General features: G+C 43.9%; 397 protein-coding genes, 6 tRNA genes, 1 other RNA gene and 1 riboswitch (1 of these 405 cut by a window edge). Of the genes, 109 read left to right on the top strand and 295 right to left on the bottom strand.

What is annotated here, in order from left to right; all coding sequences use genetic code 11:
• Window positions 1–169: 169 nt before the first annotated feature.
• A complete protein-coding gene (locus NST34_RS10560; protein ID WP_076283115.1) occupies window positions 170–358 on the bottom strand; it encodes a YqzE family protein in 189 nt (62 codons plus the stop codon).
• A gap of 183 nt (window positions 359–541) precedes the next feature.
• On the opposite strand from NST34_RS10560, the gene NST34_RS10555 reads away from it, so the two are divergent.
• Window positions 542–1,294 (top strand): N-acetylmuramoyl-L-alanine amidase, encoded by a 753-nt coding sequence (locus tag NST34_RS10555; protein ID WP_256721567.1) that lies wholly within the window; start codon window positions 542–544, stop codon window positions 1,292–1,294.
• Here NST34_RS10555 and NST34_RS10550 read toward each other — a convergent pair.
• The 11 genes from NST34_RS10550 to NST34_RS10500 form a co-directional block, all read right to left on the bottom strand.
• A complete protein-coding gene (locus tag NST34_RS10550) occupies window positions 1,281–2,141 on the bottom strand; it encodes a divergent polysaccharide deacetylase family protein (RefSeq protein WP_081382741.1) in 861 nt (286 codons plus the stop codon). The genes NST34_RS10555 and NST34_RS10550 overlap by 14 nt on opposite strands.
• A 105-nt stretch (window positions 2,142–2,246) precedes the next feature.
• A complete protein-coding gene (locus NST34_RS10545; protein WP_341127712.1) occupies window positions 2,247–3,332 on the bottom strand; it encodes a glycerol dehydrogenase in 1,086 nt (361 codons plus the stop codon).
• Between the two features lie 130 nt (window positions 3,333–3,462).
• Entirely contained in the window at window positions 3,463–4,701 is a 1,239-nt protein-coding gene (locus tag NST34_RS10540; RefSeq protein WP_341127711.1) for an ABC transporter permease subunit, read from the bottom strand.
• Between the two features lie 12 nt (window positions 4,702–4,713).
• On the bottom strand, window positions 4,714–5,952 hold the full coding sequence (locus NST34_RS10535) for an ABC transporter permease (RefSeq protein ID WP_339247014.1): 1,239 nt from the start codon (window positions 5,950–5,952) through the stop codon (window positions 4,714–4,716).
• Between the two features lie 12 nt (window positions 5,953–5,964).
• The gene (locus NST34_RS10530) at window positions 5,965–6,855 is read right to left on the bottom strand and encodes an ABC transporter ATP-binding protein (protein WP_341127710.1); all 891 of its coding nucleotides are present in this window, start codon (window positions 6,853–6,855) and stop codon (window positions 5,965–5,967) included.
• Between the two features lie 51 nt (window positions 6,856–6,906).
• A complete protein-coding gene (locus tag NST34_RS10525) occupies window positions 6,907–7,692 on the bottom strand; it encodes a hypothetical protein (RefSeq protein WP_341127709.1) in 786 nt (261 codons plus the stop codon).
• Entirely contained in the window at window positions 7,628–8,224 is a 597-nt protein-coding gene (locus NST34_RS10520; protein ID WP_341127708.1) for an RNA polymerase sigma factor, read from the bottom strand. Before NST34_RS10520 ends, NST34_RS10525 begins: the two co-directional genes overlap by 65 nt.
• A gap of 53 nt (window positions 8,225–8,277) precedes the next feature.
• Entirely contained in the window at window positions 8,278–10,113 is a 1,836-nt protein-coding gene (locus tag NST34_RS10515; RefSeq protein WP_341127707.1) for an ABC transporter ATP-binding protein, read from the bottom strand.
• 14 nt (window positions 10,114–10,127) lie between these two features.
• Window positions 10,128–11,381: an insulinase family protein gene (locus NST34_RS10510; RefSeq protein ID WP_341127706.1), complete on the bottom strand. Its 1,254-nt coding sequence runs from the start codon at window positions 11,379–11,381 to the stop codon at window positions 10,128–10,130.
• Between the two features lie 96 nt (window positions 11,382–11,477).
• A complete protein-coding gene (locus NST34_RS10505; protein WP_283911281.1) occupies window positions 11,478–11,693 on the bottom strand; it encodes a hypothetical protein in 216 nt (71 codons plus the stop codon).
• A gap of 66 nt (window positions 11,694–11,759) precedes the next feature.
• Complete coding sequence (locus NST34_RS10500) at window positions 11,760–13,310, bottom strand: radical SAM/SPASM domain-containing protein (protein WP_339247000.1); 1,551 nt, start codon at window positions 13,308–13,310, stop codon at window positions 11,760–11,762.
• 470 nt (window positions 13,311–13,780) lie between these two features.
• Here NST34_RS10500 and NST34_RS10495 point away from each other — a divergent pair, with 470 nt between their 5' ends.
• Complete coding sequence (locus tag NST34_RS10495; RefSeq protein ID WP_341127705.1) at window positions 13,781–14,509, top strand: LytR/AlgR family response regulator transcription factor; 729 nt, start codon at window positions 13,781–13,783, stop codon at window positions 14,507–14,509.
• A gap of 890 nt (window positions 14,510–15,399) precedes the next feature.
• On the opposite strand, the gene NST34_RS10490 is transcribed toward NST34_RS10495, so the two are convergent.
• From NST34_RS10490 to NST34_RS10435, 12 genes are all read right to left on the bottom strand, one after another.
• A complete protein-coding gene (locus tag NST34_RS10490) occupies window positions 15,400–16,143 on the bottom strand; it encodes an SDR family oxidoreductase (protein WP_341127704.1) in 744 nt (247 codons plus the stop codon).
• 188 nt (window positions 16,144–16,331) lie between these two features.
• Complete coding sequence (locus NST34_RS10485) at window positions 16,332–16,922, bottom strand: TetR family transcriptional regulator (RefSeq protein ID WP_341127703.1); 591 nt, start codon at window positions 16,920–16,922, stop codon at window positions 16,332–16,334.
• Between the two features lie 243 nt (window positions 16,923–17,165).
• Window positions 17,166–18,077 (bottom strand): alpha/beta hydrolase, encoded by a 912-nt coding sequence (locus NST34_RS10480; protein ID WP_341127702.1) that lies wholly within the window; start codon window positions 18,075–18,077, stop codon window positions 17,166–17,168.
• A gap of 68 nt (window positions 18,078–18,145) precedes the next feature.
• Window positions 18,146–18,553 (bottom strand): MerR family transcriptional regulator, encoded by a 408-nt coding sequence (locus NST34_RS10475; RefSeq protein ID WP_341127701.1) that lies wholly within the window; start codon window positions 18,551–18,553, stop codon window positions 18,146–18,148.
• A 146-nt stretch (window positions 18,554–18,699) separates the two neighbouring features.
• A complete protein-coding gene (locus NST34_RS10470; RefSeq protein WP_341127700.1) occupies window positions 18,700–19,140 on the bottom strand; it encodes a DinB family protein in 441 nt (146 codons plus the stop codon).
• A 3-nt stretch (window positions 19,141–19,143) separates the two neighbouring features.
• A complete protein-coding gene (locus NST34_RS10465) occupies window positions 19,144–19,671 on the bottom strand; it encodes a HugZ family pyridoxamine 5'-phosphate oxidase (protein WP_341127699.1) in 528 nt (175 codons plus the stop codon).
• 40 nt (window positions 19,672–19,711) lie between these two features.
• Window positions 19,712–20,491, bottom strand: coding sequence for an ABC transporter ATP-binding protein (locus tag NST34_RS10460; protein WP_341127698.1), 780 nt, complete (start codon window positions 20,489–20,491; stop codon window positions 19,712–19,714).
• Between the two features lies 1 nt (window position 20,492).
• Window positions 20,493–21,482, bottom strand: a complete 990-nt coding sequence (locus NST34_RS10455; protein WP_341127697.1) for a FecCD family ABC transporter permease — start codon at window positions 21,480–21,482, stop codon at window positions 20,493–20,495.
• Window positions 21,483–21,498: 16 nt separating this feature from the next.
• Complete coding sequence (locus tag NST34_RS10450; RefSeq protein WP_081382743.1) at window positions 21,499–22,536, bottom strand: ABC transporter substrate-binding protein; 1,038 nt, start codon at window positions 22,534–22,536, stop codon at window positions 21,499–21,501.
• 312 nt (window positions 22,537–22,848) lie between these two features.
• A complete protein-coding gene (locus tag NST34_RS10445; RefSeq protein ID WP_341127696.1) occupies window positions 22,849–23,523 on the bottom strand; it encodes a DUF6320 domain-containing protein in 675 nt (224 codons plus the stop codon).
• Window positions 23,520–24,791, bottom strand: a complete 1,272-nt coding sequence (locus NST34_RS10440) for an alcohol acetyltransferase (RefSeq protein ID WP_341127695.1) — start codon at window positions 24,789–24,791, stop codon at window positions 23,520–23,522. Before NST34_RS10440 ends, NST34_RS10445 begins: the two co-directional genes overlap by 4 nt.
• Window positions 24,792–24,921: 130 nt before the next feature.
• Window positions 24,922–25,320 carry an MATE family efflux transporter gene (locus NST34_RS10435; protein WP_341127694.1) on the bottom strand — a complete coding sequence of 133 codons (399 nt, stop codon included), beginning with the start codon at window positions 25,318–25,320 and terminating at the stop codon, window positions 24,922–24,924.
• Window positions 25,321–25,332: 12 nt separating this feature from the next.
• Here NST34_RS10435 and NST34_RS10430 point away from each other — a divergent pair, with 12 nt between their 5' ends.
• A complete protein-coding gene (locus NST34_RS10430) occupies window positions 25,333–25,605 on the top strand; it encodes a hypothetical protein (RefSeq protein WP_341127693.1) in 273 nt (90 codons plus the stop codon).
• Between the two features lie 88 nt (window positions 25,606–25,693).
• Here NST34_RS10430 and NST34_RS10425 read toward each other — a convergent pair whose 3' ends face one another.
• Window positions 25,694–26,068 (bottom strand): hypothetical protein, encoded by a 375-nt coding sequence (locus NST34_RS10425; protein WP_076298521.1) that lies wholly within the window; start codon window positions 26,066–26,068, stop codon window positions 25,694–25,696.
• Between the two features lie 406 nt (window positions 26,069–26,474).
• Between NST34_RS10425 and NST34_RS10420 the strand changes: the two genes are divergently transcribed.
• On the top strand, window positions 26,475–27,485 hold the full coding sequence (locus NST34_RS10420) for a S8 family peptidase (protein ID WP_179085714.1): 1,011 nt from the start codon (window positions 26,475–26,477) through the stop codon (window positions 27,483–27,485).
• On the opposite strand, the gene NST34_RS10415 is transcribed toward NST34_RS10420, so the two are convergent.
• Window positions 27,477–28,286: a class I SAM-dependent methyltransferase gene (locus NST34_RS10415; RefSeq protein WP_341062018.1), complete on the bottom strand. Its 810-nt coding sequence runs from the start codon at window positions 28,284–28,286 to the stop codon at window positions 27,477–27,479. The genes NST34_RS10420 and NST34_RS10415 overlap by 9 nt on opposite strands.
• Before the next feature lie 233 nt (window positions 28,287–28,519).
• Here NST34_RS10415 and NST34_RS10410 point away from each other — a divergent pair, with 233 nt between their 5' ends.
• Genes NST34_RS10410 through NST34_RS10395 form a run of 4 tightly spaced genes read left to right on the top strand, consistent with a single transcriptional unit; the run spans window position 28,520 to window position 31,034 of the window.
• Entirely contained in the window at window positions 28,520–28,891 is a 372-nt protein-coding gene (locus NST34_RS10410) for a GntR family transcriptional regulator (protein ID WP_042186911.1), read from the top strand.
• A complete protein-coding gene (locus NST34_RS10405; RefSeq protein ID WP_076283131.1) occupies window positions 28,888–29,781 on the top strand; it encodes an ABC transporter ATP-binding protein in 894 nt (297 codons plus the stop codon). The genes NST34_RS10410 and NST34_RS10405 overlap by 4 nt, the downstream gene beginning before the upstream one ends.
• On the top strand, window positions 29,778–30,461 hold the full coding sequence (locus NST34_RS10400; protein ID WP_042186907.1) for a hypothetical protein: 684 nt from the start codon (window positions 29,778–29,780) through the stop codon (window positions 30,459–30,461). Before NST34_RS10405 ends, NST34_RS10400 begins: the two co-directional genes overlap by 4 nt.
• Window positions 30,462–30,503: 42 nt before the next feature.
• Window positions 30,504–31,034, top strand: coding sequence for a hypothetical protein (locus NST34_RS10395; protein WP_149643984.1), 531 nt, complete (start codon window positions 30,504–30,506; stop codon window positions 31,032–31,034).
• A gap of 81 nt (window positions 31,035–31,115) precedes the next feature.
• Here the strand turns inward: NST34_RS10395 and NST34_RS10390 are convergent.
• Window positions 31,116–31,199: transfer RNA gene (locus tag NST34_RS10390), tRNA-Leu, on the bottom strand.
• Window positions 31,200–31,386: 187 nt separating this feature from the next.
• On the opposite strand from NST34_RS10390, the gene NST34_RS10385 reads away from it, so the two are divergent.
• A complete protein-coding gene (locus tag NST34_RS10385) occupies window positions 31,387–31,833 on the top strand; it encodes a hypothetical protein (RefSeq protein WP_042186902.1) in 447 nt (148 codons plus the stop codon).
• 74 nt (window positions 31,834–31,907) lie between these two features.
• Here NST34_RS10385 and NST34_RS10380 read toward each other — a convergent pair whose 3' ends face one another.
• The 3 genes from NST34_RS10380 to NST34_RS10370 form a co-directional block, all read right to left on the bottom strand.
• Window positions 31,908–32,126, bottom strand: coding sequence for a hypothetical protein (locus tag NST34_RS10380; RefSeq protein WP_042186900.1), 219 nt, complete (start codon window positions 32,124–32,126; stop codon window positions 31,908–31,910).
• Window positions 32,127–32,243: 117 nt separating this feature from the next.
• A complete protein-coding gene (locus tag NST34_RS10375) occupies window positions 32,244–32,561 on the bottom strand; it encodes a hypothetical protein (RefSeq protein ID WP_036689410.1) in 318 nt (105 codons plus the stop codon).
• A 101-nt stretch (window positions 32,562–32,662) separates the two neighbouring features.
• Window positions 32,663–33,235: a xanthine phosphoribosyltransferase gene (locus NST34_RS10370; protein WP_076283133.1), complete on the bottom strand. Its 573-nt coding sequence runs from the start codon at window positions 33,233–33,235 to the stop codon at window positions 32,663–32,665.
• Between the two features lie 174 nt (window positions 33,236–33,409).
• On the opposite strand from NST34_RS10370, the gene NST34_RS10365 reads away from it, so the two are divergent.
• On the top strand, window positions 33,410–34,522 hold the full coding sequence (locus tag NST34_RS10365; RefSeq protein ID WP_042186895.1) for a YkvI family membrane protein: 1,113 nt from the start codon (window positions 33,410–33,412) through the stop codon (window positions 34,520–34,522).
• Here NST34_RS10365 and NST34_RS10360 read toward each other — a convergent pair.
• Genes NST34_RS10360 through NST34_RS10350 form a run of 3 tightly spaced genes read right to left on the bottom strand, consistent with a single transcriptional unit; the run spans window position 34,509 to window position 40,197 of the window.
• Window positions 34,509–37,754, bottom strand: a complete 3,246-nt coding sequence (locus tag NST34_RS10360) for an AAA family ATPase (protein WP_341127692.1) — start codon at window positions 37,752–37,754, stop codon at window positions 34,509–34,511. The two genes, NST34_RS10365 and NST34_RS10360, sit on opposite strands and share 14 nt — an antisense overlap.
• On the bottom strand, window positions 37,744–39,054 hold the full coding sequence (locus NST34_RS10355; RefSeq protein ID WP_341127691.1) for a metallophosphoesterase family protein: 1,311 nt from the start codon (window positions 39,052–39,054) through the stop codon (window positions 37,744–37,746). Before NST34_RS10355 ends, NST34_RS10360 begins: the two co-directional genes overlap by 11 nt.
• A gap of 6 nt (window positions 39,055–39,060) precedes the next feature.
• Window positions 39,061–40,197, bottom strand: a complete 1,137-nt coding sequence (locus NST34_RS10350; protein ID WP_042186889.1) for a glycosyltransferase family 4 protein — start codon at window positions 40,195–40,197, stop codon at window positions 39,061–39,063.
• Window positions 40,198–40,354: 157 nt separating this feature from the next.
• On the opposite strand from NST34_RS10350, the gene NST34_RS10345 reads away from it, so the two are divergent.
• Both NST34_RS10345 and NST34_RS10340 read left to right on the top strand, forming a co-directional pair.
• Window positions 40,355–41,758 (top strand): RsmB/NOP family class I SAM-dependent RNA methyltransferase, encoded by a 1,404-nt coding sequence (locus tag NST34_RS10345; protein ID WP_076283138.1) that lies wholly within the window; start codon window positions 40,355–40,357, stop codon window positions 41,756–41,758.
• Between the two features lie 112 nt (window positions 41,759–41,870).
• Window positions 41,871–41,966, top strand: a complete 96-nt coding sequence (locus tag NST34_RS10340; RefSeq protein WP_197069771.1) for a sporulation protein YjcZ — start codon at window positions 41,871–41,873, stop codon at window positions 41,964–41,966.
• 70 nt (window positions 41,967–42,036) lie between these two features.
• Here NST34_RS10340 and NST34_RS10335 read toward each other — a convergent pair whose 3' ends face one another.
• Genes NST34_RS10335 through NST34_RS10325 form a run of 3 tightly spaced genes read right to left on the bottom strand, consistent with a single transcriptional unit; the run spans window position 42,037 to window position 44,244 of the window.
• Entirely contained in the window at window positions 42,037–42,627 is a 591-nt protein-coding gene (locus NST34_RS10335) for a class I SAM-dependent methyltransferase (protein ID WP_076283139.1), read from the bottom strand.
• A gap of 15 nt (window positions 42,628–42,642) precedes the next feature.
• Complete coding sequence (locus NST34_RS10330) at window positions 42,643–43,284, bottom strand: histidine phosphatase family protein (RefSeq protein ID WP_341127690.1); 642 nt, start codon at window positions 43,282–43,284, stop codon at window positions 42,643–42,645.
• Between the two features lie 24 nt (window positions 43,285–43,308).
• On the bottom strand, window positions 43,309–44,244 hold the full coding sequence (locus NST34_RS10325) for a ketopantoate reductase family protein (protein WP_341127689.1): 936 nt from the start codon (window positions 44,242–44,244) through the stop codon (window positions 43,309–43,311).
• Window positions 44,245–44,407: 163 nt separating this feature from the next.
• On the opposite strand from NST34_RS10325, the gene NST34_RS10320 reads away from it, so the two are divergent.
• Window positions 44,408–44,977 carry a TetR/AcrR family transcriptional regulator gene (locus tag NST34_RS10320; protein WP_076283142.1) on the top strand — a complete coding sequence of 190 codons (570 nt, stop codon included), beginning with the start codon at window positions 44,408–44,410 and terminating at the stop codon, window positions 44,975–44,977.
• A gap of 5 nt (window positions 44,978–44,982) precedes the next feature.
• Here the strand turns inward: NST34_RS10320 and NST34_RS10315 are convergent, their stop codons facing one another.
• The 17 genes from NST34_RS10315 to NST34_RS10235 form a co-directional block, all read right to left on the bottom strand.
• Window positions 44,983–45,966 carry an ABC transporter ATP-binding protein gene (locus NST34_RS10315; protein ID WP_231573419.1) on the bottom strand — a complete coding sequence of 328 codons (984 nt, stop codon included), beginning with the start codon at window positions 45,964–45,966 and terminating at the stop codon, window positions 44,983–44,985.
• Window positions 45,967–45,988: 22 nt separating this feature from the next.
• Complete coding sequence (locus NST34_RS10310) at window positions 45,989–46,738, bottom strand: ABC transporter permease (RefSeq protein WP_339802457.1); 750 nt, start codon at window positions 46,736–46,738, stop codon at window positions 45,989–45,991.
• Between the two features lie 29 nt (window positions 46,739–46,767).
• Entirely contained in the window at window positions 46,768–47,589 is an 822-nt protein-coding gene (locus tag NST34_RS10305) for an ABC transporter permease (protein WP_149643976.1), read from the bottom strand.
• 49 nt (window positions 47,590–47,638) lie between these two features.
• Window positions 47,639–48,814 carry a serine hydrolase domain-containing protein gene (locus NST34_RS10300; protein ID WP_341127688.1) on the bottom strand — a complete coding sequence of 392 codons (1,176 nt, stop codon included), beginning with the start codon at window positions 48,812–48,814 and terminating at the stop codon, window positions 47,639–47,641.
• A gap of 230 nt (window positions 48,815–49,044) precedes the next feature.
• Window positions 49,045–50,601: an extracellular solute-binding protein gene (locus NST34_RS10295; RefSeq protein WP_076283146.1), complete on the bottom strand. Its 1,557-nt coding sequence runs from the start codon at window positions 50,599–50,601 to the stop codon at window positions 49,045–49,047.
• A 57-nt stretch (window positions 50,602–50,658) separates the two neighbouring features.
• Window positions 50,659–52,953 carry a DUF4962 domain-containing protein gene (locus NST34_RS10290; protein WP_341127687.1) on the bottom strand — a complete coding sequence of 765 codons (2,295 nt, stop codon included), beginning with the start codon at window positions 52,951–52,953 and terminating at the stop codon, window positions 50,659–50,661.
• Window positions 52,954–52,955: 2 nt separating this feature from the next.
• Window positions 52,956–55,034: a heparinase II/III domain-containing protein gene (locus tag NST34_RS10285; protein ID WP_341127686.1), complete on the bottom strand. Its 2,079-nt coding sequence runs from the start codon at window positions 55,032–55,034 to the stop codon at window positions 52,956–52,958.
• The gene (locus NST34_RS10280) at window positions 55,031–55,792 is read right to left on the bottom strand and encodes an SDR family NAD(P)-dependent oxidoreductase (protein ID WP_076283149.1); all 762 of its coding nucleotides are present in this window, start codon (window positions 55,790–55,792) and stop codon (window positions 55,031–55,033) included. The genes NST34_RS10285 and NST34_RS10280 overlap by 4 nt, the downstream gene beginning before the upstream one ends.
• A 47-nt stretch (window positions 55,793–55,839) precedes the next feature.
• Window positions 55,840–57,636 (bottom strand): sensor histidine kinase, encoded by a 1,797-nt coding sequence (locus NST34_RS10275; protein ID WP_076283150.1) that lies wholly within the window; start codon window positions 57,634–57,636, stop codon window positions 55,840–55,842.
• The gene (locus NST34_RS10270; RefSeq protein ID WP_076283151.1) at window positions 57,636–58,667 is read right to left on the bottom strand and encodes a response regulator transcription factor; all 1,032 of its coding nucleotides are present in this window, start codon (window positions 58,665–58,667) and stop codon (window positions 57,636–57,638) included. The genes NST34_RS10275 and NST34_RS10270 overlap by 1 nt, the downstream gene beginning before the upstream one ends.
• Window positions 58,668–58,731: 64 nt before the next feature.
• Entirely contained in the window at window positions 58,732–59,616 is an 885-nt protein-coding gene (locus tag NST34_RS10265) for a carbohydrate ABC transporter permease (protein WP_143759319.1), read from the bottom strand.
• Window positions 59,617–59,637: 21 nt separating this feature from the next.
• A complete protein-coding gene (locus NST34_RS10260; protein ID WP_076298530.1) occupies window positions 59,638–60,594 on the bottom strand; it encodes an ABC transporter permease in 957 nt (318 codons plus the stop codon).
• A complete protein-coding gene (locus tag NST34_RS10255) occupies window positions 60,584–60,790 on the bottom strand; it encodes a tautomerase family protein (protein ID WP_060624355.1) in 207 nt (68 codons plus the stop codon). Before NST34_RS10255 ends, NST34_RS10260 begins: the two co-directional genes overlap by 11 nt.
• 223 nt (window positions 60,791–61,013) lie before the next feature.
• Entirely contained in the window at window positions 61,014–61,724 is a 711-nt protein-coding gene (locus NST34_RS10250; RefSeq protein ID WP_341127685.1) for a Crp/Fnr family transcriptional regulator, read from the bottom strand.
• Between the two features lie 47 nt (window positions 61,725–61,771).
• On the bottom strand, window positions 61,772–61,954 hold the full coding sequence (gene rd / locus NST34_RS10245) for a rubredoxin (protein ID WP_076130123.1): 183 nt from the start codon (window positions 61,952–61,954) through the stop codon (window positions 61,772–61,774).
• Between the two features lie 28 nt (window positions 61,955–61,982).
• Complete coding sequence (locus NST34_RS10240) at window positions 61,983–63,197, bottom strand: NAD(P)/FAD-dependent oxidoreductase (protein WP_341127684.1); 1,215 nt, start codon at window positions 63,195–63,197, stop codon at window positions 61,983–61,985.
• A 16-nt stretch (window positions 63,198–63,213) separates the two neighbouring features.
• Window positions 63,214–64,452, bottom strand: a complete 1,239-nt coding sequence (locus tag NST34_RS10235; RefSeq protein WP_341127683.1) for an FprA family A-type flavoprotein — start codon at window positions 64,450–64,452, stop codon at window positions 63,214–63,216.
• A 269-nt stretch (window positions 64,453–64,721) separates the two neighbouring features.
• Between NST34_RS10235 and NST34_RS10230 the strand changes: the two genes are divergently transcribed.
• Window positions 64,722–65,738 carry a CapA family protein gene (locus NST34_RS10230; RefSeq protein WP_341127682.1) on the top strand — a complete coding sequence of 339 codons (1,017 nt, stop codon included), beginning with the start codon at window positions 64,722–64,724 and terminating at the stop codon, window positions 65,736–65,738.
• 81 nt (window positions 65,739–65,819) lie between these two features.
• Here the strand turns inward: NST34_RS10230 and NST34_RS10225 are convergent, their stop codons facing one another.
• Window positions 65,820–66,668, bottom strand: a complete 849-nt coding sequence (locus tag NST34_RS10225) for a DUF6612 family protein (protein WP_341127681.1) — start codon at window positions 66,666–66,668, stop codon at window positions 65,820–65,822.
• Between the two features lie 117 nt (window positions 66,669–66,785).
• Window positions 66,786–66,877: riboswitch (cyclic di-GMP riboswitch) on the bottom strand.
• 204 nt (window positions 66,878–67,081) lie between these two features.
• Here NST34_RS10225 and NST34_RS10220 point away from each other — a divergent pair.
• Both NST34_RS10220 and NST34_RS10215 read left to right on the top strand, forming a co-directional pair.
• Window positions 67,082–67,600, top strand: coding sequence for an RNA polymerase sigma factor (locus NST34_RS10220; RefSeq protein WP_076298534.1), 519 nt, complete (start codon window positions 67,082–67,084; stop codon window positions 67,598–67,600).
• A complete protein-coding gene (locus NST34_RS10215; protein ID WP_341061994.1) occupies window positions 67,584–69,197 on the top strand; it encodes a DUF4179 domain-containing protein in 1,614 nt (537 codons plus the stop codon). The genes NST34_RS10220 and NST34_RS10215 overlap by 17 nt, the downstream gene beginning before the upstream one ends.
• Window positions 69,198–69,350: 153 nt before the next feature.
• Here the strand turns inward: NST34_RS10215 and NST34_RS10210 are convergent, their stop codons facing one another.
• The 6 genes from NST34_RS10210 to NST34_RS10185 all read right to left on the bottom strand — a co-directional run bounded on the left by NST34_RS10210 (window position 69,351) and on the right by NST34_RS10185 (window position 75,200).
• Window positions 69,351–70,151 carry a Cof-type HAD-IIB family hydrolase gene (locus NST34_RS10210; protein ID WP_341127680.1) on the bottom strand — a complete coding sequence of 267 codons (801 nt, stop codon included), beginning with the start codon at window positions 70,149–70,151 and terminating at the stop codon, window positions 69,351–69,353.
• A gap of 273 nt (window positions 70,152–70,424) precedes the next feature.
• The gene (locus NST34_RS10205) at window positions 70,425–71,189 is read right to left on the bottom strand and encodes a pseudouridine synthase (RefSeq protein ID WP_341127679.1); all 765 of its coding nucleotides are present in this window, start codon (window positions 71,187–71,189) and stop codon (window positions 70,425–70,427) included.
• A 2-nt stretch (window positions 71,190–71,191) separates the two neighbouring features.
• Window positions 71,192–72,718 carry an RsmB/NOP family class I SAM-dependent RNA methyltransferase gene (locus tag NST34_RS10200; protein WP_341127678.1) on the bottom strand — a complete coding sequence of 509 codons (1,527 nt, stop codon included), beginning with the start codon at window positions 72,716–72,718 and terminating at the stop codon, window positions 71,192–71,194.
• 102 nt (window positions 72,719–72,820) lie between these two features.
• Complete coding sequence (locus NST34_RS10195) at window positions 72,821–73,273, bottom strand: DUF309 domain-containing protein (RefSeq protein ID WP_076283163.1); 453 nt, start codon at window positions 73,271–73,273, stop codon at window positions 72,821–72,823.
• Window positions 73,263–74,075, bottom strand: a complete 813-nt coding sequence (locus tag NST34_RS10190) for a GTP pyrophosphokinase (protein ID WP_042126350.1) — start codon at window positions 74,073–74,075, stop codon at window positions 73,263–73,265. Before NST34_RS10190 ends, NST34_RS10195 begins: the two co-directional genes overlap by 11 nt.
• 30 nt (window positions 74,076–74,105) lie before the next feature.
• A complete protein-coding gene (locus NST34_RS10185) occupies window positions 74,106–75,200 on the bottom strand; it encodes a quinone-dependent dihydroorotate dehydrogenase (protein WP_076298537.1) in 1,095 nt (364 codons plus the stop codon).
• Between the two features lie 210 nt (window positions 75,201–75,410).
• On the opposite strand from NST34_RS10185, the gene NST34_RS10180 reads away from it, so the two are divergent.
• The gene (locus tag NST34_RS10180; protein ID WP_167348489.1) at window positions 75,411–75,548 is read left to right on the top strand and encodes a hypothetical protein; all 138 of its coding nucleotides are present in this window, start codon (window positions 75,411–75,413) and stop codon (window positions 75,546–75,548) included.
• On the opposite strand, the gene NST34_RS10175 is transcribed toward NST34_RS10180, so the two are convergent.
• The 3 genes from NST34_RS10175 to NST34_RS10165 all read right to left on the bottom strand — a co-directional run bounded on the left by NST34_RS10175 (window position 75,545) and on the right by NST34_RS10165 (window position 78,837).
• Window positions 75,545–76,978, bottom strand: a complete 1,434-nt coding sequence (locus NST34_RS10175; protein WP_076298538.1) for a L,D-transpeptidase family protein — start codon at window positions 76,976–76,978, stop codon at window positions 75,545–75,547. The two genes, NST34_RS10180 and NST34_RS10175, sit on opposite strands and share 4 nt — an antisense overlap.
• 134 nt (window positions 76,979–77,112) lie before the next feature.
• Window positions 77,113–77,355, bottom strand: coding sequence for a ferredoxin (locus NST34_RS10170; RefSeq protein ID WP_042186857.1), 243 nt, complete (start codon window positions 77,353–77,355; stop codon window positions 77,113–77,115).
• Between the two features lie 150 nt (window positions 77,356–77,505).
• Entirely contained in the window at window positions 77,506–78,837 is a 1,332-nt protein-coding gene (locus NST34_RS10165; RefSeq protein ID WP_371915713.1) for a DNA polymerase IV, read from the bottom strand.
• 179 nt (window positions 78,838–79,016) lie between these two features.
• Between NST34_RS10165 and cimA the strand changes: the two genes are divergently transcribed.
• Window positions 79,017–80,636, top strand: coding sequence for a citramalate synthase (gene cimA / locus NST34_RS10160; protein WP_341127677.1), 1,620 nt, complete (start codon window positions 79,017–79,019; stop codon window positions 80,634–80,636).
• Between the two features lie 96 nt (window positions 80,637–80,732).
• On the opposite strand, the gene NST34_RS10155 is transcribed toward cimA, so the two are convergent.
• Window positions 80,733–81,296: a TlpA family protein disulfide reductase gene (locus NST34_RS10155; protein ID WP_076283167.1), complete on the bottom strand. Its 564-nt coding sequence runs from the start codon at window positions 81,294–81,296 to the stop codon at window positions 80,733–80,735.
• Window positions 81,297–81,446: 150 nt separating this feature from the next.
• Between NST34_RS10155 and NST34_RS10150 the strand changes: the two genes are divergently transcribed.
• Window positions 81,447–81,923, top strand: coding sequence for a Mov34/MPN/PAD-1 family protein (locus tag NST34_RS10150; protein ID WP_076298540.1), 477 nt, complete (start codon window positions 81,447–81,449; stop codon window positions 81,921–81,923).
• On the opposite strand, the gene NST34_RS10145 is transcribed toward NST34_RS10150, so the two are convergent.
• From NST34_RS10145 to NST34_RS10135, 3 genes are read right to left on the bottom strand one after another with little or no spacing between them, the layout of a single operon-like run.
• Complete coding sequence (locus tag NST34_RS10145; protein ID WP_340968695.1) at window positions 81,905–82,654, bottom strand: exonuclease domain-containing protein; 750 nt, start codon at window positions 82,652–82,654, stop codon at window positions 81,905–81,907. The two genes, NST34_RS10150 and NST34_RS10145, sit on opposite strands and share 19 nt — an antisense overlap.
• Complete coding sequence (locus tag NST34_RS10140; protein WP_341129530.1) at window positions 82,651–83,724, bottom strand: DUF294 nucleotidyltransferase-like domain-containing protein; 1,074 nt, start codon at window positions 83,722–83,724, stop codon at window positions 82,651–82,653. The genes NST34_RS10145 and NST34_RS10140 overlap by 4 nt, the downstream gene beginning before the upstream one ends.
• A gap of 39 nt (window positions 83,725–83,763) precedes the next feature.
• On the bottom strand, window positions 83,764–85,158 hold the full coding sequence (locus tag NST34_RS10135) for an ammonium transporter (RefSeq protein WP_042186849.1): 1,395 nt from the start codon (window positions 85,156–85,158) through the stop codon (window positions 83,764–83,766).
• Window positions 85,159–85,704: 546 nt separating this feature from the next.
• On the opposite strand from NST34_RS10135, the gene NST34_RS10130 reads away from it, so the two are divergent.
• Both NST34_RS10130 and NST34_RS10125 read left to right on the top strand, forming a co-directional pair.
• On the top strand, window positions 85,705–86,139 hold the full coding sequence (locus NST34_RS10130; RefSeq protein WP_042186848.1) for a MerR family transcriptional regulator: 435 nt from the start codon (window positions 85,705–85,707) through the stop codon (window positions 86,137–86,139).
• A gap of 35 nt (window positions 86,140–86,174) precedes the next feature.
• Window positions 86,175–86,846 (top strand): zinc metallopeptidase, encoded by a 672-nt coding sequence (locus NST34_RS10125; RefSeq protein WP_042186846.1) that lies wholly within the window; start codon window positions 86,175–86,177, stop codon window positions 86,844–86,846.
• A gap of 35 nt (window positions 86,847–86,881) precedes the next feature.
• Here the strand turns inward: NST34_RS10125 and NST34_RS10120 are convergent, their stop codons facing one another.
• Together NST34_RS10120 and NST34_RS10115 are read right to left on the bottom strand one after the other, a co-directional pair.
• Window positions 86,882–87,796 carry a LysR family transcriptional regulator gene (locus NST34_RS10120; protein WP_042186843.1) on the bottom strand — a complete coding sequence of 305 codons (915 nt, stop codon included), beginning with the start codon at window positions 87,794–87,796 and terminating at the stop codon, window positions 86,882–86,884.
• Between the two features lie 4 nt (window positions 87,797–87,800).
• On the bottom strand, window positions 87,801–88,436 hold the full coding sequence (locus NST34_RS10115; RefSeq protein ID WP_339246907.1) for a rhomboid family intramembrane serine protease: 636 nt from the start codon (window positions 88,434–88,436) through the stop codon (window positions 87,801–87,803).
• Window positions 88,437–88,552: 116 nt separating this feature from the next.
• Between NST34_RS10115 and tpx the strand changes: the two genes are divergently transcribed.
• Window positions 88,553–89,071 (top strand): thiol peroxidase, encoded by a 519-nt coding sequence (gene tpx / locus NST34_RS10110; RefSeq protein WP_042186841.1) that lies wholly within the window; start codon window positions 88,553–88,555, stop codon window positions 89,069–89,071.
• 298 nt (window positions 89,072–89,369) lie between these two features.
• Here tpx and NST34_RS10105 read toward each other — a convergent pair whose 3' ends face one another.
• From NST34_RS10105 to NST34_RS10095, 3 genes are all read right to left on the bottom strand, one after another.
• Complete coding sequence (locus NST34_RS10105) at window positions 89,370–89,759, bottom strand: DUF1499 domain-containing protein (RefSeq protein ID WP_042186839.1); 390 nt, start codon at window positions 89,757–89,759, stop codon at window positions 89,370–89,372.
• A gap of 159 nt (window positions 89,760–89,918) precedes the next feature.
• Window positions 89,919–90,110, bottom strand: a non-coding RNA gene (ssrS, locus tag NST34_RS10100) — 6S RNA.
• Between the two features lie 103 nt (window positions 90,111–90,213).
• Window positions 90,214–91,038 carry a YesL family protein gene (locus NST34_RS10095; protein WP_076283170.1) on the bottom strand — a complete coding sequence of 275 codons (825 nt, stop codon included), beginning with the start codon at window positions 91,036–91,038 and terminating at the stop codon, window positions 90,214–90,216.
• Window positions 91,039–91,224: 186 nt separating this feature from the next.
• On the opposite strand from NST34_RS10095, the gene NST34_RS10090 reads away from it, so the two are divergent.
• The gene (locus NST34_RS10090; protein WP_042186834.1) at window positions 91,225–91,320 is read left to right on the top strand and encodes a hypothetical protein; all 96 of its coding nucleotides are present in this window, start codon (window positions 91,225–91,227) and stop codon (window positions 91,318–91,320) included.
• Between the two features lie 119 nt (window positions 91,321–91,439).
• On the opposite strand, the gene NST34_RS10085 is transcribed toward NST34_RS10090, so the two are convergent.
• On the bottom strand, window positions 91,440–93,086 hold the full coding sequence (locus tag NST34_RS10085) for a DEAD/DEAH box helicase (protein ID WP_076283171.1): 1,647 nt from the start codon (window positions 93,084–93,086) through the stop codon (window positions 91,440–91,442).
• Window positions 93,087–93,418: 332 nt separating this feature from the next.
• Between NST34_RS10085 and NST34_RS10080 the strand changes: the two genes are divergently transcribed.
• The 4 genes from NST34_RS10080 (at window position 93,419) to NST34_RS10065 (ending at window position 97,577) form a co-directional block, all read left to right on the top strand.
• Entirely contained in the window at window positions 93,419–94,240 is an 822-nt protein-coding gene (locus NST34_RS10080; protein WP_076283172.1) for a YitT family protein, read from the top strand.
• A gap of 192 nt (window positions 94,241–94,432) precedes the next feature.
• Window positions 94,433–94,621, top strand: coding sequence for a hypothetical protein (locus NST34_RS10075; protein WP_036689649.1), 189 nt, complete (start codon window positions 94,433–94,435; stop codon window positions 94,619–94,621).
• 230 nt (window positions 94,622–94,851) lie between these two features.
• Entirely contained in the window at window positions 94,852–96,060 is a 1,209-nt protein-coding gene (locus NST34_RS10070) for a putative glycoside hydrolase (RefSeq protein WP_341127676.1), read from the top strand.
• A gap of 143 nt (window positions 96,061–96,203) precedes the next feature.
• A complete protein-coding gene (locus NST34_RS10065) occupies window positions 96,204–97,577 on the top strand; it encodes an MATE family efflux transporter (protein WP_341127675.1) in 1,374 nt (457 codons plus the stop codon).
• A gap of 64 nt (window positions 97,578–97,641) precedes the next feature.
• Here NST34_RS10065 and pfkA read toward each other — a convergent pair whose 3' ends face one another.
• Together pfkA and NST34_RS10055 are read right to left on the bottom strand one after the other, a co-directional pair.
• Window positions 97,642–98,613: a 6-phosphofructokinase gene (pfkA, locus tag NST34_RS10060; RefSeq protein WP_042126307.1), complete on the bottom strand. Its 972-nt coding sequence runs from the start codon at window positions 98,611–98,613 to the stop codon at window positions 97,642–97,644.
• 66 nt (window positions 98,614–98,679) lie between these two features.
• Window positions 98,680–99,762 carry a tetraprenyl-beta-curcumene synthase family protein gene (locus NST34_RS10055; protein ID WP_042193615.1) on the bottom strand — a complete coding sequence of 361 codons (1,083 nt, stop codon included), beginning with the start codon at window positions 99,760–99,762 and terminating at the stop codon, window positions 98,680–98,682.
• A 201-nt stretch (window positions 99,763–99,963) separates the two neighbouring features.
• Here NST34_RS10055 and NST34_RS10050 point away from each other — a divergent pair, with 201 nt between their 5' ends.
• Complete coding sequence (locus NST34_RS10050; RefSeq protein WP_076283175.1) at window positions 99,964–101,211, top strand: MFS transporter; 1,248 nt, start codon at window positions 99,964–99,966, stop codon at window positions 101,209–101,211.
• 212 nt (window positions 101,212–101,423) lie between these two features.
• Here NST34_RS10050 and NST34_RS10045 read toward each other — a convergent pair whose 3' ends face one another.
• On the bottom strand, window positions 101,424–101,621 hold the full coding sequence (locus NST34_RS10045; RefSeq protein WP_042126303.1) for a cold shock domain-containing protein: 198 nt from the start codon (window positions 101,619–101,621) through the stop codon (window positions 101,424–101,426).
• Window positions 101,622–101,795: 174 nt separating this feature from the next.
• Here NST34_RS10045 and NST34_RS10040 point away from each other — a divergent pair, with 174 nt between their 5' ends.
• From NST34_RS10040 to NST34_RS10015, 6 genes are all read left to right on the top strand, one after another.
• Window positions 101,796–102,029, top strand: a complete 234-nt coding sequence (locus NST34_RS10040) for a hypothetical protein (protein ID WP_036689271.1) — start codon at window positions 101,796–101,798, stop codon at window positions 102,027–102,029.
• A gap of 6 nt (window positions 102,030–102,035) precedes the next feature.
• Window positions 102,036–102,206 carry a hypothetical protein gene (locus NST34_RS10035; protein ID WP_167348490.1) on the top strand — a complete coding sequence of 57 codons (171 nt, stop codon included), beginning with the start codon at window positions 102,036–102,038 and terminating at the stop codon, window positions 102,204–102,206.
• A gap of 220 nt (window positions 102,207–102,426) precedes the next feature.
• On the top strand, window positions 102,427–104,217 hold the full coding sequence (gene pepF / locus NST34_RS10030) for an oligoendopeptidase F (protein ID WP_042186822.1): 1,791 nt from the start codon (window positions 102,427–102,429) through the stop codon (window positions 104,215–104,217).
• Between the two features lie 87 nt (window positions 104,218–104,304).
• On the top strand, window positions 104,305–104,616 hold the full coding sequence (locus tag NST34_RS10025; protein ID WP_042186819.1) for a LapA family protein: 312 nt from the start codon (window positions 104,305–104,307) through the stop codon (window positions 104,614–104,616).
• Window positions 104,617–104,618: 2 nt separating this feature from the next.
• Window positions 104,619–105,659 carry a M42 family metallopeptidase gene (locus tag NST34_RS10020; RefSeq protein WP_042193612.1) on the top strand — a complete coding sequence of 347 codons (1,041 nt, stop codon included), beginning with the start codon at window positions 104,619–104,621 and terminating at the stop codon, window positions 105,657–105,659.
• A complete protein-coding gene (locus NST34_RS10015) occupies window positions 105,643–106,473 on the top strand; it encodes a hypothetical protein (protein WP_341127674.1) in 831 nt (276 codons plus the stop codon). The genes NST34_RS10020 and NST34_RS10015 overlap by 17 nt, the downstream gene beginning before the upstream one ends.
• 61 nt (window positions 106,474–106,534) lie before the next feature.
• On the opposite strand, the gene NST34_RS10010 is transcribed toward NST34_RS10015, so the two are convergent.
• The 11 genes from NST34_RS10010 to hemE all read right to left on the bottom strand — a co-directional run bounded on the left by NST34_RS10010 (window position 106,535) and on the right by hemE (window position 118,214).
• Window positions 106,535–107,682 (bottom strand): IS3 family transposase gene (locus NST34_RS10010; RefSeq protein WP_445667654.1). Its coding sequence is split into 2 segments (ribosomal slippage): window positions 106,535–107,424 and window positions 107,424–107,682, totalling 1,149 coding nucleotides; the frame shifts between segments, so codons are not numbered across the junction.
• A 120-nt stretch (window positions 107,683–107,802) separates the two neighbouring features.
• Window positions 107,803–108,315 (bottom strand): tetratricopeptide repeat protein, encoded by a 513-nt coding sequence (locus tag NST34_RS10005; protein ID WP_076283177.1) that lies wholly within the window; start codon window positions 108,313–108,315, stop codon window positions 107,803–107,805.
• Window positions 108,316–108,327: 12 nt separating this feature from the next.
• Complete coding sequence (locus tag NST34_RS10000; RefSeq protein ID WP_341127673.1) at window positions 108,328–110,265, bottom strand: ABC-F family ATP-binding cassette domain-containing protein; 1,938 nt, start codon at window positions 110,263–110,265, stop codon at window positions 108,328–108,330.
• A 54-nt stretch (window positions 110,266–110,319) separates the two neighbouring features.
• Window positions 110,320–110,922, bottom strand: coding sequence for a TetR/AcrR family transcriptional regulator (locus NST34_RS09995; protein ID WP_076283179.1), 603 nt, complete (start codon window positions 110,920–110,922; stop codon window positions 110,320–110,322).
• Between the two features lie 11 nt (window positions 110,923–110,933).
• Window positions 110,934–111,737: a DUF92 domain-containing protein gene (locus NST34_RS09990; RefSeq protein WP_076298545.1), complete on the bottom strand. Its 804-nt coding sequence runs from the start codon at window positions 111,735–111,737 to the stop codon at window positions 110,934–110,936.
• Window positions 111,738–111,760: 23 nt separating this feature from the next.
• A complete protein-coding gene (locus NST34_RS09985; protein WP_042186808.1) occupies window positions 111,761–112,384 on the bottom strand; it encodes a fumarylacetoacetate hydrolase family protein in 624 nt (207 codons plus the stop codon).
• Between the two features lie 36 nt (window positions 112,385–112,420).
• Window positions 112,421–113,152, bottom strand: a complete 732-nt coding sequence (locus tag NST34_RS09980; RefSeq protein ID WP_405176714.1) for a glycerophosphodiester phosphodiesterase — start codon at window positions 113,150–113,152, stop codon at window positions 112,421–112,423.
• Between the two features lie 21 nt (window positions 113,153–113,173).
• Window positions 113,174–114,589: a CapA family protein gene (locus tag NST34_RS09975; RefSeq protein ID WP_341127672.1), complete on the bottom strand. Its 1,416-nt coding sequence runs from the start codon at window positions 114,587–114,589 to the stop codon at window positions 113,174–113,176.
• Between the two features lie 153 nt (window positions 114,590–114,742).
• Window positions 114,743–116,164, bottom strand: coding sequence for a protoporphyrinogen oxidase (gene hemG / locus NST34_RS09970; protein ID WP_341127671.1), 1,422 nt, complete (start codon window positions 116,162–116,164; stop codon window positions 114,743–114,745).
• Entirely contained in the window at window positions 116,161–117,117 is a 957-nt protein-coding gene (gene hemH, locus NST34_RS09965; protein ID WP_139328657.1) for a ferrochelatase, read from the bottom strand. The genes hemG and hemH overlap by 4 nt, the downstream gene beginning before the upstream one ends.
• 35 nt (window positions 117,118–117,152) lie before the next feature.
• Entirely contained in the window at window positions 117,153–118,214 is a 1,062-nt protein-coding gene (gene hemE, locus NST34_RS09960) for a uroporphyrinogen decarboxylase (protein ID WP_042186799.1), read from the bottom strand.
• A gap of 278 nt (window positions 118,215–118,492) precedes the next feature.
• Between hemE and NST34_RS09955 the strand changes: the two genes are divergently transcribed.
• Window positions 118,493–119,713, top strand: a complete 1,221-nt coding sequence (locus NST34_RS09955; RefSeq protein WP_042126273.1) for an MFS transporter — start codon at window positions 118,493–118,495, stop codon at window positions 119,711–119,713.
• Window positions 119,714–119,720: 7 nt separating this feature from the next.
• On the opposite strand, the gene NST34_RS09950 is transcribed toward NST34_RS09955, so the two are convergent.
• The gene (locus NST34_RS09950; RefSeq protein WP_341127670.1) at window positions 119,721–120,350 is read right to left on the bottom strand and encodes an O-methyltransferase; all 630 of its coding nucleotides are present in this window, start codon (window positions 120,348–120,350) and stop codon (window positions 119,721–119,723) included.
• Window positions 120,351–120,548: 198 nt separating this feature from the next.
• On the opposite strand from NST34_RS09950, the gene NST34_RS09945 reads away from it, so the two are divergent.
• Window positions 120,549–121,688 (top strand): THUMP domain-containing class I SAM-dependent RNA methyltransferase, encoded by a 1,140-nt coding sequence (locus NST34_RS09945; RefSeq protein WP_042186795.1) that lies wholly within the window; start codon window positions 120,549–120,551, stop codon window positions 121,686–121,688.
• Window positions 121,689–121,891: 203 nt separating this feature from the next.
• Window positions 121,892–123,862, top strand: coding sequence for an LTA synthase family protein (locus tag NST34_RS09940; RefSeq protein WP_341129529.1), 1,971 nt, complete (start codon window positions 121,892–121,894; stop codon window positions 123,860–123,862).
• 86 nt (window positions 123,863–123,948) lie between these two features.
• Here the strand turns inward: NST34_RS09940 and NST34_RS09935 are convergent, their stop codons facing one another.
• From NST34_RS09935 to NST34_RS09895, 9 genes are all read right to left on the bottom strand, one after another.
• Window positions 123,949–124,188 carry a DUF1450 domain-containing protein gene (locus NST34_RS09935; RefSeq protein ID WP_042126265.1) on the bottom strand — a complete coding sequence of 80 codons (240 nt, stop codon included), beginning with the start codon at window positions 124,186–124,188 and terminating at the stop codon, window positions 123,949–123,951.
• A 41-nt stretch (window positions 124,189–124,229) separates the two neighbouring features.
• Entirely contained in the window at window positions 124,230–124,532 is a 303-nt protein-coding gene (locus NST34_RS09930) for a HesB/IscA family protein (RefSeq protein ID WP_042126263.1), read from the bottom strand.
• A gap of 125 nt (window positions 124,533–124,657) precedes the next feature.
• On the bottom strand, window positions 124,658–124,909 hold the full coding sequence (locus NST34_RS09925) for a hypothetical protein (RefSeq protein WP_341127669.1): 252 nt from the start codon (window positions 124,907–124,909) through the stop codon (window positions 124,658–124,660).
• A gap of 110 nt (window positions 124,910–125,019) precedes the next feature.
• Entirely contained in the window at window positions 125,020–126,228 is a 1,209-nt protein-coding gene (locus NST34_RS09920) for a M14 family metallopeptidase (protein ID WP_341127668.1), read from the bottom strand.
• A 207-nt stretch (window positions 126,229–126,435) separates the two neighbouring features.
• The gene (gene racE, locus NST34_RS09915) at window positions 126,436–127,242 is read right to left on the bottom strand and encodes a glutamate racemase (protein WP_341129528.1); all 807 of its coding nucleotides are present in this window, start codon (window positions 127,240–127,242) and stop codon (window positions 126,436–126,438) included.
• A gap of 254 nt (window positions 127,243–127,496) precedes the next feature.
• A complete protein-coding gene (locus NST34_RS09910) occupies window positions 127,497–127,949 on the bottom strand; it encodes a YtxH domain-containing protein (RefSeq protein WP_341127667.1) in 453 nt (150 codons plus the stop codon).
• Between the two features lie 100 nt (window positions 127,950–128,049).
• Entirely contained in the window at window positions 128,050–128,715 is a 666-nt protein-coding gene (locus tag NST34_RS09905) for a helix-turn-helix transcriptional regulator (protein ID WP_042186789.1), read from the bottom strand.
• A gap of 59 nt (window positions 128,716–128,774) precedes the next feature.
• Window positions 128,775–129,215: a DUF86 domain-containing protein gene (locus NST34_RS09900; RefSeq protein WP_042186787.1), complete on the bottom strand. Its 441-nt coding sequence runs from the start codon at window positions 129,213–129,215 to the stop codon at window positions 128,775–128,777.
• 210 nt (window positions 129,216–129,425) lie between these two features.
• Window positions 129,426–129,713, bottom strand: a complete 288-nt coding sequence (locus tag NST34_RS09895; protein ID WP_042126253.1) for a Dabb family protein — start codon at window positions 129,711–129,713, stop codon at window positions 129,426–129,428.
• Between the two features lie 164 nt (window positions 129,714–129,877).
• On the opposite strand from NST34_RS09895, the gene NST34_RS09890 reads away from it, so the two are divergent.
• Together NST34_RS09890 and NST34_RS09885 are read left to right on the top strand one after the other, a co-directional pair.
• On the top strand, window positions 129,878–130,462 hold the full coding sequence (locus NST34_RS09890; RefSeq protein WP_076283191.1) for a helix-turn-helix domain-containing protein: 585 nt from the start codon (window positions 129,878–129,880) through the stop codon (window positions 130,460–130,462).
• A 147-nt stretch (window positions 130,463–130,609) separates the two neighbouring features.
• The gene (locus NST34_RS09885; protein ID WP_042186783.1) at window positions 130,610–131,413 is read left to right on the top strand and encodes an MBL fold metallo-hydrolase; all 804 of its coding nucleotides are present in this window, start codon (window positions 130,610–130,612) and stop codon (window positions 131,411–131,413) included.
• A gap of 58 nt (window positions 131,414–131,471) precedes the next feature.
• On the opposite strand, the gene NST34_RS09880 is transcribed toward NST34_RS09885, so the two are convergent.
• The 4 genes from NST34_RS09880 to rpmG all read right to left on the bottom strand — a co-directional run bounded on the left by NST34_RS09880 (window position 131,472) and on the right by rpmG (window position 134,197).
• The gene (locus NST34_RS09880) at window positions 131,472–132,212 is read right to left on the bottom strand and encodes a GNAT family N-acetyltransferase (RefSeq protein ID WP_341061983.1); all 741 of its coding nucleotides are present in this window, start codon (window positions 132,210–132,212) and stop codon (window positions 131,472–131,474) included.
• A 15-nt stretch (window positions 132,213–132,227) separates the two neighbouring features.
• The gene (locus NST34_RS09875; RefSeq protein WP_341127666.1) at window positions 132,228–132,653 is read right to left on the bottom strand and encodes a DUF6157 family protein; all 426 of its coding nucleotides are present in this window, start codon (window positions 132,651–132,653) and stop codon (window positions 132,228–132,230) included.
• A gap of 132 nt (window positions 132,654–132,785) precedes the next feature.
• Window positions 132,786–133,997 carry a GTP-binding protein gene (locus NST34_RS09870; protein ID WP_341127665.1) on the bottom strand — a complete coding sequence of 404 codons (1,212 nt, stop codon included), beginning with the start codon at window positions 133,995–133,997 and terminating at the stop codon, window positions 132,786–132,788.
• A 50-nt stretch (window positions 133,998–134,047) separates the two neighbouring features.
• Window positions 134,048–134,197 carry a 50S ribosomal protein L33 gene (rpmG, locus tag NST34_RS09865; RefSeq protein WP_076283195.1) on the bottom strand — a complete coding sequence of 50 codons (150 nt, stop codon included), beginning with the start codon at window positions 134,195–134,197 and terminating at the stop codon, window positions 134,048–134,050.
• 199 nt (window positions 134,198–134,396) lie between these two features.
• On the opposite strand from rpmG, the gene NST34_RS09860 reads away from it, so the two are divergent.
• Genes NST34_RS09860 through NST34_RS09850 form a run of 3 tightly spaced genes read left to right on the top strand, consistent with a single transcriptional unit; the run spans window position 134,397 to window position 137,335 of the window.
• Window positions 134,397–135,425 carry a CobW family GTP-binding protein gene (locus tag NST34_RS09860; RefSeq protein WP_341127664.1) on the top strand — a complete coding sequence of 343 codons (1,029 nt, stop codon included), beginning with the start codon at window positions 134,397–134,399 and terminating at the stop codon, window positions 135,423–135,425.
• Window positions 135,422–136,411 carry a permease gene (locus NST34_RS09855; protein ID WP_076283197.1) on the top strand — a complete coding sequence of 330 codons (990 nt, stop codon included), beginning with the start codon at window positions 135,422–135,424 and terminating at the stop codon, window positions 136,409–136,411. Before NST34_RS09860 ends, NST34_RS09855 begins: the two co-directional genes overlap by 4 nt.
• 48 nt (window positions 136,412–136,459) lie before the next feature.
• On the top strand, window positions 136,460–137,335 hold the full coding sequence (locus NST34_RS09850; RefSeq protein WP_149643932.1) for a TIGR03943 family putative permease subunit: 876 nt from the start codon (window positions 136,460–136,462) through the stop codon (window positions 137,333–137,335).
• Here the strand turns inward: NST34_RS09850 and NST34_RS09845 are convergent.
• From NST34_RS09845 to NST34_RS09825, 5 genes are all read right to left on the bottom strand, one after another.
• On the bottom strand, window positions 137,328–137,723 hold the full coding sequence (locus NST34_RS09845; protein ID WP_341129527.1) for a NusG domain II-containing protein: 396 nt from the start codon (window positions 137,721–137,723) through the stop codon (window positions 137,328–137,330). The two genes, NST34_RS09850 and NST34_RS09845, sit on opposite strands and share 8 nt — an antisense overlap.
• A 101-nt stretch (window positions 137,724–137,824) precedes the next feature.
• Complete coding sequence (locus tag NST34_RS09840) at window positions 137,825–140,914, bottom strand: PAS domain S-box protein (protein WP_341127663.1); 3,090 nt, start codon at window positions 140,912–140,914, stop codon at window positions 137,825–137,827.
• A gap of 221 nt (window positions 140,915–141,135) precedes the next feature.
• Entirely contained in the window at window positions 141,136–141,693 is a 558-nt protein-coding gene (locus NST34_RS09835; RefSeq protein WP_076283200.1) for a DUF2812 domain-containing protein, read from the bottom strand.
• Window positions 141,690–142,019, bottom strand: coding sequence for a PadR family transcriptional regulator (locus NST34_RS09830; protein WP_042186765.1), 330 nt, complete (start codon window positions 142,017–142,019; stop codon window positions 141,690–141,692). Before NST34_RS09830 ends, NST34_RS09835 begins: the two co-directional genes overlap by 4 nt.
• Before the next feature lie 338 nt (window positions 142,020–142,357).
• Window positions 142,358–142,441 (bottom strand) — tRNA-Leu (locus tag NST34_RS09825).
• A gap of 271 nt (window positions 142,442–142,712) precedes the next feature.
• On the opposite strand from NST34_RS09825, the gene NST34_RS09820 reads away from it, so the two are divergent.
• Entirely contained in the window at window positions 142,713–143,474 is a 762-nt protein-coding gene (locus tag NST34_RS09820; protein WP_341061978.1) for a class I SAM-dependent methyltransferase, read from the top strand.
• A gap of 86 nt (window positions 143,475–143,560) precedes the next feature.
• On the opposite strand, the gene NST34_RS09815 is transcribed toward NST34_RS09820, so the two are convergent.
• Window positions 143,561–144,784: a CynX/NimT family MFS transporter gene (locus NST34_RS09815; RefSeq protein ID WP_076283203.1), complete on the bottom strand. Its 1,224-nt coding sequence runs from the start codon at window positions 144,782–144,784 to the stop codon at window positions 143,561–143,563.
• Window positions 144,785–145,052: 268 nt separating this feature from the next.
• On the opposite strand from NST34_RS09815, the gene NST34_RS09810 reads away from it, so the two are divergent.
• Window positions 145,053–146,768, top strand: coding sequence for an ABC transporter ATP-binding protein (locus tag NST34_RS09810; RefSeq protein WP_340968657.1), 1,716 nt, complete (start codon window positions 145,053–145,055; stop codon window positions 146,766–146,768).
• Between the two features lie 698 nt (window positions 146,769–147,466).
• Here the strand turns inward: NST34_RS09810 and NST34_RS09805 are convergent.
• From NST34_RS09805 to NST34_RS09785, 5 genes are all read right to left on the bottom strand, one after another.
• The gene (locus NST34_RS09805) at window positions 147,467–147,901 is read right to left on the bottom strand and encodes a MarR family winged helix-turn-helix transcriptional regulator (protein ID WP_341061977.1); all 435 of its coding nucleotides are present in this window, start codon (window positions 147,899–147,901) and stop codon (window positions 147,467–147,469) included.
• A gap of 6 nt (window positions 147,902–147,907) precedes the next feature.
• Window positions 147,908–148,864, bottom strand: coding sequence for a quinone oxidoreductase family protein (locus tag NST34_RS09800; RefSeq protein ID WP_341127662.1), 957 nt, complete (start codon window positions 148,862–148,864; stop codon window positions 147,908–147,910).
• A gap of 202 nt (window positions 148,865–149,066) precedes the next feature.
• Window positions 149,067–149,306 carry a hypothetical protein gene (locus tag NST34_RS09795; protein WP_341127661.1) on the bottom strand — a complete coding sequence of 80 codons (240 nt, stop codon included), beginning with the start codon at window positions 149,304–149,306 and terminating at the stop codon, window positions 149,067–149,069.
• A gap of 50 nt (window positions 149,307–149,356) precedes the next feature.
• Window positions 149,357–149,761 carry a VOC family protein gene (locus NST34_RS09790; protein WP_076283207.1) on the bottom strand — a complete coding sequence of 135 codons (405 nt, stop codon included), beginning with the start codon at window positions 149,759–149,761 and terminating at the stop codon, window positions 149,357–149,359.
• A 73-nt stretch (window positions 149,762–149,834) separates the two neighbouring features.
• Complete coding sequence (locus tag NST34_RS09785) at window positions 149,835–150,119, bottom strand: WYL domain-containing protein (RefSeq protein ID WP_445667656.1); 285 nt, start codon at window positions 150,117–150,119, stop codon at window positions 149,835–149,837.
• A gap of 208 nt (window positions 150,120–150,327) precedes the next feature.
• On the opposite strand from NST34_RS09785, the gene NST34_RS09780 reads away from it, so the two are divergent.
• Window positions 150,328–150,744, top strand: coding sequence for a hypothetical protein (locus tag NST34_RS09780; RefSeq protein WP_341127660.1), 417 nt, complete (start codon window positions 150,328–150,330; stop codon window positions 150,742–150,744).
• A gap of 151 nt (window positions 150,745–150,895) precedes the next feature.
• Here NST34_RS09780 and NST34_RS09775 read toward each other — a convergent pair whose 3' ends face one another.
• From NST34_RS09775 to NST34_RS09755, 5 genes are all read right to left on the bottom strand, one after another.
• Window positions 150,896–152,449, bottom strand: a complete 1,554-nt coding sequence (locus tag NST34_RS09775) for a stalk domain-containing protein (RefSeq protein ID WP_341127659.1) — start codon at window positions 152,447–152,449, stop codon at window positions 150,896–150,898.
• Window position 152,450: 1 nt separating this feature from the next.
• Window positions 152,451–152,618: a hypothetical protein gene (locus NST34_RS09770; RefSeq protein WP_179086649.1), complete on the bottom strand. Its 168-nt coding sequence runs from the start codon at window positions 152,616–152,618 to the stop codon at window positions 152,451–152,453.
• A gap of 272 nt (window positions 152,619–152,890) precedes the next feature.
• Complete coding sequence (locus NST34_RS09765; protein ID WP_339802331.1) at window positions 152,891–153,118, bottom strand: hypothetical protein; 228 nt, start codon at window positions 153,116–153,118, stop codon at window positions 152,891–152,893.
• Window positions 153,115–153,243 carry a hypothetical protein gene (locus NST34_RS09760; RefSeq protein WP_339270188.1) on the bottom strand — a complete coding sequence of 43 codons (129 nt, stop codon included), beginning with the start codon at window positions 153,241–153,243 and terminating at the stop codon, window positions 153,115–153,117. Before NST34_RS09760 ends, NST34_RS09765 begins: the two co-directional genes overlap by 4 nt.
• 22 nt (window positions 153,244–153,265) lie before the next feature.
• A complete protein-coding gene (locus tag NST34_RS09755; protein ID WP_341127658.1) occupies window positions 153,266–153,589 on the bottom strand; it encodes a DUF2834 domain-containing protein in 324 nt (107 codons plus the stop codon).
• A gap of 459 nt (window positions 153,590–154,048) precedes the next feature.
• On the opposite strand from NST34_RS09755, the gene NST34_RS09750 reads away from it, so the two are divergent.
• Together NST34_RS09750 and NST34_RS09745 are read left to right on the top strand one after the other, a co-directional pair.
• Window positions 154,049–154,135 (top strand) — tRNA-OTHER (locus tag NST34_RS09750).
• A 387-nt stretch (window positions 154,136–154,522) separates the two neighbouring features.
• The gene (locus tag NST34_RS09745; RefSeq protein ID WP_341127657.1) at window positions 154,523–160,468 is read left to right on the top strand and encodes an endo-beta-N-acetylglucosaminidase; all 5,946 of its coding nucleotides are present in this window, start codon (window positions 154,523–154,525) and stop codon (window positions 160,466–160,468) included.
• 262 nt (window positions 160,469–160,730) lie between these two features.
• Here NST34_RS09745 and NST34_RS09740 read toward each other — a convergent pair whose 3' ends face one another.
• The 7 genes from NST34_RS09740 to NST34_RS09710 all read right to left on the bottom strand — a co-directional run bounded on the left by NST34_RS09740 (window position 160,731) and on the right by NST34_RS09710 (window position 166,751).
• Window positions 160,731–161,171 (bottom strand): GNAT family N-acetyltransferase, encoded by a 441-nt coding sequence (locus tag NST34_RS09740; protein WP_076298564.1) that lies wholly within the window; start codon window positions 161,169–161,171, stop codon window positions 160,731–160,733.
• Between the two features lie 489 nt (window positions 161,172–161,660).
• Entirely contained in the window at window positions 161,661–162,155 is a 495-nt protein-coding gene (locus NST34_RS09735) for a hypothetical protein (RefSeq protein ID WP_341127656.1), read from the bottom strand.
• Between the two features lie 525 nt (window positions 162,156–162,680).
• Window positions 162,681–163,121 (bottom strand): hypothetical protein, encoded by a 441-nt coding sequence (locus NST34_RS09730; protein ID WP_341127655.1) that lies wholly within the window; start codon window positions 163,119–163,121, stop codon window positions 162,681–162,683.
• Window positions 163,121–163,408, bottom strand: a complete 288-nt coding sequence (locus tag NST34_RS09725) for a hypothetical protein (protein ID WP_076298566.1) — start codon at window positions 163,406–163,408, stop codon at window positions 163,121–163,123. Before NST34_RS09725 ends, NST34_RS09730 begins: the two co-directional genes overlap by 1 nt.
• Before the next feature lie 5 nt (window positions 163,409–163,413).
• On the bottom strand, window positions 163,414–163,839 hold the full coding sequence (locus NST34_RS09720) for a glycoside hydrolase family 73 protein (protein WP_256721575.1): 426 nt from the start codon (window positions 163,837–163,839) through the stop codon (window positions 163,414–163,416).
• Between the two features lie 727 nt (window positions 163,840–164,566).
• Window positions 164,567–166,012 carry a DEAD/DEAH box helicase gene (locus NST34_RS09715; protein WP_341127654.1) on the bottom strand — a complete coding sequence of 482 codons (1,446 nt, stop codon included), beginning with the start codon at window positions 166,010–166,012 and terminating at the stop codon, window positions 164,567–164,569.
• 85 nt (window positions 166,013–166,097) lie between these two features.
• On the bottom strand, window positions 166,098–166,751 hold the full coding sequence (locus NST34_RS09710; RefSeq protein WP_341127653.1) for an HD domain-containing protein: 654 nt from the start codon (window positions 166,749–166,751) through the stop codon (window positions 166,098–166,100).
• A 353-nt stretch (window positions 166,752–167,104) separates the two neighbouring features.
• Here NST34_RS09710 and NST34_RS09705 point away from each other — a divergent pair, with 353 nt between their 5' ends.
• Window positions 167,105–168,385 carry a histidine--tRNA ligase gene (locus NST34_RS09705; protein ID WP_341127652.1) on the top strand — a complete coding sequence of 427 codons (1,281 nt, stop codon included), beginning with the start codon at window positions 167,105–167,107 and terminating at the stop codon, window positions 168,383–168,385.
• A gap of 151 nt (window positions 168,386–168,536) precedes the next feature.
• Here the strand turns inward: NST34_RS09705 and NST34_RS09700 are convergent, their stop codons facing one another.
• The 4 genes from NST34_RS09700 to NST34_RS09685 form a co-directional block, all read right to left on the bottom strand.
• Window positions 168,537–170,570 carry a methyl-accepting chemotaxis protein gene (locus NST34_RS09700; protein ID WP_076283221.1) on the bottom strand — a complete coding sequence of 678 codons (2,034 nt, stop codon included), beginning with the start codon at window positions 170,568–170,570 and terminating at the stop codon, window positions 168,537–168,539.
• A 215-nt stretch (window positions 170,571–170,785) separates the two neighbouring features.
• Window positions 170,786–171,820 (bottom strand): bile acid:sodium symporter family protein, encoded by a 1,035-nt coding sequence (locus NST34_RS09695; protein ID WP_341127651.1) that lies wholly within the window; start codon window positions 171,818–171,820, stop codon window positions 170,786–170,788.
• Between the two features lie 166 nt (window positions 171,821–171,986).
• Window positions 171,987–172,934: a radical SAM protein gene (locus NST34_RS09690; protein WP_341127650.1), complete on the bottom strand. Its 948-nt coding sequence runs from the start codon at window positions 172,932–172,934 to the stop codon at window positions 171,987–171,989.
• A 98-nt stretch (window positions 172,935–173,032) separates the two neighbouring features.
• Window positions 173,033–173,452 (bottom strand): hypothetical protein, encoded by a 420-nt coding sequence (locus NST34_RS09685; RefSeq protein ID WP_179085716.1) that lies wholly within the window; start codon window positions 173,450–173,452, stop codon window positions 173,033–173,035.
• Between the two features lie 129 nt (window positions 173,453–173,581).
• On the opposite strand from NST34_RS09685, the gene NST34_RS09680 reads away from it, so the two are divergent.
• Window positions 173,582–174,130, top strand: coding sequence for a hypothetical protein (locus tag NST34_RS09680; protein ID WP_076283225.1), 549 nt, complete (start codon window positions 173,582–173,584; stop codon window positions 174,128–174,130).
• Window positions 174,131–174,184: 54 nt separating this feature from the next.
• Here the strand turns inward: NST34_RS09680 and NST34_RS09675 are convergent, their stop codons facing one another.
• The 26 genes from NST34_RS09675 to NST34_RS09550 form a co-directional block, all read right to left on the bottom strand.
• Window positions 174,185–175,438: a stalk domain-containing protein gene (locus NST34_RS09675; RefSeq protein ID WP_149643910.1), complete on the bottom strand. Its 1,254-nt coding sequence runs from the start codon at window positions 175,436–175,438 to the stop codon at window positions 174,185–174,187.
• A 158-nt stretch (window positions 175,439–175,596) separates the two neighbouring features.
• Entirely contained in the window at window positions 175,597–176,547 is a 951-nt protein-coding gene (locus NST34_RS09670; RefSeq protein WP_341127649.1) for a nucleoside hydrolase, read from the bottom strand.
• A 42-nt stretch (window positions 176,548–176,589) separates the two neighbouring features.
• Window positions 176,590–176,898 carry a hypothetical protein gene (locus NST34_RS09665; RefSeq protein ID WP_076283228.1) on the bottom strand — a complete coding sequence of 103 codons (309 nt, stop codon included), beginning with the start codon at window positions 176,896–176,898 and terminating at the stop codon, window positions 176,590–176,592.
• Window positions 176,899–177,015: 117 nt separating this feature from the next.
• Window positions 177,016–178,197 carry a MalY/PatB family protein gene (locus tag NST34_RS09660; protein ID WP_341127648.1) on the bottom strand — a complete coding sequence of 394 codons (1,182 nt, stop codon included), beginning with the start codon at window positions 178,195–178,197 and terminating at the stop codon, window positions 177,016–177,018.
• 126 nt (window positions 178,198–178,323) lie between these two features.
• Complete coding sequence (locus NST34_RS09655) at window positions 178,324–179,394, bottom strand: dihydrodipicolinate synthase family protein (RefSeq protein WP_341127647.1); 1,071 nt, start codon at window positions 179,392–179,394, stop codon at window positions 178,324–178,326.
• Window positions 179,394–180,410, bottom strand: a complete 1,017-nt coding sequence (locus tag NST34_RS09650; protein WP_341129526.1) for an NAD-dependent epimerase/dehydratase family protein — start codon at window positions 180,408–180,410, stop codon at window positions 179,394–179,396. Before NST34_RS09650 ends, NST34_RS09655 begins: the two co-directional genes overlap by 1 nt.
• A gap of 986 nt (window positions 180,411–181,396) precedes the next feature.
• A complete protein-coding gene (locus NST34_RS09645) occupies window positions 181,397–183,166 on the bottom strand; it encodes an IlvD/Edd family dehydratase (RefSeq protein WP_341127646.1) in 1,770 nt (589 codons plus the stop codon).
• 50 nt (window positions 183,167–183,216) lie between these two features.
• Window positions 183,217–184,056 carry an amidohydrolase family protein gene (locus tag NST34_RS09640; protein WP_341127645.1) on the bottom strand — a complete coding sequence of 280 codons (840 nt, stop codon included), beginning with the start codon at window positions 184,054–184,056 and terminating at the stop codon, window positions 183,217–183,219.
• A 12-nt stretch (window positions 184,057–184,068) separates the two neighbouring features.
• Window positions 184,069–184,968 carry a fumarylacetoacetate hydrolase family protein gene (locus tag NST34_RS09635; protein ID WP_341127644.1) on the bottom strand — a complete coding sequence of 300 codons (900 nt, stop codon included), beginning with the start codon at window positions 184,966–184,968 and terminating at the stop codon, window positions 184,069–184,071.
• Window positions 184,969–184,988: 20 nt separating this feature from the next.
• Entirely contained in the window at window positions 184,989–185,759 is a 771-nt protein-coding gene (locus NST34_RS09630; protein WP_076283235.1) for an SDR family NAD(P)-dependent oxidoreductase, read from the bottom strand.
• Between the two features lie 17 nt (window positions 185,760–185,776).
• The gene (locus tag NST34_RS09625) at window positions 185,777–186,670 is read right to left on the bottom strand and encodes an SMP-30/gluconolactonase/LRE family protein (protein WP_081392981.1); all 894 of its coding nucleotides are present in this window, start codon (window positions 186,668–186,670) and stop codon (window positions 185,777–185,779) included.
• A gap of 21 nt (window positions 186,671–186,691) precedes the next feature.
• Complete coding sequence (locus tag NST34_RS09620; RefSeq protein WP_341127643.1) at window positions 186,692–187,453, bottom strand: SDR family NAD(P)-dependent oxidoreductase; 762 nt, start codon at window positions 187,451–187,453, stop codon at window positions 186,692–186,694.
• Between the two features lie 24 nt (window positions 187,454–187,477).
• Window positions 187,478–188,134 (bottom strand): RraA family protein, encoded by a 657-nt coding sequence (locus NST34_RS09615; RefSeq protein ID WP_052404229.1) that lies wholly within the window; start codon window positions 188,132–188,134, stop codon window positions 187,478–187,480.
• 42 nt (window positions 188,135–188,176) lie between these two features.
• Window positions 188,177–189,181 (bottom strand): Gfo/Idh/MocA family protein, encoded by a 1,005-nt coding sequence (locus NST34_RS09610; protein ID WP_341127642.1) that lies wholly within the window; start codon window positions 189,179–189,181, stop codon window positions 188,177–188,179.
• Window positions 189,181–190,179 (bottom strand): Gfo/Idh/MocA family protein, encoded by a 999-nt coding sequence (locus NST34_RS09605; RefSeq protein WP_341127641.1) that lies wholly within the window; start codon window positions 190,177–190,179, stop codon window positions 189,181–189,183. The genes NST34_RS09610 and NST34_RS09605 overlap by 1 nt, the downstream gene beginning before the upstream one ends.
• Window positions 190,180–190,211: 32 nt before the next feature.
• Window positions 190,212–191,117, bottom strand: coding sequence for a Gfo/Idh/MocA family protein (locus NST34_RS09600; protein ID WP_340968613.1), 906 nt, complete (start codon window positions 191,115–191,117; stop codon window positions 190,212–190,214).
• A gap of 47 nt (window positions 191,118–191,164) precedes the next feature.
• Complete coding sequence (locus NST34_RS09595) at window positions 191,165–192,232, bottom strand: glycosyltransferase family 4 protein (protein WP_341127640.1); 1,068 nt, start codon at window positions 192,230–192,232, stop codon at window positions 191,165–191,167.
• Between the two features lie 31 nt (window positions 192,233–192,263).
• Window positions 192,264–194,132: a WD40 repeat domain-containing protein gene (locus NST34_RS09590; protein ID WP_341127639.1), complete on the bottom strand. Its 1,869-nt coding sequence runs from the start codon at window positions 194,130–194,132 to the stop codon at window positions 192,264–192,266.
• Window positions 194,129–195,193, bottom strand: coding sequence for a zinc-dependent alcohol dehydrogenase (locus tag NST34_RS09585; protein WP_076283241.1), 1,065 nt, complete (start codon window positions 195,191–195,193; stop codon window positions 194,129–194,131). The genes NST34_RS09590 and NST34_RS09585 overlap by 4 nt, the downstream gene beginning before the upstream one ends.
• Before the next feature lie 64 nt (window positions 195,194–195,257).
• A complete protein-coding gene (locus NST34_RS09580; protein WP_042126182.1) occupies window positions 195,258–196,136 on the bottom strand; it encodes a carbohydrate ABC transporter permease in 879 nt (292 codons plus the stop codon).
• Between the two features lie 77 nt (window positions 196,137–196,213).
• On the bottom strand, window positions 196,214–197,179 hold the full coding sequence (locus NST34_RS09575) for an ABC transporter permease (RefSeq protein WP_081951079.1): 966 nt from the start codon (window positions 197,177–197,179) through the stop codon (window positions 196,214–196,216).
• 109 nt (window positions 197,180–197,288) lie between these two features.
• Complete coding sequence (locus NST34_RS09570; protein WP_341127638.1) at window positions 197,289–198,947, bottom strand: extracellular solute-binding protein; 1,659 nt, start codon at window positions 198,945–198,947, stop codon at window positions 197,289–197,291.
• 568 nt (window positions 198,948–199,515) lie between these two features.
• Complete coding sequence (locus NST34_RS09565; RefSeq protein ID WP_341127637.1) at window positions 199,516–200,928, bottom strand: extracellular solute-binding protein; 1,413 nt, start codon at window positions 200,926–200,928, stop codon at window positions 199,516–199,518.
• 158 nt (window positions 200,929–201,086) lie between these two features.
• Window positions 201,087–202,388: a collagen-like protein gene (locus tag NST34_RS09560; protein WP_341129525.1), complete on the bottom strand. Its 1,302-nt coding sequence runs from the start codon at window positions 202,386–202,388 to the stop codon at window positions 201,087–201,089.
• Window positions 202,389–202,722: 334 nt separating this feature from the next.
• Complete coding sequence (locus NST34_RS09555) at window positions 202,723–203,376, bottom strand: deoxynucleoside kinase (protein ID WP_042186705.1); 654 nt, start codon at window positions 203,374–203,376, stop codon at window positions 202,723–202,725.
• Complete coding sequence (locus NST34_RS09550; RefSeq protein WP_076283243.1) at window positions 203,373–203,996, bottom strand: deoxynucleoside kinase; 624 nt, start codon at window positions 203,994–203,996, stop codon at window positions 203,373–203,375. The genes NST34_RS09555 and NST34_RS09550 overlap by 4 nt, the downstream gene beginning before the upstream one ends.
• Window positions 203,997–204,292: 296 nt before the next feature.
• Between NST34_RS09550 and NST34_RS09545 the strand changes: the two genes are divergently transcribed.
• On the top strand, window positions 204,293–205,816 hold the full coding sequence (locus NST34_RS09545; RefSeq protein ID WP_341061692.1) for a stalk domain-containing protein: 1,524 nt from the start codon (window positions 204,293–204,295) through the stop codon (window positions 205,814–205,816).
• Window positions 205,817–205,866: 50 nt separating this feature from the next.
• On the opposite strand, the gene nspC is transcribed toward NST34_RS09545, so the two are convergent.
• Both nspC and NST34_RS09535 read right to left on the bottom strand, forming a co-directional pair.
• Window positions 205,867–207,003, bottom strand: coding sequence for a carboxynorspermidine decarboxylase (gene nspC / locus NST34_RS09540; RefSeq protein WP_042186699.1), 1,137 nt, complete (start codon window positions 207,001–207,003; stop codon window positions 205,867–205,869).
• 9 nt (window positions 207,004–207,012) lie between these two features.
• Window positions 207,013–208,212, bottom strand: a complete 1,200-nt coding sequence (locus NST34_RS09535; RefSeq protein ID WP_042126167.1) for a saccharopine dehydrogenase family protein — start codon at window positions 208,210–208,212, stop codon at window positions 207,013–207,015.
• 272 nt (window positions 208,213–208,484) lie between these two features.
• Here NST34_RS09535 and NST34_RS09530 point away from each other — a divergent pair, with 272 nt between their 5' ends.
• The gene (locus tag NST34_RS09530; RefSeq protein WP_341127636.1) at window positions 208,485–208,679 is read left to right on the top strand and encodes a hypothetical protein; all 195 of its coding nucleotides are present in this window, start codon (window positions 208,485–208,487) and stop codon (window positions 208,677–208,679) included.
• Window positions 208,680–208,754: 75 nt separating this feature from the next.
• Here NST34_RS09530 and NST34_RS09525 read toward each other — a convergent pair whose 3' ends face one another.
• Window positions 208,755–210,245: a stalk domain-containing protein gene (locus NST34_RS09525; protein ID WP_341127635.1), complete on the bottom strand. Its 1,491-nt coding sequence runs from the start codon at window positions 210,243–210,245 to the stop codon at window positions 208,755–208,757.
• A 352-nt stretch (window positions 210,246–210,597) separates the two neighbouring features.
• On the opposite strand from NST34_RS09525, the gene NST34_RS09520 reads away from it, so the two are divergent.
• Window positions 210,598–212,484 (top strand): LTA synthase family protein, encoded by a 1,887-nt coding sequence (locus NST34_RS09520; protein ID WP_341127634.1) that lies wholly within the window; start codon window positions 210,598–210,600, stop codon window positions 212,482–212,484.
• Between the two features lie 68 nt (window positions 212,485–212,552).
• Here the strand turns inward: NST34_RS09520 and NST34_RS09515 are convergent, their stop codons facing one another.
• Complete coding sequence (locus NST34_RS09515; RefSeq protein ID WP_341127633.1) at window positions 212,553–214,274, bottom strand: glycoside hydrolase family 13 protein; 1,722 nt, start codon at window positions 214,272–214,274, stop codon at window positions 212,553–212,555.
• A gap of 260 nt (window positions 214,275–214,534) precedes the next feature.
• Here NST34_RS09515 and NST34_RS09510 point away from each other — a divergent pair, with 260 nt between their 5' ends.
• Window positions 214,535–215,542: a substrate-binding domain-containing protein gene (locus tag NST34_RS09510; RefSeq protein ID WP_076298593.1), complete on the top strand. Its 1,008-nt coding sequence runs from the start codon at window positions 214,535–214,537 to the stop codon at window positions 215,540–215,542.
• Window positions 215,543–215,581: 39 nt separating this feature from the next.
• Here the strand turns inward: NST34_RS09510 and NST34_RS09505 are convergent, their stop codons facing one another.
• Both NST34_RS09505 and clpP read right to left on the bottom strand, forming a co-directional pair.
• A complete protein-coding gene (locus NST34_RS09505; protein ID WP_231573413.1) occupies window positions 215,582–215,791 on the bottom strand; it encodes a hypothetical protein in 210 nt (69 codons plus the stop codon).
• Window positions 215,792–215,809: 18 nt separating this feature from the next.
• Complete coding sequence (gene clpP, locus NST34_RS09500) at window positions 215,810–216,391, bottom strand: ATP-dependent Clp endopeptidase proteolytic subunit ClpP (RefSeq protein WP_042186692.1); 582 nt, start codon at window positions 216,389–216,391, stop codon at window positions 215,810–215,812.
• Between the two features lie 116 nt (window positions 216,392–216,507).
• Between clpP and NST34_RS09495 the strand changes: the two genes are divergently transcribed.
• Window positions 216,508–217,464 (top strand): RNA polymerase sigma factor, encoded by a 957-nt coding sequence (locus NST34_RS09495; protein WP_341127632.1) that lies wholly within the window; start codon window positions 216,508–216,510, stop codon window positions 217,462–217,464.
• Between the two features lie 420 nt (window positions 217,465–217,884).
• Window positions 217,885–218,772, top strand: coding sequence for an NAD-dependent epimerase/dehydratase family protein (locus NST34_RS09490; RefSeq protein ID WP_341127631.1), 888 nt, complete (start codon window positions 217,885–217,887; stop codon window positions 218,770–218,772).
• A 416-nt stretch (window positions 218,773–219,188) separates the two neighbouring features.
• On the opposite strand, the gene NST34_RS09485 is transcribed toward NST34_RS09490, so the two are convergent.
• Window positions 219,189–220,970, bottom strand: a complete 1,782-nt coding sequence (locus NST34_RS09485) for a methyl-accepting chemotaxis protein (protein ID WP_341127630.1) — start codon at window positions 220,968–220,970, stop codon at window positions 219,189–219,191.
• 247 nt (window positions 220,971–221,217) lie between these two features.
• On the opposite strand from NST34_RS09485, the gene NST34_RS09480 reads away from it, so the two are divergent.
• A complete protein-coding gene (locus NST34_RS09480; RefSeq protein ID WP_341061684.1) occupies window positions 221,218–222,147 on the top strand; it encodes a MerR family transcriptional regulator in 930 nt (309 codons plus the stop codon).
• A 73-nt stretch (window positions 222,148–222,220) separates the two neighbouring features.
• On the opposite strand, the gene NST34_RS09475 is transcribed toward NST34_RS09480, so the two are convergent.
• A complete protein-coding gene (locus NST34_RS09475) occupies window positions 222,221–226,312 on the bottom strand; it encodes a choice-of-anchor I family protein (RefSeq protein ID WP_341127629.1) in 4,092 nt (1,363 codons plus the stop codon).
• A 92-nt stretch (window positions 226,313–226,404) separates the two neighbouring features.
• On the bottom strand, window positions 226,405–226,863 hold the full coding sequence (locus NST34_RS09470; RefSeq protein ID WP_076298598.1) for a DUF2798 domain-containing protein: 459 nt from the start codon (window positions 226,861–226,863) through the stop codon (window positions 226,405–226,407).
• A gap of 137 nt (window positions 226,864–227,000) precedes the next feature.
• Here NST34_RS09470 and NST34_RS09465 point away from each other — a divergent pair, with 137 nt between their 5' ends.
• Window positions 227,001–227,417: a MarR family winged helix-turn-helix transcriptional regulator gene (locus NST34_RS09465; RefSeq protein WP_149643875.1), complete on the top strand. Its 417-nt coding sequence runs from the start codon at window positions 227,001–227,003 to the stop codon at window positions 227,415–227,417.
• Between the two features lie 73 nt (window positions 227,418–227,490).
• Here NST34_RS09465 and NST34_RS09460 read toward each other — a convergent pair whose 3' ends face one another.
• The 5 genes from NST34_RS09460 to NST34_RS09440 all read right to left on the bottom strand — a co-directional run bounded on the left by NST34_RS09460 (window position 227,491) and on the right by NST34_RS09440 (window position 234,758).
• Entirely contained in the window at window positions 227,491–229,428 is a 1,938-nt protein-coding gene (locus NST34_RS09460; protein WP_341127628.1) for an FAD-binding protein, read from the bottom strand.
• A gap of 203 nt (window positions 229,429–229,631) precedes the next feature.
• Entirely contained in the window at window positions 229,632–230,444 is an 813-nt protein-coding gene (locus NST34_RS09455) for a MerR family transcriptional regulator (RefSeq protein ID WP_341061679.1), read from the bottom strand.
• A gap of 113 nt (window positions 230,445–230,557) precedes the next feature.
• Window positions 230,558–231,601 carry a YeiH family protein gene (locus NST34_RS09450; RefSeq protein WP_341127627.1) on the bottom strand — a complete coding sequence of 348 codons (1,044 nt, stop codon included), beginning with the start codon at window positions 231,599–231,601 and terminating at the stop codon, window positions 230,558–230,560.
• Between the two features lie 233 nt (window positions 231,602–231,834).
• Window positions 231,835–233,814, bottom strand: coding sequence for an ATP-dependent DNA helicase (locus NST34_RS09445; RefSeq protein ID WP_076283257.1), 1,980 nt, complete (start codon window positions 233,812–233,814; stop codon window positions 231,835–231,837).
• A gap of 92 nt (window positions 233,815–233,906) precedes the next feature.
• Window positions 233,907–234,758 carry an aldo/keto reductase gene (locus NST34_RS09440; RefSeq protein WP_341127626.1) on the bottom strand — a complete coding sequence of 284 codons (852 nt, stop codon included), beginning with the start codon at window positions 234,756–234,758 and terminating at the stop codon, window positions 233,907–233,909.
• A 197-nt stretch (window positions 234,759–234,955) separates the two neighbouring features.
• Here NST34_RS09440 and NST34_RS09435 point away from each other — a divergent pair, with 197 nt between their 5' ends.
• Window positions 234,956–235,849 (top strand): AraC family transcriptional regulator, encoded by an 894-nt coding sequence (locus NST34_RS09435; protein ID WP_341127625.1) that lies wholly within the window; start codon window positions 234,956–234,958, stop codon window positions 235,847–235,849.
• 431 nt (window positions 235,850–236,280) lie between these two features.
• Here NST34_RS09435 and NST34_RS09430 read toward each other — a convergent pair whose 3' ends face one another.
• Together NST34_RS09430 and NST34_RS09425 are read right to left on the bottom strand one after the other, a co-directional pair.
• Complete coding sequence (locus NST34_RS09430) at window positions 236,281–237,786, bottom strand: alpha/beta hydrolase family protein (RefSeq protein WP_341127624.1); 1,506 nt, start codon at window positions 237,784–237,786, stop codon at window positions 236,281–236,283.
• A 220-nt stretch (window positions 237,787–238,006) separates the two neighbouring features.
• Complete coding sequence (locus tag NST34_RS09425) at window positions 238,007–238,930, bottom strand: ketopantoate reductase family protein (RefSeq protein WP_341127623.1); 924 nt, start codon at window positions 238,928–238,930, stop codon at window positions 238,007–238,009.
• A gap of 347 nt (window positions 238,931–239,277) precedes the next feature.
• Between NST34_RS09425 and NST34_RS09420 the strand changes: the two genes are divergently transcribed.
• Entirely contained in the window at window positions 239,278–239,625 is a 348-nt protein-coding gene (locus tag NST34_RS09420; RefSeq protein WP_341127622.1) for a hypothetical protein, read from the top strand.
• 422 nt (window positions 239,626–240,047) lie between these two features.
• Here the strand turns inward: NST34_RS09420 and NST34_RS09415 are convergent, their stop codons facing one another.
• Window positions 240,048–242,558, bottom strand: a complete 2,511-nt coding sequence (locus tag NST34_RS09415) for a DUF4855 domain-containing protein (RefSeq protein ID WP_341127621.1) — start codon at window positions 242,556–242,558, stop codon at window positions 240,048–240,050.
• A 497-nt stretch (window positions 242,559–243,055) separates the two neighbouring features.
• Between NST34_RS09415 and NST34_RS09410 the strand changes: the two genes are divergently transcribed.
• The gene (locus NST34_RS09410; RefSeq protein ID WP_223178916.1) at window positions 243,056–243,202 is read left to right on the top strand and encodes a hypothetical protein; all 147 of its coding nucleotides are present in this window, start codon (window positions 243,056–243,058) and stop codon (window positions 243,200–243,202) included.
• Between the two features lie 315 nt (window positions 243,203–243,517).
• Here the strand turns inward: NST34_RS09410 and NST34_RS09405 are convergent, their stop codons facing one another.
• The 9 genes from NST34_RS09405 to NST34_RS09365 all read right to left on the bottom strand — a co-directional run bounded on the left by NST34_RS09405 (window position 243,518) and on the right by NST34_RS09365 (window position 254,392).
• Entirely contained in the window at window positions 243,518–244,474 is a 957-nt protein-coding gene (locus NST34_RS09405) for a pectinesterase family protein (protein ID WP_341127620.1), read from the bottom strand.
• Window positions 244,475–244,501: 27 nt separating this feature from the next.
• Window positions 244,502–245,392: a dienelactone hydrolase family protein gene (locus NST34_RS09400; RefSeq protein WP_341127619.1), complete on the bottom strand. Its 891-nt coding sequence runs from the start codon at window positions 245,390–245,392 to the stop codon at window positions 244,502–244,504.
• Between the two features lie 11 nt (window positions 245,393–245,403).
• A complete protein-coding gene (locus NST34_RS09395) occupies window positions 245,404–246,765 on the bottom strand; it encodes a glycoside hydrolase family 28 protein (RefSeq protein ID WP_341127618.1) in 1,362 nt (453 codons plus the stop codon).
• A 22-nt stretch (window positions 246,766–246,787) separates the two neighbouring features.
• Entirely contained in the window at window positions 246,788–247,909 is a 1,122-nt protein-coding gene (locus NST34_RS09390) for a glycoside hydrolase family 88/105 protein (RefSeq protein ID WP_341061669.1), read from the bottom strand.
• 110 nt (window positions 247,910–248,019) lie between these two features.
• The gene (locus tag NST34_RS09385) at window positions 248,020–249,123 is read right to left on the bottom strand and encodes a glycoside hydrolase family 88/105 protein (RefSeq protein ID WP_341127617.1); all 1,104 of its coding nucleotides are present in this window, start codon (window positions 249,121–249,123) and stop codon (window positions 248,020–248,022) included.
• A gap of 41 nt (window positions 249,124–249,164) precedes the next feature.
• Window positions 249,165–250,040, bottom strand: coding sequence for a carbohydrate ABC transporter permease (locus NST34_RS09380; protein WP_042186649.1), 876 nt, complete (start codon window positions 250,038–250,040; stop codon window positions 249,165–249,167).
• 21 nt (window positions 250,041–250,061) lie between these two features.
• The gene (locus NST34_RS09375) at window positions 250,062–251,030 is read right to left on the bottom strand and encodes an ABC transporter permease (RefSeq protein ID WP_341127616.1); all 969 of its coding nucleotides are present in this window, start codon (window positions 251,028–251,030) and stop codon (window positions 250,062–250,064) included.
• A 104-nt stretch (window positions 251,031–251,134) separates the two neighbouring features.
• Window positions 251,135–252,697 (bottom strand): extracellular solute-binding protein, encoded by a 1,563-nt coding sequence (locus tag NST34_RS09370; RefSeq protein ID WP_042186645.1) that lies wholly within the window; start codon window positions 252,695–252,697, stop codon window positions 251,135–251,137.
• Window positions 252,698–252,874: 177 nt separating this feature from the next.
• Entirely contained in the window at window positions 252,875–254,392 is a 1,518-nt protein-coding gene (locus tag NST34_RS09365) for an extracellular solute-binding protein (protein ID WP_341127615.1), read from the bottom strand.
• 179 nt (window positions 254,393–254,571) lie between these two features.
• Here NST34_RS09365 and NST34_RS09360 point away from each other — a divergent pair, with 179 nt between their 5' ends.
• From NST34_RS09360 to NST34_RS09335, 6 genes are all read left to right on the top strand, one after another.
• The gene (locus NST34_RS09360) at window positions 254,572–256,917 is read left to right on the top strand and encodes a helix-turn-helix domain-containing protein (RefSeq protein WP_341127614.1); all 2,346 of its coding nucleotides are present in this window, start codon (window positions 254,572–254,574) and stop codon (window positions 256,915–256,917) included.
• A 118-nt stretch (window positions 256,918–257,035) separates the two neighbouring features.
• Window positions 257,036–257,254, top strand: coding sequence for a hypothetical protein (locus NST34_RS09355; RefSeq protein WP_341127613.1), 219 nt, complete (start codon window positions 257,036–257,038; stop codon window positions 257,252–257,254).
• Window positions 257,255–257,346: 92 nt separating this feature from the next.
• Window positions 257,347–258,063: a rhamnogalacturonan acetylesterase gene (locus tag NST34_RS09350; RefSeq protein WP_076300820.1), complete on the top strand. Its 717-nt coding sequence runs from the start codon at window positions 257,347–257,349 to the stop codon at window positions 258,061–258,063.
• Complete coding sequence (locus NST34_RS09345) at window positions 258,050–259,150, top strand: mandelate racemase/muconate lactonizing enzyme family protein (protein WP_341127612.1); 1,101 nt, start codon at window positions 258,050–258,052, stop codon at window positions 259,148–259,150. The genes NST34_RS09350 and NST34_RS09345 overlap by 14 nt, the downstream gene beginning before the upstream one ends.
• Window positions 259,151–259,167: 17 nt before the next feature.
• A complete protein-coding gene (locus NST34_RS09340; protein WP_340968548.1) occupies window positions 259,168–260,010 on the top strand; it encodes a sugar phosphate isomerase/epimerase family protein in 843 nt (280 codons plus the stop codon).
• Window positions 260,011–260,154: 144 nt separating this feature from the next.
• On the top strand, window positions 260,155–261,315 hold the full coding sequence (locus NST34_RS09335) for a glycosyltransferase family 4 protein (RefSeq protein WP_340968547.1): 1,161 nt from the start codon (window positions 260,155–260,157) through the stop codon (window positions 261,313–261,315).
• Here the strand turns inward: NST34_RS09335 and NST34_RS09330 are convergent.
• From NST34_RS09330 to NST34_RS09310, 5 genes are all read right to left on the bottom strand, one after another.
• On the bottom strand, window positions 261,287–261,751 hold the full coding sequence (locus NST34_RS09330; RefSeq protein WP_042186633.1) for a DUF2269 family protein: 465 nt from the start codon (window positions 261,749–261,751) through the stop codon (window positions 261,287–261,289). The genes NST34_RS09335 and NST34_RS09330 overlap by 29 nt on opposite strands.
• A gap of 148 nt (window positions 261,752–261,899) precedes the next feature.
• Window positions 261,900–268,088: a rhamnogalacturonan lyase family protein gene (locus NST34_RS09325; protein WP_341127611.1), complete on the bottom strand. Its 6,189-nt coding sequence runs from the start codon at window positions 268,086–268,088 to the stop codon at window positions 261,900–261,902.
• 418 nt (window positions 268,089–268,506) lie between these two features.
• Window positions 268,507–270,339 carry a UbiD family decarboxylase gene (locus NST34_RS09320; protein ID WP_341127610.1) on the bottom strand — a complete coding sequence of 611 codons (1,833 nt, stop codon included), beginning with the start codon at window positions 270,337–270,339 and terminating at the stop codon, window positions 268,507–268,509.
• Window positions 270,340–270,448: 109 nt separating this feature from the next.
• The gene (locus NST34_RS09315; protein ID WP_042186629.1) at window positions 270,449–270,970 is read right to left on the bottom strand and encodes a serine O-acetyltransferase; all 522 of its coding nucleotides are present in this window, start codon (window positions 270,968–270,970) and stop codon (window positions 270,449–270,451) included.
• A 359-nt stretch (window positions 270,971–271,329) separates the two neighbouring features.
• Window positions 271,330–275,088, bottom strand: a complete 3,759-nt coding sequence (locus NST34_RS09310; protein WP_341127609.1) for an alpha-L-arabinofuranosidase C-terminal domain-containing protein — start codon at window positions 275,086–275,088, stop codon at window positions 271,330–271,332.
• 258 nt (window positions 275,089–275,346) lie between these two features.
• Here NST34_RS09310 and NST34_RS09305 point away from each other — a divergent pair, with 258 nt between their 5' ends.
• Window positions 275,347–275,931 (top strand): GNAT family N-acetyltransferase, encoded by a 585-nt coding sequence (locus NST34_RS09305; protein WP_076300816.1) that lies wholly within the window; start codon window positions 275,347–275,349, stop codon window positions 275,929–275,931.
• 122 nt (window positions 275,932–276,053) lie between these two features.
• Here NST34_RS09305 and NST34_RS09300 read toward each other — a convergent pair whose 3' ends face one another.
• Both NST34_RS09300 and NST34_RS09295 read right to left on the bottom strand, forming a co-directional pair.
• Complete coding sequence (locus NST34_RS09300) at window positions 276,054–276,491, bottom strand: MarR family winged helix-turn-helix transcriptional regulator (RefSeq protein WP_081383065.1); 438 nt, start codon at window positions 276,489–276,491, stop codon at window positions 276,054–276,056.
• 163 nt (window positions 276,492–276,654) lie between these two features.
• The gene (locus tag NST34_RS09295; RefSeq protein ID WP_042186618.1) at window positions 276,655–277,692 is read right to left on the bottom strand and encodes an NADH:flavin oxidoreductase/NADH oxidase; all 1,038 of its coding nucleotides are present in this window, start codon (window positions 277,690–277,692) and stop codon (window positions 276,655–276,657) included.
• A 221-nt stretch (window positions 277,693–277,913) separates the two neighbouring features.
• On the opposite strand from NST34_RS09295, the gene NST34_RS09290 reads away from it, so the two are divergent.
• Window positions 277,914–278,294: a VOC family protein gene (locus NST34_RS09290; RefSeq protein ID WP_042186616.1), complete on the top strand. Its 381-nt coding sequence runs from the start codon at window positions 277,914–277,916 to the stop codon at window positions 278,292–278,294.
• 31 nt (window positions 278,295–278,325) lie between these two features.
• Here NST34_RS09290 and NST34_RS09285 read toward each other — a convergent pair whose 3' ends face one another.
• The gene (locus tag NST34_RS09285) at window positions 278,326–278,976 is read right to left on the bottom strand and encodes a suppressor of fused domain protein (protein ID WP_076300815.1); all 651 of its coding nucleotides are present in this window, start codon (window positions 278,974–278,976) and stop codon (window positions 278,326–278,328) included.
• Between the two features lie 59 nt (window positions 278,977–279,035).
• Window positions 279,036–280,139: an alpha/beta hydrolase family protein gene (locus NST34_RS09280; RefSeq protein ID WP_341127608.1), complete on the bottom strand. Its 1,104-nt coding sequence runs from the start codon at window positions 280,137–280,139 to the stop codon at window positions 279,036–279,038.
• A gap of 152 nt (window positions 280,140–280,291) precedes the next feature.
• Between NST34_RS09280 and coaA the strand changes: the two genes are divergently transcribed.
• Both coaA and NST34_RS09270 read left to right on the top strand, forming a co-directional pair.
• Complete coding sequence (coaA, locus tag NST34_RS09275; protein ID WP_076283280.1) at window positions 280,292–281,227, top strand: type I pantothenate kinase; 936 nt, start codon at window positions 280,292–280,294, stop codon at window positions 281,225–281,227.
• Window positions 281,228–281,389: 162 nt separating this feature from the next.
• Complete coding sequence (locus NST34_RS09270; RefSeq protein WP_341127607.1) at window positions 281,390–282,415, top strand: glycosyltransferase family 8 protein; 1,026 nt, start codon at window positions 281,390–281,392, stop codon at window positions 282,413–282,415.
• Between the two features lie 111 nt (window positions 282,416–282,526).
• Here NST34_RS09270 and NST34_RS09265 read toward each other — a convergent pair whose 3' ends face one another.
• The 7 genes from NST34_RS09265 to NST34_RS09235 form a co-directional block, all read right to left on the bottom strand.
• Entirely contained in the window at window positions 282,527–283,768 is a 1,242-nt protein-coding gene (locus tag NST34_RS09265) for an RICIN domain-containing protein (RefSeq protein ID WP_371915714.1), read from the bottom strand.
• Window positions 283,769–284,029: 261 nt separating this feature from the next.
• Window positions 284,030–284,839, bottom strand: coding sequence for an acyltransferase domain-containing protein (locus NST34_RS09260; RefSeq protein WP_341127606.1), 810 nt, complete (start codon window positions 284,837–284,839; stop codon window positions 284,030–284,032).
• A 404-nt stretch (window positions 284,840–285,243) separates the two neighbouring features.
• On the bottom strand, window positions 285,244–285,891 hold the full coding sequence (locus tag NST34_RS09255) for a hypothetical protein (protein ID WP_042186601.1): 648 nt from the start codon (window positions 285,889–285,891) through the stop codon (window positions 285,244–285,246).
• 134 nt (window positions 285,892–286,025) lie between these two features.
• Window positions 286,026–286,547, bottom strand: coding sequence for a flavodoxin family protein (locus NST34_RS09250; protein WP_076283284.1), 522 nt, complete (start codon window positions 286,545–286,547; stop codon window positions 286,026–286,028).
• Between the two features lie 20 nt (window positions 286,548–286,567).
• Window positions 286,568–286,990 carry an FMN-binding protein gene (locus tag NST34_RS09245; RefSeq protein ID WP_218640832.1) on the bottom strand — a complete coding sequence of 141 codons (423 nt, stop codon included), beginning with the start codon at window positions 286,988–286,990 and terminating at the stop codon, window positions 286,568–286,570.
• Between the two features lie 118 nt (window positions 286,991–287,108).
• Window positions 287,109–287,690 carry a TetR/AcrR family transcriptional regulator gene (locus NST34_RS09240; protein ID WP_076283286.1) on the bottom strand — a complete coding sequence of 194 codons (582 nt, stop codon included), beginning with the start codon at window positions 287,688–287,690 and terminating at the stop codon, window positions 287,109–287,111.
• 181 nt (window positions 287,691–287,871) lie between these two features.
• Window positions 287,872–289,956, bottom strand: a complete 2,085-nt coding sequence (locus NST34_RS09235; protein ID WP_341127605.1) for an alpha/beta hydrolase fold domain-containing protein — start codon at window positions 289,954–289,956, stop codon at window positions 287,872–287,874.
• Between the two features lie 204 nt (window positions 289,957–290,160).
• Here NST34_RS09235 and NST34_RS09230 point away from each other — a divergent pair, with 204 nt between their 5' ends.
• On the top strand, window positions 290,161–290,526 hold the full coding sequence (locus NST34_RS09230; RefSeq protein ID WP_341127604.1) for a VOC family protein: 366 nt from the start codon (window positions 290,161–290,163) through the stop codon (window positions 290,524–290,526).
• A gap of 116 nt (window positions 290,527–290,642) precedes the next feature.
• On the opposite strand, the gene NST34_RS09225 is transcribed toward NST34_RS09230, so the two are convergent.
• The 13 genes from NST34_RS09225 to NST34_RS09165 form a co-directional block, all read right to left on the bottom strand.
• Window positions 290,643–294,764, bottom strand: a complete 4,122-nt coding sequence (locus NST34_RS09225; protein ID WP_341127603.1) for a beta-N-acetylglucosaminidase domain-containing protein — start codon at window positions 294,762–294,764, stop codon at window positions 290,643–290,645.
• Between the two features lie 19 nt (window positions 294,765–294,783).
• On the bottom strand, window positions 294,784–295,650 hold the full coding sequence (locus tag NST34_RS09220; protein ID WP_339246646.1) for a carbohydrate ABC transporter permease: 867 nt from the start codon (window positions 295,648–295,650) through the stop codon (window positions 294,784–294,786).
• Window positions 295,651–295,663: 13 nt separating this feature from the next.
• Window positions 295,664–296,560, bottom strand: a complete 897-nt coding sequence (locus tag NST34_RS09215; RefSeq protein ID WP_042186594.1) for a carbohydrate ABC transporter permease — start codon at window positions 296,558–296,560, stop codon at window positions 295,664–295,666.
• Between the two features lie 86 nt (window positions 296,561–296,646).
• A complete protein-coding gene (locus tag NST34_RS09210) occupies window positions 296,647–298,020 on the bottom strand; it encodes an extracellular solute-binding protein (RefSeq protein WP_341127602.1) in 1,374 nt (457 codons plus the stop codon).
• Window positions 298,021–298,231: 211 nt separating this feature from the next.
• A complete protein-coding gene (locus NST34_RS09205; protein ID WP_341127601.1) occupies window positions 298,232–302,143 on the bottom strand; it encodes a glycosyl hydrolase family 95 catalytic domain-containing protein in 3,912 nt (1,303 codons plus the stop codon).
• A gap of 54 nt (window positions 302,144–302,197) precedes the next feature.
• On the bottom strand, window positions 302,198–302,917 hold the full coding sequence (locus NST34_RS09200) for a cohesin domain-containing protein (protein ID WP_341127600.1): 720 nt from the start codon (window positions 302,915–302,917) through the stop codon (window positions 302,198–302,200).
• 49 nt (window positions 302,918–302,966) lie between these two features.
• Window positions 302,967–307,847 carry a discoidin domain-containing protein gene (locus NST34_RS09195; protein ID WP_341127599.1) on the bottom strand — a complete coding sequence of 1,627 codons (4,881 nt, stop codon included), beginning with the start codon at window positions 307,845–307,847 and terminating at the stop codon, window positions 302,967–302,969.
• 96 nt (window positions 307,848–307,943) lie between these two features.
• Window positions 307,944–311,909, bottom strand: coding sequence for a family 20 glycosylhydrolase (locus tag NST34_RS09190; protein WP_341127598.1), 3,966 nt, complete (start codon window positions 311,907–311,909; stop codon window positions 307,944–307,946).
• A gap of 94 nt (window positions 311,910–312,003) precedes the next feature.
• Window positions 312,004–317,160 carry an endo-alpha-N-acetylgalactosaminidase family protein gene (locus tag NST34_RS09185; RefSeq protein ID WP_341127597.1) on the bottom strand — a complete coding sequence of 1,719 codons (5,157 nt, stop codon included), beginning with the start codon at window positions 317,158–317,160 and terminating at the stop codon, window positions 312,004–312,006.
• Between the two features lie 143 nt (window positions 317,161–317,303).
• Window positions 317,304–318,317, bottom strand: a complete 1,014-nt coding sequence (locus NST34_RS09180; protein ID WP_340968507.1) for an S-layer homology domain-containing protein — start codon at window positions 318,315–318,317, stop codon at window positions 317,304–317,306.
• Between the two features lie 99 nt (window positions 318,318–318,416).
• Window positions 318,417–320,048 (bottom strand): response regulator transcription factor, encoded by a 1,632-nt coding sequence (locus NST34_RS09175; RefSeq protein ID WP_341061648.1) that lies wholly within the window; start codon window positions 320,046–320,048, stop codon window positions 318,417–318,419.
• A gap of 27 nt (window positions 320,049–320,075) precedes the next feature.
• Window positions 320,076–321,371: an ABC transporter substrate-binding protein gene (locus NST34_RS09170; RefSeq protein ID WP_143759572.1), complete on the bottom strand. Its 1,296-nt coding sequence runs from the start codon at window positions 321,369–321,371 to the stop codon at window positions 320,076–320,078.
• A 119-nt stretch (window positions 321,372–321,490) separates the two neighbouring features.
• Window positions 321,491–323,290 carry a cache domain-containing sensor histidine kinase gene (locus tag NST34_RS09165; RefSeq protein ID WP_341061646.1) on the bottom strand — a complete coding sequence of 600 codons (1,800 nt, stop codon included), beginning with the start codon at window positions 323,288–323,290 and terminating at the stop codon, window positions 321,491–321,493.
• A gap of 352 nt (window positions 323,291–323,642) precedes the next feature.
• On the opposite strand from NST34_RS09165, the gene NST34_RS09160 reads away from it, so the two are divergent.
• On the top strand, window positions 323,643–324,224 hold the full coding sequence (locus tag NST34_RS09160; protein ID WP_094871492.1) for a TetR/AcrR family transcriptional regulator: 582 nt from the start codon (window positions 323,643–323,645) through the stop codon (window positions 324,222–324,224).
• Between the two features lie 24 nt (window positions 324,225–324,248).
• On the top strand, window positions 324,249–325,451 hold the full coding sequence (locus NST34_RS09155) for an MFS transporter (protein ID WP_339270022.1): 1,203 nt from the start codon (window positions 324,249–324,251) through the stop codon (window positions 325,449–325,451).
• 250 nt (window positions 325,452–325,701) lie between these two features.
• On the opposite strand, the gene NST34_RS09150 is transcribed toward NST34_RS09155, so the two are convergent.
• From NST34_RS09150 to NST34_RS09120, 7 genes are all read right to left on the bottom strand, one after another.
• Window positions 325,702–327,612 carry a beta-N-acetylhexosaminidase gene (locus tag NST34_RS09150; protein WP_341061730.1) on the bottom strand — a complete coding sequence of 637 codons (1,911 nt, stop codon included), beginning with the start codon at window positions 327,610–327,612 and terminating at the stop codon, window positions 325,702–325,704.
• A gap of 62 nt (window positions 327,613–327,674) precedes the next feature.
• The gene (locus tag NST34_RS09145; protein WP_256716411.1) at window positions 327,675–328,535 is read right to left on the bottom strand and encodes a carbohydrate ABC transporter permease; all 861 of its coding nucleotides are present in this window, start codon (window positions 328,533–328,535) and stop codon (window positions 327,675–327,677) included.
• Between the two features lie 56 nt (window positions 328,536–328,591).
• Entirely contained in the window at window positions 328,592–329,464 is an 873-nt protein-coding gene (locus NST34_RS09140; protein ID WP_042186574.1) for a carbohydrate ABC transporter permease, read from the bottom strand.
• A gap of 32 nt (window positions 329,465–329,496) precedes the next feature.
• A complete protein-coding gene (locus tag NST34_RS09135; protein WP_076283303.1) occupies window positions 329,497–330,828 on the bottom strand; it encodes an extracellular solute-binding protein in 1,332 nt (443 codons plus the stop codon).
• A 105-nt stretch (window positions 330,829–330,933) separates the two neighbouring features.
• Complete coding sequence (locus NST34_RS09130; RefSeq protein WP_341127596.1) at window positions 330,934–332,478, bottom strand: response regulator transcription factor; 1,545 nt, start codon at window positions 332,476–332,478, stop codon at window positions 330,934–330,936.
• A 36-nt stretch (window positions 332,479–332,514) separates the two neighbouring features.
• Window positions 332,515–334,296, bottom strand: coding sequence for a sensor histidine kinase (locus tag NST34_RS09125; protein ID WP_341127595.1), 1,782 nt, complete (start codon window positions 334,294–334,296; stop codon window positions 332,515–332,517).
• Window positions 334,297–334,705: 409 nt separating this feature from the next.
• Window positions 334,706–334,778 (bottom strand) — tRNA-Lys (locus tag NST34_RS09120).
• Between the two features lie 159 nt (window positions 334,779–334,937).
• Here NST34_RS09120 and NST34_RS09115 point away from each other — a divergent pair.
• Complete coding sequence (locus NST34_RS09115) at window positions 334,938–335,252, top strand: hypothetical protein (RefSeq protein ID WP_341127594.1); 315 nt, start codon at window positions 334,938–334,940, stop codon at window positions 335,250–335,252.
• 32 nt (window positions 335,253–335,284) lie between these two features.
• Here the strand turns inward: NST34_RS09115 and NST34_RS09110 are convergent, their stop codons facing one another.
• From NST34_RS09110 to NST34_RS09100, 3 genes are read right to left on the bottom strand one after another with little or no spacing between them, the layout of a single operon-like run.
• Window positions 335,285–339,400: a DUF4855 domain-containing protein gene (locus NST34_RS09110; RefSeq protein ID WP_341127593.1), complete on the bottom strand. Its 4,116-nt coding sequence runs from the start codon at window positions 339,398–339,400 to the stop codon at window positions 335,285–335,287.
• Window positions 339,401–339,447: 47 nt separating this feature from the next.
• Window positions 339,448–342,471, bottom strand: a complete 3,024-nt coding sequence (locus NST34_RS09105) for an S-layer homology domain-containing protein (protein WP_341127592.1) — start codon at window positions 342,469–342,471, stop codon at window positions 339,448–339,450.
• 20 nt (window positions 342,472–342,491) lie between these two features.
• Window positions 342,492–343,751, bottom strand: a complete 1,260-nt coding sequence (locus NST34_RS09100; RefSeq protein WP_341127591.1) for a glycoside hydrolase family 20 zincin-like fold domain-containing protein — start codon at window positions 343,749–343,751, stop codon at window positions 342,492–342,494.
• Between the two features lie 535 nt (window positions 343,752–344,286).
• Here NST34_RS09100 and NST34_RS09095 point away from each other — a divergent pair.
• Window positions 344,287–345,117 carry a hypothetical protein gene (locus NST34_RS09095; RefSeq protein ID WP_341127590.1) on the top strand — a complete coding sequence of 277 codons (831 nt, stop codon included), beginning with the start codon at window positions 344,287–344,289 and terminating at the stop codon, window positions 345,115–345,117.
• A gap of 183 nt (window positions 345,118–345,300) precedes the next feature.
• Window positions 345,301–345,522: a hypothetical protein gene (locus NST34_RS09090; RefSeq protein WP_231573411.1), complete on the top strand. Its 222-nt coding sequence runs from the start codon at window positions 345,301–345,303 to the stop codon at window positions 345,520–345,522.
• Between the two features lie 516 nt (window positions 345,523–346,038).
• On the opposite strand, the gene NST34_RS09085 is transcribed toward NST34_RS09090, so the two are convergent.
• The 3 genes from NST34_RS09085 to nrdR form a co-directional block, all read right to left on the bottom strand.
• A tRNA-Lys gene (locus NST34_RS09085) sits at window positions 346,039–346,111 on the bottom strand.
• 10 nt (window positions 346,112–346,121) lie between these two features.
• Window positions 346,122–346,197, bottom strand: a tRNA-Ala gene (locus tag NST34_RS09080).
• A gap of 159 nt (window positions 346,198–346,356) precedes the next feature.
• Window positions 346,357–346,833: a transcriptional regulator NrdR gene (nrdR, locus tag NST34_RS09075; protein WP_042126015.1), complete on the bottom strand. Its 477-nt coding sequence runs from the start codon at window positions 346,831–346,833 to the stop codon at window positions 346,357–346,359.
• 164 nt (window positions 346,834–346,997) lie between these two features.
• Here nrdR and NST34_RS09070 point away from each other — a divergent pair, with 164 nt between their 5' ends.
• Window positions 346,998–347,216 (top strand): alpha/beta-type small acid-soluble spore protein, encoded by a 219-nt coding sequence (locus NST34_RS09070; RefSeq protein ID WP_042126012.1) that lies wholly within the window; start codon window positions 346,998–347,000, stop codon window positions 347,214–347,216.
• A gap of 79 nt (window positions 347,217–347,295) precedes the next feature.
• Here NST34_RS09070 and NST34_RS09065 read toward each other — a convergent pair whose 3' ends face one another.
• From NST34_RS09065 to NST34_RS09015, 11 genes are all read right to left on the bottom strand, one after another.
• On the bottom strand, window positions 347,296–347,859 hold the full coding sequence (locus NST34_RS09065; RefSeq protein WP_076283312.1) for a lytic transglycosylase domain-containing protein: 564 nt from the start codon (window positions 347,857–347,859) through the stop codon (window positions 347,296–347,298).
• On the bottom strand, window positions 347,856–348,452 hold the full coding sequence (gene coaE / locus NST34_RS09060; RefSeq protein WP_076300911.1) for a dephospho-CoA kinase: 597 nt from the start codon (window positions 348,450–348,452) through the stop codon (window positions 347,856–347,858). The genes NST34_RS09065 and coaE overlap by 4 nt, the downstream gene beginning before the upstream one ends.
• Before the next feature lie 9 nt (window positions 348,453–348,461).
• Complete coding sequence (locus tag NST34_RS09055) at window positions 348,462–349,208, bottom strand: MntP/YtaF family protein (RefSeq protein ID WP_076283314.1); 747 nt, start codon at window positions 349,206–349,208, stop codon at window positions 348,462–348,464.
• Window positions 349,209–349,335: 127 nt separating this feature from the next.
• Window positions 349,336–350,172, bottom strand: a complete 837-nt coding sequence (gene mutM / locus NST34_RS09050; RefSeq protein ID WP_042186551.1) for a DNA-formamidopyrimidine glycosylase — start codon at window positions 350,170–350,172, stop codon at window positions 349,336–349,338.
• A 52-nt stretch (window positions 350,173–350,224) separates the two neighbouring features.
• Window positions 350,225–352,894, bottom strand: a complete 2,670-nt coding sequence (gene polA / locus NST34_RS09045; protein ID WP_341127589.1) for a DNA polymerase I — start codon at window positions 352,892–352,894, stop codon at window positions 350,225–350,227.
• Window positions 352,895–353,203: 309 nt separating this feature from the next.
• Entirely contained in the window at window positions 353,204–353,863 is a 660-nt protein-coding gene (phoU, locus tag NST34_RS09040) for a phosphate signaling complex protein PhoU (RefSeq protein ID WP_042186547.1), read from the bottom strand.
• Between the two features lie 73 nt (window positions 353,864–353,936).
• On the bottom strand, window positions 353,937–354,692 hold the full coding sequence (gene pstB / locus NST34_RS09035) for a phosphate ABC transporter ATP-binding protein PstB (RefSeq protein ID WP_042186541.1): 756 nt from the start codon (window positions 354,690–354,692) through the stop codon (window positions 353,937–353,939).
• Between the two features lie 199 nt (window positions 354,693–354,891).
• Window positions 354,892–355,620: a response regulator transcription factor gene (locus NST34_RS09030; RefSeq protein ID WP_042125998.1), complete on the bottom strand. Its 729-nt coding sequence runs from the start codon at window positions 355,618–355,620 to the stop codon at window positions 354,892–354,894.
• 109 nt (window positions 355,621–355,729) lie between these two features.
• Window positions 355,730–357,526, bottom strand: coding sequence for a two-component system histidine kinase PnpS (gene pnpS / locus NST34_RS09025; protein WP_076300910.1), 1,797 nt, complete (start codon window positions 357,524–357,526; stop codon window positions 355,730–355,732).
• 180 nt (window positions 357,527–357,706) lie between these two features.
• The gene (locus NST34_RS09020) at window positions 357,707–358,093 is read right to left on the bottom strand and encodes a VOC family protein (protein WP_339269977.1); all 387 of its coding nucleotides are present in this window, start codon (window positions 358,091–358,093) and stop codon (window positions 357,707–357,709) included.
• Window positions 358,094–358,288: 195 nt separating this feature from the next.
• On the bottom strand, window positions 358,289–359,851 hold the full coding sequence (locus NST34_RS09015; RefSeq protein WP_042193545.1) for a fumarate hydratase: 1,563 nt from the start codon (window positions 359,849–359,851) through the stop codon (window positions 358,289–358,291).
• Window positions 359,852–359,953: 102 nt separating this feature from the next.
• On the opposite strand from NST34_RS09015, the gene yfbR reads away from it, so the two are divergent.
• Window positions 359,954–360,559 carry a 5'-deoxynucleotidase gene (yfbR, locus tag NST34_RS09010; RefSeq protein WP_143764010.1) on the top strand — a complete coding sequence of 202 codons (606 nt, stop codon included), beginning with the start codon at window positions 359,954–359,956 and terminating at the stop codon, window positions 360,557–360,559.
• A gap of 87 nt (window positions 360,560–360,646) precedes the next feature.
• Here the strand turns inward: yfbR and NST34_RS09005 are convergent, their stop codons facing one another.
• The 6 genes from NST34_RS09005 to NST34_RS08980 form a co-directional block, all read right to left on the bottom strand.
• Window positions 360,647–361,516, bottom strand: coding sequence for an SDR family oxidoreductase (locus NST34_RS09005; RefSeq protein WP_042186532.1), 870 nt, complete (start codon window positions 361,514–361,516; stop codon window positions 360,647–360,649).
• Window positions 361,517–361,746: 230 nt separating this feature from the next.
• The gene (locus NST34_RS09000; RefSeq protein WP_341127588.1) at window positions 361,747–363,942 is read right to left on the bottom strand and encodes an S-layer homology domain-containing protein; all 2,196 of its coding nucleotides are present in this window, start codon (window positions 363,940–363,942) and stop codon (window positions 361,747–361,749) included.
• Window positions 363,943–364,132: 190 nt separating this feature from the next.
• The gene (locus NST34_RS08995; protein WP_341127587.1) at window positions 364,133–364,561 is read right to left on the bottom strand and encodes a hypothetical protein; all 429 of its coding nucleotides are present in this window, start codon (window positions 364,559–364,561) and stop codon (window positions 364,133–364,135) included.
• A gap of 173 nt (window positions 364,562–364,734) precedes the next feature.
• Window positions 364,735–365,676 (bottom strand): malate dehydrogenase, encoded by a 942-nt coding sequence (gene mdh, locus NST34_RS08990; RefSeq protein ID WP_042186530.1) that lies wholly within the window; start codon window positions 365,674–365,676, stop codon window positions 364,735–364,737.
• A 56-nt stretch (window positions 365,677–365,732) separates the two neighbouring features.
• Window positions 365,733–367,028, bottom strand: coding sequence for an NADP-dependent isocitrate dehydrogenase (gene icd / locus NST34_RS08985; RefSeq protein ID WP_042125986.1), 1,296 nt, complete (start codon window positions 367,026–367,028; stop codon window positions 365,733–365,735).
• A 251-nt stretch (window positions 367,029–367,279) separates the two neighbouring features.
• Complete coding sequence (locus tag NST34_RS08980) at window positions 367,280–368,392, bottom strand: citrate/2-methylcitrate synthase (protein ID WP_341127586.1); 1,113 nt, start codon at window positions 368,390–368,392, stop codon at window positions 367,280–367,282.
• Window positions 368,393–368,787: 395 nt separating this feature from the next.
• Between NST34_RS08980 and ytvI the strand changes: the two genes are divergently transcribed.
• Entirely contained in the window at window positions 368,788–369,903 is a 1,116-nt protein-coding gene (gene ytvI / locus NST34_RS08975) for a sporulation integral membrane protein YtvI (protein WP_076283318.1), read from the top strand.
• A gap of 91 nt (window positions 369,904–369,994) precedes the next feature.
• Here the strand turns inward: ytvI and NST34_RS08970 are convergent, their stop codons facing one another.
• From NST34_RS08970 to NST34_RS08960, 3 genes are read right to left on the bottom strand one after another with little or no spacing between them, the layout of a single operon-like run.
• A complete protein-coding gene (locus NST34_RS08970; protein WP_042186523.1) occupies window positions 369,995–370,393 on the bottom strand; it encodes an FxsA family protein in 399 nt (132 codons plus the stop codon).
• Window positions 370,390–370,917, bottom strand: a complete 528-nt coding sequence (locus NST34_RS08965) for an acyl-CoA thioesterase (RefSeq protein WP_341127585.1) — start codon at window positions 370,915–370,917, stop codon at window positions 370,390–370,392. The genes NST34_RS08970 and NST34_RS08965 overlap by 4 nt, the downstream gene beginning before the upstream one ends.
• Before the next feature lie 37 nt (window positions 370,918–370,954).
• On the bottom strand, window positions 370,955–372,136 hold the full coding sequence (locus tag NST34_RS08960) for an MFS transporter (RefSeq protein ID WP_076283320.1): 1,182 nt from the start codon (window positions 372,134–372,136) through the stop codon (window positions 370,955–370,957).
• Between the two features lie 133 nt (window positions 372,137–372,269).
• On the opposite strand from NST34_RS08960, the gene NST34_RS08955 reads away from it, so the two are divergent.
• Window positions 372,270–372,941, top strand: coding sequence for a G1 family glutamic endopeptidase (locus tag NST34_RS08955; RefSeq protein ID WP_076300919.1), 672 nt, complete (start codon window positions 372,270–372,272; stop codon window positions 372,939–372,941).
• Between the two features lie 119 nt (window positions 372,942–373,060).
• Here the strand turns inward: NST34_RS08955 and pyk are convergent, their stop codons facing one another.
• From pyk to NST34_RS08925, 6 genes are all read right to left on the bottom strand, one after another.
• The gene (gene pyk / locus NST34_RS08950) at window positions 373,061–374,479 is read right to left on the bottom strand and encodes a pyruvate kinase (RefSeq protein WP_042186514.1); all 1,419 of its coding nucleotides are present in this window, start codon (window positions 374,477–374,479) and stop codon (window positions 373,061–373,063) included.
• Window positions 374,480–374,811: 332 nt separating this feature from the next.
• Window positions 374,812–375,813: an acetyl-CoA carboxylase carboxyltransferase subunit alpha gene (locus tag NST34_RS08945; protein ID WP_076283321.1), complete on the bottom strand. Its 1,002-nt coding sequence runs from the start codon at window positions 375,811–375,813 to the stop codon at window positions 374,812–374,814.
• A gap of 1 nt (window position 375,814) precedes the next feature.
• Window positions 375,815–376,708, bottom strand: coding sequence for an acetyl-CoA carboxylase, carboxyltransferase subunit beta (gene accD / locus NST34_RS08940; RefSeq protein WP_042186509.1), 894 nt, complete (start codon window positions 376,706–376,708; stop codon window positions 375,815–375,817).
• 72 nt (window positions 376,709–376,780) lie between these two features.
• Window positions 376,781–376,969 carry a hypothetical protein gene (locus NST34_RS08935; RefSeq protein WP_042125966.1) on the bottom strand — a complete coding sequence of 63 codons (189 nt, stop codon included), beginning with the start codon at window positions 376,967–376,969 and terminating at the stop codon, window positions 376,781–376,783.
• A 146-nt stretch (window positions 376,970–377,115) separates the two neighbouring features.
• Window positions 377,116–377,616, bottom strand: coding sequence for a phosphatidylglycerophosphatase A family protein (locus NST34_RS08930; RefSeq protein WP_042186505.1), 501 nt, complete (start codon window positions 377,614–377,616; stop codon window positions 377,116–377,118).
• A 74-nt stretch (window positions 377,617–377,690) separates the two neighbouring features.
• Window positions 377,691–381,329, bottom strand: coding sequence for a DNA polymerase III subunit alpha (locus NST34_RS08925; RefSeq protein WP_341127584.1), 3,639 nt, complete (start codon window positions 381,327–381,329; stop codon window positions 377,691–377,693).
• Between the two features lie 324 nt (window positions 381,330–381,653).
• Between NST34_RS08925 and NST34_RS08920 the strand changes: the two genes are divergently transcribed.
• The 3 genes from NST34_RS08920 to NST34_RS08910 all read left to right on the top strand — a co-directional run bounded on the left by NST34_RS08920 (window position 381,654) and on the right by NST34_RS08910 (window position 382,896).
• Window positions 381,654–381,977, top strand: a complete 324-nt coding sequence (locus tag NST34_RS08920; protein ID WP_042186502.1) for a YtrH family sporulation protein — start codon at window positions 381,654–381,656, stop codon at window positions 381,975–381,977.
• A gap of 5 nt (window positions 381,978–381,982) precedes the next feature.
• Window positions 381,983–382,489, top strand: coding sequence for a DUF4044 domain-containing protein (locus NST34_RS08915; protein WP_076283323.1), 507 nt, complete (start codon window positions 381,983–381,985; stop codon window positions 382,487–382,489).
• Between the two features lie 86 nt (window positions 382,490–382,575).
• Entirely contained in the window at window positions 382,576–382,896 is a 321-nt protein-coding gene (locus tag NST34_RS08910) for a YtpI family protein (RefSeq protein ID WP_076283324.1), read from the top strand.
• A gap of 95 nt (window positions 382,897–382,991) precedes the next feature.
• Here the strand turns inward: NST34_RS08910 and NST34_RS08905 are convergent, their stop codons facing one another.
• Window positions 382,992–384,326 carry a DRTGG domain-containing protein gene (locus NST34_RS08905; protein ID WP_076283325.1) on the bottom strand — a complete coding sequence of 445 codons (1,335 nt, stop codon included), beginning with the start codon at window positions 384,324–384,326 and terminating at the stop codon, window positions 382,992–382,994.
• A 177-nt stretch (window positions 384,327–384,503) separates the two neighbouring features.
• On the opposite strand from NST34_RS08905, the gene NST34_RS08900 reads away from it, so the two are divergent.
• Together NST34_RS08900 and NST34_RS08895 are read left to right on the top strand one after the other, a co-directional pair.
• Entirely contained in the window at window positions 384,504–385,337 is an 834-nt protein-coding gene (locus tag NST34_RS08900) for a hypothetical protein (protein ID WP_341127583.1), read from the top strand.
• 104 nt (window positions 385,338–385,441) lie between these two features.
• The gene (locus tag NST34_RS08895) at window positions 385,442–385,582 is read left to right on the top strand and encodes a hypothetical protein (protein WP_179085720.1); all 141 of its coding nucleotides are present in this window, start codon (window positions 385,442–385,444) and stop codon (window positions 385,580–385,582) included.
• Between the two features lie 513 nt (window positions 385,583–386,095).
• Here the strand turns inward: NST34_RS08895 and NST34_RS08890 are convergent.
• Window positions 386,096–386,380 (bottom strand): hypothetical protein, encoded by a 285-nt coding sequence (locus NST34_RS08890; protein WP_042186490.1) that lies wholly within the window; start codon window positions 386,378–386,380, stop codon window positions 386,096–386,098.
• Window positions 386,381–386,572: 192 nt separating this feature from the next.
• Between NST34_RS08890 and NST34_RS08885 the strand changes: the two genes are divergently transcribed.
• Window positions 386,573–387,148, top strand: coding sequence for a hypothetical protein (locus NST34_RS08885; RefSeq protein WP_042186488.1), 576 nt, complete (start codon window positions 386,573–386,575; stop codon window positions 387,146–387,148).
• 126 nt (window positions 387,149–387,274) lie between these two features.
• Here the strand turns inward: NST34_RS08885 and NST34_RS08880 are convergent, their stop codons facing one another.
• Window positions 387,275–387,613, bottom strand: a complete 339-nt coding sequence (locus tag NST34_RS08880) for a YlbF family regulator (RefSeq protein ID WP_042186485.1) — start codon at window positions 387,611–387,613, stop codon at window positions 387,275–387,277.
• Window positions 387,614–387,944: 331 nt separating this feature from the next.
• On the opposite strand from NST34_RS08880, the gene NST34_RS08875 reads away from it, so the two are divergent.
• The 6 genes from NST34_RS08875 to NST34_RS08850 are packed head-to-tail and all read left to right on the top strand — an operon-like array spanning window position 387,945 to window position 394,640.
• Window positions 387,945–389,312, top strand: coding sequence for a YheC/YheD family endospore coat-associated protein (locus NST34_RS08875; protein ID WP_076283327.1), 1,368 nt, complete (start codon window positions 387,945–387,947; stop codon window positions 389,310–389,312).
• Between the two features lie 10 nt (window positions 389,313–389,322).
• Window positions 389,323–390,501, top strand: a complete 1,179-nt coding sequence (locus NST34_RS08870) for a YheC/YheD family endospore coat-associated protein (protein ID WP_052404216.1) — start codon at window positions 389,323–389,325, stop codon at window positions 390,499–390,501.
• Window positions 390,502–391,875, top strand: a complete 1,374-nt coding sequence (locus tag NST34_RS08865; RefSeq protein ID WP_076283328.1) for a YheC/YheD family endospore coat-associated protein — start codon at window positions 390,502–390,504, stop codon at window positions 391,873–391,875.
• On the top strand, window positions 391,872–392,984 hold the full coding sequence (locus NST34_RS08860) for a YheC/YheD family endospore coat-associated protein (RefSeq protein WP_042186475.1): 1,113 nt from the start codon (window positions 391,872–391,874) through the stop codon (window positions 392,982–392,984). Before NST34_RS08865 ends, NST34_RS08860 begins: the two co-directional genes overlap by 4 nt.
• Before the next feature lie 25 nt (window positions 392,985–393,009).
• Window positions 393,010–393,528 carry a GNAT family N-acetyltransferase gene (locus NST34_RS08855; RefSeq protein ID WP_076283330.1) on the top strand — a complete coding sequence of 173 codons (519 nt, stop codon included), beginning with the start codon at window positions 393,010–393,012 and terminating at the stop codon, window positions 393,526–393,528.
• Window positions 393,510–394,640 (top strand): YheC/YheD family endospore coat-associated protein, encoded by a 1,131-nt coding sequence (locus NST34_RS08850; protein WP_076283331.1) that lies wholly within the window; start codon window positions 393,510–393,512, stop codon window positions 394,638–394,640. Before NST34_RS08855 ends, NST34_RS08850 begins: the two co-directional genes overlap by 19 nt.
• A gap of 121 nt (window positions 394,641–394,761) precedes the next feature.
• On the opposite strand, the gene NST34_RS08845 is transcribed toward NST34_RS08850, so the two are convergent.
• Both NST34_RS08845 and NST34_RS08840 read right to left on the bottom strand, forming a co-directional pair.
• A complete protein-coding gene (locus tag NST34_RS08845) occupies window positions 394,762–395,037 on the bottom strand; it encodes a hypothetical protein (RefSeq protein ID WP_042186467.1) in 276 nt (91 codons plus the stop codon).
• 217 nt (window positions 395,038–395,254) lie between these two features.
• Entirely contained in the window at window positions 395,255–395,980 is a 726-nt protein-coding gene (locus NST34_RS08840) for an HAD family hydrolase (RefSeq protein WP_076283333.1), read from the bottom strand.
• Between the two features lie 194 nt (window positions 395,981–396,174).
• Between NST34_RS08840 and NST34_RS08835 the strand changes: the two genes are divergently transcribed.
• On the top strand, window positions 396,175–397,338 hold the full coding sequence (locus NST34_RS08835; RefSeq protein WP_341127582.1) for a YhgE/Pip domain-containing protein: 1,164 nt from the start codon (window positions 396,175–396,177) through the stop codon (window positions 397,336–397,338).
• Between the two features lie 96 nt (window positions 397,339–397,434).
• Complete coding sequence (locus NST34_RS08830; protein ID WP_042186461.1) at window positions 397,435–397,944, top strand: PadR family transcriptional regulator; 510 nt, start codon at window positions 397,435–397,437, stop codon at window positions 397,942–397,944.
• Between the two features lie 143 nt (window positions 397,945–398,087).
• On the opposite strand, the gene NST34_RS08825 is transcribed toward NST34_RS08830, so the two are convergent.
• The 6 genes from NST34_RS08825 to NST34_RS08800 form a co-directional block, all read right to left on the bottom strand.
• On the bottom strand, window positions 398,088–398,345 hold the full coding sequence (locus NST34_RS08825; RefSeq protein ID WP_042125931.1) for an AbrB/MazE/SpoVT family DNA-binding domain-containing protein: 258 nt from the start codon (window positions 398,343–398,345) through the stop codon (window positions 398,088–398,090).
• Window positions 398,346–398,885: 540 nt separating this feature from the next.
• Window positions 398,886–399,908: a CapA family protein gene (locus NST34_RS08820; protein WP_445667192.1), complete on the bottom strand. Its 1,023-nt coding sequence runs from the start codon at window positions 399,906–399,908 to the stop codon at window positions 398,886–398,888.
• A 124-nt stretch (window positions 399,909–400,032) separates the two neighbouring features.
• Window positions 400,033–400,692 carry a class I SAM-dependent methyltransferase gene (locus NST34_RS08815; protein WP_076283335.1) on the bottom strand — a complete coding sequence of 220 codons (660 nt, stop codon included), beginning with the start codon at window positions 400,690–400,692 and terminating at the stop codon, window positions 400,033–400,035.
• Window positions 400,693–400,845: 153 nt separating this feature from the next.
• Window positions 400,846–401,868: an SDR family oxidoreductase gene (locus NST34_RS08810; protein ID WP_341127580.1), complete on the bottom strand. Its 1,023-nt coding sequence runs from the start codon at window positions 401,866–401,868 to the stop codon at window positions 400,846–400,848.
• An 82-nt stretch (window positions 401,869–401,950) separates the two neighbouring features.
• Window positions 401,951–402,799, bottom strand: a complete 849-nt coding sequence (locus NST34_RS08805) for an NAD-dependent epimerase/dehydratase family protein (protein ID WP_341127579.1) — start codon at window positions 402,797–402,799, stop codon at window positions 401,951–401,953.
• A 30-nt stretch (window positions 402,800–402,829) separates the two neighbouring features.
• Window positions 402,830–403,762 carry an aldo/keto reductase family protein gene (locus tag NST34_RS08800; protein ID WP_149645917.1) on the bottom strand — a complete coding sequence of 311 codons (933 nt, stop codon included), beginning with the start codon at window positions 403,760–403,762 and terminating at the stop codon, window positions 402,830–402,832.
• Between the two features lie 174 nt (window positions 403,763–403,936).
• Here NST34_RS08800 and NST34_RS08795 point away from each other — a divergent pair, with 174 nt between their 5' ends.
• Window positions 403,937–404,281: a winged helix-turn-helix transcriptional regulator gene (locus tag NST34_RS08795; RefSeq protein WP_042186450.1), complete on the top strand. Its 345-nt coding sequence runs from the start codon at window positions 403,937–403,939 to the stop codon at window positions 404,279–404,281.
• A gap of 76 nt (window positions 404,282–404,357) precedes the next feature.
• Here the strand turns inward: NST34_RS08795 and NST34_RS08790 are convergent, their stop codons facing one another.
• From NST34_RS08790 to NST34_RS08765, 6 genes are all read right to left on the bottom strand, one after another.
• The gene (locus NST34_RS08790) at window positions 404,358–405,359 is read right to left on the bottom strand and encodes an anti sigma factor C-terminal domain-containing protein (RefSeq protein ID WP_341127578.1); all 1,002 of its coding nucleotides are present in this window, start codon (window positions 405,357–405,359) and stop codon (window positions 404,358–404,360) included.
• Window positions 405,356–405,847 (bottom strand): RNA polymerase sigma factor, encoded by a 492-nt coding sequence (locus NST34_RS08785; protein ID WP_341127577.1) that lies wholly within the window; start codon window positions 405,845–405,847, stop codon window positions 405,356–405,358. The genes NST34_RS08790 and NST34_RS08785 overlap by 4 nt, the downstream gene beginning before the upstream one ends.
• 180 nt (window positions 405,848–406,027) lie before the next feature.
• Window positions 406,028–413,269 carry an Ig-like domain-containing protein gene (locus NST34_RS08780; RefSeq protein WP_341127576.1) on the bottom strand — a complete coding sequence of 2,414 codons (7,242 nt, stop codon included), beginning with the start codon at window positions 413,267–413,269 and terminating at the stop codon, window positions 406,028–406,030.
• Window positions 413,270–413,522: 253 nt separating this feature from the next.
• Window positions 413,523–414,635 carry a response regulator gene (locus NST34_RS08775; protein WP_341127575.1) on the bottom strand — a complete coding sequence of 371 codons (1,113 nt, stop codon included), beginning with the start codon at window positions 414,633–414,635 and terminating at the stop codon, window positions 413,523–413,525.
• Entirely contained in the window at window positions 414,632–417,718 is a 3,087-nt protein-coding gene (locus tag NST34_RS08770) for a hybrid sensor histidine kinase/response regulator (RefSeq protein WP_341129524.1), read from the bottom strand. The genes NST34_RS08775 and NST34_RS08770 overlap by 4 nt, the downstream gene beginning before the upstream one ends.
• A 110-nt stretch (window positions 417,719–417,828) precedes the next feature.
• On the bottom strand, window positions 417,829–418,686 hold the full coding sequence (locus tag NST34_RS08765; RefSeq protein ID WP_341127574.1) for a LysR family transcriptional regulator: 858 nt from the start codon (window positions 418,684–418,686) through the stop codon (window positions 417,829–417,831).
• Between the two features lie 124 nt (window positions 418,687–418,810).
• Between NST34_RS08765 and NST34_RS08760 the strand changes: the two genes are divergently transcribed.
• From NST34_RS08760 to NST34_RS08745, 4 genes are all read left to right on the top strand, one after another.
• Window positions 418,811–419,320, top strand: coding sequence for a GNAT family N-acetyltransferase (locus tag NST34_RS08760; RefSeq protein ID WP_341127573.1), 510 nt, complete (start codon window positions 418,811–418,813; stop codon window positions 419,318–419,320).
• 364 nt (window positions 419,321–419,684) lie between these two features.
• The gene (locus NST34_RS08755; protein ID WP_341129523.1) at window positions 419,685–420,641 is read left to right on the top strand and encodes an ROK family protein; all 957 of its coding nucleotides are present in this window, start codon (window positions 419,685–419,687) and stop codon (window positions 420,639–420,641) included.
• A 74-nt stretch (window positions 420,642–420,715) separates the two neighbouring features.
• Window positions 420,716–421,333 (top strand): sugar O-acetyltransferase, encoded by a 618-nt coding sequence (locus tag NST34_RS08750; protein WP_076283349.1) that lies wholly within the window; start codon window positions 420,716–420,718, stop codon window positions 421,331–421,333.
• 66 nt (window positions 421,334–421,399) lie between these two features.
• The gene (locus tag NST34_RS08745; RefSeq protein WP_076283420.1) at window positions 421,400–422,599 is read left to right on the top strand and encodes an MFS transporter; all 1,200 of its coding nucleotides are present in this window, start codon (window positions 421,400–421,402) and stop codon (window positions 422,597–422,599) included.
• A 156-nt stretch (window positions 422,600–422,755) separates the two neighbouring features.
• Here the strand turns inward: NST34_RS08745 and NST34_RS08740 are convergent, their stop codons facing one another.
• Entirely contained in the window at window positions 422,756–423,508 is a 753-nt protein-coding gene (locus NST34_RS08740; RefSeq protein ID WP_445667688.1) for an HAD-IIB family hydrolase, read from the bottom strand.
• An 80-nt stretch (window positions 423,509–423,588) separates the two neighbouring features.
• Here NST34_RS08740 and NST34_RS08735 point away from each other — a divergent pair, with 80 nt between their 5' ends.
• On the top strand, window positions 423,589–424,278 hold the full coding sequence (locus tag NST34_RS08735) for a Crp/Fnr family transcriptional regulator (RefSeq protein ID WP_341127571.1): 690 nt from the start codon (window positions 423,589–423,591) through the stop codon (window positions 424,276–424,278).
• A gap of 16 nt (window positions 424,279–424,294) precedes the next feature.
• Here the strand turns inward: NST34_RS08735 and NST34_RS08730 are convergent, their stop codons facing one another.
• The 3 genes from NST34_RS08730 to NST34_RS08720 all read right to left on the bottom strand — a co-directional run bounded on the left by NST34_RS08730 (window position 424,295) and on the right by NST34_RS08720 (window position 425,893).
• On the bottom strand, window positions 424,295–424,633 hold the full coding sequence (locus NST34_RS08730; protein ID WP_341127570.1) for a hypothetical protein: 339 nt from the start codon (window positions 424,631–424,633) through the stop codon (window positions 424,295–424,297).
• Window positions 424,634–424,945, bottom strand: coding sequence for a cupin domain-containing protein (locus NST34_RS08725; protein WP_341129522.1), 312 nt, complete (start codon window positions 424,943–424,945; stop codon window positions 424,634–424,636).
• 198 nt (window positions 424,946–425,143) lie between these two features.
• Entirely contained in the window at window positions 425,144–425,893 is a 750-nt protein-coding gene (locus tag NST34_RS08720) for an AraC family transcriptional regulator (protein WP_076284169.1), read from the bottom strand.
• A 110-nt stretch (window positions 425,894–426,003) separates the two neighbouring features.
• On the opposite strand from NST34_RS08720, the gene NST34_RS08715 reads away from it, so the two are divergent.
• Together NST34_RS08715 and pgmB are read left to right on the top strand one after the other, a co-directional pair.
• Window positions 426,004–428,292: a glycoside hydrolase family 65 protein gene (locus NST34_RS08715; RefSeq protein ID WP_341127569.1), complete on the top strand. Its 2,289-nt coding sequence runs from the start codon at window positions 426,004–426,006 to the stop codon at window positions 428,290–428,292.
• Window positions 428,293–428,312: 20 nt separating this feature from the next.
• The gene (gene pgmB / locus NST34_RS08710) at window positions 428,313–429,005 is read left to right on the top strand and encodes a beta-phosphoglucomutase (RefSeq protein WP_341127568.1); all 693 of its coding nucleotides are present in this window, start codon (window positions 428,313–428,315) and stop codon (window positions 429,003–429,005) included.
• A gap of 128 nt (window positions 429,006–429,133) precedes the next feature.
• Here pgmB and NST34_RS08705 read toward each other — a convergent pair whose 3' ends face one another.
• Window positions 429,134–430,513 carry an MATE family efflux transporter gene (locus tag NST34_RS08705; RefSeq protein WP_341127567.1) on the bottom strand — a complete coding sequence of 460 codons (1,380 nt, stop codon included), beginning with the start codon at window positions 430,511–430,513 and terminating at the stop codon, window positions 429,134–429,136.
• Window positions 430,510–430,872 (bottom strand): MmcQ/YjbR family DNA-binding protein, encoded by a 363-nt coding sequence (locus tag NST34_RS08700; protein WP_042193530.1) that lies wholly within the window; start codon window positions 430,870–430,872, stop codon window positions 430,510–430,512. The genes NST34_RS08705 and NST34_RS08700 overlap by 4 nt, the downstream gene beginning before the upstream one ends.
• Before the next feature lie 175 nt (window positions 430,873–431,047).
• On the opposite strand from NST34_RS08700, the gene NST34_RS08695 reads away from it, so the two are divergent.
• Together NST34_RS08695 and NST34_RS08690 are read left to right on the top strand one after the other, a co-directional pair.
• Complete coding sequence (locus NST34_RS08695; RefSeq protein ID WP_076284173.1) at window positions 431,048–431,563, top strand: DUF3231 family protein; 516 nt, start codon at window positions 431,048–431,050, stop codon at window positions 431,561–431,563.
• A 235-nt stretch (window positions 431,564–431,798) separates the two neighbouring features.
• Window positions 431,799–432,431: a LysE family transporter gene (locus tag NST34_RS08690; protein WP_076284174.1), complete on the top strand. Its 633-nt coding sequence runs from the start codon at window positions 431,799–431,801 to the stop codon at window positions 432,429–432,431.
• On the opposite strand, the gene NST34_RS08685 is transcribed toward NST34_RS08690, so the two are convergent.
• The 14 genes from NST34_RS08685 to NST34_RS08620 form a co-directional block, all read right to left on the bottom strand.
• Window positions 432,428–433,867: an amino acid permease gene (locus NST34_RS08685; RefSeq protein WP_341127566.1), complete on the bottom strand. Its 1,440-nt coding sequence runs from the start codon at window positions 433,865–433,867 to the stop codon at window positions 432,428–432,430. The two genes, NST34_RS08690 and NST34_RS08685, sit on opposite strands and share 4 nt — an antisense overlap.
• A 154-nt stretch (window positions 433,868–434,021) precedes the next feature.
• Window positions 434,022–434,591 carry a manganese catalase family protein gene (locus NST34_RS08680; RefSeq protein WP_076284176.1) on the bottom strand — a complete coding sequence of 190 codons (570 nt, stop codon included), beginning with the start codon at window positions 434,589–434,591 and terminating at the stop codon, window positions 434,022–434,024.
• A 50-nt stretch (window positions 434,592–434,641) separates the two neighbouring features.
• Entirely contained in the window at window positions 434,642–434,908 is a 267-nt protein-coding gene (locus NST34_RS08675) for a spore coat protein CotJB (protein WP_042186389.1), read from the bottom strand.
• Window positions 434,909–434,911: 3 nt separating this feature from the next.
• Complete coding sequence (locus NST34_RS08670; RefSeq protein ID WP_042186387.1) at window positions 434,912–435,130, bottom strand: spore coat associated protein CotJA; 219 nt, start codon at window positions 435,128–435,130, stop codon at window positions 434,912–434,914.
• Between the two features lie 201 nt (window positions 435,131–435,331).
• Entirely contained in the window at window positions 435,332–436,348 is a 1,017-nt protein-coding gene (locus NST34_RS08665) for an AI-2E family transporter (RefSeq protein WP_042186385.1), read from the bottom strand.
• A 48-nt stretch (window positions 436,349–436,396) separates the two neighbouring features.
• Entirely contained in the window at window positions 436,397–436,891 is a 495-nt protein-coding gene (locus NST34_RS08660) for a DedA family protein (RefSeq protein ID WP_341127565.1), read from the bottom strand.
• A 7-nt stretch (window positions 436,892–436,898) separates the two neighbouring features.
• On the bottom strand, window positions 436,899–437,423 hold the full coding sequence (gene pssA, locus NST34_RS08655; RefSeq protein ID WP_149645893.1) for a CDP-diacylglycerol--serine O-phosphatidyltransferase: 525 nt from the start codon (window positions 437,421–437,423) through the stop codon (window positions 436,899–436,901).
• A 41-nt stretch (window positions 437,424–437,464) separates the two neighbouring features.
• On the bottom strand, window positions 437,465–439,219 hold the full coding sequence (locus NST34_RS08650; protein ID WP_341127564.1) for a sensor histidine kinase: 1,755 nt from the start codon (window positions 439,217–439,219) through the stop codon (window positions 437,465–437,467).
• The gene (locus tag NST34_RS08645) at window positions 439,216–439,896 is read right to left on the bottom strand and encodes a response regulator transcription factor (protein WP_060624606.1); all 681 of its coding nucleotides are present in this window, start codon (window positions 439,894–439,896) and stop codon (window positions 439,216–439,218) included. The genes NST34_RS08650 and NST34_RS08645 overlap by 4 nt, the downstream gene beginning before the upstream one ends.
• Before the next feature lie 165 nt (window positions 439,897–440,061).
• The gene (locus NST34_RS08640) at window positions 440,062–441,390 is read right to left on the bottom strand and encodes a hemolysin family protein (RefSeq protein ID WP_042193528.1); all 1,329 of its coding nucleotides are present in this window, start codon (window positions 441,388–441,390) and stop codon (window positions 440,062–440,064) included.
• A 51-nt stretch (window positions 441,391–441,441) separates the two neighbouring features.
• A complete protein-coding gene (gene yfkAB / locus NST34_RS08635; RefSeq protein WP_076284179.1) occupies window positions 441,442–442,578 on the bottom strand; it encodes a radical SAM/CxCxxxxC motif protein YfkAB in 1,137 nt (378 codons plus the stop codon).
• A gap of 232 nt (window positions 442,579–442,810) precedes the next feature.
• Entirely contained in the window at window positions 442,811–443,914 is a 1,104-nt protein-coding gene (locus tag NST34_RS08630) for an HD-GYP domain-containing protein (protein WP_076284180.1), read from the bottom strand.
• A gap of 145 nt (window positions 443,915–444,059) precedes the next feature.
• The gene (locus tag NST34_RS08625) at window positions 444,060–444,887 is read right to left on the bottom strand and encodes an undecaprenyl-diphosphate phosphatase (RefSeq protein ID WP_042186371.1); all 828 of its coding nucleotides are present in this window, start codon (window positions 444,885–444,887) and stop codon (window positions 444,060–444,062) included.
• Window positions 444,888–444,959: 72 nt separating this feature from the next.
• A complete protein-coding gene (locus NST34_RS08620; RefSeq protein ID WP_339269890.1) occupies window positions 444,960–446,399 on the bottom strand; it encodes a bifunctional metallophosphatase/5'-nucleotidase in 1,440 nt (479 codons plus the stop codon).
• 136 nt (window positions 446,400–446,535) lie between these two features.
• On the opposite strand from NST34_RS08620, the gene NST34_RS08615 reads away from it, so the two are divergent.
• The 3 genes from NST34_RS08615 (at window position 446,536) to NST34_RS08605 (ending at window position 449,089) form a co-directional block, all read left to right on the top strand.
• Entirely contained in the window at window positions 446,536–447,249 is a 714-nt protein-coding gene (locus tag NST34_RS08615; protein WP_042186367.1) for a molybdenum cofactor biosynthesis protein, read from the top strand.
• A gap of 77 nt (window positions 447,250–447,326) precedes the next feature.
• On the top strand, window positions 447,327–448,367 hold the full coding sequence (locus NST34_RS08610; RefSeq protein ID WP_076284183.1) for an HD-GYP domain-containing protein: 1,041 nt from the start codon (window positions 447,327–447,329) through the stop codon (window positions 448,365–448,367).
• Window positions 448,368–448,840: 473 nt separating this feature from the next.
• Window positions 448,841–449,089, top strand: coding sequence for a DUF7667 family protein (locus NST34_RS08605; protein ID WP_042186363.1), 249 nt, complete (start codon window positions 448,841–448,843; stop codon window positions 449,087–449,089).
• A 69-nt stretch (window positions 449,090–449,158) separates the two neighbouring features.
• Here NST34_RS08605 and NST34_RS08600 read toward each other — a convergent pair whose 3' ends face one another.
• From NST34_RS08600 to NST34_RS08560, 9 genes are all read right to left on the bottom strand, one after another.
• Window positions 449,159–451,018 carry an ABC transporter ATP-binding protein gene (locus tag NST34_RS08600; protein ID WP_341127563.1) on the bottom strand — a complete coding sequence of 620 codons (1,860 nt, stop codon included), beginning with the start codon at window positions 451,016–451,018 and terminating at the stop codon, window positions 449,159–449,161.
• Window positions 451,019–451,023: 5 nt separating this feature from the next.
• Complete coding sequence (locus NST34_RS08595) at window positions 451,024–452,784, bottom strand: ABC transporter ATP-binding protein (RefSeq protein WP_042186359.1); 1,761 nt, start codon at window positions 452,782–452,784, stop codon at window positions 451,024–451,026.
• 471 nt (window positions 452,785–453,255) lie between these two features.
• Window positions 453,256–454,653 (bottom strand): Fe-S cluster assembly protein SufB, encoded by a 1,398-nt coding sequence (gene sufB / locus NST34_RS08590; protein ID WP_042186357.1) that lies wholly within the window; start codon window positions 454,651–454,653, stop codon window positions 453,256–453,258.
• Between the two features lie 24 nt (window positions 454,654–454,677).
• The gene (gene sufU, locus NST34_RS08585; RefSeq protein WP_036684339.1) at window positions 454,678–455,109 is read right to left on the bottom strand and encodes a Fe-S cluster assembly sulfur transfer protein SufU; all 432 of its coding nucleotides are present in this window, start codon (window positions 455,107–455,109) and stop codon (window positions 454,678–454,680) included.
• Complete coding sequence (locus tag NST34_RS08580; protein ID WP_076284184.1) at window positions 455,096–456,322, bottom strand: cysteine desulfurase; 1,227 nt, start codon at window positions 456,320–456,322, stop codon at window positions 455,096–455,098. Before NST34_RS08580 ends, sufU begins: the two co-directional genes overlap by 14 nt.
• Window positions 456,319–457,620 (bottom strand): Fe-S cluster assembly protein SufD, encoded by a 1,302-nt coding sequence (gene sufD / locus NST34_RS08575; RefSeq protein ID WP_341127562.1) that lies wholly within the window; start codon window positions 457,618–457,620, stop codon window positions 456,319–456,321. The genes NST34_RS08580 and sufD overlap by 4 nt, the downstream gene beginning before the upstream one ends.
• A gap of 27 nt (window positions 457,621–457,647) precedes the next feature.
• On the bottom strand, window positions 457,648–458,430 hold the full coding sequence (gene sufC / locus NST34_RS08570; RefSeq protein ID WP_042186351.1) for a Fe-S cluster assembly ATPase SufC: 783 nt from the start codon (window positions 458,428–458,430) through the stop codon (window positions 457,648–457,650).
• A 286-nt stretch (window positions 458,431–458,716) separates the two neighbouring features.
• Complete coding sequence (locus tag NST34_RS08565) at window positions 458,717–459,178, bottom strand: Dps family protein (RefSeq protein ID WP_042125852.1); 462 nt, start codon at window positions 459,176–459,178, stop codon at window positions 458,717–458,719.
• A 243-nt stretch (window positions 459,179–459,421) separates the two neighbouring features.
• Complete coding sequence (locus tag NST34_RS08560) at window positions 459,422–459,724, bottom strand: YunC family protein (protein ID WP_042186349.1); 303 nt, start codon at window positions 459,722–459,724, stop codon at window positions 459,422–459,424.
• A gap of 215 nt (window positions 459,725–459,939) precedes the next feature.
• On the opposite strand from NST34_RS08560, the gene NST34_RS08555 reads away from it, so the two are divergent.
• Window positions 459,940–460,467, top strand: a complete 528-nt coding sequence (locus NST34_RS08555; RefSeq protein ID WP_076301029.1) for a hypothetical protein — start codon at window positions 459,940–459,942, stop codon at window positions 460,465–460,467.
• A 79-nt stretch (window positions 460,468–460,546) separates the two neighbouring features.
• Here NST34_RS08555 and NST34_RS08550 read toward each other — a convergent pair whose 3' ends face one another.
• The gene (locus NST34_RS08550; protein WP_076284185.1) at window positions 460,547–460,933 is read right to left on the bottom strand and encodes a DUF423 domain-containing protein; all 387 of its coding nucleotides are present in this window, start codon (window positions 460,931–460,933) and stop codon (window positions 460,547–460,549) included.
• Between the two features lie 169 nt (window positions 460,934–461,102).
• On the opposite strand from NST34_RS08550, the gene NST34_RS08545 reads away from it, so the two are divergent.
• Window positions 461,103–461,373 carry the 5' portion of a hypothetical protein gene (locus NST34_RS08545; RefSeq protein WP_052404212.1) on the top strand. The gene runs 191 nt beyond the window's last position, so the window shows 271 of its 462 coding nt (coding positions 1–271); its start codon is at window positions 461,103–461,105; its stop codon lies off the right edge, out of view.

Below are 461,373 nucleotides of genomic sequence, written 5' to 3'. Positions count from 1 at the left end.
AAGCATAAACGCCTTCGGCGTCCTTATGAGGACGGTAAGTGTTTATGCGAGAAATAGAAGGATAATTTATAACGTAAGCATATAAATTCTTATATTTAAACAAATGCAAATAACCTTCCACTGCCACCCATGAATAATGGCACTGGAAGGTTATTTGCTATTTATACCTTTATTCTTTTTTGCCATGACTCCACTTGCTTCGCCAGATAGACCACCCAAGCGGGAGCATGCCAAACCATTTCTGTGACCACGGCTGCTTCGTAGCCGCTCTACGAGCATGAATGGCACGCGGATCCTCGATATATACGACTACCTTCTCCGTTATATACTTTACAAGCTCATCGCCACCGGAAGCCATTTTAACACCTCCTAAAAATGTAAGTGAATTCAGATTATCAGCATCCGTTCCATGGTCTTAGTGTGCACCACTCCACTTGGATCTAAACTACAGACTTCTGATTTGTCGAATAGGTTTACCTATTAAAGCACAATCTAACAAAGAATCCAGAAGACGTTATTCACTTGCAAGGAGGCGTTTCACTTGAACAACTGGAGAAAACAACCCTTTCCCAGTACAGCAGCTGTTCTATGCGGCTTTCGAATCACTCTAACTACCCTAGGACTACTAATGTTGTTTATGGGCAGCTCCTTAGCCTCCGCGACACCAGAGAAACCCGTGATGAAGGATGACCGTCAGCATTTATTAGGTCACGGACACCGTATGATCCTAATTGATGCGGGACATGGAGGCATCGACGGTGGAACTTCCTATGGTAATATTCTTGAAAAAGATATCACCTTAGATATCTCACGTCGATTATTTCTACTTCTGGGTAGCGATGGTTTTGATGTTGCTTTAAATCGCAATGGAGATTATGCCCCTAGTGATGAAAACCGCTGGCTGCGTAGTAAATCTCGACATCTGCGGGATCTTGCACAGCGTAAAGAGCTTGCTGAGACATTACCTGCTACTGTAGTGGTAAGTATCCATATTAACTGGGCGCCTTCCCCTTCCAAACATGGTCCACTTGTATTGTACCGTCAAGAGGGTCGTAGCTTCATGCTTGCTAAGTCCATTCAGCATCAGCTAAACAATCTTTACGATGTCGAAGCTCATCCAAGACCAGGCAAGCCCTTTTATTTACTCAATAAAATAACCGCCACAACTGTTATCGTTGAGGCGGGTTTTGTAAGCAGTCCGACTGACCGCGCAAAGTTATGCACCCCTAAAGGGCAGCAACAAATCGCTGAAGCCATCGCTGATGGTATTGTAGCTTATCTTATGGAAGTTTAAGTTGGGAGCTCCATTTCATCTCGTTTTTAACCAGATCAGAAATCCCTATAAACTCAACATTGTCTTTCATCTGTTCAATACCGCTGCGTATTCCTGCGGCGGTCTCTTTCCCAAATACACCAACATGACCAATCGTTACACAAAATCGTTGATCCTTCGCCATGTCTTTGACGAGACCCATTTGTTTCAGAACATGACTTGCTGTATGTGTGTCATCTAAAAAGATATGGTTCTCTACGCGTGGCAATCCCATCCGATAAGCCATATTGCCAGCAACGGAACGGTAGTTGGTCTTGCTGTCTACAAAAAATAATCCTCGTTCTTTGCATACAGATAAGATCACTGCCATAATCCGCTCATCTCCGGTAATTTTCGAACCCATATGGTTATTTATCCCGATCGCATAAGGAACATTATCGAGTGCTGCCTCAACCTTTTGTCGCACTTCCTCATCGGACATTTTGGCCAATATGGCTCCTGGTCCAAGCCATTTAGGATTACCTTGGCGCGGCTCCATCGGCAAATGAACCAGAACATCATCTCCGCGTTCATGTGCGCGGGTGGCATCCTTTACGGATGTAGGTAAAAAAGGCATGACGGCTACAGTAAGCTTTATCGGTAACGAGAACATTTCATCTGTCCCCTTCATGCCATTGCCGAAATCGTCAATAATGATAGCGACCTTATCACGTTTGGGTGCACTCTCTTCAAGCTGTGTATTTGTAGCGTTGTCTTTAGACGTGGCAGCAGAGACAGCCGGCGTAGCCGGAACAATTGTGGTAATCAATACTGCAGCAACAGCAAGCCAATTCAGTAAGTAACGTTTAACCTTTCGACTGTCCTTCATCAAGAGGAACGCCTCCTTCGTCTTAAACAATTGTTCTCATTGTTTGGTTCACGAAGGTTTAATATGTACGGGGAGGGTTCGCAAAAATTTACAATCGAGCTGTTGCTAATGCCCGCGCTTGTCTGTGGCAAGGATTGCTTCCAGCACATCCACAGATTGAACTTCAAATGGCATATTCTTCATTGGGCTATCCTGGGAGCAGCTAGCTTCTGCCACCACCATTAATTTATCCATATCGCTACTGGTAATCCCAAGCTCCTTAAGTGTAACGGGAAGGCCGACTTTTTTACAGAAAGCACTGACCTGAGCGACCTCATCTTCTGAAGCCTTCTCCAAGACCAACTGCACGATCGTAGCAAAGGCAACCTTCTCACCATGTAGCACATTCCTGCATTCCTCATACAGGGTCAGTCCGTTATGAATAGCATGGGCTGCAGCAAGCCCACCGCTCTCAAACCCAACGCCGCTCAAGTAAATATTAGCTTCAACAATATGTTCCACTGCAGAAGAGGTGATCCCCTGTTTTACATCCAGGAGTGCGGATTCACCTTCAGCAAGAAGTGTGTCCAGACAAGCACGTGCTAAAGAGAACGCTGCGATTGTGCTAGTCCCGCCTGCATGAGTAACCGCTCCTGATTGACGGCAAGCTCTTGCTTCGTAATAGGTGGACAAAGCATCACCCATTCCAGCCACCAGTAATCTTGCAGGGGCTTTAGCGATGATATCGATATCTGCGATCACCATATCAGGATTTCTTTTTAATGGAAGGTAACAGTCGAAGTCACCTTCGTCCGTATACAACACTGATAAAGCGCTGCAAGGTGCATCCGTCGAGGCCACTGTGGGTACAATAACTACCGGGAGATCCGCCATGTGGCTTACTGCTTTTGCCGTATCTAGGGTCTTGCCGCCACCGATTCCTAAGATAACTTCAACGTCCTTCAGACCAAGTTCTAGCACTATCTCATCCACCTGATTACGGCTGCACTCACCCTTGAATTCGCGCATCATAAGGGGAATATCGTTCACTTCAAAGCTGTGTAAGATATCCTCCTTGTACATGGAAAAAATAAAAGGATCTATAATCGCAAAAGCTCTGTTCGATCCTAGCTGCAAACAATAATCTCCCAGCTTACGAATCTCGCCATACCCCTGAATATATTTAGTCGGTGAACATAAGATCTGCGTCATGGTTTCACTCCTCTTTTTGTATATTCTTTTATTCTAAGGAGTGTTGCTTCAGACTGGCTATAAAAAAAGATCTATCGCGAAAAATCATCTATGAGTATAAATAGTAAACCATTTCAAAATATTCTCAAATTCAGGCCACTTGATGTTTCTTAAATGCCCTATAAGTAAGAGGCAGTAGTAGCACTATAACAACAAGAGCGAAGCCTGCCATGACCTTATATTCTGGAATTAATACACCAAACAGATTAAACAATTCATATGAGGTTATTTTTTTAAAACCGTCAAACATATTACCTGGCAGCAAATCTATCAGATGATTAAACAGTCGGCTGCTCTTGCTGGCAGGAATGAACAGTGGACCAATAACCAATATTCCTATGACAATGATAACAGAAAAGGGACTACTCATAAGGCTGGACAGCCACAGAGTCAATGCTCCCACCATCAGGCAGGCTAGACTACCGATGAGGATCGCCCACAGATACGCTTGGAAGACTGTGAAGGAAACGGGAGCCAAAAGGTCAATCATCTGCACATTTGCTTTCGCACCCTCAAATCCAAATATTCCGAGCAGCAAAAGCGTGTATGCCACGAGCGCTAACAATAGTAGTGCTATAGATAGAATAAAGCCAGCCTTTAATTTGGCGGTGATGACCTTATTGCGACCATAACGAGAAGACAAAATGATCGCATCCGTACCCCGCTGATATTCGTCGGCGAACATGGGAGCGAGGCATATTCCAATGGCCAAAGATATAATTAAAAAGAGGTTTTGAAGATTTTGGAATACTTTTTCCCATCCAGTAACATAGTCCATCTGAAATGGAACACGAAGCTGCTCGTTCATTGTATTAAAGAATGCTTTCTCCTTGACTGAATAATTACCATAAGAATAATCGTAATTTAAATAACCGTTAACTTTTTCAATCCGTTTCTCATAAAACATTTTAGCATCATCTGGTTGCAATCTATCCATTACAGAATAATCATAATTGCTCAAAGGAGAAAATGCGTAACGAATTAAAGTATTGATCTGTTCATCCGGGACTTCATATTTAGCATAAGCTTCATTCTTTAAATTCCCTTTATCATCAATATTGTTCGGATCGAGATGAGCCTTTTTGTGTCGTTCAATCGAATTTTCCAATTTTTCCGTCGTTAAGGGACCGGCAAGCTGACGTCCGTATTCTCTTTGGAGGGAAATTGCAGCCAATCCTTTTAATTCCTCACCATCCTTACCCGTTATGTATGCCCCTGTGACCCTCATGTTAGCTAAAAGTAGGGCTACTGCTATTACAATCGCAATTACGACGTAAAACAACTTGCTCCTTATTATTTTCCGCAGTTCAAACCGCGTCAGCGTGTCCATGATTTATGCCTCCTATATAACCTGATGCTTTTTGAATGCCCGATAACTTAAAGGCAGCAATAGTGTTATAGTTATTACCGAGAATCCAACCATTATCTTATACTCAGGAATCAACTGCCACCCAAGTTGGAATACTTCATAACCTGTTATTTTACTAAAGCTGTCAAACATACTACCTGGCAGCAATTCTATAAGATGATTAAATAGACGACTATTTTTATTTTCAGGAATAAACTGGGTACCTACAAGAAGAATTCCAACGGCTATAATAACGGAAAATGAGTTGCCCATCCGACTGGAGAGCCAAAGTGTCAGCGCTCCCACCAATAGACAAGCAAGGCTACCGATAAGTACCGCCCACATATAGGTTTGCATCACCGTGTAGGGAACAGGAGCCAAAAATTTAATCATCTGCACGCTGGCATTCGCTCCATCGAATCCAAATACCCCTAGAATTAAGAATGTATAAACCCCAATTGCTAACACAATAAGTCCTACAGATATGATAAAGCTTGCTTTCAATTTGGCAGCGATGGCTTTGCTGCGACCATAACGAGTAGATAACACAATGGAGTCTGTTCCTTTCTGATATTCCCCTGCAAATACGGGAGCGAGACAGACCGCAATGACAAATGCAATAATTAGTAAGAGACTCGGCAAATTCTCAAATACATTTTTCCAACCAGTAACATAGTTCATTTGAAAAGGCACCGGAATTTCCTCATTCATTTTGGTGAAAAAAGCTTTCTCTTTGACTGTGTAATTGCTACCTGAGTCATTACTTTTTAAAAATCCTTGGACTTTTTCCATCCGTTTCTGGTAAAATTCCTTAACGTCTTCAGGATTTATTTTGTTTATAAGGTAAAAATCATATCCGCTTGCAGGAGAAAATGCATCTGTAATCAAAAATTGAATTTGATTATCCTTAACGTCATATTTGGCATTTGCTTCGACGGTCATCTCACCTTTTTCATCAAGGTTCTCAGGGTCACGAAGTAATTTTTGATGTCTTTTAACCGCTGCTTCCATCTTTTCTATGGTCAACGGACCGGCAAGCTGCCGATTGTACTCTCTTTCTAATTGGATAGCTGCCACTCCATTCAAGAACTTACCATCTTTTCCTGTGGTTTGTATATTTGCGACTAATATAATGGATAAGAATAACGCCGCCACTATCAAGATTACAATTCCTGCATAAAATGATTTTCGGCGCATGATCTTTCGCAGCTCGAAACGGGTCAATATATCCATAAGTCATGCCCCCTATTTTTCAATAGCCGTAATATCTTCTTCCTCCTGAAAATGGTATAAATAGAAGTCCTCCAGCGTTGGCACGACCGATGTCGCCTGCTCAATAGGTTTCTCTGCGGACACAATTCTCAGTTCCACCTGATCCCCTTCATGCCGCAAATTGCTTACACAATAACGGGCATTCCATTCCTCAGCCTCCCGGACTGGGATACGACATGACCATACGAAGCTCTTCATCGTTGCCGTCAGCTGATCCACCGTGCCGGCTGTCAGCAAACTACCTTTCTTCATTACAAGAATCTGATCAGCAATATATTCCACATCGGATACAATATGTGTCGAAAGAATAACAATCTTGTCCCTACCCAAATCGGCGATAAGGTTGCGGAAGCGGACCCGTTCTTTAGGATCAAGTCCAGCAGTCGGCTCGTCCAGTACCAACAAGCGGGGATCATTAAGTAGTGCCTGTGCGATACCCAGCCGCTGTTTCATCCCTCCGGAAAAAGTACGGATTTTTTTCCGAGCCACATCATCCAGAGCCACAGTGCCGAGTAGTTCTCGAGCTTTCCCTTTTGATGCCGCCAGCGTCAATCCTTTTAGCGAACCTATGTACCACAGAAATTCCTCTGCACTGAAATCAGGATAATATCCGAAGTCCTGAGGTAGATAACCAAGCAAATCGCGATAGCGTTCCCCCATACGACCAATTTCCTCATTGTTCATCTGTATCGTTCCCGAATTAGGGTTTAGGATACCGCAGATCATCCGAAGCAATGTTGTTTTTCCAGCGCCGTTTGCCCCCAGTAAACCGTAGACACCATTGGTAAGTCGGATTGAGATTCCGTTTACCGCCTTTTTGGCGGAAAAATGCTTACTCACCTGATTTAAAGTCAGTTCGAGCATTCCAGACTTCCTCCTTTTATTCTCTATTGTTTTGACTTGTCTCACACAATCTTAAAATTGTATTCTTGAGGCCGTTTCCAGGCTTCTGCATGTCCTGCATACCCCTCGAGTCTCGTAAACAATTCCAACCGTAGAAAGCACCAGTAATACCTGCCATAATCCAGTTACTGATGATAAAAACAGTGAGAAGGAATAATTAAATGTAAATATAATCTGCACAATTACCAACAGAGCACAGTAAAGGAGACAATAATATCCACAATTTGATGTACGAATCCGGTTCAATAACCAAAGGGAACCAAGACAAGCAATATTGAAGGGCACCAGCAGATACAGTAGGAGGCTCAAAATCCCCGTCTGTATCCAAACATTCAATAGAACGGCCAGCAAGGTCAAGCCGATAAGATCCGCTATTCCAAGCAAACTCATACGCACCAGCGTCAGTTTCTCTAGTACATGCCGAGTACTTAATTCAATCTCCAGCATATGAAAGGTTAAAGATCGAGTCAGTGTCTGTAGCCCCGTGATCACCAGTAATGGAGCTGAAATAGATGCTAGCATGACAATTTGGATATTTCCGTGAGGATGATTAATGAAGTTATGCAGAAGTAACCCCATTCCAGCAACAATTAACAGCTGTAATGCCCATACCTTCCAACTGATGAAGCGAAGTTGAGCCTTATAGAACTCTGTAAATGAGGTTCTCTGTGTAGCCTGTGCTTGGCGCAGTTCTATAGCTGCCTCATGAATGGTCTCCTCTAACCGCCCCCGATCAACGGGAAACGAAGGGTAGTTTCTTAGTGTAGTTACTATGGAATGTCGCTGCTTCTTCTTCAACGAATTCACTCCTCTCCAAATAGCTTCTTAAAACAATTAGCCCACGCTTCACTCGATATTGAACCATGCATACATTTACTCCCGTAACACGAGCTATGTCGCGGAAGGTCATATCCAGACAAAACCGCATAAAAACCATTTCCCGCTGCTCTTCAGGCAGAAGTAGAAGCAGCTCATGAACCAGATGCTCTCCTTCTACTTGTTCTTCAATGGAGCCGTTTGGCTGTGAAAACGGTTTTTCTGCTTCCTCCACATGCACACAGCACAACGGATACCGTTTTTGCAGATAATCATTGCACAGGTGACGAGCGATTGTGTATAAGTATGCGAGGCATTTTCCTGCATTCTTATATCTGTCAATATATCTGCAAAATCGATAGAAAGTTTCTTGGGTCAGATCCTTCGATTCTTCCTCACTTCGAACCCTGTAGTAGCAATACTTCTGGATTCCGGGGTAATACCTTTCGATCAGCGGTGTTAAGTACTGCGTCTCCCCCTCATGTATTCGCCGGATCCACTCCACTTCATCCACTACGTCCCTCCTCTCTATTATGTTTAACTGATTTATACAGAAAAAAAATGAAGTTACATTGTGACTTTTTCGTGAAATTCTTCAGACGCTTCCTTTTCGTACGAATCTGCTTGCATCCTGTACAGACTCGCATACACTCCTTTTTTCTGGATCAGTTCGGCGTGCGTGCCTAATTCTCTTATCTCTCCCGACTGAAGAACAATGATGTTATTCACATCTCTGGTATTAACAAATCGATGAGTTACCATTATGCATAATCTACTGAATTTCATTTCCTGAAAACGCATGAAAATTTCATGTTCTGAGATCACATCCAATGATGCAGTTGGCTCATCCAGAATTAGTATAGCGGAGGGCTTCATTAACGCCCGCGTAATGGCCAGCTTCTGCCATTGTCCCAGCGATAAATCGACACTGCCGGACCATTCCTTTTTTAGTCTGGTCTCATATTTCTCAGGAAGTTGGGCAATAAATTCATCTGCTCCCGAGTTTTTTGCCGCGTCAATTATTTTGTCCAGATTGTTTACCTCTTCCAAATTTCCCAAACCGATATTAGTTTTTATATCAAAAGGATACTGTATAAAGTCCTGAAATACCGCGGCGACATTCAGAAACAAGCTCGAACGATTAAATTCACTAATATTTATACCATCTACAAATATTTCTCCTTCAGTTGGCTGGTATAAATTCAGCAGCAACTTAATAAACGTTGTTTTTCCGGATCCATTCAATCCCACAAGTGCGTAGGAATGTTCTGCTTCAAGCACCACATTGATATTCTTAAGTACATAATGATGCGTACCAGGATACCTAAAGGAAACTTGCCTAAATTCTATACGCTCAAATGGAGAAGGGAATTCCCTTTTGCCATCCTGATACTCTTCTGGGATCTCCAGCAAATGAAATATACTCTGCATATACAGACAATTCTCATAAGCCATCGATAATAACGAGAGAATATTAGATACAGCATTTTTTAGATTATCTACTGCGGTTACATACATTGTTAAAGATCCAATTGTTAACCTGCTGTTCACACAAATAATAATTACCAAAATCTTAATGATATACATTATCGCATTATCTATGATATCAACCAAGGATGTCTCTATTAAAAAACGCTTTCTAATTTTTGTATCCTCATGTATGTATTTCTCCAATATTTCAAGAATAGTCTTGGTGAGATATTGATCTGAGCGGGAAATTTTTAGTTCCTTGACATAATTATTTGTGATTAATATTGTTTTCAAATGCTTGATAAATCGATTTTGTTCAAACCGTTCGTTGAACACACCAAACCATTTGTTAAGAATTCTGATACTGATATAAAACATCGGGACTGCTGAAATAAGACATAGTAACACGATGGAAGATTTTAAAAACACAAGAATTCCTATAACACCAAAAAGAGTCGTAATATTATTTATAAAACTTACAATTGTTTGCAATATACTTATACTTCGATTCAACGACTGGTCACTAGACTTTTGAATTTGATTGTAAGTGTCGGAGTCATCAAAATCTTTCATATCCAAAGCCATTGTTTTATGCAAAATATTATCTGTTATAGCTTTATTCAATCGCGCTGAAAATAAATTCTGCACAAAATTTGACACTTTACCCAAGACGGAGCCTAGCAGTACAAGAAGAAAATTTACGGCCAACCATAAAAACATCTTTTTGAAAGAGGTAAAAGGAACAGACAAAATTTCAGTCGCCGCATCTATGAACTCTTTCCATGCCCATAACTTCCCTGGAACTGTCAATCCGATAAGTGTATCTATAAAAAGAATTGACAGAAAAGTAGCTGGACTTGTCTTCCAAAGAAGAACAATGGTTTTTGAAAAAACCATTAAATTTCGCTTCAATAGTTTTGCTTTTTTAATCAAGCTCATCATCACCTTTAGGTAGAGATTACTATTTTGCAAGGAGCATTCAAAATCCAGTTCTTGTAACTCATTAAATCGCTTACCTCTATTTTATCTAGCAATTCCTTTAACTGATTGTAATGTTCACACGTAATATGAATAGGTTCACCATGAAAAAAATGCGAGGATATATTTTGGAATAATTCAACTCTGCTAGGCTTTTCTGGTTCACACAAAAATGGAGAAATACTTTCTTTCGATGCTTTCAGTTTCTCTTCTGTGATCAATAATCGTTTCAAATAGTAAGCAACGTCTTCTGCAAAAGTAGATATTGTGTCATCTATGGAAATAAAGGTTAGTGTAAATACAGCATAATAAAAATAAGCTGACACATGCTTATCCTTTACTGAAACGTCCGAGCATCTATTAGCATAAGGGGATACAGACACATATTCATCAATACTTATCTTTGTAATGATTTCAAATAACATCCTTGTCAATTTTTCTTTGAGATTCACTGATTGATAGGTTTGTTGATAGTAGAAATCTACGACTTTTAAATTAGTAGGATGCTCCAGTCTACAAATTGACAAGTTAAACTTTTGCTGTTCTACTCCGTAACTGATGCCTAACTCATGATGATTTAATGAATTAGGAGTTACAGTATCTACACATGGTATTGTTTGATTTAGATTTGATATAATTTCAGGCACCTGAAGTCCGGTAAAATATATTAGTGCTAAATTATCGTTAGTGTAGTTGTTTTGAATAAATGTGACCGCATCCTTCATCTGTAATTGCACAATCTCATCAACCTTACCTACCGGAAGCTCGTTGATCTGGCTATTAGTAATAAAAGAAATGAGTTCCTGTTGCCAGTACCACTGAGATCCTTTCTGTTTACATTCAGCCAATAGCTCTAATTTTGATATCTCAAAAGTCTTGTTAGTTATAATAGCATTACTAAGAATTATCATTAAAATCTGGTGGAACATATTGATATTATCCATGTGAGATGGAAAAGAGAACATTAGGACTGTTTGACCATAGTTAGTAAATCCTGATGAACGAATCTCATTAAAAATAAGGGAACTATTGCATGATGAAGGAATATACTTACGGTATGAAAGACATATATGTTCAACTAGATGAGCTATGCCATTTTTACCCGATGGCTCCTGACCACATCCAGCTTTAATACACACTATTACCAGTGTCTCTTCACATTCATCGTTAACAAAATATATATTTTTTTCTTGTTGAAAAGATAAAGATAATTTAGGTTTCATTCCTATTCCTATCTCCTTAATAAGAGAATATAAATATATTAAATTAAAAGGTGAGCTAACATAAAGTTAGATCACCTTTTTCAAAATTCAATTCATTTATGATCCATTACTTGCTGTAGAGGTATTACGTTCTTTATTATCAGTAATATTGCTGTTGCATCCGCAGCCACAATCCGGAACACCCCACCACCATGCTCTGTCTCCAGTATTATCATGTTGATTAGGAGTGTCCACATTACATATACAGTTACACTTATGTGCAGCTGTCACAGCATCATCTTGATTACGAAACAAGGGATTGATTACTAACATGATCTATTCACCTCCTTTATTGTTAATTCATTTATATTGATCCTCATAATATGAGGAAAAATATCATCAATAAATTTCAGTATGTTCCAAGAATTCTAACTTTTCAGGTGAATTTTCCCGTAGTGTATGATAAAGGACCAAATCCTTGAGATGGACACTTCTGCGCAAATTACATTTTCTATTTTTTTCAACAGAATCAAATTTTTCTTCTGTATAGTTATGGGCATAACACACAGAGCACAATCTAATCGCCCAACAGTCTTGGCATTGCTCTATCGAACCTTCGGAATAGTCTTCAACATAATATTTTTTCAGACGATCAAAATCAATGCCCTCCACGATATTTCCTATGGAAGGAGAAGCGCCTACTCGTTCACAAACATATAGTTCGCCATTAGTAGTGATATAAAGTCTACGTGCACCAGGAGTACAGCAGCCATTAAACGGATAAAATTCACCGGGGGAATCCGTAAGATAACGCTTTTCTATGCTGATTAACGAGCTTTCAATACCAGACGAAGAAATGTCATTAATATCACCCCTAATGTCAGGACGAATCAAAGCACGTTCTTCCAACCACGACCACAAAGGATCCATGACCTGCGGATTAACATTATGATTGTTCTTCAGTTTTATTTCTGCATTAGGAAGACTACCTTCCGCAACATAACCAATGTTAATGTCTACGTTGGGAGGCAAGAAATCCAAATCTGCAAAAAAAGAGTTAATATCATTCAACTTGTCATGCGAATATGGGGGCGCAAATACAGCGTTAATGGAAAGTGCATTTTCACTTTTTGAAAACGAATCACTCATCAGCTTCAGGCCACGAATAGCCCGTGAGTAGCTGCCTTCACCATTAGCATATTTTCTATATGAATTCTGTACATATTCCGGCCCATCCAGACTACAAACAACCCCCATTCCTGGAACGAATGCCAAGTAATCCGCAATTTCTTTAGTCACCAAAGTCAGATTCGTAGTCAATGAAAAGGTTATTTTTTTTCCCTTTAGGGTTTCCAATGAATACTCGACTGCCCATTTCAATAAATCAAACTTCAGTAGCGGTTCTCCGCCATAAAAAGTAACGGCTATTTTCTCTCCAGAATGCTTTGCCGCATAATCAATACTTGCCTTCGCAATTTCCAGGCTCATATCACTATTGTTAAAATCTCTGTTCAAGTCGCAGTCTTCATTGTAAATGCAATATCCACAGCGCAAATTGCAACGACCGGTTAATTCTAGAATCACTTGAGATAACTCATTGTTAACCCGCTCCTCTAAAAGCTCGTTATGGCCAGGAGTATACAAACGGTCGGGCTTAAATGCTCGAAACAGATGTTCATCGACTACCGTTTGGCAAAAATCATTGATCGCTGAGATCGATATCCCTTGTACTCTCATCAATTCATTGACATTATTAACATCAGGTAATTCAAAGAGGGACTGCATGATCTTTAAGGCATCATCATCCAACTGCAGCACCTTTCCCGTTCCGGTGTCATAATAGTAGATATTCTGCCCCGTTGAGAAGAGCTTACCCAAACGATGAATCCCACTATAATGTTTTATTCCAAACAAACGCTCGATTTCCTCATGACACTTTAATGTACTCATTTTCCCACCTCTTTCTTAGAATCAATCTATATATTTCTAATCTCTCTACTACCATTTCATTTTCCAAATCATGTCATGTTCAAAATAAATACAGATAGCTGTGAAAAGACTTCTAGTTTCTCAGTTACGGCTGTAGTCCATAGTACTAGGAATTTCGTACTCAATACTGGTAATTTACTTTTAAATCAAAGATTCATGGGATTTTTTTCACAAAGTATTCTAGCAATATTGCCTCTTCCAAAATCAATATAACATATAAACTAATAAAATGGAAGCAATTGGATATAATTCCATTTCAAAGATATGAACAGCGTGTTTTTGATTTAATTTACATTTTTTGGATGAATTATCAGACATGAAACCGTTATCAATCAGTTTTTTGTTTAAACTAGTAAATTGCATTTAAGATAATCATTCTGGTATAATGACCACTAATTGGATTATTTCTCATATTAAAGGAGTTGATTTTGTTGTTGCATATAGCAGTATGCGATGATGACGAAAAAACGCTTCAGCAGTTCAAGAAATTTTTTTCAGAATTTTCAAAAAATTCTTCATCTATCTTTTATGTACAATATTTTCCGTCGGGAGAGGAATTATTATATTATTATAGTCTTCCCGGTCGATATACCTTCCACTTAATCCTTATAGATATCGAAATGTCCGGCATCAGCGGGATAGACACTATACTCAAAATTCGCGCTGAACCAGACTATAACGTCCAGATCATTTTTCTAGCTGATTCTCCGGAATATATGATCGATAGTTTTAATGTACAACCATTTTATTATCAGTTAAAACCCTTGGTTTACGAAACGTTCCAAGTATTATTGCAAAGAGCATTCGTATATATAAATACCGCCATCTACCCTCACATTAAGCTAAAAACAACGGATGGAGAGGTAATTCTACAAACATTTGAAATTATATCATTGGTCAAAGTAGATAAACTACATGTTAAAATAACCACCCTGGATCAGGTATTATATTCTGCGATAACATTGACTCAGCTCTCAGAAAGACTCGATATGAATTTCTATCAGATACATAAATCTGCCATTGTTAACCTGAAGCATATTCAAAAATTCACCTCCAGTAAAGTAGTAATGACAAACAAGGACATACTTCCTTTGGGTCGATTGTATAAGAAGGATGTGATAGAAGTTCATACGAGCACTCTTTGCGAACATACTTTTTAAAGAGTATAGTAATGATGTGAATACAAAGATCGGTCATTAGAATTCTCTTTTTCAAGTTATATTGGATCAGCATTTTTTCAACCACTTTAATTCAGCAAACAATCTTATACTTCCCCCTCAGAGACAGGCACATAATAAGAACGACAGTCTTTATTAAATTTCGGCTATCGAATTCTTATAATAGAAGTTGAAAATTACAAATTAAAAGCCAGAATATCATTAGGTACAATATTAGAAAAGAGACGTTGACTGTTTATATTGTTCACAGTGATGGATTTAAAGCCATCATGAACCATTCGTGATTATGCTTACAGCGATGAGAACCAATGGTCTCGTCGCTTCTCACTCCATTTGATTGATTTTGCACAGCACAAAGAGCCTATTGAGACGCTGCCAGCGACTTTAGACTTTAGTTGTGAGTATTCGAATTTCATCACCTTCAAGCACGTCCTCCTTATGTTATTTTTCAAGAGGGCTGAAGTTTCATTCTTGCTTTATCTTCATGATATATTAAATGGTCTCTAACATGTGTAATCCTGTCCTAAACAAAATTACTTTTACTCTTATATTTACTCAACACAATAACCGCCACAGTACTTAGTGTCGAGGCGGAAGTTCCATTTGATTTTCTTTTGTGCTAGATTGAATATGCCAATGGTATCAACACTATTCTTAGTTTGTTCGACACCGCTGCAGAAAAACACAGCGGTCTCTTTTCCAAATTCGCAGACATGACCGATGATTATACATTGATTATTTGCTACGTCTTTAACGATTCGATTTATAAGACATTACTCTTTGTATGTAAAGGGATGAGATAGGTATGGTTCTCCAAGTGTAAACACCCATCCGATAAGCCATTTTACACATAAATAAAACTTTCTAACCTCTCAAATAAATCCGCCGTTCACACGAATCGTCTGGCCCGTAACCCACTGTGATTCCTTACTGGCTAGAAACAGCACTACACTCGAGATATCCTCAGGCTCACCCAAGCGTCCAAAAGAATTCATACTCCCAACATTCGCAATCTCTTCAGCTGACTTCCCAACTGTGAAAAGTTCCGTATTAACAGGACCTGGCGAAACCGCATTAATCGTGATTCCTTTTCGTCCAAATTCTTTAGCTAGCTGACGAGTGAATTGTTCCACTGCTCCCTTTGTTCCCGCATAAACGCTGTAGGTTGGGAACATCTGGCCTGTAACCGATGTCGAGAAATTAATGATCCGTCCGTTCTCACTCATATGTTTAGCCGCTTGCTGGCAAGCAAAAAAGGTACCCTTCACATTGATAGCGAACTGTTTGTCGAAGTCTTCTTCCGTCATACTCGCAATCGGCTTTGTGATCATAATGCCTGCGTTGTTAACGAGAATATCGATTTGTCCATAAGCTTCCAATGTGGCTTGGAATAATTGTTCTAGCTCTGCCACTTGGCTGATATCCGCTCGGATAGCGATAGCTTCTCCACCCTTTTGCTTAATTTCGTTCACAACTTCCTCTGCCTTGCTTGGACTGCTTGCATAATTAACAACAACCTTCGCACCATGTAACGCCAAGTTCTCCGCAATTTCCCGTCCCATACCTCTTGAAGCTCCAGTCACTAATGCAACTTTTCCAACCAAATTCTGATCCATCTTTTATTCCTCCTATTCGTTTACCTTTCTTGTTGGTCTGATTATAAATCGAACACTCGCAAATAACAAGTGACAATTATTATTTTTTGTCATTCGATATAATTGTTCTCCAGACGCAAAAAAACCTTCCGATCTTCATCAAAAGGTTTAGTCCATCATTTTTCTATTATGAAATATGCTATAACAATTTATGACGAAATTCCGGAAAGCATCAAATCCCAAACAGAGGCAAACTCCTGATCAATCGAACCCGACTGCCACTCTTTCGCGTGAGCAGGATGATGAAATCGTGATGTTGCATTAAAAATAGCTCTTGCCGTAACCTCTGATTCCAATGCTTTAAACTCCCCGGTTTGTATACCTTTTTCAAGAATGCGTGCGAGTTGCCCAATTAATTGATCTACGTGTTGGGTAATCATATCTACGGTTTCTAAAGTTACGGAGGCGTACATAGCAAACATTTCGGAATCATCTACAGCATAGCTCCGTTTACTGTGAATTAGAGTATCTAACCACAGACGTAGCTGCTCTTTGGCATTCCCATCAAATTGCTCAGTAACGTCCTTCAATGGGGCTAAAATATTTTGATGCAACCATCTTTCGGTTACCGATTCGCGCAAAGCTGCTTTACTGGAAAAATGTCTATATAGCGTACCATGACTAACCTTCAGTACCCTCGCTACATCAACAACTGAAGTCTTATCCGGGCCAAAACGCCGGAGTACTTGTTCAGCCGCATCCAAAATGTTTTCTTTAGATAATGGAAGATCATTCGACATTGCTATTTCCCCTCGCTCTAATTCTGATGGTACTTATCATAGCATATATTATTCAAAAACGAACTGACAATAATCTTACTTTGTCATTTGTAGAATCACTATCAGTATATACGTGCACTAATTTATTAAACTTAGGTCCACGTTTGGTATCCAATTCTCATCAGCCGCTGAGTACCTACCATACCCCAACAACAGAAAACCTCCTTGATTTCTCAAGAAGGTTCCTTACTTTCATCTACTTACTCACTCGTCCAGCTTCGCCCTAGCAAACTTACCAATCTTCGAAATCGCCTGCTCTGCTTCTGGGAGCATATACGCTAAGAAATGAAAAACACTCCACATATTATCCCATATTTCCAGTTCCACATGAACACCCGCTCCACTCGCCCGTTCAGTCAACCTCGTTGAATCGCTTAATAGCACCTCATGGTTGCCTACTTGAACAAGTAAATCAGGCAATCCCTGCAAATTCATTCTTAACGGCGATAATATTGAAGCCCACTCGGTTCGAGTACCTACATATGCTTCAAGTATCCGTTTATTCCCTTCCAAGCTACCTGTCGGATCAAGCTCCGCACGACTCTGATACGATTCACCATCCAAATGAACAAGATCTGTATGCGGCGAGATAAAAAAAGCACCTGCTGGTAAGTCGCTCCCCTCATCCCTCAAAGTAATCAGTGTCATCAGCGCAAGGCTGGCTCCAACAGAGTCTCCTCCAAACACGATATCACTGGCAGAATATCCATTTGCAAGCAACCACCGGTAAGCCCCTATACAATCTTCATTAGCGGCGGGATAGATATACTCGGGTGCAAGGCGATATTCAATGATTAGCACTTTCATGCCACTCGCCTTTGCAATTCGTGCTGCTAGATCCCGATAAAATTCACAGGTTCCTGAAACAAAACCACCACCATGAAAATAAAGAATCACTTTATCATCAGGTGGAGCTGCTTCCACAGGAATGATCCACTCTCCGCTTAATGGCCCAACCCTGACCCGCTCGACTGTAACATCCGTATGACTAGGCATATTCGCAGCCGCCTCAACCATTTCTTGCCGGATATGCTCTATAGACTTACTTTCAAACCGATTGTTTTGTTTCAGGTAATCTTTGATTGCTGCAAGCTGTTCTATACTCGTCTTTTCCATATCGATAATCCCTCCTACAGGTCTTTTCAACTCAAAGTATAAAGCCTGTAGGTGACTACAAGGTCAAGTTAAGATTCCATTTTTAGGATTTCTAGCGTTGACTGTACTCCAGGATGTTTATCCGTGGCTAATAAATTTTTTCTCAAGTCTGCGAGAGAAGCAAGCTTTATCTCCTGCTTTGCAATTTCATTGCGGACTCGATCCATTTTTTTATCTACAACTTTCACAAAATCATCTATGCTAATGCCACTGCTTTCCGATTTTAACAATGCCTTTTTAATTTCCTTTAGGGTGAATCCACATTGCTTAGCATTATGTATAAACGTAAGTCGACTTAGCGCTTCTTCAGAATAAAGACGGTAGCCGGCTTCCGATCGTAAAGGTGTACTAATTAGACCCAGTTCCTCATAATACCTCAGTGTTTCCATATTCACATTTGCCATCTTGGCCATTTGACCTCGCAAGTACTCCGACATGATCTACGCCCCCTTGGAATTACCTATATTATACCAAAATCCAGATAATACAGAGGGTATCAAAATAGAGCCAATAATTAATCGGGATCAATTTAAAACTCCTTATTTACACACAAAAAAACGGCATTTCTGCCGTTTCCCCATGTCTACTCTTCTACCGACAACACTTCACTTCGAATCGCATTTTTCTGTATTAGAGAAATCTGTCCGGCATGAATACCTGTGTGATACATAAGTCTTCCTACCGCTTCAAGCGGAGTAGATGTGCCAAAAGACGACTCTACGCTTACATGCCAAGCATCTTCCGGAAGCTCCCGCATCGCTGCAATCAGATTCTCGTTGGAAGCAGACAGCAGATTCACCAGTTCACTTAATGTAGTATATGCTGCATCATCGGCTTGAGGTTTAGGTCTACCAAAGAACCACTCTGCAAACATAAACTCTACCTCGGCATTATGAGAAATCAATCCTCCGATGGATGAATTTCCTAATTTAAGATTTAAATCTTCTTCCGGCAATGCCTTCACCATTTTATGAAATCGCTCTTGAACCGCTTGCCAGATGGGCAGTACTGAAGTAATAGTCATCGGCTATTTGCTCCCTTGTACAGCTGCTTCTTCGTCTTTCTTCTTATCAATAACAACGTGATTAAATACATTCGCATCTACATCAATATCGAACGCCAACCCAAAACCTACAACATAACGCCCCTTCAACGGAGTTAGTTCGAACAGTGAAAAATCCAGTCCGCGCAGCAATTTCAGCATGGCCTCACCATGGTCAGTATTGAACAATTCAAAGATATCCTCATATCCATCATTTCCGATATTGCTTGAAGTACAACTCCAGCGCACACGCTCAGTTGCAAATTTATTGTTTGTTTCAGACTCATCCGCAATTAGAAAGGCGTCCACATAATCATTATTTTCCATATAGCCATAGTGCTCTGCGATTTTACTAATATAGATATACAGCTTGCCGTCTTTCTTTACGAAAGGCGCATAACTAATAAAGGGCTTACCTTCATCATCAATCAAACTCAAAATCAGGTTCTTACGTTTATTAATAAATTGCAAGTAGTTTTCTTTATTTTTCTCCACATCTACAGGCTTCTTCATTTAAAATCCCTCCATGAATAGGTTGTGTCACACTATGAATCTATCGAACAGTACTCAACAAATGAATACGAGGTTTCTTCTCTGTGGGCACATACTGGACTTCCGCGTCCATCCGGTATATATCCCTTATCATATCGGTTGTCATGACTTCATTCGGTGTGCCATACATCGCCTTCTCACCCGCCTGCACTACAACGATACTATCGCTATAAGAAGAAGCTTGATTGAGATCATGCAGCACCATCACTATGGTCATGCCCATGTCTTGATTTAACTCGCGAACAAGCTCAAGCACTTCATGCTGATGCGAAATATCCAAGTACGTGGTTGGTTCGTCAAGCAACATGATGAGTGGACGCTGCGCTAATGCCATTGCAATCCAGGCACGCTGTGATTCACCACCTGACAATGAAGCTACGGCTCGGTCCTTATACTCCATCAAATGTGTCTTTTCAAGGGCCCAATGAACAATGTCCATATCCTCTTGGTTCAATCTTTCAAACCACTTTTTATGTGGATATCTGCCATACGAGACCAGATCGATCACAGTCATATCACTCGGTGCTTGATTCTTCTGGCTCAGCATGCACATTTTTCGTGCGACTTGTTTGGCGCTCATGGTCTTCAGATCCGTACCATCGAGTATGACCGTACCCGTGTGATAAGGAATTAGCCGTGATACTGCTTTGAGCAAAGTGGATTTACCGGAGCCGTTCGGTCCTATGATGGAGACGATCTCACCTTTTTTTACGGAAAAAGAGAAGTTGTTAATCACGCTTTTCTGCTCATACCGAATCGAAATGGAATCGACAGTAAACATGTTAGAACGCCTTCTTTCTCATCAGGTATAGAAAATATGGTCCGCCAATCACAGCCATAAGGATACCCGCAGGGATATCTAGGGGTGCAAACAGGGTACGTCCACCTGTATCCGCAATTAACAGAACCAACGCACCAAGAGCCATACTCATCGGCAAAAGATATTTGTAATCTGAACCCACGAGTAATCTCGCCATATGAGGTACAACTAGACCGACAAATCCGATCATTCCAATGGCTGCTACAGAAATAGCCGCTAGAAATACTGCCAGCAAGGAGAGCAGGATACGAATTCGGTTCACATTTTCACCCAGATTCGAAGCCACCTGATCACCCAGACGAATGATATTTGCCTTACGAATGGCAAAGAACGATAAGATCCAACCTGCAATCGCATATGGGAAGACCATCATTAACGCATTATTCCCTTTTGCCGCAAGACTGCCGTTAAGCCATTGAACCGCTGCAGGGAGTCTATCGCTGTACATGATTGTTAATAGTCCAATGAGTCCTCCGCAAAGCGCATTCACAGCAACACCAGATAAAATAATAGTAATCGGTGAAATACCGGTTCGTCTCCACGCTAATGCATATACAATACCAGCAGCAATTAGCCCTCCAACAAAAGCGGCAATCGGAATGAACTCAGTATACTGTGGTGCAGCAAGCATTATGACAAGAACACATGCAGCCGCGCCACTAGTTACACCCGTCAATCCAGGATCAGCAAGTGGGTTACCCATCACAGCTTGCAGCAGTGCGCCCGAGATCGCTATATTCGCTCCGATGATCATCGCCAGTAACACACGTGGCAATCGAATATCCCATATGATGGTGGCATTCACCGCCTTTGACGATGAACCAAAGATCGTGCTTAGTATGTCTGATACCGGAATGAAAACAGAGCCTAATCCGATGGCAATAATCGCGGCAACGAGCGCTAATAGAAGCGTTACAATAACAACTATTCTGCTACGAGATGTATTTATCACTTGCTGTCTCCTTTAATTATTCATAGAAGTATTTTGCGATTTCAGTTAGAGCTGTCTCTGCGTTAATGATCGAGGTTACGCCGAACACACTGTAATCCAAAATCTGGATTTTGTCGTTTTTATAAGCAGAGAGCTTCGTCCAAGTTTCATTTTTCTCGATTTCTTTTTTAAATTTGTCCTTTGTCGCTCCGTGGTCACCTGAAGCCAATACGAGAATGACGTCAGGATCAGCGGCTACGACGTTCTCCATATTAATAGGAGAGTAAGTATCTGTAACTTTAAGTACAGAAGTAGCGATGTTATCAGCGCCAAGCTTTTTCACCAAGCTACCTAGATAAGATTTCTCACTCATAACCATGAAGGAATCAGAGGTTCCAATAACGAGCATCACGCTCGGCAGTTCTTTTCCTTCGGCTAATTTACTTAACTCATTTTCTTTATCCAAAATCTTACTCAAAGCCGCATTCATCTCATCTTTTTTATTAAAATAAGTACCTAATACTTTAAGGCTAAGCTTTAAATCCTCGAAGGATTCTGTGCGTAGATATGCTTTTTGCAAATCCATGCCTTCCAGTGTCTTATCCAGCGTGCTTCGAAGCGATTCTGCTCCCAGCAGCAAGTCTGGCTCAAGCTTTGTTACTACTTCAAGATCCGGTGCCATTGGCGAACCAATTTTATCTATCGATTCAAAATCAGCAGGAATTGGATTGGTGGAGGTTGGCACCCCAACTGGTGTGATTCCAAGCAAATAGAGCATTTCTGTTAATGGTACAGATGTAGTTACAATTCGCTGTGGAACTGTGGCTGGAAACTGGCTTAATGCTTCATTGAACAATGCTTCATCTACACCATCATTCTCCAGACTGTATTCCTTTCCAGCATCCGCTGTTTTCGCTGCTTCTGTTGTATTCGCTGCATTTGCTTCTTTCGTTTCATTAGCAGCTGTATTCGTTACGGCTTCATTCTTGGTTTGATTGTCCGCTGTATTGGTGGACGAACATGCAGTCATTGCAGTAAGCGCTGCAACAACCAGAAGTACTAATAATTTCTTCAAATTCTATCCCTCCGAGTATGTATAATTATACGTTCCAAGTAGTGATAATGATTTTCATTTTCATCTACCATTCCTATGATAATGGTTATCATTAGGAAGTGTCAAGAATTTTATTTTAATTTTAAACTAGCCAAAATGCCTTAAACATCCCATTAAAAAGGACAACCTTTCTTGTAGAAAAATAGGAATCTGGTGTCGTATGAACCCTTCACTTTCTTAAATCCACAAAAAAACCACATCCAAAGGACGTGGTTAATATGCATAATAAACCTAAATATTTAATTATAGATTGGAATAAATCTATCTCGATTATTAATAATGGAATCTTCTTCTGATTTCGCTTATAAATTTCCGGTCAGAAAAAATTATCATTCCAATAATGGTTAGGAGTGAGTATACGATAGAGAAAACACTGGTCCAAATGACATGAGACAAATTAAATACAAACAGAAGCATAGGACATAAATTAATAAAGAACATCGCTAAAATATAGCCTATATCATGACGCCATAATGATTTTTGAACAATTGCGAGCACAGTCATAATAAATGTAGCTGCCACTCCAAACAGTGGGATTGCATAGTTGGTAGACCATCCCTTAAAACCAACAAATATATCGATCACCAAAAGGAAAATGGACAACATGACATAGTGATATAAAATTTTCCTGCCAATATGTTTATTAGATAAAATGGTGTCTTTAACAACGATCCACGCATAGATAAGACCTGTACTTACGATAATTGACCATATTCTCGGATTGATATGATAGGTCAACGCATTAATTGTAATCGAAAGCACGATCGCAGATATAGTCAAAAAGAGGAACAATTTAGCTACCGTAAATGGTTTGGTTTCCTGATAGATCTCTTTATAGGACGGGTATTCTGTCGTGCTCTCTCCCCTGATCTTAAGTGGCTTGGAGCATAGTGGACAACGATAATGTTGATTATCAACCGTCACGTTGCAACGAATACATTTGGTCATTCGCTAATCCCCCAATCGTTTGAGTAGATCTTAACTTCAAGTCCAGCCTCACCCGCTAAGGTCGAAAAGAAATATTGCAATATATCGGATTCCACTATATTTCTGGTAAACGTGATCACCAGCTTATCATTGACTGAGCTGATCCCACAGTTCATAGGGCTTTTATTGGATGGATAGACTAATGCCTCGATTAGCTCTACGTGCTTGTACATTTGCTGTGGCAACATAATATTGCCGATATTGGACAAGGTCAGTGTTCTTTTACTTTCCCCTAGCATATGAAACCCTAAATTCACGAACCAGTTCTTCAAAAATAACGGGACAAACAACGTAGCTTTGTTCCGTTCAAGCGCCACATTATTGTAAATGATATTTTGCAAATTTTCTTTCCCCGTCTTATACTTCAGCATCTCATTCATTCTAAAAATTAATTCATCCAGTGTGGTATCTTCCGTGATTCGCGCGCCAAGATTAACTACGCCAAAGAAGTTACGAAGAGTACGTGAAGGGAATGCTTTGCGCAAATTGACAGGCACTGCGATAACCACGGGAGCGTTACTTTTGCTATATTTGATTCTTGTTTGATAAATAGAATAACTCAGTAATGCAGATAAATAAGCAGTGATCGTACTACCTTTTTGCTTAGCGAGGGCATTCAATTGGGAGGCACTTACGACCCCGTGTACCACGTTATTTCCGAACTGTTCGAAAGCTGTACCTTTAATGTGGTACGCTCGGCTGTTTCTAACCGATTCAACATAACAATCCTTGTAGTATCTGCGAAAAGCATCCTCCATATCATGGATATCCACTCCTGAATCAGCGAGTAAAATCCGGTCCTCAGTGTCAATTTCATGTCCCATATACATTAGATAATAGTACAGCAGTGATTTTAAAAACTCGACAGCCCCATTACCATCCGTAAGCGCATGGAACACTTCAACAGAGACTCTATTTTTGTAGTATAAAACCTTAAATAAATATCCATTGTTTGTAGTTGGATCAATGTTGCGACAAGGATACTGCTGATCCTCAGCGATCACAATTTTATCCGTGCTAGACTCTAAATAATTCCAAAACACACCCCTGCGAAGCTTCACAGTGAACATCGGAAATCTGTCGAATACCGTATCGGCGGCTTGCTGTAACGCATCCACATCTATAGGATTTGTCAGAACAGCTGAGATCCGATAAACGGAAGTGTTTTTTGTGTTTGTAACGGATGGAAATAGTTTTGCTGCGTTATCAAGTTTGTACCACTTTTTCACTTCAAAACTCCTCTATTATTCTGCTGTTGACTAGTTGATACTCCACTTCTGCATTGTCTTCCTCAAACAAACATAGCTTACCACGACACAGATTATCTCTGCCACTACAAAGGAAAGCCATAAGCCGATGTTACCAAACATTAAAGGAAGGATAAAGAAATTCCCCATCAACAAGACATACCGTAAAATCGCCAAAATCGGATGCCAAAGCAGCACCGGTAATCCCCATATCGAAAACGCAGATAAAAACCAAATCTAAGATGATATTCAAGACTACACTCAGTAAATTACCAACCATAGGAAAAAGCACTGAATTTGCTCCAACTATTCTAGCCAGTACATGAGGAAAAAAAACTACCATTATGAAAATAACTACGGCTATCATGAGCAGTGTGTTAAAAGCATTATTGAAGTAGTGGTTGGCTTTCCCCTTGTTCTGCTCTCCCAGACTAATAGCGGTTAATGTATTTCCTCCAATAGCAATTAAGATCCCTTTACAGGAAATAATATTAAAAATCGGTGAAGCCATATTCACAATATTATGACTACTTTAGAGCCTAGTGAGAATCCATCTGTCTTTTTTGTAGTTTGTGAGAAGTACCCTGAACAGGCCGACTGTATTTCAATATTACCTAAAGGAATTTATCTCTATGGTTATTGCTCGGAGGAGCAGAGAATGGAAACGATGCAGAATATCGCTGCACATGCTAAAGCCGAATATAATACGGAGATTCCATTCATCATCCAGACAGTCATTTTCACCGGAATGTTTCAGTGGGTTTATGAGATTCAAGTATGGTTAAAATCTGCATAATCTAAAATAAGACAAATAAAACAGCACGCGGCGAAATAGGATCGACACGTGCTGTTGTTAACTTGAGTATAACTAAGCTAGTCCAAATTTAGAACCTAGCTACATAGAATTCTCGATCTGACGGTACATTAAAGCTTTTTATAGCATTTCCGTTCTCATCTCTTAATGTGAGAAGATACGGCACCGTTGTTAGTGTGCTAACTGTTGGGAATCTAGCTACACCAAATTCATCGAAATCAGCAACTATAGCTGGATTTCCAGTTCTCAATAATGAAGCGGTCCACCCTGTAGTGTCTTTAGGTGTTCCAGTTGCATTTGTACCAATAGCGAGAACAATAAATCTGTCCAATGTCTGTCTGATTCTCCGTTTCTTCCGGGTTGCAGCTGCTTTCACTCTTTTTGCCGCGAGGGCTTTGGCCGCCATAACGGCTTGCTTATTGACTGGCTTCTTAATCATTGCCATTTTCCTTCACCACTTTCTTTTTAGGATACGATATTAGATGCAAGATTTGGAATGCTTGACCTCACTTTTACCTACTATTCTAGAAATGTACTTTATTCCTAGATTCATAGATTCGTACCCACTGGATCAGTGGTGCATATAATGCACTTGTGAGGTGATCCATTAATAAATGAGCCGACAATTGTGGCTAGAGCAATATAGTTCAAGAATCCATAGGGCGCTAAGAAAAAGAATTCAACACTCCCAAGTCAGTCGCGGTACATCCGCTAAAATTCCTATCATTATCAAATTCAAACAAAAAATGACCCCAGCACAGCTGAAGTCATTACAAAAACATCTAGAATCACACGACTTTCCTATCAAACATCATCTCCCCATACTAAATTCTGTATCATCACGAGTTTCGATGAACTGTCTGAAACAGATGTGCAGTTGGCATGGAATCGATAAAATCTATGTTGACGGAATTAAAAAAACATCACTTTATATAGCGACACCATCCATCGGTTCTACATCCGTCCAAAAGAAACAGGGACTTACCGGAAAAGGAATCAACATTGCCATTCTTGACACAGGAGTGTATAGGCACCCTGATCTGATTCAGCCCTGTAACCGTATCGTAGCTTTTAAAGATTTTATCAATCACAGAAAACTTCCCTACGACGATAACGGCCATGGGACTCATATCGCAGGGGACGCGGCAGGCAACGGATGGATGAGTAAAGGAAAATACAAAAGCCCTGCTCCAAAGGCAGGGATCGTCGGTGTTAAAGTACTCGATAAAAATGGCGACGGATATGACTCCACGATTATTAAAGGAATTGAGTGGTGTATTGCGAATCGAAAGCGACTAAAACTACGTATCCTTTCGATGTCATTAGGGGGTACGGTAAATTCACCTTGTGCTGATGACCCGCTGTGCCAAGCCGTAGAAAAAGCAATAAAGGCTGGACTCACTGTTGTGATTGCAGCTGGAAATAGCGGCCCTGGACGCAGGACGATAGAATCTCCTGGTATTAGTCCTTCTGCAATTACCGTAGGTGCAGTGGATGACCGTCGCACGCTCACACAAAAGGACGACCGGATTACCTCGTATTCAAGCCGCGGACCTGCACCGGGAGGGCGAAAGAAACCAGACCTCGTAGCCCCTGGCGAAACCATTATCTCTCTTCGTGCGCCTCATTCCAAGCTAGATCGCGAGCTTCCTTACTTGCGAATCGCTAAAAATTACTTTGTGCTGTCCGGTACCAGTGTCTCAACACCTATAGTCTCTGGTGTTATTGCTCAATTGCTACAGAGAAATCCCTCACTAACTCCTAAGCAAGTGAAATCCATACTAAAAAAGAACACATTCTCTCTGAAACTCCCCCCTAACACAGCGGGCTCTGGTGAGATCAATGCAAGATTTTTATTGTGATTTTGCTTCCTTCTTTAAAGCTGTGATAACAGAAACTGATAACACTTCAGTAAATTTACCCGTAGGCTCAATTTCTAATAAAGAAGATTTCAAATCCGCTTCAAATCGTTCCAAGTGATCTCCAAATAAGCGCTTTGAAGCATAGGAAGTGGAATACAAATTGCCAAGAATCGAATCCACCGTCCATGTCACTGAATAACTCGGTAAAATCAATCTTTCCACATCCTTAAAGCTAGATCGCGCAACAATATCCTCATGTCTTTCTTTAGGATGAGTATAGATGCTGTCTCCTGCGATTCTTTCGTTACCTAACCAGCGTTTCACTACTTCATTTACCTTAAGCTGCCAAGATAATGGCTCTTGCCCTACATTAAAAGTATCAATAATTGCTAGACCGCCATTATTGTCCGAACTGTGGTATAGGATTTCAAGAATAGACGATCTATCCATCCAGTGAAACGCTTTGGCTAGGATGGTAAGACGGAAGGAACCCCAGACGTTCTGCAACTCTTCTGCTCTACCAAGCATCCAACTAACGTTATCAACCCTATGGATTTTTGATAGACGATTAGCCTCTTCCAACATTCCACTTTCCGTATCTACACCTATCATTTCTTCAAACCAATCACTAAATCTTAGTCCCAGCTGACCCGTACCACACCCTAAATCAAGCAGACGGCCTTCTCCGTTAAGCGAAAACTTCTGAATTAAGAACCGAATAAGGGATGAAGGATACTGCGGTCGATATTTTGAATAGTACACTGCCGTACCTTTAAATAAATCCGGACCATATTCATTCATAGTTTCACCCTTCTCTTGTTTTCTAATAGGACAAAATCATAGCAGACATCCAAATAAAATAAAAGGCAGTTCGGTGTGAATCCGAACTGCCTTTTTATTTATGCTGATACGCCAATTCACTGGATTTGGGCTCAAAGGATCAAAAAATCCACATAGTAATGATTGACAAATAGGTCTGTTGCATGTATGGTTAATTACATAACTAACTAACCAATGAACATGGCGGTGAATACATGGGAAGCTTAATGGATGATACTCGACCGATATTTATGCAGATCGCCGAACGCATAGAAAATGACATCATCGAAGAAACACTCTTGGAGGAATCACAGGTTCCTTCAACAAATCAATTTGCTGTTTTTTACCAGATCAATCCGGCGACGGCTGCGAAAGGTGTGAATTTGCTTGTCGACCAAGGAATTTTATACAAAAAGCGAGGTATCGGCATGTTTGTAGCTTCTGGAGCGCGCACAGTATTGATGGAAAAGAGAAAAGAGCAATTTTATGAGCAATATGTTGTAACTATGATCCGTGAAGCAGAGAAATTAGGAATTACGTTGGATCAATTAACGAAGATGATTCAGAGGGGAGATAATCGATCATGAATGAAGTCGTTGAGATCAAGGGACTGACCAAGTCGTATGGAAAGGTAACCGTCATCCAAGACATTAGTTTTTCTTTAGAAAAGAATAAAATCTATGGCCTGCTTGGTAGAAATGGTGCAGGAAAAACAACGATCATGCACATGATCACAGCACAGTTATTTGCTACAAGCGGTGATTTGAAGGTGTTCGGGGAACATCCCTACGAGAATAACCGCGTACTCAATCAGATTTGCTTTATTAAGGAAAGCCAAAAGTATCCGGATACGTACCGTATTATCGATGTTCTAGAGGTATCCGAGTTATTCTTCCCTAACTTTGATCGGGACTACGCCCACTCCTTAATCAAGGACTTTAATCTCCCCTTAAAAAGAAGAATAAAGAAGCTGTCCAGAGGAATGCTCTCGGCGGTGGGCATTGTAGTAGGCTTGGCGAGCCGCGCTCCGCTGACTATTTTTGACGAACCTTATTTAGGTCTCGATGCTGTAGCAAGAAGCCTGTTTTACGATCGACTAATTGAGGATTATTCAGAATATCCGCGAACAGTTGTCTTGTCTACACACTTAATTGACGAGGTAAGCCAGCTATTAGAGCATGTCATTGTTATCGACAACGGTAAGCTGATTATCAATGAGGATGCTGAAGCTCTTCGCGGGCGGGCTGCTAAAGTTATCGGTGCGGCTGCGAAGGTCGAAGATTTAATCACCGGTAAAGAGATCATCTCTCGTGAATCCTTTGGCGGATTACTTTCTGCCACTGTTATTGGCTTAAACTCAACAGATCTATCACGTGCTGAGATGCTTGGTCTGGAGATCTCCCCGATATCTTTACAACAGTTAATTGTTCATCTTACAAACAGAAAATCCCAAGAGAAGGGAGTTGCAGTGCAATGAACCAAATGACAGGGATATTAAAAATGCACTATAAGGATAAATGGTTTTGGTTGTTTATGCCTTGGATTATATTATTGTCCAGCTTTTTGGTTAATCTTGTCATAGCTTTTTTCCTGCAAGAACCAATGTATACCGGCGGCCTAGTCTCAATCTTTATTTATATGTTTGTCATAGGTATCATCATTTTAGTACAGACTTTCCCCTTTGCCTTGGGCTTAAGCCTACGGAGGATAGATTATTTCTTCGGCACATCATTGATGGCCGTTATAACAAGTGCCGGCTTCTCACTACTTCTGTTCCTGCTATCTATTATAGAAACCAAATTAACATCTGGATGGGGTGTGCAGCTACATTATTTTCACCTACCATACTTGAATGATGGTACCGTCCTAGAGCAGCTGTGGATCTATTTCATGATCTTGTTGCATATGTTTTATTGGGGATTTGTTATATCCAGCATCTTCCGTAGATTTGGTAGAAGCGGCCTATTCATTTTCGCGGCAGTCATGTTTATTCTGTACAGTGTCGCTGGATTGTTAATGACATATTATCAGTGGTGGGTAGATGTATTTAATTGGTTGGCTAGCCATACCGCATTTGAACTTGCCTTGTGGAGTATGCCCTTGACGGTCTTGTATGCACTCTTATCGTTCTGGATGCTTCGGAAGTCTACAGTATAAGACTCTGCCTGGAATATTGTTAATATTTATAGGGGGTATTGTATGGATTATGTGAGGGATTACGCCATGTATGCTTCTATATTCGGTATGTTTAGTTTTAGTTGGTTTGGTTGGGCACAAGAAAACCCCAGATCCAGCTGGCGAAAATATATTGGCATAGCTTCTGGTGTATCCCTTCTCGTCTGCTTGATTGGTGTCTATTTAAGTGTGACGAACTGGGATGCTCCCTCCGTATTAAATGACAAGACCTCTTTTGATAATTATCTAATTTCTGTCTATATTGAATTATTGTTGGCTGGTGCTGGAGCTTCTATATTGATGAAATGTAAGTATAATGATTATGTTGCTCCTTGGATTGCCTTTATAGTAGGGATTCATTTTATTGGCTTAAAAAGTGTGTTTAACGATTTCAGTTTATACCTTTTAGCAGCACTTCTGGTTGCAATCTCTATCGTATCACTGTTCATATCTAAAAAACTTAAGGTCGCAAACAGTGCAATTACAGGCATTGGTGCTGGAACAGTTTTGCTCGCCTTCGCTCTATTAGGGTTAATTCGATATTTATCGATCTAGATACGAGTATGCTAAAGTTACCTTCGATTAATTATATTCACAAAAAAAACTCCCTTGATTTCTCAAGGGAGTTTCTTGTGATGCGGTCGAGAGGACTCGAACCTCCACGATATTGCTACCACACGGACCTGAACCGTGCGCGTCTGCCAATTCCGCCACGACCGCACATCATAATGACTACATATCAAACTTGCGGTCACAAGATAGATCATACCATGCTGAGATTAAAGCGTCAATATATTTTCCAGCTTTTCTTATCGATCATTATTTTATGGATAATTATTGCTTTTAATTCCGAATATAAGGTATAATGAGAACAAAAGTTCGCATAATATAAATGAGGTGATTTATAATGGCGACTACGAAGTTGAAGACATCCATTGTTGATGAAGATGTTACTAAAGAAGAACTGTCCCTTGTCAGAAGCTATTTGCTGCTAACGTTTATTCATAAAGTTTTCGAGCGTGACTGCCGTGTAATCAGCAAGAGTGGTCTATTTAAGACCCCTCAGCTTTATATGGAGCTCTTGTCTGGTGCCACTAAGAAAACCTCACTAATGCTTCAAGAGGTTACGCGTGAATTGAGCTCACATGATCTGAAGATCACAACCGTTCGCCAAGATCAACGAGGAGTCGAGGCCTTGTACTCCTGTAGAGGATATCAAGGTGAGATGAATATATTATGGCCAGGATTCCGTAGAGAGATGATGCTGCGAATGCGTGCGTATCTCGGACTGTCCACAGAGCTCTCCATACTCTCCAGAGAAGAAAGTGACTCCCAGCTAGCTTTAAGTATTTAATCCGTCAGAGGCTTATATGTAAGCAGAACAGCTCCCCACCCGATTTGGGTAAGGAGCTGTTTTTGCTGCGGAAACTATATATTATCAGGTTCTTTCCTTGGTTCGCTGAAGGGTTGGAATAAATAATTCCGATCTAGCTTTACTACTCGTCTATTCTGACGACGTATCATCACCTGCGAATCATCCCAAGCCAGAACAATCCCTTTTACATCATTACTTTCTATGCCGTCCCGCACCACACGAATTTTCTCGCCGGAAATTCGGTATGCATCCAATTGTTCATCGCTAATCATCATGAATTCCTCCCTCTGTATAGCTTATCCTATTTTCATCCAGAAAAAAGACCCAAATGAAAAATCATCTGGGTCTCGTATAAGTAATTGACCAATTGCATGTCTACTAAAGCATTCTTATATCAGCGCTTCATTCTTCTCGAACCAGAAATCAAGAACTTTAGCGGACATCACACGTTGCTCCAGATACTCCACTTGGTTTGTTGTGAATTTCTCCCTCCAAGGGAAGGAAAGTTCCTCACATAAACCTTTGATTGTCAAAAGTTCTGACCAAGCTACATAGCGTTTGTACCAAAAAAACTGAGGATGTTCAATCATATAGGGATACAGATCGTCGAATTCCGTGTGTTTGCAATCCAGCGCACGCTCGAAGTGATCCTTGGCCTCGGTTAATTTATCAATAAAAAATTGCTCAGTCACCGGTTCTTTCCCCATTGTGACGCCTCCTCCCTATGTCTGATTTTATTATAAAGGAAAATCTATAGGGTGAAAAGCAGTTGTTTGAAAAATAGGCCTGTTCTTATCTCAAAAACGGGTTATTCCCCAAATTCAATGGTGCCTCCACTAAGAGAAGTAATTCTTACGAGTGACTCCAGTCGGATGCCTTGTTCTTTGATCGTCCGGGCTCCTGCCTGAAAGCTTTTTTCCACTACAACGCCAAGACCTACCAGCTCAGCGCCAGAGCGCTCGATGATCTTAATCAATCCACGTGCTGCATCACCATTAGCAATAATATCATCGATAAAGAGGATTTTATCTTCTGGAGAGATGAATTGGCGAGACAACATAATGTCGGTAACAATACCTTTCGTAAAAGAAGGAACTCTTTCACAAAGTGCGTCCGGATCTGCTAACAGTGTTTTTTTGCGACGTGCAAAAACTAACGGCACCTTTAACTCATATGCGGTGGCAAATGCCACGGCAATGCCCGAGGATTCCACGGTCACAATACGTGTAATTCCGCAGTCCGCAAACCTCCCGGCAAACTCCCGTCCCATTTCCATCGTAAGCTGCGGATCTACCTGATGATTCAACAGTGCATCAAGCTTCAGCACTTCATCCGAAACGACGACACCTTCCTCCAAAATCCGCTGTTTCAACACTTCCATGACTTTGAACCTCCAATACCCTTTATAATCGCAGACGTTCCGTACAAATGAATCACGGAAGTCATGTCCTACTGATCCTCATCATAACCTGTACTATACAGAGTGCACAAGGCAATCCTGCATAGCACGCATTATGATTTTTCTTTTGTTCTTAAAACTATTAGGAGGGGAGCCATGAAATCACATGTCCGAACATTACAGATCGCATTCACTTACATTGGCACCATTGTAGGAGCCGGATTCGCCACCGGACAAGAAATATTAAAATTCTTCACTCGTTACGGACACTGGGCAGTCCTGACCATCCTGCTCTCTACTATACTGTTTATATGGCTGGGTACGAAAATGATGGTCATCGCTCGGCGCATAGAAGCAGAGTCTTATGAAGACTTTAACCGACACCTCTTCGGCGACCAAGTCGGAAGCACCATCAGTTTGTTCACGATGGTCATCTTAATCGGTGTCAATAGTATTATGCTTGCAGGCGCGGGCGCTATTTTTCAAGAGCATCTTGGATTTCATTATCAAACAGGGCTAATACTCACGCTGGTTGGTTCTTATTTTCTGCTTAAACGGGGAATTTCCGGTATTCTGCAAATGAACAGTCTGATCGTCCCATTAATGCTTACGCTGTCACTCATCATTATTTTTAATACCTTTCAAATTCCAGGAGCTCAGCGGTTCTTATTCCTAGAAACGGATCGGACAATCTTTGGCGCTTGGATGTCGCCGTTGCTCTACACCGCCTTCAATCTAGGTATGGCTCAAGCCGTATTAGTTCCCATGGCTCGACATACTGATGAAGAAAAATCTCTTGTCTGGGGCGGTATTATTGGTGGTGCCGGAATCGGCTTTATGTTGATCGCCGCACATTTCGCGATGAGCTCCCAGATGCCTGATATTCTCCAATTTGAAATCCCTATGGGCAACATCGCCATCCGGTTGGGTACTGTAGTACAAACTATATATTTGTTGCTGATCTTTTTGGAGATCTTTAGCACTTTTGTCGCCGACATTTATGGTGTCACCATGCAGCTTAAACAACGAATTCCAGTTAAACCCGCATTGATTACGCCGATTCTGATGTTGGTCTGTTATTTACTGAGCCAATTTGGCTTTAGCTCTCTACTCTCCGTGTTCTACCCGATCTTCGGAGCTTTGTCGATGGTCTGGGCTGTCATGCTACTACGTACGCCATGGTCTACTCCACCACGTAGCGATTCTTCATCGGGTTCGAGTGGAAAAGGGAACAGCCTTGTATCCATAAAACCAGTTACACGGAAATAACTGCTGCTGTTGGAATGATTCGTGCTGCCGCTTCCGCCACATGCTTGTGACAGGTCATCATCACAATCTGGCGGGAGACCGACAGTTCACCAAGCAGTGAAAGCGCAGCATGAAGACGAGCCTCGTCAAAATTGACGAATAGATCATCGAACAGCAGTGGCAGCGATACTTGCCGAGACATCGTCTCTGCAAGTGCCAAGCGGATGGAAAGGTACAACTGTTCTGCCGTCCCACGGCTGAGCAGACCGCTGTCCAGCAGTCCAGCATCTTTGTGTTCCGCTTTTAGTTCTTTATGACCTAGAGTCATAACTACTCTTTTGTATTCCCCTTCGGTCAGCTTGGAGAAATAGTCAGATGCAAGCAAAAGTACCTGCGGTTGCTTCTCCTGTTCATAAATACGGCGGGTTCTTCCGATTAATTCAGCAGTTAATGCTGCTACCGCATACTTATCAGCCACGATTCGCAGAGCAGCTCTCTGCTCTTCCAATTGCTGAATAACAGAGTCCTCCATACAACGCTCTTTCAAATACTCCCTTTCCTGAAGCAGCTTTCCTCGTTGCTCCAGCAGGGTGTTCCACAGTTCTTCTTCCCGTTCAGCTAGGTCTTCAGCTGCCGTACGTTCCTTCTGGAGTGCAGAAGCATCATGATGATCTAATAATAACTGCAAGGCGTTAACTCGCTCATCCTCCCAGCCTCCAAACATGGCTAGCTCCCACTGGCGAATGAATTTATTCAGCTCACTACGCCGCTGTACAGCAGCCGATCTCCTTAAGAAATCCTCCCCGCCTGTTGCTCCGCCTTCGTGCAACAGGTGTTCACGCTGTTCTCTTAACTCACTTAATACCCTATGGCTCTCCTTAAGCTCTTCCAGAAGCTCTTGTAACCGTGACTGAATACCTTCCCGGCGAACCAGGTCCTTTTTCAGTTCATCCCAGGCTCTTTTTCGAAGTTCCAGCCAGCTTAGTAAAGTTAGTGCAGATCGTCGCTGTCCATCGTGCGGATCCATATCAAAGCTAGTTGCCGCTACGCCAGACTCGTCTAAAGGGTCAGTACCTGATTCATAAATGAGAGCAAGCAGCTCCTCCTCGAACACGTGACACTCATCTTCCAGCTCTTTCAGACGTACAGAGAGCTTATTCTCTTGGCGCAGCAGTTCGTTCCCCTGCTCCACCATAGCGAAGATATCCGGCAGCCCTTCCGGAGACAACCCTTCGGGCAATCTGCGCTCACGCAGCCATTCTTCATAGTGCTCAGCAGTTTGCGTAAAAGCCGTCTCTGCCAGGCTCATTTCTTCCGCGAGCAGCTTCTCTTGGCCTGCCAGCGTCTCCAGCTCCGTGCGGCAGGCATCCCGCTCGGCGGCATAGCGTTCAATGCGCTGCCGCCAAGCGGACCAAGCCTCCATGAGCCTGCGAAGCTCCCTCATGGAGGCTTCCAGCCCGCCTGCGTCAGGGCTGGACCCCGGGGCGGCCGATCGCCGCCCCGGCATGGCGCTCTCCGGCTCCGCCCCGGAGAGCAGCTGCCCCCGCAGCCGCAGCATCTCGGCTGCGGCTGTGCCCACGTCCCCGCCATGCACTGGCGGGGACGCTTCCGGCCGGCGCGCTCCGCTGAGGCCGGCCCAAAGGGCCAGATCGGCCGCGCCAAGCAGGCCGATCGCGAGCACTGCACTGACCGGCGGAGCACCGGTCAGCCACAGCGCTGTGGGCAGCAGCACGGTTAGTGCTGCCCCAGCCCACAGCAGGCGCCGGTAGAGCGCGGCCATGCGCTGCGCGCTAGGGACATCACTTCCGGCGCCGGGGCCGCGCTGCGGCCCTTCGCTGAGCTGTGCTTCGCGCCAGCGCTCGGCCGCCTGCTGCAGCTCGTCCCACAGCTGCAGCACTTCTCGGGCGCTGCGCGGAGCCAGCTGCGCAAAAGATTCGGCGCCGGTTGCGTGTTCACGCGCCAGCGCCCGTTCTGCTGCCTGCAGCGAAGCTGAGGCAGCGGCCAAGCGGGAGCGCAGCGTCTGCCGCGCTGCGCCCTCCGCTTCCATGCGGCGATCATAACTTGCGAACGCCGCCGCAAACCTCCGTGCAGCTTCACGATCCGCCGCTGCACCCGAAAATGCAGTCAGCTCTGCCGCGCTCCAGCTGACATCAATGCCTCGCAGAATTCGCTGCAAATGCTCATTCAGCGCGGTCAATTCACCTTCTAGCCGCTGTCTTTCCACTCGCAGGTTTTCATAGCTGCTCCGATGGCGATCCAGCCGCTCCAGGGCAGGCCCTTGCGCTGTTAACAACGCATTCGGCGGATTCTGCTCCAGCTCAGCCGTAAGCTCACTTTGCAGACGTTCATAACGAGTTACTGCTCCCTGAGCATTCCGAATTTCACCTTCAAGTGCCTGATAGCGAATCGCTCCATCTTCAGGAAAGGTTGTAATCGCTGGCAGGTCCTGCAGCTCGAGCTGCGCATCGCTCCATTTTAACCACAATTCACGAACATCCTGAGCTTTGCGAAGCATCACGAGCTTGTCTCCAGTAAGCTTACGTTGTTGTTCCAGTTGATCTAGCTCAGATTCCGTAACCTTTAATGCTGCTATATTACCGTTATAACGTGGAAGATAAGAGCGGCTCTCCGCCATCTGACGCTCTAGTTTCTCAATAGCCTGAACGATTTTAGCAGCTTCCTGTAGCTTGCCCCGAGGTTTATACAGCTTCTCAGCTTCCTGTACCAATCGGCGTTCCGCACGCATGATCGTTCCACCACCGCCCATACCCGCGTGAAAGAGAAAGCTGCCCATCTCTTCTGATTGAAGCGCAGCAAGCTCCTGCAGTTCATCGAGAGAGACCGCGAACAATTGATGGAACATGCTCCGAGAGATACCACCAAGCAAAAGACGCTCCATTTCAGCTTGCCCTAGCTCTTGCGTTGTTCCATTCGGATGGTTAACCGTGATGTTCAGTTTCTCATTTCTTCCTGAGCCTTCACCACCAGTTGTATGGCGACGAATGGTCCACAGGGCACCATTACTATCACGTGCCTTCAGTATTCCCCCATGTAATCCGCCTTGCATAGGTTCATACCTCTCCGTAGGGTTACCACGACTTGGAATTCCAAACAGCATGGAGCGAATAAACTGTAACGTCGTGCTTTTTCCTGCTTCATTACGTCCATAGAGTATAGTAACTCCTTCCGATAGTTCAATCTCTCGGTTATGCAAACGTCCGAAGCCATGGATCTGCAAATGTTCAATTCTCATCTTCTGGAGCACCCTCCATTCCACCGAGCATGGTGATTCCCTGTTCCGCTGCACTACGAAGCCAACTTAACTTCTCCTCTTGACTTGTCACCGAGAGTAGCTGTCGCAGCTCCTGATTCTCCATGAGCGGCTTAAGCGCACTATTTATTAATTCTTCAAGCGCTTCTGCTGAATGTTCCGTACGCTCTGTAATTCGCAGCATTTCTCCAAGAAAGCTATCCTCCTCTAATAACCGTTCACGGTCAATAGCTAACCCGGATTCTACAGCGAATCCTTCCACCCAGACAAGTCCCTTATAATCTTTTCGCTCAGCCCGAACCGCCTCACGGCGCTGGAGTTCAGACAGCAGATCCTCTACCGCTCCTTTTTCAGCTAATACTTTATGTACGTCCCCGCGTCCGATCAGACGAAATCTGACCACTGACATCAGCTCCGGGAGTTCCTCCCTGATATCGTCAATCACCTGCTCCACCCTTTGTATCCATTCCGCTTCATTACTCAATCCCTCAATGGACAGATCCCGTACCTGCCAGCGAACATAATCAAGCTCATGAAACTGGGGCGTGGCACTTCCAGCCTCATCAACATCCACAACATAACAACCCTTTGGTCCGGTTTCCTTAATGCTACGTCCTTGTATATTGCCCGGGTATATAATCGCCGGTTTTTCATGCAATACACTACGTTTATGGATATGTCCAAGTGCCCAATAATCAAAACCCCGTTCGATTAGGTCCCTGCGACTGCAAGGAGAATACGTCTCGTGCAGCAAATCACCGTCTACATTCCCATGCAGCATAGCAATATGAAACAGACTGCTGCCAGGCTTTCGAGAAAAGGTCACTGCAGTGTTGTCCGTAACTTTCGCAGTCGGATAGGAGATTCCACTAACAATAGCTACTTCTTGACCATCTTTGCGACGGTAAGCCGTGGCGAGATCTGGCTTCTCTCCTCCAAACACGGTAACATGCCTGGGCATTTCTGTAGTCAGACGCAATCCGTCAAGTGGATCATGGTTGCCATGGATCAGAAACACATGTATTCCTTGCTGACCCAGTTCCTTGAGTGCTTCCTGAAATCGCAGTTGACCCTGTAAGGAAGCGTCAGAAACATCGTATACATCTCCACTGATGACGATAAAATCAACATTCTCTTGGATGGCAACGCGGACAAGCCGCCCAAGGGCGGCGAAGGTCGACTCACGTAAATAAGAACGAATGGCTGGCGAAATATGCGCCAGCCCAGCAAAACGGCTATCCAGATGTAAGTCAGCAGCATGTAGAAATCGAAATGGAATCATAGCTGCTCACCCCTTCGTTCCTGAGGGATACTGTAAGTATGTCTTTTTAAGTTCATTAGCGACACGAGTCAGCGAATACAAGCTTTTCGCTTTATCCCAAGCTGAACGAGAAAGCTCATAACGATAAGCCGGATCAGATATCACCTTCTCTAAAGCGTCAGCAAGAGCAATCTCATCATCAGGACTGACGAGCAGGCCATTCACACCATCTTCAATCTGCTCTGGTATCCCGCCTACATTCGTCCCAACTAAAGCCAAGCAGCTAAGCGCTGCTTCTGCAAATACCGATCCGAAGGCCTCCGCCCGAGAAGGCAGCACGAAAATATCAAAGAAAGGCATGAATTCTTCCGGATGGAGCGTATATCCATAAAAAATCGTTTCATTATAAATCCCTAATTGCTTAGCCATGTTTTCCAAATCCGCACGGGAAGGTCCATCTCCAATAATATGCAGTACATATTCATGGCCGCGATTTTTAAGCTCAGCACAGGCCTTGAGTAAAGTATCAATTCCTTTGGCTGGAACTAGACGTGTCACAGTCACTAACTGTGGTACAGCGTTGTCATGCGGGACTGGCTTAAACCTTTTCTCATCAAAACCATTCGGTATTACTCCTATATTAGAAGGATCTAGAATATAAGGCGCCACATACTCTGCAAAAGCTTGCGACACAGTCATTAACCGATCACTAACATGCTCAAGTTCGCGGTATAGCGAAACTAGAAACTGATGTTCCAGCCCACCTTCAGAAATAGCTCCATTCAGAATCAGCTCTCGCTCATAACTGGAATGTAAGGTTTGAATTAACGGAGTATTTGGAAATACTTTTTTCATTGCTAGACCAGCAATTGGATGATGGGAATGGATAAGATCATATGTCTTGCTCATTCGTAGTTTAGTCCACCATAGATAATCACGGTAGGTCTGAATATATTTCTGAACGATCTGACTTTCCCCAAACTGGGTCCAATCAAAGGTCTCGAATATGACTTCTTCATGTCCCTTGTTGCGAATCCGCTTAGGTAACCAAAACAAATCCATCTCCCAGCGGCTTGAACGGAACCTTTCCTGAAGATAAGGGATCATGGACGATACACCACCGGGTTGCTCCGGCGGGAAGAAGAGCGCTTGCAGCAAATTCATATGGTACATCCCCTTTACAATTGCCTTACGTACAGTAAGACTTGGCAATTATGATATAGTTGTGTATATGTAGAATTTCAGGTACGATTACGTTCCCCATACCTTGATTTTATCGGTATAAACATGAAACAGCAACTAAGAAAAAGGAGAATGATCTATGAAGGAAGAACAGCTGCCTGCCTCTTACACCGCATATATACAAGAAATGCTGGGGCAAGAGGCAAATGCTTTTCTAGAAAGTTATTCAGCTCCACGAACGCAGGGACTTCGCTTTAATCCATTGAAAAGTATCTCAGATTCAGGTCAAGTCGCAGTAGAACGCACAGTCTCACAGTTTGATCTGAAACCTATCCCATGGTGCCCTGATGGTTATTATTATGAAGAGCCCGCTCGACCAGGCAGGCACCCTTACCATGCTGCTGGACTATATTATATTCAGGAGCCTTCCGCAATGTCCGCAGCTGAACTGCTGGCACCTAAACCCGGTGAAACCGTCCTCGACCTTGCAGCAGCTCCAGGGGGTAAAACTACGCATATCGCTGGTTTAATGCAAGGACAAGGCCTCTTAATTTCTAATGAAATCCATCCAGAGCGCGCAAAAATTCTTGCAGAGAACGTAGAACGTTTAGGCATTAAGAATACCCTCGTAACCTGTGCAACGCCAGAGCAGCTGTCTTCGCGCTTTCCACTTGCTTTTGACCGAATTATGCTGGATGCTCCTTGCTCAGGAGAAGGCATGTTTCGAAAAGATCCAAATGCCGTTCAAGAGTGGTCTCCTGACCATGTGGTTATGTGTGCGGCGAGACAATGGGACATCCTGCAAGACGCCTACCTTATGCTTAAGCCTGGGGGGACTCTAGCCTACTCTACTTGCACCTTTAACCGTCAAGAGAATGAGGAGATCATTGCCCGATTGACGGATCGTTACCCCGATATGGAGTTACTTACCCACAAGCGCCTTTGGCCACATTTAGAAAAAGGCGAAGGCCACTTTGTTGCACTCCTACGTAAGCACAGTGTTACCGAAAACGACGTTAACGATGACGTCAAACGCAGCACCAAAAAGCGTCGAAGCAAAAGCAACCCAAAAATAAATTCTTCCGTTCGCGATGCATACCAGTTATTCCAAGACTGGGCTTCGTTAGAGCTTCCTGGTTTCTCATATCAAGGCGTCCCTCTGCTGTTCGGAGAATCCCTATATTTACTGCCTGAATCCTTTAATGGCAACCTCCATATTGGGCTGCTGGATGGTTTGCGTATTCCTCGTGCCGGGCTACATATTGCCCATTTGAAGAAAAATCGGATTGAACCCGCTCACGCCCTAGCGATGGCGATTCAGCACACACAAGTAACACGTAGTTTTGATCTCAGTAGTGGGGGGCTGGAAATACATGCTTGGCTCCGGGGAGAAAGCTTACCAGTGCCGGTGGAATTACATGGATGGACACTTGTAACTTTAGATGGATTGCCGATAAGTTGGGGCAAAGCAAGTGCAGGCCAACTTAAGAATCATCTTCCTAAAGGACTTCGCATCTTAAAAGCCCATATTGACGAGCAATAGGCCATAGACCAGTACATCCAGTCCACTTTGGCATATGATGTCATTATCTCAGAAAGCTGCGACACCCGCCGCAGCACTTGAGAACAAAGACATATGGTAAGGAGGAATTAACATGGGTGAATTTCATGGAGGAGCCTTCACTTCGACTGGAGCGATCTTGGTACTTTTTATCTTGCTCGTAATCATTTCCCGTTCGTTGTTCGTTTAATACCAATCCGGCTAATTAGACGGTGAAATTAAAGCGGCTGTGTCGTCCTTTGTAGGGCGGTGCGGCCGCTTTATTTCTTTCCAGCATAACATCTCCATTTGTTGTTCTCGTGAATATTTACCGTTTGAAAGCCAACTTTCCGAAATAACTGATCTATCTCTTCGTTTTTTGTGTATTGTTTCATGTGATAATTGATTTTATAGACCTCAGAAATAATAACAAACGTTCCGCCTGTCTTCAGCACCCTAAACACTTCACTTATATTTTGTTCAAGATCTGGCCAGAAATAATGCGTCTGAATAGCCGTGATCGTCCCGAAAAATCCATCATTGAACGGTAAAGCCGATACGTCTCCCTGACTAATCTTCACCTTACCTGCGGCAACAGCCTTATTGTTTTTTTGATTGGATGTCTCCACAGCTTGCTGAGAATAATCTATGCCGTAGATTTCCTGATATTTATTATGTTTTGCAAGCATATGTATAGTTTGACCGCCACCACAGCCTATGTCCAAAATAGGTGCGTTGTTCATCACTTCTATTTTTTTAAGCCCCCACGTTGTTATGCTGGAATGTGCCCGGTTCATGATCTTGATCATGATATTCCCCACGAATCCTCTCGGGTTCTTGGCTTGATCGATCAGTGCATTCAATAATCCCATATTTGTACCTCCCAATCAATTGGACAAACCAGCAGCCTGATCACTTGATATATGTTCCGTAAGATTTTCAGCTGTAACTACCCACTTATCTACTTGATATTCTATTTTATGAATACTTGTATATGAAGTCGGGAAATGGGCATTCTTATTGGTCCACGTTAGCCCTTTTAAAATATGATAAATAATATTAATTACGCCACCATGCGTAACCACAAATACATTTTCTTTTGGATCAGTACTCTCCAGTTCATTACATAGTTTTGAGAAACTTGTATTAATTCGCGTAAAAAAATCCTGTGGGTTCTCTCCTCCTGGAAATCTCTCATCCATTCTTAATTCTGAGAAATAGAGACCCGGGTATCGTTCATTTGCAATTTCATGGGGCATTCCAGCGATTACACCATTGTTCGTTTCTCTCCAAGACTGACTGCTTTCAACAGGCAAGCTTAGCGCTCTGGCGATCTCATTTGCTGTATCTAACGCACGCTGCAAATCACTGCTAAGGATACGAGTGATGTTAAAGCTAGACTGATTTTCCTTAAGATAACAACCAAGTCGTTCGGCTTGTCTATAGCCCTCTACTACAAGTCCACGTTGACTCCAACCCCCACGATAGCCTTCATCATCTATTCCATGCCGTATAAAATATATAGTCATCGATTGTACACCTCCCAAAAAAGATTATTTTGCATTATACTTCGAGATCGCTTGTTTTTGAAGTTGATCCCACTGGGGCGTCGCAATGTTTGCTTGTTGTTTCAACTTATCAAACGAATTAAACAAAGCTGCAATTTCGCTGAAAGAACCATCTACAAATTTCATAAAGGGTAATTTATGAATTATTTTCAGACCATAGTATACACCCTGTTTATGTTTTCGAATAAAGTCAACTTGACCTGCTGGAGTGATCGTATAGTCTAGCTTCTCCATCATTTGAAACCCTTCGTCCATTACTGAAATGGCTTGTTTTAATAGCTTCTTATCTTTAGATACCTTTTTCAAATCCCCGTCATGAAGATAATTAAGGGAGTTCAAAGCCACTATAGGCACGATATGACTTTTGAGCCAAGCATCCATATCCTCATGATAAGTTAGCTTATACTTAGCGTTCTCAAACGCTTTTTCCAGTAAGAGTTTTATTGGGATCTCACCGTCAAGACTGCCAAGTACCATTTGCCCACCTGCATGTATTTTGATAACTCGACCGCTCGCTTCACGAATTCCTGCGCTAAGCTGAAATCCAAAGAGTATATTTTTTCTTACATCGCTCATTTCCTGAAGATCCTTTTGCATTTCGTGAGCATCGCCATTATTACCCACAAGAATTATATTCTGACTCTGATTTTTAGCTAAAATAGGTAATACGGCCGGAAAATCATTGTATTTCATAACAACAAAAATAAGATCATAGTGATCATCCGGTTGAAGCTCTGAGATGACTTTTACAGAATCCATAGTGTTTTTACATTGAAAATAATGGCGAAGTACAAGACCGTCTTTCGTCAATTGCTCTGCACGCTTCCCTCTGGCAAGCACTGTGACATCGTTTCCCCCACGCACCAGGACATGTGCAAGATAGCTGCCTAAAACTCCCGCTCCGAAAACTAATATTCTCATATCTAACTCCTCTATCCCTTTTTAGACATTTGTTGAATTTCGATCATCTGTTCGATAAAATCAGATTATCACATCTCCGGTAGGGTTCAATCGTTAGTTTGATCGGTTTTGTTGATTTTTCAACAAAATACAATACATTGTTTAATAAAAAGGGAGTATTACCATGGATAGAAGAATTAAAAAAAACCAAACAGCCATCATGAATGCATTAATTCAACTAATGGCTGAAAAAGATTTTGAAAAAATAACGATTAACGAAATCGCAGAGCGCGCTGATGTAAACCGCGGAACGATTTATTCCCATTATGCGGATAAATATGATCTGATGGATAAATGCCTGGCGGCTCAGCTCCAGCAACTAATCGAAAGCTGCTCCGCAGTGGAGGATGAAACCGACCCCAATCCCTCTAAGACATCATTACTCCGCACACTGGAACAATTGGAGGAGAATGCTCTCTTTTATAAGACTTTATTAAGAAACAAAGCTTTGCTCTCCTTTAGAAACCAATTACAAGATATGATAAATAATCAAATCAAAACACAATTCTTAGAAAACAATTTAAACCTAGATAAGTTAAGTAAGGATATATCCGTACAATTTTTGAGTTCGGCGACTGTCGGAGTGATTGAATGGTGGTTTACCCATAGTAATCCTTGTTCTGCAAAAGAAATTACTGAAAAGTTATGGTCAATGCTAGATCTGAATCTGCAAATGATCCGTTCTCAAGCTTGAAAATATTATCCCATATCCATCTCATAAATGGAGCTGATGATCTTTTCAATTTGGATCTCCTTAATGGATATATCAAGAATCTCTACCTTTTCACTAAGAATATGAAGAAACTCACCCATTTTACACTGCTCGGTATCGATCTCTAATTCCACTTCGTAATCCGATATTCTTTCTGATATCAGAGTCCCAGGCAGGTCAATATCTCCAATCGTTGTAGCTGCAGAAAGCCTGACCACTTTTTTAGCGCCTAAATGAAGTCGAAGTTCGGAGAACTTATCGTCATATACTTTTTTACCTTGATGAATAATTAGTACTCTTTGCACCAAACGCTCCACATCTTCCAAGTCATGTGTCGTTAGAATAAATGTGGTGCCTTCCTGATTCATTTGCTTAATGAATTCTCTGATTCTTTGTTTAGCTATAACATCCAGCCCGATCGTCGGCTCATCCAAAAAAACCACTGGCGGAGAATGAAGCATTGCCATAATAAACTCGCATTTCATTCGTTCTCCCAGTGAAAGGGTGCGCGTAGGCTTAGTGATAATATCACCAATCTCAAACATGCTAACAAATCGGTCTAGTCTTGTACGAAAGTCATTCGTAGGAATATCATAAATTTCCTTATTCATATAAAAGCTATCCAAAGGAGGAATGTCCCATATTAACTGAGATTTCTGTCCGAACAACACTCCGATTTGCTTTACATATTGATTTTTCTGCTTATGAGGGTTGTATCCTAGAACATTTATTTCTCCTGATGTAGGATAGAGAACGCCTGTCAGCATTTTAATAGTCGTAGATTTACCTGCACCGTTTGGCCCCAGAATGCCAATGATCTCTCCTTTTCCAACACTGAACGAAAGATCTTCTACAGAGGTGATAATCGATTTTTCACGGTGAAACAGACTTTTAAATACGCTTTTTGCATCTTGTCCACGGTGATACGTTTCATATTGCTTAGTTAAATTCTTGACGGTAATAATGTCCAATGTAATTCTCCTTCATACAAATTCATCCTCCGGCACTTTTGTAACTACGAAGCATGTACGTATAGAGCCAAATTCCGAAGGCCGCAAATAACACACAAGGGATAATCGCTATAAAAAAATAAGCTTCCCATCGTCCAAGCAGTGTAGATGCAGGAAAGTAAGCAATCATGGAAACCGGAAAAAGAAAAGAACTCACGGCTACGACTGCTTTAGGGAAAATCGTCCCTGGATAGCGTCCAAAAGACTTAATGCTCTCAAACATCTCCGGCAGGCGGGAATTCGCCACCCATTTGAAGGAAATCGCTGCAACAATGAGCGCCACGCCAAACATGACAAGCAGCCCTGCTCCAAACAATAACAGGAACAATAACCAAGAGCTGAAGGTCATCCCATCGATTCCGCTAAGTGCGTAAACGAACATGACTACTCCTCCACCTAAAAGCCCGATACTTTCGAACTCAAAAGATCTGGCCAACAGCAGAAAAAGGCTCGAGGTTGGTTTAATTAATACCACTTCCAGCGTTCCTTCCACTACATGGGACATCGTATTCCACATGATTCCGTTAAAAAAAATCCCGGCACAAGCCGTAGACAAAATGAAAACGGATTGAATTAATAGTGCCTCTTTAAAGGTCCATCCTTCAAATGAAGCATTCGAATTATAGATGAACACCGTTACTAGGGGAAACAATACATTCCCTATGAGCATGATAAGGCTATTAAGAATAAAATTAACGCGATAGGTGATCGCAGAAGCAATATTCGCCTTCATACAAGTTTTGTATATTAGATACATACGTTTCATGCGCCCACCCCCGTAAAATGCTTAAGCGATACCGCATACAACACCCGGCAGACTATTCCGGCAATAATAACGGCTACAAGCTGCAACAACAAAACTTGGGGAATAGGTAAGGTTATATCAGCTAAAGTATAGCTACCTGTATAGACCATTGCAGGCAGAAAGGTCGTATATTGAAACGGTAAGAAAAAGGAAGCCATCTGTAAGGACTTTGGAAAAAAGACTAATGGAATCAGTGATCCTGAGAATATCCCCTCACAAAGACTAAAAAAGTTACGAATACTGGAGGATTGCACCATCCAAAAGGCCACCATTCCAATACTATAGTGGATGAAAAAATTCATCATGAACGCCATAGCTATCGATAGCATTGCGTATAGTAAATTTGCGGGTAAAACATCAATATGAAAAATAAAGAAGAAGATCATAAAGCAGGGTATAAATTCAAATAGAAGCCCAAGTACCCTATGCCCTGCCTTCTGAGACAATGCATAGAACATATGATTCATTGGTCTTAAAGAGAACGTAATGAATTTCCCGGTGCGAATGAGCATTTGCAAGTTCCAATCGGCAAAATCCATGGTCAAGTAGTTGATCAACATCGTAGCGCAAAAATAAGAGAGCATCTGAGAGAGCGACATCCCGTTAATAGAGGATTCTCCGCTATAAACAGCGCTCCATATATAATACTGCACTAAAAAATATACCGGGCCTACAAAAATAGAAACCATCGAATGCGTTCTGTACGCACTCCATTCCTTATAAGTAACAAAAGCAACCGCTCTCATAACGCGAAAGCGGTGCTTTATCTTCTCAAACATAAGTCACATCCTGCCTATCTTTGATATCTCACAACATATAATCTTATTCTTATTCGAGTCCGGACCAGATCACATTGTTTGTACCGAAAATCCCTCTACCGTCCCATATATTTTTATGAAAAGGGATATACCAAACGGCAATCAGCTTTTCTACCGGATCAACGACCAAAGAACAAGACCCCCATCCTTCGTGAAAAAAAGTGCCTTCAGAATAAGATGTACTTTCATTATATCGAAGGTCTGGCCCAAGACCATATGGTCTATCCGCTCCTCCATCTCCCCATGCGTAGTTTGGAAGTTTTTCAGAATTGAACCGCTTGGTCATTCTCTGAACAGCCATCCGACTTAAGATATGACCACCTTCGTATTCCCCATGGTTAAGCAGCATGATTCCGAACTTTTGTAGATCATTAACGGTTGAATACAGTCCCCCACCAGTTCCGGGAGTCTTGATTTCTTCCTCAGACCTTTGTTCTTCATCCGTAATTTCCCCGTTTTGCAGCTTCAGAAGATATTCCTTGGCTTCTTCCGAACGAATAGCGATCCTACCAGCTTTCTCAGGCGGTATATCAAAGAAAGTATCTGTCATGCCTAACGGTTTTACAATGTTGTCCATTATGTAATCTTCTGCAAAAACACCTGTTATTTTCTCAATAATTGCACCAAGAACCACGTATCCGAACGATGAATACATCCATTGAGTCCCTACCGGAAAACGAATGCCATAGGAAAGTCCAGCTTTAATCCAGTTTTCTTTTCCAAGCTCTGATTCATAAATATACCACCATGCACTTTTATAGTAGGTATCACTTATAGTGCCATGATCAGGTGCGATGCCGGAGGTATGAGTCAGTAAATGAGCAATTGTAATCGGCTTAAAAGGATCGGCATCAAACTCCGGAAGAATAGAACTAACTGGTTGTCCCATAAAAATTTTGCCATCATCTGCCAGCTGCCAGATCGCTATTGCCGTAAACAGCTTGGTAATAGAAGCGATTCGAAAAATTGTATCCGTTTTTAATTCTTGGTCGCTATCTTCTTCGTAACTGAAGCGTCCCCCCGCTCCATTAGCAAATATTTTTCCATAACGACTAAGAGAATAAATATAGCCATCTGCTACTTTCTTATTACAGAGATCCTCATAAAAATGATTAAGTGCCTCTAAACGGTCCTCCCTATAATTCGCTTCGTGCAGCTTGCTAAGCTCTGTAGTTGATAACATCATTCACACTCCTCTAGTATTCTATGAAAAGCCATGTCAATTCTCAAAAATGTAATATATTGCTTATTAATAATACCTTTTCAGTACTATTGTTACAACAAAATCTAACGAACTGGAAGGTCAACTTTATATTTAACTATTCTATACTGATCTCACTTCAATATGTATGGTTTGCGTCTTCTATAACCTTAAGAGGAGCCCGGTTTAACCGTCAGCTCCTCAGGAAGGTAAATTTATCTGCGTGGCATGGTAACGCCTACTTTGTTATTATACTTTTCTGTAGCTTCTTTGATGACATCGTTGCCGCCTTTGGAAAGCCACTCTTCTACAACCTTCGGCCAGTCGCTGATAGGCTCCTTCCCATATACCATCTTTACCATATGCGTCAGCAGCACCGGAGGAGCAGTGTCCGAGTTAGGTGCAATGTCTGGATTCTTCACCAAGGCATCAAGCCGCGGGTCGAATTGAATTCCATCACGGCCTTCATTAGCCAGAATAGTATCATATACATTGATCAAGCTTCTGCCTTCTTCTGTCGTATTAAGGGCACCCTTGTTATACGTAGTATCCTGCACCAACCAGAGGAAAGACTGACGGTAACGCTCCTCATCTACAGCAACGGAATCCGTAGGAGAAGTGTATACGATTTTGCCGTTCTCTTCCTTATAGGTTTCATCCTTGATCCCAAAGGTAAAGAAGGTTTCTGCCTCTTCACTCAGCATCCAGTCAAAAAATTTCACAATATCCGCAGCATTCTTCGTCCCCTCTTTGATAAAGTAGGTGCGCGTAGCGGAGCCGTACAAATAGGAACCCCCTTTTCCGTCAGGTCCAACTGGCGAAGCAATAATCTCCAGCTTGGCGGATGGCGTTGAAGCCTTCAATTGCTGCTCCCATTGTAGAAGTTCGTTTGCATTCATCGTCCACATACCGGCTTTGCCTGAGAGGATCGCATTTTTGTAGTTGGTCGGGTTAATGGTGGCAAATTCCTTGTTGATCAAACCCTCTGTATACATGGTGTTGTAGGTTTGTAACGCCTTCATCATATTTTCGCTATCCATAAACTTCGGCTGAACCTGGCCGTTTACTTCCTCGAACATAGTCAGATACGGAAAAACATCATAAGCGCCAAAGAAAGCATCCGCATATTTGAAGTCTTGACGGCCCATGTACGGGTTCTCTATCCCCAGCTTTTTGAAGGCACGCAACACAGTCAAGTACTCATCGACCGTTTTTGGAACCTGCAAGCCGGTTTGATCCAGCAGGTCCTTGCGAATCCAAGTCGCCCGGCGGGAAGGATTGGACAGAAACTCCGGTATTGCATAAATTTTTCCTTGATAGGTGACGTTCTCCCAAGCTTCCTTTGGGATTACTTTCAAAAGGTTCTGGCCGTTTTGCTGCAGCAGATCATCCAAGGGCATGAACACACCAGCTTCAACAGAACCAGCCATCTCCTTGCCATTTACGCCGCCCGAGCCTTGAACGACATCCGGTATATCATTAGTAGCGAACATCTGCACCATTTTCTGCTCGAACTCTTTATGAGGAACCAACACAATATCCAAGTCTGTGTTTGTCATCTCCTCCAGCTTTTTCACCCATTTGTCCTTATTCAAGTCGGGTGATTTCTCAACATAGTTAAAAGCCAGCGTCCGCATCGAGATCGAGAATTCAGTTTTCTGCGGCGTATTTGATGCGCCTCCGGCAGTCTCTTCTTTGTCCTTGTTCGAGCAACCTGCAATAACGGTAGCACCCATTACGATAGCCAGACAGATGCCAATCCATTTTTTCATAATATAACCCTCTCCTTGTACAATGGGGTGTATACGTAAAATGAAGATATGTTAAGACTAATAAGCTTTTGGGATCTCAACCCGGTGGGTAATTCCCTGATTCGTAAAGTAGACATGAACCCCATGGTCCTGATCGTCCATAAAGTACGATACGTAATCCCGGCTTCCTGATTTTTGTGGAATCAGAAGAGTGACGATCCGATGACTTACAGCCTCTTGGGTAGAGGCAGTCAAATGCCAATGCTCGGGCAGCCCTTCCCATTCTTTCGGATCTACATCTGTAAATTGATTGCTTTGACTAAGTGCCATTTCTCCCGAGGAACTATAGACAAATCTGCCCTCCATTTGAGCTTTTTTACCATTTACTTTAAAGGATTGATCCTTCAACTTCATGGGATACAGCGTATGAAATAGCCAATCCAATTTTCCCGGACGTTCCAGCTCGACACTATCTGTGATAACAAAGTAAGCGCTATCAAAGAAGAATATTTCCCGCACATACCGCTTGATATAGGGTACATTCTCGCGGTAGGCTTCGGTGGCATCCATTTGCGTGTAGTTGATTCCGGGCGTACTGTACGCCTTCAACACCTTGCCGTAGGCTGCCATGTTCTTCGACTTGTCCGTGCCAGCATATTGGCCTTTGCCGTCAATAAGAATTGCGTTCTTGGAGTGGGTCTGCCTGCGCCACTGCATATGCATCGTACTGTTGAATGCAACGTAATAACCGCTTTCAATAGCCAAGGGCTCGCCGAAGGCATGCAGCAGGAAGGCGTTTTGATCCCCATGGCTATGGCTCACAGAGCCGTAACGGCTGCTCTTGGTCAACAGCATGATATGTTCCTGCGGATCCTCCATCCGATGATGCATAGCCACCCATCCCACATCCTGAAACCACTTCAGAGGTTCTGCAGCCACCGGTGGCTCTGAAGAAATCTGCGGATAATCCGTGCGATAAACCATCTCATCGAACCGGAAATCCCACCAGCCGTAGTTATAGAAGATCATCTGGGTATCAGGGTTCAGTTCCTTAGTTTGCTCAAAATACCACTGGTACTGCCTATTTCCGGTTAAACCGGCAAATTGGCGGATATTGAAGCCCGTCTTGAGATTGACCGGATCTCCCAGCGACGATTGATCGCCGAAGCTGGCCCTCACGGTATCAGGACTGAAGCAATAGAGCGGAAAATCACCGGTTTTGCGAAAGAAAGGACGGTCATAGAAATTGATTGCCATGTATTTGCGAATTAAATTGAGCGCCTCCGTAACGAACGCCATCTGAGTGGTCCAATACATCGGACCTTCCGCCCACCCGCCGTCTTTGCCACCCCATGGGGTATACATGGCGGAGAAGTACTCCAGCGTATAATCAAGCCATTCCTGCGCCTTCTCCTCCTCACCCAACATGGAAATACAACAGGGGACGAGTACAGAGGATAAAGAGCGGATCGCATGGCTGTCATAAGGAACTTGATGGATTCGGGAACGTTCGATGACATGGAATGCGATCTGCCCGGTTCTTCGCAGTAGCGCCTGCCTTACCTTAAGGCGTTCTTCTTCCGTAAGAGAGCCGTGAAGCCAATCATAGCCCCATGCCAACGCTCCGGCTATGCGAAAGGAGCATTCATCATTGTAATCCCGGCTGGTGGTACCATCCGTGTTCCAGCTAGCAGCATGAAGCAGCCACTCTTTAGCTTTGGCGATAAGCGACTCGTCTTCCAACACAACTCCAGCTATAGCAAGATGCCGGACAGCATAGAAAACTTCCTGGCAGTCCATATACATCTGCCGCCATAGTTTGGCGACACGCTTATTATCTGGATACGGTGCAGGTTCTGGAATAAGATCGCGCTCTGTCCAGGGTAGAACGGAATGCTTCAGGAAGTCATCCCAGCCAGTTGAAATGGAGTCTTGGCGGACAACTTCCCGGTAAGACGGAAGTTGCTCCGCTTGAAGCCAAAGCCGCGGATGGTTGGCGGAAGCAGTTGAATATCGTTCTGTTCGGGAAGGCAGTGGCGTTAGCGGCAATTCATCCTCCACCACAAAAGCTCTTACTTTACTCCACTCGGATCTGATATCATTCTCCCCGATAAGACTGTATCGCCAATAATACGAGCCGGGCGCCAACGGCTTATCCGGGGTAAACAAATTATAGGGAATTCTACTGTAGGTCAACGTACCTTCAGACTCAAATCCAGTGTTTGAGGAGATCTGCAGCTCATACATACTCTCTTCCAGACATGCAGGCATCCAAGTAAACCGTGGAGGATTCTCTCCAACATCTGTATTTTCATCTGGCCCATATGACAGGTCGAGTACGCCGCTGGTAGGTTGAAATAAAGGTTCTAACATCTCTACTCCTCCGTATTCCGGGACTCTTCCAGAATCAGTCCCTCTTTAGGGTCAAGGCAATAGACCACTACTTGCCCAGTTGTTGCTATCTGGATTCGGGGCGGTTCGCCCACCTGACTCACTAGCTTCAGTACAGCAGGTTCGTGACCGTCCCGATAAACCGTAATAAATTCAACCGACGGACCTTTGTGCCGAAGCATAATGCCTCTTAGCAATCTACTCGGATCTTCGGCATTACCCGGTGTGCGGATTTCATACATAGTGGAGCTGGGCGCCAGTAGAGTACTCGTGGATAGTTCATACTCCCGGCCGGTGCTCACTCCATCATAACGGATATTCCACTCCGTATTTAACGTACATTCCGTCTCATTTTTCATTGCGGACAGTACTTCTACTGAGCCATAACCCGCTTCCAGTCCAAGGACTGTCGGAGAATCCTTCTGGACACGGTGAGGGTCGAACGGTAACAGCAAATGTCCCGTCGGATGAAACCATAAGTCTACTTCCTGACTCCGCTCCGTCACCTGCTCAACATGAAACCAATCCAGCAGCCAACCGTCGGCCAAAACAAGATGCCGGTCTAGAACAGCTCCTTCATAGGCGCCGTCTGAGCGAATCCATAAGTACGTAGCGTTGCCTTCCTGGCGGAATTGACAGCAGCTTCCGGTATGTGGAGCTTGGGAGCAGCCTCCGATGGTGACCGTGTTATGGCTCGCGGTTTCGGAATACCATTCCTTGCGCAAAACAGATCCATAAGGAACCATACCCAGCTCGGGAGCAACCTCCCCCCATCGGTGCATAATCGTGATATGAAGCTTGTCAAAATGCCCATGTGATCCGCCATGCTCTCCGAAATCCGCCAGAACGGACAGTGGATTGTCCGGGTGGCGGAGCATGGCGAAGCCAGAATCCGGCAGTAGGACAGAGTCCCTCACCGTATAAGTGGATTGAAGCTCCCTACTCTCACCTACTCCGTACAGCACCGCCTCCAGACCAATTCGTTCTCTCTGCCCGTATAGATATCTATAAGCATTCGCCAGTATTGGCTGGAGGTTAAGCTCTGTGTATACCCCACTTCCTATTTCAAATACTTCAGCAATTTCTCGGGCGAAAGGAACGCGCGCATAAGGACCATCATGCACGGCTGGAAGCTCCCCGTTATCGCCGCTAAGCTCTACCAGCAACTGAAACATGCCACGGATGGATTGTCCCTGATCTCCTTTGGCAGCATAGAGGTCAACCCCGAAGCGCCCGTACATCTCGGCTGCTATGAGATAAGCCCGCAATACAAAAATATGGTAGTACGTGCTGCCTTCAAATTCAAAACCATCTGGCTTCACGCCAATGGACAGATGATGATAAAATCCGCCTTCTCCCTCCAGCAAAGAAGCAAGCTTTTCTCTGGTACCTTTGGCGGCATATACACAAGCCAGGCTAGCGTTCAGCCATGCGGTATAATTGTTCTCTGCATTCTTATTCTCGTAAATGAGGATGTGGCGGTATTGCTCCATACTCTCCTCCAGCATCGAGAAGAACACTTGCAGCTTTACCTCTTCCTCCCCAGTGAACGTTACTCCATGATCCACAAGCAGCAGATAGGCCCGAATAAGCGTGGTGGACCAGATAGCCTCTGTCAGCGCCTGATGAAAGGCACGGCCACTGAGCATCCAGGGTTGAGCATCGGGATGTACTGGATACAAGGGGAACTGCTCTGCATATCCGACAAGAATCTTCTGGGCTAAGCCGCTATAGAAGTCTTCCCCGTCTGCGGCGAATACCGCGGCAGCATGCAGTGCATATCGCGCCATCGCCTGATGCCGGTATACCAACCATGCTCCCCGGTAGGGTTCACCTTCCAGCTTGCAGCCCTTCGGACAAGCAAAGACAACCGCATTGCGCTCCATAGCATCGAAGATTAGCTCAGTATGATGCTGGGGACACACATATTGGTGCCACCAACCACCGGGTTCTGTCGGGAGCAGAATCTCTTCTTTCCAGAAGGGTTCCAGCTCCATTTTCAATTTATCCACCTCGAGACCAACCCAGGAAAAAGTATCTGCTTTCTCCTTAAGGTTCATCATCGCATGAACAAGCCTCCATTAATTTCAATAATTTCGCCTGTCAGATAATCCGACAGCTCTGAAGCGAGGAAGAGTGCCACATTGCCCACATCCTGTGGGACACCTTCCCGGCCCAGCGGAATCTTCGCAATCGTCGCCTGTCTTGCCGCATCCGCGGTAAAGGTGGCATGGAAAGCGGTCTGACCGATAAATCCGGGAGAGATAGCGTTTACATTAATTCCGTGAGGACTCAGCTCTTTGGCAAGTCCCTTGGTATAAGACCATACTGCAGCTTTACCTGCTGCATAAACGGAAGCCCCCGGTCCGCCGCCGTCATGAGCCGCGAGGGAAGATACATTAATGATTTTTCCGCTTTTCTTGGCAATCATTCCCGCTGCTACAGCTTTGCAGGCAAACACGCATGATTTAAAATTGACGTCCATTACCTTATTGTAATGTTCTTCGTTCATTTCAGTATTGGGGACCCGATTGATCATACCGCCCGCATTGTTGACGAGGATATCGATGGTTCCGCCAAAATGCTCCTCTATTTCCTTCACCATATTGTCCAGTTGGGCTGGACTTGTTGCGTCTGCCTGAAAAGCATAAGCTTCTCCTCCGGCCTGACGGATTCCTTCGACCGTCTCCTCCGCAGAACCAAGCAAATAGTTTACAACTACTTTTGCGCCGGAAGCAGCCAAGGTCTGCAAGATTTGCCGGCCTATCCCTGCATTGGACCCTGTAACAAGCGCAATTTTACCCGTTAAGTCAATTTTCATTGCTAATTTCCTCCTAGTAATAGTCTTGTCTGAACACATCTATTTTCTCACTCCGCAGGCATGGATAAGATCAACCGAGTACCTTCATTCTCCACGCTTTCGACGCTTAATCCGTATTGTTCACCGAACACCATTTGAATTCTCCGGTGCACATTCATGAGCCCGATCCCACCGGTATGATAGAGGGAGTCTCCTTCCGTATCCGCCAGCTGATTCAGATTCAGCTTCTCACGAAGTTTAACAAGCCGCTCATGGGACATCCCTGCTCCGTTATCCTCTATGAAAACTAGAAACCGATCTCCCTCAATTCTGGCGTCAATTCGAATATAATGCCTGTCTTCAATTCCCTCAGGAAACGCATGCTGAAAAATATTTTCGATCAAGGGCTGAAGTGTCAGCCTGACCATCTTAGCCAGTAGCAGCGTCGGTGGAATCACAACGTCGATTTCGAACTCCCTGCCGATCCGGTGTTTGAGAATCGTCATGTAGCTCAGAACATGATTAAGCTCATTGGCAATCCTGATCTCCTCAAGGTTGGTTTGGATAGAGTAGCGCAGCATAAATGCCATAGCTTCCACTATTTCTGTAATTTCATCCGAATCCTGAACGACCGCGTAGCATTTAATAGTCTCTAAAGTGTTATATAGATAGTGTGGATTAATCTGCAGCTGGAGTGCTTGGAATTCAGCCTGATGACGCTCCAGAGCCTCCTTCTGGGTGGTAAGCTCCGCTTCGTATACCCGCTCAATCATTTCAGACAACCGGGTCACCATGAGATTGTAGCTGCGCATCAATCCCCCCAACTCATCCTGACGGCCGTTCATCTCAAGCCTGCGCCACCTGCCTTTTTCCGTCTCCCTCATCCCTTCCTTAAGAATCAGGATCGGCTTCGTGATGGATCGTCCGAACCAGATGGCAAGCAATAGTGTGCCAACAAGCGTAAGAGCTCCCACCACCAGTGTGGTCGTTCGAATGGTAGAAATAGGCTTGCGTAGCTCGCCAACCGGTATGGATACTACAAGCTGCCAATTGGAATAATCGGATTTTCTCGACACGAACAAATACTCTTTCCCGTCTACCTTTTCCACGACAGAATCATTTGGGTGTTGAAATACGTTCTGAATGTGCTCAGCAGATAACTCAGAATAGTTTTTGTTTCCTTCTGCCCGATATAGGAGCTTGCCGAATTCGTCCATGATAAAATAGGACCCGCCCTGTCCCAGATCAAGAGGCTCCCATATGCGGGCCAGATCCTCTGCCTTAAATTCAATGGCTACTATACCTTTCGGGCGATAGGAAGCGAGTCCTCTGATCCGGCGGACCATCGTAATAATGTTCTTATCCCCTTCATTCATCACATTCGTGTTGAGAATGGTGATGCGGCCGCTCTCCGGCGTATGCTCGCTTAAGAAGCGGTAACGTTCCTGCGGATGAAACTTCAGGCTATGCGCTTGATTTGAGTTATCATCGCTAATGGCCTTGCCATGTTCACCGATAACGTATATCAGATTAATCTGGGGATACAGAATAAACAAAGACCGAAACAAATACTTCTGAATATCATTCGTATATTGATAGTAGGAGTAGCTATTCTCCGGGTCCATATCCAGGAACTCTTTGACTTGATTGTAAGACAGGATGGAGTCGCTAGCCTTTTCATAATTTTGCAAATACAAATCCGTTTGATAGGACGCGCTTCGGATGACTTGGGCAATGGACTTCTCTGAAGATTTATCCAGCTCAGCCGAAGCCTGAAAATAGGAGATAAATCCAACCATGGACAAGGAAAGAAGAATAACGGTCAAAAAGGAGGCAAACAACTTGTTCGACAGACTTTTTCTCATCAATCTATCCCCAGCTGGTTGCGATACTCAGAAGGAGCCAGCCCGGTAAACTTCTTAAATGTCTTCGTAAAATGGGGATGGTCTGCATACCCGACCTCATAGGAAATATCGGTTATCCGAAAGCTTGCATCGGCAAGCAACCTTTTGGCCTTCTCCATCCTACGTTTGATGCGGTAATGTACAAAGGTCTCTCCCGTCGAGTGTTTAAACATCTGGCTGAAGTAAGAGGCATTTAGACCAAGTACTTCCGCCACCTCCTCGAGCGATACTTCCTGGGCGAGATGCTTTTCGATGAATGCTTTAGCTTCCTCTATCGGATCCTTCGCTTTGCCCTTGCGCTTTCTACGGAGTTCTTCCAATATAGTTGCTGACGCTTCTGCGAAGCAGTGGAATAACTGTTCAGGTCCAGCTGCTGCGGACAAGTCTAACACGCTTTTACCGGGTATGACCGAATTGACAAGGAGCTTCTTCACGAGCAAGGCGTAGCCCTCTTCCAAAAGCTCTTTTTGCTGACTTCGGCTCATCTTGCGCTGGAGGAAGTCAGTTTCCCATTCCTGAAGTACAAGGTACAACCTCTCTTTATCCAAGGTCCAGATGGCATCATCCATACGCATGACCCATTCATCAATCTTAGCGACAGAAACAAAACTCTCCAGCTTCTTTCTATACGCTTCCAGTTTGGCGATCACATTTTGAAGGTTCACTTTGCTCACGGGCTTCAGGAGATATTCTTTCACTCCATAAGACACACATTGGCGGGCGTATTCAAAATCACCGTAACCTGAGATAACAACGGTTTGAATATCCGTTTCCATCTCCGACAACCGCCGGCATAACTCCAGTCCGTCGACTTTGGGCATGCGGATATCTGTAAAAAGAAAATCCGGCTGTTCCTCCATAATGAGCTGAATTGCCTCTTCGCCATTCTGAGCAAGTTTGATATTATACGGATGCTCGCTGCATTGCTGGATCATGATAGACAGTCCCTTTCGAATCATGGGCTCGTCGTCTACGATTAATACACATCTCATCCATGGATACCACCTTCCGATTCGTCTCGCTTAACGCGTTCCTATTCTACCACACTATATTAGATCAGGATTTGACGGATCCGACCATCATTCCTTTAACAAAATGGCGTTGAAGAAACGGATAAATCATGATAATCGGAATAGTAGCGACAATGATAACAGCCATTTTAATGCCCTCAGGTGAGGTGTGGGCCAAAGAACTATAAACTGAGGAAGCCGGATCAATGCTGATATCGTCCGTCTCGAAGAGCTTCTTCAACATCACCTGCAGAGGCCATAAAGAAGGCTTGTTGATATAATACAGAGCGCTCATGTACGTATTCCAGTGCCCTACGGCGTAGAAAATCCCCAATGAGGCCATTACCGGTTTGGATAATGGCAGTACCATATTGACAATGATCCGCAGCTCACCACACCCATCGATTCTGGAGGAATCTATCAGCTCCTGAGGTAGCTGCATGAAGAAACTTCTCATCACGAAAAAGTTAAAAGCGCTGATGGCGCCCGGAATCATAAGTGCCCAAAGGGAGTTCATAAGACCCAAATTTTTGATCAGGATAAAGTTTGGAATAAGAGGGGCACTGAATACCATAGTGAACAATACCATCATGACAATATATTTGCGTCCTACGAATTCCGGCCGTGACACCGGATAAGCGAGAGACGCTGTCGCAATCAGATTGATAGCGGTGCCCAGCACCGTAATATAGACGGAGACACCGAACGCCCGCCAAATGGAATGATCGCTGAAAACGTACTGATAATTGATCGCCGTAAAGTCCTTTGGCAGCAAGCCTACCCTGCCATTAATAATTGCTTCAGAGCTGCTAAAGGACTGGGCAATCACATTCAGAAACGGCAGAAACATAGCCAAAGCGAGAGCGGTTAGAAACAATAGATTGAACACATTAAATAGATTCTGGCCGCGAGTATAGCGTACTCTCATCATCCCTACCTCCATAAAGAGCGATTAATACAGCGATTCACCGGTTGTTTTTTTGCTCAAAATGTTGCCGATGAGCACCAGAATGAGTCCAACTACCGACTTGAATAGCCCCACTGCTGTTGTATAACTGTATTGCTGAGACAGCAGCCCCGCCTTATAGATATAAGTGTCCAGAATCTCCCCGTTCCCAGTATTAAGCGCGTTCAGGAATACCCATACCCGCTCGAAGCCAAGATCAAGAAATCTCCCGATATGGAGAAGGAACAAAATCATAATCGTCGGTATCAGTGATGGAAGTGTAATGGCTAAGGTTTGTTTCCAGCGCCCGGCTCCGTCCACTTCAGCAGCCTCATACAGATCTGGATTTATTCCTGCCAGCGCGGCCAGATAAATGATCGTACCGTACCCGGAATCCCTCCAAATGCCGGAACTGATCAAAATCGTGCGAATATATGAATTTTCACCAAGAAAATAAATCGGTTCGAAGCCGAAGGCTTGTAAAACCTGATTCACAATCCCTGTTCCTGGGGAGAGGATACCCAAGGCGATACCGCTCACAATTACCCAGGACAGGAAATGGGGCATATAAACCACCGTTTGCAAAAACCGTTTGTAAAACACAAGACGGATTTCATTCAGCAGAAGCGCAAGCAATATTGGAGCCGGGAAGGCAAATATGAGATCATACAAGCCTAGCAGAATCGTATTGCTTAAGATTCTTCCGAAATCCTGGTATTGAAACATCGTCCTAAAGTGCTCAAGCCCTACCCATTCACTACCTGTAAAGCCTTTAAAAATGTTGTAGTTCTGAAACGCAATCACTGAACCGGCCAACGGCAAGTACTTGAAAATGATAAAATACAAGATCCCGGGAATCGCGATCACATAGAGTGCTCTGAATTTCCACATGTTTGAGAGCAGTGACCTTCTCGTGTCGGCTTTGTAGTTAATAAGGTCAATCCCGGTTAACTTAGCCTTCATAACCGTTTCCTATAGGTCCTTTTTTCAGCAGGTTCGCTGGAGCATTCTCATCTAAGGGAATTTCTTGAAATTCGACGGTAATAAACCGTTCCTCCCGTTCAATAATTCGGGATAACTCCCGTGTGAATACAGTAACGATCTCCTCCTTCTGCTCACTCGTTCGGCCTTCGTACATCCTAATCTCAATATGTGGCATCAGCTTTCCTCCATTTCCTCGAATAGTGATTGAATCTAACCTCATTCTACCTGCAATAAAGCGCTTGCAATATGGATTTTCTATGAGTAAGCTTGTGTTTTCTTTAGGGTATATCCAGTAATAATCGAGCTGGAATTCAAGCGAGCCCCTAAAAAAAGCAGCATCTCTACCGTAATCTATGGTAGAAATGCCGCTTTATCATTTTAGATTTTTAATTACTATTTTAATACCCCATATAACTTTCCAAACCCGCTGGATCTATAATGAGCATTTGCTTGTTTCCGATTAGCTCAATAAGACCTGAATCTTCAAACCTTGAGAATTTTCTGCTAATAGTTTCGCGGGTGACCCCAACATAACTGGCCAGCTCTTCACGAGACAACGGAAGGTCAATATGAATATGAGTGCCACGCTGCTTACCATATTTGTCGCTGAGTTCCATGATCATATAAGCAATTCGTATTTCGGGATCTTTGGTCGCCAGGCTTTGCGCCAGATTTTCCGTATGGGCTAGTCTTTTGGTCACACTCTTCAGTAGTCTGAGCGAAATATCCGGATTATCCCTCATCAGCTGCTCCATATCCGTTCGGGTCAGCATGCAAATGTTAGTGTATTTCAGAGCATAAGCACTGAAGTTACTCAGCTCATCGCTGTTAAAAATGCTCAGTTCCCCGAAAAAGTCTCCATTCGTCAAGATGTGCAAAATTTGTTCCTTGCCCTCAGGAGTTGTTTTGGATAATTTAACATGCCCTCGCTGAATAATGTACAGCGTATCTGACGGCGCCCCTTCCAGAATTAAAGGTTGACCTTTAGTAAACTTACGATGCTTGATCATAGTGCTGATCCGGGAGAGATCGTCATCGCTTAACGCAGCAAAAATAGGCACCTTGCGGGTACAAGGTTCAGCAGCGTATTGGCAAGAATACTCCTTCATAACTGTCCCCCCTGTTGTTCATTTTTTTGTACAACTCCTACTTTCCTTTAGGATACAGAAGTTTTTTTATCTTCAACCGGCGCAAAATGACTGGTATCTTCACCGCATACCGGACAGACCCAATCTTCAGGCAAATCTTCAAATGCAGTGCCTGCAACAACATCCTCATCGGGATCGCCTAATGCCGGATCATAGATATAACCACAGGGTAGACAAATGTATTTTTTCATCTTTATCATCTCCTAAAAAGTTAATAGTTTAGTTCAACCTGGTTTGTACTTCAGCCATGATCTCCTCGATGCTACTCCCGTTAACATCGATCCCCTCAAGGGAGATGCCATACTCTACAGCGGTTTTATACCCAAGAGAAGCAGCTGCACCTTGCCAGGATATCGCACCGATCATTGTGTTATCTTTCACATAGATACGCGTATACGCCCCATTGTCATCTCCGCTTACCGCCGTACCGCAACACTGTTCATCCACGTTGCCTATCGAAAATAAAGAGATACCAAAGGCGGTAAACAAGGTAACCGGAACAGCTCTACGATACGCCGTCAGATTGGCGACCATATTACTGCCGGCAATCCTGCCCTGCTCAATCGCTCCGCCCCACAGTCCTTCCACATGCCCGTTAATTTCAGCCACATCTCCGGCTGCATACACATGCGGATCATTTGTTTGCATTTGTTCATTTACGATAATGCCCTGCCGGACTTGAATATTCGAGCCACTTACCAGTTTCGTATTCGGTACAATACCAATAGAGTAGACTACATGGTCACAGGAAAAATGAGATTGGTCGTGCAGCGTAATTCCGGTAACATACTCAGTTCCTGTTATAGACGCTACATCAGCTCGAAGAATAACCTTCACACCTGCTTGTTCAAGGTTCTCTTTAAGGAGCTGTGAGGATTTCTCATCAAGCTGCCTGCCCATCAACCGGTGAAAAGCTTCGATCACCGTTACCTGATATCCAGCTTCATGCAGCGCCCAAGCGGTTTCGATTCCCTGCACTCCCCCACCGATTACGGCTACATGGCTGCCATCCTGCAGGTTTTCTTTCAATCTGTCCGCGTCGTTCATATCCCGGAGGGTATGAACATTGTTCAGGGCGAAGCCCTCAAGGGAGAGTGCACGATTCTTCGCTCCCATACACAATAAAAGCTTATGATAAGAAACACTCTGCCCATCTTCTGTCACAACTATTTGCCGGTCCGGGTGGACAGAACGGATTCGGGTCGAGGTTTTTACGGAGATACGGTTATCGCGGTACCATTTTTCCTTTTTAATCAGCACCTTCTCACTGTGCAGGTCGGTAAACAGCCCTTTGGTCAGCTTAATCCGGTTATAGGGCAGTTGACTTTCCTCCCCGAGGATCGAAATTTCCGATTCTGCGTCTTGATCACGGATGGCTTTGGCGGCATGGACGGCGGCTACTCCTCCGCCAACAATAACGTAATGTTTTGTCATCCTATGTTCCTCCTCCCTAAAATGAACTCAGCAGCAAATCCGAAACAAATTCAGCCGCATTTTTAATTTTTTGAACTTTCTCAGGCTCTTTCGGGGAAAATCTGATTCGTACAGGGAACTCTACATGTGTCATCCCCGTGGTTTTAATAACCTCAGATGTGCTTTGCACCGTCATGTTTGTTCCATTCAGATAATCCTGAATGACTTCAATGGCTTCACCACTCCAGCCGTAGGAGCCAAAGGCTGCAGCAAGTTTACCTTCCAGATTCATATTGTGCAATTCTTTCAAAATGTTCTCCAGGTTCCCAATCATGTCCGCGTATTTAGTGGAGCTGCCAATAAAGACCGCGTCCGCTGACGTTATGCTGTTCAGAATATCAGTGGCACTACTTTTATCTGCATCCCAGACCTCTGTCTCTATATTATTTTCCTGCAAGCAATCCTGTATGATTTTGGCCATCTTCTTGGTACTGTTTTTGATGGTGGTATATACGATGGTTGCCTTTTTTCCTTGCGTCGTTTCACGGCTCAATGTGGCGTACATCCCGATATATTTACGTATGTCCTTCCGGATCACAAACCCATGGGAAGGAGCGATCATCCGGATCTCAAGATCCTTAACAGCCTCTAACAGGGTTCTTACATATCTTCTGTGAGGATGAATAATTGCTGCGTAATAGCCCTGGAAATCTTCCGTAATATCAAACCCGGCTTCATCGCTGAATAGATTCTCCACCGCAACATGCGTGCTGAAAATATCACAAGGAAATAAGATTTGATCTTCGATACAATAGGTGATCATCGTTTCTGCGGTATGGAGATACGGTGTTTCTTTAAACAGCAGCGTTTTCCCGCCAATATCCAGCTTATCTCCGTCTTTAACCACCAGGAAGTTCCGGCTATGAAGCTTGTACATTTCCTGCAATTCGGGAACAGCAATCTCGGTGCATACGATCGTGGCATTTGCAGCCTTGGCAGCGAGAGCTGCCAGTCCACCAGAGTGATCAGGCTCTGTATGATTAATTACAATGTAATGGATATCTAGAAGATCAATCATTTCACCCAGACACTCGGCATATTCACGTCCGAATTCCATATCTACGGTATCAATGACAGTTGGTTTACCTGTTTTTAATAAATAAGAATTATAGGTAGTTCCTTTTGCCAGAATCAGGCGATGAAAAGGAACATGACGGTTATCAATTTTGCCTATCCAGTAAATATCCTCGGCGATTTTCTTGAATTGTGTACTCATTTCTATAACCTCCAATGTTTGATTGATAATGTTTATCAACAACCATATTTTATTATGGCTGCCAAACAAAAAAGAGGATTTGAATCAAATTATGAAAGTTTGAAAAAAATGAATACCTTTAATTTAGACGATCTAAATAAAGTGATTATGCGTTGGGTCACATTTTAAATAAAAAGCCACACAAATGTTTGCACTTCGCCTTAAAGAAAGAATAACCCATAACAACTTTATGCCATATCCTAATGAAAATAATAAAAAGGTGGATATCCATGACTGAAATACAAATAGCTGCTGTGGGAGATCTAATGGTCAAACGTTATATTATTTCGGATGCTAAACAGCCTGATGGAACCTATTCGTTCAGCCCCCTGTTTGCAAAAGTAGCTCCTTATCTGAAACAGGCTGATTTGACGATTGGCAATCTCGAAACCACCTTTGCTGGAAGTGGCCCCGAATGCCGGAAAAGCCCACGATCAGGCGGTCCGATATTCAAATGTCCAGACGAACTGGCCCCTGCACTTAAGGAAGCCGGATTCGACGTATTAGTAACGGCCAACAATCATTGCATGGATTATGGTGCCCCGGGTCTGGTTCGGACGTTACGAGTTCTGGACCGTAATGGAATCGACCACACGGGAACAGCTAAATCATTAGAAGAATCCAAGAGAACGCTTATTAAAAACGTCAAAGGAATTACGATTGGCATCCTCTCCTACACAGCAGGAACCAACCGAATTCCTATACCAGTGAGTAAGCCATGGCTGGTTAACCGGATATCTACGCCCAAGATCATTCGGGAGATTCGAGATTTAAAAAAGAAAGTCGATCTAGTCTTGCTTTATCTGCATTTCGGAAGCGAATATCGTTACACTCCAAACAAGAGGCAAAAAGAGCTGGTCAATCTCTTCTTTAAAAATGGCGCCGACATCATACTGGGGTCTCACCCACATGTTCTTCAACCGTTAGCGCTTCGTGGAAAAAAACAATTCGTTATTTACTCATTGGGGAATTTTGTTTCTACTAAATTAATGAATATTCCTTATACACAAAGCGGTATCATACTTACGCTTAAAATAAAGAAGGATGAAAAAGGAAACACGAGTATAACTAACGTAGGTTACATCCCGACTTGTGTAGATCGAAGAATAAAAAGCGGCAGGAAAATTACAGAGATCATCCCCATCCGCGACGCATTAAAGAGAAGCGCCACCGACATAAAAACAGAGCGGCGAAATCTCATGAATCGAATGTTGAAACATACGACAACAATCTTAAAGAAGGAATAGAAACGTTATTAAAATAGAGAATACAGCAAAAAGCGCTGTTCTACAGAACAGCGCTTTTTGCTCAATATGAAATCGACCTTATTATTCTAGTTCGGCCGGTTTTACAATGGTTGTACCTTTGTTATTCTTGGAATATTTAGCTTCGATTTTCGTGTTGTATGTATCTTTTTCTCCGTCACTTGTCAGTACATAACTCAGATCGACTGTCAGCTTTTCCGTTTGCCAGGTCTTAGTATTGACGAATAATTTCCAAGTTACGCTTTTAGGTTGAACAGTCTCTCCATCCCAGAGGTTCTCCTGGTCATAGAGTTTGATTATTCCCTTAGCTGCTGTCGGATCAGTTACCGTGAACTGCAGGACAGTCTGTGCGCCAGCAGTGCTGACTTTCATAGATTTTTTATAATTTTTAACCGAATCAAGCATGGAAACAGGATCGTATTGACCTTTGGAGTAAAAAGAATCCCACTCCATCTTCTCCAGTGCAATCCAATACTGTGCATCGGGATCGATTGGCTCGCCGTCATCGTCGTAACCTTCATCTTCAGATTCATCGATCAGTTCACTTCCGTCTACAAGATAGTAAAACTCCTTGTCATTGGCATATAGACTGTACGATGTTTCTAAAAGACTACTATCAACGGTGCCAGCTGCAGCAAAATTCGGCAGTCGATTAATATCCAGCTTCAGTGTGTTAGTGTTGCTGATACGTACCCCACCGCTCTGAATATCCTGTTTTTTGATCACATCTAAGTGAAAATTCTTTATTGCTTTAGAGGCCGCCGTTACTTTGCTAATCATTTGATCCGCGGTTACTGCTGTTGTGGTAGCTGCAGACACGACTTCAGGATTAGACATCCATCCGATCGTTCCGGACAGCAATAAAGCACCTACTGCCAAACTAGTGCCTATTGTTTTGAAAAAACTGTTCATGTACTTCCCCTTTCGGCCCCTTGCGATAATGTAACGCCGTATAGGTCGAAATAATAAAAGAGCTCAAAATAGACTACATATTCTTAGAGCTATCCTTTATGCTTCATAAGACATCCCTATGGCGGCCTGGCGATCATTTCCTTCTGTAGAAAGGCTTTAGACCCATGGCTTTGTGTCATCATCTTTCGATGATTTTACCTTTAACGCGGACATTCAATTAGTTTTAATTAGCTTACGGACGCATGTCCCACCGCTAATTTTATCATGGTTATAATTACCTGTAAACGACTTATCTTCCATTCAAATTCGCTATGATGCTCAGAAGAAATACTTCACTCAAAATGAAAAATGAACGATTACATACGCTTATAAGTCTTATTAATGAGAACAGCAAAGACAGGGGGTGCAGCAAAATGTGTGACCGAGAAATTTTCGAGCTCTATAAAGAACAAGTATATTATTTTTGTTACTACTTAATGAAAAATCAGGCAGATGCAGAGGATATTTGCCAAGAGGTATTTGTAAAGGTTATCTTAGCGGATAAGTCTAAGGTAAGAAACTTGAAATCTTGGATTTTACGAATTGCTTCGAATGAGTGCCACAGTGTGATTAAAAGGCGTAAGACGGGGTGGATGAAAGAAGTACGTAATTATTTACTATCCAGGTCTGAGGAATCAAACCCTGTAGAAAAACGGTTGGATCGACAGGAAACTAAAAAAGAATTACAAGGGTTATACAGTCAGCTTCCCGACAAAATCAGAATGGTAGTAGTCCTTCGTTTTATAAACGAATTGACTGTACCCGAGATCTCTAAAGTTATGAGCATACCCGAAGGAACTGTAAAATCCAGACTGAACAAGGGACTTAAAATACTAAATAGAATGGGTGGAACTCAACTAAAGGAGCTGAGTAGTAATGAATCTGTATATTGAAAAAGATAGACATATTCCCCGACCGGATTATGATTTGATGTGGACTACCATTGAACAAGAAGCATATAAACGTCAAAGAAATCTGAATGCCTCCCAGAATACTCCTAGGCCTAATAAAAAGGTTGTTCCTATCAGCATCGTCTTCTCTTGCCTCTTACTTGTCGCCATTCCTGTATTCGCTAGTATGACGATTAATTGGGATAAAATTGGTGGGCGAAGTGTGAGCAATGCATTAAATAACGGCATCGGTCAACAGTATAATCTTCAAGCTTCCAGTTCAGGAGTAACAATGAATTTGAACGGTGTTGTAACTGACGGAGAAAAAATGAAAATGCTGTTATCACTTGATACTAAATCTGATCTATCCCAATATACTGGATTTGCTACAGAGGAAAACACCATGACTAGTGAATCCGGTGCCAAGGCAAAGGTATACGGTTATTTAGAATACGATCCTGAAAGCCAGAAACTCATTGGAGTATATGAGACACCTGATACATTAAAGGATGATAAAAAGGACTACAAGTTTGAAGCACGGAATCTCATTTTTTACCGTAATCAGAATATTCCCTTACAATCTAATCATCAAGCAGGGGATACAATCGATACTGGAGTTAAGCAATATCCAAGCATTCAAATCGAATCCGTTCGACATGTTTCCAATCAAACCATTATCCGTTACAAAGTCGCTGCATCACCATCTGACTTAGGACGGGGTAACCCACATTTGGTAGTTAGTACTGCAGGTCAAGAGAATGAGGCAATTCCAACCATCATGCCTAACGAAGGATCGGATTTATTTATTGAACAGGTTTTCAATATAACTGAATCAGATTGGAAGGAAGCTAGTCTTCATTTTAGTTACATTGAAGAAGCGAAACGTATTTCAGGTACATGGAAGTTCGATTTTAAAGCAGATGGACAAAAAGCAAGTGAGGCGATTTACACTAAGAAACTGTATAACAGTCCTGAATTTCAAGAAAAGACCGGTATAACCTTAGATCAGCTAGTGGTTACCCCTTTGGATATCCAAATTCTAATAGATGAAAATGATTCGCTTAAAAAAGGAATTGTCCACTATAATACCGCTCAGTTGGTTATAGGTGATAAAACAATCACTGGGGGTTGGAATTTGAAAGGAGATCATTCCGAAAGCTACCAGCATTTATTTCAATTTGAATCTCCGGAATGGTATAACAACTGGTCCGATGTTCCAATGAAACTTATATTAAAGGATGCTGTCATTGAGAAACGTGATACCAGTAAGAATTGGATCACAATAAACAAACCTAAAGAAGAAAAACAGTTCACTTCACTTGATGTCGATGGATTAGACATTGAATTCACGTACTATACTGAAGGCGAAAATTTGATTGTTGAATCATCATCCAAATCTCCTCACTTCAAAAGCGTTAACCAAACTACGTTACGGATTAATGGCAAAGAAGTGGTGCCTGAAATTACACCTAAGGGCATGATATCTACAGGAACTAATATTGATAGCTACAAAGATATTCCTTTCGACGAAAAAATCGAACTGAACCCTGGTATCTATAAATATAGCGCTCCTAGCCGGAACGAGGAAATTAAACTTTAATACAGGAAGTTAATCTATTGTCCCGCCCTTTTTAGTTAATCCTAAGGGCGGGTTATTTTTTGGATAGAATCAATTCTGTTATGTATCTCTTTTATTTCCTTCATAACAAAAAAAGCATAGAACGGACTCAAGTCCGCCTTATGCTTTCCATTATTAGGATAAACAATATTTAACGAGCGCATCACGCACACCATGCTCATTGTTCGAACCCGTAACAGCATTCGCTGCCGCTTTTACCTCTACAGGAGAATTATCCATCGCCACGCCCATCCCCGCATAGGTAAGCATAGAAATATCATTAAAATAATTACCGATTGAGAGGACTTCTTCTTGCGGAATTCCCAACTTCACAGCGAGATTTCTTAATGCGTTTCCCTTAGAAGATTCGGGATGCATCAAATCAACGAAAAATTCACCACTCCGCAAAATATTGTACTCAGGAGCCCAAGTACGCCATTTACGTTCAGCTTCGTCAAGGATTTCTGGCTGTGTAAATACAGTAAACTTAACAACCGGTTCACGGAAATCTTCCCATGCGGGCAGCGTCGCTGGCACAATACGGAAGTGCTCATACATATAATTAGCTTCTTTAGTCAGATTCTCTACATTATCAACATACATATCAAAAGCAGTATTCACATCATAATGAATATTGTGCTTACGGCAATAGTCAATATAGGGGTCAAGACCACGTGCATCCATACCATATTGGTGCAGCACTTCTCGATCTTCCACTCGTACCGTCGCTGCTCCATTGTGACCAAGCACGTAACCAGTCAGCCCCATTTCCTCCATGAAAGGAATCGAGTTCTGTGGACTGCGTCCCGTACACAATACGATTTGACCGCCAAGACGTGTAACCTCAGCAATAGCTTCCTTATTCTCAGAGCTTAAGTGGTGATCATCATTTAATAGCGTACCGTCCACATCTAGTGCAATCAGTTTGTATCTCATACTCCACCATCCTTGTCTTTCTTTTTCTATATATAATTGAACTTGAGGCTTTTTGTGTTAAGTGTCAGTCGCAACTATGGTGAATGTTTGGACTTCCAGCCGCTGTTGTTTCCAGATTTCTTAATTTATACCGTTTAAAAGCGGATGAAATCCGGAAACAAAGGCGGTCGCTATCGCTCTTACAGTTCCAAAATTCCCCTCCGTCTCTCCCTTCTCTTATCCCAAGTTTCCAAATTCAATATATATATATCAATTTATATATCATTTTCTCTACTATCCTTCTGACCCATCTGCGCCTAAGAGTGCCAGTTCCTCTAACGTCAGTTCCCGACAAGCTCCAAGCGGCAGACTTTCATCCAGCTTCAATTCTCCCATAGATACACGTTTCAGAAAAGTGACTTTTTTGCCTACCGCCTGAAACATACGCTTCACCTGATGAAATTTCCCCTCAGTGATGATAAGTGAAATATGGGAAATCACTTTGCTGCCGCGCTCTCTTCCAAGAATGGTTAAGTGTGCAGGTAAAGTAACGTAGCCATCTTCCAGCTCCACCCCTGCTGCAAAAGCCGCGACATCATCCGCGTCTACATCGCCCTCGATGGTTGCCTCGTACGTTTTCGGGACATGCTTACGTGGCGACAGCAATTCATGGGCAAGCTTTCCATCATTAGTGATCAGCAGCAGTCCCACAGTATCCTTATCTAGCCTTCCTACAGGAAACGGTTCAAACTGTGCATATTCGTGCTTTAAAAGATCCAAAACCGTCCGATCCCACTTGTCCTCCGTAGCTGACAGGACACCCGGGGGTTTGTTCATCATAAGATATATGAATTCACGGTAGGTAACACCCTCTCCCCCTACCTCTATTTTATCGGCATAAGGATCCACATGGAACCCACTATCTTTTACCACGGTCCCGTTCACCAATATTAAGCCTTGTTTAGCTTGTTTACGGATATCACTGCGCGACCCCACTCCAATATGGGACAACACTTTATCTAATCGTTGTTTTTTGGCGGGCTTACCTGATTGGCTCATTGCTACATCCACCTCCAGCCTGCGGGATATTCGTTCTTGAGTATGCCATCCTGCCACTTACCCCAGCCTGCGCTGTAGCCATCAATGCAGACCAGAACGTATCCCTTTTGGGCACTTCCTATTCTAATAGAGAGACGTTCTTGAGAAATCGACAACGTCTCTCCTTTAAGATAGGAAATAGCTTCATTATTCGTACTGGAGAGTGAGACACTCCGGCAGCTTTCTTCCGGATGCAAAGCTGTAGCCATTGGATGCCCTGGAATAAATCTTCCGTTACGGATTTGTCCTACATACCATCCCGGGCGGATCGTCTTTAATCCATTTAGTCTTTCCTTAGGAAGTGGAGAAATGTACAGATGGTCACCGAACAGAACCGGATATCCTTGCGGTTCCCAACCAAGCTGATCTCGCACAAAATTTCCATACGCAGTCAAAGCTTGCTCGTCACCTGAAACTTGCCGACCACGGTCAGCGCCACCAGTAGGTTTGTGAGAGGGTTTCCCTTCTTTCCCCCGTCTTCCTTCTGATTTATTGGATGATTTAACGTGTGCTGCACTTTTTGGAGTAGTAGTTCTTGCTCTTGCAGATTCGTTTAACTTGACCTCTAAGTGATCACGTTCCTCCATTGAGCGCTTAGTTCCCCCATGTTGCAATACAGCCATGAAATGTCCTTCGCCTTTCACCTTATGCGGCCACAGTCTTGCTGTACCTGAGAGTTCTCCGAAGCCAGGAGCGAATGAGCCTGTACCTCCTACCGCTACCACTGAGAACTGTGGATGTTCAGAAATAAACTCCGCTATAATTTCCTCATTTTCTTCTGTAGCAAAGGTACAGGTGGAATAGACAAGTGTACCTCCCGGTGCCAATGCTGTTGCAGCAGAACGTAAAATATCCCGCTGCATGGAAGCATATTTGGCAGGTGTACCTGAATCCCACTGCTTCACCATGTCTTCATCTTTACGGAACATCCCTTCACCAGAGCAGGGAGCATCAATCAAGATCTTGTCAAAAAAAAGCGGGAATGCAGCCGCGATATGATCTGGACTTTCGTTCAAAACAATACCATTACGAACCCCATACAGCTCCAGATTTTTAGCTAGAGCTTTAGTCCGTTCTGGATGAAGATCATTACTAACCAGCAATCCTTCACCTAACAGCTTGGCTGAAATCTGCGTAGATTTCCCCCCAGGGGCGGCACATAAATCAAGTACACGATCACCTGGTTCAATATTAAGCAATTCCACAGGTGCCATCGCACTCGGCTCTTGAATGTAATACAAACCTGCGTGGTAGTGAGGATGTTTACCAGGTCTAGCCCCATTCTCTGTATAAAATCCTGTCGGACACCAAGGAATGGGTTCCAGTCCTAAAGTAGAAAGAGCCTTTAAGCTCTCCACGGAAATCTTCAAGGTGTTAACACGGACGCCTCCGTATGGGGTTTCCTTATAAGAATCCGCAAATTGATTATAATCTGTTCCCAGCATGTCCATCATACGCTCGCTGAAAGAACTGGGCAATTGTGCCGCCATGATGCCGTCCTCCTGATAGTATTGCAAAAATTTAGGTGTTTAAAGATTCAAGGAACACCCCTACGGGTGTCCCTTATACAATACTCATATATAGAGGATCTTTTACTTACGATGAAAGGATGTCGGTCTCTGAGGACCACGTCGTTGAGGGTTATTCGGTGTGATAGCTACAGCTGCATTCTCCACTTGGTCCGCTAGACTCGGATCAACAATCTCTATGGTCAGATCGTAATAAGAAAATGGCCGCTCATCATATGATGCTAAGCGCCGAACATAATCTTTCACTTCCTCCACGAGTTTCGCCAGATTAATGCCGAGTGTCGCTGCTGGATATTCCTCCAGTTTGGCAGAAGCACCACTCAGCATAATAGCTGCACCGCGCACATTCTGATTGCGAAAATGGTATAACCCTACCGCTACTTGGAGAAGTGCTTTGTACAAAGGATTTCGTTCCTGGGCAAGCCACAGTTCTTCGAGTACCTCGTGACATTCGAAATAATCCCTGTCACGATTAAAGTACACTAGGTATTCCAAGTACAATGGTTCATAAGCCATCCGGCAAACTATCCTTTTTAGCTGCGGAAAGAAGTCCCCGCACATGATCTAGAAGTTCCTTCATCGCTTCCATATCCTGAACCTGCCATATTTCGTTAAAGCGAGCCTGCGTATCTATAGCCTCATTCACCAAGTGATAGAAATACAATTGATGAATGGCCTTGAGAATCTGAGTGGTCATATTCGAGTTTTCCTCGAATGTCTTCTGTGCTTCCAGAATCTCTTCCCGAATACTGGACATTTCACTGTCGAGGATCGATGCTGCTTCAGCTGCCGTCTTTAGTCGAACACGCATTTCATCGGGTAGACTCTCCCGATATTTATAGTTCAGGGAATGCTCTATGGTAGCCCAGAAATTCATAGCTAGCGTACGAATTTGGATCTCCGCGAGCACAATTTTCTGGCCAAGCGCTGTTTGCACAGGATATTTAATAATCATATGGAAGCTGCGGTAGCCGCTCTCTTTATAATTAGTGATGTAATCCTTCTCATAGAGTACTTCAAGATCCTTACGGGCCCGGATATATTCGGCCACTCTGCGGATATCCTCCACGAATTGGCACATGATCCGAATTCCTGCAATGTCTTCAATCCCCGTCTCCAGATCTTCCATCTTCACATTCAGCCGTTTAGCCTTTTCCAGAATGCTTGACAGCCGCTTTACACGCCCCGTTACGAATTCTATCGGCGTGTATTCCTCTCTTTTCTTCAACTCCGAACGCATTGTTTTGAATTTAACTTTCAATTCTTCCACAGTCTGTTCATATGGAAGCAAAAAAGTTCCCCAGTCCCTGCCGTCCATCGCCTTCGTCCTCCTGTCCTTTCGTCTCCTTCAGTGATGATCAGCGCCCACTGCTTCAGAGATATGACTGAATCCATCCCGCCGTAATAGCTGCCGTAATCCGGCATGCAATTTGCGGTTAACCTCCGGTCCTTCGTAGATGAGAGCTGTATAAATTTCGACCAGACTCGCACCTGCTCTTATCTTGTCATACGCATCCTGACTGGTGAAAATGCCGCCTGATCCTATGATCGGCATCTTTCCTTCCGTCTGGCGATAAATACTGCGAATGATCTCCGTTGAGCGGTCCCGCAGCGGTTTGCCGCTTAAGCCCCCCGTCTCATTAGCCTTTTCATGACTAAGTCCATCACGGTTCAATGTAGTATTCGTAGCAATAATACCATCCATACCAGCTTCTGTCAGTGTCTGAACCATAAACTCCAGCTCTTCATCACTTACGTCTGGTGCTATCTTAACCAACAAGCTTTTGGTAATCCCGGTCGCTTTACGCTGAATCTCCATTTCTTCCTTCACTTGAGCCAGCAGGAACGATAATTCACTGCCATGCTGGAGATTGCGAAGACCAGGTGTATTCGGCGAGCTAATATTGACCACAAAAAAATCACCGTACGGATAAAGCGTACGGATGCACTGACGATAGTCTTCATGAGCCGCTTCATTACTAGTTATCTTATTCCGGCCAATATTAACTGCTATAGGAATTCTCCGATTCTTTATTTTCTTCAGACGCTGTGCCATAGCATCAGCCCCTTCATTATTGAAGCCCATTCGATTAATCAGCGCTTCATCCGAAGGAAGACGGAACAAACGAGGGCTATCATTACCTGGTTGACCCTTAGGGGTAACCGTGCCCACTTCCATAAATCCAAACCCGATCGAAGAGAATCCGACTACCGCATCGGCATTTTTATCTAAACCTGCAGCAAGTCCAACTGGCGTCGGGAAATGCGTGCCAAACAGATCAACCGCTAAATCCGCCGTTTCAGGAACTCCGTACATTAAACGTAGCGCCGCGCTTCCACCTGGCACTGATGACGATTTATCCAATCCACCTATGACGAGATGGTGAGCCTTCTCGGGATCAATCTTGAAAAAAATTGGTTTACCAAAATTACGATACAACACCGTTCTCGCTCCTTAAGGGGTACTTCACTAATCCACGTGTCTACCCGTTTCTGTAGGTTTCTTCTTAATTTTAGCCTTTTCTTGAACAAAAGAAAAGTATTTTACAGTGCGAGTATATTGAGTACATAACGCAGAGTATAGTAATTTTGTTGTAAACGCATTACAATATAGGTGTAATCAGCGATTAAGAGAGAAAGAAGGTATCCCAGTATGTCTACTAAACGTAAACCACCAACTTTGCAGCAAAAGAAAGAAGAAGTTAACCGTAAAGCGCTAATGTGGATTGGCGTCAGTTTAACTTTACTAATTCTTCTAATCATCGTTCTGTTTATCGTTGCAGGAAACTAATTCAGCCAGTGGTATACTTTGTGGGGGTTGGTCTGATCATGCTTAGCAGTAGAGCTGAAGCGTTTAGCCGGCACAAGCTGCTTTTCAGGCAGAACCCCTTTACTAATCACTACTGTTGTACCTTTAGGAATCAGCGCGAAGAGCTCCTCCACATCTTCTCGGCCCATTCGAATACATCCAAGGGATTCATCCTTACCAACACTGTCAGGCTCATTCGTACCATGAATAGCATAATTACTGTCCGAAAGCTGAAGCCCTCTGCTGCCGAAATCCCCATCATCTCGACCATTTGGATTGACGACTTTATCTGTAATCACGAAATTCCCCTCTGGTGTTTTATCTCCACCAAGTCCTACCGCATAATTTCGTAGAATAATAGAACCGCTGACTAACGCCAACCGATGATTTTGTTTATCCACAACGACCCTCAGCGGCTGATCAAAAAAAGGAACGTCACTCGCAACACTTCCACTCACACTTAATGCTGTCGGTATAGTCCTCACACCATCGTTAGATGAGCTTGAAGGCTCCGCTATGTCTTCTGTTCCCGGTGCCATCTTGTTCTTAGCCACCGCTTTAAGAGGGCTGAATTCCCGCTTCATGACGGTTGTCGTCCCACCTATCCAGTTCTCAGGAAAAGATCCCGTCAAATCCGCTAATGTATCTGGAAGCTTCCCTTTAGCATCTTGATAAGCCCGAATTGCACTCCATAGTGTGGCAAGCTCCTCTTGGTCACCCTGCCATTCTGCTCCATCCTTGGCGAGTTGCCCTTGCTCTGGCGGTTCACATGCACATTCCTTAGGATCGTAAGACTGATATACCAGCCGTCCCTTTCCATTCTTTTGCAGTGTGAAATTTAGCGGAAGCTTTTCTTTCCAGAGCAGCCATTTCCCCTCTCGCTCCATCCCTAACGCAGCAGCTTCAAAAGGTTCTTTACGCATTAGCATTTTCGCCATTAACTTTCCTTGCGAAGCCTCAGTTGCATTTTCTTGCGCTGTATACATCACTTTTTTCGCCTCAATAACTGGCTCTTGGACGGAGTCTTTTGGATCTGGCAGATCTTTGACTTCTGGAGCTGCCGTGTCTTGAAGGACTTCTTGTTCTTCAGTAACACCAATACCCGGAGCCACTGCTGAAGGTACCATTAACAGTATAAGAAGCATTAGCGCCAGTGATATGTATCTCAATCTTTGTTGGCCGCGCTCACGCTGGCGACTCGCTTGCAGCAATCCATCTTCGTATTCGCGCAGCATTTCAGCAGGTACTTTACTATGCTCGAAAGCCTCATACACTTCACCAGCCTGATTGAAGCAATAATTAGCTTTTCCATGTTGACCGTTCTTATAGTATTCCTTCCCCAGCAAGTACCATGCCATTTTGTTATCAGGGTGCATCTGTACATATGCTTTGAGGTGCTGTGAGTTCTTCATCGGAACCTCCGAGAGTTTATAATTCCTACTTTATTAATATCGGTCAGACACAGCAAAAAAGACATCCCTAACCGAACAAAATGTTCGCAGAAGATGTCTTTATCTGGTGTCGCACGTTACTCTTTATCGAGTAATTAACCTTCTTTGTTAAAAGGTTCGTCCGCAATTTTAATGGAGTCGGTTGGGCAACCATCACAGGAATCTTGGAGATCATCAAACAAATCGTCCGGAATCGCTGTCACACCGCAGTTTCTGTCATTTTCGTAAATAACTTCTGCCAAACCTTCATCATCGTAATCAAAAATATCAGGAGCCGTTGCGCCACATGCACCACAAGCGATACAAGTGTCTTTTTCGACCCAAGTGTACTTAGCCATTTTTTTCTCTGCCTCCCGTTAAGCAATGCTGCGCTGTTGAACCAGCGTCTTATTTTTCTCATATTAATATAAAAAGAATACAATTTCAATTGATTTTCAATACGTTTGCATTTCTGACGCATTCTATAGTATCAATTTCGACACGTTTTATCAATCTTTATCTGACTCAACAGACAACAGATTATCCTTTTGCAGTGAGGTGCCTCGTTCCTTATGATTACGGAGCCTTGCAGAATGGGTGTCACTTAACATCCCAGCGGTCAAAACTGCATTTTCACCAAACTTATTGCGAAGCATATCCATGGCCTTGGTCAGTGACTCTTTCTTAGGCTGCTGTTCGTAATCGAACAAATCCAGCTGAATTGCAGAATCCTCTTTAGCGATCAATCCTTGCAAGGTCACACCAAGCAGTCGAACGGGCTTCTCACCATTCCAATGTCGAACATAAAGATCACAGACAGACTTGTAGATATCTTCTCCACTCTCTGAAGGCGCCTCAAGCTGCCGCGAACGTGTAATGGTCTTCATATCCGGTGTCCGAATGGTAAGCTGCACACCTGAAGCCACAAGCCCTTGCTTTCGCAAGCGCCGCGCTACCTGATCACTTAGATTCAGCAAAATGGGGCGTACCTCAGCAAGGCCAATAACATCCCGCGGCAGTGTAGTGGTGTGTCCGATCGACTTACTTTGCTCTCGCTCAGGATTTACTATCCCATGATCGATGCCGTTCCCTGCACGCTTTAGCCATGAGCCCATAACTCCAAAATTCTCAACCAGCATTTTTTCATCAGACGCCGCTAATTGACCAATGCTGTAAATTCCCAGCTTACGGAGCTTCTCTGCCGTTTTTCCACCGATACCGAACATTTCATTACATGGCTTATCCCATAAAATCTTAGGTACATCCCGCAGTCGCAGCACCGAAATACCATTTGGCTTTTTTAAATCCGAAGCCATCTTCGCCAGGAGCTTATTTGGAGCAATACCAATGGAGCATGGCAAGCCCAATTCTTCCATTATACGGCGCTGAATAGTTTCCGCAATTTCCATAGGCGTACCGAATTGTCGAGAGCCAGTTATATCTAAGTAACATTCATCTATCGATACTGCTTCCAGTAATGGTGTATAGCTATAAGCAATCTGCATAAACGCATTAGAATATTTGCGGTATAAATGGAAGTCCGGCTTAATAACGATAAGCGATGGACAAATACGAAGCGCCTTCTGAACCTGCATACCCGTCGAGATCCCCAATCTGCGGGCGACATACGAACAAGTAACAATAATCCCTTTCCGTAATTCAACGCTACCCGCAACCGCAGTAGCCTTACCTCTGAATTGGTCAGGATCCTCTGCCTCATGTACCGAGCAATAAAAAGCATTCATATCCACATGCAGGATAACCCTGCCACTCGTTGGATAATACTGATCAACATTCTGCACAATATCTACCTTCTTATCCTCAGGGTCTCTATTGTCCAATTTAGAATACCTCTCCGCTGCGGTTAGGTCAACTTAAGAGGCTGTAAAGTTCTTTGTTACATTCCCGCGTAAAAATGCTATAATGTATAAATTCATTTCCCTTGCCAATGCTTCCGATGTGAGTTTTGCACGAAGTGAATCCGGAAGACGAAGCTTACAAAACTTTTAGGAGGACACTCATGTCTAAGTCCATCTCCATCTTCGATACTACATTACGCGACGGCACCCAAGGTGAAGGCATCAGTCTGTCGGCTGACGACAAGCTGAAGATTGCCAAGAAGCTCGATGATCTGGGTGTGCACTATATTGAAGGTGGCATCCCGGGAAGCAACAATAAAGACATTGAATTTTTTAAAAGAGTCAAGGAGCTTCATCTGAACGCCAAAATCACAGCGTTCGGCAGCACACGGCGGAAGAATTCCTTGGCCGAAAACGATGACAATTTAAAACGTATGATTGATGCAGGAGTTCCTGCTGCTACACTCGTCGGAAAGTCTTGGGATTTTCATGTACACACTGCATTACAGACTACGCTTGAGGAGAATCTCGCCATGATTGGCGACTCCATATCCTACTTGAAACGCAAAGGCCTTGAAGTGATTTTTGATGCCGAGCATTTCTTTGATGGATACAAGAACAATCCTGAATATGCAGCAGCCGTTCTGTCCAAAGCCCGGGAAGCCGGAGCAGATTGGCTTGTAATGTGCGATACCAACGGTGGAACATTGCCTTTTGAAATTCATGAGATTGTTGCCACTCTGGCTGGACAGCTACCTGGAGCAAATCTCGGAATTCACACTCACAATGACTGTGAGCTGGCGGTAGCTAATACACTTAGCGCCATTGGTGCTGGAGCACGGCAAGTTCAAGGTACCATTAATGGTTACGGTGAACGATGCGGCAATGCCAACCTATGTTCCATCATCCCTACCCTTCAGCTCAAAATGGGATACCACTGTATTCCTGGTGATTCTTTACCGCAGCTTACGAACACAGCACGCTATATTAGTGAAGTTGCCAATGTTAATCTGCCGGTAAATCAACCTTATGTCGGAAATGCAGCTTTCGCTCACAAAGGTGGAATCCATGTCTCCGCCATCATGCGTGATTCACGGACCTATGAGCACATCGCTCCTGAGCTTGTCGGGAATAAACAACGTGTGCTGGTCTCTGAACTGGCTGGACAGAGCAATGTGCTCTCCAAGGCGCAAGATATGGGTTTGAATTTGGATCCAAGCAGTGAGCAAGCTCGCCGGGTGATCGAGAAGATCAAAACGATGGAACATCAGGGGTATCAATTCGAAGGTGCCGATGCCTCGCTGGAGCTATTGCTTCGGGAAGCTACTGGCGAGATGAACGAAACCTTTACCTTTGAATCCTTCAAGATGTTAGTCGAAAAAACCGCAGAGCATCCAGTTGTATCTGAAGCCTTCGTTAAACTGAAGGTTGGCAATGAGAACCTTTATACCGCTGCTGAAGGTAACGGTCCGGTCAATGCACTCGACAACGCTCTTCGTAAAGCGCTGCAGACCTACTTCCCGCAATTGAAGGAAATGCATCTATCCGACTATAAAGTCCGTGTTATAGATGAACAGGATCAGACTGCTGCGAAAGTACGGGTATTGATTGAATCCAAGAACTTCACAGACACTTGGAGTACGGTAGGCGTCTCCAGTAACGTTATTGAAGCCAGCTGGGAAGCGCTTGTTGACAGTATGCGCTACGCACTTCTGAATCAACTCTCGCTGGAAAATAAACAGTCTGGAAGTACTGAACCTAGAGGCCTGGTAAATCATTAATTCATACCTTTCATAAGCATTCATATGACGAAGAACCCCCTTCAACAGTTTAACTGTAATGAAGGGGGCCTTTTATAATTCTTTGGTGTAGATCCTTTATGATTCGGTAAGCTTGATAATTTTTTTCTCCAGCTCTTCCGGACTAAGAATGCCCAGAATAATCTCTGAGATCACTCCATTCTTGTCAATAAGCACGTTGGTAGGAAATACTGCCCCGTTATATTTGCTGTACACCTCATCTTTCACATCAAACATAACCGGGAACACAAGACCGTATTTCTTAATAAAACGTTCCGCATTGGGTTTATAATCCTGACTACTCACATTAATACCGTAAATATCTAGAACATCCTTATACTTAGTGGCCATGGTGTTAAGCTCCGGAGCTTCCTCCTTGCAGGGATCACACCATGAAGCCCAGAAATTAACGAGGACTGCCTTCTCTCGTGGTCCGTCAACTACATATGTCGTCCCATCCGTTCCTTGGAGTGAAAATGAGGGAGCGAGCAGTCCAGCCTTAGGTCCTATTTTCATTGGCGGCTCATCTTGTTGTCCAAAAACAGCGGTAGCCTTCGGCTCACGATTATGCCACACCGCAAACACAGCTACACATACAATAAGAATCACTATCGTGATATTCAATTTATTTACTGCTTTCATAGGGATCTGTTCCTTTTCGAATGGAATAGTTTTCTACTATTGTACCCTCATTAACTTCAATTTCAAACCATCCATTTTTTAGACAAAAAGAAAAATAAAAAGAGGGTATCGTCAGCGACGAAACCCTAATGAAGAGAGAGGGGTGAACAAATGGCAGCATTACAGGGAAATGTCCAGCCTATAAGACTGAAATATTCCGTACAGCAAGCGCTGGGGAAGCACTTGCTGTCCAGTTACCCGCATGAAGCATGCGGAGTCCTGCTGGGTGCTGCCGCAGCGGGTGGCATGCTCATCGATACTTACGTACCTATGCGCAACGTAGCGCCAGACCCGCTGCACACATTTACTCCCCACCCTGAAGAGTGGATTCATGTTCTTTACAATGAGCCGACACTCATCGGTTTATTTCATTCCCACCCAAATTCAGAACCTATACCTTCGGTTGCCGATTATAAAGGATTAACAGCACTTGGACCTGAATTTAAGGTCTACCTTATTGGTTCTCCCAGAACTGAAGATGGCTGCTCTCCATTTCTGAATGGATTTTATATTGAGCGGTATTCAAATGAACAAGGAACAGCTTTCCCTGAACTCTCTCATGCCCCGCTTCACGTTCTACTTAAATAAGCATATAAATCGCCTAAGGTATCTACTTGGCCCCGCTCCGAAATTTCGCGAAGATAAGCCACCCACAGCCGGGCTGTCATTTTGGCATCCTCTAATGCATTGTGACGTCCATGAATCGGAATTTCATGGACAAATAACAGTTCATCGAGTGTATAGTTATTTCGCTGCGGCTCGAGCCAACGTGCAAGCATCATCGTGTCCAGCACCCGGTGTGTAAGCTGAACTTTAGAAGTTCTCCATAGCGCGGCATTGAGAAAAGCTTTATCATGCGAGCTTGCATGTGCCACTAGCACATTTTGCCCCACAAAGGACATGAAATTATGAAGGCCATCAATTAAGGATGGGGCGGATTGTGTCATTTCTTCCGTTATCCCTGTTAACCTCGTAATATCTTCTGGAATTGCCGTCTGACAATTCACCAAGGTGTAAAAGCATTCATCTTCCTTAATTTCCTCTCCAACAACCTTAATTGCACCAAACGACATAATTTCATCTCCATGCTGATGAGAAAATCCCGTCGTCTCTAAATCAAATATAACCGTCTCCAGTTCAGACAGCGGAGTACGCAGCACCTCAGGACGACGCTTCTCACGCATGAGAGATCGGATGTAGGCCATTTGCTGCGCAGTCTGATGAGCAGTTTCTCCCCCTCTCATCGAAGCGATTGCCGACGGCATTCCACCTTGTCTCAGGTTGTTCCAGAATCCTCCATTCTTGCTTGGCTCCCTCATGTTCGCCACCTTTCCGCTGAGCGGAGCTGACGCTGCAACGCCCGATGAAGGCGTCTAACAAGCAGCAGACTTTCACGCAGCTCAGACAACAGCTGCTTATTCTTCAGTTCACTCTCAGCAATATAATCACTGCTGATTAACAAGCCATTCTGGACACTAAATGGCGTGTTCACTCGCATCCGCATCGCCAATAAGAAAGCTCGCCGAATATCATCCAGATGTTGATATTTGTGAAGTCTTTCAAGCTCTTCAATTCGCTCTAAGGTCGAGCTAGCTCTAATATGATGCAATAACGATAAGCGTCTAACAATGTTCACTACCGGGATATAGACTCCATACTTAATGTCAAATCCACCTGCATAATCCCCAAAGCGCTCTGTTAACACCTGTCCCAGCAGATTTAAAGTCGCTTTATGGCGGACTGTATTGCGAAGAACAGCCACAGACAACTCCTCATTGTCAATAAAACCCTCATAGAATGCCTCTTGCCACAATGCTGATAACTCCGTACTTCCCGCAACATGACGCATATCTGAAGAAATGATAAGATACCGAATTGGCTCCCATTCCAACTGGGTTCTCCATTCCTTCAGCTGCTCCTTCCATTCCGATAACGTCTTCCTCCACATCCCTTGGGAGCACATTACCTTGCCTGCACATTTCTCATATCCCACTTCTTCAAGCAGATCGGATAACATCATTCCAAAAAACTCAAAGTATCTATTCTTCTCCCCATCCGGTTCACCCTCAACGATCAAACCATTATCCTGATCGCTCCACAGTGTAGCTTCTTGCCTTCCACTACTGCCAAACACAATAAATGAATAAGCACAGGGAGGCGGGCCATAGCCCGCCTCTTTCATCTGCGCCTCACATATTAGTACTGCAGTCTCTGCAATAAGATCATGCATTGTATTCACACGAAACATCCATTCCTCAATCGGAATTACATTCAACTGTTCCAGTAGAATACTTTGGCAGGCAATTCGCCTCTCCCTAAGTTCCTGTGGCGAACCGGCTAAAACGATGGTACTAAAGCTTTCTTCATCATACCCGTCTGTTAACTCCATCGAAGCCACACGGTCCGCCTCCCTATCTGAGGATTCATATTATTGTTTAAGGGTTTTGGATTCCGATTCTGCAATTAATTTCATTTGTTCAGGGTATCCGTAAGTACCATGCTCACTTATATCCAGACCCATCAATTCTTCTTCTTCCGTAACACGAAGTCCTGTTGTTACCTTCATTACATATAAGATAATGAATGAAAGCACGGCTACGAAAGCAAATGTTCCTACTACCCCAAGCACTTGAACACCCAGTTGGTGGAAACCTCCACCGTAGAACAATCCGGCTTCCCCTACCAAAGCACCTTTAGTAATAAGATCCGGTGCAGCGAATAGACCCGTGGAAACCGCGCCCCACATTCCCGCAATACCGTGTACCGAGAAAGCATAGATTGGATCATCAAGTCCTGCACGTTCCAGCCATTGGGAAGTCATGAATGTGAACGCACCCGCTACTAAACCAATAATGATTGCTGCCCATGGTTCAACGTAAGCACATGCACCAGTGATCGCAACCAATGCAGCTAGAACACCATTCAGCATTGCTGGAATATCAGATTTACCAAAATACAACCAAGAAGCAATTAATGCCGCCAAACCGCCTGCTGCTGCTGCGATATTCGTGGTTAATGCTACGTGACCGAAGAAACCTCCCATTGGGGACAAAGCACTACCTGGATTGAATCCGAACCAACCAAACCAGAGGATAATCACACCGAGTACAGTAAATACTTGGTTATGACCTGGAATAATAACAGGTTTACCTTCTTTATTAAACTTACCAAGTCGTGGCTTAAGCAATATGGTTGCTACTACCGCTGCAGTGGCACCTGTAAGATGGACAACCGTAGAACCTGCATAATCTTGCATTCCCAGCTCAGCCAACCAGCCGCCGCCCCATACCCAGTGTGCTACGACAGGATAAATTACAATTGAGAATAAAATTCCGAATATAATGTACACACTGATCTTTGCACGTTCTGCCATGCCTCCAGATACGATAGCTAAGGAAACTGCTGCAAACGCCATTTGGAACAAGAATTTAACATTTAAAGTAACATCAGAAAATGCAAGTGATTCAAATGAAGATGCTGTTGAATCTCCGCCATACAAGAAGCCTGTAGTACCGAAGAAGCCGTTACCGTTACCGAAGCCAAGTCCAAAGCCAACGGCCCAGAAACATACACTCGCAATGGCTAGTGTCAGCACCGTCTTACCGGCTACGTGACCTGCATTCTTCATTCGAACTGATCCTGCTTCAAGCATCGCGAACCCTGCTTGCATAAAGAAAACTAAGATGAATGCCAGGAAGGTAAACGCGGTATCCAATCCGACCTGCAAATCTGCATTTGTTGGACCGTCCGCCGCAAAAGCACTTACCGGATAAACCATCAGCGTAATCATGGCCAGTAACATCATCAACCATTTCTTTTTCATTTTTACCCCACTCCCCAATGTTATATTTTCTAACAAAGCGTGAAACTCTTAATGTCATTATAATCAGAAGTCAGGTAAATTGACAAGACTATTTTTGGGAATGTTTTTATTTTATTTTCACTAAACTCACAAATTCTCCATAGTACACTTGGACTATCTCAGTATTCTAGGCCCATACAGCTATGAATTCATTGAAATAACTACGTGAAGATCCGCTCTAATATTACTTTTTTACCGAATTATCCTTATTGATTCTCCAATAAACATAACATTAAATGTAATGTTTATAGTTAGGATTTATTAATGAGCATAATCGTTTCAAATTTGATATCACATGGAGTTTGAGTGTATTGTATATAAACAACGCATTTCATTTCATGAATTAACCTCTCTTTAATGCATATACTTTATGAAAGTATGACGTTTGACTGTATGGTTTCCAGTTTGTTATCATTACAGATAGCATAATAGAAACCACCAATATAGGAGACGACTATCCTTTATGGACAGTCGAATTCGATTAGTGAGGCGAGGTAGCATGGGGATATGATTCTATATCGAATTGGAGAATTAGCTAAGGCTGCTCACATCAGTGAGCGCACCATTGATTATTACACGAAATTGGGGTTAATCTCCCCAGAGTCAAGAAGCACCAAAAATTACCGACTTTACAGTCATGAAACCTTGGTCGACTTAGAACGTATTAATCAATTAAAGCATGACAAGTATTCATTGGAAGAAATCAAATCCATGATGAGCAAATGGAGCGAGGCTACTCCTGAAACTGACGTATCCGATAAATTAGTCGAGCTTGAGCAGCATATGCAACGACTAGAACGTGAAGTAAAGGCACTTGAACCCATTATAAGCGGTCTGAAGCCGGGACAGGCCAGACGCGCGCTCTCTAACTTACTCCCACAAGGAGTGGCCTGCATGGAGGCGATTCGGCTTCTATTGCTTACGCAAGGACCGCCAATGTAAATACCATATTTACAATACAGTGGAGGAATGCAGCTATGGGAATGTATCTATTAGTAATTATCGCTTTTATTTTTTCATTATGGGCCCAGTTCAGAGTTAAAGGGACATTCAGCAAATGGTCCAAGGTCGCCAACTTAAACGGTCTGACAGGATATGAAGCAGCTAGACGCATGCTCGACGCAAATGGACTTCACGATGTTCCGATTGAGCCAGTAAGAGGTACGCTTTCTGACCACTATGATCCGATCCACAGAGTTGTACGCTTATCAGAGCCTGTTTATTATGAGAGTTCTATCGCAGCAGTCTCAGTCGCTTGTCACGAAGTGGGTCACGCCATTCAGCATAAAGTAAGTTATCCTATGTTAACACTACGTCACCGGATGTTCCCAGTAGTTAATTTTGCATCAGGTATAGCACCATTCATGCTTATGGCAGGATTTATATTCGGTTACTTTAATCTTGTAGGCCTTGGTATCATTTTCTTCTCGGCCGCCGTTGCCTTCCAGCTTGTGACACTCCCAGTTGAGTTCAATGCCAGCAACCGGGCACGTCAAGTCATGGTAGAGCAAGGCTACATTCGTAACGAAGAGGAACGCGGAGTAGCCAAAGTCCTAAACGCAGCTGCATTAACGTACGTTGCCGCGGCGCTAGTCTCCTTACTCGAACTGCTTCGTTTGATTACCGTCTTTTTAGGTAACCGCGACTAATACAAAAATACAGCACAAAAAGAAACCCCGGAAGGCTAAGAGCCAACCGGGGTATTATTTTGCCTCGCTTTAAAATAGGATATCAAAAAAGTCCGAAACGAACGTGCAACCAGCGGCAACTTACTATCTGTTCGGTAAATCAAACCAACCGTCCTCGTCACAGCAGGCTCCACAACCCTTACCTGAGCTGGCTGGAGAGGATTCGTCTGATAGAACGCCATCTCCGGCAGAAGGCTTACACCCATCCCTGCCGCCACTAAACCACGTATGGTATCAGTCTCCCCACCTTCGAATGCAATCTGTGGTTGAAATCCCGCCTGCAAGCACGCTTGCCAAACGATCGGTCTCAAAGAATAACCTTGACTGAATAGAACAAACTTTTCATTTTGAAGCTGTTCCAGTCGGATCTCAGATTCTCCTGCCAGCTGATGATTCTGAGGAAGTATTGCAAATAACTCTTCAGTCATAACAATATCTCCAGAGACATGCTCATCATTTTCCGGAAAAGGCGAAATAAACGTTAAATCCACCTCTCCAGATAATACGTCCTTTATCAGCGAAGGGTAAGAGCCCTGCTTAAAGCGAAACTTAACATGGGGATAGTGCTGGCGGAATTCTGCAACGATAGTCGGGATAAGATGCGTTCCAAGACTGTGAGGAAACCCTATACGAATCTCTCCACGTTCCGGATCTAGAAATTCATGCACTTCATTTACCGAATGTTCCAATTCCTTAAGAATACTATCCACCCGCTTGCAAAAGAGCTGTCCAACCGGCGTAAGCTGCAAATTACGCCCTTTTTGCATGAACAAGTCAACCCCAAGCTCTTGCTCCAATTGATGAATCTGACGGCTTACCGCAGACTGCGCTACATGAAGTTCCTCCGCCGCTCTTGTTACATGTTCTTTTTGGGCTACCTTTAGAAAATATTGCAGCTGTCTTAGCTCCACTCCATCATCGCCCCTGTCTTAGGCTTTTTTTAAATATACGAATAATAAGTCCATATAGGAAAAAGCCAGAAACCAAGCCTCCGATATGCGCAACCCAATTCACATTTGGTGTTGCAAACGACATAATGATCCCGATTACAAGCAAACCGTATAACGTCTTTCGCGAGCCTTCGTCCATCATCGCCCGTTGAATAACAGCAATGTATAAAAATGCGCCATAGACGGCGTAGATTGCTCCAGAAGCACCTACCGAGACCGTACCTACCTCTAATACTGAGCGACTGCTGATTGCAATCGTTAGAAAATTCGCAAGAACTCCACCTACCACATAAAGAATTGCATATCGCCACCAGCCAAGCAGGCGCTCCAGAGGCGGTGCAAATACCAGTAGAGCGAAGCTATTAAAGAATAGATGGGAAAACCCATTATGTAAAAAAATAGCCGCCACATAACGCCACAGTTCCTCTTTATACGGGCTAACATCAACTATAGCACCAAAATCAACAAGTGTTTGTATATTGGTGGATCCACCATTGAACGCCATGAGCATAAACATAATCACATTAGCTACAATGAGAAGACATGTTACCGGGTAATACCGGAGATAACTTTTCCAATTTTCATACCGAATAAATATCATTACACCCATCCCTTTACATTTATATCTTGCTCTGTTGGACATCTCCCTGTAAATAAGATTATAATTTATTGTGGCAGTAAGAGCCAATATTACAATTCGAGGAGGAAAACAAGGATATGACGCAAGAAAGAACAGGCGTAGCTACTTTCAAAAGCAGCCCCATCACTCTCGTAGGACCCAAGCTTACAGCTGGTGATCCCGCTCCTGATTTTGTTCTAAGTAAGAATCTACTGGAAGAAGTGTCTCTTAGTGATTATGCCGGTAAAATCAAGCTGATCAGTGTTGTACCTTCTCTAGATACTGGTGTATGTGATGCACAGACCCGCCGGTTCAATAGCGAAGCTGCAGAGCTAGGTGACGATGTAGTTATCCTCACGGTAAGTATGGACCTACCATTTGCTCAAGCCCGCTGGTGTGGCGCTGCAGGGATCGATCGCGTAATCACTCTATCCGATCACAAAGCAGCCTCATTCGGACAAGCTTATGGCGTACTAATCAAAGAATTCCGGTTAGATATGCGTTCTATTTTTGTACTAGACAAGAACAACACACTCACCTATGTTGAATATTTGAGTGAAATGACTGAGCACCCTAATTACGAAGATGCTATAGCTGCTGTGAAGAGCTTGCTCTAATTCTCTAGAACAGCAAGTTAGCGGCCATTTTCGACAATACTTACTTATCACTGCAAGCATAAATGCCTTTGTCGTCCTTACAAGGGCGACAAAGTGTTTATGCGAGAAATATAAGACATAAAGTATAGGTGTAGAACTTATACTTTCTTATATTTTGAAAAAAGCGGAAGAAGGTCCATCCTTCTCCCGCTTTTTTTGTAATAGAAAGATTTATCGATAATATCCAGAGCAGTCAACATTTGCGTAAACGCATTCAAACAATCCCTAAGTAAGAAGGTTTAGTAAGAATCTCTGAAAATTAGTCTGCTTTGTATTTTCCTAATTTTTTGTCCAAGGACGCATATAACCGCTGAATGACACGGTAATTAGCACCCAAATCACCTAGCGAACCTCTTGATGCAGAGTACATATCTACGCCACAACGTACAGGTGTGGTATTGAGCACAGAGACAGTAATGTCCAGTGTACGGCCGAATGCCGTTCTCTTCTCCAGAGTGATCTCACCTACTGACTCCACTTCATGAAGCACCTTGAATCCAGGAATCTTCTTAAGCGTTGATGAAACTTCCTCCCAAGCTTTGTCTTTCGTTAGATTGTAATAACGCGTTTTTAATGTCGGATCTTTTGCGCGGTCGCTTGTTCCATCATGACTACGGAATAAACCGACCAAGGTTCTTTTTAACGACAAAATTCTTCCCCCTCTACAAATCCCAAGTTCATTATTCTAAGTGTAACACTCTTGTCTCAGGAACAAAAGGGTATTACTCACTTTCTCCTTGTTCCAGACACACAAAAAAGCGCCCGTTCCCAACTTTCACGGGATACAGGGCGCTTTGGCCTAAACAATAGAAAACCCGCTTATGCCGTCCGGCTACAGTGTCTTCTGAACCTGCTAGAGCAGGTGGGTGATCGCAGAAAACGTTTTTGAATTCCCCAAGTCATATAGACAGGGCTGTTCAGCTGCGCTTCGTGTAGATCTCCCAAGACATTATCATTGGTTCAAAACAACGAGCAACCGTAACGAACATCGCAGGATTTGTTATTATTATATTGCGTTTTAACGAAAAAGTAAACCTGTATGCGCTTTATTTTACACTGGAATTAAATTACTGACGATTTCCAATGCTTAATACTCGTCTTTGTTAAATACGTTTTACATCTTTATCCTCAACATCGTCTTCAAAATCATCATCGTCATCGTCGTCATCCTCTTGATTGTTCAAAGCAGCTTCTCGCTCTTCTTCCTCTTTCAGTTTCTTCTGCTCCACCTGCAATTGCAGTTTATTATAGGTAGCATAGAAGTTAAAGAAAGCAGCCATCGCAATCAACGTTGGAATACAGATGAAATACAGTGCTGGATATCTAAGACCAATATAAGCTAGCACTGCAGCTGCAATCAAAGTTGAGAACACGCGAATTGGACGTGCTATAGTCAGCAATATTGAGTTAGTCATCACTTGTTTAAAGCTCATTTGATAATGAACGACAATAGAAAAGAAGTTAAACATGGACACCGATAAAATAATCATGAGCACTAACATCAAAATACCAACAATTCTGAAGTTAGGCATTTGTGTCATGTAAACCGTTACATCGACGTACATAATAACGAACATCAATGTGTAGATAATTCCACCGAGCATACTTTTTAAATAATTCTCTTTATACCCCTGAAAAAACGTACGAAAAGTTCCTACATCCGTGTTCCCCATAACCCATTTGCGCACAACGGTAAATAAAGCCGCCGAAGCAGGAAATACTGTAAATGGCGCCAGAATCCCCATAGCCCAGTTCAATGTGAGCTGCTCATTTACTCCACCTGAGCTTGTCCCAAGCATCATCAATTTCATCAATCCAAAAAATAAAAACGGGGCGGAACATAGTGCCCATAAGATATTACTAGCTGCGATACGTGTAATCCATTCTGTGATGCGGTATAAACCACCCATTGCTCCTTTAAACTCCAATTCCCTTCCTCCTCTGTCTCTTGCATACTGCTTATCTTAACTATACCTCATTTGACCTACTCTTTTCCATAGCCCAACTTTCTGAATTCTAGGTCATCGTCTATACATTAAGTCTATAAAGTCCATATATTGGGATTGTGACCATAAGAATTTCCAAAATCACCACATTCTAAAGGAGGTTATTGTATGTCCTCACCTGTTGGCTACGGCGGCTGGACTTCCACTGGTACGATCCTCGTATTGTTTATCCTGCTCGTTATCATCACTCGTACTTTCATTTAAATAAGCTGCTAATTCAATAAACACCCTTTTATTTCAGCAAAAAGAAGACGAGAACCGCTATTCGGCATCTCGTCTTCTTATATTTTGATAAATCATACCCCGCGGGTTCTGATCAAGTATTAATTATCGAAATCTTCGCGTTTTGCTGGACGTGTGCTTGTGCTGCTTGGGCGAGTAGATGGTTTGCGGTCCGCACTGCGGTTCGCTCCACCATCACGGCTAGCTGCGCCATCACGGTTGCCTTTATAGCCACCGCCATAACCGCCACTGCCACTACCATAGTTACTGCCACCGCTGCTGTAGCCACCACGACTTCCGCCACCGTTGTTGTCACGGTTTCCACGGTATCCGCCAGTGCTGCCACCGGAAGTACCACGGTTACCACCATAACCACCATTAGGTTTGCGGCCACTGCGAATGTCGTTCTTACCGCCACGACGTTTAGCACGGATTGGATCTTCAGGAGTCAATTCAATTGCAGAATCCTTCTTATCACCAGTCAGAAGCTTCATTGCAGCTGACAGCAATTGAACGGAATCATATTGCTCAAGCAATTGAATAGAAATACCTTTGTACTCATTCAATTCACCGTTCTCAACCATTTCAAGCAAACGTTCTGCTGTTACGCGTTGTTTTCCTTCAATAGCCTCAGCCATAGTTGGCAATGGTTTACGAGTAATACGGTGACGAGTAACGCGTTCGATCAAATGCAGGTGATCCATTTCGCGTGGAGTAACGAAAGACCAAGCTGTACCTTCTTTACCAGCGCGACCAGTACGACCGATACGGTGTACATAGCTTTCTGGATCTTGCGGCAAGTCAAAGTTAATTACATGAGTAACGCCGGATACGTCCAAACCACGAGCCGCTACGTCAGTAGCTACCAGCACATCAATGCTGCCATCACGGAATTTACGCATTACAGCATCACGTTGGTTCTGAGACAGGTCACCATGTAATCCATCAGCAGAGTATCCACGTTTTTGCAAAGCTTCTGCAAGCTCATCAACCCGGCGCTTCGTGCGTCCGAACACGATTGCAAGCTCAGGTGATTCCATATCAATCAAACGACTAAGCGCTTCGAACTTTTGACGTTCAGGTACTTCAACATATGCTTGATCAATCAGCGGAGCACTGATTTGTTTCGGAATAACGGAGACGTGTTGCGGGTTGTTCAGGAATTGCTGTGCAAGACGTTGAATGTTTGGAGGCATTGTAGCCGAGAACAACATAGTTTGACGTTCTTCAGGAACGAGCTTGAGGATTGTCTGAATATCTTCCATAAAGCCCATATCCAGCATTTCATCTGCTTCATCCAATACAACAGTTTGAACATCATCCAAACGAATGGTTTTACGGTTGATATGGTCAAGCAAACGTCCAGGTGTACCAATAATAATTTGTGGTTTCTTCTTAAGACCACGGATTTGGCGACCAATATCTTGTCCGCCATAAATTGCCAACGAACGAAGACCTTTAAAACGGCTTAGCTTACCGATTTCTTCTGATACTTGAATGGCCAACTCACGAGTTGGTGCCATGATAAGTGCCAGAATTTTTTCGTCTTCGCGATTAATCTTCGAAATGAGGGGGATACCAAAAGCAGCAGTCTTACCTGTACCAGTCTGTGCTTGACCGATCAGATCCGACCCAGTCAATGCCAATGGGATTGACTGCTCCTGTATCGGTGTTGCCTCCTCAAATCCTAACTCTGTGATTGCTTGTAGCACTTTTGGCTCCAAGCCAAATTCTGCGAATGTTTTCAAATTATTCATGCTCCTTCTATACAGTGGACATTCCACATGCTTGTCTGTATTCTTAAGTAGCGGTAAACACATTTATATGCTGTCCAATCATGCTCTTTTTTCTGCATGATATAGCGCTTTTGGGACGAAAAGCCTCCCTTTCATCAGGTACTTCATTGTACCTGAGCAACTGTAGCTTTACATCCGATGCAATGCAAAAATACCATTGTAACGTCCTACTCAAGAATATCCTGTACATTATATCACAACTCTAAGTAGGAATACCAGTGGGTTCCTTTCTTTTCATTGCATACATGGTTTATTTTTAAATTTATTTATAGAGGTGGATTTGCTTGTTAAGACAGATTTGGAATTGTATTGCAGTTATTTTTGGGGCAGCGTTGATCGCCAGTGGATTTAATCTTTTTCTAATCCCTCATCGCTTACTCAGCGGAGGAGTATCCGGGCTTTCGATGTTAGTGGGTTACTTTACACCACTAAACATAAGCCTCTTGTACTTTCTCTTTAATATTCCATTGCTTGTAGCTGGTTGGTTCCAGCTAGGCCGGAGATTTATTATGCTAAGCATGTTATCCGTTGTGGCAACAACCTGGTTCTTGACGATCATTCCCGAATATTTGGTAGCTACTGATATGCTGCTTTCTTCTGTATTTGGTGGCGTGCTGGTTGGTATTGGCTGTGGCTTCAGCTTCCGTGCAGGTGGTTCATCCGGAGGTTTTGATATCCTGGGATCCATCATCACTAAATTCCGCGATTTCCCAGTTGGAAACGTGGTGGTTAGCTTAAACGGACTCGTTATTCTTGCCGCGGCATATTTTGATAACAACTGGAACTTGGCTCTTGCATCAATGGTATCTATATATGTAACTGGTAAGGTACTGGACATGATTCACATCAGCCATTTAAAGGTAACCGTATATATAGTAACAAATCGTACAGATGAGCTCCTTCAGCATCTAATGGGGCTTCAACGCGGTGTCACAAAGATTAAAACAGAAGGCGCTTATTCTCATGTTGAAAAGGACATGCTAATGACAGTAACAACCCGCTACGAACTTGCTGAACTGCAACGTATTATCCGCACGACAGATCCTCAAGCATTTGTAAATATTGTCGAGACAGTTGGTGTTATGGGCTCCTTCCGAAAAAGATAAAAACCGGCAATGAAAAGTATTAATTTGGAAAATGCACCAATCACAGAATTGTGATATATTATAATCACGCAGAACCCTAACAATTTCATAAAGATTGAGATTTACCCCTCTTTTTTCCAAGCACTTCGTTTTCCGATGATTACTGAATTCCATTCAGACCTATCGAAAAAGGAAAGGGTGATTTTTGTGGAAATGGAAACGGTAAAGCTGTCAGCAATCGTCATGAGGTGGTATCCTGATATGATGCCGTTTCTCAAACAGGACGAATTAAATTCCGTAATCGTTCTGCGTGACGGGCTTAGTATTCTGGAACCTGCAGATGCCATGGATATCATCCATTACAGTATCTGTGAACATCAGAATTCTGCGTATCTTCAATGAGTAAGCCGCAAGAGAAGTCTTGATAGTTGCCGCCTTAAGTTCGGCCATGTTGCCGTTTTGAGGCGGCATTTACTTTTTAACAATACGTTTAGAATCTGTGCGTCCCGGTTATATACATCAAGGATGGATTTTCAGACCCGATCTGAGCCAACATTATTACAACACTGTTCTTTTTAGAAGCAACCGTTCCTATATAATTTAGGAAATGTACATAAAGGGAGAGAATACGAATGAACATCACCTGGGCTCTACTGATGATGGCCTTGGGAAGTGTAGGCGTGCAACAGAATCAACATGACGCTGAAGTGGCAATTGCATTGAAGTCCGCCATGAATCCCCCCATCATCGCTGCGCAAAATAATAATTCAAATGGTTCAACTCCAGCTCCAAATGCTACACCAGAGACAAACGACTCACAAAGTATGCTACACGCAGATCCTCAGCCGGATGCGCCAAAAGTAAAAGGCATCTATGTTACCGCATACAGTGCCGGTGGAGAACGAATGGAAAAGCTTCTTTCTTTACTTGATCAGACGGAACTAAATTCTATGGTCATCGACATTAAGGATGATGCAGGTTACATCACGTACAAAACCGATAATCCTGAACTTCAGAAACTCGGTAATCCGCAGCCATTTATTGGCGACATCAATAAACTGATGGAAAGATTGAATAAACATGATGTATATCCTATCGCTCGAATTGTTGTCTTTAAGGACTCTATACTTGCCAAAAAGAACCCGCAATTATCCTTTGTAAATGCAGACGGCACAGTATGGAAGAATAAAGGCGGCGATAGCTTTGTTAATCCTTATAATGAAGATGTCTGGAAGTACAATGTCGATATCGCCAAAGAAGCTGTCAAACTCGGCTTTAAAGAAATTCAATTCGACTATGTGCGCTTTCCTGAAGGATTCGAAAAACGTGCAGACACACTTAAATACACCAAAACCAGCGATTCTCGCGTAGATATCATTTCTAATTTTGTGAAATACGCAAAAGCAGAGCTTGCTCCACTTGGTGTTCGTGTATCCGTAGATATTTTTGGATATGCCGCATCTGCTCCTGCTGAGGGCATAGGACAAGACTTCGTTAAAATATCCAAGAATGTGGATGTCATCAGCCCGATGATTTATCCGAGTCATTATTCAACGGGATGGTTTGGAGTGAAAGAGCCTGACTTAGATCCGTATGCTACCATTAAAGGCTCCATGGTTGATACCCATAAGAAGCTTGATCCTCTAGGCAGCTACAAACCTGTTATTCGTCCTTGGATTCAAGATTTTACAGCAAGCTGGCTCGGAAAAGGTCATTATATTAAATACGGTAAAAAACAGGTGGAGGATCAAATCCGCGCTTTAAAAGATGAAAATGTAGAGGAGTTTCTGCTCTGGAACGCCAATAACCGATATACCTCCGATGTCGATTATGAGAAATGATGTATATAGCCCTTATTATGTATAATTGAAATCAGGTATGATATATAAAGATAAAGACCCGGCATTTGCCGGGTCTTTTAATGGAGAAAAAGGGAACTTTTACTGTAATCTTTAAAAACCAACAAAGAATGAGGCAAAGAACGATGATACAAACCACCTCTTTAAAACAAAAAGCAATACAATTCTTTCATATTTTATTTCCAATTCTGGTTACACAGATTGCTTTGTCAGCGATAACCTTCTTTGATACAAACATGTCAGGTAAGTTTGGTACAGCCGATCTGGCAGGTGTGGCGATAGGAACCAGTCTCTGGATTCCAATTCAAACGGGCTTAAGTGGAATCCTTATGGGAATTACCCCCATCGTCTCTCAGCTCATCGGAAGCAAAAAAGAAAAGGATGTAGCCTATCAAGTCACACAGGGAATCTGGTTATCACTGATCGTCTCTGTAATTGTCTTACTAATCGGGAGCTTCGCCTTGTCACCTATCCTTAATTTTATGAATCTGGAGCCGACTGTAAGAGATGTTGCATTTCGTTTCCTAAGTGCGATCTCCTTTGGAATTATCCCGCTGTTTGGATATACAGTTCTCCGTAGTTGTATAGACGCTCTGGGACAAACACGAGTGTCCATGTTGATCACACTCATAGCCCTACCCGTGAATGTTGGTTTGAACTACTTACTAATCTTCGGAAAATTCGGGTTTCCTCGACTTGGTGGTATTGGAGCTGGAGTGGCATCAGCTATCACCTACTGGGTAATTTTTTCGGTTGCCCTGCTGTTCATTTATCGAGTAGAACCCTTTGCAAGCCTTAGAATCTTCCGAAAGTTCTACTTTATATCGCTAAAAAGCTTCAAAGATCTACTGAAGATCGGTGTACCTATTGGCTTCTCGATTTTTTTTGAAACCGCAGTGTTCTCCGCTGTAACCTTGTTGATGAGTCGGTTCGATACTGTAACGATTGCAGCTCATCAAGCAGCCATTAATTTTGCAACTACGTTATATATGATTCCGCTCAGTATCTGTATGAGCCTTACCATTCTCGTCGGCTTCGAGACTGGATCCGGCAGGCAAAAGGATGCCCGTCAATATGCTATTATGGGAATTGGACTTGCGGCTATCCTCTCCCTGGCAACTGCACTCCTGCTCTTATTTGCCGGCCATCATGTAGCTGGTTTATACACTGATGAACCTGATGTCATTTCATTAATTCAGCATTTCTTAATCTATGCGATCTTTTTCCAGATTTCCGATGCGATTGCAACACCTACACAAGGAGCACTTCGTGGCTATAAGGATGTTAATCCAGCCTTCATTATTTGCTTTATAGCTTATTGGGTTATAGGGCTTCCTACAGGCTATGTACTTGCTACTTATACGGATCTAGGAGCTTATGGTTATTGGATCGGCTTGATCACCGGCCTTGCGATTGGGGCTACATTACTCTTGACTCGGCTTGTTAAAGTTCAACGCCGTTATGCCACACAATATGCAGACGCTCAAGCACATCACTAATAATCAAAAGAATACAAAAAAGGAACAGTGCGAAATTCGCAGCTGTTCCTTTTTTGTGTGTTAATTATTGTGAAAGACGGGATGCAAGCTCGTACAACTCCACGTCAAAGTCTTTCTTCGTATTCACTACAAGATCGATATCTGTAAGGGTTAGTTCTCCCTTGATGATACCGCAACCTTTATCAGACTCACCTTCAATTAGTTTACGAACGGCAAAGTCACCAAGACGGCTAGCAAGGTTCCGGTCTCCAGGTGTTGGTGTTCCTCCCCGCTGAATATGTCCAAGTACAGTAACCCGTGCATCCAGAGAAGCATGACGATCTTTCAACGCTTGGGCCACATCTTCGCCTTTACCCACACCTTCTGCAACGATGACGATACTGTGACGTTTACCTCTGACAAAGTTGTCGCGCATACGATCCGCAACTTCATTCAAGTCATATGGCATTTCTGGCACGAGAATTGTTTCTGCTCCAGAAGCCAGACCTGCATGTAGCGCGATATCTCCACAATGACGTCCCATAACTTCTACAATGGAAGAACGCTCATGGGAGGACATCGTGTCACGCAGCTTGTTAATAGCATCTACAACGACACCAACTGCTGTATCAAACCCAATGGTGTAATCCGTGTAGGAAATATCATTATCAATTGTTCCCGGTAATGCCATCGTCTTAATACCGAGTTTACTTAGTTTATTAGCACCTTTATAAGAACCATCTCCACCTATAACCACTAGGCCATCGATGCCCATTTCATTAAGAATATCTGCACCCTTTTGCTGACCTTCTGGTTTTGTGAACTCCAGACATCTTGCAGATTGCAGAATGGTTCCCCCACGTTGAATAATGTCACCAACACTGCGAAGATCCATAGGGAAGATATCGCGATTCAGAAGACCTTGATATCCACGTTGAACTCCAAAAACTTCAATGCCATAATAAAGTGCGCTTCTTACAACCGCACGAACAGCGGCGTTCATACCTTGTGAATCTCCACCACTAGTCAGTACTGCAATTTTTTTGATTTTTGACATTCTGTTGTTCCTCCTTAAAGTTGTGCAATGCCCCATCTGTTGTATAGATGAAGCTTCGCAGCCTTGTTACAAAAAACGATTGCGTATCCAGCGGCTATTAGCGAAGAAGAACAGCCTTGTAAGCGGACTTCCTCTCATCAGGCTTTTAGACACAGTGCGAACTTCCCGCTGTTCGCTAACTTTCGGATCAGATAAATAAAGTGCCAGCAATCCCTCAATCACCATACGATGCATAGATGATTCCGGAAGTTCACGTACATCCTTACGGGCCCACTCAACCATGGAAGCGATCCGACTTAACATGGTATCCGTGTCGTCATAATAATTGCAGAAATTAAGATCGCCGCCTGCTCGGTCCTCTTCCTGATCAATCAAATAATCCAGCATAATGTGCAATCCACAAACATGTGGAAAATATGCAGCTCGAATCGATTCCGAAGAAGACTTACTTAGCTTCGGATCACATGCAGATAGAAAAAGCATGAATACGCCTAAAGTAGAGCCCGTTGCAGCTGCAAACTCGTTCCAATGCAGATGCGGAGCACGGCTACCCTGCTGCTCCCACCATTCCTTCAGGGCTGTTTCCCTGAGTTCCGGGCGGATATGCTTATATACCTGCAAATCTGTATACAGCACAGCCAAATCACGAATCTCCGCTGCAGCAGCGGAATAACCTGGCAGCAAAGAGATCATCTCCTGGCATTTTCGAACTAGCCTATACAAGTACCCGCCGTCATTCTGTTCATCGCGAAGCGCATAATAATTGACAGGTTCAGCGTTTGGATCAATGGCATCCAGCATAGATTGATGCAGCAGCCTGAAATCTGCAGGATCAAGCGAAGTACTGCGATCACATAAGTTATCTAGATAATCACTGATAGTTTGATAAGCAACAATAAGCGGAATAAGTATATGTCTCATCGATAAATTGCCGGCGGCATAAATACCTCCACCTATGCAGTGAAACTCCTTTGTTTCAATGCTGGCAAGTGCTTGCTTCCGGAGCTCGGGATCGGGAATCCCATTCGCATCTTGGCGCCAGAAGTCCAGACTTTCTCTCACTTCTGGCAGCACGTACTTATAGACCCTGTTCATAAGCCCAATAGGGCCACGCGGGCTAAGGTAACGGCCTTGCTCTAATTCACTCAATGATAGTGCCTCCACATTGTTGTCTCCTTATCCAAATCACCACTTATTATAATATGATCAGACGTATTTGTACAAACAACAAAATCACTTTCGTAAAATTATGAAAGATTCAGAAATAACGCAATTCAAGAATAAAACACATAACCCTCCATTGCTTTATGCTATACTAGCCATATTTCAATCTCAGAGGAGTGCACTTTCATGTTTTCAAAACGGACCGGAAGCCCTTACAGTGATCAGAATTGGCTTCGTTCCTTTCTTTTTACGATTTATGGCACTAGCGTTCTTGTAGTATCCTACTTTCCTTTATTCTACACACATTTAGGGTTTAGCAGTTCTCAGGTGGGCTACTTGTATTCTCTCGGTCCCCTCATCTCCATCCTATCCAATCTCTTCTGGAGTATGATGAGCGATAAGCTAGGTACCATTCGAAAAATCATGTTTATTTTACTCGCGGGGCAATTAGTTACCGGACTTCTATTAGCCAGAGCGACCGAATTTTCTTCCGTTATGCTTATTTTGTCCTTTTTCTACTTCTTCTATTACCCAGTTTTTCCGCTTGCTGATACAATGGCCATCAAAATTGCGGAGCGACACGGACGAAACTTCATTACAATTCGTGTATTTGGCTCATTAGGCTATTCTTTCTTTGCTTTAACTGTCGGTTATGCGCTTAGAGCTTTAGGTGCTACTTGGAGTCTTACCTTATGTATTATTATCATTATAATCGCACTTCTAATTACAATTGGCCTAAAGGATGTCAAAAAAACTGTTCCAGAGCTCCCCAATCAGAAAGCTGTTACTACCAAACCAGGCAAGAAAGAGCATGGGCTTAAAGATATTCTTTTGCGAAAAGAAGTGCTGTGGTTCTTCGGATGTGTCTTTGTACTCGCACTGGGCCATAGAATGAACGAAGCTTTTCTCACCATCAGTTTAAAGAACCTGGGCGCTGGTGAGGAAGTGATCGGTTGGGCATTACTTGCCTCGGCACTAAGTGAAATCCCTGTATTATTTATACTCGGCAAATACGGCGACAAATTTAAAGAACTGCCCTTATTAATTTTAGCCAGTCTCATGTATGCCCTTCGCTTTCTACTAATGGCGCTCGCCGATCACCCAGGCTCTATAATCGCGATTCAAGCCTTGCATAGCCTGACATTTGGCGTCTTTTTTGTAACATGTGTCCGTTATATCACTCGGATTATTCCTGATCGTCTCCGAGCAACCGGTCTTGCAATCTACACAGTTGTTTGGTCAAGTGCAGCTGGACTTCTAAGTGGTACATTTGGTGGAATGATCTATCAGGAAGCTGGACGCTTCACCTTCTATATGGTAGCGGTTGGCTTCAGCCTTCTTGCTTTTGTAGGCTTTTTAGGACAGCATTTATTGGATACCCATCGAGATTCAATGCGCTATTTCAAGAATAAGAACAAAAAAGCTTCCCTATAATAGAACACTTCTGATACTCAAAAATATTAAAAGGTCTTTGCTATCCCTTCACTTGGGAATGCAAAGACCTTTCATTTAAATTGATGTCTATTAGACGTAAAAAAACACAGTTCCCGAAAGAACTGTGTTCTATAGTTGGTAACCACTCTTGCAAGGGCTTGCCAAGTAAATTATATATTTATAGCAGACAGCTTAACTGTCTTTGCCGTTTCTTATAATTTTACTACGTTTTCAGCTTGCGGTCCACGATTACCATCAGTGATATCGAATTCTACTTCTTGACCTTCGTCCAAAGTTTTGAATCCTTCACCTTGAATTGCTGAGAAGTGTACGAATACATCTTCGCCGCCTTCTACTTGAAGAAAACCATAACCTTTTTCTGCGTTAAACCATTTTACTGTACCTTTCAATTGAACAACCTCCTAAAAATAACCGCCATATATGGCGTATAACTATATTATACTGCAATCTTCTACTCAAATCAATCTATCTGGATCTTTAAATATGTGATTTAATTTGCTTTTCCCTTGACCAGTGCGTTATCATTGAGCCAAAAGCCAAAAATCGCCAGGGTGGTAATGATAATGATCAAAAAACATGAAATATACAAAACAGACAAATGGAATATGATGACGGTAGAAGTTCAAGGACGTTATATCGTACTTCGCGAAATCTCCGATCAATGGGGAGAAGAAACACATACTTTCCTTAGTCGTCCAGCTATGATGCAGTGGGTGAACAACCGATTCAACAAAGAATCTTATAAAGATAATGAAGAAGAGTATAAAAATATCATCGCAGCCTTCAAACAGGTATAACAGAACATGAACACAGAAAATATCGCGATTTATGTTGTCCTAGTCTTATGTCTAGGCGCAGTTCTAATTATGACCAAGGATCGTGTCCCGCCGCAGTTTAAGCGGGGCATGGCCTTAACTGCAGTCATTATGATTCTGTTCGCCTTCATCTTTGTTATTTATAGCTTATTGGCATAACTTATACTTTCATATATTTAAAGAAGACTAAATATTAATAATCAGGACTTAATAGGGCATAATAAGCCGACTCTACTTTCAAGAGGAGGATGTTATGCCTATTTCACCCAAGTCCATCCCTCTTCTACTTGTGCTCAGCTTGCTACCGGGTGATTTATCATCTACAGTATTGCCGAGGGAGATTATGCCTACTACATCTCATCATTCTAGGAGGGTTTCTATGGAAAAATTATTGAAAAGAAGCGAAGTACCTGCTGAGAATCGTTGGAAGCTTGAAGATGTGTTTGCTTCTCAGAAGGATTGGGATGCAGAATTTGCTGAAGCTAAATCCTTAATCAAAAAAGCTGCGGATTTTCAGGGTACACTAGATTCCGCGGATGCTCTAAAAAAATGTTTTGAAATGGATGACAAGCTGTCCATCCTAACTGAACGACTCTTCGTGTATGCACATATGCGTCAAGATGAAGACACAGCTAATCCTGACTCTCAAGCTTTGTCCTCCAAAGCGAAAAAGCTTGGTATTGAAGCAGGTGAAGCTTTATCTTTTGTAACCCCAGAAATTCTGGCGTTGCCAGTTGAGAAGTTGGACCAGTTCATCGCTGATCCGAACCTATCCGCTTATAAATTCACCTTAACTGAAATGAAACGTGAAAAAGCCCATGTGCTTTCTAAGGCTGAAGAAGCACTGCTAGCTCAGGTCGGAAATTTAGCTCAAGCACCTCAGAATATTTTCAGTATGCTGAACAATGCGGATCTGAAATTCCCTAAGATCAAAGATGAGGATGGCAAAGAAGTTGAGCTGACTCATGGCAACTATATCAAGTTTCTCGAAAGTAACGACCGTGAGGTTCGCCGAAATGCTTTTAAGGCAGTCTACGATACCTACCGGAAGCAGAAGAACACTATCGCAGCAACGCTTAGCGCGAATGTGAATAAAAATGTGTTCTACTCACGAATTCGCAAATATCCTTCTGTAATGGAAATGTCACTCTATGGTGATAACATTCCTAAAGAGGTTTACACCAACTTGATTGATACGATTCACGAAAGCCTTCCATTGATGCACCGTTATATGAAACTGCGTCAGAAGCTGCTGGGTGTCGATGAGTTACATATGTATGATCTGTTTGCACCGCTTGTTGATGAATATAAATTAGATATCACCTATGAAGAAGCCAAGAAAATCACTAAAGAGGGTCTCAAACCGCTCGGTGAAGATTATCTGAATGTGCTGCAAAAAGGCTACGACAACGGATGGATCGATGTGTATGAGAACGAGAATAAACGGTCCGGGGCTTACAGCTGGGGGCCATACGGTACGCATCCTTTCGTACTGCTGAACCATAATGATAATTTAAACAGTATGTTTACACTGGCACATGAGATGGGCCATGCATTACACTCGTATTTTTCGGATAACGCTCTGAATTATCGGGATGCGCAATATACGATTTTCCTAGCAGAGGTTGCTTCTACTACTAACGAGGCGCTGCTAATGGATTATTTACTCAAAAAGTCTACAGATCCTAAAGAAAAAATGTATTTGCTCACCTACTATGCTGATCAGTTCCGGACAACGATTTTCCGGCAGACGATGTTCGCTGAGTTCGAGAAAATCATTCATCAGCGTGTTGAAGAAGGTGAATCGCTTACTCCACAAGATCTTTCGAGCATCTACTATGACCTGAATGTTAAATACTATGGTAAAGAAATGGTTGTAGATCAGGATATCGAGATGGAATGGGCGCGGATTCCGCATTTCTATAACAGCTTCTATGTTTATAAATACGCAACCGGCTTCTCAGCAGCGACTAGCTTTGCCAAACAAATTCTTGAAGAAGGTAAACCTGCGGTAGATCGTTACCTCGGCTTCCTGAAGAGTGGCGGCAGTGACTACTCCATTAATATTCTGTCTAAAGCTGGTGTTGATATGTCTTCTCCTGAGCCGATTCGCGAAGCGATGAGTGTCTTCGAAGATGTTATCGCTCAAATGGAACAGTTGACCAAATAAGGCAGAGAGCTTAGTATTGCATTAATCCCTTGCCCTATTTGGGCAAGGGATTTTATTCTGTTATATCCCCTGAGGAGGAAGAATTCAATGAGAATTCAATGGTCTTTAATTGCAGGTCTAATCTTTGCGCTGCTAACAGCCATATTTGCAGTCATCAACGTGGATCCCGTTCAAGTCAATTTCGGTTTTGATGTAGTTAATATACCGCTGATCCTAGTTATTCTGGGCTGCGCGTTAATTGGTGGAATCATCGTGGGTTCTTACGGTATTTTTCGCCAGTACAAACTACAAAAACAAATTAAAAGCTTAAATGCTGAGCTAACCAAACTTCGTGATGCCGACACTTCTTTAGATTCTTTTAACACAGACAATGATGGCCTGACAGGAGGACTTAACTAATGATTACTATTCAACCAAACGAAGATTACATACTCTCAATCCTAAAAAAATTGCTGGATACACCGAGCCCCAGCGGCTTCACAGCACAAGTAATGAACCTTGTTGCCGAAGAAGCGGCAGCATTAAATGTACCGCTAAGCTGGAATGAAAAAGGCGGCGTAATTCTAACCGTCCCAGGCCTAGATCCTTCCCGTACTATCGGCATCAGCGCTCACGTGGATACACTTGGAGGCATGGTTCGCTCTATTAAATCTGATGGTACACTGCGACTGACCTCTGTTGGTGGCTTCACTATGCACAGCATCGAGAATGAATACTGTGTGATCCATACCCGCAGCGGCAGAACCTATACTGGAACCATCTTAACCAGCCATCCATCTGTTCACGTATATCCAGATGCTCGTGATTTCAAACGTTCAGAGGAGAACATGGAAGTACGGATTGATGAGCTAGTATCTAACAAAGAAGATGTACTTAAGCTAGGCATCTCCGTTGGTGATTTCATTTCCTTCGATGCACGTGCGGTGATTACACCTAGCGGGTATATTAAATCCCGACATCTGGATGACAAAGCGAGCGTTGCTGCCCTTCTTGGCCTGCTGGAAAGCATGAAGCGCGAAGGTTGGAAACCGCTCCACAACCTTTCTTTCCTCATCTCCAACTATGAGGAAGTGGGACATGGCACAGCTTGGATTCCTGGCGAGATTAATGAAATGATCGCAGTCGATATGGGCGCCATGGGCGACGATCTTAGCTGTAAAGAAACCGATGTGTCCATCTGTGCAAAAGATTCTTCCGGCCCTTATGATTATGTTATGACTGGCCGTTTGATTGAACTGGCAGAAGCACTTGCTATTCCTTATGCCGTTGATATCTATCCAATGTACGGCTCCGATGCTTCCGCTGCCCTTCGAGGCGGCAATAATATTCGTGCCGCACTGATCGGCCCAGGCGTACACGCCTCCCACTCCATGGAACGTACACATAAGCAAGCTGTAGTAAACACTGCTAAGCTTCTCGCTGCTTATGTGGGCACTAACTGAGGCAAGTACTGGCAAGTTAAAGCAGCTCTGGAGACGTAGACAATGGCTGATAGTCTCACTTCTGCTGCTCATGATAGCAGCATCAGCAATCTCGATGTTCCTGTTTTCCAGAAGCCACAAGGAAAATCCCTTTGATGGTCTTCAACACGCTTACACTTATTTAGAGACCGTGAGTCCAGAAAATGTTCAACTCTATATGATGTCACTTTCACCCGAAGATATTAAACTCAGAGCCGCTGGTGCACCCCTTCAGCAGGTGATTGCTTATGGGATTAATGGAGGCTTCTTCTATGGAGATGCACTTCTATCCATTGCTATCATGAATGATATCCCCACTAACGGTGTTAAAAAGGCGTATGGATCCGGCTGGTTTAACGCTAAATATGCGCGCGGAACCCTGGTCTGGGATGGTGCCAGTCGTAGCTTTTCCGTACAGGTCGTCTCATCGGGAGAAGAATTGAACGTTACGGATCGCCAGCATTATTTTGCGCAAGGCGGCATTAGTATGAATCTGCAGGATGAGGATCTCTGGGAAGATGTGATAGCGAAAGAACATCTTCCTTATTCGGATGAGAAACGAATGCGCTCAGGCATGCTGTATGACGATAATGGCAAGCTGTGGCTGATTGTTACGCCAACACTCTCGACGGCGGCAGAGTTCCGTTCAGCCATCCTACAGAGCGTGCCTGCTGAAGGTCTCGAAGGTATTTTTCTAGATGGTGATGGCTCCTCACAGATGAATGCTGATGAAATCATCTTACCTGGTGACTCTCGTGCCGTGGTGCAAATGATCGCGGTGGACGGAACGAAATAAAGCAAAAAGAAGCGATACTCTGGTCATAGCCCCGTCAAGTAGACAGTAAAAAAGAAGCCTTTTAAGCGGCGATCTGGTTCCGGTACTCTTCCGGAGACAGGTCGCCGAGTTTTTTCTGGAAGCGTTCCTTGTTGTAATAAAGGATGTACTCCTTAACCAAATGTTCAGCATCTTCAAGATTCTTAGGTTTCTCCAAATACAATTTTTCGGTCTTTAGGTGAGAGAAGAATGACTCTATACAAGCATTGTCGTAGCAATTCCCCCGCCGGGAGTGGCTACCGACCAAACCCTTGTCCTCTAAAACCTGGGCATACGTCCGAGTAGTGTACTGAAAGCCCTGGTCTGAGTGCAGGAGAGCCTTTGAGTCTTGGAGAGATTTCACAGTATCTACCACTAGCTTCAAGTCATTACGGACAGAGATTCTCCAAGCCACAACCTCGTTGTTGTACAGATCCATCACTACAGATAAGTAGACAAACTCGTGGCCTGTACGGATATAGGTAATATCCGTGACTAGCTTTTGCTGAAGAGCGTGGGCTGTGAATTTCTGGTTGAGTACGTTTGGAAATAAGACAGAAGGCTTACGCCCGGCAAACGGGCGTTTCTTGCGAATCACTGATTGGATGCCTAGCTCTCTCATCAACCTGCGAACTTTCTTATGGTTTACGGGAAATCCCTCTTTACGAAGCGCTGTACGCATTCGCTTATAGCCATAGGCAGGACGTAGCCGATGAATGGCTAAGATATGTTCCTTAAGGTTCGTATCCTTCTCTTGGCGTGCTTCCCGCAGGTCAGAGGTCTTTTTCCATTTGTAGTATGCAGCCCGGGACAATTCAGCCAGTTTGCACAGCCAAACAATTGGGTATCGCTCGCTCATTTCTTGAATGGATTGGCACCGGGTATTTGTATCCAACTTCCCTCCCCATGTAGATTGGGATTGAGCTTTTTTAAGTATTCGACCTGTGCCTTCAAATACGCGATTTCTTCGTCTTTACTGTCAAAATGCTTCCTTCCACCTTTTCCGCGTCGGTCCTCAAAGGTCTCCCCACTTTTAAATTTACGTATCCACCTCACCAACTGAGCATCGCTCTTGATGTCGAGTTTTTCTAGAATTTGTGAATAGCTCATATGCTCCTCTAAGTGAAGTCGAACCGCCTCGTTCTTCAATTCTTCTGAATACTTCGTAAACGTCTGCCCCTTTTTAGCCATGAAAAATCCCCTCCGTTCGACTGTGTTAAACACATGATACCATGTGCTCTTTTTTCACTGTCAACCATGAGGGGATAATACCACTCTGCTATTAGAGATCGCTTCTTTTTGTGATTTTATTCAATCCCAGACTTGCTCCAGCTTATCTGAGTAATATGAAATGGCCTTACTATAACTTCTTATTCCTTCATCCGCTGAGGTTTCAGCCAGCAATTTAAGTAACATCCCCATAGCCAGACTATGATCTCCGAGATTGTGCAAGGTCATTGCAAGGAACACCGGAAATTCCTTATTCTCTGGGTACTCTTGAATGGCCTGCTCCAATATTGCTTTGGAATTCTCATATTCTCCGAGTGTTCGGTAGGTGCTGCCCAGTCCCAATAGAGCGCCGACTCTCTGCTCCGTAGATAAGCCTAGTGTTAAGCTTTTCTCATAATAGGGTACTGCCTCGCGTTCCAGACCGAGCACATCATGCGTCCACGCTAATTGATACAGAAGTTCTGCATCATTACTATTCTGCTCATATAGCTCTAACAGCATCACTCTGGCTTCTTCAGCTTTACCTTCGTTTCGCAGGGCTACAGCTTCCACAAGTTGATTCTCCAAACTGAGCCCTCCCTTATTGTCACACATGGACAATCCGTTTTATGCTTTACCAGCGATTTTCTCTGCAAGCTCATTCAGATAGGTCCAGCGCTCCATTAGACGCTCCAGCTCGGCTTCGGCAAGCCGCTGCTCTTCCACTAACTCCTGCAGTCTCCCAGAGTCAGCAAACGCTGCTTCCATCTCCGCACTAATATCAGTCAAGCGCTGTTCTGCAAGCTCGATCTGCTCGTCAATTCCTTCATATTCACGCTGTTCCTTAAAACTGAATTTGAGTTTGGTCTTGGAAGCTGATGATGCCGCTGTGTTACTGACTGTTTCTGTAGTCTCTTTACGCTTTGCATTACCGTCATCTTTGTTCGATTCTGCATTGCGTGAAGGAACATTTTGGGCCAGCCATTCTTCATATTCCGTATAATCGCCAACATGAATCCGGATATCACCATTTTCAAAAGCAATCAGCTTATCTATAGTACGATCCAGAAAATAACGGTCATGGGAAACTGTAAAGACGACGCCCGGGAATTCATCCAGATAGTCTTCTAAAACAGCCAACGTGCCAATATCCAAGTCGTTCGTAGGCTCATCCAACAGCAATACGTTTGGTGCTCCCATCAATACACGAAGCAGATACAGGCGTCTTTTTTCGCCACCAGACAGTTTGGAAATCGGCGTCCATTGCATCGCAGGAGGGAACAAGAAGCGTTCGAGCATTTGGCCTGCGGTAATGACGCTACCATCAGCTGTACGTATGACTTCCGCTTCTTCCTTCACATATTCAATAGCTCGCATGCTGTCATCCATATCCTGATGTTCTTGCGTAAAGTAACCCAACTTAACCGTCGCACCAAGCTGAACCTCTCCCTTATCCGGCTGCAGCTTACCTGCAATCAGATTCAGAAGTGTTGATTTACCGCTACCATTTGGACCTACAATACCTACGCGATCTTGTGGTACAGCAATATAGGTCAGATCTTTAATCAACTGACGACCATCCAGCGATTTCGACAGTTCATTGATTTCAATGATTTTGCGACCCAAACGTGTGGATGCCACCGAAATATCCAGCGAACCGTTCGAACTGCTTCCTGTACTTTCTTTCAGCTTCTCAAAACGGTCGATTCTTGCCTTTTGTTTCGTTGATCGTGCTTTAGCTCCACGACGAATCCAAGCAAGCTCCGTACGAAGCAGGTTCTTACGCTTTTGCTCCGCAGAGGCTTCACGCTCTTCACGGTCGGCTTTTAGCTCTAGAAAACGGGAATAGTTGGCCTCATAACGGTATAACTTTCCTCCGTCCAGCTCTAGCATGACACTTGCGACACGCTCCAGGAAGTAACGATCATGCGTTACCATTAAGAGAGCGCCGCGCCGTTTCTGTAAATATTGCTCTAGCCAAGCCACGGAGTCCGTATCAATATGGTTCGTAGGCTCATCCAGAATAAGAAGCTCAGATGGAGTAATCAGGGCAGCCGCAAGTGCTACACGTTTCCGTTGACCACCAGACAGCGTATCCATCAGCGCATCGAATTTCACTATACCCAGCTTAGTAAGTACGCTCTTAGCTTCACTCTCCAAATGCCAAGTACCTGCTGCATCGATAGCCTGCCCAATCCGCACCAGTTTGCCTTCCAGTTCTGCATTACCTGGCTCTTTTTCAAGGCGAGACATGATCTCCATATACTCACGCATGATGGCAAGATCTGGATCATCTCCGGCGAAGACCTGTTGCAGTACTGTATTTGTCGGCTCATAAGGAGGGTTCTGTGCTAAGTACTGCACTCGAACATTATTTCCGATCGCAATTTGCCCACCATCCGGGGTATCCAGACCGGCAATAATACGTAAAAACGTTGATTTACCCGTTCCATTCACACCGATCAAACCAATTTTATCCCGATCGTCCATACCAAATGAAGCATCACTAAAAAGTACTTTCTCTCCATAACTTTTGGAAAGATGTTCCACGGTCATAATATTCATGCTATTTCCTCGCTTGCCTTATATTTTCATAAAACCGGTCGCAGCATGAAGCTGCTATTCCACCGGTCTATCATCCTGACCTAAATTCAAGTAATCCATAGCCCCTTTAATAAAAAGACCCGCAGCGAAACCAGCGCGTTTATACGCATCTTCTTCCTTAAAAGATGGATCGAACAAAATATCCATCTTCAGTCGATCCAACATCCCTATGTAGGACTGCGCCATAAGCTCAGGCTCAGACACTCCGCCCTCCAGCAATACCTTCACAACTGCCTGCATATATTCTTCCATAAAAAGTGTCATATACGCCACAAGCTCTGGGTTATTGTTCGGTGCGCGGAAAAAGAGCTTCGTGTGTCGCTTACGCTCATAATAATAGTAAAGATGATGTTTGGCGATAATTGACAGTTTACCTGCCAAAGTATCACTAGCCTTCAGCTTTTCCTGTAATTGCTGAAGGAATCCCTCACAATCCCGGCGCGTTACCGCCATGAACAATTCTTCTTTACTCTTGAAGTATAAATAAACGGTGCCCTTAGCAATTCCGGCCTGAACCGCAATTTCCGACATCTTCGTTTCGTAAAATCCACCTGAACCGAAGAGCTCATATGCGGCATCCAGAATGGCAGTATGTTTATGATTGGACGTGCTGCTCATCGGTTCCTCCTTTAAAACATCATCCCACACAATAAGGCAATAGCCCCTCCGACGATAGAGCTAATAGCATTGACTGCATCATTAGTCATCCACTTCCAGCCACGTGCGTATTCAACCTTTTTACCGCAGTGATGTGTACTTTCCACTTCGCGTCCGCAAACGGTGCAACGATTCATCAGCTGAACGGTTGCCCCTAGAATAGAATCCGTGAACGCACCCGCAAGTCCACCTGTGAGTCCTGCCAATGTAAGCAACAAGAAGGATTGATCTGGCATGCCAGATATCATCCGTAGCAGCCATGAAGATGCACCGATAAGTGCACCTCCTGCGGCGGCGGCCAGCGTACCCAGGCTTGATACGCCACCTGAGGCACCGGCAGGAAGTATTTTACCTGTCAGGACAGACCGAGGCAGCTTCTTGCTGAGTGTACCAATCTCCGTAGCCCATGTATCAGAGGTTACCGTTGCCATAACGCCGATAAATAAAAATTCCCAATGTTCCATCGGAACAATCGCATTCAATAGAACGAAAACCATCCCAAGCCCACCATTAGCAAAGACCTGCCCAGCATCTCGGCGACCTGTCTTGGCATAAGTCAGCTCAAGCTCTGCCTTATTATCATGATGAAGCTTAGACAACAGGCTTGAAGAGATGAAAAAAACCAACAATATTCCAAACCAAAAGGCATTTCCAGCACCAAAATAAATGGTCCCCATGGCTACCGCGGCAAGCATGCCGGAAAGGCTTAAGGATTGTTTCCTATAAGCCGCCCCCGCAACTAACAAAGCGCCAAGGGCGCCGATAATCCATAACATAGATTCATCTCCAACAGATGTTTTTAGCCGATCAGGCAAGTCCCCATCAGCTTGTCACCCCAGTACAATTCAAACGAATCTCCTGATACGGTAGAGCCTACACCTTCTGGTGTTCCTGTGAATATCACATCATCTTTACCCAGCCCGTAACGCGCAGCGATAAAATCGACAATTTTTTGGAGCGAAAAAATCATATTTTTAACATTACCTCGCTGAACTTCAACACCATTTTTTAAAACCGTGAAATCCGTTCCTTCCAGCTCTTCCTTGTCAGGAAACGCAATGTAAGGTGTGAGTGGAGCAGCGTTCTTAAAGCCTTTAGCCGGAGTCCAAGGCAGACCTTTCTTCTGCAGATCATTATGCACATCACGCAGTGTGAAATCCAGTCCCAGAGCCATAACATCCACCAAATCCTCCACGCTCATACCCGGTACATAATCACGCGCGATCCGTAGCACAAGTTCTCCTTCATAATGAACCTGACCTGAATCCTTTGGAAGCTGAATGACTGCTTTATCGAGGGAAACCGCCGCATGTGAGGGCTTCAAAAAAATGAGTGGCTCTACGGGGACATTATTTCCTAATTCCTCCGCATGTAGCTTGTAGTTCCGTCCAACACAATACAAATTATTAACAGCAGCGCACACAGACAATCAGCTCTCTTTCCCATCGAATTGGATTATTTATACTTTTAGAAATGTATCGCCCCAGATATCCGGACGGTTTGTACAAATCATTATATCAGAATGCATATCTGCTAAGCGACGCATCTCTTTCCCTTTGTTCACGGTCCAAGCCATAATCTTCACACCTTGCTCCGCCAAAACCTTAGCCAATCTAGGATTTAAACGCGAGAAGCTAATCGACAAAAGAGAACACTCCAGTTCATGCAGCCTTCGAGCAGGATTACCAAACCTTGAATCAAAAATTAAGCCTGTACGAAAGCGGGGGTCTATTTCCTTGATTTTTTTCAACACATCTGTGTCAAAAGAGGTCAAAATCACGTCGTCCCGCATGCCTTTAGAGGAAATAAGATCCGTCACCTTCTGTTCGATGCCAGGATACATATTGCCCACTGTTTTCAGTTCAATATTGAGACGAAGTCTACCGGAGGCTAATGAGAGCACTTCTTCCAAGGAAGGCACCCGCTCTCCCCGAAAAGAACGCCCTTTCCAGCTACCCGCATCGAGACGCCGGATATGTTCCCAATCCATATTTTTCACCTTACCATGACCATTGGTTGTACGGTCCAGTGTAAAGTCATGAATGACAACAGGAACACCGTCCTTCGAGAGCTGGACATCCAATTCCATCCAGTGTACAAAAGGCATGGCAATGGCCATCCGGATCGCTGCTAATGTATTCTCCGGAGCTTTACCGGAAAATCCCCGATGGGCAACACATAAATTGTTCATCATAAGGACCTCCCAGGAACCCTATTTTGTAACTTGAGTCACTTTGCCGTCACTGTTGATCTTAACTCGACCAGCAGATAAAGACTCTATTTTTTTCAGCAAAAGCTGTCCGTTCACCTGATTCATGGGCACGGGCTGAGCTAGCTCAGCAGTCATAGGCTTCAGCTGTAATGAACATTGACCTTTTTTACTACATTCCGCCTGAAATACAGCAGTTTCCCAAGTGGCAGGTACCGTTGATCTCGTAAAAATAAAATTACCAGTGCTGTAGGCGATCCACTTGCCTTTGTACGGCTCCACACCTTGCAATACATGTGGGTGACCACCAATGACAAGATCAGCTCCCGCATCGACAAAGCTACGTCCAAGGGTCTGCTGAGTATTATCGAACTGCTCTACCCGTTCTTTACCCCAATGGACAACTACGACAACCAAATCAGCTTTTTGTTTAGCTGCAGCAATCGCTTTAAGTCCTTCTCTACTATCATATACTGAAGCAAGCCCGGGTTTATTTTTTCCCGCCATCCAATCAGATGCAGGAATCACCCGTGTGAACCCCAGCAAGGCGATCTTAATCCCTTTACGCTCAAAATATTGCGCTGAGAATGCTTCTTTACTATTGAGTCCAGCACCAACATAAGGAATGCCTCTTTCCGAGAGATGACTCAGCGTGTCTCTCAGGCCTTCCTCCCCTTGATCAAGCGTGTGATTGTTCGCCATATTTACTGCATCCACTCCGGCTGCTTTAAGAGCATCTAGTGCTTTGGGCGAGCCTTTGAATACGTATTGCTTATTAGCGGCGCCAACCCCACCCGTGGTCACAGGAGTCTCCAGATTCACAATCGTAAGATCATCCTTCTTGAACATTCCATCGAGCGCGGCATACGAATAGTCGTAACCTTTCTTTTCGAGCAATTCCCCGGCTTTCCCCGAAAAAATAACATCTCCACCAAAATTCAAGGTCACTGTATTGCCAGAAGCCTGGTCATCTGATGGAAGTCCAGACACAGAACCACCATCTGCGACTTGGGAGCTACCTTCATCTGGCGAAGGGGTCTCAGTTGGTACAGGCGCCTGTGTTTCAACATTTTCTTCTCTCTTTGGCTCTGGTGTAGGTGTAGCTTCCGGGGTTACCGTTGGAGAAGGGATGGGAGACTCCGTGGCTTCAGGCGTTGCAGTCACTATAGGTGCTGTCTCCTGAGCAGTACTATCCGGCGTAGGCGAAGCCGTCATTTGCGCCACTGGAGGTGGCTCAGAACTTCCCTTGAATCTGTCATCCATAAAACTATAGCTGAGCGCCACAATAATCAACAGAAGTAGACCTGCATTGACCCACATCCAGGCCGTTCTGCGCTTACGTTTGCTCTTATGTTTGTTCTTCTGTCTAGAACGCGATCGCGGCGGATACATTGTTTCTATGATCTCCTCTACTCTCAAATTGGTTCTATTATAGCATACCTAGCACCTGTCCCTCCAAATACGAGAGTCCATTAAAATAGTATAATCTAATTTTCAAACAAAAACGGTGAAGCAAAAAAATCTTCGCTTCACCGTTCATTATATAATTCTAACTCTCCCGTAAATGAACAATTAATTCGATATACGCTTTGCAGCGCTTTGTGCTGTAAGCTTAGCCTGCTTAACACAATCGGGCATTGCCACTCCATCATATCCAGTTCCAAAGACATATATCCCAGGAAGTGTGGTCTCAAGCTCCCTATGGAATTTAGAAAGATTGTCAAGATGTCCAACAGGATACTGTGGCATCGAATGTTCCGAACGAGTAATTTCCGTGAATATAGGTTTCGCTGTAATGCCCATGATCTCTCGTAAATCCTTACTCACTAGCTCCGTAAGAGCCTCATCTGGAAGTTGAACATTCTGCTCATCTCCGGAACGGCCTACATGACAGCGCATAAGTACTTTATCATCTGGACTCGTATGCGGCCACTTCGTTGACGTCCATGTACAGGCAGTAATATTGCGCCCTTCCTTACGTGGCACAAGAAAACCTGCTCCAGCATCATCAATTTCGATATCCTTCTTGTCGAAGGCCATGACTAAGTTCGCAACCGATACATAATTTACCGCATCGAGTGCTGAAACATCCACATGTGGACGCAAAAGTTCGGCAGCAAAAGAATTTGGTGTGGTGATATATATTTCATCCGCAAGCAGCCGTTCGCCACTTTCCAGTTCTAGCTCATAACGAGAAGCATTAGTTCCTGTAGCATGTATAGAGACCACCGCAGCTTCAGTTCGCTGTTCTACATCATGCAGTTCATGAATCAAGCCATGCACGAGACTTTGTAGTCCTTTTCGAAATGTCAGAAAAGTGCTGTTCTTTGTGCTCGTATTTGTCTTGGAGGAATTCTGTTCTTTAATGATTCCACGAATAAGACCACCATACTGCCGCTCTACTTCTCCAAATTGCGGAAAGGTAGCCTGTAGGCTGACTTTGCGTAAATCCCCAGCATACATACCGGCTAATAGCGGTTCGGTCAAATTCTCCATCACTTCAGTACCTAAACGTCGCTCAATCAGCTGTCCGAGGGATTCATCGTCATTACTCCGCTTAGGAGGAAGGATCAAGTCCATCAGCGCGCGTATTTTGCCACCGAATGAAACCAGAGCACTTGATAGAAATGGCTTTAGTTCAGTAGGAATTCCAAGCACAAGACCGGAAGGCATAGGATGAAGCTTGTCACGCTGTAGTATATAGGTCTTCTCTGCCTTTGGATTTGTGTTCACCAGCTCGTGATCTAGCTCTAATTCCTTAGCCAATTCAATCATCTCTGTTTTGCTAGCTAAAAAAGAATCCGGACCTTTCTCAATCACAAATCCATCCCGGTGCAATGTTTCGATCTTCCCACCAAGAGTCTTGTCTTTCTCTAGCAGTACAATATCAGGTTTCATACCAGCTTCTTTGTAAAACTTACGAATGTAAAAGGCGGCGCTGAGTCCACTCAGCCCACCGCCTATGATAACAATTCGCCTAGAGGGACCAGTCATGACTGACCGGCCGACATTTGATTCAGTCTTGTACGAACAACATCGCTCAATACGGACATGTACGCAGGATCGCTGTTTAATGATTCAATCCGCATAAGACGCATATCCAGCTCTGAAGCTACGGCTGTTGCCTCGATATCAAGGTCATACAGCACTTCTAAATGATCGGATACGAACCCGATCGGTGCCACTAGAACATACTCTACCTGTTCCTTGCTAAGCTGCTGAAGTGTATCCAGAATATCTGGTCCAAGCCATGGTTCAGCAGTCCGTCCTGCACTTTGCCACGTAAACTGCCAATTGGTTATCCCCGCTTGATCTGCAATAGCCTTTGAGGTCTCCAATAGTTGATCTTTATAAGGATCCCCCATAGCTAGAATACGCTCTGGAAGACTATGCGCGCTAAATAATACCCTTATCTCATCGCGAGTAGCGCCTGCTTCGATATATTGATCTATTTTCGCAGTTACTCTCCGGCTTAGAACATCGATCAATACTGGGTGCATATGGTAACTCTCCACAAAACCCATGTTGATTTTACATGCATCAGCCTTTTCCTGAGCACGTTTGATGTAGCCACCCACGCTCATGCTTGAATAGTGAGGGGCAAGCACAACACCAACCGCTTGGGTAATGCCGTCCTTCGCCATAGCCTCGACGCCGTCCTCAATAAACGGATAGGCATGCTTCAAACCCTGATAGCAGACAAATTCAACATCCGCCCCAGCTTTATCCGCGTTTAGTGCTGCCTGTAATGCAGCTACTTGACGGTCTGTGTTCTCCCGCAGCGGGAATACACCCCCGACGATCGCTTCATAGCGATCTGTTAATTCTTTAAGCTGCTCCGCTGTCGGCGGATTACCTCGCCGAATATGAGTGTAATATGCTTCAACGTCTTCTAAGCTTTTAGGAGTGCCATACGACATGACGAGAACACCTATTTTTGCTGTCACGGATTCCATCCCCTTATAGATTTAATAGGCTATTTTTAAGAACGCAGTTTGGCTGATTCTTTCAATACTTCCTGTGAATATTCGTGAATATATTCCGTTAATTCTCTAAGCTTCTCTAAAGAAGCCTCCGGGAATAAGCCGTGACCCAGATTGAAGATATATCCCGGCTCTTGTACCCCTTCATCAATTAACGCTTTCGCGTGCTCCTTCAAGACGTCCATCGGCGCTGTAAGTAAATACGGATCCAGGTTGCCTTGAATCGCAAATTTCCCACCGGTTCTGCGTCGACCTTCGGACAAGCTCACACGCCAGTCCACCCCGATTACATCCGCTTGAAGCTTCGTAAGACTCGGTAGCAATTCGCCAGAGCTTACGCCAGGAAAGTATATTTTCGGTACATCAAGATCGGATAATTCGGAAAAAATACGAGAAACCGTCGGTAACACATACTTTTCAAAATCGCGAGGCGCAAGGGCACCGACCCAGCTGTCGAACAATTGAAACGCTTTTCCACCACTACGCACGTGACTGCGGAGGTAAGCGATAATCATATCGCCGAGCTTGTCCATTAGCATTTCCCAGACACGGGGTTCACTGTACATTAGCTCTTTAGTCCGAATATATCCTTTGGAAGGTCTGCCTTCGATCAGATAGCTGGCAATTGTAAACGGTGCGCCTGCGAAAGTAATCAAGGGCACGTCCAGCTCCTTATCCAGAATTGCAATCGTCTCCAAAATATGTCCGAGATCGCCTTCAACATCAATGGGCTTCAGTCTCTCGACATCTGCTGCAGAGCGAATCGGATTCTCGATCACAGGGCCAATATCTTTGACGATATCAAATTTCACACCGATAGAAGCGACCGGATTCATAATGTCTGAATACAAAATGGCCGCGTCCACACCTAGCTTGCGCACAGGCATCAAGGTTACTTCAGCCGCCAACTCGGGCTGTTTGCAGATTTCAAGCAATGAGTACTTTTCCTTGATTTTACGGTACTCGGGATCATAACGGCCGGCCTGCCGCATGTACCATACGGGAACGTGCTCCGTATCCTGCTTTCTGCAGGCGCGGATAAAAGTGTCGTTGTAGGTCATGATAAGATCTCCATTATATTTTATAAGATTTTTTAAAATAAACGCTTACCGTCCTAATAAGGACGCCGATGGCGTTTATGCTTGATCGGCATACTTACTATTATGCCCTTTTTAAAAGGTTGTAACAAGCAAAACGAAGATCGTGGAATGACAATCCTATGACATTACTATGACATGTATTGCACTTTTGAAGCTAAAAAAATGATATACTGATAAAATGTCTATTTTTCTGTGAATCATGTATTTTCTGAAATTCTTTGAAAGGAAGTGAAAGCACTTTGAAGAAATGGGAGACATGGAAGGTCAACCTCTTAGTGCTTTGGTTCGGACAATTCTTGGTAAATGCCGGAATGACGATGATTACACCGTTCCTGACCTTGTATCTTGCTAAGGATCTTGGAGTTCAGGGTGAGCATGAAATTGGAATTTGGGCGGGCCTTATTTTTGCCGCAAACTTTTTAACTTCTTTCATTTTCCAGCCACTATGGGGAAAACTTGCTGACAAATATGGACGTAAAATCATGCTCCTGCGCTCCAGCTTTGGCATGGCTATCGTTATGGTGTTGATGGGCTTCGCACAATCCCCTATGCAGCTGCTTTTACTGCGACTGCTAAACGGTACAATCTCCGGCTTCAATCCCGCTTCCATCGCACTCGTTTCGGGTACTACTCCGAAAGCACGTATGGGATTTTCGATGGGGCTGATGCAGTCGGGTTCTGTTGCAGGTACCATCCTTGGACCACTTATTGGTGGTTTTCTTGCTGATTTAATCGGATTTCGTCCGATCTTTTATGTCGTTGGCGCCTTGCTCTTCATCGCCTCTCTGCTGGCATTATTTCTCGTTAAAGAGAAATTTGATCGTGCAGAAGCCGCACAGGAGCCACAGGTGTCAGTAATGGAGGGCTTGAAGGAATTGATCAAAATCCCTCAGCTCCCGGCGCTGTTTGGTGTAACCTTTTTGCTGCAATTTGCAATGATCAGCCCCATGGCCTTGCTGCCACTGTATGTTGAAAAGTTAAATGGGCCTGCTGAGAATATAGCCTTTTTAGCCGGAATGGTCAGCGCAGTTACAGGGATCTCCAACATGCTGGCTTCCCCCTTGCTCGGCAAGCTGAGTGATAAAGTCGGCGCACACCGCATTCTGACCTACGCGTTAATCGGGGCCTCGCTATTCCTGATTCCGCAAGCATTCGTTACTAGCGTGTGGCAGCTAATTATTGTCCGTTTTCTCATGGGAATTTTTATGGGCGGCCTATTGCCCAGCGTTAATGCGCTTATCCGGTCTTATACCCCTGACGGGAAAGAAAGCCGCGCATTCGGCTTCAACGGCAGCACATTGTCACTGGGCAATATGCTGGGAGCTATCATAGGCGGCTTTCTATCTGGTTATATTGGTATTGAGGGACTGTTTATCATCTCCGGAAGCTTGTTGCTGTTAAACACCGTATGGGTCCGGGTTAAGCTATACAAAGCTACTCCGCCACGGCTATTTCGCTAATTTTCTGCTATTTCACCATTGCCAACGCCAGTCCATCATAGGCTGGCAGACAAGTGCTGATCAGACGGTCATCGGTGGCGATCATTTCATTGAAATGCCGTACAGCCAGAATGGCAGGTCCATTTCGATCTGTATTTAGCGTCCGTCCGCGGAGAAAGATATTATCACCAGCAATAATCGCGCCTGGATTAGCCATCTTGATGGCATATTCCAAGTAATTGGTATAGTTAATCTTGTCTGCGTCGATAAAGAAGAAATCGAACTTAGCTCCCTCTTCGTCCAGTGCCTTCAGGCTGTCCATCGCGGGTCCTATTCTATATTCCGTAGAATCACCGAATCCGGCCAGTTCTAAATTACGGCGAGCAAGCTCGGCATAATCGGCCCTCAGCTCTAGCGAAGTCAGCGTGCCACCTTCAGTGAAGCCGCGAGATAAGCAAATCCCGCTGTAGCCGCCAAGTGCGCCAATCTCCAAAATACGCGTGGAGCGGGACAGTCTAACAAGCATAGTGAGCAGTCTTCCGTACCCCGGCTCGACAGATACCTCCGGCATCCCCGCTTGGACGATAGCTTCTTTTACCTGAAGCAGGATTTCGTCCTCGGTATAAAGTTGTTCACTGTATTCTTCTTGGGTAAGCATAAAGATTCTCCTTTGATGATCCCCCGTTTTCTCGAATGAAGGGATGACGGGGAAGATTTTATGGTTTATGGAATGCCGGGCATTGTGAAGTGTCCCGCATTCCCCTATACTTGTATGGATGCTTTTCTTATGGTATTGGCTTTTCTTATTGTACTGGTTTTTTGTATTTATCTACAAGTTAAACGGAGTTGAGAGTATTTGAGCAAATTACAATTAATCGCTACTGCCCCTATGGGATTAGAAGCTGTAGTAGCGCGCGAATTAAACGAACTGGGTTATGAGACCACGGTCGAGAATGGTCGTGTATTGTTCAGTGGTGATTATATCGACATCTGTCGCTGTAATTTATGGCTGCGTACATCCGACCGCGTATTAGTAAAAATGGGTCAATTCCCCGCTAAAACCTTCGATGAGTTATTTGAGGGTGTTAAAGCGCTGCCTTGGGAAGACTGGATTCCCGAGAATGGAGAATTTCCGGTTGAAGGACGATCCCATAAATCACAACTAACGAGTGTACCCGCTTCCCAAGGGATTGTCAAAAAAGCTATCGTCGAGAAGCTGAAGCTCTCCTATCATACGGACTGGTTCCCAGAGAACGGACCTCGATATGTGATCGAAGTGATTCTGTTAAACGATATCGCGCTTATCACGCTAGACACCACCGGACCTGCTCTTCACAAACGCGGATACCGCAGGCAGGCTACAGAAGCGCCACTGAAGGAAACGATGGCCGCAGCTTTAATCCAGCTTAGCCGCTGGAATGGCCACCGTCCGTTATATGATCCATGTTGTGGTTCGGGAACATTATTGATCGAAGCCGCGATGATCGCTTGGAATATCGCACCGGGACTACGCCGTTCCTTCCCTTCAGAACATTGGCCAGTCATTCCTAAGCATCTGTGGGAAGAAGCTCGCGAAGAAGCTTTCGATGCCGTACGAGACGATTATCCATTGCAGCTAACCGGCACGGATATCGATCCTGCTGCTATAGAAATTGCTGAAGCCGCTGCTAAAAGCGCCGGCCTGTCCGGAGAAATAACCTTCACCGTGATGGCTGCCGCCAAAGCAAGACCCCAAGGCGAATACGGCTGTATCATTACCAACCCGCCATATGGTGAACGGATCAGTAATGATAAAGAGGTGGAGAAGCTGACTCGCCAGTTTGGTGAAATGATGTTGTATCTACCGACTTGGTCATTCTTTGCAATTAGTCCTTATAAGGAATTCGAACAATATTACGGACGTAAAGCGGACAAACGTCGCAAGTTGTATAACGGACGTATTGAGTGTCAATATTATCAATACTTGGGTCCACTTCCACCTAGAAATCCGAAATAATTCGGAAGACAATTACGCCAAGCATAAACGCCTTCGGCGTCCTTAAAAGGACGGTAAACGTTTATGCGAGAAATATAAGAACGGACATCTACCTCGATTGAGGACGGTGTCCGTTTCTTCTTACATACTCAACTTCTGCGCTAGGAGGCTTTAACGTGTCACGAGATCCATTTAGTAGGAGCAGCTCATCCATAACGGATAGAATGATCACTATTGTCCGCTCCCGTTATATTGGTTATATCCTTTTTCTTGTCCTTATGCTCGCTAAGCTAATGTTTCTTCACAGCGGCCTGCATGCTCCTAATATTGATATGAACCGTCTCGACAAGCTCATTGCTCTCGGTTCAGTTATGCTGTTATCCTTTTGGGTGTTATGGCTCCCCCGACGTGGACAAACCATAGCCCTGATAATCATAAACGTGCTCCTGACATTACTTATTTATTCTGATATTGTCTACTATCGCTACTTTCAGGATTTCATCACCGTTCCCGTTCTTTTTCAAGCCGGACAGATGGATGCACTTGGCGGAAGTATCTTTGCACTACTCCGTCCCTCTGATCTCTACTTGTTCGCGGATTGGCTGATATTTCTGGTTTACACCATTTGGGTAGTGTTATTCCGTCGGAACACGCCTGCCTATAATAATGGACAGCCTTCCTATTATGCTCGCACAAGGCATTTTCGTCCCTCTTCACGCTTAATGAGAGGACTAAGACGGAGCGTTAACGGGGTCGTTGCATTGGTATTAGGCTGTATTCTGACCTTTGGCCCTATCCACTCTTACGCCACTACGTGGGCCAAGGGTTTATTCACTGGTAACTGGTGGAGCTTGGCGATGTATAACGTTACTGGACTAATTGGATTTCACGGTTATGATATTTACTTGTATGCCAAAGATCATTTAGGCCCGCAGCCTGAGCTTTCACAAAAGGAAGCCAGCTCCATGAAGCTCTGGTTCAATGAACACAATGCTGAGCAAAGTGCTCTTAACGACAGCTTTGGAAAATACAGCGGAAGCAACATCGTTGTTATTCAGGCCGAAGCTTTTATGAATTTTGTAGTGGGACGATCGATCAATGGACAAGAGGTCACACCTAATTTGAACGCTCTAATCAAAGAGAATACCTACTTCAGTAATTACTATCATCAGACCTCACAAGGACGAACCTCCGATGCGGATTTCGCCTCGAATGGTTCACTGTATCCGCTGGTCTCCGGCTCAGTATTTGTCCGTTACCCGGATCATCAATTTGACACGTTACCTGCCATTTTGAAGTCCAAGGGCTATAGCAGCAATGCCTTCCATGCGTATGAAGGAAGCTTCTGGAATCGGCAGATTATGTATAAAGCGATGGGGTATGACAATTTTTATAGCAAAAAAGACTTTAAGATCGACGAGCCCCTAGGCTGGTCATTGGGAGATAAATCATTCCTGCGGCAGTCCCTAAATATTATGGATTCTGTAGAATCGATCCAGAAGCCCTTTTACTCTTTTTTGACTACACTATCTAGTCATCACCCATATTCTCTCCCTGCGGCTAAGCAAGGGCTTGATACCGGGGAGTTTAAAGGTACCATCTTCGGAGATTATTTGCAGGCTGTTCATTATACAGATGAAGCTCTAGGTGAATTGGTGAGTGATATGAAGCAGCGTGGGTTGTGGGATAACACGATCCTTGCCTTTTATGGTGATCATGATAACTCGATCCAAGAAACCTCTTATTACGAACAATTTCTTGGTAAAAGCTTAAGTAAGCTCGACATGCATCAAATCATGCATCAAGTTCCATTACTCATTCATCTGCCGGGTAATAACACCTCGGTGATTGATTCTAATCCGGCTGGTCAATTGGATCTCACACCTTCCTTACTCCATCTGCTTGGGATCTCACAAGATCCTTATTATCTCATGGGTAATAATCTGTTCAGTGGCAAAGAGCGACTTGTGACACTGCGAACCGGTGCCTTTGCCGATGCGAAGCGCTCCTATCTTCCAAGTGAAAATGGACAATTCAACAGTGGCACCTGTTATAGCCTCGACAGCCGCGAAGCCATTGACGTTGCGGGGTGCAGCACCGGGTTCGAGACAAGTAAGCAACGACTGCAAATCTCAGACGATATCATGAAATACGATGGCATCAAGATGCTCCGAAAGGAAGAATCTGCACCATAAAAATTTCATTTATAAAACAAAAAGCCCTAAACTCCGTCATCAACACGGGTTTAGGGCTTTTTAAGTTGATGGATAAGACCTCTGCATTATTTCTGAACGGCCGGTTGCTTGATAAAAGCTTCTACCTTCTTCAACACTTCTTCCTCTGTTGGAGCACTCACATAACGACCATTAACATATACAAAGGCCCGTTTGCCACATGGACCACAGTACGACTTACAGCCGACCTTGATCTCTGCATCAGGCGCCATCTTTTGCAGTTTGGGTATGATACTCTTCAATTTCATAAAATTACATTCATCGCACACTTGTATATCGTTAGCCATGGAGCAACCCTTCTTTATGTCCCAAATTTAAGGCGAAACGTTTAGTGATCGCCGTGATTACCTTTAGACGGATTAGTAATAACAAAACCTTCTTCAGGAAGATATAAATAATCAACGACCACACCATCAAGGAGCGGTTGATTCGGATCTAGAATAACATCGATTTCTTTATCTGTCGAGACTACAACATCATTCTCATTAGGCGTGTCCAAATCCAGTCCGTAGTGAGCATGATCACCGTGAGCATGCGTAATCGCTACGCGAAGTTTCAACTCGCTGTTTCCTTCAAGTTCCATTTGTTTCTTTATCACTTTAGCCGCATTGCGGGTAATTTTGACCTTCATCTATCATCCATCTCCTAGTACTTAAATTAAATACTCAATTACCTATTTTAAAGGTAAATGATATCTAAAAGCAACTATATTAACAAATTAGATACACAATCCAAGGTAGATCTCACTTCACTGCCTCATTTTACGGCCTGAAGTGCCGGGTATTTTCGTCCCATCCGTGACACGAACCAGCCCATAAGAAGCATCGTCACACCAATATCATCGATCGGTAAAAAAGGCATAAAATCCGGCAACACCCAATAGAGCAGAACTGGGATTGTGAATAAAAGCTTGTCCCCTATTGCGACTTTAGGGGAGATCACATATCGCCAGGAACTACTGAAGATAGTAGACCATTGTTTCAGTGACAGCAGTTTTTTCAGTTTCATAGTGACCCTCCTCCCAAGTAAAAAGGATACAGCCGCGGATAACGTGTAGTGACGACAGCGGCCATACCCTATGGTTTATGTTACGCAAGTTTACTGTAATTGTTTCATAATTATTTCACATTGGATAGTATCGTTCCCAAAATTAGACCCGTTTCTAGCGCCATATCCTCAAAATCTGCCAGTGGCAACGGATTTTTGCCGATCCCCAGCTCTACTGTAAATCCTGGTTTACGAAAGGTCTGGATGAACCAATCCTTATACCCGGCATCGCTGCCAGTTAATTCGACTGCACGATAGCTGCTCGCTGCGGCCAACCGTGTTGCTAATTCGCGGCTTTCGGGAGGTTCATATCCCCGGTAATTCCAGTAGATCTCTCCTCCTTGGCTATGCAAAGACACTGCAGCTTCTCCGGGCGCGTTCTCAGTAAGTACCGCTAGAGCGGCTGCCTCAGGTTCACTTAGCGCCTCAGGACCACTGTAATCACGCGGAGAGGGCAGGATTACACCACGGCGTTCCCGTTCCTCTTCCCAATGAGCAGGGAACTGATCCCCGAGATCCACACCGCGTATATTGGCCTTCCAATGGCGAAAACTCCGCCGTCCCCCGTTCCATTTCATAAGGTCCTCATAATAAGGGTGGCCTGGTAAAACGCCCTCCTGCACTAACTCCACGCCGTCAGGGTTAGCCATGGGTACAGCCCATAGGGTCCAATTATTGTACCATTCCTCTGGACGATGACCATTCCATGCCAAACCTTTAGCATAAGCTGCTGCATACTCTTCTATGAACGACATCAGGCAAGGCGAGGTCAGCCATTCATTAGCATGTAGAGCCGCATTAACATGCAAATGGCGGGTTCCATTGCCTATTTTAAGCACATGAATTGGCTTGCCGAGCACACTGTTGCCAATTGGATATGCTTGTATAAAAGGATATTGTGCAATCAGACTGCTGATATCGTTCTCAACATCAACCGGACCGTACTCTCCACGTAAGAATACCACTCGCTCTGGAATCGGAGGCGGAATGACGAGCACTTTTCCCGGTGTACAAAAGCGCCCTGAGGACACACCTGGATTAAGCTTCTCCAAATCATCTAAACTCACATTGAATAATGAGGTTATGCGTTCAAGATCGTCCCCTTCCTGCACCGCATACCTTTTACGTGGCGAAGACGGCAGAAATAAAACCTGGCCCGGATATAAATAAGACTGTCTCCCAACCCATGGATTGCCTTGAATGACATGCTCAGGGGTTAATCCATGCAGGGCGGCAATTCGGCTTACGGTATCTCCCCTGCTTGCAATATATTGTCGCATTAGGTCTCATCCTCTCGGCCTTAAATTGCTGATACGGTGGATACAAAAATAGCAGCAAACAGCACTTAACTCTATTGTATGCAAGAGCCACTACCCTGCATGAAGGAGAAATGAATCACAAGAAAATAGGCTGGGAATTATGCTTCCCAGCCTATTTTATCTTACACTCCGTAGAGTTTGTCCCTATTCAATTCAACATTGCTCTGCTTATAACGTGGATACTTGCCATACTACTGGGGTACGTTTAATTTGTTCTCCAAGCCAGTCTCGGGCAATTCGCTGAAACATTTCAGCATCACCACTGCAGAAGAACTGATGAATTGGACTTTCATCCCCGATGGACAGCTTGCCTTTATCGTATAAAATCGTGCTGATCTCACGAGCTGTCTCATCTGCGGAACTGATCAGTTTGACTCCCGGTCCCATGGTCTCTCCAATAGGCTCAACAAGAAATGGATAATGAGTGCATCCTAAAATTAAAGTATCGATGTTATTATCTTTAATGCCTTCCAATGCATGCTCTACAATTTCATAACTTATCTCAGAGCGGAACATGCCTTGCTCAACGAGTGGGACAAGTGCTGGGCAGGCTTGACTTACAACCTCAACAAAAGGAGACAGCTGCTTTAGTGCGTTAGTATAAGCCCCACTGCCGATGGTTCCTATTGTACCGATCACGCCGACATGTCCGCTTTTGGTCGCGCTAATTGCAGCACGGGCTCCGGGATGAATCACCCCAATGACAGGGATAGAGACCTTGGCTGAGATATAATCGAGTGCCGCAGCTGTTGCGGTATTACAAGCGATAACAATCATTTTAGGATTAAACTGGATCAAATAATCTACAATTTGTTCTGTAAACAATGTTACTTCCTCGGTCGAACGGGGTCCGTACGGAGCTCGGGCCGTATCTCCGAAATAAATGATTTTCTCCCGCGGGAGCTGCCTCATCACTTCTTTGACAACTGTTAGCCCTCCCACACCTGAGTCTAATATTGCAATAGCTTGCTGCACGAACACACCGCTTCCTTCTACTTGTTTTGTGTAGCTTATGTAAGCCGAAAACAAAATGTACCTGACTTTCAGCCCCAATTGCAGATATTACTCCTTTTGGACTCTTAGTTCAAGCCAATACTTTTTCCATCATTTAACAGGTCTATGAGAATGAAATAAAAAAGCCACCTTCCGCCCAATGCGAAAAAGCGGCTCTATTAAAAGAGAATAAGTACTTTTTGACCGTAAAACCAAACACTCCATCCACTGTTTCATTATGCGATTTCGTTATTGTCCTTGTCATCTAGCTGTGCTTCTTCAAGACTAGCTTCTTCACTGCTTACTTCTTCATTTACAGGCGATACCTCTAACTCCGTTACCTCTTCCAAAGTTGCCGCTGCCTCTTGAATCGTTTCTTCCGTAGCAGTTCCACTTACTGCTACAGTAGCAGTATCTTCTTCTACAGCATTCGAACATGATTTGCTCCATTCGCGAACCTCATGGACTACATGACCTATAGAATCCTTAGCTTTGTCATACAGCTCAACGCTCTTGTCTCCAGCCTGCACGGCAATTCCCTGTACCTTTTCAATGCCAGCAGCTGTTCCTTCCGCAATATCCTTGCGCAGCTCTTTACCTGGCTTAGGCGCGAACAGAAGTGCTGTCACTGATCCAACCACACTTCCGACTAAAGCTCCCCATAACAAACCTTTTGTGTCCTTTTTCATCGTTTCATCTCTCCTTTAAATTCATTGCTCCCCGCTCTACCGGGCTAATGCCTATATCTGCTATATCATAAGCAGCAGGAGTTTGTCTTGTGACTAATTATTACGACTTTTCAGAAGTTTTGTCTGTTACATTTTTGGGTGCAATTGCGTATCGGCAGCATTGTCCGCCTTCTGCCATACATTCACTTCGTGTAACCTTAGCATCCAGCAATTCCTCAAATAGGCTATGCTCGCATTGACAAGCTTTACGATACTGAGTAGCCACCTGGCGAATCGGGCAGTTGTATTCTTTTATGACATACGAACCATCCTCTTCTCGGTTCCACTCCGCCATATATCCACCAGCGTTTTGGATCGACGATAACTCAGCTACTCGCTCTTCCAAATTCCGGCGTTCCATCATCGGTGCATACTGGGTGAGCATCCGGCGACGGCGTCCCTCAAACAATGTATTAACAGCTTCCAACCCACTGCCATAATCCAATTCACGCAAAAGCTCCAAAGCCAGATTGTGATAGCTTTTTGGAAAATACTCTTCGGACTTCTCCGTTAAAGAATACATATGTAAAGGCCGCCCCATCGCTTGCCGAACCACTTTTGTCTTAGCAAGTCCCTCCTGCTCCAGCTGAAGCACATGACGACGGACACCCATCTCTGTAATTCCCAATTCTTCTGCCAGCGCGCCGATGGTCAGTGGTCCTTTCGTCTTCAGGAGCGTCATAATCAAGTGCCTTGTCGATCCATTTTCCTGCCCCATCTTCATCATAAAGGAACCCCCTCTCTTTCACGGCTACCGCCTATTTTATATGATTCTATCTTATGCTATTATAGCGTTACACCGGACCCAAGTTCCTGATCCAAATAATTCCCTACTTCAACAGCAAACTTCTCTAGCACCTCTGAAAGGATTGGTGTGAGCGGGTGTAGTGCTTCTCTTTCCCAGGCAAAATAATCCTGCACGAGCGGCTTACGAAGTGCGACAAGCTCTATCAATCGCTCGTAGATCTCACTTTTACCTAGTACTTTTTCTTCATGTATAATTGAAATGATATCCTCATAACTTCCGGCATCACGCATAATAAAACCGTCAATCAGACAACTACCAACGTCCGTAACCACCTCTATCGCCAGATGAAGGCAGCGTTCTTGTATTAGTCCGGTTAAAGTATTGCCATCCCATGAAGCTGTTACAGTCCGAAGACCTGTAGTTATATCTGGGATTTGAGCAAGAATGGTTTCGATTTGTTTGCGGTTGACATAATACACAGCAATACCCCCATGTCAAAAATAGTTAGAGAAATCTGCATTATCCCTACTTACCGCGTTTGCCGCGGCGTTTCAGCCAAAAGAACATAATGAAACATGCCGCAAGAAAAACGACCAAATAAGTTAACGCTTCCATCGGATACTCGAGCTCACGCATTCCTGTCACCGCTTCCGGTATAAAATGATGATGCTTGTTAATCAGTAGATCGCTTAAATTACGTAATCCACAGCAATTGAAAGTTCTTTAACTTCATTAATATGAGCTATAACTTCCTTATGCGCCGGATGAACCTGATAAGCCTGTAAATCATCTAGAGAAGCTACCACCGTAACTAAAGCAATATCAAAGGATCGATCAGAATGAATGATATCAGCACCCACTTCAATCGAAAGGAGCTGCGGGATTTTACCTTCCATATTTCGCAGTACGGCTACCGTTGCCGCAACGCTTTCTTCGGACCGGTCCTTCAATTTAAAAAACACAATATGCTTGATCATTCTATCTCGCTCCCTGTTGTAATATTGTAATTAGATATTAAAAATATATCATAAGCGTACGCGTTCTGGAAGAAACTTAAAAAGTGATGTCAGAAATAGCAGCATTAACCATTGCCGATGTATATGAAAGTGTTGTAGTATATTTTTAAAAAATCGGAGGAATTATGCCTAGTAACCAACAAGAAACTCATAATATCCAGGCGTGGTCTCTGATCAACCGCAAATATCTTGGACAAGGCGTTCGTGTAAAAAGATTCCGCCGTCCAAAGCGCAGCCAGATTAGAAACCGTGTGTTACTTGCTGTATTGATGGCTAAGGATATCAAACTTTCACGACTCGCAGAAGATCTTGGTATATCCTCTCGCAGCGTAAGCGCCTGGGTATACGAAGGTCGTATCCCTTCCAACAATAACATTGACAAGACCTGCCGCCTACTCGGGTACCCGCCCCACATTTTGTTCAATGAAGCACTGATTCGTCAGAGTCCAATTGTATGTCAACCAACTCCTTCACGATTTATGAAAAGAAGTATTACCAGTTCGCCCCGCAGCAATGTGATTCTAACCGGCCTCTGTATGGTTTACGATTTTTCCGTAACCGATGTAAGTATTTGGATAGGTGTTCATCCCGGGACGTTTCGAAAATGGTTGCACAGCAGCCATCTGCCTACCCCTGCTCTGCAGGAAAAAGCCGAAACCTTCTTCCGAATTCCACGACATATTCTATTTGCAGACTGCGGAACGCTCTAATGTGATCCTATCGCTTAATAAGTTCAAGGCCAGCCCTTCTTCCTTAATTAGGAGAAGGGTTTTTTGCCATATTTTTTTCTTAAAAAAGGGTCATACTACTGTTTAGGTACATTGTTCAGTACTAAAGAACGGAACAGGAGGCGTAAGATGAGACTTGACGGAATACTATCTGAAGGCTACACCGATACTTGGGACGTGGCCCCCGGTGTCATCGGACTACGAACCATGTTCGTAAATTGCGCATTCATCGGCCAGCCCAATTCGGACTGGATCATTGTAGATACGGGACTTAGCTCTTACACAAACAGAATTATAGATTATGCTAAGGAGAAGTATGAGAAGCCACCGGTGGCAATTATCCTGACTCATGGGCATTTTGACCATATCGGAGGTGTGAAAAAGCTTATTGAGGAATGGAATGTACCCGTGTATGCTCACCCACTAGAGCTTCCTTATCTAACAGGTAAAGCGGATTATCCTCCAGCCGATCCGGCCGTAGGCGGCGGGCTGATGAGTATGGTGTCCTCATTATTTTCACATCATGGCATCGACCTTGGATCAGCTATACATCCATTACCCGAAGACAGAACCGTCCCCGGAGCAAAGGGCTGGAAATGGATCCATACACCTGGACATAGTCCCGGACATATTTCACTATTCAGACCAGAAGATAAGGTACTGATTGCTGGTGACACCTTTCTTACAGTCAAACAAGAGTCCGTATTCGCAGTAGCTACCCAGCATCAGGTGGTGCACGGCCCACCCTCTTATTTCACGACGGACTGGGAAGACGCGGAAAAGTCGGTCCGCACACTTGCGTTGCTAGATCCTCATATCGTTCTCTCTGGACATGGGGTGCCTATGGAGGGTGAAAAATTATCTACTCAGCTTGCTCATTTATGCAAGAATTTCAAGGAAATGGCGTTGCCGGGTCAAGGGAAGTTCGTGTGATTTCCTTACGGGGTCCCATTTTGCTGAAATAGCCAATGCGCCCCCGCATCATTCAAGACTACACTCTATACCAATATTGATATATCTCCTTAAATCCGAGCTTGTCGTACAAAGCCGAAGCTCCAGTATTAGCTTGTACAACCTGCAAAAAAGCGGTTGTTGCACCCTGCGTCTTGCCCCAGTGTAGTAATGCAAGCAGCAGTTGTTCCGCCATACCTTGTCTACGCTGATCGGAAGCAGTGATAATATCAAAGAGACCTATGTAGCCGTTCTGAATAACACCCAGACCACAAGCGGTAGGAACGCCATTGTTAATCAACAGAATATAGCCCTGCTGCAAAAGACAAGCGGATAACATTCTAGTTAAGGTGCTCCGATTGTCTTTTGAGAGCGCAGAGAGCTTTGTAAATGCATTTAACCACTCTTCAGTTAAGCTCTCCTGAACTTGTATCTCATATCGAAGATCAGGAGTAGCTAATCCCTCCAGTTCTAATAGCCTAACAGATGATGGCTCGACAACTGTGTAACCACGCTCCGCTAGCGCCTCATCCAGGTTCGCAGGCTGGATATACGGCGTTATTTTAAATACTGGCTTTAATCCAGCATCCTTATAGTACTGCTCAGCAAGCTTAATTTGGTTTGTAAGATCCGCAAGAGAGCTTTTTTCTCCGTATAACGGATTGACCGAATTAGCTCTTTTCGTATATCCAGCTGCTGTGCGCAGAACCCAGCCATTCAGGAGAACACTCTGCTCCGCTGGCCAAGTATTAAGTGTGATTTCTTCAATTGCTTTATACAAGTTATCTCCTCCTTATTAGCCATGTTCCCGCTTATTACGCATCGCTGGTAGCAGCTTCACTGCTTCATCAGCATACGAAATATAATAGTCATATTCGGGAGACTCCTTACCATAAATGGCTATTTTCCCCTCATGGTTGTAATGTACAGCCCAGCCGAATCGCTTCGGAAGTAGAGAGGCTCGCAGGCATGGATGGTTTCTAGAGAATAGCTCCTTCCATATTTCTTCCCTACGGGTCACACGATCTTCTAGCGGAATTTGTTTATGGCGTACATGAACCTCAAACAGAAGCTCTTCATGATTGTATTTGTAAGGCTCATTAATAAGCAGCTCATATTGAATCACATGCGCAGGCGGGAGTGTACGGCAAGACATCGGCGGGATTCCCGTTTCCTCAGGACAATCCTCTGCTACACGTATGAAAGTGTTTGTATAACTCATGGGCATCACCTCTATTTTTAATTGAAATATATTCCTTCTATGATAATTCATAGTCACTATAATTGCACAGCAAAAATCCGGAACCTCTACCTCCTGGATTCCGGATTTTCATCTGCTATTTCATCTGAATTTCTATTCCTCAGCCGCTGCCGCAAGGAGTTCTTCAACAGGCCACGGAAGCGGATTATTAAACGTTGTCCAATCCTGCTTCAACTCATCTTTCGTCAACAAACATCGATCCAATCTCGCTTCGATTTGTGCTGAGTCCATACTAACACCGATAAACACGATTTCATTCATTCGATCGCCCCACAGCTCGTCCCACTTGGCTTTCATTTCAGGTTCGCTTTCCAATACCTCCTGCTGCTGATCCTCAGGCATTGTAGCTAGCCAGTAGCCGGCAGGTCCGAACTGAATCGAGGGTCCAGCCTGGCTGATACTCGCTGCAAGATCACCCTCTGCGGCAACCCATACAATCCCTTTCGCTCTGACAACTTCCTCCGGCCAATGACTAAAGAAAAAGCTTAACCTTTGCGGATGAAAGGGGGTTCTCCGGCGATAGACAAAAGAAGATATTCCGTATTCCTCCGTCTCAGGCGTATGTGTCTCCTTGTTAAGCTCCGTAATCCAACCGGAGGACAAGCTTGTTTTTTCAAAATCAAATAATCCAGTATTAAGAATCTCCTTCGGATCTACCACTCCGTTAACCGTACGGATCAGCTTGGCTGTCGGCTGAAGTTTGCGAAGCACAGCTTCAAGCTTGTTAAGCTCTTCTTCTTCTAGCAGATCACACTTATTAAGCAATAACACATCACAAGTCTCGATCTGATCAATGAGCAAATCCACAATATCGCGATAATCGTCTTCACCAGCCGTTTGATTACGATCGATCAGACTATCACCAGAAGAGAAGTCATGCCAGAATCGGCCAGCATCCACAACGGTCACCATCGTGTCCAATTGTGCGAGTGAAGTCAAATCAATATCCAGTTCTGGGTTCGCATAAGTAAAAGTCTGTGCCACCGGAACAGGCTCGCTAATGCCAGATGATTCAATGAGGATATAATCAAAACGGCCTTCAGCTGCCAGCTTTTCTACTTCGACAATCAAATCGTCGCGGAGTGTACAGCAGATACAACCATTAGACATTTCCACTAATTTCTCTTCCGTTCTAGAAAGCACATTACCTGACTTCACCAGGTTGGCGTCCACATTCACTTCACTCATATCGTTAACGATAACAGCAACTTTCAAGCCTTCACGGTTGTGCAAGACATGATTTAGCAGTGTTGTTTTTCCTGAGCCTAAGTAGCCACTTAGCACCGTAACGGGGATTTTTTTCATTCCGATCACTCCTATCATTGATTAGCATTTATGTTTGGCATTTATAGCTCTTACCGGGTTTCGCGGTGTAATGTAACTCTTTTCAGTCGTGGACAATATTTCTTCATTTCCATACGTTCTGGGTGATTTCGCTTATTCTTGGTAGTGGTATAGTTACGATCTCCTGTCTCCGTGCATGCCAAAGTAATGATTACTCTCATTGTTCCATCTCCTTTTTTAAATCGTAATAATTACGATTAACATATCGTACACGTTTTATTCACAATCTGTCAACTATGATCTTGTAAAAATTCCAACTCTCTTAATTTTGTGGTCTTTCTTGCGAACAAATCACGTATAGATGGAAATATAAAAATATGATTCTTGTATTTCCAAGAGAATCAGGCAGGAGTGGAGATCATGAAGATACCAGTAATTATTTTGAGCGGGTTTCTGGGGAGCGGGAAGACAACTCTGCTGTTGTCCCTGCTGAAAGAGAGCAAGGTAAGGGGTCTGAACCCTGGCGTAGTTATGAATGAGCTGGGAAAGAGAGATGTAGATGGGTATATTCTGCAGGAGCATACGGGTACAACCGTGACTAAGCTACTGGATGGATGTGTATGCTGTAGCCGTAAAGAGGATTTGGCAGACAGCCTGCTGGTACTGCTAAGAGGACGTCCCGATGCTATTTATATCGAGCTTACTGGCGTCGCGAATCCGGAAGAAATCGCCAAAACATTACAAGAAGCCGCACTACAAGAAAGGGTCGAATTGCATTTTACGATCACCTTATTGGATGCAGAAAACGCCTTGGAATATAACAGCAGACTCTCCTCTGACAAACAGCTGGTTCGTACCCTTCGCAAGCAGCTGTCCACCGCCGATCTCATTGTTGTTAATAAGAGCGATCTTGTAGAGCCTGAAATCTTATGGCGAATTGAAAAGGGAGTCCGAAAACAAAATACAGAGGCTGAAATCGTATATACCCATTACAGCGAGATCAACCTTTCTCCGATATTATCAGGAATCATCCCACGTAAAATCATCGCTCCCGCGCCACAACGAGCACCTCAAACCTTTAAAGGCGCAACACTTAAACAAATGAATTCAGAACAGGGAGCTACAGCTGTAAAAGAACGACAAGAAGAGCCCCACGCTTCTTTTTCCCAAGTGACCGCGATCACGTTAACCATTCCACAAGCAGGGACTACAATGCCTTCCAAAGAACAGCTAGAGGCATTCTTTCAAGAATGGGGTGACAACCTGCTCCGTGCCAAAGGGCATATCCTTTTGTCCGAACAGGAACCGGTTCAACTTGTCCAATATGCGGGAATGCGTACAAGCTGGGAGGCATCACGTTACCCTGGAATGCCTTATGTGGTATTCATCGGGATAAATTTAGATGAGGAACTGCTGGCAGATCGGTGGTCCACCTTATTCGAACCTTGACTACCCTTTCCCCTTTAAAACTACTGCCGCTGCTTCTACCGATCTCATTCCTGATTATCATTGGTTTTATATGGGTGCCAAATCAACTGGAGCTACTAGATAACGCGTACATTGACACGTTCAAAACCGGCTTTATCGGGATTTTGCTAGAAGCCTTGCCGTTTGTTTTAGCAGGAGCTTTATTATCCTCGCTGCTTCGCGTCTTTATCCCAGATGAAATGATCTCCCGCTGGATTCCACGGCAGGCGCTTCCAGCCATTTTATTCGCTTGCCTGCTCGGAATTATTTTTCCAGTATGCGAATGTGGAATGATCCCTCTCGTCCGCCGACTAATCCATAAGGGGATGCCTGTCTACGTGGCGATCGTGTTTATTTTATCCGGACCCATCCTAAATCCAGTCGTCTACGGAGCAACACTGACGGCATTTCGCAACCACTCAGAACTGGCCTATGCCCGGATGGGTCTAGCTTTTGTAGTCGCCTGTATTATAGGTTTGATTATCTATGCAACGGTGAAAAAGTCCCCGATACGCCTTAGCGTTCAGCGCGAAACCGATAACACACATCATAATAATTCTCGTGGAGGAAAGTTAGCCGCCGTCTTCGTGCATACCTCGGATGAGTTTTTCGAGATGGGAAAATACTTAATCATTGGCTGCCTATTGACCGCTGGCATTCAGACGTTTATGGTTCAGGACAGTTTGGCTGCGATCGGAGATAAGCCGCTCGGGTCTTATTTTTTCATGATGGGACTGGCATTTGTGCTTTCGCTCTGTTCCACCTCAGATGCCTTTGTAGCTTCCACCTTCGTACATTCTTTTCCAGCAGGAGCACTGCTCGCTTTTATGGTATTTGGGCCGATGTTAGATTTCAAAAATTCATTGATGCTACTCTCGCTGTTTAAGACCAAATTCGCTCTTTATTTGTTCTTTCTTATCTTTTCGAGCGTATTTATCGGAGCCGTACTCATGTCCTTATGGCTGTAATCATAGAGGTGGCAAGCAGATGCTTACCCCATTGTTAGGAGGAAGCGCATGAATGACTCTCGAAGCATCCGATTTCACTATTTGTTAAGGGCGGTCATTCTGCTCGCCTTTGCTCTCTATATTGGGCATTTAGTGCAGCAGGACGCTTTGCATTATTATGTAGCGCCTAAGCTAGCACGCTGGGTTCAGTTATGTCCGATTCCTCTGACACTAATGGCGCTCAGCTTGGCCATTCAAGCCTTATTTGGTAAGGGAAGTGTGCTATGTGACTGCGAGCATCGCCTCCCACATTCCATATTTAAAAGTACAGCGCTTTATGGATTATTCCTGTTTCCACTGCTGCTTGGATTTGCACTTCCTGATCGTGCCTTGGGAAGTATGGCCGCTAGTAAAAAGGGGATTTCGTTCTCCTCTTTACCATCAGAGACTACCAACGCTGTTAGATTCGAATCGATTGATCCTTATCATGAGGAGCTCACCGAGCTAGCTAAGATCTTATATGCTCAGCCTACTATCCCTGTGTATTCTGATATTTTTTCTGAAACACTAGGCGCTATTGACATGTATAAACAACAATTTGAAGGCAAAGAAATTTCCGTTTCCGGTTTTCTATATCGCGATGACAGTGAAACGCCAGAGAATGCTTTTGCCATTGGCAGATTTCTGGTTCAGTGCTGTACCGCCGATGCTACTCCGTTTGGGATGTTGGTTGATTCCGGCAAATTAAAAAGCTTGCCCACCGATACCTGGATAGAGGTTCGGGGCAAGCTTCAAATTGTGCAATACAAAGGCCAAGAAATGATGCAAATACGCGCAGAAGCAATTACACCTATCGCGCAACCAACAACACCCTACATTTACACGAGTGCTGACTCCATAACCGCATGGAAAGCTTTGACGAATACGGCCAAATCTACTAAATAATTGGGTCCAGCTCATCCTCATCATTCACAGATCGGTTAGGGTTAAATACTTCAACCATAATACGGGCGGGTATACAGATGATTTGCTGCTTTGGCCTAGAAATAAACCCCATTTCCAAAGCGATTCGCAAAGGAGCGTCAGAATATGTCATTTGGATCCCGTAATCAAATACCTTTAAGGTATTGTGACCAAACTTCGATTGAATATCTATAATTTGCACTTCTTTAGTCAAAGAAACGGTCTTGTATTCCTTACCATCAACCGTAATTATAGCTTTCAAATCGCCTTGTTGATACTGTTCATTATGGGTGTCCCACCACTTGATTCCGTAAATCAAACCCGCTGCGAATAGAGCTAAAAAAATGATTACAAAATCGCCACGCTTCATCTTTAACAAGGTATGGATCCTTTAATTGACAATATATTCGTAATAATTACGATTACAAATATATTAATCTTACGCCCTTTTGTCAATGACACTCCTCATCCTTAACGAATCCGAGTAGACCAATCTTTTAATACCCTGTCAAGCTCCTTTATGGAGATAGGCTTGGAGATGAAATCCTGCATTCCTGCACTCAGACACATGTCTTTATCTTCATTTCTGGCAAAAGCTGTGGCCGCAATAATAATGGGAGACAGCCCAAGCTTCTCACGTATGATTCCTGTTGCTTCTATCCCATCCATAATAGGCATCTGGATATCCATAAAGACGAGATCATAATCCTTGGACAGCACAGCTCGAACTGCTTCCTCGCCATTTGATGCAATGTCAGGGAAGTATCCCCTCTTCTTCATATAAGCCAGCATCAGTTGCTGATTCACAGGATGATCTTCAGCGATGAGAATAGACATCGGTCCATATTCTCCCTTATCAGACGCTTTGGCGTTAGGTTTATTGCTTTTGTCTGTATCCACTGAAGGGCGGAGCGTAACCTTCTGATTCCATTCCTCTTTTGGCAAAGAGACCTCCACGGTGAAAAAGAACTCTGAGCCATGTTCCTCACAGCTCCTCACACCAATCGCTCCTCCGAGCAGCTCCACCAGCTTTTTGCTAATCGCCAGTCCAAGTCCTGTTCCGCCATATTTTCGATTAATGGAAGGATGCAATTGCGAGAACGATTGAAACAATAACCCTTGACTGGCAACCGGGATCCCCAAGCCCGTATCTTTAACCATGAATTTAACGATAATATTTCCTGACTTTCGAGAAGCTTCCAGACTGGCAGCAATACTAATTTCACCTGTCTCCGTAAATTTCACCGCATTTCCCACTAAGTTCACGAGAATTTGGCGCAATCTCGCCTCATCCGTCACAACGACAAATGGAAGATCAGGTGCAATATTGATAGTTAATAACAACCCTTTTTCTTTGACCTTCGGATAGAATAGCTCACTAACGTTCTGTATCACTTCACGCAAATCTACCATTTGCAGTTCAAGTGTCATCATGCCTGCTTCAATTTTGCTGAAATCCAGCACTTCATTCAAAATATGAAGCAATGCTTCTCCGCTACTTGTAATGATTTGTGTGTAGTAGCTCTGCTCTTCATTTAGCTCTGTCCCTGAGAGCAAGTCTGCCATTCCTATAATACCGTTCATAGGCGTACGCAGCTCATGGCTCATGATCGCTAGAAACTCCGATTTCGCCCGATCCGCTTCCTCTGCAGACTCCTTCGCTCGCACAATCTCCTTCTCTTCTGTGATATCTCGGAAAACCACTACAGCCCCGATCCGCTCTTCTCCATCAAAAAGAGGAGTCATGTGATATCTGACCAAAAAGCTGGAACCATCTTGCCTCCAAAACACACCCTCTTTCTCATCAAAAGAGCGATTATTGAAGTGCGAGGGAATCAGCGTCTTCTGAATGCCCAAGAATGGCTCATTATCCAGCCAAGTCTGATGAATCGTATGGAATTTGCTGTTCAACCATTCCGTTGGATCGTATCCTAGCATAGTAATCGCCGCTGGATTGATGAACATCGTATCCCCTTCAAGATTCATACCAAATATGCCTTCAGATACCGAATTCAATATTAGAGCATGCTCGTTACTTAACTTCTCTATTTCTTCAAAATGCCGCGCCCGTTCCGCAATGTCCCGGGTTACACACACAAGCTCCCGTCCTCCAAAGGTCTCCGAGTAAATATAGCGAAGTGTTGTTTCCGTCCAAATGTACGTTCCATCTTTGCATAGAAACCGAAAGGTCACAGGGTCGAGCTTCTTCCCTTCCATACAGTTGCTAAGATAGGACACCACTTTCTCCTTGTCTTCAGGATGTATGTAATCAATACCTCTCGTTTCGTACATTTCTTCCGGTGTATAGCCGAACATCGTCTGGCAAATGGGTGATGCATATAGATAGATGAGGTCTCCGTCCGCTGTATTACGTGAAATGAAATCCATTGAATTTTCCGACAGGAGTCGGTAATTCTGCTCACTATCACGCATCTGTTCCTCCATACGATGACGTTCAGTCACATCCTGGGCAATCCCACTGATCTGTAGCACTCTTCCTTCCTCATCTTTAGTCACTTCCCAGTGTGCATCCAGAAACTTCAATTTTCCATCCGCACTTTTAATTCGAACCATAACTTCGCCATTCGTCCCATTCGCTAAAGACTGGTGAACCAGCTTTTGAAGTCTAGTAAAATCATCTGGATCAATACAGGAAAGCACTCGTTTGTAATCAAAATAGGAATGATTGCTGTCGTCCAATGAAAAGCCAAAAATGTTACGCATCTCTCTAGAAACCGTCAACCGCGTTTTCGTCGCATCCCATTCCCACGATCCCATTTTCGCAAGATATTGGGCTTGCGCCAGCATATCCTCATATTTCTTACGCTGCGTAATATCACGGCCGATCGTTAATATCTGCTTGATTTCCCCCTGCTCATCACGTACCACCTGTGAGCTGCTCTCAATCCACAAATAATGTCCGTCTTTATGCCGGGCCCTGCGTGTATACACATCCGTATCAGAATAGAGCTTTCCGTGTTTTGTCATTTCAAGGGCATCTTCTGCGTGATAATACTCAGGTCTTTTCGTACCGATCATTTCATCTGGAGGATATCCTAGCAACAACTCCACTGAAGGAGAAACGTAGTGCAGTGTACCGTCTGGTCCGCCAAAAGAAATCATATCTGGCGTATTTTGTGTGATCAAATTATATAAATGCTGATCTTCCTGAATCTTATCTTCCGCAAGCTTTCGGTCTGTGATATCCGTAAGTTCTGAGATCAAGACAAGGGGTTCACTAGAGTTCTCCTGAAGAATCAGAAATATATGTTGAGCTACCCAGATTATCTCGCCACCCTTACATAAGAACCGTCTTTCTAACTCTATTGCGGTCCCAGGATCTGCTAAGAGATTGTTCAGGATAACGTAATGATCATCATCAGCTACATCGTCTGGATAAATAAGATCTAGATAGTGCATATTTAAAAGCTCTTCTTCAGAATAACCAAGCATACGGCAAAGTGCTGGATTAGATTGAATCAAGGTTCCTTCCTTGGGAGAGACTACAGCAACCCCTATAGAAGACCGTAAGTATAGTTGCTTAAAAAGAAATTCAGACACCTGAGTAGCCTCCTCTTTTGAGATGGGGACAAACTTTATTACAATCTCGTAATCTATTCCAGTATACCTTTTTTTCGGTAATTAAGCTTGATAGCTGAGTCCTAAATGATAGGCGGGTATAAATCAAAGAGATTGCGCGTTATCCTCACAGACAAAAAATAAACAGCAAGCCCCCAACACTCGGGAAGCTTGCTGTTAGTACATATCACAACTTCAAATGACTATTCTCTTATTAAATTCTCTTGCTGAAGCTTCTTAATTTTCTTACGGATAGGTGCGCCTGCTCTTAAAAAAACAAGTCCTAAAAGGATTAAAAGCCCGCCTAGAACAACGTTTATCAAACTAATTCTGCTGGATGAATTGAAATAATTCGTTACCCCAATGAGAATGTTGGCCAAACCAACAACGAACTCTAACCACATGACAGAATTCCATAGTGTGTTGATTCGCTTAAAGTGTTTTATTTTGGATTCCAGATCTGTGTAAATATCAAACGCACCTTCGGATGACTTCTTTCTAAGATAAATCCAGCGAACATAGCTGCTAACACACTCTACTCCATTTTCTTCTAGAAACTTGAGGTATGCCATGCTTTCCGGATGAGTAGGCACATTATCTAAAAGCTCAATTCTATACGTATACTCATTCTGAGGCGAGTCAGTAAACACATATTTACACCAGGAGTAGCTTGAAAGGGCTAACCCTTTGGCAGACATTTCATTAAGCCACTGTTCTTCCTTCTCAAAATCCCAAAACAGCTTGCGAACCACATGTTTCATTTGGACTCACCTCCAGCTATTCTCTTCCCATTGGCAATCAGTTCTTCCAACCGAATAAGCTCCCCCTGAATCACTGTCTTCCCTAATTCAGTAATTTCGTATTCCTTTCTTCGGGAGCCTTCTTCCCCTTCTATAGCTCTTATCCAGTTTTTCTCAAGCAAGGTGTTGATAGCTCCATATAAAGTGCCCGCTCCAAGTTCCACTCGACCATGACTTAAATCCTTCACATTCTGCATAATCGCGTATCCGTGCATTGCGGTGTATAAAGACAATAAAATGTAAAATACAGCTTCCGTTAAGGCTCCTCTTTCTGAGCTTTCAGGCATGATTCCATCTCCATTCTATTACTGTTAGCGATATATCGGTTACCGTAATAACATTATTACGGAAGCCGATATAATTGTCAATACAAAAATACCTATTTTTAGTAAACCTAACCGATCTTAACCACGAAAAAAAGCCTACAGTACATGCCTACAGACGGTTCATGATCGCAATCCCCTCAACTTGGATCTACCCCATCTAATTAAATCTATTCCTTCCACTACGCATGGGGTGTATCGGACTTAGAAGCCACTAGAATTGGACCACCATCACTTTCTTCAGACATAAAAAATAGGCTTATACAACTGCCCAAGAGCAATTGTATAAGCCTATTTGATGATGCGGTCGAGAGGACTCGAACCTCCACGATATTGCTACCACACGGACCTGAACCGTGCGCGTCTGCCAATTCCGCCACGACCGCACATTATGTACACCAATGAAATAATCACTGTACATAAGAATATACTCTTTTTTCGGATAAATAGCAACATATTTTTGAATCGATGTACAGATAAATCTAACAACAGCGATATAAGCGATATAACATATTCAAATACCCATAGGCATAACCAATCACAGTTATTCAGTTTATATATTTCACTTATAAGAGGCTGGTATGATACAACATAATTAAAAGAATGTGCTGCATCAGAAGTATCACTGTAATTCCAAACCAGAAAGGACGAATACGTATGAACCAGCAGTGGAATACCGGAACCTATGATACTGATATGGCCTTTGTGTCTCAGTTTGGAGAGTCATTGATTGAACTTCTTCGCCCCCAGCCTGGCGAACAAATTGTTGATTGGGGCTGCGGAACTGGTGATTTGGCAGCAGCCATCGCTGCTAGTGGTGCCACTGTAACAGGTATTGATGCTTCAGCCGAAATGATTCAGACTGCCCGTGACAAGCATCCCCAGCTAAACTTCATCTTAGCAGATGGGCAAAACTATGTGGCGGAACAGCCAGTCGATGCCGTGTTCAGCAACGCTGCTCTACACTGGTTGACCGACGCGAACGGAGCAGCTGCTTCTATCACAGCTAGCCTACGAACAGGCGGGCGTTTTGTTGCTGAGTTCGGTGGGCTGGGCAATATCGCTTCTATCATTACTGAGCTTCCAAATGCTTTTACCGCTATAGGGTGTAGTGATAAGCTTCAATTACCTTGGTACTTCCCAAGCATCGGACAATATACAACACTACTAGAACAACATGGACTGACTGTTGACCTCGCCCTTTGTTTCGACCGTCCAACCCCACTAGAGGCTGGAGAGCAAGGGTTCCAGTCCTGGCTGAACACTTTTGCTAATGGAATCTTAAGTGTCCTAACACCATCTGAACGAGAAGAAGTCCTCTCTTATATGGAACAGAAACTTAGACCGACATTATTTCAGGATGGCCGCTGGGTGATGGATTATCGAAGAATCCGGGTCGTCGCTTACAAACGCGTCTAACAATGAAGGGCGTGGCTTCTTCCTATGCAACAAAAAAAAGAGTGTACTGTCGCGTGTCCGCACCAGTACACTCTTTTTATGACCATCTATCTTCTATCTCCCACATATCGATCGCTACCAGCACCAAGTCCGACAACCAGCAGCAATACGCTTGCACCCAGCAATAAAACAAGCGGCATCGTCCAGCTATTCGTTACATCATGAAGCCATCCGAATAATGCCGGGCCCATTGCTGCAAGCACGTAACCTACGGATTGGGCCATTCCCGACAGTTCCGCTGCTTCTTGAGTGCTTCTGGTCCGTAGACTGAAGAACATCATCACAAGTCCGAAGGCAAATCCTCCGGCAATCCCAAAACAGATCGCCCAGACAGCCATTAAAGCACTGCTTCCCAACCATATGCCACCGATTCCGATGAAATACAAAATAGCCGTGATGATTACTAGAATACGTTGGTTCTTCATCCGACCTGCCCACAACGGCACGAAGAAAGTAAACGGCAGCTGGGCCATTTGCATTAGTGATAGTAACCAACCTGCATGGCTTGATGACATCCCTCGCTCACCAAGGAGAACAGAGAACCAAGCTATGAAGACATAATAGAGCAACGACTGTAAGCCCATAAAAATCGTTACCTTCCAAGCAAGCGAAGAACGCCACATATTTCCACTAGAGATCGACCCCTTGGCCCCAGTCCCTTGATCGAGCTTGCGCATTTGCGGAATCCAGAACAGGGTTGCTAGCGCAGCGATCATAAACCAAATCGCCAAAGTCCCTCTCCAGCCAAATCCAGCATGACTAGCTAGCGGTACACTAATACCTGAAGCGACGGCTGCACATAAATTCATTGAGACGGTGTAGACACCTGTCATTAACCCAATTTTGTGAGGAAACTTCCCTTTAATCAGACCCGGAAGCAATACATTACATACTGCAATAGAAAGCCCGAGTATCGCCGTACCTGTGAACAACAGTCCCGTTCCAGATCCCGACCGGATTAGAATCCCCATAGCAAGCATAACCATTGCAATTAATAACACATTAGCCAAGCCGAAACGGCGAGCTAGCTTTGGAGCAAACGGGGACAAAATGGCAAAAGCCAACAATGGTAGAGTAGTTATAGCTCCTGCTAAAGTGTTCGATAAGCCTAGATCATCCTGAATCATTTGTACCAGTGGACCGACGGATGTGAAAGGCGCTCTAAGTGCCGCTGCGATAAACACAATCCCCAACACTAGCAGCCAGCGATCATATTTGGTATCCGTTAAACCTCTATTCTGAATGTTTCCTTCTCGTTGCGATGCTTTCATCATGTATCCTCCTAAATTGCAACAAGCATAAACGCCTTTGACATTCCTGTAAGGACGGTGAGCGATTACGCCAGAAATATAAAAATGTTTATTACATGGCATTAAGACCTATCATCCACTATTATTATAAAAGTTACAAGCCTTAAGTAATTTTATAACCCTATTATTGACAAAATCGAATGACATCTTTAGTATCCATATAATCAAGACAATTGAGAATCAATTTCATTCGATCTCCTACATATTCCTATAGAAAAGAGTGAACAGAATGCTTCGAAGGTTTTTTTCCTACTATCGTCCGTATAAAAAACTATTTATATTGGACTTCTCCTGCGCTGTTTTTGCAGGTCTTCTAGAACTAGCTTTTCCGGTAGCTGTCAATAAATTTATTGATGATTTGCTTCCGGGTCAAGATTGGCCGCTAATTCTTATTGCGTGTGTCGCGCTCCTAGCTATTTACGCCTTGAATACAGTTATGCAGTATATCGTTACATACTGGGGGCATATGCTTGGCATTAATATCGAGACCGATATGCGTAAAAAAATGTTCGATCACATCCAGAAACTGTCCTTCCGATTCTTCGATAACAATAAAACAGGTCACCTCATCGGGCGAATCACCAACGATTTAAATGATATCGGCGAGGTGGCGCATCACGGTCCTGAGGATATATTTATCGCCATCATGACACTTGTCGGTGCTTTCCTCCTTATGGCTGATATTAATCTGAAGCTGGCCATTATTACTTTTATTATCGTTCCAATTATGGCTTGGGTGATCATCTACTTCGGACGCAACATGACTTCCACCTACCGCCAGCTTTTTGGAAATGTAGGTAGTTTCAATGCCCGTATCGAAGATAATGTCGGTGGTATCCGGGTTGTTCAATCTTTTGCCAATGAGCAGCATGAACAAGAGCTATTCGCAGTAGATAACCAAATGTTCCGTAAAACTAAGCTTCTCGCTTATAAAATCATGGCCAAAAGCTTATCCGTCAGCTATATGATGACACGCCTCATTACGATCCTTGTGATGATCAGCGGCGCTTGGTTCTTCATCAATGGCGAGTTGCAAATCGGTGAGTTTGTGGCATTTATTCTGTTGTCCAATATCTTTTTCCGTCCGATCGAGAAGATCAATGCCGTTATCGAGAGTTATCCAAAAGGAATTGCCGGCTTTAAACGTTATCTAGAAATTATTGATACGGAGCCAGATATCAGCGATAAGCCGGATGCCGTAGAGGTAAGTACTTTACACGGTGATATTACCTTCCAGAATGTCTTTTTCGGATACGACGAAGACCGTCCGGTTCTACAAAATATCAGCCTAAAAGTTAAGGCTGGCGAAACGATTGCCTTTGTTGGACCTTCTGGCGCAGGCAAAACAACTATTTGCAGCCTGCTCCCTCGTTTCTATGATGTCACAGGCGGGGCTATCACCATAGATGGCATCGATATCCGTGACATGAAGCTGGAGTCGTTACGTAAGCAGATCGGGATCGTACAGCAGGATGTGTTCCTATTCTCCGGTACGATTCGTGAAAACATCGCCTACGGAAAGCTGGATGCGAAGCTGCCCGAAATCTGGGAAGCTGCTCGGCGTGCCCATCTGGAAGATCTCATTCAGAATCTTCCAGATGGCATGGATACGGTGATCGGCGAGCGCGGTGTGAAGCTGTCCGGTGGACAGAAGCAGCGCCTAGCGATCGCCCGCATGTTCCTGAAGAATCCACCGATCCTGATTCTGGATGAAGCTACTTCAGCACTGGATACAGAAACGGAAGCAGCGATTCAGCAATCGCTTGCGGATCTGTCCGTGGGTAGAACCACACTCGTCATCGCCCACCGATTGACGACGATAAAGAATGCCGACCGGATCATGGTCGTGAACGAAGAAGGCATCGCCGAGCAAGGCCGCCATGAAGAGTTAGTCCATGCCGGTGGCATATACAGCCGGCTGCATCAGGCACAATATAACGCTTAGGGACGTTATCTGGAGCTTCTGTAGAATGATTGATTCAGCTGCTGAGATTTTCAAGAATAACAAGCCTAGTCTCCACGTTATTGGCGACTAGGCTTGTTTTTTCGTGCTTCTCATCTATTTCCAGCATGAGAGGCTGCACACCACATGAGTCGGGTCCAGTGACCTAGGTACCTACTATCATTTTTAACATCGCTGCTTCTACATTGACGTTCTTTCATGACCACGACCAAAATGTACATGCTCTAATGAGTGAAGTATCTGTGTCCCAATAATTATTATACACTCTATAAAAAAGTTCACCCGGATGTAGAATGAGCTTTTTTTAGTTTCAGGAGAGCTGAATATACGAATCTTCAAAACCCAACAAGACTTCATTACGCTGCCCCCAGCTAGCCTCTTCCCTTCCCAACTCCGAGACGTAACCGTACAGGCAATCGTCTCTTTGTACTAGACAGATACGGCCACTAGGCTTGCTGTAAACACAGGCTCCTGTGAGTTTTTCTTCAAAAAACTTGCCTCTACTTGTGATACGGTTCACCGTAACAGGGCTAACGGCGAAAAATGCGAAAGGAGCTGCCGTGGCAGCTCCTTTCTTGGTCGTAGAGAAACGTCTATTGAACTTATGAGTTTGGATGATTAAACAACACAACACAAGAGTCGCATTCGAACATGGAGAGAAAAAGTTGCAACAACAGTACTCAGTCGAACTTTTGCAACGATTCGAATAAACGCTTTAAATTATTTAATAATGCGTTTTTTTCATCCCAAGTCCAATCAGCTAAAGCTTCATGCATATTGCGCTCACGGGCGAGGTTAATCATTGTATTGATTTCCTCCCCGTATTTTGTCAATTCAGACACACGAATTCGAGAGTCTGAACTTGATGGATAAGTATAAACCAACCCGGCGGTCTCTAACTTATCGATTTGCCGACTAACACTCGAATAGTTTTTCCCCATCATAGCAGCCAAATCACCAACACTAGTCGGTTGGAGATGCTCGATACCAACAAAGACGCGAAAGGCTGCTGCCTCCAAATTTACACCAGCATCAGCAATCATTTTCTTATCACGGTCTGGCCGATTGATAATGGAAACTAAATCAATTAGCGCTTTAAAAATTTCATTCTCCATTTCTTTTTATCGCACCTTTACTACTGGACGTGGTGTAAGCGGAGCATTCCAAGCCTCTTCGATATTTTCTAGAGCAAACTCTGTTGTGTCAATCTTTATCTTCCCCTCGGCGGCCATCTCAAAAACACCTTGAACAGCGGATAACATATCAGCTTTAGAAACACTCTTATCTCCACTACCTACCAGTTCAATTGTTGATGAGCGTAAAATAGATGAAGGTAAATTTATGTTTTCTTGTCCAGATGAAGTTCCAATGCTTACAAAGCGGGTTACACGATCCGTATTATTCTTAGAAAGAGCTGCCATGATGGCGAATGCGCTATCACCCCAAAGGTAATCCAATATAACATCAACACCTTCAGCAATAACTGGCATTAGGCCGTTTTCAAACATTTTTTGTCCGTAGTCAGCTGTCATATCAAATGCAATGGCCTCATCGGCTCCAAGTGAATGTAGCTTCGATTCATTGCGTCCCGTTACAATGATTTTCTTGGCCCCAAGGCCCTTAGCAATCTGAACTGCTAAGCTACCGGATGCCCCAGTAGCGCCGTTAATCAAAACCGTTTGGCCGGATTTGAAGCCAGCCCGAAATACCAATGCAGCCCATGACGACATAGCTGGGTTGGCAATAGCGGCAGCAGTGAGATCATCAATACCATCTGGTAAACGAACAACTAGCTTCTCGTTGACAACGGTTTGCTCAGCCAAACTACCATACGGTGCCGTTGGCAGTGCAAAGTAAACTCGAGACCCATCTTCCAAAGTTCCAACACCGTCAATACCAGCTACAATTGGAAAATTAACTTCTGATGAGTAGTGCTTACCCATTGAACGGAACTTGCTAACTCGACTCAAGGCTGTTGCCGAAACGTTAATTATAACTTGCCCACCTGTCGCAACAGGGGAATCAAAATGACCCATTACGGGAATGGTCCCCTTCTTCTTCACTGTTGCTGCCTTCATAGTTATTACACCCAGCTCTCATTCGAAATTATGTGCATCGCACAAATTATGTGCACAATGCACATTTTATTTCGAACCATTCCTTGATGAATATACTGAGGTCAAAGGGTTAGCTAAATTCGTGCTTCACCGTCGCCAATTGGACACGGTCTTTCAGCTGGACTATCCATATGCAAGGCAGGTCGGTCTTTCTGCATCCAGACTAATTAAGCAATAACTTGCCGTTACTTATGATACGGTTCACCGCGGCCGTCCAGTCGTTCCCTGTTGAACTGATTATGGAGGCAAAATCATGGAAGACAATCTCGTACACAACAGGTTGACCGTCAATGGCTGGAGCAGGTGCTGCGGCAGCAGAGCAAGTCTGTCTCCGATGTGTTCTATGCTGTGAGAGGTACGCAAAATTAGTTATATTTTGACTACTATCAGGACCACATGACAAACCTATTAATTAGCTACGACCTCGACATGACCCTCATGAAGATCAGTTAATCAATGCCTGCCACTAAACCGTTTAATCGCTTCCTCGGTCACCGGCTCGAAGAGGTTTACAAGGTTGCCGTCGGGATCACGGAACAGCATAGAACGGTTTCCCCACGGCATCGTGGTCGGTTCTTTTACCCAATCATAGACAATTGGCTTCAAGCGTGCATATTCGGCTTCGACATCGTCGACGCGGAACTCGATGATGACAGTGTGATTGCTCGCTGCCACTACGGAACCAGCGCCGAATAGCTGCGCCGTTTGGGAGTGGCCGATTGCCAGGGTACATGCTGGCATAACGAGTTCGGCAAAAACAGGCGCGGGGTGCACCGCCGAAACACCCAGAACTTTTTCATAGAACTCGACGAGACGATTCACATCGTCGGTAATGATGCGTACAGAAGCAAAATTCACAAAATACCATCCTTTCTATACTCCTTTATGTTTACATACCCGATAATAAAACAACGCTACTGACAGCGTTATGTCAGTAGCGTTCTGAAATTTTTCGGGCTTCCTCACGAATCTTACTCCGGAATGATTCAGGCTCCAATACGATTACACCCGCTCCCCAGCCGAGCACCCATTGCAGTAATTCATCCAGTTGGCGTACGCGTAAAACCACATCTAATCCAGCTTGATGCTCTTTCATTTCTTCAATGTAATGATAGTTGGATTCCTTCACCTTATCTGCGAGATCATGATTAAATCGAAGATGAACTCGCAAGTGGCGATCATCCGGAGGGATATACTCTCTTAAGTCAAAATGCACAGGAAGCTCGAATCGCGATTACGCCTGTTTCTTCATTTGAAACAAACGAGGGATAACGAAGCTGATTGACAAGCGGAAGGGGCTTTTCCTTTGTCAGAGAAAGCCCCGAAATTGAATCACAGGCTTACCTTCGTCATTTGATGTAATAAGCTACCCATATATTTCCGATACAATTTATATCTGAATATGAAAGGTTGGGTTGTTTTATATGACGAACGGATCAAATGAAATAAAAACACTTGATGTTACACAAGTTCTTGACCTAGCTAGTAATAAACATATTATCGACGCATTTGTAACTGATGAGAACAATGAGCAAGAAGTGGTTGTAGCAATAGTTGCTAGGATACGGATTGCTGATATTAAAAACAAGCAAGGTTGGAATGCAACTGTTGTAGATGCAAAAAGAAGTCGCTTTTATGACAGTGTAGAAATTAATACAGAACCTACAAACCGCGTGGCATCAAACGCTGTAAATCTACACACATCTTCAGGAATTTTCTATGGTTCCTATAAAGGATATAATGTTAGAAAGCAACGAGACTATGTCAAGAAGAATGGTAAGAAATTGTTGGAACGATATCAACAGTTCTACTCTGAACCAGTCACCCCTAAAGATCAATAATTTGTTGTAGACAGTTGCTTAACTATCCTCGTTAAAGAGTCCTATTCAAAAATAGAGCCAGACATTCTCCCAAAGAGAATGGCCCGACTCTATATCTGTTAAGATGTGTTTCTATTACCAAAGGTTCAACTTCACCTCATGCAACCTTGTATTAGGATAGCCGATGAATCGACCATACTATATCCGTACTGAAACCAAGGGTTAGACCGTCAGCTTCGTAATATAATCCAACTTCCTCACCTGCTTGCAGCTCTACATCACCGGATAGCGTCACCGTCGCACTACTTAGTACGGTCCTTATAGTTAAAATTAACGCTATATTAACGTCCAAGATAGGCATATAACCTTTTATTAAATCAGTGCTGCCATTCTTCTTTACGGTAAAAAATGGATCAATGCCACTTCCTAAGCTTATACTAACTGGAACGTTAGTCTTATAGTTAACAGTTGCATGTATAGCATACTTGCCAGTGGCCGGTGCCGTAAATATCCCTGTAGCAGGATTAAATGCAGGGCTTGCGTAATAAGGGGACGCCTCACTCCAATTCGTAAATAGCGTGCTACTAGCGATTGAGTATGTCGTACCCGTAACAGAAAATCCTTCCGAGGTAAAAGAAGTCCCCGCTGGCCCTGGATCTCCTTGTGCTCCCGCCGGTCCTGCTGGGCCTTGTGCTCCCGCTGGCCCTGGATCTCCTTGTGGTCCCGCCGGTCCTGCTGGGCCTTGTGCTCCCGCTGGCCCTGAATCTCCTTGTGGTCCCGCCGGTCCTGATGGGCCTTGTGCTCCCGCTGGCCCTGGATCTCCTTGTGGTCCCGCCGGTCCTGCTGGGCCTTGTGCTCCCGCTGGCCCTGGATCTCCTTGTGGTCCCGCCGGTCCTGATGGGCCTTGTGCTCCCGCTGGCCCTGGATCTCCTTGTGGTCCCGCCGGTCCTGATGGGCCTTGTGCTCCCGCTGGCCCCGGATCTCCTTGTGGTCCCGCCGGTCCTGATGGGCCTTGTGCTCCCGCTGGCCCCGGATCTCCTTGTGATCCCGCCGGTCCTGCTGGGCCTTGTGCTCCCGCTGACCCTGGACCTCCTTGTGATCCCGCCGGTCCTGCTGGGCCTTGTGCTCCCGCTGACCCTGGATCTCCTTGTGATCCCGCCGGTCCTGCTGGGCCTTGTGCTCCCGCTGGCCCAGTCGCTCCGGTATCGCCTTTATCACCCTTGACTCCATTGCCTTTAGAATTCTGCGATTCTTGGTCAACCGATGGCTGAGTACTGATGGTGATGGTTTTCATGGTGGAATTCCATACTACTTTTGCACCGAATAATTCGGCAATAAAACGTACCGGTACCATAACCCGGTTCTGAATGATCTTAGCAGGTTGATCGAGCGTGACCTTCTCCTCTACATCACCGACTTTAATGCTGGCGGTCGGGTCGCCTATAATCAGCGTACCCGATGCATCTCCTTTAAAAACCGCTATTGTTTGTGTAGAACTGTTCCAGTTAAGAGACACGCCGAGCGAGTCTTCAAGGACCCTCAAAGGCATAAGCGCGGTTCCTTTATGGACAACGGGTTCGACGTCACTCGGGATTACGCTATCATTAACGATAATAGAAATCTCGGCCACTTGGCCGACCGGAGCCGCCTGAGCAACAGGGACCACAAACAACGTCATTACAAGCACAAGTACAATAGATAACTGCAGTCTTTTTATTTTTATCACTTTACTTTCCCCCATATTTAGTCAATTCGAAGTAGATACCAGCACCTAAATAATTACGAACAGCATTCAATTGTTCGGCGGTTGCAATCTGATAGGGATCACCTTCAAGTCCCGTTCCTCCAGCAAAGCTCACTGCCGCATATGCCTTACCTTCATCTGTCGCGAACAATCCGGGTATACCACTTAGCACCACTAGCTAGATCTATTATAATGGAACTAATTGTATTTAATAGTGACCGCTGTCATCAGTATTGTCACATGACAAATTAATTTAGTAGTCATTTACCGAAGCCGACAACGGAGATTGTGCGAAGATTCATACTCAAAAGCATAATAATTCGCCCTACTTATGATAAGGTTCTCCGCTCAGTCTGTACCGGCAAGCTTTCATACTAAAACAGATTATAGTGGACAACCCTTCAATTCATTTGCAGGAAGTCTTTAGCCTGGTACCGCTGGTACGTCAACTTCAACATCAGGCCCATCGTTTACGATGTACACTACTAAAGAACCATTAAGTTCTATTGTCGGACGTTTCGTTTCCCAATCTTCTAAACGCAGCTTTAATTCTGTTGATGACTCTGAAAAAAGAGTAAGGGGAGATGCCTCAATCTGAGCAAGCAAACGCCCCACGCTATCTGTTTCAATAATGAATTGAAAGGTGATCATGTGTTGGAGAACGTTTTGAAGTCTACGATCCATGCCTCTGCATCCGAGATTACATTCTTTGCTGCGTCGATGGAAGTATGACGTTCAAGAAATGCCGAACATTTTAAACTGATTCGTTTAACCATGTTTCCGTTCCCATCTTTGATACTATTTTAGAATGTTTTTCTCCAAGTGTAATTGTCGAAGAAACAAAAACAAGGGAAGACCCAGTGAAGGACCTACCAGTAGCGTACCTGCAATCGGCAGCCATAAATATTTCATTTTCTTTCTGGTGCCTTCTAACAGAATAAATCCCATAAGCACGATCGCGGTAACTAAAACATCCATCCATGCAAAAGCTCCGATACGCGTACTGGTTATGGCTTCAAATAGGAGAGACAAATCGAGGCCGTTGCGCACGACCCAAGGGATGAATTGCGAATAGGGCAAGACGAGTCCCAAAAAAGATAATACTCCGTAAAAGCACTTCATTTATAACCCTCCATTATTTTGTAATTTGCAACTCCAAAAAACTCGCAAAAGTCCGTTTGCTCCATCTTCGCTGCTGCGCGTGACCGCTCTTCAACCCATGTCCTTCAAGGCTCCATTCCAAGCCTCAGCGCGATTTTTCAAAAAAACTTGCCCCTACTTATGGTACGGTTCACCGTGCTGTCTGTAACGGCAAGTTTTAGGGCCATTACTCTGGCAACCAGCGCAACTGACTTAGAGACGTATAAGCGAAAGAACTATTGAAAACTTTGGTCAACCCTATAGTTTTTTGACTACTTTCTATTGTTTGTACAGTAGTCTTAAAATCCACGTATTTGCTAGAATGTAACTAATGAATTTTTGAAACCGCTTTCATTTGGCGTGATGGGCAAGATGTATGTGCAATGGTTTAGTGCCTTCAGTTGCTCTCGCGAGTTCAAATCTTGTTTTGTCCTCCATTATGGGTGAAGTGGCAGAGTGGTTGATTGCAGAGGGGAATCCCTTGTGGTACGGCAGTATCACCGAGAGTTCGAATCTCTCCTTTACCCAACTTAATAAGGTAAGGTGACAGAGTGGTCTAGAGTACTTGCTTGGAACGCATCTGTGGCTGTGAAGAGCCGCTTGAGGATTCGAACCTCTCGCCCTTCACCATAGCTTACTAGTTTGGTTCAGAGACCGAATGATTTGCTTATGTACAGATATTCTAAGGTTTATTGCACTCGAAGCCCACTAGATAATATCTCATAAAGGGGTTGATACAAACACTCAGAAGGCGGTACTAGGTAAGATGTTGGGATATGAATACGTCCCACGAAGTCTAGTCATTTGCTTTGATTAGCGTATAGGATGAAGAATTAAATAGTGTCTCTCAACTCCTAATAGGAGTAAATAGCAGCACGAAATCTTCAAAAAATACACAAAGTAGGAGATAATCAGATGAAAAAACCTCTTATTAAGAAAGCGTTGAGCTGTGTTCTTGTTGGCTCCACTCTTTCTACTGTTTTGATTACAGGGCAACCAGTACAAGCTGCCTTGGGGTATTGGCCTGAACCATTGCCGATATCAAATGAGTACTATTTGCATAATGAAACATTGCAGCCTTATGGGGCAGCATTCCAAATCGACGAATTGAAAAATTGGACTCCTGATAATGACCCCGATGCCCGATATAATCGGAGTGCTGTTCCTCTGGCAAAAAGGTGGATGGGACCATCCGTCAATCCTAATGCATCACGCGATGCAAGAATAATCCCTCTTAGTGGTACAAGTGCACGTGCAAGCCAATCACCGTCACAGGGTGGCGATGGCGCTTACACATATGCAATGACAAATTTCCAATACGTTGATATCAACAATTATTGGGGAGGCTCGTCAGCTGAGGGGCCAATTGCTATACCGACACCAGAGCATATAGACTCTGCACATAGAAACGGTGTAAAGGCAACTGGAACTATTTTCATCCCTTGGGGTGACAGTGCATATGGTGGTAAGTTTATTGATCAGTTGGTGGAACAGGACGCTAAAGGTAATTTTGTTGCTGCCGATAAATTAGTTGAAATTGCTCAGTATTATGGATTTGATGGTTTTACCATTAATCAAGAATCAAGTTCAAGTCCAGAGAGCATGGCAAAACTTAAAGAGATGCTCGCATATATTCAGGAGAAGAAGCCAGATAACTTTACTATGGCTTGGTATAACGGGAAAGGTCAATTAGGTGAATCTGACGTTAAAAATTGGATGCAAGATGGGGATACACGCTTAAATAACGACTGGTGGCTTGACATGAGCTGGAGAAATATTAATGCTTCAATTAAGTCAGTCGTAGACGCTGGTAGAAGCCCTTTTGATATCCATGCGACATGGGAGAACTTCCCTTATACCGACAAAGGTGCTGATGTTACTAATCTAATTGGTCCCGATGGGAAATTAAAAACATCTCTCGGTATTCTAGGGCCTAACGCAACACTCATTAGCTCTAAGAGTATCGATGATTTTATGAACCATGAAGAACTACGTTTGTGGACAGGTCCAGCATTCGATCCTAGAGATAAAACACGTACTCTCGGTGTTTTTCCTGGATTTTCAAATCTTGTTGCAGACCAAACACCAATTATAGGAAATGAATTTGCAACAAATTTCACAGTTGGTAACGGTAAGAAATTCTATGAAGACGGTATTGTTACTGGTAAGGAAAAGGGTTGGTATAACCGTTCACTAACGGATATAACACCAACTTGGCGTTGGATTGTTGATAGTAAAGGTTCTAAGCTAGCTCCTAATTTTGATTATGAAGATGCTTGGTGGGGAGGATCATCGTTAAAGTTATCAGGTAATCTAGACGCAAATCAAGCAAATCACATAAAGCTATACAGCTCACAGTTAGAGATCACTGATAATAGTAAGATAAGCATCACATATAAAACACCTGCTTCAGATGTCGATGTGTATGTTGGTTTATGCTTTGGCGATACTTATGACGATAGTAATTTCGAATTCTACCCTGTTCCAGCTGGTACAGAGAAGAATGGTTGGACAACCTCTACTATCGACCTATCAAAACACGATAAAAAAGCAATTGCGATATCATTGAAAATAAATGCAAATGAGGATGTTAAGGACTATTCTATAAATATCGGAAGACTTGCATTTACAACAAATGAAGCTGCTCCTGCAGCAACATCTGCAATTACACTTGATGATTCAATATATGTAAATGATACAACAGCAGAAGCAAGAATATATTGGGATAAATCTGCCAATGCGTCACTATACACCATCCATCGCGTATACGCTGATGGGACAAAAGAATTCATTGGCGCAACACCAAGTGATGCTTTTTATTTAGGTAGATTTGTAAGAGACAATGAAGAAGCACAGACTACTTTCGAAATTACATCATACAGCGCTAATGGAACAGTTGGCGGGGTAAAAACATTCAATTTCAACTGGCCAGCTGTTACGGGTGGTTTCGAAGTAGCGCAAGTAGAAGGTACTAATATTGCGTTGAACGTCCCGGTCGTTGATGATGGCTCTTTTGACCCTGGGGGCAAGGTTGACAAAATTAACGATGGTGTTATTCCAAACAGTAAATGGGCTTCAGGTAAAACAATTGCATCTGCTTACTTCGACTTGGGCAAAGATATGGATATTAGCCGTTGGGTTGTTAAGCATGCTAACGTTGCCGGTGCAGGTGAGGGCGTAGATTTTAATACCGACACGTTTGATTTACAGTATGCGAAAGATGATAGACAACCTATTTTAGATCCTAATGACCCTACTAGTAAGCAGAGAGTTATAAAATTAAATTACACAAAAGTCGATGAGGTAATCGGAAACCGTCAAGACGTTACCGACCGTGTACTTGATACTCCTATTACAGCACGTTATATTAGGCTTCACGTTACAAAAAGTGATAACTGTCCTTGGCATGCAATTCGTATCTATGAATTTGAATTGTATGAGAATCCTTATGTCCCTCATTCCACAGCCTTGCTAGACCGCAATGTAACAGTGAAAAATAATGTTGGAGCAACTGATTCTGTAGTTTTAGACAATGTTGCAATGCCTATCGGATCAGGGGGAACGGTTGCAGATGATACAGGTATCGTGAAAATCTATGACAGCCTGAAGTCTGACCAACCAATTGCAGAGGTAAAAGCTACACAACCAAACAATAAATACAAGCAGCTTAATCGTGGAGTGGCTTCTTTTGAGAATTTAACATTAATTCCTGAAGGCGGCAGATTGTATTACACAACTAATGTAAATGGAGTGGTGAGCTTACGTTCTAGTATTGAATATGCGCCTGAAGTTGGAACGGAAATTAAGCTACCAACATCAATTAAGCTGGAGCATTCTTTAATGGGTAACCAAACACGTAGTAAGTACGGTGTGTTTACCTTAGAAGGATTAGATGTTGGGACTTCTATGAAGATTTATGAAACTGCTGATTCACAATCACCTATTTTACATTCACAGCAAGTAGAAGAAGGCCAAGATTTCATTAGGCAGGCAAGAGTTCCGTTGTCCAAAGATGGTGGCACGCTGTATTATGAACTGAAACAATATGGGAAACCTAACTCAGGACGACTAGAATATACTTATGATCCTACTAATGAGCTTTATGTTGACCAAGCTTCTTTGAAGGATTTAGTCAATCGTTATAGTAATTTGCATGAAGCCAATTATGTTCCCGCTACATGGGGGCCATTCTCAATAGCTTTAAACGCTATTAAAGCAGCACTATCAACAGCAGTTACAGCGAGTGACGCAGAAGGATATAGAGCTGCATTAGAAGAATCGGCCTTAGCACTTCGTAGTATTGGAAATATTCAAAGACTTAAAGAAGTCTGTAACGAATATGAAAAAACATACACTGAAGATCAATATACAGCTGATAGCTTTAAACTCTTTAGTGATGTTTTAGAAAAAACTAAAGGTATTATCAGTGGAGTAGAATCTTCTACAATAGCTGTAACAAAGACTGAACTTGAAAAGTTAAGGTTTGATCTTGATAATGTGGTAAGTCGTTTGGTAGAGGGTGGAGACCACGTAGTTGATTCTGTAACCATAACCCCTAACGATGTGGATGGAAAGATCGGAACTACACTAACATTTAAAGCTAAAGTCGCAGGTAATGCTGGTGATACCGTTATTTGGGATGTGTACGGTAACTCAAGTCAATATACTACCATCAGTGACGGGGTACTCCGTGTTGCTGCTGACGAAGAAATTGGTGGTGTACTGACAGTTAAAGCAACTTCAACGTTTGATACAACAAAATCAGGAATAGCACAAGTGTTAGTAGTAAATGAACTACTTCCAAAAGTAATCAGTGTTACAATCCCTGACCAAGTTGACTTCGTTGAGGCTGGTAAGATTCAGCAATTCACTGCTAATGTGGCAGTAAAAAATGACGCATCAACATCCGTTACATGGGCTGTTTATGGTGCTGAAAATGTCGATACTAAAATTTTCAACGGATTGCTGATGGTTAACGAAAATGAAACAGCAGATCAGCTTACAATTAGAGCAACATCTGAAGTTGATTCGACGAAGTTTGCTGATAAAACGATTAGAGTAGTAAAAGATACAGATGAACCTTACACGATTACAGTTGGTGTTATGACTAATGGTTCAGTAACATCAGATCTATCGACAGCAAAACCAAGTCAAACTGTAAAATTGACAGTAACACCTGATGCTGGATATCAACTAAAAACAGGTTCTCTGAAAGTAAATGGCAATGTGATACTCGAAGATACATTTACAATGCCAGCTCAAGATGTAATAATTACTGCTGAATTTGAGAAGATTCCTGGAATAGAGCTTGTAAGCATTCAAGCACCGACAGCGATAACCGGATTGCCTAACGGAACTCTAAAGACAATCGCTGATCTTAAGCTACCTGCTACCGTTGTATTAGTAACTAATAACGGAAAAATGAATGCAGTTGTAGCTTGGGATGTGAATTCTGCTGATTACGATCCTTCAGTCAAGACAGAACAAACGTTTACAGTAAATGGCGAAGTAATATTGCCTTCTGACTTGGTAAATACCAATAGTATTTCATTGAAAGTAAGTATCGGAGTTACCGTATTAAAGAAACAAGTGGTTTCACCTCCAGTTGTCCAACCTCCATCAGGTGGTGGTGAAGTTACAACAAAGCCCGTTCCCGTTTATGAGACAACTGTTTCTCAAGGCAAGGTAACAACTGTAACTTCTGTGAAAACTACAGATGAAAATGGAATAGCAGTTACTACAGTACCTGGCAAACTGATTGATGATGCTATCACAACAGCTGTATCAAAAGCTGCTGATCAAGGTGTAAATACTGAAGTAGCAATTAAACTGGATGTGGACGCTCCATCAAATGCTAAAGCAGTCAAAGTTACATTATCAAATGAATCCTTGATGAAATTCACATCTAATACGGCGGTTACCTTAACAATATCTACGCCAATCGGAACAATGACATTTGGTCGAAATGCGATATCAAGCATCTCCGATCAAGCAACAGGAACTGTTACCATTACTGCTACGAAGATGGAACCATCAACATTAGATGCTGATTATCAGCACAAAGTTGGAGATAGACCCGTTGTGAATTTCGATATTACTAGCGGTGACAAGACGATATCGGAGTTTAGTGGAAACATAACAGTAACAATACCTTATGCACTTAAGTCCGATGAGAAGCCAATTGCAGTTGTAGCTTACCATATCAATACTGCTGGCCAACTTAATGTGGTGAAAAATGGTGTGTATGATGTGACAACCCAAACACTAACATTCAGTGTACCTCATTTCTCGCAATATGCTGTAGGGTACAACAATATTGAATTTACCGATGTTGCAGCCAACGCTTGGTACAATGATGCCGTAAGCTATTTAGCAGCAAGAGACATAACCAATGGATTAGGTAATGGGAACTTTGGTCCTGAAACAAAAGTTTCCCGCGCACAATCTCTGGTAATGATAATGAAAGCTTTTGGTATCAATCCAGATCAAAACTCTGAAAACAACTTCGGTGACGCTGGAAACACGTACTATACTGGGTATCTAGCAGCGGCAAAGCGGTTGGGTATAACAGATGGTGCGGGCAATAACATGTTTGCACCTGAAAAAGAAGTTACACGACAGGAAATGTTTGTATTGACATATAATACGCTTAAGAGCATTAATGCATTGCCGACCGGAACTACTCCAAATGAACTGAAAGACTTTAAAGATAGTGATACAGTATCTGCTTATGCAACTGCTGCCATGACATACTTTGTGAATAATGGAGTTATATCTGGATTAAACGGTAACCTCTTACCAGTAGATAAAGCAACCAGAGCGGAATTTGCTCAGACACTCTACAATATTATGACAAAGTAAATTGCAATGACTAACAGAATAGACTAATACAAGCTATGACAAGCACACCTAATCTTAATTGTGAAGGTGTGCTTGTTTTCGTTTGCTAGTACTTGACGCTAACGTATATACGGGGTCTCTCTCTAAAACCTTATGTAATCTCTTAATTACTAGCTTTTTCATAAATTTCGACATTACTTGTGATAGGGTTCTCCGCGCTAGCTGAAACTGCAAGTTTTAGGGCCATCCCTTGCGGAATGGCCCTTTGCTAGATAGCAGCACGTTACGCCAAGTGCATAAAAATAGTCTCCATTGCCCCCCAAGGTGCCTCTTTCTCATCTACCTTCTTGAAACCATATTTTTCGTACAAATTAACATGATCACTGACAAGGTATACTTTATCGAATTCAAGTTCCTTAGCGTATGCCAAGGCAGATAAAATCAACTTTTCACTTAATCGATCGCCTCTGTACTGCTCTCCCACAAACACAAACCCGATATAAGGTGTATAGGAAACATCAGGTATGCAGTCTGTTTTTGCTAAAGTGCAATAGCCAGCAATACGATCACCATCTAATGCTGCAAAAACTCTTTCCCAGTCTGAAAAATGGAATTCTTTCATTTGTTTAGCTAAAGTAGTTCCTGCTTTCCATGAACAATTCAGCGCATACTCAGCAACGACTTGCCATAACTTATCGCTAGAATTAAGCGATTCTATTTGCATAAATACTCCCTTTCTTATAGGCAACTAGTCGCTAAATTACCTTTTTTCTTTTATTTTACTAGTCGCTCTCCGTTATCCAAACAAGCGTTCCGTTCTTATTCATAACTGTACAGTATAACACTTGATATGAACTAACATGGTAAAATATGATTATATTTAAACACAACTTCCTGTAAGCCTAAAACTGATTCAAGCAAACTTTAATACATATAGGGAGCCAGATGACTCATCCTTCTGTGAACCAAAAAAGCTCTCAACAGCCTGTTGTTTCCGACTTGCCTAATACGTAGCCAATCCCAAACCCATACCCTGCAAAGCGCCCTACCAAGCCTACTTCCAGATTTCCCGATAAAACTTGCAGTCACTTATGGTACGGTTCACCCTGATTTATCTTCACCGCGGTACATCTGTTCCAAGCTCTAAGTGAATGAACCATAACATAATTCACATCAGTTGTATGGTTGTTATTAAGCAGATTGCGGGGACCATTTATACAGCACGTTCTCTCATACACTTTCGTCCTGCATAATAACCATAAATAAATATCATTACAAAGACGAGGATGCCTCTGAACCATGCGTCAGTAAAAACCATCAATGATGGCATCCCAAGTGCAAATATTAACAATAAAATCCAGTTTATATAGGAGCGTTGGAATCGTCTTTTAAGAAAATCTTCAGAAATAATATTATATAGAACCATAAGGTAGGACAATGAAGCGAAAATCAAGGAAATCAAGAAAATTTGTTCCGTTACTGTCGCGGCGCTATCAATTAAAGCGATGAGCAGTATAAGTAATAACAAAAATACAAAATTAAAGTAGGTATAAATAAAAGGAATTCCAAAAGGTGCAATCTTCGTTTTTATGTAGTATTCAACACTTGCGGCTATATTTTTATCACTCTTGAATGTTACTGGATCAACTTGTTTAAATTTCAAACTATAGATTTCCTTTTCTATATCTTTATGTAATTCAAGCAACATCTCCCTTTTTAAAGACTCATTAGTTGTCTCTTTAAACTTAATGAATAATTTTAGTAAATCATAAGGAAGGAGCGAAGAGGCTTTAGATATCTTTTCAGCTACTGTAAAAAGGTCACTTTTTTCATTGAGGTATTTATATATTTCAAATTCAATGTCAGAGTAGATATCAAGAGCCTTATCTACCCGTTATTGATTAGATTTACTGTTTTCACGAAAGTTGCTTCTTAGCTCCTTATACATCCAAAAAACTAATACTGTACTATAATTGATATTGCAGCGGGTGTTGAATCAGGAAATAAGGTTCTTAAAAACTCGATAAAATAACTCATTAAATCACTCCTTTTATTTACAATCACGCTTGATATATCATTTAGTTCCGTTGATACCATACCGACTAAAAGAGCGTATTTTAATATTCCACTATTTTATTGAAAGGTATCGACTAACAAAAAAAGCCTTCTTTCGAAGGCGGTGTAATTAAATTCTTTCTGCTATTAGGATTAAACGCTATTTCAAATTGCTACACTACGCGGAAGCGGAACTGCCCCACTTCACATCAAACAGATGATGTAGCGTAGGATATAACGGTGTATCAGCTTGACGGTCTTCCTGCAAGAGTAAGTAAAGGTCCAGCTTCGTATTATCTTCACCATTAAGTGTGCGGCTGTTCATCATGCGAAGCAATAACTGATGCACGCTGTTCATTGTTGCTGGATGTTCCGGATCCGTCCAGTTGCGATTGGTTTGAAAGAAAACATCCTCGTATCTGTGTAGGATAATCCAGCACAACTCGGTCTGTTGGTCCGAATCTAATGATTCTGGGAATAACAAAGCTCGAAAAAGGGATGCATCATCCATGTTGTGGCCGGCCATAGACAACCAGGATTGAATTTCTTGGAAAGTAATCTCGAAATTGACCATGAGGTAAGTATCACTGAACTGCAGATTAACCAATTGTGTATTCATTAATAGGTCCCCTTTATATAGTCTACGTTCATCACATAAAATTCTCGTTCATTGGGTGCATAAATGGTTACTCTAATTGCTTCTGGGATGTCTTTTATCTCAATGATTGGAGCTTGCGCTTCAGATGAGAGTACCACACGATCGTAATTTTCAAAATTAATTATTGGGTTTCCGGTTGTGGGATCGTTTATGGTTTCATAAACGGTATAATACTTACCGTCCATACGTTTTTCTTGATGGGTTTTAACTGCCGGCCCACCATAATATTGACTAATCCCAAAGGTCACAGTAATTAAACTACCAGCCCCACCGTCCCCACTGCCTCCTCCAACAAACCCGATATCAGTAAAGGGTTGGCCGTTGCGGGGTCAATCCCTTGATTCATATCTAGCGAAGCTAAGTTTTGTTTTCGGATAATCGATTTCAGTTTGTTGGCATACTGACTATCCGTCGCATAACCAGCTCTTTGGAGTTCGTTAGCAAACTCATAAGGATTTTCTTTGGATAATGCGAAACGATAACGGCTGTTTTTAAGTAGGAAATCCGAATGGTCAGCAAAAGATCCTGCTACGCTAGAGTAGCTCCGGAATTTTGAAGTCGTGGGCACACGTACGCCATCCACTTCTTCATGTGTTCTTGCCAAGCAATAATCACCTTTATATGATTTATTCGCTTTAATACCAAACAAATTATAATTGCATACTGCGTTTTTTCCTATGGATTCGTGGGAATGAAATTTAGGGAAATCCTCCCCAATTTCATCGATATTACGGTCCTGATTTCAACAATTAGGGAATTTCTCCCTTTAAATTCACCTAATTAGCTCATAACAGCCGATTTCAGGCGATTTATAGGGAGGTTTTCCCTATCAACATTAAAAATATTAAAATTAGTTGGATACCCAAGTAACTAACAGGAAATAGATAAATAAGCTCTATCTGAGGAATATCAAATTCAACGAAACCAGGATTTGCAGATTTTTTCCCTTGATATTCTTTTAAGTAAAATAGAATTCTCATGCTAGGTAAAGTACTGATAACTAATCATGCAATATTTTACCTTAGCTTCCTCGTCTTTAAAGCCCTCATGCAAGAAATATATGTAAGAAATATTGGTGCTGAATACATTAAGAACATCTGGTTTACTATTTCTTCATCCCAATCTTCAGTTTTCAGCTTCAAAAAATAGATAGTTATAAAATGCAAAAATACAACAATTAGAACTTGCAGAATCGCTTTAATCCTAATGTTCTTAAATTCACTTTTCACTATACCACCTCTTTATTTAGTAACAGTTCTGAATACCGATAGATTAATCCTCTATTTTCAATCTGTAAAAAACAAATAAAAAAGGAGCCGCGTAAAGAACACGACTCCCTCTTAATTAAACCGCATCAATAGCGGCACTTATGAATGGTGATTAGCGATAAACTGCTGTTCACGTACTTATTTCTTCGCAATATGCACTTTAAGCTGCTTGCCCTTCACCGTCGTCTCTCTCATCGCTTGCAGTACCATTGCACCTTTACCGTTCAAAATATCCACGTAGGTCACATTGTCCTGAATCGAGATAATACCGATATCTTCTGCAGATATACCCTCAAGCTTTGCGATTGTGCCGACAAAGTCCACGGCTCTTAGCTTCTTTTTCTTGCCGCCGTTGAAGTACAGCTTCATGATCTCTTTGTTCAAGCTTTCGCTTTTGTCCTTCTTGCGGACAGGCTGCTTGTTAATTTTCTGCTCGAACGCTTCCTTCGCGTAAGTAACAGCATCGTCCGAAGGAGCTTTCATAGGTGGGATACTGAAGCCAATATAACCTTCGATCTCCTTGACCCACTTTTGCTCATTTGGAGTGACAAAAGTGATCGCTTTGCCTGTCTTACCTGCACGAGCGGTTCTGCCTGTACGGTGCACGTAGCTTTCTTTTTCCAGCGGAATATCGTAATTAATCACGTGAGTGATGTTCTCGATATCAATGCCTCTTGCCGCTACATCGGTAGCGATTAGATAACGGAACTGCCCTCTTTTAAAAGCATTCATGACCTCAAAGCGCTCGTCCTGCTCCATTCCCCCGTGGATCTTATCACAGGGATATTCCAAATCAGCCAGCCCTCTAAATACCGCATTCACCTGTTCTTGTGTACGGCAAAAGATAATACAGCTATCCGGATTCTCCACCGTAATAATATCGCTCAGTAGCGAGAACTTGGCAGCTTGTCTCACTTCGATCAACGCATGTTCAATTGTAGCGGTTGTAATTCCACTTGCTTGTATCTCAATTTCCGTTGGATCGCTCATATATTTCCGGCACAAATTCTTAATCACTTCCGGTAATGTAGCGGAGAAAACACAAGTCACTCGTTCTTTTGGCAGCTGCTTAATGATCTTTTCGATCTGCTCAATGAACCCCATGCTCAGCATTTCGTCTGCTTCATCGATAATCAAATACTTGATCCGATTTAGCGGAAGCGTACCTCTTTCAATATGGTCGAACACACGTCCAGGCGTACCTACGACAACATGTGTTTTTTGAGTAAGTTCAATTTTTTGTGGAGCAAAAGGCTGCTTACCGAAAAGAGCCACGGCCTTAACCCGTTTAAATCGTCCAATGTTGGTGATATCCTCTTTCACTTGCATGGCAAGCTCCCGAGTAGGCGTAAGAATCAAAGCCTGCGGCTTATTCTCCACCCAATCCACCAAATCACAGACGGGGATTCCGTAAGCTGCCGTCTTTCCGCTACCCGTTTGCGATTTAACGATCAGATCCTTTTGCTGAAGAGCTACAGGGATCACTTTGCTTTGAACTTCTGTTGGCGTCTCATATTTCAGGACATCCAGCGCTTTAATAATGTCTTCGTTTAACTCATAATCTCTAAATTGCAATTCACTCATCGTTCAACCTCTTCTATGCCGATTGTTCTGGTTAAAGCGGAAACTCCGCGATCCTTCATCTTATGCATACTTATCATTATAACAGCTATTGGCTCCCTTGATTCCATTCCTTATAGAACTGGTCCAGATAATTAAGCATAAAATCATGCCGTTCTTCTGCTAACTTGCGTCCATAGGTTGTATTCATCAGGAATTTTAATTTTAATAACTTCTCATAAAAATGATTGATAGCCGTTCCTTTGCTGTAATCCCTGTACTCCTTTTGAAGCGATTCATCTCTTGGAGACACTTCTGGATCATAAGCTGGACGACCTTTCGCCCCTGAGAAAATAAAGGTTCTGGCAATGCCAATCGCACCAAGCGCATCAAGTCGATCGGCATCTTGAACCACTTGGCCTTCAAGCGTCTGCATCGGTTCTCCCCCGCCACCACTAAAGGACATCGTCTCAATAATCATCATAATATGATTAATTTGTTGCTCATCTGTAAGGTTTGAAGAAAGCCAGGTACGTACTTTAAGCAAACCTTCTTCTTTAGACGGATTAAGCTTCTCGTCAGCAACATCATGCAGCAAGGCGGCCATCGTGCAAACAAATACATCTGCGCTCTCGATCTTGGCAATTTCAGCGGCGGTGTTGCGCACTCTATCGCAATGCCACCAGTCATGACCCGTAGTATCTTGTCCAAGTTGTTCTTTAACAAAATCTTCGGTTCGAACTATAATTAAAGATTCATTCATCGTAGAAAAACTCCCTTTCCTTAAGGAATATCGAAGCCCTATTATAGCTGATAACTTGTCCATTCGCCCACAAGAAATCGAACCAATTATAAATTCTTGCTTGCACGACTCCAAATGATCCGCTATAATCGGCAGTAATCAAAATTTCGAAGGGAATTGGTTCTGATGAATACAAATACAATCATGCTGAATCAACTTCATTATTATCACAAACAGCGTTAGCACTCCTGAATATTTTCAGGGAGGCTAACGCTACTCGCGTTGGCCTCCCTGCGGCATAGATCACGCGCAGGACCAAGAGGTCCTGCGCGTTTTTTTATTTTCTAAACTATGCCAATTCAAAGGAGCTACTAATGATGCAAAACATTAAAGGAACTTATGATTACTTCGGTCAAGAGCAAGCGCTCAGAAAGAACATTCAAAATACGCTGCAGGACTTGTTCGAGCTCTATGATTTTGAATCGATGGATACGACATTATTAAATGAATTGGAGTTATTAACCTCAAAATATGCAGGCGGGGACGAAATTCTCAAGGAAATGTACCAACTCACGGATCAGGGCAACCGCAAATTGGGATTGCGTTATGATCTGACGATTCCTTTTGCCAAAGTGATCGCTTTAAATCCAGGGATAGAGTTCCCCTTCAAGCGGTATGAGATCGGAAAAGTGTTCCGAGATGGACCCGTAAAACGTGGGCGTCTGCGTGAATTCCTGCAATGTGATGTCGATGTGGTCGGCATTTCCGGCCCTGAGGCTGAAGCTGAGCTAATGCAACTGGCTACCGAAGCGTTCCGCAAGCTGGATATTCCTATCATTCTAAAATGGAACAATCGACGTTTTCTCGGTGAGATTCTAGAATCCATCGGCGTACCTGCGGAAGAGCAACTATCCGTTATGCTTACCCTTGATAAACTTGAGAAAATCAACATTAGTGGAGTGGAGAACGAGTTCATTAGCAAGGGGCTAGAACGTGCAACCATCGCAGCGATTCTAGCGCTTATCGAAATGGACAATCCAAGCTTTGAGCAGTTATGCGACAAATACAATCTCACAACACAACCGGGTGCGTCAGAGGTTCTCATCCTACAAAATCTAATCCAAGACATTGGACTACAGGAGACTTGCCGCTTCGATCCTTTCTTATCCCGAGGTCTTTCATTCTACACAGGAACAGTTTACGAGATCTTTGATGCATCTGGTTCCTTTGCCTCAAGCTTGGGTGGCGGAGGCAGATACGACGCGATTATCGGACAGCTAGTGGGCAGAGAAGATATTCAATATCCTACGGTGGGGTTGTCTTTTGGTATGGAGTCAATCATGGCACTCCTAGCAGAACGACCTATCCAAGAAAATAAAGCAGCAAATGTTATGGTCATTCCCATTGGTGAGACACTACCACAAGCTTTGATTGCAGCAGCCGAGCTGCGTGCCTGTTCTATAAGAACGACTCTCGTATCCGGTAAAAGAAAATTAAAAAAGCAGCTCGCCACAGCTTCATCCAAAAACATCCGTTACGTTATACTGATCGGTGAAAGCGAATCAAGTGTTGATAAGGTACGTTTGAAAGATATGGTGGAACAAACAGAGGTTATCGTTCCGCTGGATGAAGCTATTTACCTCATCACTGGCTAAGCTGGTATTCGCTTAAAAAGATTCACATAAAAAAAAGACCCCGCCGACGACCGGCGGGGCAAAGTTTATATTTAAGGGAGCTTATATATGTACTATAACCTTGCAAGCTTAATATTTTATGAATGACGGATAAAGATTCCCTTAATCCTACTTAGATCTTAAACCGATCTACCAGCCCTTGTAGCTCCTTGGCACTTTGGGTATTCTCGTCAGCCACCGTAACTTCATGGAATGTCTTCTCAACGATATCAGCCGTCTTCACCGCAATATCCTGAATCCCAATAGCCCCCTCATTTACTGTAGCAGCCACTTCATTGACCGCTATAGAAATACTAGAAACGGCCATACTTAGATGATCAGCCGCGGTCTCAAATTGATTCATCAGCAAATTCACTGTTGTAGCATCTCTGTTATATTGCTGACTTACCTCCGTTAACCGCTCATAGTCTCCAAGAACATTCTGGTCAATAAAAGCTAGTAACGCCTCTGAATTTTCCTTCATTAGTTCAACAGAAGCATAAACTCCTGAAACGACTCCTTGAATCCCAGCCGCAGTCTCTGACGATTTCTCAGCCAACTTGCGGATTTCACCAGCTACAACAGCAAATCCTCTACCTGCCTCACCTGCTCTAGCCGCTTCGATCGCTGCATTCAAAGCAAGCAGATTGGTCTGACTAGTAATCGATAGAATCGTATCCGCCAGTACATTAATCTCTGAGATCGCATTCGACTGTTCAATTGCTTTTTCCATATCGATACGAACAGATTCATACACTCGCTTCGCATTATCCGTAGACTCTATCGCCTCATCTTGTAACACCATCGCCCGCTCACTGATCTGCTTGGAAACTTCAGCGCCTTCCTTCACATTACTGGAGATCTCGGACACATTAATATCAATTTCAGTTATCGCTGCCGTCATCTCTTGTGTTGAAGCTGCTGTCTCCTCCATCCCTGCCGATAGCTGCTGTGTTGTTGCCGAATTATCATGAGCATTCTCCCGTACATCTATAGACAGCTTTTCAAGAGTCTCCGCATTATCAAGCACCTTGGTCGAGATCATGATTAGACTACCCGCCATATCACGAAGAATAACCCGTGTTCGGAGCATCGCTATGGCTATCGTACCTGTTTCATCTTTGTTTTTCGTCAGATACTCGTACTGGGAGTCATACGTCAGATTCAGCTCTGCCGTTCTATTTATCAACTCTGTCAGTTTAGCAATCGGTGAAGAGATTTTTTGGGCAAAATATAAAGCAATCAACAATGCAATAATCAAACTTCCTGCACCCAGAAACAGATTAAAGCTTCTCATCTCATTCACAGGTTTTACAATTTCATCTAAATTTGCGGTTATCCCAAGCAACCAGTGGGTCTCAGGCATAACGGTATAGGCTGATTTTTTATCCACATCATTATATGTATAGCTAAGCAGGCTATCTTCTACTTTTTCACCAGATTTCACACGCTTTACCACAGCCATGATCTGATCATTGGCAACAGGTTGTCCTACTTGCTTCTTATCCGGATGATACAGTGTATTCCCATTCTCATCGAGAAGATAAGCATACGAAGTCGTTGTATTTACTACTTTTGCATCTGCTAAATACTTAATCATACTATCTGCGGAAACCGCTGAAGCTACATATCCAATCATCTTCCCGTTACTCTTAACCGGATGTACAAATCCTACCACATAAGCCCCAGTAGATTTCGATTTCAGTGTTTCGCTAATTACCGGCGCCGCAGTCTCCATAACTTTCTTCGTATAATTTCTATCACTGAAATCCGTACCTATAAGCTTAATATCACTGTCAGCCACAGCGATGCCATTCATATCACTGACAAAAGCATGTTCGAGGTTCCCAGCATCCTTCACAATTCCCTGAAGGCTGATATTTACCTCATTCTGTAGCTTACTCCCCTTGGCGACGCCACCATTCCCTGCTTGGAGTAATAATTCGACAATTTCTGACCTTCCTGCAATAAGTTCAATACTTCTCTGCTCCTTCGAAATCATAGCCGATATGGTCTGAGCTTTATTCGTATTGACCTGCTTCATAGAATTCTCAGTAAGGCTCACAATGGCCTGAGTTGACCTTAAATATGTAAAAACCCCCATTACTGCAATACATAATAGGGTCACACCTATCATCATAAGTGATAGTTTAAGACGAATCTTCATTTTCCCTCATCCTTCCGACTACTGTTCATTAGAGAACAATGCAATTGTAAATAATACAACTACTATCGGATATGATGATAAATTAGTGAATATTGACGAAGCGAAAATACGGAAAATATCAAAAAATGTCGAATTTTTGCATATAAATGCAGAAAAAACTAGTTCTACTAGTTCGGTCATCTTCTTTATACTAGTTATTAAGACCTGTTTTATTTCTAAGATGAAATAGGCGGTTCTGACTGGGATGCTGAGGAAACTTGCGTAATTGCACCATCTGTTAAAGGGTGTTTAGTTCTGCTACGTAAAAACAGACCAGACATTGCAGCGAGAATTTGCTGGAATAACATTCCTGAAATCACAGGGAGTGCAACAGCCGGAGGAAAATATTTTACTGCGAGCACAGCTCCCGCGCTTAAATTACGCATGCCGGAATTAAATTGTACGGCCACAGAATCTTCGTAGCTAAAGCGGAAACGGCGCGATACCAATGCTCCGATTACATATCCGAGAACTACGGTTACGAAGGTTACGCCAATAATAATCGCTAATTTACTATCCGGGTGTTTCAGATAACGGGCAATGCTAGCACCATTAATAGAAACAACCATGAACAACCCAACCTTTACAAATGGGGAAAGCGGAGGTCCACATACCGTATTCACCTTGCCTTTTGTCCATTGATTCAGAAGCATCCCGACTACCGAAGGAATGACAACCATCCATAGGAGTCCTTTCATCATTTCCCCAAGCTGAATCTCCACACTCGCTCCCATGAGCAAATACAAGGTACCCGGAACGACAATCGGTGACAAGAGCGTATCGATTAGAATAAGTGCCAAAGTTAGTGCAATGTTCCCGCCGTATATGGATACCCACACCACGCTAACGACACCCGTTGGGATCGCAAACAACAGTACAAATCCTGTCACTGTGTAAGGATCTCCCGGAAAAACAGCACTTGCAACGAGCCAGCCAATGAGCGGCATCACGATATGAAGAATAATCATCAACACGATCAACTTCTGTGGTTTCAGCAGTACGCCCAGCAGATCTTTGAGATTGGATTTCAAGCTTCCGATCAATGTCATAAAAGCGAATATCCATGGGACGAGACCTGTGAATGGTAGCAGTCTGCTTTCATTAAGCACACCAACCACGATGGCAGTAGGTGTTAATAGTGGCATGATTTTTTCGAGAACAACATTGGATTTGATGAGTCCATTTCTTATATTCGTAAGCATGTGTCGCATACCTTATGTATGGATGTCATACATTCCTTATCCGCAAATTTAAGTTATAGCAGTCTCTATAAGCTTACAGAAATCATACAGGACTTTCCATTAATCTACTACACAAAAAAGGAACCAATTCATTAAATTGGCTCCATGTCGTAATTTTATAGCAATGCTTAACGATTTAAACCCCTTGCGGAAACAATGCGTCCAGTGCTGGGCATGGCAGTTTATCCAGGAACTGAGCCAAAGGCGCTGGCATGTTACTATATAAGTCCTTCAGTGAGGTTCCCTGATAAATGTTGCCAATAATAACGGGATGACATAATTCAGAGATCAGGATGTCTCCATTGCCATGTAGATGAAGCTGTTTCTTGCCCTCTATGCAGTGTGGAAAATAAACGCCCGGTTGCTCCTCGAACCCAAGCGCATCCATAAACCGGTCCATGCAAGTGAAATACAGGGTCGTATCCTCTTTCTTCATAGCGATCAGTTCACTCACAGCATTCTTTAATTGTTCACGGGCAGCTATAGACTTCCAACCCGTATGATCCATGATAATACTGTTCTGAATCTCATGTGTTCTGACACCCATCGCATATACGTGATCACTAATTTCCTTCATATTATCCTGAGTTTCGCTGAACAACAGCGTTTCCAGCACCGTATCTACACTAGTTGCCGCGAACATAGTAATGTTCTCTCTAATTTTCTCGTAGATGCTTGGATGAATATTATAATAACGAGAGAATGCGTCCGCTGTAGTAAAATTGAAGGAAATATGTATCGTCGTTAATCCTGCCGCGACCAATTGATCAATCCGTTCAGCATTTAAAAGACTGCCGTTCGAATTGAGCTGTGTCTGAATCCCTCTGGATGAGCAGTAGTTTACAATCTCCACACAGTCATCGAACTTTAATGTGACCTCGCCACCTGACAAGCGTACTCTTTTCAGACCAGGAAGCTCTTCAAGAATTCGGATAACCTCTTTAGCCTTGATGCTTTGTCCATCATTTCTATTATACGCACAACAATAATCGCAGCGAAAATTACAGTTCGAGGTAACTCCTATTTCTAAGCCTTCCAGCTCATAAGTAAGCGGTTTGTCTAGTTCCAATGCTTTATATATCATTCTCTAAAGTCCTCCTGAAAAATAATGATTTGATTCAAGGGTTCAATCTTAGAGATTATAAAGGTTTATGGCTTAGGTTAATGTGAGGTATATAACAGTTATTTTTCATAATGTTTCCCTAAATCAGAGGAGTTACCACCTGATGGTACCCAAACGCTCTGGTGAATTTTCTTCTCATTTACTACTGAATAAATATAAATCCAACCTTCTTCGTTTTTAAATCTAACTTGTAAATGATATGGATTATATTGTCTACCTACTTGTCGACTAATTTCCCATTCTTGATTAGGGTATTTCTCCTCCAAATAGTGATTGAGTTGTTCTGTTTTTCGGGATACTTGATAATCAATCCAGTAGGGGCGAATAGCGAAGGATAAAAGCAAAAGTACAGTTATTGAAGATACTATAATTAAACCAGACCTCCTAATCTTACGGGGTAAAAACAAGGCTACTCCAAATATAATGAGGACAAAAACAACCAAAAATATGATTTCTATTGCTGTAATTGGATGCAACATAACCCTCCTCTGAATCAGGCTTCTTTCGAATTCCATGACCCATTTACTGGTCTGAACCATTAATTTCCAGTATAATGCTTTATTGTAAGCAAACACAACTCATGTAGAACTCTTGAAAGGAGCCAAAAGATGAGGAAAATCATCCTAAACTCACTCATAATACTAATATTCATATTTGTTACAGGCTGTACATCTAATGCCGATACGGTTGATACACCGCTGTACTCAGGGAAAAGCTTATTTATAGGTGTTGTTGGCGCGGTCCCTAAAATAAGAGAAGAACATGTGCACTTCACAAGTATTTCTTTTGAGGAGTTAGAAGAATATTCAAAGCTCTCCTCCCAATATGATGCTGTAGTTATTACGAAAGAGCATCTGAAAGAAGCGGACGACAACAAGTATGTTAAAGTATACACAAATGCAGGTGTTCCTTTCTTCTTTATTGGAGCTACGAAATCATTTATGCCGTTTGTTCTTGAAGACGTATCGTATGAGCACTATTCTTTAATAAATTTTAATAATGATATGTATGTCACAGGCTATTTCCATAATGGTGAAAAATTTAGATCTTGGGAATACGGGCTTTACAACGGCAAAGTAAACGAACCCAACATTAAAAATGTATACTCAGGGATGTTCACTACTATCGAGTCCATCAAGAATGGTACATATGAATAAAAAAAGGCTGCCAAATGGCAGCCCTTTTCTTTTGATAACGTATCATAATCCCGCCTACAACTCCACCGACTTGCCCATCTCATTCCAGACAGGCTGTCCAATCAAGCCCACACGCCAGATTGCAATCCCTTTAAGACCGTAACGTTTTGCAAGTCCAACCTTGGAATTTACTGATGTTTCATTCTCACTGTATACGGAAATACCGAGAATCAGCTTATCCTTACTCACTTGCTGAAGTGCAAGCCGGATGCCTTCATCAACTAAACTCATCGGCTCTGGAATTTTTTTCTCTTGCAAATAATCATAAGCCATAATGACCAAATCGTCTGCGAGGCTTCCCAGCGTCTTGTAATCATAACCTTTATAAGAGCTGTTTAATGGATGAAGAATAACCGTGAGCTTAAGACCTGCTGCATGTGCTTTTTGAGACAAATTCTTCACAAAAGCATTGTAATCGGCTTGCACCTTTGCTTTATCTCCCGTTAGACCCAGTCCTTCGAGATCCAGTGTGATACCTTGGAATCCCTTTTGTGTAGCCAGATCAACGATTCCTGTAATCGTCTGCTCTTGAAGCGCTTTATCTTCCAGATTCTTCGTGAGCTCCGCTGCAGTGTCACCAGAAAAGACCATCAGATAAGGCGCTGTGCCACCTGCTGCTGCATTCGAGATAATAGACTCTGGGGTTACATCCCCAGCTGCTTGAGGCCATCTAAAGTCAGTGCCTGTCGTGGTGAATTGTCCACTTTTATCAATCCCGCTCCACCCAAAAGCTACAGCATCGAAGCTAGGAAGTAACGAAATTTCACTGTATGAGCTAAGCGCATAAAAGCCCAGCTTATACATATCCGTCTTTGGTGAAGTGATCGATACCGTTTTGGTTGCTTGATCCCAAGCTACGCCCGCACCAAACTGCTGGCCGAAAAAGCTGAGTGGAATCATCGTGTTATTACGGATCGTTTGCGGGGCAACCCCTAGCTTCACAACTTCGCCGTTTACGCCTGCATTTTTACTACCAAGGGTCAACGTTACCACTTTAGTACCCGCTGTATCCGTCTTGGTCGCGGTAATTTTCTTAAGCGCTTGATTCCACTCTACGTTGATCCCCAGCGCTTCTGATATCGCCCGGAATGGAACCATCGTTGTTCCGTTCATCACAACAGGCTCTACTGGAAACGGCAGTGCATAACCATCCAGCACAATACTAACTCCACCTGCGGGGGCTGCTTGTGTAGTGTTTTGGAATAATGCCGTGGTGCCGCCTAGCGAAATCGCCAGACATAAAACCAATTTGCCAATCCGTTTGTTCATGACTGTTAAGTCTCCCATCTTCCATAATATGAAGTGTAATCTCTTAAACTCTTTATATGTCTTCTACCATTTTACCAAAGATTATCCAATTGTAAAATTAATAGATTGTCATCTATGAGCTTCGAAATTATTTTTCATATTAGTAGAGGTCGACAAAATTACATAAACACGCTCAAAAAGGTTCCCACTGCTCGTTCAACATCTACATCCACAGCAACTTGTATGGGTTTACCCACTTTTGGCTGAGCCCGCAAATCCGCTACGACCATTCCCGATGTAAACTCACCTTTGTGCTCCACACGAACATTCATTTCTTTATAGGTTACTAGATCTGGTTGCAGCGCAACCATAAGCGCGAGTGGATCATGCAGCGGTGCACTGTTAATCAAAAAGTTCGCTTCACGATAGAAATTAAAATAATGAGTGAGCGATTGTTCCATAAACGAAATGATCGCTTTATTCTCTTCACGTCCAAAACGGTTTAACAAATCGATATGCTCTTGGGTAATCCGCGTCTTAAGCGTAACGTCTAAGCCCACCATCATAACGGGAAGTCCAGATGTAAATACATGATCTGCAGCTTCAGGGTCTCCAGCAATATTCGCTTCTGCAACCGGTGTTCTATTGCCAGGATTGAAGATCGTACCGCCCATCACCACTACTTTTTTCAAAGTATTCTTAATACCAGAGTCCATATCAAGCGCCATCGAAAGGTTGGTTAGATGTGCCAGTGTAACTAATACAATTTCTCCGGGATTCTCATTAGCCATCCGGACAATAAACTCTGATGCAGTTTCGCTAATGGGACGCTGGCTGGATGGAGCAATTTCCACATTACCAATACCGTTCTCACCATGCACATGAGTGGCGTAGCCTGAGTGCTCACGAACAAGTGCCTTCGATGCTCCGATAGCTACAGGAATCTCATAACCAGGCTTAGCAAGCTCAATCAGTCGCAGTGAATTGTCCGCCGCCTTGTCGACATCAATATTTCCAAAAACGGTTGTAATTCCTTCTACAATTACGTTTGGAGCGCGTAATGCATATAGAATTGCCAGTGCGTCATCAATACCTGTGTCTGCATCAATAATAATTCGTGTTATGCTCATTTATGTTCTCTCCCACCCAATAATATCGTATGGATTATCATATCACGGCCTACCAGTACGCTCAATTTTATTCATTTGCTGTTCTTTAAAAGTATGAATAAAGCTTTCAGGATCACACTCTACCAAATAAGTATATACACCCTTACTCGTGTACAGATAGAACATCCCCTCTGAACCTCCCATTGAGCGATAGGACATATCTAAAATATCTTTTATTGGAAATTCACGATGACGAGTCACGACTCTATCTTTGTACAAATACATTAAGCGATTGCATGTAATACTTCGTTGTTCTCCATCCTTAATTTCTCGCTGTATCTTATAATACGGAAGCTGAGCTACCCATTTCATTTGAAGTCCTCCTGCTTGACGTAATGGACTCCATTTTATTATTCTTTTTACCTTTTTGCAAAATAAAGAAGCTCGACGATCCCCTTAGAAGGAATCATCAAGCTTCAGGAATACCTTTTATTTCGCAGTATAAGCTACAGCTGCTCGGCAAAAGCGTTCTAACGCTTCAACTAGAATAGATCTAGGACAAGCCAAATTGATCCGCAGATGACCTTGTCCCTCAGTTCCAAAGACAGAGCCTTCATTAAAAGCAACTTTAGCCTCTTTGTACATCAGCTGTTTAAGTCCATCTATATCCAGATTCAGACTGCGGCAGTCAACCCATAGCAGGTATGTGCCTTGCGGATGCATCACTTGGACCTGCGGCAAATGCTCCGACAGATAGCTAATCGCATAGTCCACATTGCCTGACACGTACTCTAAAAGCTCATCCAACCATTCTTCACCATCATTATAGGCAGCTTCTACTGCACCTTGGGCGAAGTAGCTAGCCATATGTAAACTCAAGGCTTTCATTTTTCGATCAAATTTAAGCTTCAATTCCGGATTGGAAGACACGATAAAAGAAGATTGTAACCCCGGTAGATTGAAGGTTTTGGTCGCGGCAAGTGTGGTTAGTGTAATATTCGCAATTTCCTCAGATAAGGATGCAAAAGGGATATGCTCATAACCTGGAAGCGCCAAGTCACAATGAATCTCATCAGAGATTACGGTCACTCCATAACGCAGACAGAGCTCACCAAGCTTCAGCAGCTCTTCTCTTTCCCATACTCTACCACCCGGATTATGCGGACTGCATAAAAGCAGCAGCTTGGCTCCACCTTGCATCAGCCCTTCCAATTGCTCATAATCCATCTCGAAGCGTCCATTACGAATAACAAGCGGATTCTTGGCGACCTTGCGATCATTCATTTGGATGACGTCATAGAAGGGATAATAGACTGGCGACTGTAAAATAACCTCGTCCCCTGGCTCGGTAAACAGCTCTACAGCAAAACTTAAGGAGGTTACGATTCCGGGAGAATCCGAAATCCATTCCGGTTTAATTTCCCAATCATGCCGTCTTCTGAACCACGACGTGATAGCTTCTTTATAAGAGTCACTAGGTACACTGTATCCGTAAACCCCTTGTTCTGCGCGGCGCAGAATCGCTTCCTTCACTGCAGGAGGACTTTCAAAATCCATGTCTGCCACCCAAAGTGGCATAATATCCTTCTCACCAAACAACTTCTCGGACTGGTCCCACTTGTAAGAACGTGTATTACGGCGGTCAATTACGCGATCGAAATCATACTTCAATTAAAGTCACCTCATCCTTATAAACTTGTCCCTTATTGTATCATGAGGCGGAGGATATCGCACTCTGGATAAGAAAGAACGCACTTGTCGAAAGTGCGCCCTCCTTAACTCTTATACAACTACGTGTTATTGCAGCCACACTTCCAAATGCGATGCCACAAATCCATCATCCACCAGATGGGGATAGTCTCTGCGCACTCTGTTGATTTCCTCCACTTGCCCCGGGGATAATCGTTCCTCCGGATTTAGACACCATAAGCCTTCAAGCAATCCTTGTTGGCGAAGCACTTCATGAATACCCGGGATACAGCCATGAAAATGATGCGCGGGATCAAATATCGCCGCATTGCTGTCCGTCACTTCAGCCCCAAGCGTCAACCAATTGGATGCCAACGAGGGTTCATTTCTGACCTTTTTAATCTCATTAAGCAGCTGGACTGCTTTGCTCGTCCAGACTGCCCAGTGACCGAGTAGGCCGCCGACTATTTTTTTCTCAACGGGCTTGCCGTTCACCATAAATCGGAAGGTCGTGAGCAGATCGCTGACAATATTATCATCATTTCCGGTGTACAGAGCAATTTCTTCGCTACGGCTGGATTCAAGCACAGCTCTGACTACATCCAGCGTCTGATAACGATTGAACGGCGCCATTTTGATGGCGATTACGCCTTCTATTTCAGCGAATGCCTTCCAAAAATCAAAGCTTAAAATCCGTCCTCCCACCGACGGCTGAAGGTAGAAACCAAACACCGGAATCACATCTGCCACTCTGCGTGTTCGTTCTAGCAGTTCTTCCTCACTCAAGGTTTGCAGGCCTCCCATGCTAAGCAGTCCCGCTTCATACCCAAAGCTTGCGGCAAGGCGCGCTTCAAGAACAGCCTGCTCCGTCCCACCGCAAATACCCGCTACTTTCATGAATGGCCGATTTAGCTGGGCAAGCTCCACCTCTTCCGCAGCTAGACGTAACACAGGTTCCAGCAGCCCTACTTCTGGATCCCTGATCTCGAATTGAGTGGAATGCACGGCAACCGCGACTCCACCCGCCCCAGAAGCAACATAATATCGGGTAAGTGCCCGTTGACGCCGCTCATCCAGCTTGCGCTCTTTAGTTAAGGCGAGAGGATGTGCGGGAATAGCCAACCCATCATGAAGCGCGGCATGTAATTCCGAAGTCAAAGGTACTCTTGTCAGTGTCATTAATATTTGCCCTCCCGCTCCTGAAAATGCGTGGGTTTATTCCAGGTTTCTCCGCCTTGCCCTACCCAATCGCCAATCCAGTCGATCATTTCGGCCAGCGATACCCGCGGATAGCCAAAGGTGGCAGCGGCTTTCGCTGCATTACTTAGCAGTGCAGTAGGTGCTTCTGCACCTGTAAAAATCGGCTCAATGCCTAACTTTCGGCCGAATTCATTCGCAGCCCAGCGCAGGGACAATGTCTCAGGCCCAGTAATGTTCATGACATTAGGCGGCGAACTGCAACGCAGCAGTGCTCGCAATGCGATTTCATTCGCATCCCCTTGCCAGATCACATTGGCATGACCCATTGTGATATCAATGGGAAGTCCCTCCCTAACCGATCGAGCAAGCTCCAGTAACACACCATACCGCAGATCAATGGCGTAATTCAGCCGATAAATGAACATCGGCGTTCCATTTTTATGAGAGAAATGTTCAAATATACGCTCCCGGCCCAGACAGGATTGCCCATACTCCCCGTTCGCGTTCGGAGAAGTTCTTTCCGTTGCGCCTCCTTGGCTGACCGGAGTAAAAGGGTAAACGTTGCCTGTCGAGAATACAACCATTCGTGAATTACGGAAACGTTCCGCAACGCGGCCCGGCAGATAGGCATTCATCATCCAAGTGAAATGCTCATTCCCGGTCGTGCCGAATTTATTCCCGGCCATATAGAGAATATTTTGGGTTTCAGGGAGTGAATGTAGCGCCTTATCGTCAGACAAATCGGCGGAGATAATCTTGACCCCGGCCTCTTCAAGCTCACGTCTCAGCTCTTTATTCGAGAAACGGGATACGCCGATCACTTCCTTGTTTAGCCCCGCTTGGCGAATTGCATTCACCGCTAGCCTTGCGAGACTGGGTCCCATCTTGCCCCCCACGCCTAGTAGCATAATATCTCCATCGAGCTGGCTAAGTTCCTCAATCAGTGCTGCCGATGGACTTGCCAAGCGCTCCTCCAACTCTTGAACGGTTCGCATCATTGAACTCTCCTCTCTATTGACTCAAGTTTGTTGCTTTTACCACAAATGACCTCAAAGCTTGGTGTAATCGGACACGATGCTAGTTGTAATTGGGAACCAGGCTAGCTGAGATTAGAAACTAGCTTGTTGTGATCGGAAACCAAGCTAACTACAATCGAAAGCTAACTAGCTACATTCACAAACCAGCTTGCTACAATCGAAAACTAACTCCCTGATTGCAGAATGTGCAATAGAATTTCCAAATTCATCGCTAAAAAATGAATCTATTGCACTTCATACATCAGATTCCCGCTATAAGCTCGTTTAGTGGTGATTATCTGAAATTTCATTGCACAAAATGCAATAGAATCAAAGTCCAGCCTCTCTAGAGCGGAATCTATTGCATAAAATGCAATCACTCAAAGCAAAGCAATCATCACATTCAAATCATTCAAATCATTCAAAGCAATAAACCAAATTCAGTCCAGCCTATCCAGTTCAGTCAAACAATCTAGTAAACTCATACTAACTTTTGTCTTAGTGTAGCTTAGGCGCTTACCTTGTAATCCGACGCTTGGTCTCATTCTCTTCCAACACCTACAGCCCTAAGCGCCTCGCGGAAATATCCAACTCAATTTCGTCGCCATCCTGCACAAGGGTCGCAATTCCTCCGATAGCCACTTCCGGAGCCGCAAATACGTACGATTCGTGCAATGCGTGCGATACGTGCGATACGTGCGATACGTACAATTCGTACAATTCGTACAATTAGTGCGATATAAGTGTATTTCGTACACTTATATCAACTCCTGTTCCCGTAGATGACAATTTAGTTGTACTATCTGCAATTAAAAATCCAAAATGAGCCTACAAACAGCGATTTGATAAGATTTAACTGTATGAAGTGCAGTTAAAGTCCACATGAGACGATTACGATATACTGTAGTTGTATAAAGTGCAGCTATTTTATCTTCACAAGCATTTGATTATTTCAGTCTCGGCTATTATTTCGAGTGCACCGATTCCCTCTCGCTCAGCAACTCTTCTCTAAGCTCAACAGGGAGAAGAAAGTCAAAGTCACAACCAAGGTTCGCCTGAAGCACCCGCTCATGAAACAGCAAGCCATACCCCCTGTCGTAGTGCGGCTTGGGCGCTTGCCATGAGACCCTACGTCGTGCCAATTCTTCATCCGACACCTTCAGCTCCAAGCGCCTCGCGGAAATATCCAGCTCAATTTCGTCGCCATCCTGCACAAGCGCCAGCGTACCACCAACAGCAGCTTCCGGCGCCGCATGTACAATTAATGCGCCATAGGAAGTACCGCTAATCCGCGCGTCAGAGATGCGGACCATGTCGCGTATGCCCTGCTTCAGCAGCTTTTGCGGAATCGGGATTTGCCCGATCTCCGGCATCGCTGGAGCACCCTTCGGACCTGCGTTTTTAAGCACTAGCACACTGTTCTCATCCACGACCAGATCAGGATCATCGATCCGCTTATTTAGATCGGCCGGGCTCTCGAACACTACTGCGCGTCCGATATGCTTTTTGAGATGAGCGGATACAGCGGTTTGCTTGATCAGCGCCCCATCCGGCGCCAGATTCCCGCGCAACACAGCAATTCCACCTTGGCTGTCGAGTGGCTCCTCCAAGGTACGAATCACATCTCCGTCAAGTGTTGCCGCCTGAACCAGATTTTCTGTAACCGTTCTGCCTGTTACAGTCAAACAATCCCCATGCAGCAGCGGCTCCAGCTCCTTCATCAGCGCGGGTACACCACCTGCCTCGAAATACTCCTCCATCTGATATTTGCCCGAAGGACGCAGGTTCAAAATAAACGGGGTCTGACTACTGATCCGGTCAAATGTCTCTAAAGGCAGCTTCATCCCCAGCCGCTGGGAGATCGCTATAAGATGGATGATAGCGTTCGTCGATCCGCCGCTCGCCATCGTAACTGTGATCGCATTCTCTATCGCCGCCGCAGTCATGATTTCGCGGGGACGAATGCCCTGGCGAACCAGCTCTACGATCTGCTTGCCCGTTCGCTCGGACATATGCCTGCGTCTGCTGTCCGGCGCCGGAATAGCCGCACAGCCCGGTAACGCCATGCCGATCGCTTCGGCGATCGAGGCCATCGTGCTTGCTGTGCCCATCACCATGCAGTGACCGTCACTACGGCAAATTGCATTCTCTGCAACAGCCAGCTCTTCGTCACTTATATTTCCGGCTTTATGCTCCAGCGTAAAGCCATAACAATCCGTGCACGCTCCAAGGCTACGGCCGCCCAGTCGACCGTTTAGCATAGGGCCACCTGTCAGCACAATGGCTGGAATATTGGCACTAGCGGCTGCCATCAGCTGAGCGGGTACCGTTTTATCGCAACCCCCAAGCAGCACTACCCCGTCAATGGGATGCCCCTTCATCATTTCTTCCGTATCCATCGCCATCAAATTACGCAACAGCATCGTTGTAGGCTTCACATAAGGCTCACCAATCGAGATCGTCGGGAATTCCATCGGCACTCCCCCTGCCTGCCAAACACCACGCTTCACATAATCCACCAATTCATTAAAATGGGAATGGCATTTATTCAGCTCACTGAACGTGTTGCAAATGCCGATCACTGGCTTGCGGAGATCTTCTTCGGTGTACCCCATAGACTTCGTGAAGGAACGATGGATAAATCCCCATAAATCTTTTTCCTGAAAATAGGCCTCGCTCTTCAACTTATCACCGGATTCAGCCACACTCTCCTCGCTGTCCCTGCACTCCGCCATGACCCCATCTCCTTTTAACAACCTCGCTTATAGACCAAGCACTTAATCCCTCAGATAAAACCAAGAATTTCCGGTGTTAGACGATGTATTATGTCCTCGATATATTTTTGCGGTATTTGTGGCAGCTTCGTTCCCTCCGCTAGATCATTGATATGGTACAGAGCCTCTAGCATCTTCTGTGTCCCAAAGAACGGATAATCCGACCCAAACAATATTTTATCTTGAACCCCATATTCCATCGCAGACACCAGTGCATTGTAAAATTGCCAAGGTCTACTTCCTAAAGCAGAAACATCCATATATAGATTAGGATGCTTGCGCACCAATGAAATACATTCATCAATCCAGGGATGACCCATATGCGCTACAATCATCTTTAGCTTCGGAAAAGCACGGGCAATCGGGTCCAGCATCGCCGGCCTTGATGCATCCAGATAACCCTCCGGTACAAAAGAGGTTCCTTGATGCCAAAGAATAGGTACATCTAGCTGTTCTGCTTTGGCATAGAGGGCATAATACCGGGGATCATCAGGATAAAAGTTCTGATAGATAGGCGCAAGCTTCAGCCCTTTTAATCCCATCTCACGGATCGCAGTCTCAAATTCAGCAACACAATCCAGATGATTGGGATCTACGCTCGCAAAACCGAATAACCGATTTGGATCCGTACGACAGTAATCTGCGACATACGCATTCGGTACAACCAGTCCTGTTGCATGCGCTGCCATGGCCAATACGATAGCACCAGAGAATCCTTCCAAATTACTACGATGTTGCTCGGGGGTTGCTTCGATATTCATATTCGGTCCCCAAGCCCGTTTGATCGCCTCATCCGTAGGTCCTGAAACCATTCCCGGTCCAAACAAATGGGTATGACAATCGAAGATCATCCCTACTCCCTCCTATTCACTAACCATTGTATTTGTAATGGCACCAAGCTTCTCAATCTGCACCGTGACCACATCACCAGCTTGCAAATAGACCTGATCCTCTGGAGGGTAACCCATCACTACGCCTTCTGGGGTTCCAGTCAGGATAATATCCCCCAGCGAAAGCGTCATACACTGGGATACATAGCTGACAATCTGCTTGCAATTAAAAATCATGTCCGAAGTGTTGGAGTTCTGACGCAGTTCACCATTCACCGTGCACTGAATATCGAGCTGATTGGGATCGCCTACTTCATCCGCAGTGACTAAGTAAGGCCCAATGGGTGAAAATTTATCGCAAGACTTTCCCGCTAGCCATTGACTCGTCCGCATCTGTAAATCTCGCGCCGACAAATCATTAGCCGTACAATACCCGAAGACATAATCCAGTGCATCTTCCTCCGTCACATATTTCGCGGTTCGTCCGATGACGATGCCAAGCTCTGCCTCGTAGTCTACCTTCTGGCTGTTCCTCGGAAGCGGAACTTCTGAGCCATGTCCTGTTAGTGTATTGTTAAATTTATTGAACAGGATGGGAAATTCGGGAATGGCCATCCCAGTCTCTTCCGCATGCCGGCGATAATTAAGGCCAATACAGATGATTTTTCCAGGATCAGTAACACAGGGACCGAATACTAATTCATCTTCCTGCTTCAGCCAGGATGGATTCACTTCTCCTTCAGGCAACTCATTCACAAAAATCCTCAGTTGGTTAAGTGCATCCTCCCCACCATCAAGCAATTGCTTAACCGTTACCGGAACCTCCGTCCGAGTGGATAATGCAGTCTGTGCCGCCTCAATATCCACCACACCATGGTCGGTTAGAACGCCCATATGATCATCTTCTTTTTGCAAAAAGGTAACTAGCCTCATCTATTACACTCTCCTTCACTTTATGCATTTTTTCCGAAGACAAGGCCACCATCCACATATAGCGGCGAACCCATTACAAACCCGGACTCATCGGAAGCTAGAAATAGTGCAGCTCGTGCCACATCCTCAGGTTTGCCAAGCTCACCGCTAAGCTGTCTACGCTTAATGGCCGCAACCGAAGCCTCTGGATCCAGAGAAGTCTTCAAATAACCTTCTACAAACGGGGTCATAATCGTACCTGGTAGCAGCGCATTTACACGAATGCCGTAAGGTGCATAATCAACCTGCATTGCTTTAGTTAAAGATAGAACAGCTCCCTTAGAAGCACTGTAGGAAGCTCGCTCTGCGACTCCGATTTCGGCGATGCCAGAGGACATATTAATGATAGAACCCTTCTTGGTCTTCATCATATAAGGGAGGACAGCCTTGCAGGTTAAGAACACACCCGTCACATTAACCCGCATGACCCTCTCCCATACTTCCTCGGAAACCTCATGTACCGCACCCACGCCACTGATTCCTGCATTATTAAAGAGCACATCGATACGTCCAAAAGTATTAAAGACTTGATCAGCCATCACGGTAGTACTGCTAGCATCGGTTACATCACAGGGTATGAACATCGCATTTCCACCCGTCGCCTCTATTTCAGTGACAGCGGCTTTTCCTGAATCCTCTTGGACATCGGCAATGATTACTGTCGCTCCTTCTGAAGCGAATAAAGCAGCCGTGCTTTTTCCAATTCCCGAGCCAGCTCCGGTTATTATGATGATCTTATCTTTGAGTCGCATCGCTTTGCCTCCTCTTCCTACTCCTTAGCCTGAAAGTTTCCCGGCAACAAGCCAGTCATCCCGGGCTTAGCCATAAACAAACCGCCTGCAAACGGATAATCACGTAACTCTTTCTCGTGCATCCCTATCCTTGCAGTTGTAATGTAGAGTTCCGTTAGATCACTGCCTCCAAAAGTACACGAGGTCACCAGTGGTGCTGGAACTCGAATGAGTCCAAGCTGCTCACCCGTCTCCGGGTTCCATCGTGATACACAGCCGCCGCCCCAGTGGGCGACCCAAAGCATGCCTTCACTATCTATTGTCATTCCGTCCGGATAGCCAGTTGTTGTAGGAATTCGGAACGCTACTCTTCGGTTACTTATCCTTCCAGACTTTTCCTCGTAATCAAATACATCCACCTGCCTAGTCGGCGTATCAATGTAATACATCTTGCTCCGGGAATAGTCCCAAGCCATTCCGTTCGAGCAGCCGATGCCGGATAACAATTGGTGTGTGAAACCATCAGGCTCCACGACGTAGAAACCTCCGGAATCCGGCGCATCATTGTTCAAGCTTATCGTTCCCACCCACAGTCGGCCTTGTCGATCGCATTTGGCATCATTTAATCGGTTGAGTGGTAGCTCTGCTTCTATCGAAGTCAATAAGACAGGAGAATTCTCAGCTTGAGAGAGATAGACCCCATCCTCCATGGCCAATGCAAGTCCTCCCACAGTGGTTGGAATCACTGCGCTGATCATCCGGTCGAAGGAGCGGACTACTTCATTACCCGTGATCCGGTTGTATATTCTAAGCTTCCTTCTCGTAACATCCACCCAGTACAACTGTTTGGATTCGGCATCCCAATGCGGCCCTTCACCAAGCTCAGCCTGAGCATCAATCATCAACTCTGCCTGAATTTCTGTAATTTCCAAAACGTTCACTCCTTCTTCTATTTACAGCTCACTACCATTAGCCAAATGTCCACCATCCACACGAATGGTTTCTCCCGTTACATAGGAGGCTTCATCAGAAGCCAGAAAAAGAAATACATTGGCAGCTTCCCTTATCGTTGCCGCCCGCTTCATCGGTGTATGCTCCGAATAAGCCGGGAGCTTCGAAGCTTCGCGCAGCTTGCGGTCGAGGGGTGTATCCACAAATCCCGGTGCTACTGCGTTTACCCGGATCCCATAAGCCGCCAGCTCCACTGCCATCGATTCGGTTAGCAGTATAACAGCAGCCTTAGAAGCATTGTAATGCGCGAGCTCCGAGCTTGCTGATAGACCATTTTTGGAACTCATATTTATAATGGCGCCTCCGCCACCCTGAGAAATCATTTGTCTCGCTGCAAGCTGACCTATTAAATAAACCGCCCTTACGTTGATATCAAATACTGCATCCCAATGCTCAACCGAGATGTCAAGAAAGTGTTCACGAAAGGCGATTCCGGCATTGTTCACTACAATATCTATCCCACCGAACCTTTCAAAGGCTTGGGCAACAGATTGTTCTAACTGTGAGACATCGCGAAGATCACATATCTCTACTGCAGCTTTTTCACCATAATCCTTCAAGGTTTCAAGTGCAATAAGAAGCTCACCCTCACTTCGGTCCAGCAACACCACCTGAGCGCCTTCTTCCAGAAATCGATGGGCGATTCCAAGTCCAATCCCTCTTGCTGCACCTGTGACCAATGCTCTTTTGCCAGCCAGCCTCATGTATATCACTCCCTCGGACCTTGTTCAGAGCACACCATATTTATCGTAGACCTGCCGCAAGGTATATCCTTCGAGCAGTTCATCCCGTGTATGATTCTCGCGAGTCACCTTATCCATGGCTAATTGGAACACTTCATCGATGATGGCGCCCGGAATCACAACGATACCATCACGATCACCAAAGATTACATCTCCGGGATGGACCATTACGCCACCGCATAGCACCGGAATGTCATAGTCGATAACAATTCCACGCCCTTGAGAATCAACAGGTTTGGTCCCGGTAGCAAAGACAGGAAAACCAAGCTCCAGAATTTTAGCAGTATCACGGATTAGTCCATCTACAATGGCTCCGCGGCCACCTCTCATTTTGGAAGCCGTAGACAATAGCTCTCCCCACAGTCCGTTCTGCCGCGATTCATTCGTACAGCCGATGACAATCTCACCGGGCTTAACGCTGTCCACCGCCTCAATCTCCTTCGTGTACGGATCTTCCGGCAAATGATGAATATCCACAGACAGAATGGTCTTTGCTCTTCCGGCAACGATCCAGGTAGGATCTATCGGGTTAATATTTTCACGCATCACCTGATTACGATAGCCCAATTGATCCAACGTATCAGAGATTACCGCAGAGTAGAGCTTTTCACACATACTATCGAACAATTCCTGATCCTTCATAGGCGATTCCATCCTCCTCAAAGTTTTGTGCTTACAGCATCCTCATTTATTTAAACGCACCGGTTGGCCTGCATGAGCAGATTGATAAGCGGTAAGTGCAACCTCTGTGGATCGGAGCCCATCTATTCCCGAAATCGGTACCTCCACCCCTTCTAGAAGCGCCTGTACAAAAGCCTTCAGCATCAGTTCATTCATGTCATCTCCCCAGAAGGACCAGTTCCCTTTGCCAGATGCTCTTCCGTATACATTGTTTTTTTGGTTAAAAGCATCTATGGAGATAACACCTTTAGTTCCAATGATTTCCAGGGTTACATCCCCCCATGTGGGGAAGCCGGGATTGCGTGACCAGCTAGGATCCAGCACTCCGAACACACCATTTTCAAAAGTTACATGCACCATTCCAGCATCATCGATCGTCCGCTTGCGCTCTGAATCAAATAAGGTATCCGCATAGGCATACACCTGTTCTACAGAAGAACCGGAGAACCAGTTCATCAGATCCATCACATGCACAGTGTGATCTAGAACTGCACCGCCTCCCGATAGGGCTTCATTAGAGAACCATCTAGGTCCCGGAAAAGAACCTCTGTTAGTTCCTTTAAAAGCGATAATTTCACCAATATCGCCGCGATCTAGTGATTCCTTAGCCCGCACAACCGGAGTGAGGAAGCGGCAAGGAAAGGCTGTCATAAGCTGTACTCCCTCTTCAGAACAGACCGAAATCATGCGTTGCATTTCTTCTACTGACAGACCTAGCGGCTTCTCGCACAGTACATGCTTGCCCGCTCGGGCTGAAGCGATGGTTAGCTCAGCATGATAGACATTTTCCGAGCAAATAATTACGGCATCTATATTCGCATCTTCCAGAAGTTCCTTGTAGTTAGCATAATAGGGAATTGAATGACGTTCTGCGAGCGCCTGTGTGCGCTCCGGCACCTCATCAGCAATTCCACTGACCGTCACTTCAGACATGTGCAGTAAACTTGCCAAATAGTCAAAAGCATGCGCATGCGCGAAACTGATCATGCCAATATTCAAACGGCTCATTAAATATCCCCCTTCACTTCAAGCTTCACCGGTTGATGGGTCATTGCTGATTGCTGAGCGGCTTCAGCCCAGCGTACAGCTTCCAGCGCATCCTGCGCAGTGACTATCGGTTCTTCCCCACTTGTTAGACAGCTTAGAAAATGCTCCAGTTCCAAATAATACGGATCCTTCAGCAGCACACTCGAAGGCGTCTCCACAAATCCCGATGTAGAGCCCGTCGTTATCGACTTGCGAATATGCAGACTTTCGCCATCCCCGGTCCCGCCTGAGATGATTCCTTCCGCATCCGCATATTCAAAAGAGGAATGGAACGGCCCTGGATACCCCCAAAATGCTTCAAGTTGTGCAATGGTTCCATTCTTGAACCGGAAAGTGGCTGAAGCATAATTTATGTCTTCCGACTGGTGCTGGAACGCATATACTTCACGGGCTTCACCAAAAGCCCCACGAATGTAGTCAATGTCGTGAATCATTAAATCCATAATGACGCCACCGCTAAGAAATGGATCCCGAAACCACGCTTGCACGTTTCCGGGATGTGAACCCGCCCGTTTAGCATGGTATATTCCGCCTTGAACACTGCCAAGCTGCATTATTCCCTCCGCAAGCTGTCTATAAGAAGGAAAGAAACGAACGACATGGCCCACAAACAAACGTACACCGCGCTCGTTACAGTAACTAATTGCTTCTTCTGCTTCTTGCGAAGTGAGTGCGAGCGGCTTCTCACAGATCACATGTGCACCATGGTCAGCCGCAATCCGTACCAGTTCTACATGCAAATAAGTTGGCACAGCAATACTGACCACCTCTGGCTTTACCTGCTCGAGCATTTCTTGTACAGATGTAAAATAGCTAACACCCACTAAAGTTCCTAGCACCTCAGCGGCTTTTTCAACGATGTCACATACGGCGACAAGCTCAGCTTCGGGCATGGACTTGTAGCGATCCGCATGAACAGTCCCCATGCCACCGCATCCAATCACTGCTGTCCTAATCAATACACTACACTCCTTTCAGATTGTGCTTTCCTTTACAGACGAACATCAGCACCGCTTACCCGGCTTTCGTTGGCCGCTTCGATGAAGCGAATCAACTCTAGTGTTAGGGAAGTTCGTACCGGTGGAGAGTCCCCTCGCGCCATAGCTATAAATTTCTTCAGTAATTGCTGATGTCCTGCGTTGTAATTTGCTCCGAGCGCGTTAATTCCGTTACTCCCCCGTTCACGGTGCAATACGATATAGAAATCAGAGCCGCCTGTACGGTTTCCGCGGATCGTCCCGATTCGCCCGTCCTTCCACTGGCCGACTACCCATTCTTGCGCATCGTTACTGACGGCACGTACCGAATGGCAACCTTCTCCAAGAGCGGCATATAACATCTCAGCAGCGTGTATACCATACCAGAATAACCCCGGTTGTGTCGGCTGAAGATCGAGTGGTCCAGTGCAATCCGCACCTAGAATAGCACCTGCACTTTCATCCTCTAAGAGGGCTGCCAGCGGTCCACCGAAACGTAGCATAGAGCTGGAGAAAAATGGCGTTCCATACCTCTCCGCCAATTCCACAATCACCTTCGCATCTTCAGAAGAAACCGCTAACGGCTTGTCAATGAATACCGGCTTTCCGTAAGGAGCCAGCACCGCAAATTGTTCCTTGTGCACTCTCCCATCTACAGAAGTCAATAGAATCGCATGGGATCTCTCCGCAACTTCTTCTATAGAATCGAGCAATTCAACCCCATAGCGCTCCTGCAATTCCCTGCTAATCGGTCTCACACGTGAATAGCTTAGCTCGAAATCAAGAGAACCCCCCGGATAACCGCAGTGTAACCTGCCACCCGGAATATATAGCGGATGAGATTCATCATTTAGCAGCGCCGCGAAAATCCTGCTATGTGAAGTGTCCATTCCTACCATACCGATCTGCAGCTCTTCCATTTCAACAACACCTCTTATTCGGTTGACAGCCCCATGGAGTGATCCACTTATTTAAGAATTAAACGTTCTTCCCTGAAACGTTCAAGTAGTTCCATGTATTCTTTTCCCACTTGTTCGATGCTGTAAGCAGTTCTAGCTTTCTGTTCTCCCAATGACTTCAAACCTTCCCTCAGACTATTCTGCTCCAGCAGTGCGCTCAATCTGTCCACACACTCCTCTTCATTGCCTGATTCGTATAGGGAAACACTTAACGGACCATCCAATAATTCCGGCAACGCCCCTACACTCGGAACCACTACCGGACACCTGCAGGCCATCGCCTCCAGTACGGTCATCCCAAAAGATTCATTGGTCGTGGTACTAATATATAACCCACCATTCTGCGCAACCGATGAATAATAGCGATGCATCTCATCGTAATCCACTTTGGGAATCCACTTGAAATGCTTAATCCCCTGCTGTTCTACCTTTACCATCAGCTGTTTCTTGATCTCGTCGGGAGCAGTATATCCCCCAACAAGCATAAATTGCAGCTCTGGCATCTTGGCATTCAGCTTTCCAGCAATGTTCAAATAGGACGACCAGTTCTTGTGATCATCCAGTTTACCCACCCACAAAATAGTGGCAGGCTCCTGCTCAATACCCGCTTCATATCGGAACAAATCGGTATCCAGGCAATTATTAATATGATAAGCACCCGCTATGCCGATACCGTCCAAATAATTCTTCATGTAAGCGGAGGGAGTGATCACATAGTGAAAAGGCAAACTATCTTTCGTTGCGGCCAACTTCTGCAGGGGTTCGGAATAGGTGGTATGTACCTCATGAATAATAACCTTCCCCTCTTGTACAGGCCCAAGCGCTTCATACAGCTCGTAAGTATCAATAGTAATAATGACATCGAAATCATAGACTTCCATGTAGCTCTTAATCTCTTCAACCGTCCCCAGAATTCGGACATGCTCGTATCCATCAAAAGCGCTTGCCCCGCCGTAATCTTCCAAAAAAGCAAAATGCACTTCCGAGTGGTGCCGCAAAAATTTAAGTCTATTTGCAAGTTGAGTGGTTACCCCACCTAGAATACAGAATTTATAAAAATATAAGATTCTCATCATCCCTCACCCTTCGCCAAGGATAGTGCAGACCTTACTTGTGCATCCGATACAATGCTGTAGTTCTTGCAAAAAATAGATCACCCTCACGGTCCATTGCCAGCAGCCGCGCATCGTCATCCAACACCTCAAGCTCCTCATTCCGCATATTAAACTTGAACAAGCGATTCATCGACACGCCGTACAACATGCCTTCCTTATAAAGCAGTTCATTACCACTGCGCCAAAAATGAGTCACTACATTCCAGTCCATGGGGAACAATGAGTAAGTCTTTATAGTTTGCTTCAGCTGTGGATCGAACCGAAATAACAGTCCCGCCGTCAAACCCCAAAGATGCCCTGCATCATCTAGAACCAAAGCAGAAATAGCCCTTTCCCCTTGCACCGGTACACCTTCCCATACTTTGCAGCGCTTCTCTAGATCCCAAATCATTATAGACGCATCTGCACGCTGAGGAGCAATTCCAAGTCCACCCCAAACGGACCCTCCAGCGAACAAGAACTGATCACTACTGACAAGGGACACTACACTCTGCTGCGGCAAAAGATTTCTAAACACCTCACGCACACCGCTCGCAGGATTGTACAGTGTCAACGCTCCTCCATGCCGACCATAGGAAGGAACCGTTCCAATTGCCAGCTCTTCTCCTGTCCAAGCCCAAGCAAAAGGGCGGTCCTGCTCCTCTTCCTGCAAGGAAAATAGCAGCTCTGGATTCTCTCCCGGCTTCCAGTCTTCGTCTGGATCATACTTAAAAATATTCGCCCGCGGATAAACGCCTAGATATAAACAACCACTTCCAGCTATCATACCTTCCGTCTGACCAATCCCACGATAAGAAATGATCTCGTCGGTTACCTTATCGAATCTGGCCAGCCCACCTGCGAAATACCCTCCGATGTAGAGAGCATCATCAGGTCCGTAGGTCATGGACTGCAAATGAACCGATTGACCTTGCAGACCGAAGTCCATCACCATATGTCGATCCGTCGTTGGATCGTAAATCCAACAACTCCCGTCCCTGTATACACCAGTTAAGCAGCGTGTTTTCGGATTTAGAGCATGGTTATTCAGCCAGCCATAATCACCTGCCGGCTCCGGCATTGCTAGTGAAGTAACGAACAGACTTCCAGTTCGGATATCATAACGCTGCAAATAGTCATCTTTAATGAAATACACATTTCCCAGCTCATCCGGCGGCGAAACACTAAGGCCACTCACATGATCCAGAGTGTCGCCCCATTCCTGCAGTCCCAGATCATAAATATACAACCGTGCAGAAGGTGTGATTCGAGCAAAAAGCTTGCCCTGAACGATGTTCAAGTCATAAACCAGTTGCTCGCTTTTACATTCATCTGGCAGCCTGATTTCCGAGCGTTCTCCTGTCTCCGTATCTAGTACAACAATATGCGGGGTTTGTGTTCCAACACCCACGTAGAGCTTACCGTTCCATGCTTCCATAGAACGCGCATACTGTTCTCCTGCAACCATAGCACCGTAATCCCTAAACACTGCTGTCGCTGGGTCATATTGGAACACTTTCCCCCCAGGATAACACCCCCCATAGATCCTGCCTTGCGTATCTGCTGCCAACCGCCACGTATAGAATTCACCGGGAATCATCTCACCCAGGTTCTCCACACCATTCTCATGAGTGTACCTGTACAAAATGCCACTTCCCCCGATATACACTCCGCTGGTTGTTAAGACTACACCCCAGCAATGATCCGAGCCTTCCAGCGCATACCGTTCCACCGCTTGTTCACCGCTCGGGTCTAGAACAAATAAGATACAAGGACTTCCGGAAGAAACAGCGTAGATCCGGTCTGCCCCTTGCCATGTTCCATAAGCTGAGGCCCAAACCGCCAGACCATTCAGTGGTTCACCGATCCGCAGCGCCTTCATCTGCTCCCGCCTTCTTTCGTCAGCTGTTCCTTCACCTTCGTTTCACATCCAGAGACTGCTGCAGGATAAGCTAAGACCGCTCCCAACAGATCCACGGGGTCCTCTGCATAACGCCGAAAGGCTTCTTCACAGCGTTCAACCGGGAATATCGCGCTAATCAACGGCTTCACCTGAATGTCCCCTTCAGAGATTAACCGAATATATTCAGCCATATTACGACCTTCCGTCCATCGCACGTAGCCGTAAGGATAGTCGATCCCCTTCCGCTCATAGATAGGATCATATCGTCCGGGACCTCCGGCTCTAGAAATCAGCACTTGGGCTTCCTTACCGAACATCAGATCACGAGAGAAATCAGGCTTAACATCTCCAACCAACAGTACCTTGCCGCGATCCCGTACCCACTCTAGCGCTTGATCAATAAGGTCTCCGGTTTTACCGCCGGCGCATACAATGACTGCATCTGCTCCCATGCCCTCCGTCAGGTTAGCAAGATGTTCCTTAACCTTCTCCGGGCTAGTAGCAATATGTCTAATTCCAAGGCGCTCAGCCATCTCACAGCGCTCTGTAAGCAAATCATAGACGATCACCCGGCATCCTGCCGCCTTAGCAATCTGAGCAATCAACTGCCCAAGAATTCCGGCACCGATCAGCACAAGTGTCTCCCCAAACTGTGGTGCAACCTGCCTTACTGCATGTACTGCAATGGCTCCAAGTCCTACTGTTGATGCTTCCTCCGAACTAACATGGTCAGGAATGGGCACCATCAGATGCTGAGGCATTAGCAGCCATTCTGCATGCTTTGCATAAGGTCCGCCGTAACAAGCTACACGAAGACCCTCTGGCCAGTGTTCCATTCCTTTCCCACGTGTTCGGATTACACCCGCTGCACTGTATCCAAGTACAATTTGTTGCGTACGGTGCAGGCCATTCATCATTATTTCCGTTCCGGGGCTAATCGCCGAATATTCAGTCTGGACTAGTACAAATCCATCTTCAATGACTGGTGTTAGAACATCCGACATGCGAATCTGTCCTTCCTGAGATATTACCGCCTTCATATGTCTTCTCCTCCCGATTGCTTCAGAAACGATTCCGTCACATGCAGCATCTTCTCTATGGCTGTTACTCCTTCAACGCACCGATCATTACGCCTTTTACAAAATATTTCTGCAAAAATGGATAGATCATTAGAATGGGAACGGTAGCAATGATAATCGTAGCGAATTTAATAGATTCACTAATACGAAACACCTCATCTTGGGTAACGCCGGCCAGCATATTTTGCGCAGAGGATTGAATCAGGATTTCCCTCAATATCAATTGAAGCGGGAACAAATTCCGATCCTGTAAATAAATCATGGCCGAGAACCAACTGTTCCAGTGGCCTACCGCATAGAAGAGGGTCATCACCGCCAGAACCGGCATGGAGAGCGGAAGTACGATCCGCAGTAAAATTCTGAAATCGTGGGCGCCGTCTATCTTGGCAGACTCTATCAAACTATCAGGGATAGACTGAAAAAAGGTCCGCATCACTATCAAATTGAAGGCACTAACCGCACCAGGCAACAGCAGCGCCCACCGTGTATCATACAAGCCAAGCTCACGGACATTCAGATACGCAGGAATTAGACCACCACTGAAAAACATCGTGAACACTATGAAAGCCATAATGACATTTCTCCCCTCCAGATTCTTTCTGGACAGAGGATAAGCACCAAGTGTAGTTAGCACCAGATTAATCAACGTACCGACAATGACATAAAAGAAAGTATTTCCGTAAGCCGTCCATACCCGCGTATCCTCAAATACCAGCTTGTAAGCATCCAGATTAAAGCCGATTGGAAAGAAGCTTACCTTCCCCGCAGCAATAGCATGAGCATCGCTGAATGAGGAGACCAGCACGTACCACATCGGGTACAGGAACAGGAAAGAACACAAGATCAGAAACAGCACATTGCAGCTGTCGAAAATGATTTCACCCATACTGCGTTTCACAACCATTGTCTACCCTCCTAAAAGTTTTGTAAGCAATGCTTCATTGAATTTACTTCGTACAAAACTCGTATCGGAAGCTATGCTCACCATAGGCTGCTTTCAGTTGTTTTCCGGCTGATACGGTTGGCTAGAACGAGTAATGTGAAGTTAATTATGGAATTGAATAATCCTACCGCGGCAGAAAAACTGTAATTCGCCTCCATCACACCTCGTCTATAAACAAATGTTGAAATAACATCCGCAGTGACGTACGTTCCAGGATTGTAAAGCAATATAATTTTGTCCCAGCCCACATTCAGCAGGGTACCCACATTCAGAATCAAGAGGATTAACACCGTAGGCAAAATCCCAGGCAGCGTTATATTCGTTAGCTGCTTCCATCGCCCTGCACCATCTACAACTGCAGCCTCGTACAGGCTCGGATTGATGCCAGATAACGCAGCTAAATAGATAATTGAGTTCCAGCCCAGGCTCTGCCACATGCCAGAACCTACATAGATCGTTCGAAACCATTCCGGCAGAATCAGGAACTGAATAGGCTCCGAGATCAGGCCGATGCCAAGCAACAGGCTGTTAATAATGCCTCCGGGCTTGGTGAAATCAATAATCATCCCGCAGATAACGATCAGCGAAATAAAATGCGGCAAATAAGACACGGTCTGCAGAAAGGACTTCAGCTTTTTGAGCCGCAGCTCATTGAGCAGCAGTGCAAAAGCAAGTGAAGCAGGAAAAATGAAGATGAGTGAGTAGAAACTCATTAAGAAGGTATTTTTAAGCAGTCTGAGAAAATAATAGCTTTCGAAAAACTTTTCGAAATTCTTGAAGCCCACCCAAGGACTATCCGTGATCCCCAAGTAGGGGTTGAAATTCTTAAAGGCAATGATCGCCCCATACATCGGCTTGTATTCAAAAATCAGAAAATACAAAACCGTAGGAAGGAGCATGAGATAAAGATAGCGATTGGAGGCTATCCGCTTCCAGGGAATCGGACTCCTCTTGACCGGAAGCTTCCTGCTTTCAACTTTAGCGACTTTTACAGGTACAGCCATATAGTTCTCCTCTCCCGGACACTGGCGTTAGTCATAGCTGTCATGTGGCGAGCGGTCACAAAGCACTCTCTGAACCGCTCGACCCACGACAACCTCCTCACAAGCTGAATCATTTCCCTTTAAATCGCTCGTATGCAACCCGATACTCTTTTAACACATCGTTAATTCCCATCTTCTCAAGTTGCTTCATTACTTTGTCATAGTCCTCAATCTTTTGGCGCCCCATGATCATGGCATTGATTGTTTCGGCTACATAGGTCTGAATATCGGCCATCAAAGGAACAACTACATCGTTTTCCTCTGTTGTGAATTGGACTGGAGGCAACTTGCTATCAAAATCGATATAGTCACTATATAACTCGAGCGGATTCTCCGTTTGCCCGTTAGCTTCTCGGATTTGTTCAGCATATCTGGTATCCGCTACCGTAGCCCAGCTTCCGCCCCCGATCGTATGGTTCAGCAGTTCTTGCGTATTCGTGAGGCCATTGGTCGGATGAGTTACTTCTTTCTTATAAATCGGTTCTCCGTTTACCAGATCATATGACTTGCCTTCAACCCCAAAGTTGTTCAGCAGAATGCCTTCTTCTGAGTATTGATAATCCAGCCATTTCATCACTTCCTCAGGATGTTCCGTCCGCGAGGAAACCGCTAATCCGTGTGCTGCTGCCTGCCAGCGGAAGGAGACATGACGTTGATCACCGTTCGGTCCTTTAGGTGGAATGGCTGGTGCAATTTTGAAGGTTGGATGTTTGCCCTCCATTAGGGTAGTAAAGTTCCCCATGTAGGAGCCAGACCAACCAAACCATGCCCCTGCCACATCGGTAGTCACCTTCTCAGTCAGCGTCTGGAATGTGGTATCTACCAGATAGTTCGGGTCAAGCAATTGTTCATCGTAAAGACGGTGCAGATAGGTTACGACATCCTTGAATTTAGGATCATTCGGTCCATATTTTACTTGGCCATTATCCACGAAGAATCCGTAGTCGACGCCAAAGGCAGGCGCGAATAACATCATGATATTTTCCAAGTTGACTGTGACTAGTGGAATTTCATCCTTTTTGCCATTTCCGTTGGCATCCTGCTCCCTAAAAGCCTTGAGCATGTTATACCAATCTTCGGTAGTTTCCGGCATAGACAGACCCAACTTATCGATCCAGTCTTTCCGTACTTGCGGGAACATTTGAGTGAGATCCTGTGAATCAAGAACGAGATTAGGCAGGTAAAAAATGTGGCCTTCAGGCGAAGTAATTTGTCCCCGGATATCCGGGTTGTCGTCGAGGATTTTCTTGAAGTTTGGCGCGTTTTTCTCAATTAAATCTTCCAGAGGAAGCAGCGCGCCTTGTGTACCATATTTTCCGGAATCCGTGCCCCATAGATCATTGTAGATAATGTCCGGCAGCTTACCAGATGACATCAATAGGCTAAAGGCTTCCGCACTGGCTTCCGTACTATGCTGAAAGTCAATATGAATGTTAGTGTTCTCTTCCATTTGCTGAAAGGATAATTTCTCATTAAAATTAGTTCCTCTGAAATTGCCGCCGCTGGGTGACCAAAGTGACAGTTCAAGCTTATCTGAAACAATCGGGAGCTGCAGACCACCTACTGTTTTACCTTCCTTAGCGGGAGCTTGCGTAGCCTTCTGAACTTCCGCAGTAGGATCTGCGGTATTGCCCGTCTTAGTATTCGAACCGCCGCAAGCAGATACGAGTGTAACTAATGACAACAGGACAGGCAGCAGCAGAACTAATTTCCTTTTAGCAACATTCATAATTCAACCCCCTATTAATAACTAAAAAATAAGATAATCATTATGATATATTCACTAACATCAATCAGAAGGAATCAACGATACATCAATAAATTTTTAAATGAGTCATCACTCTGAAAATTACCTTTTATAGGGGATATCCTCCTTTCAACTGCCTCTTTTCTACTTTAATTAGACGAAAACATCTGTTCTGACTTCTTTTTGATTTACATTTCAGAGTATCAGATCTATTATTTCACTAATCTGATATATATCTGATGTATTTCATTATATTTTCCAGCCTACATGATGTCAATATAATAATAAGAAATATCTCTAATAAGTGTGATCTTATATAACATGTACCTGTCGCAAAATGTTGAAATCCCTCAAATTTAATAGAAAACGCTTACAAAATTACTCGTATTTCACTGCTTTAAATAAGCCATCTCTGATCTCATACAGATTAGGCACAATATACAACTTTTGCTTGCTTTTATTTAAAAAAATGCGTAATAATGGCCCACCAGCACCATTATCACGCTTTACTGATATTCTAAAGAGAACAGCCTTCGCAGAAGAACACCTTTTAGACCTTCTGATCGGCAGCAGCATCCTGTTCCGAGATTAAGAGACTCAATTCCTCATGAAGCGTTTCCTCATCAATCATCTTAGACCAATAAGCGTTCAACAATTTACGAAAGCTTTTTAGAACGGCTATAGGAAGTCCTAAATCTTTAAGGTAGGAGAAGGTTGGAAATAGCTCTCTGTACATCAGATATCTCGAAGGACGATTCAAATGATCCGCCGTACTCATCTCAGCGATCCGCTTTCGAGCTGGAATACTTACTGTGCGTTCCCGAATAATTTTCTGTGCTTCTACGGAAGCAAGGAAGTTAACGAATTGACGAGCCGCTTCCTTTTGTCGTGAATTTCCGACCACAGCCGCTCCGATCGTGACCAGTAATGTCTTCTGCGGATCTTTTGTTTTCAGCCTAGGTAACGGAGCAAGATCATAGTTCAGCGTTAAGGCCTTGAATTCATTTAAATTAAAAAAGGTCGTCAGAATCATAGAAACTTGTTCTTGGACAAACAAAGAAATCGTCTCATCTTCATGATTACCAGCAAGATATTTAGGGAAAATCTGATGGTTGTTCACGAGCCGGCTATACACACTGAGACTATTTGCCGTCTCCGGACTAAGTGTACGGTGTTCGGTCCCGTCTGCCACGGTTTGAATCCCGCTCTGCAGCAGGAATACAGAATAACGGTTCTCGGAAGCAGGCACAAAATAAATAGCATGGCGTCCACGTTTCTCTGCCAACTGACGAGCCGCCTCAATTAAGTCATCCCAGGTCCAATAGCTATCCGGCTCAGGAAGATCCGCTTCCCGAAAATGAGCCTTGTTGTAGCACAGCACCACGGGGGAGAAGGAAATCGGATAAGCATACAACTGTTCTTCATGATAGAAAGCTTCTGTCGCGATTGGATATAATTCAGGATCAGGATCAAGCGATTCCAGCAGCTCAGCCGAGCCATTTTCAGCCATTTCCTGAAATTGCGTGCTATTCAGAGATACGGCATCAAGCATCCCATTATTGATCATCTCTACGGCAGAATTCACATGGTCAAAATCATTCAGCGCCAGCGGAAGAATATGAATACCGGGATGCAGTCGATGAAATTCACCAATTAGATCATCCAGCAGAAAGTCCTTGGACAGCGAGGCACTGCAGCCAAAATGAATACGGATTCTCTCCTGCACGGACTCCATAACCTTGCTTCCGACACGGTCGATTTTGACGATAAGGCCTTCTTGGACTAATACATCCAGCCCTCTTCTGACAGATTTATTGCTTAACTCAAACTGCTTGGCTAGCATACTCTCTGCTGGCAGATACGCACCTGGTTGTAGCACTCCACTTAGGATATCCGTACGAATCTTACCCACCATATGATCCAGTCGCTCTCGGAAGGAATGACGACCTGATTTATTATTCATGTACAATTCTCCCCGAAAAATTCAAATTTACATCATCTCCCTCTTATTTTGCGTCAACTCTGAATTGAAGTCAAATGGAAATTCCAGCAAATGCCATAAGAAAAGCCACCTGATTAGAGGTGGCAAACTTCCAAATTATCTATACGTAAGAGATTTCGCTATGCTAATTGTGTAATAACGAGATGTGCTGAAACAGATCTTGTTCCTCCAGCAAGAGGAGTAATAGTAAGTGCGGTGGAATTGCCAGCAGGATTCCGAACTGTCAGTATGGTGTTAATGACCGTTGTTTGCACTATAGCCATTTCTACGATTTCTGATGTACCTGTCGCACGTCCAACTACCGTATAGGCCAGATCTGCGCCATTAAGAGTCAAGATGAGTTGGCCTGCTTCGGTTACACTAACCTGAAACAACACCTGATAAGTCCCTATTGCCGCTAAATTAAAAGAACTAGGGCCCGTTCGTGCAATCGTCGTCCCGCTGGTAGGGCCATTTTGAGGAAAACTCACGTCTGTGCCCGGTGCTACAGTTGCTGCATTATCAGGGGGCATCAGGGCAAAAAAATCAGCAAAACCTAATACTCCTCCTGCTGCTCCGGTCGCTCCGGTTGCTCCTGCGACTCCTGTCGCACCGGTTGCTCCGGCCGCTCCTGGTGCCCCGGTTGCTCCTGCTGCCCCTGCTGCTCCTGGTGCTCCGGTTGCTCCTGCTGCTCCTGGTGCCCCGGTTGCTCCGGTTGCTCCTGCTGGTCCGGCTGCTCCTGGCGCCCCAGTTGCTCCTGCTGCTCCGGCCGTTCCTGGTGCTCCGGTTGCTCCTGCTGCTCCTGGTGCTCCGGTTGCTCCCGCGACCCCTGTCGCTCCTGCTGCTCCCGGCGCTCCTGGTGCTCCTGTTGCTCCTGCTGGTCCGGCTGCTCCTGCCGCTCCGGGTGCTCCTGGTGCTCCCGGTACCCCAGGTGCTCCAGCCGCTCCAGTCGATCCGGTTGCTCCCACAAAACCTTGTGGTCCTATTGCTCCTGCAGGACCAGGTAAACCTTGCGGTCCCTGAGGACCTACGGCTCCTTGTGCACCCGGCACTCCTTGCGCACCCTGAGGACCAACGGGTCCCGCTACACCCTGTGGACCTATTGCTCCCGCTGGACCAGGTTGACCTTGCGGTCCTTGGGGTCCTGGGGGCCCACCGGCGGGACCTTGAGGTCCTTCTGCTCCTTGGATTCCTCGTGCTCCTTGGGGTCCTGGTACTCCTTGGGCCCCTTGTACTCCTTGGATTCCTTGTGCTCCTTGAGGTCCTGTAGCACCAACGACTGTTGGAGTGGTAACATTTACTTCGGGCGGAGGACATGTGACTTTTACAATCTTCTTAATAACTTTTCGACGATGTTCTTTTCTTTTTCTTTTCGAAGGAAATACAGTGGCGATTTTTTTCTTATGACACTTTTTATCATCTGGACAACTCAATACGTACACCTCCCTATAAAGATAGTTCAGTGTACGCATCTTATTAATTTTGGACATGGACCAATAACTAGTTTCTATTAGACTGGAACCTATTTCTATAAAAAAGGGCTATAAAAATAGGGGCTGGCCCTTGAGTAGATTACAATGTCCACACCAATTTGTATTGTTTTTCGTATTTTATCACTAGGACAACTGACATTTCCCTATTAGACCCATATCTATGATTTGGGTCTTTTTTTATTTTTACAAATCATCCCTCAAACTCAGTTTATATCGCTTAATTCGCTTTCTGATTTCATAAAAAAACAGCCCCCAAATCCCGGGGGCTTCTAACCATTAATTATTATATTTTATCAGCAGGCTTACGAATCGCATTGCCCACCTTCACAAGAATATCAGACATCGAAGTCTCATCATTTACATCATAATCATCAATGTTCAAACGAAGCACTGGACAAGCTGTAAACTCGTTGATCCATTTCGAATATCTGCCATGCATATGTTCCCAGTAGGAAACATCCGTTTGAATTTCCATCTCGCGGCCACGTTCATTAATTCGGGTCAGGATGGAAGGCAGGCTGCCTTCAATATAAATCAGCACATCAGGATGCGGGAAGTACGGCGTCATAACCATAGCTTCATACAGGCTGGTGTAGGTTTCATAGTCCGTTTTGGACATCGTACCTTGATCTGCATGCATTTTCGCAAAAATACCGGTATCTTCATAGATGGAACGATCCTGAACAAAACCACCGCCAAGTTCGAACATCTTCTTCTGCTCTTTGAAACGTTCAGCAAGAAAATAGATTTGCAAGTGAAAGCTCCATCTCTCAAAATCATGATAGAACTTTTCGAGATAAGGATTGTGATCGACCTGCTCTAACGAGGTTTGAAAATTAAGTCTTTTGGCCAAGGCGCCTGTTAAAGTGGATTTCCCCACCCCGACAGTTCCAGCCACGGTAATTATGGCATTTTCCGGGATATGATATGAATTCATTTCATTAGCTCCTTTATATAAGAGACAATTTCAGTGAAGTGTTCTGGATTCTCCACGAAATCGACTGCATTTCCATCAATGGTAATAATAACGGTCGAAGGCTCCTGAATGGCAAGAGCGGCCATCGCGTCATCATAATCTTTAATTAATTGCTCCAAATACGCAGTATCCATCCCCTCTTCAAAGGGCCGCCCACGTTTTTCAATTCTGTTTAATAACGTATCTAAATTGGCCTTAATATAGAGGATAATATTTGGCTTTGGCAGGTCATCCGTAAGCACATGATAAATTTGCCGATACTTTTCACGTTTCGTTCCATTCAGCGTTCGTTCTCCAAAGATCAGGTTCTTATAAATATGGTAATCCGAAATGACCGGGATCCCTTTATCTATGTATTGTGTAACGGTATCTTCAAGCTGTTTATACCGATTACAGAGAAAAAACATCTCCAGTTGAAAGCTCCAATCGTCCATGTTCTCATAAAATTTAGCTAGAAACGGATTCTCATCGACAATCTCTTTAATGATCGGTAAATTTAACTCCTCTGCTAGCATAGACGCTAATGTTGTTTTTCCAGCCCCGATTGGGCCTTCCACTGCAATAAACGGTGCATGTCTCATTGACGCTGACTTCCTCCTCAGATACGAACCTTTCAATAGCTAATCAAGCATAAACGCCTTCGGCGTCTTTATAAGGACGGTACGTGTGTATGCGTGAAATATAAGGATAAAGTATAGTGTGAAACTTATACTTTCTTTATTTAAAACAGACTAAATTATTGTATCACATGAGACCTTTCTTGTGAGCGGGTAAATATGAAGAAACTTTTCCAGTAGTTCTAGCGTCTAAATGTAAGATAATGGATTATATCGTGAACATATCAAATTTATCTAATAAGAAAAAGAGAGGTATTCCTATGAAAAAAAAATGGATCAGCATGGTTAGTGCTCTTCTAGTATTAAGCCTCGCCTGTAACGTAAGCGCAGCTGCAGCTGCAGAGAACACAACCACGACATCCAACCTCACTTCGTATGGCGCGGATTATCTGACGAAAACAGATGGTTCCTTCTGGGTATGGGGAGGTAATCGCTCCGTCCCTACGCAAATCCATGACCTGAATGAGGTACAAGCATACTTTGGTTCCCAATATGTAATGAAGAAAGACCTTTCGGTCTGGCAATGGAGAACATCGGCATACTCTGAAGCTGTTAAAGTGACCCCCGTTCAAGAGCTAGACAATCTGGTCGATATGTTCATGACGGGAAATAGAACGATAGCCCTTAAGGAAGACGGGACGATTCTAAGCGCCCCCCTTTCGTCCGATGGACTCACTACCTCCGCGTTCACACCCGTTTCCGGCGTCGATAACGTGACTGCTGTGGGCGGTTACTATGAGTCTGATCTTCATAAGAGCTGGACACGTTACGTGTTCTTAAAGAAAGATGGAACTATTTCTACTACACGCGATGACTTCGAAAGCTTCGAAACCATCCAGAATTTAACGGATATTATTCAAATCAAAAACAATCTTGCACTTAAGAAGGACGGCTCCATATGGAGTTGGCCAGTCCAAGATTATTACAAGAACCAAGGAGCTCCAATAGATCTATCTGCGACCCTTCTCAAGGGAATCAGTAATATTAAAAGTTTAAAAGGAAATCAGAACAGCCTATTAGCCATTGATGGGGCCTCTCAACTATGGTTCTGGGGTGCTACCATTACAGGTTCTTCAGACGGAACAACCTATCATGAACAACCACCGATTCTTCTAAAAGGGATCAAGAATGTAGTTGATGCTTACATCGTAGAGCGCTCTATTGTTGCATTAACCGGGGAAGGAAACGTCTATCAAACTTCTATTGAAAACGAAATGATGCCCGCAGATTCAAAATTTACACTTCTCGAAAAAGAAGTAAGTAGCCTAAAGAAAGGTGGACGACATATCATCATGCAAAAGAAAGACGGCTCACTCTGGGGCTGGGGCGTCAATAAGGACGCACAGCTGGGCTATGGCGACTATGAATTCAGCCATGCCGGGCCCGTTCCAGTGCAAAAGCCTATTTCGATCTCCTTAAACGGAGAATCTATCCCACTCTCAAATGGAGTTATTACTCGAAACGGACAAAATTTCGTCCCGCTTCGATCGCTGTTCGAAAAATTAGGAGCCACAATTACCTATAAAGAGAACATTACAGCTGCGAAAACAATAGATAAACAAATTATGATCACACGAACCACTACAGATAAACCGGCTCTCGCCATCAGTATTAACGGTGTAACTGGAGCGACAATGGTGAACAATAAATCCGTGAATCTTCCTACACTACCCTTCATCGTAAACGGTTCGATGTATCTGCCACTTCGCTTTATAAGTGAGCAGCTCGGAGCAAATGTCGAGTGGCTCCCACAGGAGGAGCGCATCGCCATCACGATGCAATAAGGAGTAATCAAAAAAAAGGTGTCCCATCACGGGACACCTTTTTATTAATCTTAAGATAAACGTTCGCTGAAATCTTCGAAAGCGAACTGTTTGATTACTTTGATTCCCTCTTCTTCATTGTAACTAACAATAGAAGGCAGATTCACACCGTTAAACATATGATTCTTCACCATGGAATAATGGGCCATATCAAGGAATACGAGTCTGTCGCCGTATTTCAAAGGCTCCTTGAAGGAATAATCTCCGATAACGTCTCCCGCAAGGCAAGTCATTCCACCTAATCTGTACGTATAAGGAAATTCCCCAGGTTGTCCAGCATCGATAATGTTCGGACGGTACGGCATAGCCAGTACGTCCGGCATGTGGCACTCTGCTGAGGTATCGAGAATCGCAATGTCCATTCCGTTATGCATCACATCAAGAACGGTAGCTACCAGATATCCGGTATTGAGAGCTACTGCCTCTCCCGGCTCCAGATAGATTTCCACACCGTAAGTCTCTTTCATGTGTAGAATACACTTGACCAGGGTCTCCAGATCATAATCAGGTCGTGTAATATGGTGACCGCCACCGAAATTAAGCCATTTCATTCCTTTGAGATAAGGTCCGAACTTCTCTTCGACTACTTTGAGCGTACGCTCAAGTGTATCCGAATTCTGTTCGCACATTGTATGGAAGTGTAGTCCATCAATGCCCTCAAGCTCTTCCGGTCTGAAGTTAGGGAGAGTTACTCCCATTCTGGAATAATTGTAGCACGGATCATACAACGGAACTTCGATCTCGGAATATTCCGGATTCACTCGAATGCCGCAGCTGATGTGCTTCGGTGCATTCTTAACGCGATCCTTGAATCGATTCCACTGGTCAAAAGAATTGAACACAATGTGATCGGAGTATCCAAGGAGCTCATCAAACTCACTATCTATATAAGCTGGTGCGTACACATGAACCTCTTTGCCCATCTTTTCATAGCCAAGTCTGGCTTCGAACAAGGAGCTTGAGGTTACACCATGCAAGTACTTCCCAACTAACGGATACAAGGAATGCATGGAGAAGCCTTTTTGCGCGAGCAAAATCTTTGCTCCAGTGCGTTCCTGTACAGAATTCATAATCTCAAGATTACGTGTAAGCAATCTTTCATCTACAAGGTAACATGGTGACGGGACCGCGCTGATATCTATATCCATTATCGCGCCTTAGTCTAACAGCGTTGGCGAGAAATCTTCTTGCCAAGGCAGACCATGTTTATTTAAAGCTTCCATGAATGGATCTGGATCGAACTCTTCAACGTTGAATACGCCCGGCTTCTTCCAGATACCTTTTATAATTAACATCGCTCCGATCATTGCAGGAACGCCTGTAGTGTAGGAAATGGCTTGGGAGCCAACCTCTGCATAGCACTCTTCATGATCGCAAACATTGTATACATAATAAGTTTTTGGCTTTCCGTCTTTAGTTCCTTGGATGATACATCCAATGTTCGTTTTGCCTTTTGTTCTTGGTCCCAAGGAAGCGGGGTCCGGTAAAATCGCCTTCAAGAACTGCAGAGGTACGATCTCTTTTCCTTCATACATGATAGGCTCGATAGAAGTCATGCCCACATTCTCAAGCACTTTCAAGTGAGTCAGGTAATTCTGCGAGAAGGTCATCCAGAAACGGATCTTCTTTACACCCTTGATGTTAACGGCCAAAGACTCTAATTCTTCATGATACAAAAGATAAATATCTTTTGGTCCAATTTCCGGAAGATCGTATACTTTTTTCTCGGAAAGCGGTGCAGTTTCAATCCACTCGCCATTCTCGAAATAGCGGCCATTGGCTGTAATTTCACGAATATTGATTTCAGGATTAAAGTTTGTTGCAAATGGATATCCGTGATCACCAGCATTGGCGTCTACAATATCAATGGTATGAATCTCATCAAAATAGTGCTTTTGAGCGTAAGCTGTGAACACGCCCGTTACACCTGGATCAAATCCACTACCAAGCAACGCGGTAAGGCCTGCTTTTTCGAATCTTTCTTTGTAAGCCCACTGCCAAGAGTATTCAAATTTCGCTGTATCTTGTGGTTCATAATTGGCAGTATCCACATAGTGCACTCCTGTTGCCAGGCACGCATCCATGATTGTCAGGTCCTGATATGGGAGAGCGACATTAATAACGACATCCGGCTCAAAGCTCTTGATCAGTTCAATGACTTCGTCCGTATTATCTGCATCGACCTGAGCAGTAGAAATCTTCGTGCGGCCTCCGGCTAATTTATCTTTCAGAGCGTCACATTTCGCGACAGTTCTGCTAGCTATGCAGATCTCTTCAAATACATCCGGGTTCTGGCAGCATTTGTGAACAACAACACTGGAAACACCGCCAGCGCCAATAATTAACGCTTTTCCCAAAATAAAAACCTCCTAAAATTCCATTTGCAAAATCAACAAGGCTGATTATACATAATATTTTTGAATAAATCAATAAAAACCGACAAAAATTGATGTTTATTGTGTAAAATCTTCAAGGATTCTTGTTAATACTCTTGAATGCTCATATTTCCTCGATTATCCACCTATATATCTAATGAAAATCGCTGGAATGGAGTAAATTTCCGGAAACTTGGACAACTAGATTATTCTATCACAAGAGGGGGCTACTTCATACGTTTATTTTAAACTCAATGAGAAACCTCACCACCCTTTCAACTCCGCGTAGAGACGTTCAGTTTCAGTGGCATCCTGAACGGCCATTCACCAGTTCCGATCAACAGCACTGCAATGAATATAAAGAGGCCGTAATGTATACTCTTACCCGTTTTTGTCCCAATATTACCGTTGTTCCTATGCCCATCCGTTTCAAGACCCTAATTGAATGATCGTTGGGGTTATTATACGTTGTCCCATTGATCCTATATTCATCAGCATCATGATTAAGAATTTCGAGCTGTTTTTTATTGGTTTGAATGGATTTGAACAGCATAAGCTTCGGCATCCCATTCTACCTTAGCGCCTAACATTTCACTCACCAGTCTTAAAGGTACATATACACTATCATTAATAAAGACTGGCTTTTGATCTGTGGCTATTACTTTTCCATTCACTGTCGTTTGTCCATTAACCGAATTTAAGATCAGCGTAGTAGATGTAGATTCCTTCACGGCAATAACTGATCTCGATGGAACGTCCCAACGTACATCCACTCCCATATGCTGAAATATTCCTCTTAAAGGAACGTAAGTAGAATTGTTGAGCAGTAAAGGAGGCATGGTCAGATCCATTTCACTATTGTTCAACAGGACCTGTATCGATTTCTTCACGGGCTGAGGCATGTCAATCATAAAATCTCTAACCCCCAACCCAGTCTGTCCAAATTCATTCGTTCCCCATGCAAGAACATGACCGTCTTTTAAGAGCACATAATGATTTCTGTTCCCGCTGGTAATCGAAACTGCATTTTGAATACCACTAATCTGTTTAACATCCATCTTATTTTTATCGCCAACTGTCCACTGCCATACGGTTCCATCGGCTTTTACTGCTGAGTCCGTTGTCATCGATACGACATCAGTGAGTCCTGGAATCTGAATCGGCTGTAAAGTTCCACCCGGATTCATATCTGTGTAATTATTCCATAACCAAACGGTACCATCCCATCTCAAAGCTACTCCATTCCACCCATCAGTATCAACAGCTCTATACTCCCCGCCGCCTTTAAGTAGGGTAGGCTTTAGAACCGCATCCTTTTTAATGCCTCTAGTTTTAGATGAGCCCCATACCCACACCTCTCCGCCGTTCCCAAGTGCCACTGAATTATTCGATCCTGCAGCTATAGCTAAAATGGAGGGTAGTCCTTTCACCTGCACCGGTGTTAGCCCGTTTTTCCCCGAATTATCACCGAGTTCTCCTTGCTCATTGCCTCCCCACGCCCATACCGTTCCGTCTTTGCGAAGCGCTATGCTAAATGTGTCTCCTGCTGAAACAGAAATCACATCCGTTAGCCCCTTCACTTGAACCGGCTCTAGAAGGACTGTCGAGGACTGCGCTCCAGTGCCAAGTTGTCCATGTTCGTTCCCCCCTACTGCCCACACTGTTCCATCATCTTTCAACATCAAATTATGACGGTAGCCACCTGAAACTTGCTTAACATGATCGATGCGCATTTTGACTGGAGTATACGCTGGTGTGGTTGCCCCATTACCAATAGAGCCGTATCCACCACCCCAAGCCCAGGCTGTTCCATCCGCAGTGATGGCATAAGCGCTTCTATCCCCCGCATCCAGTCCTGTGATGCCAGACAATAACTTCTTTTCATCCGGGAAATTCACAACACTTTCCGCTCTTACGAATAATGGTGAGGCTGTAGCTAGGATAATAGCTGCCCCAACAACTACAATACCTATTCGTCTTATCTGAATTTTAATGCTTGAAATTTGTCTTCCCACTTAAGATCACTCCTTTTAGAATCGGTAGGGTCAAACTGTTGATCTGCAACAATAGAGACCCCCACTGTATTCAATCTTCTTATATAGACTGTGGAATATTATGTAAAGTTGCGAGAAACTGTAATTTTTCAAATCAATTTATACGCTTTAACCTGTAGTTTAGGATTGAAGCTGATTTTAACTGTTTATATGGCATAAATCGCTTGTTGCTGCGCTCTAGGTCTCTCGTCCGTCTTTTGACACACAAAAACTTCAAGAGCATAATAAGCATCGGCATATTGCAACGGATTCCCACAACATACAGAGTTATGCAGGATTTTAGTGTGTTTTGCACCAGAGAGGATGATAACGAATGAAAAAAGATTTTCAAATAAAAAACAAGCCCTTTCTAATTTTTAGCTTCATCCTGCTCTTAAAATGCGCAGTGGCCTGGTTCGTGGTATTTAGTGACGGCCCTAATTGGAGCATGCTGCTCACAGAGATTCCGTTCTTCTTTATCGTCTTTGGACTCATTGAGTGGATGGCTTCCAAACGGAAGTTTCTGTATTACATGATTGCGAACTTATTAATTTCAGTAATTTATTTTGCCGTCCTGATGTATTACAAATATTACGGCGTAATTGCCACTTACCATGCTTTGCAACAGGCAGATAAGGTAACCAAGGTCGGAGAAAGCACATACTCCTTGCTGGATCCTTACTATTTGTTCATTTTTGTGGATATTGTAGTCTTCATGTTCTTTATGTTCCGTCCAAAGTATATTGCGATCTGGAAAGAAAGAGGCATGAACCGGCGTATGAACCGAACCGCCTTGCTTGGGATCATCAGTGTTTCACTTGCGATCTGTGTCTTTAATATTTGGCCGAATCATGCCAGTATGAACGAGAACAAAAAGGCAGAGCGTATGGGGATTCTCAATTACGAGGTATATACCATTTTTGCCGACACCACAGAAAAGAAAGAAATGATCGACAGCAAAGAAATTACGCAGCAGTCTGTGGACGCTACAAAGGGGATTACGGAGCCCGTCTCTCCGAAGCATTGGGCAGCGGCTCAAGGTAAAAATCTCATTGTAGTGCAGATGGAATCTTTTCAGAATTTCCTGCTTGGCTTAAGCATTGACGGACAGGAAGTAACTCCCAATCTAAATAAACTTATTTCAAGCGAACATTATTTCAATAACTTCTATACAAATGCGGGGCAAGGAACAACATCGGATGCTGAGTTTGTAGTGAACACCTCTCTCTATGTTCCTCATCACGAAGTAGCCACTTCATCCAACTATATGACTAAGGAACTTCCAAGTCTGCCCAAGCTGATGAAAGCTAATGGATATAACACGTCCACCTTTCACACCAATAGCGTAGAATTCTGGAACCGCAAAACCTTATACAAGGTGCTAGGCTTTGATAAATACTACGATCAGTCCTTCTATGGAGATGATGATCATATTGCATTCGGATCTTCCGATGAGGTGCTGTATGCCAAGACTGTTCCTGAATTAGTCAAAATGGATGCGAAAGACGATCCTTTTTACGCGATGGTCATTTCTATGAGCGCTCATCACCCTTATAAAATGCCAGAATCTAAACTTAAAATGACGTTGCCTAAACGGTATGAAGGGACCTTAGTCGGCGACTATATTTTAGCCCAAAATTATGCGGATTACGCCATGGGACAATTTCTAGACGAACTGAAGTCCAGCGGGTTATGGGACGATAGCGTGATTGTCTTCTACGGAGATCATCAAGGTGTATCCCTGTATTCCCTTAACGGCAATGAGAAATCATTAATGGAGGAAATGGTCGGACACGAGTATGGATATACCGATATGTTCAACGTTCCTTTCATAATTCATGCCCCCGGCATAGACCAACCTACTGTGTATACCCAAACTGGCGGTCAGATTGACATCTTACCAACTGTAGCTAATCTGTTAGGGATTTCTATGAAGGACCAGCTCCACTTCGGAGAAGATCTGATGAATCAACAGACCAATCTGCTACCTGTTAGACATTTTCTTCCTACTGGTTCTTTTATTAATGACACAAGCTTGTACTTGACTGGTGTCGATTACGATGATGGAAATAACTATGACCTAATCGACGGATCTGAAACTGAGGGCGGTTCGACACAAGCGCAATTTGATGCCGTTCAGCGGCTCCTGAATATGTCTAATAGTTATATTCTGCAACGGCCGGATTTATCTTCTACGGATGATGGCGAACAGAGCAAATAATTGATATTCAATAAAAAGAATGCCCCTTAGCCATTGGCCGAGGGGCATTCTTGCGTTTATTAAAATAATTAAACCGTTGTTGCAGGCACACTCTTAAGAATTACCTCTTGCTCTACAGGCGCGTTAACCAGCATATACACACGAGATTCGTAAGGGCGTAATGCCACTGTCTCGATCTTCTCGGCAGGGTCAACTTCATAGTTATTCAACAGCAACTCACTGGAGTCAAATTCCAAATCAAACGGAAGGTCGAACAGCGCTTCCTCTGAAGTCAGGTTTGACATGACCAGCAATTTCTCATTGCCAAGTGTACGAGTATAAGCGTAGATTCGTTCATCTTCAGGCAGGATCAAATCATAGGTTCCATAAACGGTAATAGGATTAGCGGCCCGAAGTGCGATTAGCTTTTTATAATGATGATAGATGGAATCAGGGTCCTGCTTCGCACGTTCCACATTGATCTCCGTGAAATTAGGATTGACCTTCATCCAAGGCTTGCCGCTACTGAAACCAGCGTTCTCAGAGTCATCCCATTGCATTGGCGTTCTAGAATTGTCGCGGCCGTTCTTCCAGATAACCTCCATGACTTCTTCATGTGATTTTCCGGCTTCTGTCTCTAAACGATACAGGTTCTTCATCGCCACATCATCATAATCATCCATGGAATCAAATCGTACATTAGTCATCCCAATTTCTTGACCTTGATAAATAAACGGTGTTCCTTGCATTAGGAAATACATCGTAGCCAGCGATTTGGCCGATGCCTTCCAATACTCACCATCATTTCCCCAAGTGGAAACTGAACGCGGTTGGTCGTGATTCTCGATAAATAATGCATTCCAGCCTCTACCCTCAAGACCTTTTTGCCAACGGGAAAGTGCTGATTTCAGCTGCAGAACATCCAAGCCACCCGTAACACTCTTATTCCAAAGTGCTAAATGCTCGAATTGAAAAATCATATTGAATTTGCCCTGCTCCTCGCCTACCCACATTTCCGCTTGATCGACACTAACACCACTCGCTTCACCAACGGTCATAATGTCATAACGATCAAATGTTTCCTGTTTCAGTTCCTGAAGAAAATCGTGAATTCCTTCCCGATTCATATGACCTGCACCGGACGAAACGAACGGAAGACTATCTGGATTTGGCAGATCAGGTAGACCTGGGATTTTCTTAATATGTGAAATAGCATCCACTCGGAAACCGTCGATCCCTTTATCCAGCCACCAATTAACCATGCCGTATAATTCCTGACGTACTTCAGGATTCTCCCAGTTGAGATCAGGCTGTCTTTTGGAGAACACATGCATGAAATATTGCTCTGTAGCAGGGTCGAACTCCCAGATCGAACCGCTAAAAATACTCTCCCAGTTATTCGGTTCCTTACCGTCCTTAGGATCTCTCCAAATATAATAATCGCGTTTCGCATTGTCCTTACTGGAACGTGCTTCTACAAACCAAGGATGTTCGTCAGAAGTATGGTTAATGACAAGATCCAGAATCAGCTTCATGCCCCGTGCATGAACCTCGCTTAATAGCTGATCGAAATCAGCCATACTGCCGAACTCCGCCATAATATCCTGGTAATCTGAAATATCATATCCATTATCATCGTTCGGGGATTTATAAATAGGACAGATCCAAATGACATTGATGCCAAGGTCCTGTAAGTAATCAAGTTTTGAGATGACTCCCTGCAGATCTCCAACACCATCGCCATTGCTGTCCATAAAGCTCCGTGGGTAAATTTGATACGCTGTGGCTTCTTTCCACCATGTTCTGTTCAATGTATGCAGCTCCTTCGTATTCATATACCCTCTCAGGAAAATATTTTCCTATTTAATTCACGAATTAGTGATTTTCATAATAAAACTTAAGATTATCGACTAAAAAACTATCTATTTAGGGTTTATTCAAGGAAATTATTTTCCTATGCGATCATTATAGGATCTTTTATTTTCCCGGTCAATAACAATCTTTTGGATTCTTGAAGCTATCCGTGATATGCTTGCGATATATTCTAGAACGAATACAAGATTGGAAAGTTATGGTGATATTCTTGAAGGTAAAAATTAAAGATATAGCCAAAATGGCTGACGTTTCAATAGCTACCGTTTCAAGGGTTGTCAATAACAGCAAACCAGTAAACGAGGAAGTTCGTAAGCGTGTATTGGAAGCCATGAAACAAATGAATTACCGCCCTAATGTCATCGGTTCAGATGCAGGTAGATCGGATACACCTCTGATTGGTGTCATTATTCCGCAGAACAGTAATACCGTGCTTGATGATTTCAATATTGGCATACGTGATCTCGCCGAGCTATATGGTTATGATGTTTTGGTCGGGTTAACAGACGGAAGTGTTAATAGTGAACTTCATTATTTGAACTTATTCCACCATATGGGGACTGAGGGTTATATATATGTAGGCTCGGTTCCGAGTAAGGAGCATTTGGAGATTATCCAGAAATCCGGGTCACCTTGCGTGTTAGTTGGAGAACAATCTCAGATTGATTCGATCCCTTCTGTCCATCTGGATAATGTTACCGCCTCCTATGAAGCCGTTACTTATCTGATTCAAAAAGGACATAGAAGCATCGGCATGATCCGGGTATCTGGAGATAATGCAGTGGGTGGCGATCGATATCGCGGCTATCAACAAGCACTTATGGATGCAGGCATTACCTTAAGAGAAGAATGGGTAGTAGAAAGTGGAATGGCCGTAGAAGATGGAAGTGACGCTATGCGCCGGATTAAGGATAGCGGGGAACTACCTACTGCGGTTTTTTGCTCCACAGATTGGATAGCTGTAGGGGCTATGAATTTTCTGATCGATAACGGTATTCGGGTGCCAGAGGATGTTGCGGTGTTCGGATTCGATAATAGCTTTATCGCTTCTGTCGTTCGTCCCAAGCTGTCCTCGGTGGAATACTCCGGAACGGAGATTGGAATGACTGCTACCCGAACTTTAATCAAGCTGATTAAAGGGGAGACTGGTATTCAGCATCATGCAAATGTAGCTCATTATTTGGCAATTCGTGAAAGTACGGGTTAGGGAAAGCTTCCCTAACCCTATTTTTAAATCTGATAATGGTTATTGTGTAAATCCTACACGGGCGCGTTCCCGTCCTTTAGTATCTAGTGTAATGGAACAGACGGAAGTCATGGGAATATAAAGCTCCTCAAATTCTGTCCGATATTTGATAAACTTCTCAGTTACCGTTTCCAAAATGCCTTTTCTAGCGTTAGAGCCATCTACAAAATAAATGGTTACCTCTTTGCCCTGCAAAGCTTCCAGCATCATTCACTTCACTCCTTCGACTTACAGATTTGTGATAACTTTGTCGATAATCCCGTACTCCACTGCTTCCTCGGCTGACATGAAATAATCCCGATCCATGTCTTGTTGTACCTTCTCCACCGTCTGTCCGGTTCGGTCCGCTGTAATCTGGACAAGCACTTCCCGTAGCTTCAAAATACGTTTGGCTCTAATCGCAATATCACTGGCCTGCCCCTGCGCACCACCATGTGGCTGGTGAATCATAATCTCACTATTCGGCAGCGCATAACGTTTACCTTTAGCCCCAGCTAACAATAGAAGTGAACCAAAGGAAGCCGCCATACCTGTGCAGATCGTATTTACTTGCGGTTTAATGAGCTGCATTGTGTCATAAATACTTAATCCCGCTGTTACGGAGCCCCCTGGACTATTGATATACATGTGTATATCTTTATCTGGATCCTCAGCTGATAAGAACAGCAATTGGGCAACAACACTATTCGCTAATTGATCCTCAATCTCCGCCCCTACAAACACAATTCGGTCCTTTAAGAGCCGCGAATAAATATCGTAGGATCTTTCCCCTTGATTCGTTTGTTCAATGACATAAGGAATGTACGCCATGCGTATGCGACCTCCATCCGTTTATTTTATTTGAAATCTACCTTGTAAACGGATTAGTCTATGGATAGGATACGTTAAGCGGGCAAAATATTATTTTTATTATTGCGTATCTTAATTTGGAGCTCATTCGTTTATTATTAGAAGTAACCGAAAGCACTTTACCGGAAAAGGGGTTATGCAGAGTGATCAGCCTTGAGAAGCTTAGCGCCGGCCATGAACCGGATGAGAATCATACCACGTCTTTGCAAATGGCCCTGAAGCGGTATTGCCTTGCACTGACACAATCCCCGTGGGAAGCCGAAGATTTGGCTCAGGATACGTGGGTCAAAGCACTGGGCTATATGAAGACTTCCAAACATTCGAAGGAAATGAATGAACACAACCAAATGAACGATACAGGCAAAATGAACAATACAGGTCAACTGAACAATTCAGATCATATGAACAAGTCAAATCTTACTAGTAGTACAAATTCCACAACACTAACGAATCACCCCAATCCCGAAGCACTCCTCCTGCGGATTGCCAGAAATACCTGGACAGATATTATGCGGCGAAAAGCCACGTTGTCACGAGTGCTGGAAATGGATCAACCACGGACAGAGGAAGCAGCAGAGTATGGTTTATTTGAGATTGAGGCTGCTTTTCAAGCCTTACAGAAGCATCTGTCTCCACTGCAGCAAGCAGTGTTCCTGCTCCGCGATGTATTCGAGCACTCCGGAAGCGAAGCTGCCGAAATCCTCGACACCACAGAAGGAGCCATCAAAGCTGCTCTGCATCGAGCCCGCCAAGCCCTCCCTGCAGTCAGACAAGAACTTCTTCAATCTAACGGCCCCTCCATACTGCAGGAGACGGAACTACAGATTGCCTTGAATCGTCTTGCATCCGCCTATGAACAAGGACAAATCGCCGAGTTGATTGAGCTTGTCCTTGCAGATGAAAGTCAAGAAACTGTAATGGCCGTGTCCAGCCAAAACTTCCAGAGCTTCCAAAGCGTTCAACCTTTCCAATCTGGCGGATTCAGCTCTATGGGCTGGAACTATTCCGAGCCAGGAATGCGGATGGTGGCTTAGTCTTTCGTGACGCTATTTCGTAATACTGGAGTAAGCTTAGCCAAATGAAGCACATTACGTTACGTTATAACCGAACAAATATTAGTTTTGAAAAGTGTGAGTTTGATGAGATAGGTATGTTTTGTGAGTTAGGTCAAAAACGAATCTACTGCACTATCTGCAATAGATTCTTAATAAAAGTGACTTTTAAGTCGATTTCTCATCTTTTGATTGTATAAAGTGCAATAGAATCAAATTATGTCCTATATAGTTTAAATTCTATTGCACAAAGTACAATCACACTAATGAAATCTCCTCACATATCTTTATGCTTCATTCATCACCACTCATCACTCTTTAAGGTACAATTCCCCTGCTTTCTATGGAAACCTTTAATTAGACTTATAAATAAACATTAATGTTAGTTAGGAGTGATATCTAATGAGGAAAATTCTTATCTTAGGCGGCACGCGCTTTTTTGGAAAAAGGTTAGTTGAACGATTGCTACAAGATTCCGTAAACGACGTAACAATACTTACACGCGGGGAAACTAGCGATTCCTTTGGAGATCACGTTCACCGGATCCATGCGGACCGTTTCCAAGCAAACGAGCTCGCTCAGGCGGTAGGAGATACACTATGGGATGTCGTGTTCGATAATATTTGTTATTCACCGGACGAAGCGGATCAGGCACGCCGGATTTTTGATGGTAAAACGAAACGGTATATCCTCACCTCAAGTTTATCCGTTTATGATTTCAGTGAAGAAGCGCTGACCGAGGACATTTTCGATCCTGAAACTTACCCTATCCGCCACGGAGGGCGAAATGATTTCACCTATCAAGAAGGAAAAAGACAGGCGGAAGCCGTCTTCATGCAGCAGGCTAGCTTTCCAGTCGCCACGGTTCGCTTTCCAATTGTGCTGGGCATAGATGATTATACGCGAAGACTTCATTTTCATATTGAGCATGTCCGTAATGAGTTGCCTATGGGTATACCGAATCCCGAAGCACATATCTCCTTTATCCGTTCGGATGAAGCTGCTGATTTCCTATATTGGCTCGGCTGTAGCTCAACTATGACAGGACCGTTCAACGCTTGCTCAGACGGTACGGTTAGAATTAAGGATATTCTCACAATGATTGAAGAAGAAACAGAGAAACACGCCCTCATCCAGAAGCAAACCGCAGACGAGCATATGTCACCCTTCGGAATTGAACAATCCTGGTTTATGAATACGACAAAAGCCCAGTCGGCGGGATACAAGTTTCTCAATCTAAAGAACTGGCTCCCAGAGCTAGTTAGCTCTCTGAACAAAACCTACGAGTAATATACGCCCTCATCCTCCCTCATTTATCTAAACGACAAAAAAGCTGCTCCAAAGTAGAGTTCATCTACGATAGAGCAGCTTTTTCATTGTACAAAACCTCTGCGAATATTTAAATAATTGCACTCTATACAACTAAATCAGGCCAATCAGGCTTAGGTTCAACTTTAGTTGTATTCTGTGCAATTAAAATCTAGCTAAACACCACTAACAGCCAATTCTCGTAGAAATAATTGCACTAAGTGCAATTAAACACTCATAGCAGAAAACACAAACTTTAATAGCTGCATTAAATACAACTAACCACAAAAAAGGCAACCAGAAGTCTCCCTCTTAGCTACCTTTTAACATTACAGAACTAGCAAATCAAGTCACTCCCTATATGTGTGCATCCGATCAAGAAGCAAACCTCTCCCTACCTATGCGGAGATTGTCAAATAAGAGCGCTCCTCAGGCGTTTCAGCGCCAGGTGAGTCACTGTCATCCCCAGCGATAATCTCGTCTACTATGTCCGAATTAATCTTGAAGACGTTGATTTCCTTGAATAATTTTTGCGAAATCTCATTAATCTCAACAGCTTGGCGGGCAATGTCGTGGATCGCGTTGTCCTGTTGTACGCTAGAGGCATTCACTTCCTGAACCCCTGCCGCAGTTTCCTCAGCAATGGCAGCCACGTTGTGAACAGACTCTGCGAGTCTACGATTCATAGTCTGTGTCATATCTACCTTGTCATGGATTTGCCCAATCTGCTTACTAATCTCAACGATCGACTGATCTATCGCTTCAAAAGACGACAACGTTTCTGCCACTTTTTGATCCTGTTCTTCAAGATTTCCTTTGGTCTCCAGCATATATTGCTGAAATTCATCCATCCCTGCTTGCAGCTCGTTAATAATCTGACTGATATGTACGGAGGACTCTTTGGTCTGATCAGATAATTGTCTCACTTCATCTGCTATGACAGCAAAGCCCTTCCCATAAACTCCCGCCCGCGCTGCTTCAATCGCTGCATTTAGTGAGAGAATGTTGGTCTGGTTTGAAATGTTTGTGATCGATTTGGTAATTCTGGAGATATCCTTCGATTGGTCGTTCAATTTAGTTAAAGCAAGATATACTTTATTCACAGACTCACGTGAGTGCTCTGATACCTCGCGCAAAGCGATGACGGACTCAGAACCTTTTCGAGTATTGTGATTAGCCGTTTGACTTGTCGAGAGCATAACCTCGGTATATTCCGTAATTTCATGAACTTCCCGTTCCAATTCCTGAATCAAGCTTGCGCTCTGTTCCGATTGTCCGGCTTGCTGCTCAGCGCCTACAGAGATTTCCTGTATTGTGCTTACGATTTCTTGGTTCGTATGAGCGGTGATCGATGAAGATTGTTGAAAAGAGTGCGAATAAGTCGCGAGCGAAGAAGCTACCGATTGGGTCTGCTGAAGCATCTCTCGAACCCGCAACACCATATGGTCGAAATGATGACTCAGACTTCCTAGCTCATCATTATATGGCGAATTAATCTGCTGCCGCAAATCTCCCTCAGCAATTTTACGTAGAGCTACTTGCAGCTTATTTATAGGGTTCAGGAAGGAACGAATAAGCATAACAGCAATAATAAGTGTGAAAATGAATACTAGTATTGCTGCATAAGCCCCCATAGAACTAGTCAGATTTAACAAATCAAAAGAATAGTCTTGAGCCTTCTCTGCGTTCTCTGCTGCAGCGGTATATAGTTTCTCATTGGTCTCCAGCATAGCTTTATTCATAGCTAGCGCCTTCGTATGTAATTCATCTATTCGTTCCAGAACGGCCATGGGATCAAGTTGCTCGTCCTTTATGGTATTCACTAATCCGTCAAAATAGCCTGTATATCCTCCAACTTGATTATGTAATTGTTCTAACTCCTTAGACGCTGGCGAATCTGCTTCAAACTTCACTTTGCCCAATTCTTCCATTAACTTTGTCTGTTTGTCTTTAAAAGGCTGAGTAAACTCTAAATCGCTAGAACCCGCTAGAGAGGTCTCCACACTGTTCATTTCTTGAAGCAGTTGAGTAATGGTGGATACTGTAATTCTTTTTTCCATCTCCATTTTTTGTGTTTCCATAGAGATTTTTACTTGATTGATTTTATAGTTTTGGTATAGCGCTACCCCTAGAAAGAATAGAACCACGGCAGAAAAACTCAAGATCAACTTCCACTTCATTGATAGATGCATAGACCTAGCCTTCAACAATATCATCCTCCGTATAAAGCCTCATATGGCAATAGGTACTTTTTACTAATATCTAAATTGTAGAAGCTGTACATTAAATACCGGACACAGTTTTGTATGAGAAATGTAAATTTTGTCGAGTACACGTTCACAACTGTCCTATTGCAATTGACGTAACGTTAAGTGCTAAAATACTTCTCATAGGGCGCCTTATCAATCTATAGAACGGGAGTTGTCTATGAGTGGATTTGTGACCATTGATAAGCTTTCTACGCAAATCGGACTGACGAGTCGGACGTTGCGTCACTGGGAAGCACAAGGATTATTTGAAAGTCACCGTGAGGCTAGCTCGGGTTGGCGAATTTATGATGAGCACGCAATCCTTGCCATTCAAATCACTGCATTATTAAGAAAGCTTGATATTAGTATTAAAGATATCGGAACCGTTCTAAAGAACATGTCCGTACAGTCCTTGTATGAAACACTTCTTCAGCAATCCGCTTCAATTCATAATGAGAAATCCAAGCTAACACAAAAAGATCGCGAAATCCGCTTCTTATTACAATTAATATCCGCACGTACGGAGGAGTCCATAACTAACCATTTGTTATTAGAGCTGAATGAAGAATCATGCAATACATTGGATGATTTGAATGAGAATGAGGAGGTTCTATCTATGACAAAAATTAAACACTCTCCACCTATCCATGTAAGATTCATTACACTTCCAACTATGAGATTTGCTTATAACATTGCAGTCAGTACATCCCCAGAGGATGAAGCTATGCTACCTGTCTTGGAATGGTTGGAAGTTAAACACCTCTTGGGGACGGCACGTTTATTTGGCGGGAATACAAATCCGCATCCTAGTGGTGAGAATAACCCTTATGGCTATGGATTCTGTGCCTCCATTCCTGAAAATGTAGAAATACCAAGCCACCTTAAAGAGATGCGGTTCGACGGCGGTCTCTATGCGATGACGGAAAGCAGTGATGATATCTACGGCTCATGGCAAGCACTGATGAGTTTTTTGGATAATAACCTTGATTATCAAGCTGACCACGATTCAAGATTATGTCTTGAGGAGCATATCCGTAACGATAGTCCCAAAGGCAGCGGAAATGAGTATGTATTAAATCTGCTCGAACCTGTAAAAAAGAGAGCATAAAACAAAACGCTCTCCTTTGCCCATCATGGCATTGGAGAGCGTTTTTATTATCATCAAAAAATATGATGATCGCTTATGATTGACTCAGCTTTAACAGCTTCGCTAACATTTGAGCTATTTCTTCACGAGTCGCTGTATCTTTTGGAGCAAAGTTAAGCCCCGTACTTTCTGCAACAGGCTTGCCTGAAATAATTCCTGCCTGCTGAGCAGCTGCGGCTGCTTCAAGAGCATAAGAGCTTATCGACTTCTGATCCGCAAAAGCTGAACTGTCGCCACTTACAGGCAATGTCCAGTTCATAGCTTTCGCTAATCGCACGATCATGACAGAGAGCTGCTCACGAGTTACATTTGCCCGAGGATTGAACTGTCCATCACTTACTCCGGTAACAATTTCCTTGCGATTAGCCCACGCTACCGCTGCCGCATAATAATCGTCAGCCTTAACATCTGTGAAGTTTCCTGCTCCTTCTGCGCCCAAATTAACACCAGCTAATCGTGCTAGGAGCAAGGTAACATCTGCTCTGGTTAGTTGACTCTTAGCTCCGAACTTACCTTCACCAATGCCGGTAATTACATCACGAGCTGCCAAATACGTAATAGAATCTTTAGCAAAGCTGCTGCCAATATCAGAGAAGCTCACTTTGTTGTACCCTACTGCATACGTGGAGAATTGTGAAGTTTGGAAATTCAGTTGTCCCTTTGCTGCGTTATAGCTACTGCCTGCTAGTACAACCGCTTGCCCCGCATTCGTCAAATCATAAGCTACGACTGCATTAGCATCTTCATTTGCTCCTAGTGTATACGGCACTGTTATTGTCGCAAAACCAGCACCTAGGTTAGAGAGACGCTGACTGCCAGCTGAAATCGCAAGGTTTATTACTGGACGACTGCCAACCACAGCTTGAGCTTTGCCTTTCCCATCCGTGTCCGTACTGCCGATGGACAGCTTAATGTCCTCACCCTTTGCTGCTGCGTGCACAGCCGAGAGTGCATTACGATCCAATGTTATCGTACTAGCTCCTGCTTCAACTACAACTGACTTTGCAGTACTACCTGTCAGTGCCGCAAAAGCACTCGACGGGAAGTTAAGTAGAACTTCACCTGAAGCTGCATCAACCTTAGAGCGGAATATCAACTGACCATTAGCATTATTCGCCAGAGACTTAAGTCCCTCTGTAACCATATCCAAAGTAACGGAGGCAACTAACTTACCTTCTGCATCCGCTGAAGCCTTAACCTCTACGATAATCTTATTACCTTCTGTGGTTACAGCTGGTGTTGTCGCCTGTTTAACTGGATCTTTAGTCGTTACCGTTGTACCAGGTCCCGGATTTGAAATCACCGGATCTGCTGCGGATACGGTCACAGTAGATTCAGCTACGCCATAACCATCTGCGCTATAGGCGGAGATAACCGCTGTTCCCTTTGCCAAGGGCGTGACCTTTCCGTTGTTATCAACGGAAGCAACACTTGGATTCGAAGAACTCCAAGTTACCACATTCGATCCACCCTCAGCAGGAACTACGCTAGCCTCAAGCGTTGCTGAAGCCTCGCCAACCTTCAATGACAAAGAAGTCCGATTCAGTGTTACCTTCGATACATTCAATTGATAAATGGCCACAGTACCACCAACTTCATTCGCTACGAGTACTAATGGCAATCCAGTCGGGCTTGATGTTGCCGAAATAAATTCGATACCTTCTGGACCAGTGTCCGTTTCAATGGTGTTCGCAGGTGTGAATTGACGTGTATTAATATAGTTCACAAAATTCGGTTTCTCTGGATTCGTCACATCATAAGTCATCAGACCACCGATTCGCTCAAGACCAATAAAGGCCAGCGCTTTTTGTCCAACCTTGCCTACCTTGACATACTCAGGCTCCGGTCCTTTTTTGGTACTACGGTTATCCATGGTCGTGTTACTGTTGCTTGCATTGAAATATTCTGGCAGGCGTTCTCCGGTAATCTTTTCAAAGTCGCTGCCACTATCGTAGACCTGTTCCATAGAATCTGCTTCCCAAATGGAAAATGAACGGCCACCGTACAAGTAAATTCCATCATTGCCCATGTCAGACATAACTTCTACACTATCATATTTATCTTTATTTTTATTCAGAAACTTAGCCGCATCTGATTCCGGATCTAATGAGCCCTTCATTTTTTTGACTGAGCTCACGTTCACTTTACTATCCCATTCCGTTGCGTCACCTTCGTTGGCCGTGAACAGATAAGTTTTACCTCCGACCGTGTACTGATCTATACCATCAGGCATATACGTACCGAAGAATGGAACATTTTCTAAATTCACTTTATTATCTTTTACCAGGTCCAGAGCATTGTTAGGAAGGCTTAAATCCTTGAAACCTAATCCTTTAACCCATAGAACCTGCTTGGAGGCAATATCGATGGCAGCAATAGCATTATTCTCTTGAAGCGCTACATAGGCAATGGTCTGGTCATCAGAAAGCACCACAAACTCCGGCTCCAGATCACGTATCGCATCCTTTTTTTCACCTTTGCCCGTAATCTGTTTAGTTACCGGATCAGCTACTCCACGAATATGGACAAGATCGTCAATTACATCAGGGTTATCGAACTTCACCTGAATCGAAGTGTCCTTGAGCGTATCAATGATCGTTACACTACCTTCAGGATCACCGACAGTCGTGCGTGGTTCAGCTTCGTCCGCTGTCAAAATGTAACGGCCATCATCGGTATACTTCACCATGTCCGGTTGTACTCCAGCTTCATAAGAAGCCAACATTTTACCATCATAATCGAGTACAAGAACCTTACCGTTCTTCATAGCATCTTCTTCTTGAATGGCTACAGCGATTCGTTTAGTAGCGGTGTTGATATCTACACTCGTCAGGTCTCCGTATGTAAATCCATCCACTTCGGATAGCTGTTCTACATTAATACTATATTCTTTTTGCGGATTAGAAGGGTCCTTGAGATTCACAATATCGACTGTTGCAGGGTGAGATGAACCATTAACGAGGTAGAACTTGCCGTTATCACGGTTAAACTTCACGATCTCCGCCACGCCGCCATCTTTATTGGTCACGCCTACAGCATATCCGCCGATCTTAGTTACACTAAGTAGATCTGGAGTCAAAGGTGCTGCGGCTTCCGCCACATTCAGTGGTACTATAGCTTCTGTCTTCTTCCGGGGTGTCGAACTGTCATACACTGCGATACTTACGGTGGCCGCCCCTACTTTCGTCGGAGTTCCACTAATATTCCCAGATGCTGCATCCAGTGATAGTCCGTCCGGTAAACCCGTAGCTTCAAAAGAATAAGGCTGTACTCCCCCATAAACGGACAATGTTACCGAATAAGGCGATCCGAGCTTTGCTTCTGAAAGATTCTGAGTTGCGATGCCAAAATCGCCTACATTTATTCCCCATTGTCCATCTGCGCTGTTATGTGGCTTTGCCAAGGCCAAAGCTGAAGCATCTAAGGCATCAAAGCTAATCTGTTTGAAATCTGCTTTATTGTTGTCTGAATCTACGAAATCAACGCGTCGAACGGACTTTTGTTTAGAAGTACCTTCCGCTTTCCCCGTAGGATAGTCCGTCTCGTATCCATCTATCTTAGCATTATCATCATTTGCTGCTACACCAATCATGTCCACGTAACTACTTGACATTGTTTGAAATGGATTCACAACCTGCAGCAAGTCTGTACTGCTTAGTAGAACAACCTTCATGCCTTTGTTATTAAAATACATCCCTGGCCAGGACTGATCGCCTTTGGCACTGATATCGTTTTTGTGATCCTTGTTGTTGGCATCATCGGTGATGAGATAAGAAGAATGAGCTTTAATGGTTCCGTTCAAATCCAACTTGCTCCATTGCCCAGCGAGCTTAGGATCCGAATATTGTACAGACCAACCTACTAAACTCACATCGGAATCGGTTGGGTTATATAATTCAATGTAACCTTTCGAGAAAAATCCACCTGATGCATCGGCAGTGTTACCCCCACCATAAACTTGATTAACAATAATATGAGGAATCTTCACATTGTATTGACCGTCTGCCGTATAAGGCGTACCTGATTGAACGGATGCAGCCACTGCTGGACCTGCCATCCAAGCGGAACCTAACAACATCTCAGCTGTAAGCATAAGAGAAACAATAGCTTTACCTGTGGGTTTCAAGTAGATTTTCACTCCTATTGATAGTTTCTATCAATATAGATTAATAGTATTACCTAACCTGCAGATTTACGTAATGGTGATGTAAACATTCTCTATGCAGTAGCAGGAGTAATTTTCACAAATATAAATCGTGTAAGAGGCCCGACTAATAGAATTTGCAGTGGAAGTGCAACAATGAAATTCTTACCTATCGCAGACAGATAAGCCATCGGTAGTTCTGAGGTGAACCCTACATGAAGAACTGCGCCATAGAAGGACATAAACAGCACCATTCCGGTCACCATAAAAAAGGAGATGAACATGATTTTTTTGATCATCGGATCATTCTCTTTTACCAGCTTATGTGCGATCCCTTTCGCAACTTTCCCTACAACAAAGACATCCAGGATAAATGCAACTACAAACGCAGGTATGTAGCCGATGATCACATCTTTAACTAACGTACCTGACCAGCCCTCCATCAGCGCTACATTGTAAATGCTCATACCCAGCACCATCAAAGCACACATGATGAATGTAAATAATAATGCTTCTTTTTTGTTTCTTCCCATCTTCAAGCTCCTTTTATCTTTCAGTATTGTCAACCTGGATTACAATATCACAGCCATTCCAACTAAGTCAACCAAGTTGACAATAAATACAAATGACTTATACTTGGATTAATGAGCGATGATTTAGGAGTGTTCACATGGATAACCATCTGCAAGAAATGAATCTTATTGATTTACTTAGTGAGAAACATCTAGCCCTACGTAAAATAGTGACTGACCAAGACCCGGACCAAATTAATAAGACTGAATCCCATATCCTAGCAGTTCTTGAAACACATGAAATGCTCACGATCTCAGAAATCAGTAGAATTATTCATATTTCAAGACAGGGTACGCATAAAAGTATTCAAGGACTGTTATCCCGCAACTATGTAGAAGCCGTGGAGGTCAAAGGAAATCAACGTGACAAAAACATCATCCTTACCCAGAAGGGTATCGAATGCAATCAAAGAATGATGATCACCAAAATCGAATTAGAGCAAAGAATCGCTAACAAGCTTGGGGCAGCTAACGTAGAGCATCTCAAATCTTTGTTAAAAGAAGAATGGCTCTAAGCTCAAGCAAAAAAGACGCAGGGCTCCACCCTGCGTCTTTAAAAATCTTCAATTATTTTCCGGGAAATTGTCGTTAATTAGCTTTCAAAGCACTGTTTGCCGCGCTCTCCCCGCCAAGACGACCTGAGGTAAAGGAGTACCCAATACCAACGCCGTTTCCAACATAAGTATCGTTAAACAACACGCCTTCAGATTCAAGACCCACAGCAAACAATCCTTTCACTGGCGTCCGTTTATCATTCAGAACTTGGAACTTTGTATTTACTAGCAAGCCCCCAACAGAACCCAAGTTATTGATTTCAGCAATGATTGCATAATATGGACCTTCTTCACCCATAGGTTCTAAATACTCAGCAGCTTTACCAAATTCAGAGTCAACACCAGTTTTTGTCGCTTCTTTATAACTATTGTGATTTTCTACAAACACGTCAACATCCATTCCTGCATTCGTAGCTAATTCTTCAATCGTATTTCCTTTGAAGCCATCTCCGTTCTCCACCATCGAATCAAATACTTTCCCGACATTTGCCCAAGGGTTCTCAAGTGTAAATTGATCCGCAAATTCAGCATAGAATTCCGGTGGCATTCCTGGAAGACTTGGTGCATGAACACCGTTCATTCCTTTGGTCTGAAGTGCATCCAATTGGGATTTCGAGACAATAACCATATGATAGGGTCCATTAAATGCACTTGTGTTCGCTGCTGCAACCGAAGTTAGAGTCGCTGCTTCATCTCTGAATCTTGCGCCAGAAGTACCTACATTCATGAAATTCGGAAGATAAGTCAACATTAGTGGATAACTTGCTTCAAAAGGCTCATATTGTGCTTTTAGACCTTGTGTTGCTCTAGCTAATGTTTGGTGAAGCATTTGTCCACCGAAGTTGTCCGGTACCTTAGCTCCAGCTTCCCATGCCATTTCGAGACCTTCCCCTACGTTTTGTCCTAATCCACCGTTAACCCCTTCGAAACCAAAAGCCTCTTTAACCATCTCTTTATTTGCAGCATAACCACCCGTTGCCATTATGACACTCTTCGCTGAGATTTCTAGCGTTGTACCGTCTGCTTTCTCAGCGACTACTCCCGTAACTTCTCCAGCTTCATTCGTAATCAGCTTCTTGGCAGTCGTTTCTGTGATCACTTGTCCGCCATGTTGTTCAACCGATTCGGACAACATTTTCCGAAGGGTCTCTTCACGGGTTTCATAAGCCGGCAGCACATGTAGTTGTTCACCGAAGAAGTTCAGGAAGCTAGTTTTATATCCTTTTTCGGCTAACCAATCGTAAGTTTCACCGGATTTAGTAACATATTGTCTAATCGCTGCTGCATCCACTCTCCAGTGATTGTTGACAATCCAATCCGCAATTTCTTTTTCCACATTTACTTTTAGATTATTACTAGTAGCAGCAGAGGAGTTGTAGAACTTACCTGCCCAAGACAGATTACTTGCTCCCCCGATGACACCAGTTTTTTCTATAATAATAACCTTCGCACCTTTATCAGCTGCTGTAACCGCTGCAGATACACCGGATGCTCCAGCGCCCACTACAACAACGTCGGTTTCCAGTTTTTCTGTTTTCCCTTCACCGGCTTTTTTGACACCTCCAGCTTTGAGGACTTCTAGATTACCTCCACCTTTGGTTACAGCATCCTCTACAGCGGCAAGCATGGCTTCACTGGAAAGACTGGCACCACTAACAGCATCAACTGCCAAGGTTTGCCCTTCTAGAATTTGTTCTTTCATTTTTTCAAGTGCGCTATCGCCTAGGCCCCCTGTTTCCGACTGGCTTACAATCTTAATATCTTTAATTTTATCGGGCTCATCCATAGTTACTTCTACCTTAATAATTCCCTCTTTACCTTCCGCTTCCCCAGTGAACGTACCCGCTTTAAAGGACGATGACGACGAATTAGCCGACTCCCCATTTCCCGTACATCCGCTCAGCATGGAAACGATCAGCACCATACAAAAAGATAACAAGAGCATTTTCTTGACGAAATTTCTGTTACGCATTCTGTTCTCCCCCAGTGTCTAAATTCTTATAACCTGAAACCGTTAACGTGATATTTTTCACAAACTTAATGATTAATCAACAACGTAATCCGACAGGCTATATACCGAAGTGTAAACCTTGGTGCTGCACCAAGGTCAATGTATACTTTTTGTCCAACTAGAAAAAAACATCTACTCAAAGAGCAGATGTTTAATAAGAGAAGCTATTGGATTGGGATATTCACTTCCAAATAAGATCTATTCTGGCCTTCGATTTTCTCAGTAAGCAATAATTTCCCGACCACATCTCCCGTTATGGCATAATGATTAGCCTCAATATAGTCGATCATGAACTGCAAAGAGTTCTTCGTGATATATTTTTCATCCGGACATAATATGGTAGCTGAGATACAATGACTTGGGCTAATATACTCTGCATATTCTTCGCTATCCATTTCGAATTTTTGCGCTTCTTCCTCTAGTAAGGTAAGGCCCCAGCTGTAATCAAAATTTTTGTTTTCGCTGACAAAGTTATCTGTATCTTCAATTCTAAAAGAATAAAATGCATAAGGAAGTAAATCCATCCAAGTGTTGACCAAACTTTTAACCATATCATTTTTTATTAATGCATTCTTATCCGTTTGCTTTAGTCTGTACATACCTGGCAGTTGTTTAAGTTTACACGTATATAAAGAGGACTCTAATCCCCTGAGTTCTTTATGAATTTCATTCATCTTATTAAGCAGCATCGTCTTCTGCTTGATCTCTTCTTCTAAATTCAACGCTGTTTCTTGCATCCTACCCATAACTTGCTTTAAAGAAGACTCCTTCATGAGGTTTGCCACTTCCGGTAATGGAATTCCCATACTTCTGTACCATCTACTCATAAGCAAATCTCTTGCATCTAAATCATTAAAATATCTGTAATTATTGCTGTTATCTTTAGTGGGTCTAACAATATCATGTTTCTCGTATAACCTCAGCGTATCCGCAGTCACACCGAGAATGGAAGCAAATTCCCCTATGCAATATTTCAACTGATGTCCCTCCATCCATATCATGCATACCCAGCCACATGAAATGATACACAGAAGGACCATTTTTAGATATGAAGTAGTTCATTTCTTACGATTCTAATGTATGCAAAAGATCACGCCAGACCAAACCAGTGAACTAATGTAAATCCAACTAAGGACAACAAGACCGAACCTATAAGCCCTGCTGCAAAAGACTTCATCCCCAGTCGTCTAAATGCCGCCAAGTCAACGTTTAAACCAAGTCCAGCCATCGCCATAGCGATTAGCATATAAGCTATCGTTACAATTCCATTTGCCACTGATGCTGATACGATCCCTAATGAATTCACACCACTGACGAGTAAGAAGCCTAGAATAAACCAAGGAATAGGAATGCTTTTCCATGAGGCTTTAGACTGTCCACCTTGCACTTTTCTTTCTGCACGATTGGTCCAAACCCCAATTAAGATAGCGACAGGAACGAGTAAGGCCACCCGAGTCAATTTGACGATAACCGCCATATCTACTGCTGCACTCCCACCTGCATCTGCTGCTGCAATGACGTGAGCAATTTCATGTAAGGTCGCTCCAGAGAAAACCCCATAGCCTAGATGCGATAAGCCTAGTAAAGGATACAAAAATGTGTATAGCAACGTGAATATTGTACCTAAAATTGCAACTATCGCTGCGCCAATCGCAGTTTCGTCGTCTTTGGCTTTGATTTGTGGAGCAATCGCCACCACCGCTGCCGCACCGCAGATCGCTGTTCCACAGGCTGTTAAGATACTGAGTCGCTTATCAACCTTGAATAGTCGGGCAAGTCCGTATACAACAGAGATCGTAAATACGATCACAATCACAGCCAGTAGAAATACCCGTGGACCTGCAGCAACAATATCCATTAAATTCAACCGCATACCGAGCAGGATAATCCCTAGACGTAGCAGCTTTTTGCTGGAAAAATCAGTGCCATGGGTGATCGTACCCGGCACTCCAACTGTTGCCCGCCAAATAATTCCGATTAAGATAGCAATGACCAATTGGCCCATAATAGAGAGAAAAGGAAAGCCTGCTAAATATTTTGCGACTAATGCAATGATTAAGGTTAACCCAATGCCAAGTGCAAAACCAACTTGTTTCTTATTGTTCGATTGGTATAATCCCTGTGAATCCCCCATGTCGTGTACACCCCTTGTATGAATCTCTAGATGACGGAGGTATGTATTTCCCTTCCCCCATGAATCAACAATAATACGCCATGGCTCGAAAGTTAAATACCAATATACTATCCGTAAGATTAGTATTCCTTATGCTTGAATCCATGCAAAAAAAAACTCCTTCGAGAAGGAGAATACCGAAGCATCCACCTCTCCAAAAGAGCAATTGTGTTCCTATATTAATTTTTTTAAATTTACACTTCAAGCTTCTGGAGCTTAGTTCCCTTCGGGAGTACAGAAGTTATATACTCGTGAACGGGATGTTGGCCTTCAGCTTCCGCAAGTACCGTCACAATTCCTTGATCCGTACCCGTTCTGATCAGACGTCCCATTCCTTGTTTAAGTCTTAGCAGCATGTAAGGTAAATCCACATCTTCAAAAGGATTGGAAGTCTCCGCACGTTTTGCCATAAATACAGGGTCAAGCGGAGGATAAGGTAGCGACCAAATGATCACATTAGATAGTGAAGGTCCTGGTATATCTAATCCTTCCCACAGCGTCACCGCACAAAGCACACTATGCTCATCCCGCTGAAAAGCTGAGATCAGATAGCTGATCTCCTGATCCCCTTCATAGAGGAAAGAATACTTGCTGGATTCTGCTCTCTGCGAGCTGAGCTGCTTGAACTGCAGAAGTTCTTCTCGAGTACGGAATAACAACAGGGCTCTTCCTTCTGTCTGCTGGATAAGCTTCAGGGAGATCTTCATTTTCTCAGCAAAATCACCGCTCTGAAGCTCAGGTACATAGATATTCATCTGGTGCTCATAATCATAAGGTGAGTCTACAGAGAAAGACAGGAAGTCGTGTATCCCAAGACTATCCTTCAAGTATTGGAATGATTTATCCACGGATAATGTAGCCGAAGAGAATACGATTGGCATTTTTTGCGTGAATAAGCTGTCTTGAAGTACTTCTTTAACATTACGCGGCATGACCGACAGCGTTAAGCCATCGCTATCTTCTGTCGCCCAGCAGATTAATGCACCTGAATCCTCAAACAACCTCAATGCGATCTCTATGGTCTCCAAACGTTCTTCCACAATCCGCAATTGATATTCATCAATCGTGTACAGTCCACTTTCGAATACTAATTCTTCTTCAATAGCGGCAATTACACTACGCATGCGATGCACCTCACGGATTAGCGATGCATTTAGCTCAATGCTTTTTCGATCCGATCCAGGAATGGTGCGGCATTGACGACGAATGTGTTTAAACATTTGCTCACTTTGCATAATCGCTTCATCGATAAGAACAGCAAGCGTTTCACGAATCTCATTCTGTAACAGACGAGAGATTAGTTCTTCAAAGACAACATGCTTCATTTTATAGCCTAACGCCTTCATGGCGGCAGATTCTAACAAATGCCCTTCGTCAAACACAACTGCACAATGCTCTGGAAGCAGAGGAATTTGACCCTCTCGTTTACGCGCTTCATAAGTCCAGACATGCTCCATGTAATAATCGTGGGAACAAATGATCAGGTCGCTTGATTTCCGGTAATGATCACGGGACAACGTTTGTCCACAGCGATGACGCATATCACAAGTAAAACAATCCTGAAACGTATCCCAGTTGATCTTATTCCATTGTTCATCATTCAGATCTGGATAATCCCTACGGTCGCCATAGGCATGGAACTGCTGCATCGGTGCATGAGAATGTACAAAATCAGGTAAAGTACCATATAAACTCTCCAGCGGCAAGCTCCCATCATCATTGTTGCGAGCATGATCCAGCTTTTTCAGACACATATATTTATCTGGAGATTTCGCTAGTCTGGCATCAATATTCATATTCAGATGCTTCGCAAGCTTGGCAATATCACCCTCTGGCTTCACCAACTGCTCAATCAAGGACTCGTCCGCACAAGCGATAATCGCAGGTTTACCCATATACCGCGCATAACAAATGCTATATAACAAATACACTAAAGTCTTACCCGTACCGACCCCTGCCTCAGCAAAAATCGTCTTCTTCTCAGCAAAAGCTCGCTCCACCTGAAACGCCATGTAAATCTGTTCATCACGAACTTCAAATCCTGCCTCAGGAAGAATTTCATAGAATACATCGCCGACCCATTCCCCTACTTGCTCCATAAAAGGTCTGGTCCGATCATATTCAAAAGGATACTGTGTCGCCAACAAGCCTACCTCCAATATTTGATCAGGCATATCACGTTATGCCATGAAAAATAGAATCAACGGAAAAACTCTATTATCTCATAAGATTGGAGTAATTACAAAGTAGTTCATTCGAAAATATGTTAGATATCGAGTTTACGAGTACCAATCCATTTCACCATTTCAGGATCCCGATGTGAAAAGAACAAACTCTGATTCGTATCTAACGTAGCAATGGATGCCATATCCTCTTGGCTTAATTCAAAATCAAAGATATTGAAGTTTTCGATAATTCTTTCTTTACGAACTGACTTCGGAATCACAACGATTTCTCTTTGTGTGAGCCACCGTAAAATCACCTGAGCCACGGATTTATTATACTTTTCAGCTATGGATACCAGTAACTCATTCTGGAACAAATTATTTTTCCCTTCAGCAAAAGGTGCCCATGACTCGATTTGAACATTATTTTCAGCCATAAATTCCGCATTTTCGATTTGCTGGTTGAAAGGATGCGTTTCAACCTGATTTACAGCTGGGACTACTTCATTATGAAGAATTAAATCAATCAAACGATCCTCATGAAAATTACTAACGCCGATAGCACGGATCTTGCCCTCACGATATAATTCCTCCATAGCTCGCCATGAGCCAAACACATCGCCAAATGGCTGATGAATTAAATACAAGTCCAAATAATCAAGCTGTAATCGGTTCAGTGATTGTTGAAATGCTTTCTTTGTGCGTTCATAACCCGTATCTTGAACCCAAAGCTTTGTAGTGATAAATAATTCCTCTCTTGCCACGCCACTCCGTTTAATCGCCCTGCCAACTGCTTCTTCATTTAGATAAGAGGCGGCAGTATCAATCAGGCGATAACCTGCCATAATAGCGTCATAAACGCTTTGCTCACATTCATTTGCATCTTGAATCTGATAAACACCAAAACCGAGTATAGGCATTTCAACATTATTGTTCAAAACTACTTTTTGCATAATATTACCCTCCAAGTTTTCAATGATTAAGTGTAAATCCTCTTTCTGTTTGCATATCCTTATTATGTACCTGATGACAAAGCGACCGTTATCCCATTCTTGCCAAATGTTTGCCTAATCCTCTCACTAACACTTATGTAAGGGATGAATATAGACTATAATCAGACTATAAAGAGATAACGAAATGAGAGGATCAAATGCCTGAAATAATCACTAAACAGCAGAATGAACTCGTAAAAATCATTGACCATTACACAGAAAAAGATGGTGTTCACCAAACGGCTATTCCCTCTTTATTTTTCATGCGTGACTCGAATGCGTCCATACCAAAGCATGGAGTTTACAAACCTTCCTTATGTTTGGTGGTACAAGGGGCTAAGGAGGTATGGCTGGCACAGGAGCGTTTTAGATACACCCCCTCCGATTACCTCATTGCATCCGTTCACCTGCCAGTTACCGCCCAAGTCACTGAAGCCACTTCCGATGTTCCATACTTAGGGTTCAAGCTTGAATTTACACCAAGTCAAATTTTAGAGGTTTTACAGGAATCTGAAGTTCGAGTTTACGCTAAAGAAAATCCTAAGCGAGCTATGTTTGTTAGCCAGATGGAGTCTTCCTTAATGGATGCGGTCCTACGGTTAGCTCGTTTGTTAGATCAGCCTAAAGACATTCCAGTGTTAGCTCCATTATTTACAAAAGAGATTCTTTATCGGGTGCTACAAGGGCAAAATGGGATTGCATTGGAGCATATTGTAATGGAAGGAAGCTCAACTCATCTAATCAAAGATGTTATTGAACATATCATGAATAACTATGCTAGTTCTTTTAAGATTGAGGAGCTTGCCGAAATAGCGAATATAAGTGTTTCTTCGTTTCATCGGTACTTTAAAGAAGTAACTGCAATGAGCCCTATTCAGTTCCAAAAACATCTGAGACTTCAGGAAGCCCGCCGGTTATTACTAACCGAGTCAGCAGATGCCACCGATGTGGCATTTCGAGTAGGCTATGAAAGTCCTTCGCAATTTAGCCGTGAGTATTCCCGCATGTTTGGTTTTCCTCCTAAACAGGATGTAAAGCGTCTGAAGGCATAACACGTTTAGATAAAACCTAATCTTAAATAGTAACTGACCCAAATAAGGGCGAGCATAGCTAACTGTAAGAAACGATAACTTAGTAAGACTAGTAGGCAGCCGGTCATCACGACAGCCAGATGCCGCAAGCTTGCAGGTCGATCAATACCTCGTAGGGTGCCAATAACGGAACTTCCGTCGTTGCGACTCTGAAATTCTGCGGTCCAAAGACTCTAATTTGTTTCATATACCCTCCGTTCAATAGCAACAAGCTTGACGAGTCTGTGAGTCGGATCTTCAAGCAAATTAGGATTAACAGAACACTGCTTAAAACGAATGGGAACATCATTCTTCTTAGACAAAATAAAAACTCCCCTTCAAGTAACGGTTATTAATTAAACCCCTGTCTACTTGAAGAAGAGCTTATCAAAATCGGTAGCCTGTTACGTAATTTATAATAGTGAGGTTACGAACTTCACCTCCGGAAAGCCGCTATTCGGTCCTTTCATTAAGATTCCGCCTTTATTTTTCAGATACATATCGAAGAAATCAAGCATATAGGCATTAATAACGGAGTTTGCTCTTTCGGGAGCAATCTTTCCGGTAACGCCCAGTATTTTGAATATCGGAGTAATGAACTGTACGTCGGTGAAATTCAAATGCTCCGTATTTTCGATATAGAGAACCTGTCCCCCTTCGTCGACTGTCTGGCGCATCCGTTCAAGTTCTAACTTTTTATCTTCCGTTACTTTATCCTCCCACTCTCTTGTTGAGCCCATACGGTTAAGCTCTGAATCCGTGTAGACCCGGTTATCCATCACCATTTTTAATTTTTCAAATTCGCTTTCCGAGTGGATGAACAAAAACGGCTTACGCAGACCCTCTCTTTCACGCAAACGATAAAGCCCTCCATCAAAGTCTATTCCAGCCGCGATTCGCGGATCGTAAGAGGCGTCATAGGCCGTCGCTCCGCCGATGGAATGACCGAATACACCGACATTACCGAGATTAATTCTCCCTTTTAGATGACTTGGAATCTTCCCCGATTGGATGAGCTCGAATTGGTCCAGCACAAACGCCACATCGTCGGTTAAAACTTTACCCAACTTGTCGCGATTACCTCTTTCCGTCTGGTAATCATGGTCAGGCGAGAATAAATCGTTAGTTGTGCTGGTCGTGATTCGACCGTCTGGAAACTTGGTTGCAAATGTATTGTAGGTGTGGTCAATCACTGCCACGATATATCCGTGACTCGCGAGATATTCAGCTTGCGCCGTGTGGAGGAACCTGGAAGAGCCGAAGCCGGAATTCGCAAGGATCAGTGGGTATGAAGTCTGTGCAGAAGAGATTTCAGCCTCCGAATAAGCATGACTGGATACGTACTTTAGGTGTTGTAAAGTAAACCCGGGAAGGCCATAGTTCATAGCCATATAACGTAAAATCTGGGTATCTGGAATAAAGGGAGCGTACTTGCCGGTGCCATCTTGAGCCGGATACCATACCTGAACCATCAACTCTCTCTTGCCTGTCGCGGTTTTGCTAAATGTTTCCTCCCGGTTTTGGTCTATGAAATGAAAGATTTTCGTGCCTACCTGCAACTCGCCGGTTGGCGCCGGAAAGTCGAATACAGGAAACACATATAGGAAGCACCCCGTTACGATTAGCCCAATCACGATAAAAAGGCGGCCCAGCACCCTACGAATTCGCGAGGCAGTCCGAGCGACTTTCCGCTTTATGAAAACGTCTATAAGCGAAAGCATAAGCATCAGGATCGTAAATCCGTATAAAAATACAAGCTGAACCCTGTATCCTTCGACAAGCAAATGTATCACTAAAAAAATGGAGCCTGCTCCGCTTGTCAGGAGCAAAGCAGATCTTCGAATACGTTGATTTAAAATGAACAGGAGTGCCAAAAAACTAACATTTGAAAAGAATAACAGCATTTCAAAAAACCTCACGACCAACTCCCCCTTAAAAATAATCCTATCAATGGGTTAGTATAGAGGAGCTGCTAGGTTGATGCCATTGATCTAGATGACAATTCATTGATCTAGATGACATTTACCTAACACTTTTGTAAGGTTTCGTGACGATGGCGCAGTGCAATATGCTGTTATGTAGGGGAAAGAAAAGCCCCCTCCGCCGCATGTCATGCCCAAGGGATATTGACAAATTTAATTACTGAACATGTATTTCTGATTTGATATCATGTTGACTTAAAAATTTCATTAAATCATTACTCAGCTGCACAATCTCATTGTTAGCATTATTCGCATAATCCGGCAACATCATATCCCTAACCATTTTAGTTCGTAGCCATCTCATAAAGAAAAGGTCCAAAAATAAGTTTGGAAATTTAAGCACCATTTTAAGCATTGGAGGATCAATTGAAACGCCAGCTTTTTGTATTGCCCTTAGATACGCTTTTAAAGTGAATGTTATTTTACGTGCCGTCTTTCTAGTTCTGGCTGTTTTTTTGTCAATGATCTTATTCTCAGAATGCAAAAAGCTCAACATGGCAATGTCTGATACGGAATGTGTGATTAGATACGCTTGCATATCTTTTTTAATAACGTAGGGAAGCTTTGCATTTTTAAATAATATTGCAAGGTTTTCTATGCGTTCTGTCACTACACCATTAATTTCTCCAAATGCAGTTGCCGCTATAAACTTTGGTAGAAATCGAGCATGCAATACTCCATCTTTAATCTGTCCGCCGAAGCCGGGAAAAGCTGGTAAAAGTCTATCCCCTACGATATCCAGCCACGAAGAAAATCCAATTGAATTACTAGTCATCGTAACTATATTTTTGCTTTGATTATCTTTTAGCGCTAACAACGCTGCTTCGGACCGATCATAACGAACGGTAACGAAAATAAAATCGTATACATCGTCATTTTCGAGCGTATCAATGACATTCACTTGTATCGATCTAACTGTACCTTTTTCTGTATACTGCAGGCCATTTTCTCTTAATGATTTATATCTATTCGAATGTGCAAACAAGCTAACGTCAAACCCAGCTTCAAGAAGCTTAATTGCGTACATGCTCCCGATGACACCTGCACCAAAAATTAAAATTCTATCTTGTTTTGCTGACATATTAACCACCCCTACTTATTAATGTTCCCTTTTGATTATCCGACAACATGTTGTATGATGTGATTATAAATCTTCATTATTCCTTGATCAACCATCAGTTTTTTATGATTTGTCGGATGATATTCTTATTCGCTAGTAGGAGGGAAACATGAAAAAGCAACCCCAAATAACGGAGAAAACAAAAGTTTGTAGAAGTTTTTTGTGAGTTATATAGCCAAAAGCCGATTGAGAAAATTTCGATTCAGGAAATTTCGAATAAGTCAGGATATAACCGCAGCACCTTTTATCAATACTTTACTGACATTTACGAATTGTTAGACTCTGTTGAAAATGACCTATTGAATGAAATGAAAAAAGAATTGGCAAATAAAGAGCTATCGTTGGATACGGTTCAAGACACGCTCTATTGTCTGGATAAAAAAGAACATCTCCTGGTTCTTAATGCCCTTTTGGGTGATTATGGAAGTGCCCGTTTTTTAAAACGCTTAAAAAAAGAAATCACTATGGATCAATTAGAATTAAACGTACCGCAAAACCATTCCTTAACGCCATACTTCATTGAGTTTTACCTGACAATTTCCCTTTCTTTATTTCGTCTTTGGCTCCAGCGTCAAAAGGATTTATCGTCAGAAGAATTTTTCGAGTTAGTGGAGAACCTATATTTAAGAGGGATTACGCCCTATTTTAAAGAGTGAGTCTGTCATTCAAAATAAATCCATATGTTGTATAACAATAAAAAAGCGCGCATAGGCTTGTTTACACAATATACTCCATAAAGACTGACCTACTCTTAATGGTCCGCATTCTGTAAATACAGACTTCTGCAAGTTTTTCTTCAGAGAAATTGCCTCTATTTGTGATACGGTTCACCGCGCTGTCTGTAACGGCAAGTTTTTGAGCCATCCTTTGCGGGAGTGTCATATTTTTCCAAATACGCAGTCCCGCCGACACGTGCCCACCAGCAAATCCGGTCAACTAATAGCCGAGATATTGGATATATTCCGCCTGACATGTGATGGGGTCCAAGCTAAACAAGCCCGGCACAGTGTTTCGTGCATGGGCTTGTTTTGTTATTTGGGATGAGAACCCCATATTAGGCTTTACGTATGCTAATGGATCAGCTGCCATAAACTTCGAACTCATAAAGAGAATACCAGTCGCCTGTGCCTCGATCTGTCGCATGCATCCTTATATACCTTGCATTTACCGTTTCAAAGTAGATATCGTCTATACCACCGTCTCCATTCGTTGTCATGTATATATCCGTCCAGTTGGTTGCATCGTTCGACACCTGAATCTTATAGCCCTTAGCATGAGCATACTCCCAGTTGAGTTTGACATTGTTGACGCGGGTTTCCTGTCCGAGGTCTACATAGATCCATTGCGGATTTGAATACAGGCTGGCCCATCTTGTCGTTACATTACCATCCACCGCTTTATCGGCCGTTAATGTGGATGTCTCGTTGGAAGAGGATGTTGCCGATTTGTTTAACGCTAGATTCGGTTTGCCATAAACCTGGAATTCATATAAGGAATAGCCATAGAAGGAGTAAGCTCTTTGGGTTCCGTACATTCTTACATACCTTGCATTTACGGCAGTAAAGAATATATCGTCAATCCCCCCGTCTCCATTCGTTGTCGTATACACATCCATCCAGTTGACAGTGTCATTCGATACTTGAATCTTGTAGCCTTTGCCATAGGCAAGCTCCCAATTCAATATAACTCGATTTATGTTATAAGCCTGCCCAAGGTCGATCGTAATCCATTGCGGGTCTGCAAACTGACTGGCCCATCTTGTCGTCACGTTACCGTCAACCGCATTATTCGGAGAAAGAGCTGCCTCTTGATTGGAAGATGACGTAGCTGTATTATTTAACGCCAAATTTGTTGTAGTAGCGGATCCGACGCTGTCTCCATATACTTGAAACTCATAAATAGAGTAACCATAGCTCGTGCCCCTCTCTGTTGCGTGCATTCTCACGTATCTTGCCGTTGTAGGCACAAAGCCTATATCGTCTACACCTCCGTTGCCTGTCGTTGTCGAATACACATCGGTCCAATTGACCGCATCATTCGATACTTGAATTTTGTAGCTCTTGCCGTAAGCATACTCCCAGTTAAGTTTAACGCGTTTGATGTTATTAGCTTGCCCGAGATCGACGTAAATCCACTCTGTACTTGAATACTGTTGGCTTGACCACCGTGTACCCGGCAAATTGTCAACAGCTTTAGCAGCGGATAGAGAAGAACTTTGGTTGGATGAGGCTACTGCCGATTTACCGCTTGCAAGATTAACTGGAATGGTATACGTTCCTTTAACAAATTCGTAGATATCTTCATACATCTGTCTCCCGTCATAAACTCCGTTTACACCGTTGTTATTCTTGTTTTTATACAAGTTGTATATCCCAAAAATATCTTGATACCAACCCTTGACCGCTCCCGTCATGTATCCGTATTCTACGCCGGCCTTTAAGTAATTATCGAATCTGTTTTTAAAATCGGGGTCGAACATCGCTCTTTCGTCAAACTCCATTTCGATGCCCTTATTATATGTTTGAGCTTGGGTCGATACATTCGTCATTCTCGAATAATCAGTCTCCGGAACGAAATAGTGATTGGGCTGCTGGATGCTAAAATCGATTGCATAATTATTCCGGTTGTTGCTTTGTCCGGCACCAAAGTATGGAATCCAGGCAAGTTTCAGACCAAGCGTATGAAGATAGTTACCAGAGTTATTAATTGCATCTACTTCACCCGGATTGCCGGGATCAATATCTTCATGGAACCAGTAGAAGCCTTTTAATTCAAGGTTGCTGTATTGGGCTTGATTCCATCTGCTTAATACGGTGTCGATATACCATTTGGTTACCTTCGTCATATTGCTAGGCATCGAATTCAGATTTTCGTTGATTCCGTCGTTATCGACATCTCCGAAATTGGTGATTTCGCTATTAGGATAAGGCAGCATAATATATACTTTGGATTTGTAATTTGTTAGGTTTAGTGTGGTTGCAACTTGCTGGGTTGCTTGGTTGAGGGCATCGAGCTGTTGATTAGAGGTGAAAATGCGGTTTATATACCATTCCCAATCCGCCTTATAGGTCCACTTGGCAGGGTCCGCTGTATCACCAAAATCTCTATAGTCAGATGTGTTGATTCCTAGAAATAGAAATGAATCGAAAAAGGTGTCATCCATCACATTATTACTGTTGTAGTGCGCAACATAGGGCAAAAGCGTATTCTTGTCATACGTGCCGATTTCTCTTCCCTCGTATGTCGTTCGTCCACCGTAATATCCAGTATAAAGCAAGGCCATGTTCTTCACATTCCCAGATGCCGCGGTATTTGGTGGGAAATATCCTGTTGCAGCAGCAGCGGTAAGCGGCTGTTCTAAGTTAGACTGGGGTTGTTGCTCGAGATCAGGATCGGACTTTTCTTGTTGTCCCTGCTGATTAGGAACTTCAAGTAAAGGCTGTTGATCCTCCTGCCCCTGCGAAATCTTCGGCGACCTATCCCCTTCTCCCTTCACTACTGATGGTTGAACAGAAAAAACAATCGATAAGATTAACACAAATGATAACAGCAAGGAACTTCGTCTTGGATACCTCTGACTTCGCTTCATCTTTCATCCCCATTTCTTAGGTTTAAATGATTTTAACAAGTCTGGTACATGGTCTTGATCCGAGTGTCCATTTTATCCAAGCTCCAAACGGCCCCTTTACGACTAATTCTATGAGGCAATTTTATGCTTGAAAATAGATATCTGTTTACTTTCATATACACCTTTTTACAAATCAAAAAATGAACCGATGCACCTTTCTCTTGTTTCTTCGAAATGTGACCTACGCACATATATTCAAACCCATACGCCGCAAGGAATTCCAAAAAAAACTTGCCCTTATTTGTGGTACGGTTCTCCGAGATTGATCTTAAACCTCCTACCCATTAGCTTAATGAACCACTCCATTTATTAACAATTATATTGCATATTCCACAAAGAAAAATCTAATGCCATTTTTTTGCGCTATTTTAATCAAATCGGAGCTAACTTTAGAAGAATTAAATAATTTTTATTCAAAGTATCGCGAGAATGAGTGGAGCTACGTAGTTGAAAAGCAAGTGAGTAATAACATTACCTTTATTGAACATCGTGATTTGAAATTCAAAGCATTGAAAGCAGAGGAACAACTAATCAGCTATTATATTGTTTATACTTGGGGCAGTAGTGACTATCCATTAAGTGATCTTGATATACGAGGGCATTAACACTTAAAGCAACAAGATATTTTTTTAGTATTAAGTAAAAGGGCGGAGAAGAAATGCATTGGAAAAAGTATTTTATTCTATTGCTACCAACGATAATAATTGGGCTATTTTTATTTTACATTCTTCCAGCAATCCAAAGGCCTTATGTTTTAATAGTTCCTATGGTATTTTGGTTGATCTATTACTTTTGGAGATATATTGAAAGAAAACAAAAGAATAAATGATAAAGCGCTCATTCATTAAAAAACGGCAGCCTAGGACTTTGTTTCACTCGTCCAGGGCTGCCTCTTTTTTTAGACAAGTCAATTACAGTACCTACTTCCAAAAATCCGACCCAGCAAAAACAAACTTTTTATCCAGCGCTTCTCCCCCATCCTCAAAGCAATCTGCCCAAGGAACACGCTTCTTACTTAGGAGCGCAGCATCCTTCACATCATATTCCTGATATCTTACAGTTTGCTCATTCGCTGAGTTATTCCAGTTGTCCCAGCCCAAAGGATGAATATGCGAACCCATCTGACAACCCACAAATACAGTCTTAGCGTACTCACGCCAAGGACGTCCTAGATACACCGGAGCAATATCAGGGTCGGCTGTTAAGAAGCAATTTTTAAAAATAAAACCATGTGACTGTCTCTCGGGTGTGGAGGCAGCTGTTATATACCCTGTATTGTTTTCATAATGACGTAAACTGCGGATTTCACATTGATCAAAATAAGCCGTTGCACCGCCAAAAATAAAATCAATCGTTCCTTCTATATAGCAATGCTGATAAAACTGATGATACTGGGCATGATGTTCTCTCAGCGGAACGCCTCCGAATGCCCCTCGCTCTCGTGGAGTAGGTGGCAAAGGCCCTGTGAACAACGTGTCTTGATGCCCTTTAAAGGTACAATGTCTGAACACAGTTCGGTCACAATGCGCATAAACGGCTACCGCCTGACCAATATGTTCTCCCTGCCCAGCACTATTAGAAATCACCAGGTTCTCTAAGACCAGGTCGGTACCTCCCAGAAATAACGTTGGTGTAGCAAACGTATTGATTTCTTCACCCGCTTCATCACGCTCTTTGGCATAATGATTCATGGTTATTTCCACGAGGCCAATCCCTATAATCGTTAAATAAGAGCGATAAATCCTAACTGTCTCATTATAGATGCCTGACAAAATATAAAGCGTATCTGCTTGGCCCGATGGCTCGCACTCTAGCGAATCTATCGCCTCTTGAATCGTGTGATAGTCACAAAAGGATTCTTTGCCTACTACTAGCATCGTTGGTTCAGTTCCCTTCTATGGATTTTAGAGATGCTTCGTCAAAAATTGCTGCCATAAAGTCCGCATTTCTACAGTCTCCATATGCCCACCACTAGAAATGACAGGTTGCCAATGTTCTGATTTCCCTGCCGTTTGATAAGCTTCGGACAGCCCCCTATCCAAGAGTTCTACTCCTTCAGTGGGACATAGCCGATCATTTCTGCCTACCAGGCTCATTCGCGGGCGGGGAACGATCCGCTTTTGAATATCGAGCGTTGTGAAATGCTTCAATAACCCGGGCACATAAGAATAGTAACCATGGTGATCTAGTCCTCTTACAGCAATTAAGGTATGCGCATCTACTTGACCACAAATATCGACAATCACCCCGACTCGTTCGTCTAATGCAGCCAGCCACCAGGCCATCAAACCACCCATGGACATACCGATTGTTGCGATTCGTGACGTATCAATATCCTCACGTTGGCACATGTAATCTAGCATACGAATATTGTCATATAGCATCATGCCCCACATGACCTGCCCCTGCCACAGCATTTCCTTCACTAACTCACTCTCAGTTCTGCCACCACGCTCATTAAATCCCCACATGTCGATACAGCAAGCAGCGTAACCCATCTCTGTTAAGACTTTAGCAAAAGAGGGCTGTTGCAAATAGGAACTACTCCGAACAAACTCGTTACGTCCATTCGCGTAATTCCCTCCATGAGAATGATTAAAGACAACTAGTGGAAACGGCCCTTCCTTATCCAAAGGGATTGCCACATAAGCCGGTACCTGTTCAATTCCATTAAGATCCAGTAAAAGAGATTCCAGAATATATCCGTCCCACTCCTCTTGGTTCATCACAGTTACGGCAATCGGCTTATCCAACGGAAGATCGCCCAACAGTTCCTTCAGTTTATCAGGCTCCATGGTTCCCTCCCTTACCGACACACATTCTGTTCTGTAGGCGAAACTGTAACTTGTTCTACTAGTTTTTCTGGCTTGCTCGTGTTCTTCGAATGACAATTCATGATCTCTATCGCTTCACCATTTTCAATATAAAAAGCAGGCCCTTCATGATTCTCGATGCTCACCTGATGAAATTGCACATCCCTTGCATTGCCCAGAAAAAATCCGCGATTGTTCATGTTCTCGATCCCTGTCATCATATCCGGATGCCCGGGAACTGCATTGCGTGCCATTGAGATATCAATATTTGTAAAAGTAATCTCCGATACATACTGCTCTGCAAGTCCATATAAGAATCCCGCAGATGCATGTACATTACGTGCGGTAATATTGGCGAAATGAATTCGTCTAAAGCATGGCGTTTCATCTGTAATCGGATAAGGGTTTTTGTCCCACACATACTTCTCTTTCCCGCGAGGTCCACAGAAATAGTATAGATTTAGTGTGAACGGACAAATGACGTCTTCCATTACAATATTACTGATCCGAATATCTTCAATCGTCCCTCCTCGTCCACGTCTTGATTTCATTCGTATGCCACGATCGGTTTGTTTGAATACACAGTTACTAATGGTTACATTACGAATATCTCCGCTCATTTCACTTCCGAGTACAACTCCCCCATGTCCATGAACCATGGTACAATTGGTGATCGTAATATTCTCGCATGGAATGCGCTCTTTCGTATCTTCAGTTCCCGCTTTGATAGCAATGCAGTCATCACCTACATCAATATTACAGTTACTAATCCGAACATTCGTACAAGATTCTGGATTAATACCATCTGTATTCGGAGAATCAGCCGGGTTATTAATGGACAGATTATCAATCGTCACATTGTAGCAGCCCACAGGATTAACGGTCCAGCTTGGAGAATTCACTAGCGAGACATCCTTAATCGTTACCCGCTGACAGCTATCAAATCCAATCAAAGTCGGACGGGGGTACTTGAGCTCTTCCCGACGATTCCGAAATACATCCCACCATGCTTTGCCATTACCATTAATAGTTCCGCTTCCGGTAATCGATATATTGACTAAACCTTTGCCATGAATACAAGGCGTATGAACCTGCTGCTTCACCCCTTCCCATCTGCATTCCACCGCAGGGTAATTCACCGGATTCGTACTGAATGAAAGGATCGCTCCTGGATTTAAATTTAATTCAATATTGCTTTTCATAACAATCGCACCCGTAAAGTAAGTACCCGCTGGCACATAAACGGTTCCTCCACCAGCCTCACTTGCCGCTTCAATCGCACGCGAAATCGCTTCTGTCGCTAACATCCCGCTATTCTTAAGCGCTCCAAAATCCTCAATATTATATACGGACATTTTATAGCACTCCTATTCTATATCAGATCCAGCCTCTTAATTGTTCGTACTCCACACAGGCTTGCAAGAAAGCACCGACACCCTTTTGGTCGTTAGTAACAATAGGCTCACTAATGTAATAAGCGAACGTGCCGTCGCGTTGATCTGCTCCACCTAACCCTGCTACTTGGCAATTTTTATTTAGATTGACCCATCCTTCTTTGGTCTCAAGAACAAACTCTGAGATAAGTCCTTGGAAGGCGAGATCTAACGATTCGTACCAACTAGCCTCTAATACGCCTAATCGAATACCTTTTGCCATAGCATACACAATCATGCTAGAAGCAGAAGCCTCTAAGTAATTCCCTTTGCGTTGTCCCAGATTCACTACTTGATACCAGACGCCAGATTCAGGATCCTGATATTTCTTCACAGCTGATAAAGTATCGTTTAGAATACGCACCAGCTCTGGATAATCGGAATGCTCACTCGGCAATAACTCTAGAACATCTACTAAAGCCATAAGATACCAGCCAAGTGAACGCGCCCAAAAGTTTGGAGAGCATCCTGTCTTGCGGTCACACCAAGGTTGAAGACGCTGTTCATCCCATGCATGATATAGCAGACCAGTTTCCGAATCCTTCGTATGCTTCTCACACAAGATAAATTGTTTCGTAACATCTTCAAGCCCCTGCCCTTCTTCAAAAGCTAGCAAGTAGGCTAAATAGAAAGGCGCGCCCATATAAAGACCATCTAACCAGATTTGATAGGGATAAATATTTTTATGCCAAAAAGCACCTTCCGAGGTTCGCGGATGTGTCTCAAGCTGCTTTCTAAATAAGGTAGCCGCTTGTTTATATTTTTCCTGCTTGGTTTCTTTATATAGCGTAAATAATAATTTCCCGTTGTTAATGTGATCGATATTGTATTCATCTATGCGATAACCCTTAACGCTGCCATCCTCCTGAATAAAGTTATCCATCTGATCTTGAATGAATTGCAGATACTTCGCATCACCAGTTTGCTTCCAAAGCCATTCAAATCCATTCAATACGACACCATAGTCATACGTCCAGCTTCCGTTGTAGCCTTTATCTTCATAGAGCTTTGGTGTCCTCGCCATGATTGAGTCTGCTGTGCGGATTGCCCAATGTGATCTCTTCATCCCAACCCCCTGATTATCATTAAATTTAAGAATAACTTTCCCACAAAATAATAGGACTTGATTCTCAGTCCCAGAGAATCAAGTCATTGTCTAGTAAGAATTCAATCGAATCACCCTTGGATTAAGCTCTCCATCTCAACACAAGCCATCACCAACGCGCCTACGCCATGTAAATCATTTTTAACTTTAGGTCTAGTGACGTAACTCTCGTAATCTCCAGCCGAAGTACCGATACAGATGTCCGGCAAAATCAACCTATCCTGCTCATCCCACTGAATGATTTGGATTAACCCTTCATACCCTTTTCTAGCCGAGGCTGTAGCGACTTCCACATCGCTTACAATGCCATGCTTCACTGCTTTGGCAATCGTGTAGACAAATAAACATGAACCTGAGGTCTCCAGCCAATTATCCGGCTCATGACCCTTATCTACGACCTGATACCAAAGTCCACTTACCGGATCTTGATAACGAATAAGGGCATCAACAAAATCACGTAAAGTAGAAGATAATTCAGCTCGGGCTGGGTCTTGGACGGCCAACAGATCAAGAAATTGCGACAATGCGAGACCATACCAGCCCAGCGATCTGCTCCAAAATTCCGGTGAGCACCCTGTCTCCGGGTTTGACCATGGCATCCGGCGGCTCTCGTCCCAAGCATGATACAATAACCCGGTTGTCTCATCTTTCATATACTTACGCATTAACATCTCTTGATGGAGAACTGTATCACGCAAGCTAGGATCGCCATAGACATTAGCATATTTTAACGAGAATACGCCTGCCATATAAAGCCCATCTAACCACATTTGGTTAGCATATTTATCCTTATGCCAATACCCACCTTCAGAGGTTTTGTTTAACGAAAGCAATAAATTCCTCAGCTTCTCCGCAGCAATGCGATACTTGAGTTTACCTGTCCGTTTATGAAGATTAAACAGTAGTTGTCCAGCTTGAACAGCATCCAGCTCATCGCGGGCGAAATAAAAGTTACCATATTCATCTACCAAATCATCCACGTATTCCTGAATATAGTTAATATAGCGGTCTTCTTGATAAGCACTCCACAAAAGCTCCATCCCACACAGAAATACACCTTGATGGTAATGCCAACGATGTGCTGGAGGAAGCTCTCCCGCTCTATAAGTATCCATTAAAGAATCGCATGCCTTTTTTGCCCAATCCATTGGTGTTGTTGGTATCCTGCCAGTCATCTCCAAGCTCCTTCCAAAGAATAATCTCTCTCTTCCTCTTATTAGCCCTTCATAGAACCTAACATGGCACCTTTGGCAAAATGCTTCTGTATGAATGGATATACACAAACTATTGGTAAAGTAGCAACAACGATAACAGCCATTTTAATTGTTTGGTCTGGCGGTGGAACAGTTGTATCCAGTGTAGAGCTGTGATCCATACCGCTGGCAAGGACAACAATTTGTCTGAGCAGAACCTGTATTGGCCACTTCGAACTATCATCCAAATACAGAATCGCATTCATGTAAGTATTCCAATACGTAACCGCATAGAACAATCCGATAGTCGCTAACGCAGGTAAGGATAATGGCAATACAATTCGAAATAATATTCCGAAGTCGTTGCAACCATCAATTTTGGCCGACTCCTCCAGACCTTCAGGTATATTTTGGAAAAAATTTCTCAAAATGATCATGTTAAACGCACTAATTGCTGAAGGAAGAATAAGCGCTGCATAACTGTCTATTAGTCCCAATTCCTTTACCACGAGGAAGGTTGGGATCATTCCACCATGAAAGAGCATCGTGAACACAACCATAAAGTTAACCACTTTACGTCCGTCCAGATCTCTTCTGGTAAGAGCGTAGGCCATCAAAGAAGTTATAAACAAACTAAGGAAAGTACCGACTGCCGTAACACCAATGGAAACACCCATGGCTTTAAATATTGTATTCGTTGAAAAGATGAACTTGTATGCTTCCAGACTCCATACCTTTGGGATCAGTACAAACTTACTAGAAGCTAGTTCTGCACTCGTTGTGAAAGAGCCTGCTACAACGTGAACAAGGGGGAGCACAGTTATTAAAGCAATGATCGCAAGCAGCGTGAAGTTTATAGCAGAAAAAATTCTGCCACTGATTGTTTTATCTTCTACCATTTCTATTCCTCCCACAACATATCAATAAACGCCTTCTTCTCCCATTTTCTTAGATGCTTTATTCACCAATATAACCATGATCAGGCCGACAATTGATTTGAAGAATCCAATGGCTGTACTGTAACTAAACTGCCCCTGTCTCAGACCAGCAGTATATACATACGTATCGATAATTTCCGCAACTTCTCGATTCATGGAGTTAAGCAGCAGAAACACATGTTCAAATCCAAGATCCAGAACGGAACCAATTTTCAGAATAAATAATGTGATAATTACGCCTCTAATCGCTGGAAGTGTAATATGCCAGACTTGTCTGAGTCGTCCAGCTCCATCCATACGTGATGCTTCGTAAAGTCCTGGATCAATGGCAGCTATGGAAGCTAAATAAATAATCGTTCCCCAGCCTGCTTCTCTCCAAATCACCTGAATAATATACATGGGCCTGAACCATCCAGGATTCAGCAGGAAATTAATTTTTTCAAATCCGAAATAGGAAAGTAGCTCGTTGATAATTCCTCCATCCATCGTAACCATTACAAAAGAAATGGAGACGATGATAACCAACGACAGAAAATGGGGCAAATAGAAGATCGTCTGAAAGGTTCTTTTGAAAAAGCTGCCTTGAAGTTCATTTAACATCAGGGCAAGAATAATCGGCATTGGGAAATAGATAAGAATGTTTAATCCGAAAAGCACAAGTGTGTTCACTAAAATATTTAAGAAATCCGGCTCTGTGAACAACCTGCTGAAATGCTTCATTCCTACCCAGTTACTGCCTGTTATTCCTTGATAAGGTTTGTAATCTTGAAAGGCGATAATTAGTCCGTACATAGGAAAATATTTAAAAATAATAAAATATAGCACTCCCGGTGTTAGCATGACGTAGAGCCATTTATTTCTCCACAGACGCTTTTTAAGTTCACTGCTGCTCTTGTAAGTCTCACGCTTTATTTGTGGAGCTGGACTGGGCTGTGCGGTGAGTTCCTGCATGATTCTCTTCCTTTCTCCTTCTTTATTCAAACTCTTTATTTCTCCATGTGACTATGAAGAGAAAAGGTTGTTGAAACAAAATCAACAACCTTTTCAGCTAGGTTTTATTTCTTATACAATGCGTTGTACTCATCAATAATCTTAGCTCCGCCACGGTTCTTCCAGTTCTCAACTTCTTTTTCGAACCCTGCTTTGTCGATCTGTCCATAGATATATTTATAAGTTGCATCGGTAATAATCTGTTGAAGCTCAACACCTTTTTCTGTGTACGTAGCCGAATCCATCGCAGCTGTTGGATCTGGTACCCCCACCTTGACATTCTCAAGAACCAATTGATCCGCATGAATTCTTCCTGGCAGCGTGTTATAGTTCTCGTACATTCCATTGGTTTCAGCTTCGCCGATAACGCTGTCCTTATATCCTTTTACTTCACGTTCAATCAATTCTTTGTCATCTGTAGCTTTTGCTTTACCGTCTTCAACGGTATAGTGAGTACCCTCGATTCCCCAATACATCAAATTAGCTACTTCTGGGGTCATCATTTGATCAAAGAAAGCAAGAATCTTCTTGAGTTCTGCCTCATCTTTTACAGCAGATTTTGGGAACAAGACAACATTGTTATAGCCTGGAATCATCCATTGAGCATACTTTCCATCTGGACTTGCAACCATACTATGCGCATCCAAAACAGCATCAGGGTTATTCTTAATAGTATCTTTATTGAGGGAATCAATATCTTGCATGGAGCCCCCAATATAGAGTCCACCCTTTCCAGCCTTAAACATATTTACAGCATCTGTTTTACTGGTAGCAGCGAAATCTTGATTAATGTATCCGCCATCACGAGCTTTTTTGAAGAAGTCCATCGTGTCGAAATATTCATCGAATGTAAATTCAGGCGCTAATTTTCCATCCTTCTCTCCCCAGGTGTTCGGTGTTCCGAACCAAGAAGAGACAGTTTTGAAAGCTCCATAGGTCAACTCATTACGGTCAATAATACCTGTAGTATCTTTCTGTCCATTACCGTCTGGATCTTGTTCCGTGAAGGCCTTAGCCATTTCGAATAATTCATCTACATTTGCTGGTGCAGCAAGTCCTAATTTATCAGCCCAGTCTTTTCTGTAAATGATACCTTGACGTGCTAGAGGGCGGCCGATATATAAGGTGTACAGCTTGCCGTCCACTTTCGTGTTATTCAGAATTTCTGGTTTCAATTTACTCAAATTAGGAAACTCGCTTAATAGCGGACCTATTTCCCAGAATTGTCCGTCTTTTATCGCTTCTTTCATCTGAATGAAGGTTGTCTGATTCTTCAAGTACGTCACTTGCGGCAGTGAGCCGGTTGCAAAAGATGAATTAAGTTTTTCTTCATAAGTATCAGCCGGGAAAAATTGATAGGTCAGCTTCGTGTTGGTCAATTTTTCAAGTTCAAGCTTAATCGTATCAGGCGGGGTCTCTGGAATATTTAACGGAAGCATAATCTTAATTTCTGTTGGTCCTGCTTTCACTTCTTCTTTAGGTGCTTCTGTCTCAACCGGCTTAGCAGTGCTCTCACCACTTGCAGTTTCAGAACTTGCTTGATTGTTGTTGTTACCACCACATCCAGCTAACAATGTGCTGAACGCTAACAGTGCCGTCAACAACATGGTGAAGGATTTCTTCTTCATACCATTTTGACCTCCATAATTTGTATTGGTTACGAGTTCCACGTTACATCGTCGGCAAGGTTACGAAAACAATCATTTCCCCATAAAGCCCCGTTCTTAAAGGGATCTGAGCAAATGATTATGGTGATAACACAAAAAAATCCACCGCGTCATCCGCAGTGGATCAAACTAACCTATTTACTTTTCTATCCCAAGCTCAGCCTCACCATATTCTTTAATAATCAGATCTCCTCCGCTAGCTCTCCATTTCTCAACTTCCTTCTGGAATCCCTCAGCGGTTATATTGCCTAATATGTAATTGTACGTAGCGTCCACAATGATTGTAGACAATTCCACATTTTTCTCATCATAGGTGGATGAGCTTAAAGACACGGTCGGATCGTCGACCAGAAAAGATTCATTATCTTTACTTAGCTGATCCGCAAGTGAGGTCAATTGCTCCTTCTGAGCCACCTCCATAATGTTCTTATTACTAATATCTGCAATCATCAAAGAATATAACGGATTTACTTCTTGCACCCGCAGTTCTGAGGTTTCCTCGGGAAGAATGATTTTTCCTCCCTCAAGCTTATAATGGCGCCCTTCAAACCCATACATCATTATATTCGCTACATCTTTATCCATGGTTCGATCAAAGAATTCGAGTACCTCGCGGAGTTCATCCTCCGTAGCAATGGCTTTTTTGGAGAAGAGATAGAGTCCATTATAATTGGGTATCGACCACACCTTATATCCTACTGGCCCTTCGATCCGATTGATTAACGTAAGTTCTGCCTTTGGATTCAAATTCTGAGCTTCAATAGACAGCCGCTTTACATCTGTCATACTGCCAATAAATACACCAGCAATACCATTAATGAACTTATCACGTTGTACTTCTTTGCTCGTTAAGGCGAAATCCTGATTAATAATTTTCTCATCATATAATTTCTTCATGAAATTCATGGTGTTCATATACTCAGCGGTCACAAATTCAGGAACGAATTGATGATTCTCTAGTTTCCAATTATTCGGGGTGCCAAAATACGAACTTAATGTCTTGAATACCCCATACACAAGATCATTTCGATCAACTAATCCGAAGGTATCCTGTTTGCCATTCTGATCTGGATCGTTGTATGTAAATTGCCTCATAACTTCATACAGTTCATCCAGTGTTTGTGGATTACTTAAATGGAGATTGTCGAGCCAATCCTTACGAATAATCACCCCCTGTCTGGAAGAGGGGCGTTCCGTATATAGGCCATAGATCTTACTATCTACAGAAGTCTGCTTAAGAATAGCGGGGTTCAGTTGTTTTAGATTGGAGAACTCCTGAAGATAGGGGCCGATCTCCCAAAAGGCATCCGAACGAATAGCATTTTTCACCAGATTGTAGTCTGAGAATTTTACAAATGTGACCTTTCCCAGGGAATTGGTCGTAAGCGCCGTGTTCATCTTATCCGTGTAGACCCCCTCTGGAACCCACCTTATATCGAGCTTCACACCTGTCAGTTTTTCGATCTCTGCCATAATCTCTTTCGAAGGCTGTTGTGGAAAATGAAGGGGTGCCAAAATTGAGATGCTAGGGGAAGATACTACTGGGCCGGCTTCGGCAGATTCCTTATCGTTGCAAGCGCTTAAAAAAGAGAAGACGAGCATGGTAAATAAGCAGAAATACAGCGTTGCCCTTTTACCCATAGATACTTTAAACATTTCTGTGGCCTCCTAGGTATTGTAAGGATTATCACTCTATATCTTGAAAATTTTACAATTTATAAGCATAATTAGAGCTAATGATTATCACAGAACGAGATGATTATTGTTATTTCATACCAAGTTACATACACTTAGATCAAGTGTCTACTTCTACATAAGTAAAGGTGCTGAGTCCCGTGAGACCATTAAGCTTTCTAAGTAAGCTAACGATGTTTGCCTTTGTAATTAGCACGCTGCCTGTATTGTTCATCGGTTCTTTTTCATATTTCACATCTTCAAAAGAAATTCAAAAAAACGTTAACAACAGCAAAATGGAATTAATCTTACAAATCACCTCAAATGTAGAACATAAGTTAACAACTGTCAATCAAACATTAAACCAAGTGATCAATTCTAGTGTATTAAAAAAAGCACTAAACAACCCTTTAAATGAAACCGATTTCATTTTATACAATGATTTAAGAAACGAAATTCGCAATATGCAGTCCTTCGATACGAAGCTGGAAGATGTCATCTTATTAAATCAGCAGCAAAATTGGATGATCAAAAATTCTGGTGTTTATCGCTTAAATGAGTACAAGGACCATGCGCAGCTCACCAACCTGATGAATATTGCCGAAGATACCTCGTGGATCCTGAACCCGTCCTCCATATTTTACAGTGAGGAAAGCATTAACGTCACAGGCTGTAACTACAGCATTAGTCTTATCAAGAAACTCCCAACCAATAAGCTGCAAAAATATGGGCTTGCCTTAGCTAATATTCCTGTCTGCAGTCTTCAGGATTTCATTAACTCGGATGTACAGCCACTCGATGATATTATCGTTCTGGATAAGACAGGTCGATTCCTGCTCCATCCGGACCGCAACTTGATCGGGAAACCAATGAAAGAAGGCGGATTTACAGAAGATTCTTTCATTACTAATCCATCTAAACTTTCAGGTCAGTTTAAGACCAGGATCCACAAGAAGGATTACTCCGTCACTTACATGCGCTCTCAGATGAATGGCTGGGTCTATCTTTCGGTCACATCCATGGAAAGTTTAACGAAAGAATCCAAAAAAATTAGCCTGTTTACGATATTCGTGTGTAGCTTTATGCTTCTATTGTCTATTCTCTTGGCATGGATCGGTTCAAGACGGATGTACACTCCCATTGAAAGACTACTCAATCAAATGGGCCAACGCAAACCGGACATTAAATCCAGACACACGAATGAATTTCAGATTATTGGAGAACAAGTTCATCTTTTATTCCAATCCAAATCACAGCTTGAAAAAGAAGTCCGTCAGCATATCCAACAGGTGCGTACCTTCTTCCTAATCAATGCTTTCCATGGCAACGTTAAGAAGCGCGATCTGCATGAAGAGCTGGAACAATTCGGCTACCATAAGCAGCTCGAAGAATGGAAGACGATGGCTGTGATTACGTTGTCGATTGATTTTGCCGATGATTCCAGCTATGAGAAAAAAGATCTTAATCTCTTATTATTCGCTGCCCACAATATAATCGAAGAGTTAGTCTGCCCTGAACAACGACTGGCACCTGTAATTATGGATCATGCAGTAGTCGTCTTATTGGGGAGTCCAGACAGTGATACCGAGTCTTTTCACAAGACATTATATTCATTAACGGAGAAGCTGCAGCAGGAAATAAACAACTACCTAAAGCTTCAGGTGAGCATTGGTCTGAGCCTTCCCTTCAACACCTTCGATAAATTATCCACGGCTTACAGAGAGGGACTCGAAGCACTGAAGCATCGGATCAAACTTGGTAAAGGTGTCATTATCCAGTATGAAAATATTAACTCTGGCAAGCACTATCTGAATTTGAACTACCCTACTCATAAAGAAAATGACTTACTGGACGCTATCAAATTAGCTGAAACAGATAAAGCAAAGGAACTCATTCATTTGCTCTTCAAATCTATCTTTGCTCATGAGCTTTCACCACAGGAATACCAGATCCCGTTGACGCGCTTACTCAATAATTTACTCATTATGATGCAGGAATCCGGTATTAGCTTAAATCAAATTTATCATGCTAATGGTTCCATATTTGAGGAGCTGCATGACCTCCATACTGTAACGGAGATTGAAGATTGGTTCTGGAGCATGGTCATTTATCCGATGATCAAGATTTTTAACAGCAGACAAAATGCTCAATACCACAACATCTCAGAGAAGATCATCGATTTAATACAACATGATTACGATACAGATCTGACTTTAGAAGAATGTGCTTCACGTCTGCATTATAATGCCAACTATATCAGCAGCGTCTTCCGTAAGGAGACCCAGTACTATTTCAGCGAATATTTAACGATGTACCGATTTAAAATGGCGAAAAAATGGCTGAAGGAAACTGATATGCCCATTAAAGATATTGCAGCCAAATTAAGATATAACAACTCTCAGAACTTCATTCGCTCTTTCCGTAAGCAGGAGGGCATGACACCCGGACAATACCGGGATCACAACGCTGGCACAAAACTTAAATCCACCTTTGACGAATCAATGTAAAAAGAGAGAACTATTGTTCAGGTGGAATCAAAAAAAAGAGTCTCTCTTTTTTTCTGAAATATGTTAACGTGTGCATATCGCCTTTTAAGGAGGAATTGGAACATAATGTTGAGCTTTCGTGTACATTCCAACCATGCAGAACAAACCGAGCTCTCTCTGGAAATCTCACTACTCACCCTTTATCCTCTTGCAACGCCTGGGAGACCGCCCAACACAAGCTGAGCTTCACGCCTACTCCTCAGAATCACAGATGACTTCTCTAACACCTCCAACTTTTATATGGACTACAGTAAATGATGCCAGCGTTCTTGTGGAGAAGAAGGACGGCATGGTTTAGGGCTTGCTAAAGAACATCCTCATTGCCAGCAATGGCTTTCCCTTTCTGAGAAATGGCTAAGTAAACACCACTACATTCAAGGAGAAGATCCTATGACACCCACATTATTTATCGCGGGAGATTCCACTGCGGCTATCAAAGGCGCTGGAGAAAAACCTATGACAGGCTGGGGAGAATACCTGCAAGGTTATTTTGGGATTTCTGTTCGAATCGAGAATCGCGCCATTAATGGTCGCAGTACCAAATCCTTTATAACTGACGGCCGTTTGGAGGACATCCTTAAAGACTTCAAGGCCGGTGACTACCTCTTCATTCAATTTGGACATAACGATGAGAAAAAAGAAGATCCTTTGCGTTACACTGATCCCGACACTGAATATCGCCGCAACCTAATTCAATATATTGAAGCTGCTCGGCAGTTAGGCGGGACTCCGGTTCTATTAACCTCTGTAAGTCGCCGCCGCTTCAACTCCGATGGAGAGCTTGACCCGCTTGCTGTAGGCGCTTATCCCGAGGCTATGAAGCAGGTAGCTGAAGAAACGCAAACACCACTGCTTGATATTTTCGCAGCTTCGCAAGTGCTCTATCGTTCGTTAGGTGTTGAAGAATCCAAAAATTTATTCATGCATTTGCCTGAAAAAGCACATCCGAATTACCCAAATGGAGTTATGGATGATACTCATTTCTCTGATCAAGGTGCTCAGCACATCGCCAGACTTGTGGTTCAGGCTATTGAACAATCTACTGCCTTACCATTAACAGACTTACAACAACTACTACAAGGAGTGATCACAGATGTCTCTAATTAAAGAAGTTATTACAGAGTACTATCGTATCCCTTTGCCGGAAATCATGGAGGACGCTAAACACGGACTGCACACTCACTTTGAAGTTCCCATTGTCAAAATTAGAACCGATGACGGTCGTGAAGGGGTAGGTTATACCTATACTGGCGGATTTGGCGGCAAAGCGATCTGCTCACTAATTGCGAATGAATTAACTCAGATCTTAATCGGTAAGGATGCTAGCTGTGTGGAAAGTATCTGGGAGCAGATGAACTGGGGAATACATTATGTTGCTCGCGGGGGTCTGGCTAGCTTCGCCATTGCAGCATGTGACATCGCTTTATGGGATTTACGTGCGAAGAAAGCAGATGAACCGCTTTACAAACTTCTGGGTGGCGCAAGCAATGAGGTCAAATGTTATGGCGGAGCGATTGATTTGAATTTCCCATTAGAAAAGCTCCTCCTCAACAATCAAAAATACTTAGATATGGGCCTGCAGGCTGTCAAAATTAAACTAGGCCAAAAAACATTAGCTGAAGATGTGGAACGAGTGGCTGCGGTGCGCCAATTAATCGGTCCAGATGTGGCCTTTATGGTCGATGCGAATATGAGCTGGAGTGTAGAAAAAGCGATTAAAGCCGCTCGTGAATTTTTGAAATACGATATCCTCTTCTTAGAAGAACCAACGATTCCGGAAGATTATGCCGGCTATGCGCGTATTGCAGAAGAATCAGGCATTGCTGTTGCAGGCGGAGAAAACCTTCGGACCTTAACCGAATTCCATCACATGCTGCAATATGGCCATGTAGATTTCCCTCAACCGGATGCTTCCAATATAGGCGGAATTACGGGCTGGTTAAAGGTAGCTCACTTAACACAAGCCTATAACCTTTCCGTTTCCACACATGGGATGCAGGAATTACACGTTAGTTTATTAGCAGCTATGCCAAATGCAGGTTATCTCGAAATGCATAGCTTCCCTATCGATCAATACACTACACGTCCGCTAGTGATTAACAAAGACAATGGGATGGCAGTTGCGCCTGAAGTAACAGGCACTGGGGTTACCTTTTACTGGGATAAATTAGCGCCACACAAACAACAATACTAATGGGAGCGATCGATCATATGAGTATTCCCCTGCACCTAGGTGTTCGAGCACATGATTTCACACAAGTTCCATTGAAGGATTTAATTGAAAAGATTCAGTTTTATAATTTCGCTCATATTCAGTTTGCACTTAAGAAATCTTTTCCTGACAGCACTCCGAGTCTGACTGCTATAAGCCCTGGAACAGCTAGTTATTACAGAAATGCCTTTAGACAGGCTGGTATTCAGATTGCGGTGCTTGGCTGTTACGTTAATATTGTAGACACCGATCCATACAAACGGGCACAAGCGTTAGCCGAGTTCAATACCCATCTTCGCTTGGCCAGAGATTTCGGCGCCAGTCTAGTAGGTACGGAAACCGGAAGTATGGGACTTGGGTATACCACAGATAATTTTACAGAAGAAGCTTTTCAACAGGTCGTTACTTCGGTAAAGCTAATGGTCGCAGAGGCCGAACGTTTTGGTGTGACGGTAGGTATTGAAGCAGGACTTCATCATCCGCTGTATTCCGCTTCCTTAACTCGCCGACTGCTGGATGAGATTCCTTCTAATAATCTTCAGATCATATTGGATTGCGCAAATCTAATGTCACCTACAAATTACTTGCATCAGGAAGCAATTATTATGGAAGCTTTGAAGCTCTTAGGAAATCGAATTGCCATCATTCATTTAAAAGATTTTATCGTGCAAGATGGAGCGATCAAAATTGTTCCTGTAGGTCAGGGCTGGCTTGAGTTTGAGCCGATTCTCCGTTATATGAAATACGAGCGTCCGCATATTCAGGGCATTTTAGAGAGTACTCCTGAATCGCATCTAAGAGAAAGCATCGCTTTTTTACAGCAGATATATGAAGAAGCGTAAATATAAGATCACATACAAAAAAATCCACTGTACACCTCATTACCGTGTGCAGTGGATTTTTATATTCTGTTTAACATCCGTTTGACCTCCATGAAATAATGGGCTGTTATGATCAAGACATCAAGAGTACCTGGGAGGGGTTCTATGCGTCTTGCTTTATTTACAGACACATTTCTTCCGCAAACGAATGGTGTCTCACTTACGCTTCAGCGCCTAACCACTCATTTGAACTGGCGAGGTATCGAGCATCTGCTATTTTCGCCGAAATCTGCTCCTGAAGACAGTTATGCCGATCCCATACGTCCCATTACCAGTATCCCCTTTTTCTTATACCCGGAATGTAGACTCGCGCTGCCGAATATGTCCTCCATCCAGTCAGAGCTAAAAGCGTTTCGACCCGATCTGCTTCATTTGGCTACTCCGTTCAATATCGGTCTATGCGGCCTTCGCTATGCGCGAAAGCTTGGCCTGCCTCATGTCGCCTCCTACCATACCCATTTTGATCGCTATCTTGAATATTATCGAATGAAAAAAATTGTTCCTCTTTATTGGAAGTACATGAAGTGGTTTCATCGGTCCTGCGATGCTACCTTCGCGCCCTCCAATGAAACACTCGATTCCCTACAAGCTCAAGGTTTTCAACGTTTGAAGCTTTGGTCTAGAGGCATCGACTGCAATCTCTACACTCCGAAAAAACGCAGCCATCAGGTCCGTGATCGTTACGGAATTACCGCACCGATATTACTTCTGTACGTGGGAAGGATTGCTCCTGAAAAAGATATCAACACCCTTGCTCTCGCCATGCAGCAATTGCCCGAGTCTATGCAAGCTCAGGTACATTGGTTAGTTGTTGGAGACGGTCCCTTATTATCAGAGATGCGGGCGCAGGCGCCGCAAAATGTCACGTTTACGGGCTACAAACACGGTGAAGAGCTTGCCCAATTGTATGCCTCAGCTGATCTATTCGTCTTCCCTTCCAGTACGGAAACCTTCGGTAATGTTGTCCTTGAAGCCATGGCCTCTGGACTGCCTGTCCTCGCCGTAAATGAAGGCGGGGTGAAGGATCTGGTTACACCCGGTCGCACCGGAATAATCGCCCCACCTCGTTCCCCGGATGCTTTTATTCGTGAAATTTGTGCATGTATAGAGCAACCCCAAAAGCTGGCTGCTATGGGTTATGAGGGGCGACAGCTGGCGCTCGGCCGCTCGTGGGAGAGCATTTTTGATGGACTCATTCGCGAATATGAAGAGATCATTGAGAATAGACGCTTCGATCTTATACCGGCTTTACTACCATTAATATAATAATGACGATAGTGAGCACATGTACAGCTGCTTCTAACGGAGCGATCTTGTTCATAGCGGCGTTGTAGCCTACAGGGATTTCGTCGCCTTCACTCGCCATCACGAGCTGGGTCAGCTTTTTCAATCGAGGCTCAACAAATCCAATAATAATGACTTCTATCACGATAAAAAATAATAACGAAAGATTGATCCATAATACCGACAAGCCCATTTTATCAATGATCATTAACAAAATGCCTGTAACGATCAGGGTAATTCCACCCGTTTTAGGGAATCTGTTGATTGTCTTCATCATGCCAAATACAAAACGAAGCTGGCTGCCTGTCTTGGCAGAGCTTGTCAGTATTGGCAGCACAAAAGCTGGTCCAATTCCCACTATGGCCGCTATAACATGTATGACTACCACAATCTTAGAGATAATATCCGTCAATTCCATGATTACAATCCTCCCTATCATTCGTTGTTTAGATTCATATGACGATGATAGTGGAAATAGTCTTGCAGAATCCTTTAAATCTTAGATAATCTCAAAAAGCGCCTAGCCGGATATTACCGACGTAGGCGCTTTTTTAACTATTGCTTAATTATTTTACCGAGACTTTCATAACTGTACTTTCACTAACGCCTTGATCATTCATCAGTTCTACACGGTATTCATAAACACCCGGAGATCGATTCGTGATCGAAGTAGAAGCCGTTTGGGCATTCGGAGTATTTGCTGTTAAAGTCTGTGTATCGATCAGCACTCCATTCTCATACAAGCGATACATTTTGCCGTTCATCCCCCACCATAGATTCATGGTCACTTTATACTCTCCATCACCATCCCAGTTGTCATTAGATAACACTGGCTTACCTGGTGCAGCATCCTTCACGATAACCACATGAGCAGCAGACACCGTTGTGCCAAAAGAATTGGTCAGCTCAGCCGTATAGGTGTAGGTACCGTTTTCTTTTCCAGTAACACTAGTCACTGCGGTCTGTGCGGTTGGGGAGTCGTCACGTAAGGTTTGCGTGTCTATTAAGGTACCGTTCTCATATAGCTTGTAGATCGTACCATTATTACCCCACCACATGTTCATTGTGATTTGGTAATCACCATCCAAGAGTCCTGTATCCTGCCCATTGTTATTGGATAGAACCGGTTGCCCCGGAATTCCTGTAGCCTTCTGAGGCCCGTTTACGACTATAATTACTTGTTCTGTCGTCGAGAGTCCAGCGTTATTCACAGCTGTTGCGATGAACGTATGTGATCCCGTAAGTCCTGTTAGTGGAATCTCATCACCATAGACAACTTCTTTTCCATCAAAGGTGATATCCAGACTACGAACACCCGATTCAGGATCTTCTGCTACGACCTGTACTTTCAAAACATCCGATTCACTCATTTGAGTAGAAGGTAAACCCGTGATTGCAGGTGGTGTAGTATCTTCTGTTTCCCCCGGTGAACCTACATATTGAATTTTTGGCGCCGCTGGTTGTTCCATGCCTTCGCCAAGAAAAAATCCAGGATGCGGAGGTTGATTATAACCCACGTTCTGCCAAGCCACTCCCAGTCGGTAGATCGGGTCATGCATCAAAGTGCGGATACGATAATCTGTCATATCCGTTGTTGTATAGATTCGTAATTCAGAACTGTCCGTTGCTCGCCAGATCACTTCTTCACGCCAATCCCCGAACAGATCCGCCTGCAAGCTTGGATTCGCCTTGGTGCCATTATTAGAAGAGGCCCCAGTTGCCGTCAACAAATTAGCTGTTGTCTGGTTAGTGTAATCCCACTTATCCACTCGATTAGAATCCAGCAATTCCCGCAAAAGATCGCCATCCCACCAAATGCCGAAATTCGTTGAGGAAGGCAGCTTATTCGTGATTAGCTCTCCCTGTGCACTGTATACGCCTGTAACAGGGATCTGCACTTCATTGGTGATCGTTGCAGCCCATACCTCTTCCCCAGCATAACGCGGGTCAATATCTGCTGACATTCCGCGTCCAGTATCAATTCCTGTGAACACACCCCATATGGTTTCCCCTGTAGCTGCATCACGCATTTCAATACCATACTTGGAATCGGTATGCTCATGTACATCAAAGACCTCCAACCCCGGTCTGGTAGGATCAAGATCTCCGAAATGGATCGCATCCCCATGACCAAGCTTTGTATTATACAGTGGCAATCCATCATCATCGATCGCCATCGCGCCGAAGGTTATTTCGTCCTTGCCGTCACCATCTACATCTCCTACTGAAAGGTTATGGTTTCCTTGCCCTGCGTAATCGCCATACCCTTCTTCATTACTATCAAATCGCCATACCTTCTCTAGCTTACCTCCGCGATAGTTATACGCTGCAAGTACAGTTCTAGTGTAATATCCACGACTGAAAATCACGCTTGGCTGTTCACCATCTAAGTAAGCTACGGCGGCTAAAAAGCGGTCCACCCGATTACCATAGGCATCGCCCCAAGCACCTACGTCACCACGCGGTGGATCATAACTAACCGTATCCACAGCCCGGCCTGTTGCCCCTTCGAACACTGTTAAATACTCATTGCCGAGGAGCACATAACCCGAACTGTTGCGATAGTCTGCACTAGCATCACCGATCACAGTACCTTGACCATCAACCGTACCATCTGCTGTCTTCAGCATAATCTCAGCACGCCCGTCACTGTCCAAATCGTAAACCATGAATGGTGAATAATGCGCGCCCGCACGAATATTAGGCCCTAAATTAATCCGCCATAAACGTGTGCCATCTAGCTTATAAGCATCCATATAGACTAGTCCTGTATAACCTGCCTGAGAGTTATCTTTGCTGTTCGAAGGCGACCATAACATAATGATTTCGTAGACCCCATCACCATCCACATCCCCTACACTTGCATCCCCTGCACTATACGTATAAGGCTGACCGTCTTTGGTGTAATCATCTGCTGGTTTTTGCAAGGGGATAGATAGGTATTGCTTCTGCCATATGCTGAATTCTTCCGAAGCCGCTTTTTCGACTCCATTGATTACTGATGTAATTCTATATTTGGCGTCAGCTGTACCGGAAGTGTCAAGATAGTTCGTGCTATGAGTAATCAACGAATCATTTAGCTTCTCTTCCCCACGATACAGATTGAATCCAATCGATTCTGGATCCAGACCTAACATCCGCCAGCTGATATAAACACCCGCATCTGTCTTAACCGCTACAGGCGCACGATCCAGCGCCTCCATCTTCCGGTATAGTGTTGTCACCGCTGAGGTTTCCAGCGAAGCGGAAAGATCAGAGATACCGCCTGCATTTACCGAGGCAACTTTGTAATAGTAAGGAATTGTACTTAAAATGGTCGTGTCTGTGTATGAAGCTTCGAATGATTTGCCGATTAGAATGAACTCACCATCCGCGGATTTCGCACGATAAATGTTGAACATCCTTGCATCTGATACCTCATTCCACGTAAAGGTCACATCATTTTTGTTCGTAGATTGTACTGCTAGACCACTAGGTACGGCTGCTTTTGCTACAGCTGGATCAATCATAGACACCTTTAAGGCATTAGATGTTACGGATTCCAGTCCCGTGCTGTCCACCGAAGTTACCGTATAGATGTATTCCATACCGATATCCGCAGTGGTATCTGTGTAAAGCGGCTCTGTTGTATCGCCCAGCAGCTCTGAACTATTCGCAACCGTTGCCTGACGATACACTCGGTATTTTAGCGCACCATCCATACCATCCCAAGAAAGATTAGCTGTGATAGGCTCATTGTTTAAGTCCAGACTACCCAGTTTCAGATTCGTTGGGGCTAATAATAGCGGTGTGATTTCCAGTCCATTGAGATGAGCCGTTGTGCCACTAAAAACAAGATTCATCTGACCGTCTTTGACAGCGATCTGGTTATACAGCTTCTCAGCAATATTTTCCTTACCTGAAGAGACTGTTCCATAATCTTTGCCTTCAATCGCTACATTCGTCTTGGTAGAACCAATCCAATCTCCGGTATAGGTCTTAACGGAATAATAACCATTCGGTAAATCAACTTTAAATTCATACGAGCCTCCAAAATAGATCACGAAATCTCTACGAAGGGCATCAGTTGCACTACCGCGATCTCGATCACTCATACCTTCACTTGAGGACAAGCCATAACCACGTTCTGTTGTATAAAGTACATTACGATTCACTTCCGTATAACCGGCGGCAACGGGTGAGCCAACAGGTCCAAAATCATAACGATATTGAGCGGACTTCGTAGTCAGCTTAACTTCATCTGAAGGCTCAGACTCTCCTAACCCATTTACTGCAGTCACTCGAACGGAGTAGCTGTTACCTTCCGCCATTCCGCTTAATGTTAAAGTTGGAACAGTGGCAGTTCCCGCCAATGCGTAAGCAGTTTCAGCTTCTGACGCTAGCTTACTATAGATTTTATAAATATCAGCACCCTCTACTTTATCCCATTTCAGTACTGCACCTGCATTATTGATACTTCCCGCCACAAGACCTTTTGGCTTGGCAGGCACTGTTTCTGGCTGCTTAATGTCCTGTACAAAGCTGGAAAGCGGAATGTTTAATTGCTCTATTCCTTTGGCCAGCAGACGAGCCATTTGAATCGCTCCGTACTCTTGAAAGTGAGTATCGTCTGCCGACCCATTCGGGAAAGCACCATATATCCCTGCATCGAGGTGAAGGAATACAGAGCGTGTAGCTGCAAAACCGATCGAATTGTAATAAGCGACACTTAGCGCGCTAAGATCAACCAATTCCATATGCAGCTCATTGGCTACCTCTTTCATCGCCTGCACATATTCAGGGAAACTCACATTAAATTTTTCCGTGGCAGCATTATAATCTCTGCGGCCCATCGGGGTCACCAGAATCGGAGTCGCTCCTCTTTGTCTGGCACCCTCGACATACGTTTTTAAATAATTTTTGTAATCTGCTGGAGAGGCATACCGATCAGGAACACTGATCGTTGCGTCATTGTGGCCAAATTGGATAAGGAAATAATCACCTGGCTGTATCTTTCGCAGTACTTCATCCAGCCGCCCCTCTACAATAAATGACTTAGAGCTGCGGCCTCCGATAGCGTGATTCTTAAACGTTACTTCCTCACTAAAGAAATCAGGAATCATTTGTCCCCAGCCAGCCTGTGGTATCCAGTAAGGATCGTAAGTCTGCACAGTGGAATCACCCGCAATATAAACTGTAGGCAATTCATTAGCAGGACGATCTGGCTGCTTAGTAATCACCAGTGCATTGATATTAGGCTTCATGCCAGAGAACACCAAGTTCATTTGTCCATCCACCAAAGCGATGTCAAAGCTCATTTCCAAATACTGACCAGCTGTTTTACTTGTCTGCTGAACTTTTTGAATGGATTCTACTTTGATGCCAATGTCCGTGTCTCCGACGCTATCTCCAGCGATAAGTGACACAGTATAGTCACCATTCGGTAAATCTACATTAAAGGTAGTATCCTTAGGGACTACCAAATCCGATCGCAAAGGATCAGTGGTTCCCCGGTCTACACCAGTTACCTTTGATATATCCGTAAATCCATATTTAACCGCAGAGGAATAAGATACCCCTGCATCGACCTTAAGATAACCTTCCGCCGCAGCACCTGGGCCAAAATCAAAGGAATATACATTTCCTTCTGGCAATGTTACAGGTGGCGTGTATACCATACTTTCAACTTTGTTAGATAACTGGGATTCTCCTTGGGCATTAGCAGCTTTTACCCCATAATATTGGCGTTTAGAGGTATCCACTGCTACATCCGTAAATGTCGCCGTCTCCGACTGGCCAATCTCCTGGAAGGATCCATCTGCTGAATCAGACCTTAAGATTGTATAACGGGTAGCTCCCGCCACGTTGTTCCAACTTAGCTGAACAGAACTCGCACCCACGCTGACAATCGAAAGGCCCGTTGGTACTGCCGGAACCTCTGCCCCCGGAATTTCATCTACCGTCACAGGTGCACTCAAAGCAGACTCCTCACCGCTGCCTTTAACAGCAGACACATTATAAATGTAGCCACTGCCTTCATTTACGTCTGAATCCACGTAGTTGTTCGCAGCAACTTGATCTATCGATTGAATGGTCCCGCTAGGAAGCTCTGTCCGATATATATTGTAATAGACTGCTTCTGTCACGCTGCTCCACCCGAGGGAGACCGCAGTGGGCGAGAGATTCGTAACCGCTAAGCCCTCGGGAGCCTGCAGTGGACCCGGCACGATTTGCTGAATCATAAGTCCATTTAAATACCCGCCAACCCCTGTACCCGTGATGCCAACGGTTAGTTGACCGTCTTGGACAGTCGTGCGGTAAGTGGCTTGATTTACAGCCTGCTTGCTGCTTATTGAACCCGCCGTAACACCTTCTAAGGTAATCGTAGTTTTAGTTGTACTTGTGCCTGCCAATAAATCTCCTGAGAATACAGTCACATCGTAATCCCCATTAGGAAGATCCACTAGAAAGGCGTAGGACAATCCCAGTACAAAATCATTAGTCAGTTCATCTCCGCCCGAGCGATTTCTTGAGGCAACCGCCTGATCTAAACCATATCCTAGCTCCTTCGTATACAACTTTGATTCATGCACAGCTGTATAACCACTCATTACAGGACTTGTTGCCGTTCCAAAATCATATCGCAAAGTTATTGGACCTGAATCCGCACTGGCTGGTTGCACTCCAAATGTTGTAGAGGGAACTAGAGATGAACAAATGAAGACCCACGACAATAACACAATAAGTATTTTATTCCCCATTTTATTTCTCTTCATCTTCCGTGCTTCACCCGCTTTCTTATGATTGAAAGAACTTAGTACGCATCTGGCCCTTTTGTAGTAAACGCTTACAATAAGCTTCATTGTCATTCGTTCTTCAAATATAAGTTCACTTCGTGCGCGTATCCCCTCCTCCTTGCTCAGACACTTTTCTGGATAATTATTTCCAGATGCACTCATATCCAACACGATACTACCACCTAAGTTTCACTATGAACATTTAAAAAACAGAGTTTATCATACACTAAACCGTTCAATTCACTCGCCTCTAGTTATAAAATCCTACGATTTTGTGACAAGCTGGGACATAAAACCCAGAATACACCTATACATTTTTAATTTCATATGAGTAAAATCATTTCAAAAAACAGCAAAAAGACCTCCTTGGTTTCCCAAGAAGGTCTTTGAGTTATGGTTAAATCTTACCGTTTAAGCTCCCACCTGGAGCAAATAATCGTTCGATATGCTTTTGAACCGCTGGATCCGGAATTAATGGTGGCGCTTGATGAGGTTTTACACGCGCATCAATAATCACGTTATCACATGACCAATGCTTATACTCCGTTGAACTGTTCACGCCATATATATCATGAGAAGGATTGCTGCGTGTGAACGTCGCCCATAGGAAATTCTCAATTCTATCACTTAAGAACTCGCTATCATCACACACAATAATCATCGGACAAGATGGGAGTGCTCCCTGTACTTGAATCGCTTCGCTAAGCTTGTTCATTTCCTGCGCTGCTTCAGCGTAAGTAGTGAATTTAGAGCCTTGAAGCGCCACGAGACCCGGCATCACCATCTTTGCATGTCCAAATCCCTGTAGTTCTTCAAGTATGTCAGGAACCTCTGTACATAGCTCTCTTTTCTTCTCCCCAACCGCAGCGAAAATCACCTTACTTCCGCTGTTTAGTCCTGTACCAGAATAATCAAGGGTATCAATCGTTGTATTCGTATAGAAATGAATATCTCTGCGAAGATTAATTCGCTCTAAAATATACGTCAAGAAATCCTCAACATCATGTGTGCTGATAGGTTGTTTCTCTTCGGCTGTAATAAACAAGAATTTAGCTAAACTAAGCTGACCTGTGCCTAATATCCGATTCGCGATCGTAAGAATCTCCGCTGGCTGCTTCACTTGTTGATAAGGTGTATAACGTTCACTGCCAATCGCAAACAAAAGGGGATGAACACCTGCAGCATCTACTGCATGAACTTCTTTGACACCCGGGATTTCTTGTCGGATAGCTCCGCCCGTCAACTCGTGAATTAACTCACCAAAAGCGGTATCCTCTTGTGGGGGTCTGCCGACAACCGTAAATGGAAAGATTGCATTCTTTTTAGCGTACACTTTATGTACTTTCATAACTGGAAAAGGATGCACCAAGCTATAATAGCCTAAATGATCGCCAAATGGCCCTTCTGGCTTCGTCTCACCAGGATGAATTTCCCCTGTGATCACAAAGTCCGCATCATTGCTGATACAATATCCATCTACATAGCTGTAGCTAAAATGACGTCCCGAAAGTAAACCGGCAACGATCATCTCACTCATACCCTCTGGCAATGGCATTACAGCCGATAACGTATGCGCAGGAGGTCCGCCGATAAAACAGCTCACTTTAAGCGGCTCTCCTTTTCGATTAGCTCTCTCTTGATGCACGCCGATACCCCGATGAATTTGATAATGAATGCCAACCTCTTTGTTGAGCTCATAATCATTACCATTCAACTGCACACGGTACATCCCCAGATTGGAGTTCATAATGCCTGGCTTGTCTGGATCTTCAGAATACACTTGCGGCAATGTGACAAAAGCGCCACCATCCTCTGGCCAATGTGTGATCAGCGGAAGATCAGAAATACTGATTTCCTGAAAACCACTTGGTAAACCCCCTGGCTTTTTGATAGGCAATGCTTTTCTCGCAGATAGTCCTGTCCCTACATATTTAAAAGGATTCTTAAGTGCCTTCATAGGATCGTTACGAAGTGCAATTACGTTATGTGTGGAGTTCCAAGTACGCCGAAAAATAAACTTACTGCGCTCTAGCGTTCCAAAAAGGTTAGATACGGCACGAAATTTCGAGCCTTTTACATTTTCAAATAATAATGCAGGGCCACCAGCTTCATAAACCTTCAAGTGAATCGCGGCCATCTCCAGATAAGGGTCCACTTCTTCACGAATACGAACCAAATGTCCATGTTTCTCTAAATCATTAACACACTCTTCTAAATTGCTATATTTCATTTCATTACTCCGATCTCTAGAAGGTTATTACAAGATTTCTTGGATGCTTTAATTATACCCTGTAACTTTTTAAAATAAAGCGAACCCTATGTAATAGAACATCCCGCCGTTATCTTGTATTCTCAGGTTTGGGTTCATCTCGCAAAATATTTCTGGCAGGAATCCCTACTGCTGAAGCATTATCCGGCACATCCTTAACCACAACAGACATAGCTCCGATATTAACATCGTTCCCCAGCGTAACCGGGCCTAGTATCTTAGAACCTACTCCGATAAATGCTCTATCACCAATCACGGGTTCCCCTAAGTTATTTCTCCCCCCAATGGTCACTTGGTGAAAAATAGTAGCGTTGTTGCCAATCACCGCTTTAGGACTAATGATAATGCCATTTAACCCATGAGGTAAATGAAGTGCATCACCAATTTGAGCCTCTGCATGAAGCTCTCCACTTGCAACAATTCGAACAAATAGCACATCCATTATTCGATATAGGAGCCACAAAGGTTTGCGGATCAGGCCACTTTTCACCCGATAATACACCCAATTTCCAAAACGATAAGTAAACAAAGCCATAATCGTTTGTGGATTTTTTAGATTTGCCTTCCAGTCCGTTTTGAATAATTTCATCATTGTATCATCCTCCTATTGGGGCAAGATATGAACTATATTCTCGTGAAATGAAAGCATTAGTGTGGCAAGCATAAACGCCTTCGGCGTCCTTACAAGGACGGTAAGCGTTTAAGCGAGAAATAGAAGGATGATGTATAGCGTGAAACTTATACTTTCTTATATTTTGAAAAAATATTCTGGGAGGATCGCAGGATGGAGAGTCATTCGGGTGATTGTGCTTTCACCAGTGTATGTTAGATTCAGAGATTCATCAAGAAGTGGACAGTTCTCCCTATATAAACATCAACCGATTACAAGCCTTCCTAAACAACAACACGCGCCGAAGTATTATCGGCGCGCGCTGAATGCTATCTTTTCTATTAAATAAGATCCAGAACAATCACGTTCACAGAATGGGCAGCTAGATTTACAATTGCAGTGTCTTTATCAAACCTGATTTCCGTTTCAACTGGAGTAACCTTCTCATCATTTTTTCTGTTCACATTAGGTGTGTGAACTAGCGAAGCATCGCCCGTTAAAGTAATCCATTTACCGGTAGTAGCTACGTTTAAGCCTTTTAGATCAAGCTTCGTTGCTTTCTCTACACGATCCGCGTTCACAAGCTTCACATAGAGATGCTTATCATCTTTAGTAACGGAATTGTATACTTCTCTGTTATACGCTTCGAGCTTATAATCAAGCACTTTGCTTGTTGTCTTGCCATCTGTGTAAGAGCAAATCAAATGCTTGCCATCTGCTCCACCATAATTAACAGTGATGGTATATTCCGTATGATCCGCTAGTTCTTCATAGCAACTAGCTCTTAGGTTACCCGCTGCTGTACTAGAAGAATAATCGCCGAGTGTATAAGCTTCAATCCCTTGCTTGTACACCTTGACTCCTGTGGCATCGCCATTATAGCCAATCGCATATTCGATAGCATCTTTATTTTCCGGTGAAATGTCTGTCAGACCTGCACCTACATAGAAGCCATCTTCGCCGGAAGCTTTTTCAAGAACGACCTCTACTTTATAATTAGTCCACGCGTCATTGAGAATATACAATCCATTCAGCCCGCTGTTCTGTGCCTTCAAGACTAGACCTTTGGAAGGATCAATCGTATATCCGGCAGAACCAGGAATGACTTTCCAAGCTTCATGCAGCGGCTGTGTAAAATCTTGCTCTAGCATAACGCTGCCATCCGTATTCGAAGTAACCTTCACCCGCTTCACAACTACAGATGATTTCCCGGCAGCCACTTCAATTCCTCCGTGAGGAATGAGGTCTACCTTTTCCCCGTTGCGATATGTCGAGAACGATGTGCCAACCACTTTGGTGCCGAGATATTTAGCATACAACTGTTGAACATAGTAGTTCGGCGTGTACCATACAGTTTCATCATCGAACCAAATGCAATCTGGTGTCCATCTGTAGGTGCCATCTGTTAATACCTTATTGAACAAAGGTGCCGTTGCAGCTAGTCTAATCACATCAGAGTTATTCTCAAAGCTGGACATAATCGCCGCTTCAGCAATCGCTCCTGCCAATGTATTTTTATCTGTCGAAGCATATTCACCCACAAAAACCTTCGAAGTTTCAGCCTCGTCTAAGCTGCCGTCTTCTTTATAAGCTCTGTAATAGTAATTGTAGCGATCCGCATTCTCTAACAAATACTCGTTGGAACGGTAGTAATGCTCGTCCGCAATCGTATCCATGTAGTTTTTTTGTTTCTCATACCAGGTAACCGTCTCTTCAATACTCGATGTCCCATCCGTGAAGCTGATCTGTTCCGAGCCCTGTAGATTTCCGCTTAGGAATTTCCAGCCTTGTTGATAGGCATCATCATCTGCTTGTGCTCCAACCGTAGAAAGAATGGTCAGTTCATGATCAGGGTAGTTTTTCACCATATATTCGTCAATCGTTGTTTTAAAATACTCGAAGTTGGCAAAAAACTCTGTTCCCCAGTTTTCATTCCCCACGCCCAAGTAACGCAGGTCAAACGCTGCTTCATGGCCCATCTTTTTACGCAAAGCGGCCCACTCGTTATTGTCAAAATCCATGCTAATCGCGAAATCAATCAGATCCGTAAAGTTCTTCACATAATAATCTCTTAACGCACCGCCAGCTGGATTCGCATAATCCGAACGAGCTTGACAGAGTACGCCGCAGGCCATAACCGGAAGTGGTGTTGCATTCAAATCTTCGGCTAATTGAAAATACTCCATATATCCAAGACCCATGGTCATCATGTAGCCCCATACATTATAGTTCTCTTTGCGAAGTTCGATATCGTTGACGGACTCTTTCCAATCGTACACATTCTCCCAAATGTGAGAGCCTTCAGAAATACAGCCCCCCGGGAAACGCAAGAATGTAGGATGAAGATCGACGAGTGCATTCACTAAGTCTTTTCGCAATCTATAGTTGGAATTTCCTTTATAGTTAGCATGAGCTGTAGCAGAGCGTTCTTCTTCCCCAGCGCCCCAAACATCTTCTGGCATTAAGGAGACCATATCAATGGAAATCTCACCGTTAAAGGTTAAAGCTAGCTGACCGAGTACAGTTTCAGATCCTGTTAATACTAGCTTAGACTCTACACCATACTTCTTCCAGTTACCGTCACCGTACAACTCAACTACCGTTGTATCGCTAATGGCTTTACCATCTTTGTCGAGCAATTGCAGGGTGATTGTTCCCGCTGCCTCAGCCTTCGCCCAAATCGTGAAGTTATACTTAGCATCCTTCTTAATAAACATTGAGCAGTGCTGATTGGAATCCGCAAAGCCTCTATTATTGATCGTCGCGCCATCTGCCACTGTCACATAATGCGCATTCATATCTTTATCTTCGATTCCGAAGAAATCATTTAATCCGCCTGTATGATGAACCGTCATTTTGTCCGTGTCACCGGACCATGCATGAAGAGGTGTATAATTTCTTCCTGTTGAAGTCCCGTGCACACCACATACATGCGAATAGCTGTCAAAAGCAAACGACTCAAAGGAACGATTCTGCACTAGCTCTGCATAAATTCCACCATCTGCCGCATTATTAATATCTTCATAGAATAGGCCATATAGAACTTCGCTAACATCCAAAATCTCATGGTTTCCATCGATCGTTAAGGTGTAGGGTGGCAAACCTTCTGGGAGCACAGACACGGTGAAGCTCTTCTCTACTGTACTGTCACCTTTTTTCAAAACTGCTGTAAGCGTTACACCTTTAGCAGAATGGACGGTTTTATTTACAACTCCCGCATTAGAAATAATTGCTGAGTCACTGGATACCCAGGACACGTCAACTTTTCCACCCATGAGCGAAGCTGGTAATTCGATATCTTTGGTGATGATTGAACTAGTGAAGGTTAAATATTTATCTTTTGCGAGCTTAACGATCTCTTCATCTGTCAAAGACTCACACATAATCTCAATCACTTCGTCCTGCGTTAATCCCGCTTTATATACACGGAAGTCCGAAAGAGAGCCGCCAAAATCTACATCTGCAGCGTACTGGGACTTGCCGATCGTATTGTTACTATAATTCACTTGATCCTCAAATGTAGCAAACCACGTGCGTAGCTTAGCATATGTACCGCTAGAAGTCTGACTTATCATTCCATCCGCAACGATCTCACCATTGACATACATCACAGGTCCTGCACTGCTTAGTGTTCCACCTTTTGTTCCTGTGACCGCAAAGGCAACGTGCACCCATTCACCAGCAGCAAAGGATTTACCGGGATCTGCGACTAAATCTTCCCCCGCAAAACAAGTCCCCCGGAAATTACGCGTTAAAAAAATATAGGGTCCTGTCTCGCCTTTGCCGAAATCGAACAGTCTTTCCCATAAACTCCCGCCAGTACTTACATGCATCCAAGTCGAGACAGTAAGGCCAGCTTGGTCGCTGACCTCTTTAAGCAGATCATCTGGCAAAGAAATATAGGATGTGCCATGTTCTCCACCCGCTATTGAAACAGCACTTCTACCCGCTACAGTCTGTATGGATGGCAGCTTAGTCCCTGAAGCGGTTCCATCGTTCCCATTCCCTGAGTAATCTTGACCCACATGATCGGGGTTATCAAACTTATAATGCGCTATCAAATTACCATTAATAGATTTATTACTGTTGTCATTATTCATAGAAGATCACCTGTCATCTTTTGTATTAGAAATCATAAAAGCCTAACCAATCTACTGATTACTACGACAAAACCGCCCCATCCGTGAATCATTTAACCTTTATACGAAACATAATAACACACTTTATAATCAATTAATATATTAACTAATTAATATTTGTGTGAAATAAAAGAAAACTTTTTTTATAATCAAAGATTACCAAATCGTACTTTTTATTCATGATAAAATGAATTTGAATGCACGAAGGAGAGATGAAATATGAATAACCATGTAGGTTATGAAACAACAAAACGCGATTTATTTACAATTGAATGTAAAGATATCCTGTTACGAGAGTTTAGAGTGGAGGATTTAGACGAGTTTCACGCACTTACCACGCAGCCTGAAATCATAGAATTTCTGCCCGACTGGAATGTCCCTAAAGAACAACGGCTAGATTGGTTAATAAACTATGAAATGAAAGAAAACCAACAGTTTCTACAAGCGGTCTCAGCGGATGGAAATATCGGGGAGCTTCGTCTTCGTTTAGGCATTATTTTAAAAGAGACGAATGAGTTTATCGGTTGGTGCTGTACAGGAATGAAGGATGAATTACCCGCTCCGAACAGAGAAATCATGTATGCCATATCCAAGGATCATCGCGGCAAAGGGTATACCACACAAGCTGCCGAGGGGTTAATTAAGTATTTGTTTGAGCACACTTCTACCGATGTATTAAACGCTATTGCTCTGGTACACAATACGCCCTCAAATAGAGTCATACAAAAATGTGACTTCGACTTAATGAATGAAATTACGATTGAAAATGAAAGCTATAATTATTACCAGCTTTCTAAGCGGTAATGGCAATAGAAGGCTTAATGAATGCTGGCACACTTTTGATAGATTACAGCACAAGCAAAAACCTCTGCATGGGAAATGGAGATACGATCCATTTACCTAAACAGAGGTTTTTTTGAGCTGATTCATGATTGCTGCTTCATACGAAGCATTTGCGCTAGAAGCTGTTCCACATCTTTTTCCGGGAATGCCGTCATTAGCGTGTCTTTAAAGGTTTCTTGTGCACGGATGAGCTTGGCCTCACCAATGGAGGTTAGGGAGGTATAAATACTTCTGCGATCACTGTCGCATGCTTTTCTCTCTAAAGCTCCGCAGCCCTTGGCTTCAAACCGGCTAACTAAACGTGAAACGGCACTTTGGCTTAAACCAACCATGGATTCAAGTTTCTGCAATTTCAGTTTTTTCTCTGGGGCTTCCGACAAGAATAATAACAAGTAGAACTCTTTTAAAGATAATCCATGATTCGCTTGCAAATTAACTTCTAATTCATTCGTCACATTCATTTGTATATGCGTTAACGTCAACCAATTCGCGATAAGGTCATTGTTAAGAATTTTGTCCATCTATCTCTTCATCTCCTGAGCGTATGACTATTCATGAATTTTTTCTTCTATATAATAGTACTACACTCCCCATCCATTGTGCCAAGCTTAATCCAAAAAAGAGAAAAGACCGTTTCTCCAAGAAGTCGGTCTTTCCAAATGATTCCATTTAATTCGTTAGTCCTTAGCCTTTAATTCTAGGAAATCCAAAGGCATACTGCCGAGGAATACTAGGGTCTTGCTGAAGCTCAACCCCAGCCTCCAGCGTCCAATATGGATTTCTCAGCATCCCCCGACCAACCGCAACAAGATCTGCTTCCTCATTCCCAATGACTGCATTAGCAAGAGCAGGTTCATCCAATCTGCCTACAGCAATCACCGGTACATTCAAACCATATTTGATCTCTCTTGCCAAAGGAACTTGATACGCCGCATGTGTTCCTGGCTTGCCAGCAGCCGCGATAGGACCTTCACCACCTGCACTGATATGGAAAATATCTGCGCCAGCTTCTTTATAAGCTTTACTAAATGCCAAGCTTTCTTTAATGCCGTATCCGCCCTCTACATATTCTTGAGCTGAGATACGCATGATCAATGGCATTCCTTCAGGCATTTCACTTTTCGCTGCACGAATGATTTCAGTACCAAACAAGGTCAAATCTTGGCCATATTCATCTGTTCTTTGATTTGTTAATGGTGAATGGAACTGATGAATAAGGTAACCGTGCGCACCATGAAGCTCGATAACATCAAACCCCGCTTGAATCGCACGCTTCACGCCTAACCGGAATTTTTCAACCATACCCTTCACTTCTTCAGTCGTTAAGGCACGTGGTGTTTTGGAGTCAGCATCAAATGGAACGGCAGAAGAGGATACAGGAACTGCTGCATCTTCAGCCTTACGCCCAGCATGAGCAATTTGAATACCTACTTTTGCCCCATAAGCATGACAAGCATCAACAATTCTAGCCAATGCAGGTATTTGCTCATCGGACCAAATGCCAAGGTCAAAATCAGTAATTCGGCCATCAGGCTCTACATCGGTCATTTCAATAATAATTAATCCTGTTCCTCCAATGGCGCGGCTTACGTAATGATTATAATGCCAATCGGTAGCAATTCCGTCCTTGTTAGTCACTGAATACTGACACATTGGAGGCATAACCACGCGGTTCTTCAATTTCAAATCCTTCATTTCATAAGGGGTAAACAAGTTCTTCATGATATCTCTCCTCTTTATAAAAAACTAAATTTATTATGAACATTAAAAACATGTTTTAGCAGAAATTAATTAATGTATGCTCATGCATGTATATTATTATAGAATAACTAAGGTGTCAACCATGAATGTCTCCTGCGGTTTAATAACTCCATGTATTGTTGAAATCTTAGCCCCAAGGTAATATATGGGTATCTATTTTCTTAGAAAGGATGAACTCACAAGTGGACAAAAAGCTTTTACAATCACATAGTATCTTTCCTACCCTGAATATTGAGCGCACCGCTGCTTATTACAATCAGTACTTAGGCTTTCAAGTTGTGCCCTATTTAGATACGGAAGAACCGCATGTTTGCCTCTATCGTGATGATACAGAAATTATCCTTACTCAATCCCAAGGACAAAGGGTTATTCCTAATCGAGAATTGTATGGCTATGGTTACGATGCCTATTTTATTACGAAACAGCAAGAGCAGCTGGAGAAAGAATTCGAAGCGGCTGGTGTTAACATTGTCCGAGCATTAGCCAACACCGACTATAATAACAAGGAATTTGTTATTGAAGATGTTGATGGGCGCTGGATTGCTTTTGGGATTAAAGGATAAAAAAAACGGCCCTCGGCCGTTTTTCTTATTTTTAAAAGAGTCCAAATATCTTCTTACAGCTATTTTTACGGGAAGGATTCAGAACATCGGTGACCCCAATCTTATTTAACTTATTAAGAAGTTCTTCCTCGCCATGCTTAACTTTATAATCTAACTCTTCTCCATAAAGCGGAATTAAAGTATAGAAGTGCACAACTTTCTCACTGTTCATTTCCAAATTAAAAAATCCAGCTGTATCTTCAACATCTGGCACCCACACAAACATCCCTTGAAATCCTGTATCCTCACTATAAGGCTTTACTGGATTACCGTTTACTAGCGTATGCCCCATATAGAGCCAAGTATTATATTCATGTGGAAACCTAGCCGTTGTTTTTAGCGCACGTACAGGCCAATAATTTCTTTCGTCCTTAAAAGCCTCATCAGACAGCTTCCATGTAGGAGGAAGGCAAATCATTAATTCAGTAAATTGATATTCTTCTGCACCATCTGGAACCTGCATCGCAAATTCACTCATTCCTGATGTAATTAAAGTATAGTAATTCCGCTCAGGCGTCGGGTTAACAATTAGAATATCAATGGACAGAACATCTGAAATAACCTCTTTAAAAACATTATCAATAACCCCTATGTATTGTTCAATATGATTACATATTATCTGATGAGACTGAGCTGAATGCATTTATAATCCCCTCCCTTATATATGTTTATCGGTATAAACGAAGTGGATTTATTACTAGATTACAGAATTTCATCTCCACTGCCATTGATCACACAGAAATCACTATGATTATAACTAATGAATGTAGAATAAGCATTACCCTGATTCAATAGATGCTCCTGAAAAAAATTAGCGACAAGCTCATTTATCTGATTATGAATCCCACAAGTTCTATGATATAAAGTCTCGTCCTCCTCAAAAAGAGGCATATCACTAAAGGACATATGCGTTGCCTTTCGTATTTTCAAAAAAGACTTATATCCATTCCAATTCCGGAAAAGCTTCTCTTGTCCTTTGATGAAATCATTTGCTATTTTTTCCTGTAAAATAATGCTTAAGGATTCTAAAGTAGAAGCTTTTTGCCTTATTACAAGCAGGGGTACGGTATTCTTCACTTCATTCTCAATATATAAATGCATACTTGCATCTAATAAAACTGCGGCTTTAATTCTATCATCTTCCATAGTTAAATCTAATGCAGTAGCACCACCGATTGAATGTCCAACAATTCCAACCTTGTCCATATCCAAACTTTCCATTCTTGAATTCAGATTGGATAGGTGATCTAATACATACTTTATATCCTTTTTTCGAATAGAAATTAAGTGATGTAATTCGCTATAATCTGTAGCCTGTATAGTCCTCATGACCTCTGATTGATTCATAAATTCTCCACTTGGACTAACTGTAAACATGGCTTCATAAGCAGCACTGACGGTTACCACTATAAATTCTCGCTTTACCAGCGCTTGTATATTGTAAATATACATATCTCTATCTAAGCCTAGTGCAGGAGAGTAGATAATGACAGGATAGGATCGTTTAGATTTTTGTTGCAATGCTCCCTCGCTGATTGAGGTAGATAATCCATCTATGATATCCATATTCATTCCAATATCTTCTAGAATTTCTCTTGCATGTTGTTCACAGGGCCGGAAAAGATCCATATATTTCATTTCAGATTCGTTGTTATCGAGCAAACCATCCTTATCCGGATAATAAATACTTATCACGATTTTTCTGGGCTCTGACTCTTCTTGGAACGTACCCTTGCGCGTGTAATCCGTTAATACTTCAACTTTTCGAAAAACTCCCATGGTTCCACTCCATTCTTCCTCGTTCACTATATTTTAATTTATTTTCCTATTTATTGAAATGAATTCTCCATAATGTCCATACTAATGTCGATTGCTATGAATGGAATCAAGTTGAATGAACGGTTATAATACCTAAGTGCAGGTGAATCTTTAAAAAACTCAGGGATGTGGAAACTTTAATGGTGAATAATTCAGCATATACACTTTATTTACGTGAGGATTGGAAGAAGCTAAGCGATTTCACCGCTATCCAATTATCAGAAGAAGAGCTTAGTGATATCCAAAGTATTAACGATAAAATTTCGATTGAGGATGTAAATGAGGTCTATCTTCCTCTATCCCAATTGATACATTTGCAGCTTCAAGCCTCTCATACATTTAAAGATTCTATAAATCACTTTCTTAATAACGATCTTAAAAAAGGTCCATTTATCATAGGCATCGCCGGAAGTGTCGCTGTTGGCAAGAGTACAACCGCTAGACTTCTTCAGAAGCTCCTCTCTCAATTACCTTCTCATCCAAAAGTAGATTTAGTTACGACTGACGGGTTCCTACTTCCCAATGCTGAGCTGGAAAAGCGTGGAATCATGAAGAAAAAGGGATTTCCTGAAAGCTATGACACACGTAGTTTAATTTCATTTTTAACTAAAGTGAAGTCTGGTGTTTCGGGTGTTCAAAGCCCTGTATATTCGCATCTAACTTATGATATCGTGCCAAATGAATGTATTACTATCGAGAACCCGGACATCCTAATTGTTGAAGGATTAAATGTTCTTCAGACTAGTTTGACAATTAATCAAAGTATGCCAAACTATTTTGTATCTGATTTCTTTGATTTTTCAATTTATGTGGATGCTGATGTGAATAATATTGAGAAATGGTATATTGACCGGTTTATTAAGCTTAGAGATACCGCCTTCCAAGATGAGCAATCTTATTTTAAAAAATATGCACAGTTATCACTAGAAGAATCTATCGAGATCTCGAAAAGAATATGGAAAGAAATCAATTTTAAAAATTTGATACACAATATTTTACCTACCAGAAATCGTGCAGATCTTATTCTATTTAAAAATAACAATCATCACATAGATCGCATTAAGCTGCGAAAATAAATAAGTGCTTTCATAAACCAAGCCTCTGATTTGCAGAGCTTGGTTTTTTCATATGCAAAAAAAATTGGGTGAATATCGTAGGTGTAATGCCTTTATCCTCTCGCCAGGGCAAACGTATACTGTGGTACATTCGTACACTAATGTAGAGAGAGGATAAATCAAATGATCGAAATTGCCTTGGCCTTTCAAGATAAGGATGGAAAATATGTAGAGCATGCCGGTGTCGTTTTAGCGTCAGTTTTTCATCATACAAGTTCCCCAATCCATGTTCATATTTTACATGATGCCTCTTTAACCGAAGTTAACAAGCGAAAGCTCACCAGATTAACCACTAAACATCAGCATACGATTAGCTTTTATTCGATTACTTTACCCGAAGATATGCTCCAGGTTCTTGCCAATATTAATTCTATCGATATGTGGACACATGCAAGTATGTACCGATTGCTGCTTCCCGCGTTAATTCCTTCTGACAAAATTATTTATCTGGATTGTGATGTATTGGTAAACATAGACATCGCGGAGCTGTGGCAGGTCGAGCTGAATGAAAAATATTTAGGGGCGATTTGGGATCAGGGCATTATGGATGTTGCACCTATTGTGAGCGCCAAAGGGCTGAATCCCGAGATTTATTTTAATTCTGGAGTGATCGTATTTGCTTTGAATAATATCCGCCAGAATACGAACTGGTACCAAGAGATGCTGAACTTCTTGCGCACTTTCCCTGATGTCACCATGCCTGACCAGGATGTTTTAAATGCGGTTTTTGGAGCGAATTACCTCCCACTCGATATCCGTTTTAATTCATTTAACATGGCCATCCCAAATCATGACTATAATAATAAAATTGTCCATTTTGCCGGGGATGAGAAATGCTGGAATAAAGACTCCTCAGGGTTTGCGCTGTATCGCAAGTTCCTAAATTTAACCCCTTGGAGAGCTTTTAAAGCCAAATTAAAACGAAGAAGACGGAAGGTCAGCTATGTTAAGCGGCGGTTCATGCGAAAAAGTAATAGACGAATCATTTATAAACGTAGAATTAAAATTATTCGCACAAGAATCTCGCCCCTTTCGCTGTTTCAATTGAAATTAATTAGAACGATTAGGAGAAGAAAAGGGACAGTAATCAACACAAGAATTCAATATCAACGACGTATTAAACGTAAAAATACAGCCCCTATTAGATAGGGGCTGCAGGATCTCGAGAAACCCAAGGCCATCCAGTGAATTGGGTTTCTCGTCATTCTGAAAAACGGCATCTCTGCCGTTTTTCTTAAACATGATCGTATAATAGATTCTTTAGTTCACTTTAGTAAAAAACCATTTCTGAGCATCGCTACCATTATCCGTCCACTGCTGAACCGCTGCGCCATCTGCGGTTGAGGCTCCGTTTACATCCATAGCTAATCCACTCACTTTAGAAATTAGTTTGTAGTAGCCACCCCCTACATCTACAATGCTCCACCGCTGAGCGTTGGTACCATTGTCATCCCATTGCTGCAACTGTACGCCGCTGGCGGTTGATGAGTTTGGCACATCCAATACTTTTCCACTATGCACTGCTGTCAGCTTATAGTAGCCGTCTCCCGTACTTTCCACCTTGAATTTCTGATTATTGGCTGTGTAATTGGTCCATTGCTGCATCTTTGCCCCACTTGCTGTGGACACATCCACTACGTCCAGAACCTTGCCACTAGCCTTGTCGGCTAAAGTATAAATCCCACCACTAACGATGTTTGAGGTAGGCGCGGATTGATACACCCGTACATAATCAACCAGCATTTGCGCCGGGAAAGCAGTTGAAGCGTTTGGACTTCCAGGCCAATTCCCACCAACAGCAAGGTTTAGCAGGATAAAGAAGGGTTTTTGGAACTCCTCCGTATTTCCCGTTCCATTCTCGATATAAAAAGCATTAAATTGGTTGCCATCTACAAACCACTTGATATAATTCGCATCCCATTCAACGCTGTACACATGGTATTGAGAGAAATCCAGATTTCCGGATACCTGCCCATACTCGGCATGCCCATTGGCATCCCAGTGTACCGTCCCATTAACAAAAGCATTATTGTTCACACGTTCCATAATGTCTGTTTCACCGGATTTAGGCCAACCTACTGTATCAATATTTGATCCAAGCATCCAAAATGCCGGCCAGAGTCCTTGACCCGAAGGCACCTTAACTCTAGCTTCGATTTTCCCATAGGTAAAACTTTTGAGTCCTTGTGTTTTGATCCGTGCAGAGGTGTAATTCATTCCACCGTAGGATTCTTTTTGCGCTGTAATAACCAGATTTCCACCCGTAACTTGCAGGTTCTGCGAACGACTAGTATAGTACTGAAGTTCATTGTTACCCCAGCCACCGCTCCCTGTGCCGATTTCGGCGGACCAGTTACCAGTATTCAGAGAATTCCCGTCAAATTCATCACTCCATACCAGATTCCAGTTCGAGGCTGCACTTGAATTACCTGTAGGCACTAGAGCAATCATGAGTGTAAACAGCAGAAATAGACTTAGCATTTTTCCTTTTCTCAACATCATCGTCTCCTCCTAATAAATGAAAAAATTATAGGACACAGGAATGCTTAAGACGATATCTGCCCAGGGTCAGCCCAATGGAATCACCTCTTTGATCTTATTGATTTCATTGCACGGCGCGCTCGTACACTTGAAACCGGTTTCGTTTTTGGATAAAACAAAACACTATCCCCAAAACCAGCTATTACAGCCAGAGTCAGGTTAACGCATCACTTCATTTGCAGTGTACGTCTTCTCTATCCGTAATATGCCAAGATTTCAACCTTACTTATGTACTTTAATCCCATAGCCACTTCCTAGTTTACCTCCTGCAATTAAAAAGGCTTTTGCACGCCGTTGCAGTTGGGTGTTCTCTTCGTACTCTTGAGGGGTCATACTTAGTTTACTAAATATTCTTTCTTCTGCTTCCTTGGAACTTTTATCGACTTCATAAATGTTGAACTGGCTTTGAAACTGAATAATGTTCGATTCTGGGTTCAATACCTCACATAGTTCCGGATCAAGCAGCCATGAATGACAAATAAACACTGGAGTTATACCTCTAAAAAAAGCTCTGGCTAACTGAAAGGATTCCTCCACACTTTGAACGGATAAAGGCTCTCCCGCTGGAATGTGCACATTAAGCACGATCTGATTGGTAAAGACTTTACAACCATCCACGACTAAATCCCTGTCCATCGCAAAAGGTTGAAATTGCATTCTTCCCAAACGAAATAAACGAAGCTGAACATGCTCTTGCAGCCAGTTATATTCTTCAATACCATATTCACCGTAATCACGTAGACATTGCATGCACCAGATCTGAATATCTGAGAATGTATCATAATAGATCTCATCCTCAATGTTACGAATACGATACTCTTCATAAGCATCTACTGCGAATCTCACAAATAAATATAATAGTTGCTTTCGATAGCCCTCCGATGCTTTCACAGATTCAAAAAAAGAAAATCTGTCAAAATAAAAATGTTGTTTATAAACTAGATATTCATCCTCTTTCATCTGAAACTCATAAACCTGCTGTCTAGCCGCTGGATCAAGCTTTATCCCTTCACACAATGCTCTGATGTTCACTAGAAAACCTCCTAAAAGACTACGTTAAATCATAGCCTTAAATATACATTCTCACGCGCTGGAATGCTAAATTCATAACTATAGAATCCATATCGTGTTGTGCATAATATAGAATCAAGTGCTTCTGTTGTCAACGGAATCGTTGACCGCACTCCTCATGGCTTTGCAGTAATAGCTCTCCGATGGCGGCTGTGGTACCAAAAGTCCCATCGATTTGGAAGATTGCGCGAAATAATCAATGGTAGTATCCACCATATACGGATGCCCATCAAAAAGATTAGAATTTCAAAAGCGCTTCTGAAGTGAATTGACTCTACGGATTGTAAGAACTCATAAAATAAAACAAAGAAACGGCATTTCTGCCGTTTCTTTGTTTTATGGATGGCCAGGGCTCGGAGCCTGTTTTACTCCAATCCATGTTCCTTACGGATGTTATACATGCCTTGAACAAGCAGCTCGGAAGGATCCCGATTCAATTGCAAGTGCGTTAACAATAAATGCAGTGGGAACGCACAAACGTTATTCCCATCGCTTATCGCTGGAAATCCAGCCTCGAAAACCGGACCTAGTTTTTCATTCCAAGCTAGTCCAACATGTACATCTTCTGGCGCAAATTCTTCAGTTATTTCTTTAATACATTGCGGAACTAATACATTGTCTATGATCGCTTTAGCTTCTTCTTCACTTGAAGGCGGTTTTGGAAGCGTTTTGCCGCCCTCAATCTTCATCAGATCAACAAAGAATGAAGCCATCCATGCTGCAGGATCCTTACCCGATTGGAATCTTGCAATCAATTCACGCAGAAAAAAGCCACAAGAATAGACATGGTCTAACTCAGACTTTACGTGAAAAACAAAAACCGGGCCGTAGGCCTCCATATTCAACACTTGTCCTTCAACGTCTTGAAAGTGCACTCTCAAAGCTACGAGACCGTTATGATGAACAGCCATCACTAGCTTATTCATATCCTCCTCAGACATTTCTGGATCATTGGTTATTTCCTCGTTCTCGTTTAATGTTTCTTCGTTCTCATTTGTTATCTCATTGGTCATTTTAAATTCCCTCCCGCTCCTATCATACCATCTAGTGAATTGAACTGACACTTTAATAATAGACAAATTCCTACCAGTTGAGGAGAAAATAAATAAACGGCATCTCTGCCGTTTATTTATGGGTCAACTCTTACTTAAGTCACATCCATTATTTTCTTCACTACTATACTGGTTAATTGTTTGATATCCCCAGGATCTAACTTGTAAGCAGAAGTAGCTTTCCGTGTCGGTTTAGGATTTGTCGATATTAAGTCAGCGATATACAGATCTATAAATACAACGGGATCAGCCCCAGTTCTTTTCCTGAGTTCGCCTGGTACCTTCGTGTTGGGTCCGTCCGCTCCGCCACTGATTGAAATAAAACCATACTTGTTCGGGTTTGTTTTCAAATGCTTTAAATAGGGTCGGAGTGGTGTGGCCACTTGCCCCATCCAGATCGGCCCGAAAAAGAGGATCAAATCATACTTCACTAATACATTAGGTGATGGCTGTACCAACGGTATCCTGCTGAAAATCATATCCATTGTAATGGAACTCAATGTCCGCGGCTTGGATTCAGAAATCTGAAAATATTCAGATGACAGTTCTTTAGCCACACTGCCAGCTAATGCATCATTGTTGCCTGTGAATGAATACGATATGACTGCAATGTTCATCTTAGCCCTCCTGAAACGAATTATTTCGTCTTTGCTTGCTCCAGTGCATTTTCTAGTGCCTTAAGATGTGCTTTAGAGGTAAGCGTTGCCCCACTAATAACGTCTACCTGAAGGGATTGTGATTCAATCACATGTCTAAACAAATCACCAATGCTTATCCCCCCCTTCATTTTCAGCGGATTTCCATTTTTATCTAAAGCGCCTTTGAATATTTTAATATCTAAAATTTGACCCTCAGATATTGATGCCTGAACCTTGGTATCTCTGGAATGATCCTTTGTGCCGATATATTCTCCCACATAGGTTCCATCACGCAGCTTTTGGAAATCAATGACGTTGATAGTAAGCTTCTGAACTTCACGCCTCCCTGGAGCGCTTAAGAGAATCCCTCCCCATACGATGACTACAATCACGACGAAGATGATCAGTATAACCATCCACATTGAGATCTTCCTTTTACTTCTTACAACAATGTTCATTCGCATGCCCCTCTTCTCAGTTTTTGAATGAATATTATTATATTCATTCACTTTAAGAGATAAAAAAACTGCCTCATTCGTTCTATTTGGGGCAGTCTGTAAGACCCTTCATGATTAGTTCCATCATATGGTCCAGTAGTTGTGGAAAGAACTCCAGTCCTATTTCTTCCTTGTGGGTTTCCACATTGATCATGGCGGCGAAGACCATCATAATCATTTTGCTGTCCATATCGCTTCGCATCTTGCCTTCGGTTTGCCATTGCTGCACAATTTCATGGAAGCTGTCATATAAGAAATCGTTCACCTGAATGCCGGTTTCTTCTCGATAAAGCTGTTCGATTTTCCCAAAAACACTTTTGTTGTACCATTCCTTTAGAATGGGGTTGGATATTATGCCTTCCACATTGAGTGCCATCATCTGCCGAATTACAATCACAGGGCTTTGGGTCATGTCAAGGGATTCCATACAGTTTTTTTTGAGTTTCGCATTTTCTTCAAGAAAGATATCCATAAAAAGCTTTTCCTTAGAAGGATAATAATTGTAAAAAGTTCCTATAGCTATTCCAGCTTTTTTTGTAATGTCCGAGACATTCGTATCCTTAAAACCTTTATTGCTAAATATCTCTTTCCCACAATCATAAATCTTTGTTTTTTTATCTTCCACTTTCCGCATCTCCATGAATGAATAATTATTTTTTCATTCATATCATAATGTCAAAAGTTGGATGTGTCAATGCAAAACTTATTTGTTATCTTTTCGTTCATTGAGCGACAATAAAATAAAAAAACGGCATCTCTGCCGTTTTCCCGATAGTTACAGAAACTTATAGTTTCATGAGATCCTCTTAATCCATCAGGTACAGATCCCCGAAGGCATTAACATCCTTCGAAGAACCTATGCCACTATTGTATTCCAGCCAGCCTCTACGCCCCTCGCCGTCATTATCATTGACCAGCAGCGAAAACTTAAGCTTCATTCCTTGCTTCACCTGCGTAATGTCATGGCTCAGTTCACGCCAGGGTATGGCTAATTCGTAGCTGGTTGTTGAATCTGAACGACTCACCGCATACTTTAGCTCTAGGGCATCATTTATATTGAATCCCATTGGGGTTAGCCAGCGCCACTTGAGTAAATTCCCTGCATTTCCCCGAGCCACACCTAGTTCATGATACTCCGAGGGTACCGTTCCGTCTAAGTTTGCAATACCAATCCCAATCTGAATGCTGTCCCCACTCCAAATGGCATCGCCTGATGCCGACTGTTCATGCTTGTCATCTATAACTTCTACCCCTAGATAAAGGTTATCCTCGTCCCAAGCTAAGGAACCGGTCGCACTGATATCCTGCTTACCTCGCCAATTGATTTTGATATCCTTCACATCAAAGCGAGCCAGATCACTCCAATCTGTTAGGTTACCATCAATTTCAACGGGCTTACTGAGTTTTGGCAACAACAGCGCGTTAAAGGAATCTAACGTCGTCTGCAATAGATTACCTATGTCATTATAAGATTTAAGCGTCCGTTGTCCTCTAGCAAGCTCAGGAATCTCTAACCGCACACTCTTTCCTAATTCCAGATTCTCCACAGTGGCGTTGTAGGTCCCCTGAGTAGAACGTTCTGTATCATAATCGGCTTCCACAGAACCATTGAAATTGTTCGTAGACTGATTAGTAACATCCATATGAGTTTTTATTTCCTTAGCAGCTTCATCATAAAATGTCTCATATTTCACCATCAGCGGGTCGATTACGTTAACATTGACAGCGAAGCTCATTGCCGTTTTAGGATCTTCGCCTCGTGAGACAAACAGTGTATCGTTTCCTCGCACCAAGCCTTCCGGAACCTGTATCCGAAGTCTGTCTTCTTCCTCCTGCTCACGAAGTATCCAGCCCTCAGGCAAATCGATGTTCATCGACTCCTTCGCAGGAATGCGATAGGCCCCAGGCAGCTTAATATCAAAGGCATCGCCGGAAGCAATCGAAATCCCGGAATTCTCTGGCAGCTCTGCAAGATCAGAACTATTCATGACATTCCATAGAAAATGTGTTGTCGTCTCCATAATTTCATCGATGTATTTATCATTCTTGTAGTCATGTCCGACACCTTCCATGGTGAGTAGATTATGATACACCCCCTTCTCTTTCAGCTGTTCGGCCAATTCAACACTTTGCTGGTACGGCACCAGTTTGTCTATCGTTCCATGAATGATGAGGACCGGCGGCAGCTTGCTGTCCGCACTTTTCGTCAGATCACCGCCATAAATATCAACAATAGAAAATACAGATTTAATGATGGAAGGATCCTGTGATACATATTGATTGACAAAGTTTATGGCTAGATGTCCCCCCGCCGAATCACCACCGATAACAATACGGCTTGCATCCATCCCGTAAATCTCTGCGTTATCGTTGATCCATTTAATCACATCGGTTATATCTTCATAAGCGTCATTAAGTGTGCGGCTGAAATTAGTAAATGGATCTTTTTTCAGCCTATAATCAACGGACAATACAGCATATCCTCGCTTCGCCAATCCCGTAGAAAAGTCTGCTGCATCGTTCTTATTCCCTTCTGTATAACCACCACCGTGAATGAAAATAAATACAGGCCTCTTCTCGTTATTATCGCCAGACGGCTCGTACAGATCGAGTTTCAGCGGTTCTAGAGCATCTGTCTCATTCTTCTTGCTCGCATACAAAATATCTCCTTTCACTGTAACCTTATAAGCGGGAGTCAAGTACTGAACCGAAATTTGTCCGTTATTGACAGTAACTTTAGCCGCTGATGTACTACTGTCAGTAGTAATCACGTTAGTCACTTCTTTTCCTTCCCTTTCTAAAGCGTTCTTATTCTCTTGGTTATGCAGTAACAACCAGGAACCTAGAACGATTACTAGGATCGTAAGAACGTAAATAAGCCTACGCTTCATTATGACAACCTCCCAGAATGATTTTGGATTTGAAAAAGTAATATAATTCCAATATCATCATTCTAGAATTCAAGGCATCATTTAACAATTATGTATTCCTTCGTGAATTAGGTTTAATATTACGAACTTTTAGTGAACAAGAAAGCGTATAATTAAGTAGAATCGACTTTGTCATAGAAATAGATAGAGGAGGACATTACAATCATGAAGTTGAGAATGAATTGGGTAACGCTTAGGGTGCGCGATCTGGAGGCTTCCCTTGATTTTTATAACCGGATTCTGGGGCTTCCCATTGACCGCAGATTTGAGAGTAGAGGAAAACAAATTGTTATGTTAGCCACGGTGGATCAGCCCAAAATCGAGCTTATTCAGGGTAGTGATCCGGCACTGAAGCCGGAATGCGGCGTTTCTGTTGGTTTCGAAGTGGAATCGCTCGACGATGCCATAGCGTATTTGAAAAGCCAAGGCATCCCCGTCGCACGTGGACCGATCACACCAAATCCCCATCTGCGATTCTTATATATACTGGACCCGGACGGCTTCGAGGTACAGTTAGCGGAGCATAGCTAGGCTAGCACTCTTCAAGCAAAAAAAAGGAAGTGTCCCAAAAGCCATGAAATGGCTGCGGTGACACTTCCTTTTTTTTGATTATATCTGCTAATTTGTTATAGGTTGAAGGCTACTACTCATTCTGTTATCTTACGAGCTACCAGCGCCAAGTCTTTCAAATCAATCACACCATCTTTATTGATATCGGCACGTTTGGCCTCAGCCCAATCCGGACTGCTGGTATCCTTGCCATAATTAGCAGCGACAATCGCTAAGTCACCGATGGACACTTTGCCATCTTTATTGATGTCACCAGTCATACCAGGCTCCGGCTCCTCTGCAGTTATCTTGAGCTTATGGCCCGACGTAACAGTTTCGCTCTCCTTGCCTTCCGCATCTGCTACGATCACTTTTTCAATCTGAATAGTACTCTCTGTAGCTTCCGCTACTGTTTTAGTACCGAAATCCAAGGATAACAGCTGCAGATTGCCAGTCACAGCATTTCCCGCACCTTCACTCACCACCAGGAGTCGTAGTTTTCCAGGCGTGTGATTAGCAGTTTCAAGCACCTGGATTCCACTACGCAAGGAAGTAGCAGCCTTGAATTCCACTAGCTTAGGATCATAGTTCATGGTTATATCCATCGCATATACAGCATCTGTTACACTTTTTACCCCAAACGCCAGTTGAAAGTCATTACCTCCAGCTACAGTGTCTACCCCAGACAGAACAGAAGTCATCTTACCCGATGGATCAACCTCACCATTCCCGTCTTTTTTAACGGTAATGATCTCGTGGATTTTGGGTTTAGTTGAACCCTCCCACTGAATCTTCACTTCAAACACATTACTATACTTGGAGGTATCAAATGTATTATAAGATGAGGACAGGTTACCTACCTTATGCCATCCACTCGCATCTCGCACGGACACCGCAGCGTTTGAATTATCCGATGGATTTTGCAAAACTATCACTTCTTTTACCTTTGTATCCTTCGACAACTTATAATTTAAGGAACCCGTATTCCCAGTACCCGGCATATAGAAGGTGGATAGCTTTTGATCAACGGACAGAGACGCTTCATTCCCTATAACTCCAGCAGGTTCAGCCTGAATAGCCGGATTGGCAGTTCCCGGTCTTTCAATTCCTTCATTAACCAAAATTTCATTGAGCGCGAGCCATGCATCTTGTGTTTCTGTTGAAATTAATCTTACATATCGGGCTTGCTTGCCACCGTCAACTTGAACTCGCTTATAACGGTAAGGCACCTCGTGCTCTGGGAAATTCAAACTCCGATCGCTCGGATTAGTAAACGTATGGATCGTATCCCATGTCTCTCCGTCTAGCGACAGCTGTAAATCTCCTTTACGGAAGAAATCTCCTTCACCGTCTCCAATCACGACAGCTACATTCTGGACATTCACCACACCGCCCATGTCGATCTGAATATACTTCCCTTTCGATTGAATCGAACCGAACCAAACCTTGTTCTCTAAAGAAGCATTGTACACGTTGTTGATAGAACCTTCATAAATGCTTCCGTAATTATGAGTAATCATTGGTGGAGAGAATTTGTTCAGCTTGATCATGAGCCTTGTCAAATCTACAGTGATATTCTCAGTTCCCTTGTTTATGATCCGGAAATAGGTAGCACTAGCAAACGCCCCATTCCCCTCATTAATCTGTTCCCATTCCACACCGTTCTTTGAGGATTCTAACCGAACTTCTCCGTTAGAAGCTTCAAGCGCAACTTGCGTGATCTCTTCAATGGATTTCAAATTAATCCCAACATATTGGGATGGCTTTAATGTGATTCCATTCATATTCGATAATTGCACAGAATTATCTGCTACCATAACAGGAGTATCCTTCAACTCTGTCACATCGGTGTAAATGGCTACCTTATCTTTACCTGCATTTACGGAAAACTCGCGAACTGCCGTCCATAAATCAGGCTTACCTCCAGGTATTCCAGCATGCGTCAATCGATATCGAACCATCCTTGCCTCCACATTGAGCCCGGAAGCAGAAATTTTATACCCAGAACGCTCTTCTCCGATTGCAGTCCATTCTTGACTGTTCACGGAATACTCAAGAATCCCCCTTTGGAATATATCGTGATCCGCATCATTTCTACCTTGTGTGATCGCAATTTCTTCCACTTTAATGGTTTTTCCAAAATCAACACCATACCAGTCTCCATTCTGTTGAAGCGTCTGAATATAGACGTTCGTTGCTAAATCTCCGTCTACCATCAGGTTTAATCCTGAAGGAGAACCATAAGAGCTTACAGCTAGAGGTTTAACATATTCCGGGTTCACCAAAGTATAAATCTGAGCATCCAGTTTATTGATAAGCTGCTCAGCAAAAGGAACCAGCCGCTTTGCTCCTGCCTCGACCGTCACATCTGGAGAATTAAGCTTCTCAATTTTGAATGTTTTGGATAAGCTTAATGCGCTTGTGGCCTTAGCCAGTGCTTCCCATGCCTGATCAACATTCTCTTTCTGGATTGCTATCGCAGAGAGAACTGCCAATTTATCGGCAAGAACGACATTTTGCAAGCTATTTAGCCATGGATCAATTTCTTCTTCCATATTTTCATTCGTGTTATTTACTCTAAACGACGCGATGGCATCCAATACTAGATCAAATTCTTGAATCAATGTATTCCCCGTCGTTTCTATCGGCTGACCACTTGAGTATTCACTTAAGAATTGCGCTAGCTCAGCTTTGATATTTTCCGATTCACCTACTACAAGTCCATGACCGCTAGGCGATGGGTCACTCATATGATAGGCGATCGTATTAAGCTCAGAAGCAACTTCAGGAGCAATATGCTTAAATGAATCGAGCCAGCTCTCCTCTTGATCAAAATCATCTACATTCCAAGTGTAATCCGCAACCGCGAATATACCGATCTTAGATAATTCCGCATGCTTCATAGGATTAGACACTACACCTGAAATATTATGTGTACCTGGAATGAGCACTTCTGCTTTACCGAGCAGCAGTCTTGCATCCTTATAGTCATTCACTGGCCAGTTTAACCACATATAAGGGTCTCTTCCATGTGCATCTTTGGGCCACTGCATATCTGCCGCGTTAACAGAGGCAACAACGCCGTTCCCGGTCCACATTATATCTACATTCTCTGGCACATTTCTCAAGGCTTCAAGATAGGGTCTGCCAGTCGTTCCTGTCCAGCTTTTATTATAATATGGAGGACAATAAATTAATGATTTGACGTCTTTCTTGGACGTTACCCAATTCGCAACATCCGTAATAAGCCTAACATGTTTGTCCTTATCCACTAACGATTGTGATGTGCTGATATCATCCATAAATAGTCCAAATTGACGTACGCCTACACTGTACAATTGTTCAAGCTTCGCAAGTAAGGTTTGGAGTTCAGCATCATAATTGTTCCAATTGATCATATTGAACCCTGGATGAATCGCCCATACAAACTGCGTCTTGGATTCATGACCGACATCCACCAGTTCTTTGATCTTGGCAAGCTCAGCTGCAGGATAAGGTGTTCTCCATTGCGCGTTATGGTACTTATCATCTTTTGGTGCAAAAATATAAGTGTTCATCTTTAGTTCTCCACCAAAACGCATCAAGCTCATTCGATCTTCATGTGACCAAGGTGTGCCGTAAAAGCCTTCGATAAATCCCCGCGAGCGAGTATCAGAGAAATCTTCGATAGTGAGATTACGAACCTGCAGATCAGGAATTTGATCAAAAATCATCTTCAGCGATGCCAGGCCATAATAAGCAGCATCCGTATTTTTACCTAATATCGCAATAACACCTTTATTCTGTTGCTTGGTGCTAACGTTAAGAACATAAGCGTCCAGCTCATTGAAGTGATCCGCCTCATAGGGAATATTCTGAGTGAAGTAGTTGTCTACATAGCCTGATGAATTTCTAGTTCCCAAAAAGATATTTGTTTTCCCTGCTACTACAGCTCCTGACTCAGTGACCTGAAGTGATTTGGAATCCAGTATCCTTTGAAGCAGCTTTCTTGTCGGCTGGTCAATCGAATCTTCAATAACAACGTTTACATTTTGTGTAATGGTTAAGGTTGTCTCTTCTTCGGTTTGTTGCTGCGGTAATGGATAGATTTCATAGGATTCCGTTAATTTTGCATCTTTTTGTGGAAGATCAGAAGCTACATCCGCTGCAGCTGCAAAACTGGAGAACAAGCCGGCCACCATCATAAGTGTAATGAAGATACTGAGAATCTTCTTCGGCATTTCCTTAACCCTCCTATAATTAACCTTTCAACGCACCTGCTGTTAACCCACCCGTAATTTGACGTTGATACAACACATACATCACAATGACGGGAATCATAGAAATGGAAAGACCCGCAAACAATGGCCCCCATTCCGTTCTGTACTGCATTTCCCCTTGCATAATGGCTATTCCGACAGGAATGGTGTATTTCGCTGGATCGTTGATCAATACCGTGGCCATGATGTACTCATTCCACACCGTTAAAGCATTCATAATTCCTACTGTGATTAATCCTGGCTTCGATAATGGCAACATGATCTTGAAGAAAACGCCGTATAGTGAAGATCCATCAATTGTTGCGGCTTCTTCAAGCTCACGGGGAAGTGCCTTGAAAAATCCAACCAGAAAGAAGATACCGAATGGAAGGATGCCAATCGTTCCGACAGAATAAACAAGCGTGAGCCCTACTAAGGAGTTGGACAAATTCATATCTCCGAGAAGAAAGAACAATGGTATCAATCCGAGTGTGGTTGGAATCATCATTGAAGCAACGTATACAAAATAAAACAGGCCTCTAGATTTAAAGGTAAACCGAGCTAATATATATGCTGTTGTAGCAGCCATAATAAGCGATAACAGTGTACTAGCCACGGTTACTATAATGGAGTTCAGGAAGTAATCTCCAAAGTTTGCTCTGCTCCACACATTTGAATAGTTTTCAAAACGAAAAATAGATGGGAAATCCCACGGTTTCCCGAGCATAACCTGCTGATTATCCTTTAAGGATGTCAGGAATGTCCAAAGAACAGGATATAAGACTACCAAGCTCCACAAGATGAGGAAAAATCGAACTGCAATTTTTGATATCAGCAGAAGTGGTTTTTTGGCGGGATTATCGTTCAAAGTATTTTCCTCCTTACATTTCAATGGACTCTCGGTGAAGAATGCGCTGCAAAATTAGAGTAGTGATTAAAGATAACAGTAAGATCAGCACCCCGATGGTTGCCCCGTAGCTTAAATGGAACTGCTTGAAGCCCATCTGATACAAATAATAACCGAGCACTTGTGTCTGATTATCCGGGCCACCATCCGTCATCAGCTTAACGATAATAAAGGAGCCGTTCAGTGTTGTGATTACGATGTGAATGATAGAGGTTTTGAATTGCTCCCAAATCAGAGGTAAAGTAATTCGAGTAAACTGTTGCCATTGCCCCGCACCGTCAATACTGGCTGCTTCATATAGCGAGGAAGGAATACCTAGAATAGAAGCGATAATGAGCAGCATGTAGAATCCGATACCAGCCCATACACTAGGAGGAAGAAGTGACCACATTGCGAGGTTTGAATCACCTAACCAGTTCGTTTCCACTGGTTTTCCTGTAAATAACGAGATGAATGCATTCAGGAATCCAAGACGGGGATTGTATATAAAACTCCACAATACACCGATAACGGCTACGGAAATGATATTCGGAAAGAAAAACACCACTCGGTAAAAACCGTATTCTTTCAATTTCAAACGGGTTAATGAAACTGCGAAAAACGTTGCAAATAACATGATTAAGATGACCTTCCAAAAAATCAAGAAATAATCATTCGAAATGGCTTTTGGTATGATCTCATCCGAGAATAATTGTCTATAATTATCAATACCGATAAAATTCATCGATTCGGAACCACCTGACCAATCGAAGAAGCTTAAGTACAAGCCTCGAAACAGCGGATAAATAGTAAATAGACAAAAGATAGCAAACGTAGGCAGCAAGAAACTCGCAATAAACAAATTACGTTTCCACAATTTATTGTTCTTCATGGGCGTAAGCCATCCTCCCCTTAAATTTGAAAGAACAATCAGAGGCACCTATGTCCTCTGATTGTTTAGAAAGAAGAGTCATGAACTTACTTCCGGATTTTGGCTGCCGCCTTCTCCATACGGTCCATCCATTCTTCTGGTGTAATAGAACCTTGCAGCAATGCAATGGTTGCATCATTCTCAGCCTGCTCAATGTCCGCGGCCAATTTAAATACAGGAGCAACGATCGTGTCACTACCGTTGAAATATTTCATTGCCGTTTTAACAACATCACTTGCGCCTGAAGATTCCAGATCTGCCTTGACGTTCATCAAAGCTCCAGTCAGCTCAGCCCAACGAACTGCGGCTTGTTTCGTAAAGATAAATTCAATAAATGCTTTTGCTGCATCTGGATTTTTAGCCTTCTTTGCAATTGCAATGTTACTAGTGTAAGGAATAGCCACAAATTTACCGCCTGGCTTTTGCATAACGGAAGGAATGAATCCAAATTTGAAGCCTTCTGGAACATCTTTTTTCATTTCATTTTCGAGCCACAAGCCATTAGGAATCATTGCATCTTTATGCTGCAAGAAGAGCATTTGGGAGTCTGTATGACTCATACCGAACGATGCGTTATCGAAATACCCTTTGTCCCTCATATCAACGATCTTTTTCAAGGTATTCGCTACAGCATCATTTTTGAAAGAACCTTCTTTAGCAGCTTCTTGATCCTTTAAGATCTGCGGATTGTCCCCATTCTCAGATACAAAACCTGTATTTAAGAGACCTCCCACGATGTAGTATGGGTATTTACCGGTATGAATGTAAGGATATACGCCATCCGCTTTGATTTTTTCACTTGTGGCGAGGAAGCTATCCCAATCTTTCGGAACATCCCATCCCTTTTCAGTAAACAGGGTTTCATCATAGAAGGTTCCCCATGATCCGAATACGAGTGGAATCGTATAGTTTTTGCCACTGTAGTCTTGTGGAGGTGCGATCAAGTTGCTCGTAAGCGGCTCGCCGTCCACATTGCTCGCATCTTTAATCCAATCTGTAATATCCATCAATTGGTCGTCGAGCACCATTTGCGTTTCGTTCGATCCTGCTCCATCGATGTATACAACATCTGGCGGATTACCTTGGATCCAGCGGGGCTTCATTTGCTCGTTGATTTGTGAACCTGCGGATTCTTTAATGTTGACATCTGGGTACTTCTTCTTGAATTCACCAATGACTTCTTTCCACCAACCGTCTCCATAACCACCGACAAAGTATTGGATTTCGAGGTCTCCCGCTACTTTCGGCTCTTCAGGCTTGGGCTCGTCTGTCTTCGCTGGCTCAGTCTGCGTCGCAGCTGTTGTTTTCTCGGGAGCTGGAGCTTCAGCCCCATTTGTCCCCCCGCCACATCCTGCCAGAGACAATACAATGGACATCATAACTAGACTTAATGCCGCTTTCTTTTTACCCTTGCTTTTCATTGGCTATCCCCCTCGAATAAACTTGCTCGACTTCTGTACACACTTGATTTTGCAATTCTGACTGTAATTCTATTAACACTTTTCCATTATATAGGCTATAAAAACGTAACCACATGATCTCTTTTGATGTGGAGTTGATACTTTTTGTCCTATAGAACCTTTTTTGTTTACAAAAGAAGGACACCTGAGTAAAAACTCAGGTGTCCTTCTCTCAATTCAGTATTTTTTGAGCAATTGCTGCTAAGTCCATAATGTCGATCTTTCCGTCATTATTAAGATCTGCACGCTTAGCCGTCTGCCAATCTACACTATTCTGATCTTTACCATAGTGCGAAGCTGCAATCGCCAAGTCACCGATGCTCACTTTACCATCCTCATTTAAGTCTCCGGATTTTATCGGCGGTTGCTCATCTGCCTTAATCTCGACTTCGATATTTGAAAGATCGGCTTCTGTCTCCAGTCCATTCGCGTCACCAAATACAGCACTGCTTACCTTTATGCTCGCTAACTCAGACTTCGTCACTGGCTTTGCTTTGAAGCTTAGTTCAAGCACCTTGGCATCACCGGTTAGACCAGTTCCCGTACTAGCCGTGATTAGGCGAATGGTTCCGATTGGATCATTCTTTGATTCTAACACCTGTATCCCATCGTTCATCGATTCGCCCGAGATGTACTCTAGAAGATTCTCGTCGTACTTCAATCGAATGTCTTGCGCATAGGTCGCATCCGTGACATTGCTAACGCCCATGTCAACTGTAAAGGTCTGACCTTGATTTATCGACTTAGGTCCACTTAAAGTTATCGCAGTAGGTTCATTCCGTTCAACAGGAACATATTCGAAAGCATCAATCATCGCAATGGTATTCGAAGAGGCGTTGTTCTTCGCCCCTTTCACGACAATCTTAATTGTATGTTCCCCTTTGGAGAGATCGGATTGTTGGAATAATACCTGCTGCTTCATCGTCGATGGACCATATCCATCAACAGCCTCTGCGACTAGCCCTCCATCGAGATACACATCGAAATGTCCGTGGTTTGCCTGCAAAGCGCTGATAAATTTAATCGATGTTCCTGTAAACGTGAACGACGCTGAAGCCCCTTGCTGATTACTATAGCTTTCTGTGCCCTTGTAATCGCCTGTGTCACTGTAAGGACTCCACGTTCCGGTATATACAATCGACGGATCTTTATCATCTACTTTTATTGGAAGCACTGGTGGCTTTACACTGGATACAATCTTATATTGCTGTCCTTTCACTGTTGGAAATTCAATCAAGTTCCCATTCACCGTGAAGTTGATGGATTCCTCGCTTCCAACACGAACGACCTTGAATTTATTGGATTGTACAAATCCAGGGTATTTAACAGAAGCCTTATTACCCTGCTTAGAAGTAAGCAATGCTTCTTTCAAGATCGTACCTTCCCAGCGCATATCCACTTCAAATCCGCCTCTTGCCACAAGTCCTTTAACGTTTCCGGTAGCCCATGCATCTGGTAAAGCAGCTAATAAATCGATACTTCCAGTTTGGCTTTGTAGAAGCATTTCCGCGATTCCTGAAGTTGCTCCGAAGTTACCGTCGATTTGGAACGGTGGATGTGTATCGAACAAATTGTCGAGCGTGCTGCCTCTAAGCTGCTCACCTAACAGTTTATGTGCACGGTTACCATCAAGCAGACGTGCCCATAAATTGATCTTATTCGCTTTACTCCACCCCGTTCCACCATCGCCACGAGAATTCAAGGTGACTCTTGCTGCTGCAAACAACTCCGGACTATTCACTTCATTAATAAGCGTACCTGGATACAAGCCGATCAGATGCGAGATATGGCGGTGCTGATCTGTTGGACTATCGATATCATTCTTCCACTCCTGCACCTGCCCCCAGCTTCCGACCTGCGGCATCCATAGCTTGCTTCGTTTCTCCATGACCTCGTTACGCAGCTGTTCATCCACACCCAAGATTTCACTAGCCTTGATAAACTGTGTGAACAACTCCCAGACTAATTCCTGATCATAAGACACACCGATGGATATATCCCCTTGCTCTGGAGAGTAGGAAGGAGATGATACTAGACTTCCGTCTGAATCTTCGACCAGGTATTTAACCCAGAATTGTGTTGTTTCCTTGATAATGTCATATACTTGGCCTCTTAAAAGATCTTTATCTCCACTAAAAGCATAGTGATCCCACACCTGCTGCACCATGAAGGCGTTGGCAGCCGGTGACCAGCCCCAATAAAAATCAGAGCCTGGCGCAGTATAACCAAATGGGTTGTTGACGGTATGAATCGCCCAGCCTTCCCCTTCGATTCCATGATGTCTTTGGGCTGTTTCCCTACCCGGCTCGCGCAGGGAATCAATATAATCAATGTACGGAATATCGGTTTCCGCTAAGTTAACAACCTCGGAAGGCCAATAATTCATCTGCACATTGATATTCGTATGATAGTCACTGTTCCATGGTGGATTATTTACTTGATTCCATACCCCTTGTAGGTTAGCAGGCAGTGAGCCTTCCCTGGAGGATGCGATAAGCAAATAACGGCCATATTGGAAAAATAATGCCTCCAAGCTTCTTTTCTCTCCGTCACTAACATTCGTTTTATAACCATTCAAAAGCTCATTCGTAGGAAGATTTGTAGCAACCCCACCAAGATCAAGTGAGACTCTATCGAACAGTTCCTTATAATCTGTCAAATGGGATGCACGCAACTGATTGAATGATTTAGCGGATGCTGCGTTTAGGTTCGCTTCTACAATTTCTTTTGGCGTCTTGTCACTCTTATACGTAGGATAATTATTGGCATAATCTGTTGCAGCGGTCATCAGGATCGTGACAACACTCGCACCGTTCACGGTAAGTTTCCCATCCTTCTCTGTTACAGTTCCTCCTTCATGCTGTACTTGAAGCTGCGCTTCGTATGCCATCTTATTACTGGGTACCTTTCCACTTAGCGTTAGTTTATTTCCTTCCCCCTTCACCGTATTGGACGGCTGAGCTCCAGTAAGGCGAACATCGAAGGTCATCGGCTGATGCTCATCCGTTGTCAGTCTCAACACCATGACCTTATCCGGATAACTGATGAAATACTCCCGCTTGAATTTTACATTACCCGAAGTATAGGACACTCTTGCCATGGCATCATTAAGATTCAATTCACGCCGATAATCAGAGTACGTCTGAGCACCGCTGTTCCCCGATGCGCTTGTCATCTCCATCTCGGACAATTGAATTTTCGTTCCGCCCTTGCTTACAAGATCGAATTTATAGAATTTATAAGCTGTAGCATTGGAAAAAGTATATGATTTCTTCAGTTTGCGGCTTGCAAACTCTTCATTGGATCTGTTATCTAGCGGGGTCCACTGCTGCCCGTCATTCGAGCCTTTCAGCGTCCAGCTCTTCGGATCCCGATCAGGCACATCATTCCCTGAAGTGAACGAATAGCCGGTAATTACCTTAGCCTCTTCATATGCCCACTGCACCCAAAAAGGTGGTGCTCCATCACCTGAATACCATTTCGTATTTACCGAACCATCGGTTAAATTGGAAATAGGCTCGCCGTATTGTGGATTATCCGAGCTCGCTGTTACCGTATACGCTGACTGACGGTTAAAATCTAAGAACACGTCACCAAATGCTTGATACGCTCCGAAAGAACTATCACCAGCACCCATAACACCAGTAATCTTCCCTACAAGAGCCTTAGCTTCATTAATTTTCCCTTCTTTTAGAAGCTGTCTTATGGTATCAACATGTTGCTGAGCACCGTCTTTAATACCATATTGGTAATTTGAATCTGCTCCAGGCCCACCACTCCACAGTGTCTTTTCATTAAATTGAATTCGCTCCTGCTCAACACCACCAAATACCATGCCACCCATATAACCATTTCCGATAGGGAGCGCCTGCGTCTCCCAGTTCGTGGCCGGTGCTTGATACCATAATGACAAATCCTTATCTGCCGTAGGCGCAGTTTCAGCTGCCGACTGAACATCTGCATACACTTTTGGACCTAAAACACCATTAGACGGAAGTATGCTGATAAGTAGCTGCGAGCAAGCGATCCATACAGATAGTAGAATTGCAGTCTTTCTGACTAATCTACTTTTACCGATTGGCATGCGTTGATCCCCTCTCATAATAACAACCACTGATTGTAAAAATGAGGCAACCTACTACTCCACAATCTTTTTCGCAAGTGCAGCAAGATCAGCAATATCTATTTTGCCGTCCTTGTTCAGATCTGCGTGATTAATCTTACTCCAATCTGGACTGGAGGAATCCTTACCGTAATGGGCAGCCATGATTCCTAAATCGCCGATACTCACTTTGCCATCGCCGTTTAAATCTCCAGGTAATTCCGTATTTACTGTGATCTGAATGGTTAAGGATGTCGATTGGAGCACGGATTCTTCCCCTTGACTGTCACTTATTATCGCTTGAGTAAGCCGGATAACTCCCTCTGTGTCTTGTATTACATCTGCTGCTTTGAAACCAAGTTCAACAATTTCAGCATCGCTAGTAATCGGATACTGACTACCCAAACTTGCCAAGAGAACCCTTAGCTTACCGGGAGTACTTGTAGATGGTTCATTGATAATAATTACGCCTTCCTGCAGTGAGCGAATTGAATCTGGAAGGTATTCCATGACAGCCGGATCAAATTCAAAGGTAATGTCCTGTGCATACACATCACTGGAGACACTGGTGATCCCATACTTCACGGTAAAAGACTCCCCCGGCATAACAACCTTCTTACTCCCTACTAAAGTAGCTGAAGGCATAGGATCAGATGCATCTGCGTTCACTACAGGATTCGTAAAAGATACACAGCTTAAAACCACGGCGATAATGGTCATCATTACCGCCTTTTTGTACCATCGACTATTGTTCAAATTCTTCTCACCTTCATCTTTTAAATTTTGTTCAGGATGTTAGCGTGTGTTATTGAGTTACGATTTGTTTCGCTAATTGAGCAAGATCTGTAATATCGATCTTACCGTCACCATTCATATCCGCACGCTTCGCTTGCTGCCAATCAGGACTTGATGAATCTTTGCCGTAGTGTGCAGCAACGATACCCAGGTCACCAATGCTGACTTTTCCGTCGCCGTTAAGATCGCCTGATATTCCTGTTTGTTCTGGTTTCACTTTTACAGAGATTGTAGCTGGTGCAGTTGCGGTCTCTGCTCCGTCTTCATCACCAAGCAGTACCTCTGACACGCTGATATTAACGGTAACCGTCTCAGATACTTCTTTTGCCTGGAATGTCAGCTCGGCAATTTGTTGATTTCCGCTTAATCCGTATTCCGCACCTTCACTCGCCATAATCAAACGAAGCTTTCCAGGTGTTTTAATTGTCTCTTCAACAATCGCAACACCTTGGATCAGTGATTTAGCGGACACATAATCCATGCGGTCAGCATCGTACTGAATGGTGATGTCCTGTGCAAATACCTTCCCGGAGATATTGTTCACATCATACCGGACAACAAAAGGCTTGCCGGAAGTAACGGATGCATCAGCACTCAATACGGCTTGCACTTGAGCCGTTTCCTGCTGCACTTGATACACTGTAATCTCGGCTGCGGATGCGAATTCACCCACGCCTTTTACAGCTTCCAGCTTAATGTGAGTCGCTTCCACCGGAGCGAAATTCACTTCCTTGAGCTGTTTGCTTCGCAGCCAGTTCCCGCTTGTCATGAGCGTGTAATTCACACCATCGGTGCTTGTGTACACGTTGTAAGCAGTAATTGTGCCATTGCCTTCATCCGGCCGAGGTAAGTATCCTAGCTTGCTGATGGTATACTTTCCGCCCAGATTCACCATTATCGACTGCGGAAGTGGATCAACGTTAAACCACTTCGTATGCCAATGTGTATCCGGATCGCCGTCCAATGCCAAATTCGGATCGTTTTCGCCTGCTTCATAGCTCGTAGCTTCTGCACTCATTTGACTTTGCGGAATTTCGGTTAGGTTGCTCTGTCCAGTAACCGTCACCACACTTGTTGCTGTAAATCCGCCTTCTTCCGTCGTCGCGGTAATCGATGTCGTACCCTGCCCTTTTGGTGTGACCATTCCCTTACTGTCCACGCTGGCAACACCAGGATCGCTGCTTACCCACTTAACTGTCTTATTACCGGCATTCTCAGGCTCAATGCTCGCTTTCAATTGAACCGGTGCGTCCAACGCCTTAAGTGAGAGTGTCTCACGGTCAAGCTTTATGCCAGTAACCTTCTGTCCGTCTTCCAGCGGGATGCCGAACAGCTTGAATTCACGAATAGCAGCCTTTGATTGAGCATCAGGCAGTCCGGTGATCGTAATTCTAGCGAATCTACCCTGGCTTCCAAATGTATCCTGAATGGTGCCAGTTTCCTGATTATTCGTTCGATTCGTTACTGTAATCCAATTGGAGTTCGCGGTTTCCCGAACTTCAATTTTGTACTGATAAGCCTTGTTACTGTGTTCAAAAGAAACTTCGGAGGATTTAATGGAATGCATCATACCGAGATCAACCGTCCAGCTATGGCTATTGTTCTTATCCGCTGCTGACCAGAATGTGTCCACATTCCCATCATTAGCGAGGCCAGCCGGATGCGCTTGATCCTCACTGTCCGCTGTAGCAGGTTTACCTTCTGAAATCAATCGAACTTCAGGAGCTGCCTTCGGCGCCTCATAGACATCGACCTCCGAAGCCGAAGCGAACCCTCCAAGTGCAACAGCTGCTTCAAGCTTCACATAGCGGGCGGAAACACTATCGAAAAGGATGTATTTTTTCAAGTTGTTTCTGAGCCAGGTACCACTGGATACCTTCGTATATGCTTCTCCATCTGTGCTGACGTAAAGGTTGTATGAGGTAATGGTTCCGTTCCCAGCATCCAGACGTGGTGCATACCGGAATTGGCTAACATTGCGAACCTTACCTAAATCGAGAATGATGGATTGCGGGAGCTTATCGGATCCATCCCATTTCGTATGCCATGCGGAATTCCGGTCCCCATCAATCGCTTTAGCTGCTTCCGCACCAGGCTGAAAGCTTTTCGCTGAGGCTGTCATCTCATTTTTAGGTATCACTGTCGGTGAAGGCTGTGATAGATCACGATACAGATTGATCTCTGCAGCAGATACGACACCCCCAACAGCTTCTGTCGCTTCAAGTTTCACAAAAACAGCTTCAACTGTATCAAAATTCACCGTCTTCTCTAGTTTGTCATCATTCCATTGTCCACTGCTTACGAGCGTATAGTTGGTTCCATCCATACTCGTATACAGCTTGTAACCTGTAATTGTGCCATCTTTGCCACCGTACTGTCGTGGCAAGTATTTCATTTTATTCACATACTGTTTAATCCCCAGGTCTAAAGTGATGCTCTGCTTACTTCCAGCATTTGCTGAAGAAAGCCATATCGATTCATAGCTGCCATCCAGCACATTAGCTGCCGGCGTATCCGAAGCCGCATTCGTTGCAGTTGCAATCATATCTTCCTGCGGAATACGACTTGGGTCTGTGTCCACCTGAGGCAGCTCAATTTTGACAGCATCTACTAGTGGAGTCGTATCTGCTGTAAAGCCTGCGACTTTCACAACAAATTCCTTATCAGTGGATATGGATGATGTTTTAATGTACAGGATGCCGCCTTTATCTTGCTTAGCATAGTACCAGCCACTTGTTGCGCCATCCCATGCTGCTTTGGACTGCAATTCAGGATAGGATGTTCCATCTACAGAAACAGCCTCCGGGTGATCTGGCATGTGGATTGTAAACTGATTCTTACGTGACTCCAATTTGCCTTTATAGTCACCTACGCTTGCTCCAACCTTGATAATCAAGTCTCCACTCCCTTGCTCAGGAGCGGTGGAGGTTATTAATGTTTTGGCAAATTTGCCTGTACGATGCTCCTTCGATATACCATCATCTTCATACATCGTAAAGCTTGACGATTTATAAGGATAAATATCATAAGTAATTGGATCAGGAGGAACCTGACCGTCGTATAACGATTCAGGATACATCGGGATGATAGCCCCGCCCTTTACTAGAAGCGGCAAGCGATCCAGTGGAGCATTGTATTCGTCTAACATTTTTGAACCGTAATGTTCTTCTCCTGTCCAGTAATCGATCCATTTTCCTTTCGGAAGATATATTCCGTTTCGCATAGTCGTGTCGGTATATACTGGCGCAACCAGGAACGATTCCCCAGACATGAATTGATACTGTGTTAAAGTTCCTTTGGAGTTCGGATCATTCGGATAAGAATAGATCATTCCCCGCATGATCGGAGCTCCGGACTCGTAAGACTCATTGAGATAGGTATACAAGTATGGTGTCAATTGCTGTCTTAGCTTCAAAGCATCCCTGTTATAGCTCGTATAAGGTTCTCCCCATACCCAAGGCTGCTTATCTTTGGCTGACCAACCAGACATGTTCATCAGGATTGGAGTGAAGATCTTCCACTGTAAGTCTCGAACGTAGGTTTTAGCGCTTCCTCCGAAAATCCCATCAATATCTCCGGTTGAGTACGGCATCCCAGATAGCCCTGCCCCGATCATCGACGGGATATGAAATCGAATATACTCCCAGTTTCCCGACTGATCTCCGGACCAGACGGTAGAATATCGCTGGGTACCTGCCCATCCACCAACGGACCAGACATAACCTCTGTCGTCAGAGTTATCTTCAATTCCTGTAAACGCCTGTTTGCTGGCACCCAGGGCGAAATCGTATCCAGGTCCCACCCAGGCAACGTCGAGTTTAGCCAGCCTTGTACCCTCTACACCAACTTCTTGCGCGATTTTATCAACACCATTTTGAGTCCATAGTCCGGTATAGAAACCTTCCTTATGTAATTCGTCAACGGTGTTGCCTAGATCCGTATAACCGCAACCGTATCCATCATTCGGCAAAATCCAGGCTCCAGGCATATCATTTTCCCGATATTTTTTAGCAATAAGGTTAACGACATCGGAGGTCTTTTCTGGATCTCTGTTGTAACAATCCGCATCACCAAGCCCCATACCCCAACGAGGAATCAAGGATGGTTTACCTGTAAGATCTGTATAAGCGTTCAAAATATCTTTCATTGTCTCACCGTAGAAATAATAAGCATCAAACCGATTTTCGTTATGCGTCAGCTTGACGGTCGAATCAAAATCATAAGTACCGCTTTGAAAAGTGTTTCGAAGCACTCCGTATCCTGCAGTACTCAAGTAGAATGGTGCAGGATTCGAAACCGTGCCGCTTCCCCAATCCCCATAGTTGTTAGCGATGGTAATTTTGCGATCACGATGATTGAAGAATCCATTCTGCATACCGCCGCCGTAGAAATATTCATCCTCACCCCGGATAAGCTGTTGTGAGGCTGACTGTCCGTTATAGTTCAAGCTAGCAGATTCTTCCCACACCACCGTTTGGTTGTCACTTTTGTACATGGCGAATTTTAACGGATTTTTGTAGGCTCTCAGCACGAATTTTCCTGTTTCCATCTTGTAATACGTACCTTCATCAGACCACTTTACGTTAACAGGTCCGAAATCATCCTTGATGACGATTGGCTCGATCGGCTTTTCCGCGCTTTTTCCTGTCAATTCCTTGAATTGCCCATTCACACCAAGCCAAATCCGGAACATATCCTCCCGCTGAAAAATCACTTTAATCTTGTCAGAGCCTGACGTAATCTCAAACGTGTTATTATCTTTCTTTACGAAGTCAGAAATGTTACCAACGGAAGCACCATGGGCGGTTTCCGGGCGAATCATGAGCCCTGTAACCATAAGGATCATCAATGCCAGCATCCACATACTAAAGCGATTATAAATTGATCTCAATCCATTCCCTCCATTCAAATGAAGCGGCAAGACAGGATACAGCCTCCACTGTAGTTTGAGTTCCTTGTCTTGCCGCTTGGATTCAAGTTGCTATTGTTATTCGATAACAATGTCTTTAGCTATAAGCACCAGGTCCGTCAGATCGACCTTGCCGTCACTATTGATGTCTGCCCGTTTCGCCTTATCCCAATCTGGGTCTGCAGAACTCTTTCCGTAGTTAGCTGCGACAATAGCCAGATCGCCGATGCTGACTTTGCCATCACCATTCAAATCCTTAGAAGGTTCTGGCACTGTTGTTGTAAACTCCACCTGAGCCGAGGAAGTGGCTGCGCTTATTTCCTGTCCATCGCTATCCCCAAGCGTTGCACGCTTTACAGTAATACGTCCGGTTTGGGGTTCTGTCAGATCCTTAGCCTTAAAGGTAATCTTAGCTACATCAACATCCCCTTTAATCGCACTCCCTGAACCTTGGCTAGCCAGAATCAGACGTACAGTGCCTTCTGTATTCTTCGTCTCAAGGATACTCACGCCGTCCACCAACGCATTAGCGGATACATAATCCATTAGTGAAGCGTCGAATTCAATCGTGATATCTTGGGCGTACACCGCCTTTGTAACATTGTGGAGACCTAAGGTTATGTCGAAATTCTGACCATAAGGAACGCTTTTCGGAGCAGCTAAACTTGTTGCCACTTCACCTGGAACCTCCCTAGCCACTGTAATCTTACTCACCGCTTTATGTCCTCCGGATACGGTAGTTGCAGTAATATCAGCGGTTCCTGCCTTTAACGCAGTCACGACAGCTTTCCCGCCTTGAACTTGAACAGTCGCAATAGCTTCATCGCTGCTATTCCAGGTCACCTGTTTATTCGTTGCATTCCCCGGTTGAAGGGAAGCACTCAGCGTTTGTGTTTCTCCGGCCTTCATCGAAATTTCAGTTTTATCCAGCTTGATACCGGTTACCGGAACTTCAGGAACGTTATTGCTGTACATAAAATTATCAAACACGGTAACTGAAGGACCGAAAACTCTAGCCCCCATTTTCCCAGCGTCTGTTGGGATCTGTGCAATAGCATCATCGAAATAAGTCGTTCCATTGATAATCAGCGTTACATGTTTCCCTTCAAACTTCACTTTTACGGTCGATGTTGTGCCTTTTTTCAATTTGGCGGCCTGAGCATTGCTCAATAAACCGTACGAATCCTGAGCGTTCACCCAGTACCAAGCACCTTGATCAAAGCCTATAGAAGCCCAATCATCATTATTGACATAGCGCAAAATAACACCCGTTCGTATAACATCACTCTGCGGCGTAATCTTAAACTCGATCTCACCATCTCCAATGCTCGGAGATTGCTGATCGATAAACAGATTATTTACACTGTTGGAGGTGAACTTAACGGCATGCTCACCCGCTTGATCAGGTGCTTCTACAAGCTCCATACGTCCGACACCTTTACCGATGACATGCTCCCAGCCTTCGAGCGAGTTATTCTCAAAGCTCGCTGAATATCTCACAGGCGCTGGAACTTCTACAGGATCCTCTGGGTTAGGAGCGTAGACTTCAAATTCATACATGGAGTAACCATAGGTTCCCACTCGCTTCGTACCTAACATTCGGACATATCTCGCTTGTTCAGTTGGGAATTTGACAATCTCTACTCCGCCAACGCCAGCGTTAGTCGTGTAAACGTCCCGCCAGTTCTCCGCATTATCGGATACTTGAACTTTATAGCCTTTGGCATAAGCACTTTCCCATTTGAAAATAACCTTGCTAATGTCAGTACTTTGGCCTAAATCAACATAGATCCACTCGTTGTCGGTATATTTGGAGGACCAGCGAGAAGCTCCCGTATCAACCTCATCCACTACAAGACTAGCCGGAAATTGAGGTACTTCGACGGAAGAAGCTACTGCTGTTTTGTGAGCAGCTAAATTGATGGTCCAAGCGGGTGATCCTGCTTCCTCCGCAATTTCTTTTCCTGATAGTACCCGATTAAAAATCTTGAATTCATCCAGTAGTCCAGTGAATGCTTTGGATGAACTGCCGATTATAGCCGCAGGTAGCATTGTCGTTACAGCAACAGAGCCTTTTAGATCTCCATCAATATACAGAGAAGTTCCATTTAGATCTCCTCTGAAGGCAACATGTACCCAGCGCCCAACAGGAATCGCTGCATTAAAGCTGTAATCATAGCCCTCTCGGGTGAATCCGGCATTTGGTGTCCCTTTCTGCTTCAGCTTAATTGCACCAAATTCGGATTCCATCAGTATTTTTTCATCTGATTCTTGTTGATCATCAAGCTTAACCCACGTGGAGACCGTCCAAGGGAAGCCCTTTATTTGCAGCGGTGTTTGAATATGATCTGAAGTCCCTGCAAACCGTACGCCTTTTCCTGTTTTTCCATCATCCACGCGAGTAACGCCAGCACCTAATGTAGCATTATAGGAATTTCCGGACTGATCAGAGACTCTCTGCGCGCCTTCTTCAAATGGATAATGAACAACAAGATCAGTGACCGTATTCACTTCATGTAATAAATTCGTTCCAGGACCTTCGCCTAGCTTCGCTGACAACTGCTGGAACTCGGTGAATGTGCTGTCCGTGGACTGGCCTCTCCACATCTTTTCTGCAAGGACAGGCATCGCTTTCTTCACACGATCGTGGACGTCCGCCTCACTTACTTTCTTGCCCATCATATCGTTCCAAGCCCCAAACATCGCACCGAGCAGGTTCGGCTCACCTTCCTGCAGCTTCGTATTTCCACCAAAGTTCGTTGGGTCCCAGTTATTAAACAACCACTGAGAATCCAGATAATCATGGTAATATCCAGCTTTCGGTACAATGTAGAGTGTGGAATCCACCGTATTGATAATTTTGAATCCATCTCTCACCGATGCTACCGGATCTTGCCAACCGTTATTCCAGGCGTTTACGGCTATATCCTTATCTACTACCGTGGTACCCGGGAATGCATTCAAGCTGCCCCACATTCTTGATTTCTTTCCCTTGCTCTTTAAGTGTTCGTTCATCGTGTTCAAAAACTCGCGATACTTCTCAAAAGTAGTCCGATCATTAGGTGCGAATTCATCGCCTCCAAAATGAACCGTTTCTGAATCAAACCATTCCCCATCTAAATATTCGTCCCACACATCCTTGATGAAATCGACCGTTTCCTGACGTGTAATATCCAGATGATCGACAGGCAAATTATCCTTAACCAGATCTGGTCTAACCTTTGTAAATGAAAGAGCATGGCTGGGGGTATCAATTTCCGGCGTGATGTTAAGCCCCCGTATTTTGGCGATGTCCTGCAATTCACGCATATCCTGTTTCGTGTAGTGTCCATCCTTTGCCGTTAATTCCGGATACTTGGTACTTTCTAAACGGAAAGCCGTATATTTGTTCCAATGCTCCCTGCTGTTATCCTTAAAAATCTCGTTATCGTTCAGATGGAGCTGGAAATCATTCATTTTGTAATAGGACATAAATTTGGCGTAATCCTTCAGGAAGTCTATCGTGAAAAACTTGCGTCCTACATCAAGCATAAAACCGCGTTCTCCATACTTAGGGAAATCCTTCGCTACCCCTTTTACAATGCTTGCCTTCTCAGGATCTTGCTCCAAAATTTGTAGTGCCGTTCTTGTTCCATAGAACACACCGGTCTCGGTGTTTGCATGTATTTCCACGTAATCGCCAACTTCAAAGTAGTAGCCTTCTTTACCAATTGATTCATCAGCTGACTTATCGAGCCTAAGCAGGAAGTCACCTTTTGAAGCAGGCTTATTTTGGACAATCGGTAAATCGTACCCTGTTAATTCTTTAAGATCCTCTTGAAAGACCTCTGCCGTAGCTGGTAGTTCGCATAAACATTCACTCGTGGGAATTACGATTTTGGAACTGTCCGTCATCTTGAAAGAACCACTACCGCCAGTCCACTCTTGTAAACTTGGTATCACTTTTGGTTTAGCATTCTCTGCTTCAGCCGCTGCTGCAAATGGTAGTGGAGTAGAGTAAAGCACTAGACAAAAAACTGTAAAGCCGTACAACCATTTTTTCATCTGTCATCCTCCTACTAGTCAAATCATCAATTTTGAAAAAAACCAGGTACATCATGTTTAGTTACTCACACATGTACCTGGCCTATGACTTTGATTACTCTACAATTTTGCGTGCTACAATAACCAAATCTTCCAATCCGACTTTGCCGTCACCGTCAATATCTGCTTTCTTCGCTTTCTCCCAATCAGGGCTTGCTGAAGTCTTGCCATACTGCGCTGCAACCATCGCCAGATCCCCGATCGTTATTTTACCGTCACCGTTGATGTCGCCTTGCGTTCCTTTCTTACCAATCTCGATATTTACGGAAGAGATCGCTGCCGAAATTTCTTTACCCTGATCATCTGAAATGATTGAACTCTTAACGGCGATTGCCCCATTTACCGTTTGGTTAACATCCTTCGCTTTAAAGGTTAATTCGAGGACATCTGCACTGTTACTAATTCCATGGGTCGCACCTTCACTTGCTACAATAAAGCGAAGTTTACCTGGGGTGCTGTTGATTGAATCAATAACGCTTACCCCACTAATTAACGAACGCGCCTCAACGAATTCCATAACATCCGCGGCATACTCTAGGGCGATGTCCTGCGCAAAAATCTTATCAGATAGATTCCGTAGTCCATATTGAACTTTGAACACTTCTCCTGGCTGAACTTGACTTGGCGCTGTCAAAGTAGAGGAAGCTTTTAACTCACCGTCTGTTTCTGTTACGATAACTCGGCTGGTCGCAGAGAAGCCCCCATCCATTGTTGTTGCCGTAATTACGGTTTCGCCTACCTTCAATCCCTTAACTAGAGCATGACCTTCTTGCTGTTCAACGGTTGCTACAGCTTCATCACTGCTGCTCCAGAGTACTTTTTTATTCGAAGCATTCAGAGGCTCTATTACAGCGTTCAATTCGCCCGTGCTGCCTACTTTAATCTCTAGCTGTTCTTTATCCATAGCGATGCCTGTGACTTTTACTACCTCTGCCTCATCCTCCGTCTTGAACACATTGAGTTCTGCAGCAGATGCGAAGGTACCCACGCCTTCTATAGCCTCAAGTCTCAAATGTGTTGCTTCTACAGCTGTAAAGCGAACAATTTTTGTGGTCTGATCGAGGGACCATGATCCATCTGCAATTTTTGTGAAATTCGTTCCGTCAACACTCGTGTACAGGTTATAGCTTGTAATCGTTCCATTGGTTCCAGATACTCTAGGTGAATAATTGAATTGATTAATGTTATATTTACCTCCGAGGTCCAAAGTAATGGATTCCGGTAAGTGTGCCGGGGTCCATTTCGTATGCCAGATTGTAGACATATCTCCATCGAGTGCAAGACTCGCTTCACCTCCAGGCTGGAAGCTACTCGCCGTTGCAGTAATTTGCGATTGTGGAATTTGCGTGTTAGGCATATACACATTAATCGTCGAGGTTGCACTTTTTTTACTTCCATCCATTGCGGTAGCAGTAATGATGGCTGTTCCCGCTTGAAGTGCAGTAACTTTTCCGGCCTGATCCACCGATACAATTTCCGGATGGTCAGAAGTCCAGAGCAGTGTCCGGTCCTGAGCATTTGCTGGTTTTACCTGAGCGCTAACAGTGCTTGACTGTCCTTTGTTCAGATCCATCTTATTTGGCGTTAGTGTAATAGTCGAAACAAGTACACCTTCCTCCGGAACGATCGCACCCTCATCATCGACGCGAATGTTATCGACCACCAGCGTACCGGTTAACTCCTTCTGACTGTTCAGCTTGTTTTTGATAATGGCCAGATAGGCATCTTTCACCCCTTCGGTTGTAAAAGACAGATCCAGCGTACTGCGTCCTTCTTTCAAATTCTCACTAACCAGATCACGAACTACCCCATTCTCCTTCACTCGAATAGCCACTGTGTACATATCCGTCTCATCCGAGTTGTAGTCCATCGTCAGATGGTAGCGGTTATCCTCCTTCATTCGGAGCGTGTGAGGCAATGTACGCAGCCATTCACCGGTTGCTTCTTCATTCGTTTTAAGCGACCAATTACCATCCAGAACATAATTCATGATCTGATTGTCGCCTTTTTCAACTAAATGCGTACGAACTGGACCTATTTTAGAATAAACAAAGGGGCCCCAGCCCTCATCAACGTTCTCGAAATCCTCGAATAATACAGAATTACCAACGTCGGTTTTGGTTGGATTCTCCCATACCCTTACATCGTCAAAGGTTACAGTCGAACTTCCATCTTCTACATTCAAATAGAGATTGGCGGTCTCACTAACCGCATCAAAGGTAACCTTAATCCGCTGGAAGTTCGTGCTCACATATTTATGCTGCTGGGCTAAAAAGCCATGCTCTGTGTTATCCAGTGTATTGACAACCTTGTCAGCCCCTTGCTTCACACCGATTTCCACGGTGCGTTTCCCATCTACTTTCACCCATACTGATGCAGAATACATCTTGCCCGGTGTAAGTCCGGTAATCTCCTGCTGAATTACTGCATCACCAGGACCCTTCACTTGAAGCTGGTCATCGGCGTTACTGTTCTTCACAAATTTAATGTGATCATCACTTGCAGCTGTGGAAGATTTCTTCCAGCTACCGAATGTTTGGCTGTCAAAGCCCGGGTCCTTTACCGAACTCCCTTCGCCCCATACCATTTCCGGCTCTTCAGCAGCTGTTGTCTTATACAGGGCATAACCAATCCCCGGCTGCGCGGTAAGTGTGACTTTACCTCCAGTTACTTCTACACTGCCAACATGCTCACGTCCTAAATCTGTCAGCTTATATAACTGTGCCGTCGTTACGTTACTCCATGAGTCTGGAAGACTCCAAGTCGTTTGGCCACCCGCTGGATTCCAGTGATAGATTTTATCTTCTGTCTCAGGACTCCATGGAATAAAGACCGTACTGTCACTAATGTTGCTGCTATCTGTCATGATAGCGATTTCACGACCATCCTTACTTAAATGGATCTTACCGTCCTGCTTACGTTCAACTACAACCTTCTTTTCAAAATCAATACGGTTATCGGTCATCTTGATGATCGGGAAATGCTGCATATATTTTGTTGGTAGATTGTGATTGAAGAATGCCGCACTAGTTGATTGGTAGCTGTAGAATGGAGCACTGTTCTGCCAGTAACCCACCCCTACCTGCTTATTCCCTTTCAGTAAAGGGGTTGTTAAGAAGCCATCCAGCGATTGATTCCGTAGGAAACGGGTAACCTTGCTATCGTCACCTTGGTTCGGGTACCCCGGATCTGTTCCCCAATGAACCCAAGCTGCCTGCTCAAACAGAGGTCCTGCAAATTCTGTTCCGAGCATCCAGCCGTTACCGTTGATATAATCTGCGAGTTTCTTCGCATTGTAATCGGCACCATCATATACATCCACATATACAAACGATAGGTTGTCGCCTGTGTCGCTTTTCAGCATATCCAGACGTCTTTTTAATTCACCGGATTCCACATCTTTGGTTTTGTTAACATAGAATGTTTGATCCAGCCAGCCCCAACCTTTACTCAATGGCTGATTCATATTTTCCATTTTGGTGCCGAAAGCATCCAGCGCGTATTCTGTTGCGTTAATGTGTACACCGCCGCGGATATTGTATTTCTTTCCTTCACTCAAAATATAATTAAAATCCTTCACTCCACCCTGACGGATACCGATATGACCGCCGTAATCTGGGTGAGAGTCATCATGACCTTCCGCTTGATATCCTTTGAATAGAATCAGCTGTCCAAAGCCATCCGTGAGATTAGAGATCTTCTTCGCATTATCAAAAGCACGCAAGAACGGAGAAGTTGTAGTAGATCCGATGTTCATGCTGATATAAGAGATATTGTCCCTTATCATTTCACTGCCGGTTGGAGCATCCGTATTCTGACGATATACAATAGCTCCATCTTGCCAGTCAACAACTTTGTCTCCATTCGCATCTGGAGTCAGTACAACCTTAGCCCAAGGCAGTGGCTCCGGATCAAGCACAGTACTTCCACGATAAACCCATGAGCCTCCTGATAACGCTGCTTTCTTCGTATGGAGTGCTGTATCATCGCCTACCTTAATACGTACCTTATCAAAACCATTTACTACATTGGTGATTACACTCGCAGCTAAGACGTCGGAGTTAACGAATGCGTATGCACGACCCCCACTCACGTCTGCTACTCCTGTCTTAAGATCGTTAAATTCGTCCTGTACAACGTTCCAGCCCCCAGTTATCCGGACAGCCGTTTCCTGCGCTGTAGGCTGGGTTCCAATTACAGAGACAAGGTCATGATCAGGGAATTCGATCGTTCTTACTTTTTCAGTACCATTCTCTTCAATGCTGGCCACTTTGAACTGAAGAATGTTATCCTGAACCTCCATTTCAACTTTGAGATTCACTTTAATTTCTGGAATCTGAAGCGTGTAGGCTGCAGACTCACCATGAGTGGCATCTGCTGCTTTTTTACTAAAATCAGAAGCGACTATGAAATAGGACTTCTCGTTGATTTTTATCTCATTAAATCCATTTAACTGTCCATACATTTCCGCGCCGCTGTCTAACCATGTGTATTGTTTAACCCGAGGGAACTCTTTATCGATTTCAACCTTCATGGTGTCAGAGCTTAGAGTTTCAGTAATCGTAATCGGCCTCGGTACTGGATCAGTGGATACAATTGGAGTTACCTTCACATCGTCAATCCATAGGGTCTTGTTATTAAACCAGCTGCGTAGTCCAATCTTCCCTGCACTTGTCGATAATGAGGGAAGACTCGTCGTAAGCACGTTATTGCCATCGATCGATAAAGCTACGCTACCTTTCTCATAGCGCAATTTGAGGGTATACTGTTGGTCAGCAGCAAAGGTAAAACTAGGAGCCGTAATATTTCCATACGATTCCGTCCCTCCTTTCATTGCATCCCAGCCCCAAGAACCCGCATCATATTGGATAACATTGTAGTTATTGCTATCGACGAATCGGTAGACCAGTCCAAATCGTGTGGCAGGCTGACTAAATTTTAACTTCACCTCATATTCAGCATTGGCAACCTGAGGTGAATCTTGGTCTGCTAAAATAACAACCCCTTGTGTCACCGCCTTAACAGCACCTTGATCCGCCGAAAAAGTAGTGGTCCCCTTAGCTGCAGCCCATCCCTCGATGTTGCCATCATTGTAATCTCTGAAATACACGTCCGATTCTTGAGCCGCGAATACGGCTGCCGATGGCAAGCCAAGCTGTACCCCTAGCAACAACGTCAATAGCAAGCTAACCGCTTTGTAACGTTTTCTCATCTCTACGACCTCTTTTCACTTAAATATAAGTAGAATGAACATTATCAATTCACATATTTCCTTTAATTGTATGTTTTTGACATCACAAGGACATAATGAGCCCTCCTTCCATAAGAAGGTGCGTCATTATATGTTTTTTTGTATTACTTGGAATTTAACAATCGCTTGATAACAGCGGCTGATTCCGCTCTTGTAGCAGATTCTTTTGGTGCAAATGTAGTCTGAGTTCTACCTTTCATTAATCCAGATTTCAAGGCAAAGCCCACCGACGCTTTAGCCCACGGGCTTATTTTACTATCATCTTTAAACGCAGTGGTGGAATCTGAGGCCATACTATCGACCTTTACACCGGAAGCATAAGCTTTCGCTCGCATCAGCATCGTTGTCATTTCTTCACGAGTAATGCTTTTTTCCGGAGCAAATTTCGTCTTGGACAAACCACTAATAATTCCGGCTGCATAAGCTTTCTTTACCGTATCTTCGTACCAAACTCCTGATTTCACATCCGTAAACGGATTACCTCCAGAACCTTCTTTAAGATCTAATGCTCTGGCTATAAGAGCTGCGAATTGTGCGCGAGTGATGTTATTATTCGGGGCAAAGCTGTCGGCATCCATGCCTTCAACAATTCCTTTAGTGACCATTTCCATGATATCTTGCTTCGCCCAATGTGAGACGATATCGCTGAAAATCTTGGTGAATGTTGAGGATTGATTCGGGGTGAATTCCTGATCTTTCAGATTACGATCAAGAACCTTTAATGCGGTCCATTTTACTGCAGTTGTACCAGCCCTTTTAGCTTTAAAGGTAATCGTGGCAATGTCCAAATTACCCTTTTCACCATTCACATTTCCGATCTTGGTATGGGCTATCGTAATTTCATTGTTTTTCACGATTGGAGATACAGAAAAGCCTTTGATCTTCGTTTCTGCTTTTACAATCTCAAGCACTTTCGGGTCAAAATTAAATTTAGCTTCATATGCGTATAAGTCTTGAATATCTTTCCCCTTTAATGTAACGGTGAACGTAGAATTAGCAGATTCAGTAGCTGATGTCTGCATCTCGAAGTCAGAGACTTTTTCAGCATGGACTGTACTCAACCACATGGAAGAACATAACGTACAGATTAGTGCGAATGTGAATCGTTTGCGTCTCATAAGAACATCCCTTCACCCGTGAATTTTAACTCCCCCCTATCATATGGATTTTGAAATCGGATACACATGATTTATTTTGTTCAACATTGATTATTTTTGTTATTCATTCTCTCTGCGATAAGCTAAGGGACTAATTCCTGTGATTTTTTTAAAAATACGACTGAAATGTTCTGGATTCACGTATCCTACTTGCTCAGAAACCTCGTATATTTTCATTCCGCTCTCCAGCGCCTTTTTAGCCTTCTCGATTCGCAGATTCGTCAGAAACTGAATGAAATTAACACCTATTTCTTTGGAAAACTGTTTGCTTAAATAGCTCTCGCTTACACCGACAATCTGACTAATATTCGACAAATGGACATCTTCGTTAAAGTTTTTCTCTATGAGCTCTTTCGTTTTAGCAACAACAGGGCTAAGAAAGCATTCCTTGGGTTGATCTTTCGGATGCAGCTTTTGATGCAGATGTTCCAAGAACAGTCGGCACCAATGCACCGTATTCTCCCAGGTTTCCTGCTTATAAATATGATCCGTGATAGGATAAGGCAGCTTATCATGAAGCTTTTCCCAAGAAACGCCTTTTTGATAAATTAATGCACTTGCCTCCCAAGTCATATCGACTACATCTGATTTGATAAGCTCAGGTGAACAAGGGTATCGCTGAATCAACAAGCTACAGCAGTGTTCATAGACCTCCTGCCATTTCATTAAATCCGGATCACTTAATGACTTCAGCATTTCGGTTCTAGCCAAATACCATGCCTCTTTCCAGTCACTTTCCTTAATAGCTGGACGCCTTTCAGCTTCCGGATAATATAATCGATTGTACCCCTGGTAGAAACTCAACCCTGCTAATCGTTCAGCTTGGCGGAATAATCGGTTCCACTGCTGATGACCATCCACAATATCACTGATGCCCATAGAAAGCTTCAAATTAATAAATTGCTTTAATCTCATGCTCACCTCAGACAAGATTATGTCTGTCAATCTACGAATGGCGATGATGCTGCATTGCTCTGGAAAAGAGAAGAACAAAACATAATGCCTGTCATCATATCTGCATACTTTGCAGATCCCTTCACTTCTACTTCGATTCGTTACCGTTCGTATCGTCTGCATAATCATACGGTGTGAATCTTCAAATTGAACGGTATCTGATAGCCTAAGAAGCGCAACCTCCAGATTTTTTTCCCCCATATGCTTTCGAACAAGCTCCAACGAAGGCGTTATATCATCATCTGTCACTTCTAAAGAATCCGATAGGCAAAGTCGATGCAGAACGGAACAGATCGAAGCTTCTACGTCTTCTAATGTTGATACTGTCTTTGAGGAGCTTTGCCGCCGCTTCAATTCATCCACAGTCTTAGTCAGTACCGGTGCAATATAAGTTTCATCTAACTTGGCTTTAACAATGTAATCAAAGGCGCCGAGCACAAAGGAATCTCTTACAAAAGAATAATCTCCGTATGCGCTAAGCATGATGGTTAACGGTTGATTCGAAAAAGTAGTGTTATTCAGTGCTTCGAGTAGCTCTACTCCATTCATATTTGGCATTTGAATATCCGCCAGAACTAGATCCACATCCTGATGGATTTTCAGCATATTTAATGCCTCCTTACCATCTCCTGCTTCCCCTGCAATCTCAAAATCGGTCGAAGCAATGGATATATACTCCCGGAGGGCTAACCTAGCTAATGGTTCATCATCAACAATGAGAGCTTTAAATTTCATCATAAATCCCTCCATAATTGATCTATAGGATTACCTCAAAGCCTCAACCGCTATCTCCCAATCATCATTCAATTTTTCTTGAATATCGGACACCTCAGCACCTGAAAAAATTTCTTGTGCAGCCTTCTTTTCATCAAACTGTATGGCATTTTTTACTTTTTCAAACTTCTCATCGATCCCCAGGTACATAAACGGCTCAAAGGGGTGCTTCTCTTGAACATTGTTGAAGAACGGCAGGAATGATTCAATATTGATCACTGTCGATGAATTTTGCGAATAATTAATATACACTTGGTAAACATCCCGGCTAAATACCCACTCCAAAAATGCTTTAACTTCTTCCGTATTTTTGGAGTTTTTATTGATCGCCATATATTGATCTGGCATAGTGATTGCCTGCAAACGCTCTGAAGTTGTCTCTCTCCAGGGCAATGTGAACGCATCTAAATCTTTATCATCCTTCATTTTGGATAAATGATCTCTAAGATACCACTGACCGAGTGCAAGCATAGCCGCTTTATTATTTTGAAACAGCAGCGTTGCCTGATCCACACCAATATTGAGTGCATCGGGCCCTGCTAGTTCATTCTCTGCTATTTTCTTAATCATCACTGCTGCTTTCTCGAAAGGAGAACCTTTTCCAAAAGGGCGTTTCGTCTGTGCGATTGAAGATAAATAATTTTCATCCTTGGATAGTAGAGGCGGCCCAAACTCAGTGAAAGGATAGAACGTCCAATTCTCTTTCCCGCCAATCGCAATCGGAATATATTTGCCATGCGCTTTAATCTTCATCATCACATCCATAAATTCATCCATCGTTTGCGGAATCTCTACGCCGGCCTCTTGAAAGATACTTGGATGGTAATAGACATATTCAGAGAAGGATACAAGTGGTAGACCAAGAATGGAATGATCTAATCTAGCGGGATATTTATTGTTTTTTGCTGCGGTTAATCCATCCAGTGGAAGAAGTACTGCTTTGTAAGTGAGTAGGTCATCTGGCTTCAGGTAAAAAATATCCGGCAAATCATTGGCTGCTAAACGAACCTTTAAATACTGACCGCTATTATCGGGAATTGTCTCTACTTCAACCGTTACATTAGGCTTAATTTTAGAGTAGTCTCTTACTTTTTCCGTCCAAAATTTGATATCTGTCTTCGCTTCCCACATGCCGAATTTTATTTTAATCGGTTGATCCAGATTCACCTTTCCCTGTTGTTGCTCTATTGCCCCTCCTTTGGGACTAAACTTACTTAAAGAGAAGAAGCCACCTACAAAAATAAGAGAAATGATCCCTATTAAGGACACACGGAGTATTATTTTCACTTCTATTAATCACAGCCTTCGAAAAAAAGTTTATACCATCATACCTCCTCTGAAGTTACACATGAATGATGTTTTCCCTCTGGACTATGATCTTTTATGATCCTCCGCAGCATTTTGCTTCATCCTCCCTCCCCTAACAACTGATCCTGCATCTCATCCTCCGGCGTGTCGATCAACGGTAGTCTTATCGATACTATCGTTCCCTGAGGTTTATTCTTCTCGTACTTTAAACCGTAACGCCTCCCGTAATGTAGCTGAATTCGCTTATTAACGTTACTGTTTCCCATACCACTGAAAGAATGCTGATGGCGTATACCATCGCTGTCATATTCCTGAGCATCCATATCCAACATGCCTACACCATTATCAGCTATAGTTATAAGAAGATCTTCCGCTTGTTTGCTCACTATGATTTCGATGATACCAGGATAGTCAACATTCTTTAGTCCATGAATAATACTGTTTTCTAAAATAGGTTGTATTAGCAATTTCAATATATAATAACCTGCTAAATCCTCATCTACTTCCCATCTCGTTTGAATCGGTCTACCAAAACGAATCTCCATGATATACAAATAATTCTTTAAATGATCTATTTCCTCATCAATCGTAGTCAGAATTCCACCTCGATTAAAAGAAGAAGCCAACAGACGAGTTAGCGCATGCGTCATATTCCGTATGTTATCTGCTTTACTGATTAAAGCCATAAACTTGATTGAATTGAGTGTATTTATTAAAAAGTGTGGATTGATCTGCGACTGAAGTGCTGCAAACTCCGCCTTTCGCTTCTCCACCTCTTGCCTTTCATGATGGTAGAGCAGATCCTGAATACGTTCCGTCATATGATTAAAAGAATGCCCAAGCTTAATTAGCTCCAGGCTGCCGGTTCTCATAAATTTAGCGTTTAAATCACCTTCAGTAACCAGATCCATTTGCCGGAGAAGCTCATTTAACGGCTTAGTAACATTAGATACAAAGTAAAATGAAACAAGAATAAATGCTAAGATGATCATCAATGCAAACACCCAGACGATATAATTCACACTAAGGTAATTGGCTGTTAGATCAGCATATGGAATAGACTGTACAAGCCACCATCCGGTCTGATCAATCTTGGCGTAGGTTATCAAATTTCTATCTTCACCATTAACATCCACAACGTACCCTTTTTCCTGCGGCCCACGATTTGCGAACCAGTGCATTTGGAATCCCCCCCCTCTAGAGGCAAGGGTATTGGATGAGATAATTTGACCTTCCTCTGTGACGATAAAAAGGCTGGATTCCGTATTATCACGTGACTGCAAAATATGATCAAAGGCACTACTCTCAAACGTAAAAAGAATCATTTCTAGCTGGGATAAAGGATTGATTACACTTGGAGATAGGGCAGCAACCATATTGTAAGGATTGTAGTTACCATATAAAATATTGGGCATCATCCCCAGAAAATGAACGCTATCGGGATTATTCAGCACCTGCCCATACCACGTTTTTTGGCGAAAATAAGAATCATCCAAATTCAAATTCTTTAAGTACGAATAGGATTGATGGTCTTTAAATAGGAAGTTCACCGACAGTACTCGTCCTGAGATGGATGCCGTGTACTTCTCTATTAAGACCTTTAGCTCATAGTAAGCCTGCTGTTTCTCGACTCCACTCTTACGATTAATTTCATAAAGCTTTGCCATCACATCCCTGTCCATACCGATGGAAGCAAATAGTCCCGTCAACCTCCTTATTTCCTGACTAACGGAATAGGAGATCGCTTGAGCCGTTTGCTGAGATCGTGATGTATTTTGCTGAAGAATATCTCGCTTATAAATATTTAGAATAATGATGGAGAATAAGATGATCGGCAGAATGACTACAAGTATAAAAAAAAGCCTCAATGTGCTAGACATCCGCCAATTTTTTCTCATAAGTTCCCTCCCCTTTAAAAGATAACTTATAAACGCTCACTTCTACCTCACCATGAATATTGAACAACATATTCCCTTAAATTTGTGCTACTTCCTGCATGGCGACAAAAGTACTCAGAATATTACACATTCAAATTTACTTCACAAATAAATCCGAGTTTATTTTCATCTTTCGACATCGCTTACGAGCTGATTCAAAATGAAAAAGAGCCGACACTATTGTAGAAAGTTCTACTTTAGGATCAGCTCCTTTAGTTGGTCAATCGTCTTTTCAAACAATATTCATTTGCATAAAATAATTTAATTTGATAGTATAACTGACGAACGTTCGTTAATATCGAGGTGATTTTTTTTGAAAAGTAAAGAAATTAAAGACATTGCTTTGAAATGTTTCACAACTCATGGATATGAGGGGGCTTCTTTGTCTCAAATTGCTGAGCAAGTCGGGATGAAAAAACAATCTCTTTATGCTCATTTCAAAGGGAAAGATGATCTTTTTCTGCAAGTTCTACAAGATGCCAAAGAGACAGAAATCTCATCCAAACTACAATATTTGAGTAAGGTAGGGACTCAAAATCCTAAAACAGATTTATTAGGATATCTGCAATTGGTCATTGATATGTTTCAAAAGAACGAGCAGTTAAAGTTTTGGCTGCGTATCTCTTTTTTTCCACCGCCCCATCTTGCTAAAGCGATTGATGAAGAAGTAATCGACACAGAGAAAAAGATTCAACCCGTACTTGAAAGTAAATTCCAAGCTTGGATCGATGCCAAAGTCATCATGGAAGATGCAGCCTCCATTCCAACGCTTGCCTTTTTAGGTGTAGTTGATTCGATCATGCTAGAGCTTGTGTATGGCAATAATGAAATCCGTTTAAATGAAAAACTAAATGCCTCATGGACCGTATTTTGGAGAGGTATTTCACAGCTGTGATTTTACAAAGAGAGGTATTACTTCATGAAGAAACCATTGAAAGAACAAAAAACAGTCTTACTCATTCTACTAAGTAACATATTCATTGTTTTTCTAGGCGTTGGGCTGATCGTCCCTGTTATGCCTTCCTTTATGAACATTATGCATTTGTCAGGTAAAACGATGGGGTATCTTGTAGCAGCATTTGCATTCGCGCAATTACTCATGTCTCCTCTGGCAGGGCGTTGGATTGACACTTACGGCAGAAAAAAAATGATCGTTATCGGCTTAGTGCTCTTCAGTGCATCGGAATTAATCTTTGGTTTAGGCACACATGTATCCGTTCTTTATATCGCCAGAATTCTTGGAGGGATTGCTGGTGCATTCATTATGCCTGCCGTCACAGCCTATGTTGCGGACATCACCTCAGTAGAGGAAAGACCTAAGGCAATGGGTTATGTTTCTGCCGCCATTAGTATTGGTTTTATTATTGGCCCAGGAATCGGAGGATTTATTACTGAACTAGGTATACGTGCTCCATTCTATTTTGCTGCTGGCTTCGCCTTAATCACTTGTATTTCGTCGATATTTATTCTGAAAGAGCCACTATCCAAAGAGCAGCTTTTGGAAATCAGTAAACTTAAAAAAGACACCAACTTTATCAGTGATCTGAAACGCTCGTTTCATCCAGCATATATTATTGCGTTTATTATAGTGTTTGTCCTCGCCTTTGGCTTATCGGCATATGAAACTGTGTTTAGCCTGTTTTCTGATCATAAATTTGGCTTCACTCCACGGGATATTGCAACCATCATTACAATAAGCTCAATCTTCGGGGTGGTTGTGCAGGTCTTTTTATTCGGTAAAATGGTAGATAAGCTCGGTGAAAAAAAGCTCATTCAACTCTGCTTAATTGCTGGCGTAGCCTTAGCTGTAGCCTCCACCATGATCAATAACTATTTAACTGTTCTGCTAGTAACCTGCTTCATCTTTCTCGCATTTGACCTACTCCGTCCAGCACTAACGACCTATTTATCAAAAACGGCTGAAAAAGAGCAAGGCTTTGTCGCTGGCATGAACTCAACCTATACTAGCCTTGGTAATATCATCGGACCTGCATTAGGCGGAGTATTATTTGATGTAAACATCAACTATCCATATCTCTTTGCGGCTGTCATTATGTTTATTGGTCTTGTAATTACGATGGTATGGAAAGAAAAACAAGCTACTAATGGCTTGGTAAACTAAGGTAAAGAACAACTGCGAATAGTAAGATTTACAAAATAAAAACAGCTCGCCCTCTATGGGGACACGAGCTGCTCAGGCTGTCGAGAATGTCTCGACAGCTTTCTTTATATCTAATCATTTACAGTCTTCACCACGTATTTTATCCTCGTTCCCCCTGCTTGTACATTAAATATACAAAAAACGGAGCCCCTAACCATCACTTCATGACCAGTACCTTTGATTTCAATTTGCTTGAGAATAATTCTTCAACCTAGAATGGATTGATCACATGGAAAAAGACGTTAGGCGACGCCATACGGTAATAATAGCTGCACCAGCCTGCACCTTTGTCGGTGAAACGGTTCGTCGTGCTATACAGCAATCGTTCCTGCTCCAGCTCCTCGATCCGTTCGAGCTTTCCGTCCGCATATTCTAACAGCCTCATGCTCGCTGTATCCAGCCGGCTTACAACACCGCCGTAACGAATATCGAGCACCTCCCAGCCGAACGGTTTGAACATCGATAGCCATTGCTTCCGGTGTGCGGCGCGAAGATTTTGCACACCCAGCGAAATTTCGGGCAAAACATCCTCTGCAATCCGCCTAAGTACTGCCTTGTCTCCACTGTCATAAGCCCGCTTCAGCTCAAGACCGATTTCGCTCTTCTGCTTCAACACCGCACATAGCTTTTGTGGCACCTCAAACAAGTAATCTAGCTCTGCCTCAGCTTTTCTGCGGCTTGCAATTTCGCCTTCCGCCCATGCATAATGAGCCGCCATATCTAGCCCATCAATCTGTTTGTCGAACAGCCCCAGCAGTACATCCTGATACAACAGAAACTTAGACGGATTGCTCTGCTTCTGATTATTTGGTGCAGCTCCCGGTGTCTCGTCCAAATACTTCAGCCCCATGTAAGCGTCCGCCTCGATGCCGGTGCAGAACCGAACGCGCTCGGCCAGCGCCTTGTCAGTCGGCGTCGACGAAGAATAAGCATGCTCCGCATAAAACTGCAAGCCGAGCAAAGCAATGTACGGATTGCTCTCCATTCCGTCGTCACCCCACATCGTCGCATAAACTTCCCGGATGCCTTCCTTCTTGCATACCGTCAGCGCTGCATCGGTCGCCGGCAAGGATAGCCCGTAATTGACGCCGAACGTATTGAATACCCACACAGCACCCGCAAAAATAAGATTATTACCGAGCGGCCGGTGTTTGGCGATCAATGTTTCGTAGTCCTTCTCCTCGACGTGGTTATAGTCCCAGTAAACCATATCTATGTCCTTAGGAATGCGGCTCGACATGTCCTCTGATATTTGCGTCTCATGGCCATAATAATCTTCACCGTTAGCTGAAGCCAGCTTCAGGAACATATCGCTCCACATCATCGGTTTCAACCCTAAGCGTCGAGTTACTGCGAGCACCCGCTCCAGATGGCCTGTCATAATATCAAAACGGTTCATATGTCCATTGCGATCCAAAAATTTACCGCGTCCAAGCTCTTCCGCTTCATCCATGCCGATGTGGATTTTCCGGCTGCGGAACGGCGCGCTAATGCTGACAATCATATTTTCGACCAGACGATCGGTCTTCTCCGCTCCAACTAGCAACGCGCCTTTTGTATCTTTATATTCCTTTACCGGCTCCCATTTCAAAAACTCCTCCAAATGAGCCAGTGTTTGAATGCTCGGGAACGCTTCAATGCCGAATTGATCGGCGTAATCGTCGATTTCCTTCAACTCCGCCGCCGTGTAGCGGCCGCGCATGTAGCCGAAATATGGCTCGTCTTCTATCTCGTAAGTGTCTTCCAAATAGAGCATGACGCTATTCAAGCCCATCAGCGCCATTTTACGCAGCATAAACTTGAAGCTTTCAACGGTTAGCACTCCATTGCGCGATAAATCAAACATCGGACCGATCACATCGAATTGTTGTTGCTCTGTAATTTGAAAGCTCTCTCCGCCCCTAATCTTCTGAATCAACAGTCCCAAGCCTCGAAAAAATTGATGTTTAGCGCCGTAACGAATATAAGCGCTTTTACCATCATAACCAACTTCCAGTTCTCCTGAAGACGGTTCTATTAAAACGGGAATTCCATCCTCCGACCATTCTGACTTAAGTTCGGCAAGCAGCAACCGAAGTCCTGATTGAAGCTCGCTCAATTCTCCTATAAAATGTAACTTCACTATCAATCCCTCCACAAAAATGAAATATATATAAAATTACACCAAAAACTCGATCAAGGGTGTTAACCTTTGACCGAGCCTGCTACCATGCCTTTCATAATTTGCTCTTGGAAGATCAAAAAGATGAGAATGGTTGGTATTGCAGCAATAAACATCGCGCCCATCGTTAAGCTGTAGTCCGTTCCGAATCCATCGGAGAAGAGCGACAAGCTGAGGGGCAGCGTCTTCAACGCTTGAGAATTAATAAAGACGAGCGCGAAGGAGAAATCATTCCAAAACCTCAAAAATGCAAGAATTGTAATCGTAGCGACGATCGGCAGGGACAACGGGAAAATGATGCGTCCGAAAATTCCCCACCAGCCGTTGCCGTCGATCATCGCCGCTTCCTCTACTTCTCTCGGAATGGATACGATGTAGGACATTCCGAGGAAGATCGCAATTGGTAATTCAAATGCCGTATACGGTAGGATGAGTGACCAGTACGTATTCAGCATCCCGAGCTTGTTCATGAAAATAAACAATGGAACGAGTGTGCTATGAATTGGAATGAGCATGCCTAGCAAGAACAATCCTTTTATAACGCCACTCAACTTGAATGGGAACCGAGCAAGTACATAAGCTGCAAGCATACCGAGCACAATGGTCAGCAGCAGTGCTGAGAGGGTAACAATTGTGGAGTTGAGCACCGCCCGGCCCATATTTCCGAGATCCCATGCCCGGGTTATATTGTCGAACTGCCATTGCTGCGGCCAGGAATAGGGACGATTGAAAAATTCCTGATTTGACTTGAATGCACTTATTCCTAACCAGTATAGCGGATACAATGTAATTATGGCATAAAATAACAGGATGATTTTCGCAATTCCGGAAATCGGCTTACGCCACAGCGAGCCTCTCATCTTCTCCGACCGAGCGTCTATCATTGCTTGCATAGCGATTCACTCCTTCATCGGCCGGGCTAACATTAGCCGACCGCCCATTAGCCGCGTCTCTTCGTGATGATATGATTTAGGCCAATGAGCACGGCGCTAATCAGAATAATCATTGTGGATACCGCAGAGCCGTAGCCGTAACGGTATACCGTAAAGGTGTTATTGTACATATATGTGGCGAGCAATTCTGTCGATTGTGCAGGACCGCCGCGCGTCATGACGATAACATGGTCGAATGCCTTCAAACTTCCAGATATGCACAGTACGATGGTTACAACAACTGTTCCCCAAATTATCGGGAGCGTCACGAAAAATAGCTTTCTCCAGGCTACTGCCCCGTCGATCTTCGCAGCATCTTCAATTTCTGAAGAGATATTTTGGAGTGCAGCGATGAAAATGATAAGATACGGGCCGATATTCGCCCAGTTAATCGGGATCGATACGGCAAACATATTGATTTTAGGGTCGTCTAGCCAAGGCCGGCGCCAAGATTCCAGTCCCAGCGTCTCCAATAATTGATTCAGCAAACCGATTTGCGGGTGATAAATATAGCCCCAGATGAGACCGACGACGACTGTAGACAGCACCATCGGGAGAAATACAGCGGAGCGCATCAACCGATTGAACATCGTGTTCTTGAGCAAGAACAATGACAGCAGCAATGCGACCGATACTTGACCTATTACTGCCGAGACAACAAGGATCAGGTTGTTTTTCAGTGCTCTCCAGAATACTGGATCCTCTAGTATCATTCGATAATTATCCAACCCGATAAGCTTAGCAGCACCGAGTCCCTTCCACTCAAAGAAACCGTAGTAAGCTGACCAAAAAATCGGAACGATCGCAAAGATGATAAAGATGAGTAGTGCAGGAAGCAGCGCCATGATGACGAAGCTTCTGCTGCGCAATGATGCAGGCATGGCGACAGCCTCCTTTACGTACTTTTGTCTGATTACTTTTTAGTCGAACGCGCTTGCGCATCCTGCAGTTTTTTAGCTACATCCTCCGGCTTACCGCCCATCATAAGCTCTTGAAGACCGTTGTTGATCACTTCGCCTGCTTCAGCAGATAAATAGGCGTCATATACCGGCGTAATTTCAGAATTCACAGCCAATTCATAAGCTTTGAAGTAAAGCGGGCTTACTTTCGACTTATCCAGTTCTACTTTGTACATAACCATTGAGTTGCTTTCTGCGATCGCCTTTTGGCCATCCGGTCCGCTTACTGCGTAGATCAGATCAAGCGCTGCCTGCTTCTGTGCGCCTTTTGTATTTTTGTTAAGCGCGAAGCCTGCGCCTGCGCCACCGGAAATCGTATTCGGTTTGCCTGCTCCACCTTCTATGCCAGGCATTGTTGTGACTTCGATAGGTGCCAACTGCTCAGGAGTTGCAGATGCTGCAAGATTCGTAAGCGACCATGCGCCGTTAATCATCATAGCTGCCTTGCCTTGAATGAAGTATTGCTCTGCTTGCGTGTTGTCGATGCTGTTTGCGCCATCTTGAAACGCTTTATTGTCAACGAGCTCTTTGTACTTGCCCAAAGCGTCAATGAACACAGGATCTGTAAAAGACGCTCCATCTTGAGCTGCAGCTTTCAAGAACCATTCCGTGCCCGTCACGCGGTCAGCCAACGAACCGATAATCGTCGATTGTGCAACCCATGGCGCTTTATTGCCGAGGGCAATCGGCGTAATGCCGTTGTCGTTGAACGTTTTAATTGCAGTCATCATCTCTTCCCAAGTCGTCGGCACTTTTACACTATGCTTCTCGAAAAGATCTTTGTTATAATACATGAACGAAGTTGCTGACATACCGAGCGGCGCTGTGAAAATTTGTCCTTTTTCAAACTCATAGCGGTCGAATGCACCTGCCAAGAAACTGTTCTTCCATTCTGGGTATTTATCCATCAACTCTGTAATCGGTTGAAGCTTACCGGCATCATAGAACTCTTGGGATTGGCTGCCCGCATATACGAAAAATACGTCTGGCATTTCATTTGCCGCAGCCACCGTGCTTAGGCGTTGACGATAACCGTCAACCGGGATCGCTTGCGCGTCTACCTCAACGTCTGGATGCTCCTCTTTATACTTGTCGATCAGGTCTCTAACCGCTTTGGCACGAAGGTCGTCACCCGCGAAGTTATGCCATATTGAAATTTTCGTTTTTTCTTCAGAGCTTTTGTTGTCTCCATTGCTCTGCTCTTTTTTTCCGCTATTGTTGCAAGCGGTTGCCAAAAGGGCAATCATCAAGATAATTGTCGTTACAAACGCAAGTCTCTTCTTCATTCAAATATTCCCCCTTTAGTGATAACCCTAGTATAGATAAGACAGACGAGAAGTCGTAGGGGGGAAAGTTAAGCCCATACGGGGGATATTTTCACCTTCGTCTATTCATTTTGAACGATATTGCGAAGGGGTTTCGCCACTGTAACGCTTAAACAGCTGGTTAAAATGCTTCATATCCTCGTAACCTACCCGCTTAGCGATCTCACTTACCTTCGCTGGCGTTTCCTTCAACAAACGGCTAGCCCATTCCATTCTCGCCTCAGTTACATACTCAATATAGTTCTTACCTGTTTCCTGTTTAAACAGCTTGCTAAAATAGTTCGGATTCATATGTACGCATGCCGCTACCTGCGCCAAAGACAAGCTGTCTGCAAGATGCTCGCGGATATAGGCTACAGTTCGGTCAATGGCTTCATTCCGGCTGCCATTTAATCGTTCATACTGCGCATGGATTGCAAGCAACATCTGCTGCAAAGTTTCTTCTGGATTCGCAGTAAGCAGCTTTATGTCCAGCTGTTCAAGCTGTGGAAGCTTTGGCATCGATTGACCAACGGATGCTGCTGCACGCTCTAGCCAGCGGTACCCCCCAACAATCAAGGAATGCAAATACGCTTGAACGGAACAAGGCGTCGCTTCCGTATCCTGTCTAATGCTCTCCAGTTCACCTTTAATCCACTGTTGTACGACTTCTCGGCTCCCGCTTCTCAGAACGGCGGTTAGCTTACTCTCCACTTCTTCCGTACAAACGGTCCGCATTCCTTTCCGGTCTTTAATTTCCTCATAGGCCAGCATTCTTGCTTCCTCTGCCAACCAGCGGTACGAGGCGGTATGTTCGGCGGTGCGAAGTGACTCCCTAAGTTCTGCCAAATTGCTGGCCCATACACCGCATGCTGCAAAAAAAGGCTGGCTATAAACGCGCTCCGCCCGCTCCATCGACGCCTTAACCAATCGCTTCGCGCCCGGCTGCCCCCTGCGGAAAATAAGCAGCCATCCATAGTCCCAATCCAGAATGACACAGCCAAGTGAATCCCTAATCATCGCAGCCGCCTCATTCATTTCACTTTCCGTCTCCTCCTTCATTGTCAGTGGATATGCAGATGTCACTAGCCATAGCTCTAGCTTCTCCATATCCGATCCGAGCCTCAGCTCAGGATAATAGATCAACAGTTCCTCACTTTCACGCTCCGTCAGGAGATTGTCCCCGCGAAGAAACCGATCCAGTTGCTTCCAACGGTATGCCGTTTGATGAATGGATTCTTGAAGCACAGCCTCCCGTCTATTGACGATACGCTGCTTCACGCGCATAACCGCAGTCATAATATCGCCAGGACGGCTATTTTTAAGCAAATAATCACTTATTCCTTCCCGCATCGCTTGCTGTGCATATGCGAAATCATCGAATCCAGACAATATAACAATTTCAATGTAAGGAAAATTCCGCTTAACCTCGCGAGACAATTCCAATCCCGTCATTCCCGTCATCCGAATATCGGTTAGAATGATGTCAGGACACTCTATCGGAATGCGCATCAGCGCTTCCTCTGCGGAAGCAGCCGGCGCGAGCAGCTCGATGCCATTCTCTTCCCATTTAATAACCGTGCTAAGGCCGGTCCTAATAATGACTTCGTCATCTACAATTAAAAGCTTCATGTGCACATTCTCCTTCCTTCCCACAAAGGTTGCAGCCTATTTGATTTCTGATTGGAGCGGTATAATGGTAAAACTAACTTTAGTGCCGCTTCCTTCTACGCTTTCGATCCGCAAACCGGCTTCATGCCCATAATGAAGCTGCAGCCGATTATGCACGTTGCGCAATCCGTAGCTGCTGCCTGCCGAGTCATTATTCTTCAGCGGATCAATGCCCAAGTTTGCGCTTACCTTCTCCCTCAGCAGCTCCAATCTTTCCCTGCTCATGCCGACACCGTCATCCTGAACGATAAAGGTTATTTGCTCTCCCGCTGACATTGCTTTAACGATAATACTTCCTTTACCCTCTCTTTTCAAAATGCCATGAATCATCGCATTTTCAATTAGCGGCTGGAGCAGCAGCTTCAGCATTCTCATATCGAGCAGCTCCGCCGGAATATTCGCCTCGTAATCAAATTTATCCGGATATCGAATGGACTGGATCTTCACATAATGATCTACATGCAAAATTTCTTGGCTGATTGCACAATATTCCTGTCCTTTATTTAAGCTGAACCGAAGAAAATCACTCAATGAGCCGACCATATCCGCAATTTTCTCGTCTCCCTTCATTAGGGCCATCCAGTGGACTGACGATAACGTATTGTATAGAAAATGCGGATTGATCTGCGCTTGAAGCGCCGACATATCCGCTTCCTTCTTCAACGCTTCGTTGTGCTTCACCTCATCGGTTAAATTAATAATTCGCGAGCTCATCCGATTATAGCTAATAATCAGTTGTCCAACCTCATCGATCGATGTGACGGGCAGCGTCGGCAGCGGTTCGTCCGGGCTGGAATTTCTAAGAAAATTCGTTAATGCTGACAACGGTTTCGTTACCTTTTGAATAAGTACAAGTACAAAAGCGATGACAAAAAGCATGGAAATGCTGACTGCAATTGCAGTTAACGTTAAAAAATACTGGTTCTGCGCTCTGTAAGCTTTTGCCGGAATGATGCCTACGAGCCTCCAGTTAACATTCGGCATCTGATAGTACAGTACGGTACTCCGCTCCTCCGCTTCTCCGTAATCGAACGAACCCGACTTACTCTTGAAATCAACTATTCCGGGAAAATAATCGTTCAAGTTCTTGTTAGTCGAGTACCCTTCTGGCCCAGCCAATATCCGATTTTGTTCGTCCAACAGCAGGGCGACGCCTTCACCCTCTAGTCCAGCTTGCTTTAAATGGCTAGAGATAACCGATTGTGTCAAGCTAATTTTAAGCATGCCGATATCGTAATATTTTGATGTGCTGCGAATCGGCCGTGACATCGTAATGACATCCTCTTTGCCGTCCGACGTAACGAAGTGATGCACCGGAGACCACCATTTAGGATGTTTCTCATAATAACTGGGATATTCGCTCTGAATATCGGTCCATTCTGATTCGAGGACGGATCTGAAGGAAACCGACGGCTTATTATCTTCATTCGATTCGATCATGACATTGGCGATATATGGTTTGGAAATCGATAATGTTGTAAGTAAATTAACGATCGAGGTTTGCTTTAGCAAATCGTGTTCCGGTGTTTTCAAATAGCTTTGGACATCAGGGTGGCCGATGAGGAATAGAGATAGATTCTCGACATCGCTCACCATATTTTCCAAATAAGCCCCAATTTGCCGAAGCGTGTTCATGCCGGAACTTTTCGCTTTCTCCTCCGTTAAGCTTTCAGCAATATAATAAGAGAACAGTCCCAGAGACAACACCGGTACCAATACCGAAATAATAATCAACAAGCTCAGCTTCTGCTTTAACGACTTACCCAACCAGTTTTCCATCGTATCCTCCGTTCAGATTACCTTTATGCTCTGTAGCTAAATTGTAGCTTTCAAGACTTCCAGAAAACATGTTTGCGCTTTCATATTAACCTAAGTCGCTCGTCCCGACTAGAGTCTATTGTTGACTTGATGAAGCATTGCCTGGTCTTGAGGTCGTCGATGTACCGGGAGAGAGCACCGGATCTTACCTCAGCACAAAAAAATAGACCGCTCTCTCGCAAAGGAATACAGTCTATTTCCTGTTTGATCCTTCGAAAAGCGGCTATTGCACCGGCAGTCGTGTTTCCACACGGCTCGCTTGCATTGCACATTTTTTCTCTCCAAACTATTCCATGAAAGAAATCTAATAAAAAGCCACTCCACTCTCCACACAACAAAAAAAAACGGCATTTCTGCCGTTTCTTTAGGATGGACTCTCAGGGGCTCGAACCCTGGACAAATAGATTAAGAATCTACTGCTCTACCAACTGAGCTAAGAGTCCATATGATGTTTGGTGGAGCCAAGGGGATCGAATCCCTGACCTCATCGCTGCCAGCGAAGCGCTCTCCCGCCGTTGTTGGTTTCACTACCAAAGACACCCCGAGGCAATCAAGAATTTTCCCAAAAAAAAAAAAAAAAAAAACAACTTGCAATCCATTCTATGGATTTCGTCGGGACGACGTTATCCGGCTATACGCCGCATGGCCCTCGGTCCGAAGGCACCGACCTGGAGCTCGTCCGGTGGATGAGCGAAGCGCTGTGCGTTACCGTTCGTCGCGGAAGGCGCATCAGGACACCCGAGGAAGCGGCGTCGGCCATGCGCGCCGGGGCGGCTTACGTGGGGGGTCGGAGGCGCCATCACGCGCCCGCAGTTCATCGCGGAAGCGCGGGACGGCTTACCGGCTTCATCCGTCCATTCAGGAAGTTTTATTCTGTATCGTCGAAAAAGCACATTCCGGTCGCGTTGCCGCACTAATCGGAATGTGCTTTAATCGATTGTTTCCGCGTCTACTCCTGCTGCTGCCCCTCGATTAATTGAAGAACGCGATACAAGAACGTCGCCGCTTCCGCTCTGCTGGTCGTACTCTTCGGCTTCATATAGCCGCCCGAGCCCGTAACCAGCCCATGCTCGAACAGAGTTGCCACGCTGTCCGCAGCATATGGCGCAATCTGGCTCGCATCACGGAAGCCCTCAAGTGTTGAACCGGATGCGGACGGCTTGATTGCCCCCGTCGTTTGAAGCGCTCGGGTTAGCATAACCATAGCGTCCTGGCGGCTGATTGAGTCACGAGGAGCAAAGTTAACTTCGTTCACTCCCGAAACGATTCCCAATTGCTTGACGATGGACACCGCATCGTAGTAATAATCATTCGGTTTCACATCGGTGAACGTCGAGGTAATCTCGGCGCGCAGGTCAAGCATATTCACCAGCATAAGGATAAAATCAGCTCGCGTTACTTGATTTGCGGGGCTAAAAGTGCCATTTTCGATCGAAGTGCCTTTGACGATGCCTCTTTCGGCCAGTTTCTCTATCGCCTCGCGCGCCCATTCATGCTTGCCGAGGTCAGTGAACGCAACTGGTTTCTTGCCGCCGACAGCATAGACGCCGACTTGGTCGATGGAGAATCGCAGTACGCCCTTGTCTTTGTCATAAGACGTGCCATCAATTGCCGCCGCGCTGTCGCCCGTCAGCTCGAAAGCTTGCAGATCAGCAGCTTGCTCGCCCGCTTGAAGCGAATACGGAATCGCAATGGAAATCGGTGCCTTCGCATTGTTCCAAGACAGAGCTTCACCGTCCAGTTGCAATGCAACTTCAACGATTGGCCTGTTGCCGATCCGGCCAGCCGCTTCGTTGCCGCGATACTCGCCTGCATGGTCGCTTACGATAACGAGCAGCTTTCCGGCATTCTCCTTGACTCCAGCCAGCATGTCGCCAGTCAAAGCAAGCTGGGCATACGGCGTGGAGATATGCAGAATCAGATTAGACTGGTTCGTCAGATTAGCTGCGGGAAGCTCCAAAGCATAGCTGCCAGCCGCGTTCGACAGCTTCAATTCAAGACGAATATGCTTGTTGCCGTTGCTGTCGGCTGTTGCCTTGAGAATCGCGGAATTCAGATCCGCTGCTCCGACCGAAGCCACAGCCTGATTGCCTTTCAATGTCGGGACAAGCACGGCTTTGACTGAACCGTACGTTTGCAACGTATACGGATCTTGCGCCGAACCGCCTCCAATGCTGCCCCCATTGCCTCCGCCAGTGGAAGGCGGCTTGCGATATTCGAAGGCGGCCTGCGCTGGAGTCGTCATGTCATCCGTTTCAAGCTCGACCGTATACAGTCCTTGCTCTTCTCCGGTTAACGTAAAGGCGATGCGGAAGCTTCCGTCATCCTCAGTGCCCGTCTGGCCGGTATATTGAATGTTGCCTTTTGGGTCAAGCACTTTGACATACAAATGTTCTTTCTTGCCGTTCATGACTAACCCATTGATCGTAACTTTCTTCGTGGATGCGTCCACGGCGGCTTGTATGCCGTCCAATGTCTTCAGCTCTTGCCGCTGGGAAAGATTGTACACGCCGAATTCATAGAAGGAATAACCGTAGAACGTTGCCCGATTCAGTCCCTCAAACTTGATGTATCTCGCCGTCGTTGCCGGGAATACCAGCGTATTCTTGCCGTCGGACGCTTTAACCACGCCATTGTTGCCGACTTTCAAGGGCTCCCACGTCTGCTTATCATCCGAGACGCTCAGACGGTATTGGTCCGCGCGCGCATATTCCCAATCGATGCGGACCGTATCGAAGGTTTGCTTGCTGTCCAGATCGATCTGGAACCAAGCCGTATCGCGCACTTCGCTCGCCCAGCGCGTACCCGGTGCGCCATCCAGCGCCTTAGAAGGCTCTAGACCTGCGGCTTCCATCGAGGATGCCTCTGCTTCTTTGTCTTGTGCGATGCTGCCAATCTCGTAATACACGCCTTCCTTCAGGGCCGTATAAGCGCCTTCCGTTACATATTCAAGGCCTTTAGCCCCTTCCAGCTTCGCATTGAATGCCAGCAAATAGCCTATGGCTTCCTCAGGATCGCTCTCTTGCGTACGCTCCATCATAATCAGAGCGTTGCGCATAGCGCGTACCGTATCGGCATTGCTAAGCTGCTTGTTGTCCGCGTATTTATCAACAAGAGCCAATAGACCTTCAGCGCCCAAACGAGCTTCTATTACGAACTTAACCGTCATGGATTTGGCAGCCGCCACCGTCAGCTCCAGCACATGCTTGCCCGGCTTGCCCGTCAGATCTACTATAGTTCCTTGCGTATAAGGTTTGCCGTCATACTTGGCCGTTACTTTGACGATACCGCTGTCATCATCTCCCGGAATGGCCCAGGTGAAGGCGGCCTGTGTCGTATCAGGCACAATCGTATGCTCCGAGATCGGCTCCCCGTTCATGAGCGCTACAAGATCAGGCGCAGCGGCGTCTTGCTTCTGATAAGTGCCCTTCACGAATTGGTACAGCCAATCGTAGAGGACGCGGGTAGCAGGATCCTCGCTTTTCGCCGCGCTGAAAATGGCGTTGTTGCCTTGATAGTACGCTCTATACCCTTGCTGCATTAGCCCTGTATCCACGCCGCTGTTCAAGTAATCGATGAACCGCTCGCGGAAGACGGCGTCATTGATCATCCGGTCATCGAACTCCAGCTCCAGCGACATGCCGTACCGTTTCGCCATATCCGCTGTATCTTCCAGGCGCGAGAACTCCATTTTCTCGAAGAAATAGTTCGGCTGCAGAGATACGGCATCGATGCCGACGTCCTTCCACATGAATTTCTTATAAGCCAAAGAATGAGGGATCCAGAACATCTTCAGGTCAGCGTTATGAACGATGTCGCTCGCTTTCTTGACCATCTCCGGGCCAGTCGTATGCGTGCTTATTTGTTCCTCCAGCCAATACATGCCGACGAGCTCCAGATTCGAGTAGCCCGCAGCCGCCCATCTTGCTTGCACTTCATCGGTCCACCACTGAATCGCTTTGGCCCGGTTGTTCAGCGATACGTCATTACCGACCACACTTAGGTTGAAGTCCAGATTTTCATCGTTAATGCTGCCAAAATCGGACTGATATTCGCCCGGATCGGGTATCATCATAACAACCTTCGTCTTACGGTCAGGCTCGCCAAGCTTCGCGCCTACCTCGGCCGTCGCCTCGTTCAGCGCGCTCATATCGCCGCCGGTGTTAAACGTTTTATTCAAATACCATTCCCATTCCACTCTTCTGGCTTTGCCGGCCACTTCAACCGCGCCGAAGCCTCTGCCGTTTTCCGACGTCAAACCCAGATACAGCACGCCGTCGAACAGCCAATCGACAGGCTCTCCCTGCTTGTTCACATAGCTGATATTAGGGATAACCCGTTCCTTCGTCCAGGTTCCTGTACCATCCGGGTAATGCCCGTTATACAGCAAGCCCAAATTTTCAATCCCGCCAGTAGCCTCCCCAGGTTGCTGGAGACCATAAGGTTCGGGCTGCACTGGCTGGGCTCCGTCGATCAAGCCGTCCGCGCCGGTTATCGTCACCTCGTCGATCATAGTCCACGCCCTCGGATGCACGGAGAACACCACTTTCACATACTGAGCGTAAACCAATCCTTCGGTATAATCGCCACGCTTGACGACTCCGGTCTCTGGGCTGCCGTCCCATTTATACGTCTCGGTGTTGGTCTGATCGCCCCATAACAATTTAGTCGCATTATGAGACAATACGCCCCAGTTCACCCCATCGTCAGACGCGTAGAATGAAACGGTGAGCGGTACAAGCGTTTCGTTGTTCGGCCAATCTTGCAAGAAACGCGCGCTCACGTCCTTGATCGTTTTTTGCTCGCCTAGATCAAACACAACCGAACGGGATTTCTTGTAGCGGTGGCCCACCCAGTTGCCGCTGTCACGGGATGAGTCTACGGCATTGCCGTCCGTCAGCTTCGTCCCGTCATCCGGGAAAGCGTCCTCCGGCTGATCCAACCATGTGTACGTTTTCCCTTGAACCAAATTATAAAAGCTGGCACTTTCTCCGCCCGGCTCCTCCGCATACACGGAGGATATCAACGAGAACAGCATGACCGGGACAAGCAGCAAAGCAGTCAAACTTCGTCTAGTTTTCACTTAAGCTCACGCTCTCTTTCTATACATAATTAGTTCTGCTCCTGCGCTTGCAATTCTGCAAGCGCATCGAGCATGTTCAGAATGACGACCACAGCTTCAGCACGCGTCGCCGAGGCGGCCGGGGCAAACCGGTTGTCCCCCCGACCGTTCATTACTCCCGCCTCCTGGGCTGCTGCCACATACGGCTTCACCCAATCCGGGATTTGATCCGCGTCCGCATAAGAGAGCTCATGCCCTTCCGAAGTCTTCAGGCCCAAGCTGCGAACAATCATCGCTGCCAGTTCTGCTCGGCTAATCGAAGCCTTCGGACGAAAGGTCCCATCCGCATAGCCGCTGATCAGGCCGGATTCCAAGGCTTGCGCAATATAAGGATTCGCCCAAGCTTGAATTGAGCCTGCGTCCGCGAAGTCCAGCGAACTGTTCGTACCTTGCAGCTTCAACGCTTTGACCAACATGACGACGAATTCGTCCCTGCTGACCGTCTTATTCGGCTTGAACGTCTCGTCGGTATAGCCCGCTACGAATCCAAGCTCGACGGCCCGTTTGATGGACGCTTTTGCCCAATGGCTCGCAATATCGTTCAGTCGAACCGTTGTCGATCCGCCAGACTCCCCGCCATTGCCGTTGCCGTTCTCATTGCCATTGCCTGGATCTCCGCCTCCCGGATTCGAACCGCCGTTTTGGCCTTCTTCCGGATCTGGAGTTATTGGAGTCGGAACCCATCCTCCGCCACCAGAGCTAGGCAACGCTTTGATTTTGATCTTGAACGTTTTTTTCGCGGATGCATCTCCCTTGCTGATCGTCGCGGTCAGCATGACCTCCATGTCGCTGCCTGACGGACGTTGCAACAATTGTCCGTTGGCATTCAGATAGTCGGGCTTCGAGCTGCTCCAGACGATACGCGTGCCGAGCTGTCCTTTCTGCGGTAGATAGAGATTCGCGGCAATGCTTTCATTCACATTAAGCTCGATCAGACCCATTACGTCTTCGATCGTTAGACGATCGCGCGCAACGCTCAGCCCGGCATACGCCTGCTCGGCCTCAGGACGAGTCAGCTGGGCGGTTTGAATCGCCGCAGTCGCTTGTACTATCGCCTGTTGAAGCTGTGCCCAGCCCTCAGGAGAGTAATTGTCCTCCACGAGCTTGTAGGCCTCGATAGCTGTCAACAGGTCGATAATCGGCCGTATATTGCCGAGCTTATATTCCTCGCCGTACACTTCAAATTCCTCAAAGGAATAGCCGAACATGGTAGCTCTGGACACGCCTTCGAACTTCACGTATCTGGCCGGCGTGCTTTGGAAGGTAGTCACGACGCGTCCCGGCTTGCCGTTAATCACGCCGTTGTTGTCTTTCACGACATTCGTCCAGTTCTCCTTGTCCTCGGACACGAGAATGCGGTACTTCAAACCGTAAGCCGTTTGCCACAAAATAGATACAGCATCAATGTTCTTCACTTCACCCAGATCCACCATGAACCAGGTATCGTCCACCCAATTGCTGGACCATCTGGTGTCCCCTCTGCCGTCCACCGCTTTGTCCGCCGTGTAGGACGAGGATTCCGGCAGCGAGGATTCGGCTTGCTTATGCAAAGCCAGATTTCCATGCAGGTCCACGTAGGTGTTCCTTACGATGAGTTCGTCAATCAAGCCTTTAAAAGCATTCGTTTCACTGCCTATTTTGGCTACTGGCAATACGAACGTTTCCAACTTGGAGCCGTCTTTTAGAGTAGCCGTATACTCACTGCCGTTAATGAAGATGGAGGTCCCCGTGTCGTCGCCGATCATAATGACATGGGTCCAGCGGTCGGTCGGCAGCTTATAATTGAATTCGCTGACGTAGTTTTCTTTCGTGATGGCCAGTTTGCCGCTGCCCCCGATGTTATATTTCAGCTGTCCATCCGGAGATTCCAGCAGCACAGCTCCTTGCGGGTTGTCAGCGTCCGGTTTGATCCACATGGACATCGTCCATCCGAAACCGAGCGTGCGAAGCGGCGTTTCCACGTAGCTGGCTCCGCCTTTGAGCCTTACTGCTTGCCCGAAGATTCCCTTCTCCGTGCCTGCATTCACCGCGTTGCCGTCAAAGCCGTTGCCCGAACGATCCGCGAAGCCCTCGTCGAAAGTATAATCGAGAACGATATTGCGCTCATTGTCGACTTGAAGCTTGTGCGACTGATGAACACCCGGCGGGTCCACGTACTTTGCGGCATCCGCCTGGAAGCTTGCAAAGTTCCGGTCGACGCGGTTGCCTCTCCACAGCTTCTCCGCCAACACTTGCATGGAAGGCAAGATACGCTGATGCGAGTCCGCCATGGAGACGCCCTTCTCTACGGACACGTCGTTCCAGAGCGCGAACATGCCGCCTTTTACCTGCGGGTGCCCATAAGGAAGCTTCGTCTCCAGCCAATCGTTAGGCTCCCACTCATTGTAAATAAAATCGTAATTCAAATAGCTGCGGTACAGTTGCGGAACGATATAGAGCAAGTTCGTGTTGGTATTGACAACGTCGTAGCCAAGCTCAATGGCCTGCAGGACACTTCCGTACGGCTCATACCAGATGTCCATCGTCGCTTTGTTGCTGACTGGCGTCGTGCCGTCATATGCGGACAGACTGCCCCACAGACGAGCGCGCTTGCCTTTGCTGTTAATGTGGTTAAGGAGCATATCCGCGTACCTGCGGAACGCCTCCTTGTCGTCGCCGAAATATTCATCCGTGCCGACGTGCACGTCCGGGCCGACGAAGGTCGGATTGCTGCCGTCGAGATACTCGTCAAAGAGTTCTTTAATGAAGTCGAGCGTCTCCGGACGATTGATATCCAGCTGATTGTTGCTGCCCAACCTAGGGTCGTAAGCGATGAACGCGCCGGAATGGCCCGGTGTATCGATTTCCGGCACGACGTTTACGCCGTATTCCATCCCAAGCAGCTGCAGGTCTCTGAATTGCTGCTTCGTATAGAAGCCGTCCTTGCTCGTCACTCCCGGGAATTTCTCGCTCTCCAGACGGAAGTAACCGACATCGCCGACATCATCGTTCAGATGAATCTGGAACCGGTTCATCTTATAGTAGGACATCAACTTCACATAATCCCGCAAAATTCGATCGTATAAAACTTGCGGCCCACATCGAGCATGAAGCCTCGATCCGCGTATTTCGGATAATCGCGCGATTGCCCCTTGGGCATCGTCTTATGATCGGCATCGTGGCCGAGCAGTTGAAGGATCGTTTTTGTGCCGAACATGACGCCCGTCTGATCGGAGCCAGCGACGGAAGTATATTCGCCGATATTCAGCTCATAGCCCTCTGTCCCCAATCCCGTTTGCGCGGCATCCAGCACCAAATAGATGTCCCCCTCTTGAGGTGAACCAACCGTAACCGTCAGCGGAAGCTTCGTTAAATCAAGCAAGTCCTTCCGCAAAATATTGGCTGTCCCCTTCAGAGCCGCTTCATCCTCCGCGCGAATGACGATATTGGATTTATCCGTCAAGCGGAACTCGCCGGTTGTGCCCAGCCACTCACGCAAAGAAGGAATGACTCGCGGCTCCGGGTTCCGATCGCTCGTCTGCTCGTAGAGACCGGGTACGGTGACTAGCGCATTATCCGCTAACAGATATGTCGGATCGCTGTCGCTCTCGATTTGCAGCAGCAGCTGAACCTGAGTATCCACAAGCGGCGCATGAATATTGCCCTGCTCGTCGATCACCGGCAAGCTGTCCGTGTTCACCAGTGTCAGCGTATAACCATCCGGTACAGCGGGCAGGTTCAGCTGAGTGTCTCCCTCGGAGACGACGATGCTGTTTTTGACCGCATCCATCATAGGCGGCAACAGCGGTTTGCCCTTGTATACCTCGAATTCCCAGAAGGAGTATCCGTAATAGATACCCTCAATTGGACGTCGCGTTACTCCTTGGAACTTAACGTATTGCGCCAGTGTCGGCTCAAAATCGATCGTATCCTCGACTGATCCGCGGGCGACGAGCACGCGGTTGTCCGCGAATACGTTCCTCCAGGTTACCGCATCGTCAGACACGAGAACTTGATATTGTTCCGCCGGAGTCTGCCAGTTGATGATTACTCTTCCAATTTCTACAGGCTCGCCCAGATCAACGTAGAACCACTGGTCATCCGTTCTTTCCGAAGACCAGCGGCTTGCATCCCGATTGCCACCGTCGACCGCTTTCTCAGGCCCGAAAAAGTCTACTTCGTTCGACGACGAATAAGCCGTCTTTCCTAAAGCCAGATTACCTGTTGCGGCGTCGGACTTCTCCGATGAAACGGCAACTAAAATGAAAGCGGTAACAAAAAACACTAAAAAAATATTCCTATACCGTAAACGCACTAAGATCCCCCCCGTTGTTTATTAGCTCGAATTTTACTCCAGCTTACCGCATGACCCTCCATGCTCAACTGCTGCAGCAATTTTATTATAAGTAGGGGCATTCGTTTCATCGATATACTTGTCTTTACAATACATATACAAATGTGGACATTCGGCCTTCTAAGGTGAATCAAGCATGCCAACATTTCTGTCATATCTCATGCTAATTAATAGTACAAAATCGTGATCCTTTCGAAGAGTAGTGAAAAAGAAAAAAAGCCATTTCAGTAGAATTGGCTTTTCTTCATGTTATGGAAATAGAGCCTAGGGGGATACGCTACGCCCTGCACATTCTCCGTCTACCCGTCACGGGAGTCTAAAACGACTAGACCCATGAACAAATCTTGGCATTTGATGTGGAATTAAGGGGAATCGTCCTAGGCTTTAAGCCCTATTCTCGAGGGGGAGTATATCCGTTGCCCTATTCAGGACCCGCCGATCTTATAGGATAATATAGAAAATGTATCCACTTGAATAGGAATGGGAGTGATTCCTCTTGTTACAATTAAACAGCGAACTGTGGGGCAAGCTAACCGGTCCTTACGAGTCGGGCGAAATGGTACCTGAACTGTTGGAGCGTCTGATGCTTGATTTCGATAAAGAAGTTTTCGACGAGCTATTCCAGGAGCACTTATATCACCAAAATACGATCTATACCGTCACTTACGCGGCAGTACCTTATCTGGCCAAACTTGCTCTCGCATCAAAAAATATGGAAGTGCGCCATGAAATCTACATCACTTGCGGGATTATCGAGTCGTGTCATGACAAAACTAGATCTGAGCCGTATCCCTCGGATTGGAACGAACTCGCTGCTGAAGCGGGAAACGAGGTTTGCGCGGAGATGTACCAATCTTACTTAAAAGCGATAGCGGAGCTTGCTTCGCTGGTTCCAGAGATGTTGGCCTACGCCAAACAAGAAATAAGCAGCGATACCGAAAAAAGATATGTTCTCATTGCCGACGCGGCTTATCGGGAATCCCAGAGCGTGGCAAACATGTTTCTGAATTTTACGGCTGGCGACGAATATGCGGCCGTTTGCGCAGCATGTAATCAAGAGGCTTACTTGTGGCCGAGCGGAGAAGGCGGTCGTATACAAGCATTCGCGGAAGATCCGGTATTCGAACCCCTTCAGGCAGCACATGAGGTTACTCCGGTTGAGGCATTCGTTGAAGCGGAACATCAAATACTGGCGGAGCGAGCCGATCAGCTGGGCGATTCCTCTTTTTTGAACCAATTGCCGTATTTGGCCGGGGAAATGAATTGTCCTTCATGCGGCGCCAGAATGCAGGTTTGGCCTAGTTTGCTTTCGACTTTTGGAGGGTAATAAACATGAACTGGATATCGCATCCATTTCTATGTTTGGGGGGAATGACTTATCAGTGTTTCTATTTATTACACATGCACGAGGGAATACGTCCTAACAGAAAGCGAACAACAAGCAATCACAGCCATTGTCCAACGTTATGATCAGGATTTTGAAGGGAAAGACCGGGCGGAGTCTTTCACAGTGTACAAATTCGATTCGTCCAGATCAACGGAGATCTTCGCTGGCGCTACCAAGCTGTCCATGACGGATCAGATTGAAGATTTGCTGAACGATTTATTTCATTGGTTGAAATGTTTGACCGAGATACGTAGAAAAGTAGACGGTGGTGAATGGCATGTTCACCTGGATGATATCGATGCCGTGTGGGATGATGAATTAGGCTGGAAAATGCCTGAAAACTGATTTCCATAATGAATGCCATGCACTTGCTTGCCAGCCTTCAAATCATAATCATTACCTTTTAGACTACTTACACTTGAAGTCGCTAAAAACGAGCTAATGTTCAATTTTAACGTCAGTTCTACTGAATCTCGGAAAACCCTAACACACTCAATGATCGTACTAAGCATCATTTTCTTTTTAGCAGTAGAAGCTTTCTTAAATACCTCGCGCCAAACAGGAATATAGGTCTAGAGAGCCTGCATTTCAACTTGTTCTACCTTTTTAGCATTGAGCTTCTGAATTACCTCAAAAAGAAATAGACCGCCCTAGTCCAAAGGATGCGGTCTATTTCTACCCGTAATACCTGAAAGCCGCCGCCCTTAAAAGCGGCTATTGCACTGGGAGCCGTGTTTCCGCACGGCTCTCTTTGCATTGTACGATTTATCTACCCAAACTATACCACGATCAAAACCAAATAAAAAGTCACTCCGCTTCCTGAACAACAAAAGAAACGGCATTTCTGCCGTTTCTTTAGGATGGACTCTCAGGGGCTCGAACCCTGGACAAATAGATTAAGAGTCTACTGCTCTACCAACTGAGCTAAGAGTCCATATGAAGTTTGGTGGAGCCAAGGGGGATCGAACCCCTGACCTCATCGCTGCCAGCGATGCGCTCTCCCAGCTGAGCTATGGCCCCAAACGTAATTTTCAGATGTATGTAATCACACATTCTAAAATTCAGTTCGGTGTATTTAAGTCATTCTGACAAATCCAAGCGCCGTAGGCGACTCCTATATAATATAAAAAATCGCCTTCGCTGTCAACACTTTTTTTAGTCATTAGACTAGCCACAACCCTACAATCTGTCCAGATCCCCAGTACTCTTAGATAACAGACCCTTCAGTTCCTTCATAAACATGTTAATATCCTTGAACTGCCGGTATACGGATGCAAAGCGAACGTAAGCGACCTCATCTACTGGATAGAGCTGCTCCATAACCAATTCACCGATCTGTTGGCTCTCTACTTCAGCTACAGCGATCCCACGTAGGGATTTCTCCACCTCAGAGACGATCTTCTCAAGACGTTCTACAGAGACGGGGCGTTTCTCGCAAGCACGGATAAGACCACGCAGTATTTTATCACGGCTGAACTCCTCGCGGCTGCCGTCTTTTTTGATCACGATTAACGGTGTTTCCTCGATCATTTCAAAGGTTGTAAACCGTTTGCTGCAACGCTCACATTCACGCCTGCGGCGGATGGACTTATTCTCATTCGCTGGTCGCGAGTCGAGCACTTTAGTATTTGTGTGATCGCAGTAAGGGCATTTCATAAGCTTCATCACTTCCTATTACATAATGTTTTTAGTCCCGGTATGTTAAACATCCGGCTTTTAAAGGGCTATTTCATTTTTTCCAGAAATCACCGTTTTTTTATTGTAATGATTATGGCAAGTCCGGCACATAATACAGTTACCAACAGAGGAGGTGAACAGCAATGAGCCAAAACAACAGCTCCAATAACCTTGTAGCTCCAAATTCCCGTGGTGCTTTGGAACAACTTAAATATGAAGTTGCCCAAGAACTCGGAATCACGCTTTCCCCAGATGGTTACCAAGGCAATAAAACTTCTTATGAAAATGGTTCGATCGGTGGTTACATCACTAAACGTCTTGTAACCCTGGCAGAACAACAATTGGCAGGTCAATACAAATAACCTGTCCACATAAGCTTACTGAAGAAGTATTAAACGATCGCAAGATCGTTTAATGCTTCTTTTTATACATAACACGGTTTTAGAATTCGTTGTAAATATCCGTGTACTGATCATAGTAATAGTTGACGCGCTGTACATAATGGCGGGTTTCACCAAACGGAATATCCTTAATGGTAGCATCCGTTCCATCCCAGATCCCCTCATCCAGCCATTTTTGAACTTTACCCGGTCCAGCATTATATGCAGCGATAACCGCTGTACGTTTACCTTCGAATTGACGGGATAATGTTGAAAGATACCAGGTACCTAGTTCAATATTTGCTGATGGTTCATGCTTTAGCTCCTCCATAGAAACATCAGGAAGCTTGGCCTTTTCAAGGGCCCATTTGGCGGTATCCGGCATAAGCTGCATTAAACCTATAGCACCTTTTCTGGATTCTCGTCCAGTTTTGAAGTTCGTTTCCACTCGGATAATCGAAGCCACTAGAAATGGGTCAATATCGTACGTAACGCTGTGCTTACGGATCTCATCTTTATAATGGATCGGATAAAACCAGGACATCCAGTTCGTACTCAGAAACAATATCGCAGTAAAACCAATGAATAACAGAAGAAGGACTCTTTTTTTACGTAACCATTTCATGATAAGCCCAGCCTGTCCCAAAGAACAGCAACCTGTTGCTCAGTGTGCGCAAGTTCGCCACTGTTGTCAATGATATAGTCCGCTTTGTTACGCTTCGCTTCAATATCCATCTGTGCATTTAAGCGTGCTTCTGCTTGTTCTATAGAAAGTCCGTTACGTTCCATTAATCGAGCGATTTGCACTTCACGAGGCACGTAGACCACCAGTATTTCATGGAACATGTTCTCGAGTCCTGATTCGAAAAGAAGAGGGATATCCACAATGGTTAACTTCTTTGGATCTTCTTCCTCCATGCTGTTCATACGTTCTTTAATCTCCCGCCGGATTGCGGGATGCGTCAGATTGTTCAGGGCTTGCAGGGCCGCCGGGTCTTGAAATACAATGTCCCCCAGCTTGCCCCTATTCAGTGTGCCATCCGAAGAGAGGATCTCGCTTCCGAATTGTTTCACAGCCGCAGCCAGCACCTCATGACCGGGGAGCATAACTTCTCTGGCGATCACATCCGCGTCAACCAGCCTCGCTCCCTTGCTCACAAGCAGTGCGGACACCGTGCTTTTTCCGGATGCAATGCCTCCGGTTAAGCCAATAATCATGTACTCACCTCATAATAGCTTCAGTATTCCCATTGTAATTAATAATAACGCGGGTAGTGCAGCAGCATGCTTCATCCAGTAGTTCCCGGCGAATCTTAATCCAGTCTTCATGCCCAGCAATAGAAATGTACCACTAAACAGAGCAATTGTAAGTGATGTCCATATCGGATTGAACCCCAGCAATGCTGCGCCAAGTCCAGCTCCAAAAGCATCTAGAGAGAGGGCAATCCCGAGCAGCATAGCCTCCATCGAAGAAATACTCCCGGAATCATCCATATCTGCAGAAGACGGAGTACGCAAGATCTGTACAACAATCCCCAATCGTCGTAACTCAAGGGAAAAGACAGCCGACTTTGCCTGCTCAGGAGCCATGGTAACCTGTTCTACAACATCTTCAGTATCAACAGCTACCTCTGCCCGAGCTTCTGTGGATAGCACATTTTCTTCACTACCTACTTTACGCTCACCTGTCTGTTCCTTCTCTTTCTGCATTAACATCTGGACGAGCGACCAGCACCCCATTAGCACGAGTATAACAGCGCCAACCTCAGAAGCTGCATGTGGAGACACTACCTTGGCAAGCAGAACACCCACTTGCATAGATACACAGATAACTACCCCCGAACAAAGCGAGATAATCAGAATGGAGAGCAATGGTATTTTCATTTTACGCAGTCCATATGTAATACCAACGCCAAAACCATCCAAACTCAAAGCAAAAGCTAGTAATATTAGTGAAAAAAATGGGCTGAGCACCCGCAATCCCTCCTGTGAAGAACCGGAACACTGAAGAATACACTTCATTCAGCTTCCGTTCTCTATTAAGCATTCTTCACACAGTATATGGGCGGGACAAGTAGTGGGTGCCAACCTAATTACCTCTTCAGTTTTCAACCTTACGCTGACAACTTGGACAATAATGCGTGCCGCGGCCACCTACAACCGTTTTCTCAATCATCGTTCCACAGTGGTTACACGGCTGATCTTTACGACCGTAAATCAACAGCTGTTGCTGATAAGTGCCGCTCTCACCTTGACCATTCACATATGATTTTACAGACGAACCACCAGCGTTTACCGCTTCCGTTAGCGTACTGACAATAGCGTGATGTAGCTGATCAAGTTGCTCATCCGAAAGATCTTTGGCGCTGACTTCAGGATGTATCCCTGCACGATGTAACGACTCATCTACATAAATATTACCTATGCCGACGATATATTCCTGATTCAGCAGCAGTGATTTAATTTTTGTGCTTTTGCCTGATACAATCTGCTTAAACCTCTCCGGCGTAAAGGATGGCTCCAGCGGCTCCTGTCCTAGCTTATTAAGAGGAGGCAGCTGGAGGTCTTCACCAATCTGAAAAAGATGCATTGTACCAAACTGACGAACATCCGTGTAACGCAGCTCAGTGCCATCGGTAAAATGGAATATCACATGCGTATGCTTGTCCAGTGGATCTTCGTTCGAAAAAAGTCCGTAACGGCCCTCCATCCGTAAATGAGATACCAGCACCAAACCGTCTAACACGATGCGCAAAAATTTCCCTCTTCGTTCAACATTAACAATGCTATGACCTGCGAGCAGGTTGGCAAAAGCCTGAATATCATCCGGCCGCTGAATAATCCGGGCCAACCGGACGGTTACACTCTCTATCTGCTTTCCATTAACTAAATCATTCAGTGTTCTCTTGACTGTCTCTACTTCCGGTAATTCCGGCATGATGTCTTCACCTCAACTACATTATAGCTGATATGCACACCTTAAAGGGAGCCTATTTCGCTTCGTACCAGTTGCTGCCAAAACTTACCTCTGCTTTAAGCGGCACCGATAACTGCAATGCTCCACCCATTACTTCCGGCAAAAGCGTCTTCATGAGCTCCATTTCATCCTCTGGCACCTCGAATACAAGCTCATCGTGTACCTGAAGCAACATACGGCTCTTTAGCCCACGCTCAAATAGCGCCTTGTCCATATGCACCATCGCCAGCTTAATAATATCAGCGGCAGTTCCTTGTATAGGTGTGTTCATTGCTGTACGTTCCGCAAAAGAACGCAGATTAAAGTTCTTGGCATTAATCTCAGGCAAGTAACGACGGCGTTCCAGCAGCGTGGTTACATAACCATATTTCCTTGCATCAACTACGATATCATCCATATATCGACGTACACCTTGGTATACCTCGAAATACTGCTCAATAAATTGAGCGGCTTCTTTGCGAGGAATATTCAAGTTCTGCGACAGACCATAATCACTAATTCCGTACACAATACCAAAGTTAACGGCTTTAGCAGCACGACGCATATTGCTATCAACCTGATCGGCGGTAACTCCAAATACATCCATCGCTGTCTTCGTGTGAATATCCATATCATGGAGAAAAGCTTCCTTCATCCGCTCATCACCGGAGATGTGCGCAAGTACCCGTAGTTCAATCTGCGAATAGTCCGCCGCCAGAATGGACCAGCCCGGTTCGGATGGAACAAACACTTTACGGATTTTACGTCCTTCTTCTAAGCGGATTGGAATGTTCTGCAGGTTCGGAAATTGGCTGCTAAGCCGTCCTGTCGCAGCAATCGTCTGCCGATAGAATGTATGCACCTTCCCTGTTTTCGGGGAAATTTCCTTGAGCAGCCCCTCTACATAGGTGGATTGCAATTTAGCAATCGTGCGATATTGTAGAATCAAACGTACCACATCGTGATACGGTGCTAACTTTTCCAGCACCTCTGCGTCTGTTGAATATCCGGTCTTCGTCTTCTTGACGACAGGAAGACCCAGTTTTACAAATAAGATCTCGCCCAACTGCTTTGGTGAATTCAAATTAAACTCTGTGCCACAAATTTCATAAATTTCGGTGACCAGCTTGGAAATCTGAGCTTCGAATTCTTTTCCTAATTCTTTAAGATCCCCTTCGTTGACTGCAATCCCCTGTTTCTCCATATCCGCAAGAATACGTGATAATGGCATTTCGAGATCCTCGAACAGTCCGGTCATCGCCGTTTCAATCAATTCCTGCTGTTGTTTCTGTGCGATGCCAAGTACCGCAGCACTCTTACGTGCGACATGATTTCCTAAGATTTCAAGCTCAGGAATCTTATATTTGGCGCCTTTACCAAATACATCTTCATCAGGTGACAATCTTGGCAAGCCGTATTTCGTAGCGAGATCGTTTAGGTTCTGATTAGCTTCCGTCGGATCCAGCAAATAAGCCGCCAGCTGCACATCATGGGCTGCACCTGCAAAAGCAATCCCCTGCCAATGCAGTGCCAAATCAGCACGGTGAAGATCATATCCGCTCTTCGGAGCCTTCTCATCTCCTAACCAGTCGCGTAGCTTCGCAGCCGCTGGTTTCTGTAGTAATCCAAACGGCACATAATAATGTCGCTCCAGAGTAGATAGCCCTACCCCGATCACCTCGGCACGATGCGGATTATCCCCATTGGATTCCACATGCAGCGCTGAAATACTAGGCAACGCTTCATTTAGCGCCTCAAGTTCATCTTCACTCACGATCGAAATATCGAGTGTAGCAGCTTCTACTTCCGCTGCACCCTCTTCTCCATCAGCTACTGGAGCATAGGCACTAAGTGACAACCTTTCCAGAAGTGATTTGAATTCTAATTTTGCGAGTGCGGGTCCTGCTGTATCCGCAGAAATTCCGTTAAAGATCATATCTTCCCACGAATGTTCAAGAGGCACTTCACGATAGATGGTTGCCAGTTTCTTACTCATGACAGCGTCTTCCGCGTGAGCTTCCAGCTTTTCTTTCATTTTACCTTTAAGCTCACCGGTTCCTGCTAATACGCCTTCAACCGATCCAAATTGATGCAACAGCTTGAGCGCTGTTTTCTCACCAACACCCGGAACGCCCGGAATGTTATCACTCGCATCACCCATCAGTCCCTTAAGGTCGATGATCTGCTCGGGTGTTAAATCATATTTCTCACGAATTTGTTCTGGTCCATAAAGCTCAACCTCAGTAACACCTTTGCGGATCAACGCAACGGTCGTATGTTCGGAAGCCAGTTGAAGCATATCCTTGTCTCCCGACACGATCATAACCTGCCGGCCTGCTTCATCTGCTTGGCGAGAAATGGTTCCAATAATATCATCGGCCTCATAATTGCCAATTTCAAACTGCGGTACACCCAGATTTCTGAGCAAATCTTTCAGCAGTGGAAACTGCTCGGAGAGCTCGGGAGGTGTCTTTTGCCGACCGCCTTTATAATCCTCATAACCTTCATGCCGGAATGTGACTTTCCCTGCATCGAAGGCAACAATCATATGTGTCGGCTTGTGTTCTTCAATTAAACGGAGCAGCATCGTTGTGAAACCGTACACCGCGTTCGTCTGTTGCCCTGCTGTATTCGTTAGCGGGGGCATCGCGAAGAATGCGCGGTAAATAATATTATTTCCATCTATAAGTATCAACTTGTCCATAGTGCACCTCGCCTTTTTCATGCTTACTTCTTACATCTTAACATATGGCCTGTCCAAGTAGAAACGGCTATACAACAAGTAGCCGCCCTTATACAAGGACGGCTACTTTCATTTACCTAAAAAACACAAAAGATGTGAAGGTGCAAGTAATGGAGGAGAGGTTTGGAACTGTAGGAGCAGAGCGCCCGCCTTTGTCTCTGGATTTACACCACTAAAGGTGGTTAAAATAAAATAAATCTGGAGATAACAGCGGCCGAAAGTCCAAACACTCTCTGTAATTACCAGCCACTGAACATCTTTTGCAAAACACTACTCATTCAAATCTGGACGACTACCGGTAACCAGGTAAACTACGCTTTCACCAATGTTAGTAGCGTGATCGCCAATCCGTTCGATATAACGGCCTACCAGTGTCAATAACATAGCTTGGGATACTGTCTCCGGCTTTGTTACCATATAAGAATACAACTCATTGATCATCGCACCATACAATTGATCGACCTGATCATCATCCTGTGCCATTTTATAAGCCAGATCAGTGTTCTCATCCAGGTAAGACTGGATCGCCTCATCGATCATAATTGTCACGATTTCAGCCATACGAGGAATGTCTACAAGGGGCTTAATCAACTGTTGGCCTTGAAGACGCATGGTCGCCTTAGCTACATCAATCGCCAGATCCCCCATGCGTTCCAAATCGCTTGATATTTTGAAGGCAACGATAATGCGGCGCAAATCCTTAGCTACGGGCTGCTGCGTAATAATTAAGCGTGAGCCAATTTCCATGATTTTATCTTCCATGGCATTCAGCTGTAAATCCGCTTCAACGACTTCCTGTGCGAGCGTTGTATCTAGATTTTGTAATGCATTAATTGCACCTTCAAGAGCATCCTTAACATGCTCACCCATCTGCTGCAGCAGACTGCGCAGCTCTTCCAAGTCTTTATCAAATTCTTTTCTGCGAATCATAATAAGAGCGATCCTCCTCATTAACGTATGGTCAGCTTGCCATTTCCAGGGACGAACACCCTTTTAAATCTGATCAGCCGAAACGTCCGGAAATATAATCTTCAGTGCGGGAATCTTTAGGGTTCGAGAAAAGCACCTCTGTGTCCGCCGCCTCTACAATTACACCATTTAAGAAAAACACGGTTCGACCGGATACACGTGCGGCCTGATGCATGTTATGAGTTACCATAACAATGGTATACTCACTTCTTAATTCCTGAACAAGCTCTTCTATCTTGAGAGTGGATACAGGATCGAGCGCAGAGGTTGCCTCATCCATTAGCAGAATATCAGGCTGTACTGCTAACGCTCTAGCAATACAAAGCCGCTGCTGCTGTCCACCAGACAAGCTAAGGGCAGATTTCTTCAGAAAATCTTTCACTTCCTCCCATAGGGCGGAGTGACGCAAGCTTTTTTCTACGATCTCATCCAGTTCACTTTTGGAACGGATGCCGTGTAAACGGGGACCGTAAGCTACATTGTCGTAAATCGACTTAGGAAAAGGATTCGGCTGTTGAAACACCATACCGACCTGCTTACGCAGGCTTTCCACCTCTACCTCATCACTATAAATATTTTTGCCACCGATGTTTACAGTTCCTTCTATACGTGTGCCAGGAATCATATCATTCATACGATTCAATGTGCGAAGCAACGTGGATTTCCCGCAACCGGAAGGTCCAATAAAAGCGGTAACCTGTTTCTCCGGGATTTGCAGATTCACATTCTTCAGTGCGTGGAACGACTCATAGTAGAGATCAAGATTCTCTATGTCAATGATGGATTTCATTAGTGTTTACGTCTCCTTCTCATCATCTTCGATCTCCATGATAAGCTTTTAGTGTAAATACAGTTGGAGAGAAATGTTAACGCAATGTAAAATCAGTGAGATGAATGGGTCCACATCACAGTATTTCCCCAGAAGCCAACTAGTACTCCGAGCATTTCTTATTTATGAAAAGTATAGAAAAAATAGAACTCCAGTCACTCTAAATGACCGGAGCTCTTTTTTTATTAACCACTAATTTATAGCCTACGCCTCGAATCGAATCGATATGAACGGATTCTGGATCCAGCTCAAGCTTTTTACGAAGTGAACTTACATGCACGTCCACCGTACGCTGCCCACCAATATAATCAAAGCCCCATACAGCATTCATGAGATCATCTCTCGTCAACACAACTCCTGGCTTACGAGCCAAATATAATAGCACTTCGAACTCTTTAGGCCGCAAGTTAATACTATGACCACCGAGGGAGACTTCATATCTCTCAGGGTAAATCTCTAATTGACCTAAGATAATGGTAGAAGCAGAGATAGGTGTTTCTGTCGGTGCTTCCTCAGCAAGTCCAGAAATCCTCCGAAGTACAGCACTTACTCTAGCGAGCAGTTCAGAGACGCCGAATGGTTTGGTTATATAATCATCAGCACCTGATTTCAGCCCTCTAACAACATCTTCTTCCGCATTTTTGGCGGTCAACACAATAATAGGTGTACGGATACCTTGTCCACGCAATTTATCAAGGATGTCAATGCCATTCATACCTGGCAACATCAGATCTAATACGATCAAGTCAAAAGGTTCCCTCGTCGCACGATCATATCCTGCCGTACCATGATCCTCTACTGTTACCTCGTAACCTTCCTGCGTTAAGTTATAGGACAGCAGCCGGGCCAGTGTCGGTTCGTCTTCAATGACAAGCAATCGTTGAGCCATAGGTTCCCCCGTCTTCCATATAGTTTGATTTTTACAAAGCAACAACAAAACAATCATATCACCACAATGTTAACTTGGTGTAAAATCAATAAGATGAATTTACAAAAATCTAATCCACCTTTTCTTCCTGCAAGAGCGGCAACTCAATAATAAATGAACTTCCGATCCCCAGATCACTTTTAACCGAAATCACACCATGGTGCAGATCTATCAAGTGCTTCACAATAGACAGTCCCAGCCCCGTTCCACCGGAACTTCTTGATCTTGCTTTATCCACTCGATAAAAACGTTCGAAAATGCGCGGCAGATCCTTTTTGGGAATCCCCATCCCTGTATCGGTAACGGTAAATTGGACATTCTCTGAACCATCTGGCTTCAGTATATTCTTAACGTAGACTTTTACGCTACCCCCTTCATGCGTGTAATTAATCGCATTGGAGAGCAGATTCATAAAAATTTGACGTAGTTTATCTTCATCGGCCTCAATGAACAGCTCCTCAGGAACCTCTACGTTAAGACTAATACTTTTCTTCTCAGCCACTTTGCTAATGGTTCCCAGCACGGAATCAAAGAATTCAATAATATGAACAGGTGAGCAATCGAGCTGCACACGTTTAGATTCGATTTTAGATAATTCCAGAATATCTCCAATCAATCGATTTAAGCGTTCGTTCTCATCATAAATAATTTGCAAGAAGGAACGGGCTGTCTTCTCATCCTTAACCCCACCACCCAGCAAGGTCTCAGCAAATCCTTTAACAGCGGCAACCGGCGTCTTCAATTCATGGGATACGTTAGCGACAAATTCACTTCGCATCCGCTCCAAGCGACGAATCTCTGTTACTTCCTGCAGCAGGAAGAGCATGCCTCTATACGTCCCGTCCTGGATCATAGGTACTGCGTCCATGCGTACAATCCGCTCTCTCGGATTGTAAATACTTCGTTCTTCATGGAGCGGTTCTTTATTCGATACCCCTTCTTCAAGCAGACGTGTTAACTCATAATGACGCTTTAGCTCCTTGTACGAATGACCCGCCATTTCACTGTTGCTAACATCCAGCATCCGCTCTGAAGCTCGGTTCAGCAGGGCAATTTCTTCGTCCGCATTGATCATTATGATGCCGCCAGTCATATTGTCCAGTACGCTTTGCAGCAGATCCTCATTATCACGAATAGTCTTAAGCTGAGCTTGAAGACTGTCAGCCATGGCATTTATTGCTGTCGCCAGCTGCCCGACCTCATCTTTACGCTTCAAATGGACTCTTGCATCATAATCAAGATCTGTAATACGCCGCGCGACTCTCGTGATTTGTTCAAGCGGTGAAGTCATGCTCGATGCCACTTTGTAGCTGACAATAGTTGCTGCCAGGAACAAAACAACTAACCCCCCAGCCATAATCATCCAAGCACGGTTAAGCCCTTCCGTTACTGCATCCAGTCCCATCGAGACCCGAATGTAACCGTCAAAACCATGATCTGAGGTCACCCGCTCAGCTACATATAACATCTCGCGATCTAAAGTTTCGCTGTAACGAATGGCTCGTCCAGTCCCCTCTTTAGCCGCAACAATCTCCTCTTCACGATTGGCGTGATTGTCCATCTCCAGAGGATTTTTCTCTGAATCCCCTAAAACTTCACCTGACTTACTGATAAAAGTAATCCGGGAATCTAGAAGCTCGGCGACATGCTCTGCCTGCTCCGTGTAATACGGAATGGCATTGGTGGCGTTCATATCTACAAATTCCAATGTGCCTGCGAGTAAATTTATTTCCCGGGACATGTTCTCTTCGAGAGCAGCTATATGGGAGCTCTTAAACAGATGAGCCATCGTAAATCCAGTGCCAATCATGGAAATACCGATTAAGGCCATAAGTATAAACGTAAGACGAGCGCGAAACGGTTTCATCTGAAGTGTGCCTCTCCCTTTTTCATTGTATCTTTTATCCTAACTTCATTTTCATCAAAAAACCAGTGCTACTATTTTCGTGACATAAATCCCTACTATAATAGATTATATAAAAATAACAGCCCAAGTTGATTATCTCTGGACTGTTACTTTGTATTACTTTTGTAAAATATCATGATTTCATTCTATACAGGTTGCAAGAAACCACTGATTGCCCTGAGCATCTCTAATACCCGCTCCTCTTTCTCCATAAGGCTTATCCAATGGTTCTTCAATGATGGATGCCCCGGCATCCAAGCACTTACGAAAGGTCTCATCCACATTTCTTACATATAGATGAATAGCGAGCTGTACTGGTGAATATTTCTCATTAGCTTCGGAAACCTCGATGATCGAATCTCCTATTCTAAGTTCTGCATGTCTAATCTTGCCTTCATCATTCCGCAGCATATCATTAATTCTTGCATCAAAGCAGTTCACAACAAAATCAATCAATTGATCTGCACCAGCCACGATAAAATACGGAGTAACGTTAAGAAGACCATTTCTAATATAATGTGGTACCATTCGTAAACCTCCTTTAGACAAGCATAAACACCTTCGACATCCCTATCTATATGGACGCTAAGTGATTATACGAGGAATATAAGGATAAATTATAGCGTGGAACATATAAATTCTTATATTTTCGATAAAACCGGAGAAAAAGCCATAGCAGCGGATGTCCCCACTTTATGACTAATTCACCGGACTGTACCCGACTTATTTAAATACAGGCTCTTTAAACTGAGTTAATTTTGCTGCGGAATCTTTCTCTACATCTGCGTGCAGACTGTTACCATGGGCATCCATCGTTACAATAGCAGCGAAACCATCCACATCCAAATGCCACATTGCTTCAGGAATGCCAAATTCCATAAAATCAACAGCATTTACCTTCTTGATGCATTCCGCATAATACTGTGCAGCGCCACCAATCGCATTGAGATATACGCCCCCGTGCTCCTGAAGAGCTTTTAACGTTTTAGGACCCATTCCACCTTTTCCGATGACGGCACGAATTCCAAATTTTTTGATAATATCGCCTTGATAGGGCTCTTCACGGATACTAGTAGTCGGACCGGCTGCTTTAACATGCCAGCCTTCCTCGTCCTTCATCATTACAGGACCACAGTGATAGATAACTGCACCGTTCAAATCCACCGGAGCCTCATGATCCATTAGATATTTATGAAGTGCGTCACGGCCCGTATGCATTTCACCGGATAAAATTACTACATCCCCAACTCGTAAACTACGGATATCCTCTTCACTAATCGGTGTAGTCAGGTGGACTTCGCGAGATCCAGTAGCTGCATTGTCTTCACCTGCATCTGCCACTTCCGTTTCCGACGCCTGGTCCCGTCCATCATCAACCGAAATCCCTGTACCACTCTCGTACAACCAGTCCTCTATATTGCCTGTTGACGGATCAACCAGCACACCTTGGCGACGGAAAGCCCAACAATTGTAGGCAACAGATACGAAAAAGCTGGCTGGCAAACGATTCATAACGCCGACCTTACAACCAAGCAGCGAAACTTCCCCACCAAAGCCCATCGTTCCAATACCCAACTTATTGGCATTCTCCATGATGTAGTCTTCCAGCTTGCTGAGATCCTCTATTGGATTAACATCCTCCACTTTGCGGAACAACTGCTTCTTAGCCAGCTCATAGCCAGTTGTGCGGTCGCCGCCGATACCAACACCAATAAAACCAGCGCTACAGCCTTGCCCTTGTGCCTGATAAACAGCATGTAAAATACATTTGCGAATTCCGTCCAGATCACGGCCTGCCTTGCCCAATCCTTCTAATTCTGCTGGAAGGCTGTATTGAATATTCTTATTCTCGCAGCCGCCACCCTTCAGAATCAGTCTGACATCTATTTTTTCCTCTTCCCATTGTTCAAAATGAATGACCGGTGTACCTGCTCCCAAATTATCTCCGCTGTTCTCACCTGTCAATGAATCTACAGAATTTGGACGAAGCTTACCATTCTTGGTCGCCCGTACAATGGCGTTGTGAATATCTTTTTTCATCTCAATCTGATTGATTCCCACAGGTGTGTGAATGATAAATGTAGGCATTCCCGTATCCTGACAGATCGGTGATACTTGCTGCTCAGCCATTCCGATATTTTGAGCAATCGTAGTTAACGCAAGACCTGACCGGGTAGCTCTGTCCTCTAGTGCGCGACCCTTGGCGACCGCCCGGCGTACATCACCCGGCAAGTTCGTGGACGTTTCAACAATTAGATTATAAATGCTGTCTTCAAAATGCTGCATATTCATTCAAGCTCCTCTCAGCAGATCCAGATTATCAAAAGTCTGATACAATTAGTATAATAATATCATACCTAGCAGCTCATGAAAGGGGTTACTTTAAAATTGAACTACCATTTTTCCGCCTATTTATATCGGCTTCAATACATTCAGCGCTGGAGCCTAATGCGCAGCACCGCACCTGAGAACGTTGCTGAGCATTCTTTCCATGTAGCTCTGCTCACACATATGCTCTGTTCCATTGGTAATATTCATTATGGACGTTCATTAAACGCCGAAAGAGCAGCAACTATGGCCCTGTTCCATGATGCCAGCGAAGTGTTCACGGGTGACATTGCCACACCAGTGAAATACAATAATCCTCGGCTACTAACCAGCTTCCGCGAAATGGAAAGAATTGCTGCGGAACGCTTGACCGGTATGATTCCTCCCGAACTTCAGGGCATTTACACGCAGCTCATGCAGCCAGAAGACAGTTCTCCCGATTCGGAGGACGTTCTCCTGCACAGCTACGTTAAGGCAGCCGATCGACTGGATGCTTACCTAAAGTGTGTCTGGGAGGTTGCTGCGGGCAACCGTGAATTCGCAGCGGCGAAAGAGCAGACAGGTGCGAAGCTACGCGGACTCGGCTTACAGGAAGTAGATTATTTCCTCACTCATATGGCTCCGAGCTTTGAAATGTCGCTCGATGAGCTGTCTGCTGGAAACTAAATCCCAAGATCAATACAAAAAGCTCTAATTCGGCTAACCCTAATTAGAGCTTTTTATATAAGTATCTAGGTTTGGTTGGCTGAGCCTCTACCCGTTTACGACCTCGCCACCGTTTACATGGATGACCTGTCCGGTCACATAACTCGAATCGTCGGAGGCTAGATATACATAAGCTGGGGCCAGCTCCTCCGGTTGTCCCGGTCGCTTCATAGGCTGCGTACCGCCGAACTCACTAACCTGTTTTGCATCAAAAGTAGATGGAATAAGCGGTGTCCAAATTGGACCCGGAGCAACGCCATTTACCCGAATGCCTTTCTCTGCCAGATTCGTAGATAAGGAACGCGTGAAGCTCAGAATGGCTCCTTTCGTTGACGAATAGTCCAGTAATTGTGGACTACCACGATAAGCGGTAATCGAAGTCGTATTAATGATAGCAGATCCTGCTTTTAGATGAGGCATAGCCGCTTTGGTCAAATAAAACATTGCAAAAATGTTCGTACGGAATGTTCGCTCTAGCTGCTCGGACGTAATATCCTCGATCTTAGCTTGTGGGTGTTGCTCCGCCGCGTTATTGATGAGAATATCCAGTTTCCCGAGGCCCTCTACCGTCTGTTTAATGAGATCTTTACAGAAGGTTTCCACACCAATATCTCCTGGAATCAGAATGCATTTGCGACCTTCCTGCTCCACCTGGCGTTTCGTTTCCTCTGCATCAGAGTGTTCATTCAGATATGATATAACTACATCGGCGCCTTCTTTTGCAAAAAGAACAGCCACTGCCCGTCCGATCCCGCTGTCTCCTCCAGTAATAAGTGCCGCCTTGCCCTGCAATTTACCTGCCGCCTTATAATTAGCCGGCTCATATTTGGGCAACGGCTTCATTTCGCTCTCAATTCCTGGTTGATGATGCTGTTCTTGCGGGGGTAAGGTTTTCGTAGCTTGCTTGTCGTTTGACATAATCCTAGCTCCTCTCGTTAAGTAATTGATAGTTAACTGATCGTCTTAGGATGGCTCAAGCGTATACGTTTATACGCCGGCTTTATCATTTTTTTAAATTGCTGTATGAAAAGTTACTTACCACATGGCTGAGAGAATCAAACACCCTGAAGTTCATTTGAACGCAAATAAGGACTGTCCCCTAAGCCATGAAATGGCGATGTGGAACAGTCCTTATCGTTTAATGAAATTTAGCTTTGCTTCAGAAGAAGCAATTTTGCCTTAAGCTCTACAATTTTAGTTATAAGATCTCCCGCAATCAGATTCTTTTGATCGTCGGTTAGCTTGATATATCTGTCATACACCCAGTTTACTGCTGCCTCATCATTCAATACTAACAAATCTACAGCAGGAAGCTTGCCAATCTTAAAACCCACATTATTTGCTTTCTGTTGGTCGGTTAAGTTAGTCTTTCCCTGATAGTAACCCAACACCTTTAACTCCGAGTCATATAGAAGAACCATATATTCCTCTTCAAAATTCGGTTGAGTATAAAATGGTGATTCATCGTAATCAAAACTTTCATACGAATACTCAACAGCGCTATAACTTTTAGAAACCTCATTAAGATACGCTACCGTAGATGAAATATGTTCTACATTAAAATCCTTAGTAGGGTCCAACATATAGAATGCTGTATTTGGGGTTGTAGTAAAGTACTTCACTTCAGGATGTTGCTGAACAAATGCACTAGCTATCGAGATGCTATTTTGAATGTATTGCGAATTGCTCGCTCCTGTAATGTTTACACCCTCACTATATTTAGTTACCATTGACATATCAAGAGTAGTATATTTCACATTAAGATCCAATTTTATTGTCTTATAGCCAATGGGTGCACCATTCTTACCAAATAAAATTATCGTCATGTAATCCTTTACATGCTCTGAGTAGATTGGAAAACTAATTAAAGAAGATACAGGGAAGCTCTCACGTTCTTTTTCCCAATCTAATGCTTCTTCAGGAACGGTAGTGAAATAATACTCTGCGTGATTAGTTTTGCTAAATATTTCGTGTGATAATCCAGTCATCTTAATTGTAATAGTAGCTGCATTCGTATATTTATATACAGCCTCCTGTACTAAAGTTATGCCGTTCACTTCGGGAACATTCACCGCAGGTGTCGGTGTTGGTGTTGGTGTTGGCGTTGGTGTTGGTGTTGGTGTGGTTGTTGGTGTTTCCCCGCCACTACCGCCTCCACCACCGCTCGAACCACCAGCAGCCGCTCCTACAGTAGGTGTAACGGTGGGAGTAGGCATAGTGATGGAATCCTTCAGAGATCCCTCTAACAGATCGGGCTTTTTCTCAAACGAAGACCCTTTAGCCCCATCGTTCACTGTTGCAGATAATAGCTGACCTTGTCCAGTTACCTTTGTGAGTGCATCCAGAATAACCTTATTCACAGTAGTACCTTGGCCTAGTTTAAGAATTGCTCCAGTCTGTACAAATATACTCTTGATTTGGGTTGCTCCTTCAGTTACAAGACGAACAACTCCGCCTTTTCTCTGAACGACTACTTGCTCTATGATAGAATTCTTGAAGTGTATAGAATCAACACCTCCACCCTTAACAAAGACTTTTCCTTTTACAGTTACATTATCTAGTGATACTTCACCTTCTCCAATGCCTTCATCCAAAAGCAAATCCCCGTATATAACAGCGTTCTGAAGGTTAACCCCATAAGTACTCACTGTTACACTCTCATAACCCGTTAGGTGAGCAGGGTCTTTGCTGCCAAAAACTCCTGACTGCGTGATATGAAATCCACCACCCATTGGTGTATTCAAGGATTCCAATATAGCTACTGCTTCAGCCCGGGTCAAAGCTTGCAATGGAGCAAAATTCCCGTTAGGATATCCTTTCATTGCTCCTAGATTCACCATTCCCGCTACCTTGCTCTCACTCCATGACGCTATCTGGTCCCGATCTTTGAATTGATCCAATACGACAGGGTCTGGATCTTCCAATTTCAGCAGCATACTGATTATTACCGCAACCTCCTGGCGGGTAACAGGATCATTTGGGCGAACCTTATCGCCATAGCCCTTTATGTAACCTTGCGTAACTGCCTTGGAGAATTCCTCATACACCCAGCCACTTGCAGGCAAATCAGTAAATTTCACTGGTTGACTCTTTGTGATCTCGAAGAAACGATTCACAAGGGCAACAAATTCAGCTCTCGAAATGCTTTGATTAGGCTTTACCGATCCATCTTCAAATCCTTTTAACCAGCCCTTCTCTAACCAGCTTTCGATCTGCTGCTGCGCCCAGTGACCCTCATAGTCTTTAACCGAGCTATCTGCTGCTGCGGATACGGAACCCAACGAACTAAATACTAAACTGAGACCCAAGCTTACACTCACAATCCTTCTTAACTTCACACCCATCCAAACTCCCCCGTAATCCCTCAGATAATAAAATAATTGTAATTTTAAACCAATCGCATAAACATTTTTATATTACTCTATTACTACGTAATTGAAAACGTTTTTTTCTCTAGGAAATAACTACTGTGATATTCTCAACACACAAAAAAAACCGCTCTCCTTTACGGAAGCGGGCTCATAGTCGTACAGATTAAATAATATCGTTAAATACCATGAAGAATACCATCAGCAGCAATGACACGGACAGCAGCGCACTAAGCGTACGCAATTTGCCTGTTTCTGCTTTGACATCACGGTTCTCACGAATTCCAGCAGCAGCAAGACGCAGAGGCTTGCTCATAATACCACCAAGCGCAAACATTGCTAGCAACAATACAACGATAATGATCATCCATGCTACAGAATAATCACCCTTGGTCATCATGTAACCACCTGTAAGTAGTTGGATCACTAAACCGTACTGGGCAAAGCGGTTAAATCCAGTAACTGCACTTAACGTACCTTCTTTTGCTGCAGGCGACAATTTTTCAACACGACCGATGATGAAAGGCAGTACAAGGTAAAATCCTAGTGCCAGCGTCCCGATCATATGTAAGAAAAACAAAACGTTCCAATCCATATCATATCTCCTCCAATTTAACTGTGATAATAGTTACATATAATTATACCCATAATATTAGAATAAGAAAAGCAACTTAGGTGTCCATTCTTTGAAGTTGTTGATATAAAAAAAGAGAGCGCCCTTAAGCCATTTCACGGCCTTCGGGACCCTCCCCTTTCATCTGGCACAATCTACACAGATAATATTGCTGTTACACTACGTACGGACTCTGCGGACTTATCTAAAGCCGCTTTCTCCTCAGCCGTAAGCTCCAGTTCAAAGATCTTCTCAATCCCATTCGCACCAAGAAGAGCTGGAACGCCCAGAAACAGATTGTCATAACCATATTCGCCTTCAAGCAAGGCAATAACCGGAATGATCCGTTTCTTATCCTTCAAGATCGCTTCCGTCATCTGAACTAAAGAGGCTGCAGGAGCATAATACGCACTACCATTTCCTAAAAGGTCAACGATTTCCCCGCCACCCACACGTGTACGCTTCACAATCTCCTCGATACGATCCGTAGGAATCAATGTATCGATTGGAATGCCTCCGACACTAGAATAACGAACGAGCGGTACCATATCATTGCCGTGTCCTCCTATTACGAAACCACGTACATCTTCAACGGATACGTTCAGTTCTTGCGCAATAAAAGTGCAGTAACGCGCTGTATCCAGCACGCCGGATTGTCCAATTACGCGGTTTTTCGGAAAGCCTAACGCTTCAAATGCAGCATAAGTCATCGCATCTACCGGATTACTCAAAATAATTACGATGGATTCCGGTGCTACATCTCTTACGTTCTCGCATACCGACTTTACAATCCCTGCATTGATATTCACAAGATCGTCGCGGCTCATCCCAGGTTTACGGGCAATCCCTGCAGTGATAATTACAATATCAGAATCTACAGCATCTTCATAACTTGAGGTTCCTATAATATGACTGTCGAATCTCTGCACAGGACCTGCTTCTTGCATGTCAAGCGCCTTACCCTTGGTTGGGTTCTCCATTTGTGGAATATCGAGCAGCACAACGTCTCCAAGTTCCTTTTGAGCTAACATAAGAGCTGTAGTAGCGCCGGTAAAACCGGCGCCTACCACTGTAATTTTATAACGCTTGATCGCCACAGATTCGCCTCCTAGAAATGATAAAGGTAAGGCTAATGTTATCTGGCTAATCTAACCTATAGGTGGTTAATAATTTCGTCTGCAAATGCGGAGCATTTCAGCTCAGTTGCACCTTCCATCAGACGGGCAAAGTCATAAGTCACGGTCTTATTGTTGATAGCAGTTTCCATACCTTTATAAATCAGGTCCGCTGCTTCCTGCCAGCCCAAGTGCTCCAAGAGCATTACGCCGGACAGAATAACAGAACCGGGATTCACAACGTCTTTGTCTGCATATTTAGGAGCTGTACCATGGGTAGCTTCAAAGATGGCGTGGCCAGTAATGTAGTTAATGTTCGCTCCAGGAGCGATGCCGATGCCGCCGATTTGTGCAGCCAGTGCGTCGGACAGGTAATCCCCGTTCAGGTTCAACGTAGCAATAACATCGAAATCAGTTGGACGAGTCAGAACTTGTTGCAGCGCGATATCCGCAATTGCATCCTTGATAATGATTTTGCCAGCAGCTTCAGCATCCTTCTGAGCAGCATTAGCGGCAGCCTCACCGTCACGTTCCTTAATCACATCATATTGACTCCAAGTGAAGACCTTATCTCCGAACTCTTGCTCAGCTACTTCATAACCCCAGTTTTTGAAGGCACCTTCAGTAAACTTCATGATGTTTCCTTTGTGAACAAGCGTTACGCTCTTACGTCCGTGCTTGATCGCATATTCAATTGCAGCGCGCACCAAGCGCTTCGAACCTTCGGAGGATACCGGTTTGATACCAATACCAGAAGTTTCAGGGAAACGGATTTTGTTAACTCCCATTTCTTTTTGCAGGAATTCGATGACTTTCTTCACTTCAGCAGAGCCTTCTTGATATTCAATCCCTGCATAGATATCCTCTGTATTCTCACGGAAAATAACCATATCCACCAGCTCAGGACGTTTAACAGGAGAAGGAACACCTTGGAAATAACGAACTGGACGCAGACATACGTACAAATCCAATTCTTGACGCAAAGCTACATTCAATGAACGAATACCGCCTCCGATTGGAGTAGTAAGTGGTCCCTTGATCGCCACAAAATATTCGCGGATTGCTTCCAACGTATCATTTGGCAACCATTCACCATATGTATTGAAAGCTTTTTCGCCAGCAAATACTTCGTACCAAGCGATTTGCTTAGTGCCACCATAAGCTTTAGTTACTGCTGCATCAAGTACGCGCTTGGAAGCTTTCCAAATATCACGGCCTGTGCCGTCACCCTCGATAAAAGGAATGATTGGATTATTCGGAACTTGTAGTTTTCCTTCTTTAATCGTGATTTGTTCGCCTTCTGTAGGTAGATCGAATTTTTCTAGTTTCAACATTTGAGTGTATTCCTCCTAAAGTTTTGTGGGATTTAAATAGCATTGACAAGCATCCAAGCATAAACGCCTTCGGCGTCCTTATAAGGACGGTAAGTGTTTAAGCGAGAAATATAAGACATAAAGTATCGTGTGAAACTTATACTTTCTTATATTTGAACAAAACTCTCATCATCATTAAAATCAAAAATTTAAAACACTATTGCTAGGGTTCATTCTACTAAACTTTAGGAGCAGCCCGCAAGGCTGCTCTTCTATCTTTCGTCTACTGGAACGTATTTCTGTTCAACCATACCCGTGTATTCTGCACGTGGACGAATAATGCGGTTATCTGTATATTGCTCCAGAATATGCGCAGTCCAACCTGAAGTCCGGCTAATTGCAAAAATAGGAGTGAACAGTTCACGATCTATGCCTAGCTGTGTATAAACAGAAGCCGAATAGAAATCAACATTCGGTCTTAATCCCTTTTGCCCGGTAATCAATTGTTCAATATTTACGGACATGTCGTAAAGGGTGGTGTCATTTTTCATCGTGCCAAGCTCCAGCGACATTTTCATCAAATGTTTTGCACGTGGATCACCATTCTTATATACTCGATGACCGAAGCCCATGATTTTCTCACGGTTATCCAGTTTCTTACGGATAAACGGTTCAACCGCTTCCAAACTTCCGATCTCCTCTAGCATCTTCATAACTGCTTCATTCGCCCCACCGTGAAGCGGGCCTTTGAGCGCACCAATAGAGGAGGTGACCCCAGAATAAATATCGGATAATGTCGCAACTGTAACCCGGCCAGCAAAAGTTGAAGCATTCAGCTCATGGTCCGCATGAAGAACAAGTGCGGTATCAAGTGCTTTGACAGATACGCTGTCCGGCTCTTTTCCCCACAGCATATAAAGGAAGTTCTCAGCAATAGAAACGCCTTCTTTCGGAGCCACTGGTTCAAGCCCCTTGCGAATACGCGACAGTGCCGCCACAATTGTTGGGAGTTGTGCCTGCAGTTTTACCGCCTTAATCTCGTTCGCTTCTCTGCTCATATCGTCAGCCGCTTCATCATAGAGAGCAAGGCTTGATACAGCCGACCGCAATGCTGCCATGGTGTTGGCGTCTTTTGGATAGAGCTTCATTTGCTCGATTACCTGTTCAGGAATCTGTGCGAAGGCACTAAGATCCCGCTTGAGCGCTTCCAGCTCTGGCACCGTCGGCAGACTGCCGAACCATAACAAATAAGCTGTTTCTTCGAAGGTAGCATGTTCTGCAAGTTCATCAATATCATAACCGCGGTAAGTGAGTACACCATCCACAATAGAACTAATGGATGAAGTTGTTGCAACGATACCTTCCAAGCCTTTGGTAGCTGTCATAGCATATCTCTCCTTTGCCAACAAGGTATAAAAACAATCTTAGTTCCATGAAAACATTTCCAATTGAAAGCATTAAAAAATCTAATAAGTGCGTGTAAGAACATTTCCGTCAGGAATGCTGTATGACCAACATGCTTCGTATCTTTATTCATCATACTGGATTTTGTCGGTTATGTGAACAATGTGGAAGCTTTGGAGCGCATCAAATGATTTTATCAGAGAGATAGAAAAAAACTTCTAATCCCCTGATTCAATTTTTTCATTTCAGTTTAGAGATTCCGGCCCATTCTAATATTTATCCCGCATTCTAGTCTTTAAATCGATCCTATGAATATATATGAAGACGAGCTCTTATTCCCCTGTCTATGCAGGAATGAAGAAGGTGTGGTCTCGGTATGGATCGTTTGGTATTAAAAAGACTGCTGCGCGGCCTGTGGGTCGTTCTGGCAACTTCCATCCTCCTGCTCGCAATCTATTTATTACTTCCGCTGTTATACCCCCTGTTGCTCGCTTGGCTGCTCGCATATATCATGCATCCATTAGTACTTATTCTTAAAGGCTTTAAATTACCCAGCTGGCTTGCGGTATCACTTGCACTGCTATTTTATATAGGCGGAATCACACTAGTCTTAACCGCGATGATTACAAGACTCGTAAAAGAATTAATCGTCTTGCTGCAAACCTTTAATCTCCACACCGACCAATGGAAGGATCTTCTGATGTCCTTAAGCCAGAATGCAAGCATTCAGAACATCATCAACCAGATTAATCAATTCTACCGAGACAATCCTGACTATCATGCTACGATTGACAGCAATATCAGCAGAACAACGGAAACTGTAGGTTACGCAGTCACGCAAGTGGTCACGGGATTTTTTAATGTAATATTGAAACTGATCTCCGCACTTCCTAGTATGGGTACGATTCTTATCGTGGTTGTCCTTGCTGCCTTTTTCATTAGTACGAGTTGGGAGCGTCATAATGATAAACTTACAGGCTGGCTGCCGACAGTATTCCTAAAGCCTGTGTCAGATATCTGGAGAGATTTACGCAGAGCGCTCTTCGGTTATCTTCGCGCACAGGTCATCCTGATCTCCATCACAGCGATCATTGTAGTAATCGGGCTGTTGCTGCTGGGTGTGAAGTCTGCATTTGCTATCGGCTTAATGATTGGCTTTGTGGATCTATTGCCTTATCTCGGTGTGGGAATTGTGATGCTGCCTTGGGCGTTATATTCTTATATGACGGACAATTTGGCACTAGGGATAGGACTATCCATACTTTACGCTGTTATTCTTATTACCCGGCAGGTGCTTGAGCCGAAAGTGCTCGCCAGCAGCATCGGACTTGATCCCCTTGCCATGTTGATTGGTATGTTCGCCGGTCTGCAGTTGTTCGGTATGCTAGGGCTGATCATCGGACCCGTTGTCCTAGTAGTCCTTGTTGCCTTTAACCGAGCGGGCGTATTCCGAGCTTTGCACAGCTACATTGTTAGCGGCAGATTAAGATAGGAACCGATAATCATCAATTCGTAAAATAGCAAACAGAGCGGTCCCTTCAGCAATGACAGGGGTCCGCTCTGTTATTGTTGTAAAAAGTATACTAACGACGGTAAAAGGTGAAGGTGCCATTCTTCATCTTCTTCTCAATCCACTTCAGCAAAAATATACGGTACAAAGGCCGAGTTAATGGAAATACTAGCGTGAAACCGACAATATCGGTTACGAAACCCGGCAATATCAGTAGCAATCCTCCGAAAAAAATACATAAACCATCCAGCATCGTCCGACCAGGAACGCGGCCCTCCTGCATATGTGTTCTGCTGTCCTGCAGCACTTTCTTACCCTCAAATCGCATCATTAGTAGACCGATTACTGAAGTGGTCAGCATAAGCAGCAACGTTTTAAATGCTCCAAGTTGATCTGCTACGTAGATAAAACCGAATAATTCCACAGCAGGAATAATAAATAGTCCAGCCCATAACCATTTGCTTCTAATCATACTGAACCCCCTTCTTCCCGCAGCGCCTCTTTTATTGCGTGAAAGAGCTCTGGAAGGGCTCTATCCAGCCTAGCAGGCCTCCATTCCCGGTTCACCCAAACATGACTTGTCGTGCCGGTAACCAGCAGCTCCCCAGGTGGATCCATCGACCCCAACTCCCCTAGAGTAGCCAATAAATCTTCTGAATTTCCACCTTCTTCTTCCGAAAGCCTCCGCACTTGATACTCAAATACGACTCGTAACGCTGAGAAGGTAGTCATTCGCGCATACACGGAGATAAGATCATCATATCGCGCCGGACTTTTAAATTGCAAATCTGCTGAGGTGACAGGAAGTAAGACGCCTTGTTTCTCAAGTTCACGATAAGTAAAACCAACCTGACGAAACATCTCCGTACGACCAGACTCAAACCAGTTCAAATAATTCGCATGATACACGACACCCATCTGATCACTTTCCTGATAGCGAACACGCAGGGTTGACTTATACCATCGGCTGGGCAAGCCAGCTCGTTCTAATTCCATCTATAAATACTCCTTTCAGCATAGCAGCAGGGAAGCGTTAAGCCTGGGTCCCGCCTGAAGATAGCGTCGTCGATAATTTGCGCCGAGAGTTTCTGGCAACATAGAACAGCAGCATTGCTCCTGCGATAGAGCTCAACATACAAGACAGATTCATTACTTCTACCCCGCCTTGATTGAGCAAGAATCCATTCAGTAAATTACCGACAATGCCAGAAAAACCTGCAAACACCATATTAAATACACTTTGGCCAGTGGCCTGCATCTCGTTAGACGTGATCTGAGATACATATTCGACTGCAGCAATATAAAAGAACCCAAATGAAAGACCATGCAGCACTTGCACTCCGATCATTACCGATGGATAAGGAAAAGCAACCTGAATACCCCACCGCAAAACATAAATAAGAGCCCCAAGGAGCAAGGTCCGCTCACGACCCAACCTCTTAATCACCTTAGAAGCAAACAGCATGGAAGGCACATTCGTCACCGATGCGAGAAAGAGCGCAATCCCTGCATAGCGCGTAGACCCTCCAACCGATTGAAAAGCAATTACAAAGTATGTACCAAAAGCAGCCATCGTCTGGTTCACAAGAAAGCTGCCACCCAAAAACGCAAGGAAGACCCGATTCCCCAGCAGTTGTCTTACCCCCTGAGTAAACGATTGCCTCATCATATGATTCTCTTCCGCCTGCTTCGGCAATGTAAACGCAATAAGGACTGCAATCAGATTAAAAAAGAGAAAAGGTAGCCATATCGTGGATACAGAGAAGGTAGATACGTACACCCCTCCTGCATAAGCTCCCAGAGCCGCTCCAATGCTCATCATAAGCCGGATGCTACCGTAAGTGGCTCCAGCTCTATTCGCCGCCGAGATCGCGTAAGAATCGGCTATAGGAGCCTGTGTAGAGGAGAAGATCGTTGAGCACGTATACACCAGAAGAAGTACAATGAAATATTCCGAACGATAAAAGACAGCTAGTAAGGCCGGAACCGCCACACTTAGGATAAGTACTAAACGCGTCTGATTATACCGATCAGAGATAATCCCCCACATCGGCTGAATGGTGATTGCAACTAGTGTGCCCGTTGCCATTAGTATACCTATCTGTCCACTATTAAGTCCATTATGGACCAGCAGCAGCGAAAGATAAGAGCCAAATGAACCGCCGGCCAATCCTAAAAATAGATAAAAGCCGCGCAGCTTCGATAATTTTTCCATTTGTACTATGAGTCCTCCAGCTTTATATTTTTATATTTTAACAGAACACCCGTACTTCATATGTAATCATCGCATTTAATATAGCAGTACTATAAAGGGGGTGGACAAGTTGAGCATAAAATATAACTCTCTCATGGTAAATCATCCTTGTCTAACAGACAAATCTAATGCGAGCAATAGACAAAGCTCTGCTTTTGGCTGGTCATCTAAGAACTGGAGTGGCTACACTGTTACTGGTAGAAAAGGTGCCTTCAATCGCATTTCCGGTGAATGGACCGTCCCATACGTAAAACCAACCCACAAATCCACCTATTCCTCCGCATGGATTGGCATCGACGGCTTCAAGAACAGCAACCTTATTCAGACGGGAACAGGTCATGAATTCGTAAATGGGATTGCCCGTTATTACGCCTGGTGGGAAATACTACCTGACGTCGAGACCGTAATCCCTTTTCCAGTATACCCCGGAGATCATATGAAGGGTACTATCACAAAAATAAGCCACACGAAGTGGTCTATCACACTCCGGAATTTAAGCCGAAATTGGACCTTCCGAACGCTTCAGCGATATACTGGTCCGCAGACCTCCGGCGAATGGATTATGGAGGCTCCTGAGGTCGATGGTTCCATCGCAAAGCTGGCCCGCGTGGGCACTACCTGCTTCAACTGCTGTCGAATCAATGGAAAACAACCTAGGTTAACTCTTTCTAATGGAGGGATCATGGTCCAGAATAACACCACCGTTGCGGTTCCTTCCAGTCCAAGCCCTCGAGGGGACTCTTTTAGCGTCAAACGTATATACTAACAGCATAAATGGATTCAGCACAAAAAAAAGAGCTGCCTCATTTGTAGATTTTCACTACATCTGAGACAGCTCTTCTATTTTGCGTAAAATCTACGAATCAGGCAAAGCACAGTCGAGTACTACTCGATTGTGCTTACTTTTACCAAGTTAGTGGAACCGGAACGTCCAAGTGGAATTCCTGCAGTAATCACAACTAGGTCGCCAGCTTGAACCAGACCGGAATCCTTACCACCTTGGATTGCTGTTTCAAGCAATTCATCTGTGGAAGTAGCTACTTTACCGAATACTGGCGTTACGCCCCAAACGAGGGACAATTGACGCATAGTTCTTTCTTGTGTCGTAACAGCAATGATTGGTGCTTTAGGACGGTATTTGGAAACAACGCGTGCAGTATGACCTGTAACAGTCGAAGAAAGAATAGCCTTAGCGTTCAGATCCAAAGCGGAAATTGCAACGGATTGGCTGATAGCTTCTGTAACTGTAGTTTCTTGTAAAGTTTGTTGTTTTGAGAAAATCTCACGGTGGTCCAAAGCGGACTCCGCTTTCTCAGCAATACGGGACATTGTAAGAACGGATTCTACTGGATATTTACCAGCAGCAGTTTCTCCGGAAAGCATGATTGCATCTGTTCCGTCGAAAATAGCGTTTGCTACGTCACTTGCTTCAGCGCGAGTAGGACGTGGGTTACGTTGCATAGAATCCAGCATTTGTGTAGCTGTGATTACTGGTTTGCCAGCAACGTTACATTTTTGAATCATCAATTTTTGAGCCAAAGGTACATCTTCAGCTGGAATTTCAACACCAAGGTCACCACGAGCAACCATCAGGCCATCGGAAGCTTCTAAAATTTCATCAAGGTTGTCAACACCTTGTTGGTTTTCGATTTTGGAAATGATTTGAATGTGAGAAGCGTTGTTTTTCGAAAGCAGCTCACGAATTTCCTGAACGTCGCTAGCTTTGCGAACGAAGGAAGCGGCGATAAAATCGATGTCCTGTTCGATACCAAAAAGAATATCGTTGGTGTCTTTTTCCGTAATACCCGGCAAGGAGATGTTTACTCCTGGTACGTTAACGCCCTTCTTGCTCTTGATCGTACCACCGTTTACAATACGGGTCTTGATTTCAGTTCCTTGAATGTCGACAACTGTCAAACCAATCAGACCGTCATCAATAAGGATGGTGGAGCCTACTTGAACATCATTAGGAAGCTCGCTGTACGTGATGGAAATACGTTCTTGGGTGCCAAGGATTTCTTCCGTAGTTAGTGTCAGGTACTCGTCCTGAACTAGTTCAATCGGTTCTACTTCCAACTTGCCTGTGCGAATCTCCGGTCCTTTTGTATCGAGCAGGATAGCAACAGTTTTGTTCAGTTCCTTAGATGCTTGACGGATCGTTTTAATCCGAGCACCATGCTCTTCAAAATCGCCGTGGGAGAAATTCAAACGGGCCACATTCATACCAGCCAAAATCAATTTTTTGATATTCTCCAACGATTCACTCGCAGGTCCGATCGTACATACAATTTTACTTTTCCGCATTAGGTTTTCCTCCGTTTTTTCGTTCTCTCTGTCTCACTTTTTCCAACTACAAAATCTACTACAAGGCTAACTAATTAAATAGGAACTTTGTCACATGTGCCTTTAACTACGCCCTTATGAATATTACTGCAACTTAGACACAAAATCAATGTTGTAGGCTCTTTTAGATGTAATTTGAGCTCGAATTATCTGAACGCACAAAAAAAATTAAAATAATCCCGGCATTGCGTCGAGATTATTTTAATTCCAATAAAATGTATAATTTACACTTAATTCAATATGGTCCACTAAGTATGGTTATATGTCTTAAAGTGCAAATGGAAAGGCACTATTCACACTTCAGATTCCACTTCTTCTTCAAGGAAAATCTGCTCCTGCTGGACTTCAGCAAACTCACCTATTTTACGGAATTTACGATAACGATCTTCTTTCAATTCCGCTCTATCCAGAAGAATCAGCTCCTGCAAGTGACGCCATAATGCATCCTTAATTGCAGCTGCCGTAGCTTCGTAATCACGATGTGCGCCGCCTTTTGGCTCAGGAACAATCTCTTCGATGACTTCCATTTCAAGCAGATCAGATGCCGTTATCTTCATGGCTTCTGCCGCTTGATCAGCCTTCGAAGCATCCTTCCATAGAATTGATGCAGCACCGTTAGGAGATATCGCCGAATAAATGGCATGTTCCAGCATAAGCACTCTATTACCAACTGCCAGTGCTAATGCGCCCCCACTTCCGCCTTCACCGATAACCACACAGATTACAGGAACACCAAACTGAGACATCTCGCGTAAATTACGGGCAATTGCTTCGGATTGTCCTCTTTCCTCAGCTGTATTGCCTGGATATGCACCTTTCGTATCTACAAAGGTTATAATGGGACGATTGAACTTGTCCGCTTGCTGCATCAGACGCAGTGACTTACGGAAGCCCTCAGGGTGTGCACTGCCGAAAAAGCGTAAAATATTCTCCTTCGTATCTTTACCGCGCTGCTGGCCAATGACCGTAACCGGGACACCGTTAAGTTTGGCGATACCGCCTACAATTGCAAGATCATCCCCAAACATTCGATCCCCGTGAAGCTCGATAAAATCTGTGAAGATCTGCCCCATAAGATCAAGAGAAGTCGGACGTCCTTGATGTCTAGCTAGATGCATTTTTTGGGAAGGAGAGATATTAGAATAAACTTCCTCCTCAAGCACACGGTACCGTTCTTCCAGTCTTGCTACCTCATCCGTAAAATCAATACTTTTCTCTTCGCCAAACTGCTTTAGCTCGGCAATTTTCTTGCGCATTTCAACCAGAGGCATTTCAAAAGGCAACTCTCCTGCCAACCTAAAATCCCCCTTTCACATCATGCAATTCCAAAATTTTGGTCAGTGTGGCGCGCATTTCTTTACGGTGCACAACCATATCAATCAAGCCATGCTGCAGATTAAATTCAGCCGTCTGGAAATCATCCGGAAGCTTCTGGCGAATTGTCTGTTCAATGACTATACGTCCTGCGAAACCGAATACCGCCCCAGGCTCAGCAATAATAATATCGCCAAGACTAGCAAAACTCGCAGATACTCCGCCAGTTGTCGGATCCGTAATTATAGAAATATAAAGGCCGCCCACTTCGTTGAAACGAGCAAGCGCTGCACTGGTCTTCGCCATTTGCATGAGACTTAGAATACTCTCCTGCATTCTCGCTCCGCCAGAAGTAGAGAAAATAAGGAGTGGAAGCTGCTTCTCCGTGGCTTCTTCAATCGCCCGGGTAATCTTCTCACCAACTACAGATCCCATACTGCCGGAGAAAAATTCGAAATTCATCACAGCTACGATCACTGGATGTCCGCCAATAGATCCCTGCCCCGTAATCACGGCATCAGTTTGTCCCGATTTTAGTTGCTGTTGCTCCAGTTTAGAGGCATAACCCGGGAATTTCAGCGGATCTATAGAATACATTTCACTATCAAACTCAATAAAGCCCTCTGGGTCTAACGTCATAGCAATACGCTCTACGGCGTTCAAGCGCAAATGATGACCACAAGTAGGACATACTTTTAGGTTCTTTTCCAATTCCTTGCTATACTGGATCGTTCCGCATTTATTACATTTACTCATTAATCCTTCTGGAATTTCCCGTTTGGGGCGTTCGCCTTCTGCAGGCACGCCGCTTCGCTCCAGACGTTCTGAAGGAATAGTCGCGTACTTCCGTTTCTTCTGAAATAAATCTTTGAACACACCCGCACCTCTTCAGCCGTTTATTTGCGTTATGCAGCTTGCCGCTGTCATGACTTTTCTCTTGATAGAAATTCAGGGATGCAGAATAAGATTAAGGACTTCCTGTACTTCCTCCAGTTCACCCGAAGGAACCAATATCTCAAACTGCTGCTTGGACATATTGATTGGACGGCATTTTACTAAAAAACCTTCTTCAGTCAGCTTACTCTTAATCATATCCGCCACTTTGGCGGTCGGCGCGATATATATTACCGTCCACATGCCTTGCAAGGCCTCCCCAATCTTAATTCCCAGCCGTATCCCGTATAATGGAATTATGATAACACAGTTTTCTTTTTTCCCGCAACAGGCGTAGGGCAAAGGAAGCAAGACTGAGGAACTCATTCAAACGAAATGAATCGGGTCATTTATTCCGTGTCCGTGACCAGAGGATATACTTTTGCCCCTTCCTGCCGATGAGCGATTCTAGCAGAAGCAGCTGCAGCGATACCCGCTACTAAGTCATCCAAGAACACGTGAATCCTCCCCTTATCATCGTTCAATTCACCAATGATTCCAAGCTTTATTTTGTCCAAGTACCCAAATCCTGTAAGTCCGATCATCCCATATACCCCTGTGATGCCAAGGGCTAGAGTCTCGTCCGCTCCATAAAGTGATTCATCCGCTTCCATTACTGCCTGGAGCGGCTGCGGAAGCAGTCTTTTCTCTGCCAGTTCATCAAGTGCGATCCCCGTCATTAACGTGTACTGCACTTCTCTTTTTCCCAATACAGATTTCACACTGGAAAGGCATTCTTCCTTGGATAAACCGGGATAATAGACCGATTGTAAAATATATACGATTTCAGCAATGGAAGAAAGTGATACGCCTCTACGTTCCAACAGATCAACTGCCATTTGATAGGACATGATGTGATTCCCCTTTCCGCCCAGGGATTCGCCCTGTGGTTTCCTAATGTATGCGGAAAAGGGTGGAATTGTTCTTATTTTATTCTTACGGTACCTGCCCCCAGCATAGACTCGATAGCCGCGATTAGCTCCTCGGTAGGCTTAATCCGATAATTATCGCTAAGGGCCAGGAGCTTCTGATCCCGTTCGTAGAACAGAATCGTCGCTACTGGGCCTGGATGATTCTGCAGCAGCTCCTTCAGGCGCGACAGCTGCGCAGCATTCTCGGCGGCCGGCGTGATCTTGATAAAGACACGCTGGCCTGAGCCCGGCGCTGGCGCAGCGGCCGGTGCAGGTGTTGCAGGCGCAGCTGCGCCGCCTGCAGGTCTGCCAGCGGGGCCAGTGGCGGCCCCGCTAGCCCGCGAAGCAGGAGCCGCGCCACGCGGCGGCGCTCCTGCTGAGGCCGAGCGTCCCGCGCTATACGGGCGGGATGCGGCGGCACTACGGCGCTGCAGCAGGCCGCGGAGTGTCTCCGCGGATAGCAGCGCCACTTCCTCGGCCAGCAGCTTGAAGCCTTCGTCCTCCTGCTGCACCTTGGCGCGCAAGGCCAGCAGCGCGCCCTTGGCAATCAAGCTGCGGCTTCGCTTCCACACCTCGGGGAAGAGCACGACTTCGCAGCGCTCGATCTGATCTTCCCATTCGATGAAGGCCATCGATTTCCCTTGCTTCGTCGTAATTTCCTTAACGGATACGACCATGCCGGCCGTAACCGTCTGGCTCTCATCTGCGGCTTCACCGAGATCCATCAGCCGCTGTATACCCGGCTCATCAAGCAGCTCAACACTATCGTCGAGCGGATGACCTGATAGATACAGCCCCAGCAGCTCACGTTCCATCTCCAGCTGCTGTCCTACTGTGAACTTAGGGATATCCGGATAGCGAATCTCCCAATTCGGCGTCTCCACCAAATCGTCGAACAACTGAATTTGCAGTTCATCCCGCTCCTTGCGCCATTTCGTTGCGGCGTCAACGGTCTCGTCCAGCATAGCTAGCAGCTGGGCCCTATGACCCGGCAGACAGTCAAAGGCTCCTGCCTGCAGCAAAGACTCCACTACCCGCTTGTTGCAGACCCGCAGATCCACACGTCGACAGAAATCGAGCAGGCTGTCGAACGGTCGCTCCTTGCGAACCGACATAATATTCTCCACTGCTAACGTGCCGACGTTCTTAATCGCTGCGAGCCCAAAGCGGATATGCCCTGTTCCCGTTTCCTCTCCTGGAACAGGGGTAAACAGTACGCCGCTCTCATTCACATCCGGCGGTAATACGCCGATGCCCGTGCGGCGGCAGTCCAGTACATATTCCGCCACCTTACGGTGGGTTCCCATCACGGCGGTCAGCATAGATGCCATAAACTGTACCGGATAATGCGCCTTAAGATAAGCCGTCTGAAAAGCCAGCACACCATAAGCCGCCGCATGCGCACGAGGGAAGCCGTAATCGGCAAATCGTACGATCATATCATAAACGGCATTCGCATCCGTTTCGTTATATCCTTGCTGCAAGCTCCCCTGTACAAAATGACTGCGTTCCTTATCCAACGTCTCGCGCTTCTTCTTAGAAACCGCTCGGCGGAGCAGATCCGCTTCACCAAGCGAGAATCCAGCCATAAGCGAAGCAATCTGCATAATCTGTTCCTGATACACAATTATCCCATAGGTATCCGCTAATATAGATTTCAAATCAGGATGCGGATACTCTACTTCGATCTGACCGTGCTTACCTGCTATATATTTCGGGATAAACTCCATCGGACCCGGACGATACAAGGCTAGGACCGATACGATATCTTCAAAACCATTAGGCTTCAAATCCTTAAGCACACGTCTTACACCCGCCGACTCCAGCTGGAAGACCCCAGTCGTCTCACCAGCACCTAACATTTCATACGTGAGCCGATCATGATCTGGTATGATTTTAAAATCTGGAACACTGCCACTCATTTCTTTAATCGAATTCATGCAGCGTTCGATAATCGACAAAGTACGCAGGCCCAGAAAATCCATCTTCAGCAGCCCAACACTTTCCAAATGCTCCATAGAGTACTGAGTTAACGCTGTACTTTCGTTGCCCTCTTGAAGGGGTACAGCATCAGTCAGCGGACCTTTGGAAATAACAACCCCGGCAGCATGTGTCGAAGCATGACGAGGCATACCTTCCACTTTCATTGCCATATCCAGCAAGCCTTTGATCTTCGGATTACTGTCATACAGCGCTTTTAGGTCTGGAGTAGTCTCCAGCGCTCTAGCAAGGCTGATGCCTAGTTGTCCTGGGATGAGCTTGGCAGCCTTATCTACCTCGTTATAAGGTAAATTCAGTACCCTGCCCACATCACGAACTGCAGCCCGTGCAGCCATGGTTCCGAACGTAATGATCTGTGCCACATGTTCTTTGCCGTATTTCTCCACCACATAAGCGATAACCTCATCACGACGCTCATCACTAAAATCGATATCAATATCCGGCATCGTGATCCGTTCTGGATTTAAGAAACGTTCAAAGAGCAAGTTATACTTAAGCGGATCTACATCCGTGATTCGTAGGGAATAAGCGGTAAGACTCCCCGCGGAAGAACCCCGGCCCGGACCAGTAGCAATCCCCTGACGATGACAATAAGCGATAAAATCCCACACAATTAGAAAATAATCGCTAAAACCCATATTCTCGATGACGCCAAGCTCATAGGCAAGACGCTTTTCAGCGGTTTCTCTTTGCTCAGGCGATGCCCAAAGCGGTGTGTCTATATACCGTTCTTCAAGCCCTTTAAAGCACAACTCTCGCAAATATGCAGCGGAGTCCTTACCTTCTGGAATTGGTGAATAGGCAGGCAGAATATGTTGACCGAAGGTAAGCTCCAAATTACATTTTTCTGCGATCAATAGCGTGTTACTGATAGCTTCAGGCACATGCGGGAACAACGCCGCCATCTGATCACTGCTTTTGAGAAACAGCTGATCTGTTCCGATTTTGAGCCGTTCCTCATCATCCACAGTTTTACCTGTTCCAATACAGATCAGAACATCCTGTACCTCTGCATCTTCCTTGGCCAAATAATGGACGTCATTCGTAGCTACAAGTGGGATCTCACAGGCCTTGGCAAGTGCGATCAGCTTCGGATTTACTCGTTTTTGCTCGGAAATTCCGTGATCTTGAAGCTCCAGGTAGAAGTCTTCGCCAAAAATCTCCTTATATCGCAGCGCAGCTTTTCGCGCCTCGTCATCTCTTCCATGCAACAGATGCTGCGGCACTTCGCCGCCAAGACAGGCACTGAGGCATATGATCCCCTCCGAATGAGCGGCCAGAACCTCCATATCAATACGAGGTTTATAGTGATGACCTTCCAGATGACCGATAGAGATCAGCTTCATTAGGTTCTTGTAGCCGGTTTCATTCTTGACGAGCAGAATCAGGTGATAAATCGGTTGATCTTTACGACTGCCTCGCTCACGGCGAGAGCCCGCGGTTAAATAAGCTTCACAGCCGATAATCGGCTTGATTCCATTCTCTTTACACGCTTTATAAAAGGGGATCGCCCCATACATCACTCCATGATCCGTAAGCGCCAGCGACTTCATGCCGTATTCGCCGGCCCGGCGCACGAGATCGGTAATGCGCGCCGCCCCGTCCAGTAAACTGTATTCGCTGTGCACATGCAAATGCACGAAAGGGCTCATTATCCCACTTCCTTTCTACTACAAAAATCAAACATAAATAGTTGTTCAAAAAGTCCGTTTTTATCACGAAGTAACCCAAGAAGCTTACTCGACATCGAAGATTGAATTCAGGCGAAACTTCCGGTGCTCACGTAGCTTCCACTACGCTCCACTCCTCATTTTCTACCTTCTTTCAATCTTCTCGGTGCTGAAAACCGTACTTTTTGAACTCGCACTATAAGATGAAACTATTTTATCATATTAAAGGGGGACCCGCCCATAGAATGGATTAAGAGCACATGGACAGGCAACGATTAGAGATGCCTCGTCCGGGAAGGGGCCTTTATGAGCATTTTTATGAGCAAAGCGATCCTCGATTTCTTTATCGCCTTCGGCATCGTACTTGGCGGAGCTATGGTCGGCGGAATCGGCGCCGTAGTATCCCTGCAACCACCGACGCAAACCATGCTAGATGTAGCAGACCGGATTAAAATATGGGCACTTGCCGCCGCTGTAGGGGGTACTATGGACCCTTTACGGGTCATTGAAAGCAATGTGATTGGAGGTAACCTCTCCCCCGCCATCAAGCAAATCATGTATATTGCCTTCGCTTTTCTCGGAGCTCATATGGGCAGCGAGCTAGTAAAATGGGTGTGCGGCAGGGGGTAACGCCAGTGAGAGTTCCACCATTCAGTCGTTTTCGTAGATTCACCCAAATTTCCGCTATATTCATGCTGGGGATCGTCGTAGGAGCCGTCATATACAACGGTATATACCATGTTGGATATAACGTGTTATGGCTGAATAATGCAGACCTGCGTGTACAGATCGAGCAATATCAAGAGGATATTAAAACACTCAAAAAATACAATAATACCTCTACGGTAATCAGAGAAATAAAAATTCGATCAGAGGAAAGCAAAGCCCAAGCAGAAGGCTCAACCTCAGTTGACCCCGTAACTTTAAAATTAATACTTAGTGAAATACGATCAGATCTGGAGCCCATGCGTGGCCGCAGCATGTTCGATATTGACACGGACAGTAAACTGGTTAGACTGCTGCTGGATGGAAAACTTTACATTGTGCGCGATAAGGAATACTCTGTCAAAATCCGGACGATGCTCGTCATGGAAGGTGTTCTGCAAATCTGGGTGGAAATCAGTCCTTTTAAGCGCAACTAACATCAATCGTGTGATACAATAATGGACAGACAAAAGTGGAAATTACTTCAAGGTTTTTCACGACATGATAAAGGAGCTGGCTGTCCATGGTTTTATTTATCAAGTACTTATTGTTTATCCTGCTGGTGATCTTTGTAATCGGCGCCGCTGTGTACAGCTTATCCTCTCGCCGTGCCTTAAATCCCCAAGATAAGGGACTAAAACGCTCCGTCATGAATGTGATGCTGGGCTGTATGCTCGTAACGCTTTCCCTGATTTCCATGTTTCTATTTCGCGGCTCCACCATTAATATCATTGTTGAAGCTGCCTTTCTTCTAATCGGTGTGTTTAACATCTTCTCAGGAATACGCAGCTATAGTTATTACAGCCGTAGCCGCAGCCAGGAACAACACCAGTCGAAAGCCTAGACTATCCCTCTCATAGGATTACAAGAATAAAATAGACTACCCTCTCTATCATCGTTGAGGGCAGTCTATTTAGCATGTTTGTGATTCATTATCTATTAGCCGTGATCAATGGATTGCAGCATCAGGACAGCTTTCGCTACCAGGGTATCCGAATAGCTGATCTCTATTTCTAGCTTACATGTACGGCGACTTATCTCGAGCAGTCTCGGCATTACAATAATCGCATGTTCGATCTGTACCGGCCGGATAAAATAGGTGGACATATTATCTAATACATAGTCATTTCCTGTAATATCCTTAGCTGCCTTAAACGCAGAGAGCGTCATTAGCGTAGACAATACACCTTCAGAAATGGTACCAAGGTCTGTGGCCATCTGAGGCGTAATAAAGCCGTGAAAAAACAATCGTCCCTCTTCATCCCGCTCATCTGCAAAACCATTCCAGATGAGATGATCGAAGGTCTCCCCAAGCTGTGGAGTGTTACGGACATCTCGCAGACTTTGCAGCACTTCTTTACGGGTTAGGGAGCCCACCAATTTGCGGTTACGGTCTACAATGGGGAGAAAATCGACACCTTCCCACATCATGATCTGCGCAGCTGAAGCAAGTGAGGTATGCAGCGCAGCGGTAACCGGACTCCGAACCATAGCCTTTTCAATACTTTGCCCTTCTGCCAGGTCCTCTACTTCGCGTCGGCCGATAATCCCAATCACTCGGTTCCATTCATCTGTAACGGGAAAACGTTGCTCTCCAGTTTCCTCTGAAATCTGTCGTAGCTCACCTACGGTGCTTGAAATTTTTAACGTAATCATACGCGGTTTGCTGTCGACAATATCTTCTACCAGCATAATTTTTTTCTTAATCAATCTATCAAAAATTGCTCGGTTAATCATTGATGCCACGGTAAACGTGTCATGTCTTGATGAAATGATGGGGAGATCCAGTTCGTCGGCTAATGCCTTCACTTCACGACTCGTCCCGAAACCACCTGTAACCAGAACTCCGGCACCCTGCTCTAGCGCCAAGGAGTGAACATCATCGCGGTTACCCACAATAAGCAGACTGTCTGCGTCTATATAACGAATCATCGCATCGACCTTCATCGCACCGATTACATATTTATGTAGATGTTTACTCAGTCCGCTAGCCCCACCGAGAACATGACCTTCCACAATATCAACCACGTCACCAAACGTCAGCTGTTCAGAAATGTTACGAGGCTTCTTTTCTACACGTACTGTACCAATCCGTTCCTTCGTAATGACAATTCCAAGATTCTCAGCTTCCTTAACGGCACGATAAGCCGTTCCCTCACTGACCAACATTTCTTTTGCAAGCTTACGAACAGATATTTTGGAGCCTACCTTAAGACTTTCAATATGCTGCAGCAGTTGCTCGTGTTTAGTAATTGCATCGCCTTGACCTTCCAACTGTTACACCCCCGTACTCCGATCTGTACTATACTGTACTCATTATACACGGAGAGAATGGCACAGTACAACCGATTCATAAGCATCGAATTCGAATTTAACTGCCCGTTATTTAGCAACCTTTTCCTCTTTTTTATAGTCTGAGAGTTAAAGAAAGAGGAAAGGAGCATTGTGGATATGAACAAGACCATGTTAATAATATTTACCATTACTTTGCTTTTCATAGGACTGATCGGCTGTGGAAATGCGAGAACAGAAGTAAAACAATCAAACCAAATAGAGCTGGATGCACAAAATATAGTTTCTATTAACTTAATAGAAAAAGACCAGCCGGTGACGACTATTTCTGAAGCATCATCCTTGGAACGTTTCGTTCAAGCCATAACTACTGCTGAATATGATAAAAGACAACTAGATATTGCTCCAAGCGATTACAGAACCACCGTAAACATGAAGGACGGCATAAGTTATGAGTTCTCTTTTTGGATCGTCGGAAGCAATAGTGGGTTACTCATTAAATCGGGCCAAATGGGTCACTATCGCCTGTCAGATATCAGCAAAAAAGATCTGTTGGACTTGTTTCAAGCGGCTTTTGAAAAAGATAAGAATTCTCCAGAAGACACTGCTAAAGCACAGCCCCCTAGCGTCCAAGTTACTGTTGGCGGTGAACAGTTTGATGCCATTCAAAGCTCTTATTGCTGGAACGACAATGGCAAAGGCGTGTGTGTAGATATGGCTTCTTACGATCAATTGGTTTCCAAACAGAAGGTACATCCCAAAGCCACCAGCCGAGATCAGATAAAACTCAAATTCTCATCTGCACCTAAAGAGATAGAGGTTATAGCTTCATTTCCTGGTGAGGAACGACCGGACGAAGCTCTTTCCGTAGAAAATAACAGTTTTCAACTCGCAGCAGGTAGCGGAAAACATCTGTATATAATCCAAGCAAGATGGCCTCAGGGGAGCGCCAGTTATGTATTTGAAGTAGAATGCTCTGTCAGTAAAGAGTAACCCGTTTATTAGACAAACTGGGTAGTGGGTAGGCGAATAGAGAATAGTCCCTTAAGAAAAAAGGAAAAATATGTTATGATGGAGAGGTGAAAGGGGATGACTTTATGCAATTTCTTTTTATACTCGCGATTCTCGTTCCTGCGGTGTGGTACTACGCGGCTCTAGGTAAACGGATATCTGCAGAAGAAAAGAAAGCTGGAAAAGATCTCTCGGATGAGATCAATCCTTTTACAGGTGCAAGATAACTTTAATCCCCCTGCTTTGCAGGGCAATTTTAAAGCCCACTGGCTTAAGCTAGTGGGCTTTTCTGTGAATCTAGGGGATTTATACCCTTCTTTTCGCCATTTCAGCGCTTTTCACGGCAATCTAGGGGATTTATACCCCTCTTTTAGCTAATTCGGCGCTCTTCACGGGAATCTAGGGGATTTATACCCCTCCTTCAACTAATTCAGCGCTTTTCACGGGAATCTAGGGGATTTATACCCTTCTTTTCGATAATTCGGCGCTTTTCACTGCAATCTAGGGGATTTATACCCTTCTTTTTGCTAATTCGGCGCTTTTGTCGGGAATTTAGGGGATTTATCCCCCTCTTTTCGCCAATTCGGTGCTTTTCACGGGAATATAGGGGATTTATACCCTTCTTTTAGCTAATTCGGCGCTTCTCACGAGAATCTAGGGGATTTATACCCTTCTTTTCGCCATTTCAGCGTTTTCCACGGGAATATTTAAATCTAGTTACTTAAGGAAGCTACCCAATTCTATGATCTTTGTGTAACTCTAGTTTCTTCTTTCCATTTGGACTGCCATTGCTCCAATTTTGCTTTTCGCACAGCTTCCAAACGCTTGGTCTTCTCCTCATCAACACCGATAATAAAATGCAGATGTGCCGCGATGACCATAAAGGCAAAAAGTGACCAGACCACCCCAAAACCAAATACCCAGCTAGGCCCATTCGCAAGCGATAACTTCGGCAGAGCATACAAAAGCATGGCCAACGCCAGCAACAGATAAACACCATGTTTAAACTTGTTTCTTTTTCTCATAACCCACAGCTCCTCGTAGACAAGATATTCGATTAAATCTATATCTCTACTCTATGAACATAAAGCCCGTAATATGAGACAAGTCCATAAAAATATACTTCTATTCAAAAAATTATATAAAATAATACGCATTTATATAGCTAGCAAAGCTTATATATGAGATGATAATTTCATTTAGGGGGCGATTTAGAATTGAATGCAACTTATACTCATACCGAATACATAATTCGAAAAAAGGTATTTTCCATCATGGGTGCGAAGCTTCATATTTATGATAACGCCGAGCAGCTTGTACTCTATTCACAAATGAAAGCATTCAAGTTGAAAGAGGATATTGCATTGTACACGGATGAGTCTATGCAAAAGGAGCTTCTGCGTATAAAAGCCCGCAATGCCATCGACTTTAGTGCCGTTTATGATGTGCATGATTCGGAGACTGGCGAGCATGTTGGTGCTCTTCGGCGTAAGGGACTCAAATCGATTTTGAAAGATGAATGGACGATTCTCGATCATCATGATCAGGAAATCGGAAAAATCAAGGAAGATAGCACCGCAATGGCTATACTCCGCCGCTTCATCTCTATTATCCCTCAAAAATATAATATCGAGATGAATGATACAACGATCCCGACTTTCAAACAAAATTTTAATCCATTCGTTACAAAAATCATCGCTGACTTCTCTGAGGATCCCAAGGGAATGCTTGATCGCCGCCTAGGTTTGGCTGCTGGTATTCTTCTCTGCGCAATCGAAGGAAAACAAGATTAGCGAGTTTACTCATGTGCTAGTCACAAGAATAAATAGGGTGTTCCCAATGCCAACCGGCTTCGGGAACACCCTATTTAGATTGCACTGATCAAACTTTTCAGGTGAATACCCGCTTACTAAAAGCGTTTATTCGCCATACAATTGCGACAAGCTCTCGGTAATGATCTTGTTTACATCCTCGATTACAACACTCAGACGGCGTTCTGCATCGAACAGACGGCGAATCCCAAGATTCATGTTAAGCACCTCGAATAATTTCTCCATCTTCTCCATTTCTTCCTGTGGAGGCATATCTCCGCTCATCATCCGTTGTTGAAGCTCCAATTGGCCATTACGGAAGTTGTCGAGCATCGCCTTGGCTTCAGGATCTGTTTCTACCAGTTTCATCGCGTTGGTGATATCCGCTACCTCAGTGCTTTCTTTAATGGCTTTCGCCAGTTCATGTGCTTTGTCGTGAATACTCATTATGATTCCTCCTAAAAGTTTTGTAAGTCACTACTTCTCGATTCGTCTTCGTACAAAACTCACTTCGAAAGCGTTGCTTAAGTTTTGTTAGCGTTCGCTTCCTAGAGTTACTTCGTACAAAACTCGCACCGGAAGCATACGCTTAAGTTTCCAAATATTGATTCATCCCATGCTTGTTTCGCTTCTTGGGTCAGACTTATGAAATGATGCGGCAAGGTTTTTAAAGAGTAGGTCAATCACCAAGGGTCATATGTCTCCATATGATGAATGATATGTAACCCTTAGCTACCAAATTGCCGGCATCACGCTGCCTACCGGAAGGAGATCCACGATGTCCCAATTCAAGATCCCGGTCCATACGGTCCACACGGGCATCCTGCAGGAAAACGCTATAATGCTTGGCGAACGATCCATGAAAAGACTCAAAATCCCGGCTCACGGAACGCTCCAGCTGGCTTTCGGCTCTTTCCGGCAGGAGGTTACCATTATCCCGGCTCCCAAATCCGAAAGCCTGCGTGTAAGCGAAGGACTGGCGCGGCGGACCGGATGGAAACATCGGCAAACCCTCAACGCCTCTTACAGCTCCGTAAGTCGTACCTTGCGACTTGGACCGTTGATCGGTGTACTCGTCAGCCGTGACCATCCAGATAATCTCGACAGGCTGTTTGGACCCATTACCATGTTCTGTCGAGAATTAACAAATGCCTGCCACTCACAAGGCGCCTATGTATATTTCTTTACCCCGGAAGCGCTGGAAACAAGCAGCTCTTCCATCCAGGGCTGGGTATACAACGAGGGTTGGAGGAAAATGAGTCTGCCCATTGCCGATGTAATCAACAATCGGCTAACGACGCGAAAGGTGGAGAATAAACCTAGCGTACAGCATTTTTTGGCGGATGTAAAATCACGGTATGGAACGCATTTCTTCAACGAAAAATTTCTTGACAAGACAGAAGTATTTGAAGCTTTAGCGCAAGACCCTTCATTGAAGCGGTATTTACCTGAATCGCATGCTTTAAACGGTTTTGCTGTTGTAAAGAAAATGTGCAGCCAATACCCAAGCGTGTTTCTAAAGCCTGTACGGGGCAGTCTCGGCAAAGGCATTCTCCGAATCTCCAAAGATGAAGGCGGAGGATACCGTTTGTTATCTACTACCTCTATAGGTACACGCAAGCAAAGCTACCCAACATTAGCTAAACTGTATCAGTCCATTGCTCCCAAGATGAAGACAACGCGCTACCAGATTCAACAAGGATTACCTTTGATGGAGCTCGGTAAGCGTCCTGTAGATTTCCGAGCACTTGTACAGAAGAATGGTACCGGAAAATGGGGCGTTACCTCCATTGTCGCTCGCACCGCTGGTAGCAATCATTTCGTCTCCAATCTAGCAAGAGGTGGCAGTCTCAGTACTGTCCGTGAAGCCGTTAGCAAGAGCAGCCTTCCTCCAGGTACCAAGGATAGCGTACAGCTTCAGCTTCCAAGAGCAGCACTAGCCATTGCAAGAGGAGTAGAAACCTTTATCCCTGCTCATTTCGGAGAGCTCGGAATCGATCTGGCACTGGATCAATCCGGACGAATATGGCTCTTGGAGGTTAACTCCAAACCTTCCAAGAACGATAATACACCGCTAAACGATCAAAAAATCAGACCGTCCGTCAAGCAAATGATTCTGTATTGCCGCTATTTGGCCGGTTTATAAGGAGGACACAATGACTGAAACAGCTATGGGGTTCCTCGGCATTATGACGGGCCGTCGCCACGGGAATCCTCCGATTGCCGAGCCAGAATTTTGCAGTCATTTATGCCGTGCAGCTCCGCGCTATAACCTTAAAGTCCTCGTGTTTCATCCGGACGGAGTAGCGGCAGACGGGTCATCTATAACCGGTTATACATGGAAAGACGGAAGCTGGCACAATACGACCTCTACACCACCAGATATCATTTATAATCGTTGTTTTTACAATAGTCCGAAAGAAAGAAAAGAAGCCTCGTCTGCACTCTCTTTCCTTCACCGCTCACTACCTTGGTCAAGAGGTCTACCTGATAAATGGGGCGTATACGAGATCTTGAAGCGTAACCGAAGAGCCGCTATTTTACTGCCGGAAACTGTTCTTTATACCGGTACACGCAAGTTAAGCAATATGCTCGCTGAAAGAGAATACGGGGTCTTCCTAAAACCCAAAGCAGGCTCTCATGGCAAACGTACATTACATGCCATACTGCAGAACAGACGCTCTGGAGGAGGCATAAGAGTACGAGGGCGTGATGGGACAAATACACCCTTTCAATATGTATTCAGCTCGCAGGATGAAGGACTGAACTGGATTCATGAATTTATCGGCACACGCCGCTATATTATACAGCCTTATCTGCACCTAACTAATCGTAAGGGGCAACCGTTCGATGTGCGTGTATTGATGCAAAAGAATGGCCTCGGTCGCTGGGATCTTACTGGCATGGCCGTTCGGCTGGGTAATCATGGTTCACTGACTTCGAACCTGCATGGCGGTGGAACTGCGGTTCCTCCTTTGCCCTTTTTGCTTGCAGAATATGGTCAGGACGGAAAAGACATCATGCAGGAGCTTGCTGCAGAAGCTGCATACTTGCCTCCTCTTCTGGAGGCTGCATGCGGTAGGCTTGGAGAACTCGGCCTAGATTTCGGTATTGATTCGAGCGGTCGGATTCATTTACTTGAAGCAAATTCCAAGCCAGGGCGCACGGTATTCCGGCTGACGGGCGACCGCCGGGCTGCTAAGCTCGCCGCCGAGAATCCACTGTCTTATGCGCGCCATCTGCTACTCACACAGCGACGGATACCATCCCTATCTACGGACAGCTCCGTTATAAACGGGAGAATGATAACAATGGTTCCTAAGGAGGATTCATAAATGAGTCTCACTTTTTGCAATGTGCATTTTACTAAGCAGCCCCAAAGAGTTGTATATGTATCAGGTGCACTGATGAAAAGCTTGAAATTAACCGGGAAGAAGAACATTCGCCTTAGACTCGGTAAAGATGCCATCCCGACCATGATCAAGCCCATCAAGCGCGCCGGAAATCATCTATTCCTCGCCACTGGTGTAAAGAGTGCTATCAAGGTTCCGAAATCTGGTGGTATCTATTTACGCAATCTGCAAAACGACGAGGTACAGCTTGGACCTTTGGTCGGTGTATTGACCGATGGGCCAGCATCTCCAAATCAACCCTTCGGTTCTCGCACTGGCTTTATAAAGCAATTACTGCGGGAAGGCAGTAACAAATGTTATATATTTGCCTTTATGCCGCGTGATATCAACTGGCAACAGGAGCAGGTCTATGGTTATTTCTTAACCGCAGGCGGCAAATTCGAACGTAAAATGGTTCCTCTGCCTGATGTCGTCTACAATCGGCTACCCAGTCGGAGAGCGGAGACTTCACCTTATATCAACCAGCTTCGCGAACGCTTTATGCGCAAGAAAATCCCTTACTTCAACTGGAGCTTTTTCAATAAGTCCGATATTTATCGGTTGCTAGAGAATGACGGAGCTGCAAACCGTTACGTACCTGAGACACACAGCAATCCCTCCTCCGAAAAAATGAGAGAAATGCTGGATCACCACCATTTTGTATATTACAAACCTTCCGCAGGCAGCCTGGGTCACGGGATTTACCGACTTACCTATCTGCCGAAAAAAGGATATTTTGCCCGCTACCGCAAAGGTGGAAAAAACGTACTTCTGCGCTTCACTACCTTTGAAAGCCTCATGCGTATGCTTCGGTCACGACACGGTCAAGGCCTGCAAAATTATATCGTTCAACAAGGAATACGTTTGATTGAAATTGATGGCTGCCCCATTGACTTCCGATTCCATATGCATAAAAACGGCAGTAATCAATGGATTGTAGTCGGTATTGGCGCTAAGAAAGCCGGCCGGGGCAGTGTCACCACTCACCTCAAAAACGGGGGGGCATTGCTTACACCTGGGCAGGCGCTCGGGCGTGTATTCGGCAGCCGAGCAGATGAAGTATTACAGCGTGCGAAGAGTACAGCCATTAAGCTGGCAGAATCCTTAGAAATCCAGCATCGTCATTTGCTCGGTGAAATTGGCTTTGATCTCGGCATTGATCAGGATGAAGACATCTGGATGTTCGAGGCCAACGCCAAACCAGGACGTTCCATCTTCCGTCATCCTTCCCTGCGCGCTGAGGGCAAAGCTTCCATCGAGCACATTCTGGAGCATTGTCTATACCTCAGCAAATTCCGCAGGAGGGATGAGATGTGAACACCCATATTCCGGATGAAACAAAACCCGTTATTGCCATACTGACAACCAGCGATAAAGTAAGGCATTTTAATGGCAACCGTAATAATTTCCGGGACATCATTCGCACAGGCAAGGAACTGGGATTTCTTGTCTACGTCGTCACTGTCCGTGACTTGAAGCTCGAGGAACGGATGGTGAACGGTTATGTCCCATCATCCAGCGGAAGAATATGGTACAGCATTCCTGTACCTCTTCCACAAATCATCTATAATCGAATTCCTACCCGTGAGGATGAGGAAAAACCTGCTGTCGTACGCAAAATAGCTCAATGCCTGGAACATCCAGGCATTAAGCTATATAATCCATATTTTTTCAATAAATGGAGTCTATTTGAATGGCTGAAGGGCTCGCATGCCACCTCAAAGCATGTTCCAAAAACCAGACGTTTACGCAGTGCAAACACGCTTATTGCCATGCTAAATAATCATACCAGTCTCTACCTAAAACCTGAGAATGGCAAAGCAGGTAAAGGAATTATGCGTTTAAAATACCGTGCAGATACCACCTTACCCTATCGTCTGCAAATTCAAAGCGGCAAAAAAAATGTGACCTACAAAGCTGCCTCAGTAGAACGCCTCTGGGCACGGATAGGAAAAGAAAAGGGAAGCTCACGCTATATCGTACAGCAAGCTATTGAACTAGCAACTCACCGAGGACGACCATTTGATCTACGTGTACTTCTGCAGAAAAACGGCAGAGGCGGCTGGGCAATGACCGGCATAGGTGCGCGTCTAGCTGGTGCCCGCAGCATCACTACGCATGTACCTCGTGGCGGAAGTATCGAGGAGCCCTCCACCATGCTGGAAAGCACATTTGGAACCGAAAGAGCAGCCTCTATCTTAAAAAGTGTACCTACAACTGCTCTGTTAATTGCCAGACAAATTGAAAGAGCCTCTGATTCTATGCTCGGGGAGATGTCGATGGATCTCGGTGTCGATGAGAACGGCGGACTCTGGTTCTTTGAGGCAAACTCCCGGCCGATGAAATTTGATGAGCCTGCGATTCGCAAGCTTTCTTTGGAGCGAATCTTTCAATATGGCCAGCACTTAGCACGCCATATCAAATAGAATCCATTAAAGGATGTGACACAGCATGCAGATATCCTCTATCTACGACACTGATGCTAAAAAGTGGAAATCGCGGCTAACCGGACTGCTTGAGTTTATAAGAGAGCATGGGGAGCGTCGGATTACAAACCAAGCTTGCAAGGTAATGGCCCGATTAACTCCAGAACAGTTGTCAGAGCCGGGTGTCTCGCTGCTTGTCGCCACCGTACGCGGTCAGAATGGGCGTCAGCTAGCAGGAGTAAGCTTCGTATCCGGTTTTGGTGAAGAGGCCTGTCTCGTTGCCGTGCATCCCTTATACCGAAATAGGCATACCGGCACCGCCCTTATGGCCGCCCAGTTAAAGCGTTTAGGCCGTCTGGAATGCAGTGTTGCCAGCGATAATACGGCCAGTCTGAAAATGTGTTTCAATGTTGGTCTTGCCGCAGTAGCGCTTACTAGTGGCCCTACTGGCAAGCCAACTTTATTGATCCGGTCACCACAGAATACCGTCAGTACTACAAACTCTCCACAAGAAGGTGAACTCCTGTGCCAGAGCCCGTCTTAGGCATTCTTACTTTGTATATAAATGAAGCCAAGCAGCTTGAAGAAAAGGCCGTGTACCGGAGAATGATCATTGAGGGCAATCGAATGGGCTTGGATGTTTTTGTGTTTACCCCCATGGATGTCCATCCCAGCAAAGAGCAGATCCATGCCCTTGTCTTTGATCCAAAGAGCGGGAAATGGTCACGCAAATGGCGTTCCTTCCCGAACATGATTTATGACCGTTGCCGTATCCAGCGCAGCACGCGCTTTCAACAATTGCTTCGTTTCCGTGAACGCTATAAACATCTGCTGTTTCTGAATCGTCCACTGCGCAACAAATGGACCATACACCAAACGTTCTCACAAAAGAGTCGCTTCCGGCAGCATATGCCAGAAACATTACTGTATCATTCCTCTGCCGATCTGCACCGAATGTTGAAGCAGAGCCCGGTACTCTATATCAAGCCAGCAAACGGCACAGGTGGACGCGGTATCCTTAGAATTGAGCGGGTAAAGGACCGTAAAGGGGGATTTGATATTCAAGGCCGTCGCCAAGATCGCCGGATTATTCCACCCCGAAAGGTCTCTGCCTCCCGATTGGATTCCATCGTTCGACAATGGTGTATTGGTGGACGTTTCCTCGTCCAACAGGGGATTCCACTACGGCTGCCTGGTGGACGTTTCCATGATTATCGCATGCTCGTTCAAAAGAATGGGCAAGGCGTCTGGGAGCTGACAGGTATGGCAGCAAGGGTCGGTGCCGCCCGAAGCGTAACCTCAAATCTTCATGGCGGTGGGCACGCCGTTCGAGCTGAAACGCTCCTGAAGGAATGGCTGGGTAGTCAAGATAAGACCGATAAGGTTATGAAAACTGCCGAAAGGTTAGGTCTTGATGCCGCTGCCTTCTTGGAAGAAAGTTTCGGAGCCTTATGTGAACTTGCACTGGATCTTGCCATTGATCGAGAAGGAAAAATCTATGTGCTGGAGGTTAATCCAAAGCCTGCACGTGAAGTGTTTGCCCGATCAGGGGACGGCAACACCTATCGCAAAGCACTAGTGCGACCTTTAGAATATGCGTTATGGCTATATAATAACAAAGGTGCCCCAACCACAGCTAAGACTACTGAGGAATAAATTGATACTCAACAACAAAACGACCGCCTCTCTGCAATATGCAGAAAGTGCGGTTGTTGTATGACTTCTGATGTTCTGAGGGAACTTATATTAGAAAAACTCGTTGTATTGAAGATTTTGATTAGCTGAGCCAAGGCGTTAGAAAAAAGAAGAGCATAGTTGTACCCACACAAATATGGAGCAAGAGCTGTAAGTCCTTCTCTAATAGATGTTTTATAAACAAAAGATAGCTCACGATACACAACAAAAAAACAGCAATATAAAAAAATAAGGAATCATAATGAGTAACTATAAATAAGTCTCCGCCACCAATAGAAAAGACTATACCTATTACTAAAAACCACATGCCTACTCCAAGTGCAGCGCTTAAAGCAATAAAAAGGAAGCTCATTATCATTTTTCATACTCCTTTAACATGCTTCTCGAATCCTTATCATCACATAGGATTAACCCCTTTCCATGATCTATCGGATCATCCCCTTTGTTTATGTATATCTTTTTAGCTTTGAGCTATTCCTGCATCTGCATTTAGAACCTTAACATTAAAAAAGGCAACCCTCTGCTTAGATGAGGTTTGCCTTTTATTCGTTTACCAAATATAAATCGCAATATTCCTATTCGCTAACCGATGCGTTGTCGTACAAGTCTATCAACTCATCGAAGGAAGTGATAATTACATCGGAGCCCTTCAGCTCATCCTGACGTCCAAAACCTGCATACGCACAGCCGATGACGGTTTGAGCATTTCCCTTACCTGCCTCCACATCGGACGAGCGATCGCCTACCATCCAGGCACTCTTGATTCCATGATTGTCCAGCAAAATGCGTAGCAATTCTGTCTTCGTCGCAGTGCCTTGACCACCGGCACTATACAATCCTTCAAATAACTCTTTAAGCTCATGCACCACAACTATACTGTGAATGTATTCCTCCAGCCCATTACTAGCCACAAACAACCGTACTCCACGCTCTTTTAGGGCAGTCAGTGTTTCGACCACCTGAGGATACAGTAACGTCCCACCTGCTTCAAGTCCTTCGACCTCAAGCTGCAATAGCAGCTCATCTGCACGGCGGTGCACCGCCTCATCGGCATCAGGCATAACCTTCTTCCAAATATCTGCCAGCAGCATCCCTAAGCCGCTTAGAATAAGCTCTTCCGGCGGTGTTGGTCCTGAGTATAATCCCTCTTCCCGCAAAATATCGAACATTTTATGATATGCAGGTAATAAAAGACTTTCAGTCTGGAACAATGTTCCATCCATATCAAAAACAATCGCTTCCGGCTTGTTCAACTCCGAGTGAACCGCGTTCAGTTCTGTTCCTTGTACCTCTTTACTCATCTGTTGTTCCTCCCCATTCTCTTTTGCTTCAGGTAAGCACATTCATCTGCACGAAATTTCCAGTACAAGCCCTATGATATATGATATCACTTCGGAATGTCCATGCTCTCCACTTTTCTTGTTGCAGTTTATATTTCAACATGTTATATTACAAACTGTAATATAACATGTTGAAATATAAAGGAGAGATAACCATGTCACGTCCATTAATCATGCGCTTCCTCAAGCAGCCTGCTACCATCGTCGGGATTATAACTGCACTGTTGTTCCAAGTCTTTTTCAGCTTAATCTGGATTACAGGGTATGACCATGTAACTGATCGGGTAGATCAGTTGCCCATTGCTATTGTGAATGAGGATGGTGCGAATGCTCAGCCTGTAGTCGATGGTATTACCCAGTCCCTTCAGTTCGTAACCAGACAGGACCTTCCACTAAAAGCTGCCAAGGAAGCCCTTGAGCATAGAGAAATCCGCATGATTATCAATATTCCACAAGGGTTCACCGGAGCGATTAGCAATCCTTCCGCAAAGGCTGAACTCCGGTACCTCGTAAATGAATCCAATCCGCAAATGGTTAGCAATGTTATGCAGACTGTAGCCCTTAAAGTCACGGCTGCCATGAACACTCAAAGCAGTGATACAGCACTAAACCAAACCCTTGAAGCTATGAAGCTGCCGAAGGCACAAGCAGAGATCATCAAAAGTGCGGCAAGCAGCCGAATCTCCGCAAACGTTGAAGTCATCCATCCCACAACTAATTTTGCACAAACTATGGTTCCGTTAATGATTGTTACCGCCTCCTTTACCGGAGCTATGTTACTCGTCATGAATCTCCAAAAAGCATCTTCCAATTTATCGGGTCAATTTGGTAAATGGGATCGCCTTGCAGCCCGGTTTGCCATTATGAGTGCAACGGCTGTACTAACCTCTCTAGTGGGGACTATCATGGTTAACTCACTCGGTATCCACTCCAGCCATGGCTTTCTGCTCATGTGGCTGTTCGAGTTCACTGTGATTCTCTCCTGCATGATTCTTGCACAGTTCAGTCTGCTGCTACTCGGCGACGCTGGCGCCTGGCTAAATATCGCACTTCTCTCCATACAAATGTTAGCTTCCGGAGCAACAATTCCTCGCGATGTGCTTTCTCCTTTTTATAGCTGGATCGGTCCCTTCTCACCTGCTTACTACGCGGTAAATGGCATGCTCGACCTGGTTATCGGAGGTACTGGTATATGGAAAGATATGTTCTATCTACTCTGCATTGGTGCAGCAATAGCTGGATTAAGCATTATCCTAACCTTCATTCGCAAGGAAACTCAGTTATCACAAGAACAAGAGCCCGTACCAGCAAATGCGTAATTATTTAGTTTGCCTCCTTGGTTATGCCTTTTCAAATTGAGAGCGAAATGCAGTTGTGATATGGTAGGAGGTGAAAGAGAGGAGCGACAACGATTCATGAATATACAAGATGTCATTCTAGGGATATTAAGTGAAAAACCTCATTCGGGTTATGAGATAAAACGGCATTTCGAGGAATACTTTTCTTTTTTCTTTGATGCCAGCTACGGCACCATCTACCCAACCCTGAGCAAGATGGAGAAGCTGGACCTAATCACCAAAGAATCCATACGGCAGGAAGGCAAACCTGACAAAAATGTATTTACCATTACCCGTGCCGGCTTGGATCAGTTCCATGCTTACTTGCAAACACCGGCAGAAAAGGAAGTTCTGCGTTCAGACTTTTTTATGCATCTGTATTTCGGAGATAAGACCGATAAAGAGAACATAGATAATCTACTTCGGCAAGCATTGATAGAAAAGCAGGCAATGTACGATGATCTTGATCAGAAATTAAAGCAACTAGATTGCAAACTGTCCCCTTACCAAAAGCTGTGTATGGAATTGGGCCTTGTGCAATATGAAGCCTTTATCAAAAAAATTCAAAGTGTGCTGGAGTCTGAATAAGGATCATGTGGGCAGTAGGTTTCCTATTATTCTAGGGGATTTGCTGCTTTTTTTGTTGTGCTATCATAAAAAAGAACCGGCAGCATGCACAAATTGTGCTTGCTGTACCGGTTCTTTTTTAGCAAAAATGTGTAATCTATCGATTATACTCTGTCAAAGCTAGAAATCAGCTCATCGAGAACATCTTTGCTTACCATTTTACCTTTGAAATTGATGAGGTTCTCTGCGCTTCCGGAGAAGATACAAGTTGGCTCGTATTTTCTAAGAATAATTTTCTCTCCATCTACAAAAATCTCGAGCGGGTCTTTTATGTCAATTCCCATCGTTCTACGTAGTTCAATAGGAATTACGATACGTCCCAATTCATCTACTTTTCTTACTATGCCTGTCGCTTTCATCATCGTACATCCTCCCTTAAATTCACATTAATAATCATTTTTGCTAAAAGCTATGTAGGCTTCTATGTGATAGTAATGATTACGCTATACTCTAATATTAAAGTGCTATTCATTCCCTGTCAATTTTATTTCTACAAAATATGATATTTATCGACAATTATTCGACAAAAATATGTACACTTTCGACAAAATGCTGTAAAGCGATCCAATTTATTCGTCTTGAAATTAATAAATATCCAACATTGCGATTACAAATCAGCTTGCAGAGTATCCCAATTGATACCATCATTTACCCAATACATCAAGTCTGGAAACACTCCGACGTATATCAGAGCAAAGAAACGTTTAGTAGAATTAATACAGACTATTTATGCTTTATGCATCTACTTTTTTCGACAATCCAGCTTTCTACTATGTACTGATTTAATATAAGTATTACATATTATTAATAGAAAGATCAAATATTGGATAAATTTAGCATAATTAATTGAATTTAATTACAAAAAAAACCGACCAGTGATCTCTGGTCGATCTATTCTATCGTTATAATACCTTCTCCGTAACCCTGCCATTCGCATCAATAATTGCATTATAAGAAAGGTTATTCATTAGCTTGATCGTCTTCCTATTGTAAGAATCATCCATAAAGTTGGGCTGTCCCCCAATAATCTTGACTGGCGTAATCTTACTCGTCACCTGGGCATCATTAATCTCAAAATTCACTAGCATCGAGTGAAGGGTTTTTTCCCCACCACGTGTTGAACGATTAAACACAAAGTTTCCAAGTGAATAATAGATCGGTTTATTTTTGTAGTATTCGATGCCCATCAGGCAATGGCTGTGTGCGCCGAGTATGATATCTGCACCACTATCAATCATCTGTTTGGCTAGCGTGCGGGCGTATTGTTCAGGGTAATCCTTAAACTCTTCATTCCAGTGAATGTACACAATCGTGTAATCATTCTCCTTAGACATCTTCTGAATAGCCGTAAGCATAGGCTGCGAGGTGTACGCTGAGGCAGCTCCCGGTTTATTGTTGCCGGCATACCAAGAAGGCCCTGAAAGCACTCGACTTACACCTAAGATAGCGATCTTCTTCCCCTTTACCGTCCTTGTATACGGTTTGAACGCTTCCTCTACATCTTTGCCTGCTCCTGTATGGCCAATCTTGTTTCGATCCAGATGCACCAGTGTATCAAGCATAGCGTCTGTTCCGAAATCTAAAATGTGATTATTAGCCAAAGATACGCCGTCAATCCCAGCATAGGTTAAGCCACTAAGCACTGCTGGTTTGGACCTAAAGGCAAAGGTTTTCTCTGCTGCCTTCCCTCGAATAGACACTGGCGTTTCCAGATTCGCGAAGGCGATATCTGCCTTTTGCAAGGTAGGTGCGACTTTTACAAACGGAAAGTTCACTCCGTATTTCGCGATCTGATCACCCACAAAACCGTCCAAGAGAATATCACCAGCAAAAGCAAGTCTGATAGGTTCTGAAGATGGCGAAGCTGCACTAGATGCAATCGTAGAAGGGAGGATCAGTGATAATAGAAGTGTAGTAAGTAGCATGCTGCGCAGTACATTCGACCCTAATCTCAAAAAATACAGCCTCCTATCCTCATTATGGAATCTATATTAGCTATTATTCTAGCTTACTGGAAATAGATTATTAATTTAAGGGTAAGAAGACCTGTTATGCCTTTGATTTTTTCAAAACAGCCCGGAAGCATTGTAACCCACCCCACAAATCTGTGGACACAGCATCTGCAGGCAACTCAAAATCCGTCTCCCCCCAATATTGAAAACCAGCCTGCAGCAGCAAATCATTCATAAGATTTAAGTTTACCGTCGGGTAATCAAACGTTAGCACGAGCAGCCCCTCTTCATTCAACGTTCGGTGAAATTCCCGTAAAGTGCCGACCGTATCCTCTAAGGTCAAATGCTCCAGCACTGATATGCAAAAAATAGTGTCAAAGCTCTCATCCTCATATGGAAGAGCCGCAAGATTGGCCTGAGCAAGATGCAAGTTGTTCGTTCTTCTAGCTATAACCTGCTTTGCCGCTTTTTCCCCGATCTCATCAGTAATCGCATCTAGGATGTCCTCCCGGTAAATAACCCTGCTGTCCATATCGCAAGCATAAACCTCTGCACATACCCCAGCTAAATAAAATTTCAAGGGATGAGGAATTCCACAAGCAGCATCCAGCACCACACCATGTGGAGAAATAAAGTTAATACACCACTCATATTCAAAGGGACGGCTCCACCAGGATTCTGGCAAATCATAAATTAACTTCTCACGGCTTGCATCTGAGTTTACAAAAAAACGCGAGACAAAGGGATGTGTTGGCATGGCCAGGACTCCTTTTTAACGGAATTTAAGGTAGTGAGAGTATATTCATGATTTGCTGATTCATTCCATAACCTTACATTGAGCGAGACAAACCCAAAAAAAACGGTTGCTCCCTTAGGAACAGACCGTCTTTAAATATTAACCGTACAAATTTTATGAGTAAAAGGATAGAGGCTTGGCCTCAACTCCATGTTTCTCGATCAAATGATCTAGTAAAGCAGACCATTCCACATCAACCGTGCATTGATCTGGATGAGCCTCGAACCAAGCAATTGACTGCTTTATCCCTTCAGAGAAAGGAACGGCAGCCTGGAAGTCAGGCACGAGACATTTGATTTTACGATTGTCAAAAACACTGCTGACCGCTTGATCGCCGATCAAGCCATCCGCCGTCCCTGGAGGGGAGAAGGCTGTGATAAAGTCTGTAGAGATATGAACCACTTTCGGCTCCACACCTGCCGCTTGCCCAATGGCCGCATAGATCTGATTCCAGTTCAACACCTCATGGGAAGTAATATGAATGGCCTCCCCAATCGCTTCTGGATGCCCAAGCAATCCGACGAACCCTTTGGCAAAATCTGAGTTATGCGTCAGTGTCCACAAAGATGTTCCATCTCCATGGATGACTAAAGGCAAGCCACGACGGATACGATCAATCAAGGACCAAGGATGCTGTCCGCTCGTGAGTGCCGCAGGGATGGCTGTATTTCCGTAAGTATGGGAAGGACGAACAATCGTAACCGGGAATCCGCTGTTCTTGTGAGCTTCCATCAATAGCTGCTCGCAAGCAATTTTATTTCTCGAGTATTCCCAATAAGGATTCTCCAGAGGTGTCTCTTCTGTGATTATATAATTACGCTGTGGCTTCTGATAAGCCGAGGCCGAGCTGATAAAAATGTACTGCTTCGTTTTACCTGTAAACAGGTCAATATCTGTCTGCACATGTTCCGGTGTAAAAGCAATCCAGTCTACCACTACGTCAAATTCATAATCTCGCAATACTTCGGCAGCCTCCGCCGGATTACGAATGTCACCTTGAATCACCTTCGCCCCATCCGGAACGAATTCGCTTCTTTGTCCTCTGTTGAACAAATACAGCTCTATTCCTTGTTCTACGGCGAGCGGGGATACAGCCTGGCTAATCAGTCCCGTACCTCCGATAAATAATACCTTCATTTCACACACTCCTTATAGAGGATGTTCAAAAAGCGTACTTTTTGAACTCTCATTTATAGTAAAAGTAAACCTGGCTCGTCATTTATTCGTTAACGTAATCTCGCCATAAGTGCTTTGGCTGCCAATTCAGCAACTTCTTCGCCTTCGCATTGCTAAGTAACGACTCATGGCCTTCCAGCGGCTGGCGGAAATCCGTCACCTCTGGATAACGTGCGGCCATTAACTCTCTGCTAGGAACAGCCATACTGGTCTCATCTGCGCATATATTAAGAGCAACTGCGCCTAATCCGTCCGTTTCAATCGCCAATTGGCAAGCTGTCGCTACATCCCGTGTATCAATATAGCTCCACAGAATCCGATCACGCTGCGCGGGATCATGAATAAAGGAAGGGAAACGTTCATACGTCGATGGGTCAATGACATTTCCGATTCTTAGGGAAACGACTTGTATACCCGTTCTGCGCTGGAACATCTCAGCTGTCTTTTCATTCACAACTTTAGATAGACCGTAGCTGTCTTCAGGAAGTTGTGGATGATCTTCATCCATCGGTACATACTGGGGTCCCAACGGGTTAACCGCAAAACAGATCCCGTAAGAGGATTCACTGGAAGCAATAACTACTTTGCGAATGCCTAGTCCAGCAGCAGCCTCCAGAATGTTATAGGTGGATACTACATTATTTTGAAAGGTGACTTCACTCGTCTTTATATTTGCGGCTGGGATCGCAGCCAGATGCACAACTGCATCAGCGCCTGCTAGTACGCCGTACACTTCACCTAAATTATTCAAATCAGCAATGATCGTTTGGCACAAGGAATCTGGAGATTTTTGCGTATCCACATTCACAACCTCATACCCTTGCTCAACAAAATGCCGGACCACCCATCTGCCGAGCATCCCGCTTCCGCCAGTAACAACTACTTTCGACATGATCATATCTCCTTTTTTATGAATCTATCTCTAGTTAAGAATCTCTTCAATTTTCTTCAAAATATCCTCGGAAAGTTCTATTCCCGAAGCCTTAACATTCTCTTCTACCTGCTGCGGACGACTGGCACCCACTAGCGCACTTGCTACATTAGGCTGACGCAGAATCCAAGCCAGAGCCAAGTTTCCAACAGAAATATTCAGCTCCGCAGCTACCCCGCTTAGTTGGCGAACCTTTTCAATCTTCTCTTCTGTAATCGCCTTTTTCAACCGATCCAGCTTAGCCGCACGGCTATCTTCAGGGATGTCCGCGTTATACTTACCAGTTAACAGCCCTTGAGCCAGTGGAGAAAAAACAACCTGTCCAATGCCACGTCGCTCGCCGAGCGGAATAATTTCTTTCTCAATATAACGTTCAAACATATTATAAATCGGTTGGTTAACCACGATATGATCCAGTAAATAGCGGTCTGCTACAGCTAGCGCATCTGTCATTTGCGCCGCAGTCCACTCACTTACACCGACATAATATACCTTGCCTTGACGAACCAGATCATCCAGCGCACGTAAGGTCTCTTCAATTGGAGTTTCCGTATCGAAACGATGGCAATACATAATATCCACGTATTCTACGCCGAGACGCTGCAAGCTTGCGTGACATTGTTCCGTAATATGCTTGCGGGATAGACCACGATCGTTAGGTCCCGTCCCCATTTCGCCAAATACTTTAGTGGCCAGCACATAGGATTCTCTCGGATAGTTCCGCAAGGTCTCGCCTAGCACTTTCTCAGCAGCACCCTTTTCGTAAACATTTGCCGTATCAAAAAAATTCACGCCTAAGTCGTAAGCGGTTTCAATGGCTTTAACAGCATTATCTCTTTCTACATAGCCTCCGTATGTCAGCCAGCTTCCCAGACTAATCTCGCTAACTTTTAGGCCTGTTCCACCTAATCTACGATATTTCATAATAACTGCTCCTTTCCATAGTTCCGTGTTATGATTTCGGCAGGTTGCCTAACGCACATATTCATTCTAGAATAGTTTGTATATAATAGGAAGAAGTGAAATTTAGTTTACTATATGATCTCTAGAGTAGTTACTATACAAGAGTATAGTGGCACCAAAACAGGAGGAGATTCTTTGACAACAGCTAAATCTAGCAATAATTATATCCCTAAAACCCCACTTACTATTGAATGTAATGTAGAAAAAACACTTGAGGTATTGGGCGGAAAATGGGCTTTTCTTGTACTAAGAGAGTTATTCGACGGTACCCAACGCTTTGGAGCGCTTCAACGAAAAATTACTAATGTCAGCCCTCGTGCTTTGACTAGTACTCTGCGCCATTTAGAGGAACACGGTGTACTAGAACGTCATGTTTTTCCTACCGTACCGGTAACAGTGGAATATTCTTTAACTCCAAAAGGTGAGGATTTGCATCAAATTTTGAAGGAAATGAAGCTATGGTCGGCCAAATGGACGTAGCATAAATGGTAGGTTGTGATATGATCAAAATAGCCCCGGGATCATCGTTCCCGGGGCTTCTTTTTTACTATACGATCTAGTATTTATCCACAACTGCGCCGAGTACTGCCGTATTTACATACGGTTTTCCTCTAAGGCTCTGAAGCTCCTTAGCAGTTCCTGTAACAACAACTCCCAATAGCTGTACGTCACTGGCATCCGGTGCCGCTTTATCCTTTTTCAAATAGTTCGAGATTCGCTCAAATTCTCCGTAATACTTGCCCTCTTTCTGAAGCCCATATGCTAGTGATTGTAAAAAATCCTCTGGTTTCGGTTTAAATAACCCTTCCCAATTGACACCGTAACCGTATACTTGTCTCGCTGATTCCGGTAATGCATATTTATTCGGGCTGTTGTCATTCGTAATAAACTCAAGCTTCTTTTTATTGTCATACGTATCTACCCAATACCACTTCTGTGTCAGCTCTGTTGGCAGCATCTTCTCTACTTCTGCTTGTGTATAGCTTTTATCAAATGAAACTGCCATTTCTACCAGCTTACCAGGTTTCATTTGTTCAAGTGCAGTTAGGTCATTCAACACCTTTCCGTTATAATTCACCCCAGGTACATAGAACATCATTTCCCGCTGTCCATTTTGACTGTTATATCCTCGGTAATATTCATAATTTTGGCTGGTCATTACTGGATCAGGAACATTTATACTAGAGTAACCCCTATTAAGCAGAGAAAAGCGGCTGCTCATACTGAATTCCAGCTTTTTAGTATCCCACACGACAGGTACACCCTCAACAACCTTGTACGTATTCAATTCAACTTTGCCCGATAAAAAGCCTAAATCCAGCTCAGTTCTCAGCTCATGAAGATTAGGACTGCTAATTTCCATCATAATCCTCTCCTCATCCAGACCACGCATCGCTAACCAGCTTGTCAGTTGAGTGATACCGAGCATGCCGCTAAGCAATACAATAATGGTCACGATCAGAGAAATGACCGTATTACGGATCATTGTTTTTCGTTTTGCTTTCTTAATTATTTTTGAAAGGTTTTGATCATCCTTTTGTTCCCATGGAGCCGTCATTCCGCTTCACCTCTGTATTTTTTTTGAAATTGCTTGCGGGCACGAAACAATGCCGATTTGACCGTATCCGTTGTGATCCCAAGGAGCTCAGCTATCTCCTGATAGGACAGCTCCAGCTCGTACTTCATAATAATGAGCTGTTTGTGGAGAGGAAGAAGCTCATCTAGTATACGTTCGATGTCCTCTCGTTTCTCTTTTAACAGCACATGATCCTCCGGCAGTTCCATATCAGGCACATCCACATAACCAATAGGAATGACTATCCGCTTGCTGCGGCGGCACAGATCATAATAACGATTAATCGCCACTTTATATAGCCATGCACTGAATTTGTTCTCATCAATGGAATCGATATACAAAAGCGCCTTATACACCGTATCCTGTACAATATCTTCAGCATCGGCTGCAGGTGCCCCGAGACGAATCAAGTATTTTTGGATTTCTTGCATTTTCGGTTGAAGTATCTGATGTAGCTGCCCGGGCTTCATCCTGCACCTCCCTTCGTATGTATAACGGTTAAGTTCTCCAAATGTTAGCTGATAGTAGAAAAAACTTATAAAAGAAAAGTTACACAAAAAAATCCCCTTACCGCTAACAGTATATAGATACCGTATAGCGTAAGGGGGTTCTCTTTTTAAAAAATATTTATTCACTTATAAAAGATTCATTTATTTTACCTCAGGAATGTATTGCTCTCCACCAATTTGCTGTCTCTCAAAGGAATGGTTCATACTAGCTTCCTGAATGTGTCCGTACGCCCAGTGTTTATCGCTGACGTCTTTCCACTTCTGCTGTGCTCCATGCAATGGTCCTCTGCCCAAAAGTCTGTTAATCATCACAACGGCTTCTGCACGAGTTAATGTCTGATTCGGACGGAATGTTCCATCCAAATATCCGTTGATAATACCAGTTGCTTTGGCCCCATCAATCGCATTTTTTGCCCAATGTCCACTATTAATGTCTTTAAAGCTGCTGGTACCACTTTGTGCATTATCCAGCAAGCGCTCTACAATGATAGCCATTTCTGCACGAGTAATTAGCTGATTCGGCTTAAAGCTGCCATCTTCATACCCCTTCATTAATCCTTGTGCTGTAACTATACTAATAGACTGCAAAGCCCAATAAGTTGTATCTACATCTTTATAAGATGAGGAAACTTGTGCTTCATTCTTACCCCATAACCGTGCCAAAATCGTTGCCATTTCCGCACGGGTAATCATTCGTTCCGGGTTGAAGCTGCCATCCGCATAGCCTAAAATATATCCTTTATGCGATTCATGGACTACATTTGGATTGTTAGGTTGTTCCTTGTCCGTGCCACTATTTTTAGTAGGATTAGTGATTGTAGTGCCACCGGACGTGTTCGTTCCTTCCGAATTATTCTCTTTATTCGGCTGAGCGGAGAAACTGACGATTTGAAAACGACTGAACTTCGAAATCTCAAATTGGATCCCTTTTGCTACGCCGTTCTCATATTGAATAGTTCCTGATACCAACTCTGTCGTGCCATCCGTATGTTCGATGAACACCTTTAAAGCGTCTAGGAAAGCTTGTCTATTCTCAGTTGGAATGGTAATTCCACTTAATGGGAGAACAACCTTTGTGGTAAATCCACCAAAGTTTGTTTCAATCTTTCTTGGAAGACCCAGTAAGTTAATCTGATTCCCAGCAGCGGCTAAAGTAACCTTAGGGTCAGTATTCGCTGCTTTTTTAGCCTCACTATCCTCTTGTACGTTCTTAATCGGTACAATTCGGAAATAAAGATCTGTACCCTTAGCTGCTGCGTCTTTTAAAGCTTCCTGACTCAACTTTACAGAACCTTCATCGGTAAAGATATTCATACCCGCATTTCTGTCAGCCAGTGCTGAAACAGCTGCAGCTGGAATCTCTATGGCAATCTCATCTGCCTTATCATCTGCTTGCTGCTTAATTTCAACAGTTAGCGTCCGGTTGTTAATATCTCCATCCTGAGGATTAAAAGAATTCGTCAGACTTTCCACTTTTGACGGATCAACGATAACAGTATCAATCTTAACCTGATTGCTGAGCGTTGTTCTGAGTATGTTCAGACTCTCCGTGTGAATCATGTCATTTGCGTTTGCCTTTACATCAGCCGTTCTTCCGCTCTCTTGGCGTGTATTTTCTTTTTCCTTCACTATGTTCTTGTTAGTAACAACCAGAAGGAAACTCTTTGTGATTTTGGCGGTACCCTTAGAGATCGTAGCGGTAACAATTACATTCTTATCACCAACTTCAGGTCTGTTCACGGTACCATGTTCTTCACCATCTTTGCTGGATAGCTTAAGAACATCGATATTGGTCGAGGTCCATGTAATCTTCGTTCCATGTTTTCCTGTACCAAGCAACAAGAATTCATTTGTAACTGACTCCCATGTATCTCCATCCGAGAATTTAAAAGCCTTATCTACCCCTAATGCTTTAGCAGCATCTCTAACAGCATCCTCATCTGACATTCTGACAATGGTCACTTTAAATGTCTTTGTACGCTTTTCACCAGTCTCTTTGTCAAGAATCGTTGCAGTTAAAGTGACTTCGATATCACTTTCATCAGGTCCAGGCTGAACTACTTTACCCGTTGCACTAACGACATCAGGTTTACTTGATTCCCAAGTGATTGATGTATTTCCAGAAGAACCTTTTTCAGTCAAATATAACGTTTTGGTCACATGTTTCGCATGATCCCCTGCACCATAGATAATATCCAACTTATTGTAATCATTTATTAAATGACTTAAGGATGGCTTCGTGGCATCCGTTGGGAACGGATCATCCTTATCGTTGATTCCATCGCCGTCTGTATCCGCCTTTTTTGGATCTGTTCCGAGCACGATTTCCTGCTCATCTGTCAGACCGTCGTTATCATCATCTGGATCTAGACTATCTGGAATACCATCTCCATCTGTATCCAGTTCACCACCGTTACCTGGCTTCGTTGGATCCGTTGGGAATGGATCATCCTTATCATTGATTCCGTCATGATCTGTATCTGGATGCTTCGGATTGGTGCCTAGCACGATTTCTTGTTCATCGCTCAGGCCATCATTATCATCATCCGGATCTAGACTATCCGGAATACCATCTCCGTCGGTATCCAACTCGTCACCGACTTTTCCCGGTTTCGTTGCATCCGTCGGGAAGGGATCATCCTTATCATTGATTCCATCGCCGTCTGTATCCGCCTTTTTCGGATCTGTGCCAAGCACGATTTCCTGCTCATCTGTCAGACCGTCGTTATCATCATCTGGATCTAGACTATCTGGAATACCATCTCCGTCTGTATCCAGTTGACCGCCGTTACCTGGCTTTGTCGGATCCAATGGGAATGGATCATCCTTATCATTGATTCTGTCATGATCTGTATCTGGATGCTTTGGATTAGTTCCGTTAATGAGTTCCTGTTCATCGGTCAGGCCATCATTATCATCATCTGGATCTAGACTGTCCGGAATGCCATCTCCGTCGGTATCCAACTCATCACCGACTTTTCCCGGTTTCGTTGCATCCGTCGGGAAGGGATCATCCTTATCGTTGATTCCATCGCCGTCTGTATCCGCCTTTTTCGGATCTGTTCCAAGCACTATTTCCTGTTCATCCGTCAGGCCATCGTTATCATCGTCTGGATCTAGTCTATCTGGAATACCATCGCCGTCGGTATCCAGCTCACCACCACCGTTACCTGGCTTTGTCGGATCTGTTGGGAATGGATCATCCTTATCATTGATTCCGTCATGATCTGTGTCTGGATGCTTCGGATTGGTGCCTAGCACGATTTCTTGTTCATCGCTCAGGCCATCATTATCATCATCTGGATCTAGACTATCTGGAATGCCGTCTCCATCTGTATCCAGCTCATCACCGACTTTTCCCGGTTTCGTTGCATCCGTCGGGAAGGGATCATCCTTATCGTTGATTCCATCGCCATCCGTATCTGCCTTCTTCGGATCTGTTCCGAGCACGATTTCCTGCTCATCTGTCAGACCGTCGTTATCATCGTCTGGATCTAGACTATCTGGAATACCATCACCGTCTGTATCCAGTTGACCACCGTTACCTGGCTTCGTCGGATCTGTTGGGAACGGATCATCCTTATCATTGATTCCGTCATAATCTGTATCTGGATGCTTCGGATTAGTTCCATTAATGAGTTCCTGTTCATCGCTCAGGCCATCATTATCGTCGTCTGGATCTAGACTGTCCGGAATACCATCTCCGTCTGTATCCAACTCATCACCGACTTTTCCCGGTTTCGTTGCATCCGTCGGGAAGGGATCATCCTTATCGTTGATTCCATCGCCGTCTGTATCTGCCTTCTTCGGATCTGTTCCGAGCACGATTTCCTGTTCATCCGTCAGGCCATCGTTATCATCGTCTGGATCTAGACTGTCTGGAATACCATCTCCGTCTGTATCCAGTTCACCACCGTTACCTGGCTTTGTTGGGTCGGTTGGGAATGGATCTAAGCTATCTGGGATACCGTCCCCATCCGTATCTGGTTCAGTCGTAAACGTCCAAGCTGCTTTATCCGTAATTCCAGCGTACTTGTTATCGGCAGCATCCTTAAACGCCCCAGCTGCAACAAGGACATAATATTCTGTACTTGGTTGTAGATAGCCCACTTTCACACCGTTGCCAGGCGTTACAATCATTGGATTAAACGTTACGGTGTTACCCAATACATTGACGCCCATAGCACCTGTTTCGAAGCTGTAGACAACACTATCATCAGATTTCTTGCGAATTTCAATTTTTTTACCCCACACATCTTGAACAGCTGAATTGAATGTCAGCTTCAAACTTGTATCCGCTGCTACATTCGTAGCCCCTTTTACCGGCGAATATGATGTAGCCGTAAGATCCGTCTTATCTGGAGCTAATCCTGTCGTGAAGTTCCAAGTGGTCTTATCCGTAATCCCTGCAAAAGCGTTACCTTTCGCATCCTTTATTGCTCCGGCATCAACCTGTACATAATATTTCGTATTGTAGTCCATATATTTTCCGTCATGATCTGACAGCATCAAATAAGGATTGATCCTCACTGTTTTGCCTGAGACGCTAACACTGGTTATATCGCCCATATCAAACGTATAAACAGTACTGTTATCGAGCTCCTTTTTGAGCATAACCTTTTTGCCTGTCACACCTAGTACATTTTCACTAAACGTAAGCTTCAAATCGGAGTCCACTCCAACATTTGTTGCTTCATCAGCAGGAGATAGTGTCGTTACAGTTGGTAGTGTAGTATCCGGTTTGGCTACCATTTCAAAGATCCATGTATTTTCTGCTACTTCCTTACCTACCGCAGGTGACCCTGAGAAATGTCTATATTCCGCAAAACCGTATAGACCTTCATAGCTGTTTCCTGCTATATCTACCAAAGCACCTTGATCAATGGTTACATAGTATTCTCGGCCATAATCCAATTTGGTCTGTTTAATCGTTACTACGTTCCCTGTGATTGTTACTTTATTAGTATCATCAATAGCAATCAATTCTACCTCTTCAGGGGGATGAGATTCATAATAATCTTCAGAATAAAAAGCACTACCCGGTAACATGATTCTAATATATTTTTCTTCCCCCACTAATGCCCTTACTTTCTCGCTGAACTTGACAGTGAGTTCCGTGTTCAGAGGTACTTTTGTTGCATTAATAGCGGGTGCCAAAGAGGTCACTGTTGGAGCAGTTTCATCTGGTGCCACTGTTGTGAAGTTCCATTTCGTCTTGTCACTGATACCTGCATAGCTATTACCTGCGATATCTTGAACAGCTCCAGCTTCAATCTGCACGTAGTACCCAGTACCATACGTCAAATCTGTAGCAGGCTTAATCGATATTTTGTTTCCAGATACCGTAACTTTCGTAGGATCACTCGCTGTAATCGTCTCTATAACACTGTCGTCTGCCTTGTTAAGAATCTTGATCGTTTTACCAGTCACCTTGATATTTTCGCTGAACGCCAATACGAGGTTGGTATTCACTGGAACATCCTTGGCATCATTGGTAGGAGTCAATCCCAATACCGTTGGCGCGACTAGATCAGCTGGGGCTCCTGTTTTGAAATACCACGGAGCTGTGCCAATCTCCATTAGTACATTATTAATATACTGTACCGAAGTGGCAATCCCAACATAATCATTATTGAAGGTATCTTGGAAAGCTCCACTATCCATGGTTACATAATAATATTTATTATTTGCCATGTTTTTTACTGGATTGATCGTAACTTTATTGCCTGAAATCGTCACTTTTGTAGTATCACTCGTGGAAATCCGTTCGAACTCGACAGCCTCAGTATAATTGTTAGATGATCCATCCGAGAACATTGTTCCCGGTACCATAATCCTTATAAATTTCCCCCTGCCCGCTCGTACGTTTTCACTAAAAGTTAGAGTCAAATTAGCATCTGTTGCTACATTCAATTCTTTCTTCGCAGGAGAGAACTCTGTTGCTATAGGTGCAGTGGTATCATTACCGGCGCCTGTTTTGAAATCCCATACCTCAGCACCCGTGAAGCCATCCGGCACATGGACTTGGCCATCAAGAATCTCTATCTCTCCATTCAATCCCTCATAGAGATTACCTGCTGAATCCTTAAACGCTGCCGGGTCGATCTTCACGAAATAATTCGTTTTATAATCTAGGTCAGCAGCTGGGTTGATCTTTACAACATTGTTCGAAATCGTCACTTTACTTGTATCATCAGCGGCGATCGTCTCTATTTTGGTTGAGTTTGCAAGCACCTCCGGATATTCGGAACCACTGGCGTTAGAAGTAACTTGTGGTTTCCAAATCGATATATTTTTACCCGAAACGGCCTTTACACCTTCATTAAAGGTCAACGTAAGGTCTGAGTCGACCTTTACATTCTGCGCATTTTTCTCAGGGGCATATGTCGATACTATCGGCGCATCTTTATCCTCTGGACCACCACTATTCCCGGGGTCTGTATTAACAGCTACAGCTACAGGAACCATGAAGGTACCTACCATAAAAGGTCCTGGGCTGAGATTTATAGTTTTTATTACTGTATTTTTTGTTGTATCTATTACACTCATATTGCTAGCACCATAATTAACCGTAAATGCTTGACTCCCATCTTTGGAGAGACCAATTACATATGGCGTAGAACCCACACTCATAGTTGTTTCCACCTGATTCGTTATTGCATTGACAACAGTAACCGAATTACTTAAAGCGTTAACTACATAAACCTTACTCCCATCCGGACTGACTTCTGTTGCGTAAGCTGGACCACCAACAGGAATGGTAGCTTCCACTTTATTTGTTACTGTATCAATCACATCTAAAGTAGTACCTGAAACTGTCGCTACGTAGATCTTGGAGCCCGCGGGATTAACTGAAAGACCATAGGGTGACGAAGATACCGGAATTTTAGAAATCACAGTGTCGCTCTTAACATCCAGTACAGAGACCTCACTTCTACCGGATTGGGTTAAATACAGACGATCTCCAATCACCACCATTGCTACTGGATTATCACTTACAGATATTGTACGTATCACTGAAAGCGTAGCTGTATTGATCACTGAAACAGAGTTACTGGAGTAATTGGCCACATAGGCTTTACTGCCGTCTGAGTTAAATGCAACGCCATGAGGCCACGTCCCCACTGCAATGGTTGAAATCACAGTGTCAGTGGATGGATCTATAACAGAAACAGTCCCATCCGCTCTGTTAGTTACAAAGACCTGGGTCTTATTCGGATTAATGGCGGCGCTATTCGGCTGATTTCCCACCTTGATCTTCGCCTTTTCCACCGATAAATTCGTTAAATCTATTACATCCACTACACCACTCATAAAACTTGTAACATATGCCTTCTGAAATACCGATGTCGTATCCATATCCGCAGAGTCAGCGTAAGCCATTTCTCCGCCTCTAATAAATAGGGACGAGCTTATGTTGACCAGTAATACAACTAACAGAATGCTGATTGCCTTCTTGGACCTGACTAATCGAAGCACACTCTCAACTTCTTTCCTATGTATTTTGTTACTCCCATGTTTAGGAAAATCATATCAACCACAACTCACCAAATTCTCACAAATTGTCGGTTAATGCCGAACAAAAGAAAAAAACAGAGAGATTTCTCTCTCTGCTGTAACTTTTTTCATATAAATACTAGGCCAGATATGCAGCTACACGTTCTTTAAACTCTGATGAAGGAACCATGCCCAGCTCCGAACGATAAGCAATCTCGAATTTCTCATAGAGCCGTGCGATCTTATCCTTATTTCCGAGCCTAGCATATATATCAATCATTTGCTCGTTCATCTCTTCATGAAGAGGATATAAACCCAAGAACTTTTCTAATCGTTGCTCCGCTTTATGCCAGTCCTGAGCAGCACAATCACTGTCCACTAGCAATCGAGTCCAGGTTGTAAAATACTTGCAGTAAGCTTCCTCCAGCGAAATCTTCCATAGATAAGGCTTCCCATCCAGCAGGGGCCCCTGATATAAGAAACAAAGCCGCTCCATTTGAGTAGTGTTTTCTTTCCCTTCAGCCATTTCTAAATGAAACCTTTGATAATCAAGAGCATCATAACTTTCATTTCCGGTCTCCAGCATATAACCATCATTCATTTTACGGATTTCCATGCCGAAGCCCTTTTCTTTTAGCATTTTTTTCAAGAGGTAAATCGTATTATACAGGTTGGATGCCCCTCTCTCATCCTGCATATCTGGCCATAACAAATCAATTATTCTCCATTTACTGATATAACGACCTGCATTACATAGAAAATATGCGAATAATTCCTCTGCTCTGCGCGTTCGAAAATGAATGGGCTTTCCTTCTGAATCACAAACTTCAAATCCGCCAAAACAGCGGATCATAGGCCCCGTTTTCTTTGGCTCTAGGATCACCGCAGGTCTCATTCGTTTAACAAGTCGTTCAGTAACCCTGTTGATCGCTTCGGGAGTTATTGGCTTAAGTATATAATCTAGTGCACTAACCTCGAACGCTTCCAGTGCATAATTCTTGTAAGCTGTTGTAAATACAATTTCCGGTTGATGCATCAGCTTCTGAATTCTGCTTGCCAGCTCAATACCATTCATCTTAGGCATTTCAACATCTATAAACACGACATCCGGTTGTAAATCAGGTATGCACTCCAGTGCCTCTAATGGATTTGAGAAGGCCCCGCTAATGGTATAATCTGGATTACGACCGATCAGTACCTTCATCAAATTCAAAATTGGCTTCTCATCTTCAACAATCACTACACGAATCATCGTGTTTCTCCCTCCATGCCCCCAAGGCTTGCTGGTAAATACATTGTTACTTTGGTCCCAAACCCAAGGTCGGAATGAATGGTTAGGGTAGCTCCGGGTATAGCGCCTAGACGCTTTCGAATGTTATGGATTCCAATACTGCCATCCGGCTGCTCGTCTCCAGTTAATTGATATAGCAAGTCATCTGGCATACCCACACCATCATCTTCGATGATAACTTTCATATAGTTACTACCTGCTTGAACCGTGAGCGAAACTCTGCCCTGACCCTCTTTTTCAAACAATCCATGTCTGATCGCATTTTCAACAAATGGCTGAATACATAAGGAAGGGATTTCAACAGAACGCAGACCCTCATCCATATAAAAAATAAAATCAAACCGTTCTCCAAAACGCGCTTTTTCGATCTCCACGTAGGCTTGAATCAGCTCTAACTCCCGGTGCAAAGGAACAACTAAAGTGGATCGGTCCATATCGAGAATATAACGGATGTATTGACTTAACATGGATAACAAATAGGCGGCTTTCTCTCCATCTGTATAACAGAAAGAGATCACACTGCTCAGTGCGTTATACAGAAAATGCGGTTTGATTTGCGCTTGATGAAAGGCATACTCATTTCGTATCGCTTCTTGTATCGATGTCTTCATTGCAATCAGCGTTTGAATTCTCGCAATCAGCGTTTCTCCATCAAATGGTTTAGTTATATAATCATTCGCCCCAGCCCTGAAGCCAAGCGCAATATCTGTTGGCGCGTCTTTTACTGTAGCAAACAAAATAGGTAAATCCAGAATGGAGTAACGCACCCGCAACGTTCGGCACAACTCAATTCCTGAAATCCCCGGCATCATGACATCTAATATAACTAGGTCCATATTAGGGTATTGCTCCATTTTGTCCATTGCTTCATTCGCTGAAAACGCCGTAATTACATTGTAATGATGCCGTCTTAAAATATTCAGCAGAATATGAATGTTAGAGGCCTCATCATCCACAATTAGGATCGTATATCCACTCTGATCCACTATATCTAGCGAGGTCTGCTCAAAATGCGCGTGCTGCCCCACCCCTGTAGCTGCTACTTCGCGGTAGCCTGGGATCCGCTCGATTTTGGGCAAGGTGAAGATCATTCGAGTGCCTTGACCAACCTCAGACCAATCCACCCGAATCTCACCGCCCATCCGCTCAATTAGCTTTCTGCTAATATACAGACCCACACCCATTCCTGTGTAACCATCTTGCGGAAGTGGTTTATCGACTTGTTCAAAATATTCAAATATGGCGGTATGCATATCAGGGGATATCCCAGTTCCTGAATCTTCAACCGTAACAGATACTGTATTTCCCTCTACATAAGCTTTTATGGTAATAAATCCTTTATCCGTATGCTTGATCGCATTGTGAACTAAATTGTACATGACTTGTCTTAATCGACTATCATCCGCAATCACCCACACATCGGGTTCCACCTGATTATCTAATCGCACAGATTTCCCTGCGAGCTCAAACTGCAACACATCAAATACAATTTGTGAAGCCACCCTTAGATCAACCACTGTCTGCTGTAGTCGTAATTCTCCATGCTTCAAAAGACTAACATCAATCAAATCCTGAATGAGCATTGACAGCTTTGTAGAAGTGTCCTTAATTAACCAAAGATTCTGTTTCTGTAATGGATACAGATTATCTTCGCCATCTTCTAATAAAAAGGATGTCATATTCATAATGCCATGCAGCGGAGTTTTGATCTCATGAGAAGTGTTCATCAGAAATTCATCTTTAAGCTGGTTCGAGATTAGCAACTGACGGGACAGCATTTCCGTCTTATCATAAGTATTTGAGAATCGTACAGCTAACATAATATTGAAGAAAACAATAAAACCAATGACTCCGCATTTACCCACCAAATCGGTCTGCAGAACATTTTCAGAGTAAAGACTTACATCAAAGAAAAATATCAGGAGCGAAATCGCACCGCCAATGAACAAAAACAGTTCTTTTCGATCCGTCGTCTGGCTCTGGCTGCGAACATATAAATAGATCATTCTGACTATGATTACCACCATAACGATTCCAAGATAGGTTACAAATAGATACTTCATACGAATGTGTACACCATACGGGAGCACCAAAACCGATACAAGATATAGGACAAATGGAGACAACACAATCTTCATCCTCTTACTTGACATCAACCGGGACTCGACCGAGCAGTAAAACATAATAATGATAATCGAACCGACAAACTGGCTTATTTCCAATAGCTTGTAAGTTGATTCAAAAGGGAAATGGGGTAATAACTGTTGAAATATCTTCTCTCCATATAGAGAATTGTTCAAAGAAAGAATAAGCAAATATAAACCGCTGAGCAAATAGGCCTTTTCTCTACGCCCAACGAAATAGAAGCTGAGATGATATGCTCCAAACATCCCCAGGATCAATATAATTCCAATGTCAGTACCCGTCTGAATACTGTTCAGTTTTGTAATATCCGTGTGCACGCCCAGTGGGATTGAATTTACGATTCCCCCAGTAATAAAGTTGAAGTTAGACACTTGAATTACAATTTCTATCTCTTGGGTATTAGACTGAAAAAATACCGTATACGGAGTATTCCCTGGCTTAAATGACTCACTTTCTGTTGAAGGAACCCCGTCCTCTCCTTCCTGCTTCCCATTGATAAATAACTTTTGAGACATACGGATACTTCTTATTTTCAAACCAAGAATCTCATCCGAATCTTTGACCAACACTTTAAGTCGATAGGTGCCAGCCCCTTTACGGTCCATTCCATCTTCTATGATCTTGCCTTTCCATGTGCCTGGGACAGATAGATATGTAGATTTCTTATCTATACTTTGCTGAATCTCAGATGGACTCAGTAATTTATTTTCATAAAACTCCCATTCTCCGTCTAGATCAACTAATCCCTGTTTCTCAAAGTCCCATCTCGACAAATCCAGTACGCCCTGCTTGGCCACCGGGGTATCTTGGTCCTGAATCGTTGGGGAAATAATACTTACTAATAGGGAAAAGGCAAGGATAAAAAACAACCCCATCCCAACTATTCCACGATATTTCATCGTCCTCAACCTTCAGGCTCCTCTCACCAGCGAGTAATTCTACCATTCTACCCCGCTGCTCTCACAAAAATCTCTCAAAGTCCCGCCTGTAAGTTACTTCCAGACACTGTTTACCTATCCACCCCAAGCATCTCCAGCCCAAGCCGTACACGAATATCTTCTACATTCTCAGTTAAATAAAGAGCGTAAGCTTTTATAATCGGCGTGTCTAACGCACATTGAAGTTGAAATAGCTTCTGTTGATCGAGATAAGGTTGGGCTATAGATCGTGGTAGAAATCCAAAGCCTGCTCCTAGTAGCAGCATGTCCAGCATAATCATCGAGTGATCAGTCTGAAGTATAGGTACATAGCCCGCTCCAACGATACTAGTAAACCATTCCGGAAACGGACCTCCCCACTCTAAATGACAATACTCCCGCTGAAAAAAATCCTCCCTACTTACAGGCGTTTCTCTTAATTGTGTGGAGACCAGAATAATCTCATCTTCAAACAGGAGATGTCTGGTCACCTTAGGATGTTCCGGCGGGTCATATTTAATCGCAACCTGGACTATTCCATCCAGTAAAAGATCACGTATCATATAGCTAGAATCAATATAACTTAGGAATTTGATGGCTACCTTGGGATGATCACGTCTAAATGAAAGAATATGCTGCAGGTAATAATAATGCCATACGGATCCGGGTCCACTCAAAATGATATAGTTCTCCAGTTCTTCGGATAGAGTCACCTTACTCTCTTCAAACAAACGAAGCATCCGCTCAGCATATGGAACAAAAGATATCCCTGCCTGCGTTAAGCTAACATTCCGGTTATCACGTGTAAAGAGCACCTTGCCCACCGAGTTTTCTAAAGCTTTTATTCTTGCGGTAACGGCGGACTGGGAGATATGTAGATGCTCTGAGGCTTTGGTGAAATTTCGAATTCTGCATACCGCCAAAAAAGCTTCTAATTGAGATAAGTCCATGGATAACACCCTCTACGATTCAAAATATTAATGATTATGATCTATAAAATTCGTTATACAAATTATATGTATTCAGTTATGATTTCGCTATATTTTTAAACTTATAAGTGCTGGAGGAATTTATATGGTTAGCAATGTCAGAATCAAACAATTATTTACGATTAAGGAATCTATTAATGAGCTTTCAAAGCTTCTAATACAGGTGGTGGAGGATGGAGCCTCCATTGGTTTTTTACCACCCTTAGATCCGTCAGACTCTACATCATATTGGCACAATGTTTTGGCGCCCGATGTGATTCTTTTTGTCGCAACAATGAATGATATTATCGTGGGAAGTGTACAACTACATTTATGTACAAAAGCAAACGGAAGACACCGAGCCGAAATCGCAAAGCTAATGACACACCCTAATTATCGTCGTAATGGTATTGCTCGTTCTCTTATGGAAAAGGCTGAAGAAAGAGCTAAGCAGGAAGAACGATCGTTATTAGTGCTTGATACAAGAGAAGGCGACCCTTCCAATCTCCTTTATACTTCAATGGATTACATACAAGCTGGACGTATACCGAGTTATGCAATATCAGCTAACGGCGAATTACATGCGACGATTTTTTATTATAAGATCATTGGCTAGACATTTTGAACTTAAAAACATTCTAAAAGGAAGAGTGGCAGAGGGGAAGCTTGGAACTGTAGGAGCGATAGCGCCCGCCTTTGTCTCCGGATTTCAACCGTGAAACACGGTATATAATCAAGAAATCTGGGGACAACAGCGGCCGGAAGTCCAAGCATTCACCGCAGTCACACAATTACCTTATATAGAAAAATCTTAAGTTCAACTAATATAGACATTTGTGAAACACCAAGTTATAGTATTGATAACACTTTTAATAACTATTTTCAAAAGTCTAGAGGTGAATAAAATAAACCAAATCGCAAACAATTCTATTCGTGTTAAAAAGATAAATCAGGAGCTCATCAAGCAAGCCTTGAAATCGATGAAAGAAGGAACCAAATCAACGATTGCTACCGCCACCGGGTTAAGTATTGCCACTTGCGGAAATATTCTAAATGAGCTTATGGAGACAGGTGAAGTCATTGAGACGGAGCTGGAGGCTTCGAATGGAGGTCGGCCGGCCCGAAGATTCATCTATAATGTCGATTTCTCCTACATCGCAGGCATCTATGCCAAAATTGAAGATGGCCAACAATCCTTAACCTATGCAGTAACAAATTCCGTTGGCGAACGTGTAGATGATGGATATATCAAGGCTGAGAGTATTGACGCTACAACCATTGATCATTTAGTAGGCACACTAATTCAAGCCTATAACAACATCAAAGCCGTTGGCATTGGAATCCCGGGACTGGTTCACCGAGGTGTCATCAATATTTGTGATATCAACACTTTAATTCATGCACCCTTAGAGTCACTCCTCAGAGAGAAATACGAGGTTGAAGTCACAGTTGAAAATGACATGAATCTAACCGTTTACGGATTCTATAACCAGCAGGATTACGAAGAGGATAAGACCATCGTCGTGTTGACCTTTATCAAAGGTGCCTTTCCAGGTGCAGGGATGATGATCGACGGGCATATCCACAAAGGCAATACTAGATTCGCGGGCGAAGTCTCATTTTTACCGTTTGGAATCTCGCGTGACGAGCAATTCATTCGTTTGGGGCAGACAGAAACGTTTATCCCATTGGCAGCTCATACCATCGCTTCATTGACGGCAGTTATTAACCCTGAGACGATTGCGCTCACAGGTGAACAAGTTAGACAAGAGGATGTGCCACATATCTATCAAAGTTGTCTGGCATTCATTCCAGAAGAGCATATGCCTCATCTAATTGTGCTGGATCACCCTGATGATTATTACATGGACGGATTAATTGCGATCACGCTGGAAAGCTTGACCTATTCGTTGCAGCTGGTTGAGAAGCGCCGGTAAGTATTTTTTATGACCCTAACATTTGCATTATGGATTGGATCTAAAACCAACAAGAACTTCAGGAGGAAATACGAATGGCAACAAACAAAGAGAATATGATTGCAGGAAAGCTTTACATGGCTGGTGGAGAAGAATTAGCTAGAGATAGCAAAAAATCCAGAATGCTCACTCGTTTATTTAACAATACGACGGAAGAACAAGGCGAATATAGAGTAGAATTACTTAAGCAATTATTCGAGTCTACGGGTGAATCGTTGCATATTGAGCCACCTTTCCGCTGCGATTATGGCAGCAATATTACCGTCGGAAATAACTTTTACGCCAATTTCGACTGCATTATCCTGGACGTAGCAAAAGTAACGATAGGTGAGAATGTTCTCTTTGGACCTAGAGTAAGTGTATATACCGCTGGCCACCCCATAGATGCGGACGTTCGTATTAGTCTGCTCGAATTCGGTACACCGATTACCATTGGAAACAATGTCTGGGTTGGCGGAAATGCCGTTATCAATCCCGGGGTAAATATCGGCAACAATGTAATCATCGGCGCAGGCTCTGTCGTAACTAAAGATATACCTGACAATGTAATCGCAGTGGGGAATCCTTGCAGAGTGCTAAGAGAAATTACAGAGGACGATAAACAACACTGGGAGAAGCTTAAAGAAGAGTACTACAGAGACATCGAGCAATAAAGATACCCGATTCTGGAGGTTCTCACGTTGAAAAAGCGTTTTGGCGGATTTAATAAGGTTTATGCCATGCAATTGGCAACGATCTTTTTGGGGTTTATTGTGTTTGGGATATCGGAAAATATTAAAGGGCCAGCCATTCCAAGAATTCAGTTTGACTTCAGTCTGGACGAAAAGCAGCTGGGTACCCTTTTATCCCTAAACGCACTAGGTTATTTGATCGCCTGTTCCTTCACAGCTGTATTGGTTCGTAAGTGGGGGATCAAGGCTGTCAGTATTATCGCTTTCGCATCCATGATATTCTCTGGCGTTCTAATTTACATCTCACATAGCTATCCCCTCTTCTCGGCTTCATACTTCCTGATGTATATTGGAAACGGAATGCTTGAGATTGGACTTGCCATTCTGGGAGCACGTATCTTCGTTAAAAATACCGGGACCATGATGAACTTATCCCATTTCTTTTACGGGTTTAGTTCCACGTTAGCTCCCCTACTGGCAACAGGGCTGATGACGGTAAGTATATTCGGTCATACTCTGGATTGGCGCGGAATGTATCTAATAATGCTTAGCTTATCTTTACTGCCTATAATATTTGCCTTACGGAGTACTTTTCCAGGTGACGATCTTCCACATGAAGACCGTATTCCCTTAAAAACGCTTGTCCGTGACCCTGCTTTATGGCTAATGGTTCTTATCCTTTCCTTCGGAGTAGTGTCGGAGCTTGCTGTAGGCGGATGGCTCGTGAATTTCCTTGAAAAAGCATACCTGTGGGATACGGTTACTGCATCTGGGATGCTGTCTACCTTCTTTCTCTGCTTCTCGTTAGCAAGGCTCCTGCTGGGGCCGGTTACTGATAAAATTGGATTTAACCTATCGCTTATCATCTTTTCAGCCTTCTCTGCCCTGTGTACGTTTGCCGCAATTTTGGGTGGAGAAAAGCTCGCATTTCTATTTGCCGCTGCAGGAATCGGGATTGCGATGATTTATCCTACGGTTATGGCTTTTATCGCGAAAAGATATCCACATGGTAGCGACACCGCCATCACATTTACAGTCACATTAATGGGAGTGGGTAGCGTAATCGGCAACTATGCTATAGGTGCTGTGATCGAAGGCGTGAAGCGGCTTTACGGTGCAGAGACGCAAATAGGCTTATTACGCGGACTTCAAGCCGGTTATGGTTTTATCGGATTATGTGCAGCGATATGCGCGATATCCGGTTGTATTCTATATCGTTATTTACATCGCCGCCAAGAACTTATCTAACCTCATCTATATTACTTAAAAAACCTGTCGATTGAATCGGCAGGTTTTTTGGATTTGAACTATAGTTTCCCTGTATGTGCTGCACTGTACGATGAGCTAAGATCATGTATGATACGCGTAACAATGGCATCTGCTCTCGCGATTCCGCCAAGACACCTACTGCAGCCCACTCATCAGCCCCAGTATTTTTCTAACAATTTGTTCCTCTTCGTTGCTCACCTTTTCCGTTGCCAATTCACCAAGCTCTGTGTGTTCTCCAACACAAACTGAATGAGCGGAATGTCTAAACATTTCTATGTCGTTAGCATCGTTACCAAAAGCAATAAATTGCTGCGGGTCTACGCCTAATCTCTTTAGTCCTGTCCATTTGTTCACACCTTGTGGACTTATATCAATAATATCTTCTTGTCCATGCTGGTAGATCACAATAGGCAGATTTTGCAGCTTATGTATAAGCTGTTCCCCGTTCAGACTGCTCAAAATAACTACCTTCACAAGCTCATCCAGCTCAGATGGACTTACATTTTTGGCGCGTTGTTCTGGATCTACATTTCTCCGAATGGGATGATCATCAGAACCCGAATATGAATAATCCCAGTGACTGTCAATCAAATAAGCCGCATTAAACTCTTCTATTAATTTCAAGAGGATGTCCGAAGTTTGCGCGTCAAAATGTATCGTCGAAATAACCTCTCCACCTTTTGCAATAAATGCACCATTCCCGCCAACCATTGAAAAATGATGCATATGTGCAGGCAACACAGGCAATAAATCACGAATAGGCCGGGCTGACGCAAAAATAACCTCATGACCTTTTTCAATTAGAGTATCCAAGGCTTGTACGATTCGTTCACTCAAAGGTTTGCCGCTAAAACATATGGTTCCATCTAAATCAAAAATAAATTTCATCATCTGTATCCTCCCCTTTTTATCTATAATAACGAGTTCGTATATAATAGAAAGGACCGATGTCCAAAAAGGAGTACGCAATGAAAACTATTCAGGATCCAAATCTTATAGCACATTACATTACCCAATTTAATCTAAATCAAGTATTTACGATATCAAAACATGCTTTAATTCAGTTACGTGTCTATGAGCAGAATGAAATCATTTTGCATGAGGGGGATGAGCTGGACGGAATTTATTTTCAAGTGGAGGGGCGTACTAAGGTCTACTCTAGTGTGGGAACGGGAAAATCCTTGTTATTACGGTTCTGCTCACCCTTGTCATTATTCGGGGACATTGAATACGTGCAGGAGGTTGTGGTCCAATCCCAAGTGGAAGCGGTACAACAAACCTCTCTCTTATTTATCCCGAAACAAAAGGTTGAGTCTGACCTAATGGATAACCATAGCTTTAAAGATTTATTGCTGAAACATCTTTCTTACAAGCTTCTAACCTGCACATCCGCATCACGGACGAACTTACTAGGCGCTGTCGAGGAAAGGTTTGCAAGTTATCTATTAACGATACAGCTCCAACGGGAGTTTGGAAAAGAAATTCAGACACCCTATATCCCAGATATAGCATCGTTAATTGGGACTACTCCCCGCCATTTAAACCGTGTCATTCAGCGACTCACCGACATGGAGATCTTATATAAAGTTAAGCAAGAAATTGTAGTACTCGACTGGGATCGTTTGGATGAAATGTCTAACGGAATAAGATTTGAATAACCTAAAAGCCCATCATTTAATTGAGGATAAAATGATCGATGTCATCATAACGGATATCGATCTTTTCTCCGTTTCTTTTGACAAGATTTATATACAGAGGAGCTGTATCAACACTTCCGCCACCAACTAATACATGGTAGTCATCATTGATTTCATATTTGCGGATGTACAAACCTGAACCGACGTCTTCAAAGGGATAACCTTCAAAATCCTTCCACGACAACGCCTCGCCTTGCTGAGCTAGATCCCGTACTTCATCCATGGATAATATCGCAGTTTTTTTATCATTACAGGCTGAAAGTATAATCGTCAATGCAAACAATAACAGCATTATCAAGTTACGCTTACTTCTCATTTATAAACCTCCCAACTCTTGAATATCCGGTCTCCAGAACGTGGAATACGGTTCAATTGAGGCAAACAGCTCCTCTAGTGTAAAAGGTGTGTTATTCAGATCCATCACGTCCTGAAAAAAACCAAGGTCAAATTGGAAGACCAGCCGCTCACTTTTAGGTGAAGCCATCACATAATGAATATCTCCACCTTTGATGAAGACGAACTCATTTTCTTTTAGCTGCATCGGCTGGTCATTTACTCCAAGGTTCACTCTCCCTTTAACAATCCAGATAATTTCCATTTCCTTATGCCAATGTGGTGTAGTTAATATACTGCCATCGTTCTAAATACAGCGGTACGGAAAGGCTTTATCCAGTCGTGGGAATTCCAAATAAATGGCCATCTGATCATCTCTCTTACTTATTTAGTAGATTTACTATTGAAGCTGTAACGTAAGAAGAGCTATCCAGTACCCAACCAGGGAAGCATGGACAGCAAATTTTAGGGATCGTTAATGATTCAATTTCTCTCATTTCGTAATTGCTCCACCGTCCCGACGAAACTGCTTGGGGGTCAAGCCAGTGTATTTTTTAAATAACTGTGTATAGTAACTTTGGCTGCAAAATTTAAACATTAAAGAGATTTCGGAAATAGACTGATTCGTGTGAATGAGGATCGACTGCGATTCCTCAATTCTACGCCGGTTGACAAATTCCGTGAGCGGCATACCCGTTTCACGCTTGAAGCGGTCGGACAAATAACTGGGATGCACACCAACATGCCGGGAGATCAGGCTAAGGTTCAAATCTTGAAACAGATGCTCGCGTATAAAATATACGGATAGATTGACAATATGTGAATAGTGAAGGTTCTCCTTCTGCTGGCGCATCACTGTAATGAATTGCAGAACCATTTCATATTCGTATCGATGAAGTGCCTCAAGCTCCGTCGTAGCTTCCACCGAACGGATGAACGTATCACTCAGCTGAAAAGCTGTCTCAGGGTCAACACCACCCCGGATAATCGCACGTGTAAACAAGGTGCAGGATGCAATCATAGCGTTTTTCTTGGAGCGCAGCGGATATCGGGCTAGCGTAGCAGCTTCCATTGCGTTAATTCTATGCAGTGCTTCCAGTGCCCGGTTCTCGTCACCAAGTCGGATAGCTTCCAAAAGCTCTTGTTCATAATCCAGCGGAGGATGGACAAATCCCTCTGACAGATCCACAGAACGTGTGGACCAATATTCCGGTAGTTTATGTTGTCCTTTAAGTTGATCCATACTTGTTACCTCACCTAAAAATTTTGATAATATCCTAAATAATTTAGTATAATTCTAGCCCTTTCGGACTTAAAATTCAATTCATAACCATCAAGGGAGGAAACATAAGCATGAGCTGGAGCATTGCCAATCAGGGATTGTCGGCAGATACCCTACTGAATTTGGAAAGTATTTTTGCGCTGGGGAATGGATATTTGGGCGTGCGTGGCAATTTTGAAGAAGGGTATTCCGATAAAGAAATCCGCAGTATCCGCGGAACGTATTTAAACGCCTTTCACGATGTGATTGACATTCCCTATGGGGAGAAGCTATTCGCCTTTCCAGGTACCCAGCAAAAACTGGTTAATATTATAGATTCCCAAGGGATAAATATTTATATAGGCGAAGATATGGAGCCATTTGCACTTACAGCAGAGAATGTCCTCGCCTATGAGCGTAACCTCCATCTGGACAAGGGATACTCGGAGCGTAAAATCCACTGGAAATCCCCCTCCGGTAAAGAACTCAAGCTGCATTTCCGTAGACTCGTTTCTTTCACTACCCGTGAACTTTTTGCCATTCATCTGACTGTTGAGCCTGTCAATTTCACCGGTCCAATCCGGGTTGTCTCTCGTGTAAATGGCGATGTTAGCAACTATACGAACCCGAATGACCCGCGTGTAGCTGCAGGACATTCCAAACGCCTGAGTGTAGTAGCGTGCGAAGCTCGGGGTGAATATGTATGCCTGGAGAACGTGACGATGGCTTCGGCCCTGCGGACCTCCTGTGTTACCAGGCATGAATGGGAAGGTGAATGGCAGGTTGAAACTCAGGCTGGAGAAACCGATGCTACAGTGACGGCAATCGCCTCCTTGTCTGGGCCACTATCGTTGACCAAATGGAATGTCTATACCGATACACTACGACATGAACAAATGCTTGTAGATACCGGTATTCAGGTACAAGAATCATTGAAGCACCTCTCCTTTGAAGACATGCTGGAACAGCAGGAGCATTATTTGGCTGACTTCTGGAAGCGTTCCGATGTAGTCATCGAGAACGACTTGTCGCTTCAGGAGGGCATACGTTTCAACCTTTATCAGCTGCTGCAATCAGCCGGACGCGACGCGCATAGCAACATCTCTGCTAAAGGCTTATCCGGTGAAGGGTACGAAGGCCATTATTTCTGGGACACGGAGATTTATATGTTCCCTGTGTTCCTAATGACTTCCCCTGACTTGGCCCGGCAGCTCCTATTGTACCGGTATTCCAAGCTGGAGGAGGCAAGGGAACGTGCTAAAGAGATGGGTCACGCCCAAGGTGCATTGTTCCCATGGCGGACGATTTCAGGTACGGAATGTTCCTCCTTCTTCCCATCCGGTACAGCTCAATATCATATCAGCGCCGATGTAGCCTACAGCTATATCCAATACCATCTAGCGGAAGAAGATGACGCCTTCTTGCTCCAATACGGCGCCGAGGTGCTATTTGAGACAGCGCGGCTTTGGATGGAGATCGGTCATTACTACGAAGGCAAGTTTCACATCGATGAAGTGACTGGACCGGACGAATACACATGTCTTGTGAACAACAACTATTACACCAATGTAATGGCCAAACATAATTTAAAATGGGCCGCACGCAGTTTTGCGCGACTTCAAGAATATGACGAGGCTGCATTCCAAGCTTTGTGTGTGCGCCTGCATGTAACTGGACCAGAAGCAGACAGCTGGCTGAAGGCGGCGAATGCCATGCTGCTTCCTTACGACGAGAAGCTGGGCATTAATCCGCAGGATGATACTTTTTTACGCAAAGCGGTCTGGGATTTCGAGAATACACCACCGGAGAAACATCCGTTGTTGCTGCATTACCATCCACTCACGCTATACCGTTATCAGGTCTGCAAGCAAGCCGATACTGTACTGGCTCATTACTTGCTGGAAGACGAGCAGTCGCATGAGACCATTCGTAAGTCGTATGATTATTATGAGCAAATCACTACCCATGATTCCTCCTTGTCCTCTTGCATATTCAGCATTATGGCTTCGAAGATCGGGTATAAGGATAAAGCGTATAACTATTTTATAGAGACGGCGCGGCTCGATCTCGACAATACGCACGGAAACACCAAAGACGGATTACATCTTGCCAATATGGGTGGAACGTGGATGGCCATTGTGTACGGTTTTGCCGGAACACGTCTCAAAGAAAATGGCCTGTCGCTCGCTCCGTCCCTACCTACGGGCTGGCAGAAATACAACTTCCGCCTCACCTTCCGCGGCCGTCTCATTGCTGTAACCATTCGCGAGGAAGGCGTGGAGCTTGAATTGCTAGAGGGTGAAGCCCTTGAACTTACTCTCTACGGCCAATTGGTGACTCTGGGCATCAACAAGCCGGTAACTCAGGCGCTTCAAGCCTAATTGATAAGGAGCGAATCACAATGAATGCAACCTCTCAAATTCAAGCCGTAATCTTTGATCTAGACGGCGTTATTACCGATACCGCAGAATATCATTATCAGGCTTGGGGCATGATTGCGAAAGAGCTGAGCCTCCCGTTCACCCGTGAGTTCAATGAGAACCTCAAAGGTGTATCGCGCATAGCCTCACTGGAGTTGCTACTTGGACAAGCGGCAACTCCGCACACCTACTCTCCCGAAGAGATGGAGGAGATGGCGAACCGCAAAAATGAGTTTTATCAGCAGCTCATTCAGCAGGTAACTCCGGCCGATGTGCTGCCGGGTATCTCTAAATTGCTCGCCGAGTTGAAGGCCCACGGAGTGAAAACCGGCATCGCCTCCGCTAGCAAAAATGCCTTTACGGTTATCCGCCTTCTCGGTATGGAGAAAGACTTCGGAGTCATTGTGGATGCCGCCAAGCTTGCACGCAACAAACCAGACCCGGAAGTATTCCTGACCGCCGCAGCCGCGCTTGGGGTAGATCCGCAATTCTGCGTCGGGGTCGAAGACGCAGTCGCCGGTGTAGAAGCGATCAAAGCAGCAGGTATGTTCGCTGTATATATCTCCTTACAGGAGAACTTGTCCATCGCTGATATGAACTTGAACCACACTGCTGAACTTAATTACTCCGAGCTAAACCAGCAATTCGCTGCTAAGAATAGAGTAACTAAATAATCGGGTATCCCAGTCTAAATATATGTAAGTCACGAACTAAGCCGGCAAGCTCCTAAGGGAAGCTTGCCGGCTTATGTTTGAAATATACTTTTCAGAACACCGACTTCTATTCGCCATTGCGGGCATCCTCACAGTATTCCAGCTTTATCAGACCTATCTTTAAAAAGCTTCTTTATAGTGAGTCCAAATAAAACACAGCAAGTCAGTGCCGCACAAAAATCAGCAATAGGCTCAGCAATAATCACTGCATCTGTTTTCGGGCTAATAAATATCGGGAGCAAAAGTACTAATGGAATAAGCAAGATAATCTTACGCAAGATCGCGATAAAAATAGAAACTCGTGCTTGTCCCAAAGCAATAAATACTTGTTGAAACGCTAATTGAATACCAAAAATACAAGTGCCAAGGAAAAATATCTTCATTAATCTAGCAGTCAGATCCACCAGCTCAGGATTATTGGTAAAAATGATAATGGGCAGCTTCGGAACAAAAATGGCCACGCCCCACATCGACAATCCGAAAGCTGCGCAAAAAACGCTGCAATATAAAATGGTGGATTTTACACGTGCGAAATCGCGAGCTCCATAATTATAGCTAATAATAGGCTGTGCCCCTTGTGCAAAACCAGATAACAACGTCCCAAATATTTGCATCAGCGTGCCCATAATCCCCATGGCAGCAACGTACATATCGCCTCCAAATTTAGCTAAGGACGTGTTAAATACAATTTGAATTAAACTTTCGGTCGACATCATAATAAACGGAGAAAGCCCCAATGCAAGTACACTTGCAGCTTCTTTAGGTTTAATGCGCATATTCGATAGACGCAAGCGCAGATGAGCTCGTTTAGAGATTAAGAACCCCAATACCCAAATAGCCGAAATAAATTGGGCAATTACAGTTGCCAACGCTGCACCCTTAATGCCCATATTCATCTCAAAAATAAAAATGGCGTCAAGGACGATATTCACAACCGCTCCAATACATACCGTGAGCATAGCTGTTTTGGCGTATCCTTGTGCTGCAATGAACGGATTCAATCCTAAAGAAATGAGCACCGCCACAGTTCCTAGAAGGTAAATGCTTAAAAAATCGTTGGCTAGCGGCAATGTATCGTGGCTCGCCCCGAATAACGTTAAGAATGGCGACTTAAAGATAAGAAACAAAGCGGTTAGGATTATGGATGCCATCAGCAGCATAGTAAAACAACTTCCCAGTAATTCTTCTGCTTTTTTATGTTCTCCTTCGCCCATCTTTATGGAAGCTAGGGGTGCCCCACCAGCTCCGATTAGAGCTGCAAATGCTGAAATCAACATAATAATCGGAAAAGATATCCCTATAGCGGATAAGGCTAGCGTTCCCCCCTCCTCCATTCTTCCGAGGAACATCCGGTCAACTACACTGTACATGGCATTGATTAGCTGAGCTATAACGGCAGGAATAGCCAATAAGAAAATAAGCTTGGGTATACTTTGGTTGGCAAAACGATCCTTCATTTGATTATTCATTTATTCATTTCCAATATAGCTTCACGGAGGCTTTTAGGAAGCTTTTTGACAACCATATCGTAGGAATGGTCTATCATGTCAAAGACATCCGACGCTGACAAGGAACCATCGATCATGATTGAATTCCAGTGTTTTTTATTCATATGAAAGCCTGGTCGAACGCAATCATGTTGCTCTCTTAAGTTCTCCGCAATGATCGGGTCACATTTTAGATTTAAGCGAACAACCTTCCCTGTTTCCTCAAAAATAAGTGCGAACATTTTATCAGCCACTTTGATGACCAATGGAGTAGGCCCAAACGGATGCTCCTGAGTCGCCCCTTTCTTTTTCAAACAATATTCGATGATGTTATTCTTCAACTCTCTCTCTCCTTTGCTGATCAACAATCTGATCATTTCTGCCATTAACCACGTTTCTTAATTATATCATTTTGTTCAGCTGAGCAGGTTTCTATGAAGCAGACAAAAACTGCAACATTTGAACCTTTATGGGCATAATACATACGTTTAAATTTAAATATAAAGGAGCTTTCTTATGACAGGAATTTTAGGTGGCAACCCCAAGGATGAACCGATGCATTATGGAGAGATCTTTAGTGTATGGCAAGCTTCGATGGTAGCAAAGGGGGCCCTTTCGTGTTACCGAGCTTACTTGTATCATGCCGGTGATAATGATCTCAAAAAAGTATTAGGCGCATTAATTGATCAAGCCGAGCTTGAGGTTAGTGAGTGTGATACGCTGCTGGCAGATAACGGGATTGCTTCCGTACCAGCGATGCCGAATAGACCCGAAGCCAAGCTTGAAGATATTCCTGTAGGTGCACGATTCACGGATCCCGAGATTGCTGCTAAAATTGCTGCTGACACTGCTACAGGATTGGTAGCTTGTAGTCAGGTTATGGGTCTTTCTATCAGAGAAGATATCGGTGCATTATTTGCAAAATATCACCTAACTAAAGCAGCGATAGGCGTTAAAATCCTCAATTTGAGCAAGAAAAAAGGCTGGTTAATTCCTCCACCACTTCAGGTAAAAAGACCAGAGTCTGAATAATTCTTAAAATGTGTTTAGCTCCGCTCCGTTGTTGGGGCGGAGCTTCTATTTTACAGCTATGCGATTGGAATCATTGAAACAGCTACAACACCACAGTGAATAATACCATTTCTCATTATTTGATTGTACCCTGAAAAGGCCTTCGATAAATCGTAGGCCTTTTTTGGTTGTCCTACAAAATGTTTCTTTTGAATAGGCTAGTACTACACACAAACATTAGAGAGGAGGGAATGCTATCAATACTTTCATAGGATATATTTTTCTTGGTCTTTCGCTATCCGCACCTATTGGCCCTATTAATGCCGCTCAACTGGACAATGGAATTCGTAAGGGCTTCTGGCATGCTTGGGTAGTGGGGCTTGGAGCCATAAGTGCAGATATCATTTTCATGTTATTAGTTTACTTTGGGGTGATCCATCTGCTCGAATCCCCTTTTATTAAAGCATTCTTGTGGTTATTTGGTTTCTTTGTGCTGGTGTATACGGGCATAGAGAGCATTAAAAATGCTGGTGTGATTTCTGAACCCGGTATGAGAAGCAGTGATTCATCTTTAACTAAGTCTTATTGGTCCGGATTACTGATGTCTTTATTCAATCCGCTTTCCATATTATTTTGGCTAGGGATATACGGGTCCATTTTGGCCAAAGCGGCCATGGAGTATCCGATGCAACAGCTGTTGATTTATAGCGGAGCTATTGTACTCGGAATTTTGATCTGGGATGTATCTATGGCGGTCGCCACAAGCATGTTTCGTAAAGTCCTGACAACCCGTGTTTTAAAATCGATCTCCGTGCTGTCAGGTCTTTCGCTTGTTGGTTTTGGGCTTTATTTTGGTATACAAGCTGCTCAGCTATTGTTTTTTCATTAAGTTTTGTTTTTTTGGGGTCTAATGATTTTTGTCGGACCCTTTGAGTAATCTATTATTCCCTGAATTTCTAACAATAAATTCCCTTTACTCGCTTCCTTATCCGTATCAACGGTATGTTTCTTACGAACACGTGTCACGATCCAATCACAAACGGCGATCAGTGTGACAAGCAACAGACTAATATATAACCCTGGGCGGCTGAGTGAATGAAAAAGAGTACCTGTGACCGCGAGCCCAATGAGCAGCAATCCTAGCCAACGTTTAATCGTGCTAAACCGATTTCCTTTTAACAGTTTTCCAGAAGACAGCAGGATAAACGACCAATTATACAGTAGCATTAACCCAGCCGCAGTAGTGATATACTCATACACTTTTCCTGGTAACAATAGTGACATCACCACTGCCGCCGTAATCCCAACGGTGATCAAAGTAAGGGCATAAAAAGGATATTTATCCTTCCACTTCCGAGAAAATAACTTCGGCGCATCTCCTTCTTGAGACAGGGTAATCATCATTGAAGTTACAGCGTAGAGTGACGCAGTCATTGTAGAGAAGCCAGCGACAATCAACACTCCGTTAAATAAATGAGGCACGAAAGCCAAATGATCACTACTTAGCGCTAGAACAAACGGACTTTCTTTCGAGTTAAACGCACTAAACGGCACCATGATTACAGCTAGACCAATAGACAAGATGTATACAATAACCAAGGCGATCAGCATAACCTTTCCTGCCTTTGGTGCATCCTCCGGCTTTTGAAGTCTATTGGACATAATTCCTAGTACCTCAATCCCTCCGTAAGCATAAAAAGCGAACAGAAAGGCAGACCACAACCCCACCCCTCCTTTAGGAAATAGCGCGGTGTAGTTTAATGGAACCTTCGGTGTATACTTCCCTCCGCCTATCCAACCAGCCAATAGAGAAGCCGCAATGATTAAGAACATGAGAATAGCAGCTATTTTTATTACAGCCAACACATTCTCAACCCGGTCAAACCCTTTATTCCCAAAAAAGACGATGACAAGTCCCAATAAAGCAAACCCTGCAGCAAATATCCACATAGGCACCGCTGGGAACCAAAAGCGCGAAAAAATAGATAAAGCAGTTAGTTGACTACCCATGATTAACAATTCCGAAAACCAGTAAACCCAACCACTGCAGAAACCCGCCCAGCTGCCGAATGCTTTTTTTGCATAGGAACGAAAAGATCCTTGCTCTGGTTGTTCTGCTGTCATACGTGAAAGAGCATCAAATACTATATACGTCCCAATAGCAGCCAAGATGTAAGCGATCAGTACTGCTGGCCCGCCTATAGAAATCGCTAAGCCTGAACCTAAGAAATACCCGGTTCCAATTGTACCTGCAACGCCTAATAAGCTTAACTGCCACCATTTCAATTTCTTTTCACTTTTTGAATTAGTAGAAGCTTGGTTCAAAGAATTCAGTCCTTTTCGTAAAGAAGATATAAGTTCACCTTCTGGATTTTACACACTCCAATAGGCTGTCCTTATACTCTTAACTACATGCAGACGTATAAATTTAAAAAGAGTAAAGTGACCAATAGGTCACTTTACTCTTTTTTAGTATCCCTCAAAATATCCGCTTCTGATCCCGATCATCAATAATAATCTGCACCGCTTCTTTAAACCGAATCGCATGGATGATTTCCCGCTCCCGCAGGAACTTAAGGCTATCTTGCAGATCCACGTCATCCGTCATGTCAATCAGCCACTGATATGTAGCTCGAGCCTTTTCTTCAGCCGCAATGTCCTCATAAAGATCAGCCAGTGGGTCACCCTTAGCTTGAATATAAGCCGTTGTAAAAGGTACGCCTGAGGCATTATTGTAGAACAAGGCATGATCATGTGCTGCAAAATGCGGTCCTAATCCAGCTTCCTCTAATTCGCAAACAGACGCATCCTTTGTCAGCTTGTAGATCATCGTGGCAATCATCTCGAGGTGGGCGAATTCTTCTGTAGAAATATCGTTCAAAACGCCAATAACTTTATCCGGAATCGTGTATCTTTGATTCATATAGCGCAGGGCTGCGGCGAGCTCACCGTCGGCTCCTCCGTATTGCTCACTTAAATAACGCGCCATCCGGATATCACATTTACCGACCCGTACCGGATATTGCAGCTTCTTCTCATATATCCACATTCGGGAACTTCCCCTCCTCTAGAAACTTAGTTCCTTACAGTACACACTTCTTACACCTGCCAAGGCCAAGGAGCCTGATTCCATTCCCACGGACATTTCGAATAAGCGCGACCAAAATTCTGCAGCGGACCATATAATTCCTGAAATTGATTCGCTAGCTTGGTACGTTCCTGAGTCAGTTGATTAAATTGTTCAATACTTCTTAAATCATCTGGATGAGTGTTCAGATATAAGTTTAATTCCACCAAGGCAAAATCAAGAGTCTGCAGCTGTTCAAGCATTTCATAATATCGTTGATCGCAAGGGTTTGCCTCCATAGTCTACTTCCCTCCTCCTTTGCACTTAGATTCATACGGGCTGAACAGTGCTGGCCAGAGCGTGCCATACTTCAAAGCTTCCTGTAAACTAAACTGCGGAAGATCGGGTGGCTGAAAGTTAATGAACTGATTCGGTGGAACTACATATGTCTTGAATGGCACCGGTGGGCAAGGATCAAACGGGCCCCTAAACGGGGTATACCTACGTAGCTGTGATTCCATTTTTCGTACCTCCTTTGTTCCTGTTCCTTGTTTATTACTCCCTTAGCTAACTTATGACAGCAGGACACATTATAAAACGTTATTTATAAAAAAAGCACTGGAGCAAGATTGTCATACAATTGCACAACAAATAAGCTGCCTTCGGAAAAGTGCCGAAAACAGCTTATAACTTGGATCTTATTGAATATTAAGATCTAGACTTCACTTTTTTGACGAATCTTCGTGGGTAATCTCAAGGATATCCAACATAAAAACAAAGATGGGAATGCCAAGAAGAAGTCCCCAGACACCTATATAATGCTCAGAAAACAACAACACGATAAAGGTGTAGAACATCGGCAAATTCATTTTTGTGGACATCAACTTGGGATTCAAGAAATAGCCTTCGATAAAATGTAATACCGCAATAATCGCCAGCACATAAGTGACTGTTGTCAGACCGCCGATGTTGTAGCCGATGATTAAGAGCGGAATGAGCGAAATCAAAAAACCAACCACCGGAATGAGACTAAGCAGAAAAATCAAGATCGATAAGGCAAATAAATATGGGAAGTTAAGCAGCCACAAGCCAATAATAGTAAGACAGGTGTTGAATAAGGCAATGAGAATTTGCGCTTCAATTACTTTCCCAAAGGAAACGATGAATTTTCGGCTAAAATACTCCAGATCTATATAAAACCAGGCAATTCGGCTCTCTCTCATTCTAGAAGTGAAACTGACAACCCGGTTCTTCTCCAGAATAAACACAAAACTTAGAATGGTCGATATAACGAAAGTCGCACCCCAGTTGCTAACCTTCAACACATAATCGATACCTCTTTTGATGTAGGACTGATAGTTAAGGTCCCTGAGCATATCATACAAATACAATGTAATCTTGTTCTGCGGGAGATCTTCTGGTTTGAGATTGGTAAGGAAGATGGTTAATTGCTTAATCTGTTCCAATACTTTAGGGAGATATTTAGCAAGGGCCAGTACAATCACTGCGATTAAAGCGAGGTATAAAATGACAATAATCACCTTACTGTTAACCTTCATAAATTTACCAATTCGTTTACTAAGCAATGTCTGAAAGCTGTTCATGACAAAAGCAATCAAAAACGTCAGCAACACCAGATTAAGCATCCCTCGAATACTGAACAGCAGCAACCCGATAAGTGCGAGAATAAAAAAACGCCTGGTGGTTATATTCGCGTAGAATCGCTTCAATACATTCATAGATCTTGCTCCATTCGATTGCGATTAATATTGCTGATCATCCACTGGCTATAAAAAAGAAAACTTAGCCCCCACAAAAAAGCCGATGGAAACAAAAAGGAGTGACCAGGTTAGCGCTCCTGCAGTCGTTATGAGTATATATTTTTTGAAAGACATAGCACTGATTCCAGAGATATAGCTTGATACATGCCTCAGACCGGGAATGAAATAGGCAATGAAAATCGCCCAGTTGCCGAACCGCAAAAACCATCTTTTCATACTGGAAAAACGCTTAGGTGTAAGGCCAACCCACTTGCCGAATTTTTCTACCACAGGTTGCCCTAGTCTTAAACCAATAGTATAGCTGATAAGCATTCCGGTGATAGATCCCATGAAACAAACCAATACCGAAAGTGAAAAGTCCAAAACCATAACGGAGGATAAATAGCCTACAAACAGCATTAACACCTCATCCGGTACAGGAAGTCCGATAATCCCAAGCGCCATAAGGGCAAATATGGCTAAATATCCGTACTGCGAAATGATCTCAATAATCCAAGGCATGGGTGTATCACTTCCTGTTGAAGGATTTTTTAAGTGACGGAAATGGAATACGACTGACCATCATTACAGACAGTATTGCCATTAATACGATGACCAGTCCTGGTTTCATGCGTTCATCTAGTAAAGAAATCATCGACAGAATGACTCCAGCAGCAGTAATGGGCATCCCCACGAACCCTTTGGAAGGCGCCGATAGATTAAACCTGGCCAAACGAAGTGCACCACAGATCAAAAAGAAAACTGAAGCTGCAGGTCCAATCCAGTGAGCATCTTCTAACCTATACAATAAGATAAGGAAGGTTGGCGCTAAACCAAATGATATAATATCCGCCAATGAGTCCAATTGTTTACCGAATTCACTGGTACATTGCAGTATTCTTGCCAGTAATCCATCGAGTACATCGCAAATTGCCGCAAGCAATATCATTAATAAAGCCAGGCTGTATCGTTCTTGAATCGTGAAATACAAAGATAGTGATCCGAGCCCCAAGTTTGCAAGTGTGCACATTGAAGGCAACCAATTCAATTTCATACGATTTCACCCCTTTCATTGTAGTATTTTTGTTGATCCGTTTAACCTTCAAAGGTCACAGTAAAGCTGACGCCGTTCTCCGTATTTTTCACAGTATAAAGACAAGCGTGCATATCTAATATTCGCTTCGCAATGGAAAGCCCCAGACCTGTACCGCCCGTCATTCGACTGCGAGATGGCTCAGACCGATAGAACCGTTCCCAGATTTGCTCTAGCTGATCTTCGGGGATGGATTTTCCTATATTTTGAACAGTGAATACAATAGTCTGGGCATGACTCTCAATATTGACGGTGATAGAACTTCTTTCTTCCGCATGTCTGATAGCATTGGTCATAAAATTCAGCAGAACTTGTTCGATCCAGTTCACATCAGCATATATCGGTAATTCGTTTGCAGGAATAATGATGACCTCCAAATGTTTTTCACTCAGCAAGTGAACCAGCTTGTCCGTCACTTTTTCCGTCAGTTCACTTAACATAAAGGAAGTTTTCCGAAGTTTAATCGTGCCCGACTCCAACCGCGCTAGATCTAGCATATTTTTAACAAGAAACTCCATTTTATCTGCTTCCTCAATAATCACCTTAATGTAGTGATCCTGCTTGCCCGCGCTAACGCCGTCTTCCAATCCCTCGGCAAAACCTTTGATAATACTGAGCGGTGTCTTCAATTCATGGGAGGCATTGGCAAAGAAGTCCTGCTGCATGATCTCCATTCTTTGTTTCTGCTCCATATCCTCAACTAGCTGCTGATTGGCCTCTCTTAATTCTCGTAAAGCAGAATCCAAACTTAGCGATAAGGTGAACATGCTATTAGAAAGGCTGCCTAACTCATCCTTCTGCCGAATTGATGTGTCCCCTGTAAAGTCCAGAGAAACCATCCGTTTGGCTATGTTGTTTAACTTAATTAGCGGACGTGTTACCATTTTCGAAAAAAAGAGGGAAAGAATCAGAATCAGGACAATGCCGCCAATTCCCAAATATAAAAAGAACCAATGTAACGCTTCATTCGAATCCTTAACTTCCTGTAACGAGGTCACTGTGAATAATAGTTCAATTTCTCCGGTACTTTGCTTAAGGGGCAAAATAATCACAGAATTGCGACTCCCGCTCCAGGGAGCAATCCAGTCTTGCTTCTGTATTTTCAAATTCTTGAAGTCGTTTATCTGCGCCGGTGTCAAAGGAAACCATTCCTCTAGAGCTTCAAACAGTATTCCTTGGCGTGGATTCCATATTTTCAAATCAGGCAATACAATTTCTGTAACAGTACCTGAAGCGTGAATCATCCCAGTCTCTTCCGTATCCCCTATTGTTCCGGTCTCTTTTTTTGTAATACTTATAGGGTAGATTATAGCAGGTGAAGAACTGTCTTCATCCAGTAGTTCGCCTTCGATGCTCAAACGGTCATCTACTTTTATGTTTGCTGCTCTAAGCGCATCCCCGTACTGATTCATGAATAGCGATAAAGAAACAACCATACTCTTTCCGTCATCATCAATTAACTTTATATGAAATGGATCTTCCGAATTCATTTTTCCATCCAGCTTCAAAATAACCATTTGTGTTTTATTCCGCAGCATAAACCGAACGAGCTCCTGAGAGGTTCGAGTGCTTCCCCACGGCTCGCTTATATATCTTGCAGCAAAGCTCTTAAGATGTTTCTCCACGCGGTTTTCTTTTTGCTTCTGATAGAAATTGTCAAACAACAGCAGTTGGCTTAGAATCACCATGCCATAGAAGCAAAGGAAAAAGATAACGGTCATCACAAACAGTTTAAAAGTAATTCCCCGTCTTCTCATGCCTCTTCCTCGAACATGTACCCTGTGCCAATCACCGTACGAATAAACCGAGATTCATAACCCAATTTACTTCGCAGCTTTTTGATATGACTGTCCACAACTCTGGAATCTCCTTCAAATTCAATTCCCCAGATCCGACTAAGGATCGTATCCCTTGAAATGACAATCCCTTTATTTCGTATTAAAAGCCATAAAAGATCATATTCCTTAGGGGTAAGCTCCACTTCCGCATCTTCTACCTCTAACCGATGAGCTAAGGTGTTAAACATCGCGGAACCAAATTTTATTATGCTAGATTCAGGTTGATGGGAGCCTTCAACACGCTTCATAAGTGCATTTGCCCGGGCTACCAGCACCTTTGGACTAAATGGCTTTGTAACATAATCATCCGCTCCTAATTCAAAGCCGTAGATTTTGTCGTCATCTGTAGACTTGGCGGTTAACAAAATGATAGGTACCGCTGATTTTTCACGAACTTCACGGCATACTTCAAAGCCATTCATAGCAGGCATCATAATATCCAAAATCAGCAGATCCGGCAGCAGTGAGTCAAACCAAACCAATGCATCTATTCCATTATCGGCTTCGAGTACTTCCCAATCATTCTGTATGAAGTAATCAGACACCAGTTCACGAATACGAATTTCATCCTCAACGAGAAGAAGCTTCTTTTTCAATCTAGACCCCGCTTTCAAACCATTTATAAATATTAGCATAGTCGAGTGTTATGTCCTTTATGTGTCCACAAAAAAAACTCCCCCTGTCATGAGCCATGCAGCTCTAGCAGGAGGAGTTCATTTTATCCCTGATCACTCGGAACAATACGCACAATTTTCAATAGGTTATTCTTTATTTCCGTCCGGCTCTGATGGATTTTCTTCGTTCTCAATGGGGGGTTCCCGATGGATATTAATTCGAGTGATCCGCAATCTTGTCGATTCCTCGACTTCAAATATCACATCTTCTACTTTAACCCGTTTTCCTTTGGTTGGATTCCCCTCCAGCTCCTTAAACAACCAGCCACCGATGGAATCCACTTCATCATCCTCGATCACTACACCCGTAAGATCGTTGACATCTTCAATCAACATCCGGCCTTCAACGGAAATATAATCACCATTACGCTCCACACTCGGACGCTCATCTTCGAATTCGTCATGCAGATCGCCTACGATTTCTTCCAGAATTTCTTCTGCTGTCAGTAACCCGGCTGTACCGCCATATTCATCGACAACTAGCGTTAGCTGAGCTTTATTCTTCTGCATAAAACGAAGCGTATGGCTAATCTCCATCGATTCCGGCACGTTAAGAATCGGTCGAACCAGCGTCGTAAGATCATTCTGCTGCTCAGGTGGAGCAAACAGCAGGTCGGTAATATGAATAAAACCAATAATACGGTCCTTGTCTTCAAAAGCAACCGGATAACGTGAATGTCTTGTTTCTGTAATAATCTTCATATTTTCTTCGAGCGAAAGATTGCTGTACAGCACATCCATATCCGTACGAGGCAACATGACTTCACGAGCGAGAAGATCAGAGAATTCAAAGATGTTATCCATCAGCTTCATCTCATCTTTATCAATGACACCACTCTTAGCGCTCTGATTCATAAGAATACGAATTTCCTCTTCCGAGTGGGCTGCCTCACTCTCATTCGCGGGCTCAACACCCACTAAACGAAGCAATGCGTTCGCCGATGCATTCAGTATCCAGATAAAAGGCATGAAGAGATTATAGAAGAACATCAGCGGTGCCGAGAGCAGTAGCGCAGATCCTTCTGTTCTTTGAATCGCAAGTGATTTCGGTGCAAGCTCACCAAGTACAATATGTAAAAATGTAATAATCGAAAATCCGATAACAACAGAAACAGTAGAAATCAGAGTACCGTCGGTAATCCCCATTTTATACATTAACGGTTCAACGAGCAGCTCTGAAATGGCCGGCTCACCGACCCAGCCTAATCCCAGTGACGCGAGTGTAATCCCAAACTGGGTGGCAGATAAGTAAGAATCCAGTCTCTTATTTACCTTGAGTGCATATCCAGCCATTTTATTACCTTCACTGACAAGTTGGGTCAGACGAGACTGCCTGACCTTAACTAATGAGAACTCCGCTGCTACAAAAATACCGTTCAATAATACGAGCACCAGAACAAGCAAAAGATTAAGCATTAATCTCCCTACTTCAAATTCCGTATGCGCCACTTTAACAACGCCTCATTTCTACAGATTGATCGCTTTTCTAGTTTTGAAATCAATTTCCGGATAATACATATCCGCTACTAACAGGTTAGGTCCGCAACAACCTGCTGCATCGCAGTAACAATTCACCTTCTGGTTCAGCGGATGCTTCGTCTGCCAATCGATAAATATATCATCCAGTTTTTGGTTGTCTATGTTACCAAAGGCTGCGATATCAGCGAAATCTGTAACGAAAACATCTCCAGTAAACATATTTACGTTCACACGATTCCGACCATCCGGATCGTTACGAAGCGTAACATTCTTCTCTGCACGCATTCTACTTAGCAATTTCTGATCTTCTTCAAGGAAGCTACAAGCAAAAAACGGAAGCGTGCCGAACAACATCCATACCTCTGGATCACGCTGGTCCAGTAACGAATGGATCGCTGTCCGCATTTCATTTAAAGATAACACTGGCAAAGCGGAAGCAAAGCTCGAATTGTACATCGGATGAACTTCATGGCGTTTTGCTCCCATGTCGAGAATCAGCTTATGAATTTCAGGCAGCTTAGTGTGGGTACGGTAATTAATCATAGTTTCCGCAGAAATTAACATACCATCCTCACTTAGTTGGCGAGAGTTCTCAATCATTGTATTATATAGCCGGTAAGCGGCTTCCTTGGCAACCGCATGACCACTGTTCGCAAAACCGACTTCATGAAAATCGTCACCGTTCACATAATTAAATGAAATATGCATAACGTCCAGATATGGAAGCAGCTTCTCATAACGGGAATACGGCATCGTCAGATTAGAATTAATTTGTGATCTGATTCCTCGCTCTTTGGCGTATTTCAACAATGGTACAATGATATTATCCACCGTTCCGGCGCGGAACATGGGCTCTCCACCCGTAATACTAATAGTTTCTAGATGCTCAACTTCCTCTAAACGGTCTAGCATATTCTTAAGCGGTAGCATATCTCCTTCTTTGGAGGTTAGACTATCACCAACAGCACAGTGCTCACACCGCATATTGCATAAATTGGTTACAGTGAATTCCACACTCGTTAGCACATGGCGGCCATGCTTACGTAGAGAAGTGATTGGATCCCATGGATCGTAACTTGGCGACAGCTCCCTCGGTGAAGATGTTAATGGTCTTAAAACATTCATTTGCACTAGCTCCTTTAAATCTTATTCCTATTATTAACCCAAAATCATGAAGAAAGAACGATGACTTACCCTATATCATACCACGTTAGTCAAAAAAACTGCACTTATGATGTCTTTCTGACCTTCTATACTTGCGCTACATTTCAAAAAAAATAAAAGCAGCGAGACGAAAAATAGGCTTCCGACATATCTTCGGACAAGCCTAATCTTCTCTCCACGCTGCTATAAATAATCAATTTGGCGTTTCCAGAGAACCGCCTTGTTCTGCGACGTCAATAATAACAACGGAGAGGGCTTTACTAAGATCTCGTTCAAACGGTACGACTTTCTCTCCTTCAGGACCCGTAAGCACACGAACGGTGGGTCTGTGAGGCGTACTTGGATCTATTTTGACCACAACCCCGCTCTCCCCCGTACTGAGCTTCACCGTAAGCCCCAGCGGATAGATAGCTACGCGATCTCTAAACAATTCTAAATGCTTCTGCTCATATAAAGTACCGGAACCAACATAGAGGGCCTCAACGGCTTGATGTGGCAGCATAGCCTTTTTGTAGACTCTATTGGAGGTCATGGCATCGTAGGAGTCCGCCACACCCAGCCACTTGGCATATTCATGGATTTGGGGTCCTGTTAATCCGCGAGGATATCCGGAACCGTCAATGCGTTCATGATGCTGCAAGGCACAATGTGCTGCGAGCAGCGGGATATTCGGCTCCTCCTTTAGAATCTGAAACCCAATCTCGGTATGAGCCTGCATGTGGCGGAATTCTTCATCACTGAGCCTGCCGGGTTTCTGTACGATTTTTATCGGGATTTGTGTCTTCCCAATATCATGCAGCAGCGCGCCTAGCCCAATCACTCGAAGTTCCTCCTTACTATACCCGTGAGCAATACCAAGCACTAAAGTGTACAAGCAGACATTCAGGGAATGGACATATAAATAGTTATCAGCAGTGTGCATATCCATCAGCATGATCATCGGATCTTCTTGTAAAGACATATCGTCTAAAATGTTATCCATCATCTTAGAAAATTTTTTGTCCAGATGATACAGACCCTTGGTAATTCCTGAAGCCCCAGACATTTGCTGAAATTGATTACGAATCACCTTTAGGGCCTGATTGCGCGTCTCATCCTGTAGAATACCAGTAATCACAATATCGTCCGTGACAGAATCCTCTATGTAGATATAGCCGATATCAATTCTTGCAAGACGCTTGATCAATGCATCCGTAAGCTCCACCCCGTCCGCGAGTAGAGTTAGACCTTCATCATTATATATTTTTTTACCTAATTTCATGCCTGCTTGAAGCTGATTCACGGATACTAAACGCACTAAACTCACTCCTGCCTTTAACGGTAAAATGCTATTCTGTATTGAAATCCTTGGGTCACACGCTTTGTCTATACCGTTTCTATGGAAATTCAGACAGGTGTACCTTAAAGAAAATCAGATGTGTCTAGGTCTATGCCAACGGGCATTAACGCATAATAAACAACCAGAATACAGCAGCAAGAATAAATCGATAGATCGCGAAATGCGTTAATCGAATCTTTTGAATCCATTTCATAAACAAAATGACCACTAAATATGCCACTACAAAAGAAATCAAAAAACCAATTACAAAATAACCAATCGTCTCACTTGTGAAGTTTTTATACGAATCCAGCAGTTCATACCCGGAAGCCGCACACATAATAGGAATGGCTATGAGGAAGGAAAAATCCGCAGAAGCCTTGTAGCTGACCCCACTTAACATCCCCCCGGAAATAGTAGACCCGGAACGGGAGAAGCCCGGCCAAAGTACCGAAATAATCTGATACAATCCAATCGCGAGCGCCTGTCCGTAAGACAAATCATCCAGTTCGTGAGCAGTAATTCGTATTTTGCGTCTGTTCACCCATTCTGCAACAATCATTAGAATCCCTCCGGCCACCAGTGCCCAGAGTACAGTGGAAGCTCCAAAAAGACTTTTGATAAAATCGCGGGCAAAAAATGCCACAGCAAGTGCTGGGGCAATCCCGAGAATCACATGAATTAAGTTCAGACGGGATGCCGGCATAACGCCTCCTCTACCTGAACTACTACGTCCAATCCCTAGCAAATTGAGTACTCGCTTGCGGTAAACAAGTGCAATCGCCAATATCGCCCCTAGTTGAATTACAATTTCATAAGTCTTCATAATCGAATCTTGCTCAGCGAAGCCTAATAGCTTCGTGGTCAAGATCATGTGTCCGGTCGAAGATACAGGAATAAATTCAGTGATCCCTTCGACAATTGCTAAAATAATAGCTGTAATCGTGTCCATAATGTCCTCCTATTTTTGGGAATCTAGCACTGTTAAATGGAGTCTATAAGTGTAGATTATGAGCTGTCGGCCTTATTCAGACTTAGCCTCCCAGCGAGTGAGCATGCATTCATCGAGGCTGTTTGGACGCTGTAACTCCATCCGCAAGAGATCGCGTAAAAAATGTGGCAATAGAAACAAAGCATCCTTCCCATTCGCGATCGTCTCATAGCCGGCCCTGAAAGTAAACATGTCCAGCGTACCAACATTATACTCTCTTTCATCCTCCAGTGGGTTTCCTTCGACAAAAACTGCAACACTCTTATCATACGGTATCATTAGTGGGTCGTACAAGATTTTTAATCCATCTACTGCCAAGCTGCCCAGATGATTCCCACGGAAACCGTACCCGTAAATGACCTTACTATAAAACTCCTCTGTAAGGCTCTGTTCCAAAGCTGTGCGAATATCTATACCCTTCAGCTTAATGATGCAAGTATTGATGGGAGAAGGACAAAGTGCGTGCAGCATCCCTGTCGTAACCTCGCCTTCGGGCAATGGTCCTAGCAGCTGACCCGTGTTAACTAATGACATACTAGTTCCTGTAAATCTACGTACTGCTTGTGCCAAAAGATTGCCAAAGGGGGACTCTCCCCGTAAGTTCAAAGGAAGCTCACGGTCAGTAATCGCAGCGATCGTCTGAAGAGATTCTTGGCCATGCTTCAAATGAATAGCGACTGCAGGACCTATAACCTCCTCCTTTAGAAGGGGGTCAATAGGAATACATCCACCCGTCACTAAGCTGAAATCAGACTGAGGATCTAGTCGCTCAAATTGTAGACGCCCGAGATACCGACCGAATTTCCCAGCACCACATACGGCAGTACCATTAATCATAATAGGCTCTTCTAACAGATGATGCGTATGTCCACCAAGAATGGCATGTACGCCCTCTAACCGTTCTGCCAGAATTTTATCCGTAGGAAGTCCGAGATGAGATAGAACGATTAAAATATCCACCTGTGGCGCTAAAAGTAGGCATTGTTCCCGGAGTGCTGTCTCAGGATCTAAAGCATCCCAGCCCAAAAGGGAATAGAACGAAGTAAATGCCGCTGTTGCTCCGGTCACTCCAATTCTAATTCCATCCTTCTCCAAGACCGCATGACGCTTCATCCAGCTTGGTGGCTCTCCTGTCGAAGACTCTACAAAATTACAGCATACTACCGGACACTGTAACCCGGAAAAAATAGATGACAACATCTCCTGAGAGAAAGTGAGCCCCTCATTATTGCCAATGGTTACAGCATCATATCCTGTTAAGTTTAATACGTCGATGTTAGCCTGACCCATTGTGCCTTCTGTCTCAACAGCTGCACGATCCATATGATCACCAATATCCAGCAGCAGTACAGGCTCTTCTCCCGCTGCAGCCCTTTGTGCGGCGATTTCCGCTGCCACCGGACTTACCATTTCAAAATGGCTATGTATATCATTGGTATGAAGTATGGTCAGTCTTTGTGGCACATGCCCCATAAGCAACATTCCTCCTACCCTTGAGCTGCTCTTTAATGAAGCAGTCGGTGCGTGATCTTATAGAGCCTAGCATAACATTTTCAGACACATTATGGTATATTGAAGACATCAGATCATACATCAGAGGAGAATAAAAATGCATATTACTATCCGACTATTCGCGGGTCTGGCTGAGACAATCGGCTCTTCTTCTCTGTCCTTCCAAGCGACTGAGATTCCCTTAACAGCTGGCAAGCTGAAGGAGCTTTTATCTGCCTCTTATCCGAATGCAGCATCCCAAATTGGGGCTTCTTTAATTGCCATTGACCGGGAATATGCTCCTGATGATTCTATCATCACAGCGTCTTCCGAAGTCGCACTTATTCCTCCAGTTTCCGGGGGAGAGAATGGCACTATATATGAAACTACTACTGATGGTCTCTATAGCATAACGGACCAGCCTTTAAATGCAGAGAAGCTTCTAGATGCCGTTCTTGACGTCAATCACGGAGCATCCTTATTATTTATCGGCACTACACGTGAAATGACCGGAGAACAACGTACAACCGCACTTCATTATGATGCCTATATTCCTATGGCCTTAAGTAAACTAGAGGAGATTGGTAAAGAAGTGAAGAACCGCTGGAACGCAAACTGCGCCATATCTCACCGCATTGGGCTTGTAGGTTTAAAGGAAGCAAGTGTTATCATTGCCGTCTCCACACCCCATCGCGATACCTGCTACGAAGCCAGTCGCTTTGCCATTGAACGATTGAAACAGACGGTTCCCGTTTGGAAAAAAGACATTAATGAATCGGGCCAACATTGGGTGAACTCTGATCAAAAAGCTAGCGATACAATCCACAAATAATCTTTTCTCCTTTTTGATTGAAAAATCTGAACTTTGTTGATATTCTGGATAAAATCGGATAAAAGGTGGCATAGGCATTGAGAGTACACGTCTCGGATCTAAAACCTGGTAATCACCTTAACGCGGACGCATATAGTTCTAGGGGTTTACATGTACTACCAAAAGGATCACTGCTCCAAATAAATGATATCGCCAAGCTGATGCAGCTTGGAGTTGATTATGTTGATATCGAGACGTTAGAAGAAGAGGTATCACCCCTCAGCAGACCTTCAATTATTCAGACGGTGACCACTAGTTTTGATACCATGATTGACGGCTTCGAGTCTCTTTATATGGAAGCGTTATTAAAAGGAAGCTTCAACCAATCCGTGGTAAACGACATTCTTCAGCCTTCGCTTCAAACTTTGGACAAGCATAAAGATGTAGTGTCCCTCCTGCTTTTGCTAGATCGGGAAGATAACTATACCTATAATCACTCCCTTCAGGTAGGCATGCTCTCTTATTATATTGCGATATGGCTTGGTTATTCCAAACAAGAATGCTATGAAATTGGTCGTGCAGGCTATTTGATTGATATTGGAAAATGCCGAATTTCACCCTCCCTCTTGAATAAACCAGGGAAGCTAACGCCAGATGAGTTCGAGGAAATCAAACTACATACTAAGTACGGCTACGAAATTATACGTAATTCCATGGACGATTCTTACACAGCTTTGGCTGCGCTCCAACATCATGAGCGTGAGGACGGCTCTGGCTATCCGAGCGGTCTAACCAAATCTGATATTCATCCTTATGCACAAATTGCAGCTGTAGCTGACATTTATAGTGCGATGACTTCTAAACGAGTCTATCAGTCGAAGCAAGAGCTTATTTCCGTCCTGCGTGAAATAAACAATCTAAGTTTCGGTAAACTGAACGCTAAAACCGTTCAAGCCTTTATCCAGCATTTAATGCCCAACTTCATCGGCAAGCGTGTGTTGCTGAACACAGGTGATATTGGCGTAATTATTATGAACAATCTGGTCGATATTTTCCGACCACTGGTAAAGGTTGACGGAATGTTCGTGGACCTTTCCCGCGAACGGAACGTTGCCATTGTAGAAATTTACATGGACTAAGGCATTTCGATCCCTCCCAAACCCTCCCTTCCAAGGGAGGGCCCCAAGGGCTCCGCCATCTGGACACCCGGAAGTTTGATGTATACTTGTGGCGATGGTGGATAGAAGGAACGCCTTGTGTAACCTCACCTTGAGGCTCCTGCTTTGCTGGCGCAAAGATCGGGGCCTCAAAGCTATCTTTCGAAATCCATGATCCCCCGTTTTCTTTCGGGGGATTTTTTCTGTTGTATTTTTCACAACAGAATTTATGTACGTAGAGCTGGATTGTAGTTCTGTTGTATTTTGTGCAATCAAAAATAAAGAAAACGTCTTTTATAAGCACATTTTCCTAATACTGTTGCACAAAGTGCAGTAGATGCTATTTTATGAGTGGATAAGGAGCTTTCTATTGTAAATACTGCAATAGATGATTGAAATACAAACCTCTTGGCGAGACTAATATGTGGTTTAAATATTTCTAGGAGGTAAAAAGTATGCTTCCAGTCCATGAACGTCTTGCCGAGCTGTTCACTCTAAGTCGTCTACGCCAGCTTACAGCCTCCGAAGAAACGGAACAACAGCAATGCCTACAGGTGAATGCCACTTACTGTTGGGAGATGGCACGACTACAGAATGAAATACTGTTAGCGGAACAAACAACGGATACACAGTGGCATCAGGATATTTGTGCCCAAATGTTTGAGCTACGTATAACGGGTAGATTACCTAAACGCCCGAAATAATTGGACGTACGATATAAAACAGCCCACTCCTCATTTGCTTTCGCAAGGGGAATGGGCTGTTGTTCTTTGCTATAGAAAGCGGAACTGCGCTTCTATTAATCCGTTATACACACCATCACGTGATGTCAGTTCTCGGTGGGTTCCTTCTTCTTTAATCTCACCATGATCCAGAACGACTATTTTATCCGCATGGCGAATGGTAGATAGTCTATGAGCGACGATAAAGGAGGTCCTGCCCTGAAGTAAGATTTTGAGTGCCTCTTGAATCTTCAGCTCCGTCTCTGTATCAATACTTGCCGTAGCTTCATCAAGGATCAAAATCCGTGGATTCGCCAATAGTGCACGGGCAAAGGAGAGCAGCTGACGCTGTCCCATGGACAAGGCACTACCACGCTCTTCTACCTCTGTCTCATACCCTCCAGGAAGCTTAATAATAAAGTCATGGGCATCTACTGCTTTCGCGGCATTTTCCACTTCTTCATCGGTAGCATCCAGTCGACCAAATCGGATATTATCGCGAATCGTTCCTGAGAAAATGAAGGTGTCCTGCAGCACGATTCCGATCTGCCTTCTCAGACTATCTAGAGTAACTTCACGGATATCTTCACCGTCAATCGTAATTCTTCCGCTCTTAATATCATAGAACCGGCCAATCAGGTTAATAATCGTACTTTTCCCCGAGCCAGTATGACCCACCAGCGCGATCGATTGCCCAGCTTTTACATCCAGATCGATGCCCTTTAAAGCCGCCCGACCTTTTTCATATTCAAAAACAACCTTATTAAAGTTAATATCTCCACGAATCGTTCCTAGTGGTTTAGCCCCTGGATTATCTTGAACCGAAGGCTGCTCATCCAAATATTCAAAGATCCGTTCTGAGGAGGCCATCGCTACCAGCAGCTGGTTATACATCTGCCCCAGACGGTTGATCGGGTCCCAGAAGTTGCTGACATAAGAACTAAACGCTACCAGCAAACCGACAGTAAGCTCGCCAGATTGGATGAGATACGCCCCTAGCCAAAAGAGGATCATCGTTCCAAAACCACCAGTGATCTCGATCATCGGCCCGAAAGCTTGGTTCATCGCAGATGCTTTATTCCAGGACTTTTTACTATCTGTATTCATAAAATCGAAATAATTCATGTTTTCACGTTCTTGTGTATAGGCCTGTGTGACTCTGATCCCCTGAATCGATTCGTTCAAGTGAGAATTAATTCTAGAGTTCTTCATCCGCACATCCTGCCAAGCGATCCGAATCTTCTGACGCAGCTTAGTAGAAATAAAGAACATGATCGGAACCGTAACCATTACTGCAAGACCAAGTTTCCAGTTGATCAATAACAAAATAATGGTAATCCCTAAAAGCTGTACACAGTCAATCATCAGATTGACTACCCCGTTCGTGAACAAATCCTGCAGTGAGTTGATATCATTCGTCACACGTACTAATACCGAACCTGCTGGGCGTTTATCGAAGAAGTTAAAAGAGAGCTTCTGAATATGCTTGAACAAGTCAGAACGCAAGTCATAAATGACTCTTTGTCCAATGATGTTCGTGTACTTAATCCGGTACACACCTGCAATCCATTGAATGAGATATAAGACAATGACACCTGCCGTAAGCGAATAAAGAAGTGTTAAGCTTGGATTCCCAACCTTAGGCGCTATAGCACGGTCGATAGCTAAACTTGTCAAGAAAGGAACGGTCAGCTTCGTAATGGTTCCCAGAATCATCATGATAGAAACCAGTGGAAGCATCTGTTTGGCGTAAGGCTTCATATAGCTGAATAATCTGGTGAACTGCTTCCAGTCAAACGCTTTGTCGATCACATCATCATCTTTGTACACGAAACGTTCATCAAGTGTCTTCTGCTCGGCTGCTTTACGCTTTGCTCCCGAAGCGGTGTTCTGTTTGGCTTCAAGTTTCATATGCCTCACTCCTCCCCTCTTCCGGTAGCTCTGGCCAGATAGTCAGCATATTGTATCCGGTATACATCTTGGTATGGACCCGGAACTTCAATTAGCTCCTGATGAGTACCACGCTGCTGAACATGACCTTCGTTCATGACAATGATCTGATCCGCATGTCGCAAGGAGGATATACGATGGGCAATTATAAGTGTTGTACGCCCATTCATGACCTCCTGGAAGCCCGCTTGAATCTCATGTTCCGTTTCCATATCCACAGCGCTGGTCGCATCGTCGAGGATGAGGATACGCGGATTCTTAAGCAGGGCTCTTGCGATCGCAATCCGCTGCTTTTGTCCGCCAGAGAGACCCATCCCGCGTTCACCCACTACAGTGTCATATCCGTCTGCCATCTCCATAATGAAATCATGCGCCTTTGCCAGCTGTGCAGCACGGATAATCTCCTCCATGCTTACATTTTTCAAGCCATATGAAATATTGTTGCGGATGGATGAAGAGAACAGGAATGTTTCCTGGAATACGGTAGCAATCTGTGACCGCAGGCTGCGCACACTGTATTCTCTAATATCAATGCCATCCAGCGTAATACTCCCTTCATTGACATCATAAGCACGCATCATCAGTTGAGTAATAGTGGATTTACCTGAACCTGTGCCTCCAAGAAATCCGATAATTTCACCTGATTTAGCTTCAAAATGGATGTCAGTAACAGCAGGCATTTTGTTCCCGTACGCAAAGGTGACATGATTAAAGGCAACATCCCCCTTAACCTCGGAAGGCACCAGTTCACGGGCATCCTCTTTATCCTTAACATCAATTTTTTGATTAAGTACTTCAAGTACACGTTCTCCCGAAGCTTTGGACTGTGTATAGTTATTAATATGAAAGCCTAGACCCCATACCGGTCCAATGATGTACCAAATCAAACTGAAGAAGGCAACCAATTCACCTAGTGACATTTTCCCGTTAATGACGAGTGTACCACCTACGCCTAACAGGATAGCTATACTGACCGATGCTAAAAGCTCCATGACCGGAAAAAACTTACTCCAGAGCTCAGCGGCAAAAATCTGATTATTCTTATAACGTTCATTACGGTGTGAGAACTTTTCAACTTCGTGAGCCTCTCTAGCAAACGATTTGACAGTTCGCACACCGGTGATATTCTCCTGTACAGCCGTTGTCAGAGAACTTAGCGCAAGACGCATCTCTTGAAAGGCCGGATGAATCTTGGACTCAAATCTTAAAGCTACTGCTGCCAGAAATGGCATAGTAATCAAAGTAACCAAGGTTAGCTGCCAATTAATGGTGAACATCATGATAGAACCAAAGAGCACCATAAAAAACACATTTAGCAACTGAGCAAAACCAAAACCGATAAAGTTCCGAATCGCTTCCAAATCCCCGGTCAGCCGGGACATCAGATCTCCTGTTTTCGCGGTATCATAATAACGGAAAGATAGAAATTGTAATTTCTCATAACAAGCGTTACGTAGCCGATATGCTAGAAAATTACCTAACCGCCCTCCAAAAAAACCATGTGCAAATTGCAGGCATGCTTTTACGATAACTACAGCTAACACACTGAGAGCCAACACGGGCACCTCTTTAAACTTGAGTGGAACAATTACTTCATCGATCAGCTTCCTTAACAAATTGGGGGTAATTAGCCCCACTGCAGTTGCGGCGGCCAAGCATACAATCGAAAGAATCAAATAATGTAGCTTCTCTCGGTAATAGCCTCGCAGTTGCCTGAGAACATCCATATCTCTCCTCCTTAAAGCTTTACGAAGTAAAGCTGCTTCGTAAGCATAGACTTAGCTTTACAAAATAAAGCTATTTTTTAGCGCTTTCAATTTTAGTGACTTTAAGCAGTGTATCATCCCTAATTTAAAGCGGCAAAGGGTAGAATTGAGCGTTTATCCTGTTATTTCGGAAAAAAGACCCATATATAGGTGATAAACGACCATCATTGTCTTAAAATACTCGAGTTTCCTCCTTAATGCTGTTGAATTAAGAAACATCATGATCCTTGATCTGATCGCCCCCTCCAAAATAAACTTTTATCAAGCTTTTTTGCATAAAATTTGGATTTAACCCTCTAGAATGAAAACCCCATCTCAATTTCCAATAAAAAATACGTATTCGAGTGACTTGAGCATAAAAGCATCAAGATCACTGCGAATACGTATTTTGTATTACTTATTAGAATGAAGCCGGAACCTTGAAGATCAAGGTTAACCGATACTTCCTTCCATTTCGAATTTTATCAAACGGTTCATTTCGACCGCATATTCCATCGGCAGTTCTTTGGTGAACGGTTCGATGAAGCCCATAACGATCATTTGAGTTGCCTCAGCTTCTGTTAGGCCGCGGCTCATTAGATAGAACAGCTGCTCCTCAGAAACTTTGGATACCGTTGCTTCGTGCTCAAGCACGATGTTATCGTTCATGATTTCATTGTAAGGAATCGTATCCGAAGTGGATTCGTTATCCAAAATGAGCGTATCACATTTGATGTTCGATTTCGCACCTTCTGCCTGACGGCCAAAGGAAGCAAGACCACGATAAGTTACTTTACCGCCGTGCTTACTGATCGATTTCGATACAATAGTGGATGTTGTGTCTGGAGCCAAATGGATCATCTTGGCACCCGCATCCTGATGCTGGCCTTTACCCGCTACCGCGATGGACAGTACTGAACCTTTAGCTCCACGGCCTTTAAGAACAACCGCAGGGTATTTCATAGTCAGCTTGGAACCGATGTTGCCATCGACCCATTCCATCGTTGCATTCTCTTCTGCAACCGCACGTTTAGTAACGAGGTTGTAGATGTTTGGAGCCCAGTTCTGAATCGTAGTATAACGAACGCGTGAGTTCTTCATACACAAGATTTCAACAACTGCACTGTGCAGAGAATTCGTGCTGTAGATTGGCGCTGTACAGCCTTCTACATAATGCACGAAGCTATCTTCGTCAGCGAGGATCAAGGTACGCTCAAATTGTCCCATGTTCTCGGAGTTAATACGGAAGTAAGCCTGCAAAGGAACTTCACATTTCACACCTTTAGGAACGTAGATGAAGCTTCCGCCTGACCAAACTGCACTGTTAAGTGCTGCAAATTTATTATCGGTTGGAGGGATGATCGTCCCGAAGAACTTCTTAAGAAGTTCTGGATGTTCACGCAGTGCAGTATCGGTATCTGTAAAAATAACCCCTTGATCTTCAAGGCTCTTCTGCATGCTGTGGTATACAACCTCAGATTCATATTGTGCCGATACGCCGGCGAGGAACTTCTGTTCCGCTTCAGGAATACCCAGCTTATCAAAGGTTTCCTTGATTTCGGAAGGAACTTCTTCCCAAGTCTTCCCTTGTTTCTCGGAAGGTCTTACATAATATTGAATATCCTCAAAATCTAAATCATCCATATTGCCGCCCCATGTAGGCATCGGCATTTTACGGAACTGTTCAAGGGATTTTAAGCGGAAATCAAGCATCCACTGTGGTTCATTTTTGATTGCTGAAATTTCTTTAACAATTTCGGCCGTCAAACCTTTACCAGACTGGAATATCGACTTATGCTCATCACGGAACCCGTATTGGTACTCTTCCATATCAGGCGCTTTCTTAGCCATGGTGTCAGCCTCCTTGTTCTACTGTTATTTATGTTGCTCTTCTTCGTCAATTCCTTTACGAAGCGCGTTCCAAGCCAGTGTTGCACATTTGATCCGCGCAGGGAATTTATTCACACCCGATAGGGCTTCAATGTCTTCATAATCTCCAAAATCCACGTCTTCACCCTTCATCAGTAAGGAGAAGTTATCGGCTAGTTCGAGTGCTCGTTCAACCGTTTGTCCTTTGATCGCCTCAGTCATCATCGAAGCCGATGACATACTGATCGAGCAACCTTCACCGTTATAACGGGCATCCTTGACGATTCCATCCTCTACCTTAAGCTGAAGTGTAATACGGTCACCACAAGTTGGGTTATTCAGTTCAATTTTCAGAGCATCATCTTCAAATGAACCACGATTCCTAGGACTTTTATAATGATCCATAATAACGCGTCTGTACAAGTCATCCAAGTTCATAGCCGAAGTACTCCTTTGTCTTGATTAAAGCGTCCACCAGTCGATCTACATCCTGCTCGGTGTTATACAGGTAAAAGCTCGCACGTGCTGTTGAGCTGGCTTCCAGCCAGCGCATCAGCGGCTGACAGCAGTGATGACCAGCACGGATAGCAATTCCCTCCGCATCTAGTACTGTAGCGACATCATGCGGGTGAACGTCACCCAGATTAAAAGTCACAACGCCAACTTCACGATTGCGCGGACCATAAATGGTCAAGCCATCAATTTCAGATAAACGCTGTTCTGCGTATGCGGCAAGCTGCTTCTCATGGCTGTGAATCTCATCCATGCCGATTTCTTGTAAGAAATCTACGGCTGCACCTAATCCAACAGCTCCTGCAATGATCGGCGTACCGCCCTCAAACTTCCAAGGAAGTTCTTTCCATGTCGATTCATAGAGACCTACATCATCAATCATTTCGCCACCGAACTCAATAGGTTCCATAGCTTCAAGGAGTGCTCTTTTGCCGTACAAAGCCCCAATTCCAGTCGGTGCTAGCATTTTATGTCCGGAAAGTGCATAGAAATCACAATCCAGATCCTGCATATCGACCTTCACATGAGGTGTGCTCTGTGCGCCGTCTACGACAATTACCGCACCGTTTCGATGAGCAATCGCCGCAAGCTCTTTAATCGGATGAGTTACTCCCATAACATTAGACACATAAGCGATAGCAACGATCTTGGTTTTATCCGTAATCGTCTTCTCAGCATCTTCAAGCGTAATCGTTCCGTCAGGTTGCAACGGTATATATTTTAAAGTAGCACCTGTCTTCTTAGCTAGCTGCTGCCAGGGGATCAAATTACTATGATGCTCCATCAGGGTGATGACAATTTCATCGCCTTCACCCACTGCAGATGGCCCGTAAGAAGAGGCAACAAGATTTAGGGCAGTGGTTGTGCCGCGCGTAAAGATGATTTCTTTAGTGCTGCGGGCGTTAATAAACTTAGCTAGCTTCTCCCGGGCTCCCTCGTAGGCATCTGTTGCACGGCTGCCTAGAGTATGGACGCCACGGTGTACGTTGGCGTTATCCCACTCATAATACGACTTGACCGCCTCAATCACTTGACGAGGCTTCTGTGAAGTAGCAGCACTGTCAAGATAGACCAGTGGATGGCCGTTCACATTCTGGTTCAGTATGGGAAATTGCTCCCGGATGGCGTTGCTAATCATTGACCTAACTTCCTTTCCACAAGAGATTGGAGCTGATTGCGCAGTCCCTCTAGTGGAATTTGCGACACAACAGGAGCCAAGAAGCCATAGATGATCAGAGTTTCTGCATCATGCCGTGTAATTCCGCGGGACATCAGGTAAAAGACTTGCTCGTGATTGACCTGTCCTACGGAAGCGGCATGGCCTGCTGTAACATCATCTTCATCAATCAGCAGGATCGGATTGGCGTCACCACGGGCTTTTGGACTCAGCATCAATACTTTCTCCGTTTGCTGTCCGTCGGCTCTAGTAGCACCTTTCTCGATCTTGGTAATTCCGTTGATGATCGAAGTAGCATTATCACGCATAACTGCACGAGTGATCATGTCACTTGGGGTATTTTTGCCGAAATGCTGAGCTTGAGTAGTGTAATTCAGTTTCTGTGATCCCGTACCTACAGCAATTACTTTAGCATCCGAGCTAGAGCCATTACCTTTGAGCACAGATTTGGTATCACTTGCTGTATCACCATAGTTCATCTCTCCAACAATCCATTCGATCGTTCCGTCATTCTCAACAACAGCGCGGCGGTAAGTCACATCTGTTGTATCCACGCCCAGCTGATGCACTGTAGCATAACGTACTTTAGCACCTGCACCCACGAATACTTCTACAGCACCATTGTGCAAGCCAGCTTCCTCTTTATCCGACACGTAGTTGTCTACGTATGTCAGGGAGCTGTTAGTATCCGCTACAATCAGAATGTGAGGAACAAATGAAGCTTCCGCATCATCTGTTAACAGCACCGCCTGAAGTGGAGTTTCAACCACTACATTCTTAGGAACATAGAGGAATACTCCCCCGTTCCATAGTGCTGCATGAAGCGCAGCGATAGAATGCTCGTCAGGCTGAATCGCCTTATGAAGGTAACGTTGTACCAAATCTCCGTGCTCTTTAACAGCCGTTTGCAGATCGGAAAAAATAACACCTTGTGCTGCAAGTTCAGGAGCTAGTCGTGTATATACTGCACCAGAGTTACGTTGAATAATCAGACTGCCTTCTTCCTGATCCTTGATCAAGGAGGAAATGGAAGCAGGTGCATCCTTCAGTGAAGCAATGGTTTCGCTTGCTTTGTAGCTACCATAATTATTCACATTCCAACGATCAATCCGTGTCTTCTCTAATTTAGGCAGTGTCAGAGTAGCTGCCAGTTCAAGTGCTTTCAAGCGGCTTTCTTTCAGCCAACCCGGTTCGCCGCTACTATGCGATAATTCGCTCAAGCGCTCGGCATCCACCGGAAGAATGGTCTGTGTCGTCATAAGTGTTCTCCTCCTTCCTGGCGTTTCTTACGCGTCTTGCCCTACTGTTTCGTCTTCAATTCCAAGTTCTTCTTTAATCCATTCGTAGCCTTCTGCTTCCAGACGTTGTGCAAGCTCAGGACCACCGGATTTTACAATTCTGCCCTGCATCATAACATGTACAAAATCAGGCTTGATGTAGTTCAAGAGACGTTGATAGTGGGTAATAACCAGGAAACCGCGATCTTCACTCCGCATGGAGTTTACGCCTTCGGCAACAATTTTCAAAGCATCAATATCAAGACCAGAGTCAATTTCGTCAAGAATCACGATTTTTGGATCTAGCATCATCATTTGTAGAATTTCGTTACGTTTCTTCTCACCACCGGAGAAGCCTTCGTTCAGGTAACGGTGTAGGAACTCAGGATTCATGTCCAGTTCTTTCATCTTCGCTTCCATAAGACGGATAAACCGAATCAAAGAAATTTCGCTTCCCTCTTCACGACGGGCATTAATGGCAGAGCGCAAGAAATCGGAGTTTGTTACTCCGGAAATTTCACTTGGGTACTGCATAGCAAGGAAAAGACCTGCACGTGCGCGTTCATCAACCGCCATCTCCAGAAGATCTTCACCTTCAAGTGTTGCTGTTCCTTCAGTTACTTCATATTTAGGGTGACCCATAAGAGCTGACGCCAAGGTACTTTTACCTGTACCGTTTGGTCCCATGATGGCGTGAATTTCGCCACCTTTCATTTGAAGGTTAATCCCCTTCAAAATCTCTTTTCCCTCAATCGTCGCTTTAAGTCCCTCAATGACAAAATCTGCTGCCATAATATTATTCCCTCCATTGATCGATTTGCGAAATCAAAAGTTGTATTGAAACAGGATGATCCTGATTCCCAGCACAATTAGATTTTATATCACATTATAATTATTATAAATTGAATCACAATGATTATCAATGATTCTCAACAATTTTATAACAAACCCTGTCTTTTTACAAATATCTCTTTTTATTTATCCTTTTAATGCACCGCATGTTTCGCTATTTTCCGTAACCACCTAACGCAAAAAATAAGACCTCCCGCAGGAAGCCTTATTTCATATACTTTATCGTTTAGCTAAGGTAGGAACGCAGCATCCATTGATGTTTCTCAAGATCACCACGAATTTTAATAAACATGTCAGAGGTAGGCTGGTCCTTAATTTCCTCAGCAAGCTCAATGCCTTCTGTCAACTCTTCAGAAATAGTAGCGAAGTCTTCAATCAGAGACTGGACCATACCACGTGTATCCTCTTTACCAGTAGCTTCTTGAATCGTTGCCAATTCCAGATATTCTTTCATCGTTGCAGCGGGACTTCCTTTGATGCTTAGCAGACGCTCTGCAACTTCATCCATTTGCAGCGTCACTTCATTATATAGATCCTCAAATTTCACGTGAAGAGAGAAAAATTGTTCTCCTTTTACGTACCAATGAAAATTATGGATTTTAACGTACAATACGTTCAAGTTAGCAACCTGACGATTCAAAATTTGTTCCAGTGAAGTTGTATTTACTTTATTAGATGCTTTAGCCATGAGATGATCCCATCCTTATCCTTTATATTTACCGGGCTACTTAATCCTTCATCCGGCAGCAACTTGTCTATTCTTAATTTACCCCTTAGCATGTAAGACGAAACAAGGAGAAGCCTTCCATAAAATCTCTGTTTAAATTATTTAAACTAAAGATGCTCTCTATTATGTTCAATTACTGATTCTTGCAAAAAAACACAAGAGGCCATTGGCCTCTTGTGTTTTGGATTTTGTAAGATTGTTCAGTCAGACCATAAGAAGTAATGCATCCGCCCCCGTCATGCCGGGTACGATACCTAGACGCTCCGCTTCTATGGTTACAGACTCCAATGGGGCAGCTAACAGCTGTGACAGCGTACGTACACCAACCGCCCGGGCTGCGATAATATGCCGATCACTGAGCTTCTCATTGAGCAAACCAACATCCAGCGCACCACACATAATATAACCTCGGCTTGTGCTGATTGAGAGCAGCGTTGTTTTCGGAAGCTTAACTTCTACCCCGATCAGCGTATGTTCACCTACGGTAATGGGCTCCATAGTAACCAATAGCAGCACCTCCTTTATTCACCAACCACGATGTATATGTATGCTTCACCCCCTGCTGATGTGCAGTTGGTAGTCCTAGGCTTTTCGTAAAAAACACAGTACCTTGGTCCCATTTTCTCTAGTGTCAGGTATATGATTATTGCTTGTTTAATGTTATAGTTTATTTACATTCTTATAATTGTAAAGAAATGTTCAAACGAAAAGCTGGGGGATCTATGGACGAGAAACTACAACACACAGACGGCAACTATTTATTTAATGTCGACATCCTGATTAATGCCCGTACCAACCCGCTTGCATTGCAATATCTGCTTGAAATGTTGAACAATAATGACAAAATCACAGATTTCAACATTAACTCCGGTCTTGAATTGGGGAGAACCATTGACAGCTTGCTTCGTTCTGCCAAACTAGCCTTGAATCAAAGCTCTGCTCCTCCAACTTCATTTAAGCTGCCACCAAAGACCACTAAAAAGCAGCTCGATAAACCGATTGATAAACAGGAAATATTGCCTGCACAACAGTCAGCTATTGAGACGCCAGCTGATGCATACGGGAAAATTCGACAGTATATTCAGAACAACCAATTAGTACGTTTACGAGCGAATCGGTACGGAAAACAAGTGTCCATGCCCTGTCGTATTTTAAATTTTGATGAAGCAGCCAACTCTATTAGTGTCTATCACGTGGATGAGAAACAGGTATACAGCTTTAATTTAAATGAAATCGACGAATTTCTGTAAACGTATACGTTACAGATAAATAAGCATCCGCCCCTTTATGGAACGGATGCTTATTTATCAACTTCTGTAACTTGATCGCTTAGGATGCCTCTTTGCTGCGTGAGAATGCTTCCACAGCCAGACATAACCAGCCTGCTATGAAGCATACACCACCAATAGGTGTTATCGCTCCAAGCACCTTAATCCCGGAAATGCTCAGTACATATAAGCTACCAGAGAACAAAATCGTCCCTGCTATTAATAGCCTTCCTGCCCAGCGTAACCGGGTACTTTCTCCCCATTGACCTACAGCCAGTGCTATCAGAATTACACCCAGCGCATGTACCAAATGATACTGTACACCCGTCTCATATACCTTCATATATTCTTCGCTAATAACAGGTTTTAATAAATGAGCGCCAAAAGCGCCTACTCCTACTGCCAGCATTGCTAGCACAGCCCCCCAGGCCATAAGTTTCCGTTGCATGCGATTACAACTCCTTAATATTAGACTTCTTCTATCATAAACGATTACCGATTGCTTTTTCCAGCAGCCATTTACGAATTAGCCACAATCAGGGGTTGCTTTTTTAGCATCAATATGAAAAAGTGGATATTAACAACATTTCATTCTTATCTCTCAAGGAGTGCAACCTATGGACCTTAATTCTCTCTCAAAATCTGACGCGCCTACAGCAGAGGTAGGAAATACCCAACCTGATCTGAGTCAGCCAAGTGCTGGTTCGTCGTATTCGTACCAGAAAGTAGATCATGACCTGCAACACTCTGGACCTGGTATTGCTTCTTTCATCATCAGCCTCGTGACCATAATGGGTTATGCAGCTCTCTTCGTTTTCATTATTATGAAGGCTTCTTCCATGGTTAACGAGAACTCGAATCTATTAGCCGAATCATCGCAGTCCATCA

The organism is Paenibacillus sp. FSL H7-0714 (assembly GCF_038003765.1).
Lineage (GTDB): Bacteria > Bacillota > Bacilli > Paenibacillales > Paenibacillaceae > Paenibacillus_AQ.
Note: the sequence above shows the minus strand (reverse complement) of the source record. Positions and strands in the feature narration are given on the sequence as shown.

Excerpts from the sequence above, each read along its gene's own strand:
- NST34_RS10560 (WP_076283115.1), bottom strand. The coding sequence starts at position 358 with ATGGCTTCCGGTGGCGATGAGCTTGTAAAGTATATAACGGAGAAGGTA.
- NST34_RS10550 (WP_081382741.1), bottom strand. The coding sequence starts at position 2,141 with ATGAAGGACAGTCGAAAGGTTAAACGTTACTTACTGAATTGGCTTGCT.
- NST34_RS10545 (WP_341127712.1), bottom strand. The coding sequence starts at position 3,332 with ATGACGCAGATCTTATGTTCACCGACTAAATATATTCAGGGGTATGGC.
- NST34_RS10540 (WP_341127711.1), bottom strand. The coding sequence starts at position 4,701 with ATGGACACGCTGACGCGGTTTGAACTGCGGAAAATAATAAGGAGCAAG.
- NST34_RS10535 (WP_339247014.1), bottom strand. The coding sequence starts at position 5,952 with ATGGATATATTGACCCGTTTCGAGCTGCGAAAGATCATGCGCCGAAAA.
- NST34_RS10530 (WP_341127710.1), bottom strand. The coding sequence starts at position 6,855 with ATGCTCGAACTGACTTTAAATCAGGTGAGTAAGCATTTTTCCGCCAAA.
- NST34_RS10510 (WP_341127706.1), bottom strand. The coding sequence starts at position 11,381 with ATGAAACCTAAATTATCTTTATCTTTTCAACAAGAAAAAAATATATAT.
- NST34_RS10505 (WP_283911281.1), bottom strand. The coding sequence starts at position 11,693 with ATGTTAGTAATCAATCCCTTGTTTCGTAATCAAGATGATGCTGTGACA.
- NST34_RS10500 (WP_339247000.1), bottom strand. The coding sequence starts at position 13,310 with ATGAGTACATTAAAGTGTCATGAGGAAATCGAGCGTTTGTTTGGAATA.
- NST34_RS10490 (WP_341127704.1), bottom strand. The coding sequence starts at position 16,143 with ATGGATCAGAATTTGGTTGGAAAAGTTGCATTAGTGACTGGAGCTTCA.
- NST34_RS10485 (WP_341127703.1), bottom strand. The coding sequence starts at position 16,922 with ATGTCGAATGATCTTCCATTATCTAAAGAAAACATTTTGGATGCGGCT.
- NST34_RS10480 (WP_341127702.1), bottom strand. The coding sequence starts at position 18,077 with ATGGAAAAGACGAGTATAGAACAGCTTGCAGCAATCAAAGATTACCTG.
- NST34_RS10475 (WP_341127701.1), bottom strand. The coding sequence starts at position 18,553 with ATGTCGGAGTACTTGCGAGGTCAAATGGCCAAGATGGCAAATGTGAAT.
- NST34_RS10470 (WP_341127700.1), bottom strand. The coding sequence starts at position 19,140 with ATGACTATTACTTCAGTACTGCCCATCTGGCAAGCGGTTCAAGAGCGA.
- NST34_RS10465 (WP_341127699.1), bottom strand. The coding sequence starts at position 19,671 with ATGAAGAAGCCTGTAGATGTGGAGAAAAATAAAGAAAACTACTTGCAA.
- NST34_RS10460 (WP_341127698.1), bottom strand. The coding sequence starts at position 20,491 with ATGTTTACTGTCGATTCCATTTCGATTCGGTATGAGCAGAAAAGCGTG.
- NST34_RS10445 (WP_341127696.1), bottom strand. The coding sequence starts at position 23,523 with ATGACCAAATGTATTCGTTGCAACGTGACGGTTGATAATCAACATTAT.
- NST34_RS10435 (WP_341127694.1), bottom strand. The coding sequence starts at position 25,320 with ATGGCTTCACCGATTTTTAATATTATTTCCTGTAAAGGGATCTTAATT.
- NST34_RS10430 (WP_341127693.1), top strand. The coding sequence starts at position 25,333 with ATGACTACTTTAGAGCCTAGTGAGAATCCATCTGTCTTTTTTGTAGTT.
- NST34_RS10425 (WP_076298521.1), bottom strand. The coding sequence starts at position 26,068 with ATGGCAATGATTAAGAAGCCAGTCAATAAGCAAGCCGTTATGGCGGCC.
- NST34_RS10420 (WP_179085714.1), top strand. The coding sequence starts at position 26,475 with ATGAACTGTCTGAAACAGATGTGCAGTTGGCATGGAATCGATAAAATC.
- NST34_RS10415 (WP_341062018.1), bottom strand. The coding sequence starts at position 28,286 with ATGAATGAATATGGTCCGGATTTATTTAAAGGTACGGCAGTGTACTAT.
- NST34_RS10410 (WP_042186911.1), top strand. The coding sequence starts at position 28,520 with ATGGGAAGCTTAATGGATGATACTCGACCGATATTTATGCAGATCGCC.
- NST34_RS10405 (WP_076283131.1), top strand. The coding sequence starts at position 28,888 with ATGAATGAAGTCGTTGAGATCAAGGGACTGACCAAGTCGTATGGAAAG.
- NST34_RS10400 (WP_042186907.1), top strand. The coding sequence starts at position 29,778 with ATGAACCAAATGACAGGGATATTAAAAATGCACTATAAGGATAAATGG.
- NST34_RS10395 (WP_149643984.1), top strand. The coding sequence starts at position 30,504 with ATGGATTATGTGAGGGATTACGCCATGTATGCTTCTATATTCGGTATG.
- NST34_RS10385 (WP_042186902.1), top strand. The coding sequence starts at position 31,387 with ATGGCGACTACGAAGTTGAAGACATCCATTGTTGATGAAGATGTTACT.
- NST34_RS10380 (WP_042186900.1), bottom strand. The coding sequence starts at position 32,126 with ATGATTAGCGATGAACAATTGGATGCATACCGAATTTCCGGCGAGAAA.
- NST34_RS10375 (WP_036689410.1), bottom strand. The coding sequence starts at position 32,561 with ATGGGGAAAGAACCGGTGACTGAGCAATTTTTTATTGATAAATTAACC.
- NST34_RS10370 (WP_076283133.1), bottom strand. The coding sequence starts at position 33,235 with ATGGAAGTGTTGAAACAGCGGATTTTGGAGGAAGGTGTCGTCGTTTCG.
- NST34_RS10365 (WP_042186895.1), top strand. The coding sequence starts at position 33,410 with ATGAAATCACATGTCCGAACATTACAGATCGCATTCACTTACATTGGC.
- NST34_RS10360 (WP_341127692.1), bottom strand. The coding sequence starts at position 37,754 with ATGAGAATTGAACATTTGCAGATCCATGGCTTCGGACGTTTGCATAAC.
- NST34_RS10355 (WP_341127691.1), bottom strand. The coding sequence starts at position 39,054 with ATGATTCCATTTCGATTTCTACATGCTGCTGACTTACATCTGGATAGC.
- NST34_RS10350 (WP_042186889.1), bottom strand. The coding sequence starts at position 40,197 with ATGAATTTGCTGCAAGCGCTCTTCTTCCCGCCGGAGCAACCCGGTGGT.
- NST34_RS10345 (WP_076283138.1), top strand. The coding sequence starts at position 40,355 with ATGAAGGAAGAACAGCTGCCTGCCTCTTACACCGCATATATACAAGAA.
- NST34_RS10340 (WP_197069771.1), top strand. The coding sequence starts at position 41,871 with ATGGGTGAATTTCATGGAGGAGCCTTCACTTCGACTGGAGCGATCTTG.
- NST34_RS10335 (WP_076283139.1), bottom strand. The coding sequence starts at position 42,627 with ATGGGATTATTGAATGCACTGATCGATCAAGCCAAGAACCCGAGAGGA.
- NST34_RS10330 (WP_341127690.1), bottom strand. The coding sequence starts at position 43,284 with ATGACTATATATTTTATACGGCATGGAATAGATGATGAAGGCTATCGT.
- NST34_RS10325 (WP_341127689.1), bottom strand. The coding sequence starts at position 44,244 with ATGAGAATATTAGTTTTCGGAGCGGGAGTTTTAGGCAGCTATCTTGCA.
- NST34_RS10320 (WP_076283142.1), top strand. The coding sequence starts at position 44,408 with ATGGATAGAAGAATTAAAAAAAACCAAACAGCCATCATGAATGCATTA.
- NST34_RS10310 (WP_339802457.1), bottom strand. The coding sequence starts at position 46,738 with ATGAAGGCGAATATTGCTTCTGCGATCACCTATCGCGTTAATTTTATT.
- NST34_RS10305 (WP_149643976.1), bottom strand. The coding sequence starts at position 47,589 with ATGTTTGAGAAGATAAAGCACCGCTTTCGCGTTATGAGAGCGGTTGCT.
- NST34_RS10300 (WP_341127688.1), bottom strand. The coding sequence starts at position 48,814 with ATGATGTTATCAACTACAGAGCTTAGCAAGCTGCACGAAGCGAATTAT.
- NST34_RS10295 (WP_076283146.1), bottom strand. The coding sequence starts at position 50,601 with ATGAAAAAATGGATTGGCATCTGTCTGGCTATCGTAATGGGTGCTACC.
- NST34_RS10290 (WP_341127687.1), bottom strand. The coding sequence starts at position 52,953 with ATGTTAGAACCTTTATTTCAACCTACCAGCGGCGTACTCGACCTGTCA.
- NST34_RS10285 (WP_341127686.1), bottom strand. The coding sequence starts at position 55,034 with ATGATGAACCTTAAGGAGAAAGCAGATACTTTTTCCTGGGTTGGTCTC.
- NST34_RS10280 (WP_076283149.1), bottom strand. The coding sequence starts at position 55,792 with ATGAAAATTGACTTAACGGGTAAAATTGCGCTTGTTACAGGGTCCAAT.
- NST34_RS10275 (WP_076283150.1), bottom strand. The coding sequence starts at position 57,636 with ATGAGAAAAAGTCTGTCGAACAAGTTGTTTGCCTCCTTTTTGACCGTT.
- NST34_RS10270 (WP_076283151.1), bottom strand. The coding sequence starts at position 58,667 with ATGAGATGTGTATTAATCGTAGACGACGAGCCCATGATTCGAAAGGGA.
- NST34_RS10265 (WP_143759319.1), bottom strand. The coding sequence starts at position 59,616 with ATGATGAGAGTACGCTATACTCGCGGCCAGAATCTATTTAATGTGTTC.
- NST34_RS10260 (WP_076298530.1), bottom strand. The coding sequence starts at position 60,594 with ATGAAGGCTAAGTTAACCGGGATTGACCTTATTAACTACAAAGCCGAC.
- NST34_RS10255 (WP_060624355.1), bottom strand. The coding sequence starts at position 60,790 with ATGCCACATATTGAGATTAGGATGTACGAAGGCCGAACGAGTGAGCAG.
- NST34_RS10250 (WP_341127685.1), bottom strand. The coding sequence starts at position 61,724 with ATGAAGGAGTATTCTTGCCAATACGCTGCTGAACCTTGTACCCGCAAG.
- rd (WP_076130123.1), bottom strand. The coding sequence starts at position 61,954 with ATGAAAAAATACATTTGTCTACCCTGTGGTTATATCTATGATCCGGCA.
- NST34_RS10240 (WP_341127684.1), bottom strand. The coding sequence starts at position 63,197 with ATGACAAAACATTACGTTATTGTTGGCGGAGGAGTAGCCGCCGTCCAT.
- NST34_RS10235 (WP_341127683.1), bottom strand. The coding sequence starts at position 64,452 with ATGAGTACACAATTCAAGAAAATCGCCGAGGATATTTACTGGATAGGC.
- NST34_RS10230 (WP_341127682.1), top strand. The coding sequence starts at position 64,722 with ATGACTGAAATACAAATAGCTGCTGTGGGAGATCTAATGGTCAAACGT.
- NST34_RS10225 (WP_341127681.1), bottom strand. The coding sequence starts at position 66,668 with ATGAACAGTTTTTTCAAAACAATAGGCACTAGTTTGGCAGTAGGTGCT.
- NST34_RS10220 (WP_076298534.1), top strand. The coding sequence starts at position 67,082 with ATGTGTGACCGAGAAATTTTCGAGCTCTATAAAGAACAAGTATATTAT.
- NST34_RS10215 (WP_341061994.1), top strand. The coding sequence starts at position 67,584 with ATGAATCTGTATATTGAAAAAGATAGACATATTCCCCGACCGGATTAT.
- NST34_RS10210 (WP_341127680.1), bottom strand. The coding sequence starts at position 70,151 with ATGAGATACAAACTGATTGCACTAGATGTGGACGGTACGCTATTAAAT.
- NST34_RS10205 (WP_341127679.1), bottom strand. The coding sequence starts at position 71,189 with ATGAGCCAATCAGGTAAGCCCGCCAAAAAACAACGATTAGATAAAGTG.
- NST34_RS10200 (WP_341127678.1), bottom strand. The coding sequence starts at position 72,718 with ATGGCGGCACAATTGCCCAGTTCTTTCAGCGAGCGTATGATGGACATG.
- NST34_RS10195 (WP_076283163.1), bottom strand. The coding sequence starts at position 73,273 with ATGGCTTATGAACCATTGTACTTGGAATACCTAGTGTACTTTAATCGT.
- NST34_RS10190 (WP_042126350.1), bottom strand. The coding sequence starts at position 74,075 with ATGGACGGCAGGGACTGGGGAACTTTTTTGCTTCCATATGAACAGACT.
- NST34_RS10180 (WP_167348489.1), top strand. The coding sequence starts at position 75,411 with ATGTCTACTAAACGTAAACCACCAACTTTGCAGCAAAAGAAAGAAGAA.
- NST34_RS10175 (WP_076298538.1), bottom strand. The coding sequence starts at position 76,978 with ATGAAGAACTCACAGCACCTCAAAGCATATGTACAGATGCACCCTGAT.
- NST34_RS10170 (WP_042186857.1), bottom strand. The coding sequence starts at position 77,355 with ATGGCTAAGTACACTTGGGTCGAAAAAGACACTTGTATCGCTTGTGGT.
- cimA (WP_341127677.1), top strand. The coding sequence starts at position 79,017 with ATGTCTAAGTCCATCTCCATCTTCGATACTACATTACGCGACGGCACC.
- NST34_RS10155 (WP_076283167.1), bottom strand. The coding sequence starts at position 81,296 with ATGAAAGCAGTAAATAAATTGAATATCACGATAGTGATTCTTATTGTA.
- NST34_RS10150 (WP_076298540.1), top strand. The coding sequence starts at position 81,447 with ATGGCAGCATTACAGGGAAATGTCCAGCCTATAAGACTGAAATATTCC.
- NST34_RS10145 (WP_340968695.1), bottom strand. The coding sequence starts at position 82,654 with ATGAGGGAGCCAAGCAAGAATGGAGGATTCTGGAACAACCTGAGACAA.
- NST34_RS10140 (WP_341129530.1), bottom strand. The coding sequence starts at position 83,724 with ATGGAGTTAACAGACGGGTATGATGAAGAAAGCTTTAGTACCATCGTT.
- NST34_RS10135 (WP_042186849.1), bottom strand. The coding sequence starts at position 85,158 with ATGAAAAAGAAATGGTTGATGATGTTACTGGCCATGATTACGCTGATG.
- NST34_RS10130 (WP_042186848.1), top strand. The coding sequence starts at position 85,705 with ATGATTCTATATCGAATTGGAGAATTAGCTAAGGCTGCTCACATCAGT.
- NST34_RS10125 (WP_042186846.1), top strand. The coding sequence starts at position 86,175 with ATGGGAATGTATCTATTAGTAATTATCGCTTTTATTTTTTCATTATGG.
- NST34_RS10115 (WP_339246907.1), bottom strand. The coding sequence starts at position 88,436 with ATGATATTTATTCGGTATGAAAATTGGAAAAGTTATCTCCGGTATTAC.
- tpx (WP_042186841.1), top strand. The coding sequence starts at position 88,553 with ATGACGCAAGAAAGAACAGGCGTAGCTACTTTCAAAAGCAGCCCCATC.
- NST34_RS10090 (WP_042186834.1), top strand. The coding sequence starts at position 91,225 with ATGTCCTCACCTGTTGGCTACGGCGGCTGGACTTCCACTGGTACGATC.
- NST34_RS10075 (WP_036689649.1), top strand. The coding sequence starts at position 94,433 with ATGGAAACGGTAAAGCTGTCAGCAATCGTCATGAGGTGGTATCCTGAT.
- NST34_RS10070 (WP_341127676.1), top strand. The coding sequence starts at position 94,852 with ATGAACATCACCTGGGCTCTACTGATGATGGCCTTGGGAAGTGTAGGC.
- NST34_RS10065 (WP_341127675.1), top strand. The coding sequence starts at position 96,204 with ATGATACAAACCACCTCTTTAAAACAAAAAGCAATACAATTCTTTCAT.
- pfkA (WP_042126307.1), bottom strand. The coding sequence starts at position 98,613 with ATGTCAAAAATCAAAAAAATTGCAGTACTGACTAGTGGTGGAGATTCA.
- NST34_RS10050 (WP_076283175.1), top strand. The coding sequence starts at position 99,964 with ATGTTTTCAAAACGGACCGGAAGCCCTTACAGTGATCAGAATTGGCTT.
- NST34_RS10040 (WP_036689271.1), top strand. The coding sequence starts at position 101,796 with ATGATCAAAAAACATGAAATATACAAAACAGACAAATGGAATATGATG.
- NST34_RS10035 (WP_167348490.1), top strand. The coding sequence starts at position 102,036 with ATGAACACAGAAAATATCGCGATTTATGTTGTCCTAGTCTTATGTCTA.
- pepF (WP_042186822.1), top strand. The coding sequence starts at position 102,427 with ATGGAAAAATTATTGAAAAGAAGCGAAGTACCTGCTGAGAATCGTTGG.
- NST34_RS10025 (WP_042186819.1), top strand. The coding sequence starts at position 104,305 with ATGAGAATTCAATGGTCTTTAATTGCAGGTCTAATCTTTGCGCTGCTA.
- NST34_RS10015 (WP_341127674.1), top strand. The coding sequence starts at position 105,643 with ATGTGGGCACTAACTGAGGCAAGTACTGGCAAGTTAAAGCAGCTCTGG.
- NST34_RS10005 (WP_076283177.1), bottom strand. The coding sequence starts at position 108,315 with ATGTGTGACAATAAGGGAGGGCTCAGTTTGGAGAATCAACTTGTGGAA.
- NST34_RS10000 (WP_341127673.1), bottom strand. The coding sequence starts at position 110,265 with ATGAATATTATGACCGTGGAACATCTTTCCAAAAGTTATGGAGAGAAA.
- NST34_RS09995 (WP_076283179.1), bottom strand. The coding sequence starts at position 110,922 with ATGAGCAGCACGTCCAATCATAAACATACTGCCATTCTGGATGCCGCA.
- NST34_RS09990 (WP_076298545.1), bottom strand. The coding sequence starts at position 111,737 with ATGTTATGGATTATCGGCGCCCTTGGCGCTTTGTTAGTTGCGGGGGCG.
- NST34_RS09980 (WP_405176714.1), bottom strand. The coding sequence starts at position 113,152 with ATGAACAATTTATGTGTTGCCCATCGGGGATTTTCCGGTAAAGCTCCG.
- hemG (WP_341127671.1), bottom strand. The coding sequence starts at position 116,164 with ATGACTGGTCCCTCTAGGCGAATTGTTATCATAGGCGGTGGGCTGAGT.
- hemE (WP_042186799.1), bottom strand. The coding sequence starts at position 118,214 with ATGACCTACAACGACACTTTTATCCGCGCCTGCAGAAAGCAGGATACG.
- NST34_RS09950 (WP_341127670.1), bottom strand. The coding sequence starts at position 120,350 with ATGCTTACCCAAGAAGAATACAGTGAACAACTTTATACCGAGGACGAA.
- NST34_RS09940 (WP_341129529.1), top strand. The coding sequence starts at position 121,892 with ATGATCACTATTGTCCGCTCCCGTTATATTGGTTATATCCTTTTTCTT.
- NST34_RS09935 (WP_042126265.1), bottom strand. The coding sequence starts at position 124,188 with ATGGCTAACGATATACAAGTGTGCGATGAATGTAATTTTATGAAATTG.
- NST34_RS09930 (WP_042126263.1), bottom strand. The coding sequence starts at position 124,532 with ATGAAGGTCAAAATTACCCGCAATGCGGCTAAAGTGATAAAGAAACAA.
- NST34_RS09925 (WP_341127669.1), bottom strand. The coding sequence starts at position 124,909 with ATGAAACTGAAAAAACTGCTGTCACTGAAACAATGGTCTACTATCTTC.
- NST34_RS09920 (WP_341127668.1), bottom strand. The coding sequence starts at position 126,228 with ATGCGACAATATATTGCAAGCAGGGGAGATACCGTAAGCCGAATTGCC.
- NST34_RS09910 (WP_341127667.1), bottom strand. The coding sequence starts at position 127,949 with ATGAAAAAGGACACAAAAGGTTTGTTATGGGGAGCTTTAGTCGGAAGT.
- NST34_RS09905 (WP_042186789.1), bottom strand. The coding sequence starts at position 128,715 with ATGATGAAGATGGGGCAGGAAAATGGATCGACAAGGCACTTGATTATG.
- NST34_RS09895 (WP_042126253.1), bottom strand. The coding sequence starts at position 129,713 with ATGATCAAGCATATTGTGTTTTTTAAATTGAAGGACCGGTCCGAAGAA.
- NST34_RS09890 (WP_076283191.1), top strand. The coding sequence starts at position 129,878 with ATGCCTAGTAACCAACAAGAAACTCATAATATCCAGGCGTGGTCTCTG.
- NST34_RS09885 (WP_042186783.1), top strand. The coding sequence starts at position 130,610 with ATGAGACTTGACGGAATACTATCTGAAGGCTACACCGATACTTGGGAC.
- NST34_RS09875 (WP_341127666.1), bottom strand. The coding sequence starts at position 132,653 with ATGAGTTATACAAACACTTTCATACGTGTAGCAGAGGATTGTCCTGAG.
- NST34_RS09870 (WP_341127665.1), bottom strand. The coding sequence starts at position 133,997 with ATGAAAAAAATCCCCGTTACGGTGCTAAGTGGCTACTTAGGCTCAGGA.
- rpmG (WP_076283195.1), bottom strand. The coding sequence starts at position 134,197 with ATGAGAGTAATCATTACTTTGGCATGCACGGAGACAGGAGATCGTAAC.
- NST34_RS09860 (WP_341127664.1), top strand. The coding sequence starts at position 134,397 with ATGAAGATACCAGTAATTATTTTGAGCGGGTTTCTGGGGAGCGGGAAG.
- NST34_RS09850 (WP_149643932.1), top strand. The coding sequence starts at position 136,460 with ATGAATGACTCTCGAAGCATCCGATTTCACTATTTGTTAAGGGCGGTC.
- NST34_RS09845 (WP_341129527.1), bottom strand. The coding sequence starts at position 137,723 with ATGAAGCGTGGCGATTTTGTAATCATTTTTTTAGCTCTATTCGCAGCG.
- NST34_RS09835 (WP_076283200.1), bottom strand. The coding sequence starts at position 141,693 with ATGAAACATGTGGTTCGCAAGCTGTTTTGGGATTTTGAGAAGGAAGAA.
- NST34_RS09830 (WP_042186765.1), bottom strand. The coding sequence starts at position 142,019 with ATGCCTGAAAGCTCAGAAAGAGGAGCCTTAACGGAAGCTGTATTTTAC.
- NST34_RS09820 (WP_341061978.1), top strand. The coding sequence starts at position 142,713 with ATGAACCAGCAGTGGAATACCGGAACCTATGATACTGATATGGCCTTT.
- NST34_RS09815 (WP_076283203.1), bottom strand. The coding sequence starts at position 144,784 with ATGAAAGCATCGCAACGAGAAGGAAACATTCAGAATAGAGGTTTAACG.
- NST34_RS09810 (WP_340968657.1), top strand. The coding sequence starts at position 145,053 with ATGCTTCGAAGGTTTTTTTCCTACTATCGTCCGTATAAAAAACTATTT.
- NST34_RS09805 (WP_341061977.1), bottom strand. The coding sequence starts at position 147,901 with ATGGAGAATGAAATTTTTAAAGCGCTAATTGATTTAGTTTCCATTATC.
- NST34_RS09800 (WP_341127662.1), bottom strand. The coding sequence starts at position 148,864 with ATGAAGGCAGCAACAGTGAAGAAGAAGGGGACCATTCCCGTAATGGGT.
- NST34_RS09780 (WP_341127660.1), top strand. The coding sequence starts at position 150,328 with ATGACGAACGGATCAAATGAAATAAAAACACTTGATGTTACACAAGTT.
- NST34_RS09765 (WP_339802331.1), bottom strand. The coding sequence starts at position 153,118 with ATGATCACCTTTCAATTCATTATTGAAACAGATAGCGTGGGGCGTTTG.
- NST34_RS09760 (WP_339270188.1), bottom strand. The coding sequence starts at position 153,243 with ATGGTTAAACGAATCAGTTTAAAATGTTCGGCATTTCTTGAACGTCAT.
- NST34_RS09755 (WP_341127658.1), bottom strand. The coding sequence starts at position 153,589 with ATGAAGTGCTTTTACGGAGTATTATCTTTTTTGGGACTCGTCTTGCCC.
- NST34_RS09745 (WP_341127657.1), top strand. The coding sequence starts at position 154,523 with ATGAAAAAACCTCTTATTAAGAAAGCGTTGAGCTGTGTTCTTGTTGGC.
- NST34_RS09740 (WP_076298564.1), bottom strand. The coding sequence starts at position 161,171 with ATGCAAATAGAATCGCTTAATTCTAGCGATAAGTTATGGCAAGTCGTT.
- NST34_RS09735 (WP_341127656.1), bottom strand. The coding sequence starts at position 162,155 with ATGTTGCTTGAATTACATAAAGATATAGAAAAGGAAATCTATAGTTTG.
- NST34_RS09730 (WP_341127655.1), bottom strand. The coding sequence starts at position 163,121 with ATGAATACACAATTGGTTAATCTGCAGTTCAGTGATACTTACCTCATG.
- NST34_RS09715 (WP_341127654.1), bottom strand. The coding sequence starts at position 166,012 with ATGAGTGAATTGCAATTTAGAGATTATGAGTTAAACGAAGACATTATT.
- NST34_RS09710 (WP_341127653.1), bottom strand. The coding sequence starts at position 166,751 with ATGAATGAATCTTTAATTATAGTTCGAACCGAAGATTTTGTTAAAGAA.
- NST34_RS09705 (WP_341127652.1), top strand. The coding sequence starts at position 167,105 with ATGATGCAAAACATTAAAGGAACTTATGATTACTTCGGTCAAGAGCAA.
- NST34_RS09700 (WP_076283221.1), bottom strand. The coding sequence starts at position 170,570 with ATGAAGATTCGTCTTAAACTATCACTTATGATGATAGGTGTGACCCTA.
- NST34_RS09695 (WP_341127651.1), bottom strand. The coding sequence starts at position 171,820 with ATGCGACACATGCTTACGAATATAAGAAATGGACTCATCAAATCCAAT.
- NST34_RS09690 (WP_341127650.1), bottom strand. The coding sequence starts at position 172,934 with ATGATATATAAAGCATTGGAACTAGACAAACCGCTTACTTATGAGCTG.
- NST34_RS09685 (WP_179085716.1), bottom strand. The coding sequence starts at position 173,452 with ATGTTGCATCCAATTACAGCAATAGAAATCATATTTTTGGTTGTTTTT.
- NST34_RS09680 (WP_076283225.1), top strand. The coding sequence starts at position 173,582 with ATGAGGAAAATCATCCTAAACTCACTCATAATACTAATATTCATATTT.
- NST34_RS09675 (WP_149643910.1), bottom strand. The coding sequence starts at position 175,438 with ATGAACAAACGGATTGGCAAATTGGTTTTATGTCTGGCGATTTCGCTA.
- NST34_RS09670 (WP_341127649.1), bottom strand. The coding sequence starts at position 176,547 with ATGAGCATAACACGAATTATTATTGATGCAGACACAGGTATTGATGAC.
- NST34_RS09665 (WP_076283228.1), bottom strand. The coding sequence starts at position 176,898 with ATGAAATGGGTAGCTCAGCTTCCGTATTATAAGATACAGCGAGAAATT.
- NST34_RS09655 (WP_341127647.1), bottom strand. The coding sequence starts at position 179,394 with ATGACACTGACAAGAGTACCTTTGACTTCGGAATTACATGCCGCGCTT.
- NST34_RS09650 (WP_341129526.1), bottom strand. The coding sequence starts at position 180,410 with ATGCGAACCGTTCAAGAGTTGGAGGAGCGCTTGGCAAGTCCATCGGCA.
- NST34_RS09645 (WP_341127646.1), bottom strand. The coding sequence starts at position 183,166 with ATGGCGGAGTGCAGGGACAGCGAGGAGAGTGTGGCTGAATCCGGTGAT.
- NST34_RS09640 (WP_341127645.1), bottom strand. The coding sequence starts at position 184,056 with ATGATCTTCGATTGTCATACCCATTTGTTTGGACCGGGAATGGTTTCA.
- NST34_RS09635 (WP_341127644.1), bottom strand. The coding sequence starts at position 184,968 with ATGAGGCTAGTTACCTTTTTGCAAAAAGAAGATGATCATATGGGCGTT.
- NST34_RS09630 (WP_076283235.1), bottom strand. The coding sequence starts at position 185,759 with ATGCGACTCAAAGATAAGATCATCATAATAACCGGAGCTGGCTCGGGA.
- NST34_RS09620 (WP_341127643.1), bottom strand. The coding sequence starts at position 187,453 with ATGAGGCTGGCTGGCAAAAGAGCATTGGTCACAGGTGCAGCAAGAGGG.
- NST34_RS09615 (WP_052404229.1), bottom strand. The coding sequence starts at position 188,134 with ATGAAGGATCAGGAATTGTTCGATAGTATGTGTGAAAAGCTCTACTCT.
- NST34_RS09610 (WP_341127642.1), bottom strand. The coding sequence starts at position 189,181 with ATGAGCCGTTTGAATATTGGCATGATCAGTTTCGCGCATGCGCATGCT.
- NST34_RS09600 (WP_340968613.1), bottom strand. The coding sequence starts at position 191,117 with ATGGAAGAGCTGCAGATCGGTATGGTAGGAATGGACACTTCACATAGC.
- NST34_RS09595 (WP_341127640.1), bottom strand. The coding sequence starts at position 192,232 with ATGATGAGAATCTTATATTTTTATAAATTCTGTATTCTAGGTGGGGTA.
- NST34_RS09590 (WP_341127639.1), bottom strand. The coding sequence starts at position 194,132 with ATGAAGGCGCTGCGGATCGGTGAACCACTGAATGGTCTGGCGGTTTGG.
- NST34_RS09585 (WP_076283241.1), bottom strand. The coding sequence starts at position 195,193 with ATGAAGGCGGTAATATCTCAGGAAGGACAGATTCGCATGTCGGATGTT.
- NST34_RS09580 (WP_042126182.1), bottom strand. The coding sequence starts at position 196,136 with ATGGTTGTGAAACGCAGTATGGGTGAAATCATTTTCGACAGCTGCAAT.
- NST34_RS09575 (WP_081951079.1), bottom strand. The coding sequence starts at position 197,179 with ATGGCTGTACCTGTAAAAGTCGCTAAAGTTGAAAGCAGGAAGCTTCCG.
- NST34_RS09570 (WP_341127638.1), bottom strand. The coding sequence starts at position 198,947 with ATGAATGTTGCTAAAAGGAAATTAGTTCTGCTGCTGCCTGTCCTGTTG.
- NST34_RS09565 (WP_341127637.1), bottom strand. The coding sequence starts at position 200,928 with ATGAATAATAAATCAGGTCGTCATTCCTTCCGAGAGCGACTGGATCAT.
- NST34_RS09555 (WP_042186705.1), bottom strand. The coding sequence starts at position 203,376 with ATGAATTCATATCATATCCCGGAAAATGCCATAATTACCGTGGCTGGA.
- NST34_RS09550 (WP_076283243.1), bottom strand. The coding sequence starts at position 203,996 with ATGAGACATGCACCGTTTATTGCAGTGGAAGGCCCAATCGGGGCTGGA.
- NST34_RS09545 (WP_341061692.1), top strand. The coding sequence starts at position 204,293 with ATGAAAAAAAAATGGATCAGCATGGTTAGTGCTCTTCTAGTATTAAGC.
- nspC (WP_042186699.1), bottom strand. The coding sequence starts at position 207,003 with ATGGATATAGATATCAGCGCGGTCCCGTCACCATGTTACCTTGTAGAT.
- NST34_RS09530 (WP_341127636.1), top strand. The coding sequence starts at position 208,485 with ATGAGAAACCTCACCACCCTTTCAACTCCGCGTAGAGACGTTCAGTTT.
- NST34_RS09520 (WP_341127634.1), top strand. The coding sequence starts at position 210,598 with ATGAAAAAAGATTTTCAAATAAAAAACAAGCCCTTTCTAATTTTTAGC.
- NST34_RS09510 (WP_076298593.1), top strand. The coding sequence starts at position 214,535 with ATGGTGATATTCTTGAAGGTAAAAATTAAAGATATAGCCAAAATGGCT.
- NST34_RS09505 (WP_231573413.1), bottom strand. The coding sequence starts at position 215,791 with ATGATGCTGGAAGCTTTGCAGGGCAAAGAGGTAACCATTTATTTTGTA.
- clpP (WP_042186692.1), bottom strand. The coding sequence starts at position 216,391 with ATGGCGTACATTCCTTATGTCATTGAACAAACGAATCAAGGGGAAAGA.
- NST34_RS09490 (WP_341127631.1), top strand. The coding sequence starts at position 217,885 with ATGAGGAAAATTCTTATCTTAGGCGGCACGCGCTTTTTTGGAAAAAGG.
- NST34_RS09485 (WP_341127630.1), bottom strand. The coding sequence starts at position 220,970 with ATGAAGTGGAAGTTGATCTTGAGTTTTTCTGCCGTGGTTCTATTCTTT.
- NST34_RS09480 (WP_341061684.1), top strand. The coding sequence starts at position 221,218 with ATGAGTGGATTTGTGACCATTGATAAGCTTTCTACGCAAATCGGACTG.
- NST34_RS09470 (WP_076298598.1), bottom strand. The coding sequence starts at position 226,863 with ATGGGAAGAAACAAAAAAGAAGCATTATTATTTACATTCATCATGTGT.
- NST34_RS09465 (WP_149643875.1), top strand. The coding sequence starts at position 227,001 with ATGGATAACCATCTGCAAGAAATGAATCTTATTGATTTACTTAGTGAG.
- NST34_RS09460 (WP_341127628.1), bottom strand. The coding sequence starts at position 229,428 with ATGCGTAACAGAAATTTCGTCAAGAAAATGCTCTTGTTATCTTTTTGT.
- NST34_RS09450 (WP_341127627.1), bottom strand. The coding sequence starts at position 231,601 with ATGGGGGATTCACAGGGATTATACCAATCGAACAATAAGAAACAAGTT.
- NST34_RS09445 (WP_076283257.1), bottom strand. The coding sequence starts at position 233,814 with ATGCCTGATCAAATATTGGAGGTAGGCTTGTTGGCGACACAGTATCCT.
- NST34_RS09440 (WP_341127626.1), bottom strand. The coding sequence starts at position 234,758 with ATGCAAAAAGTAGTTTTGAACAATAATGTTGAAATGCCTATACTCGGT.
- NST34_RS09435 (WP_341127625.1), top strand. The coding sequence starts at position 234,956 with ATGCCTGAAATAATCACTAAACAGCAGAATGAACTCGTAAAAATCATT.
- NST34_RS09425 (WP_341127623.1), bottom strand. The coding sequence starts at position 238,930 with ATGTCAGCAAAACAAGATAGAATTTTAATTTTTGGTGCAGGTGTCATC.
- NST34_RS09420 (WP_341127622.1), top strand. The coding sequence starts at position 239,278 with ATGAAAAAAGAATTGGCAAATAAAGAGCTATCGTTGGATACGGTTCAA.
- NST34_RS09415 (WP_341127621.1), bottom strand. The coding sequence starts at position 242,558 with ATGAAGCGAAGTCAGAGGTATCCAAGACGAAGTTCCTTGCTGTTATCA.
- NST34_RS09405 (WP_341127620.1), bottom strand. The coding sequence starts at position 244,474 with ATGCTAGTAGTAGGCAAAGAATCCTTTTGTGACTATCACACGATTCAA.
- NST34_RS09400 (WP_341127619.1), bottom strand. The coding sequence starts at position 245,392 with ATGGAGCCTGATAAACTGAAGGAACTGTTGGGCGATCTTCCGTTGGAT.
- NST34_RS09395 (WP_341127618.1), bottom strand. The coding sequence starts at position 246,765 with ATGTCCGTATATAATATTGAGGATTTTGGAGCGCTTAAGAATAGCGGG.
- NST34_RS09390 (WP_341061669.1), bottom strand. The coding sequence starts at position 247,909 with ATGAAGAGATCACATTGGGCAATCCGCACAGCAGACTCAATCATGGCG.
- NST34_RS09385 (WP_341127617.1), bottom strand. The coding sequence starts at position 249,123 with ATGACTGGCAGGATACCAACAACACCAATGGATTGGGCAAAAAAGGCA.
- NST34_RS09380 (WP_042186649.1), bottom strand. The coding sequence starts at position 250,040 with ATGGTAGAAGATAAAACAATCAGTGGCAGAATTTTTTCTGCTATAAAC.
- NST34_RS09375 (WP_341127616.1), bottom strand. The coding sequence starts at position 251,030 with ATGCAGGAACTCACCGCACAGCCCAGTCCAGCTCCACAAATAAAGCGT.
- NST34_RS09370 (WP_042186645.1), bottom strand. The coding sequence starts at position 252,697 with ATGAAGAAGAAATCCTTCACCATGTTGTTGACGGCACTGTTAGCGTTC.
- NST34_RS09365 (WP_341127615.1), bottom strand. The coding sequence starts at position 254,392 with ATGTTTAAAGTATCTATGGGTAAAAGGGCAACGCTGTATTTCTGCTTA.
- NST34_RS09350 (WP_076300820.1), top strand. The coding sequence starts at position 257,347 with ATGACACCCACATTATTTATCGCGGGAGATTCCACTGCGGCTATCAAA.
- NST34_RS09345 (WP_341127612.1), top strand. The coding sequence starts at position 258,050 with ATGTCTCTAATTAAAGAAGTTATTACAGAGTACTATCGTATCCCTTTG.
- NST34_RS09340 (WP_340968548.1), top strand. The coding sequence starts at position 259,168 with ATGAGTATTCCCCTGCACCTAGGTGTTCGAGCACATGATTTCACACAA.
- NST34_RS09335 (WP_340968547.1), top strand. The coding sequence starts at position 260,155 with ATGCGTCTTGCTTTATTTACAGACACATTTCTTCCGCAAACGAATGGT.
- NST34_RS09330 (WP_042186633.1), bottom strand. The coding sequence starts at position 261,751 with ATGGAATTGACGGATATTATCTCTAAGATTGTGGTAGTCATACATGTT.
- NST34_RS09325 (WP_341127611.1), bottom strand. The coding sequence starts at position 268,088 with ATGAAGAGAAATAAAATGGGGAATAAAATACTTATTGTGTTATTGTCG.
- NST34_RS09320 (WP_341127610.1), bottom strand. The coding sequence starts at position 270,339 with ATGAAATATAGCAATTTAGAAGAGTGTGTTAATGATTTAGAGAAACAT.
- NST34_RS09315 (WP_042186629.1), bottom strand. The coding sequence starts at position 270,970 with ATGATGAAATTATTCAAAACGGACTGGAAGGCAAATCTAAAAAATCCA.
- NST34_RS09310 (WP_341127609.1), bottom strand. The coding sequence starts at position 275,088 with ATGAATAATGACAACAGTAATAAATCTATTAATGGTAATTTGATAGCG.
- NST34_RS09305 (WP_076300816.1), top strand. The coding sequence starts at position 275,347 with ATGAATAACCATGTAGGTTATGAAACAACAAAACGCGATTTATTTACA.
- NST34_RS09300 (WP_081383065.1), bottom strand. The coding sequence starts at position 276,491 with ATGGACAAAATTCTTAACAATGACCTTATCGCGAATTGGTTGACGTTA.
- NST34_RS09295 (WP_042186618.1), bottom strand. The coding sequence starts at position 277,692 with ATGAAGAACTTGTTTACCCCTTATGAAATGAAGGATTTGAAATTGAAG.
- NST34_RS09285 (WP_076300815.1), bottom strand. The coding sequence starts at position 278,976 with ATGCATTCAGCTCAGTCTCATCAGATAATATGTAATCATATTGAACAA.
- coaA (WP_076283280.1), top strand. The coding sequence starts at position 280,292 with ATGGTGAATAATTCAGCATATACACTTTATTTACGTGAGGATTGGAAG.
- NST34_RS09270 (WP_341127607.1), top strand. The coding sequence starts at position 281,390 with ATGATCGAAATTGCCTTGGCCTTTCAAGATAAGGATGGAAAATATGTA.
- NST34_RS09265 (WP_371915714.1), bottom strand. The coding sequence starts at position 283,768 with ATGATGTTGAGAAAAGGAAAAATGCTAAGTCTATTTCTGCTGTTTACA.
- NST34_RS09255 (WP_042186601.1), bottom strand. The coding sequence starts at position 285,891 with ATGACCAATGAGATAACAAATGAGAACGAAGAAACATTAAACGAGAAC.
- NST34_RS09250 (WP_076283284.1), bottom strand. The coding sequence starts at position 286,547 with ATGAACATTGCAGTCATATCGTATTCATTCACAGGCAACAATGATGCA.
- NST34_RS09245 (WP_218640832.1), bottom strand. The coding sequence starts at position 286,990 with ATGTGGATGGTTATACTGATCATCTTCGTCGTGATTGTAGTCATCGTA.
- NST34_RS09235 (WP_341127605.1), bottom strand. The coding sequence starts at position 289,956 with ATGAAGCGTAGGCTTATTTACGTTCTTACGATCCTAGTAATCGTTCTA.
- NST34_RS09230 (WP_341127604.1), top strand. The coding sequence starts at position 290,161 with ATGAAGTTGAGAATGAATTGGGTAACGCTTAGGGTGCGCGATCTGGAG.
- NST34_RS09225 (WP_341127603.1), bottom strand. The coding sequence starts at position 294,764 with ATGCCGAAGAAGATTCTCAGTATCTTCATTACACTTATGATGGTGGCC.
- NST34_RS09215 (WP_042186594.1), bottom strand. The coding sequence starts at position 296,560 with ATGAAGAACAATAAATTGTGGAAACGTAATTTGTTTATTGCGAGTTTC.
- NST34_RS09210 (WP_341127602.1), bottom strand. The coding sequence starts at position 298,020 with ATGAAAAGCAAGGGTAAAAAGAAAGCGGCATTAAGTCTAGTTATGATG.
- NST34_RS09205 (WP_341127601.1), bottom strand. The coding sequence starts at position 302,143 with ATGCCAATCGGTAAAAGTAGATTAGTCAGAAAGACTGCAATTCTACTA.
- NST34_RS09190 (WP_341127598.1), bottom strand. The coding sequence starts at position 311,909 with ATGAAAAAATGGTTGTACGGCTTTACAGTTTTTTGTCTAGTGCTTTAC.
- NST34_RS09185 (WP_341127597.1), bottom strand. The coding sequence starts at position 317,160 with ATGAGAAAACGTTACAAAGCGGTTAGCTTGCTATTGACGTTGTTGCTA.
- NST34_RS09180 (WP_340968507.1), bottom strand. The coding sequence starts at position 318,317 with ATGAGACGCAAACGATTCACATTCGCACTAATCTGTACGTTATGTTCT.
- NST34_RS09175 (WP_341061648.1), bottom strand. The coding sequence starts at position 320,048 with ATGATGAAATTTAAAGCTCTCATTGTTGATGATGAACCATTAGCTAGG.
- NST34_RS09165 (WP_341061646.1), bottom strand. The coding sequence starts at position 323,290 with ATGAGAAAAAATTGGCGGATGTCTAGCACATTGAGGCTTTTTTTTATA.
- NST34_RS09155 (WP_339270022.1), top strand. The coding sequence starts at position 324,249 with ATGAAGAAACCATTGAAAGAACAAAAAACAGTCTTACTCATTCTACTA.
- NST34_RS09145 (WP_256716411.1), bottom strand. The coding sequence starts at position 328,535 with ATGATAGACGCTCGGTCGGAGAAGATGAGAGGCTCGCTGTGGCGTAAG.
- NST34_RS09140 (WP_042186574.1), bottom strand. The coding sequence starts at position 329,464 with ATGCCTGCATCATTGCGCAGCAGAAGCTTCGTCATCATGGCGCTGCTT.
- NST34_RS09135 (WP_076283303.1), bottom strand. The coding sequence starts at position 330,828 with ATGAAGAAGAGACTTGCGTTTGTAACGACAATTATCTTGATGATTGCC.
- NST34_RS09130 (WP_341127596.1), bottom strand. The coding sequence starts at position 332,478 with ATGAAGCTTTTAATTGTAGATGACGAAGTCATTATTAGGACCGGCCTT.
- NST34_RS09125 (WP_341127595.1), bottom strand. The coding sequence starts at position 334,296 with ATGGAAAACTGGTTGGGTAAGTCGTTAAAGCAGAAGCTGAGCTTGTTG.
- NST34_RS09115 (WP_341127594.1), top strand. The coding sequence starts at position 334,938 with ATGGATTTCGTCGGGACGACGTTATCCGGCTATACGCCGCATGGCCCT.
- NST34_RS09105 (WP_341127592.1), bottom strand. The coding sequence starts at position 342,471 with ATGAACCGGTTCCAGATTCATCTGAACGATGATGTCGGCGATGTCGGT.
- nrdR (WP_042126015.1), bottom strand. The coding sequence starts at position 346,833 with ATGAAATGCCCTTACTGCGATCACACAAATACTAAAGTGCTCGACTCG.
- NST34_RS09070 (WP_042126012.1), top strand. The coding sequence starts at position 346,998 with ATGAGCCAAAACAACAGCTCCAATAACCTTGTAGCTCCAAATTCCCGT.
- NST34_RS09065 (WP_076283312.1), bottom strand. The coding sequence starts at position 347,859 with ATGAAATGGTTACGTAAAAAAAGAGTCCTTCTTCTGTTATTCATTGGT.
- coaE (WP_076300911.1), bottom strand. The coding sequence starts at position 348,452 with ATGATTATTGGCTTAACCGGAGGCATTGCATCCGGAAAAAGCACGGTG.
- mutM (WP_042186551.1), bottom strand. The coding sequence starts at position 350,172 with ATGCCGGAATTACCGGAAGTAGAGACAGTCAAGAGAACACTGAATGAT.
- polA (WP_341127589.1), bottom strand. The coding sequence starts at position 352,894 with ATGGACAAGTTGATACTTATAGATGGAAATAATATTATTTACCGCGCA.
- phoU (WP_042186547.1), bottom strand. The coding sequence starts at position 353,863 with ATGATTCGCAGAAAAGAATTTGATAAAGACTTGGAAGAGCTGCGCAGT.
- pstB (WP_042186541.1), bottom strand. The coding sequence starts at position 354,692 with ATGAAATCCATCATTGACATAGAGAATCTTGATCTCTACTATGAGTCG.
- NST34_RS09030 (WP_042125998.1), bottom strand. The coding sequence starts at position 355,620 with ATGGCTCAACGATTGCTTGTCATTGAAGACGAACCGACACTGGCCCGG.
- pnpS (WP_076300910.1), bottom strand. The coding sequence starts at position 357,526 with ATGAAACCGTTTCGCGCTCGTCTTACGTTTATACTTATGGCCTTAATC.
- NST34_RS09020 (WP_339269977.1), bottom strand. The coding sequence starts at position 358,093 with ATGGTACCACATTATATTAGAAATGGTCTTCTTAACGTTACTCCGTAT.
- NST34_RS09015 (WP_042193545.1), bottom strand. The coding sequence starts at position 359,851 with ATGCAGCATTTTGAAGACAGCATTTATAATCTAATTGTTGAAACGTCC.
- NST34_RS09005 (WP_042186532.1), bottom strand. The coding sequence starts at position 361,516 with ATGTCAAACGACAAGCAAGCTACGAAAACCTTACCCCCGCAAGAACAG.
- NST34_RS09000 (WP_341127588.1), bottom strand. The coding sequence starts at position 363,942 with ATGGGTGTGAAGTTAAGAAGGATTGTGAGTGTAAGCTTGGGTCTCAGT.
- NST34_RS08995 (WP_341127587.1), bottom strand. The coding sequence starts at position 364,561 with ATGGATTGGAACGTTTTGTTTTTCTTACATATGATCGGGACGCTGGCA.
- icd (WP_042125986.1), bottom strand. The coding sequence starts at position 367,028 with ATGTTGAAACTAGAAAAATTCGATCTACCTACAGAAGGCGAACAAATC.
- NST34_RS08980 (WP_341127586.1), bottom strand. The coding sequence starts at position 368,392 with ATGACAGCTACCAAAGGCTTGGAAGGTATCGTTGCAACAACTTCATCC.
- ytvI (WP_076283318.1), top strand. The coding sequence starts at position 368,788 with ATGGATCGTTTGGTATTAAAAAGACTGCTGCGCGGCCTGTGGGTCGTT.
- NST34_RS08970 (WP_042186523.1), bottom strand. The coding sequence starts at position 370,393 with ATGATTAGAAGCAAATGGTTATGGGCTGGACTATTTATTATTCCTGCT.
- NST34_RS08965 (WP_341127585.1), bottom strand. The coding sequence starts at position 370,917 with ATGGAATTAGAACGAGCTGGCTTGCCCAGCCGATGGTATAAGTCAACC.
- NST34_RS08960 (WP_076283320.1), bottom strand. The coding sequence starts at position 372,136 with ATGGAAAAATTATCGAAGCTGCGCGGCTTTTATCTATTTTTAGGATTG.
- NST34_RS08955 (WP_076300919.1), top strand. The coding sequence starts at position 372,270 with ATGGTAAATCATCCTTGTCTAACAGACAAATCTAATGCGAGCAATAGA.
- pyk (WP_042186514.1), bottom strand. The coding sequence starts at position 374,479 with ATGCGGAAAAGTAAAATTGTATGTACGATCGGACCTGCGAGTGAATCG.
- NST34_RS08935 (WP_042125966.1), bottom strand. The coding sequence starts at position 376,969 with ATGTGGACGGTAATATATATCGCGCCGACCGCCAAAGTGGCGGATATG.
- NST34_RS08930 (WP_042186505.1), bottom strand. The coding sequence starts at position 377,616 with ATGTCCTATCAAATGGCAGTTGATCTGTTGGAACGTAGAGGCGTATCA.
- NST34_RS08925 (WP_341127584.1), bottom strand. The coding sequence starts at position 381,329 with ATGAGCCCTTTCGTGCATTTGCATGTGCACAGCGAATACAGTTTACTG.
- NST34_RS08920 (WP_042186502.1), top strand. The coding sequence starts at position 381,654 with ATGAGCATTTTTATGAGCAAAGCGATCCTCGATTTCTTTATCGCCTTC.
- NST34_RS08910 (WP_076283324.1), top strand. The coding sequence starts at position 382,576 with ATGGTTTTATTTATCAAGTACTTATTGTTTATCCTGCTGGTGATCTTT.
- NST34_RS08900 (WP_341127583.1), top strand. The coding sequence starts at position 384,504 with ATGAACAAGACCATGTTAATAATATTTACCATTACTTTGCTTTTCATA.
- NST34_RS08895 (WP_179085720.1), top strand. The coding sequence starts at position 385,442 with ATGCAATTTCTTTTTATACTCGCGATTCTCGTTCCTGCGGTGTGGTAC.
- NST34_RS08890 (WP_042186490.1), bottom strand. The coding sequence starts at position 386,380 with ATGAGAAAAAGAAACAAGTTTAAACATGGTGTTTATCTGTTGCTGGCG.
- NST34_RS08880 (WP_042186485.1), bottom strand. The coding sequence starts at position 387,613 with ATGAGTATTCACGACAAAGCACATGAACTGGCGAAAGCCATTAAAGAA.
- NST34_RS08875 (WP_076283327.1), top strand. The coding sequence starts at position 387,945 with ATGTCCCAATTCAAGATCCCGGTCCATACGGTCCACACGGGCATCCTG.
- NST34_RS08870 (WP_052404216.1), top strand. The coding sequence starts at position 389,323 with ATGACTGAAACAGCTATGGGGTTCCTCGGCATTATGACGGGCCGTCGC.
- NST34_RS08865 (WP_076283328.1), top strand. The coding sequence starts at position 390,502 with ATGAGTCTCACTTTTTGCAATGTGCATTTTACTAAGCAGCCCCAAAGA.
- NST34_RS08855 (WP_076283330.1), top strand. The coding sequence starts at position 393,010 with ATGCAGATATCCTCTATCTACGACACTGATGCTAAAAAGTGGAAATCG.
- NST34_RS08845 (WP_042186467.1), bottom strand. The coding sequence starts at position 395,037 with ATGATAATGAGCTTCCTTTTTATTGCTTTAAGCGCTGCACTTGGAGTA.
- NST34_RS08840 (WP_076283333.1), bottom strand. The coding sequence starts at position 395,980 with ATGAGTAAAGAGGTACAAGGAACAGAACTGAACGCGGTTCACTCGGAG.
- NST34_RS08835 (WP_341127582.1), top strand. The coding sequence starts at position 396,175 with ATGTCACGTCCATTAATCATGCGCTTCCTCAAGCAGCCTGCTACCATC.
- NST34_RS08830 (WP_042186461.1), top strand. The coding sequence starts at position 397,435 with ATGAATATACAAGATGTCATTCTAGGGATATTAAGTGAAAAACCTCAT.
- NST34_RS08825 (WP_042125931.1), bottom strand. The coding sequence starts at position 398,345 with ATGATGAAAGCGACAGGCATAGTAAGAAAAGTAGATGAATTGGGACGT.
- NST34_RS08820 (WP_445667192.1), bottom strand. The coding sequence starts at position 399,908 with ATGCTACTTACTACACTTCTATTATCACTGATCCTCCCTTCTACGATT.
- NST34_RS08815 (WP_076283335.1), bottom strand. The coding sequence starts at position 400,692 with ATGCCAACACATCCCTTTGTCTCGCGTTTTTTTGTAAACTCAGATGCA.
- NST34_RS08810 (WP_341127580.1), bottom strand. The coding sequence starts at position 401,868 with ATGAAGGTATTATTTATCGGAGGTACGGGACTGATTAGCCAGGCTGTA.
- NST34_RS08805 (WP_341127579.1), bottom strand. The coding sequence starts at position 402,799 with ATGTCGAAAGTAGTTGTTACTGGCGGAAGCGGGATGCTCGGCAGATGG.
- NST34_RS08800 (WP_149645917.1), bottom strand. The coding sequence starts at position 403,762 with ATGAAATATCGTAGATTAGGTGGAACAGGCCTAAAAGTTAGCGAGATT.
- NST34_RS08790 (WP_341127578.1), bottom strand. The coding sequence starts at position 405,359 with ATGACGGCTCCATGGGAACAAAAGGATGATCAAAACCTTTCAAAAATA.
- NST34_RS08785 (WP_341127577.1), bottom strand. The coding sequence starts at position 405,847 with ATGAAGCCCGGGCAGCTACATCAGATACTTCAACCGAAAATGCAAGAA.
- NST34_RS08780 (WP_341127576.1), bottom strand. The coding sequence starts at position 413,269 with ATGGCTTACGCTGACTCTGCGGATATGGATACGACATCGGTATTTCAG.
- NST34_RS08775 (WP_341127575.1), bottom strand. The coding sequence starts at position 414,635 with ATGATTCGTGTAGTGATTGTTGAAGATGAGAAGCCAATTTTGAATTTG.
- NST34_RS08770 (WP_341129524.1), bottom strand. The coding sequence starts at position 417,718 with ATGAAATATCGTGGAATAGTTGGGATGGGGTTGTTTTTTATCCTTGCC.
- NST34_RS08765 (WP_341127574.1), bottom strand. The coding sequence starts at position 418,686 with ATGGACTTATCTCAATTAGAAGCTTTTTTGGCGGTATGCAGAATTCGA.
- NST34_RS08760 (WP_341127573.1), top strand. The coding sequence starts at position 418,811 with ATGGTTAGCAATGTCAGAATCAAACAATTATTTACGATTAAGGAATCT.
- NST34_RS08755 (WP_341129523.1), top strand. The coding sequence starts at position 419,685 with ATGAAAGAAGGAACCAAATCAACGATTGCTACCGCCACCGGGTTAAGT.
- NST34_RS08750 (WP_076283349.1), top strand. The coding sequence starts at position 420,716 with ATGGCAACAAACAAAGAGAATATGATTGCAGGAAAGCTTTACATGGCT.
- NST34_RS08745 (WP_076283420.1), top strand. The coding sequence starts at position 421,400 with ATGCAATTGGCAACGATCTTTTTGGGGTTTATTGTGTTTGGGATATCG.
- NST34_RS08740 (WP_445667688.1), bottom strand. The coding sequence starts at position 423,508 with ATGAAATTTATTTTTGATTTAGATGGAACCATATGTTTTAGCGGCAAA.
- NST34_RS08735 (WP_341127571.1), top strand. The coding sequence starts at position 423,589 with ATGAAAACTATTCAGGATCCAAATCTTATAGCACATTACATTACCCAA.
- NST34_RS08730 (WP_341127570.1), bottom strand. The coding sequence starts at position 424,633 with ATGAGAAGTAAGCGTAACTTGATAATGCTGTTATTGTTTGCATTGACG.
- NST34_RS08720 (WP_076284169.1), bottom strand. The coding sequence starts at position 425,893 with ATGGATCAACTTAAAGGACAACATAAACTACCGGAATATTGGTCCACA.
- NST34_RS08715 (WP_341127569.1), top strand. The coding sequence starts at position 426,004 with ATGAGCTGGAGCATTGCCAATCAGGGATTGTCGGCAGATACCCTACTG.
- pgmB (WP_341127568.1), top strand. The coding sequence starts at position 428,313 with ATGAATGCAACCTCTCAAATTCAAGCCGTAATCTTTGATCTAGACGGC.
- NST34_RS08705 (WP_341127567.1), bottom strand. The coding sequence starts at position 430,513 with ATGAATAATCAAATGAAGGATCGTTTTGCCAACCAAAGTATACCCAAG.
- NST34_RS08695 (WP_076284173.1), top strand. The coding sequence starts at position 431,048 with ATGACAGGAATTTTAGGTGGCAACCCCAAGGATGAACCGATGCATTAT.
- NST34_RS08680 (WP_076284176.1), bottom strand. The coding sequence starts at position 434,591 with ATGTGGATATATGAGAAGAAGCTGCAATATCCGGTACGGGTCGGTAAA.
- NST34_RS08675 (WP_042186389.1), bottom strand. The coding sequence starts at position 434,908 with ATGGAGGCAAACCCTTGCGATCAACGATATTATGAAATGCTTGAACAG.
- NST34_RS08670 (WP_042186387.1), bottom strand. The coding sequence starts at position 435,130 with ATGGAATCACAGCTACGTAGGTATACCCCGTTTAGGGGCCCGTTTGAT.
- NST34_RS08665 (WP_042186385.1), bottom strand. The coding sequence starts at position 436,348 with ATGAATGTATTGAAGCGATTCTACGCGAATATAACCACCAGGCGTTTT.
- NST34_RS08660 (WP_341127565.1), bottom strand. The coding sequence starts at position 436,891 with ATGCCTTGGATTATTGAGATCATTTCGCAGTACGGATATTTAGCCATA.
- pssA (WP_149645893.1), bottom strand. The coding sequence starts at position 437,423 with ATGAAATTGAATTGGTTGCCTTCAATGTGCACACTTGCAAACTTGGGG.
- NST34_RS08650 (WP_341127564.1), bottom strand. The coding sequence starts at position 439,219 with ATGAGAAGACGGGGAATTACTTTTAAACTGTTTGTGATGACCGTTATC.
- NST34_RS08640 (WP_042193528.1), bottom strand. The coding sequence starts at position 441,390 with ATGCTTAATCTTTTGCTTGTTCTGGTGCTCGTATTATTGAACGGTATT.
- yfkAB (WP_076284179.1), bottom strand. The coding sequence starts at position 442,578 with ATGAATGTTTTAAGACCATTAACATCTTCACCGAGGGAGCTGTCGCCA.
- NST34_RS08625 (WP_042186371.1), bottom strand. The coding sequence starts at position 444,887 with ATGGACACGATTACAGCTATTATTTTAGCAATTGTCGAAGGGATCACT.
- NST34_RS08620 (WP_339269890.1), bottom strand. The coding sequence starts at position 446,399 with ATGGGGCATGTGCCACAAAGACTGACCATACTTCATACCAATGATATA.
- NST34_RS08615 (WP_042186367.1), top strand. The coding sequence starts at position 446,536 with ATGCATATTACTATCCGACTATTCGCGGGTCTGGCTGAGACAATCGGC.
- NST34_RS08605 (WP_042186363.1), top strand. The coding sequence starts at position 448,841 with ATGCTTCCAGTCCATGAACGTCTTGCCGAGCTGTTCACTCTAAGTCGT.
- NST34_RS08600 (WP_341127563.1), bottom strand. The coding sequence starts at position 451,018 with ATGAAACTTGAAGCCAAACAGAACACCGCTTCGGGAGCAAAGCGTAAA.
- NST34_RS08595 (WP_042186359.1), bottom strand. The coding sequence starts at position 452,784 with ATGGATGTTCTCAGGCAACTGCGAGGCTATTACCGAGAGAAGCTACAT.
- sufB (WP_042186357.1), bottom strand. The coding sequence starts at position 454,653 with ATGGCTAAGAAAGCGCCTGATATGGAAGAGTACCAATACGGGTTCCGT.
- sufU (WP_036684339.1), bottom strand. The coding sequence starts at position 455,109 with ATGAACTTGGATGACTTGTACAGACGCGTTATTATGGATCATTATAAA.
- NST34_RS08580 (WP_076284184.1), bottom strand. The coding sequence starts at position 456,322 with ATGATTAGCAACGCCATCCGGGAGCAATTTCCCATACTGAACCAGAAT.
- sufD (WP_341127562.1), bottom strand. The coding sequence starts at position 457,620 with ATGACGACACAGACCATTCTTCCGGTGGATGCCGAGCGCTTGAGCGAA.
- sufC (WP_042186351.1), bottom strand. The coding sequence starts at position 458,430 with ATGGCAGCAGATTTTGTCATTGAGGGACTTAAAGCGACGATTGAGGGA.
- NST34_RS08565 (WP_042125852.1), bottom strand. The coding sequence starts at position 459,178 with ATGGCTAAAGCATCTAATAAAGTAAATACAACTTCACTGGAACAAATT.
- NST34_RS08555 (WP_076301029.1), top strand. The coding sequence starts at position 459,940 with ATGGACGAGAAACTACAACACACAGACGGCAACTATTTATTTAATGTC.
- NST34_RS08550 (WP_076284185.1), bottom strand. The coding sequence starts at position 460,933 with ATGCAACGGAAACTTATGGCCTGGGGGGCTGTGCTAGCAATGCTGGCA.